This is a genomic window from Comamonadaceae bacterium M7527 (assembly GCA_021044545.1).
Classification (GTDB): Bacteria; Pseudomonadota; Gammaproteobacteria; order Burkholderiales; family Burkholderiaceae_C; genus RS62.
Window position 1 is genome coordinate 1726768 of the sequence record CP087990.1, and the last position, 461373, is coordinate 2188140.

General features: G+C 56.2%; 406 protein-coding genes, 7 tRNA genes, 1 other RNA gene, 45 pseudogenes, 2 CRISPR repeat arrays, 1 riboswitch and 1 other annotated feature (2 of these 463 cut by a window edge). Of the genes and pseudogenes, 283 read left to right on the forward strand and 176 right to left on the reverse strand.

Annotation, left to right across the window (positions count from 1 at the left end; translation table 11 throughout):
- The 3 genes in view from dbpA to recA are tightly spaced (at most 14 nt apart) and all read right to left on the reverse strand, a layout consistent with a single transcriptional unit that may run on beyond the window.
- Positions 1–281, reverse strand: the 5' portion of a protein-coding gene (gene dbpA, locus LN050_08370) for an ATP-dependent RNA helicase DbpA (protein UFS55800.1). Its footprint begins 1102 nt before the window's first position; 281 of the gene's 1383 nt are visible here — the first part of the coding sequence; the start codon lies at positions 279–281; its stop codon lies off the left edge, out of view.
- Positions 282–294: 13 nt separating this feature from the next.
- Positions 295–768, reverse strand: coding sequence for a recombination regulator RecX (gene recX, locus LN050_08375; protein ID UFS55801.1), 474 nt, complete (start codon positions 766–768; stop codon positions 295–297).
- 14 nt (positions 769–782) lie between these two features.
- Positions 783–1865 carry a recombinase RecA gene (gene recA / locus LN050_08380; GenBank protein ID UFS55802.1) on the reverse strand — a complete coding sequence of 361 codons (1083 nt, stop codon included), beginning with the start codon at positions 1863–1865 and terminating at the stop codon, positions 783–785.
- 150 nt (positions 1866–2015) lie between these two features.
- Here recA and LN050_08385 point away from each other — a divergent pair, with 150 nt between their 5' ends.
- From LN050_08385 to LN050_08395, 3 genes are all read left to right on the forward strand, one after another.
- Entirely contained in the window at positions 2016–2519 is a 504-nt protein-coding gene (locus tag LN050_08385; protein UFS55803.1) for a MarR family transcriptional regulator, read from the forward strand.
- 108 nt (positions 2520–2627) lie between these two features.
- Positions 2628–3302, forward strand: coding sequence for a response regulator transcription factor (locus tag LN050_08390; protein ID UFS55804.1), 675 nt, complete (start codon positions 2628–2630; stop codon positions 3300–3302).
- A gap of 76 nt (positions 3303–3378) precedes the next feature.
- A complete protein-coding gene (locus LN050_08395; protein ID UFS57370.1) occupies positions 3379–4773 on the forward strand; it encodes a sensor histidine kinase N-terminal domain-containing protein in 1395 nt (464 codons plus the stop codon).
- A gap of 125 nt (positions 4774–4898) precedes the next feature.
- Here LN050_08395 and LN050_08400 read toward each other — a convergent pair.
- Positions 4899–7581: pseudogene (locus LN050_08400) on the reverse strand (DNA topoisomerase III).
- A 137-nt stretch (positions 7582–7718) separates the two neighbouring features.
- On the opposite strand from LN050_08400, the gene LN050_08405 reads away from it, so the two are divergent.
- The 4 genes from LN050_08405 to cysQ are packed head-to-tail and all read left to right on the forward strand — an operon-like array spanning position 7719 to position 10747.
- Positions 7719–8300: an SET domain-containing protein-lysine N-methyltransferase gene (locus LN050_08405; GenBank protein UFS57371.1), complete on the forward strand. Its 582-nt coding sequence runs from the start codon at positions 7719–7721 to the stop codon at positions 8298–8300.
- Between the two features lie 3 nt (positions 8301–8303).
- Positions 8304–9143, forward strand: a complete 840-nt coding sequence (locus tag LN050_08410) for a biotin--[acetyl-CoA-carboxylase] ligase (protein UFS55805.1) — start codon at positions 8304–8306, stop codon at positions 9141–9143.
- On the forward strand, positions 9128–9976 hold the full coding sequence (locus LN050_08415) for a hypothetical protein (GenBank protein ID UFS55806.1): 849 nt from the start codon (positions 9128–9130) through the stop codon (positions 9974–9976). Before LN050_08410 ends, LN050_08415 begins: the two co-directional genes overlap by 16 nt.
- Before the next feature lie 9 nt (positions 9977–9985).
- Entirely contained in the window at positions 9986–10747 is a 762-nt protein-coding gene (cysQ, locus tag LN050_08420; GenBank protein UFS55807.1) for a 3'(2'),5'-bisphosphate nucleotidase CysQ, read from the forward strand.
- 45 nt (positions 10748–10792) lie between these two features.
- Here cysQ and gap read toward each other — a convergent pair.
- A pseudogene (gene gap, locus LN050_08425) lies at positions 10793–11793 on the reverse strand (type I glyceraldehyde-3-phosphate dehydrogenase).
- A gap of 68 nt (positions 11794–11861) precedes the next feature.
- Entirely contained in the window at positions 11862–13907 is a 2046-nt protein-coding gene (tkt, locus tag LN050_08430; protein UFS55808.1) for a transketolase, read from the reverse strand.
- A gap of 133 nt (positions 13908–14040) precedes the next feature.
- Between tkt and LN050_08435 the strand changes: the two genes are divergently transcribed.
- From LN050_08435 to LN050_08455, 5 genes and pseudogenes are all read left to right on the forward strand, one after another.
- Complete coding sequence (locus LN050_08435; protein ID UFS55809.1) at positions 14041–14826, forward strand: nucleotidyltransferase family protein; 786 nt, start codon at positions 14041–14043, stop codon at positions 14824–14826.
- Positions 14823–16190: an aminopeptidase P N-terminal domain-containing protein gene (locus LN050_08440; protein UFS55810.1), complete on the forward strand. Its 1368-nt coding sequence runs from the start codon at positions 14823–14825 to the stop codon at positions 16188–16190. Before LN050_08435 ends, LN050_08440 begins: the two co-directional genes overlap by 4 nt.
- Entirely contained in the window at positions 16187–16783 is a 597-nt protein-coding gene (locus tag LN050_08445) for an MOSC domain-containing protein (protein UFS55811.1), read from the forward strand. The genes LN050_08440 and LN050_08445 overlap by 4 nt, the downstream gene beginning before the upstream one ends.
- 208 nt (positions 16784–16991) lie before the next feature.
- On the forward strand, positions 16992–19328 hold the full coding sequence (locus tag LN050_08450; protein ID UFS55812.1) for an NADP-dependent malic enzyme: 2337 nt from the start codon (positions 16992–16994) through the stop codon (positions 19326–19328).
- Between the two features lie 401 nt (positions 19329–19729).
- Positions 19730–20125, forward strand: a pseudogene (locus tag LN050_08455) (barstar family protein).
- A gap of 259 nt (positions 20126–20384) precedes the next feature.
- Here LN050_08455 and rsmA read toward each other — a convergent pair.
- Genes rsmA through lptD form a run of 3 tightly spaced genes read right to left on the reverse strand, consistent with a single transcriptional unit; the run spans position 20385 to position 24837 of the window.
- On the reverse strand, positions 20385–21155 hold the full coding sequence (gene rsmA, locus LN050_08460) for a 16S rRNA (adenine(1518)-N(6)/adenine(1519)-N(6))-dimethyltransferase RsmA (protein ID UFS55813.1): 771 nt from the start codon (positions 21153–21155) through the stop codon (positions 20385–20387).
- Positions 21152–22447, reverse strand: a complete 1296-nt coding sequence (locus LN050_08465; GenBank protein UFS55814.1) for a peptidylprolyl isomerase — start codon at positions 22445–22447, stop codon at positions 21152–21154. Before LN050_08465 ends, rsmA begins: the two co-directional genes overlap by 4 nt.
- An 8-nt stretch (positions 22448–22455) precedes the next feature.
- Positions 22456–24837: an LPS assembly protein LptD gene (gene lptD / locus LN050_08470; GenBank protein ID UFS55815.1), complete on the reverse strand. Its 2382-nt coding sequence runs from the start codon at positions 24835–24837 to the stop codon at positions 22456–22458.
- 103 nt (positions 24838–24940) lie between these two features.
- On the opposite strand from lptD, the gene LN050_08475 reads away from it, so the two are divergent.
- The 3 genes and pseudogenes from LN050_08475 to LN050_08485 all read left to right on the forward strand — a co-directional run bounded on the left by LN050_08475 (position 24941) and on the right by LN050_08485 (position 28205).
- Positions 24941–26152, forward strand: coding sequence for a phosphotransferase (locus LN050_08475; protein ID UFS57372.1), 1212 nt, complete (start codon positions 24941–24943; stop codon positions 26150–26152).
- A 20-nt stretch (positions 26153–26172) separates the two neighbouring features.
- Positions 26173–26886 (forward strand): 16S rRNA (uracil(1498)-N(3))-methyltransferase, encoded by a 714-nt coding sequence (locus tag LN050_08480; GenBank protein ID UFS55816.1) that lies wholly within the window; start codon positions 26173–26175, stop codon positions 26884–26886.
- 129 nt (positions 26887–27015) lie between these two features.
- Positions 27016–28205: pseudogene (locus tag LN050_08485) on the forward strand (MFS transporter).
- Between the two features lie 67 nt (positions 28206–28272).
- Here the strand turns inward: LN050_08485 and LN050_08490 are convergent.
- The 4 genes and pseudogenes from LN050_08490 to LN050_08505 all read right to left on the reverse strand — a co-directional run bounded on the left by LN050_08490 (position 28273) and on the right by LN050_08505 (position 32697).
- The gene (locus tag LN050_08490; protein UFS55817.1) at positions 28273–29145 is read right to left on the reverse strand and encodes an alpha/beta hydrolase; all 873 of its coding nucleotides are present in this window, start codon (positions 29143–29145) and stop codon (positions 28273–28275) included.
- 9 nt (positions 29146–29154) lie between these two features.
- Positions 29155–30929: pseudogene (locus LN050_08495) on the reverse strand (SulP family inorganic anion transporter).
- Positions 30930–30937: 8 nt separating this feature from the next.
- The gene (metW, locus tag LN050_08500; GenBank protein UFS55818.1) at positions 30938–31519 is read right to left on the reverse strand and encodes a methionine biosynthesis protein MetW; all 582 of its coding nucleotides are present in this window, start codon (positions 31517–31519) and stop codon (positions 30938–30940) included.
- Entirely contained in the window at positions 31516–32697 is a 1182-nt protein-coding gene (locus LN050_08505; protein ID UFS55819.1) for a homoserine O-acetyltransferase, read from the reverse strand. The genes metW and LN050_08505 overlap by 4 nt, the downstream gene beginning before the upstream one ends.
- A gap of 296 nt (positions 32698–32993) precedes the next feature.
- Between LN050_08505 and LN050_08510 the strand changes: the two genes are divergently transcribed.
- Together LN050_08510 and LN050_08515 are read left to right on the forward strand one after the other, a co-directional pair.
- Positions 32994–34196, forward strand: a complete 1203-nt coding sequence (locus LN050_08510) for an ammonium transporter (protein ID UFS55820.1) — start codon at positions 32994–32996, stop codon at positions 34194–34196.
- Positions 34197–34454: 258 nt separating this feature from the next.
- On the forward strand, positions 34455–34829 hold the full coding sequence (locus LN050_08515) for an RNA-binding protein (protein UFS55821.1): 375 nt from the start codon (positions 34455–34457) through the stop codon (positions 34827–34829).
- 94 nt (positions 34830–34923) lie between these two features.
- Here the strand turns inward: LN050_08515 and LN050_08520 are convergent, their stop codons facing one another.
- The 5 genes from LN050_08520 to LN050_08540 form a co-directional block, all read right to left on the reverse strand.
- A complete protein-coding gene (locus tag LN050_08520) occupies positions 34924–35262 on the reverse strand; it encodes a transcriptional regulator (GenBank protein UFS55822.1) in 339 nt (112 codons plus the stop codon).
- On the reverse strand, positions 35259–36233 hold the full coding sequence (locus LN050_08525; protein ID UFS55823.1) for a sodium-dependent bicarbonate transport family permease: 975 nt from the start codon (positions 36231–36233) through the stop codon (positions 35259–35261). Before LN050_08525 ends, LN050_08520 begins: the two co-directional genes overlap by 4 nt.
- A 107-nt stretch (positions 36234–36340) precedes the next feature.
- Positions 36341–36994 carry an LPS export ABC transporter periplasmic protein LptC gene (gene lptC, locus LN050_08530; GenBank protein ID UFS55824.1) on the reverse strand — a complete coding sequence of 218 codons (654 nt, stop codon included), beginning with the start codon at positions 36992–36994 and terminating at the stop codon, positions 36341–36343.
- Between the two features lie 11 nt (positions 36995–37005).
- Positions 37006–37566, reverse strand: a complete 561-nt coding sequence (locus LN050_08535; GenBank protein ID UFS55825.1) for an HAD hydrolase family protein — start codon at positions 37564–37566, stop codon at positions 37006–37008.
- 3 nt (positions 37567–37569) lie between these two features.
- Complete coding sequence (locus LN050_08540; protein ID UFS55826.1) at positions 37570–38571, reverse strand: KpsF/GutQ family sugar-phosphate isomerase; 1002 nt, start codon at positions 38569–38571, stop codon at positions 37570–37572.
- A 94-nt stretch (positions 38572–38665) separates the two neighbouring features.
- Between LN050_08540 and LN050_08545 the strand changes: the two genes are divergently transcribed.
- Positions 38666–40651: a cation:proton antiporter gene (locus LN050_08545; protein UFS55827.1), complete on the forward strand. Its 1986-nt coding sequence runs from the start codon at positions 38666–38668 to the stop codon at positions 40649–40651.
- Positions 40652–40689: 38 nt separating this feature from the next.
- On the opposite strand, the gene LN050_08550 is transcribed toward LN050_08545, so the two are convergent.
- The 7 genes from LN050_08550 to rpmH all read right to left on the reverse strand — a co-directional run bounded on the left by LN050_08550 (position 40690) and on the right by rpmH (position 47289).
- Positions 40690–40965, reverse strand: coding sequence for a hypothetical protein (locus LN050_08550; GenBank protein UFS55828.1), 276 nt, complete (start codon positions 40963–40965; stop codon positions 40690–40692).
- Between the two features lie 75 nt (positions 40966–41040).
- Positions 41041–42441 carry a YadA C-terminal domain-containing protein gene (locus LN050_08555; GenBank protein UFS55829.1) on the reverse strand — a complete coding sequence of 467 codons (1401 nt, stop codon included), beginning with the start codon at positions 42439–42441 and terminating at the stop codon, positions 41041–41043.
- A 710-nt stretch (positions 42442–43151) separates the two neighbouring features.
- Entirely contained in the window at positions 43152–44561 is a 1410-nt protein-coding gene (mnmE, locus tag LN050_08560) for a tRNA uridine-5-carboxymethylaminomethyl(34) synthesis GTPase MnmE (protein ID UFS55830.1), read from the reverse strand.
- Between the two features lie 99 nt (positions 44562–44660).
- Positions 44661–46358 carry a membrane protein insertase YidC gene (yidC, locus tag LN050_08565; GenBank protein ID UFS55831.1) on the reverse strand — a complete coding sequence of 566 codons (1698 nt, stop codon included), beginning with the start codon at positions 46356–46358 and terminating at the stop codon, positions 44661–44663.
- Positions 46355–46639: a membrane protein insertion efficiency factor YidD gene (yidD, locus tag LN050_08570; protein ID UFS57373.1), complete on the reverse strand. Its 285-nt coding sequence runs from the start codon at positions 46637–46639 to the stop codon at positions 46355–46357. The genes yidC and yidD overlap by 4 nt, the downstream gene beginning before the upstream one ends.
- A 26-nt stretch (positions 46640–46665) precedes the next feature.
- Positions 46666–47106, reverse strand: a complete 441-nt coding sequence (locus tag LN050_08575) for a ribonuclease P protein component (protein UFS55832.1) — start codon at positions 47104–47106, stop codon at positions 46666–46668.
- A gap of 48 nt (positions 47107–47154) precedes the next feature.
- A complete protein-coding gene (gene rpmH, locus LN050_08580) occupies positions 47155–47289 on the reverse strand; it encodes a 50S ribosomal protein L34 (protein UFS55833.1) in 135 nt (44 codons plus the stop codon).
- A gap of 302 nt (positions 47290–47591) precedes the next feature.
- Between rpmH and dnaA the strand changes: the two genes are divergently transcribed.
- The 4 genes from dnaA (at position 47592) to yghU (ending at position 53838) form a co-directional block, all read left to right on the forward strand.
- Positions 47592–49016, forward strand: a complete 1425-nt coding sequence (gene dnaA, locus LN050_08585) for a chromosomal replication initiator protein DnaA (GenBank protein ID UFS55834.1) — start codon at positions 47592–47594, stop codon at positions 49014–49016.
- 156 nt (positions 49017–49172) lie between these two features.
- Positions 49173–50282, forward strand: coding sequence for a DNA polymerase III subunit beta (gene dnaN / locus LN050_08590; protein ID UFS55835.1), 1110 nt, complete (start codon positions 49173–49175; stop codon positions 50280–50282).
- 135 nt (positions 50283–50417) lie between these two features.
- The gene (gyrB, locus tag LN050_08595) at positions 50418–52946 is read left to right on the forward strand and encodes a DNA topoisomerase (ATP-hydrolyzing) subunit B (GenBank protein UFS55836.1); all 2529 of its coding nucleotides are present in this window, start codon (positions 50418–50420) and stop codon (positions 52944–52946) included.
- 10 nt (positions 52947–52956) lie between these two features.
- On the forward strand, positions 52957–53838 hold the full coding sequence (gene yghU / locus LN050_08600; protein UFS55837.1) for a glutathione-dependent disulfide-bond oxidoreductase: 882 nt from the start codon (positions 52957–52959) through the stop codon (positions 53836–53838).
- 120 nt (positions 53839–53958) lie between these two features.
- Here yghU and LN050_08605 read toward each other — a convergent pair whose 3' ends face one another.
- Positions 53959–55296 carry a purine permease gene (locus tag LN050_08605; GenBank protein UFS55838.1) on the reverse strand — a complete coding sequence of 446 codons (1338 nt, stop codon included), beginning with the start codon at positions 55294–55296 and terminating at the stop codon, positions 53959–53961.
- Positions 55297–55559: 263 nt separating this feature from the next.
- On the opposite strand from LN050_08605, the gene LN050_08610 reads away from it, so the two are divergent.
- Entirely contained in the window at positions 55560–56333 is a 774-nt protein-coding gene (locus tag LN050_08610; protein UFS55839.1) for a class II aldolase/adducin family protein, read from the forward strand.
- Between the two features lie 7 nt (positions 56334–56340).
- Here the strand turns inward: LN050_08610 and LN050_08615 are convergent, their stop codons facing one another.
- The 14 genes and pseudogenes from LN050_08615 to speB form a co-directional block, all read right to left on the reverse strand.
- The gene (locus tag LN050_08615; protein ID UFS55840.1) at positions 56341–57351 is read right to left on the reverse strand and encodes a lipid A biosynthesis acyltransferase; all 1011 of its coding nucleotides are present in this window, start codon (positions 57349–57351) and stop codon (positions 56341–56343) included.
- A 13-nt stretch (positions 57352–57364) separates the two neighbouring features.
- A pseudogene (locus LN050_08620) lies at positions 57365–58850 on the reverse strand (aldehyde dehydrogenase).
- A 32-nt stretch (positions 58851–58882) separates the two neighbouring features.
- Positions 58883–59757: pseudogene (locus tag LN050_08625) on the reverse strand (ABC transporter permease subunit).
- Positions 59754–60691: pseudogene (locus LN050_08630) on the reverse strand (ABC transporter permease subunit). Before LN050_08630 ends, LN050_08625 begins: the two co-directional pseudogenes overlap by 4 nt.
- Before the next feature lie 13 nt (positions 60692–60704).
- Positions 60705–61817, reverse strand: coding sequence for a polyamine ABC transporter ATP-binding protein (gene potA / locus LN050_08635; protein ID UFS55841.1), 1113 nt, complete (start codon positions 61815–61817; stop codon positions 60705–60707).
- A 110-nt stretch (positions 61818–61927) separates the two neighbouring features.
- A pseudogene (locus LN050_08640) lies at positions 61928–62850 on the reverse strand (extracellular solute-binding protein).
- Between the two features lie 357 nt (positions 62851–63207).
- Positions 63208–64611 (reverse strand): aspartate aminotransferase family protein, encoded by a 1404-nt coding sequence (locus LN050_08645; protein ID UFS55842.1) that lies wholly within the window; start codon positions 64609–64611, stop codon positions 63208–63210.
- Between the two features lie 47 nt (positions 64612–64658).
- Positions 64659–66023 carry a glutamine synthetase family protein gene (locus LN050_08650; protein ID UFS55843.1) on the reverse strand — a complete coding sequence of 455 codons (1365 nt, stop codon included), beginning with the start codon at positions 66021–66023 and terminating at the stop codon, positions 64659–64661.
- Positions 66024–66072: 49 nt separating this feature from the next.
- Complete coding sequence (locus tag LN050_08655; protein ID UFS55844.1) at positions 66073–66876, reverse strand: gamma-glutamyl-gamma-aminobutyrate hydrolase family protein; 804 nt, start codon at positions 66874–66876, stop codon at positions 66073–66075.
- Positions 66877–67041: 165 nt separating this feature from the next.
- Positions 67042–68562, reverse strand: a complete 1521-nt coding sequence (locus LN050_08660; GenBank protein UFS55845.1) for a TRAP transporter large permease subunit — start codon at positions 68560–68562, stop codon at positions 67042–67044.
- Positions 68559–69203, reverse strand: coding sequence for a TRAP transporter small permease subunit (locus LN050_08665; protein UFS55846.1), 645 nt, complete (start codon positions 69201–69203; stop codon positions 68559–68561). Before LN050_08665 ends, LN050_08660 begins: the two co-directional genes overlap by 4 nt.
- Before the next feature lie 113 nt (positions 69204–69316).
- Positions 69317–70405 (reverse strand): TRAP transporter substrate-binding protein DctP, encoded by a 1089-nt coding sequence (dctP, locus tag LN050_08670; GenBank protein ID UFS55847.1) that lies wholly within the window; start codon positions 70403–70405, stop codon positions 69317–69319.
- A 282-nt stretch (positions 70406–70687) separates the two neighbouring features.
- Positions 70688–71994: pseudogene (locus LN050_08675) on the reverse strand (FAD-binding oxidoreductase).
- Between the two features lie 4 nt (positions 71995–71998).
- Entirely contained in the window at positions 71999–72937 is a 939-nt protein-coding gene (gene speB, locus LN050_08680) for an agmatinase (protein UFS55848.1), read from the reverse strand.
- A 233-nt stretch (positions 72938–73170) separates the two neighbouring features.
- Between speB and LN050_08685 the strand changes: the two genes are divergently transcribed.
- Positions 73171–73584 (forward strand): DUF411 domain-containing protein, encoded by a 414-nt coding sequence (locus LN050_08685; GenBank protein UFS57374.1) that lies wholly within the window; start codon positions 73171–73173, stop codon positions 73582–73584.
- Between the two features lie 122 nt (positions 73585–73706).
- On the opposite strand, the gene LN050_08690 is transcribed toward LN050_08685, so the two are convergent.
- A complete protein-coding gene (locus tag LN050_08690) occupies positions 73707–76010 on the reverse strand; it encodes a heavy metal translocating P-type ATPase (GenBank protein UFS55849.1) in 2304 nt (767 codons plus the stop codon).
- 688 nt (positions 76011–76698) lie between these two features.
- On the opposite strand from LN050_08690, the gene LN050_08695 reads away from it, so the two are divergent.
- The 15 genes and pseudogenes from LN050_08695 (at position 76699) to LN050_08765 (ending at position 89284) form a co-directional block, all read left to right on the forward strand.
- Complete coding sequence (locus LN050_08695; protein UFS55850.1) at positions 76699–76974, forward strand: hypothetical protein; 276 nt, start codon at positions 76699–76701, stop codon at positions 76972–76974.
- Positions 76971–78392, forward strand: a complete 1422-nt coding sequence (locus LN050_08700; GenBank protein UFS55851.1) for a transporter — start codon at positions 76971–76973, stop codon at positions 78390–78392. Before LN050_08695 ends, LN050_08700 begins: the two co-directional genes overlap by 4 nt.
- A 39-nt stretch (positions 78393–78431) precedes the next feature.
- On the forward strand, positions 78432–79835 hold the full coding sequence (locus LN050_08705; protein UFS57375.1) for a copper oxidase: 1404 nt from the start codon (positions 78432–78434) through the stop codon (positions 79833–79835).
- 10 nt (positions 79836–79845) lie between these two features.
- A complete protein-coding gene (locus LN050_08710; protein ID UFS55852.1) occupies positions 79846–80346 on the forward strand; it encodes a cupredoxin family protein in 501 nt (166 codons plus the stop codon).
- A gap of 27 nt (positions 80347–80373) precedes the next feature.
- Positions 80374–80664, forward strand: coding sequence for a copper-binding protein (locus LN050_08715; protein UFS55853.1), 291 nt, complete (start codon positions 80374–80376; stop codon positions 80662–80664).
- A 23-nt stretch (positions 80665–80687) separates the two neighbouring features.
- The gene (locus LN050_08720; protein ID UFS55854.1) at positions 80688–80888 is read left to right on the forward strand and encodes a heavy-metal-associated domain-containing protein; all 201 of its coding nucleotides are present in this window, start codon (positions 80688–80690) and stop codon (positions 80886–80888) included.
- Between the two features lie 139 nt (positions 80889–81027).
- Positions 81028–81525, forward strand: coding sequence for a Spy/CpxP family protein refolding chaperone (locus LN050_08725; GenBank protein UFS55855.1), 498 nt, complete (start codon positions 81028–81030; stop codon positions 81523–81525).
- Positions 81526–81949: 424 nt separating this feature from the next.
- Positions 81950–82732 carry a septum site-determining protein MinC gene (minC, locus tag LN050_08730; protein ID UFS55856.1) on the forward strand — a complete coding sequence of 261 codons (783 nt, stop codon included), beginning with the start codon at positions 81950–81952 and terminating at the stop codon, positions 82730–82732.
- A gap of 136 nt (positions 82733–82868) precedes the next feature.
- Positions 82869–83684, forward strand: coding sequence for a septum site-determining protein MinD (minD, locus tag LN050_08735; GenBank protein UFS55857.1), 816 nt, complete (start codon positions 82869–82871; stop codon positions 83682–83684).
- A 6-nt stretch (positions 83685–83690) separates the two neighbouring features.
- Complete coding sequence (gene minE / locus LN050_08740) at positions 83691–83948, forward strand: cell division topological specificity factor MinE (protein ID UFS55858.1); 258 nt, start codon at positions 83691–83693, stop codon at positions 83946–83948.
- Positions 83949–84078: 130 nt separating this feature from the next.
- The gene (mnmG, locus tag LN050_08745; protein ID UFS55859.1) at positions 84079–86118 is read left to right on the forward strand and encodes a tRNA uridine-5-carboxymethylaminomethyl(34) synthesis enzyme MnmG; all 2040 of its coding nucleotides are present in this window, start codon (positions 84079–84081) and stop codon (positions 86116–86118) included.
- 86 nt (positions 86119–86204) lie between these two features.
- Positions 86205–86834 carry a 16S rRNA (guanine(527)-N(7))-methyltransferase RsmG gene (gene rsmG, locus LN050_08750; protein UFS57376.1) on the forward strand — a complete coding sequence of 210 codons (630 nt, stop codon included), beginning with the start codon at positions 86205–86207 and terminating at the stop codon, positions 86832–86834.
- Positions 86835–86970: 136 nt separating this feature from the next.
- Positions 86971–87744 (forward strand): AAA family ATPase, encoded by a 774-nt coding sequence (locus LN050_08755; protein ID UFS55860.1) that lies wholly within the window; start codon positions 86971–86973, stop codon positions 87742–87744.
- A gap of 8 nt (positions 87745–87752) precedes the next feature.
- Positions 87753–88312: pseudogene (locus LN050_08760) on the forward strand (alpha/beta hydrolase).
- Positions 88313–88321: 9 nt separating this feature from the next.
- Entirely contained in the window at positions 88322–89284 is a 963-nt protein-coding gene (locus LN050_08765) for a ParB/RepB/Spo0J family partition protein (protein ID UFS55861.1), read from the forward strand.
- Here LN050_08765 and LN050_08770 read toward each other — a convergent pair.
- A complete protein-coding gene (locus tag LN050_08770) occupies positions 89281–90687 on the reverse strand; it encodes an FAD-binding protein (protein ID UFS55862.1) in 1407 nt (468 codons plus the stop codon). The genes LN050_08765 and LN050_08770 overlap by 4 nt on opposite strands.
- A 100-nt stretch (positions 90688–90787) precedes the next feature.
- Between LN050_08770 and LN050_08775 the strand changes: the two are divergent.
- Positions 90788–91347 (forward strand): annotated as a pseudogene (locus tag LN050_08775) (cob(I)yrinic acid a,c-diamide adenosyltransferase).
- A gap of 27 nt (positions 91348–91374) precedes the next feature.
- On the opposite strand, the gene LN050_08780 reads toward LN050_08775, so the two are convergent.
- Positions 91375–92883, reverse strand: a complete 1509-nt coding sequence (locus LN050_08780) for a CoA-acylating methylmalonate-semialdehyde dehydrogenase (protein UFS55863.1) — start codon at positions 92881–92883, stop codon at positions 91375–91377.
- 102 nt (positions 92884–92985) lie between these two features.
- Here LN050_08780 and LN050_08785 point away from each other — a divergent pair, with 102 nt between their 5' ends.
- Positions 92986–93939, forward strand: coding sequence for a LysR family transcriptional regulator (locus LN050_08785; protein UFS55864.1), 954 nt, complete (start codon positions 92986–92988; stop codon positions 93937–93939).
- A gap of 9 nt (positions 93940–93948) precedes the next feature.
- On the opposite strand, the gene LN050_08790 is transcribed toward LN050_08785, so the two are convergent.
- Positions 93949–94554, reverse strand: coding sequence for a 2OG-Fe(II) oxygenase (locus LN050_08790; protein UFS55865.1), 606 nt, complete (start codon positions 94552–94554; stop codon positions 93949–93951).
- A gap of 191 nt (positions 94555–94745) precedes the next feature.
- Between LN050_08790 and LN050_08795 the strand changes: the two genes are divergently transcribed.
- Positions 94746–96839 carry an acetoacetate--CoA ligase gene (locus LN050_08795; GenBank protein UFS55866.1) on the forward strand — a complete coding sequence of 698 codons (2094 nt, stop codon included), beginning with the start codon at positions 94746–94748 and terminating at the stop codon, positions 96837–96839.
- A gap of 25 nt (positions 96840–96864) precedes the next feature.
- Here the strand turns inward: LN050_08795 and LN050_08800 are convergent, their stop codons facing one another.
- Together LN050_08800 and LN050_08805 are read right to left on the reverse strand one after the other, a co-directional pair.
- Positions 96865–97773, reverse strand: coding sequence for a DMT family transporter (locus LN050_08800; protein UFS55867.1), 909 nt, complete (start codon positions 97771–97773; stop codon positions 96865–96867).
- 16 nt (positions 97774–97789) lie between these two features.
- Complete coding sequence (locus LN050_08805) at positions 97790–98296, reverse strand: flavin reductase family protein (protein UFS55868.1); 507 nt, start codon at positions 98294–98296, stop codon at positions 97790–97792.
- 128 nt (positions 98297–98424) lie between these two features.
- Here LN050_08805 and LN050_08810 point away from each other — a divergent pair, with 128 nt between their 5' ends.
- Positions 98425–99378: a DUF2817 domain-containing protein gene (locus tag LN050_08810; protein ID UFS55869.1), complete on the forward strand. Its 954-nt coding sequence runs from the start codon at positions 98425–98427 to the stop codon at positions 99376–99378.
- 121 nt (positions 99379–99499) lie between these two features.
- A complete protein-coding gene (locus LN050_08815; GenBank protein UFS55870.1) occupies positions 99500–100423 on the forward strand; it encodes a LysR family transcriptional regulator ArgP in 924 nt (307 codons plus the stop codon).
- 27 nt (positions 100424–100450) lie between these two features.
- Here LN050_08815 and LN050_08820 read toward each other — a convergent pair whose 3' ends face one another.
- Positions 100451–101422: a LysR family transcriptional regulator gene (locus tag LN050_08820; GenBank protein ID UFS55871.1), complete on the reverse strand. Its 972-nt coding sequence runs from the start codon at positions 101420–101422 to the stop codon at positions 100451–100453.
- A gap of 101 nt (positions 101423–101523) precedes the next feature.
- Here LN050_08820 and LN050_08825 point away from each other — a divergent pair, with 101 nt between their 5' ends.
- Entirely contained in the window at positions 101524–102030 is a 507-nt protein-coding gene (locus tag LN050_08825; GenBank protein UFS55872.1) for a hypothetical protein, read from the forward strand.
- Between the two features lie 84 nt (positions 102031–102114).
- On the opposite strand, the pseudogene LN050_08830 reads toward LN050_08825, so the two are convergent.
- Both LN050_08830 and LN050_08835 read right to left on the reverse strand, forming a co-directional pair.
- Positions 102115–103951 (reverse strand): annotated as a pseudogene (locus tag LN050_08830) (phosphoenolpyruvate carboxykinase (GTP)).
- A gap of 346 nt (positions 103952–104297) precedes the next feature.
- Positions 104298–104444 (reverse strand): hypothetical protein, encoded by a 147-nt coding sequence (locus tag LN050_08835; protein UFS55873.1) that lies wholly within the window; start codon positions 104442–104444, stop codon positions 104298–104300.
- Between the two features lie 367 nt (positions 104445–104811).
- Here LN050_08835 and kynU point away from each other — a divergent pair, with 367 nt between their 5' ends.
- Positions 104812–106092 (forward strand): kynureninase, encoded by a 1281-nt coding sequence (gene kynU / locus LN050_08840; protein UFS55874.1) that lies wholly within the window; start codon positions 104812–104814, stop codon positions 106090–106092.
- On the forward strand, positions 106089–106928 hold the full coding sequence (gene kynA, locus LN050_08845; GenBank protein UFS55875.1) for a tryptophan 2,3-dioxygenase: 840 nt from the start codon (positions 106089–106091) through the stop codon (positions 106926–106928). The genes kynU and kynA overlap by 4 nt, the downstream gene beginning before the upstream one ends.
- A 31-nt stretch (positions 106929–106959) precedes the next feature.
- Here kynA and recQ read toward each other — a convergent pair.
- The 3 genes and pseudogenes from recQ to LN050_08860 form a co-directional block, all read right to left on the reverse strand.
- A pseudogene (gene recQ / locus LN050_08850) lies at positions 106960–108821 on the reverse strand (DNA helicase RecQ).
- A 4-nt stretch (positions 108822–108825) separates the two neighbouring features.
- Complete coding sequence (locus LN050_08855; GenBank protein UFS55876.1) at positions 108826–109218, reverse strand: rhodanese-like domain-containing protein; 393 nt, start codon at positions 109216–109218, stop codon at positions 108826–108828.
- A gap of 51 nt (positions 109219–109269) precedes the next feature.
- Positions 109270–110085 (reverse strand): SDR family NAD(P)-dependent oxidoreductase, encoded by an 816-nt coding sequence (locus tag LN050_08860; GenBank protein UFS55877.1) that lies wholly within the window; start codon positions 110083–110085, stop codon positions 109270–109272.
- A 114-nt stretch (positions 110086–110199) separates the two neighbouring features.
- On the opposite strand from LN050_08860, the pseudogene LN050_08865 reads away from it, so the two are divergent.
- Positions 110200–111265 (forward strand): annotated as a pseudogene (locus LN050_08865) (homocysteine S-methyltransferase family protein).
- 238 nt (positions 111266–111503) lie between these two features.
- Here the strand turns inward: LN050_08865 and LN050_08870 are convergent.
- Positions 111504–112580: a cytosine permease gene (locus tag LN050_08870; GenBank protein UFS55878.1), complete on the reverse strand. Its 1077-nt coding sequence runs from the start codon at positions 112578–112580 to the stop codon at positions 111504–111506.
- Between the two features lie 548 nt (positions 112581–113128).
- On the opposite strand from LN050_08870, the gene leuE reads away from it, so the two are divergent.
- Positions 113129–113791, forward strand: a complete 663-nt coding sequence (gene leuE / locus LN050_08875; GenBank protein UFS55879.1) for a leucine efflux protein LeuE — start codon at positions 113129–113131, stop codon at positions 113789–113791.
- Positions 113792–113859: 68 nt separating this feature from the next.
- A riboswitch (S-adenosyl-L-homocysteine riboswitch) is annotated at positions 113860–113971 on the forward strand.
- A 66-nt stretch (positions 113972–114037) separates the two neighbouring features.
- A complete protein-coding gene (gene metH, locus LN050_08880) occupies positions 114038–116734 on the forward strand; it encodes a methionine synthase (protein ID UFS57377.1) in 2697 nt (898 codons plus the stop codon).
- Between the two features lie 11 nt (positions 116735–116745).
- Here the strand turns inward: metH and LN050_08885 are convergent, their stop codons facing one another.
- The 3 genes from LN050_08885 to LN050_08895 all read right to left on the reverse strand — a co-directional run bounded on the left by LN050_08885 (position 116746) and on the right by LN050_08895 (position 120243).
- On the reverse strand, positions 116746–117894 hold the full coding sequence (locus tag LN050_08885; protein ID UFS55880.1) for a DNA cytosine methyltransferase: 1149 nt from the start codon (positions 117892–117894) through the stop codon (positions 116746–116748).
- Positions 117895–117986: 92 nt separating this feature from the next.
- Positions 117987–118556 carry a GIY-YIG nuclease family protein gene (locus tag LN050_08890; GenBank protein ID UFS55881.1) on the reverse strand — a complete coding sequence of 190 codons (570 nt, stop codon included), beginning with the start codon at positions 118554–118556 and terminating at the stop codon, positions 117987–117989.
- A 127-nt stretch (positions 118557–118683) separates the two neighbouring features.
- The gene (locus LN050_08895; GenBank protein UFS55882.1) at positions 118684–120243 is read right to left on the reverse strand and encodes a YifB family Mg chelatase-like AAA ATPase; all 1560 of its coding nucleotides are present in this window, start codon (positions 120241–120243) and stop codon (positions 118684–118686) included.
- Positions 120244–120439: 196 nt separating this feature from the next.
- Here LN050_08895 and LN050_08900 point away from each other — a divergent pair, with 196 nt between their 5' ends.
- The 4 genes and pseudogenes from LN050_08900 (at position 120440) to glcF (ending at position 124814) form a co-directional block, all read left to right on the forward strand.
- Positions 120440–120778: a P-II family nitrogen regulator gene (locus LN050_08900; GenBank protein ID UFS55883.1), complete on the forward strand. Its 339-nt coding sequence runs from the start codon at positions 120440–120442 to the stop codon at positions 120776–120778.
- A 108-nt stretch (positions 120779–120886) separates the two neighbouring features.
- Positions 120887–122151 (forward strand): annotated as a pseudogene (gene amt / locus LN050_08905) (ammonium transporter).
- A 192-nt stretch (positions 122152–122343) separates the two neighbouring features.
- Positions 122344–123522 carry a glycolate oxidase subunit GlcE gene (glcE, locus tag LN050_08910; protein ID UFS55884.1) on the forward strand — a complete coding sequence of 393 codons (1179 nt, stop codon included), beginning with the start codon at positions 122344–122346 and terminating at the stop codon, positions 123520–123522.
- A 39-nt stretch (positions 123523–123561) separates the two neighbouring features.
- A pseudogene (glcF, locus tag LN050_08915) lies at positions 123562–124814 on the forward strand (glycolate oxidase subunit GlcF).
- Here the strand turns inward: glcF and lplT are convergent.
- Complete coding sequence (lplT, locus tag LN050_08920) at positions 124811–126094, reverse strand: lysophospholipid transporter LplT (protein UFS55885.1); 1284 nt, start codon at positions 126092–126094, stop codon at positions 124811–124813. The pseudogene glcF and the gene lplT overlap by 4 nt on opposite strands.
- Before the next feature lie 187 nt (positions 126095–126281).
- Here lplT and alr point away from each other — a divergent pair.
- The 5 genes and pseudogenes from alr to LN050_08945 all read left to right on the forward strand — a co-directional run bounded on the left by alr (position 126282) and on the right by LN050_08945 (position 131662).
- Positions 126282–127426: pseudogene (gene alr, locus LN050_08925) on the forward strand (alanine racemase).
- Positions 127427–127595: 169 nt separating this feature from the next.
- Positions 127596–128568 (forward strand): annotated as a pseudogene (locus tag LN050_08930) (C4-dicarboxylate ABC transporter).
- A 72-nt stretch (positions 128569–128640) separates the two neighbouring features.
- Positions 128641–128961 (forward strand): DUF2007 domain-containing protein, encoded by a 321-nt coding sequence (locus tag LN050_08935; GenBank protein UFS55886.1) that lies wholly within the window; start codon positions 128641–128643, stop codon positions 128959–128961.
- A complete protein-coding gene (locus tag LN050_08940; protein UFS55887.1) occupies positions 128958–130661 on the forward strand; it encodes a GMC family oxidoreductase in 1704 nt (567 codons plus the stop codon). The genes LN050_08935 and LN050_08940 overlap by 4 nt, the downstream gene beginning before the upstream one ends.
- A gap of 242 nt (positions 130662–130903) precedes the next feature.
- Positions 130904–131662, forward strand: a complete 759-nt coding sequence (locus LN050_08945) for a TSUP family transporter (protein ID UFS55888.1) — start codon at positions 130904–130906, stop codon at positions 131660–131662.
- Positions 131663–131691: 29 nt separating this feature from the next.
- Here LN050_08945 and mrdA read toward each other — a convergent pair.
- The 4 genes and pseudogenes from mrdA to LN050_08965 form a co-directional block, all read right to left on the reverse strand.
- Positions 131692–133766: pseudogene (gene mrdA, locus LN050_08950) on the reverse strand (penicillin-binding protein 2).
- Between the two features lie 16 nt (positions 133767–133782).
- A pseudogene (gene mreD / locus LN050_08955) lies at positions 133783–134312 on the reverse strand (rod shape-determining protein MreD).
- Positions 134309–135205, reverse strand: a complete 897-nt coding sequence (mreC, locus tag LN050_08960; GenBank protein UFS55889.1) for a rod shape-determining protein MreC — start codon at positions 135203–135205, stop codon at positions 134309–134311. The pseudogene mreD and the gene mreC overlap by 4 nt, the downstream one beginning before the upstream one ends.
- 21 nt (positions 135206–135226) lie before the next feature.
- Entirely contained in the window at positions 135227–136270 is a 1044-nt protein-coding gene (locus tag LN050_08965) for a rod shape-determining protein (protein UFS55890.1), read from the reverse strand.
- A 265-nt stretch (positions 136271–136535) separates the two neighbouring features.
- On the opposite strand from LN050_08965, the gene gatC reads away from it, so the two are divergent.
- From gatC to gatB, 3 genes are read left to right on the forward strand one after another with little or no spacing between them, the layout of a single operon-like run.
- A complete protein-coding gene (gene gatC, locus LN050_08970; protein ID UFS55891.1) occupies positions 136536–136847 on the forward strand; it encodes an Asp-tRNA(Asn)/Glu-tRNA(Gln) amidotransferase subunit GatC in 312 nt (103 codons plus the stop codon).
- Positions 136848–136858: 11 nt separating this feature from the next.
- The gene (gatA, locus tag LN050_08975; protein ID UFS55892.1) at positions 136859–138367 is read left to right on the forward strand and encodes an Asp-tRNA(Asn)/Glu-tRNA(Gln) amidotransferase subunit GatA; all 1509 of its coding nucleotides are present in this window, start codon (positions 136859–136861) and stop codon (positions 138365–138367) included.
- Positions 138364–139830 carry an Asp-tRNA(Asn)/Glu-tRNA(Gln) amidotransferase subunit GatB gene (gatB, locus tag LN050_08980; protein UFS55893.1) on the forward strand — a complete coding sequence of 489 codons (1467 nt, stop codon included), beginning with the start codon at positions 138364–138366 and terminating at the stop codon, positions 139828–139830. Before gatA ends, gatB begins: the two co-directional genes overlap by 4 nt.
- An 89-nt stretch (positions 139831–139919) precedes the next feature.
- Here gatB and pyrE read toward each other — a convergent pair whose 3' ends face one another.
- Positions 139920–140633 carry an orotate phosphoribosyltransferase gene (pyrE, locus tag LN050_08985; GenBank protein UFS55894.1) on the reverse strand — a complete coding sequence of 238 codons (714 nt, stop codon included), beginning with the start codon at positions 140631–140633 and terminating at the stop codon, positions 139920–139922.
- Between the two features lie 10 nt (positions 140634–140643).
- On the opposite strand from pyrE, the gene xth reads away from it, so the two are divergent.
- From xth to LN050_09015, 6 genes are all read left to right on the forward strand, one after another.
- Complete coding sequence (xth, locus tag LN050_08990) at positions 140644–141432, forward strand: exodeoxyribonuclease III (protein ID UFS57378.1); 789 nt, start codon at positions 140644–140646, stop codon at positions 141430–141432.
- Positions 141429–142196 carry an energy transducer TonB gene (locus tag LN050_08995; protein UFS55895.1) on the forward strand — a complete coding sequence of 256 codons (768 nt, stop codon included), beginning with the start codon at positions 141429–141431 and terminating at the stop codon, positions 142194–142196. The genes xth and LN050_08995 overlap by 4 nt, the downstream gene beginning before the upstream one ends.
- Positions 142197–142218: 22 nt before the next feature.
- Positions 142219–142857 (forward strand): MBL fold metallo-hydrolase, encoded by a 639-nt coding sequence (locus tag LN050_09000; GenBank protein UFS55896.1) that lies wholly within the window; start codon positions 142219–142221, stop codon positions 142855–142857.
- A 1-nt stretch (position 142858) separates the two neighbouring features.
- Complete coding sequence (locus LN050_09005) at positions 142859–144430, forward strand: MFS transporter (GenBank protein UFS55897.1); 1572 nt, start codon at positions 142859–142861, stop codon at positions 144428–144430.
- An 83-nt stretch (positions 144431–144513) separates the two neighbouring features.
- Positions 144514–145224 (forward strand): response regulator transcription factor, encoded by a 711-nt coding sequence (locus LN050_09010; protein UFS55898.1) that lies wholly within the window; start codon positions 144514–144516, stop codon positions 145222–145224.
- A gap of 1 nt (position 145225) precedes the next feature.
- Positions 145226–146617, forward strand: coding sequence for an ATP-binding protein (locus LN050_09015; GenBank protein UFS55899.1), 1392 nt, complete (start codon positions 145226–145228; stop codon positions 146615–146617).
- Between the two features lie 242 nt (positions 146618–146859).
- Here the strand turns inward: LN050_09015 and LN050_09020 are convergent, their stop codons facing one another.
- Together LN050_09020 and LN050_09025 are read right to left on the reverse strand one after the other, a co-directional pair.
- A complete protein-coding gene (locus LN050_09020; protein ID UFS55900.1) occupies positions 146860–147555 on the reverse strand; it encodes a hypothetical protein in 696 nt (231 codons plus the stop codon).
- Between the two features lie 74 nt (positions 147556–147629).
- Positions 147630–147992: a MarR family winged helix-turn-helix transcriptional regulator gene (locus tag LN050_09025; GenBank protein ID UFS55901.1), complete on the reverse strand. Its 363-nt coding sequence runs from the start codon at positions 147990–147992 to the stop codon at positions 147630–147632.
- Positions 147993–148215: 223 nt separating this feature from the next.
- Between LN050_09025 and rfbB the strand changes: the two genes are divergently transcribed.
- From rfbB to LN050_09060, 7 genes are all read left to right on the forward strand, one after another.
- Positions 148216–149286, forward strand: a complete 1071-nt coding sequence (gene rfbB, locus LN050_09030) for a dTDP-glucose 4,6-dehydratase (protein ID UFS55902.1) — start codon at positions 148216–148218, stop codon at positions 149284–149286.
- A complete protein-coding gene (gene rfbD, locus LN050_09035) occupies positions 149283–150212 on the forward strand; it encodes a dTDP-4-dehydrorhamnose reductase (GenBank protein ID UFS55903.1) in 930 nt (309 codons plus the stop codon). Before rfbB ends, rfbD begins: the two co-directional genes overlap by 4 nt.
- Positions 150209–151087, forward strand: coding sequence for a glucose-1-phosphate thymidylyltransferase RfbA (gene rfbA / locus LN050_09040; protein ID UFS55904.1), 879 nt, complete (start codon positions 150209–150211; stop codon positions 151085–151087). The genes rfbD and rfbA overlap by 4 nt, the downstream gene beginning before the upstream one ends.
- Before the next feature lie 4 nt (positions 151088–151091).
- Positions 151092–151649 (forward strand): dTDP-4-dehydrorhamnose 3,5-epimerase, encoded by a 558-nt coding sequence (rfbC, locus tag LN050_09045; GenBank protein UFS55905.1) that lies wholly within the window; start codon positions 151092–151094, stop codon positions 151647–151649.
- On the forward strand, positions 151646–152338 hold the full coding sequence (locus LN050_09050; protein UFS55906.1) for a hypothetical protein: 693 nt from the start codon (positions 151646–151648) through the stop codon (positions 152336–152338). The genes rfbC and LN050_09050 overlap by 4 nt, the downstream gene beginning before the upstream one ends.
- An 85-nt stretch (positions 152339–152423) precedes the next feature.
- On the forward strand, positions 152424–153443 hold the full coding sequence (locus LN050_09055) for a glycosyltransferase (protein UFS55907.1): 1020 nt from the start codon (positions 152424–152426) through the stop codon (positions 153441–153443).
- A gap of 416 nt (positions 153444–153859) precedes the next feature.
- Positions 153860–154804 carry an O-antigen ligase family protein gene (locus LN050_09060; protein UFS55908.1) on the forward strand — a complete coding sequence of 315 codons (945 nt, stop codon included), beginning with the start codon at positions 153860–153862 and terminating at the stop codon, positions 154802–154804.
- A 111-nt stretch (positions 154805–154915) separates the two neighbouring features.
- Here the strand turns inward: LN050_09060 and LN050_09065 are convergent, their stop codons facing one another.
- From LN050_09065 to hemB, 9 genes and pseudogenes are all read right to left on the reverse strand, one after another.
- Positions 154916–155716 carry a glycosyltransferase family 25 protein gene (locus LN050_09065; protein ID UFS55909.1) on the reverse strand — a complete coding sequence of 267 codons (801 nt, stop codon included), beginning with the start codon at positions 155714–155716 and terminating at the stop codon, positions 154916–154918.
- Positions 155717–155990: 274 nt separating this feature from the next.
- A complete protein-coding gene (locus LN050_09070; protein UFS55910.1) occupies positions 155991–156857 on the reverse strand; it encodes a glycosyltransferase family 2 protein in 867 nt (288 codons plus the stop codon).
- Positions 156841–157047: a zinc-finger domain-containing protein gene (locus LN050_09075; protein ID UFS55911.1), complete on the reverse strand. Its 207-nt coding sequence runs from the start codon at positions 157045–157047 to the stop codon at positions 156841–156843. The genes LN050_09070 and LN050_09075 overlap by 17 nt, the downstream gene beginning before the upstream one ends.
- A gap of 31 nt (positions 157048–157078) precedes the next feature.
- Entirely contained in the window at positions 157079–158017 is a 939-nt protein-coding gene (locus tag LN050_09080; protein UFS55912.1) for a branched-chain amino acid transaminase, read from the reverse strand.
- 132 nt (positions 158018–158149) lie between these two features.
- On the reverse strand, positions 158150–158881 hold the full coding sequence (gene uppS / locus LN050_09085; GenBank protein ID UFS55913.1) for a di-trans,poly-cis-decaprenylcistransferase: 732 nt from the start codon (positions 158879–158881) through the stop codon (positions 158150–158152).
- A 66-nt stretch (positions 158882–158947) separates the two neighbouring features.
- Entirely contained in the window at positions 158948–160324 is a 1377-nt protein-coding gene (gene radA / locus LN050_09090) for a DNA repair protein RadA (protein UFS55914.1), read from the reverse strand.
- Positions 160325–160341: 17 nt separating this feature from the next.
- Positions 160342–160992: an NAAT family transporter gene (locus tag LN050_09095; GenBank protein ID UFS55915.1), complete on the reverse strand. Its 651-nt coding sequence runs from the start codon at positions 160990–160992 to the stop codon at positions 160342–160344.
- Positions 160993–161033: 41 nt separating this feature from the next.
- Entirely contained in the window at positions 161034–161804 is a 771-nt protein-coding gene (locus LN050_09100) for an SDR family oxidoreductase (protein ID UFS55916.1), read from the reverse strand.
- A gap of 23 nt (positions 161805–161827) precedes the next feature.
- Positions 161828–162833, reverse strand: a pseudogene (hemB, locus tag LN050_09105) (porphobilinogen synthase).
- Between the two features lie 388 nt (positions 162834–163221).
- Here hemB and LN050_09110 point away from each other — a divergent pair.
- The 21 genes and pseudogenes from LN050_09110 (at position 163222) to LN050_09210 (ending at position 178039) form a co-directional block, all read left to right on the forward strand.
- Entirely contained in the window at positions 163222–163650 is a 429-nt protein-coding gene (locus LN050_09110; GenBank protein ID UFS55917.1) for a CopD family protein, read from the forward strand.
- Between the two features lie 66 nt (positions 163651–163716).
- Positions 163717–164883, forward strand: a complete 1167-nt coding sequence (locus tag LN050_09115) for a VanZ family protein (protein UFS55918.1) — start codon at positions 163717–163719, stop codon at positions 164881–164883.
- Positions 164884–164943: 60 nt separating this feature from the next.
- The gene (locus tag LN050_09120; protein UFS57379.1) at positions 164944–165309 is read left to right on the forward strand and encodes a (2Fe-2S) ferredoxin domain-containing protein; all 366 of its coding nucleotides are present in this window, start codon (positions 164944–164946) and stop codon (positions 165307–165309) included.
- Positions 165306–165965 carry an alpha/beta hydrolase gene (locus LN050_09125; protein ID UFS55919.1) on the forward strand — a complete coding sequence of 220 codons (660 nt, stop codon included), beginning with the start codon at positions 165306–165308 and terminating at the stop codon, positions 165963–165965. The genes LN050_09120 and LN050_09125 overlap by 4 nt, the downstream gene beginning before the upstream one ends.
- A 74-nt stretch (positions 165966–166039) precedes the next feature.
- On the forward strand, positions 166040–167194 hold the full coding sequence (locus LN050_09130; protein UFS55920.1) for a D-alanyl-D-alanine carboxypeptidase: 1155 nt from the start codon (positions 166040–166042) through the stop codon (positions 167192–167194).
- 226 nt (positions 167195–167420) lie between these two features.
- Positions 167421–167796 (forward strand): annotated as a pseudogene (gene rpsL / locus LN050_09135) (30S ribosomal protein S12).
- A 158-nt stretch (positions 167797–167954) separates the two neighbouring features.
- Positions 167955–168428 carry a 30S ribosomal protein S7 gene (gene rpsG, locus LN050_09140; GenBank protein ID UFS55921.1) on the forward strand — a complete coding sequence of 158 codons (474 nt, stop codon included), beginning with the start codon at positions 167955–167957 and terminating at the stop codon, positions 168426–168428.
- Positions 168429–168503: 75 nt separating this feature from the next.
- Positions 168504–170605: pseudogene (fusA, locus tag LN050_09145) on the forward strand (elongation factor G).
- 146 nt (positions 170606–170751) lie between these two features.
- On the forward strand, positions 170752–171942 hold the full coding sequence (gene tuf / locus LN050_09150) for an elongation factor Tu (GenBank protein ID UFS55922.1): 1191 nt from the start codon (positions 170752–170754) through the stop codon (positions 171940–171942).
- 89 nt (positions 171943–172031) lie between these two features.
- Complete coding sequence (rpsJ, locus tag LN050_09155; protein UFS55923.1) at positions 172032–172343, forward strand: 30S ribosomal protein S10; 312 nt, start codon at positions 172032–172034, stop codon at positions 172341–172343.
- 189 nt (positions 172344–172532) lie between these two features.
- On the forward strand, positions 172533–173204 hold the full coding sequence (gene rplC / locus LN050_09160) for a 50S ribosomal protein L3 (protein ID UFS55924.1): 672 nt from the start codon (positions 172533–172535) through the stop codon (positions 173202–173204).
- Positions 173204–173824 carry a 50S ribosomal protein L4 gene (rplD, locus tag LN050_09165; GenBank protein UFS55925.1) on the forward strand — a complete coding sequence of 207 codons (621 nt, stop codon included), beginning with the start codon at positions 173204–173206 and terminating at the stop codon, positions 173822–173824. Before rplC ends, rplD begins: the two co-directional genes overlap by 1 nt.
- Positions 173821–174138: a 50S ribosomal protein L23 gene (gene rplW, locus LN050_09170; protein ID UFS55926.1), complete on the forward strand. Its 318-nt coding sequence runs from the start codon at positions 173821–173823 to the stop codon at positions 174136–174138. Before rplD ends, rplW begins: the two co-directional genes overlap by 4 nt.
- Before the next feature lie 2 nt (positions 174139–174140).
- The gene (gene rplB / locus LN050_09175; GenBank protein UFS55927.1) at positions 174141–174965 is read left to right on the forward strand and encodes a 50S ribosomal protein L2; all 825 of its coding nucleotides are present in this window, start codon (positions 174141–174143) and stop codon (positions 174963–174965) included.
- Positions 174966–174977: 12 nt separating this feature from the next.
- Positions 174978–175253 (forward strand): 30S ribosomal protein S19, encoded by a 276-nt coding sequence (rpsS, locus tag LN050_09180; GenBank protein ID UFS55928.1) that lies wholly within the window; start codon positions 174978–174980, stop codon positions 175251–175253.
- A 9-nt stretch (positions 175254–175262) separates the two neighbouring features.
- Entirely contained in the window at positions 175263–175592 is a 330-nt protein-coding gene (gene rplV, locus LN050_09185; GenBank protein UFS55929.1) for a 50S ribosomal protein L22, read from the forward strand.
- A gap of 13 nt (positions 175593–175605) precedes the next feature.
- Positions 175606–176484 carry a 30S ribosomal protein S3 gene (gene rpsC, locus LN050_09190; protein ID UFS55930.1) on the forward strand — a complete coding sequence of 293 codons (879 nt, stop codon included), beginning with the start codon at positions 175606–175608 and terminating at the stop codon, positions 176482–176484.
- 2 nt (positions 176485–176486) lie between these two features.
- Positions 176487–176903 carry a 50S ribosomal protein L16 gene (gene rplP, locus LN050_09195; protein ID UFS55931.1) on the forward strand — a complete coding sequence of 139 codons (417 nt, stop codon included), beginning with the start codon at positions 176487–176489 and terminating at the stop codon, positions 176901–176903.
- A 9-nt stretch (positions 176904–176912) separates the two neighbouring features.
- Positions 176913–177110, forward strand: coding sequence for a 50S ribosomal protein L29 (gene rpmC, locus LN050_09200; protein ID UFS57380.1), 198 nt, complete (start codon positions 176913–176915; stop codon positions 177108–177110).
- Positions 177111–177121: 11 nt separating this feature from the next.
- Positions 177122–177391 (forward strand): 30S ribosomal protein S17, encoded by a 270-nt coding sequence (gene rpsQ / locus LN050_09205; protein UFS55932.1) that lies wholly within the window; start codon positions 177122–177124, stop codon positions 177389–177391.
- 141 nt (positions 177392–177532) lie between these two features.
- Entirely contained in the window at positions 177533–178039 is a 507-nt protein-coding gene (locus tag LN050_09210; protein ID UFS55933.1) for a peroxiredoxin, read from the forward strand.
- 13 nt (positions 178040–178052) lie between these two features.
- On the opposite strand, the gene LN050_09215 is transcribed toward LN050_09210, so the two are convergent.
- Both LN050_09215 and LN050_09220 read right to left on the reverse strand, forming a co-directional pair.
- Positions 178053–178553 (reverse strand): GNAT family N-acetyltransferase, encoded by a 501-nt coding sequence (locus tag LN050_09215; GenBank protein UFS55934.1) that lies wholly within the window; start codon positions 178551–178553, stop codon positions 178053–178055.
- A 49-nt stretch (positions 178554–178602) separates the two neighbouring features.
- Entirely contained in the window at positions 178603–179280 is a 678-nt protein-coding gene (locus LN050_09220; GenBank protein ID UFS55935.1) for a cytochrome b/b6 domain-containing protein, read from the reverse strand.
- A 152-nt stretch (positions 179281–179432) separates the two neighbouring features.
- On the opposite strand from LN050_09220, the gene LN050_09225 reads away from it, so the two are divergent.
- Complete coding sequence (locus LN050_09225) at positions 179433–179882, forward strand: cytochrome c (protein ID UFS57381.1); 450 nt, start codon at positions 179433–179435, stop codon at positions 179880–179882.
- On the opposite strand, the gene LN050_09230 is transcribed toward LN050_09225, so the two are convergent.
- The 3 genes from LN050_09230 to LN050_09240 form a co-directional block, all read right to left on the reverse strand.
- Positions 179879–180355: a TlpA family protein disulfide reductase gene (locus tag LN050_09230; GenBank protein UFS57382.1), complete on the reverse strand. Its 477-nt coding sequence runs from the start codon at positions 180353–180355 to the stop codon at positions 179879–179881. The genes LN050_09225 and LN050_09230 overlap by 4 nt on opposite strands.
- A 371-nt stretch (positions 180356–180726) precedes the next feature.
- Entirely contained in the window at positions 180727–181128 is a 402-nt protein-coding gene (locus LN050_09235) for a thioredoxin fold domain-containing protein (protein UFS55936.1), read from the reverse strand.
- A gap of 42 nt (positions 181129–181170) precedes the next feature.
- The gene (locus LN050_09240; protein ID UFS55937.1) at positions 181171–182454 is read right to left on the reverse strand and encodes a CoA transferase; all 1284 of its coding nucleotides are present in this window, start codon (positions 182452–182454) and stop codon (positions 181171–181173) included.
- On the opposite strand from LN050_09240, the gene LN050_09245 reads away from it, so the two are divergent.
- The 4 genes from LN050_09245 to ptsP all read left to right on the forward strand — a co-directional run bounded on the left by LN050_09245 (position 182431) and on the right by ptsP (position 185521).
- A complete protein-coding gene (locus LN050_09245) occupies positions 182431–183006 on the forward strand; it encodes a hypothetical protein (GenBank protein ID UFS55938.1) in 576 nt (191 codons plus the stop codon). The genes LN050_09240 and LN050_09245 overlap by 24 nt on opposite strands.
- Before the next feature lie 61 nt (positions 183007–183067).
- A complete protein-coding gene (locus LN050_09250) occupies positions 183068–183454 on the forward strand; it encodes a PTS fructose transporter subunit IIA (protein UFS55939.1) in 387 nt (128 codons plus the stop codon).
- Between the two features lie 19 nt (positions 183455–183473).
- Positions 183474–183743 carry an HPr family phosphocarrier protein gene (locus LN050_09255; protein ID UFS55940.1) on the forward strand — a complete coding sequence of 90 codons (270 nt, stop codon included), beginning with the start codon at positions 183474–183476 and terminating at the stop codon, positions 183741–183743.
- Positions 183740–185521, forward strand: coding sequence for a phosphoenolpyruvate--protein phosphotransferase (ptsP, locus tag LN050_09260; protein UFS55941.1), 1782 nt, complete (start codon positions 183740–183742; stop codon positions 185519–185521). Before LN050_09255 ends, ptsP begins: the two co-directional genes overlap by 4 nt.
- A gap of 35 nt (positions 185522–185556) precedes the next feature.
- Here ptsP and LN050_09265 read toward each other — a convergent pair whose 3' ends face one another.
- The 4 genes from LN050_09265 to LN050_09280 form a co-directional block, all read right to left on the reverse strand.
- Positions 185557–186423, reverse strand: a complete 867-nt coding sequence (locus LN050_09265) for an EamA family transporter (GenBank protein ID UFS55942.1) — start codon at positions 186421–186423, stop codon at positions 185557–185559.
- A gap of 9 nt (positions 186424–186432) precedes the next feature.
- Positions 186433–187407 (reverse strand): lipoyl synthase, encoded by a 975-nt coding sequence (lipA, locus tag LN050_09270; GenBank protein ID UFS55943.1) that lies wholly within the window; start codon positions 187405–187407, stop codon positions 186433–186435.
- Complete coding sequence (gene lipB / locus LN050_09275; protein ID UFS57383.1) at positions 187404–188051, reverse strand: lipoyl(octanoyl) transferase LipB; 648 nt, start codon at positions 188049–188051, stop codon at positions 187404–187406. The genes lipA and lipB overlap by 4 nt, the downstream gene beginning before the upstream one ends.
- A 63-nt stretch (positions 188052–188114) precedes the next feature.
- Entirely contained in the window at positions 188115–188387 is a 273-nt protein-coding gene (locus LN050_09280) for a DUF493 family protein (GenBank protein ID UFS55944.1), read from the reverse strand.
- Between the two features lie 321 nt (positions 188388–188708).
- Here LN050_09280 and LN050_09285 point away from each other — a divergent pair, with 321 nt between their 5' ends.
- The 12 genes from LN050_09285 to LN050_09340 all read left to right on the forward strand — a co-directional run bounded on the left by LN050_09285 (position 188709) and on the right by LN050_09340 (position 198084).
- Positions 188709–189089, forward strand: coding sequence for an ATP synthase subunit I (locus LN050_09285; GenBank protein UFS55945.1), 381 nt, complete (start codon positions 188709–188711; stop codon positions 189087–189089).
- Positions 189090–189111: 22 nt separating this feature from the next.
- Positions 189112–189990, forward strand: a complete 879-nt coding sequence (atpB, locus tag LN050_09290; GenBank protein ID UFS55946.1) for a F0F1 ATP synthase subunit A — start codon at positions 189112–189114, stop codon at positions 189988–189990.
- Positions 189991–190073: 83 nt separating this feature from the next.
- Positions 190074–190325: a F0F1 ATP synthase subunit C gene (gene atpE, locus LN050_09295; GenBank protein ID UFS55947.1), complete on the forward strand. Its 252-nt coding sequence runs from the start codon at positions 190074–190076 to the stop codon at positions 190323–190325.
- A gap of 95 nt (positions 190326–190420) precedes the next feature.
- Complete coding sequence (locus LN050_09300; protein UFS55948.1) at positions 190421–190891, forward strand: F0F1 ATP synthase subunit B; 471 nt, start codon at positions 190421–190423, stop codon at positions 190889–190891.
- Between the two features lie 15 nt (positions 190892–190906).
- Positions 190907–191437 carry a F0F1 ATP synthase subunit delta gene (locus tag LN050_09305; protein UFS55949.1) on the forward strand — a complete coding sequence of 177 codons (531 nt, stop codon included), beginning with the start codon at positions 190907–190909 and terminating at the stop codon, positions 191435–191437.
- 67 nt (positions 191438–191504) lie between these two features.
- Complete coding sequence (atpA, locus tag LN050_09310) at positions 191505–193061, forward strand: F0F1 ATP synthase subunit alpha (GenBank protein ID UFS55950.1); 1557 nt, start codon at positions 191505–191507, stop codon at positions 193059–193061.
- A gap of 29 nt (positions 193062–193090) precedes the next feature.
- Positions 193091–193960, forward strand: a complete 870-nt coding sequence (gene atpG / locus LN050_09315) for a F0F1 ATP synthase subunit gamma (GenBank protein UFS55951.1) — start codon at positions 193091–193093, stop codon at positions 193958–193960.
- Between the two features lie 48 nt (positions 193961–194008).
- Entirely contained in the window at positions 194009–195418 is a 1410-nt protein-coding gene (gene atpD / locus LN050_09320) for a F0F1 ATP synthase subunit beta (GenBank protein ID UFS55952.1), read from the forward strand.
- Positions 195419–195497: 79 nt separating this feature from the next.
- A complete protein-coding gene (locus LN050_09325) occupies positions 195498–195914 on the forward strand; it encodes a F0F1 ATP synthase subunit epsilon (GenBank protein UFS55953.1) in 417 nt (138 codons plus the stop codon).
- Between the two features lie 85 nt (positions 195915–195999).
- The gene (locus LN050_09330; GenBank protein UFS55954.1) at positions 196000–196458 is read left to right on the forward strand and encodes a nuclear transport factor 2 family protein; all 459 of its coding nucleotides are present in this window, start codon (positions 196000–196002) and stop codon (positions 196456–196458) included.
- Positions 196459–196466: 8 nt separating this feature from the next.
- Entirely contained in the window at positions 196467–197531 is a 1065-nt protein-coding gene (locus LN050_09335) for an alpha/beta fold hydrolase (protein ID UFS55955.1), read from the forward strand.
- 4 nt (positions 197532–197535) lie between these two features.
- Positions 197536–198084: a DUF2946 family protein gene (locus LN050_09340; protein UFS55956.1), complete on the forward strand. Its 549-nt coding sequence runs from the start codon at positions 197536–197538 to the stop codon at positions 198082–198084.
- An 85-nt stretch (positions 198085–198169) separates the two neighbouring features.
- On the opposite strand, the gene LN050_09345 is transcribed toward LN050_09340, so the two are convergent.
- Entirely contained in the window at positions 198170–198682 is a 513-nt protein-coding gene (locus LN050_09345; protein UFS55957.1) for a c-type cytochrome, read from the reverse strand.
- 160 nt (positions 198683–198842) lie between these two features.
- Between LN050_09345 and LN050_09350 the strand changes: the two genes are divergently transcribed.
- The 10 genes and pseudogenes from LN050_09350 to LN050_09395 all read left to right on the forward strand — a co-directional run bounded on the left by LN050_09350 (position 198843) and on the right by LN050_09395 (position 206556).
- Positions 198843–198918 (forward strand) — tRNA-Arg (locus LN050_09350).
- Between the two features lie 226 nt (positions 198919–199144).
- A complete protein-coding gene (locus LN050_09355; protein ID UFS55958.1) occupies positions 199145–200329 on the forward strand; it encodes an ABC transporter substrate-binding protein in 1185 nt (394 codons plus the stop codon).
- Between the two features lie 103 nt (positions 200330–200432).
- Positions 200433–201224, forward strand: a complete 792-nt coding sequence (locus LN050_09360) for an ABC transporter ATP-binding protein (protein ID UFS55959.1) — start codon at positions 200433–200435, stop codon at positions 201222–201224.
- Entirely contained in the window at positions 201221–201925 is a 705-nt protein-coding gene (locus tag LN050_09365) for an ABC transporter ATP-binding protein (protein ID UFS55960.1), read from the forward strand. Before LN050_09360 ends, LN050_09365 begins: the two co-directional genes overlap by 4 nt.
- 3 nt (positions 201926–201928) lie before the next feature.
- Positions 201929–202942, forward strand: coding sequence for a branched-chain amino acid ABC transporter permease (locus tag LN050_09370; protein ID UFS55961.1), 1014 nt, complete (start codon positions 201929–201931; stop codon positions 202940–202942).
- Positions 202939–204270 (forward strand): branched-chain amino acid ABC transporter permease, encoded by a 1332-nt coding sequence (locus LN050_09375; protein ID UFS55962.1) that lies wholly within the window; start codon positions 202939–202941, stop codon positions 204268–204270. The genes LN050_09370 and LN050_09375 overlap by 4 nt, the downstream gene beginning before the upstream one ends.
- A gap of 69 nt (positions 204271–204339) precedes the next feature.
- Positions 204340–204734, forward strand: a pseudogene (locus tag LN050_09380) (DUF3429 domain-containing protein).
- 56 nt (positions 204735–204790) lie between these two features.
- Positions 204791–205075 carry a DUF1653 domain-containing protein gene (locus tag LN050_09385; GenBank protein UFS57384.1) on the forward strand — a complete coding sequence of 95 codons (285 nt, stop codon included), beginning with the start codon at positions 204791–204793 and terminating at the stop codon, positions 205073–205075.
- Positions 205065–206108, forward strand: a complete 1044-nt coding sequence (locus LN050_09390) for a DNA polymerase III subunit epsilon (GenBank protein UFS55963.1) — start codon at positions 205065–205067, stop codon at positions 206106–206108. The genes LN050_09385 and LN050_09390 overlap by 11 nt, the downstream gene beginning before the upstream one ends.
- A 91-nt stretch (positions 206109–206199) precedes the next feature.
- The gene (locus tag LN050_09395; protein ID UFS55964.1) at positions 206200–206556 is read left to right on the forward strand and encodes a hypothetical protein; all 357 of its coding nucleotides are present in this window, start codon (positions 206200–206202) and stop codon (positions 206554–206556) included.
- A gap of 25 nt (positions 206557–206581) precedes the next feature.
- Here LN050_09395 and rsmI read toward each other — a convergent pair whose 3' ends face one another.
- Complete coding sequence (rsmI, locus tag LN050_09400) at positions 206582–207520, reverse strand: 16S rRNA (cytidine(1402)-2'-O)-methyltransferase (GenBank protein UFS55965.1); 939 nt, start codon at positions 207518–207520, stop codon at positions 206582–206584.
- Between the two features lie 14 nt (positions 207521–207534).
- Between rsmI and LN050_09405 the strand changes: the two genes are divergently transcribed.
- The 3 genes from LN050_09405 to LN050_09415 all read left to right on the forward strand — a co-directional run bounded on the left by LN050_09405 (position 207535) and on the right by LN050_09415 (position 209290).
- Complete coding sequence (locus LN050_09405) at positions 207535–207933, forward strand: YraN family protein (GenBank protein ID UFS55966.1); 399 nt, start codon at positions 207535–207537, stop codon at positions 207931–207933.
- 74 nt (positions 207934–208007) lie between these two features.
- Complete coding sequence (locus LN050_09410) at positions 208008–208577, forward strand: SIS domain-containing protein (GenBank protein ID UFS55967.1); 570 nt, start codon at positions 208008–208010, stop codon at positions 208575–208577.
- 35 nt (positions 208578–208612) lie between these two features.
- Positions 208613–209290: a BON domain-containing protein gene (locus LN050_09415; GenBank protein UFS55968.1), complete on the forward strand. Its 678-nt coding sequence runs from the start codon at positions 208613–208615 to the stop codon at positions 209288–209290.
- 41 nt (positions 209291–209331) lie between these two features.
- On the opposite strand, the gene LN050_09420 is transcribed toward LN050_09415, so the two are convergent.
- The gene (locus LN050_09420; GenBank protein UFS55969.1) at positions 209332–210258 is read right to left on the reverse strand and encodes an NAD(P)-dependent oxidoreductase; all 927 of its coding nucleotides are present in this window, start codon (positions 210256–210258) and stop codon (positions 209332–209334) included.
- Between the two features lie 58 nt (positions 210259–210316).
- On the opposite strand from LN050_09420, the gene LN050_09425 reads away from it, so the two are divergent.
- The gene (locus LN050_09425) at positions 210317–211048 is read left to right on the forward strand and encodes a YggS family pyridoxal phosphate-dependent enzyme (protein UFS55970.1); all 732 of its coding nucleotides are present in this window, start codon (positions 210317–210319) and stop codon (positions 211046–211048) included.
- 13 nt (positions 211049–211061) lie between these two features.
- On the opposite strand, the gene LN050_09430 is transcribed toward LN050_09425, so the two are convergent.
- A complete protein-coding gene (locus tag LN050_09430) occupies positions 211062–211571 on the reverse strand; it encodes an Lrp/AsnC ligand binding domain-containing protein (protein UFS55971.1) in 510 nt (169 codons plus the stop codon).
- A 117-nt stretch (positions 211572–211688) separates the two neighbouring features.
- Here LN050_09430 and LN050_09435 point away from each other — a divergent pair, with 117 nt between their 5' ends.
- Both LN050_09435 and LN050_09440 read left to right on the forward strand, forming a co-directional pair.
- Complete coding sequence (locus LN050_09435; GenBank protein ID UFS55972.1) at positions 211689–214805, forward strand: L-glutamate gamma-semialdehyde dehydrogenase; 3117 nt, start codon at positions 211689–211691, stop codon at positions 214803–214805.
- Positions 214806–214868: 63 nt separating this feature from the next.
- Positions 214869–216398: an alanine:cation symporter family protein gene (locus tag LN050_09440; protein UFS55973.1), complete on the forward strand. Its 1530-nt coding sequence runs from the start codon at positions 214869–214871 to the stop codon at positions 216396–216398.
- Positions 216399–216431: 33 nt separating this feature from the next.
- Here the strand turns inward: LN050_09440 and LN050_09445 are convergent, their stop codons facing one another.
- From LN050_09445 to purU, 5 genes are all read right to left on the reverse strand, one after another.
- Positions 216432–217160, reverse strand: coding sequence for an LrgB family protein (locus LN050_09445; protein ID UFS55974.1), 729 nt, complete (start codon positions 217158–217160; stop codon positions 216432–216434).
- Positions 217157–217552 carry a CidA/LrgA family protein gene (locus LN050_09450; protein UFS55975.1) on the reverse strand — a complete coding sequence of 132 codons (396 nt, stop codon included), beginning with the start codon at positions 217550–217552 and terminating at the stop codon, positions 217157–217159. The genes LN050_09445 and LN050_09450 overlap by 4 nt, the downstream gene beginning before the upstream one ends.
- A gap of 64 nt (positions 217553–217616) precedes the next feature.
- The gene (locus LN050_09455; GenBank protein ID UFS55976.1) at positions 217617–219119 is read right to left on the reverse strand and encodes an FAD-binding protein; all 1503 of its coding nucleotides are present in this window, start codon (positions 219117–219119) and stop codon (positions 217617–217619) included.
- Positions 219120–219232: 113 nt separating this feature from the next.
- Positions 219233–220102 carry a LysR substrate-binding domain-containing protein gene (locus LN050_09460; protein ID UFS55977.1) on the reverse strand — a complete coding sequence of 290 codons (870 nt, stop codon included), beginning with the start codon at positions 220100–220102 and terminating at the stop codon, positions 219233–219235.
- Positions 220099–220944 carry a formyltetrahydrofolate deformylase gene (gene purU / locus LN050_09465; protein UFS55978.1) on the reverse strand — a complete coding sequence of 282 codons (846 nt, stop codon included), beginning with the start codon at positions 220942–220944 and terminating at the stop codon, positions 220099–220101. The genes LN050_09460 and purU overlap by 4 nt, the downstream gene beginning before the upstream one ends.
- 255 nt (positions 220945–221199) lie before the next feature.
- Here purU and LN050_09470 point away from each other — a divergent pair.
- Both LN050_09470 and LN050_09475 read left to right on the forward strand, forming a co-directional pair.
- Positions 221200–222431 (forward strand): annotated as a pseudogene (locus LN050_09470) (aminotransferase class III-fold pyridoxal phosphate-dependent enzyme).
- 4 nt (positions 222432–222435) lie between these two features.
- On the forward strand, positions 222436–222906 hold the full coding sequence (locus LN050_09475) for an isoprenylcysteine carboxylmethyltransferase family protein (protein ID UFS55979.1): 471 nt from the start codon (positions 222436–222438) through the stop codon (positions 222904–222906).
- A 6-nt stretch (positions 222907–222912) separates the two neighbouring features.
- On the opposite strand, the gene LN050_09480 is transcribed toward LN050_09475, so the two are convergent.
- The 4 genes from LN050_09480 to LN050_09495 all read right to left on the reverse strand — a co-directional run bounded on the left by LN050_09480 (position 222913) and on the right by LN050_09495 (position 225779).
- Entirely contained in the window at positions 222913–223761 is an 849-nt protein-coding gene (locus LN050_09480) for a ChaN family lipoprotein (protein UFS55980.1), read from the reverse strand.
- On the reverse strand, positions 223724–224038 hold the full coding sequence (locus LN050_09485) for a DUF3567 domain-containing protein (protein ID UFS55981.1): 315 nt from the start codon (positions 224036–224038) through the stop codon (positions 223724–223726). The genes LN050_09480 and LN050_09485 overlap by 38 nt, the downstream gene beginning before the upstream one ends.
- A 107-nt stretch (positions 224039–224145) precedes the next feature.
- The gene (locus LN050_09490; protein ID UFS55982.1) at positions 224146–224937 is read right to left on the reverse strand and encodes a DUF3108 domain-containing protein; all 792 of its coding nucleotides are present in this window, start codon (positions 224935–224937) and stop codon (positions 224146–224148) included.
- Positions 224934–225779 carry an IclR family transcriptional regulator gene (locus LN050_09495; GenBank protein ID UFS55983.1) on the reverse strand — a complete coding sequence of 282 codons (846 nt, stop codon included), beginning with the start codon at positions 225777–225779 and terminating at the stop codon, positions 224934–224936. Before LN050_09495 ends, LN050_09490 begins: the two co-directional genes overlap by 4 nt.
- A 142-nt stretch (positions 225780–225921) precedes the next feature.
- Here LN050_09495 and LN050_09500 point away from each other — a divergent pair.
- Positions 225922–226940, forward strand: a pseudogene (locus tag LN050_09500) (fumarylacetoacetate hydrolase family protein).
- Here the strand turns inward: LN050_09500 and LN050_09505 are convergent.
- A complete protein-coding gene (locus tag LN050_09505; protein ID UFS55984.1) occupies positions 226937–227368 on the reverse strand; it encodes a VOC family protein in 432 nt (143 codons plus the stop codon). The pseudogene LN050_09500 and the gene LN050_09505 sit on opposite strands and share 4 nt — an antisense overlap.
- Complete coding sequence (locus LN050_09510; protein ID UFS55985.1) at positions 227365–228531, reverse strand: YbfB/YjiJ family MFS transporter; 1167 nt, start codon at positions 228529–228531, stop codon at positions 227365–227367. Before LN050_09510 ends, LN050_09505 begins: the two co-directional genes overlap by 4 nt.
- Positions 228532–228653: 122 nt before the next feature.
- Here LN050_09510 and LN050_09515 point away from each other — a divergent pair, with 122 nt between their 5' ends.
- From LN050_09515 to LN050_09525, 3 genes are read left to right on the forward strand one after another with little or no spacing between them, the layout of a single operon-like run.
- On the forward strand, positions 228654–229502 hold the full coding sequence (locus tag LN050_09515; protein UFS55986.1) for an enoyl-CoA hydratase/isomerase family protein: 849 nt from the start codon (positions 228654–228656) through the stop codon (positions 229500–229502).
- On the forward strand, positions 229499–230239 hold the full coding sequence (locus tag LN050_09520; GenBank protein ID UFS55987.1) for a hypothetical protein: 741 nt from the start codon (positions 229499–229501) through the stop codon (positions 230237–230239). The genes LN050_09515 and LN050_09520 overlap by 4 nt, the downstream gene beginning before the upstream one ends.
- Before the next feature lie 5 nt (positions 230240–230244).
- Positions 230245–231561, forward strand: coding sequence for an FIST C-terminal domain-containing protein (locus LN050_09525; GenBank protein UFS55988.1), 1317 nt, complete (start codon positions 230245–230247; stop codon positions 231559–231561).
- Between the two features lie 6 nt (positions 231562–231567).
- Here LN050_09525 and tgt read toward each other — a convergent pair whose 3' ends face one another.
- Positions 231568–232767 carry a tRNA guanosine(34) transglycosylase Tgt gene (gene tgt / locus LN050_09530; protein ID UFS55989.1) on the reverse strand — a complete coding sequence of 400 codons (1200 nt, stop codon included), beginning with the start codon at positions 232765–232767 and terminating at the stop codon, positions 231568–231570.
- A 26-nt stretch (positions 232768–232793) separates the two neighbouring features.
- A complete protein-coding gene (gene queA, locus LN050_09535; protein ID UFS55990.1) occupies positions 232794–233882 on the reverse strand; it encodes a tRNA preQ1(34) S-adenosylmethionine ribosyltransferase-isomerase QueA in 1089 nt (362 codons plus the stop codon).
- 170 nt (positions 233883–234052) lie between these two features.
- Between queA and recG the strand changes: the two are divergent.
- From recG to LN050_09550, 3 genes and pseudogenes are all read left to right on the forward strand, one after another.
- A pseudogene (recG, locus tag LN050_09540) lies at positions 234053–236153 on the forward strand (ATP-dependent DNA helicase RecG).
- 34 nt (positions 236154–236187) lie between these two features.
- A pseudogene (locus tag LN050_09545) lies at positions 236188–237160 on the forward strand (LysR substrate-binding domain-containing protein).
- A gap of 8 nt (positions 237161–237168) precedes the next feature.
- The gene (locus tag LN050_09550) at positions 237169–238047 is read left to right on the forward strand and encodes a UbiA family prenyltransferase (protein UFS55991.1); all 879 of its coding nucleotides are present in this window, start codon (positions 237169–237171) and stop codon (positions 238045–238047) included.
- 44 nt (positions 238048–238091) lie between these two features.
- Here the strand turns inward: LN050_09550 and proC are convergent, their stop codons facing one another.
- Positions 238092–238898, reverse strand: a complete 807-nt coding sequence (gene proC, locus LN050_09555; GenBank protein ID UFS55992.1) for a pyrroline-5-carboxylate reductase — start codon at positions 238896–238898, stop codon at positions 238092–238094.
- A 395-nt stretch (positions 238899–239293) separates the two neighbouring features.
- Between proC and rplN the strand changes: the two genes are divergently transcribed.
- The 18 genes from rplN to LN050_09645 all read left to right on the forward strand — a co-directional run bounded on the left by rplN (position 239294) and on the right by LN050_09645 (position 248223).
- Positions 239294–239662 carry a 50S ribosomal protein L14 gene (gene rplN / locus LN050_09560; protein ID UFS55993.1) on the forward strand — a complete coding sequence of 123 codons (369 nt, stop codon included), beginning with the start codon at positions 239294–239296 and terminating at the stop codon, positions 239660–239662.
- Positions 239663–239676: 14 nt separating this feature from the next.
- On the forward strand, positions 239677–239997 hold the full coding sequence (rplX, locus tag LN050_09565) for a 50S ribosomal protein L24 (protein UFS55994.1): 321 nt from the start codon (positions 239677–239679) through the stop codon (positions 239995–239997).
- 2 nt (positions 239998–239999) lie between these two features.
- The gene (gene rplE, locus LN050_09570; GenBank protein ID UFS55995.1) at positions 240000–240539 is read left to right on the forward strand and encodes a 50S ribosomal protein L5; all 540 of its coding nucleotides are present in this window, start codon (positions 240000–240002) and stop codon (positions 240537–240539) included.
- An 8-nt stretch (positions 240540–240547) separates the two neighbouring features.
- Entirely contained in the window at positions 240548–240853 is a 306-nt protein-coding gene (gene rpsN, locus LN050_09575; protein UFS55996.1) for a 30S ribosomal protein S14, read from the forward strand.
- A 17-nt stretch (positions 240854–240870) separates the two neighbouring features.
- A complete protein-coding gene (rpsH, locus tag LN050_09580; protein ID UFS55997.1) occupies positions 240871–241266 on the forward strand; it encodes a 30S ribosomal protein S8 in 396 nt (131 codons plus the stop codon).
- Positions 241267–241289: 23 nt separating this feature from the next.
- Entirely contained in the window at positions 241290–241823 is a 534-nt protein-coding gene (rplF, locus tag LN050_09585; GenBank protein ID UFS55998.1) for a 50S ribosomal protein L6, read from the forward strand.
- 11 nt (positions 241824–241834) lie between these two features.
- Complete coding sequence (gene rplR, locus LN050_09590; GenBank protein UFS55999.1) at positions 241835–242200, forward strand: 50S ribosomal protein L18; 366 nt, start codon at positions 241835–241837, stop codon at positions 242198–242200.
- 18 nt (positions 242201–242218) lie between these two features.
- The gene (rpsE, locus tag LN050_09595) at positions 242219–242737 is read left to right on the forward strand and encodes a 30S ribosomal protein S5 (GenBank protein UFS56000.1); all 519 of its coding nucleotides are present in this window, start codon (positions 242219–242221) and stop codon (positions 242735–242737) included.
- A 9-nt stretch (positions 242738–242746) separates the two neighbouring features.
- Positions 242747–242929, forward strand: coding sequence for a 50S ribosomal protein L30 (gene rpmD, locus LN050_09600; protein UFS56001.1), 183 nt, complete (start codon positions 242747–242749; stop codon positions 242927–242929).
- Between the two features lie 12 nt (positions 242930–242941).
- On the forward strand, positions 242942–243379 hold the full coding sequence (rplO, locus tag LN050_09605; GenBank protein UFS56002.1) for a 50S ribosomal protein L15: 438 nt from the start codon (positions 242942–242944) through the stop codon (positions 243377–243379).
- A 64-nt stretch (positions 243380–243443) separates the two neighbouring features.
- Positions 243444–244724, forward strand: a complete 1281-nt coding sequence (gene secY / locus LN050_09610) for a preprotein translocase subunit SecY (protein UFS57385.1) — start codon at positions 243444–243446, stop codon at positions 244722–244724.
- Between the two features lie 77 nt (positions 244725–244801).
- Positions 244802–244915 (forward strand): 50S ribosomal protein L36, encoded by a 114-nt coding sequence (gene rpmJ / locus LN050_09615; protein UFS56003.1) that lies wholly within the window; start codon positions 244802–244804, stop codon positions 244913–244915.
- 20 nt (positions 244916–244935) lie between these two features.
- Positions 244936–245301: a 30S ribosomal protein S13 gene (gene rpsM / locus LN050_09620; GenBank protein UFS56004.1), complete on the forward strand. Its 366-nt coding sequence runs from the start codon at positions 244936–244938 to the stop codon at positions 245299–245301.
- Positions 245302–245318: 17 nt separating this feature from the next.
- Positions 245319–245723, forward strand: coding sequence for a 30S ribosomal protein S11 (gene rpsK, locus LN050_09625; protein UFS56005.1), 405 nt, complete (start codon positions 245319–245321; stop codon positions 245721–245723).
- A gap of 149 nt (positions 245724–245872) precedes the next feature.
- Positions 245873–246496, forward strand: coding sequence for a 30S ribosomal protein S4 (gene rpsD / locus LN050_09630; protein ID UFS56006.1), 624 nt, complete (start codon positions 245873–245875; stop codon positions 246494–246496).
- 103 nt (positions 246497–246599) lie between these two features.
- Complete coding sequence (rpoA, locus tag LN050_09635) at positions 246600–247592, forward strand: DNA-directed RNA polymerase subunit alpha (protein UFS56007.1); 993 nt, start codon at positions 246600–246602, stop codon at positions 247590–247592.
- Positions 247593–247700: 108 nt separating this feature from the next.
- Positions 247701–248093 (forward strand): 50S ribosomal protein L17, encoded by a 393-nt coding sequence (gene rplQ, locus LN050_09640; protein ID UFS56008.1) that lies wholly within the window; start codon positions 247701–247703, stop codon positions 248091–248093.
- Positions 248094–248146: 53 nt separating this feature from the next.
- Positions 248147–248223: transfer RNA gene (locus LN050_09645), tRNA-Met, on the forward strand.
- A 196-nt stretch (positions 248224–248419) separates the two neighbouring features.
- Here LN050_09645 and fliS read toward each other — a convergent pair.
- From fliS to flhA, 7 genes are all read right to left on the reverse strand, one after another.
- Positions 248420–248851 (reverse strand): flagellar export chaperone FliS, encoded by a 432-nt coding sequence (gene fliS, locus LN050_09650; protein ID UFS56009.1) that lies wholly within the window; start codon positions 248849–248851, stop codon positions 248420–248422.
- Between the two features lie 76 nt (positions 248852–248927).
- A complete protein-coding gene (locus LN050_09655; GenBank protein ID UFS56010.1) occupies positions 248928–249650 on the reverse strand; it encodes a hypothetical protein in 723 nt (240 codons plus the stop codon).
- 60 nt (positions 249651–249710) lie between these two features.
- Positions 249711–250238: a hypothetical protein gene (locus tag LN050_09660; GenBank protein ID UFS56011.1), complete on the reverse strand. Its 528-nt coding sequence runs from the start codon at positions 250236–250238 to the stop codon at positions 249711–249713.
- A 39-nt stretch (positions 250239–250277) separates the two neighbouring features.
- Entirely contained in the window at positions 250278–251000 is a 723-nt protein-coding gene (gene fliA, locus LN050_09665) for an RNA polymerase sigma factor FliA (GenBank protein UFS56012.1), read from the reverse strand.
- 2 nt (positions 251001–251002) lie between these two features.
- A complete protein-coding gene (locus LN050_09670) occupies positions 251003–251827 on the reverse strand; it encodes an AAA family ATPase (GenBank protein UFS56013.1) in 825 nt (274 codons plus the stop codon).
- Complete coding sequence (locus LN050_09675) at positions 251820–253262, reverse strand: hypothetical protein (GenBank protein ID UFS56014.1); 1443 nt, start codon at positions 253260–253262, stop codon at positions 251820–251822. Before LN050_09675 ends, LN050_09670 begins: the two co-directional genes overlap by 8 nt.
- Positions 253263–253308: 46 nt before the next feature.
- On the reverse strand, positions 253309–255405 hold the full coding sequence (gene flhA / locus LN050_09680; protein ID UFS56015.1) for a flagellar biosynthesis protein FlhA: 2097 nt from the start codon (positions 255403–255405) through the stop codon (positions 253309–253311).
- Between the two features lie 204 nt (positions 255406–255609).
- Here flhA and LN050_09685 point away from each other — a divergent pair, with 204 nt between their 5' ends.
- The 12 genes from LN050_09685 to LN050_09740 all read left to right on the forward strand — a co-directional run bounded on the left by LN050_09685 (position 255610) and on the right by LN050_09740 (position 265919).
- Complete coding sequence (locus LN050_09685; GenBank protein ID UFS56016.1) at positions 255610–257391, forward strand: flagellar hook-length control protein FliK; 1782 nt, start codon at positions 255610–255612, stop codon at positions 257389–257391.
- 19 nt (positions 257392–257410) lie between these two features.
- A complete protein-coding gene (locus LN050_09690; protein UFS56017.1) occupies positions 257411–257989 on the forward strand; it encodes a flagellar basal body-associated FliL family protein in 579 nt (192 codons plus the stop codon).
- A gap of 24 nt (positions 257990–258013) precedes the next feature.
- On the forward strand, positions 258014–259000 hold the full coding sequence (gene fliM, locus LN050_09695; GenBank protein ID UFS56018.1) for a flagellar motor switch protein FliM: 987 nt from the start codon (positions 258014–258016) through the stop codon (positions 258998–259000).
- A gap of 20 nt (positions 259001–259020) precedes the next feature.
- Positions 259021–259311: a flagellar motor switch protein FliN gene (gene fliN / locus LN050_09700; protein ID UFS56019.1), complete on the forward strand. Its 291-nt coding sequence runs from the start codon at positions 259021–259023 to the stop codon at positions 259309–259311.
- Positions 259312–259514: 203 nt separating this feature from the next.
- Positions 259515–259667, forward strand: coding sequence for a hypothetical protein (locus tag LN050_09705; protein UFS56020.1), 153 nt, complete (start codon positions 259515–259517; stop codon positions 259665–259667).
- Positions 259664–260452 (forward strand): flagellar type III secretion system pore protein FliP, encoded by a 789-nt coding sequence (gene fliP / locus LN050_09710; GenBank protein ID UFS56021.1) that lies wholly within the window; start codon positions 259664–259666, stop codon positions 260450–260452. The genes LN050_09705 and fliP overlap by 4 nt, the downstream gene beginning before the upstream one ends.
- A gap of 28 nt (positions 260453–260480) precedes the next feature.
- Positions 260481–260750, forward strand: coding sequence for a flagellar biosynthesis protein FliQ (gene fliQ / locus LN050_09715; protein ID UFS56022.1), 270 nt, complete (start codon positions 260481–260483; stop codon positions 260748–260750).
- A gap of 12 nt (positions 260751–260762) precedes the next feature.
- A complete protein-coding gene (gene fliR, locus LN050_09720; protein ID UFS56023.1) occupies positions 260763–261545 on the forward strand; it encodes a flagellar biosynthetic protein FliR in 783 nt (260 codons plus the stop codon).
- Between the two features lie 3 nt (positions 261546–261548).
- On the forward strand, positions 261549–262691 hold the full coding sequence (gene flhB, locus LN050_09725; GenBank protein UFS56024.1) for a flagellar biosynthesis protein FlhB: 1143 nt from the start codon (positions 261549–261551) through the stop codon (positions 262689–262691).
- 49 nt (positions 262692–262740) lie between these two features.
- A complete protein-coding gene (locus tag LN050_09730) occupies positions 262741–264357 on the forward strand; it encodes a hypothetical protein (protein UFS56025.1) in 1617 nt (538 codons plus the stop codon).
- Positions 264358–264381: 24 nt separating this feature from the next.
- Positions 264382–264843 carry a hypothetical protein gene (locus LN050_09735; GenBank protein UFS56026.1) on the forward strand — a complete coding sequence of 154 codons (462 nt, stop codon included), beginning with the start codon at positions 264382–264384 and terminating at the stop codon, positions 264841–264843.
- Complete coding sequence (locus LN050_09740) at positions 264840–265919, forward strand: hypothetical protein (protein UFS56027.1); 1080 nt, start codon at positions 264840–264842, stop codon at positions 265917–265919. The genes LN050_09735 and LN050_09740 overlap by 4 nt, the downstream gene beginning before the upstream one ends.
- Before the next feature lie 179 nt (positions 265920–266098).
- On the opposite strand, the gene LN050_09745 is transcribed toward LN050_09740, so the two are convergent.
- From LN050_09745 to LN050_09755, 3 genes are all read right to left on the reverse strand, one after another.
- On the reverse strand, positions 266099–266317 hold the full coding sequence (locus LN050_09745) for a hypothetical protein (GenBank protein UFS56028.1): 219 nt from the start codon (positions 266315–266317) through the stop codon (positions 266099–266101).
- Between the two features lie 175 nt (positions 266318–266492).
- On the reverse strand, positions 266493–267767 hold the full coding sequence (locus tag LN050_09750) for an OmpA family protein (protein UFS56029.1): 1275 nt from the start codon (positions 267765–267767) through the stop codon (positions 266493–266495).
- 38 nt (positions 267768–267805) lie between these two features.
- Positions 267806–268564, reverse strand: a complete 759-nt coding sequence (locus LN050_09755) for a MotA/TolQ/ExbB proton channel family protein (protein ID UFS56030.1) — start codon at positions 268562–268564, stop codon at positions 267806–267808.
- A 351-nt stretch (positions 268565–268915) separates the two neighbouring features.
- Here LN050_09755 and LN050_09760 point away from each other — a divergent pair, with 351 nt between their 5' ends.
- Positions 268916–269461: a DUF1566 domain-containing protein gene (locus LN050_09760; GenBank protein UFS56031.1), complete on the forward strand. Its 546-nt coding sequence runs from the start codon at positions 268916–268918 to the stop codon at positions 269459–269461.
- Here LN050_09760 and LN050_09765 read toward each other — a convergent pair.
- Positions 269458–270582 carry a sigma-54 dependent transcriptional regulator gene (locus LN050_09765; GenBank protein ID UFS56032.1) on the reverse strand — a complete coding sequence of 375 codons (1125 nt, stop codon included), beginning with the start codon at positions 270580–270582 and terminating at the stop codon, positions 269458–269460. The two genes, LN050_09760 and LN050_09765, sit on opposite strands and share 4 nt — an antisense overlap.
- Before the next feature lie 201 nt (positions 270583–270783).
- On the opposite strand from LN050_09765, the gene LN050_09770 reads away from it, so the two are divergent.
- From LN050_09770 to LN050_09790, 5 genes are all read left to right on the forward strand, one after another.
- Positions 270784–271314 carry an LPP20 family lipoprotein gene (locus LN050_09770; GenBank protein UFS56033.1) on the forward strand — a complete coding sequence of 177 codons (531 nt, stop codon included), beginning with the start codon at positions 270784–270786 and terminating at the stop codon, positions 271312–271314.
- 71 nt (positions 271315–271385) lie between these two features.
- A complete protein-coding gene (locus LN050_09775) occupies positions 271386–272837 on the forward strand; it encodes a hypothetical protein (GenBank protein ID UFS56034.1) in 1452 nt (483 codons plus the stop codon).
- Between the two features lie 43 nt (positions 272838–272880).
- The gene (locus LN050_09780; GenBank protein UFS56035.1) at positions 272881–273411 is read left to right on the forward strand and encodes a hypothetical protein; all 531 of its coding nucleotides are present in this window, start codon (positions 272881–272883) and stop codon (positions 273409–273411) included.
- Positions 273412–273427: 16 nt separating this feature from the next.
- Positions 273428–274627 carry a hypothetical protein gene (locus LN050_09785; GenBank protein ID UFS56036.1) on the forward strand — a complete coding sequence of 400 codons (1200 nt, stop codon included), beginning with the start codon at positions 273428–273430 and terminating at the stop codon, positions 274625–274627.
- Positions 274624–274905, forward strand: coding sequence for an EscU/YscU/HrcU family type III secretion system export apparatus switch protein (locus tag LN050_09790; protein ID UFS56037.1), 282 nt, complete (start codon positions 274624–274626; stop codon positions 274903–274905). Before LN050_09785 ends, LN050_09790 begins: the two co-directional genes overlap by 4 nt.
- Positions 274906–274926: 21 nt before the next feature.
- Here the strand turns inward: LN050_09790 and LN050_09795 are convergent, their stop codons facing one another.
- The 3 genes from LN050_09795 to flgA all read right to left on the reverse strand — a co-directional run bounded on the left by LN050_09795 (position 274927) and on the right by flgA (position 276506).
- Positions 274927–275373 carry a flagellar protein FlgN gene (locus LN050_09795; GenBank protein ID UFS56038.1) on the reverse strand — a complete coding sequence of 149 codons (447 nt, stop codon included), beginning with the start codon at positions 275371–275373 and terminating at the stop codon, positions 274927–274929.
- Between the two features lie 16 nt (positions 275374–275389).
- Entirely contained in the window at positions 275390–275701 is a 312-nt protein-coding gene (flgM, locus tag LN050_09800; GenBank protein UFS56039.1) for a flagellar biosynthesis anti-sigma factor FlgM, read from the reverse strand.
- 127 nt (positions 275702–275828) lie between these two features.
- A complete protein-coding gene (gene flgA, locus LN050_09805) occupies positions 275829–276506 on the reverse strand; it encodes a flagellar basal body P-ring formation chaperone FlgA (protein UFS56040.1) in 678 nt (225 codons plus the stop codon).
- A 205-nt stretch (positions 276507–276711) separates the two neighbouring features.
- Here flgA and LN050_09810 point away from each other — a divergent pair, with 205 nt between their 5' ends.
- From LN050_09810 to LN050_09890, 17 genes and pseudogenes are all read left to right on the forward strand, one after another.
- Positions 276712–278088 (forward strand): LysM peptidoglycan-binding domain-containing protein, encoded by a 1377-nt coding sequence (locus LN050_09810; protein ID UFS56041.1) that lies wholly within the window; start codon positions 276712–276714, stop codon positions 278086–278088.
- A gap of 226 nt (positions 278089–278314) precedes the next feature.
- On the forward strand, positions 278315–278698 hold the full coding sequence (flgB, locus tag LN050_09815; protein UFS56042.1) for a flagellar basal body rod protein FlgB: 384 nt from the start codon (positions 278315–278317) through the stop codon (positions 278696–278698).
- A 23-nt stretch (positions 278699–278721) separates the two neighbouring features.
- On the forward strand, positions 278722–279147 hold the full coding sequence (gene flgC / locus LN050_09820; GenBank protein ID UFS56043.1) for a flagellar basal body rod protein FlgC: 426 nt from the start codon (positions 278722–278724) through the stop codon (positions 279145–279147).
- 43 nt (positions 279148–279190) lie between these two features.
- The gene (locus LN050_09825; protein UFS56044.1) at positions 279191–279877 is read left to right on the forward strand and encodes a hypothetical protein; all 687 of its coding nucleotides are present in this window, start codon (positions 279191–279193) and stop codon (positions 279875–279877) included.
- Between the two features lie 60 nt (positions 279878–279937).
- Positions 279938–283915, forward strand: a complete 3978-nt coding sequence (locus LN050_09830) for a flagellar hook-basal body complex protein (GenBank protein ID UFS56045.1) — start codon at positions 279938–279940, stop codon at positions 283913–283915.
- A 73-nt stretch (positions 283916–283988) separates the two neighbouring features.
- Positions 283989–284741, forward strand: coding sequence for a flagellar hook-basal body complex protein (locus tag LN050_09835; protein UFS56046.1), 753 nt, complete (start codon positions 283989–283991; stop codon positions 284739–284741).
- Between the two features lie 27 nt (positions 284742–284768).
- Entirely contained in the window at positions 284769–285554 is a 786-nt protein-coding gene (flgG, locus tag LN050_09840) for a flagellar basal-body rod protein FlgG (GenBank protein UFS56047.1), read from the forward strand.
- A gap of 34 nt (positions 285555–285588) precedes the next feature.
- On the forward strand, positions 285589–286272 hold the full coding sequence (locus LN050_09845; protein UFS56048.1) for a flagellar basal body L-ring protein FlgH: 684 nt from the start codon (positions 285589–285591) through the stop codon (positions 286270–286272).
- Positions 286273–286309: 37 nt separating this feature from the next.
- A complete protein-coding gene (locus LN050_09850; protein ID UFS56049.1) occupies positions 286310–287449 on the forward strand; it encodes a flagellar basal body P-ring protein FlgI in 1140 nt (379 codons plus the stop codon).
- Between the two features lie 31 nt (positions 287450–287480).
- Positions 287481–288005 carry a rod-binding protein gene (locus LN050_09855; GenBank protein UFS56050.1) on the forward strand — a complete coding sequence of 175 codons (525 nt, stop codon included), beginning with the start codon at positions 287481–287483 and terminating at the stop codon, positions 288003–288005.
- Entirely contained in the window at positions 288002–290785 is a 2784-nt protein-coding gene (gene flgK, locus LN050_09860) for a flagellar hook-associated protein FlgK (protein UFS56051.1), read from the forward strand. Before LN050_09855 ends, flgK begins: the two co-directional genes overlap by 4 nt.
- 13 nt (positions 290786–290798) lie before the next feature.
- A complete protein-coding gene (flgL, locus tag LN050_09865; protein UFS56052.1) occupies positions 290799–291722 on the forward strand; it encodes a flagellar hook-associated protein FlgL in 924 nt (307 codons plus the stop codon).
- A gap of 96 nt (positions 291723–291818) precedes the next feature.
- A complete protein-coding gene (fliD, locus tag LN050_09870) occupies positions 291819–293552 on the forward strand; it encodes a flagellar filament capping protein FliD (protein ID UFS56053.1) in 1734 nt (577 codons plus the stop codon).
- A 187-nt stretch (positions 293553–293739) separates the two neighbouring features.
- Positions 293740–294108, forward strand: coding sequence for a flagellar protein FlaG (locus LN050_09875; GenBank protein UFS56054.1), 369 nt, complete (start codon positions 293740–293742; stop codon positions 294106–294108).
- Between the two features lie 228 nt (positions 294109–294336).
- A pseudogene (locus LN050_09880) lies at positions 294337–294807 on the forward strand (flagellin).
- Between the two features lie 1679 nt (positions 294808–296486).
- Positions 296487–297245 (forward strand): hypothetical protein, encoded by a 759-nt coding sequence (locus tag LN050_09885; protein UFS56055.1) that lies wholly within the window; start codon positions 296487–296489, stop codon positions 297243–297245.
- A gap of 170 nt (positions 297246–297415) precedes the next feature.
- Positions 297416–297886, forward strand: coding sequence for a hypothetical protein (locus LN050_09890; protein ID UFS56056.1), 471 nt, complete (start codon positions 297416–297418; stop codon positions 297884–297886).
- Between the two features lie 7 nt (positions 297887–297893).
- Here LN050_09890 and LN050_09895 read toward each other — a convergent pair whose 3' ends face one another.
- Entirely contained in the window at positions 297894–298067 is a 174-nt protein-coding gene (locus LN050_09895) for a hypothetical protein (protein ID UFS56057.1), read from the reverse strand.
- A gap of 153 nt (positions 298068–298220) precedes the next feature.
- Between LN050_09895 and LN050_09900 the strand changes: the two genes are divergently transcribed.
- Entirely contained in the window at positions 298221–303005 is a 4785-nt protein-coding gene (locus LN050_09900; protein ID UFS56058.1) for a hypothetical protein, read from the forward strand.
- A 74-nt stretch (positions 303006–303079) separates the two neighbouring features.
- Here LN050_09900 and LN050_09905 read toward each other — a convergent pair whose 3' ends face one another.
- Complete coding sequence (locus LN050_09905) at positions 303080–303256, reverse strand: hypothetical protein (GenBank protein ID UFS56059.1); 177 nt, start codon at positions 303254–303256, stop codon at positions 303080–303082.
- Between the two features lie 147 nt (positions 303257–303403).
- On the opposite strand from LN050_09905, the gene LN050_09910 reads away from it, so the two are divergent.
- The 11 genes from LN050_09910 to LN050_09960 all read left to right on the forward strand — a co-directional run bounded on the left by LN050_09910 (position 303404) and on the right by LN050_09960 (position 313801).
- Positions 303404–303811: a hypothetical protein gene (locus LN050_09910; GenBank protein ID UFS56060.1), complete on the forward strand. Its 408-nt coding sequence runs from the start codon at positions 303404–303406 to the stop codon at positions 303809–303811.
- Entirely contained in the window at positions 303804–304034 is a 231-nt protein-coding gene (locus tag LN050_09915) for a hypothetical protein (GenBank protein ID UFS56061.1), read from the forward strand. The genes LN050_09910 and LN050_09915 overlap by 8 nt, the downstream gene beginning before the upstream one ends.
- An 83-nt stretch (positions 304035–304117) precedes the next feature.
- Complete coding sequence (locus LN050_09920; GenBank protein UFS56062.1) at positions 304118–304876, forward strand: sel1 repeat family protein; 759 nt, start codon at positions 304118–304120, stop codon at positions 304874–304876.
- Positions 304877–305137: 261 nt separating this feature from the next.
- Positions 305138–306610, forward strand: a complete 1473-nt coding sequence (locus tag LN050_09925; GenBank protein ID UFS56063.1) for a sigma-54 dependent transcriptional regulator — start codon at positions 305138–305140, stop codon at positions 306608–306610.
- A gap of 17 nt (positions 306611–306627) precedes the next feature.
- Entirely contained in the window at positions 306628–306981 is a 354-nt protein-coding gene (fliE, locus tag LN050_09930; GenBank protein ID UFS56064.1) for a flagellar hook-basal body complex protein FliE, read from the forward strand.
- Between the two features lie 48 nt (positions 306982–307029).
- Positions 307030–308880 (forward strand): flagellar M-ring protein FliF, encoded by a 1851-nt coding sequence (fliF, locus tag LN050_09935; GenBank protein ID UFS56065.1) that lies wholly within the window; start codon positions 307030–307032, stop codon positions 308878–308880.
- Between the two features lie 36 nt (positions 308881–308916).
- Entirely contained in the window at positions 308917–310038 is a 1122-nt protein-coding gene (gene fliG / locus LN050_09940; GenBank protein UFS56066.1) for a flagellar motor switch protein FliG, read from the forward strand.
- The gene (locus tag LN050_09945; protein UFS56067.1) at positions 310025–311629 is read left to right on the forward strand and encodes a hypothetical protein; all 1605 of its coding nucleotides are present in this window, start codon (positions 310025–310027) and stop codon (positions 311627–311629) included. The genes fliG and LN050_09945 overlap by 14 nt, the downstream gene beginning before the upstream one ends.
- Positions 311589–312959, forward strand: a complete 1371-nt coding sequence (locus tag LN050_09950) for a FliI/YscN family ATPase (protein ID UFS56068.1) — start codon at positions 311589–311591, stop codon at positions 312957–312959. Before LN050_09945 ends, LN050_09950 begins: the two co-directional genes overlap by 41 nt.
- The gene (locus LN050_09955; GenBank protein ID UFS56069.1) at positions 312946–313389 is read left to right on the forward strand and encodes a flagellar export protein FliJ; all 444 of its coding nucleotides are present in this window, start codon (positions 312946–312948) and stop codon (positions 313387–313389) included. Before LN050_09950 ends, LN050_09955 begins: the two co-directional genes overlap by 14 nt.
- A 67-nt stretch (positions 313390–313456) precedes the next feature.
- A complete protein-coding gene (locus LN050_09960; protein UFS56070.1) occupies positions 313457–313801 on the forward strand; it encodes a DUF1840 domain-containing protein in 345 nt (114 codons plus the stop codon).
- A gap of 89 nt (positions 313802–313890) precedes the next feature.
- On the opposite strand, the pseudogene LN050_09965 reads toward LN050_09960, so the two are convergent.
- Positions 313891–315533 (reverse strand): annotated as a pseudogene (locus LN050_09965) (FMN-binding glutamate synthase family protein).
- A 74-nt stretch (positions 315534–315607) separates the two neighbouring features.
- Here LN050_09965 and LN050_09970 point away from each other — a divergent pair.
- On the forward strand, positions 315608–316393 hold the full coding sequence (locus tag LN050_09970; protein ID UFS56071.1) for a UPF0149 family protein: 786 nt from the start codon (positions 315608–315610) through the stop codon (positions 316391–316393).
- A gap of 12 nt (positions 316394–316405) precedes the next feature.
- On the opposite strand, the gene LN050_09975 is transcribed toward LN050_09970, so the two are convergent.
- The 5 genes from LN050_09975 to apaG form a co-directional block, all read right to left on the reverse strand.
- A complete protein-coding gene (locus LN050_09975) occupies positions 316406–316897 on the reverse strand; it encodes a CinA family protein (protein ID UFS56072.1) in 492 nt (163 codons plus the stop codon).
- A gap of 1 nt (position 316898) precedes the next feature.
- Complete coding sequence (locus LN050_09980) at positions 316899–317450, reverse strand: phosphatidylglycerophosphatase A (GenBank protein UFS56073.1); 552 nt, start codon at positions 317448–317450, stop codon at positions 316899–316901.
- 9 nt (positions 317451–317459) lie between these two features.
- Positions 317460–318530 (reverse strand): thiamine-phosphate kinase, encoded by a 1071-nt coding sequence (gene thiL, locus LN050_09985; GenBank protein ID UFS56074.1) that lies wholly within the window; start codon positions 318528–318530, stop codon positions 317460–317462.
- A complete protein-coding gene (locus LN050_09990) occupies positions 318484–319851 on the reverse strand; it encodes a cation:proton antiporter (protein ID UFS56075.1) in 1368 nt (455 codons plus the stop codon). The genes thiL and LN050_09990 overlap by 47 nt, the downstream gene beginning before the upstream one ends.
- Positions 319852–319953: 102 nt before the next feature.
- Positions 319954–320343, reverse strand: a complete 390-nt coding sequence (gene apaG / locus LN050_09995) for a Co2+/Mg2+ efflux protein ApaG (protein UFS56076.1) — start codon at positions 320341–320343, stop codon at positions 319954–319956.
- Positions 320344–320431: 88 nt separating this feature from the next.
- Between apaG and rpe the strand changes: the two genes are divergently transcribed.
- The 28 genes and pseudogenes from rpe to LN050_10135 all read left to right on the forward strand — a co-directional run bounded on the left by rpe (position 320432) and on the right by LN050_10135 (position 349291).
- The gene (gene rpe, locus LN050_10000; GenBank protein ID UFS56077.1) at positions 320432–321109 is read left to right on the forward strand and encodes a ribulose-phosphate 3-epimerase; all 678 of its coding nucleotides are present in this window, start codon (positions 320432–320434) and stop codon (positions 321107–321109) included.
- A complete protein-coding gene (locus tag LN050_10005) occupies positions 321106–321804 on the forward strand; it encodes an HAD hydrolase-like protein (protein ID UFS56078.1) in 699 nt (232 codons plus the stop codon). Before rpe ends, LN050_10005 begins: the two co-directional genes overlap by 4 nt.
- Positions 321805–322030: 226 nt before the next feature.
- Positions 322031–323530, forward strand: coding sequence for an anthranilate synthase component I (gene trpE, locus LN050_10010; GenBank protein UFS56079.1), 1500 nt, complete (start codon positions 322031–322033; stop codon positions 323528–323530).
- 84 nt (positions 323531–323614) lie between these two features.
- Positions 323615–324175: an aminodeoxychorismate/anthranilate synthase component II gene (locus LN050_10015; protein UFS57386.1), complete on the forward strand. Its 561-nt coding sequence runs from the start codon at positions 323615–323617 to the stop codon at positions 324173–324175.
- Between the two features lie 23 nt (positions 324176–324198).
- A complete protein-coding gene (gene trpD, locus LN050_10020; protein ID UFS56080.1) occupies positions 324199–325251 on the forward strand; it encodes an anthranilate phosphoribosyltransferase in 1053 nt (350 codons plus the stop codon).
- A gap of 50 nt (positions 325252–325301) precedes the next feature.
- Positions 325302–326100 (forward strand): annotated as a pseudogene (gene trpC / locus LN050_10025) (indole-3-glycerol phosphate synthase TrpC).
- Between the two features lie 219 nt (positions 326101–326319).
- Positions 326320–327015 (forward strand): uracil-DNA glycosylase, encoded by a 696-nt coding sequence (locus LN050_10030; protein UFS56081.1) that lies wholly within the window; start codon positions 326320–326322, stop codon positions 327013–327015.
- Between the two features lie 97 nt (positions 327016–327112).
- Positions 327113–327198: transfer RNA gene (locus LN050_10035), tRNA-Tyr, on the forward strand.
- 94 nt (positions 327199–327292) lie between these two features.
- Positions 327293–327366, forward strand: a tRNA-Gly gene (locus LN050_10040).
- A gap of 71 nt (positions 327367–327437) precedes the next feature.
- Positions 327438–327512, forward strand: a tRNA-Thr gene (locus LN050_10045).
- Between the two features lie 61 nt (positions 327513–327573).
- Positions 327574–328764, forward strand: coding sequence for an elongation factor Tu (gene tuf, locus LN050_10050; GenBank protein ID UFS56082.1), 1191 nt, complete (start codon positions 327574–327576; stop codon positions 328762–328764).
- A gap of 42 nt (positions 328765–328806) precedes the next feature.
- A tRNA-Trp gene (locus LN050_10055) sits at positions 328807–328882 on the forward strand.
- A gap of 174 nt (positions 328883–329056) precedes the next feature.
- Positions 329057–329440, forward strand: coding sequence for a preprotein translocase subunit SecE (gene secE, locus LN050_10060; protein UFS56083.1), 384 nt, complete (start codon positions 329057–329059; stop codon positions 329438–329440).
- Between the two features lie 66 nt (positions 329441–329506).
- Positions 329507–330034, forward strand: a complete 528-nt coding sequence (gene nusG / locus LN050_10065) for a transcription termination/antitermination protein NusG (protein ID UFS57387.1) — start codon at positions 329507–329509, stop codon at positions 330032–330034.
- A gap of 140 nt (positions 330035–330174) precedes the next feature.
- A complete protein-coding gene (gene rplK / locus LN050_10070; protein ID UFS56084.1) occupies positions 330175–330606 on the forward strand; it encodes a 50S ribosomal protein L11 in 432 nt (143 codons plus the stop codon).
- Positions 330607–331302, forward strand: a complete 696-nt coding sequence (rplA, locus tag LN050_10075) for a 50S ribosomal protein L1 (protein ID UFS56085.1) — start codon at positions 330607–330609, stop codon at positions 331300–331302.
- A gap of 259 nt (positions 331303–331561) precedes the next feature.
- Positions 331562–332062, forward strand: coding sequence for a 50S ribosomal protein L10 (rplJ, locus tag LN050_10080; protein UFS56086.1), 501 nt, complete (start codon positions 331562–331564; stop codon positions 332060–332062).
- 44 nt (positions 332063–332106) lie between these two features.
- Entirely contained in the window at positions 332107–332484 is a 378-nt protein-coding gene (gene rplL, locus LN050_10085) for a 50S ribosomal protein L7/L12 (protein UFS56087.1), read from the forward strand.
- A 332-nt stretch (positions 332485–332816) separates the two neighbouring features.
- On the forward strand, positions 332817–336929 hold the full coding sequence (rpoB, locus tag LN050_10090; protein UFS56088.1) for a DNA-directed RNA polymerase subunit beta: 4113 nt from the start codon (positions 332817–332819) through the stop codon (positions 336927–336929).
- A gap of 77 nt (positions 336930–337006) precedes the next feature.
- Positions 337007–341237: pseudogene (rpoC, locus tag LN050_10095) on the forward strand (DNA-directed RNA polymerase subunit beta').
- Positions 341238–341370: 133 nt separating this feature from the next.
- Positions 341371–342654, forward strand: coding sequence for an O-antigen ligase family protein (locus tag LN050_10100; GenBank protein ID UFS56089.1), 1284 nt, complete (start codon positions 341371–341373; stop codon positions 342652–342654).
- Positions 342651–344066 (forward strand): 16S rRNA (cytosine(967)-C(5))-methyltransferase RsmB, encoded by a 1416-nt coding sequence (gene rsmB / locus LN050_10105; GenBank protein ID UFS56090.1) that lies wholly within the window; start codon positions 342651–342653, stop codon positions 344064–344066. The genes LN050_10100 and rsmB overlap by 4 nt, the downstream gene beginning before the upstream one ends.
- A 16-nt stretch (positions 344067–344082) precedes the next feature.
- The gene (locus LN050_10110; protein UFS56091.1) at positions 344083–344583 is read left to right on the forward strand and encodes a DUF4390 domain-containing protein; all 501 of its coding nucleotides are present in this window, start codon (positions 344083–344085) and stop codon (positions 344581–344583) included.
- Positions 344580–344729 carry a hypothetical protein gene (locus LN050_10115; GenBank protein ID UFS56092.1) on the forward strand — a complete coding sequence of 50 codons (150 nt, stop codon included), beginning with the start codon at positions 344580–344582 and terminating at the stop codon, positions 344727–344729. The genes LN050_10110 and LN050_10115 overlap by 4 nt, the downstream gene beginning before the upstream one ends.
- Entirely contained in the window at positions 344726–346996 is a 2271-nt protein-coding gene (locus LN050_10120; GenBank protein ID UFS56093.1) for an ATP-binding protein, read from the forward strand. The genes LN050_10115 and LN050_10120 overlap by 4 nt, the downstream gene beginning before the upstream one ends.
- A 56-nt stretch (positions 346997–347052) precedes the next feature.
- Entirely contained in the window at positions 347053–347766 is a 714-nt protein-coding gene (locus tag LN050_10125; GenBank protein UFS56094.1) for a response regulator, read from the forward strand.
- Between the two features lie 162 nt (positions 347767–347928).
- Positions 347929–348004: transfer RNA gene (locus tag LN050_10130), tRNA-Phe, on the forward strand.
- A 78-nt stretch (positions 348005–348082) separates the two neighbouring features.
- Positions 348083–349291, forward strand: coding sequence for an integrase (locus tag LN050_10135; protein ID UFS56095.1), 1209 nt, complete (start codon positions 348083–348085; stop codon positions 349289–349291).
- Between the two features lie 23 nt (positions 349292–349314).
- On the opposite strand, the gene LN050_10140 is transcribed toward LN050_10135, so the two are convergent.
- Positions 349315–349506, reverse strand: coding sequence for a hypothetical protein (locus LN050_10140; GenBank protein ID UFS56096.1), 192 nt, complete (start codon positions 349504–349506; stop codon positions 349315–349317).
- A gap of 416 nt (positions 349507–349922) precedes the next feature.
- Between LN050_10140 and LN050_10145 the strand changes: the two genes are divergently transcribed.
- On the forward strand, positions 349923–351467 hold the full coding sequence (locus LN050_10145) for a hypothetical protein (protein ID UFS56097.1): 1545 nt from the start codon (positions 349923–349925) through the stop codon (positions 351465–351467).
- Between the two features lie 66 nt (positions 351468–351533).
- Here the strand turns inward: LN050_10145 and LN050_10150 are convergent, their stop codons facing one another.
- A complete protein-coding gene (locus LN050_10150) occupies positions 351534–352241 on the reverse strand; it encodes an AAA family ATPase (GenBank protein ID UFS56098.1) in 708 nt (235 codons plus the stop codon).
- Between the two features lie 38 nt (positions 352242–352279).
- Positions 352280–353005 (reverse strand): hypothetical protein, encoded by a 726-nt coding sequence (locus LN050_10155; protein UFS56099.1) that lies wholly within the window; start codon positions 353003–353005, stop codon positions 352280–352282.
- Positions 353006–353184: 179 nt separating this feature from the next.
- On the opposite strand from LN050_10155, the gene LN050_10160 reads away from it, so the two are divergent.
- Complete coding sequence (locus LN050_10160) at positions 353185–353883, forward strand: hypothetical protein (GenBank protein UFS56100.1); 699 nt, start codon at positions 353185–353187, stop codon at positions 353881–353883.
- Positions 353884–353904: 21 nt separating this feature from the next.
- Here the strand turns inward: LN050_10160 and LN050_10165 are convergent, their stop codons facing one another.
- On the reverse strand, positions 353905–354477 hold the full coding sequence (locus LN050_10165; GenBank protein UFS56101.1) for a site-specific integrase: 573 nt from the start codon (positions 354475–354477) through the stop codon (positions 353905–353907).
- 794 nt (positions 354478–355271) lie between these two features.
- Complete coding sequence (locus LN050_10170; protein UFS56102.1) at positions 355272–355625, reverse strand: hypothetical protein; 354 nt, start codon at positions 355623–355625, stop codon at positions 355272–355274.
- A gap of 181 nt (positions 355626–355806) precedes the next feature.
- Here LN050_10170 and LN050_10175 point away from each other — a divergent pair, with 181 nt between their 5' ends.
- The 3 genes from LN050_10175 (at position 355807) to LN050_10185 (ending at position 358211) form a co-directional block, all read left to right on the forward strand.
- A complete protein-coding gene (locus tag LN050_10175; protein ID UFS56103.1) occupies positions 355807–356247 on the forward strand; it encodes a hypothetical protein in 441 nt (146 codons plus the stop codon).
- Between the two features lie 61 nt (positions 356248–356308).
- Positions 356309–356635 (forward strand): hypothetical protein, encoded by a 327-nt coding sequence (locus tag LN050_10180; GenBank protein UFS56104.1) that lies wholly within the window; start codon positions 356309–356311, stop codon positions 356633–356635.
- Positions 356636–357335: 700 nt separating this feature from the next.
- Entirely contained in the window at positions 357336–358211 is an 876-nt protein-coding gene (locus tag LN050_10185) for an integrase (protein UFS56105.1), read from the forward strand.
- Positions 358212–358234: 23 nt separating this feature from the next.
- On the opposite strand, the gene LN050_10190 is transcribed toward LN050_10185, so the two are convergent.
- Positions 358235–358426, reverse strand: a complete 192-nt coding sequence (locus tag LN050_10190) for a hypothetical protein (GenBank protein ID UFS56106.1) — start codon at positions 358424–358426, stop codon at positions 358235–358237.
- Positions 358427–358842: 416 nt separating this feature from the next.
- Between LN050_10190 and LN050_10195 the strand changes: the two genes are divergently transcribed.
- Positions 358843–360387: a hypothetical protein gene (locus LN050_10195; GenBank protein UFS56107.1), complete on the forward strand. Its 1545-nt coding sequence runs from the start codon at positions 358843–358845 to the stop codon at positions 360385–360387.
- 66 nt (positions 360388–360453) lie between these two features.
- Here LN050_10195 and LN050_10200 read toward each other — a convergent pair whose 3' ends face one another.
- Positions 360454–361161 carry an AAA family ATPase gene (locus LN050_10200; protein ID UFS56108.1) on the reverse strand — a complete coding sequence of 236 codons (708 nt, stop codon included), beginning with the start codon at positions 361159–361161 and terminating at the stop codon, positions 360454–360456.
- Between the two features lie 38 nt (positions 361162–361199).
- Entirely contained in the window at positions 361200–361925 is a 726-nt protein-coding gene (locus tag LN050_10205; protein UFS56109.1) for a hypothetical protein, read from the reverse strand.
- Positions 361926–362104: 179 nt separating this feature from the next.
- Between LN050_10205 and LN050_10210 the strand changes: the two genes are divergently transcribed.
- Positions 362105–362803, forward strand: a complete 699-nt coding sequence (locus LN050_10210) for a hypothetical protein (protein ID UFS56110.1) — start codon at positions 362105–362107, stop codon at positions 362801–362803.
- Positions 362804–362824: 21 nt separating this feature from the next.
- Here LN050_10210 and LN050_10215 read toward each other — a convergent pair whose 3' ends face one another.
- Together LN050_10215 and LN050_10220 are read right to left on the reverse strand one after the other, a co-directional pair.
- On the reverse strand, positions 362825–363397 hold the full coding sequence (locus LN050_10215; protein UFS56111.1) for a site-specific integrase: 573 nt from the start codon (positions 363395–363397) through the stop codon (positions 362825–362827).
- 794 nt (positions 363398–364191) lie between these two features.
- Positions 364192–364545, reverse strand: coding sequence for a hypothetical protein (locus LN050_10220; GenBank protein UFS56112.1), 354 nt, complete (start codon positions 364543–364545; stop codon positions 364192–364194).
- A gap of 181 nt (positions 364546–364726) precedes the next feature.
- On the opposite strand from LN050_10220, the gene LN050_10225 reads away from it, so the two are divergent.
- Positions 364727–365167: a hypothetical protein gene (locus LN050_10225; GenBank protein UFS56113.1), complete on the forward strand. Its 441-nt coding sequence runs from the start codon at positions 364727–364729 to the stop codon at positions 365165–365167.
- A gap of 61 nt (positions 365168–365228) precedes the next feature.
- Entirely contained in the window at positions 365229–365543 is a 315-nt protein-coding gene (locus LN050_10230; GenBank protein ID UFS56114.1) for a hypothetical protein, read from the forward strand.
- Positions 365544–365910: 367 nt separating this feature from the next.
- Here the strand turns inward: LN050_10230 and LN050_10235 are convergent.
- From LN050_10235 to LN050_10245, 3 genes and pseudogenes are all read right to left on the reverse strand, one after another.
- A pseudogene (locus LN050_10235) lies at positions 365911–366294 on the reverse strand (type II toxin-antitoxin system YhaV family toxin).
- 24 nt (positions 366295–366318) lie between these two features.
- Positions 366319–367491 carry a phospholipase A gene (locus LN050_10240; protein ID UFS56115.1) on the reverse strand — a complete coding sequence of 391 codons (1173 nt, stop codon included), beginning with the start codon at positions 367489–367491 and terminating at the stop codon, positions 366319–366321.
- Positions 367492–367504: 13 nt separating this feature from the next.
- On the reverse strand, positions 367505–369562 hold the full coding sequence (locus LN050_10245; GenBank protein ID UFS56116.1) for a UvrD-helicase domain-containing protein: 2058 nt from the start codon (positions 369560–369562) through the stop codon (positions 367505–367507).
- Positions 369563–369676: 114 nt separating this feature from the next.
- Here LN050_10245 and LN050_10250 point away from each other — a divergent pair, with 114 nt between their 5' ends.
- Positions 369677–370630 (forward strand): AEC family transporter, encoded by a 954-nt coding sequence (locus tag LN050_10250; GenBank protein ID UFS57388.1) that lies wholly within the window; start codon positions 369677–369679, stop codon positions 370628–370630.
- Positions 370631–370730: 100 nt separating this feature from the next.
- On the opposite strand, the pseudogene priA reads toward LN050_10250, so the two are convergent.
- The 4 genes and pseudogenes from priA to LN050_10270 form a co-directional block, all read right to left on the reverse strand.
- Positions 370731–372837: pseudogene (priA, locus tag LN050_10255) on the reverse strand (primosomal protein N').
- A gap of 330 nt (positions 372838–373167) precedes the next feature.
- Complete coding sequence (gene hemE, locus LN050_10260; protein UFS56117.1) at positions 373168–374253, reverse strand: uroporphyrinogen decarboxylase; 1086 nt, start codon at positions 374251–374253, stop codon at positions 373168–373170.
- Between the two features lie 69 nt (positions 374254–374322).
- Positions 374323–374952 (reverse strand): thioredoxin family protein, encoded by a 630-nt coding sequence (locus LN050_10265; GenBank protein UFS56118.1) that lies wholly within the window; start codon positions 374950–374952, stop codon positions 374323–374325.
- Positions 374939–376591 carry a hypothetical protein gene (locus tag LN050_10270; protein UFS56119.1) on the reverse strand — a complete coding sequence of 551 codons (1653 nt, stop codon included), beginning with the start codon at positions 376589–376591 and terminating at the stop codon, positions 374939–374941. The genes LN050_10265 and LN050_10270 overlap by 14 nt, the downstream gene beginning before the upstream one ends.
- A gap of 106 nt (positions 376592–376697) precedes the next feature.
- Between LN050_10270 and LN050_10275 the strand changes: the two genes are divergently transcribed.
- Complete coding sequence (locus LN050_10275; protein UFS56120.1) at positions 376698–377534, forward strand: creatininase family protein; 837 nt, start codon at positions 376698–376700, stop codon at positions 377532–377534.
- Between the two features lie 42 nt (positions 377535–377576).
- Here the strand turns inward: LN050_10275 and LN050_10280 are convergent, their stop codons facing one another.
- The 6 genes from LN050_10280 to LN050_10305 form a co-directional block, all read right to left on the reverse strand.
- Positions 377577–378257, reverse strand: a complete 681-nt coding sequence (locus LN050_10280; protein ID UFS57389.1) for a histidine phosphatase family protein — start codon at positions 378255–378257, stop codon at positions 377577–377579.
- A gap of 117 nt (positions 378258–378374) precedes the next feature.
- A complete protein-coding gene (locus tag LN050_10285; protein UFS56121.1) occupies positions 378375–379085 on the reverse strand; it encodes a VOC family protein in 711 nt (236 codons plus the stop codon).
- Between the two features lie 43 nt (positions 379086–379128).
- The gene (locus tag LN050_10290; protein UFS56122.1) at positions 379129–380046 is read right to left on the reverse strand and encodes a DMT family transporter; all 918 of its coding nucleotides are present in this window, start codon (positions 380044–380046) and stop codon (positions 379129–379131) included.
- A complete protein-coding gene (locus LN050_10295; protein UFS57390.1) occupies positions 380043–380660 on the reverse strand; it encodes a LysE family translocator in 618 nt (205 codons plus the stop codon). The genes LN050_10290 and LN050_10295 overlap by 4 nt, the downstream gene beginning before the upstream one ends.
- Positions 380661–380694: 34 nt before the next feature.
- A complete protein-coding gene (locus LN050_10300) occupies positions 380695–381336 on the reverse strand; it encodes a flavin reductase family protein (GenBank protein UFS56123.1) in 642 nt (213 codons plus the stop codon).
- A 6-nt stretch (positions 381337–381342) separates the two neighbouring features.
- Positions 381343–382374, reverse strand: coding sequence for a serine/threonine protein kinase (locus tag LN050_10305; GenBank protein ID UFS56124.1), 1032 nt, complete (start codon positions 382372–382374; stop codon positions 381343–381345).
- Positions 382375–382404: 30 nt separating this feature from the next.
- On the opposite strand from LN050_10305, the gene LN050_10310 reads away from it, so the two are divergent.
- Positions 382405–383277: an SAM-dependent methyltransferase gene (locus LN050_10310; protein ID UFS56125.1), complete on the forward strand. Its 873-nt coding sequence runs from the start codon at positions 382405–382407 to the stop codon at positions 383275–383277.
- A 113-nt stretch (positions 383278–383390) separates the two neighbouring features.
- Here the strand turns inward: LN050_10310 and LN050_10315 are convergent, their stop codons facing one another.
- Positions 383391–384233, reverse strand: a complete 843-nt coding sequence (locus LN050_10315) for an ABC transporter permease (protein ID UFS57391.1) — start codon at positions 384231–384233, stop codon at positions 383391–383393.
- A gap of 110 nt (positions 384234–384343) precedes the next feature.
- Positions 384344–385345 (reverse strand): ATP-binding cassette domain-containing protein, encoded by a 1002-nt coding sequence (locus LN050_10320; GenBank protein ID UFS56126.1) that lies wholly within the window; start codon positions 385343–385345, stop codon positions 384344–384346.
- A gap of 181 nt (positions 385346–385526) precedes the next feature.
- Here LN050_10320 and asd point away from each other — a divergent pair, with 181 nt between their 5' ends.
- Entirely contained in the window at positions 385527–386399 is an 873-nt protein-coding gene (gene asd / locus LN050_10325) for an archaetidylserine decarboxylase (protein UFS56127.1), read from the forward strand.
- A 63-nt stretch (positions 386400–386462) separates the two neighbouring features.
- On the opposite strand, the gene LN050_10330 is transcribed toward asd, so the two are convergent.
- Positions 386463–387347 carry a DMT family transporter gene (locus LN050_10330; GenBank protein UFS56128.1) on the reverse strand — a complete coding sequence of 295 codons (885 nt, stop codon included), beginning with the start codon at positions 387345–387347 and terminating at the stop codon, positions 386463–386465.
- 15 nt (positions 387348–387362) lie between these two features.
- Positions 387363–388883: pseudogene (locus tag LN050_10335) on the reverse strand (AMP nucleosidase).
- Between the two features lie 78 nt (positions 388884–388961).
- On the opposite strand from LN050_10335, the gene LN050_10340 reads away from it, so the two are divergent.
- From LN050_10340 to LN050_10365, 6 genes are all read left to right on the forward strand, one after another.
- The gene (locus tag LN050_10340; GenBank protein ID UFS56129.1) at positions 388962–389735 is read left to right on the forward strand and encodes an SDR family NAD(P)-dependent oxidoreductase; all 774 of its coding nucleotides are present in this window, start codon (positions 388962–388964) and stop codon (positions 389733–389735) included.
- Between the two features lie 228 nt (positions 389736–389963).
- Positions 389964–393080: a type II CRISPR RNA-guided endonuclease Cas9 gene (gene cas9, locus LN050_10345; GenBank protein UFS56130.1), complete on the forward strand. Its 3117-nt coding sequence runs from the start codon at positions 389964–389966 to the stop codon at positions 393078–393080.
- Between the two features lie 3 nt (positions 393081–393083).
- Positions 393084–394013 carry a type II CRISPR-associated endonuclease Cas1 gene (gene cas1 / locus LN050_10350; protein ID UFS56131.1) on the forward strand — a complete coding sequence of 310 codons (930 nt, stop codon included), beginning with the start codon at positions 393084–393086 and terminating at the stop codon, positions 394011–394013.
- A 32-nt stretch (positions 394014–394045) separates the two neighbouring features.
- Positions 394046–394351 carry a CRISPR-associated endonuclease Cas2 gene (cas2, locus tag LN050_10355; GenBank protein UFS56132.1) on the forward strand — a complete coding sequence of 102 codons (306 nt, stop codon included), beginning with the start codon at positions 394046–394048 and terminating at the stop codon, positions 394349–394351.
- 62 nt (positions 394352–394413) lie between these two features.
- Positions 394414–395043: direct repeats of the CRISPR family, unit length 36 nt; unit sequence AGTTTAGCTAACTAGGATTTGTGCAGCTAACAGAAC.
- A gap of 66 nt (positions 395044–395109) precedes the next feature.
- Positions 395110–396347, forward strand: a protein-coding gene (locus LN050_10360) for an IS3 family transposase (GenBank protein ID UFS56133.1) whose coding sequence is annotated in 2 segments (ribosomal slippage) — positions 395110–395392 and positions 395392–396347 — 1239 coding nt in all. Because the reading frame shifts where the segments join, the coding sequence is not laid out codon by codon here.
- Positions 395391–395507: a sequence feature (AL1L pseudoknot), on the forward strand. Its footprint overlaps the gene before it by 117 nt.
- A 52-nt stretch (positions 396348–396399) precedes the next feature.
- Positions 396400–397556: direct repeats of the CRISPR family, unit length 36 nt; unit sequence AGTTTAGCTAACTAGGATTTGTGCAGCTAACAGAAC.
- 74 nt (positions 397557–397630) lie between these two features.
- A protein-coding gene (locus LN050_10365) for an IS3 family transposase (protein UFS56134.1) occupies positions 397631–398760 on the forward strand; the annotation gives its coding sequence in 2 pieces (ribosomal slippage) (positions 397631–397874 and positions 397874–398760; 1131 coding nt in all).
- An 86-nt stretch (positions 398761–398846) separates the two neighbouring features.
- Here LN050_10365 and LN050_10370 read toward each other — a convergent pair.
- Positions 398847–399698, reverse strand: coding sequence for a 3-hydroxybutyryl-CoA dehydrogenase (locus LN050_10370; GenBank protein UFS56135.1), 852 nt, complete (start codon positions 399696–399698; stop codon positions 398847–398849).
- A gap of 146 nt (positions 399699–399844) precedes the next feature.
- On the opposite strand from LN050_10370, the gene LN050_10375 reads away from it, so the two are divergent.
- A complete protein-coding gene (locus LN050_10375; GenBank protein UFS56136.1) occupies positions 399845–401449 on the forward strand; it encodes a choline dehydrogenase in 1605 nt (534 codons plus the stop codon).
- Positions 401450–401461: 12 nt separating this feature from the next.
- On the opposite strand, the gene LN050_10380 is transcribed toward LN050_10375, so the two are convergent.
- Positions 401462–403069, reverse strand: coding sequence for a hypothetical protein (locus LN050_10380; protein ID UFS56137.1), 1608 nt, complete (start codon positions 403067–403069; stop codon positions 401462–401464).
- Between the two features lie 141 nt (positions 403070–403210).
- Between LN050_10380 and LN050_10385 the strand changes: the two genes are divergently transcribed.
- Positions 403211–404164, forward strand: coding sequence for an MBL fold metallo-hydrolase (locus LN050_10385; protein UFS56138.1), 954 nt, complete (start codon positions 403211–403213; stop codon positions 404162–404164).
- Between the two features lie 27 nt (positions 404165–404191).
- Here LN050_10385 and LN050_10390 read toward each other — a convergent pair whose 3' ends face one another.
- From LN050_10390 to LN050_10405, 4 genes are all read right to left on the reverse strand, one after another.
- Positions 404192–407485, reverse strand: a complete 3294-nt coding sequence (locus LN050_10390) for a methylmalonyl-CoA mutase family protein (protein ID UFS56139.1) — start codon at positions 407483–407485, stop codon at positions 404192–404194.
- A gap of 250 nt (positions 407486–407735) precedes the next feature.
- On the reverse strand, positions 407736–407933 hold the full coding sequence (locus LN050_10395; protein UFS56140.1) for a DUF2892 domain-containing protein: 198 nt from the start codon (positions 407931–407933) through the stop codon (positions 407736–407738).
- A gap of 35 nt (positions 407934–407968) precedes the next feature.
- Positions 407969–408430, reverse strand: coding sequence for a YeeE/YedE family protein (locus LN050_10400; protein ID UFS56141.1), 462 nt, complete (start codon positions 408428–408430; stop codon positions 407969–407971).
- A complete protein-coding gene (locus LN050_10405) occupies positions 408427–408888 on the reverse strand; it encodes a YeeE/YedE family protein (protein ID UFS56142.1) in 462 nt (153 codons plus the stop codon). The genes LN050_10400 and LN050_10405 overlap by 4 nt, the downstream gene beginning before the upstream one ends.
- 88 nt (positions 408889–408976) lie before the next feature.
- Here LN050_10405 and LN050_10410 point away from each other — a divergent pair, with 88 nt between their 5' ends.
- From LN050_10410 to LN050_10435, 6 genes and pseudogenes are all read left to right on the forward strand, one after another.
- Positions 408977–409222, forward strand: a complete 246-nt coding sequence (locus tag LN050_10410) for a metal-sensing transcriptional repressor (protein UFS56143.1) — start codon at positions 408977–408979, stop codon at positions 409220–409222.
- A 13-nt stretch (positions 409223–409235) separates the two neighbouring features.
- Positions 409236–409689, forward strand: a pseudogene (locus LN050_10415) (MBL fold metallo-hydrolase).
- A gap of 222 nt (positions 409690–409911) precedes the next feature.
- A complete protein-coding gene (locus LN050_10420) occupies positions 409912–410352 on the forward strand; it encodes a rhodanese-like domain-containing protein (protein UFS57392.1) in 441 nt (146 codons plus the stop codon).
- 66 nt (positions 410353–410418) lie between these two features.
- Positions 410419–410820, forward strand: a complete 402-nt coding sequence (gene arfB, locus LN050_10425) for an aminoacyl-tRNA hydrolase (GenBank protein ID UFS56144.1) — start codon at positions 410419–410421, stop codon at positions 410818–410820.
- Between the two features lie 322 nt (positions 410821–411142).
- Positions 411143–412851: pseudogene (locus LN050_10430) on the forward strand (PhoX family phosphatase).
- Between the two features lie 117 nt (positions 412852–412968).
- Positions 412969–413754 carry a type III pantothenate kinase gene (locus tag LN050_10435; GenBank protein UFS56145.1) on the forward strand — a complete coding sequence of 262 codons (786 nt, stop codon included), beginning with the start codon at positions 412969–412971 and terminating at the stop codon, positions 413752–413754.
- Positions 413755–413770: 16 nt separating this feature from the next.
- On the opposite strand, the gene LN050_10440 is transcribed toward LN050_10435, so the two are convergent.
- Complete coding sequence (locus LN050_10440; protein UFS56146.1) at positions 413771–414976, reverse strand: M20 family metallopeptidase; 1206 nt, start codon at positions 414974–414976, stop codon at positions 413771–413773.
- 169 nt (positions 414977–415145) lie between these two features.
- On the opposite strand from LN050_10440, the pseudogene LN050_10445 reads away from it, so the two are divergent.
- Positions 415146–417132: pseudogene (locus LN050_10445) on the forward strand (molybdopterin oxidoreductase family protein).
- A gap of 75 nt (positions 417133–417207) precedes the next feature.
- On the opposite strand, the gene LN050_10450 reads toward LN050_10445, so the two are convergent.
- Positions 417208–417465, reverse strand: coding sequence for an acyl-CoA-binding protein (locus tag LN050_10450; GenBank protein UFS56147.1), 258 nt, complete (start codon positions 417463–417465; stop codon positions 417208–417210).
- Between the two features lie 111 nt (positions 417466–417576).
- Here LN050_10450 and argB point away from each other — a divergent pair, with 111 nt between their 5' ends.
- Positions 417577–418458, forward strand: a complete 882-nt coding sequence (argB, locus tag LN050_10455) for an acetylglutamate kinase (protein UFS56148.1) — start codon at positions 417577–417579, stop codon at positions 418456–418458.
- Between the two features lie 9 nt (positions 418459–418467).
- Positions 418468–419100, forward strand: coding sequence for a nucleoid occlusion factor SlmA (slmA, locus tag LN050_10460; GenBank protein ID UFS56149.1), 633 nt, complete (start codon positions 418468–418470; stop codon positions 419098–419100).
- Here slmA and LN050_10465 read toward each other — a convergent pair.
- The 6 genes from LN050_10465 to LN050_10490 form a co-directional block, all read right to left on the reverse strand.
- Positions 419097–419807, reverse strand: a complete 711-nt coding sequence (locus LN050_10465) for an aspartate/glutamate racemase family protein (protein ID UFS56150.1) — start codon at positions 419805–419807, stop codon at positions 419097–419099. The genes slmA and LN050_10465 overlap by 4 nt on opposite strands.
- Before the next feature lie 5 nt (positions 419808–419812).
- Entirely contained in the window at positions 419813–420535 is a 723-nt protein-coding gene (locus LN050_10470) for an ABC transporter ATP-binding protein (protein ID UFS56151.1), read from the reverse strand.
- A gap of 3 nt (positions 420536–420538) precedes the next feature.
- Positions 420539–421321: an ABC transporter ATP-binding protein gene (locus LN050_10475; GenBank protein ID UFS56152.1), complete on the reverse strand. Its 783-nt coding sequence runs from the start codon at positions 421319–421321 to the stop codon at positions 420539–420541.
- Positions 421318–422169, reverse strand: a complete 852-nt coding sequence (locus tag LN050_10480) for a branched-chain amino acid ABC transporter permease (GenBank protein UFS56153.1) — start codon at positions 422167–422169, stop codon at positions 421318–421320. The genes LN050_10475 and LN050_10480 overlap by 4 nt, the downstream gene beginning before the upstream one ends.
- Positions 422170–422293: 124 nt before the next feature.
- The gene (locus tag LN050_10485) at positions 422294–423163 is read right to left on the reverse strand and encodes a branched-chain amino acid ABC transporter permease (GenBank protein UFS56154.1); all 870 of its coding nucleotides are present in this window, start codon (positions 423161–423163) and stop codon (positions 422294–422296) included.
- A gap of 95 nt (positions 423164–423258) precedes the next feature.
- Positions 423259–424446, reverse strand: a complete 1188-nt coding sequence (locus tag LN050_10490; protein ID UFS56155.1) for an ABC transporter substrate-binding protein — start codon at positions 424444–424446, stop codon at positions 423259–423261.
- A 392-nt stretch (positions 424447–424838) separates the two neighbouring features.
- Here LN050_10490 and LN050_10495 point away from each other — a divergent pair, with 392 nt between their 5' ends.
- The 7 genes from LN050_10495 to LN050_10525 all read left to right on the forward strand — a co-directional run bounded on the left by LN050_10495 (position 424839) and on the right by LN050_10525 (position 433280).
- Complete coding sequence (locus LN050_10495; GenBank protein UFS56156.1) at positions 424839–425585, forward strand: GntR family transcriptional regulator; 747 nt, start codon at positions 424839–424841, stop codon at positions 425583–425585.
- A gap of 97 nt (positions 425586–425682) precedes the next feature.
- On the forward strand, positions 425683–426420 hold the full coding sequence (locus LN050_10500; GenBank protein ID UFS56157.1) for a TetR/AcrR family transcriptional regulator: 738 nt from the start codon (positions 425683–425685) through the stop codon (positions 426418–426420).
- A 55-nt stretch (positions 426421–426475) separates the two neighbouring features.
- Positions 426476–428272 carry an acyl-CoA dehydrogenase C-terminal domain-containing protein gene (locus tag LN050_10505; protein UFS56158.1) on the forward strand — a complete coding sequence of 599 codons (1797 nt, stop codon included), beginning with the start codon at positions 426476–426478 and terminating at the stop codon, positions 428270–428272.
- Between the two features lie 102 nt (positions 428273–428374).
- Complete coding sequence (locus LN050_10510) at positions 428375–428821, forward strand: DUF2147 domain-containing protein (GenBank protein ID UFS57393.1); 447 nt, start codon at positions 428375–428377, stop codon at positions 428819–428821.
- A gap of 29 nt (positions 428822–428850) precedes the next feature.
- Positions 428851–431259, forward strand: coding sequence for a 3-hydroxyacyl-CoA dehydrogenase NAD-binding domain-containing protein (locus tag LN050_10515; GenBank protein ID UFS56159.1), 2409 nt, complete (start codon positions 428851–428853; stop codon positions 431257–431259).
- Between the two features lie 19 nt (positions 431260–431278).
- Positions 431279–432484, forward strand: a complete 1206-nt coding sequence (locus LN050_10520) for an acetyl-CoA C-acyltransferase (protein UFS56160.1) — start codon at positions 431279–431281, stop codon at positions 432482–432484.
- Positions 432485–432515: 31 nt separating this feature from the next.
- Positions 432516–433280, forward strand: a complete 765-nt coding sequence (locus tag LN050_10525; protein UFS56161.1) for an enoyl-CoA hydratase — start codon at positions 432516–432518, stop codon at positions 433278–433280.
- An 89-nt stretch (positions 433281–433369) separates the two neighbouring features.
- Here LN050_10525 and LN050_10530 read toward each other — a convergent pair whose 3' ends face one another.
- Positions 433370–434338: a calcium/sodium antiporter gene (locus LN050_10530; GenBank protein UFS56162.1), complete on the reverse strand. Its 969-nt coding sequence runs from the start codon at positions 434336–434338 to the stop codon at positions 433370–433372.
- 251 nt (positions 434339–434589) lie between these two features.
- Between LN050_10530 and LN050_10535 the strand changes: the two genes are divergently transcribed.
- A complete protein-coding gene (locus LN050_10535) occupies positions 434590–435069 on the forward strand; it encodes a thioesterase family protein (protein ID UFS56163.1) in 480 nt (159 codons plus the stop codon).
- Between the two features lie 77 nt (positions 435070–435146).
- Here the strand turns inward: LN050_10535 and LN050_10540 are convergent, their stop codons facing one another.
- From LN050_10540 to LN050_10565, 6 genes and pseudogenes are all read right to left on the reverse strand, one after another.
- Positions 435147–436328, reverse strand: a complete 1182-nt coding sequence (locus LN050_10540) for an ABC transporter substrate-binding protein (GenBank protein UFS56164.1) — start codon at positions 436326–436328, stop codon at positions 435147–435149.
- A 71-nt stretch (positions 436329–436399) separates the two neighbouring features.
- Positions 436400–438261 (reverse strand): annotated as a pseudogene (locus tag LN050_10545) (long-chain fatty acid--CoA ligase).
- Positions 438262–438320: 59 nt separating this feature from the next.
- Positions 438321–439109: an ABC transporter ATP-binding protein gene (locus LN050_10550; protein UFS56165.1), complete on the reverse strand. Its 789-nt coding sequence runs from the start codon at positions 439107–439109 to the stop codon at positions 438321–438323.
- Positions 439106–439999, reverse strand: coding sequence for an ABC transporter ATP-binding protein (locus LN050_10555; protein ID UFS56166.1), 894 nt, complete (start codon positions 439997–439999; stop codon positions 439106–439108). The genes LN050_10550 and LN050_10555 overlap by 4 nt, the downstream gene beginning before the upstream one ends.
- 7 nt (positions 440000–440006) lie before the next feature.
- On the reverse strand, positions 440007–441083 hold the full coding sequence (locus LN050_10560; GenBank protein ID UFS56167.1) for a branched-chain amino acid ABC transporter permease: 1077 nt from the start codon (positions 441081–441083) through the stop codon (positions 440007–440009).
- Between the two features lie 56 nt (positions 441084–441139).
- Positions 441140–442015 carry a branched-chain amino acid ABC transporter permease gene (locus tag LN050_10565; protein ID UFS56168.1) on the reverse strand — a complete coding sequence of 292 codons (876 nt, stop codon included), beginning with the start codon at positions 442013–442015 and terminating at the stop codon, positions 441140–441142.
- Between the two features lie 189 nt (positions 442016–442204).
- On the opposite strand from LN050_10565, the gene LN050_10570 reads away from it, so the two are divergent.
- Entirely contained in the window at positions 442205–442684 is a 480-nt protein-coding gene (locus LN050_10570) for a DsrE family protein (GenBank protein ID UFS56169.1), read from the forward strand.
- Between the two features lie 68 nt (positions 442685–442752).
- On the opposite strand, the gene LN050_10575 is transcribed toward LN050_10570, so the two are convergent.
- Positions 442753–443172: an acyl-CoA thioesterase gene (locus tag LN050_10575; protein ID UFS56170.1), complete on the reverse strand. Its 420-nt coding sequence runs from the start codon at positions 443170–443172 to the stop codon at positions 442753–442755.
- A 68-nt stretch (positions 443173–443240) separates the two neighbouring features.
- Here LN050_10575 and LN050_10580 point away from each other — a divergent pair.
- The 5 genes and pseudogenes from LN050_10580 (at position 443241) to htpX (ending at position 449012) form a co-directional block, all read left to right on the forward strand.
- Positions 443241–445156: pseudogene (locus LN050_10580) on the forward strand (ABC transporter ATP-binding protein/permease).
- A 9-nt stretch (positions 445157–445165) separates the two neighbouring features.
- Positions 445166–446127 (forward strand): annotated as a pseudogene (locus LN050_10585) (LysR substrate-binding domain-containing protein).
- Between the two features lie 59 nt (positions 446128–446186).
- Positions 446187–447220 (forward strand): annotated as a pseudogene (gene pyrC / locus LN050_10590) (dihydroorotase).
- A 16-nt stretch (positions 447221–447236) separates the two neighbouring features.
- Positions 447237–448073 carry a DUF3025 domain-containing protein gene (locus LN050_10595; GenBank protein UFS56171.1) on the forward strand — a complete coding sequence of 279 codons (837 nt, stop codon included), beginning with the start codon at positions 447237–447239 and terminating at the stop codon, positions 448071–448073.
- Between the two features lie 90 nt (positions 448074–448163).
- Positions 448164–449012, forward strand: a pseudogene (gene htpX, locus LN050_10600) (protease HtpX).
- Positions 449013–449111: 99 nt separating this feature from the next.
- Here the strand turns inward: htpX and LN050_10605 are convergent.
- The gene (locus LN050_10605; GenBank protein UFS56172.1) at positions 449112–450467 is read right to left on the reverse strand and encodes a DEAD/DEAH box helicase; all 1356 of its coding nucleotides are present in this window, start codon (positions 450465–450467) and stop codon (positions 449112–449114) included.
- A gap of 84 nt (positions 450468–450551) precedes the next feature.
- Positions 450552–452344: pseudogene (locus LN050_10610) on the reverse strand (FAD-dependent oxidoreductase).
- 67 nt (positions 452345–452411) lie between these two features.
- On the opposite strand from LN050_10610, the gene rnpB reads away from it, so the two are divergent.
- Positions 452412–452769: RNase P RNA component class A (rnpB, locus tag LN050_10615), an RNA gene on the forward strand.
- A 38-nt stretch (positions 452770–452807) separates the two neighbouring features.
- Here rnpB and LN050_10620 read toward each other — a convergent pair.
- Complete coding sequence (locus LN050_10620; protein UFS56173.1) at positions 452808–454424, reverse strand: MBL fold metallo-hydrolase; 1617 nt, start codon at positions 454422–454424, stop codon at positions 452808–452810.
- A 65-nt stretch (positions 454425–454489) separates the two neighbouring features.
- Between LN050_10620 and dapF the strand changes: the two genes are divergently transcribed.
- The 6 genes from dapF (at position 454490) to dksA (ending at position 460355) form a co-directional block, all read left to right on the forward strand.
- Positions 454490–455389, forward strand: coding sequence for a diaminopimelate epimerase (gene dapF, locus LN050_10625; protein ID UFS56174.1), 900 nt, complete (start codon positions 454490–454492; stop codon positions 455387–455389).
- A 36-nt stretch (positions 455390–455425) separates the two neighbouring features.
- On the forward strand, positions 455426–456127 hold the full coding sequence (locus LN050_10630) for a DUF484 family protein (GenBank protein UFS56175.1): 702 nt from the start codon (positions 455426–455428) through the stop codon (positions 456125–456127).
- A 20-nt stretch (positions 456128–456147) separates the two neighbouring features.
- The gene (locus LN050_10635; protein UFS56176.1) at positions 456148–457089 is read left to right on the forward strand and encodes a tyrosine-type recombinase/integrase; all 942 of its coding nucleotides are present in this window, start codon (positions 456148–456150) and stop codon (positions 457087–457089) included.
- A gap of 205 nt (positions 457090–457294) precedes the next feature.
- Positions 457295–457693, forward strand: a complete 399-nt coding sequence (locus tag LN050_10640) for a DsrE family protein (protein ID UFS57394.1) — start codon at positions 457295–457297, stop codon at positions 457691–457693.
- A gap of 224 nt (positions 457694–457917) precedes the next feature.
- Positions 457918–458997, forward strand: a complete 1080-nt coding sequence (locus LN050_10645; protein ID UFS56177.1) for a GTP-binding protein — start codon at positions 457918–457920, stop codon at positions 458995–458997.
- 548 nt (positions 458998–459545) lie between these two features.
- Positions 459546–460355, forward strand: a complete 810-nt coding sequence (gene dksA / locus LN050_10650) for an RNA polymerase-binding protein DksA (protein UFS57395.1) — start codon at positions 459546–459548, stop codon at positions 460353–460355.
- 15 nt (positions 460356–460370) lie between these two features.
- Here dksA and LN050_10655 read toward each other — a convergent pair whose 3' ends face one another.
- Both LN050_10655 and LN050_10660 read right to left on the reverse strand, forming a co-directional pair.
- Entirely contained in the window at positions 460371–461060 is a 690-nt protein-coding gene (locus tag LN050_10655) for a response regulator transcription factor (GenBank protein ID UFS56178.1), read from the reverse strand.
- Positions 461057–461373, reverse strand: the 3' portion of a protein-coding gene (locus LN050_10660) for an ATP-binding protein (GenBank protein UFS56179.1). 1567 nt of this gene lie beyond the right edge of the window; 317 of the gene's 1884 nt are visible here — the last part of the coding sequence; the start codon falls outside the window, past its right edge; it ends in the stop codon at positions 461057–461059. Before LN050_10660 ends, LN050_10655 begins: the two co-directional genes overlap by 4 nt.

Consider the following 461373-nt stretch of genomic DNA (forward strand, 5'->3'; position numbering starts at 1 on the left):
CGACGCAGCTCAGCACACACTTGATCGGCCAACTCACGTGTAGGGCACAGCACCAGGGCTTGCACGTTGAGCTTGTTGGGGTCTAGTGTGTGCAACAAGGCCAAGCCAAAGGCGGCGGTTTTGCCGCTACCGGTTTTGGCTTGCGCAATGACATCGGCGCCCGCCAAAGACAACGGCAACGTGGCTGCCTGAACAGGGGTGAGGGCATCAAAGCCCAGGGCCGTGAGGTTGTTTTGTTGTGCTGTGGTGAGGCCCAGCGAGGCGAAGCTTGTTGCGGTCATGCGCAATTATCCGCTACCAGTCGTCATCCAAGGCCTCATCATCAGCGCCAACCCGTGGCACTACCGCACGCACCACGCCGCCATCAAAGCCACGTGCTGCCAAAAAGCGCATCTGCTTGGCCCGCGCGTTGGCGTCTGTTGGTGGCACACCAAATTTTTTGGCCCATACAGATTGGGCGCGCTCAAGCTCTGTGGCTTTGAGGCTGGCAACCGTGTCGCGCACCACATCAGCGCTTAAGCCCTTGGCTTGTAACACTTGGCGCAGTCGCATGCTTCCCATGCGCTGCGCCTTGGCATTCACAACGCTGCCCGCCACGCGCTGTTCACTGATGAGCCCCTTGGCTTCAAAGTCATCCAGCACCTGCGCCAGCTCGCCGTCCTGGGTTTCCAACGCGCGCAGTTTGCGCGCCAGTTCAGGCTTGGAGTGCTCTCGCTGGCTTAACAACTTGAGCACCCTAGCTTTGAGCGATAGCGCCGGTGCGGGCATGTCCTTGTGCGCTTTTACACTTCGTCGTCGCTGACCACAGGCGGTGTGGCGGCTACGCTAACGCTGAGCTGCGGCACGTCCAGGGCTGCACGCACCTTGTTTTCAATTTCACGCGACAAGCCGGGGTTCTCTTTCAAAAACTCGCGCGCATTGTCACGGCCTTGTCCAATTTTTTCGCCGTTGTAGGCATACCAGGCGCCAGACTTGTCCACGATGTTGTTGGCCACACCCAGATCAATGATTTCGCCTTCACGGCTGATGCCTTTGCCGTACATGATGTCGAACTCTGCCGTCTTGAATGGCGAGGCCACCTTGTTCTTCACCACCTTCACGCGGGTCTCGTTACCAATGAGTTCATCACCCTTTTTGATAGAGCCAGTGCGGCGAATGTCCAAACGCACAGACGAATAAAACTTCAATGCGTTACCGCCGGTGGTGGTCTCTGGACTGCCAAACATCACGCCAATTTTCATACGAATTTGGTTGATAAAAATCACCGTACAGTTGGCTTTTTTGATGGTGGCTGTGAGCTTGCGCAACGCTTGGCTCATCAAACGCGCCTGCAAACCCGGCAATGAGTCGCCCATGTCGCCCTCAAGTTCGGCCTTGGGCGTGAGCGCCGCAACAGAGTCTATGACGATCAGGTCAATGGCAGCAGAACGCACCAGGCTGTCCACCACCTCTAGGGCTTGCTCGCCCGTGTCTGGCTGAGAAATCAGCATGTCTTCCAAGTTCACACCCAAGGCTTGTGCGTACTGCACGTCTAGGGCATGCTCAGCGTCTACAAAGGCGCACACGCCACCGAGCTTTTGCATCTCAGCCACCACTTGTAGCGTCAATGTGGTTTTGCCTGATGACTCTGGGCCGTAAATTTCTATCACGCGCCCACGCGGCAAACCACCAACGCCCAGCGCGACGTCTAAACCCAATGAGCCAGTTGACACCGTTTGAATGTCTTCAATCACCTCGCCAGCGCCCAAGCGCATGATGGTGCCCTTGCCAAACTGCTTTTCAATTTGAGCCAAGGCGGCCTGCAAGGCTTTGGCCTTCTCGGCGTTAATGCCCTTGGCTGGTGCTTCTTTAACGGATGTGCTCATGGCGAACTCCTAGGGTGTTGAATTGGTTGATATTTTTTCAATCGCAGCCGACTTGTCTTTATATACAGGCTGGATGCTTGAACAGTAGTTTAACCAGTTATTAAATCATTTTGTCGATTTATTTGGTCAGTTTGCATTACCATTTACCAAATGGCCTCTGTCTCAACCGCACCGCAACAAACAAGCCCCCGCGACGACTGGCGCAGCAACCACTTAGGCTTTTTGCTGGGTGAAGCGCTGCGCCGCTTTGATGCGCGCGTGCTCACACTTATGACGCAAGACGCAAGCGTGCCTTTGGCGTTGTCCAACTTAGCCGCGCGCGACCAAGTCGGTGCGGCGCATATTCACATCACGCGACACCTGCCGATAAGTGGCGCACGCCTGAGCGATGTAGCCAGCGCAGCCGGCATGACCAAGCAGGCCATGGGTGACTTGGTCAACCAATGCGAGGCGTGGAACTTGGTGCAACGCACACCACACCCCAACGACCAGCGTGCCAAACTCATACGCTTTACCGGTGACGGCTTGGCGTGGCTGGCCGCATTTGAGCGGGCTGTGGCACAAGCGCAGCTTGAGTTTCAGCTCGATGTGGGCACGGATGTGGCCACCGTTACAACGCTGGGTTTAGAGGCCTACGCGGCTGGCAACCAGTGACGCAATTGATCACACATGCGCGTAAGCTGTAGGCGGGAATGTGCACCCTAAAATGCGATAAATGACAAATAAGCGCCAAGCAAGACGCCACCCATAGAAAGAGACACCATGCGCATACTGATTGCAGAAGATGACCAAGTGTTGGCTGACGGCTTGTTGCGCACGCTGCGCGCCGCCGGTGCTGCCGTAGACCATGTGGCCAGCGGCACAGAGGCCGACGCCGCACTGATGACCAGCACAGAGTTTGACCTCATGATCTTGGACTTGGGCCTGCCCAAGATGCATGGCCTGGAAGTGTTAAAGCGCATGCGCGCACGCGGCAACAGCCTGCCTGTGCTGATACTCACCGCAGCCGATAGCGTGGAAGACCGCATTAAAGGCCTGGACCTTGGCGCAGACGACTACATGCCCAAGCCATTTGCACTGCCAGAGCTGGAAGCCCGCGTTCGTGCACTGGTGCGCCGTGGTGCGGGCAACGCATCAAGCCAAATCAAGCACGGCCCGCTGGTCTATGACCAACAAGGCCGCGTGGCCACCATTGACGGCGTAATGGTAGAGCTGTCTGCACGTGAGCTGGGCTTGCTGGAGGTGCTGCTGCAGCGCGCAGGCCGTTTGGTCAGCAAGGACCAGTTGGTCGAGCGCTTGTGCGAATGGGGCGAAGAGGTGAGCAACAACGCCATAGAGGTGTACATACACCGCTTGCGCAAGAAAATAGAAAAGGGCCCCATACGCATTGCCACCGTACGCGGCTTGGGCTACTGCCTTGAAAAAATCCCCGGGTAAGACACCCAGTTCAGACTTAGCCTTTGGCCTGTTCCAGCGCGAGCAGCGCAGCTTATTTGGCGAAATTCTGGACTGGATGCTCACGCCGCTGCTGTTGCTGTGGCCGTTGAGTTTGGCGCTGACGTGGTGGGTGGCGCAAGGCATTGCGGCCAAGCCCTATGACCGCGCCCTGGAGTACAACCTGCGCGCCATGGCGCAGCTGGTGCAGTTTGAACCGCACGACGTGCGCTTCACACTCACGCGGGAGGCGCAAGACCTCATGCGCTCAGACGACACAGACCTGGTGTACTACCAGGTACTGGGCCCGCGCGGCTATGCCATTGCAGGCGAGGCCGACTTGCCCATACCGCTTGGCGACCAGGCGCCCAACCTGGACGTACCGCTACTGCGCGACGACATCATGCGCGGCGACGAAGTGCGCGTGGCCTACATGTGGCTGCAGTCTGAAAACGGTATGAACACCAAAGTGCTGCTGCAAGTGGCTGAGACCCTGGGCAAGCGTTCTACGCTGGCCACAGAAATCATCAAGGGCGTAATGGTGCCGCAGTTTGTGATTTTGCCGCTGGCCGTGCTGCTGGTGTGGCTGGCACTGGTGCGCGGCATACGCCCGCTCAACCACCTGGAGCAGCGCATTCGCGAACGCAAGCCAAGCGATTTAAGCCCCTTGGACGACAGTTTTGTGCCGCAAGAAGTCGCGCCACTGGTGCAGTCTATCAATGACTTGCTGGAGCGCCTGACCGCATCACTCACCACGCAACGCCGTTTTTTGGCCGATGCAGCACACCAGCTCAAAACGCCTCTTGCGGGCTTGCGTATGCAGGCAGACTTAGCACAGCGAGAGTCCAACCCTGCAGAAATTCACCAAGCGCTGGGGCAAATTGCGCGCAGCAGTGTGCGCGCCACACACACTGTTAACCAACTGTTGGCCTTGGCCAAGGCCGAGACCACAGGGCGCAGTCTACCCACGCTCAAATTAGATCTGGCACACATCATCATTGACGTGATGCAAGACTGCGTGCCACGCGCCATGGACAAGCGCCTGGACATTGGCTTTGAAGGCCCAGAAACCGTACCGCCCGAATGCCTGATGGAGGGCAATGCCACGCTGCTGCGCGAGCTGGTGCGCAACCTGGTGGACAACGCCATCAACTACACGCCTGACGGCGGTGTCGTCACCATACGCTTGTTGGTAGACCCCTTCAGCGGCGTGCAAGTGCTGCAGGTGGAAGACAGCGGCCCCGGCATTCCGGCGCAAGAGCGCGAGTTGGTGTTGCAGCCGTTTTACAGGGCGCTGGGCACCAATGTTGATGGCTCAGGCCTGGGCCTGGCCATCGTGCACGAGATTGCCCAACAAAACGACGCCACGGTAGAGATGAGCGACGCCCAACCCAACAAAAAACCACCGGGCTTGCTGGTGAGCGTGCGCTTTGCGCCACAACAAACCAAGGCCAATACGGCACATCACCCCTAGCCGAAACGGTCACGGTCACAATCGCCTTCGCAAGACAACCGCGACCACCAAGGTATGAGCCGCAACTGGCGGTACACGCTGTAAAGCAACCTCTATTCCGCTGTCTTTTTAGCGGCTGTCTTTTTGGCTGGCGCTTTTTTTGCAGCGCTCTTCTTAGCAGCCGCTTTCTTTGCTGGTGCCTTCTTCGCAGGTGCTTGTTGGGCTGCTGTCTTTTTAGCGGCTGGCGTTTTACCGGCCGCTGTTTTACGCGGCGGGTATTTGTTCACGCGTGGCTCAAACTCAAAAGCAACTTTGCCCTCTTCTGCATTCCATGCCAAAAACGCTTTGAACGGGCGGCGTGTGCGCATGGACACAAACTTGTCGAGCAAGTCTGTTTTGCCGGTGGCGAGCAGCTTTTGTACCTGCTCAACATCAACCGGCTGTTGCAAAATGATTTTGCCGGTTTTGAACTTGCAGCTGGGCGTGGGCTGCTCGTTGGTGGGCACCAGCTTGCTGCACACGTAGTTGTTGCCGTGTTCAAACACGTCTGAACCACAGCTTGGACACTTGCCCAATGAGGTTTGGCCTGAGAAGTCAACAATTTCGCCGCTGTCTTCATCGGCGTCTTTGCCAAAGTCAAACTCCAGCTTCCAGTTCTGATCTTCGTCGCTGAAGTTCAGCGCAATCTCTGCAGTAAACGGCCAGCCCGCTTTGGAGCGGAAGCCCTCCAGCGGGCCAATGCGCTTGTCGCGAATAAACTGCTCAACCTCGCTCAACTCAAACGCGCGACCAGCCGGTATTTTGGTGATTGAAAAGCCACAAGGCGCAGCGCCCGCTTTGCCAGTGCAGGTGTAGCGGCGGTAGTTTTCTTTCACCACGCCGGCGCACTTGGGGCATGGTGTTTCCAGCGTGGCGTAGTCACCAGGTATGGTGTCGCCGTCGTACTCTTTGGCCTTTTTCACCAGGCGCTCGGTCATGGCAGCGATCTCTGCCATAAACGTCTCACGCTTGAGCAAGCCTTGCTCCATTTGCGAGAGCTTGTATTCCCAGTCACCGGTGAGTTGCGCTTTAGACAACTCATCTACGCCCAAGCCGCGCAACAGCGTCATGAGCTGGAACGACTTAGCCGTAGGAATTAGTTCGCGGCCTTCGCGCAACATGTATTTCTCGTTGATCAAGCCTTCAATGATGCTGGAGCGCGTCGCTGGTGTACCCAAGCCCTTTTCGCGCATGGCCTCACGCAACTCGTCGTCTTCAATGGCTTTACCAGCGCCTTCCATGGCGGATAACAACGTGGCCTCAGAGTAGCGCGCAGGCGGTTTTGTCTTAAGCGCTTTAGGCTCAACCTCCACCGTTTTAACGACCTCACCAGCAGCAACTGCCACCAGACTCTGACCGTCTTTGTCATCGTCGTCTTGTGCCTCTTTGCCGTAAATGGCTTGCCAACCGGCATTCACCAACACCTTGCCCTCGGTCTTGAAGTTTTCATTGGCAACGGTGGTAATGCGTGTGGTCACCAGGAACTCGGCAGGCGGGAAGAACACCGCCATGAAACGGCGCACCACCAGGTCATACACCTTTTGCTCGGCTTCAGACAACCCGCTTGGCGCTTGCAAGGTAGGAATAATCGCAAAGTGATCGCTAACCTTTTTGTTGTCAAACACACGTGGCAATTTTTTAATGTAGCCGTTGTTTAGCGCCACCAACGCGTGCGGCGCCAAATGCCTCATGCCGCTGTCAGCCAGCGCTAAAGGTGTCGGTCACGGTTGACACATAGTCCTCTGGCAAATAGCGCGAGTCGGTACGAGGGTAGGTAAGAGCCTTGTGGCGCTCATACAAGCTCTGCGCAATTTGCAGCGTGGTTTTGGCAGAGTAGCCAAACTTGCCGTTGGCCTCGCGCTGCAAGGTGGTCAAGTCAAACAAGCCTGGGCTTGATTTTTTACTGGGCGCTGATGTCTCGGACACACTGGCCGCTTGACCTCGCACGGCATTGGCCACGGCTTGCGCGCGAGCTTCATCCCACACGCGGTCTGCTTTTTGTTCACCGTCTTTAGCGTCGCCCTCGGCCACCGCAGGCTTTTTCCAGGCAGGGTCAAACCACTTGCCTGCGTACTCGCCAGCAGCTGCGCCAAACGTGGCGTGTATTTCCCAGTAAGGGCGGCTCACAAACTTGCGAATTTGTTCTTCGCGCTCCACCACCACAGACAGCGTAGGCGTTTGCACGCGCCCGACTGTGGTTAAGAAAAAACCACCATCGCGCGAGTTAAAAGCGGTCATGGCACGTGTGCCATTGATGCCCACCAGCCAGTCGGCCTCAGAGCGGCAACGCGCTGCATCAGCCAGCGGACGCATTTGCTCGTCTGTGCGCAATTGGGCAAAGCCGTCACGTATGGCTTGCGGTGTCATAGACTGCAGCCACAAGCGGCGCACGCTTTTACCCAGCGGCTTTTTCTCACTGGCAAATTGCTCGATCAGGCGAAAGATCAACTCGCCCTCGCGCCCCGCGTCACAGGCGTTAATGAGGTCGCCCACGTCTTTGCGTTTGGCCAGCTTCACCACAGCGTTAAGACGCGACTTGGTTTTTTCAATGGGCTTTAACTCAAAGTGTGGCGGCAACACAGGCAGGTTGTTAAAGCTCCACTTGCCACGCTTCACGTCAAACGCCTCTGGTGCGGCAATCTCTACCAGGTGGCCCACGGCAGACGTGATGATGTACTGCTCGTTTTCGAACGAGTCGTCTAGCTTTTCAAATTTGCCTGCGCTAGTCGTAAGCGCGGCCGCGATATCGCGGGCAACGGAAGGCTTCTCGGCAATGACCAATGTTTTCATCTGTCTACAATCCAGTGGGTGGCGCAAACGCTGCGCCTGTGTTTGCGTGCAACTGCCCGCTCACCTATTTAAACCTTACCAAACTTTTTGAGGGTGCTTCAATCGTGTCTACTTCAAAGCCTCGCCCGCCTGCGGCCATGGTCAAAGCCGCCAAGCAATTTAAAGAGCGGATTGTTGCACGCAACTCACCCGTACACGGCAAAGGCGTGTTTGCGCTGCAAGACCTGCCCGCGAACGAGGCACTGGTGGAATACGTAGGCGAGATTATCAGCTGGGAAGAGGCCCTGGAGCGCCACCCTCACGACCCCGCGCAGCCCAACCACACGTTTTACTTCCACATCGACGAGCACAACGTGATTGACGCCAACGTAGGCGGCAACCGCTCACGCTGGATCAACCACAGCTGCGCGCCCAACTGCGAGGCCGATGAGCGCGCCGGACGCGTGTTCATCAAATCCCTGCGCCCGCTTGCAGCTGGCGAAGAGCTGTTTTACGACTACGGCCTCAACATTGACGAACCACACACCCCTGAACTACTGGCCGACTACCCTTGCTGGTGTGGCGCACCCAACTGCCGCGGCACCTTGCTGTCACCCAAAGACGATGGCGATGACACACTAGCTGGCAAACCTCCAAAAGCAGCAAAGCCCAAGTCCAAATCGAACTCCAAGAACAAACCCAAGCGCGCCAGCAAAAAAGGCAGCGCCACCAAGACTTAAACCATGGCCCACACGCCCACGCAGACCATGATGCGCGCGCTCAACAGCGCGGCTGAAGCCATTTGGTTGCGTACCCACCAACAGTGGCCCAATGTGTCCATAGACGTGGTTCCTGAAGTGGGCTCTACCAACACCGCGCTGATGACCGTAGCGCGCAGCGGTGATCTCAACGCACCCAGGGTGATGTTGACGGCGTCTCAAACCGCTGGTCGAGGACGTTTGGGCAAGCCCTGGCAGACACGCGTGGGTGACGCGCTCACCTTTTCTGTCGCCTTGCCATGGCCTGGCTCGCTGCCGCTGCTTGGCCTGTCTCTGGCAACAGGTGTGGCTATTGCGCAGACGCTGCGGACCACTAAAGGGCTTAACAACGGCGTTGCGCCTCGCATCAAATGGCCCAACGACATTTGGATTGACGACCACAAACTCGCAGGCATTTTGGTGGAAGTGTGCGGCCAGGACGCGCAGCGCTGCGTGGTACTGGGCGTAGGCATCAACATCACACCACCCGACGGTGTGCTAAGCCACAACGGCGTAGTACCCACAGGCTTGGCACAACACCTGCAAGCCGATGCAGCGCTAGACATCAGCGAGGTGGTCGCCAGCTGCGTCGCTGCTTTGGCCGCCATGCTGGGCCAGTTTGAACAGCACGGCTTTGCGCCGTTTGTCCCGTCGTTTGAGGCCTTGGATGCGCTAAAAGGCCGGGCGCTACACTTGTCAGACGGCACGCAAGGCATTGGCATTGGTGTCGACTCCCATGGCGGCTTGCGCCTGCAAAGCGACTCGGGAGATATACAAACAATAATCAGTCAGGAAGTGAGTGTCAGGCTATGCGTATCGTCGTAATTGCCATTTTGCTAGCCGCCAACGCCTTGGTCTGGGCTTGGGGCCAGGGCCATTTGGCGAGCCTGGGTTGGCCGTCAACCCGCAGCGCCGCAGCGCCCCAACCCACAACGAATAACCGCACCACCGTCACTCACAGCATTGAAGGCACAACAGACAAGGCGGCCAGTAGCGCACCTGGCCCAATCCCGGCCACGCCCGTATCAAGTGCAGTCGTTGAGCCTGCCGTGCAAACTACGATAGCGTCAACCACAAACCCGGCTGCCAGCGACGCCGTGACCACAACAGGCTTGGCAGAGCAAACACCAGACCAGGTCGTGGTGCCCACCGATGCACCGCTAAGCAACAAGGCATTATTCAAAGGCACAGCCAGCGCCGTTTGCTGGCGTGCACGTACTTGGCCAGTAGAGGGCAAAGAAGCCTTGCAACGTGCCCTAAGCGCAGCACCCGCTGACGTGTTGTGGCGCATTGTGCCGCATGAGTTGGCACAACGCTGGGTGCTGTTGGTGGTCGCTGGCAACACCAGCCTTGAGCAGCGCAAACAACTATTGCGCAAAAACCAAATCGAGTTTCGCGACAGCGAAGCACCACTGCCTAACGGCTTGATAGTGGCCACGTTTGTGGCGCGTGACAGTGCGCTGGCCATGCTGGACGATCTAAGGCGCAAACGCATACCCGCTGAAGTGATGCAAGAGCGCCCGGCCACACCCGTGTGGGAGGTCAATGTATTTGCCAACAAACGCGCAGACGTTGACACCTTGTTGGAGCGGGTGAAAGACATTCCGCGCTATGCCGACTCCCCGCTTCGCGTTGGCCGCTGCGAATCCTCACGCTGAGGCAGGCACGTGCACTTGCAGCAACTGCTTGACGCGCTTCAACCACTGGCACAGCTTGCGGGGCAGGGCATCATGCAGGTCTACGCCATGGACGTACAGGCCATCGCCAAAGCAGACGGCAGCCCCGTTACGCTGGCCGACCAAATCGCCGACGCGGTGATTGTGCAAGGCCTTGCCAAAATCGCACCACACATTGCCGTTGTCTCGGAAGAAAACGCCGCAAGCCATGCACTGGCAACACCTCATACCTATTTTTTGGTGGACCCACTAGACGGCACCAAAGAATTTTTAAAACGAGACGGCAAAGGTGCGTTCACCGTCAACATCGCGCTCATACAAGATGACACACCCGTTGCAGGTGTGGTCTACGCCCCCGCACTAGACCGCATGTTTGCTGGCGCAAAAGCCTGCGGCGCATTTGAGACAACAGGCGGCGTAACGCGCCGCATGACCTGCAAACAGATAGACCACGCCTGTTTGGTAGCTGTCGCCAGCGAATCACACCGTGACGAGCAGACAAACGCCTGGCTGGTGCAGCACCAGGTGGCGCGCACCAAGTCCATTGGCTCTTCACTCAAATTTTGCCTGCTGGCCGCTGGTCAGGCCGATGTATACCCGCGCTTTAGCCCAACAATGGAATGGGACACCGCTGCAGGCGATGCGGTATTGCGTGCAGCTGGCGGCAGGGTGGAGCACCCCAGTGGCGAAGCTTTGACTTATGGCAAACCGGGGTATCGCAACGGGAGTTTTGTGGCTTGGGGTGGGCGTTAGGCTCTACCGATTTAGCCCAACGACCCAGCAACACCAGTCCAACAATTACTTGGAAGCCGCCACACGTGCAATTTCCAAACACTTGTTTGAGTAACCCCATTCGTTGTCGTACCAAGCCACTACCTTCACAAAGGTGCTGTCCAGTGCAATACCGGCTTCAGCGTCAAACACTGAAGTACACACTTCACCACGGAAGTCGGTAGCTACGACCTTGTCTTCGGTGTAACCCAACACGCCCTTCATGGCACCTTGGCTGGCGGCCTTCATGGCGGCACAGATTTCTTCGTAGCTGGCTTCTTTGTTCAGTTCTACCGTTAAGTCAACCACTGACACGTCAGAGGTGGGTACGCGGAAAGACATGCCAGTGAGCTTTTTGTTCAGCTCCGGAATGACCTTGCCCACAGCTTTGGCAGCGCCAGTGCTTGATGGAATGATGTTTTCCAAAATGCCGCGGCCGCCGCGCCAGTCTTTGTTGCTGGGGCCGTCAACGGTTTTTTGGGTGGCGGTGGCGGCGTGCACTGTGGTCATCAAGCCGCGCTTGATGCCCCAGGTGTCGTTTAACACTTTGGCCACGGGTGCCAGGCAGTTGGTGGTGCAAGACGCGTTGGAGATGATGGCTTCACCCGCGTAGCTCTCGTGATTGACGCCATACACAAACATGGGCGTGTCGTCTTTGGACGGCGCGCTCAAAATGACTTTTTTGGCGCCAGCAGCCAGGTGCTTTTCAGCAGTCTCTTTGGTCAGGAACAAGCCGTGGCTTCAATCACGATATCAGCACCAACCTCACCCCACTTGAGATTGGCTGGGTCGCGCTCAGCGGTGAGACGGATTTTCTTGCCGTTGACAACGAGGGTGCTGCCATCGACAGACACGTCTGCGTTAAAGCGGCCATGCACGCTGTCGTACTTGAGCATATAGGCCAAGTAGTCTGGCTCCAGCAAGTCGTTGATGCCAACGATTTCTATGTCGTCAAAGTGTTGCACCGCTGCACGAAACACCATGCGGCCAATGCGACCGAAACCGTTGATACCTAGTTTGATAGTCATGAACAACTCCTGTAAATCTTGAAAAAATCCAACTCAAAAAACGCTTGCTGGCCGCAGTCGGCCGGCGCTTAAGCCTGCTGCAACACCTTTTGTACCGTGTCTGCCACGTTCTTTGGCGTGAAGCCAAAGTGCTCAAACAACACAGGCGCTGGGGCTGATTCACCAAAGGTGTCCATGCCCACCACTGCCGCGCATCCGTACTTCCACCAGCCGTCGCTGCTGCCCATCTCAACCGCAACACGCGGCAAGCCTTTGGGTAGCACAGACACTTTGTAAGCGTTGTCTTGACCGTCAAAAGTGGTGGTACTGGGCATGGATACCACGCGTGTGGCAATACCGCGTGTCGCCAGTTCGGCTTGCGCCTTGAGCGCCAACTGCACTTCAGAGCCCGTGGCAATGATCACCGCTTGGGCGCGTTTTTTCATACCCACTTCGCCAGGCTCAGACAGCACGTAAGCACCTTTGCTGATTTCGTCTAGTGCTGTTTTAGGCGCGTAAGGCAAACCTTGGCGAGACAGCAACAAGGCTGTGGGTTTGTCTTTGTTTTGCAAGGCAGTGGCCCAAGCCACGGCAGTTTCAGCCGTATCGCCCGGACGCCACACATCCAGGTTAGGAATCAGGCGCAACGATGCAGCGTGTTCTATAGATTGGTGCGTGGGGCCATCTTCACCCAAGCCAATGGAGTCATGGGTAAATACATGCACCACGCGTGTTTTCATCAGCGCGGCCATGCGAATGGCGTTGCGACTGTAATCGCTGAACGTGAGGAAGGTGCCGCCATAAGGAATGAAACCGCCATGCAAGGCAATGCCGTTCATGATGGCTGCCATGCCAAACTCGCGCACACCGTAATTGATGTGGCGGCCTGTATGCACATCACCGTTGTCGTCAACTGTGGCGACCACATCACCAGCGGCATCCATGCGCAGATTGGGCGTGTGCTTGGTGTTGGTCAGGTTTGAGCCCGTCAAATCGGCAGAGCCGCCCAACAGTTCGGGCAATGCCGCGGTGAAAAACTCCAAGGCAATTTGCGATGCTTTGCGCGATGCAACCGTCTCGGCCTTGGTGTGGGCAGACACCACTGCGTCAAAGGCAGTTTGCTGGAAGTTTTTAGGCAAGTCGCCCTTGATGCGGCGCACCAACTCAGCGGCCAATTTGGGGTGAGCCGCTTTGTAGGCCTTGAACTGCTCGTTCCACGCGGCTTGCATGGCCTTGCCCTTGGCCGCCGCAGCCCAGTCTGCGTAAACATCTTTGGGAATGTGAAAGGGCTCGGCGCTCCAACCAATGGCAGCGCGCGTCAGCGCAATTTCTTCAGCCCCCAAAGGCTCGCCGTGGGCCTTGGCCGTATTGGCGCGGTTGGGTGAACCTTTGCCAATGGCGGTCTTGCACACAATCAGCGTTGGTTTGTCAGCACTGGTTTTGGCAGTGGCAATGGCACGGTCTACCGCATCAACATCGTGACCGTCTACCGGGCCAATGACGTTCCAGCCATAGGCTTTAAACCGCGCTGGTGTGTCGTCCACAAACCAGGGAGCCACCTGACCGTCAATAGAAATGCCGTTGTCGTCGTACAGTGCCACCAGCTTGTTGAGCTTCCAGGCACCGGCCAAGGCACAGGCCTCGTGGCTGATGCCTTCCATCAAACAACCATCGCCCAAAAACGTGTAGGTGTGGTGGTCTATCACTTCAAAACCAGTGCGGTTGAACTGCTTGGCCAGCAGCTTTTCGGCCAGCGCCATGCCCACTGCGTTGGTAATGCCTTGACCTAGCGGGCCAGTGGTGGTCTCGACGCCAGCGGTAATGCCCACCTCAGGGTGGCCAGGCGTTTTGCTGTGCAACTTGCGAAAGTTCTTCAGCTCGTCCATGGGCAGATCGTAGCCGGTGAGGTGTAACAGCGCGTAAATCAGCATGGAGCCATGGCCGTTAGACAGCACAAAACGGTCGCGGTTGGCCCAGGACGGGTCTTTGGGGTTGTGCTTCAAGTGGCGCGACCACAGCGCCACCGCCATATCAGCCATGCCCATAGGAGCGCCCGGGTGGCCAGAATTTGCGGATTGAACGGCGTCCATTGCCAATGCGCGAACGGCATTGGCCATGTTGGTGGTGTTGGCCATGGTGGTCTTTCGGTGAAACGTAAAACAGAACAAGCGCGCCGCTGTGGGCGAAACCCTGGATTTTAGCTGCTAAGAATGGTGCTCATATGCCGGCCCCCAGCGCAACATGAGGTAATCCACGACAATATTTGCCATGACTACAACCGCCATGTTGCTAGCGGCTGGTCGCGGAGAGCGTATGCGCCCGCTGACTGACACTTGCCCCAAACCTTTGCTGCCCGTCAAGGGCCGCCCGTTGATGAGTTGGACCATGGCCGCCATGCAGCGTGGCGGCATCAGTCACGCCGTCATCAACACCGCTTGGCTAGGCGCACAAATCGAGGCCACTTTTGGCGCGCAAGACCATGGTTTGCAACTGCGCTACTCACACGAAGGCGCAGACTTCGGCCATGCACTCGAAACGGCTGGCGGTATTGCACGCGCTTTGCCCCAGCTTGGCCCGGTGTTCTGGTTGGCCGCTGGTGATGTGTATGCACCCGCTTTTGTCTTTAGCGCTGAAGCAGCAAACAGCTTTGCAGCCAGCAACGCGTTGGCCCACTTATTTTTGGTGCCCAACCCTGCACACAATCCACACGGTGACTTTGCACTGGCTGCAAACGGGCGCTTAAGCCATGCGGGCCAGGCCTTGGTCTGCGCACAGACCGATGCGCGCTACACCTACTCCACCATTGGCTTGTTCAAAGCCGCCTTGTTTCAGCCACCCTACTGCGACATTGCACCTGGCAATGCAACAGGCCAAACATTGGCTTTGGCGCCTGTGCTGCGCCGCGCCATGGATGACGGCCTGGTCAGCGGCGAACTGTACAAGGGCCAGTGGGTAGACGTGGGCACACCCCAACGTTTAGAACAGCTCAATCTTGTCGATACTACAAACACCAGTGCCACAAACACCATCAACCCAACGCCGCACACACCATGAACATCACCATTGACACGCAGCTGTTAGCGCAGCGTCGCCACGCATTGGCAAAGGCCATGGGGCCCAACAGCCTGGCGGTTATCCCCACTGCGCCCGAACGCGCACGCAACCGCGACGCCGACTTTCCGTACCGCTTTGACAGCTACTTCTTTTACCTGTGCGGCTTTACAGAACCAGGTGCCACGCTGCTCATAGACAGCAGCGGCCACACCACCCTGGTGTGTCTGCCCAAAGACTTGGAGCGCGAAATATGGGACGGCTACCGCCTGGGTCCAGACGCTGCACCAAGCGCATTGGGCGTTGACGCAGCCGTTCCCGCCAGCCAGCTGGACGCCACGGTGGCCACACTACTGGGCAACAAAGCCACTGTGTGGTGGCCGTTTGCCACACACGACACACTCAACGGCGACATGGAGCGCTGGCTGCAAACCGTGCGCGGACAAGCGCGCGCTGGCGTGCGTTGCCCAGACACCCAGCGCGACCTTTGCGTGCTGCTGGACGAAATGCGCCTCATCAAAGACCCGCAAGAGCAGGACATCATGCGCCGCGCCGCGCGCATTTCTGCAGGGGCGCATGTGCGTGCCATGCAGCGCAGTGCAGCAGATTTGCACGCTGGAAAAGACTTGCGTGAGTACCACCTGGAAGCTGAGTTGCTGCACGAATTTCGCCAACACGGCTCACAGTTTCCGGCCTACACATCCATTGTGGCCAGTGGTGCCAATGCGTGTGTGCTGCACTACCGCGCCGACAACGCGCAGGTACAAAGCGGCGACCTGGTGCTGATTGACGCTGGCTGCGAGCTAGACGGCTACGCCAGCGACATCACGCGCACCTTCCCAGCCAATGGTGTGTTCACGCCAGCGCAGCGAGACATATACGCGCTGGCGTTGGCCAGCCAGGAGGCCGCTGTGGCCGCGACCCGGGCCGGCGCACGGTTTAACGACCCGCATGATGCAGTGGTGCAAGTGCTGTCGCAGGGCTTGCTGGACCTGGGCATTTTGAACAAACAAAAAGTTGGCAACGTGCAAGATGTAGTGGCCAACAAAGCCTATTCGCCGTTTTACATGCACCGCACCAGCCACTGGCTAGGCCTTGATGTGCATGACTGCGGGCGCTACGCCGACACTGACGCGCAGGCGCTGCAACACACGCCGCCACTCACACGCCATTTACAGGCGGGCATGGTGCTCACCATTGAGCCCGGCTTGTACATACGCCCCAGCGACGACGTGCCAGAGGCGTTTCACAACATAGGCATACGCATTGAAGACGACGCCATTGTCACGACCAATGGCTGCGAGCTGATCACCCGCGATGTGCCAGTGGCCATTGCCGACATAGAAGCTTTGATGGCGCGCGCATGACAGCGCACACAACGGCGCGCGTCATAAGCGTCAACACGGCACTTGCCCATAACTTGCTGGTGGGCGGGCGGCGCATGCGCTCAGCCATTGGCAAAACAGCGCGCAGCGGCACTGTGGCGGTGGCACCGCTGGGGCTTGAGGGCGACGAACAGGTCGAGTTGTCACTGCACGGCGGCTTGGCGCAAGCTGTCTACGCCTACCCGCAAGAGCACTACGCCTATTGGCAGCAACGCCGGGCCGCGTTGGGCCTTGACCTGTTTGAGCAAGACCTGCCTCACGGCACCATGGGCGAAAACCTCACCATTGCTGGCCTGCTAGAACATCAAGTGTTTGTGGGTGACACCCTGGTAGGTCCCAACGTGGTGCTGCGCGTTACCCGCCCGCGCCAGCCCTGCAGCAAGTTCAACGCCGTTATCGGCTACGCCCAAGCCGCCAAGGACATGGTGACGCATGCCAGCTGCGGCTTTTACTTGGCTGTCGAGCAAGCGGGCAGCATCAGCGCGGGTGAGGTGCTGGTCTTGCGCGCTGGTACCCAGGAAGTATCCATTGCCGGCCAAGCGCGCACGCTGTGGGCCAGGTACGCCCAGGACTAAAGCCACAGGCTCGCCTGCCTGTGCCATTACACCTCTTAAAAAGCGCAATAAAGCTTTGCTCAACGCTTTTGCACTCAAAATAGTCAAAAGCGAATCACCCCAATTTCAGCGCCGTGCAGCGCGTGCAACGCCTGCGTCTGCCTACAATGGCTAGCCCAGGTGCCGCCGTGCTGGGCTCCCTGTGATGTTTTAAAAAGTGTTCACAACCATGACCGATACCAACAAAAGCGCTGACGCCAAGGCCAACAAGGCCGCCGAGTTGCGCAAAGCCGCACTTGAGTACCACGAGTTTCCGACCCCGGGCAAAGTGGCCATAGCCGCCACCAAACAACTCACCAACCAGCGCGACCTCGCACTGGCCTACTCACCTGGTGTGGCTGCGCCTTGCGAGGAAATCGTGGCTGACCCGGCCGCTGCGTTCAGGTACACCAGTCGTGGCAACCTGGTGGGCGTCATCACCAACGGCACTGCCGTGCTGGGCTTGGGTGACATTGGCCCACTGGCGTCCAAGCCAGTAATGGAAGGCAAGGGTGTACTGTTTAAAAAGTTTGCTGGTATTGACGTATTTGACATAGAGATCAACGAAAAAGATCCCGAGAAGCTGGTCGACATCATTGCATCGCTGGAGCCCACATTTGGCGGTATCAACCTAGAAGACATCAAGGCGCCAGACTGCTTTTATGTAGAGCGCAAGCTGCGCGAGCGCATGAAGATTCCAGTGTTTCATGACGACCAACACGGCACGGCCATTGTGGTGGGTGCTGCGTTTTTAAATGGCTTGAAGGTGCTGGGCAAAGACATCAACAACAGCAAGCTGGTGGTCTCAGGCGCGGGTGCGGCGGCATTGGCCTGTTTGAACTTGTTGGTTAAGCTGGGCTTGCCACGCGAAAACATTTGGGTCACAGACTTAGCCGGCCTGGTCTACGAAGGCCGCACCGAGCTGATGGACGACGACAAAGCCCAATTTGCACAAGCAACAGACCAACGTACTCTGGCGCAGGTCATCAAAGGCGCTGACGCGTTTTTGGGCTTGTCTGCTGGTGGCGTGTTAAAGCCAGAGATGGTGGCCAACATGGCTGAGCGCCCACTGATATTTGCGCTGGCCAACCCCACCCCTGAAATACTGCCAGACGAAGTGCTGGCTGTGCGCACCGACGCGGTGATGGCAACCGGCCGCACCGATTACCCCAACCAAGTGAACAACGTGCTGTGCTTTCCCTATATCTTCAGGGGCGCATTGGACGCGGGCGCATCCACCATCACCGACGAGATGGAAGTGGCGGCTGTGCACGCCATTGCCGAGCTGGCACAGGCCGAGCAAAGCGAAGTGGTAGCTGCTGCCTACGTGGGCGAGAAGCTCACCTTTGGCCCGGAGTATTTAATCCCCAAGCCGTTTGACCCGCGCTTGATGATGAAAATTGCACCCGCCGTAGCACAAGCGGCCATGGACAGCGGCGTGGCCACACGCCCCATTGCGGATATGCAAGCCTACAGCGAGCAACTGCAAAGCTTTGTGTTTGCCAGCGGCACCATGATGAAGCCCATTTACGCAGCGGCCAAACAGGCCTCACGCAAACGTGTGGCCTACGCCGAGGGCGAAGAAGAACGCGTATTGCGTGCTTGCCAGGTGGTGGTAGACGAGGGCCTGGCCCGCCCAACCCTGATTGGCCGCCCCGCCATCATTGCCGGGCGCATAGAACAGTTTGGCTTGCGCCTGCGTGAAGGCGTGGACTACGACGTGGTCAACGTGGAGCAAGACGAGCGCTACCGCAGCTTTTGGCAGGCCTACCACAAGAAGACGGCGCGCCAAGGCGTGACCCAACAGCTGGCCAAGATTGACATGCGCCGCCGCCTCACACTCATTGGCGCCATGCTGCTGGAAACAGGCCATGTAGACGGCCTGATTTGCGGCACCTGGGGTGCTACCGCCGACCACTTGGCCTACATTGACCCTGTTATTGGCAAGCGTGACGGTGCTGGCACTTACGCTTGCATGAACGGCCTGCTGCTGCCAGGGCACCAAGTGTTTATTGTGGACACACACGTCAACTACGACCCCAGCGCCAAGGCATTGGCCGAAATCACACTGGCTGCGGCTGAAGAAATGTTGCGCTTTGGTCTCACGCCAAAGGTTGCGCTGCTGTCGCACTCCAACTTCGGCTCAAGCAACCAGCCCAGCGCCATCAAAATGCGTGAGACATTGGCTTTGCTCAACGAGCAGGCGCCCTGGCTGGAAGTAGACGGCGAGATGCACGGCGATGTGGCACTAGACGCCACCGCCCGCGCCAAACTGATGCCTGACTCGGTGCTCAAAGGCGAAGCCAACCTGTTGGTAATGCCCAACATCGACGCGGCCAATATTGCCTACAACCTGCTCAAAACAGCATCGGGTGGCGGCATTGCCATTGGCCCCGTGCTGCTGGGCGCACGTCAGCCTGTACACATACTTACGCCCAGCACCACGGTGCGCCGCATTGTGAACATGACAGCACTCACCGTAGCCGACGCCAACGTGCAGCGCAGCAACCCAAGCCGGCCGGCATAGGCGCGCAAGCCGAGGCCGCCACCGTCGCAAAACGGGGCGGCTTTTCACCTTGTGCAATAAAGACTTGCGCTTTTAGCCGCTTTCAGGCACACTTGCGCGGTTGTTTACAGGGTTAACCCTTGCGCAAATGGATAAGCACTTTGGTGCTGACCAAGCCGCGCTGACGGGCCAACCTGATTTGTAAAAACCCGCAAACTTTGCACCAGGTTTAGGCCACTTAGGCGCCAGACATTGGTATGCGACAGCGGGCAGCATGTGAGTTCGCTGTGCTACTACACAAACGACCATGGCGAAAGCTTTCGTTGGGTTGTTAAACCACAGTAGCAGGGCTGCTTGCAACACCACCCGAGTGGTGGTTTGAGTTTTGGTTTTATTGACTTTTGACAAAGAAAGACACGGAGATGGACACGCCGCTTCGTACCGTACGTACAAACATCGTTCAGTCAATTCGCGCACACCGCGTGAGCGAGTTGCAAGCCGCTGCCCAGCAGTTAGGGCACCACTTTTTATACGCCAACCTAGCTAAAGCATTGGCCAAGCAAGACGTACTAGACCTGGTCAGCACCCAATACACCCTGGCGGCCAACAGCAACAAAAACTTTGACTCACTGTACGACGCCATGACAGACGTGCTGCACAAGTCTGGCCCACAAACTGGTTTTGTAGTGGTTTTGGAGCATATTCCGTCGCACGCCAAATTTGACAAGGAAGCACGCGAACAGCTGCTGGATATCTTTCGCGACACAGCCGACTACTGGAACGACCGCAAGGTGCCCTTCCGCTGCTTCTACTCATTCTCAGTCGCACGCGCTTCAAGCGGTGAAACCATCACCATTGAAGGCAGCACCGAAGAGCCAATGCCTACCGATAAGCTGGTAGACGTGAGCCCCATGGCACTGCGTATGAGCAGCCCATTTAATGCGGGTTACTGGTTAAGCGCTGCTTAAATAGCCAGCGCCTGAACAGGCCCCAATAAAAAACCACCTGGCTTTGGCTTAGGTGGTTTTTTTATAACTTGATAGCGTGCCTATGGTGCGCGCCCAGTGGACTCCAGCGTCAAGTGCTGTGCGCCAGCCCCAAATGCACATCAACATACTCTTGCACCGACACCTCCTCCGCGCGGCGGCGCATGTCAAAGTTGCCGGTGTAACCGCGCTGGTCTAGCCACGCGCCCAGCGTATGGCGCAATACTTTACGGCGCTGGCTAAAGGCCACTTGCACCATCTCGGAGAACTCTGCCAGCCGCACAGGCGGTATTTGCACTTTGGGCACCATACGCACCACGGCACTGTCTACACGTGGCGGCGGGCTAAAGCTTTCAGGCGGTACAAACAAGAAGTTCTCCATGTCGTAACGCCACTGCAGCATCACCGACAAGCGGCCATAGGCCGATGTCTTTGGCTGAGCCACCATGCGGTCTATCACTTCTTTTTGCAGCATAAAGTGCTGGTCTGTCACCACATCCACATGGTCTAACAGGTGAAACAAAATAGGCGTGGAGATGTTGTAGGGCAGGTTGCCCACCACGCGCAGCTTGGGCGCACCCAGGCGCTCAGCCAGCGCCTTGAAGTCCACGCGCAACACATCAGACTCGACCACGTCAAGTCGCTCATTGGCACGCAACCTTACGGCCAAGTCGCGGTCCAACTCGATCACGGTAAGCGCATCAAGCCTGGCCAGCAGTGGGTTGGTCAGTGCGGCCAGGCCAGGGCCAATTTCCACCATGGCGTCACTTCGCTGTGGGTTGATGCCGTCAACAATAGACTCGATGATGTGGCCGTCACTTAAAAAATGCTGGCCAAACCGCTTGCGCGCAATGTGCTTCATTGATCTTGTGGCTGGCGAATATCGACATAGGCGCGGGCACGCACGTCGCGCGCCCACTTGGCGTATAAATCGTTGCCTTTTTGCTCACGCAGTATGTTGGTAATGGCGGCGTTTTGGTCTTCAGGGCTCATGGCCACGCGTGCGCGCTCTAACACTTGTATCAAATGCACGCCAAAACGCGAGACCACGGGGGGAGAAATACCGTTGATGTCCAACCTGTCCATAGCCGCTTCAAACTCCGGCACAAACATGCCTGGGCGGGCCCAGCCCAATTCACCACCAGCCTTTGCCGAGCCGTCTTGGCTGATGCTGGCGGCAACCGCCGCAAAGTCTGCCTGGCCCGATACCAGTTGCGCACGCACCGCCTCCAGTTGTGCAACGGCTTTGGACTGCGCAGACTTGTCGTCAGCCCGCAGCAATATGTGACGTGCACGGGTTTGCACTTGCGTCATCACAGCTTGAGCACGCTGGCGCTTGAGCAGCTTGACCACATGCAGGCCTGCGCCACTGCGTACCACCTCGCCCACCTCACCAGGCTGCACATTGGCGACCGCCTGCGCAAACAGAGGAGGCACCTCGTCCAGCGTGCGCAGGCCCAAGTCACCGCCTTGTGCCGCGTCTGCAGCATTGGACAACTCGCGCGCCAGCGCAGCAAAGTCTTCGCCAGCCCTGGCGCGCGCTGCGATTTGCTGCGCTTTGGCCTGCGCTGTAGCCCACACCTCACCGGCAGCGCTCTCGGGCACAGCCACCAAAATGTGTGCCACCTGCAAGCTCATTGGTCCGGGCTTCGCTTGGGCACTTAAAAACTGGTTGATGTCTGCCTGCGTGATGTTGATGCGGCCATTGACCTCGCGTTCGCGAATGCGCTGTACCAACAATTGGTCACGCAGCTGACGCCTGAAACTGCCAACCGTTAAGCCATCTGCACCGAGTTGCTGGTGCAAGCCGTCAACAGTGAGTTGGTTTTGCGCAGCCACGGCTTGCTCGGCCTGATCAATGTCGGCGGTGTCTACGCTGATACCGGCATCTAACGCGGCCTGCGCCTGAGCACGCTCGTTGATTAAGGCCTCCAACACTGTGGCACGCAATGACTCACTACTGGCTAGGCCGTTTTGCTTGGCAACGGCGCTCATTCGCTGCTGCAACTCCAGCAAGGTAATTGGCTGCGTGCCCACAATCGCCACGATGGAGTCCACCAACTCTGGCGCTTTGGTCGTTTGTGCCTGTACGGGCAGTCCACCCGCCAAGCTGGCAAGCAACAGAAAGGGGACGCATAGGCGTTTGGACAACATAAGCTCTCTCAATCGTAATTTTGGAAGCGGCTAGGCGCTTGTATGTCTTGGCGCAGGTATTGGTAGCGCGGCACGCTCTCGCTGAGTGTTTGCAATGGGCTGGCGCCTAAGCGCGAGAAGCCGACAAACTCCAGCTGAAACAAAATGCGATTGTTTGACTTGGTCTGAGTGGTTTGTAAACGCTCTAAAACCACGCGGCCCACCCAACAGCCCGCATCGTATTCAAAGCCTGTGACCAAGTCTGCAATTTTTTTGTCTAAGCGGCTGTAGTTCACACGGCCCACGCTGTACCAGCGCGGCGCGCCCAATCCACGACCCGGTCCAAGGTCTTCGCCTTTGTCGCCCCATAAGTCATTAAGAGGCCATTGCCAAGCCAGGTCCACCAGCTCGCTGGTCTGGCGCTGCAGGCGGTAAGCCAAACTAACCGTGCGGTAATTGCTAGGCCTGTAGCTGGCGCGCCACGTGACACGCTGAGCGCGGCCTATGTCTTGGTCGTACTGCACCAGGCCATCAAAACTCCAACGTTCATCGGGCTTGTAGCTGCCACCCAGCAACACATCGCTGACTTGGTCGGTTTGCACCGCTGAGCCATCTTGAATGCCTTGTACTTGGTCTGCCAAACGCATACGCTGCGCCGCAGTGAGGTTGAAAACTTCTCGCCCAGACACGGCTTGGTACCAGCGCGATGTCAAACCAAAGGTCAGCGTTTGGGTGTCTGCAATGCGGTCGTTGCCCGTGTACGGGTTGGGCGCATAAATGCTGGTGAGGTTGAAGTCCGCCTCGCCCGAGTCGTAGTTGGGCAGCCCGTCTTGATTGCTGTAAGGCGTGTAGGCCAGCAAGGCACGCGGCTCAAGTGTTTGAATACCGCCGCTGTCTGTATCGCGCTCAAACACCAAGCCGGCATCCACGCTGAGTGTTGGCAGTGTCACGCTGGCGCTGTGCTGCTGTGCAAACGGGCCACTACCCGCTAGCGGATTGTCTAAGTAGTAGCTGCGGGTGTGTACGCGCAAGGCAGGCTGCACATAGCCGCCTGGCGTTGAAAACCGCTTGCTCACCTGGCCAGACAACACCGCACGACGGCCGTTAAAGCGATGGTCTGTGGGGTCGCCGCTAAAGTGGGTGATCTGCGAGTTGATGCGCCAGTCCAAGCCAGCCAACCGCGTTGATGGGCTGTTAGAGGCTATGTCGTAGGTGATGTGCGGCTCTCTGTCGTAAGGCGCAACGATTTTGCTGGTGTCTGTGCTTTGCAGCGTCTCCCATTTGTAAGAGCCCACGCTGGCGCTCCACAAGCCTTGGCCGGTACTAAACACCACGTCATTGGCCAACAACCTGTCTGTGAGAGACGTGGTGCTGCGCGGAAAGTCTGACCAGTAGTCGCCGTCGCTCACGCGGTTCAAGTTGGTTTGTAAGCGTACCGGCAAGTCACCCACGCGCAAGCCTTGGTTGTGCTGCAGCGACCAGCCCCAGCGAGTATCACCGGCGCGCAGCTTGTCACTGCTCATGTAGGCGGCGCGCAAACGTCCGTCGTAACCCCTGCCCAAATAGCGGTATTCACCGGCCAAGTCCACGCCACGTTTGCTCATGATGGTGGGGTACAAGGTGGCGTCGTGGTTGGGCGCGATGTTTAAGTAGTAGGGAATCGTGAGCTCTACACCGCTGGCCTCATCAAAGTTCAGCGTGGGAGGCAGCAAGCCAGACTTGCGCTCATCAGACAACGGAAAACTCACCCACGGCGAAGCCAGTACAGGCACGCCTTTGAACTTAAGTACGCCGCCAATGGCCGTGCCCGTGTCGTTGCTTTGGTCAAAGGTAATGCTTGATGCGCTCACCAGCCAGTCTGGGGCCCACTTGCTGCCTGGTGGCCTTGGGCAGGTGGAGTAGGTCACATCTGTGGCCACCGCGACATCAGGGCCTTTGAAGTCGATACGCGCCGCTTGACCGCGGCCTTGCCCCTGGCCATTGACGCTGTTGATTTCAAAGTCGGGCGACTCAAAATAGCCCTCTGTGGTGTCCAACTTGAGCTGGGCTTTTGGACCGGTAAAGCGGTTACCACGCTGATTGACCTGTACATTGCCTTGCATGGTGACGGTGTCAGTGGCCACATCTTGCTCAATGTCCTGCGCCTTGATAATGACCCCATGTCGGCGCAACTGGGCTTGACCTTCAATGCGGGTAGACACATCGGCCTCGCCCGTGATGTTGTCGCCAGACACAAATGTAGGCAGCTGCTGCTTGACCGACGCCGGCAAGTCCTCAGCCAGCTCTGGTGTCAGCTTCAGGTTTTCTAACGGCTGAATAACAGGGGTCTCTTGCGCCCACGCGTTATGGACCGCCGCACTCAAGCTGCACATCAGCAATACCGGCGGCCAATAGGGAAGACGTTTGGGCATAAACAAGGGCAATACAGGCTTGCAGACCGGCGCTGCACATACAATGAAAGTGATCATTATCCTACGAGACACCACCGCGCTGATCAGGCGCTTTACCCGCGCAATGCCACCTACGCCCAACCACAACCCCACAGCGCCCGCAACATCTGTTGTACAAGCCGTCACATGGGCAGATCCGTTGCGCGCCAGTGCATTCAGTACATGGCTTGACAGCGTCGCCGCAGCGCACCACCTTCGCACCGATACATTAAGCATTGCCAGTGCAGACGCCAGTTTCAGGCGCTACCTGCGCATTCAAGACGCACGGGGGCGCACGCTGGTCATCATGGATGCGCCACCAGACAAAGAAGATTGCAAGCCGTTTGCCCACGTGGCCCAGCTGATGCATGGCGCTGGCATCCATGCACCCCAAGTACTGGCTTGGGAGGCCAGCTTGGGCTTTATGCTGCTCAGCGACCTGGGCCGGCACACCCTACTCGATGTGCTTAGCCACATTCCCGGCCTTCGCAGTGCTTTTGAGATAGCCGCGCCAAACGCAGACGCGCCACTGCCGCAGGCCTATGCCACAGAGGCCGACAAGTCGGCTGCACTAAGCCAGGCACACGCACTGGTGCGCTCCTACATGGGACAAAGCCTAGACATGTTGGTGCGGTGGCAGCAGGCCACGCCAACATCTGCATTGCCGCCCTATGACCATGCGCTATTGCTACGCGAGCTCAGGCTGTTTCCAGACTGGTATGTGGCGCAGCACAAAGGCATGACCTTAAGCGCGGCGCAAAGCGACATGCTTGACAACACCTTTGAGCGCATCATTGCCAACAACCTGGATGCGCCGCAAGTCTACGTACACCGCGACTTTATGCCGCGCAACATCATGGTTGGGACCGACAACAACCTAGGTCTTTTGGACTTCCAAGACGCCGTAATTGGCCCCATTACGTACGACATTGCCAGCTTGATGCGCGATGCTTTCTGGAGTTGGGACGACGACCTGGTCATAGACATCACCGTTCGTTACTGGGAGCGCGCACGCGCAGCGGGCCTGCTCAACCACAACGACTGGGACCAAGACTTTGGCGCGTTTTACCGCGCCGTAGAGTGGATGGGCTTGCAGCGCCACTTGAAAATATTGGGCATTTTTGCGCGCCTCACCTTGCGTGACGGCAAGCCCAAGTACTTGGCGGACACACCGCGTTTTATCCACTATGTACGCAACACCGCGGCGCGCTACCGCGAGCTCAAACCACTGCTGCAATTTATCGACGAGATCGAAGGTCTGGAGATAGCCAGCGGCTACTCGTTTGGCCCCAACTAAAGCACACGCAAGCTGCCACAATGCCACGTATTTACAGTGACCAAGCCTTGCACACCGGTGTGACGCTCACGCTGTCGCGCGAAGCCAGCCGCCACATACAGGTGCTGCGCATGCAGCCCGGCCACAGCGTACAACTGTTTGACGGACGAGGCGGCGAGTTTGAAGCCACTATTGCGCTGATTGGCCGGCAAACCGTTGATGTGCAAGTAGGTGCTCACCATGCGGTAGAACGCGAAAGCCAGCGCGCCGTTCACCTGGCCGTATGCATGCCCGCCAACGAACGCATGGATTGGCTGGTTGAAAAAGCCACCGAACTGGGTGCAGCCAGCATTACCCCACTCATGAGCCAACGCAGCGTGGTCAAGCTAAGCGGTGACAGGGCCGACAAAAAACAAGCGCATTGGCAAGCGGTTGCGGTATCTGCATGCGAGCAATGCGGGCGCAACCGCGTACCCACGGTAGCGCTGCCCCAGCCACTTGGCGCCTGGTTAACAGGCCAGGTACCCACGCAGGCGACACGCTATGTGTTGTCGCTACAGACAAATAACGCTGACACCGCCTGCACCTCAACCAAAGACACCTCTGATATTTGGGTGCTGAATGGCCCCGAGGGCGGCCTGAGTGCGCAAGAAGAAGCGCAAGCCATGGCGGCAGGCTGGCAGCCCATGAGCCTGGGCGCTCGCATACTAAGGGCAGAAACAGCCGCATTGGCTGCGCTGATGCGCCTGGCCTAACCAGCAAGCACCACGCGACACGCTCAAACCTTGCCCCAATAGGTTGCGCAAATGTCCATATCAGTCATTACTGATATACGATCAAGCACTTGATCAACCCCTACTGCGCTCAGCGCCAAGCACCCATTCATGAATAAAAATCTGTGGCTACTCGCAGGCGCACAAGGCTTGTTTTTAACCAACAACGTGGTGTTTATCGCCATCAACGGCTTGGTAGGCCTGGCCTTGGCACCGCTGGGCTGGATGGCCACGTTGCCTGTAACAGGCTATGTGGTGGGTGGGGCACTTTCCACCGGTTTGGTGGCCAAAACCCAAACCCGTTTTGGCAGACAAATGTCATTTCAATTGGGCTTGCTGGTAGCCATAGCCTCGGCGCTGCTGTGCGCACTGGCTACCGTGCAAGGCAACTTCTGGCTGCTGGTAGCCGCCACAGTGCTGGCAGGCTACTACAGCGCCAATGGCCAGCTGTACCGCTTTGCCGCCGCCGAACTTGCCACGCCCGAGACGCGCGAAAAGGCGGTGTCTCTGGTATTGGCCGGCGGCCTAATTGGTGCGGTACTAGGCCCCAACCTGGCCGCCATGACGCGCGGCTTGACAGCGACGGCATTCACTGGTGCCTACTTGGCTTGGCCTTGGTGGCAGTGGCCGCCCTGTCCATGGTGATGATTGGCCTGATGCGCTTTCCAGCAGTGGCCCAAGCCAGCACTCGTGCTGACACGGGCAGGCCTATGAGCATGATCATGCGCCAGCCCGTTTTTATAGTAGCCGCTGGCGGCGCAGCGCTGGGCTACGGTGTGATGAACCTGCTGATGGCCGCCACACCCTTGGCCATGCAAGTGTGCGGCATGAGCTTTGACAACACCGCCTTTGTGCTGGAGTGGCACGTGATAGGCATGTTCGCACCCGGCTTTTTTACTGGCCACCTCATCAAGCGCTTTGGCGTGTTGCGCATCATGGGTGTGGGCGTACTGTTAAACGCCGCATGCATTGTGATTGCCTTAATCGGGCAAGACCTGATGCACTTCACCGTCGCCTTGTTTGTGCTGGGTGTGGGCTGGAACTTCTTGTTTACTGGCAGCACCACGCTGTCTTTAAAGGCCTACGCACCCGCTGAAAAAGACAAAGCGCAAGCGGCCATCAACTTTCTAACCTTTGTCACCATGGCACTGAGCTCATTTGCCTCTGGCGCTTTGCTCACCACCCAGGGTTGGGCTTGGCTGAACTGGGGCTCCATCGCACCAGTTGCACTCACTGGCCTGGGCTTGTGGTGGCTGGCGGCCAAAGGGCTGGTGACACAGCCTGCGCTGGGCTCAAAGTAATTCGAAAATGCCTGGCCTGATGCGCTCACACCCTAAGGCGCGACACAAGGCGACGCATACCAGACCTTCATGCGGCTGACTTGCCCAGCAGCCCGTCCAGCCATTGCTGCAGCGTGGCCAAGGCTTGGTCACGGTACTGGGCAGACTCGTTGAAAATCTCATGAAACGCAGCGTCCAGGCGATGCGTTTGCACGCAGGCAGGCGCTGCCTTGGCGAATGCATCAGCCGCTTTGGGATTAACCAGCGCATCCGCGCCGGCGTACATCAACAGGCTTGGCAGAGACCACTGGGCAGCGCTGCCCACCACATGTGCTCCGTTGGCAACAATCCATTGCACCAAACGCGGCGTCACGTATTTGTGCACCAATGGGTCTTGTTTGTAGGCTTGGATAACCGCTGGATCATGTGACAAGCCTTGAAGCTTCAAGCCATTACCAAGCCGCACATTGGGTACATACCGCGCCAGCGTTCTCACCAACCATTGCTCAACACCGTTGGCGTACACACCCAGCGCTGGTGACGACACAATGGCCGCAGCAGGCCTGGTCGTTTGCTGCAGCATGGTGTCTCGCTGCAACCAACGCATCACCACCAAGCCGCCCATGCTGTGGCCCAGCACCAGCAGCGGCACGCCACTGTTGTGCGCATTGGCAAAGGCTTGCCACACCACATCCAGGTCATACAACAAGGCATCAGGCGTGGGCAGCGTGGCACGCGCGCCGCTTGACACGCCATGGCCGCGTTGGTCATACGCCCAAACACTTATGCCCTTGTTTTGAAACCACATGGCCAGTGTGTCATAGCGCCTGGCATGCTCACCCAAGCCGTGCACCAACAACACATGCGCACGCGGCGCATCGTCCCGCCGCCACGGCCACGCAAACGACACCAGTCTTTGCCCATCTGGCGTGGCCAGGGCTTTGGCTTCAGGCGTATACATGGCAGTCCTTTAGGCTTTTGGGCACTCTTGAAAAATACGCACGGTGCATTGGCTGCAAACGCGAGCATCCAGTAACGGAACAATATGTCCAATGGCGCTTTGCTTGTCTGCAAACACATTGGCTGCACCAAGCGCTTTATCAAAGCCTGTAGCGTGCCACATAGCCAGCACCTCAGGGCGTGGGCGGTGAAAGTACAGGTCACCGCCTTTGGCGCGCCGCGCTACCAGCTCCTGACGCCACAATTGCTCGCCTGCCAGGTCAATGTGATTCATGCTTTTGGCCATCACCAGCAAATGCTTGGCCGGGCTTGGCTGCTCGCGCAGCTGTTGCAGCCTGTCACTCACCGACTGCACCGCGCGCCAAAATACACATCACCCTCCATGCGCAATAGCGTCAGCTGTGGGCACTCTGGCAGCGCCGCATCAGCGTCAACATCAGATGTGTTGCCAACGCCGCCCAACACCACAAAGCGGCGCGGCTGCTCCAGCGTATCAAAACCCATGCGGCGCATGGCAGGGTTGGCTGTGCGGTACAAAAACACCATCAAGCTGAGCAAAGCGCCCAACACAATGGCGTACTCCAGGCGCAACGTCACGGTCGCTACCAGCGTAGCGCCTGCAATAGCAAAGTCACGTCGGCTAACGTGCCACACATGGCGCCAGCGCGCCACGTCTAACAAACTCCAAGCCACCAACATCAGCAAACCTGCAATAGCGGCCACAGGTATGTGTGACAACTGCGACGCTGCCACGCCCACCAATGCCAACATCAGCAGTGCTGAAAACACAGAGGCCAGCGGCGTTTGCGCGCCGGCCTCATAGTTGGGTACCGAACGGTTGAGCGAGCCACACGACACATAGCATGAGCAAAACGCACCCACGACATTGGACAAGCCCTGACCAACAAACTCACGGTTGGTATCCACGCGTTGACCAGACTTGTCTGCCAGCGCTTTGGCAATCGACACGCTCTGCCCCATGGCCACCAGGCTCAGTGCCAAAGCCAGCCCCACCAGCTCAGGCAAGTCACGCAGTGGCACTGCTGGCCAAGACCATTGTGGGAACGGCGAAGGAATGCGACCAACAGTGGCCACTTGATCACTGGGCAACAACAGCGAGACAACAGTGGCAGCAACCAGGCCCAGCAACATATGCGGCCAAGATGGGCGCCAGCGCTTGACCAACAAGGCCACCACCACGGTGAGCGCTGCGGCCAGCACACTGCCCCAATGTGACTGCGCCAGGTGGGTTAAGGCATAAGACGCGGATGGCACTGCACCGTGTATATCGGCTGTGTCCAGGCCCAGCGCGTCGGGTAAGGCACTCATGGCAATCAACAAGGCCGCACCCGCCGTAAAGCCAAACAAGGCCACTGGCGAGATAAAGTTGGCCACGCTGCCCAAACGCAACACACCCACACCCAGCTGTATAAGCCCCACCAGCAAAGTCACGGTAAGCGCCAGAGCAATGTAGTGGGCGCTGCCCACCGCAGCTAGCGGCGCGAGCATGGCCAGCATGGCCAAGGAAATCGCATTGGTAGGCCCAGAGGTGACATGCCAACTAGAACCCAACAAGGCCGCCACTATGCACGGCACGATGGATGTGTAAACACCGTACTCAATCGGCAAGCCCGCCAGCGTGGCAAACGCAATGCCTTGCGGCAAAGACAACACCATGCCCAACAAACCTGCTTGCGCATCCAGGCGCAGACTACGGGCATTGACCAGGTCAAGCCACGGCCACAGCCGCTGCGCAAAGCGTGGTGGACGGGTGCTGGCCTGCATGGCGTGGCTTATTTGCGAAACTTGAACACAGCCGTACTCGCAAAAGCATTGGGCAGCCAGCGCTTGACCTGCCCGGCGTGCAAGCCAAAGCTCTCGTCAATGTGCAAGCTGTTGGACGTGGCCAACACCTCAAAGTCAGCAAAGGTGGCCACGCGTATGTTGGGCGTGTTGTACCACTGGTAAGGCAAGCGCTTGGTCACAGGCATGCGGCCCATGAGCACTTGCAAACGGTTGGGCCAGTGCGCAAAGTTGGGAAACGCCACAACACCAATGCGCCCCACGCGCGCAGTTTCTCGCAGCATGACTTCGGCATTGCGCAAGTGCTGCAAGGTGTCCAGCTGCAGCACCACGTCAAAGGCGTTGTCGTCAAACATAGACAGGCCTTCGTCCAGGTTGAGCTGCAACACACTCACGCCAGCGGCCACACAGGCTTTGACTTTTGCGTCGTCTATCTCTACGCCATAGCCTGTGCACTGGCGGTGTTGTTGCAAGTAAGCCAGCATGGCGCCGTCGCCACAACCAAGGTCTAGCACGTGCGAGCCCACTGGCACCAGGTTGGCCAAGGCTTGCATGGTCTGGTCGGTACTCATGAGGCACTACCTTTTACAGTGACGGCTTGATCAAAGTAGGTGCGCACAACACCGTGGTAGCGCGCGTCGTCCAGTAAAAAGGCGTCGTGGCCGTGTGGCGCATCAATTTCGGCGTAGCTCACAGCATGCTTGTTTTGCAGCAACGCCTGCACCAGCTCACGGCTGCGACTGGGTGCAAAGCGCCAGTCTGTGCTGAAGCTCACCAATAAAAACCTGGCTTTTGCCTGTGCCAGTGCCGCGCTCAAAACACCACCGTGTTCACGCGCTGGGTCGAAGTAATCCAAGGCACGTGTAATCAGCAAATAGGTGTTGGCGTCAAAATACTCGGCGAACTTGTCTCCCTGGTAGCGCAAGTAGCTTTCTATCTCAAACTCGACGTCTTGCGTGCTGTACAAGTAATCGGCAGATACGGCCCCGCTGCGCAACGCGTCGGCAGCGCGACGCAAGCTGCGGCCAAATTTCGCGTTCATCACATCGTCACTAAGGTAGGTGATGTGACCAATCATGCGCGCAATGCGCAAGCCTCTGCGCGGCAAGGTGTTGTGCGCGCGGTAGTGACCCTCAAAAAAGTCTGGGTCGGTCACGATGGCGCGGCGCGCCACTTCGTTGAATGCAATGTTTTCTGCGGTCAGGTTGGGCGCGCTGGCCACAATCACGGCATGGCGCACACGGTCTGGGTATTGCAGCGTCCAGCTCAAGGCTTGCATGCCGCCCAGGCTGCCGCCCATTACGGCGGCCAGCTGCTCAATGCCCAAGGCGTCTAGCAGTGCGGCCTGGGTGTGGACCCAGTCTTGCACCGTGACCACCGGAAAGTCTGCGCCCCACACTTGACCCGTAGCGGGGTTGGTGCTGGCTGGGCCGCTAGAGCCAAAACAAGAACCAATGTTGTTAACGCCAATGACAAAGTAGCGGTTGGTGTCTACCGGTTTGCCAGGGCCCACCATGTTGTCCCACCAGCCAGTGCTTTTGGCCTCTAAGGTTCCGTCGTCTTGCTGGTAAACACCTGCCACATGGTGCGAGGCATTCAGCGCATGGCACACCAACACAGCATTGCTCGCGTCGGCATTGAGTTGGCCATAAGTCTCATAAGCCAGGGTGTAGCTGGGCAACACTGCGCCGCTGCGCAGCGTCAGCGGCTGGGCAACATTTAGCGTTTGGGCAACGGCTACTAATGGCATGACACAAAAAACCCAGTGAACCAAAAACGGCACTGGGTTGGTACGCAGGTCCCGTTTTTAGCTGTATTTGTTACACCCAGCGTCTGGGTTGAACGCGCCCGCAAGTTGGAGCAAATCGGCGCGATGCATTCGCAAAACGATGCAACTGTCAGTATAGCAAGCAGCCCCAAGTGCGCCCTGCAGCACTCACGCACCGCGATGGCGCAGATATTGCTGCCTTTTGGTGCGCAGCGGTTAAACGACCCAAGAGCGCACCAAATCAATGCACAACTTTATTTTGTAGGCAGGTTTACGCGATGGATGCACTCAAACAGGGCATGGATGCCCTTTTCATACTATTAGGCGCAATTTTAGTGCTGGCCATGCACGCGGGCTTTGCGTTTTTAGAGCTGGGCACAGTGCGCAAGAAAAATCAGGTCAACGCGCTGGTAAAAATCTTGGTGGACTTCTCTGTGTCTACCGTCGTGTATTTTTTAGTCGGCTACGGTGTGGCCTACGGCACGCACTTTTTTGTAGGGGCTGAAACCCTGGCACAGCGCAGCGGCTACGACTTGGTGAAGTTCTTCTTCCTGCTGACCTTTGCGGCCGCTATCCCGGCCATCATCTCGGGCGGCATTGCAGAGCGCGCCAAGTTTTGGCCACAACTCATTGCCACGGCCGTCATCGTAGGCTTTATCTATCCCTTCTTTGAAGGCGTGGCCTGGAACGGCAACTTTGGCGTACAAGCCTGGATAGAGCAACTCACAGGCGCACCGTTTCACGACTTTGCAGGCTCTGTCGTGGTGCACGCCGTAGGCGGCTGGATTGCCTTGCCCGCTGTATTGTTGCTGGGCGCGCGCTACAACCGCTACCGTAAAGACGGCTCGCTAAGCGCACACCCACCCTCAAGCATTCCGTTTTTGGCACTGGGTGCCTGGATACTGTGCGTAGGCTGGTTTGGCTTTAACGTCATGAGCGCGCAAACCGTTGAGAATCTCAGCGGCTTGGTCGCTGTGAACTCACTCATGGCCATGGTAGGCGGCACATTGGCCGCTTTGGTATTGGGCAAAAACGACCCGGGCTTTGTGCACAACGGGCCCTTGGCCGGTTTGGTAGCGGTTTGTGCAGGCTCAGACGTCATGCACCCCATAGGCGCCTGGTTTGTCGGCGCGATTGCGGGCGGCTTGTTTGTATGGCTGTTCACGCAAGTACAAAACAAATGGAAGATTGACGACGTGCTGGGCGTATGGCCACTACATGGTTTATGCGGCACCTGGGGCGGCATTGCTGCTGGCATCTTTGGCAGCAAGGCTTTGGGTGGTGTAGGCGGCGTCAGTTTAAGTGCGCAACTCATTGGCACCACCCTGGGCGTTGTGTGGGCAGTAATGGGAGGCCTTGTTGTGTACGGCATCTTAAAAGTCACCATGGGATTACGCCTGTCAAACGAAGACGAATTTCAAGGTGCCGACCTGGCCATTCATCAAATCAGCGCCACACCTGAACGCGAGGTGAGCTGGTAAACAACCGGTCCAAAGACCGCAAAACGTGGTTTTGCGGCGGCATTTGGGCTAGCAAAAGCATTTTTATTGGTTTTTAAGGCGTTGGTTTGCAATATTTACGGTAATTCAGCAGGTTTACCGTGATAATGCTAGGGCGTGGCACCGAGTGTCGCGTTGATAGAGGTGATAGGTCAGTTTTGCGTGCCCGATGAAGTCAATTCAGTTTGTGCTTGCCGGACTTCCATCGCTAAGTAGTGTGTTTTTTTGAGGAGTCCCAGAATGGGCAACAAACTGTACGTCGGCAACTTGCCTTACCAAGTGCGTGACGATGACCTGAGCCAATCTTTCGGCGAATTTGGCACTGTAACCAGCGCCAAGGTAATGATGGAACGTGACACCGGTCGCTCTAAAGGCTTCGGTTTTGTAGAAATGGCTGACGATGCGCAAGCACAAGCTGCCATCAACGGCATGAACGGCCAGCCATTGGGCGGTCGCAACTTGGTGGTGAACGAAGCTCGCCCCATGGAGCCACGTCCACCACGTAGCGGCGGCTTCGGCGGCGGCAACGATGGTTTCCGTAGCCCATACGGTGGCGGTGGTCGTCGCGACGGCGGCGGCGGTCGCGATGGCGGCGGTGGCCGTGGTGGTTACTAATCCTAGATTCGTCTAGGGTGTAACAACCCCATCAACCGGCCGGCACTTGGTGCCCGCCGGTTTTTTTACGCCCATACCAGCGGTAATGCAGTGGCTAATACTTGTGCCCACGCAATACTTCAACAGGGCTTAGGTACAGGCTTAAGGCATAGTCTTCACCGAAATTGGCAACCACAGCGTCTGCCATGGTGCGCGCCACTGCCGGTGCGCAAATGAACTTCACCTCAATGCTGCGGTCCGCTTCCCACATGGCATCGCGCGTACCCCAAGAACCACCACCGCGCACATCATGCACGGTATAGCCCAAGGCACCCATTTGCTTGGCCAGTTTGAGCAAGGGCTTCTCGAGCATGGCCTCGCACAAGACCACCAGCAAGGTTTTTTCAAAAGTTGCTGCACGCTGCAGCTTGGCATCTTCAGATGTTTGACTCATGCACTACCCCACCACATAGCAATAGAGGTGTACAACGGCACACCCACCACGATATTGAACGGAAACGTCAGACCCAGCGATGCCGTAATAGACAACGCCGCATTGGCTTTGGGCAGCGCCATGCGCATGGCCGTGGGTGCCGCGATGTAGCTGGCGCTGGCTGCCAGCACCGCAAATATCACCATATCGCCTACACCAAGCCCCAGGGCACGCGCGCCGGCCATGCCCAACAAGGCCAACACCGGTGGCGCACAAACACCAAACGCAATCAGGCGTATGCCGTAGCGGCGCAGGTCTCCCACACGCGCACCAGCAACCAGGCCCAGCTCTAACAAGAACAAAGCCAGCACACCTTTGAAGGGCGTAATAAACAAGGGCGCAATTGGTGCCACGCCGTCTTCGCCCATTACTGCGCCCACCAACAAACCGCCCATCAGCAACAAAATAGACTTGCCAAACAACACGTCGTGCATCACACCGCGCAAGCCACTGGCTTTGTCACCAGACTTGGCAGCGCTGTTGGCGCTGGCCTTGTCGTCTTTGACAAACCAGTACGCCAACACGATGCCAGCCACAATACCAGGCGCCTCCATCACTGCCACCCACAACGCTGCGTGGCTGGAAGTCTCAATACCTTTGGCATTGAGGTAGGCCAGGCCTACAGCAAAAGTCACCACACTCACAGAGCCATAGTGCGCCGCCATAGACGCCGCATCTATGGCGCGCAAACCCAAGGCGCGCAACACCGGCATCACAAGCACCGGAATGATCAAGCCCAAGCCCAAACACAAGGCAATTTGCGGCGCAAGCTCCCACAAAGACTGGCGACTAAGCTCAATGCCGCCTTTCAGACCAATGGCCAGCAGCAAATAAATAGACAGGGTTTCGTAAAGCGGCTCGGGCAGGCGTAGGTCGCTTTTAACCAGCTTTGCAAACACACCCAACAAGAAAAACCACACCACAACATCCATACACTGCACTCTCTTTACAAGTTTGTTTTTTAACGAGCCTGACGCGGCCTGCTTGCACAACCACTGAGTAAACGACCAAACAGCGCGTTGGCCAATATGTGCAGCACTTAGGGCTTGCGCTGCAGCACCGCGCGCACTTGTTCGTCAAATTGCGTGATACCGCTGGCGTTATCCACCACCATGCGTTGCGCTTTGATCTCATCGGCATTGCGGCGCACCACCACGGGCAAATCTGTACTCATGCGGTCTAGCGCCGTGTCAATAAACAGCTGCTGCCCCACAATTTGTAGATTGGGTGCGTTGGGTGAGCGCCGATTCACCACCACATCACCAGTGAGCTCAAACTGCGTTTGCGCCTGATTGACGACCGCATTGTTGGAAGTGCTGTCAGTAACAGTGCTGTTGTCACCCCAAGCCTTCATGCGGGCCATTTGTATGCGCAACTCGCCAGTGGCCGGCAAATGTTGCGCGGCTTTGCCTGCAACTTGCGAGCTGAGCGCGCCGCTGGCATCAAAGCTGCGAGCCACAAAGTTAACCAGATAATTGTCGGGCACCTTGGGCGCGACCGGCGCGGTATGCACCTCGTCTGGCACTGGCGTGAGGCGCAGCAACCAAAACGTCATGGCCGCCAACACGGCCATCAACGCCAGCGGCACATAGGCTATGAGTTGGTCAGCCAGTTTGCGCATGCGCAGCCACCACAGCCGCATACCGCGCACGCCTTTATAGCGGTCCCTGGCTGGCGTGATTGCTGGCAGCATGGACTCGCTACTCACTGCAAAGCGTCCTGTAGCAATTGGTCGTATTGGCCTGTTGCATGCAGCAACAAGTCACACAGTTCACGCACAGCGCCGTTGCCAGCGCTGGCATGCGGTGTGAAGTGGGCATGCGCCAACACATCAGCCTGCGCCGTTGCCGGCACACACGCCAGGGCCGCGCGCGTGAGCATAGGCAAGTCTGGCCAGTCGTCGCCCATGGCAGCGGCTTGCGCCCAGCTCAGGCCCAGCTCGGCCAACAATTCATTGGCCGCGGGCAACTTGTCTTCAGTACCAAAGCGTGCATGCACCACGCCCAAGGCGCTTAAACGGTTGCGCAACGCGGCTGAGTCCCGCCCTGTGACCACCGCCGGCGTAATGCCCGCGCGCTGCAGCAGCTTAAGCCCGTGGCCATCAAGCGTATTAAAGCGCTTCATGGTCTCGCCCGCGTCGCTAAACCATAAACTGCCGTCGGTCAGCACGCCGTCAACATCAAGGAACACCACTTTGACGGCTGCGGCCTGTGTCAACAAGTCAGCGCGAAAGCGCGCAATGGATGGGCTGTGAAGCTTGGTCATTGTTTAAATCACCTTGGCGCGCATCAAGTCGTTGGTATTGATGGCACCAATGAGCTCTTGTGCGTCATTGACCACCAGCAAACTGGTCACGGCATTGGCCTCCATCAAGTCCGCCGCCTGTGCAGCCAGCTCTTGTGCGTTGATGGTGCGCGGGCTGGGGCGCATGATGTCGCCGGCTACAGCCGTGCGCAAATCAACGCCTTGCTCTATGGCGCGGCGCAAGTCACCATCGGTAAAAATACCAATGGCGTGGTTGTCGCCGTCTACTATGGCGGTGGCGCCCAGGCCTTTGGCGCTCATCTCGCGCATCAAGTCCATGCCACTGGTGGTGGCCGTCACGCGCGGCACATCGTCGCCGCTGCGCATGATGTCGCTGACATGGGTTAGCAACTTGCGCCCCAAGGCACCACCCGGGTGTGAGCGTGCAAAGTCTTGTGGCTTAAAGCCTCTGGCATCCAGCAAGGCCATGGCCAAGGCATCGCCCAAGGCCATTTGGGCCGTGGTGCTGGCCGTGGGCGCCAAGTTGTGCGGACAAGCCTCTTTGGCCACACTGCTGTCTAGCACCCAATTGGCGTAATTGGCCAGCGACGACTCTGGTCGCCCGGTTAGGGCAATAAGGCCAATACCCATGCGCTTGATAACAGGCAGTACGGCGTTGAGCTCATCGCTCTCGCCGCTGTTACTAATAGCCAGCACCACATCGGCCTCGGTGATCATGCCTAGGTCGCCGTGGCTGGCCTCACCGGGGTGTACAAAAAAGGCAGGCGTACCAGTGGAGGCCAAGGTGGCGGCAATTTTGTTGCCCACGTGCCCGCTTTTACCCATACCCATGACCACCACGCGACCGGCACAAGTCAAAACAGCTTGCACGGCTTGGGCAAAACGCTGGTCTAAGCGCTGGGCCATGGCCTGCACCGCTTGAGCCTCAATGTCTAGCGTGTCACGCGCAACGCGCAGTGCTTGTTCTGTATTCATAGTCGTGGCGGTGGTAGGTGTCTCTTGCATGGCTTAATTATCTGTCATTGGCACTTTATAGCCACGCCACACAAAACGCCCCACCGCCAGCGTTTAACATGGCACGACACACCACCCTCTCGTTATGAATGCATTAGACATCACCTTGCTATACCTACTCGCCGCCGTCTTGGGTGTGGTGGGTTGTCGCTATTTGCGCTTGCCGCCCGTACTGGGCTACTTGATGGTGGGTGTGTTGATCGGGCCCAACGCCTTGGCCCTGGCGCAAGACTCTGCCGGTGTGCGCTACCTGGCCGAGTTTGGTGTGGTGTTTTTGATGTTTGTCATTGGCCTAGAGTTCAGCCTGCCCAAGCTGCGCACCATGGGCAAACTAGTGTTTGGACTGGGTACCTCGCAGGTGTTGGCCACCATTGTGGTGGCCACTTTGGGCTCGTTGCTGTTGGCTTGGGCATGGCCAAGCGGCTGGGTCATGAACTGGCAAACGGCGTTGGCGCTGGGCGGCGTGATGTCTATGAGCAGCACAGCTGTGGTCATCAAACTGACCTCTGAGCGCTTAGAACTAGGCAGCGAGCACGGCAAACGCGTCGTAGGCATTTTGTTGTTTCAAGACTTGGCTGTGGTGCCCTTGCTCATCATGATCCCGGCGCTGGGCAGCCGCGGCGACGAGATGGCCATAGCCATTGGGCTGGCGCTGCTAAAAGCCACTGTACTGATTGCCCTGCTGTTAACCGGTGGCCAAAAAATCATGCACTGGTGGCTAACCTTGGTGGCCAAGCGCAAAAGCGACGAGCTGTTCATGCTCAACCTATTGCTCATTACTTTGGGCTTGGCTTGGCTCACAGAGCACGCGGGTTTGTCTTTGGCGCTGGGTGCGTTTGTGGCCGGCATGCTGATTTCAGAAACCGAATTCAAGCACCAGGTAGAGACCGACATACGCCCCTTTCACGACGTGTTGATGGGCTTGTTTTTCATCACCATAGGCATGATGCTGGACTGGCGCATTGTGCTGGAACGCTGGCCTTTGGTGCTCATGCTCATTGTCTTGCCAGTGCTGTTTAAATTTGTGCTGATTGCTGGCCTAACGCGCCTGTGGGGCGCACCTGTGGGCACGTCTATACGCGTGGGGCTATACCTGGCGCAGGCTGGTGAGTTTGGCTTTGTGTTGCTCACACTGGCCTCGCAAAACAACCTCATTGCAGCCGAAATGCTCAACCCTATATTGGCAGCCATGGTGATCTCCATGATGGCCACGCCATTCATCATCATGTACAGCGAGGCGGCCGTCTCGCGCTTGGCAAGCAGTGACTGGCTGATGCAGTCTGTACAAATGACCGCCATTGCCAAAAAGGCCATCAGTGCCAACCACCACGTGGTCATTTGCGGCTATGGCCGAAGCGGGCAAAATTTGGCACGCATGCTGGACGCGCAACAAATACCCTACATGGCGCTTGACCTTGACCCCGACCGCGTGCGCCAAGCCGCAGCCGCTGGCGACTCTGTGGTGTTTGGTGACGCTGCACGCTTGCAAGCACTCATGGCCGCAGGCCTGGCCAGAGCCAGCGCCGTGGTTGTAACCTACAAAGAAACACACGCTGCGTTGAAGGTGCTGGCCAACACCAAAGCACACGCACCGCAAGTGCCAGTGATTGTGCGCACCGTTGACGACCACGACATTGACCGACTGATTGCAGCCGGTGCCGCCGAAGTGGTACCGGAGGCGATTGAGGGCAGCTTGATGTTGGCCTCACATGCGCTGGCCTTGGTGGGCGTGCCCATGCGCCGCGTGATTCGCCAAGTGCAAGACCAGCGCGACAAACGCTACAGTTTGCTGCGCGGCTATTTTCACGGCGCCGATGACGACACCATTGACGAGCTAGACCAAGAGCGCTTGCAAACCGTTGCCTTACCCATGAACGCCTACGGCGTAGGCAAAACGGTGGCACAACTGGCCTTTGAGGGGCTTAATGTCGCCGTTGTTGGGCTGCGCAGACGCGGCCAACAATTCAGCGACGACTGGGCGCAAGTGCCACTGCGCGCTGACGATGCGGTGGTACTCAGCGGCACACCCGCCAGCCTGGCCCGCGCTGAAGACCGCTTACTACGCGGCTAAACCATAGCCACTGTGGACACCCAACTGTGGACACCCAATTAAGTTTGGTGTGCCAGTGCTTGTAGCTGGCGTTTGAGTTCGTATATCTCATTGGCTTGTCGTTTCATGGCGGTTTTGAGTTGGCCCACGTTGACCGCATCGGTGTTGCGTTTGCCTGCTGCTACGTTTACCAAACGGCGAGTTGGGTCTACGCTGTCGCCGCTGCCAAACGAGACGGTACCGGCTTCTGTGGCTTTGGCCAGTGCGCCTATGGCTGTGGCCCCTACACCTTCGGCGCTGGCATCAAGGCCTAGCGCTGTTTTTATGGTTTTCATAAATCACCCCTAAGAATTAAAAAGCCCCAAGCGCCTTGTGAGCGTTTGGGGCAGTGCTGTTGCAGCGCTAAGTGGTTACATAGCGCCCTTGGCTTCTAGTGCTTCTAAGCGCTCCATCACGCTGGCCAATGCGGCCTTGGCTTGTGCTGCTTCATCCTTGGCTTGTGCAGCTTCAGCTTTGGTTTGCATGGCTTCTTCCTTGGCTTGCATGGCCTCGGTTTGGCTGCTAGCGCTGTAACGGCTGCCGCCCCAGCTGTAGCTAAAGCCTGCGCCCACGGTTGGCTTGCCTTTGTTGCCTGTGGCGGCTGACACCTTGAAGGTGGTGTTGGCACTTAGGCGGTGCTGGAAGCCAATGGCCACAGCACTCTTACCGTTGTAGCCACCAATGCCTGCGCTAAAGCCGCTGCTGGCCCCATTGGGTAGGGCGGGCAAGCTGGCCATGGCGGCCACGTTGGCAATGCCTTGGGTGTTGCCGTCTATGCGCTGGCTGTTGGTGTCAATGCGGCGGCCCAATGCGGCGTCGGCGTTGGTGCGTGCCACGTTTGCAGCGTCTAGCTGGCCTTTGTTGACTGCGTCGTTGGCATTAACACCTGCAGCCACACCACCTAAGCGTACGTTGGTGACGTATTTGTAAGTGCCACCTTCGTCAACAATGCCGGTTGCCCCAATTGGTGCGTCGTCGGGCAGGGTGCCGTCGGCGGTAAAGGCGGTAAAAGCGGCTGCGTCGGCGGTGTATTCAACGCTGTAGTCGCCACCCAAACCGTACATGGTGGTTTGGAACAACACGCCACTGTTGCCTGTGCCGGGGGCCACGCCTATGTCTTGGTCGCGCAAGGTTTGGATGGTGGTAGCCGTACCGCCACGGATGCGGGTGTAGCTGCCGCCTGCGGCGTCGTTGTCGGCGTCAAATACCACTTCGCCGTCGCCACGGGTAATAGCGACTTCTGAGTTGGATATGGTGATTTCGGCTTGGTCGCCTGCTGGGTCATTTGCACCCGTTGCGTGCAGTGATACCACGGCTTCCAATGCTTCACTATCCCCTACTTTTACGCTTGGCCTAGTCCGTCCATCGGCACGTGTTGCTTTGCGAACGCCTAGGTGTTCGTTGATGGCGTGAATGTCGGCCTTGTTGGTAGCGACGTTTTTCACTAGGCCTGTTGCGGGGTTGTCACCCTGTGCGGCCTTGCCGACTGTGGTCTGTAGGGCTGTGATGTCACCGGTTACGCTGGTGGTCTTGCCGGTGCGGTCACCTATAACTTCATTGGCCAATTTCTTGGTGTAGACCTCTACGCTGGTAGTGCCGTCGGTAATGGTAGCTATGTTTCCGTCTGCGTCGGTGGTGACCTTGCGTTTGGCGATAGCGTCTGCGTTGGCGTTTAGTAGCGCGTCGGTTTTGTCTTTGGAATAAACAATTACCTTGTTGTCGCTGTTTGTTTCTTCGGCAATGGTTGCTGTGCCGTCGGCTGTGTTGACCACAATGCCTGCGCCTTTGTCACCTTGTGGGCCAGCGGGGCCAGTGTCACCTTGCGGGCCTTGGGGGCCAGCGGGCCTTGTTCACCTTGTGGGCCTGCGGGGCCTGTGTCACCGTCTTGGCCGTCTTGGCCTGCGGGGCCTTGTTCACCTTGTGGGCCTGCGGGGCCTGTGTCACCGTCTTGGCCGTCTTGGCCAGCGAGGCCTTGTTCACCTTGCGGGCCTTGGGGGCCAGCGGGGCCTGTTGTGTTTGCTACAAGCCCGTCAACTTCATTCTTGCTGTAGATATCAGTGGGGATTGTGGCGCGAAGAGCGGGATAGCTGTAGTCTTGAAATGTGATGTCCGTTGCCGTTTGCGTTACTGACGATTCCGCCCAAGCCCCACCGCTCACCAAAATCATCGCCGCTAGGGCGATGCAGGTTTTAACAGGATAGTACTGTGTGTGTGTGTGTGCAAATTCCGTGCCATGGTTACTCCCTAGGTGTTACTTTTAAACAGCCGTTTGGCTGCGAGCGACACTTTAGAACTATTTTATGGGGCGGTCAATAGTGCTGAGAGGCGCGGGTGCCCGAATGAGTTGTTAAAGCGGCTTGGGAGGTGACTAGGTGCGGCTGTTAGTTACGGTGGTTTGGTGCGGTGGTTGCGCACAAAAAAGCCAGCGTCATGCTGGCTTAACAGGTGGTGCTCACAGGCGCAGCCTGTGCTGACGCCCGCATTATTTGCCGATACAAAACCGAGAGAAGATCTCGCCCAATAAATCGTCGGCGCTGAACTCGCCGGTGATTTCGCCCAAGGCTGCTTGGGCCATGCGCAACTCTTCAGCCAAGAGGTCTAAGTGGTCACCTGCGTGTTGGTCTAGCCACACTGCGGCGGCTTGCAAGTGGGCAGATACGGTTTGCAAGGCCACAACATGGCGCTTTCTGGCCATGTACAAACCTTCTGCAGGTGTGTCCCAGCCCGCCCACTTCAATAAAGTTTCACGCAGTGCTTGCAAACCGTCGCCAGTTTTGGCTGACAACACCACATGTGTATCTGCCGCTATGAGGCTGGCTGCGGGCCGGGCAATATCGCACTTGTTCCACACAGACAACACGGGTAGGCCGCTGGGCAGTCGCGCGCGCAAGGCGTTGTTGGCGGCTTGGGTGTGGGGGTTGTGGGCTTGGCTTGCGTCATACACAAACAACACGGCGTCGGCCTTTTCAATTTCTGCCCAGGCCTTGGCAATGCCAATTTGCTCTACCTCGTCGTGGCTGTCGCGCAGACCGGCTGTGTCTAGTATGTGCACGGGCACGCCATTGATTTGTATGGTTTGCTGCACCACGTCTCTGGTGGTGCCGGCAATAGCCGTAACAATGGCTAGCTCGGCACCAGCCAAGGCATTGAGCAAAGAGCTTTTACCCGCGTTGGGCTGGCCTGCAATCACCACCGTAATGCCTTCGCGCAGCAACACGCCTTGCTGGGTTTGGTGCATCACGTGCGCCAGCTGGGCTTGTAGCCTGGCAAGCTGGCCGCTGGCATCGGCCTTTTGTAAAAAGTCAATTTCTTCTTCTGGAAAGTCCAGCGTGGCCTCTACCAGCATGCGCAGTTTGACCAACTGCTCACGCAGCTGTGCAACCTCGCCAGAAAACGCACCGCTGAGTGAGCGCGCCGCTGAGCGCACGGCTTGGGCTGTGCTGGCGTCTATCAAGTCGGCCACGGCCTCGGCTTGGGCCAAATCTAGCTTGCCGTTTAAAAATGCGCGCTGGGTAAATTCACCCGGCTGGGCCAAGCGCAAGTTGGGCAGCAACGCTTGGCCACTGACTTGCTGCTGGGCCACTTCTAGGCAGCGTGCCACCAGCAGCTGCAACACGGCAGGGCCACCGTGGGCTTGTAGCTCTAGCACACACTCACCCGTGTACGAGTGCGGGGCTACAAATGCAATGGCCAAGCCGTGGTCAATGGCTTGGCCAGCGTCGTCTGGAAACACGCCGTAGGTGGCCATGCGCGGCGTTAATGGACGCCCTAGCAGGGCTTGCACGTAGGCGTCAAAGCTATCAGTGGCACACGACACACGCACAATGCCTACCGCGCCACGCCCTGGCGCTGTGGCCACGGCAACAATGGGGTCTAGGTGGTTGGTCAGCATGCTTGAATCATTCAGTCAGTGGGTGTAGATTGCGCCGCATAAAAAAAGGCCGCCTACTGTGCAGCGGCGGCCTTTGCGTGCAGGCCTGTGGCCTGTTGGTTATTTGAAGCTAGGCAGCTTGAACTTCATCTCAACGCCCATCTTTTTATTAATGTGCCACTGCTGCACAATGGTCAGCGTGTTGTTAGTAATCCAGTACAACACCAAGCCGGCAGGGAAGAAGAAAAACATCACCGAGAAAGCCATGGGCATGATCCACATCAGCTTGGCTTGCAGCGCATCTGGCGGCGTTGGGTTGAGCGCCGTTTGCACGAAGGTGGTGGCCGTCATGATGATGGGCAAAATAAAGAATGGGTCTTTGGTCGACAGGTCGGAAATCCACAGCACCCATGGTGCGTTGCGCATTTCAACGCTGGACAACAGCACCCAGTACAGCGCAATAAACACTGGAATCTGCACCATGATGGGCAAGCAGCCACCCAGCGGGTTGACTTTTTCTTCGCGGTAAATGCGCATCATTTCCTGCTGCATTTGTTGTGGCTTGTCTTTCAAGCGCTCGCGCATTTCGGTAATGCGTGGACTCAGGGCCTTCATCTTGCCCATGCTTTGGTAGGCCTTGGCGTTGAGCCAGTAAAAGGCCGCCTTAATGACGACCACCAGCAACACAATGGCCCAGCCCCAGTTGCCTACAAGGCCGTGGATTTTGTCCAGCAACCAGTACAGCGGCTTGGCCAAAATAGTGACCCAGCCATAGTCCTTCACCAGCTCAAGGCCGGGGGTAATGGTCTCAAGCATGGTCTCTTGTTGCGGGCCTACAAACAAACGCGTTTGTATAGACTGGGTTTGGTCGGGTGCCACTGCGGGCAACGCGGCGCGGCTGCCTGCTGTGTAGATGCCGGATGGGAACTTGGCAACGTAGTTTTCACGCGCTTGGCCTTGGGGCAGTACCCAGGCGGTGGCAAAGTAGTGCTGCACCATGGCCACAAAACCAGAGCTGGCGTTCACCGCAAAGTCTGTTTCTTTTTTGGTGATGTCGTCAAAATCTACCTTTTGGTATTTTTGCTCGTCACTGTAAAAGGCCGGGCCTGTAAAGGTTTTGTAGAAGGGTGTTTCTGACTCAGCGCTTGAGCCATCGCGCGCCAATTGCACATACAACTGTGGCGACACGGTTTGGCCGCTGCTATTCAACACATCAAAACGCACGTCAAGCGTGTAGTCGCCGCGTTTGACGGTGTAGGTTTTAACGAGTTGCACGCCATTAACCATGTCTGACTCAAAGCGCACTTCCAAGCTGTCCTGGCCGTCTTGCAGTTGCGTCGCACCTACCACTGGCGTCATGCGGGTGGTGTGGTTGGGCATGGCACCCGTTAAACCGCTTTGCACGACATAGGTGTGCGCAGGCGTTTGTGTCAGCAAGGTCAGTGGCGTTTGCTCGCCTTTTTTGCCGCCCACGTCGGCCGCATGCTTTAGCAGCTGCGCACCTACCAGGTTACCGCCTACCGCGTCAAAGGTCAGGTCCAACACGTCTGAGGAGATTGTCAACAGCTCTTGAACAGCTGGCGCATTGGCACTGGGTACGGCTTGCGCAGCTTGGCCGTTGGCCGCTGCTGTTGCACTAGGCACAGTGCTGGTAGTCGCTGCAGTACCGGCCTCATTGGCTGACGTCGCCTGTTGGCTGGCGGTCGGCTGGCTAAAGAACATGGGCGCATTGCCGTTGTGAATCTGCCATTGGTCCCACAACATAACCAGGGAAATACCGAACACGGCCCATAGTAAAGAGCGACGAATTTCGTTCATGAGGATGACTTTTTTGTAGCGCGGGCAATAAGCCCAGTGAATAAACGGGGAGTGGGCATGCGCACAGACTCAGGTACTGGGTCGTGTCCGCCTTTGCACCATGGCTGACAGCGCAGCAGCCGCGAGGCCGTGAGCGCAGAGCCTACCACGGCACCGTGACGCTCGTAGGCTTCTATAGCGTACACAGAGCAGGTGGGCTCAAAGCGGCAGCTGTTGCCAAGCCAAGGGCTGAGCAGCAAACGGTAAGCTTTTACAAAGCCGACCAACAGGCGCCTGGGCACCTGCCATAGGTATTGCAATGCGGCTTTCACGGTGGCGTACCTGCCGGCGCTGCATCTGCCGGCTTGTGCGCAGCGCCACGTGTGAGCTTTAGCCCGTCAGTGGTGCAAAACGCAGCCATGTACGCCAGTTCTGCACGCACCGCTTCAGCCAATGGCTTGGACCATGCGCTGATGAACTGCTCACGCGAGAAGCTGCGCTTCAGGCGCACAACAAAGGCTGCATCCGGCAGCTGGGCGGCTTGCAGGCCAAACTGTGCGTAGATGTGGCGGCGCATGCCATTGCGTGTCACCGCGCGTTTCGCCCAGCGTTTGGGCAACACAACGCCAATGGCCGGCTCTATGGCCAGCCCTTGCACGCTGGCTACTGGAGCTGCGTGTAGTGCAAAGTGCGCGGTGTGCAGCACGGGCGATTTAGCCATTGCCGCTTGAAACTGCTTGGGCTTGGTCAGCCTTTGCAAGATAGACAAGGCTTTTGGTGCGCTTGTGCGAGCTTTTTGGGCTAAACAAGCCGAGGATTACAGGCCTAAACGCTTGCGACCCTTGGCGCGGCGAGCTGCAATAACCGCACGGCCGCCCTTTGTTTTCATGCGCACCAAGAAACCGTGGGTGCGTGCGCGACGAATTTTGGAGGGTTGATATGTACGCTTCATGATGACATCCGAGAGATTGAAAAAATTGCCGCTTGTGACGCGGGAAACCTAGCATTATCGCAAATTTTCCGGGCTTATCCAACTGTGTGGCACAAATGCTGGGCCTGGCCTGTAAAAATTAACGGTTCACATGGCACTTGCGCCACCAACCGGGCGCACAGTAAATCTGCAGCAAGCGCTGTGCATTGTGTCAAGAGTACAGACCCCGGGTTGTGGATAACTTTGTTTTGGCACTACAATTTGCGACCCATAAAGAATAACTATCCACAGGCCGACGGCGTGTGGCGCAACCGGCTTTTTGCATGTCAGATAACTCCATTTCCACAATTGCCCCGACTGAATGGGCGCAACAATTGTGGCCCAGCTGCGTTGATTTTTTAGCGCAGCAAATCCCTGATCAGCAGTTCAACACCTGGATTCGCCCGCTGGCAGCGGCCGTCAGCACAGAGCCGTTACAGGTCACTTTGCAAGTCGCCAATCGCTTCAAACTAGACTGGATTCGCAGCCAGTACGTTCAAAAAATAAGCGCCGTACTAAGCCAGCTAGCTGGTCAGGATGTGGTGGTTGAGTTAGCACTCACTCCGCGTCAATCTCCCAAATTGTCTAGCTCTTCTGCTCGAGCCTTTGCGCACAGTCAAGCGAGCAATGATGTCTTGGCAGAGGGTCTAGACGTGCCCAGCGTGCACACATTGCCCGATGACGGCCACAAGAGCCGATTAAACCCAGCACTCACTTTTGACACCCTGGTTGAGGGTAGCGCCAACCGCATGGCACGCGCTGCAGCCATGCACGTGGCCAGCCAGTTGGGGCAGCTGTACAACCCCTTGTTCATCTACGGCGGCGTGGGTTTGGGCAAGACGCACTTGATGCACGCCATAGGCAATCATTTGATTGCAGATCAGGCCAATGCCAAAGTTCTCTACATACACGCCGAGCAGTTTGTGTCGGATGTGGTTAAAGCCTACCAGCGCAAGGCATTTGACGAGTTCAAGGCCCGCTACCACTCGCTTGATTTGTTGCTGATTGACGATGTGCAGTTTTTTGCCAACAAGGAGCGCACGCAAGAGGAGTTCTTCAACGCGTTTGAGGCGTTGCTGGCCAAAAAATCACACATTGTGATGACCAGCGACACCTATCCCAAAGGTTTGGCCGACATACACGAGCGCTTGGTGTCTCGCTTTGACTCTGGGCTAACCGTTGCGATAGAACCTCCAGAGCTGGAGATGCGCGTTGCCATTTTGATCAACAAGGCGGCGGCAGAAGGTGCCAACATGCCTGAGGATGTGGCGTTTTTTGTTGCCAAAAACGTGCGCTCCAACGTGCGCGAGCTTGAAGGCGCGCTGCGCAAGATTTTGGCGTACTCACGGTTCAACCAGAAAGACATTTCGATTGTGCTGGCCAAAGAGGCTTTGCGCGACTTGTTGTCCATACAAAACCGACAAGTGTCAGTGGAGAACATACAGAAAACGGTGGCTGATTTTTACAAAATCAAAGTCGCCGACATGTACTCCAAGAAGCGCCCTGCCAACATTGCCAGACCCAGGCAAATTGCCATGTACCTGGCCAAGGAGCTCACCCAGAAAAGTTTGCCCGAAATTGGCGAGCTATTCGGCGGGCGGGACCACACCACGGTACTGCACGCCGTGCGCAAAATGGCGTCTGAGCGGGGCCAAAACACCGAACTCAACCAGCAGCTGCACGTGCTGGAGCAAACGCTTAAAGGCTAGGCACTGTGCTGCCACTGAACAGCACTAAAAATGCAGCAAAAAGCCACTGAAATCAAGGCTGGCAGGGCAAATTAGGGCAAAAACAAGCGAAAATAGCAGGTTAGCGAAATTGCCAAGCGCCAAATGCGTTTGCGTGAACTCACATAAGGATTTCTGATGATTGTTTTCAAGTCAACCCAGGACACGGTGTTGGCCTCATTGCAGGCTGTAGCGGGTATTGTCGAGCGGCGTCAAACGCTGCCTATTCTGGCCAACGTGATGTTGCAAAAAGTAGGCGGTAACGTCACGCTCACCACCAGTGACTTGGAAATTCAAATTCGCACACAGGCTGAGCTTGGCGGCGACGAAGGCGAGTTCGCCACCACTGTTGGCGCACGCAAAGTCATTGACATCTTGCGCACCATGCCAGCCGACCAGACCGTTAGCCTTGAAGCCAACGCAGGCAAGCTGGTGCTCAAGGGCGGCAAGAGCCGCTTTACGCTGCAAAGCCAACCTGCAGCAGACTTCCCGCTGGTGCAAGAGGCGGCCAACTTTGGCCCCGTGTTCAGCGTGCCACAGCAAACGCTTAAAGGCCTGATGAGCCGCGTGGCCTTCTCCATGGCTGTGCACGACATTCGCTACTACCTCAACGGTATTTTGTTTGTGGCTGAAGGCACCACACTCAGCTTGGTAGCCACAGACGGTCACCGCTTGGCTTTTGCCAGCGCCACCCTGGACGAGGCCGTGCCCAACAAGCAGGAAGTGATTTTGCCGCGCAAAACTGTGTTGGAGTTGCAGCGTTTGCTCAGCGACAAAGAGGGCACCATCAACATGCAGTTCGCAGGCAACCAAGCCAAGTTTGCATTTGATGGCATGGAGTTTGTCACCAAGTTGGTGGAGGGCAAGTTCCCAGACTACAACCGTGTCATACCGCGCAACCACACCAACGAAATTATTCTGGGCCGCCAGACCCTGTTGGCCACGCTGCAGCGCACGGCCATCATGACCTCAGACAAGTTCAAAGGTGTGCGTCTCAACATTGAGCCCGGCGTGTTGCGCGTGGCGTCCAGCAACGCCGAGCAAGAAGAAGCCACTGACGAGCTGGACATTGACTACGGCGGCGACGCCATTGAAATTGGCTTTAACGTGACGTACCTAATGGACGTGTTGGCCAACATGAGCCAAGACATGGTGCGCTTAAGCCTGTCTGACGGCAACAGCTCCGCGCTCATCACACTGCCTGACAGCGACGACTTCAAGTACGTTGTCATGCCCATGCGCATTTAGGCCAATTCACCACTTGCCTGTGGTGCCAGCAGTGCGCCGCAGGCCACTGCCCCCTCAGCGCAACTGCGCACTGGTTGGGCGGCAAGCAGCCCTAGCTGCCAACGCCGTGCCAACTGCAAAGAAAAAGATAGATAAATGACCCAGGACTCGACGCCACCAACACCCACACCAGATTTAGACGCTTACGGTGCGGGCTCTATTCAAATTCTTGAAGGCTTGGAAGCCGTACGCAAACGCCCAGGTATGTACATTGGTGATACATCAGACGGCACTGGCTTGCACCACCTGGTATTTGAGGTGGTGGACAACTCCATTGACGAGGCACTGGCTGGACACTGCGATGACATCGTGGTCACCATACACTCTGACAACTCCATCTCAGTGGTTGATAACGGGCGCGGCATTCCAACCGACGTCAAAATGGACGACAAGCACGAGCCCAAGCGCAGTGCTTGTGAGATTGCGCTGACCGAGTTGCACGCTGGCGGCAAGTTCAACCAGAACAGTTACAAAGTCTCTGGAGGCCTGCACGGTGTGGGCGTGTCTTGTGTCAACGGCTTGTCTGTTTGGCTGCGCCTGACCATTCGACGCAACGGCAAGGTACACAGCGCCGAATTTGCCCGCGGCGTGCTACAAAACCGCGATATCGAATTGGTGGACGGCGTAGAGACTTCACCCATCAAGGTTACCGGCAAGACAGACAAGCGCGGCACCGAAGTGCACTTTTTGCCAGATACAGAGATCTTTCAGCAAAACAACGACTTCCATTACGACATTTTGGCCAAGCGCTTGCGCGAGCTGAGCTTCTTGAACAATGGTGTGCGCATTCAGCTCAAAGATGAACGCACGGGCAAGGAAGACGACTTCTCAGGCGCAGGTGGTGTGCAGGGCTTTGTTGAGTTCATCAACACCAGCAAAACGGTGTTACACCCCAACGTGTTTCACGCCATGGGCGACCGCGATAGCGACCAGGGTACCAACGTGGGCGTGGAAGTCGCCATGCAGTGGAACAGCGGCTTTAACGAGCAAGTGCTGTGCTTTACCAACAACATCCCACAGCGCGATGGCGGTACGCACCTGACCGGTTTGCGCGCTGCCATGACCCGCGTCATCAGCAAATACATCACCGAAAACGAGTTGGCCAAAAAAGCCAAGGTTGAAGTCACAGGTGACGACATGCGCGAAGGCTTGTGCTGCGTGTTGTCGGTCAAAGTGCCTGAGCCCAAGTTTTCCAGCCAGACCAAAGACAAGTTGGTGTCCAGCGAAGTGCGCGGTCCAGTCGAGGACATTGTGAGCCGCTTGCTGGCCGACTACCTGCAAGAGCGCCCCAACGACGCCAAAACCATTTGCGGCAAGATTATTGAAGCCGCGCGTGCCCGTGAAGCCGCGCGCAAAGCCCGCGATATGACGCGTCGCAAAGGCGTTCTTGACGGCATGGGCATGCCAGGCAAGCTGGCCGACTGCCAAGAAAAAGACCCGGCGCTGTGCGAAATTTACCTGGTGGAGGGCGACTCTGCGGGTGGCTCAGCCAAGCAGGGTCGTGACCGCAAGTTTCAAGCGATTTTGCCATTGCGCGGCAAAATCCTGAACGTTGAAAAGGCACGCTACGAAAAGCTGCTGACCAGCAACGAAATTCTCACGCTCATCACTGCACTGGGTACAGGCATTGGCAAAGTGAGCGCGGGCGATGGCAAGAGCAACTCTGACGACTTCAACCCAGACAAGCTGCGCTACCACCGCATCATCATCATGACCGACGCGGACGTGGATGGCGCGCACATTCGCACGCTGCTGCTCACGCTGTTCTACCGCCAAATGCCTGAGCTGGTTGAGCGCGGCCACATCTACATTGCGCAGCCGCCTCTTTACAAGGTAAAGGCAGGCAAAGAAGAGCAATACCTCAAAGACGGTGCTGCACTGGACGGCTTTTTGCTGCGCATTGCATTGCGCGATGCGACCGTACACACAGGCGGGGCCAACAGCCGCACCCTGGTAGGCGACGAGCTCACAGAGTTGGCGCGCATTCACCAGGAAGCACAAGCTGTCGTGGCGCGTTTGTCCATGTTTATGGATAGAGATGCACTAGAGGCAATTGCTGACGGCGTGGAAATCAAGCTGGAAACACTTGAAGGCGCACAAAGCAGTGCAGCCCTGTTGCAAACCAAACTGCAAGATGCCACCGCCACTGGCGAGTTTGACGCGCGCAGTGACAAGCCCTTTATCCGCATCAGCCGCCAACACCACGGCAACACTCGCGCCAGCGCCATCACGCAAGATTTTGTGCATGGTGCGGACTACGCCCGCTTAAGCCAGGCAGCGCAAACGCTTAAAGGTCTTCTAAGCGAAGGTGCCAGCGTTACGCGCGGCGAAGGTGAGCGTCAAAAAAGCACCACCACGGGTGACTTCCGTGAAGCCATGGAGTGGCTATTGGCTCAGGCCAACAGCGCGACCAGCCGACAGCGCTACAAGGGCTTGGGCGAGATGAACCCCTCCCAACTGTGGGAAACCACCATGGACCCAGCGGTGCGACGCCTGCTTCAAGTACGCATCGAAGACATGATTGAAGCCGACAAGGTCTTCACCATGCTAATGGGTGACGAGGTGGAGCCACGGCGCATCTTCATTGAGACCAACGCTTTGCGTGCTGGCAATATTGACGTTTGAACAAAGCCAGATGACACACACTACCGACTACACACCGCCCAAGGTTTGGACTTTTGACGCCGCCAATGGTGGACAGTTTGCCAATATCAACCGCCCGGTAGCCGGTGCAACGCACGACAAAGAGCTGCCGGTTGGCAAACACCCGCTTCAGGTGTACTCACTGGCCACGCCCAATGGTGTGAAGGTCACGGTGATGCTGGAAGAGTTGCTGGAGCTTGGTCACACCGGTGCCGAGTACGACGCGTGGCTTGTTCGTATCAACGAGGGACAGCAGTTTGGCAGTGGCTTTGTAGCAGCCAACCCCAACTCCAAAATACCCGCACTGGTTGACCACAGCGCCGACCAGCCTATCTGTGTATTTGAGTCTGGCGCGATATTGCAATATTTGGCCGAGAAGTTTGGCGCGTTTTTACCCACTGCAGGTGCTGAGCGTGCAGCATGTTTGTCCTGGTTGTTTTGGCAAATGGGTAGCGCGCCGTTTTTGGGTGGTGGCTTTGGCCATTTTTACGCCTACGCACCGGCCAAGTTTGAATACCCCATCAACCGCTACGCCATGGAAGTGAAACGCCAATTGGACGTGCTAGACCGCCAGCTGGCACAGCACCGCTATGTTGCAGGTGACGAATACACCGTGGCCGATATAGCGATATGGCCCTGGTACGGCGCCATGGTCAAAGGCCAGTTATACGAGGCCGGTGAGTTTTTAAGCGTGCATGAGTACACCAACGTGTTGCGCTGGACAGATGAGATTGCACAACGCCCTGCTGTACAACGCGGACGCAAAGTTAACCGCGCATGGGGTGAGCCCTCTAGCCAGCTGCATGAGCGGCACGACGCCAGTGACTTTGATACGCAAACGCAGGACAAGATTGGCAAACCCGAGACCACATAACAATCATGGCGTTGCCGGCTTTAGTGTCGGCTCATCCCACTGACCACACGAAAAAGCCCCGCCACAGTCGCCTGTGCGGGGCTTTTTACCAGCGCCGTTTACCGACGCCAGCACATCACATTACTCGGCGGTATCGCCGTCAATCTTGGGCAACAGCATGTGCAACAAGATCGCCAGGAAGGCCACTGGCAACAAGCCGGTTACCAGCAAGTTCTTCAAGTCAACAGGCAAATACTGCAAGGCCTCTGGCACGGCTTTCAAACCCAAGCCTACAGACAGAGACACCGCAAAAATCAGCATATTGCGCTGATTCCACTTGACGTCTGCCAACATGGACAAACCAGCGGCAGCGACCATACCAAACATCACAATCACGCCACCACCCAATACAGCGATAGGCATAGAAGCCACCAATGCGCCAATTTTGGGGATCAAGCCACACAGGATCAGGAAACAAGCGCCCAGTGTCACCACAAAGCGGCTCATCACACCAGTGATGGCGATCAAGCCAACGTTTTGGCTGAATGAGGTGTTGGGCAAACCGCCAAACACGCCTGCTACCGCGGTACCCAAGCCGTCGGCATAGGTAGCGCCCTGCAGCTCTTTTTCTGTGGCTTCACGACCAGCACCACCCTTGGTAATACCTGATACATCGCCCACGGTTTCGATGGCCGACACCACTGCCATGGCACACATGCCCACCACAGCTGCAATGTTGAACTCAAAACCATACTTGAATGGCACGGGCACCTCAAACCAGCCTGCTCTTGCCACGCCGCCAAAGTTCACCATGCCCATGGCAACGCCGCACAAGTAGCCCGCCAAAATACCGATTAGCACGGCAGCAGAGGCCAACACGCCCTTGACGTAAAACTTGACGCCCAGGGTGACCACGATCACCACCATGGCCAGCAGCCAGTGGTCAAAACCACCAAAGCCTGGCTTGCCCTTCAGGGGCACGCCACCTGCGGCGTATTCAATACCAACCGGGATTAGCGACAAACCAATGGTGAGTACCACCAAACCGGTTACCAGTGGTGGAAACCAGTGGCGAATCTTGCCAATCACGCGGCCCAAGAAGAAGTGGAAGATACCGCCCACCACAATACCGCCAAACAAGGCACCCATACCAGCGGTCTTAACGACTGGGATCATGATTGGAATGAACGCAAAGCTGGTACCTTGCATGATGGGCAAGCGCGCGCCAACTGGGCCAAAGCCTATTGTTTGAAACAAGGTCGCAATGCCGGCAAACAGCATGGACATTTGAATCAAAAACACCAAATCAGGCGAACCAAAACTGTAGCCTGCTGCCAGGCCCACAATGATGGCCGGTGTGAAGTTGGACACAAACATGGCCAACACGTGCTGAATGCCCAGGGGCACAGCTTGTGACAGCGGGGGTACGAAGTCGGGGTCACGCAGCTTTTCAGCCAACGTAGTTGCGTCATTGCTCATGGGTAGAGGGCTCCTTGTTATCAAACTAAACGGCGTACTTTGTATACACTTTTACAGTAACGAACTGTAGAGCCTCAAAGTCTTGGCGTCCATAGGGTCTGCCCTAGTATCGTTGCAACTTCTGCAAATAATTACGACCAGGGTGACAAGAGAATAACAAAATGCCAGCGTGCAAGTCGCACCAGTGACGGCATCAGGTTTGGTTTGGCGCCATGCTGTTGCCTGATACATTGCACAACAAGCATCCACCACCCAGGACCAGCATGACTGCACACGCACCCTTACCTATTCAGTCGCTAAAAGACCAATGCAGTGCGCAAGAATGGGCTTTGCGCTGTGACCTGGCCGCCGCCTACAGACTGGTTGCAGCCTATGGCTGGAGCGACTTGGTGTTCACACACATTTCAGCGCGTGTGCCAGGGCCTGAGCACCACTTTCTCATCAACCCTTATGGCTTGATGTTTGATGAGATCACCGCATCGTCGCTGATAAAAGTAGACGCGCAGTGCACCATCCTGTCGCCCACTCACTTTCCAGTCAATCCCGCAGGGTTCACGATACACAGCGCCATACACGAAGCCAGACCAGATGTGGGCTGCGTGCTGCACACGCACACCAAGGCCGGTGTCGCCGTTAGTGCACAAGCAGGTGGCATTCGCCCTATTTCACAGCAGTCGACATTTGTGCTGGCCTCGTTGGCCACACACGATTACGAGGGCGTGGCCTTGCGCGATGATGAAATTCCACGCCTGCAAGCCAATTTGGGAGATAAACAGTTTTTGCTGTTGCACAACCACGGCCTGTTGACTGTAGGCAGCAGCGTGGCCTCGGCGTTTTTAAACATGTACTTGTTTGAAAGCACGTGCCAAATTCAAATTGGCGCACAAGCCAGTGGCGCATTGCGCGAGTTGGACCAGTCCTTGATAAAAGCCAATGCGGCCATCATGCAACAAGCCACTGCTGGCCAAGGCCCTGCAATTGCCTGGCCTGCGCTGCTGCGCAAGCTGGATCGCATGGGGGCTGACTACGCGGTTTAATCCCGTTTTAGTACAGCGGCGCCTCGCCGTCGGGGCGCGTTTTAAAGCGCTTATGTACCCAGTAATACTGGTGCGGCATGGTCTGAACCATAGCTTGCAGGTAGATGTTCATGGTGGCAGCGTCTGCGGCATGATCGCCTGTGGGGTAGTTGGTCCAAGGCTTGCCTATGTGCACCTCGTAGCCAGCGCTGGTCATGCGCGTGGTCACAGGCGTCACGCCGGTTTTGCCCATGGCAGCCATGCGCGGCAACGATGTGACTGTGGCGGCACTCACCCCAAAAAACGGTGCAAACACAGCATCGCGCGCGCCCAAGTCCATGTCGGGCAACAAGTACAGTGCCGCACCACCTCGCAACACTTGCACAATAGACTTGCCCAAGCTTTGTCGCGCCAACAAGGCGGGTTTGCCAAAACGCGCTCGTCCGGCCACTATCCAGGCGTCTAGGCGCGGCTTGTTTTGCTTGGCATAAATGGTGGCAAATGACCGCGGTACGTGGACATTTAACGCAGTCCACCCCGCATCTAGACCAACAAAATGAGGCGCAAACAACACCTGCGCGCGCTCGGTGTTATCCGTCAGGTGCTGCCAGTCACCTTTTAACTGCAGCCGTTGGGCCACCACCGCAGGTGCGCCGTGCCATAACCAGGCACGGTCAAGCAAGGACTGGCTAAACGCTACAAACACTTCCCGCCCCAAGCGCTTGCGCTGTGCAGCTGTGCGCTCAGGAAAACACAATGCCAAGTTCACCGCCACAATGCGGCGGCGCTTGCCAGCAACGGCATACAACAAATAGCCCGCCGCCCTGCCCACGCCGCGCAGCAAAGGCAATGGCAAGGGCGCCAACACCCTTGCCCACAATGGACCCATGGCTTGGTCCAAGCTGGTGTCTACGTCTTCGCTGTTGATATCGCCACCCACAGCCAAGGCTTCGTCTGCACTGGAAGCTGCTGGCACAGCCTGTGTGTCAGTGGGCAACAGTTCGCCGCCTGTATGGTTGTTTGAAGTGGGCTGCGTCACGTGCGGCAAGTCTTTACAGTGCGCTGTCGATACGAATCCAAGTGGTCTTGGTTTCTGTGTATTTGTCAACCGCGTGCAAAGACTTGTCACGCCCAATGCCGCTTTGCTTAAAGCCGCCAAAGGGTACGGTAATGTCGTCTTCATCGTATTGGTTTACATGCGGTACCGGCACGCAAGGCGCGCGCCACGCTGTGCGCCTTGTTGATATCGGCGGTCCATACACCCGCTTGCAAGCCGTAAACGGTTTGGTTGGCTATTTGTACGGCTTGGGCTGCATCGTCAAAACCAAGTACGGATAACACCGGACCAAAAATTTCCTCACGTGCAATCACCATGTCATTGGTCACACCTGCAAACACTGTGGGCTGTACATAGTATCCGCCTGTGTCTGTCATCGCTTGCTCACCACCGGCTAACAAGGTGGCACCACCGGCTTTGCCTTTGTCAATATAGCCCAGTACGGTGTTCATTTGCGTTTGGTCTACCAGCGCGCCCATGACTGTTTCCTTGTCAAGCGGGTTACCGGGCGCATACTGCGGCACCAACGCCAGGGCTTTTTCTAAAAACGTATCCATGATGGAGCGCTGTACCAGCAGCCGCGATGGCGCGTTACAGCTTTCACCTTGATTAAAGAAAATGCTTGCAACGGCACTGGCCACTGCCTTGTCCAGGTCTGGGCAGTCTGCAAACACAATGTTGGGTGACTTGCCGCCCAACTCTGTCCACGCACGCTTTAGGTTGCTTTGACCAGCCATGACGTGTATTTGTTTGCCCACGCGGGTGGAGCCGGTAAAAGCAATACAGTCCACATCCATGTGCAAGGCCAGCGGCGAACCTGCCTCTGGACCAAAGCCGGGCACCACGTTGAACACGCCTTCTGGCACGCCTGCCTCCATGGCCAGTTCCGCCATGCGCATGGCGGTGAGTGGAGATTTTTCACTGGGCTTTAACACCACACTATTGCCCGCAGCCAAGGCTGGTGCAATTTTCCATGACGCCATGATCATGGGGTAATTCCACGGCACGATGACGCCCACCACGCCCACAGGCTCTCGTGTGATCAGCGCCAAAGCAGTCGATGCTGTGGGTGCTATTTCGTCGTACAGCTTGTCTATGGCCTCACCGTACCAGCGTACACAGTTGGCTGCAGCATTCACATCCACACTGCGCGCATATTGAATGGGCTTGCCCATGTCCAGCGTTTCAGTGAGTGCCAGCTCGTCGCCGTGCGCGAGCAGCAAATCGGCAAACTTGATCATGATGCGCTTGCGCGCAGCCGGTGCCATGCCGCTCCAGCGTTTGTCGTCAAAGGCTTGACGTGCACTGGCTACAGCTGCGTCTATGTCTGGTGCAGCGCAACGGGCTACTTGGGTGAGCACGCGCGCATCTACAGGGGACACATTGTCAAACAACTGGCCATCTTTAGCGTGCACGCGTTGCCCGCCTATAAACGCACGACCATCAAACTGCATGCCTTTTAGTAGTTGTTCTGACGTCATTGCGGCCTCCTTGCGCTTACTGTTTTTGTTTGTTACTGGTGTGCCTGGCGAATCACGGCTTGCATCTCACGCTCTCGTTGGCGTTGCGCCCTGGCCACCCAAATGCTGTAGCTCACGATGACGATGGTGACCGTCACAATCAGCAGCGTGGCAGCGGCGTACACACCGTTGGGTTGATGCCTCTGCGTGCATAGGTAAAAATGGCTTGCGGCAATGTGGTCACACCCGGGCCAGACAAAAACTCAGAGATCACCACGTCGTCAAACGACAAGGTGAAGGTGAGCAACCAGGCGGAAATCATGGCTGGTGCAATATTGGGCAATGTCACCAGGAAAAAAACCTGCGCCGGGCGGCAACCCAAGTCCATGGCGGCTTCTTCAATAGACCTGTCCATTTCGCGCAAGCGCGACTGAATGACTACCATGGCATAGGCCATGCCCATTAGCGTGTGGCCAAACACAATGGTGATGAAACCGCGGTCTGGCCACCCAATGCCAAACCAGGATTCTGTCGTGCGCTGCACAGCCACCATCATCAGCAACAAGCTCAGGCCAATAATCACCTCTGGCATCACCAGTGGCGCGTTGATCATGCCTGAGAACATGGTGCGACCTTTGAAGCGTGTGTAACGCACCAACACAAAGGCGGCAAATGTACCCAGCACCGCAGACAAGGTGCCAGTCGTCAGCGCAACTTTCAGCGACAACCAAAAGCCATCAATCAGCCGGCCGTCATTCATCAACGCCTCATACCAGCGCAGTGAAAAGCCTGTAAAGCGTGCGTCCTGTCGCGTGCTGTTGAATGAGAAGAATATTAAAAACGCCAGGGGCAAATACAAAAAAGCAAACACGCTGGTCATCCAGATCCAGCCGGTGTTTTTAAAGATGGCTGACATCACACGCTTCATACCCGGCCCTCGTCAGCTTGCGCTTGGCGCTCACCGCTGTAGTGGTAATACAAGGCCAGCGGCACCAGTATCAGCAAAATCATGATGGCGGCCAATGCAGAGGCGCGCGGCCAGTTGTTGGAACTGAACATCTCGTCCCACACCACGCGGCCAATCATCAGGTTGTCGGCGCCGCCCAACAAAGACGGAATGACAAACTCGCCCACGCTGGGAATAAACACCAACATGGAGCCCGCGACAATACCCGCCTTGGATAAAGGCACCGTAATCAGCCAAAACGCCTTAAGCGGGCCCGCACCCAGATCGTAGGCAGCCTCCAATAAACGGTAATCCATTTTGACCAGGGTGGCATACAGCGGCAACACCATAAACGGCAAATACACATAAGTCATGCCGACCAACATGGACACGTCGGTGTACAACATGTGAATGGGCTCATTGGTCACACCCAAAAACATGAAAAGCCTATTCAGTACACCGTTGTCGGCCAATATGCCCTTCCAGGCGTACACGCGCAGCAAAAAGCTGGTCCAGAACGGCAGCATGATCATCATCAACAAGGCCGGGCGTATGCGCTCTGGACTGCGCGCAATAAAGTAGGCAAACGGATAGCCAATAACCACGCAAAACAGCGTGGTGAGTGCTGCATAGCGCAGAGAGGTGGCATAGGCCTCTATGTAAATGGTGGTCTCGCCTGGCGTTTGTACGTTCCAAAAAATGGACGCATAGTTGGCCAACTTGAGCTTTAGCGTAGCACGCCATCTTGCAGCACGGCCAATGGCACAAACGGGTCTACGCCGCCGCCCATGTCTGTCACGCTGATGCGCAACAAGATTAAAAACGGTAAAGCAAAAAATACCAGCAGCCAGACGTAAGGCACGCCAATCACACCACGCTTGCCGACCCCGCCCAATAGTTGCCACAAATAAGTCATTGCCGCGCTCGCATCAAGTGGTCAATACAATGGCCGCCTCTTCAGGCCACCAAAAATAAACGCGGTCATTCCATGTGATGTCGCTGGTCTCGTAGCGCGAGGTGTTGGCCTGCGTGACCTTGATGCGGTGCCTAGACGGCATCTCGACAATAAATGTGTTGTAAGAGCCAAAGTAGGCAATCTCCATCACCTCACCACTGAACAAATTAACACTCACATCAGCGGGCTTGTCTTTGGAGATGGCAATCTTCTCTGGCCGAATAGCGGCAGTCAACTCTCTGCCCACGGTGCCAGAGACCCCGTAACTCACTCGCACCACACCGTCTGGCGTGGTGATTTCGCAAGCGTCAGATTCGTCCAGCGACATGTGGCCATCAAACAAGTTCACGTTACCGATAAAGTCCGCTACAAACCGGCAGTTGGGGTATTCGTAAATCTCACTGGGTGTGCCCACTTGCAGCACTTTGCCTTGGCTCATCACAGCAATGCGAGAGGCCATGGTCATGGCCTCTTCCTGGTCGTGGGTCACCATCACGCAGGTCACACCCACAGACTCGATGATGTTGACCAGCTCAAACTGTGTGCGCTCACGAAGCTTTTTGTCCAGTGCGCCCAAGGGCTCGTCCAGCAGCAGCAACTTGGGGCGTTTGGCCAGACTGCGGGCCAACGCCACACGTTGCTGTTGGCCACCAGACAGCTGGTGTGGCTTGCGCTTGGCATAGTTGCCCAGTTGCACCAGGCCTAGCATTTCGTCTACACGCGACTTGATTTCAGCACGTGGCAAACCTTCGCGTTTTAAACCAAAGGCCACGTTGTCCCATACGGTGAGATGAGGGAACAGCGCGTAAGACTGAAACATCATGTTGATAGGGCGCTCGTATGGCGGCATGGCCGCAATATCCTGCCCGCCCAGCAATACTTGACCTGATGTGGGCGACTCAAACCCCGCCAGCATGCGCAGCAAGGTGGACTTGCCACAACCCGAGCTGCCCAACAGCGCAAAGATCTCGCCTTTGTTGATAGACAAGCTCACTTGGTCAACGGCGGCAACCTCGTCAAAGCGTTTGAGCAAGTCAACGGTTTGCAAATAACCTTCACCAGAAGCGGCAGCAGTAGTAGCGTTCATAAAAGTAGGGGGCAGCAGCGGGGGCGGCGCTGTTATGAAAAAAAGCCGCAACCGCCAACGCTGTGGTTGGAGGATGCGGCCCTGCTCATGTGCAGTGTTGCAATAAGCGCTTAGTTACCTTTTTTGAACGCGGTGTACACGTTGGCCATGGCCTCGCGCGCACTGGCCGTGAAGTTGCCTGGTGGCACCATCAAGGCCATGTTGGCGTCATCTACGTAAATCGTAGGGTTGTTGGCAATGGCAGGGTCAACCAGGGGCTTGGCCGCCTTGTTACCAGCCGGGTATTGCATTTCGTTGGTAAACGTTGCGGATACCTCTGGGCGCAAGAAGTAGTCCAAGAACAAATGGGCGTTGTTCACGTGCTTGGCATCTGCCGGGATGGCCACGGTGTCAAAGAAAATCAGGCCGCCGGTTGTAGGCAGCAAGGCTTCAATGACTTCGTTGCTCTGGTTTTCAACCGCGCGCTCTCGTGCAATGTTGATGTCGCCAGACCAGCCTATGGCCACACAGGCTTTGCCACCGGCCATGTCGTCAATCAAGGTGGATGAGAACATGCGCACGTCTGGGCGCACTTTTTCCAGCATCTCCAAAGCGGCCTTGTAGTCAGCTGGGTCATTGGAATAGGCGTCTTTGCCCACGTAGTGCAAGGCTACCGGCACGATTTCTGTAGGTGAATCTAGGTAGGCAATACGCAAGACTTGAGCTTGGAGGTGTACTGTGGGTCAAATACCAAGTCCCACGCGTTGGCCGGCATGGGCATGCCGTCTAGTGCTTTTTCTACGCGGCCTTTGTTGATACCCACTGTTGTAAAGCCCCAGCCCCACGGGAAAATGTACTGATTGCCAGCGTCTACCAGTTCCAGCTTCTTCATGACCTCAGCGTCCAGGTTGCCGTAGTTGGTGAGCTTTGTCTTGTCCAGCTTTTGCAACAAACCACCATCAATTTGGGGCTTGGCGAACACCGAGCCTGGCATCACGATGTCGTAGCCAGAATTACCCGCTACCAGCTTGGCATGCAGCGCCTCGTTGGTCTCAAAGGTTTGGTAGTTCACCTTGATACCGGTTTCTTTTTCGAAATCAGGAATCATGGACTCACTGATGTAGTCAGGCCAGTTGTAGATATTCAGCACTTTTTCTTCTGTGCTGGCGACAGCTTGCGTGCCAGCCGATGCAGCGGCCTGCTCTTCTTTTGACCACAAGCGGCCAACAACGCTGCGGCTGCTGCCAGGGCAAATACGTGCTTCTTCAACATCTGCTTTTCTCCATTTAAAAGACTTATCAAATACCAAACTTCAGTAACTCTGTAGCAGCCCACACCGCAATGGGGCCACACTCATTACAACTGTACATTGTAAAAACAGATTGTGGCATTACCAATGGGCATTCTCACCTCACATTTGTCCAGCACTTTGAAGCTGGGCCAGCGTCTTATCAAGCACCAGTTTGATGCGCGTGGCCAATTCATCAATATCTGCGCGATTCATGATCAGGGGCGGCGACACAATCATGCGGTTGCCCACGGCACGCATGATTAAGCCGTTGTCAAAGCAATGGGTGCGGCACATCATGCCCACGTCCACATCGTCGCCAAAGGCCTCGCCAGTTGCCTTGTTTTTAAGCAACAACAAGCCGCCCACCATGCCACAGGTCTGCGCCTTGCCTACCAGCGGGTGTTGACCCAGTTCAGCAAACACCTGCGCCAAATAAGGACCGGTATCATCACGCACGCGCTCAACCAGGCCTTCTTTTTCCATGATGTCCAGGTTGGCCAGGGCCACGGCGCAAGCCACAGGGTGACCGCTGTAGGTGTAGCCGTGGTTGAACTCGCCGCCTTGCTCGATCAGCACCTTGGCCACACGGTCACCCACCATCACGCCGCCCAGCGGTATGTAGCCACTGGTAACAGCTTTGGCAAAGGTTACCAGGTCGGGTTTGTAGCCAAACTTTTCGTAGGCAAACCAATGACCTAATCGACCAAAGGCGCAAATCACTTCGTCAGATATCAGCAAAATGCCGTATTTGTCGACAATACGCTGTATTTCTGGCCAATAGCTGTCTGGTGGAATGATGACACCGCCTGCGCCTTGCACGGGTTCAGCAATAAAGGCGGCAACTTTGTCAGCGCCCAGTTCTAAAATTTTGTGCTCTAGCCAGCCCGCAGCGCGTACGCCAAAGTCAGCCTCGGACTCGCCAGGCAAGGCGTTGTCAAAGTAATAGGGCTGCTCAATATGGGTGATATTGGGTATGGGCAGGTCACCCTGTGCGTGCATGCCTTGCATGCCGCCCAGGGACGCGCCGGCCATGGTTGAGCCGTGATAGCCGTTGACACGGCCAATAATGACCTTACGCTGTGGCTGGCCCATCAAATCCCAGTAACGCCGCACCATGCGCACATTAGAGTCGTTACTTTCTGAGCCGCTGCTGGAATAAAACACATGCTCAAATGTGCGCCCGTCCACCTCGGGCGCCAGCTTGGCCAAGCGTGTGGCCAGCTCTACCGCGGGTACGTTGGTGGTTTGAAAAAAGCTGTTGTAGTAGGGCAGCTTTAGCATTTGGTCGCGCGCCGCATTGGCCAGCTCTTCGCGCCCGTAGCCTACGTTGACACACCATAAGCCGCTCATGGCGTCCAGCATTTGATGACCCTCAGCGTCCCACACATACATGCCTTGCGCCTTCACAATCACTTTGGAGCCGCGGCTTGCAAGATCTTTAAAGTCGGTGAACGGGTGCAAAAAATGCGCCGCGTCTTGCGCCTGAATGGCCTTGATGTCTATGGCTTTATCGGGTGCGTTCATATGCCCCTCCTTATCGGGTTGTTGTACTGGCTATGCATGCGTGGCAGTTAAACGTGTAGCAGCAAGTGCTCGCGCTCCCAAGGTGAAATCACTTTCATAAACTCGGCAAACTCCACCTCTTTAATTTCGGTGTAAACCGTGACAAACTCCTGACCCAGCACGTCGTGCAAGTCAGAGTCACGACGCAGCCAGTCCAGCGACTCCCCCAGGCTGCGCGGCAGCGCATGCGGTGACAGGTATGCATCGCCCTTCATTTCAGGCTTGGGCTCAATTTTGTTTTTCATGCCCAGGTAGCCACAGGCCAATGTCACGGCCAATGCCACATAGGGGTTGGCGTCTGCACCGCTGATACGGTTTTCAACGCGCCTCGCTTGTGGCGTGGAAATGGGTGAGCGTATACCCACTGTGCGGTTGTCGTGGCCCCACTCAATATTGATTGGTGCGGCGGTGTTGGGCGTCAGGCGGCGATAACTGTTGACATAGGGTGCAACCAAGGCAGTGGCCGACGGCATATAGCGCTGTAACCCCCCGATGTAATGGTTAAAGGCATCGGTGGCTGAACCGTCTTTGTTGCTGAATATGTTGTTGCCATCCTGGTCCAAGATGCTTTGGTGAATATGCATGGCGCTGCCAGGCTCGCCCGCAATGGGCTTGGCCATAAAGGTGGCGTACATGTCGTGGCGCATAGCGGCTTCGCGCACCGTGCGCTTGAAGAAAAATACTTCGTCTGCCAGGCCCATTGGGCTGTCGTGGAAAAAGTTGATTTCCATTTGTCCAGCGCCAATTTCGTGAATAAGCGTATCCACGTTGAGTTCCATCTTCTCGCAGTAGTCGTAGATATCTTCAAACAACGGATCAAACTCGTTCACTGCGTCAATGCTGTAGGCCTGGCGCGAGGTCTCAGCGCGGCCGCTGCGGCCTATGGGTGCGCGCAACAGGGTATTGGGGTCTGTGTTGCGCGCGACCAAGTAAAACTCCAGCTCCGGCGCCACCACTGGCGACCAGCCTTCAGCTGCAAACAAGTCACATACCTTGCGCAACACACTGCGTGGCGCGTGCGCAATGAGCTTGCCATTTTTGTCGTAACAATCGTGAATGACCTGCGCCGTAGGGTCTGAGGCCCACGGCACAATACGCACGGTAGACGGATCCGGGCGCAAATGCATGTCGCTGTCTATGGGGCTAACCACGTCGTAGTAAGGTCCGGTTTGCGGAAACTCGCCCGTTACACCCATGGCTACCACGGCCTCAGGCAGGCGCATGCCTCTGTCTTCGTAAAATTTCTCACGCGGCAAAATTTTGCCTCTGGCAACGCCCGTCAAGTCGGGCACCAAGCATTCGACCTCGGTCACGCGGCGCTCGTTTAGCCATCTCTCAAGGTCATTAAAAGTCTGGTTGTTTTTGTTGGTCATATAAACAGTCGGTTGGTTGTTGTGTGGCGGGCTTGGCTTCATCAAAAGCCTATGGCACCGCCTCAACCGACTTGGACAACAAACCCTGTGCACGCTGTGCACCACGCTTGGCGCAGGCTTGACCAAAGGCTTTAAAAATGGCGGCGTAAAAAGGGTTGTCCCAGCAGCGCCACTCCGGATGAAACTGCATGCCGTAAGCAAACGTGCGCGCACCCTTCACGCCAAATGCCTCAATAATGCCGTCTGGCGCATAGGCCAAGGCCTCAAGACCATTGGCCAAACGGTCAACGCCTTGGCCGTGTAATGAATTCACCATGGTGGTGGTGCCACCAGCCCAGCGCTCCAATACACTACCCGCCACGATATCTATGGCATGTGCGAGTTCATATTGCTGGTCAAAGTCGCGGGTTTTGTCTTCGCGATGGTCCAGCTTGCCGGGCAGGTTTTGTATTTGCTGATGCAAGCTGCCGCCCATGGCCACGTTGATTTCTTGAAAACCACGGCAAACCCCCAGCAAGGGTATGTCTTGTTGCAAACAAGCGTTGACCAGGGCCAGGGTCAGCGCATCACGCGCAGGATCTAACGGAAGTGACGTGTCTGCCACCGTTTGACCGAAATGGCTGGGGTGTATGTTGGCCGGCGAGCCGGTGAGCATGACGCCGTCAACCAAGGCCAGCAAGGCATTGATGTCACCAGATTCCGCGAGTGGGAATGTGCAGGGCTGGGCATTGGCGCCCAACTTGAGTGCTCTAGCGTACTTGTCACCAAGCACTAAAAAAGGCGCTGACTGAGGCGCATCGCCCAATAGCCTGGCGTCCATTGGTAACCACACCAAAGAGGGAGGGGCTGTCATGAGAAGTCTCCTAATGTTGCTCATTCTGCCCCAGTAATGAATCAAATTTCGCCAGCCAAGCCGACTATTTGCCGAGCCTCGCAATCCGCAAAACATGTCACCAACAAAAAACCCCTGTAACCAGCAGGCTACAGGGGTTTGAATCGGCCAACAAGGCGTTAGGCGTTACCGCCCGTACACCATGTCTGGCAGCCAAGTGGCCACACCAGGCACCACCACCACGATAAACAAGGCCAACACCTGAATGGCCAAGAACACCAGTGATGAGCGGAAAATGGTGGCCATGGTCACATCCTTGGGTGCAACACCCCGGATGTAGAACAAGGCGTAACCAAATGGTGGGCTCAAGAAGCTCATTTGCATGTTGATGAGGTACAGCACGCCGAACCACAACACAGCCTGGTCAGGTGTTGGACCTGGCAAGCCAAACAAACCGTCAAACGTCAGCGACTTGATGATAGGTACAAAGATTGGCACGGCCAACAGCAAAATACCCACCCAATCCAGGAACATGCCCAACACCACCAACAGAATCATCATCAGCAGCAAGATGCCATAGGCGCTCCAGCCTGTGCTGAGAATGGTCTCGGTGATAAAGGCTTGGCCGCCTTGCAAAATGTACAAGCCCACAAAGATAGACGCACCAAAGATGATCCAGATCACCATGGATGTCGCTTTCACAGTGCCGGTACTGGCTTCGATCACACCTCTTAGGCTCAAACGCTTGTGCATGGCCGCCACACCAATGGCGCCAAAGCTGCCCAAACCAGCGGCCTCAACTGGTGTGGCAATACCTGCAAACAGCAAGCCCAACACCGTCATCACCAACAGAATAGGCGCAATCAAGCGACGCAACAAAGCCAGCTTGGCACCCAGGCTCAGGCGCTCTTCTACTGGCACAGGCGGGCCCAGCTTGGGGTTTAGTGTGGTGCGTATGAGTACATAAGCGATGTACATGCCTGAGAGCAACAAGCCCGGCATGACACTACCCAAGTACAACTCGCCCACAGACTGCTGCGCCACAACGGCGTACAAAATGGCCAAGATAGACGGTGGAATCAACACACCCAACGTGCCGCCGGCCATGATGGAGCCGATAGCAATTTGCTGGTCATAGTTGCGCTTGAGCATGGCTGGCAGCGCAATAATGCCCATGGTCACAATGGCAGCACCCACCACACCCACCATCGCGGCCAGCAAGGTTGAGGCAATGATGGTGGCCACGGCCAAGCCGCCGTGCAAACCGCCCATCCACTGGTAAACCGCGTCAAACAGCTCTTCAATCAAGCCCGCACGCTCCAGCATGGTGGCCATGAAAATAAACAGCGGAATGGCTGCCAAATCTGGGTTGGTCATCATGGGGAAGATGCGACTGGGAATGATGTTGAGCATGGCTGCGTCGCCAAGCAAATACAAAAACACCACACCCAAACCACCAGCCACAAAGGCCAATGGCAATCCAGCCATCAACAACACAAAGAGTGAGCCAAACATGATCCACGTGAGCGAGGCCATGCCGACGTCAGCCAACACACCCTGCATGCGGAACAGGAAATAGTCATCACCCCACGGGTCGTAAAAAGCGATGTTGATCGCTTCAACGCCCACAATGGCAGTAACCAGCAAGGCCAAGCCATAAGTCCATAGCCGCGAGCGACTCGCCGCGGCTGCCGTGATCGTGCTCATGCGCCCACCTCATTTTTCAGGCACGTCTCGTACGTGCGTATGTCTTTAATCAAGCGCGAAACGCCTGCCAGAAGAATCAAAACGGCGCCAACGAACATCAACGCTTTAACAGGCCAATACTGGATTTGCCACGTCTCTACTGAGCGTTCATCCATGGCCAGACTCTCCACGCCAAAGCGCCACGATGTAGCCATCATGGCAAACACGAAAATAAAGAAAAAGACCGACGTTACAACGTCGAATGCAGCTTTACGCCTTGGTGGTAGTTTTGTGTACAACACGTCAACACGCACATGTGAGCCGTGCAACAAACCATAGGCACCAATCATCATGTACTGCATGCCGAACAGCAAAAAGCTGGACTCATGCACCCAAATCGTTGGCATATCAAAAATGTAACGAGCGATCACTTCGTATGTATAAAAACACACTGCTGTCACGCTCCACAAGGCCACAAAAAGGCCAGAGCGGTCGCTGATCCAATCAAGCGTGCGCTCAACGGTGCCTGCACCTTCTTCGTAAGGAACAGGCTGCAACACGCCGCCTTTGTGACCAATGGCGATAACGACCAAAGGAATAAAAGCCAGCCAGCCCCAGTACAACCAATGCGGCAGTACAAAACCGATGCTTTCTAAGTTCATTTCAAATTTCCCAAAAAAATGAGCGGCACATTCGGTGCCGCTCTATAGCACTTAGGCCACGCCCATGTTTGCACATGCGGCGCAGCCCAAGTGTGCTAGACGCACATGGCGCTTTACAGTGACTGGCCTTTCAGGTCAGCATCAGTTACATAGCCCATTACGCCGTTTTTCATGTAGTCAAGTTGCAGCTTGAACACAGCAGATGCGTCTGCATCTTTCTTGGCCCAACGGTACCAGGCGGGTATGGCAGCCTTGCGGAACTGGTCTACATCTGACTGCTGCAAACGTGTAACCGTTGTACCGGCTTCTGCAAACTTGGCCAACGCTTTAACGTTAGCAGCCTGGATTGCGGTGTACTGTGTCAAAGAGTAGCCTTTGACCTGGTCTTCAACCATTTGCTGCATGCCTTTTGACAAGCGCTTCCAGGCACCCATGTTGACGGTCAAGTCCATCAAGTCAACTGGCTGGTAAATACTCATCATGCCTGGAGGGCCCATGAGAATGTACTTGGTCACTTGGTGGAAGCCCAAGTCGTAGTTCACAGCTGGACCAACAAAGTCAGCCGCATCAATAGAACCTTTTTCCAGCGCAGGGAAAATGTCTGAGCCTGGCAAACCAACAGGTGACACGCCAAACTGTTGGAACACTTCAGACACCATGCCGCCTGGCAAACGAATCTTCTTGCCCTTCATGGCTGCCAATGAGTCCATGGGCACTTTTGAGTGAATGATGTTGGCATCGTGTTGGATAGGGCCAACGTAAAACAAACCTTGTTTGGCGTAAATCTTACGCGCCATCTCCAACATGCCCAAACCATAGAACATGGTGTCCCACTGTGCAGGCTGGTCTGGACCCATGGGGTAGCTGGACAAAAACACGGATGCTGGAATCTTGCCGGCCCAGTACAGGGTCCATGGGTTCATACCCTGCAACACGCCTGACTTGACAGCTTCAAACAAAGCGTTGTTGTCAGCAGCAACAGACTTGGCTGGGAATGGCTTGATGGTCAGTTCGCCACCAGACTTTTCCTGGAAGTCGTTACACCACTTTTCAAACAGGGTGTAACCAGTCGTGCCAGCGTCCCAGGTGGACTGCACTTTCCAGGTTTGACCAGCAGCTGCTTGCGCATTACCCACAAATGGGGCGGCCAAGGCGCCAATAGCACCGGCCTTTAGTAAACCGCGACGTGATGTGATATCCATATTCCAACTCCTAGTGTGTGGGGGTGTTTGTCTTAGACATGCGAAGTGTGGGAGGCCACATGTGTATGGCTCACAGTACAAACCCTAGGTTTGTCGCGGTCGCGTCAGCACGCGGACACTACACAAACGTGCTTTCTTAAAACGGCAAACTGAAATACATAACAAAAACAATGCTTAAACAATAACGCGCCTGAATCCTCACGCAGGCAATGAATTTTTTTCAATCAGCTTGGATATTAGTAGCGCGGCCTTTGCTTTCGCTTAGCTTACAAATTCACGCCATCAAAGCAAATCGCGCAAGCGGTGGTACATCATGCCCATAGCCAACGTAGGCATGCGCAACAAGGCACCGCCGGGAAAGTGATGGTGCTTGAGCTTGGCAAACACGTCAAAGCTGCTGGCTTGTTGGCTGATGGTTTGTGCCGCCATGCGCCCAGCCAAACCCGTTAGCGCCACACCATGGCCGCTAAAACCCTGCAAGTAATAAACGTTGTCGGCAAGACGCCCAAAGTCAGGGGCGCGGTTCATGCTGATGTCCACAAAGCCGCCCCAGGTGTAATCAACGCGCACTTGGCCCAGCTGCGGAAAAATGTCTAGCAGGCGCGCTTGCATATGCGCACTCAAATTGCGAGGCGTTTTGGTGGTGTAGCTGACTTCGCCACCAAACAACATGCGATTGTCTGCACTAAAGCGGTAGTAATCCATAACAAAATTGTTGTCGCACACCGCCGCGCCACTGGGAATAATGCTGCGTACCAGCCCGTCAGACAGTGGCTTTGTTGCAATGATGTAGGTGCCTACAGGCATTACACGCGGCGTTATGCCGGGTGCCACTTTGGGGCCAAACTGGGCCAGGGTGCAGTTGCCTGCCAACACCACGTAACTGGCACGCACTGTGGCCTGTGCCGTACGCACGGCAACGGACTTGCCTTGCACCAGCTCAATCACGGCGCTGTGCTCAAACACTTGCACGCCTGCGGCCAAGGCCGCTTGCAACAAACCCAGGCCAAATTTAAGCGGGTGCAAGTGGCCAGACTTGCGCTCATAGGCGCCGGCCACATAACGGGGGCTGTCTATTTGGTGGCGCAGCTCGTCTGGACATACCAATCGCACTCAAAACCATAGTCATGGTGTAAGGCGTCCATCTCAGTGCGCAGCGCTTTTGCTTTGCGCGCTTTGTCTGCCACATACAAATAGCCATGTTGCCTGTCGCAGTCAATGCCATGCGTCTCAATGCGTTGGTCTATTAAATCAATGGCATCTAATGACAACTGCCACAAGTGTTTGGCTTGGTCGCGCCCAAGTTGGCGCTCAAGCTCGGCTTGGCCGCTGGCATAACCCACTATGGCTTGCCCTCCGTTGCGCCCCGATGCACCGCTGCACACACGGTGTGCCTCTAAGACCACCACGCGCTTGCCTGCTGCGGCCAAGTCAATGGCCGCACTAAGACCTGCAAACCCAGCGCCCACCACCACCACGTCGGCTTGTATGTCGGTATCTAGGGCGGGTAAGCTTGCACCGCGCTCAACGCTGGCTTCGTAGTAGCTAAAGCTGTTTAACTGTGTGTCTGATTGCAGCAAATGGCTCATGCGTTTAGTGTGCGCTTTGGCCTTTCTTGGCCACTTGGCCGCTTAAATAAGTCCACACCGCGGTTGCCGACGCGTTGCTGGTCAGTTCGCCGTGGTCATAAGCGGGTGCTACTTCAACGCAATCCATAGCCACGGTGTTGAGCACGCTAAGCGCTTCTATCCAGGTCAGTAGTTGGCTAGCGCTCAAACCACCGGGCTCTGGTGTGCCTGTGCCCGGTGCGAACGCTGGGTCTAGACAGTCAATGTCTAGGGTCATGTAGCAAGGTCTATCACCAAGGCGATCTAGCACTTTGTCAATGAATGGCTGCAAGCTGTCGCCGTCTTTGCCACGCTGGCTGCGCGCATCAAATATCAAGCCACCTTGATGCGCCACGTAGTTACGTGCCGCCTCATCGCCACTTGAGCGCAGGCCGATTTGCACGGTGGCTGTGGGGTCTACCAAGCCTTCAGCAATAGCTTCATAAGTCCACGTGCCGTGACCTGATGGCTCACCAAAGTGATTGGTCCAGGTGTCGCAGTGAGCATCAAAGTGCACCAGCGCCAACGGACCATGTAAGCGGTGCGCAGCACGCAACAAAGCCAGCGTGACAGAATGGTCACCGCCTAAAAATACCATGTGGTGTTTGGCCATTAGCGCCTGCGCCTGCTGCTCAATCAACTCGCGTATGGTGGCCAAAGGCGAGGCGTTGGGCAGGCGCATGTCGCCTGCGTCACCCAGTTGGCCGTATGGCGACACATTGAAGTAGGGGTGGCCTCCATCACACAACATATGGCTGGCAAGCCGAATAGCACCAGGGCCAAATCGCGCGCCTGGGCGGTTGGTCACGGCCCCGTCAAACGGTATGCCACACACGCCAAAAGCTTGGTTGACCAGCGCTGGTGCGTCTAGAAACCGCGCACCGTGTTGTGTATAGGGAAAATGTCCAGTCCAGTTGTTGGCCATGTGCGCATCCTGTCAGTAAGCGTCTTAAAATTTGCGTTTAAGTTAGATATGGTCTCATAGTTCAAGCTCGCCAAGGTGGCGGCTGCCACCCTTTAGCGCAACAGATAAAGCCCTTTGGCGCATGGGCAGGCGTTTCGCGTGCACATTGAACTTTTTGACTGCAAACAAGTCACACTGCCATGAATCAACAGACCAACCGCCGCTCCTTCATCGCCTTGGGCGCGCTCGCGCTAATGGCTCCATCATTTGCAGTACACGCTGCACCAACCAAGCTTGTACAGGTCTGGAAAGACCCCAATTGCGGTTGTTGCAAAGACTGGGTTGACCACTTGCAAGCAAATGGCTTTAAAACCAAAGTGTTTGACACCGGCAACACCGCCAAGCGCAAACAATTGGGTATGCCGCAGTCGTTTGGCTCTTGCCACACCGCGCTTATTGACGGCTATGTCATAGAAGGCCATGTGCCCGCTAGCGACATACAGCGCTTGCTGTCGCTTCGCCCCAAAGCCATTGGTTTGGCAGTGCCCGGCATGGTGGTGGGCTCTCCCGGTATGGACGGGCCAGTTTACAAAGGCAGAAGCGACCCTTATGACGTGCTACTGGTGCTTGGCGAAGGCCGGTCTTCAGTGTTTCAACGCCACACCTGAGACTGCATCGCGACTGGCCGTGGTTTAGTCTCTTAAAAGCTTTTGAGGCTCTTAGGGCTCTAAAGACTCTAAAGATTGTTAGGGCTCTTGAAACTGATACGGCTTTGAAACGCGCTCGGCTATTAGGGCTTCCAGCGGTTTAGCAACAAGGCATTGCTCATCACGCTAACCGAGCTCAAGGCCATGGCCGCACCCGCTACTACAGGGCTTAAAAAACCCATGGCCGCCAGCGGAATGCCTGCTGCGTTGTAGGCAAACGCCCAAAACAGGTTTTGCCTGATTTTGTGTACCGTGTGTTTGGAAATAGACAAAGCCGCTTGCACCAGCACCGGGTCCGCGCGCATCAGCGTAATGCCTGCGGCCTGCATGGCTACATCGCCGTGCTGGCCGTTGTTCATGGCCACACCCACTTGTGCGGTAGACAATGCCGGTGCGTCATTGATGCCATCGCCTACAAAGGCAACAACGCTGCCATTGGCTTGCAGCGCTTTAATGGCGGTGGCCTTGTCACCTGGCAGTAATTCACCCCATACGTCAGCTGGTGGCAAACCAACGCGCGCGCCCACCGCATTGGCTGCAGCTTGGTTGTCGCCAGACAGCATTACCACGCGCTGGCCCGCAGCCATGAGCGCACGCACGGCGTCAACCGTGCTGGGCTTTAACGCGTCGCCAAAGGCAAACAAGGCTTTAATGCGGCCTTGCTGCGCAAAAGCAGACACGCTATAGCCCAAGCCTTGCCACTGTTGCAAGGCGTCTATCACCGACGGTTGTTCCAGTTGAGCGCCCAGGCCAAGCTCACGCATCCAAGCCAAACTGCCCATTTGCAGCGGTGCGCCAGCGCTGACGGCTTGGCTGCCTTTTCCTGCAACGTTTTCGACTTGCTCTACGCTTATTTGACTGGTAGACGCTGGCAGCGCTTGGGTCTCAAGCCAATCACGCATGGCTTGGGCCAAAGGGTGTGGGTTGTCGGTTTGTAGGGCTTGCAACGCGGCCAATGACGCGGGCTGTGCGTGCGGCTGTGCAAGGTCGCACCACAGTGTGGCCATGACCGTGGGCTTGCCCATGGTGAGGGTGCCCGTCTTGTCAAACGCCACCACGTCTACGGCATACGCTTGCTCCAAGGCCTGTGCGTCCTTGATCAAAATGCCGTGCTTGGCTGCCACGCCTGTACCCACCATCATGGCCGCTGGCGTAGCCAAGCCCAAAGCACAAGGGCAAGCAATGACCAATACCGCCACCATGTTGATCATGGCTTGCTCAAAAGGCGCACCTTTTGCAAGCCACACCCACAACGTCACACCGGCAATCAGCAACACCACCGGTACAAACACAGCGGCTACTTTGTCCACTATGCGTTGCACAGGGGCTTTGCCTGCCTGGGCATCACTGACCATGGTCACAATGTTGGACAACACGCTGTGGGTATCGGTGGCACTGACCACAATGTCCAAAGTGGCCTCGCCATTGAGCGTGCCACCAATCACGCGCTCGCCTACGGTTTTGGCCACAGGCAAGGGCTCGCCCGTGACCATGGCCTCATCCACACTGGAGCTACCCACGGCGACAACACCGTCGGCTGGAATGCGCTCACCAGGGCTGACGCGTATGCGGTCACCCACCAACAACTCAGACACAGGAATGTGCTGAATGTCCTCACGCTTCACGCCGTCGGGCAACAACTTGGCTGTGCTGGGCTTTAAGCTGTTCAACGCTCGAATGGCCGATGTGGTTTGTCGCTTGCTGCGCGTCTCTAGGTATTTGCCCAACAACACCAAGGCGATTACAACGGCTGAGCCCTCGTAGTACAAATGCGGCGGCTGCTCACCCTGATGGGTCAACCACAGCCAGGTGGACAAGCCCCAGCCCGCGGTTGTACCAATGGCGACCAACAACTCCATGTTGCCCGTGAACGCCTTTAGGGCGTGCCAGGCGCTTTTGTAAAAGGGCCAGCCCAAGACAAATTGCACAGGTGTGGCCAGCACAAACTGCATCCACGGTGCAGGCATGGACAGCGTTACCGGTGCGCCCCACAGCATGCCCAACACAGGGCCAAGCCAGTGCACCACCATGGGCAATAACAAAGGCGCGGACAGCAACAATGCCGCCAGCGTGGGCAAAAAGTCCTTGTCTATGCCCATGCGGTTTGGTTTGTCTGCATCAACCAATACCTGTGCGTCTCTGGGCTCATAGCCCGCATCACGAATCACGCGGCGCATGTCGCGCTGCCAAGCCACCGCATCTGTAACCTCGGTGCTAGGCACGACGCGCACCATCTCGGTTGCCAAATTCACACTGGCTTGCGACACGGTTTTTTGCTTGCTAAGAGCACGCTCAACCCGACCTACGCACGAGGCGCACGTCATACCACCCACGCCTATATCCAAAGGTGTTGATGGTGTTGGTTGGGTCTTGGAAGGCGTGGTCATGGTGTTGGGGCGTGGGGAACTATTGGGTGGGGTCTGTGGTCGTAGTACGGTGGTCATCATAGTAGTGAGAGACACTGTCTTCATCCAAGTTCAACGAAAACGCGTACCAAACGCCTATACTGCCACCATGTTGTCGCGCTTACGCCGATTATTGACCTGTTTGTTTGTCATGCTTGCCGTGACAACGCAAGGTATTGCTGGTGCGGCTATGGCCACACAGATGGCGGGCCCGGTGTCGCCCAGCACAGCGCACGCGTCGCCAGGTTGTGATCACACCACTGTTGTCAAGGTGTCTGACCACGTTCACCATGCTCAGCCACTGCCAAAAAGCCACCAACAAGTGCTTTCAAGCCACAGTTGTGAGGCGTCGCACGCCATCCACGTCACATGCGCGGCGTGTCTCATGGTTTGCTCAGGGCTGTCCTTGACTGCAACACCAGCCGTTTTTACCGATGAGCAGCCGCGTTGTGCTGCACCGGTGTGGATCGCTCAACAAATCCCAAGCCCAGTGCTTGGGGGCTTACTTCGCCCTCCCCTTAAACCTCTTGCTTGAATCAAAAGGGCCCAATGCGTGAACAACGTACTGGCTGATTGAGCGCACACCCTGCACCGGGTGTGCTCATTGTGACCACAGGCTTTCAAGCCCACAGCTTGTTAACAGTAAAGCCGTGGTTACACAGAGGTATCTATGTTTTTATATATCAACCGCAGCGTCCGACTGGTGGCGTTGCCAATCCTATTTGTGTGGATTGGTGTTGCCACCATGCACACGGCGCTGGCGCAGACCAATGCGCCACCACTGTCTCACACATCCGCGTTTGACCTCTACCCCGACAATGGCGAGGTGACACCCATAGACTGGCGGGCCGCCAATGTGGTCGTCGGGCAGCGTGGCGGCTGGCGGGCCTATGCCGCCGAGGCATCTGAGGCGGCCAAACGGGCATCGCAAGGCGGTGCACAATGAGGCGGCAACGACTACAACTCAGCGCCATTGCTGCCAGCGTAGTGGTGCTGGCAGGTTGCACATCGGTCACACCACAAGGTGTTCTAGAGCAGGTATCGGCTCGTGTTGGCACGCACCTACCCGCGCCGCTAACGCTTGCTTCTGACGAGGCTGCACTGCGAGAAGCACGCCAGCGCGTTGACACGCTTCTTGGTCAAACGCTGACGCAGGCAGGGGCTGTCGAGCTGGCCATGTACAACAGCCCCGCATTTCAAGCGATGCTGGCACAAGGGGTTGGCAACACGGCCAATGCGGCACAAGGCGGGCGCATTTCAAACCCCAACTTTGGCTTTGAGCGCATGACCTCAACCGGGGAGTTGGAGCTCACCCGCATGCTGTCATTTGGATTGTTAGATTTGCTAACGCTGCCCAAGCGACAAGCTGTTGCAACACTCGCGGTTGATCAAGCACAGCTTGACTTGGCCCAGCAAGTTGTCAAAGACATCTCCTCGGTGAAGCTGGCGTGGGTTAGCGCAATTGCCGCTGAACAACGCCTAGCCTATGCGCAGCAAGTCCAGCGCAGCGCCAATGCCAGTGCAGAGCTGGCAAAAAGGCTGTTGGCTGTGGGCAATTTCAGCTGGCTACAACAAGCCAAACAACAGCAGTTTGCAAGTGATGCCGCTATAGCCTTGGCCAGTGCGCAACATGCCCGCACCACCGCCCACGAGGCGTTGGTAAGGGTGTTGGGCCTCAGACCAGAGCAGCTGGCCAAACTGCAACTGCCCAAGCGCCTACCCGCTGTTCCTGACAACATCTTATTGCCCGCTCAAATCAACACCGCCGCTGTTGACACGCGCCTAGACATTGGCATTGCCAAGTTGAATGTGCAACGCTTGGTAGACAGTGATTCACTTGATACCTTGACCAGTTTTACCGATGTCGAATTGGGCGTGAGAGGGGTTGATAAAAAGGACACCGCCACAGGAGAGGTAACCAGCGCCAGAGGTTTTGAAATTGGTGTTAGCTTGCCTATTTTTGACTGGGGTGATAACAAACGGGCGGCTTTTAGTGCGCAACAAATTGCAGCACAACGCAACTTAGAGGCGACTGTGCTCAACGCCAACTCACAGCTACGGGTTAGTTATTCGGCATACCGCACGGCACACGACTTGGCCATGCATTACAAACAAGTGGTACTGCCTATGCGCGCTCGCATATCTGAAGAAAACCAGTACCGCTACAACGGCATGCTCATCAGTGTGTTTGACTTGCTAAGCGACGCTAGGGGTCAAATCAACACCGTCACCCAAGCCCTAAACGCCACCGAACAATTTTGGACGGCGCACGCGCTGTTGCAAAACAATTTAATGGGTGTACCCAGTCAAGCCATTGCCATGGACACGGCTGCACCCGCCAACGACACAGCAGGAGGGCATTGAACCATGTCACAACCATCAGCAAAGCATTCAGACCAACAGTTGCGTGAGCGGCGTCGGTTTTTAAATTTGGCGGGTATTGGCGCCAGCGCCGTGGCGGCCGCTTCCGTGAGTCCAGTTGCCATGGCTGCACTGCCAGAGTTGGTGTCTCAACCCGATGCAACCACCGCACCGCCGCTGTTTGCCCAAACGGGTAGGCCTTATGACCCTGTTACAACCATCAACGGCTGGTCACTGCCGTGGCGCATGCGCCAAGGAGTCAAAGAGTTTCACCTGGTTGCGGAACCCGTTGTGCGCGAAATGGCAACTGGTTTTAATGCCCATTTGTGGGGCTATAACGGCCAATCTCCCGGACCAACAATTGAAGTGGTGGAGGGCGACCGCGTGCGTCTTTACGTGACCAACCGACTACCGGAGCACACCAGCGTACATTGGCACGGCCAACGCTTGCCCAATGGTATGGATGGTGTAACGGGGCTTAACCAACCGGCCATCGCACCGGGTAAAACCTTTGTATACGAATTCGTTGCAAGACGCCCAGGCACTTTTATGTACCACCCGCACGCCGACGAAATGGTTCAAATGGCCATGGGCATGATGGGCTCGTGGGTCACCCACCCCAAACAACACGACCAACGCATTGGTCAGGTAGACCGAGATTTCTGCTTCTTGCTCAATGCGTATGACGTCGAGCCAGGAAGCGCCACGCCAAAAATCATGACCATGCTGGACTTTAATCTGTGGTCTTGGAATAGCCGCATTTTTCCTGGTATTGACTCATTCAATGTCAAACAAGGTGATCGCGTACGCATGCGGGTTGGTAACTTGACTATGACCAACCACCCCATACACATACATGGTCAAGAGTTTGAGGTAACAGGCACAGATGGCGGCCCCACACCAAAGGGTTCTCGTTGGCCAGAGGTGACCACTGATATAGCCGTAGGCCAAATGCGACAAATCGAGTTCGTCGCCGACGAGCTGGGTGACTGGGCCGCGCATTGCCACAAAAGCCATCACACCATGAATGCAATGGGGCACGACATCCCCACCATGATTGGCGCAGATCACGCGGGGCTAACCGCCCAGATACGCGAGCTCACGCCCGAATACATGGTGATGGGAGAGCGCGGTATGGCCGACATGACCGAAATGGCCATGGCCATCCCAGACAACACAACGCCCATGATGACTGGCGACGGACCGTTTGGCTCGGTAGAAATGGGTGGCATGTTTAGTGTGCTCAAAGTGCGCAAAGATCAGCCTGCTCACAGCAATGCCGACCCTGGCTGGTACAAGCACCCCCCGGGCACTGTGGCATACGAATACAAGGGTGAGACACCAACGCCTAAACGCGCACAAAACGCTGGTGCATCTGCCATGCCTATGACCACCAGTGTCAAGCAAACAGTTCACATTCAAAAACCACATCAACACAAGCACTAAGGATTGCATCATGACAACACACAGCACACACCTGAAAACCATCACTGCCGCAGCAACGTTCGCCGCTGCCTCTAGCCTGGCTGGTCTGGCCTTGGCAGCCGGAAGCCACGCTGGTGGCCATGGCAGTCATGGTGATTCCCCCATTGGACAAGCTGCCACCATGGACCAGGTCACCAAGACCGTCACCATCGATATGACAGACAACATGCGATTTACGCCAGCAAACGTGCAGGTAACAAAAGGCGACGTGGTGCACTTCATCGTTAAAAACAGTGGCGCTGTGCAACACGAGATGACCATTGGCACACCCGAAGAACTGGCTTTGCACTATCAACAAATGCTGAAATTTCCGGGCATGCAACACGACGACCCGCAAACCGCATCGGTTGCACCCAACGAAACCGGCGACATTGTGTGGGCTTTCACCACCAGCGGCACGGTTGATTTTGCGTGTCTTCAACCCGGTCACTTTGACGCGGGTATGAAGGGCTACGTTCAGGTCAACAAGTAAACCAACTCATTTTTAAGGAATTTCGCCATGCTCAAAAACACACTATTGGCCCTCGTTGTTGCTGCTACCACCACCGCATTTGCCGCTGGTGACAAGACTATGACCACGGGCGAGGTCAAGCGCATTGATGCACCGCGCGGCAAGCTCACCATTAAACACGGTGAGATTACCAACCTAGACATGCCAGGCATGACCATGGTTTTTGACGTGGTTGATACAAATCAAATCACCGGCATCAAGAAGGGCGATAAAGTCTTGTTTCATGTAGAGATGGATGGCCAGCGCATGGTCATCACCGACATCACCGTGCAACCTTAAAACGCCTAACACCGTAAAAGCCCATGAACACCATTCAACTCACCATAACGGGTATGACCTGCGCTCACTGCGAAAAAGCCGTAATGACAGCCATCAAGTCTGTAGACATCAATGCACAAGCACACATAGACAGGGCGCATAACAGTGCCACTATCTCATCGGATCAAGCCGTGCAAGCGTTTATAGAGGCCATCACAGCAGAGGGCTATACGGTTACGGCTTAAACGCATGTGAACTTTACAAAGACATTACACAAGTCTTAAGTGGGCGACACACAGGCCGCGCACACTCACTCGCATACCAAGCAGCATAGTCAACAAGGGGTTGATGAAGCCTTGGCTTGGTCCATATTAGGAGTGTGTAATGTCTTCAATAAAACGTGTCATAGGTTTGGGTGTTGTCGCCAGCGCCATGGTGGTGTCTGGCTTGGTCTTGGCCAGCAACCATGGCGGCGACCCTAGCAATCAAAGCCACCAGCACGGCAAAGCAATGCAGCAGCGCATGGGTGAGCTAAAGGCAAAGCTGGCGATTACTGCGGCACAAGAAGGCGCTTGGGGTGACTTTCAGTTAGCGATGCAGCGGCCCTCGAAAGCTATGGGCAATGAAGAGGCAAAAAGCGCCAAGCGCGATGCCATGAAAGCCATGACAACGCCCCAGCGTTTAGACGCAATGCTGGCCATGAAGCAGCAGCGAGACGCCTATATGACAGTGCGTACCGATGCGATTCGCAGCTTTTACACTGAACTCACACCCTCACAACAAACCGTTTTTGACCATGCGTTTCAACAGCTAATGGGTGGTAAGAAAATGAATAAGCATCGCGGTGGTCGAGGCAACCGAGGCGATCACGACGACCACTAAAGCCATATCACGTGGTTTAGAAGGTGTGGCCCTAGCTTTTTTTTGCTAAAAACACAAGCAAACAATTTAACAAAATGTAATCTGTGGATAAGCCTGTGCACGCAAATTGAACAACCACAAGCTTATCCACAGCGGGTACCATTTTCTAAAAGTTGTTGGTTAAGTATCAACCCGTCATAAGCCAGCTTTTCTCACAGTTGTACTGGCAGTTGTTGGTTGTTTTCAATGCAGATAATGTGGTTATCAACACAAAACCCGCTGCTCTACTACTACTACTATTTTTATTTAAAGAATTAAAACCATAAGACAGGACAACTTGATTGGACCAGCTCAATATCAGGCCAACCTACTGCTGTTGATGGGCTTTATCACTGCTAAGATGGGTTTTGTTTTGACACCTAGCCCCTTTTTTTAAACGCCTACCGTGACGACACCAAGCCAACAACCCTCATGCTTTGACATTAAAAGTGCTCACCTTGGCTTGGTAGCGGTGATGTTTAAAACCTTGGACACCCAGGCCATCGGCGCCGAATTAAACCAACGGTTTGCCGAATTTCCAGACTTTTTTGATCAAGACGCCGTTGTCATTGATTTGTCAGCCGCTGTGGATGAAGGCGTAAACCTTTGTGACATTGATTGGCCTACCTGGCTTGAGATGTTGAAGGCTTTCAATATGATTGCACTCGCGGTCAGAGGTGTACCCGAATCTTGGAAAACAGAGCTGGCAACGCATAACTTGGTGTGGATGGCCAGTCCAGCAAGCTTAAACAATCAAGCGGCATCACAGCAAACAAGTTCAAGTACAGACAAAAGTTCAGGCGCCGCGTCTGATGCGGTGTTGTCAGTACCAGCGCTGGCACCAGCTGCAATGGTGGTGAGTAAACCTCTGAGGTCTGGGCAGCGTGTTTATGCAAAGGGCGGTGACTTGGTGGTCATGGCCATGGTCAACGCAGGCGCTGAAGTGATTGCTGATGGTCATATTCATGTGTATGCGCCGTTGCGGGGTAGGGCCATTGCCGGGGCCAGAGGCGATACGTCAGCACGTGTATTTGCTTTAACGTTTGAGCCAGAGCTGGTTTCTATTGCTGGTATTTACCAAAGCATTGATGAGGGCTTGCCAGCTGGCGTGCACGGCGCTGCCGCCTATGTTTCTTTGCAAGTTCAAGAAGGGCAGGAACGCTTGATTTATCAAGCTATTTCTCGTTAAGCCAAGGCCTTAACCACTCAATTAGCGCTTAAACACCGTTAAACTCTTTGGTGTGAATGCTTGCGTTAAAAGCGCAAAAGACGGTAAGAATGCCGTTCGTATGGGTTTATTTCATTAGGTTTCTTAGGTAGAGCACATGACAAAAATTGTTGTCGTTACGTCGGGTAAAGGTGGTGTTGGTAAAACAACCACCAGCGCGAGTTTTGCAAGTGGTTTGGCCATGCGTGGCCTAAAAACAGTGGTGATTGACTTTGATGTGGGTTTGCGTAATTTAGACCTCATCATGGGCTGTGAGCGTCGGGTGGTGTACGACTTTATCAACGTCATTCAAGGCGAAGCTACTTTGAATCAAGCGCTGATCAAAGACAAGCAAAGCGACAAGCTGTATGTATTGGCGGCCTCACAGACCCGCGACAAAGAGGCCTTGACGGCTGAGGGCGTTGAGAAAGTGCTCAACGATTTGAAAGCCATGGCATTTGATTACATTGTGTGTGATTCACCCGCGGGCATAGAAACAGGCGCGTTGTTGGCCATGCACTTTGCCGATGAGGCCTTGGTGGTAACCAATCCAGAAGTATCGTCAGTGCGTGACTCTGATCGTATTTTGGGCATGCTCAGTTCAAAGACTAAGCGCGCCATAGACGGCGCAGACCCTATAAAAGAGCATTTACTCATTACGCGCTACAACCCCAGCCGTGTTGAAGGCGGACAAATGTTGTCTTTAGACGATATTCAAGATATCTTGCGCGTCAAGCTCATAGGCGTTATTCCAGAGTCTGAAACCGTGTTGCAAGCGTCTAACCAAGGTTTACCAGCTGTGCACATGCAAGGTACAGATGTGGCTGAAGCCTATAAAGATGTGATTGACCGGTTTTTGGGCGAAGAGCGCCCCTTGCGCTTTGTAGACGCTCAAAAGGCTGGCCTACTCAAACGCTTGTTTGGTGGGAGGTAAGTATTTATGTCTCTTTTGTCTTTCTTCACAGGTGAGAAGAAGAAAACAGCCAACGTTGCCAAAGAGCGTTTGCAAATCATTTTGGCGCATGAGCGCGGTGGCCGCGAGTCGGTGCCAGATTTTTTGCCAGCGCTGCAGCGTGACTTGGTAGCGGTTATTTCCAAGTACATCAAGATTGACGCCAACGACATCAAGGTTAACCTTGAACGTGACGCCGATATGGAAATCCTTGAAGTCAAAATTGAGTTACCCGATAGCAACTAAGCCCAGCTTTTTCTATTCGTGGCAGCTTCAACCACCTGTGCAGTTATCTGAGCAGGTGGTTTTTTTATGCATGGCACTAAAATAGGCAGTTAATACAACAGCTTTGTGTACAACTACGATTTGGTCTCTTATGCGTTATCCAGAAACTTTTGATGTGATTGTGGTCGGTGGCGGTCATGCCGGCACCGAAGCCGCATTGGCCAGCGCACGCATGGGTTGTCGCACTTTGCTGCTCACGCACAATATAGAAACTCTAGGGCAAATGAGTTGCAATCCGTCCATTGGCGGTATTGGCAAAGGCCATTTGGTAAAAGAAGTGGACGCCATGGGCGGCGTTATGGCATTGGCCACTGACAGTGCGGGCATTCAATTTAGGGTTCTCAATAGTTCAAAGGGCCCAGCAGTAAGGGCCACACGAGCACAGGCTGATCGCGTGTTGTACAAGGCAGCCGTTAGGCACACGCTGGAGAATCAGGACAATTTGCAAATATTCCAACAATCAGTCGAAGATCTGATTGTGCAAGGTGACCGTGTCGTTGGTGCTGTAACGCAAGTGGGTTTGCAGTTTTATGCGGGCACAGTGGTATTAACAGCCGGTACGTTTTTAGACGGAAAAATTCATGTAGGTCTGAATAATTTTGCAGGCGGCAGGGCAGGTGATCCACCATCTGTGGGTTTATCGGCACGTTTGAAAGAATTGTCACTGCCTCAAGGCAGACTCAAGACGGGTACGCCGCCGCGCCTGGATGGGCGCACCATTGATTTTTCCAGGTGCCAGGCGCAGCCAGGTGATGGCACACCGGGTGGTATGCGGGAGGACGGTGGCATACCGGTGATGAGTTACATGGGTCACGCCGGCATGCACCCACAACAAATACCTTGCTGGATCACGCACACCAACGAGCAAACACACGACATTATTCGCAGTGGCTTTGACAGAAGCCCCATGTTCATGGGCAAGATTGAAGGCGTTGGCCCCCGCTACTGTCCAAGTGTGGAAGACAAGGTGAATCGCTTTGCCGATAAGGAAAGCCACCAGATATTTTTAGAGCCAGAGGGTTTGACAACGCACGAGTATTACCCCAACGGCATTTCTACCAGCTTGCCGTTTGATATTCAGTTTGCCCTGGTGCGTTCAATGAAGGGTCTGGAAAATGCCAATATTGTGCGCCCAGGCTATGCCATTGAATATGACTACTTTGATCCACGCGCATTAAAAAACACTTTTGAGACCAAATCCATTAAAGGCTTATTTTTTGCCGGACAAATCAATGGAACGACAGGTTACGAAGAGGCCGCAGCTCAGGGTTTGTTTGCAGGCATCAATGCCGCACTACAAGTTCAAGGAAAAGGCCCCTGGTTGCCGGGACGTGATCAAGCCTATCTGGGCGTGTTGGTAGATGATTTGGTTACCAAGGGCGTTACCGAGCCTTACCGCATGTTTACCAGCAGGGCCGAGTACCGTTTGCAATTGCGTGAAGACAATGCAGACGCCAGACTCACAGAAATAGGGCGGTCAATGGGTTTGGTGGATGACATGCGCTGGGATGCGTTTAACCGCAAGAGGGATATTGTTTCACGTGAAACACAACGCCTTGGTACAACATGGGTGAATCCTAAAAATCTGCCCAAAGCTGAAGCCATTCGGGTCGTTGGCCAACCCTTGGAGCGTGAATACAGCTTGGCAGACTTGTTGCGTAGACCTGGCGTTGACTATCAAGCCTTGGTTGCGATGAATGATGGTGTATATGCGCAAGACATATTTGCCACGGCAGCAGATAAAGGGCTTATATCAGGTGACACGTCTGATCAATGGACGGAGGAACACGAGCAAGTGTTGCGTGCCGCGGTGATTGAGCAAGTTGAAATTGGCCTGAAATATCAAGGCTATATTGACAGGCAAAAGGATCAAATCGAGCGCTCGTCTTATTACGAGAACCTGCCATTGCCAGATAACTTTGACTATTTGAACGTGGCAGCTTTAGGCTTTGAGGTGAGACAAACACTTGATCAGCAGCGCCCCCAAACATTGGGCCAGGCATCTCGCATATCTGGTGTGACACCCGCCGCCATTTCCTTGCTGCTGGTGCATTTAAAGAAAATAGGCATTAAGCCAGACTTTGCGCCCAAGTCGGCCAAGCCAAAGCCAAGCACCAGCGAGGCAGCTTGATGGTTGCAGCGACTCATTTGACTGTTATTGCCAACGCGCAAGATCAATTACAGGACCCGGCACTGTTGCAACAAACCGCAGCCAGCATGGGCGTGGTCGTGTCCATAGAGCAAGCCGCAGCCTTGCAGTTATATGCCCAGTTGTTACTGCAATGGAACAAGGTTTACAACCTTACAGCCATACGAAACCCCAACGAAGTGTTAACCCACCACTTGTTGGACAGTTTGTCGGTGGTGCCAGCGCTTAAGCGGCAATTGGCTGAACAAGGCTGGGGAAACGCGGCGCAAATAGATTTGTTGGATGTGGGTTCCGGCGGCGGTTTGCCTGGCGTGGTGTTGGCCATTGTGTGTCCTGAGCTACGGGTAAGTTGCGTAGATACGGTGGCCAAAAAAGCTGCCTTTGTACAGCAGGTAGCGGCCCAGTTACCTGCGGCTGTTTTGGGCGGTCGCTTGAAAGCCATACACAACCGGGTTGAAAAGTTAACAACACAATACGACCTGGTGACATCGCGCGCCTTTGCCTCTCTCGCAGATTTCACCACCTGGTCTCGTCAAGCTTTAAAGCCAACAGGTTTCTGGATGGCCATGAAGGGTCAGCACCCAGAGCAGGAAATAGTCCAGCTGCCCAGTTGGGTTGACATGTTTCACGTGGAACAACTTAAAGTGCCCGGGCTTGATGCGCAGCGTTGTGTGTTTTGGCTAAGAGATAAGGGCTGAGTCTCTAGGCGCTATCACGTAAACTAAGCCTACTGCGCAAATTCAGCAGCTTAGGCGCGCAAAGCCCTCAAGACACGACAATGGGGGCTTTGTAATTTGTGCGCATTGCACGACATTTACATCCGAGTACCAGCATATGGCCAAAATTTTCTGCGTAGCCAACCAAAAAGGCGGTGTGGGTAAAACCACCACGACAGTCAACCTGGCTGCGGGCTTGGCCAAAGTGGGGCAGCGCGTACTCATGATTGACCTTGACCCGCAAGGCAATGCCACCATGGGCTCTGGTGTAGATAAACGCATCTTGGAACACACTGTGTACGACGTGTTGTGGGGCAGTGCGTCACTAAGTGACGCCAAGGTGCACAGCAAAGCGTGCGGCTATGACGTACTAGGTGCCAACCGCGAGTTGGCCGGCGCTGAAGTAGAGCTGGTGGATCTGGACAACCGCGAAAATCGCTTAAAAGATGCCATTGCAAGTGTTGCCAGCGACTATGATTTTGTGCTGATTGACTGCCCGCCGTCGCTAAACATGCTCACGCTTAATGGCCTGTGTGCGGCGCACGGCGTTATTGTGCCCATGCAGTGCGAATACTTTGCGCTTGAGGGCCTTAGTGATTTGGTGAACACCATTAAACAGGTGCACGGCAATCTCAACAACGATCTTGAGTTGATTGGTTTGCTGCGCGTCATGTTTGACCCGCGCATCACCTTGCAACAACAAGTCAGCGATCAGATTAAAACGCACTTTGGCGACAAGGTGTTCAACGCAGTGATACCGCGTAACGTACGTTTGGCCGAAGCACCCAGCTACGGCTTGCCAGGTGTGGTGTTTGACCCTGCAGCCAAAGGCTCACAGGCCTTTATTGAATTTGCTGCTGAGATGGTGCAGCGCATGGGCACAAAGCCATAACCGCCGTTATGCAACAAGGTACAACCGTACTGACGTTGCCAGGCTGGCTGGATTCAGGCCAGGGCCATTGGCAGACCTATTGGGAACAGTTGTTTGGGGCACAGCGTGTGCAACAACACGATTGGGAGCAGCCTTTGCGTGGCGACTGGGTTGCCGCACTTGAAGAGCACATGCTGGATGTTGTAAAGCAAACACAAACGACCACGCCGCGTTTTGCTGTTGCAGCGCATAGCTTGGGCTGTCATTTACTGGCCGCATGGCGTCGCATTCACAACACGCCCATTGGGTTGTTGGCGCATTGCTGGTGGCCCCGCCAGACTTGGCGCAGGCCAACACTCCACCAGCGGTGGCACGCTGGCAACCCGCATCAACAAAGGCTTTACCGTTCAAAGCAGTGGTTTTGGGCAGCGACAACGACCCGTTTTCCAGCTGGGTCAGTACACAAGCACTGGCCATGCAGTGGGGTGCAACGGTGCAGTGTATGACTGATGCCGGACACATTAATGCAGATTCAGGTTTGGGCGATTGGCCCTATGGCTGGCGCCGTCTGCAACAACTTTTGGAGTAAACAAACAACATGGCAACCAAGAAAACAAAAGGCCTGGGCCGCGGCCTGGAGGCTTTGCTAGGCCCAGCCGTTAGCGACACGCCTGCTGGCGCAGCAAACAGCACAGACACACCTTCAAGCCTGCGCTTGGACCAACTGCAAGCCGGCGTGTATCAGCCTCGCACGCACATGGACGAGGGCGCTTTGTACGAGTTGGCCGAGAGCATCAAGGCGCAAGGCATCATGCAGCCTATATTGGTACGCCCCATTGATGGCACTGGCAAGTACCAGCCGCTTAGTGGCAAGGCTTTGGCCAATCAACGCTTCGAGATCATTGCGGGCGAGCGGCGTTCACGCGCTGCCAAGTTGGCGGGTTTGCTAGAGGTACCAGTGCTGATTCGCGATGTGGACGACAGGGCAGCTGCGGCCATGGCGCTGATAGAGAACATGCAGCGTGAAGACCTCAACCCACTGGAAGAGGCCAAAGGCTTGCAGCGACTTATTAAGGAGTTTGGCCTAACCCACGAAGATGCCGCGCAAAGCGTAGGCCGATCTCGCAGTGGTGCCAGCAATTTGTTGCGCTTGCTCAATTTGGCGGAGCCTGTGCAAACCATGCTCATGGCCGGCGACATAGACATGGGCCATGCACGCGCCCTGCTGGCGTTGGAGCGCGCCACTCAAATTACGGCAGCCAATCAGATTGTGGCCAAAAAAATGTCGGTGCGTGAAACCGAATCCATGGTTAAAAAGTTATCCGCCGAGTTTCATTTGGTGCCCAGCAAGAAACTCAAGGCAGACAAGTCACGCGACACAAAGCGCATAGAAGAAGAATTGTCAGACCTATTGGCGGCGGTAGTTGAAGTGCGCGTGAAAAAGCGCGTCAAGCGCGGCAGCCGTGTTGAAGAGCTGGGTGAGGTGGCCGTGTCATTTGGTAGCCTGGCCGAGCTCAACGGGCTAATTGATAGACTGCGCGGCCACGCGCAGGCGACTTAAGAAAAAATCTTACCTGGGTTCATGATGTTGAGTGGGTCAAGCGCTTTCTTGATGGCGCGCATCATGGCCACGGCGCCGTCACCGGCTTCGGTGCGTAAAAAATCCATTTTGTGCAGGCCAACGCCGTGTTCACCTGTGCATGTGCCACCCAGTGCCAAAGCCCTGGTCACCAACTTGTTGTTGAGATCTTCCGCGGTGGCACGTTCAGACGCGCTGTTGGGGTCTATGAGGTAGCCAAAGTGAAAGTTGCCATCGCCTACGTGGCCTAATAAAAAGTAGGGCAAGCCGGTGGCGTCCGCCTCAACAACCGAGTCCAGCAAGCAGTCGGCAAGCTTGCTAATGGGTACGCAAGTGTCTGTAGAAATGGCGCGGCAACCAGGGCGGCTTTGTACCGCTGCAAAGTAGGCGTTGTGCCTGGCGGTCCATAGTTTGGTGCGCTCTTCGGGTGTGGTGGCCCATTCAAAAGACTGACCGCCTAGCTCTGTGGCCAGTTCTTGCACAATTTCGGCCTGCTCTTTGACGCTTGCGGGTGAGCCGTGAAACTCCATCAAGAGCATGGCCTCTTCACGCAGGCTTAACTTGGCGTGCTTGTTAACCATACCCACGGTTTTGCCGTCTAAAAATTCGCAGCGTGCAATGGGTACGCCCATTTGAATGATTTGTATGGTGGTGCGCACAGCTGCCTCAATGCTGGGGAATGAGCACACCGCCGCAGATACGGCTTCTGGCAGCGGGAACAACTTGAGTGTGATTGCTGTCATCACGCCCAGCGTGCCTTCACTACCGACCATCAAGCGGGTGAGGTCATAGCCTGCGCTGGATTTTTTGGCGCGAGTGCCCGTGCGAATCACTTCACCACTGGCAGTGACTACTTCAAGTGCCAATACGTTTTCACGCATGGTGCCGTAACGCACGGCATTGGTGCCGCTGGCGCGCGTGGCGCACATGCCACCAATGCTGGCGTCTGCGCCGGGGTCGATTGGGAAGAACAAGCCCATGTCTTTAACCGCCGCATTCACGGCGTGGCGTGTGACGCCCGGCTGCACCGTTACGGTCAAGTCGTCTGCGTCAATAGACAACACCTGGTTCATACGACTCACATCTATGCTGATGCCGCCTTGCACTGCCAGCAAATGTCCCTCTAGCGAGCTGCCCACGCCAAAGGGTATGACGGGTACCAGATGTCGCGCGGCCAAGGCGACAGCATCAGCCACATCGGTGGTGTTGTGCGCAAACACCACGCCGGCCGGTGGGGGTACGTGTGTGAATGCAGACTCGTCTCGCCCGTGTTGTTCACGCACGGCCATGGCTTGGCTATATTGCGCACCAAACCGTGCCTCTAGCGCTTGGGTAAAAGCAATGGGTATGTCTCTAGGCGCGATGGCAGGTAGCGGTGCGTTCATGGCTATGGCGTGCGTGGCGTTGTTTGGGTGAGTCATTCAACAGGTGAGGTCTAACACTTCGTGGCATTATTACGCGTTTGAAGATAACAGTAGGTCACTTATGGGCAACCGCCTTTCACAAATAGCAACGCGTACAGGCGACAACGGCACCACTGGCTTGGGTAACAACGAGCGTGTGTCCAAAGACAGTTTGCGCGTGCGTGCCATGGGCGATGTGGACGAGCTCAACTCCAACATTGGTGTGCTGCTGTGTGAGCGCATGGCCGAGCCGGTGCGAGAGCTGTTGATTGATGTGCAGCACCAGCTGTTCAATTTGGGCGTGAGTTGTCTATTCCGGGCTTTGAGCTGTTAAAGCCAGAGGCGCTGCTTCAGCTAGACCAAGCCTTGGAACATTACAACGCACAGCTGCCCAAGCTGCAAGAGTTCATATTGCCAGCGGGTACGCGGGCTGCATCACAAGCCCACGTGTGTCGTACCGTTGCCAGGCGCGCTGAGCGCGAGGTGGTGGCGCTGGGTAATGCAGAGGTCATTAACGACGCACCGCGTCAATATCTAAACCGCTTGAGCGACTTGATGTTTGTATTAGCCCGGGTACTCAACAGGCTGGATGGTGGCGACGATGTGTATTGGAAAAGTGCACGCTTGGCCAGCGGCGGGTAAGCCGCTGGCAATGCGAGCGTAGCTGGTTTATTTCGCTACAGGCATGGCAAATTCTGCGCCTTTGTCTGTTGCTTCTGGCCAGCGCTGCATCACGCTCTTTTGCTTGGTGTAAAAACGCACACCCTCTTCACCGTAGGCGTGTGTGTCGCCAAACAAGCTGCGCTTCCAGCCGCCAAAGCCGTGCCACGCCATAGGCACAGGAATTGGTACGTTGATACCAACCATGCCGACTTGTATGCGGCGCGCAAACTCGCGTGCGGTGTGGCCGTTGCTGGTGTAGCAAGCCACGCCGTTGCCAAATTCGTGCGCATTAATCAGGTCTACCGCTTCACCAAATGTGGCCACGCGCATACATGCCAGTACGGGGCCAAAAATTTCATCTTTGTGTATGGACATGTCTGTGGTGACGTTGTCAAAGATGGTGGCACCCAACCAAAAGCCTGCGTCGCAGTCGGCGCCAGCCTTGGCACCGTCAAACTCACGCCCGTCTAGCAACAGTGTGGCACCCTCGGCTACACCAGCGTCAATACAGCCGCGAATGCGCTGGCGTGCTGCGTCGGTCACGATGGGACCCATCTCCGCGGCCAGGTTCATGCCGTCTAACACCTTGAGTGCCTTGGCGCGCTCAAGCAGCAAAGGCATGACTTTGCCTGCAATCTCGTCTCCTACAAACGTGGCCACAGAAATGGCCATGCAGCGCTCGCCGGCTGAACCAAAGGCCGCGCCCATGAGCGCGTCTACCACCTGGTTGACGTCTGCATCTGGCATGACCACCATGTGGTTTTTTGCGCCACCCAAGGCTTGAACCCGCTTGCCATGGCGTGCGCCCACTTCGTAAATGTAGTTGGCCACCGGTGTTGAGCCTACAAACGACAGGCCCTTAACGTCTGGATGCTCTAGCAATGCATCTACAGACTCCTTGTCGCCTTGCACTACGTTGAATACGCCGTCTGGCAAGCCAGCTTGCTTAAACAACTCAGCCACCATCAGTGTGGGGGTTGGGTCGGTTGGGCTGGGTTTGAGCACAAAGGTGTTGCCACAGGCAATGGCCACGGGGTACATCCACATGGGCACCATGACTGGGAAGTTAAAAGGTGTTACACCGGCCACCACACCCAAAGGCTGGCGCATCACCCAGTTGTCTATGTTGGTAGACACCTGCTCGGTAAAGTCACCTTTAAGCAGTTGTGGGATGCCGCAAGCAAATTCAATGATGTCAATGCCGCGTTGCACTTCACCTTTGGCGTCTGTGAATACCTTGCCGTGTTCTTTGGTCAGTGCTTGGGCCAAGGCGTCTTCGTTGGCTCTAACCAGCTCTAAAAACTTAAACAACACGCGCGCACGGCGAATGGGCGGTGTGTCTGCCCATGCAGGGAATGCGGCCTGGGCTGCTGCAACGGCGGTATTGACGTCAGCAGCATTGGCCAGTGCCACAGTGGCTGTCTGTTGTCCCGTTGCGGGGTTAAACACCGCCTGTGTGCGTTGGCTGGTGCCTGCAAATGGCTTGCCGTTTACGTGGTGTGCAATGTGGTTCACATTTTCTCCTTGATTGGTTGTGCTGGCAGTGTAGGGATTGCGGTGGATGTCATCAATGGGGTTTGGCTAAACCGATTGTTCAAAATAGTGAACAATATGCACATGAATAACGTAGACAAACAAAAAACCCAGGGCTGGTGGGGCCATGTGCATTGGTTGGCGGTATTGGAGCAACAAGGCAGTTTTACGGCTGCGGCGCAGCATTTGAATGTCAGCAAGGCAGCGGTTAGCCAGCGCATGCGCGAGCTGGAGGAGGCCTTGGGTGTGCCACTCATTAAACGCACTACGCGCAGCGTGCGACTTACCGAGCAAGGACAGCAGCTGGTAGACGACACCCGCGACTCGTTTGAGCACATCAGCCGCACGCTGGCGCAGACCAAAGATGCTGCTGGCGAGCCGCGTGGCTTGCTGCGCGTGAGTGCGCCGGTGGCGTTGGCACGCCAGCAACTGGTTAAACATTTGCCTGCGTTTTTTCAGCGTTACCCCGGCATACGCATTCACCTGGATATGTCTGATCGCTTGGTGAACCTCACAAACGAAGGTTTTGATGTGGCTATTCGCCATGTGTCGTCGCCGCCAGATACCTCGGTGGCCCATTTGTTGTGCCATACGCGCTCGGTGGTGGTGGCCAGTCCTGTTTACCTGGCCACATCGGGGGCGCCGCAAAGTCCGCAAGAGCTGGCCATGCACCAGTGCTTGACCTACCCGCGCGCGCAAGGTGGGTCTATGTGGCGTTTTGAGGCTTCGCAAAAGCGCAAGCAAATAGCTGCACAAACCGTCGCGGTGGCTGGATCATTCGCTGCCAACAACAGCGAGTCGCTGCGCGACGCTGCGCTGGCAGGCATGGGCATTGCCTTGCTGCCAGACTTTAGCGCGCAAGACGCGTTGCGCGCTGGCGCACTGGTGCAAGTGCTGCCCACTTGGCGGGCCGTGGGTGTGTTTGCCCCCAACCTATACGTTTTGCGCCCCTATGCCCATCATGTACCGCAGGCAGTGACGTTGCTGCTGCAACACCTGCGCCACTGCTTTGCGCCGGGGTTTGACTGCGCACCCTGACTGCGTGTCTCAACCACCAGCCCTGAACCAGCCCGCAATGCTGTGGCGCGTGCGCGCGGCGGGCAACACTTCATGCGGCAAGCCTTCACTTAAAAACACCACCAGCCTGGCCAGTACCGGCTTGATGTGATGGCTGGCCTCATGTGTATAAAGCACCAACTCACCACCGGCGCTGTTGTCAACAGGCCAGTTGCCGTTGAGGTACAGCACCGTTGACACCACGCGGTTGGACTGGCCTTTGAACGCGTCCACATGTCGACCGTAGAAATCACCCGGTTGGTAGCGCGCGTAATGCGCTTCGTACATCTGCAAGCCCAGATACAACTGTTGGTTTAGGTGTTGCTGCAGCTGCGTCATCGCGCCAAGCCATATGTCATCAGGCATGCACTGCTCGTCCAGCCACACAATATGATCACGGCGAAGCGTATCAAGGGTTTGATGTTGCCCGGCCCGCCCCACACCCGCACGGTGTAAAGCCTCGTTTGGCAGCGCCGCTGCATGTGCGGCCAAGGCCAAGGCCGCCTCAGCAGGCAATGCATCATCCACTACACACCAGCCGCAGCTGTGCAGCCGCTCTGTAATCAGGTGTAGCGATGACTCAGACAGGTTGAACATACAGACAGTGAATAGGCAACAGGGTTGGTGGCATGGTGGGGTGTGCGTATGGCAAGCCTGAAGCATAGCCGCGCTGATGGCTGATAACGGCCGATTGTTGGCAAAACTTATACACGACTGCGGTGACATTGGGCAGGCCTGTCACCCAGGCGAAGCGCAAAAGCTGGGCGTATGTGCGACCATTCGACACCATGAACACCCTGACAACAACGCCGCCCTACACGCCACAAATTCGTTTGTATCAAGACTGGTTGTTTCACAAGCGTGGCGTGCGCTTTGACAGCTACGAAGACCTTTGGCAGTGGTCTACCACCGACTTGGAAGCGTTTTGGCAAAGCATTTGGGACTACTTTGACTTGGAAAGCGCCACGCCTTTTGATCGTGTGTTGGCGCACAACGTGATGCCGGGGGCCAAGTGGTTTGAGGGTGCCACGCTGAACTACACCGCGCAGGTGTTGCGCCATGTGCGCCCGGCAGAACAAGCGGGTATGCCTGCCTTTATTGCCCACAACGAGCGCGGTGAGCGCGAGGAAATGAGTTGGCCAGCGTTGGCCCATCAGGTGCGTGCTGTGGCCAGGCACTTGCAAGCCAATGGTGTTGGCATGGGCGATCGCGTGGTGGCTTACATGCCCAATACGCCGCATACCGCTGTGGCGTTTCTGGCTGTTGCCAGTCTGGGCGCGGTGTGGAGTGTGTGTGCGCCAGACATGGGCACCAAGGCCGTGCTGGACCGCTTTGCCCAAATTGAGCCCACCGCGCTGATAGCCTGCAACGGCGTAACTTACGGCGGCAAGCAGTTGGACCGCACGCCGGTGGTCAATGAGCTGGTGCAAGCCTTGCCCAGTGTGCGCCATGTGGTGCAGGTTGATACGTTGGGGCAAGTCACTGATTGGCCCCAGTGGCCAGGCCGTAGTCAAGCGGTGTGGGCTCAAGTGGTGGCACAGCGCAGCGCCGATATTGACGCGTTTGCACCTGTAGCCGTGTCGTTTGATCACCCTTTGTGGGTGGTGTACTCCAGCGGCACCACGGGCTTGCCCAAGCCCATAGTACATGGCCATGGCGGCACCGTTATTGTGGCGTTGCAGCTTAAGACGCTGCATAACGACATTGGCTGCAGCTATGCAGACAACAGCTTTGGTGAGCGCTACCACTGGTACAGCTCAACCGGCTGGGTGATGTGGAATGCGCAAATCAGTGGTTTGCTCAACGGCACCACCTGTGTGTTGTACGACGGCAGCCCAAGTGGCCGCAAAGACACGCCCGATTGGGGTGTGTTGTTTCGTATGGCAGCGGCCGAGCGCGTCACCTTTTTTGGCGCAGGTGCAGCATTTTTTGCCAACGCCATGAAGGCGGGTTTGGACGTGGCCAGTTGTGGCGATCTTGGTGCTGTGCGCGCGTGGGGCACTACGGGTTCACCGCTGAGCGCAGATACACAAAACTGGGGTACGGCGCAAATGGCAGCGGTGTATGCCAAGGCAGGTGTTGAGCAAACGCTTTGGTGGTGCAATATATCGGGAGGCACCGACTTCGCCGGCGCCTTTATTGGCGGCAATCGAGAGCTGGCGCAAGTGGCAGGCCAGATGCAGTGTCGCATGTTGGGTTGCGCGGTACATGCCTGGAACGACCAGGGTCAAGCTGTGGTGGGTGATGTGGGCGAGTTGGTCTGCACCCAGCCGCTACCATCCATGCCCTTGTATTTTTGGGGCGATGCTGACGGCCAGCGTTTGCTTGGTAGCTACTTTGACAGCTACCCTGCAGGCCTTGGCCGCTTACCCGGTGGCGGTGATGCGCCGGCCAGCGCTGGTCCCGTGTGGCGACACGGCGACTGGCTCAAAGTTGACACCAATGGCGCGTGCACCATCTTCGGGCGCAGCGACGCCACCATCAACCGCCATGGCTTGCGCTTGGGCACCAGTGAAATCTACGCCGCTGTTGAAGCCCTGCCTGTGGTGCTGGACAGCATGGTCATTGACCTGGAGTATTTGGGGCGCAACAGCGAGTTGCTTTTGTTTGTGGTGTTGCGCGATGGCGTCTCGTTAGATCAGGTGTTGCGCGACGAGTTGGTCAGCGCCATCAGACAAGCGGTAAGCCCACGCTTTGTGCCAGATGTAATGGTGCAAGCACCAGACATCCCGCGCACACTCAGCGGCAAAAAACAGGAGTTGCCCATCAAAAAAATGCTATTGGGCCAGGACTTGGCCAAAGTGCTCAACCCAGACGCCATGTCTAATGCCGCTTGCTTGCCGTGGTACCAAGCGTTTGCGCAAGGCAGGGCCGCTGCTTAAAGCCGCGGCACACCGATAACACGGTTTATGTGGTGGCCTGTTTCTGATTGACCAGCCAGATACCAGCACCCACACCGGCAATGGCGACCACCAGTTGCCAGCTCAAGGCCTCGCTCAAAAAGCCCACGCCAAACACCAAGGCAAACACAGGCGTTAAAAACGTAAAAGACGCCATACGCGTGGCCGGATAGTGACGCAGCAGCCACATCCAGGTGAGGTAGCTGGCAAATGCACCCACCACCGTTTGCAAGCCCAATGACCACCAAGCCGCTGCGCTGTATGACAAGTGCCATGCTTCAGATGTGGCCAGTGACAACAGTGGCGTTACAAGCGCTGCGCCAGCGACTTGGTAAAACAAGGTCTTTTCAGGCGACAACACAGACAGCCTCGTGGTGCGCAGCACCAGTGTTGTGAGGCCCCAAAACACGGCGGCTGCCAGGCCCAGCAAGTCACCGCGCCAGTGGCCTGTGGTGTCGTTCAGTAAGCCCTCAGAAAAAGCCAATGCCACTGAGCAAAACGCCAACAGCAAACCTATCCACTGCACACTGCGCAAGCGTTCGCTGGGTACAAAGCGCGGTAATAGCAAGGCCACCACAAAGACAGAACTGTACAAAAACACTGTGAGACGAGACGCGTTGGTGTATTGCAGCCCCAGGTAAATACACGCAAATTCCAGCGCAAACAAGCCGCCCGCCAACAGGCCAGGCCACAGCGAGCCGTCGCGGCCAAACAATGCCACGCCACGCACACGGCACCAAAGCCACAACAGCGCGGTAGCCCCCCAAAATCGCAGCGCTGCTTGCCACATGGGCGGCACTTCATCAACCGTGGCCTTGATGAGAATTTGTTGCAAGCCCCAAAACGCGCAGCAGGCAATGAGCAGGCCCACGGCCAAGCGGTCTAGGTGTTGGTGGCGTTTGATGTTGTTGGTCATTGGGCAAGCGCCACGATTAGCCCACAGGCACAAATTGGCTGCGGTGGTAGCCCAGTGCGGCTTGTTCACCGTTGGCCTCAGACAAGGCCTCCACCCAGCCAATCATGATGATGTGGTCGCCAGCGGCTACGCGTTGGTGGGTGCGGCATTGCAGCGTGGCCAAGGCGCCGCCAATCAATGGCACACCGCCCAAGCCTGTACCCAGCGTCAAGTCTGCAAAGCGGTTCTCGACGCGGCTGGCAAAACGCATGGCCAAGTCTTGCTGCTTATGTGCCAATATGTGTACGGCAAAGTGGCTGGCATGCTCAAACGCTTGCAGTGTGCGTGAATGCTTGTCTACGCTCCACAGTAACAGCGGCGGTGTGAGTGAAACCGCGTTAAAGGAGTTGACGGTGAGACCCACGTATTGGCCTTGTTCGTCACAGGTGGTGACGATGGCAACGCCTGTGGCAAATTGCGCCAAGGCGTGCTTTAAAGATTGGGGTTCGACGCTCAATGGCGCCTGAGGGGTATTTTGTGACATGCGCTAATCTAACGCATAGCGCTTGTGTGCGTTGTCCCAACCCGTTTCTTGCCTGGTGTGATGTTGGGGCGGTCGCTTCTGCCTACAATTGCGTTATGTTGTTTTTTTGTACAAGCATGCAGCAGAACGTGCTTACTCTCAGTTGGCGCGCACGCGCCATACACCCACTTTTGGTGATCGCCTGTGGTTTGTCAGCCATATTGCCGGTAGAGGCCGGTGCGGCGGCCAAGGCCAAGGGCCGCCACGGCGGCGTGGCACCAGACGCTTTTGCCCAACGGCTTGACCAGGCTATTTGCCAGGACTGGATGGCTCGCGTACCCGAACTGACCAGTGGTTTGTGTCGTACCTCAGGCTTGGTGCCCACCGCTGGGCGCAGCGTTGACGGTCAGGCGCTGTACCGGGTAGATGTGCGCGCGCACTCACCGCAGCTGCGCGTGATGGTGGTGGGCGGCATTCATGGTGACGAGCTCACCTCCACCACATTGACCATGCGTTGGTTGCAGTTGGCCACAGACCAGCCCGCTATTGGTTACTGGCGCTTTATTCCGCTGCTCAATCCAGACGGTATGTTGGCCAGGCCTGCCAAGCGCATGAACGCCAACGGCGTGGACTTGAATCGCAACTTTCCCACAAAAAACTGGGAGGCCGAGACCAAGCAGTACTGGGAAAAACGCACAGGCCGAGACCCGCGTCGCTGGCCGGGCCCGTCTGCTGGCTCTGAGCCCGAAACACAGTTCCTGTTAAGCGAAATCCAGTCTTTTCAACCAGACCTCATCGTGAGTATCCATGCGCCCTATGGCATTTTGGACTTTGACGGTGCGCTCACACCGCCTAAGAAGCTGGGGCGCTTACACCTGGACCAGCTGGGCATTTACCCCGGCTCAATGGGTAACTATGGCTCGTTGGAGTACCACGTACCTGTGGTGACTGTCGAACTGTTGCATGCCATAGACCCGCCCAGCCTAAAAGACACCAGGCAGATGTGGGGTGACTTGCTGGAGTGGATGCAAAACCGCTTGTTATTTGATCGCTACAGCGACCTTGTTCAACAGGGTGAGCATTTGCATCCTGATCAAAAGTAGGTCTGCCAACGGCGCAGGTCAACGCCCTACAACCCCATTGTGCCGGCCACACAAGTGGCCATTTGAGTGTGTCACGGCCCAGTTGCTGATAAAAGCGCGACCATAAAAAGACGGAGACCACATGAACAACCTAGATCCACAAGCCCTAGAGTGCTTGGCCGCCATCGTGGAGGAGGGTGGTTTTGAGCGTGCCGCGCAGCGCCTCAACATCACGCAGTCGGCGGTATCTCAGCGCTTGCGTGCCCTGGAAGCACAAGCTGGCACGGTGTTGGTGGTACGCAGCAGGCCACTGCGCGCCACGTCGGCAGGGCAGTTGTTTATCAAGCACACCAAAATGTTGCGCTTGTTGCGTGCAGACCTTGAGCGCGAGTGGCGTGACATCGCCCCCGGCCATGAAGGCAGTGGGCGCGAAGACGAGGGCGTGTCTGTGGCCATTAATGCCGACAGCATTGCCACATGGGCGTTGCCCGCACTGGATAGTTTGGCCCGCTCAGGCGCGCCGGTTGAAATCATTACCGACGATCAAGCCTTTACCCAGGACTGGTTGCGTCAAGGCCAGGTGATGGGTTGCGTCACTTCTATGAATCAAGCCTTACGCGGTTGCCGCATGGTGGCCTTGGGCAGCATGGATTACATCGCGGTCGCCTCACCCGAGTATGTACAAAGCTATTTGCCCAACGGGCTGACCGCGCACAACTTTCACCGTCAGTCCTTTGTGGCACACAACCGCAAAGACGATATACCGCGTGACTTTGTTACCAACGCATTTGGTATCAGTGCGCCCACCGTGCGCCGTGTATTCACGCCGTCAAGTAACGCCCAGGTGCGGGCCACGCAAGCAGGCTGGGGCTTGGCTGTGTTGCCGCGTTTGTTGGTGCAAGTCCTGGTCGATCGCGGCGAGTTGGTGCATTTGCAGCCCGGTTACAGCCACTGGGTCAACCTGTACTGGCATTGCTGGAACCTAGACTCTGCTGTGCTGGCCAACCTCAGTGCATCTTTGGGCGATGCGGCAAGGTTGAGCTTGCGGGCGCCAAGCAACACATAGGCGCTTACTGCCATTGCCGCGTGGGGGCTACATCTGCGCGCTCAAGGCCATGGTTTTAAGAAGCCATTGGTGTGCCGGGTTTTGGCTGCTGTGTCTGTGCCATAAAGCGTCTACGTGCACTTCGGGCACCTTAAGGGGCAGCTCGCGCTGCACCAGGGCACGCCCCATGCCTGTGGTGTCCACAAAGTGAGCGGGTAACACGGTGACCAGGTCCGAGCTGGCTACCACGCGCCCGGCGGTGAAAAACTGGTTGACTGTCATCACCACGCGGCGTTGCCTGCCCAACATGCGCAGCGCTTCGTCCACAAAGCCAAAAGGTCTTCCCGAGAAGCTCACCAGCAAATGCCGTGCGTTGCAGTAGTCGTCAAGGCTTAAGCCCGGCAGTGCGGCCATGGGGTGTTCGCGGCGCATCACCACCACATAGCGTCCGCTGTACAGGCGTTGCAGCGCATAGCTGGGCGTAGCCTCTTGCAGGTGTACGGCAGACAGCTCGGCCATCACGCCCGGAAAGTGGCCAATGGCCATATCGGCCTCGCGGCTATCCAGCAGCGCTCTGGGGTCTCGCGTGGTCAGTGGCAGTACACGCAGGCTTACACCTGGTGCTTGGGTGTTGAGTGTGTCCACCACTGCGGGCATGAGCTTGGCGGCGGTGGCGTCTGACATGGCCAATATAAAGGTGTCGCCTGCGGTTGCCGGATCAAAGTGACCGGGCGCAATGGATTCGCGCAGCGTTGACAGCGCGCCGCGTACGGCGGGCCATAAGGCCAAGGCTTTGGGCGTTGGTTCAATGCCGTAGCCGCTGCGTTTGACCAAGTCATCCTGCAACGCCTCGCGCAGGCGTCGCAAGGCGTTGCTGACTGCTGGCTGCGTCATGGCGAGGTTGTCGCCGGCGCGTGTGAGGTTGCGCTCAGACATTACCTCGTCAAACACGCGCAGCAAGTTCAGGTCCAGCTGGCGAAAGTTGACGGGCTTGGCTGGCAAGAGTGCATTAGAGGACATACATTCACATTATGAATGGTATCTATTACAAAGATAAATTGGCAACTATATAGGGTTTACCCTAGACTTGCGGCATTGCTTTGATACCTCTTGAAAACACAATGACCACCAATACCGCACCCGCCATTCATACTGCCGCAGCTTTACGTCCAGCCCGCTCACCACGCCCACAGGCGCCGGCACTGACGGCAGCCTTGTTGGCTGCTGTTACCGCCCTGGCGGTGGTACTGGCTGACCGCTATATCAGTGTTCTTACAGAAAACTACATCATGTTGGCCTGGCTGATGATGTGGGCCGTTGTATTTGTGGCTTTTGTAGGTTTGCGTCCAGTCGCACGCCGCGCGGCTTTGCGTTTGCAAGCTGTGGCCAACCGCTACGCTGCCCATTTGGCCGAGCAGCGCTCACAAGCCCGTTTTCTGGAAATGGCCGAGCGTGACCCACGCATCATGGCTGAACTCAACGCTGCGCGCGCACGTGCTGGCGACCAGTGCGAAACATTTGACGAAGCACTGGCGCCTTTGGGCATGGTTTCTTCAGTTACCAAGCCTGTTGTGCAGCCAACCGCTATTGCGACACGCCAGCGTTTGGCCAACCTGTACTACATCTGAATCTAAAGCGTAGTAATAAAAAAGCCGCTTGAGTGTGATGCTCAAGCGGCTTTTTTACGTCTGCGGTTTTCGCCGCAGCGCGCGCTACAGCTTGGCTGCCCAAGCGGCTTTGGTGTCCACCAAGGCCTTTGGCAAGTTGTGCGCAAGTGTGTCAAACAATGCCTGGTGCAAGCCCAACTCTTCACGCCACGCTTGATTGTCAATACTGGCGACCGCATCAAACTGTGCGGTGCTGAAGTCAAGGCCTTCCCAGTGCAAGTCGGCGTAGCTGGGCGTTACACCTGCCATGTGTTCGGTACCGCTGGCCTTGCCTTCAATGCGGTCAATCATCCACTTGAGCACGCGCATGTTTTCGCCAAAGCCGGGCCATACAAACTTGCCGTCATCGCCTTTGCGGAACCAGTTGGTGGTGAAAATCCTGGGCAGGGTTGCACCCTTCTTGCCAAGCTGTTCACCCATGTTGAGCCAGTGCTGGAAATAATCTCATGTTGTAGCCGGCAAATGGCAGCATGGCAAACGGGTCGCGGCGCACCACGCCTTGTGCGCCAAAGGCAGCAGCGGTTGTTTCAGAGCCCATGGTGGCAGCCATGTATACGCCTTCGGTCCAGTTGCGCGCCTCTGTAACCAGTGGCACGGTGGTAGAGCGGCGGCCACCAAAGATAAACGCGTCAATGGCAACGCCTGCTGGGTCGTCCCACGCCTCGTCCAGTGCAGGGTTGTTGGTGGCAGCAACAGTGAAGCGCGCATTGGGATGGGCCGCTTTGGCACCTGTCTCTGCCGCAATGGCTGGGCTCCAATCCTTGCCTTGCCAGTCAATGGCGTGCGTAGGCGCTGGGCCCATGCCTTCCCACCATACGTCCCCGTCGTCTGTGAGGGCCACGTTGGTGAAAATGGCGTCGCGGTCAAGACTCTTCATGCAGTTGGGGTTGGTCTGCATGTTGGTGCCAGGGGCTACACCAAAGTAGCCCGCCTCAGGGTTGATGGCACGCAAGCGGCCGTTGGCGTCTGGCTTAATCCAGGCGATGTCGTCGCCAATGGTGGTGACTTTCCAGCCCTCAAAACCGGCTGGCGGTATCAGCATGGCAAAGTTGGTTTTGCCACATGCGCTAGGGAAGGCGGCGGCCACATGGTATTTTTTGCCCTGGGGGTTGGTCACGCCCAGAATAAGCATGTGCTCGGCCAACCAGCCTTGGGCTTGACCCATTGTGGATGCAATGCGCAGCGCAAAACACTTTTTGCCCAGCAGGGCGTTGCCGCCGTAGCCAGAGCCGTATGACCAGATTTCGCGCGTCTTAGGGAAATGCACAATGTATTTGGTGTCTGGGTTGCAAGGCCAGGCCACGTCTGCTTGGCCAGAGGCCAAGGGGGCGCCTACCGTGTGCATGCAGGGTACAAAATCGCCGTCTGCACCCAATACGTCTAGTACGGCCTTGCCCATGCGTGTCATCAAGCGCATGTTCACGGCGACGTAGGGGCTGTCTGACAGTTCTACGCCAATATGTGCGATGGGCGAGCCCAATGGACCCATTGAAAATGGCACCACGTACATGGTGCGTCCAGCCATAGAGCCCGTAAACAAGGGGTCTAGGGTGGCGCGCATGTCATCTGGTGCCATCCAGTTGTTGGTGGGGCCGGCGTCTAGCTTGTCGTCAGTACAAATGAAGGTGCGGTCTTCAACGCGGGCTACATCCGATGGATCAGAGCAGGCCAAAAACGAGTTGGGGCGCTTGGCTGCATTTAGGCGCTTCATGGTGCCGCTGGCTACCATTTGATCGCACAACGCGTCGTATTCGGCTTGACTGCCGTCGCACCAGTGCACGTTGGCGGGCTGGGTGAGGTTGGCCATGTCTTGTACCCAGGCCAATAGCTTGGTGTGCTGGACGTACGCTGGCGCGTTGATGTTGACGGTGGGCGTGCTCATGCGGTGGTTCTCCATAAATGAATAAACAGCGCACCAGCTCATGCCACTTGCAGCGCGCAAAATGGGCGTTGTTTAGTCACTAGCCGTATAGGAACGCGCAAACCAGATGAGGTTTGCGAATGGGCCAAGACCAAGCACCAGGGTAGACAGTGCTGGCTGTATGCCAAAGCAGTCTGCGCTGTGAGCGCAACTTTTTCATTTTAGGGAGTGCGGGGCTTGGTTACCAAGCGGTTACATGCAAAAAATGCATGGCTTTATAAGCCAAAATGTAGGTTTTACCTGCGTTGCACAGGCGAAAAAAAACCAGCACTGCACCCGTGCTGGTCTTTGCGAAAGCACGCAGGCTTTAGGCCATAAACACGGCAATAAACGCCAACAAAAACATCAAAATGGCACCGGCAACAGGCAGTACCACTGGCATTTTGTGAACAATACTTTCAACGACATCTTCCTCAGCGTGCGCGGTGTGGTGGTCATTGTTGTTTGCAGACATGGCTAGCTCCAAAAGTGGGTTAGACCAAGAGAGGTCTTTCTAACGCTGTATTTTAGCGTAAAGCTTGCAGGTAACACTTTGCAGTGCAGATTCCCTGGCAGTCATAAAGGGCGTCTTTGCAACACGCCACCGTTTTTGGGCCGCAGCAGCGTTGCGCGCCATTCAGACGGGTCGCGGTGGTGGCTAGGGCTGCACGTTGGAAATAAGCGACACCACGCGCCAACTGCCGGTGCTACCGTCCACCGCTATACCCACCAAGCTGGTGCTAGACCATTCAACACCCGGCGACTATCAGCCTGTAGCGCTGTCATGCCAGGCCGCTTGGTCTGGTTTCTTACTGTTTACATCAACCAAAAGCCATTGCGACATGACGACCATCACCCGCGACCACTGCGAACAACTGGACCAACAAGACCCATTGCGCAGCATGCGCGACGCCTTTGATTTGCCAGCAGGCACTATCTACCTGGACGGTAACTCCTTGGGTGCGTTGCCCAAAGCGACAGCCGCCGCGGTGGCCAGGGTTGTGACCAAAGAGTGGGGTCAAGACTTGATTCAAAGCTGGAACAAAGCGGGCTGGTTTGTGTCGCCGCAACAGCTTGGCAATCGCCTGGCGCCTTGGGTGGGCGCAGCCGCGGGTGAGGTGGTGGTTACGGATACCACCAGCGTCAATTTGTACAAAGTGTTGTGCGCCGCTGCTGAACTCGCTGGTCAACAACATCCAGACAAGCGCGTGTTGCTGAGCGAGGCTAGCAACTTCCCCACAGACTTGTACATCGCACAGTCGGTATGCCGACAATACGATTTGCGCCTTGAACTGACCACGGCACAAAACCTGGACGGTGCACTCACCAATGACGTGGCGGTGCTCATGCTCACGCATGTGAACTACCGCACAGGCGCCATGTACGACATGGCTGGGGTTACCAAGGCGGCGCACGATGTGGGCGCGCTGATGGTGTGGGACTTGGCCCACAGCGCAGGCGCCGTGCCGGTTGACCTAAACGGTGCAGACGCCGACTACGCCGTGGGTTGCGGCTACAAGTATTTGAATGGTGGCCCGGGTGCGCCCGCATTTGTGTGGGCCAATGCACGTGTGGTCAATCAGACGCGCCAACCCGTTAGTGGTTGGTGGGGCCATGCCTTGCCTTTTGCGTTTGATGCCAATTACGTGCCCCAACAAGGCATCGACCAGTACCTGTGCGGCACGCAGTCCATGTTGGCGATGGCGGCCATGGGTTGCGGCCTTGATGTGTTTGACCAAGTCGGTGCATTAGGTGGCATGGCTGCTATTCGCAGCAAATCGTTGGCGTTGACAGACTTGTTTTTGCAGCTTTGCGAGCAGCGTTGCAAAGCGTTTGGCTTGCACAACGTCACACCTGTAGCACACACACAGCGTGGTTCACAAGTCAGCCTGGCCGCACCAACCGGTGGCTTGGCGATGATGCAAGCGTTGATAGCAAGAGGCGTAGTGGGTGACTTTAGAGCGGGCGGCGCCAACGGCGAGGCAGATCTGCTGCGCTTTGGTTTTACGCCGCTGTACACACGCTATGTAGATGCCTTTGATGCCATTGATCATTTGGTGCACGTGCTGCAAAGCAATGCCTGGCAACGGCCAGAATTCAACCGCACACAGGTGGTGACATGAACAAGCCCCAGGATATCGTGGCGCGCGAAGGCGCCAAGCTGGACTACGCCGCAGATATGACATACGGCGACTACTTGCATCTGGACGACATTTTGAATGCGCAGCGCCCACTGTCGCCAGTGCACGACGAAATGCTGTTCATCGTGCAACACCAAACCAGCGAGTTGTGGATGAAGCTGATGTTGCACGAGTTGCGCGCAGCCTTGCAAGCCTTGCAAGAAGGTGAGTCAAACCTAGCGTTCAAGATGATGGCGCGCGTGGGCCGCATCATGGCGCAGCTGGTGGGCGCGTGGGATGTGCTGGCGACCATGACGCCGCCAGAGTACAGCGCCTTACGCCCTTACCTGGGCCATTCAAGCGGCTTTCAAAGCGCGCAATACCGCTGCATCGAGTTCTTGCTGGGTAACAAGAACGCCACCATGCTCAAACCCCACGCCCACAAGCCAGAGTTGCTGGCCATGGTGCAACAGGCCTTTGAAGCGCCGTCGCTTTATGACATTGCCATTGGTTTGCTCGCCCAGGCAGGCTTGCCCATTGATGCCCAGCACTTGCAACGCGACTGGACTAAAAGCCACACCAGCAGCGCCAATGTACAGGCCGCCTGGAAGGTGGTCTACCAGAACCCGCAACAGTATTGGACGCTTTATCAGCTGGGCGAGAAGCTCACGGATATTGAGGATACGTTTAGGCTGTGGCGGTTCAGACACTTGACCACAGTTGAGCGGGTGATTGGTGTGCGCAAAGGCACAGGTGGGACCAGTGGTACCGGCTACTTAAAGGCGATGTTGGACGTGGTGTTGTTCCCAGAGATTTGGCAGGTTAGGGCAGAGTTGTAGGGGGTGCTGTTTGACTGCCAACGCAGCTGCATCAACGCCCAGCAATCACCCTCAACACCTCGTCGCCATAAGCCTCCAACTTCTTGGTGCCAATCCCTGGCACACCGACCAGCTCATAGGCGTTACCGGGTCTGAGTTGCGCCAAGGCTTTCAGCGTGTTGTTGTTGAAAATCACATAGGCCGGCAAGTCGTGTGCACGTGCCACTTCGGCGCGCCAGGCTTTGAGATCGGCAAATACGCCTTGGGCATGGGCGTCCAGGTCGCTGTCATCCGCACGGGCGTTGCTGCGTGAGGGGCTTGCTTTACTGGCGGTGGCCACGCGTTGCCATACTTGTGACTCGTTACGCAGCAGCGCGCGCGCGGGCTCACCCAGTTGCAGTGTCTTGTACATGCCACTGTCTACCACCACAGCGCCATTGGCCACCAGTTGGCGCAGCAAGGCACGCCACTGCGCCTCGCTCATGTCTTTGCCTATGCCAAAGGTGCTCAGTTTGTCGTGCTGGTATTGGTTGACCCGGTCTGTGACTTTGCCGCGCAACACATCCAGCAAATGGCCTGAGCCAAAGGCCATGCCCGAGCTTTGCTGAAAGCGGTAAATGGTACTGAGTAGCTTGCGCGCCGCTTCGGTGGCGTCAAACACCTGGGGTGGGTTCAGGCAGTTGTCGCAATTGCCGCAAGCCGTGCTGTGCTCGCCAAAGTAGTTCAATAAGTGCACGCGGCGGCAGTCGGTGGCTTCGGCCAGCGCCAGCAGTGCGTCAAGTTTGCCGCGCAAGGCTTGCTTGAATTCCTCGCTGGCAACACCTTCATCAATCATGCGGCGCTGGTTGATGACGTCTGCCAAGCCATAGGCCATCCAGGCGACAGCAGGCTCGCCGTCGCGTCCGGCCCGCCCCGTTTCTTGGTAGTAGCCTTCTATGTTTTTGGGCATGTCCATGTGCGCCACAAACCGCACATCTGGCTTGTCTATACCCATGCCAAATGCAATGGTGGCCACCACTACGACACCGTCTTCGCGCAAAAAGCGGTCCTGGTGGCGCTGGCGAACGGCGGCTTCCATGCCCGCGTGATAAGGCAATGCGTTAACACCGGCGCGCGCCAGCTGCTCGGCCACTTCTTCAACGCGTCGGCGCGATTGGCAGTACACCACGCCTGCATCATCGGCAAATTCGGTTTGAATAAACGTCAGCAACTGCGCCATGGCGTCGCGTTTTTCAGTGATGCGGTAGCTGATGTTGGGCCTGTCAAAGCTGCTGACAAATTGGCGTGCTTCATGCAGCGCCAGGTGGTGCACCATGTCTTGGCGCGTGAGGTCGTCTGCCGTGGCTGTGAGTGCTAAGCGTGGCACGCCTGCAAACTGCTCATGCAGCATGGACATGGCGCGGTATTCGGGTCTAAAGTCGTGCCCCCATTGGCTGACGCAGTGCGCCTCATCAATGGCAAACAGGCTCAGTTGGCCACGTTCATACAAACTGGTGAGCAGCGCCATAAAGCGCGGTGTGGTGATGCGCTCGGGTGCGGCGTACAACAGCGTGAGTTCGCCACGCAGCATTTGTTGCTCAACCTCGCGCGCAGCGGCCATGTCAGTGTGGAGTTTAAAAACGCCGCCGACACACCCAGCTCATGCAGTGCACCCACTTGGTTGTGCATCAAGGCAATAAGGGGCGACACCACCACGGCCACACCATGTCCGGCGCGCTGGCGCACGATGGCGGGCACCTGGTAGCACAAGCTTTTGCCGCCACCTGTGGGCATAAGCACCAGCGCATCGCCGCCGTCTACAACGTGGTTGATGATGTCGGCTTGTGGGCCTCTAAAGGCGTCAAAACCAAAGACCTCGTGCAATACATCCAACGGTGTACTGCTGGCTACTTCCGTGCTGGCTGTTGTAGACACGGGCTTACAGCTGCTCCCATGGCAAGGCGTCAAAGCGCCAGCCGTTGATGCATGAGCGGTGAAAGCTGTCGTTGAGCTCGCCTTCAAAGCCGTGCACCACATTGATGACGTCGGTAAAGCCTGCTGCCTCTAGTGCGTTGCCTGCGTCAAGTGTGCGTTTGCCACTGCGACAAATAAGCACCACAGGGCGTGTTTTGTCTTGTGCCTCGTCGCTGACCAAACGCACAAAGGTCTCTGGGTGTGGCGTGAGTTCCGGGTACTCGTACCACGGCACGTTGATTGCGCCCGGGGGGCGACCCACGTATAGCGACTCAATCTCCATACGCACGTCTATCATCAAGGCGTTGGGGTTGGCCTGCATCAGCGCCCAGGCCTCTTTTGGCTGCAAGTGTTTCATAAGCCCTCTATTGTCCGGCATTGTGGCGGTGCACTTGCCTGGCTTTGTGCGTTAGGTGGCCAATTGTTGCAAAACTGTCTCCAAGGCGTGCACCACGGCGCTGGACTTGTGCTCATTCAGCGCGTCTGTGTGCGGGTTGGCAAAGCGTTTGGCGTCGTTGTCAAAGTACAAGCCGTTCGCGTTTGCAAACTCGTCAGATAAGGCAGCCCGGCACACAATGTCTGCGCCTATGCCCACGTCGGATCCGGCTATGCCAAACCCTTCGCTCACCATGCGCGTGGCCAGCAGTGAGCCTGGGTTAACCGCCACCACCAATGGGCCCACTCCCTTGCGTTGCTGCGCCATGTGGCGTGACCACATGGTGAGGGCCAGTTTGCTTTGCGCGTAGGCGGGCATGTCATCCAGTGCCAAACGTCCAGCCAGTGCGTCCAAGTTCACAGGTGCTTGCGCCGCTGACGACAGGTTGACCACGCGTGATGAGGCACTCAAGAGCGGCAGCAGGCGCTGTGTCAGGCGGTAAGGCGCAATGGTATTGACCATAAACCGCATGTCTAGGCCGTCAGCGGTGCGCGTGTTGGGTGTCTTTAAGATGCCTGCGTTGTTGATCAACACATCAAGCTGGCTGTGTTGGTTGGCAACGGCTACGCTCAGTTGGTCTACTGCCCCGAGAGTGGACCAATCGGCCACGTAGGTGCTGATAGGACCCGCGCCGGGCAAGGCTGACAGCGCTTTAGCCGCGGCGCCCAGCTTGTCCGCATTGCGTCCATGCAGCAGCAAACAGTGTCCTTGCGCCGCCAGTTTGTGGGCAGTGGCCAGGCCAATGCCGTCACTGGCGCCTGTTATGAGTATGGTTTTGGGCGTGGTCATGGCCTTGTCCTGTGGTGGTTTTTGATGGGCGGCGTTATGGCGCGCAAGGTTTTTAAGCGCAGCCAATTCCACCACGCCCGCATGGTGTGTGCATTAACTTTCTACAATAGCGCCATGACCGCTATTGCTACTCCTGCCGTTTTTGACCAAGCCTATACCCGAGGTGCTGCGCTGCCAGCTATTTTGGCGCAGCGCATTGCTATTTTGGACGGGGCCATGGGCACCATGATTCAGCGTTTTAAGCTGGGTGAAGCGCAATACCGTGGTGAGCGATTTAAAGATTTTCACCGAGACGTGAAGGGCAACAACGAGTTGCTAAGCCTCACGCGTGCGGACGTGATTGCCGATGTGCACGAGCGCTACTTGGCCGCTGGCGCGGACATGATAGAGACCAATACCTTTGGTGCCACACGCATTGCCCAAGAAGACTACGACATGGCCAACTTGGCCTACGAAATGAATGTCGCCTCTGCCCGGTTGGCACGCGCGGCTTGCGATAAATATGCCACGGCTGACAAGCCGCGTTTTGTAGTGGGTGCCTTAGGTCCCACGCCTAAAACCGCCAGCATCAGCCCGGATGTGAACGACCCCAGCGCGCGCAACGTTACCTTTGAGCAGCTGCGCGCGTCGTATTACGAGCAAGTGCAGGGTTTGTTTGACGGTGGTGCAGACGTGCTGTTGGTCGAGACGATTTTTGACACGCTTAATGCCAAGGCGGCGTTGTTTGCGATTGAAGAATTTTTTGATGCCACTGGTGAGCGCCTGCCTGTCATCATCAGTGGCACGGTGACCGATGCCTCAGGCCGTGTGTTGAGCGGTCAAACCGTGACCGCATTTTGGGCCAGCGTGCGCCATGTCAAGCCACTGGCCGTGGGCCTGAACTGCGCCCTGGGGGCTACGCTGATGCGCCCCTACATACAAGAGCGCTAAAGTGGCCCAGGGCACTTACATCAGCTGCTACCCCAACGCGGGCCTGCCCAATCCCATGAGCGATACCGGTTTTGATGAAACCCCGGAAGTGACCAGTCGCTTGCTACATGAGTTTGCCGCGCAAGGCTTGGTGAACATTGTGGGCGGCTGCTGCGGCACCACCCCCGAGCACATCGCCGCCATTGGTGATGCGGTCAGGCCTGAAAAGGCAAGGGATGTGACGTGGGCGGCATACCGCGAAGCGGCTTAAACGCAGCAGCCTGCCGCTGGGCATGTCGCCAGGGTCTTTGCTACATAAAAGCGTTGGTCGTGGTGTGTCTTGTAGGCGAAAAAAAGCCCGATTGCCAATGGCAGTCGGGCCGTGTGCGCAGACTTAGACTTGGGTAGTCAGGCTTTGTCTCAAGAAAGCTTTATATGTTTGGTGCGTATGAAGTAAACGGCAGCGCCTAATGCGGCACCAATAATCCATGCGTAGCCAGACAAGTCGCTCAACTGGGCAACCAGACGGTGGCCACAGAAAAGACGGCACCAATGGCGAAGGCAATCACAGCATTGTCGTGCCAGCCGTTTTTGTAGTGGTACTTGCCACCGTCCATGTTGTAGAGGTCTTCCTGGCTCAAGACTTGTTTGCGAACCACGAAGTAATCCACAATCAAAATGCCGAACAGCGGCGCCAACGTGGCACCCAGCGTGTTGACAAAACCACCAATACCGATTTGGCTGATCACTGCTGTCCACAAGCCACCAATCACCAAGGCGAAGCCGGATGTGATCAGACCGGCCTTGCGAAAGCCAATGGTGTTGGGTGACAGGTTGGCAATGCCGTTCACTGCAGGAATGAAGTTGGCGACCAAGTTGATACCGACGGTGGCGGCAAAGAATGTCATGGCAGCAATGACGCTCAAGAACACGCTGTTGGTGCGTGCCACAATTTCTGTTGGGTTGATGATGGCCTCACCGTACACCACAGCTGCACCGGCGGTTGTGAGCAGGGCCAAGGCAGAGAACAAAATCATATTCAAAGGCAAACCCATGAAGTTGCCTTTAACCATGGCGTTCTTGTCTTTGGAAAAGCGTGAGAAGTCACTGAAGTTGATCATCACAGCAGAGAAGTAAGCCACCATGGTGCCAAAGATGGCTACAAAGCCAGATAGCTCGGTTTTCCAAGTGCCTTCAGGGTTGGCAAAGATGTTTTGCGCCGCTGAAAACAACTGTCCATCTGACATGGACCACAGCACAATGACCAAGGCAGTCATGACGGCGTACACAAATGGGCCAGCCAGGTTCAGGAAACCTTCAACCCAGCCCATGCCGCGCCAGAAAATCAGTATGTGGAACACCCATACAAACAAGAAGGCGACCCAGTCAATACCACTGAGGCCTAAAAACAGTGCATCGCCAGTTTCGGCCCCAGTGAGGGATTTGATGAGCAGTGCCAAAGCGGTTGATGCAAAGTAGACTTGTGCGCCGTACCAAAACACGGCAACAACCGCGCAATACAGCTGGTAGTTTGGCGCCCGCAGTGCCCATGCTGGCTCTTGCAAACACTGGGTATGCAATGCCATAGCGCTCGCCGGCTGCGCCGGACAAATTGACCATGCACATCACAAACAGGCTTGCGGCGATGAGGGCGGCAAAGGCCGTCCAGCCGCTAACGCCGAATGAAACAAACAAAGAGGCGACCAGGGTGTAGCCAAACAATGATTGGATGTCGTTGGCCCACACATTGAATATGGCAAACCAGCCCCACGTTTTCTCTTGGCTGGTGACTGGGCTTAACGCGCTGTTGTCGTTGGATTGCATGTCTGTCTCCTTAAGTCGTCATATGCCGTGGTCAGCCTTTAAAGAGGCAGTGCGTGCATGACGTGTTGTTGGTCAGGACATTTGTATTTAATTGCGTATACAAAATGTGAAGCAAAGTTTAACGCGAGCAGGCCTCAATAGTGAAATAAAAAGCATTCAATAATCAGGGTATTTCCCCTTGTTTTACGGATAAAATCCCATTTTATATATAAAAATAGTTACATAAACAGTTGCGGTGTGTAACGACACGCTTGGCCTTAGACTGGCGAGTCGATTCAACATTTACTACAACGCTTATCAGGCGCACAACATGTTTGGCATTACCGACCTTGGCGTTTTCGTGGCGGGCACCATTGCCATTGTGTTGCTGCCTGGGCCCAACTCGCTGTACGTGCTGACTGTGGCCACGCGTTCAGGTTTGCGTATGGGCTACGCGGGTGCAGCGGGTATTTTTACCGGCGACCTCCTGTTGATGTTGCTCACTGTTTTTGGCGCGGCCTCTGTGCTCAATGCATATCCGGCGGTGTTTCACGCCATCAAGTGGGCTGGTGCGGTCTACTTGGCGTGGCTGGGCTTAAAGCTTATTTGGGGCGGCATTCAAGGCTGGCGAGCTGCGCGCGGCACAGCCGGTGGCGTGCAAGCCATGATGAAAGACCTAAAGCCTGTGCCAGAGCACACGCCCAAGGCGGTATATCGCAAAGCCTTGGTGGTGAGCTTGTTAAACCCCAAGGCCATTTTCTTTTTCATTTCGTTTTTTGTGCAGTTTGTAGACCACAGCTACCCTAACCCCGGTATCAGCTTTGCCGTATTGGGTGCCATCGTGCAGTGCGCCAGTTTGGTGTACTTGAGTGCGCTCATCGTTGGCGGCGTGAAGTTGGCGCAAGCCTTTGCCCAGCGCAAACGCCTAAGCGCCTTGTTAACGGGGGTGGTGGGCATGATGTTTATTGCGTTTGGCGTGCGTTTGGCCGGATAGCCGTCTCGCTTTGACGCATTGCCGTTGTGATGCACGGCCACAAGCGCAGCGGTTAAAATGCTGGGTTGGTTGCCAAGGAGCGCTGCATCGCCTCACTCAGTGGGGTGTCAGGCTTGGCGAACCGTTGCGCAGCAAGCATGTGGCCTGCATACGCAACCGTAGCAACGGCGCTCGCCTGAACTTATGCGCCATCAGGTGAGGCCCGCTGTGAATCAAAATCAACCATCTCCTGCTTCTATACCCGCCATGCTGTTGTCTGGCCTTGAGCCGCTGCGCGTTGATGACAGTAGTTTGTTCATCAACGTGGGTGAGCGTACCAACGTTACAGGCTCTAAAGCCTTTGCCCGCCTGATTTTGAACGAGCAGTTTGAAGAGGCCTTGGCCGTGGCGCGTCAGCAGGTAGAAAACGGCGCACAAGTGGTAGACGTCAACATGGACGAAGCCATGTTGGACAGTCAAGCTGCCATGGTGAAGTTTTTAAATCTAATGGCCGGTGAGCCCGACATCGCCCGTGTGCCGGTGATGATTGACTCCAGCAAGTGGAGCGTGATTGAGGCGGGTTTGCAATGCGTGCAAGGCAAAAGCATTGTCAACTCCATCAGCATGAAAGAGGGCTTGGATGAATTCCGCCGTCAGGCCAAGCTGGTCAAGCGCTATGGCGCTGCTGCTGTGGTGATGGCCTTTGATGAGCAAGGCCAAGCGGATACTTACGAGCGCAAGATAGAGATTTGCGAGCGCGCTTATCGCGTGCTGGTAGACGACGTGGGGTTTGCAGCAGAAGACATTATTTTTGACCCCAACATCTTTGCCATTGCCACCGGTATTGAAGAGCACAACAACTACGCTGTTGATTTCATCAATGCTACGCGGTGGATTAAAGACAACTTGCCAGGCGCCAAAGTCAGCGGTGGTGTGTCCAACGTGAGCTTCAGCTTTCGCGGCAACGACCCGGTGCGCGAGGCCATTCACACCGTGTTTTTGTACTACGCCATCAAGGCGGGCATGGACATGGGCATTGTCAACGCAGGCATGGTGGGTGTGTACGACCAATTAGAGCCTGTGTTGCGTGAGCGCGTTGAAGATGTGGTGCTGAACCGCCGGCCCGACGCAGGCGAGCGGCTCATCGAAGTGGCCGAAACGGCCAAGGGCGCAGCAAAAGACGACAGCACAAAATATGAATGGCGCGCACTGCCTATTCGTGAGCGTTTAAGCCACGCGCTGGTTCGCGGTCTCAACGAGTTCATCGTGGAAGACACCGAAGAGATGTGGCAAAACATTGCTGACGGTGGCGGACGTCCGCTGCACGTGATTGAAGGCCCACTCATGGACGGCATGAACGTGGTGGGTGACTTGTTTGGCGAAGGCAAGATGTTTTTGCCGCAAGTGGTGAAGAGCGCGCGGGTGATGAAACAAGCCGTGGCCCACCTGGTGCCCTACATTGAAGAAGAAAAGCAGCGCATGCAAGCCGCTGGTGCTGATGTGCGTAGCAAGGGCAAGATTGTGATTGCCACTGTCAAGGGCGACGTTCATGACATCGGCAAAAACATCGTGACGGTGGTGTTGCAATGCAATAACTTTGACGTGGTCAACATGGGCGTGATGGTGCCGTGGCAAGACATACTGCAAAAAGCCAAGGACGAAAACGCCGACGTCGTGGGTTTGTCAGGCCTGATCACGCCAAGCCTTGAAGAGATGCAAGCTGTGGCCGCCGAGATGGAAAAAGACGCCTGGTTCCGCGAACGCCAAATACCGCTGCTGATTGGCGGCGCCACCACCAGCCGCGTGCACACTGCCGTCAAGATTGCGCCGCATTACAGCGGTCCCGTGGTGTATGTGCCAGATGCCTCGCGCAGCGTGAGTGTGGCCAGCGGCTTGTTGGGCGACGACAAGGCCAGGTATGTGGCCGAGCTCAACGTCGACTACGAGCGTGTGCGCAGCCAGCACGCCAACAAAAAGCAAACACCCCTGTGGACGCTGGCGCAAGCACGCGCCAATGCCGCGCCCATTGACTTCGCCAACTACACACCTGTGGTGCCCAAGTTTATTGGTAAGCGTGTGCTCAAAGGCGTGGACCTGAACGAGGTGGTGCCGTTTATTGATTGGGCCCCCTTCTTTCAAACCTGGGATTTGGCAGGCCCATACCCTGCCATTCTTCAAGACGAGGTGGTTGGTGAGCAAGCGCGCAATGTATTCGCCGACGCCCAGGTCATGCTTAAGCGCATGATTGACGGGCGCTGGCTGACCGCCAATGCGGTGGTGGGTTTGTACCCCGCGCAGCGACTAGGCGAGGACGACATTGCCCTGTACACCGACGAGACCCGCAGCACGGTGGCCATGACCTGGCACGGCCTGCGCCAGCAAACCGAGAAGCACATGGTGGACGGTGTGATGCGCCCCAGCCGCTGCCTGGCCGACTTTGTGGCCACGCCAGCCCAAGGTGCCGACTACGTTGGCCTGTTTGCGGTTACCGCCGGCATAGGTGCTGACGCGCGCGCAAAAGGTTTTGAAGACGCGCAAGACGATTACAGCGCCATCATGGTGAAAGCCCTGGCCGACCGCTTGGCCGAGGCCATGGCCGAGATGATGCACCAGCGTGTGCGCACGGACTGGTGGGGCTACGCGCCTAACGAGTCACTGACCAACGAGCAACTCATCAAGGAAGCTTACCAAGGCATTCGCCCCGCACCAGGCTACCCCGCTTGCCCAGACCACAGCGCCAAGAAAGCCATGTTTGAGCTGCTGCAAGCCGCAGACATTGGCATGGGCCTGACCGACAGCTTGGCCATGACACCCGCTGCCAGCGTCAGTGGTTTTTACCTGGCGCACCCGGATGCCACTTACTTCAACGTCGGCAAAGTGGGTGACGACCAGGTGGCAGACTTGGCCCAGCGCAGCGGCGTGGACGAGCAGCGGGTTAAGGTGCTATTGGGGCCTAACTTGTGAAGACTGCTAATTTACGCGGCGCGTTTTTGCTGGTTCTTAGCGACCATAGCCTGTCGATTTAGATTGGCTATCGGCAACAGTAGGTGCTGGCTTAAGTGGCTCACCACGGGCACAACGACGCCATCTCCTAAAAGGTGGTAAGCCTCGTTGTATTTTTCAGGTAATTTGTAATCATCCGACAGCCCCATCAACCGTGCAGCTTCCCGGGTTGAAATTAGCCGGCTTTTGATGCGTGCACCATGTACGATCATGATGGTTTGACGGCTTGAGCCGCCGCCTGGCGTGCGAAGGCATCCGGCAATGCCGTCAAATCGAACTTCAGCCCGTTGAACACCGCCACGCGTACGCTTGTAAATCGTCCCGACATGAGGCACTTTGTCAGCTTGTGCCGCAATAACTTTGCGGCGGTGTAGCGGGGACATCATGTCAAGAAGCCGCTTGGTCTCTTCATCTGAATGCCACTTAACGCTGTGTGGATCTCTTTCTACTAACGAGTCAAGAGTTGTTGATGCTTGTTTGTTTTGAGGTAAATGCCACCACCGCCAAAGAGTCTTGGTTGAATTACTCAATCGGTTGTGTGCTTTTAACATCGCGACAGGGTGCCAAGCTGGGTTAGGGGTGCCGGTGTGACTTCTTTCGGGCAATGACAATCCTGAGTCTATACCTACGATAAAAAGTCGTGGACGTGACTGTGGCAAAAAATGAACAGCGTCTATTAGCAAGGCTCCGACGAGATAACCTTCAAGCGCAAATGCGTCAACGATTGTTTCGAAATCTTTTCCGTCGTTAGAGGTGAGTGCTCCAAGTACATTCTCTAAAACAATCATCTTTGGTTTACGACCTTCGACGTTTAGGCTGGTGACTAACTTCCAGAATCCCCAAAAGGCTCCGGAATGGTTGCCGCCAAGCCCTGCACCAGAGCCTGCGAGCGATAGGTCTTGGCACGGGAAAGAGCCCCATGCCATAGTTACACAGCCAGGGAGCTCGGCAGGTTGGACAGCATAAATGTCCTTTAACGCAAGGTGTTCACTGCCCCAGTTGGCTTTATAGGAGTTGCCCTTGGTTGGACAGATGTCGTTGGCAAAGGTGCAACGCCAGCTTGCGCCCAGTCCCGCTCTGGCCATGCCGCCACCCGCGAAAAATTCGTAAAAACTATACATGTCGCCGCCTGTAAAAACTGTTTATTTATACAGCATCAGGCGACACGTGTCCAGCAAAGTTGCTAAAGTAAAGAAGCTGGCCCTTTAGTCGTCTAAACGTCATTTGGGTCTGAATCGGCAGAACCAATTAGCAACGAGTGGTATTTGGTCAGGCGTTGAAAGTGAGCATCCATCGCACCAGCAATCTGGCTTGAGTTTTTAACGGCGAGAAAATGCCCAACGATCTGGGCATAGTGGTTTGCTTGTCTTGGTAGCCGCTGCTCTGGGGCCTGTCTTTCGATGATCTCTTTGCTCGACATCACCTGAACTCGGTGGAATGACTTTGGAATGGGTGACTTTGAGGGGGTAGCTGGCACCGTCCCGTTCATCAGTTTCGATTTTGTATTGAAGTAGTGATATAGGCGGTTTTCCGTGGGCGTTATCTCGTTCAAGTCTGTGATCGGGTAGGCCCACACGTACGCGATTTCCCACACGTCAATTTGACGATTCGCAATGATGTCTGATCGGGCCGAAGTCAAGTGACGCGACACTCGCGATCGGATGCCGTCCTTTGACTGCCCAACATAAATGGGAACCTCGTCTAAGTCGCACAAGACATAGACTCCTGTTGCTGTGGGTAACTCTTTCATTGCTTTTCTGCGGAAGTCAAAATCTGTCGTCATAGGTCTCCTTCATAGCTTGTAGTCAAGTTTCATACATTAAAGATTGGGCGTGGCCGCTGGTTTGTTTCTCCTACGCCAAGTACCAAGCCCTAGATCAAACATGAAGCGGAGGCGGTAGATTCCCGAACTAGTGGGCATTTGACAACACCCGCTGGTATTGCACCGCCTCTGCCACGTGGCCGCTGCTCACATTAGCGCTGTCTTCTAGGTCGGCAATGGTTCTGGCCACGCGCATGACGCGGTGCATGCGTCTGGCCGACCATTGCAGTTTGGTGGCGGCTTGTTGTACAAAGGCTTTGGCATCAGGCGCTAGGTGCATGTGGTTGGTGAGTGACTCACCCACTAGTAAGTTGTTGGCGCAGCCTTGCCTTTGTTGAGCGCGCGCATGGGCTGCTGTAACGCGTTGTTGTATGGTTTCGCTGCTGTCATCAGCGGTGTGAGGCTGGTGGTTCAGTAGCGCTTCTGGCGGCACGGCCTGTACGTTGATGTGTAGGTCTATGCGGTCCAGCAGTGGGCCTGATAGTTTGCCTTGGTAGCGACTCACCTGGTCTGGTGTGCAGCGGCACTGTTTGGTGGCGTGTCCCAATAAGCCGCAAGGGCAGGGGTTCATGGCTGCAATCAGTTGAAACCTTGCTGGAAACTCCGCTTGGTGCGCGGCACGCGCAATGCGAATAACGCCAGTCTCAAGCGGTTCGCGCAAGGCTTCCAGGCTGGCTCTTGCAAACTCTGGAAATTCATCTAAAAACAGCACCCCGTTGTGCGCCAGCGATATTTCTCCTGGCTTGGGCGGTGAGCCGCCGCCCACCAGGGCCACAGCGCTGGCGGTGTGGTGAGGCGCTGCAAAAGGGCGTTTGCCGTATGAGTCGGCGTCAAAGCGCCCAACCAGTGACGCCACGGCCGCGCTGGCCAAGGCTTCGTCTGGTGTCATGGCGGGCAGCAGCCCGGCGAAGCGTTGCGCCAGCATGGATTTGCCCGCGCCAGGTGGGCCCACCATGAGTACGCTGTGTTTGCCAGCTGCTGCGATTTCAAGTGCACGCTTAACGCCTTGCTGACCCAACACATCACGCATGTTGGGGCCGCTGTGGTCGGGTTTTGGTGCGGGCGCTTGCACCACACACCAGCCTGAGCCGTCACTGTTGTCATGGTGTTGTGCGCGAATGGCATCGGGTTGTAGCTGCGCCACCACATCGCTCAGGTGTGCTGCGCGTATCACGCGCAAGCCCGGCACCCAGGCGGCCTCTTCAGCGCTACCGGGCGGCAGTACCAGCATGCGGGGCTGGTCAGCGGGGGCATGCTGCATTGCCAAGCCCATAGCCAGCGCGCCACGCACGGCGCGCAGCTCACCACTTAGCGACAACTCGCCTGCAAACTCGTAGCGCGCCAGTTGTGTTGCATCCACAAAGCCTGCCGCACATAGCACGCCCAAGGCAATAGGCAAGTCAAAGCGTCCCGAGTCTTTGGGCAAATCGGCAGGGGCGAGGTTGACCGTGATGCGCTTGTTATTGGGAAACGTCAAGCAGCTGTTGGCAATGGCGGCGCGCACGCGTTCACGCGCTTCTTTCACCTCGGTGTCGGCCAAGCCTACCAACGTGAAGCTGGGCAGGCCATTGGCCAAGTCCACTTCTACGGTCACAGGCATGGCTGATAAACCAGCCAAGGCCCTGGTCTGCACATGTGCCAGGCTCATGTCTTGTCTCCCTGATGTGTGGTGAGCGCTTTTGGTGCACGCCTTTTTATTGGGCATTGTGCACCAGCATTTGGGGTGCGTCTCGCACTATCGTGGTGCGCAGGCGGTGGTCAATAGCGTGTGATACCCCGCACAGTCTGCCTGGCACGGCTTGTGCAATGCAACAACAGACCAATTGTTCAAAAGAGGATTTCCCATGAAGTTAATCACCGCCATCATCAAACCGTTCAAGTTGGACGAAGTGCGTGAGGCCTTGTCTGCGATAGGTGTGCAGGGCATTACCGTGACCGAAGTGAAGGGTTTTGGTCGCCAAAAAGGCCATACCGAGTTGTACCGAGGTGCCGAATACGTTGTGGATTTTTTGCCAAAGGTTCGCCTTGAGGCGGCTGTGCCTGCCGACTTGACCGAGCGCGCTATTGAGGCCATCGAAGGTGCGGCACGTACCGGCAAGATTGGCGACGGCAAGATTTTTGTGACCACTGTTGAGCAAGTAGTGCGTATCCGCACCGGTGAGACTGGCCCTGCTGCGCTGTAAGCACCCGCTCACACCAAAACCCTGATTCAATTATTCATAGAGGACAAACAGATGACTTTCTCACCGCCTTCATCACTGCTTAAGTGGCTGCCCTTGCCACTTTTAGCCATGGGCTCTGGCGCGTTTGCGCAAGACGTCGCCGCCACTGTCAGCAAGGGCGACGTCACTTGGATGATGCTGTCTACCTTGCTGGTTGTCATGATGGCCGTGCCCGGCTTGGCGCTCTTTACGGCGGCCTGGTGCGCACTAAAAACATGTTGTCGGTGCTCATGCAAGTCATGGTGGTGTTCGCACTCATCGTGGTGCTGTGGGCCGTATATGGCTACTCTTTGGCGTTTGGCGCCGAGGGCCTGATCATTGGTGACTTCAGTCGCGTGTTCCTGATGGGCATCACACCCGATTCGTTGGCCGACACCTTCACCGAAGGCGTCAAGATTCCTGAGTACATCTTTGTCGCGTTCCAGGCCACGTTTGCTGGTATCACTTGTGCACTAATCGTGGGCTCATTTGCCGAGCGCATGAAGTTTGCGGCCGTGCTGTTGTTCAGCGTGTTGTGGTTCACATTTGCTTACCTGCCCATTGCACACATGGTGTGGGGTGTGGGCGGCTACTTGTTGGACAAAGGCGCCCTGGACTTTGCCGGCGGCACCGTTGTACACATCAACGCTGGCGTGGCCGGTTTGGTAGGTGCTTACATGTTGGGCAAGCGGATTGGCTACGGCCGTGAAGCCATGGCGCCTCACAGCCTGACCCTCACCATGGTTGGCGCGGCATTGTTGTGGGTAGGCTGGTTTGGCTTTAACGCAGGCTCTAATCTAGAAGCCACTTCAGGTGCAACGTTGGCCTTTGTGAACACTTTATTGGCACCAGCAGCAGCTGTGTTGGCCTGGTGTATTGGCGAAGTCATGACCAAGGGCAAGGCTTCCATGCTGGGTGCAGCGTCTGGCTTGGTGGCGGGTTTGGTGGGTATCACCCCAGCTTGTGGCTCGGTAGGCCCAATGGGTGCCATTGCCATCGGTTTGGCATGCGGCTTTGTCTGCTTGTGGGGTGTGACAGGCTTCAAGCGCATGATTGGTGCCGACGACTCACTGGACGTATTCGGTGTGCACGGCTTGGGCGGTATTGTCGGTGCGGTGCTCACTGGCGTGTTTGCAGCCCCTAGCCTGGGCGGCACAGGTGGTGCTGACTTCAACATTGCCAGCCAGGTTTGGATCCAGACAGAGGGTGTGCTCATCACCATAGTCTGGTCTGGCATCGTGGCATTTGTTGCCTACAAGCTGGTAGACATGTTGGTTGGTCTGCGTGTAACTGAAGACTCAGAGCGCGAAGGTCTGGACATCACGTCTCATGGTGAGACCGCGTACCACATGTAAAAGACCAATCCTGGGCCAGCCCCGGGCTTACCAAAAGCCGCTGCACCTGCATGGGTGTGGCGGCTTTTTTATGGTGGCTGCGGTGTAGATGGGGGGTTAGCCCCACAGTGGCGAGCAGTGGGCCAAAAATTTGGGCTTTGGCGTTAAGAAAATTCAGCCCCAGCCCTGGGTGTGACCGCTAACATGACAGGCATGCAAGCCCTTACCCCTACCGATTCGTCTAACGCCACCCCAGCTGCGCCTGCCCAGCAGCAAGCGCAAGCCGTTCAAGCGCTGGGTCAGCGCATTCGCGCAGCCAACGATGCAAGGCACGTGTTGCGCGTGCGCGGTGGCGGCAGTAAAGATTTTTATGGCCAGCCGCTGCGAGGCGAGGTGTTGGATACGAGCGCGCTCAACCATGTGTTGTCGTATGAGCCTACCGAGTTGGTGATCACGGTGGGGGCAGGCATGAAGCTGGATGCACTGACCCAACTGCTGGCCGAACAGCAGCAATGCTTGCCGTGTGATCCGCCGCTGTTTGGTGGTGCCACTGTTGGTGGCATGGTGGCCAGCGCCTTATCTGGCCCGGCCCGCGCCAGCGTGGGCGGGGTGAAAGACTTTGTACTGGGCATAGAAATGCTAGACGGCGCTGGCCAGGCTTTGCGCTTTGGTGGCCAGGTCATGAAAAACGTGGCGGGCTACGACATGAGCCGCTTGATGGTGGGCTCATTGGGTACCTTGGGGGTGCTCACTGAGGTCTCACTCAAGGTGCTGCCCATTGCAACGGCGCAAGCCACGCTGAAACTGGTGTGTACGCAAGAACAGGCGCTTACCATGCTGAACAAATGGGGCGGCCAGCCGCTGCCACTGAACGCCAGCACTTGGCTGGCCGAGTCAGGCCAGGGCGCTTTGTATGTGCGCTTGCGAGGCGCCAAGGCCGCTGTGGATACCGCTTGCCAAACCATGGCCGCAGGTGCGGCGGGTGACGGTGCCACTTGCACACAACTGGACGCCGAGCAAGCCGATGCGCTTTGGACCAGCTGGCGCGAACAAAGCCACGATTTTTTCAAACCCAAGTCCAGTACGCATTGCTTGTGGCGCCTGAGCGTGGCGCAAACTGCGCCCGTCATAGGGCTGTCGTCAGACACATTGGTGGAGTGGCATGGTGCGCAGCGCTGGGTATGGGCGCCTGCCAGTCAAGCGGGCGCGGTGCGTCAAGCGGCCCAAGAGGCGGGTGGTCACGCCACATTGTTTAGGGTTAGTCAAAGCGGCGGCGAGGCTGACAAGGCCGTTGGCGTATTTCACGCCCCGCAACACGCCATTGCAGACATAGGCCAGCGCTTGCGCGTGCAACTGGACGCCGCCGGCGTTTTTGCCACGCAGCGCATGTAAGCGCACACGCTTCACAACACTTAAAACATACGAGACAGCATGCAAACCACGCTAGCCCCCGAGTACAAGGACACCGCCGACGGCCAAGCCGCAGAGGCCATATTGCGCAAGTGTGTGCACTGCGGTTTTTGTACGGCAACATGCCCTACCTATCAACTGTTAGGCGACGAGTTAGACGGCCCGCGCGGACGTATTTATCTCATCAAGCAAGTGCTGGAAGGCCAAACGCCAACGCGTAAAACCCAACTGCATTTGGACCGCTGCTTAACCTGCCGCAACTGCGAAACCACTTGCCCAAGTGGAGTGCAATACGGCCACTTGGTGGACATTGGCCGCAAGCTGGTAGACGACAAAGTCGCTCGCCCCCTGCCAGAGCGCCTTTTGCGCACGGCGCTTAAAGAAGGCTTGCCCTCTAAAGCGTTTGCGCCTGCTATGAAGCTGGGCCAAAGTGTGCGTGGCTTGTTGCCCGCAGCGCTGAAGGCAAGGTGTCTGCCAAGCAAGCGTCTGGCGCGTGGCCTACGCGCACACATGCGCGCCAGGTCCTGATGCTGGCCGGTTGTGTACAGCCCGCCATGATGCCCAATGTCAACACCGCCACAGCGCGCGTGTTGGACGCGGTAGGCGTGCAAACGGTGGTGGCGCCCAGCGCAGGTTGCTGCGGTGCGGTGAAGTTTCACCTCAATGACCATGACGGCGGCAAAGCGCACATGCGCGCCAACATTGATGCGTGGTGGCCGTTTATTGAGCCCGCCGATGGCAGCAAGCCGGTTGAGGCCATAGTGATGAACGCATCAGGCTGCGGCGTGATGGTGAAAGATTACGGCCATGTGCTCCAGGACGATGCGGTTTATGCCGACAAGGCGCGCCGCGTGAGCGAACTGACAAAAGACTTGAGCGAGTTGTTGCCAGATTGGGTAGAGCCGTTGCAAGCGCTGCTAAAGCCAGACCATACAGCCAGACAAATGTTGGCCTACCACCCGCCTTGCACCTTGCAGCATGGCCAGCAGCTGCGCGGCGGTGTTGAACAGCATTTGGGCGCTTTGGGCTTTCAAGTGGCGGTGGCCAATAACGAGTCCAACTTGTGTTGCGGCTCGGCAGGCACCTACTCGGTGCTCAATCCGGGTTTGTCCAAGCAGCTGCGTGACCGAAAGTTGGGTCACTTGGCCGAGCTGGGCGCGCCAACCATCGTGTCGGCCAACGTGGGTTGCATCAGCCACCTGCAAAGTGGCACCGATGTGCCAGTGCGCCATTGGGTTGAGGTGTTAGACGACGCCGTGCAAGCGGCCAGCTAAAGTGTGTGCGGCTCGTCCCGCGCAATGGACATGAGCCGCGCCAGCTCTTCGGGGTGCGCGCGCATGTTGTGCGCGTGCCAGCGCTGAATGAGGTACATCACGCCGGCGACCAGCAGCCCAAAGCATGCAATGGAGGCGTAGGCACTAACGCCCACAGCTGTGGCAAAGCTGTACAACATCCCCAAGCCCAAAATGCAAGCTTGCTCGTTGAAGTTTTGCACCGCTATTGACCGGCCTGCGCCCATCAGGTTGTGGCCTCGGTGTTGCAACAGTGCATTCATGGGCACCACCAAAAAGCCGCCAACGCCACCCAGCACAATTAAAAACGGAATGGCCAGCCACAGCTTGTCAATCACGTTGAGCAGCAGCACCAACAATCCCAGAACCACACCCAGCGGCATGAGTTTGCAAGCCCAGTCCAGGCGCATGCGCATAGATGCCACCACTGCGCCAACAGCCGTGCCAATGGCCACGACACCTACCAGTTTGGCCGCTTGTGTGGTGGAGTAGTTCAGCGCCACAGCCGCCCAAGCCAACACGATGTAGCGCAGGTTGCCGCTGACGCCCCAAAACAAAGTGGTGGTGGCAAGCGAGATTTGCCCCAGCTTGTCGTGCCATAAACGCTTGTTACAGCCGTAAAAGTCGGGCACCAGCGTCCACAGCTTGCGCGGCATGGGGCGCAAGGTGACCGTGGTGCGGGGTATACGGGTGTTAAACCAAGCCGCCAGTGCATACACAAACACCAAGCTGACTATGGCCGATTGCGCCACGGTGTCAATGCCCAAGTTGACGACTGGCACGTCAATCGCAAGAAGCCACGGGCCAATGACTGGCCCTACCAATTGCCCGCCCAGTACCACGCCCAAAATAATAGAGCCAATGGTTAAGCCCTCTATCCAACCATTGGCCTTGACCAGTTGCGAGGCTGGCAACAGCTCTGTGAGAATGCCGTATTTGGCGGGCGAATAGGCCGCCGCACCCAAGCCCACCACGGCATAAGCCATTAGTGGGTGGCTGCCCCACAGCATCATCAAGCAGCCCACCACTTTGATGGCGTTGCTGATGAACATGACCTGACCCTTTGGCCTGGCGTCTGCAAATGCACCCACCCAGGGTGCCAACACCACATAGAACAGCGCAAACATAGGCACCAAAGCGGCAGCTTGCCATACGGGTGCGCCAGTGTTGCGCAGCAGCGCAACAGCAACGACGAACAGCGCGTTGTCAGCCAAAGAGCTGAAAAACTGCGCCGACATGATGGTGTAGAAGCCGCGCTTCATTTAAGTGGGGTTATTGTTGGATGAGGTAGACCTGCGCAGCGCCGGCCGGTAGCTGGTTATAGCACGCGCCAAGGTGGTGCCTGAATTGCCATGTTTGGCCTATGTCGTCACCCGGTGACAAAGCGAGCCGGGTTATGCTGTCACTTGCGACATCCCGCAACAATTCGCAACACATACAACAAGCCATATGCCGCGCCCTATTCAAGCTGTTATCCATGTCGATGGTTTGCGCCATAACCTGGCCGCCATGCACGCTGCAGCGCCGCATGCACGGGTGTGGGCCGTGGTGAAGGCCAACGCCTATGGCCACGGCATTGAGCGCGCGTTTGATGGGCTGCGCGCCGCTGATGGTTTTGCGCTACTTGACCTGGCAGAGGCCCAACGTGTCCGCGCACTGGGTTGGCGCGGCCCCATTTTTTGTTGTTGGAGGGTGTCTTTGAGTTGCGCGACCTGGAACTTTGCTCGCGCCTGGACCTGTGGCATGTGGTGCATTGTGAGAGACAAATCGACTGGCTTGCCACGCACAAAACGCAGCTTGGCCACCATGTGTTTTTAAAGCTCAACTCCGGCATGAACCGTCTGGGCTTCACGCCTGATGCGTTTCGCGCGGCCTGGACACGCTTGGATGCACTACCGCAAGTTGAAGAAATATCGCTGATGACGCACTTTAGCGACGCCGATGGCGATCGCGGCGTAGCCCATCAAGTGGCTGTTTTTGAGCGCGCCACGCGTGACTTGGCAGGCGCACGTGCGCTGTGCAATACGGCCGCCACGTTGCGTCATGCAGGCGCAGCGCTTGAGGTGCAACACCAAACCAGCGAGTTGAGCGCGGACTGGGTGCGCGCTGGCATTGCCTTGTACGGCAGCGCTCCCGACCACCCGGCAGGCAGCGCCCAAACCTGGGGCCTGCAGCCTGCCATGACACTGAAGAGTGAACTGCTGGCGGTGCAGCACTTGCAAGCGGGCGACACCGTGGGCTATGGCTCAACGTTTACAGCCGACAAAGCCATGAGCCTTGGCGTGGTGGCTTGCGGCTACGCGGACGGCTACCCACGGCATGCGCCTACAGGTACACCTGTGCTGGTGGACGGCATTGCCACCCGCTTGGTGGGCCGTGTGAGCATGGATATGCTCACCGTTGACCTTACCCCGGTGCTTGAGCAGCGCGGCCAAATGCCTGGCGCGGGCGCTGAAGTGGTGTTGTGGGGTTACAGCAAGCACGGTACTTTGCTGCCAGTGGACGAGGTTGCATACAGTGCACACACCATTGCCTATGAGTTGCTGTGTGCCATTGCCCCGCGGGTGCCTGTGGTGGTAGCCAGCGCTGACTGACGCCTTTCACAGGGTGATGTTCACGTTCTGCGGTGCATCACAATAGCGTTTTAAAAATCTGTAGCGCCGCTGTAGCGCGTATCGCCTTAAAAAAACCGTTACTCTTGCCGTCATGCAAACGCAACACCCACCTCTTAAGTTTCTCTCGCCTGCTTGGTTTTCCATTGTGATGGGGCTGGCGGGCTTGGCGTTGACCTGGTCGAACGCGCAAGCCCGTATGGGCGAGCCCGCGCGGCTGTTGGCCATGGCCCTGGGCGGTGTTGCGGCTACCGTGTTGGTGGTCTTGTTGGTGCTTAGCGTGCGCCGCGCACAGCAGTTCCCAGAGGCTTTGGCGCAAGATCTGACACATCCGGTGCGTCATGCGTTTGTAGCCGCAGTGCCAGTGGGCATGTTGTTGCTACTGGCCTTGTTTGTACAAGTGTTGGGCCCCAGTATCTGGTTGGCTGCAGCATGGTGTGTCACGGCTTGCGCGCAAATGGCGGTGACTTGGTGGGTGTTGTCGCGTTGGCTAAAACCTGCGGTGCCAGACGACAGTGGCAACACTGCTATGTGGCCAGGTATCACGCCTGTTTTGTTTATCCCCTGTAGTGGGCAACGTGGTGGCACCTTTGGCTGGCGTAGCGCTGGGTTTTGAGACGTGGTCTGTCATGCAGTTGGCAATTGCCTTGTTTTTCTGGCCCATGGTGTTTGTGTTGGTGTTGGCCAGGCGAGCCGCTCACAGTGCCTTGCCGCCCAAGCTGCTACCCACGTGGTTTATTACAGTGGCGCCACCATCAGTAGGCGGCGTGGTGGCCTTGCAAATGGGCGCGCCCTTGTGGCTGGCGCATATGGCTTGGGCCCTGGCCTTGTTCACCTTGTTGTGGGTAGCCCCGGTGTTGCGCCGCGCCGCCAACGAGGGCTTTCACATGGGATTCTGGGCTATGTCCTTCCCAATGGCAGCGTTGACCAGCCTCACACTCAAATTGTCTGCGGCCACGCCTGCCAATACGCTGTTGGCTGCAGCGGCCATGGCGGCTTTGGTGCTGACCAACGTGGTGATAGTCATGTTGGCGCTGTCTACATGGCGAGGCTTGAAAGCAGGCAGTTTGTTGGTGCCCGAGGTGCCAGTTGCCGGCACTGTGTTTCCCATAAAAGCGGTTTAGCAGCATTCAGGTCTTTGCCAGGACAGCTGGTCAAGCCATGGTGCATGGTGTGGTCAGTCGCCCAAGTGCGCGATGGCCAACTTGAAAGCCGCTACAGTCAAGGCCACTATGACTGGCAACATCCCCGCAGACAATGACGACTGGACCTTGGTTGCCAGCTACAGCGATGCGCAGAAAGCCTATGTGTTGCAAGCCTGCTTGCAGGCTGCTGGCGTACCAGCCGAGTTGGCCGATGCACACATGGCGCAAACGCATTCCTTGTTGGCTGGCGCCATACCCGTGCGCTTGCTTGTGCCCAAGAGTTGGCACGACCAAGCGCTGCGGGTGCTGCAAGCTTTTGAGCGCGGCGACTTCGCGCTGCCAGACGACTATGACGATGAGAGTCAACCATGACAACTACAACCGACCCAGATCAACAAACGCACGCACGAACAGATAGCCATGGTGTGCCGCCAGCGGCTGAGTTTGACTACATCGTGGTGGGCGCTGGTACGGCAGGGTGTTTGCTGGCCAACCGCTTAAGCGCCGACAGCACCAAGCGTGTGTTGCTGCTAGAGGCTGGCAAGCCGGACAACTACCACTGGATACACATCCCTGTGGGCTACCTGTACTGCATTGGTAACCCGCGCACAGACTGGATGTACAACACAGAGCCAGCCGCAGGGCTCAATGGGCGCAGCTTGCGCTACCCGCGCGGCAAGACATTGGGCGGCTGCTCCAGTATCAACGGCATGATTTACATGCGTGGTCAAGCCAGGGACTACGACCAATGGGCTGCGCTCATAGGTGATGATGCCTGGCGTTGGGACAACTGCCTGCCAGACTTTTTGGCCCACGAGTCGCACTACAGCCTAGACGCTGAGCACGCCACCAACACGCAGTGGCACGCCAAAGGTGGTGAGTGGCGCGTCGAAAAACAACGTTTACGTTGGGAAGTGTTGGATGCTTTTTCCAAAGCTGCGCAGCAAAGTGGCATAGCCGCCACGGCGGACTTCAACCGTGGCGACAACACCGGCGTGGGTTATTTTGAGGTTAATCAGCGCAGCGGCTGGCGCTGGAATACGTCTAAAGCGTTTTTACGCGGCATTAAAAGCCGGCCTAATTTGCAAGTGCGCACCCAGGCCCAAGTGGCCAGTCTGCAGTTGTCGCGCAAGCCCGATGGCTGGCAGTGTCTGGGCGTTAGCCTGCTGGACGGCACCCAGCTGCGAGCCACCCACAGCGTGGTGTTGAGCGCCGGTAGCATAGGGTCGGCGCAGTTGCTGCAGTGTTCTGGCATAGGCGATGCGCAGGTGCTGCACGCCGCGGGTGTGAAGCCGCAGGTGCATTTGCCTGGTGTGGGGCGCAACCTACAAGACCACTTGCAAATCCGGACCGTATTTAAAGTGCGCGGTGTGGCCACGCTCAACACCATGGCCAACAGCTTGTGGGGCAAGGCCAAAATTGGCTTGGAATACGCTTTCAAGCGCTCTGGTCCCATGAGCATGGCACCTAGCCAGTTGGGTGTGTTCACCCGCTCAAGCCCAGAGATGGCGCACGCCAACTTGCAATACCATGTGCAGCCCTTGAGCCTGGATGCATTTGGTGAGCCCTTGCACAGCTTCAACGCTTTCACCGCCAGTGTGTGCAACCTTAACCCCAGCAGTCGTGGCACGGTACACATTAAAACGCCTAATGCGGCAGATGCACCCGCGATTGCGCCCAACTATTTGTCTACTGATGAAGACAGGCACATTGCGGCGGATTCCTTGCGCATCACGCGTCGCATCGTGGCGCAGTCCGCATTGGCCTCTTACCAGCCCGAAGAGGTCAAGCCCGGCGTGCAATACCAAAGCGACCAAGAGCTGGCCAAGCTCGCAGGTGACATTGCCACCACCATATTTCACCCAGTCGGCACGACCAAAATGGGTTCTGATGACGACTTGATGGCGGTTGTCGACAGCCGTTTGCGCGTCAAAGATGGCAGTGGCGGTGTTGTTGCAGGTTTGCGTGTGGTGGATGCAGGCGTGATGCCCACCATTACCAGTGGCAACACAAACAGCCCCACATTGATGATTGCCGAAAAAGCCGCGAGGTGGCTTTTAGCGGTTGATTAGTCCAGTCATAGGTCTGTGTCCCTAGGGAAAGTCCTCATAGTCTAGGCCTGCCTGGCTTGTTACATTGGTTGCACTCGCGCGGTAGGCATCAGCTGCTTGCCTCGCATGCGAGGATCGAGGAGACATTCGCTAGCGCACCCAAAGAGGTGCCACAACCACAAAGCGCCGGTGAAAGCCGGCGCTTTTTTTTCGTGTCTGGCATAAGCGTATGCATGCGCGTGGGCCCCCACCCGAGTAGTTTCATGGAATTGTTATTGGTCACAGTGGCCTCGTTTGCCGCTGGTTTTGTGGACGCCATTGTGGGTGGTGGCGGCTTGGTGCTGGTACCCGCCATGTTTGCCACATTCCCCAACGCACATCCGGCCACTTTGTTTGGCGTGAACAAAAGCGCCTCCATGTGGGGCACAGCGGCTGCGGCATGGCAGTTTTCCAGGCGTGTGAACATGCCTTGGGGCTCTTTGTTGCCTGCGGTGGTGCTGGCTTTGCTGGGTTCGCTATTGGGCGCGTGGCTGGTCACCAAAATATCGCCAGAGTTATTTCGCCAGGCTTTGCCCGTCATATTGTTGGCGGTGCTGCTGTACACCTTGGTTAAAAAAGACATGGGTCGCGAGCACAAGCCGCGCTTTGCTGCCAAAGGCGAGCGCCTTGTTATGTGCAGCTTGGGGCTTGTGATTGGCTTTTATGACGGATTCTTTGGGCCAGGCACGGGCAGCTTTTTGGTATTTGCCATGGTGCGTTGGTTGGGCTTTGACTTTTTGCACGCCAGCGCCAATGCCAAGGTGTTAAACCTTGCTTCCAATATGGCCGCGCTTGGTTTGTTCATCAGTACCGGTCATATTTGGTGGCACCTGGTGGTGTACATCGCCATTGCCAATGTTGCTGGCAGTTTGCTGGGCACACGCTTGGCGCTGCGCCATGGCTCAGGCTTTGTGCGCTTGGCCTTTATGGTGGTGGTGAGCTTGCTGATTTTTAAAACCGCTTGGGATGCTTACTTGGCCTAAGTGGGGCCCGCTGTTTGGGCGGGGTCCACTTACGGGTCAATGGGGGCGTCGTCTATGGGCTTGGCATCTGGTGCCGCTGGCGGTGGTGCTGGTTGCGTACGAAGCCTGCTTGCTGGTGCCAATGCTTGCTGCGCAGCGGGGTTGTTGGTTGGGTCTGGCACTGTTAGCAAGGGCACATCGGCGCTGGGGCGCTGCACGCCTACAGGTGTCGACGCCAAGCCTTTTTGTACTGCCAGGATATCCTCTTCGCTGGGATACAGGTCTAGTAACAAGTAGTCAAAGACGCGCCTGGCAATGGGCGCGGCGTGTGCGCTGCCAAAGCCGGCGTTTTCTACGATAACGGCCAGAGCAACTTCGGGCGCTTCAGCGGGCGCAAACGCCACATACAGTGAGTGGTCACGCTGGGCCTCTTCGAGCTTGTCCGCATCGTATTTGTCCTGTTGGCCAATGGTGACGGCTTGTGCGGTACCTGTTTTGCCGCCGCTGGCATAGGGTGTGCCCGCGAATACAAGGCGCGACGTGCCTTCAAGGGTGACATCCACCATGGCGTCCTTGATGAGCTGGATGTTTTGTTTGTCAAAGCCCAAGTCTATGCCTTGGGTGGTCAGGCGTTGCTCGTTGGTACTGGAGTGCGATTCTCTGGTGGCCCGCACCACATGCGGCGTGTACTTGATGCCGTCGTTAGCCAATGTGGCTGTTGCGCTGGCAAGCTGCAGCATGGTGAAGGTGTTATAGCCTTGGCCAATGCCTAGTGAAATGGTCTCACCCGCATACCAGCGTTGTTGGTCGCTGCGTTTGTAGGCCTTGCGCTTCCAGGCTTGGCTGGGCAACACACCAGCGACTTCGCCGCGCAAATCAATGCCTGTTAGCTGGCCAAAGCCAAAGGGCGCCATGAAGTCGTGTATGGCGTCAACACCGAGGTCATTGGCCAAGGCGTAGTAATAGGTGTTGCTGGATTTGACGATGCTGGTGCGCAAGTCGACATTGCCTAGGCTTTCGTCACCGTGACTGCGAAAGCGGTTGCCGCCAAATATCCAGTAACCAGGGTCGTAAGTGGTGGCTTGTGGTGTGCGTTTGCCCAACTCCAGTGCGGCCAAGCCCATAAAGGGTTTGTAGGTTGAGCCCGGGGGTAGCGCCCGCGCATGGCGCGGTTAAGAAGGGGTTTGTTCACTGAGTCATTGAGCGCACGCCAGCTCTCTACGTCAATGCCTTCAACAAATAAGTTGGGGTCAAAGTGCGGCATGCTCACAAACGCCAGCACCTCACCGTTGCGTGGGTCAATGGCTACCAGCGCGCCGCGCCGCGTACCAAACAGCGACTCCACCATTTGTTGCAGCTTGGCGTCAACTGTGAGCTCTATCGTTTTACCCGGGCGCGCCGGCCTGCTGTCTAGCGTACGTACGGCGTGACCGCCAGCCGATGTCTCTACTCGGTCAATACCGGTTTGACCATGCAAGTCGCGCTCATAGCTTTGCTCGATGCCCAGTTTGCCTATGTAGTCTGTGCCGCGGTAGTTGCCTTTTTCTTCGTCTTCCCAGTTATCAATGGCCTGCTGCTCGCGTTGATTGATACGCCCGATATAGCCTACTAAATGGCTAGCCGTTGAGCCCAGTGGGTAATTTCTAAAGAAGCGCGCACGAATATCGACACCCGGAAAGCGCCAGCGTTGCGCAGCAAATCGGGCCACTTCTTCGTCGTTTAACAGTGTGCGAAGCGGTACGGCTTCAAACGACTTGGTTTCACTTTTGACTTTGTAAAACTTGCGTCTATCGCGCTTGCTCACATTGACCACCTGGGCCAAGGCGTCAAGCGTTTCTTCGAGGTTGTCTACGCGTGATGGCGTAATTTCCAGTGTGTAGGCCGAGTAGTTGGACGCCAGCACCACACCGTTGCGGTCCACCACTTCACCGCGCATGGGCACCACTGGCAAAACGGCGGTGCGGTTGCTTTCGGCTTGTGCGTTGAGCGCTTGGTGGCGCAGGACTTGCAGGTAATAGGCGCGCGCCACCACCAAACCAAAAGCCAGTAGCACCACCACGCTGGCCACCAAGACGCGCGTGCGAAAGCGGTTTAAGTCGGCTTCAACGTTGCGTATTTCACTCATGGCTGCTGGCCCATGCTTACAAAGGCCTGTTGTCGTCGGGGTCGTGCGCGCGACGCTGTGGTGCCAGCAGTATGGTGGCGACTATGGGCCATATAACGGCCTCTAAAACAGGTGCGCCCAAGGCGGGCCAGCCTGGCCAGCCGCTGCCCAGTGTCCAGCGCACCAGCCATTGCACAGCATGTGCGGCAAAGAATAAAGGCACCAACTGAACGGCTTGTCCGTCCAGCGTGAACCAGCGCATCGCCTGTGCATGCTGACAGTAAAGTAGGCCAACAGGCTGTAGGCTAGGGCATGCTCACCCAGCAGTGCGCTGCTGTGCACATCCATGAGCAGGCCAAAGAAAAAAGCTGCGCCCACGTTAACGCGTCGCGTTTGGTTTACGTTCCAGTAAACCAGCACCACAGCTAAAAAGTCAGGCAGCCACAAGCTGGTGTTACCCAACACGGTAGTTAACAGCATGTTCAGTAGCAACGCTGCAATCAACGCGCCCCAGATGAACCAGGCCGACGCGGGCAGCAGCAGCTGTTGGCCAGGACGCATGATCATTGAGATGCCCCCGTTACAGTCTTGGCTTGCGGCGCTGTCAAATCAGGTGCAACAGGTGTGGGCGGTGGCACCACCAGCACATAGCGTGTGGCATCAACTTGCGACAGCGGCTTGCAGCGAATACTGGCGTAGTTGGTTTGCATTGGTTCAGGAATATCCACGATGGTGGCCACCGGCAGGCCCGCAGGGTATACGCCGTCTATGCCGCTGGTCATCAGCACGTCGCCGGCCTTTATATTGGCGTTATTGCTGACAAAGCGCAGCTCAAGGTGTGTGCCGTCGCCGCCGACTTCGCCAAACAGTACATTGCGCTCGCCCGTACGCGCATTCAGTACAGGCGTTGACTGGTTGCGGTCTGTCAGTACGGTGACCTCTGAGGTGAGCAAGTAGGCGCGTGTTACTTGACCATAAACGCCGTTGACATCAATGACGGCAGAGCCAGCCTGTATGCCGTGTGCTGTGCCTTTGTCCAATATGACGCGCTTGGAATAAGGGTCTGGCGTTTGTGCAACAACCCGTGCGGCAAGGCCAGGGCCGGCCAAGCTGGCTTGCAGGTTTAGCAAGGCTTGCAAACGTTGTGTTTCTAATTTGAGATAGTCGATTTGCTGCACAGTTTCAGCTTGGCGCAGCAGTTGTTCATTGAGCACGGCGTTGGTTTGCTTGGCCGCGTCAAGCGACTGCACATAAGCGCCCAGCCACTGCGCGCCCACCAGCGGCTGGCGCAGCACCCATTGCACAGGGTACAAGCCAGTGGCCAGTACATTGCGAATGGGCTGGCCTATGGTGTAGCGCAAGTCGGCTGCCATGAGGCTAAACGACAGGGCCGTAAACACCAGCAGTTTGGTAAAGGCAGTTGTGCCTTGCTTGAAGAACGCGGGGGTGCGGTCTAACACAAGGTTGAGCAGGCGTTGGCTTTACTCGTGGGAGAACACGGTGCCCAAGCTGTCCATGCGCTCAAGCGCCAGGCCACAGCCACGTACCACGCAGGTGAGGGGGTCTTCAGCCACCAACACGGGCAGGCCTGTTTCTTCAGCCAGCAAGCGGTCTAGGTCATGTAGCAATGCGCCGCCCCCAGTGAGCATCATGCCGCGCTCAGCGATGTCGGCACCCAATTCGGGTGGCGTTTGCTCCAGCGCATTTTTAACAGCAGACACCACATTGTTGAGTGGCTCTGTAAGCGATTCCAAAATTTCGTTGCTGGAGATGATGAATGAACGTGGCACACCTTCTGACAAGTTGCGGCCCTTGACTTCCATCTCTTTCACTTCGCCGCCTGGGAAGGCTGAGCCTATGTTTTTCTTAATGGCTTCAGCGGTAGGCTCGCCAATGAGCATGCCGTAGTTGCGGCGTATGTAGTTGATGATGGCCTCGTCAAAGCGGTCGCCACCCACGCGCACACTGCCTTTGTAGACCATGCCGCCCAATGAAATAACGCCCACTTCAGTGGTGCCGCCACCAATGTCAATGACCATGGAGCCCGATGGCTCTGACACCGGCAAGCCTGCGCCCAAAGCAGCAGCCATTGGTTCTTCAATGAGGTACACCTCAGATGCGCCGGCGCCAAGTGCAGACTCACGAATGGCACGGCGCTCAACCTGTGTAGAGCCGCAAGGCACGCAAATGATGATGCGTGGGCTGGGACGGAAGATGGAGCGCGGGTGCACCATCTTGATGAACTGCTTGAGCATTTGCTCGGTCACGGTGAAGTCGGCAATCACGCCGTCTTTCATGGGGCGAATGGCCTCGATGTTGCCGGGCACCTTACCCAGCATAGACTTGGCTTCCTGGCCAACAGCCTGCAGTGTTTTTTTGCCTTGCGGCCCGCCCTCGTGGCGAATGGCAACAACAGACGGCTCATTCAAAATGATGCCCTTGTCGCGCATGTAAATAACGGTGTTGGCCGTGCCAAGGTCAATGGCTAAGTCAGATGAAAATTGGCGGCGAAAAGCTTCAAACATGTGTGCGTCCTGGTGCGCGGCAAAGGTGTTTGGCAGCGGCGGTGCATAGCCGCTACCGGTAACATTGCAAAATAGGGGTGCTGGTTGGTGGCACGTGTGCGACAACCGAGCTGACATGCATTTGTTTGCTAGCAGCGTAAAAGCGCTCAAAAGCATACATATACAAAGACTGGATAATACCCCATTGCCACCGCATCAATGCCAGCCAGATCGCTGGAAACACGCGATTTGACGCTAACTTGGGCATAACCTACACAATAAACCTATGGCACTCACTATTGAAGATATGGCTCGCCTGAGCCGGCTGGCCAGACTTGAGGTCAACCCACAGACCCAAAACCAGACCTTAGACCAGCTGAACGGCTTTTTTAAGCTGGTTGAGCAAATGAACGCTGTGGATACCACAGGCGTTGAACCCCTGGCCCATCCCACAGACGCCATGGGCGTGGCCGCCCAGTTGCGTTTGCGTGATGATCATGTGGCCGAGCCTGCCACAGCGCAGGCCAGAGACGCCAACCAGGCCAGTGCGCCAGCGGTTGAGCGCGGTTTGTTTTTAGTGCCCAAAGTGATTGAGTGAGGAAGTCGTCCATGTCTGCTATCCATGAATGGGGCGTGGCTGAAACGGCCCGCCAACTACACAGCAAACAAGTCTCTAGCGTGGAGGTGACGCAAGCGCTGATCCAGCGCTGCGAGGCGCATGCAGATCTGGGTGCATTTGTGCACTTCTCGCCGGAACAGGCGCTAACGGCCGCCAAAAATGCCGATAGCCGCTTGGCCGCAGGTGATACAAGTGCCTTGTTAGGCGTGCCACTGGCCCACAAAGATGTGTTTGTGACCACCGCCGCGCCCACCACGGCAGGTTCACGCATGTTGGCCGACTACCAAAGCCCGTTCAACGCCACAGTGGTGCAACGCTTGAACGACGCGGGTGCCATCAGCTTGGGCAAGCTCAACTGCGATGAATTTGCGATGGGCTCAGGCAACGAGAACTCAGCCTATGGCCCCACCAAAAATCCTTGGGATACCAGCCGCGTGCCTGGCGGCTCAAGCGGTGGCTCTGCTGCTGCGGTGGCTGCGGGTTTGGTGGCAGGAGCCACTGGCACGGACACCGGCGGCTCTATTCGCCAGCCCGCTGGTTTTTGCGGCATTACCGGCATCAAGCCCACTTATGGCTTGTGCTCGCGCTTTGGCATGGTGGCATTTGCCTCCAGCCTGGACCAGGCAGGCCCCATGGCTAAAAGCGCTGAAGACTGCGCAGCCATGCTCACGCACATGGCAGGCCCTGACCTGGACCATGATTCCACCTCACTCGATGTGCCAACAGTGGACTACACGGCAGCGCTGGCGCAGCCACGGGCCGGAGCTACTGCAGACAAGCCTTTGTTGGGTTTGCGCGTGGGTTTGCCAGCAGAGTTTTTTGGTGCGGGTTTGAGCGCCGACGTGAATGCTGCGGTGCAAGCCGCACTCAGGCAGCTGAGTGACATGGGCGCCACCCTGGTGGATATAGGCTTGCCGCGCACAGAGTTGTCTATTCCCGTGTACTACATCATTGCGCCGGCAGAGGCGTCCAGCAATTTAAGTCGTTTTGACGGCGTGCGTTACGGCCACCGAGCCAAAGACTATGACGACCTGGCCGATATGTATCAAAAGTCGCGCAGTGAAGGTTTTGGCCCAGAAGTGCAGCGCCGCATACTCATTGGTACCTATGTGCTAAGCCACGGCTACTACGACGCCTACTACTTGAAGGCGCAAAAAATTCGCCGTCTCATTGCCCAAGACTTTCAAGCTGCATTCAAGCAATGCGACGTGATTGCCGGGCCCGTGGCCCCCACAGTGGCCTGGGGCATTGGTGAAAAAAGCAATGACCCCGTAGCCAATTACCTGGCCGACATCTTCACCTTGTCGACCAGCTTGGCAGGCTTGCCGGGCATGAGTATGCCTGCCGGCTTTGGCGCGGGCAATATGCCTGTGGGTTTGCAGTTGGTGGGTAACTACTTGGCTGAAACAACCTTGCTGCAAACTGCGCACAGCTACCAACAAGCTACCGACTGGCACCAACGCCGCCCCAGCCTAAACACCAAAGGAGCCGACGCATGAGCGCCGCCGCTACATCCCAACAATCGTTGCTGGTCAATGGCTACGAGGTTGTGATTGGGTTTGAAACCCATGCACAACTGTCTACCAGGTCCAAAATTTTCAGCCGCTCCAGTGTGGCGTTTGGCGCCGAGGCCAACACACAGGCCAGTGTGGTGGATATGGCCTTGCCAGGCACCTTGCCTGTAATGAACAAGGGCGCGGTTGAGCGCGCCATCAAGCTTGGTTTGGCTGTGGGCGCTTACGTGGCCGACAAAAGCGTGTTTGCCCGCAAAAACTACTTTTACCCGGACCTGCCCAAAGGCTATCAAATCAGCCAGTTTGAAATACCCGTGGTGCAAGGCGGTGAGGTGAGCTTTTTGTTGGACGGCGAGCCCAAAACCGTACGCCTGGTCCGTGCCCACCTGGAAGAGGATGCGGGTAAATCACTGCACGAGGATTTTGTTGGGCAAAGTGGTATTGACCTCAATCGCGCCGGCACACCCCTGCTAGAAATTGTGACCGAGCCCGACATGCGCTCTACCGCTGAGGCCGTGGCTTACGCCAAAGAGCTGCACAAGATCGTGACCTGGATTGGCATTTGCGACGGCAACATGCAAGAGGGCAGCTTTCGCTGTGACGCCAACGTGTCTGTGCGCAAACCAGGTGGTGCGTTGGGCACGCGCCGCGAAATCAAAAACCTCAACAGCTTTCGCTTTATGCAGCAAGCCATTGACTTTGAAATTCGCTGGCAGATTGAAGAAATTGAAGAGGGGCGAGCCATACAGCAAGCCACTGTGTTGTTCGACCCCGATACGGGCGAGACACGCGCCATGCGTACCAAGGAAGACGCGGCCGATTACCGCTACTTCCCGGACCCAGACTTGCCACCGCTGGTGATTTCGCGCGAATGGGTCGCCAGTGTGGAGGCTCAAATGCCAGAGCTGCCACGCGTGATGGCCAAGCGCTTGATGGACGCGCATGGTCTGTCCGCGTATGACGCCGATATGCTCACCGCCAGCCAAGCCACTGCCGCTTACTTTGAAGCCGCCACAGCAGCTTGCGCCCAGCCCAAGCTGGTGGCCAACTGGATGATGGGCGAGTTGTCCAAGCGCCTAAATGCTGACGATATGGTGATCAGCCAGGCGCCTGTGCAGGCTGAGCTGCTGGCAGCACTCATTGCACGCATTCAAGACCAGACCATTTCCAACAATGCCGCGCGTCAAGTGTTTGATGCCTTGTGGCGCGGAGAAGGCAGTAGCGTGGACGCGTTGATCGAAGCCAAAGGCCTCAAGCAAATGAACGACGCCGGCGCGCTGGAGGCCATTGTTGCCGACGTTATCGCTGCCAACGCTGACAATGTCGCGCAATACCGCGCCGGCAAGGACAAAGCCTTTAATGCGCTGGTGGGTCAAGTGATGAAAGCCAGCAAAGGCAAGGCCAATCCAGCGCAAGTCAACGATTTGCTAAAGGCGGCGCTGAACTGAGTGCCCGCCAACGCATGTCACCCTATGGCCTGCCCATAGGGTGAGTGCTTGGCTGTGGTTGGTTGCCTGTGCCCTGTGACAACAGCCTGTCAGATTTCAACCCCATATTGATCCCGGTAGGCGCGTACCTTGGGCAGGTAGTCGTGTAGCTCGCCCGCGTTGCTTTGCGCCGCCAAGTAGGCCAGCAAGTCGGCCAACGTGGCAATGGCACACACTTGCAGCCCCAGCGTGTTGCGTACATATTGCACTGCGCTGTGCGGCGTGTCGCGCACATGGCCGCCTACCACTTCAGTGGCCATTTCTTGGCGGTCCAGTGCAATGGCTACGCCGCAAGCGCTCGCGCCTGCGGCGTTGATCAGCGCAATGGATTCGCGCGCGGCGGTGCCGGCGCTCATGACATCATCAACAATGAGTACCCGGCCTTTGAGTGGCGCGCCCACCAAACTACCGCCTTCGCCGTGGTCCTTGGCTTCTTTGCGGTTGTAGGCTATGGGAAAATTGTGGCCCATGCGGGCCAGTTCTATGCCCACCGCTGTGACCAATGGGATGCCTTTGTAAGCCGGGCCAAACAGCATGTCAAAGGCGATGCCGCTGGCCACAATGCGCTGTGCATAAAATTGAGCCAAGCGGCACAGCTTGGCGCCGTCGTCAAACAGGCCCGCGTTAAAAAAGTAGGGGCTTAAGCGCCCAGCTTTTGTTTTGAATTCACCCAAGCGCAGCACGCCTGCGTCAACCGAAAAAGCGACAAATTCCAATGCCAGCGCATCAGCGTGGCCGCTGGTGGTTTGTTGTGTAGTAACCATGACCCAATCCTTGTTCAAACTCACGTCGCTCAACCTCAACGGCATCAGATCAGCCGCACGCAAAGGCTTGGCCGAATGGGTTGAGCAAACCGCCCCTGATTGTATGTGTGTGCAAGAGCTCAAGGCCCAAGAGCCGGACATGGTGGGCGTGCTGGACGTGATTGCCGGCTTGCCTGGGCGCTTTCATTGCGCAGAAAAAAAGGGCTACTCGGGCGTAGGGGTGTACACCAGGCACGAACCCAGCGACGTGATCACCGGTTTTGGCAACGCTGAGTTTGATGCTGAGGGGCGTTACATAGAGTTGCGTTTTGACACACTCAAAACCAAGCGCAGCATCATCAGTAGCTACTTTCCCAGCGGCTCGTCAGGTGACATTCGCCAAGGTGCAAAGTTCAGGTTTTTAGACGCCATGGGCCCTTATCTTGAAGGGTTGCGCACCAGCCGCGAGTACATCTTATGCGGCGACTTGAATATTGCCCACCAAAACATTGACCTCAAAAACTGGCGCAGCAACCAAAAAAACTCTGGCTTTACGCCTGAAGAGCGCGAGTGGATGACACAGTTTTTGGCCACTGGCGTGGTGGACGTGTACCGCCAGCTAGAGCCCACAGCGACTGATGAGGCCTACACCTGGTGGAGCAACCGCGGCCAAGCCTGGGCCAACAACGTGGGTTGGCGCTTGGACTACCATTTGGCCACGCCCGCCACTGCTGCCACCGCCACAACGGCCGCGGTATACAAAGACCAACGCTTTTCTGACCACGCACCATTGACGATTGGTTACAACTTCGCGCTATGAACTTGGATGCGCCCTATGCCCCCGTGCATGCAGTGTCACGCACGCCTTGGTGGCCTTGGGCGGCAGCGTTCGCGTTGCACGTCTGTGCTGCAGGGCTGGTGTGGTGGTTGGTGCAGGTGCCCATGCCAGCCGTTGGCAATAAGGGCGCAGCGGCAAGTGAACCAGCAAACGCTTTTGACGCCCAGCGGTTGATGTGGTTGGATGCTGGCGTGCAAGCGCCTGTGCCTGCGCAGTCAAAGGCCCAGGCAGTGGCAAGGCCCGCAACGCTGACAAAACCCCAGCCAACACCAACATCCATACCGACGCCACCTGTCGTTGATGTTGCCTTGGCACAGCAGCCACAGGTTCAGTTTGAGCCCACTCGTTCGCGTGATGCCACAGCGTCTGAAGCGGTAGACGCAAACGTCAAGAGCGACGCTGCGATGCAAACGGCTACGCCTGTTGCACTGGATGAAAACACGCCGACTGTCGTGAAACAAGCTGCTACCAACAGCCTGCCAAGCGTGCTGCAAGCCTATAGCCCACCGCCTGACTACCCTGCACTGAGTAAGCGCCTGGGGGAGCAAGGCACTGTGGTGTTGCGCGTGCATGTCAGCGCTGCTGGCCAGCCGTTGGCTGCTTTGCTGCAGCAGTCCAGCGGCTTTGAGCGCTTGGACCGCGCTGCGCAGCAAGCAGTGTCAGGATGGCGTTTTGTGCCAGGCCAGCGCGACGGCCAGCCGCAAACGGTCTGGTTTGAAGTGCCTGTTCGGTTTGAGCTGAACTAGCGGCAGGCTTATCATTACGGGCATGTTGCATTACAAAACCATACCCGTTACACCGTTCGCCCAAAACTGCTCGCTGGTATGGTGCGACCAAACCATGGACGCAGCGGTGATTGACCCGGGTGGGGATTTGCCCCTGTTGCTGGCCGAGGTGCAGGCGCTGGCCATTCATCTAAAGGCTATCTGGCTGACGCACGCGCACATAGACCATGCAGGCGGTACGGCAGAACTGTCGCAGCAGCTTGACTTGCCCATTATTGGCCCGCACGAGGGTGACCAGTTTTGGATAGATGGTTTGCCCGAGCAAAGCCGCATGTTTAATTTTGCGCCCGCCGGCTTGTTTACGCCTACGCGCTGGTTGACAGACAACGATACCGTCACGCTGGGTGAGCACACCTTGCAAGTGCGTCACTGCCCTGGCCACACACCCGGCCATGTGGTGTTTTACTCGCCGGATATCAAACGCGCATTTGTTGGTGATGTGTTGTTTGCTGGCAGTATTGGCCGCACCGACTTCCCGCAAGGCGACCACGCTACGCTGATCAGCAGCATTACCGAGCGCTTGTGGCCCATGGGCGATGACACGGTTTTTATTCCGGGTCATGGCCCAGAAAGTTCTTTTGGCCGGGAGCGCCAAAGCAACCCCTACGTAGGCGGCACCTGATATGAACCAGCAAACCACCGCACCAGGCGACGCAACAAACACCACCACTTGGGCAGACGGCTTGTCCACATTGCTGCACCCGCGCGTGGTCACCATGCTGTTTTTGGGGTTTTCAGCGGGTGTCCCTATATTGCTGATTTTCTCGTCGCTGTCGTTGTGGCTGCGTGAAGCGGGCGTTGAGCGTCAGGCGGTGACGTTTTTCAGCTGGGCCGCATTGGGCTACTCGTTCAAGTTTATTTGGGCACCACTTATTGACCAGTTGCCAGTGCCTATGCTCACAAGGCTGATGGGCAGGCGTCGCGCCTGGTTGCTGGTGTCGCAAGTCTTGGTCATTGCTGCCATTGGCCTTATGGCCAGCGTAGACCCAGCGTCTGCGCCGCAAGCACTCACGCTGATGGCCGTAGGCGCGGTGATGCTGGGCTTTTCGTCCGCCACGCAAGACATCGTGATTGACGCTTACCGCATTGAGTCTGCGCCGGTTGATTTGCAAGCCATGATGTCGTCCACCTATATTGCAGGCTACCGCATAGGCATGGTGGTAGCGGGCGCGGGCGCGCTTTATCTGGCTGATTTTTTGGGCTCTACCAAAGAGGTCTACAGCTACAACGCGTGGCAAACCACGTATTGGCTGATGGCGGCAACCATGTTGGTGGGCGTGCTCACCACCCTGGTGATCAAAGAGCCGGTGCTTGAGCGCTCACAGGCTGGTGACAGCAGTGCCTTAACCGGCACAGAAAACCTGCGTATGTTGGCCGTGTTTGTGGCGGGCGTGGCGGTGTTTGTCGCCTTGTTCGGTCTTTTGGGTCACGTCGGAAACGGCTTAAAAGCCACATGGTCTGCCGGCCCTTTGCTGACCTTTTTGCTAGAGAGTGTGCGCTTGATGCTGTCGCTGGCAGGCGCTGTGGCCGTAGGCGGTGCCTTGGTGAAAGCGGGTTTGGCGCCGCTGTCTTTGGCCAGGCGTACGTGGCTGGCACCCATCAAAGACTTCTTTGAGCGCTATGGCATGAGCACGGCGTGGCTGGTGTTGGGTCTCATTGGGCTGTACCGTATCTCTGACATTGTGTTGGGCGTGATCTCCAATGTGTTTTACCAGGACCTAGGCTTTAGCAAACCAGAAATAGCTGCGGCTGTCAAAACCTACGGCGTGCTCATTGGCATTGCGGGTAGCGTGTTGGGCGGTATTGTGGCCACGCGTGTGGGCGTTATGCGCACACTGATGTGGGGTGCTGTGCTGTCTGCCCTGACCAACCTGGCGTTTGTAGCCTTGGCCGTGGCTGGCCACGACGTGACGCTGATGTACGCCGTAGTGAGTGCCGACAACTTGGCTGCGGGCTTTGCCAGCGCGGCCTTCGTGGCGTTTTTGTCCAGCCTTACCAACGTGTCGTTTACGGCTGTGCAATACGCCATCTTCAGCTCACTGATGACGCTGCTGCCCAAAACCCTAGGCGGCTACTCCGGTGGCATGGTCGACGTATGGGGTTACCCGGGCTTTTTTGTGTTTACAGCCGTTATCGGCATACCGGTGTTGTGGCTTGTGCACTTGGCGGGTAGGCGGCTAAACGTTCAAGCGTAAGATTTCTGCGCTTTACACGTCAGACACCATGCACCCGTGGCTTCACGCTAAGCTCGGTGCATGACAGCCACAACCTAGCGCCTATGCGCATTCTGTTAATTGAAGACGATCAGCGCTTGGCGGTGATGGTCAAAGCCTACCTGGAGCAGTCTGCGTTTGTGTGCGACATCGCACCCACTGGTGCGCAAGGCTTGGCTGCTATGGGCCAGCAAGTGCCGCATGCCGTGTTGTTAGACCTGATGCTGCCCGATGCCGATGGCCTGGAACTGTGCAAGCGCATACGCGCCTTTGACGGCGCTGCGGCACGTGTGCCCATCATCATGCTCACCGCCAAAGGTGATCCGCTAGACCGCATTGTGGGCTTGGAGCTGGGCGCTGATGACTACTTGCCCAAACCCTTTGAGCCGCGCGAGTTGCTGGCCAGGTTGCGTGCCGTGCTGCGCCGCCAAAGCGGCGGCACACTGGTGGCGGGTGATGCACCACATAAAGCACTGACCTTCGGCTCGCTTGAAATTGACACCGATGCACGCGAAGTGTTGCTGTGCGGCAAGGTGTGCGAGCTCACCACTTACCAGTTTGACGTGCTGCTGGCCTTGGCCACTCGGGCTGGCCGCGTGCTGTCGCGTGAGCAAATTATGGAGTTGGTGCGCGGAAAAGAGTTAGAAGCATTTGACCGTTCTATTGATGTGCACATTGGTCGCATACGAGCCGCTATTGAAGCCGACATCAAGGCGCCCACGCGCATAGTGACGGTGCGCGGTGTAGGTTATGTGTTTGCCAAGCAGCAAGACTGACATGACCGGGCAAACCGCATCATCAATCACCCAGGCAAAATCACCGCACTGGTACCAGCGCTTGTACTGGCGTATTTGGTTAACGGTAGCTGCGCTGGTGTGCGTGGCTGTGGTGGCCGTGGCCTTGTTGTGGCGGTTTGACTTGGACAACGACCGCGCCCAGCGCGTGGGCCATGAGTTGCTGGTACGCGGCGTAGATGGCGCCGTAGTGGGACAGGTTCGCCCGCTTGTGGGCGACGAACGCCAAGGGTTGCGCGCGCAGTTGCGCGACCGCGCTGTTGATGACGAGGCCAGGCATCGCCTGCCAACAGGCCCCATGTTCAGGCTTGATTTACAAGGCGGTCAAACCTTGTTGCTAGAGTTGCCGCGCCCCAAACGCTTGCGAGACGAGCAAGGTTTTATAGACTCGCGCCGCATTGCTTTCATGCTGACACAGCCTGCAGGCTGGGCTGTAGTTGCAGCTTTATTGGTGGCCTTGATTGCCCTCATGGCCTACCCCGTGGTGCGCCGTTTGACGCGCAGGCTTGAGCGTTTGCAAGCGGGTGTTCAGCGTTTTGGCATGGGTGACTTGGGCGTGCGCGTAGACGAGCACGGTGGTGATGAAGTGGCCTATTTGGCAAGGCAGTTCAATGACACAGCCAAGCGCGTAGAAGCCTTGGTGGGCTCGCACAAGTCATTGTTGGCCAATGCCTCACATGAGTTGCGCTCGCCTTTGGCACGCATGCGCATGAGCATGGCGCTGCTGCCTCAAGCGGGTGACGGCAACCAGGTTGCCACCATGGCCAGACAGGAAATCGAGCAAAGTATTCAAGAGTTGGACGAGTTGATAGGTGAGATCTTGCTGGCCAGCAGGTTGGACCATGGCGGTGCGGCCACAGAGGCCAAGACCAACGTTGACTTGGCGGTTTTGTTGGTAGAGGAGTGCGCGCGCTTGGGGGTACACGCTGACTTGCCTGACCTGCAAGATAGTGGTGTGTCGTCGCTTGAGGTTGTGGGTCACGCCCATTTGCTAAGACGACTGATACGCAATTTGCTGGAAAACGCGCAACGCCACGGCCGCAGCCTTGACGCAGAAAAAGGCCATGACGTGGTGCAAGTGAAGGCACGGCTGTGGCTAGACCACGTCAAGCGCTTGAACCTGTCTGTCAGCGACAACGGCCCAGGCGTGCCGCCAAACCTGCGCGAGCGCATTTTTGAGCCATTCTTTCGATTGCCGGGTGCCAGTGAGCGCGACGGTGGTGTGGGCCTGGGGCTGGCTTTGGTCAAGGCTATTGCGCGCGAGCATGGCGCGCTTGTGGTGTGCACCCAGGCCGAAGCCAAGCCCGGCGCCGCGCCGCTTGAGTTGTCGGGCGCGGTATTCGTCGTAACGTGGCCTGTGACTGAGCCTGTATAGCCTTATGAATACTTTTTTACTGGATAAGTGGTAAAAAAGTAACATTTTTCAAACAAATGTTAAATAAATACACTTTTATGAGCAAAAAAGAGTTACTATAGCGGCGTTGCTGTCACAGTTCATGTAAGGCAACATCGCCGAGTTGGTTGGCCTCTTTAGGTTGACTGGCCCAGCGATTTGAGGGGGAAACAAGGCTTTAATGCCTATTTACAAACCACCTTCGGGTGGTTTTTTTTGCCCGCTTAATCCGGCACGCGTCTGGCTGCACTGCGTCGCAGCAGCTTCACAGCGACACGTGCGGTGTACAGCACCAGCACAGTGCCCATGAAGTCACCTACAAACATGGGCCATACCACCAACCAGAAGTGTTCTGTAACGCCGCGGTATGCGTACCAAATTTGATGTCCAAATGAGGTGGCAACCGCGTAAAACAGTGTCAGCTGCATCAGAGTGGCGGCATTTATGTTGACTAAATTGCGGTCCAGGTGCGCAAAGCGTTGCATCAGCTGCTGCACCAGATAAGGCATGAAACCGCTGATCAGGCCAGCCACAATACCTATGCTTGGATCTGGTGAAAAGTAAACAAATACAGAGATAGAGGCGGATGCAATGCTGATGCCAATTGCGCCGGATAGACCGAATACCAACACCATCAGCAAACGCAGCCCGGCCGGTAAGTAAAGCCAATTTACACCAGCGGTGAATTCCAGTGATGCGAATACCCAATTGTTTAAAAAGAACAGTGTCGCGTAGGAAATCGCTGCAAAAGCTATCAACAATAGCTGCTGCATTAGTGGTGTGGGCTTTGTCAATTGTTGTTCTCGGGGGGGGGGGGGCGCCATCGATACAAACTGGCAATATGGCCGATTTCTTCTCAATTGTAATAGGAATGGCACATAAGGCCATTGATAGCCACGACGCTGATAATGTGGCGCCAAATAAAAAGCCTGCAACCCAGAAATGGGTGGCAGGCTTTGTGAGGTGCAGCCTGGGCCGCCCCGCGTGTGTGGCGCTAGGCTTTAGCGGCAACCCTTAGCAATGACTGACCAAGCTGCTCAAAGTGAGCCACTGCCGCCGGCGTGAGAACCAAACGCTTGATGCGCGTATCGTTTTGATCTTCATCAGTGGTAATCATGCCTATGGCGCGCAAGCGCGCAATGCGTCTGTGCATGGTGGCTGGTGAGCCCAAGTGCGATAAGCCCATGGCCTGCATGACCGTCAGAGGGCTACCAGCAAACCACGGAACGGCCAAGGCGTCCAGCAAGGCGCTTTCGTTGGCATCAAGTGAAGGCAAGCTGGGCAAACTCTCAATGGCTTTCGCAAGTTGCAAGAACCGCAGGTACGCGGTTGCCAATGGTGATGAGGTTTGGGACATAGCGACCGTCCTTAAAAGTAAACGTTTGTAGAGATAAGTTCTATATGTAGCAAGTTATTGTAGGCTAAAGCGAATAGTTGCGCTTGCTTGTTAATGCGATATGTTGGTTGCATATCAATCTTGAAAGGTAATGGTGCGTCGTGTATGGCCAGTTTGTGGCCTCAACATAGCCGTTTAAAGCCATCTGCCCTGGGCGCAAGCCATCGCTTGGTATATTCACCACATGATTCTAGTTACAGGCGGTGCCGGCTTTATTGGTGCAAACTTTGTTCTCGACTGGCTAAGCCAAAGCGATGAGCCCGTTGTCAACCTGGACAAACTTACTTACGCGGGCAACTTGCAGTCTTTGCAAAGCTTGGCTGCGCACAGCGGCCATCACTTTGTAAGAGGCGATATTGCCGACCGTGAGTTGGTCGCCGACTTGCTGCAACGGTACCAGCCGCGTGCTGTGGTGCACTTTGCGGCCGAGAGCCACGTAGACCGGTCCATTCACGGTCCTGGCGACTTTGTGCAAACCAATATTGTGGGCACGTTCAATCTATTAGAGTCGGTACGCAACTACTGGCATGGCTTGCCAGCCCAGCAGCAGGCGGCTTTTCGCATGCTGCATGTCTCTACCGACGAGGTGTATGGCAGCCTGGCGCCATCGGATGCTCCGTTTACCGAGCGCCATGCCTTTGAGCCCAACAGCCCTTACTCTGCCAGCAAGGCTGCCAGCGACCACTTGGTGCGTGCATGGCATCACACCTATGGGCTGCCCGTGCTCACGACCAACTGCAGCAACAACTACGGCCCCTATCACTTTCCAGAAAAGCTGATCCCGCTGGTGATACACAACGCCTTGGCAGGCAAGCCGCTGCCCATTTATGGCGACGGCCAGCAAGTGCGTGACTGGCTTTATGTGGGCGACCATTGCAGCGCCATTCGTACCGTGCTGAGCAAAGGTCGCTTGGGTGAAACCTACAACGTGGGCGGCTGGAACGAAAAAACCAACCTCGAAGTGGTGCACGCCATTTGCGCTCACCTTGACCTTGCCCGCCCTAAAGCCGCGGGCAGCTACGCCGACCAAATCACCTTTGTTACCGACAGGCCCGGCCACGACCGGCGCTACGCCATAGACGCGAGCAAGCTGGCCGATGAGCTGGGCTGGAAGCCCGCACAAACCTTTGAAACGGGCATCGCCACCACGATTGACTGGTATCTTGCCAACCAGGACTGGGTGAGCAACGTCACCAGTGGCGCTTACCGCGACTGGGTGAGCCAGCAATACAGTAACGAAGACACGCCAGCATGAGTGCCAGCCCAGCGCGCCCCAAGCTGCTGCTGTTGGGTGGCAACGGCCAAGTGGGCCACGCCTTGCAGTTGGCGCTGCGCGCGCCCGATGCGCCAGTGTTTGCGCTCAAAACCATCACGCGCAACGAGTTAGACCTTGGCGACTTGTCCGCTGTGCAAGCACTGGTGTTGAGCTTTAAGCCAGATTGGATAATCAACGCGGCTGCTTACACAGCGGTGGACAAGGCCGAGACGGAGCCAGCATTGGCGCATGTCGTCAACGCCGCATTACCCACGGTATTGGCCCAGCTGGCGCAGCAAGTCGGTGCGGCCTTGGTGCACTATTCAACCGACTATGTGTTTGATGGCCAAGCTGCCAACGCCTATACCGAGACAGATACCGTAAACCCGCAGTCCACATACGGCCACAGCAAGTGGGCTGGCGAGCAAGGCGTGGCGGCGCATTGCACACGCCACTTGCTGTTGCGCACATGCTGGGTGTTTGGTGTGCATGGTGGCAATTTCTTGAAGACCATGCTGCGCCTGGCACAGCAAAAAACTGCGCTGCGCGTCGTTGCAGACCAATGGGGCGCGCCCACCAGCGCCCACCTGATTGCGCAGACCACGCTGGCGCTGATGCAGCAAGCCATGCGCCGCCCGTTGTGGGGCACCTACCACTTAAGCGCCAGTGGCCGTACCAATTGGCATGCCTATGCCGTTGCGGCTATTGCAGGCGCGCAGCAGCTGGGGCTGGCCACGCAGCTCAATGTGGCCAATATGGAAGCTATACCTGCAAGTGACTACCCCACGCCCGCAGCACGTCCTAGCAACTCATGCCTGAACACTGACAAACTAGCGGCCCAGCTGGGGTATTCGCTAGCCAGCTGGCAAGAGGGCATGCAACATACGCTTAACCAACTGGCCGCAAATGGCTGGACAGACTTATGACAACCACGCAACGCAAAGGCATTATTTTGGCGGGCGGCTCAGGCACACGCCTGTATCCCGTGACACACGCGGTGTCCAAGCAGCTCATGCCGATTTACGACAAGCCCATGGTGTATTACCCGCTCACCACGCTGATGCTGGCCGGCATTCGCGAGGTGTTGCTGATTTCCACACCGCAAGACACGCCGAAATTTGAACAACTATTGGGCGATGGGTCGCAGTGGGGCATGCGCATTCAATATGCCGTGCAGCCCACGCCAGACGGCTTGGCCCAAGCCTTTGTTATTGGGCGCGATTTTGTGGGCAATGGCCCTAGCGCCCTGGTGTTGGGCGACAACATTTTTTACGGTCATGACCTTGAGCCGCAGCTCAAACGGGCCAACGCCTCAGACACTGGCGCCACGGTGTTTGCCTACCACGTACAAGACCCACAGCGCTACGGCGTGGTTGAGTTTGATGCACAGCGCAAGGCTTTGTCTATTGAAGAAAAGCCGCTAAAGCCCAAGTCCAACTACGCGGTAACAGGTCTTTATTTTTACGACAACCAAGTGCTGGACATGGCGCGCGACCTCAAGCCCAGCTCGCGCGGTGAGCTGGAAATTACAGACATCAACCGGTTGTACCTAAAGCAAGCGCAACTCAATGTGGAAAACATGGGCCGCGGCTACGCTTGGCTAGACACCGGTACGCATGACTCGCTGTTGGAGGCCAGTCAATTTATTGCCACCTTGCAAAAGCGCCAAGGCCTGATGGTGGCCTGCCCAGAAGAAATTGCGTGGCGTGCAGGCTGGATCAGCAGTGACAGCTTGGCACAACTTGCCGCCCCCTTGGCCAAAAACGGCTACGGCATGTATCTCAACAACCTACTGAAATAACGCCATGCCCTACACCACCACCACCACATCGCTAGACGGCGTGCTGTTGTTAGAGCCACAGGTTTTTGGCGACGACAGAGGCTTTTTCTTTGAGAGCTTTAACCAGCGCGACTTCGCCAAAACCACGGGCCTGGACGTGCAGTTTGTACAAGACAACCACTCAAAAAGCAGCAAAGGCGTGCTGCGCGGTTTGCACTACCAAATACAGCATCCGCAGGGCAAGCTGGTACGCGTAACAGCAGGTGAGGTGTTTGACGTGGCAGTGGACTTGCGCAAGGCATCCCCCACCTTTGGCAAGAGTTACAGCACCATTTTGTCGGCCGACAACAAACGCCAACTCTGGATACCGCCTGGCTTTGCACACGGTTTTTTAGTCACCAGCGACAGCGCAGAGTTCTTGTACAAAACCACAGACTATTGGTACCCCGAGTTCGAGCGCAGCCTGCTGTGGAGCGATCCGGCGTTGGGGATTGAGTGGCCGTTGAAAGAGGGGCAGCGGCCTGTGTTGGCTGGTAAGGATGAGGCGGCTGGACTACTAATCGATTCGGAGGTATTCCGTTGAAACCGACATTTGATCTAACGGTGTGCTTGACCATCGGACGCAGGCCGGAACTACTGCGAGAGACGCTGGTAAGCATGGGGCCACTGATACATGACTTCAGAGTATTGGCTGTCAATGATTTTGGTGATGAGGCAACAAATGAGGTGTTTCGTGCCTATTGCCCAAAGGGTGAGCTATTGAGTTTGAGTGAGCATGTTGGACACCATCGCGCTGTGGACCATATGTACGACAGAGTGAAGACCGAGTTCATTCTTCATTGTGAGGATGACTGGAAATTTCACGATTTGAACTTTTTAGGTCCGTCAATAGATGCTCTGCACGCAAGTGACTGCTTGTCAATGGTGTGCTTGCGCTCCCTCAGTGACTTTCAATTCACAAATGAGGACTTTGAGAAAAAGCTAGAGATTAGATTGGGTGATAACAGACTCGCAGACATGACTGGTTTGCACGATCAGTGGCACGGGTATACCTTCAACCCCCATTTGGTGCGCGCAGAATTGTGGCGTGGTTTGGGAGGATTTTCTTCCTTTAAAAAGGAGCGCCATATTTCTAGGCACCTTCGAAAAAAAGGTCTCAAAGTGGGCTACTTACAGCCAGGATTTTGTTGCCATATTGGCGATGGAGCCAGTGTTGCCAACCCACCAAAACGGAATTTACTTGAGCGCCTAAGGTATTGGTTCAAGAGCTAGCTTATATTTCTTAGGGGAGGCTGTGCGCTTGCGCGTGAGCAAATGAAGTCTCTCTGCCAGTAATACGCCAACTGGTCACAGTTCCTTGTCTACGACAGTAACAATTTCAAGTTATGCCCCATCCACTATGCCTGCAAATACCTACACACCCTGTTCAGCGACGCTGTTTCTGCTGACCTACAACCAACAAGATACGGTAGAAGCTGCCGCCATGAGCTGCTTGAACCAGGTTTGCGAGCCAATTGAAATCGTGTTCAGCGACGACTGCTCCAGCGACGCCACCTTGGACAAACTGCGCAGCTTGGCAGCGAAGTACCGAGGACCACACCATGTTCGCGTGCGACAAAACTCAAGCAATTTGGGCATTGCTCAGCACTACAACCAAGTGGTCAGCGAAGCGAGCGCAGAACTGATTGTCGTAGCCGCTGGCGACGACCTAAGTGCACCCAATCGCGTGGCGCGCGTCTTGGACGCTTGGCGCGCGAGCCAGGGGCGTGTCAATCTCATCGCCAGCTATGCCACGAGTATCGACAGCCAAGGAAATGCCCTGAGTTTGATTAAAACTGGACACCTTGAAAAATGGCCCAACGCCCAGACGTGGTGCAAGAAAAGACCCTATGTGATTGGCGCCACGTTTGCCTTTCACAAAAAGCTCTTTACGGTGTTTGGCCCTTTGGCCAGCGGGGTGGACTACGAAGATCAAGTGCTGAGCTTTCGCGCTGCCGCGCTTGGGGGAGGCTTGACCCTGTCTGAGCCGTTGGTGCAGTACCGCCAAGGAGGTGTTTCCAGTCGATCGGCTCCCAATCCGCATGCACTACTCGCTCACTCCCACAGCAAATACAGCCGGCAGCTGGCTGTGTACACACAAATCACAAAAGACTTGCACACCATGGGACAAGCTAATCTGACTGCAGGGAAAATTGATGCCTATGTACAGAAAAGCAATGTTGTAATTGCATTGATTAACCTATCTCCACCTTCAATTCAAGGTGCACTAAAAATTGCTATCAAGCACATTAAATCACCCGGCATACTCTGGACATTGATTCGCTTTATTTATATAAAATACCCCCAATTGACCATTTTTTTGGGTCGAAAAATTTAACTAATAAGCCATGAAAAATTTGTTTAAAAGTATTCGCAATTGGAACAATCGACGAGTTAACCACGCCGCGACAAAACAAATATGGTTTTGAACCACGATCACCGCCTGGGAATACTGGGAATCATGAAAGCCCCCCTATTGGTCAATACAGGCCTGTTCCTGCTGTTTGGCATGGCCTTGTTGTACACGTCATCGACAGCGCTGATCGGACTGAGTTTGACAACGCTCGGTGTTTATTCTTTTTTTCTAAAAATTCGATTACTTTTATCACGGCCTTCCCTAATGAACGCGATATTCTGATTGCTCTCCTCTGCATGGGTTTGGTACTCATCACGTTGAATATTCACCACCAAGAGCGGTGGGGGGTGTACCACCTTCCAATTGCGGCTCTGTTGTGGCTGCCTATTTTTTTTGCATTGGCCAACACCAACACCAATCCCCAGTATTTGTGGTCTGGCGGATCCTCGGGCGCCTTTATTGCCTTGGCTATTGCTGGGTATGAAATTGTTTTTTTGAACGCTGATCGAGCAGGGTACATCGTTCACAATCCCATCCCGTTTGGCTCGATTGCCATGTGCCTCGCAGCTGCATCGGTGGTTGGGTACCAACACAAAGCAAAAGCATGGAGCCTAACCAACGCTTGGGCGCTAACCGGCATGTTCGCTGGCGTGGCCGCAGCGGTATTGAGCGGTAGCAAGGGCTGCTTGCTTGCGTTACCGGTGTTGGCTTATGTACTTTACATCAAATGTATTCGACCACTGGAGCTTCTACGCATTTGGGTTTGGCTGGCGAGTTTTTTGGCGCTGGGGTTGGTACTGTTGATATTGCTGATTACTGATAGTTTCTTGGCTAGCCGCTTTGAAGAAGCTTTCCGCGGTGCGGTGGTTTGGTTTGAGACGGGACGCGTGGTGGAGGGATCGGTTGGTCCTCGGTTAGAGTTGATCCGTTTTGCTCTCGGCGCCGCGATGGTTAACCCACTGACAGGCATTGGACGTGACGAAATGGTGAGTATGTTGCAAGCCTCGGCTATGAATGGCGCATACGACCCCTTCATCGCCCACCTGCACACGCTACACAACGAATTTTTGAACATTTGGGTAACCAAAGGTTTGTTGGGTCTGGTCGCCATGGGCGCGGTGTACGGCTTAAGTCTAAGATACTTCTGGCGGTTGCGCCACCAGGCCGATGCATGTGTTCAAAACATTGGGCTGATGGGCTTGAGTTTGTGTCTGATGTACCTGATTTTTGGTTTGAGCGAAGTCGCGCTGCAGCTTACTTTTTTTAGGAACTTCTTTTTGGTCACTCTGGTGTGTTTGTTGGGTATGGCCTATCATCAGTTAAACTACCCCGCGAAAAACTAGTGTCTAACCTTAAGACGCTTAGTATCTTTTATGGATAACACCATTACTCTATTAATTAAAGTGACTTGCAGCGATTTGCGTATATTTTAAATTAATGCATTAAAGCAGTTATTAGGGCTTGTTAGCTTTTATATCGATGAGTGCTTTTAAAGCAACCACTTTTCGTGCTGTAAACAGATACGATAACCTACCAAGCGCCCTTCGAAACTCACCAAAAACACGGCGAAACTTTATCCGCAAAAAAGTTGTGCGGTTCGGGTAAATGGGGAGAGCTATTTCTCGGGCAATTAGTGATTCGGTAGAAATGGGCGCTTGTTGCCCAAAATGTTTCGCGACGTTCATTTGAACCAAGTTGGCAGGAACCAACTGCCATGCGCGCCAGTCACGAACCGCGTTGATAAACGCATCGGCCAAAGCAGTTCCGTTTTCTTTATGGTGCTTAATCAAAATGCGAGCCCCAGATGGCCAAAGCAGATAACCCGCTGCTCCTGCGCTATTGAGATGCAGACGTTGCAGCTTTAAGTCGTTGACAGTTTCAAATTGACCCAGGATTTTCTTACCCCACGTTTCCAAGCATATGTAGTCCGCGCAGGACGTTTGCACTAGGGTGAGGATGTCTTGATACCAGTCTTCACTCAAAATCACATCATCTTCAAGGACGACTGCTGGTCCTTCACCCTGAGCAATGCTTTGCCAAACTTCGAGGTGGCTTAGAAAACACCCTACCTCGGTTTTTTTCAGTGGGCGCTGCCAGCAAAATGCGTGCTGAAGAAATTCCTCATCAGAAAAATCTTTCAGACCTATGGCCGCTTGCCAAATAGGCTTAAAACCTAAGCGCTGGGCTTGCATTTCTTGAAACGCGCGCCTATGCTGGGCAGATGCCAAGCTGATTATGTAGACGGGTACCGTCATTTTTAACCTCTCCATGTCCGATCCATAACGTCAACCATATGGTTCCACATGCCGCAATTGTTTTGGGCGAAGACAGCACCACGCGCATCGGTAATGTCCAAGTAGTTCCTAAGGTCATTTGTCGCGTAAGCGCCGTGTAGGCGGTATTGACGCATTCAAGTAGGGGCCTTTTTCTCGGGCGACGACTATTGCAGGCCAGTAGCTTTGGTGCGCTGCTACTACCCCCAAAACTCTGGACCACCTTGCATTTGATTCAGGCTGATTAGATATATTTTCATGGCGCTAGCCACTCCTGCAACCCCTTGACCCGCCCCCAATTACGCGCAATGTGTTTGGGGCTGGGCCACAGCAGACGCATGGCTAAAGACAGGTAGGCCAGGCGCAAGGTTTTGCGGCGCAGTTGTTCGCTGTGTGCGATGGATACGTGTTTGGCTGTGAAGCGTATTTTGGATTGGGCGTGGTAGTAGCCGCGTGTGTACTCTGCTGCCAGTGGCGTTTTGCCGCCAACCGAGCCGCGTGAGCGGTGTGTGACTGTGACGCTGGGTATCAGCATCATGGGTTTGTGTGCAGCAAAGGTGCGGCAGCACAAGTCGTCGTCCTCGTAGTAAAGAAAGAAGTTGGGGTCAAAGCCTCCAACGGCTTGCATGTTGGCCATGTTCAGCAAAATGGCTGCGCCGCATACAAAGCCCACGCAGCAGTCGCCGCTGGCACCGGGGCCAGCGCTTGGCCAGTAGGTGCTGGGCCACCGGTAGTTGAGTTCGGCTTTGCCGCTTGGTGTTTGAATTTGCGGTGCCAGCATGGCTGCATCTGGCCAACGCTTGGCGGCTGCTACTAATTGGGCTATGGCCTCCAGGCTTGGTTCGCAGTCCGGGTTTAGCAGCAAGGCGTAGGGTGTTGTTACTCGCTCAAGCCCCCAGTTGTTGGCGCGGCCAAAACCAAGGTTGGTGTCACTGGCCAATACGGTGGCGTTGGCTAGCAACTGTTTGGCGGTTGGCACGGTGTCATCGGCGCTGGCGTTGTCCACCACGATAACGTGGGGCAGATGGGCCAGCGTGGTGGCCAGCGCAGGCAAGCAGTGCGCGCTGTTGTACGTCACGGTAATGACCGTGACTTGCGCCAATGCCTCAGTGTCCGTGTGCAAGCTGCTCGCCCGCGCGCAGTGCGTATTCGGTGCCACAGTAGGGGCACTTGGCGCTTCCCGTTTTGGCAACGTCAAGGTAGACCTTGGGGTGTGTGTTCCACACATCCATATGGGCGGCTGGATTGGGGCAGTACACGCCGCCGTGTTGGTTGAGGTCGGCGGCACCTAGCTCTACGGTTTGTTTAGACATGGATCACTCTCTTGGTTGGGTCATGCTTGGTTTACACCAAAGTGAGCCAGTGGGCGTACTTGGGGTTGCGGCCATTTACGATGTCAAAGAAAGCAGTTTGTACTTTCTCGGTGATGGGGCCACGACTGCCAGAGCCAATCTCAATGCGGTCTAGTTCGCGCACGGGCGTGACCTCGGCGGCTGTGCCTGTAAAGAAGGCTTCGTCTGCAATATAGACCTCGTCGCGGGTGATGCGCTTTTGCACAATCTCAAGGCCCAGGTCTTTGGCAATGTGGAACACGGTGTTGCGTGTAATGCCGTTTAGTGCACCTGCAGACAGGTCGGGTGTGTAGATCACACCGCCCTTGACCACAAATAAGTTTTCGCCTGCGCCTTCTGACACAAAGCCACTGGCGTCCAGCAGCAAGGCTTCGTCGTAGCCGTCGTCCGTGGCTTCCATGTTGGCCAAAATGCTGTTGGTGTAATTGCTCACCGCCTTGGCCTGCGTCATGGTGATGTTGACATGGTGGCGTGTGTAGCTGCTGGTTTTGACGCGAATGCCGCGCTTCAAACCTTCTTCGCCCAGGTAAGCGCCCCAGTTCCAAGCGGCCACCATCAGGTGGATGGTGTTGCCCTTGGGGGACACGCCCAGGCGCTGAGAGCCAATCCAGGTCAATGGGCGAATGTAGGCACTGTCTAGCTTGTTTTCACGCACCACATCAAGCTGGGCCTTGTTGATGTCGTCATGCGTAAAAGGAATTTTCATGCGCAGGATTTTGGCGCTGTTGAACAAGCGCTCGGTGTGCTCTTGCAAGCGGAAGATGGCCGTGCCCTTGTCGGTCTGGTAAGCACGCACGCCCTCAAACGCACCGCAACCATAGTGCAGTGTGTGTGTCAGCACGTGGATTTTGGCGTCGCGCCAGTCCACCATGGTGCCGTCCATCCAAATTTTTCCGTCGCGGTCTTCCATTGATGGAGGCATAGCAGTCATAGCAGTCCTTGAGCGCGTTCAGCGCAAAAATTATTAGGTTGTAGTGGCCAGCGCGCTGTGCTTGGCGCGTCTCAAATGATGCCAGATTTTAGCGGGCTAAACCGTCTCGCCCGCCTTCGCTGTGCGCTTGGTTCAAGACTGCTGCTGGACCTGCTCAGAGGTCTTGCCAAAGCGCCGCTCTCGGGTGCGGTACCACGCAATGGCTTGGTCCAGCGCCTTGGCGTCAAAGCTTGGCCACAGGGTGTCTGTGAAATACAGCTCGGTGTAGGCGGTTTGCCATAGCAAAAAGTTGCTGATGCGGCATTCGCCGCCAGTGCGCACCAACAGGTCTGGCGCAGGCATGTTGCCGCTTTGCAAGTAGCTGCTAATGGCGGCCTCGTCCAAAGCGTCGGGGCTGGCGTTGGGGTTGTCGCGCAGCCACTGCTGCATGGCTTGCACCAGCTCGGCACGCCCGCCGTAATTGGCAGCCACGTTGAGGTGTAGCGCATCGTTGTGCGCCGTGCAGTCTTGGGCTTGGGCAATCGCTTGCTGTATGGCAGGTGAAAACGCGCTGGTATCACCCAGCACACGCAGGCGCACACCGTTGTCGCGCATATCGTCAACTTCACTGCCCAAGTATTTTAAAAACAGGCTCATCAGCGCGCTGACTTCGTCGCTGGGACGTGCCCAGTTTTCAGTGCTAAAGGCGTACAGCGTGACGTACTTGATGCCGCGCTTGGCGCAGTTTTTGATGAGCTGCCTCACCTGGGCGGCGCCCTTGACGTGGCCTGCCACACGCGGCAGCAAACGTTGCTTGGCCCAGCGGCCATTGCCGTCCATGATGAACGCAATGTGTTGTGGTGGTGGTATGTCTTTCTTATGCATGTGCACACCAAGTGTAGCCACTGTGCGCAGATACTTGCCAATTTGCTGAGTATTTGTGCATGGCGGTTACAAGCCTCTGACCCAGCTGAGGGCTTCTTCAACGCGGTCAACGGCGTGAATGGTTAAGCCTTTGAATGCGGGGTCGTTTTTCTTGGGGGCGTTGGCTTTGGGCACTATGGCCAGCTCAAAGCCCAGTTTGGCGGCCTCTTTCAAGCGCTCTTGACCGCGTGGTGCAGGGCGTATCTCTCCGGCCAAGCCCACTTCGCCAAAGCTTACAAAACCTTTGGGCAATGGCTTGGCGCGCAGGCTGCTTTGAATGGCCAACAGCACGGCCAAGTCGGCCGCGGGTTCGCTGATGCGCACACCGCCTACGGCGTTGACAAACACGTCTTGGTCAGCACACGACACGCCGGCATGGCGGTGTGATACGGCCAATAACATGGCCAACCGGTCGCGCTCCAAGCCCACGCTGAGGCGGCGCGGACTGGGTCCGCCGCTGTCTACCAGGGCTTGTATTTCCACCAACATGGGGCGGCTGCCTTCAAGTGTCACCAACACACAAGAGCCAGATACGGGCTCTGGGTGTTGGTTTAAAAAGATGGCGCTGGGGTTGGCAACGCCTTTGAGGCCGCGCTCTGTCATGGCAAATACGCCAATTTCGTTGACGGCACCAAAGCGGTTTTTAATGGCGCGTATCAGCCTAAAGCTGGAGTGCGTGTCACCCTCAAAGTACAGCACGGTGTCTACCATGTGCTCTAACACGCGCGGCCCAGCCAATGCGCCTTCTTTGGTCACGTGGCCCACCAAAATAACGGCCACACCGGTGGCCTTGGCCAAGCGGGTGAGGTGGGCGGCGCATTCGCGCACTTGGGCGACAGAACCCGGGGCAGAGGTTAGCGCTTCTGAATAAACCGTTTGTATGGAGTCAATCACGCATACACGCGGCTTTTCTGCGGCAATTGTTGCAATGATGCGTTCCAAAGATATTTCAGCCAATACCCGCACTTGTGTGTTGTCCAGCCCCAAGCGGCGCGCGCGCATGGCCACCTGCGCGCCAGACTCTTCACCGCTGACGTACAGCGTGGGCACCTGCAAACTGAGTGCGTGCAAGGCTTGCAGCAGCAGTGTGGACTTGCCAATACCCGGGTCACCACCAATAAGGGCCACACCGCCGTCTACCAGTCCGCCGCCCAGCACGCGGTCCAGCTCGTCAACGGTGGTGGGCAAGCGGGCGAAGTCACGCGCCTCAATGTCGGCCAGGTTGGTCACAGCTTGGGGGGCGGCCAAGCCTTGAAAGCGGTTTTTGCTGGGGCTGCTGTTGGCGTTGTCGGCCACAGACTCTTGCAGGCTGTTCCATGCGTTGCAGTCTGGACATTTACCCAGCCACTTGCTGGATGTGCCGCCGCACTCAACGCAGAGGTAAATGCTTTTGTCTTTTGCCATAGTGGTGCCGCCTGCGCTTAGCCTGCCAGCACGGGGAATAGTTGCTGCAAGCCTTTTGCAATCACCTCCACCGACAGTGCCGCCAGGATCAAACCCATTAAGCGTGTCATCACGTTAATGCCTGTTTTGCCCAACACGCGCGAAATCGCGGGTGCGGCTGAAAAGCATACAAAGGTCAGCACGGCAATGACCACGCCGTAGCCCACCAAGGCCGCGTGCTGCCAAAAGCGCTGTGCTTGGTCGGCGTAAATCACCACGGTAGACATGGTGGCGGGGCCAGTCAATAGCGGAATGGTAAGCGGCACAACAGCCACAGAGTGCTGGCTGTGATCAACAGCTTGTGGCGGGGCATTGCCGTCAATGTTGTCAACGTCTTGGTCGTGTGTGGCCGCTTCTGCGGCACGCGCGTTAATCATGGACAGCGCAGATGTCAGCATCAGCAAGCCACCACCCACTTGAAAGCTGGCCAGCGAGATACCAAAAAACCCCAGAAAGCCCACACCAAACAGCGCGCACACTGCGATCACAGCAAAGGTGCTAAGCGAGGCGACTTGTACGGTGCGCCGCATTTGCGTGCGGTTAAAGCCCTGCGTGTAGTGCATAAAAAAAGGCACTATCGCCAAAGGGTTCACGATGGCAATGAGGGTAATAAGCGGCTTGAAATCCATGCCTACATTGTCAACGACAAATACAGCGCATGGACGCAGTTTTATCGCCCGCCAGAAATCTCCAGCATAGACATGGTGCAGTAGCTGGCTTGTTCAGAGGCCAGCCAGACAATGGCCTGTGCCACTTCTTCTGCGCTACCGCCTCTGCCCATGGGCACGCTGGCGGCCAAGTCGTTCACCCGGTTAGGCAAGCCACCTGACGCGTGTATGTCGGTGTCAATGAGGCCAGGGCGCACAGCGTTTACGCGTATGCCAAAGGGTGCAACCTCTTGTGCCAAGCCGTGTGTGAGTACGTCCATGGCGCCTTTGCTGGCGGCGTAGTCCACGTATTGGTTGGCACTGCCTAGACGAGAAGCCGCGCTGGATACATTCACGATGGCGCCGCCGTCTTTGCCCAAAGCGGTACTCATGCGCTTAACGGCTTCGCGGCAGCACAAAAAGGCGCTGATGGTGTTGGTGGTAAACATGCGCAGCAAGCGCGCCTCTGTCATGTCCTGTACGCGGGCGGTCTTATCCACCACACCTGCGTTGTTGACCAGCACATCAAGTCGGCCAAATTGCTGGTCAACGGCGTCAAACAGCGCAAGCACACCTTCTTCCTTGCTCACGTCGGCCTGCACGCAAATCGCGTTGCCGCCACTTTGCCTGATGTCGGCTGCAAGCTGCTCGGCTGGCGCGCGCTGGCTTTGGTAGTTGATGACCACGGCATAGCCTTGCGCGGACGCCAGCTTGGCGGTGGCCGCGCCAATGCCCCGACCGCCACCGGTAATCAGCATTACTTTTAAATCATTGCTTTGTGCGGTGGTGGTCATGTCAGCGTCCTGTGTGGTCTGTTTTATTGGGCCAGCAAACGTGCAGCGTCTCTGGCGAAATAGGTCAATATGCCATTGGCACCGGCGCGTTTAAACGCCAGTAGTGACTCCATCATCACCGCGTCGTGGTCTAGCCAGCCGTTTTGCGCAGCGGCTTTGAGCATGGCGTATTCCCCACTGACTTGGTAGGCAAATGTGGGCGCCAAACTCGTCTTTCACGCGGCGCACCACGTCTAGGTAGGGCATGCCGGGCTTGACCATCACCATATCGGCGCCTTCGGCAATGTCAAGTGCGACTTCGCGCAGGGCTTCGTCTGAGTTGCCGGGGTCCATTTGGTAGACCTTTTTGTCGGCCTTGCCCAAGTTGGCTGCTGAGCCGACAGCATCGCGGAAAGGGCCGTAAAAGGCGGATGCGTATTTGGCGCTGTAGGCCATGATGCGCGTGTGTACAAAGCCGTTGGCTTCAAGTGCGCTGCGAATGGCTGCAATACGCCCGTCCATCATGTCGCTGGGGGCTACCATGTCTACGCCAGCGGCTGCTTGCGCAAGTGCCTGCTTCACCAACACGTCAACGGTGGTGTCATTGACGATGTAGTTGTGCTCATCTAGCAAGCCGTCTTGTCCGTGGCTGGTGTAAGGGTCTAGTGCGACGTCGGTCATGATGCCCAGCTGCGGGAACTTGGCCTTTAGTGTGCGCACCACCTTGGGTATCAGGCCCTCAGGGTTAAACGCTTCATCGCCGTTAGGCGTTTTGAGTGACTGGTCAATCACCGGAAACAAGGCCATTACCGGTATGCCTAGGTTCACGCAGTCTTGCGCGACGTCCAGCAGCAAGTCCAGGCTTAAGCGCTCAACGCCAGGCATGGAGGCCACGGTTTCGCGCCGTCCAGACCCTTCCAAAACAAACACGGGGTAAATCAAGTCGTCAACGCTTAGGCTGTGCTCACGCACCAAGCGACGCGTGAATGCGTCGCGGCGCAGGCGGCGAGGGCGGTTGGCTGGAAAGGTGCTGGTGCTGTGTTTACTCATGGTCGCTATTGTGGCAAATGCGCGCGCAGTTGCTGGCGCACAGTCGACACGATTTAAACATGTTGCCTTTAGTATTGCTTCTGTTGCGCCGGGTATTTGTACTGTTGGGCACAGACAACAAATGGCCCTAGGTGTTTCCCTTGCTTTGTGTGCAGAGTCGGGTTTCAGGCCGGTGTGCCGGGGTGTGCGGGGTACCATTCATGTGGGTGTTGTTGAGAGACGACGCTCCCCGCTTTTCCTCCCTGAGCGGGAGCCTTGACGTGTGACAGCGAATAGGCTTTCTAGCCCGGCATTGTCCGGGCTTTTTTTTGCGCGCCTTTGGCGTGTTTTGCCAGGTTATTTACAGCACGCCCAGAACGCGGAGTGCGCCAAGCCATACACTGAACACATGCTCTGGATCAAATCGCTTCACATTGTTTTCGTCGCCAGCTGGTTTGCTGGATTGTTTTACTTGCCGCGTATCTTCGTGAACTTGGCCATGGTGCCCGATGGCAGCGACGCCGAGCGCGAGCGCCTGCTGTTGATGGCGCGCAAATTGTTGCGCTTCACCACGCTGTTGGCGGTTCCTGCCATGGTGTTTGGCTTCATGTTGTGGTTGCACTACGGCATAGGCAAAGGCCCTGGCAACGGTTGGTTGCATGCCAAATTGCTGGTGCTGGTGCTGGTATTGGGCTACCACCACTCGTGCGCCAGCTTGTTGCGCAAGTTCACTGCAGGCGCCGTCACGCGCAGTCATGTGTGGTTTCGCTGGTTCAACGAAGTGCCCGTGGTGTTGCTGCTGGTGGCGGTTGTGCTGGTGGTTGTTAAACCTTTTTAGCAAGCCCTGCCGTGTCGCCATTGAGAGGTGCTATGGGCATGCCCCAAGGCAACTACAAGTGCCACGATGTCTATGAATAAGGCCGCCGATATTGCCAATGCTGTATCTGTAACGACAGCTGCGCGCCCCATGTCCATGGCGGCGATATTGGCTTGGGCATTTGCCGCGTTGGTGGTGTACGCCTCACTTTATCCGTTTGGTGGCTGGTCTGGTCCTGGCATTGGGCTTGTCGATTTGCTGCTGTCACCACTGCCGCAGTATTGGACATGGTTTGACGTATTGACCAACGCGGTGGGTTATGCCCCCTTGGGCTTTTTGGTTACTGTGGCGGCATGGCGCACCAGCAGCAGCGTGGTTAGTCGCAGCGCGGCTTTGGTGCTTGGCGTTGTGGTGTGTGGCGCCTTGTCATTGGGCTTGGAGTGGAGCCAGTCTTTTTTGCCCGGGCGTATTCCATCTAATGTGGATTGGGCGCTCAACACAGCGGGCGGCCTGTTGGGTAGTGCTTGCGCCGCATTGGCGTTTCAAACCACCTTGATCGCCAAGTGGGACGCGTGGCGCCACACGTGGCTGGTGTCTGGCGCCAAGCTGGACCTGGTGCTGCTGGGCTTGTGGCCTGTGGCGGCGCTGTACCCCAGCGCCGTGCCATTTGGCCTTGGGCATGTCCGTGTGCCGCTCAGTAACCTGGACGTTGCGAGCTGGAACGCACCTTCTTGGCTGATCGGCCCTCTTAGTGATTTTCACGCTTGGGCGGCACGCACGCTGCCCGCAATGACTGGCCTGCAAGAGGCTTTGGTGATGGGGCTATCGGTGTGCGCACCGTTGCTATTGGCATGTGCGGCTGGGCGAAGCGCCAGGGTGCGCTTGTGGGCTGCGGCTGTGGTGTTGCTCTCGGCGTTTGCGGTGGGTGCGGTGTCTGGTGCACTCACCTACGGGCCAGAACATGCGTTGGATTGGTGGCGCCCCAACATGTGGTTGGCCTTGGTGCTGGTGGCGGGCATGTCGTTTGTTGCGCTGTGGTTGAGCAGGTCTGCGCTACTGATTTTGTTGGTGTTGAGCTCTTTGCTGACGCTGTGGCTGCTCAACACCAGTGGTGCCAGTGCCTACCTCGATCAGTCGCTGCAAATTTGGCAAGCAGGGCCTTTCATTCGCTTTCATGGCGCGTCGCAATGGCTGGGTTGGCTGTGGCCTTTTATGGCGCTGGCGTATGCCGCCGTACGTTGCTGGCAGCGCTAGTTTCGGCGTCTTAGGCGGCGCATTGCAAAGCGAATGGCGCAGCTACTTACAATGGCAGGCATGAGCGACCAAGCCAACACAACACCCCCTTCGGACCATGCGCCTTATTACCAAAGGCACATCTTTTTTTGTTTAAACCAACGCGGTGACGACCAGGCCTGCTGTGCCCAGTTTGCTGCGCAGCAAGGCTTTGACAGGTGCAAGTCCCAGGTCAAAGCCAAGGGCCTGAGCGGTAAAGGTCAAGTGCGCGTGAATAAATCAGGCTGCTTAGACCGCTGTGCTGGCGGGCCTGTGGCAGTGGTTTATCCAGAAGGCGTTTGGTATACGTTTGTTGATGACCACGACATCGACGAAATAGTTGATGTGCATTTGGCGGGCGGTGAGGTTGTGTCGCGTTTGCAGTTGCCTGACAACGTGGGCCGATGAACGCGCAAACCGAGTACCTGCAAATTAACGGCCCGGCCGGTGTTGTAGAGGTGGCGCGTGACAGGCCTGTTTTAGCCCACGGCGGCACCCGTGGCACGGCGTTGATTGCGCACCCACATCCCTTGTTTGGCGGCACCATGCACAACAAAGTGGTGCAAACCCTGGCGCGCGCTTTTGTGCAGCAAGGCTGGGAAGCCGTGCGCTTCAACTTTAGAGGTGTTGAAAACAGCGCTGGCGTGCACGACAACGGCGTGGGCGAGCTTGACGACATGCTGGCCGTGTTGGCGGCCTTGGCGCCCAGCGGGCCGTTGTGCTTGGCTGGCTTTTCCTTTGGCGGCTTTGTAGCCGCCGCGGCGTTGGCTGCATGCCATGCGGCAGGTCGAGATGTACAGCATGCTGCATTGGTTGGCGTGGCTGCCAGCCGCTTTAGCGTGCCAGCCGTGCCGCCTCAATGGCAGGAGCGCACATTGGTGGTGCATGGTGAGGCCGACGACACCGTGCCCCTGAGCGCCGCCATGGACTGGGCTAGGCCCCAGTTGCTGCCGGTGACCGTGGTGCCCGATGTGGGACATTTCTTTCATGGCCAGTTGCCCTTGTTAAAGTCATTGGTGTTGCGCCACATTGCTGCGCCCGTGGCTTTGCCTGCGCAAGCTTAGTTTTTATCTTTCTACCGACTCACTGTTTGGCTCAGATGACCTATTTGGACTGTTTTTCGTTTGCGCGCCGCGCAATGTCTGCGTGTATCTGCGCGTGTGCTCTTTGGGCTGCGGCCAGCGTGTCCGCCCAGACTGCTGTCGCCCCACCGTCTATTGCGGCCAAGGCTTTTTTGCTGATGGACGTGACCAGCGGGCAAATATTGGCTGAGCAAATCAGCGACGAGCCGGTGGAGCCAGCGTCGCTGACCAAGCTCATGACCGCCTACGTGGTGTTTGAAGCGCTCAAAAACAAGCAAATCACGCTGGACCAGACCTTTACTGTTAGCGAGCGTGCTTGGCGCATGCCTGGCTCGCGTATGTTTATTGAGCCAGGCATGGAAATACCTGTGCTGGATTTGCTCAAGGGCATGATTGTGCAGTCTGGCAACGACGCGACCACTGTGCTGGCTGAGGGTGTGGGTGGCTCGGTTGAGCAGTTTGTGTCCATGATGAACAGCCAGGCCAAGGTGTTGGGTCTGGCGGGCACCGGCTACCGCAACCCGGAAGGTTTGACAGCCGATGGCCACACGACCACGGCGCGTGACTTGGCCAAGCTGGCGACGCGCTTGATGCAAGACTTCCCTGAGTACGTGGGTTTGTACGCCATCAAGCATTACCGCTACCCCGGCACCCCCAAAGCCAATGACACCAACCGCAACCTGCTGTTGTTCAGAGACCCTAGCGTTGATGGCTTGAAAACAGGCCATACCAGCGCTGCGGGCTATTGCCTGGTTGCAACGGCCAGCCGCCCCGTTCCAGGCCTGGGTGGCGAGCGCCGCTTGTTGTCTGTAGTGCTGGGTGCTGACAGCTCGTCTGCCCGCGCTACCGAAAGCCAAAAGCTGCTCAATTGGGGTTACACCAGTTTTGATACGGTGCGCATCAGTGAGCCGGGCAAGGCGGTGGTGCAGCCGCGTGTGTGGAAGGGCGACCAGCAGCTTGCCCAGGTCGGCGTGCCCGGCGGCGTGGTGGTGTCTGTGCCGCGCGGATTGGGGGCTGGCGTGCAAGCCACCACCAAGCTCGATACGCCCCTATCAGCTCCCCTGGCGGCTGGCCAGTCGGTGGGTGAGCTTGCCATCACGCTCAAGGACGGCACTGTCGTGGCAACCTACCCGCTACAAGTGCTGCAACCTGTGGCACAGGCGGGTCTCATGGGCCGTTTGTGGGACACCTTGTTGTTGTGGACCGAGTAAGGCTTGGCAACGCGCGCAGGCCACCCAAAAAAGTGTCGCTTTTCAGGTACTTACCGCCCACAGTTGCGCAGTGCTGCGCTTTGGTGCTATAGTCGTGGGCTTTTCGCAGTGATGCGGGAGGTGCCCGTTCGCGCTTGCATCGTGTTTGGGTACAGATAAACAGCAGCCTTCAATTGGTGAATGGCTGCTGTATGTTTTTTGAATTTCTGACGTTTAGGGACGTTTCATGCCAACTATCAACCAACTCGTGCGTCACGGGCGGACGGTCGAACAGATCAAGTCCAAAAGCCCCGCGATGGAAAACTGCCCAAAGGCGCGGTGTATGTACCCGTGTGTACACCACAACACCGAAAAAGCCTAACTCCGCTTTGCGTAAGGTTGCCAAAGTGCGCCTGACCAACGGTTTTGAGGTGATCTCATACATCGGCGGTGAAGGCCACAACTTGCAAGAGCACAGCGTTGTTCTCGTTCGTGGTGGTCGTGTAAAAGACTTGCCAGGTGTGCGTTACCACATCGTTCGTGGCTCTCTTGACTTGCAAGGCGTGAAAGATCGCAAGCAGTCACGCTCCAAGTACGGTGCGAAAAAGCCAAAAGCCAAGTAATTTTTGACAGTAGGTGCTGTTCTGCATGGCTGCAGACACAGCGTAGTGACCCAAAACCCAGCAATTGTGCGGGCGGGTCGAGTAAGTGAGAATTCAACATAGTTCTCGCGGCCTGGGTGTCAAAGCTCCGGTCAACTGAAGCAATAAGAGGTGAATCAATGCCACGTCGTCGCGAAGTCCCTAAACGTGAAATCACGCCAGATCCAAAATACGGAAACGTAGAGCTGGCCAAATTTATGAACGTCATCATGCAAGGTGGCAAAAAAGCGGTCGCTGAGCGCATCATTTATGGTGCGCTTGACCACATGGAAAAGAAGTCAGGCAACCCAGACGTGCTGGAGTTGTTCAACGTGGCTATCAACAACGTGAAGCCTGTTGTTGAGGTCAAGTCCCGTCGCGTGGGTGGTGCAAACTACCAGGTGCCAGTTGAAGTGCGCCCTGTGCGTCGCTTGGCTTTGGCCATGCGTTGGGTCAAGGAAGCGGCTAAAAAGCGCAGCGAAAAGTCTATGGCTTTGCGCCTGGGCAATGAGCTGCTTGAGGCCACAGAAGGCCGTGGTGGCGCCATGAAGAAGCGTGACGAAGTGCACCGCATGGCCGAAGCCAACAAGGCGTTCAGCCACTTCCGTTTCTAATCGATCAAACGGTTTATTTTTTAAATTCACCAGGCCCGCCATGCGCGGGCTTGGTTGTTCTTCGGAGTTGTTTTCATGGCACGTACTACGCCACTTAATCGCTACCGCAACATCGGTATTTCGGCCCACATTGATGCGGGTAAAACGACTACCACTGAGCGGATTTTGTTCTACACCGGTGTGAACCACAAAATTGGTGAGGTGCACGACGGCGCTGCCACCATGGACTGGATGGAGCAAGAGCAAGAGCGCGGCATTACCATTACCTCAGCGGCAACGACTTGCTTCTGGAAGGGTATGGATAACTCACGCCCAGAGCACCGCATCAACATCATTGACACACCTGGACACGTTGACTTCACCATTGAAGTTGAGCGCTCCATGCGCGTGCTGGACGGCGCTTGCATGGTTTACTGTGCGGTGGGTGGTGTGCAGCCACAGTCTGAAACCGTATGGCGTCAGGCCAACAAGTACAAAGTGCCACGTTTGGCCTTTGTGAACAAAATGGACCGCACAGGTGCCAACTTCTTCAAGGTCTACGACCAAATGAAGCTGCGCTTAAAGGCCAACCCAGTGCCAATCGTGATCCCAATTGGCGCTGAAGAAGGCTTTAAGGGCGTGGTTGACCTGGCCAAAAACAAGGCCATTTTGTGGGACGAGGCTTCACACGGCATGAAGTTCGACTACGTTGACGTGCCTGAAGAGCTCAAGGCAGAAGCTGCCAAATGGCGTGAAAACATGGTTGAAGCCGCGGCGGAAGCATCTGAAGAGCTGATGAACAAATACCTTGAAGAAGGTGATTTGTCTGAAGCCGAAATCACAGAAGGCTTGCGTGTTCGCACATTGGCGACTGAAATCCAGCCTATGTTGTGCGGTACAGCCTTCAAGAACAAGGGTGTTCAGCGCATGCTGGACGCCGTGTTGGACTTGATGCCAGCACCTACAGAGGTGCCACCTGTTAGCGGTATTGACGACGACGAAAAAGACGTGATCCGCAAGGCTGACGACGAAGAGAAGTTCTCCGGCTTGGCGTTTAAGTTGATGACCGACCCCTACGTTGGTCAGCTGACTTTCGTGCGCGTGTACTCAGGCGTGCTGAAAAAAGGCGACTCTGTTTACAACCCGGTTAAGGGTAAAAAAGAGCGTATCGGTCGTATCGTGCAAATGCATGCCAACAACCGTGAAGAAGTCGAAGAAATTCGCGCCGGCGACATCGCCGCTTGTGTGGGCTTAAAAGACGTGACCACAGGCGACACCTTGTGTGACCAGGACGCCATCGTGACCCTGGAGCGCATGGTGTTCCCAGAGCCCGTGATTGCGCAGGCGGTTGAGCCAAAGACCAAAGTCGACCAAGAAAAAATGGGTATCGCTTTGCAGCGTTTGGCGGCAGAAGATCCTTCTTTCCGCGTGCGCACCGACGAAGAGTCAGGCCAGACCATCATTGCCGGTATGGGCGAGTTGCACTTGGAAATTTTGGTTGACCGCATGAAGCGCGAGTTTGGCGTTGAAGCCAACGTAGGCAAGCCACAGGTGGCCTACCGAGAGACCATTCGCAAAGTGGTAGACGAAGCAGCGGCAAGTTTGTTCGCCAGTCTGGTGGTAAGGGTCAGTATGGCCACGTTGTGTTCAAGATCGAGCCCAACGAAATGGGCAAGGGCTTTGAGTTTGTTGACGCGATCAAGGGTGGTGTTGTTCCTCGCGAATACATCCCAGCGGTTGAAAAGGGCGTGATCGAGGCGCTGACAACTGGTGTGTTGGCTGGCTACCCTGTTGTGGACGTTAAAGTCACACTGCACTTTGGCTCCTACCACGACGTTGACTCAAGCGAGATGGCCTTCAAGATGGCCGCGATCATGGGCTTCAAAGACGGTTGCCGCAAGGCCGGTCCGGTTATTTTGGAGCCAATGATGGCTGTGGAAGTGGAAACACCAGAAGACTACGCCGGTAACGTGATGGGCGACTTGTCCTCACGCCGCGGCATGGTTCAGGGCATGGAAGACATGGTGGGCGGCGGCAAGGCGATTCGCGCTGAAGTGCCACTGTCTGAAATGTTTGGCTACTCCACATCACTGCGTTCTGCCACACAGGGTCGTGCAACCTACTCCATGGAGTTCAAGCACTACTCGGAAGCACCGCGTAATGTGTCTGAAGCCATCATGGCTTCACGTGCCAAGTAATCTTTTGTAGCGCCCACCGTTTAGGCGGTGGGCGTCTTTTTTCTGGTCTGCGATGTCATGCCACCTTGTGCCCGTGCGAGGTGAATCAGCAATGATGTGCAGACGTAAAACCTGTACACGGGCATGTTCTTTTTTGGAGTATCAAAATGGCAAAAAGTAAATTCGAACGTACCAAGCCCCACGTCAACGTGGGCACCATTGGTCACGTTGACCACGGTAAAACCACATTGACAGCGGCGATCACGACCGTGTTGTCACAAAAGTTCGGTGGCGAGGCCAAAGGCTACGCAGATATTGACGGCGCACCTGAAGAAAAAGCGCGCGGCATCACCATCAACACTGCTCACGTTGAGTACGAGACCGAGACGCGTCACTACGCACACGTGGACTGCCCAGGCCACGCTGACTACGTGAAGAACATGATTACGGGTGCTGCCCAGATGGACGGCGCCATTTTGGTGTGTTCAGCTGCAGACGGCCCCATGCCACAAACACGTGAGCACATCTTGTTGGCCCGCCAGGTTGGTGTGCCTTACATCGTGGTGTTCCTGAACAAGTGCGACATGGTTGACGACGCCGAGTTGTTGGAACTGGTCGAAATGGAAGTGCGCGAGCTGTTGTCCAAGTACGACTTCCCAGGCGACGACACCCCCATCATCCAGGGCTCAGCCAAGCTGGCCGTAGAAGGCGACAAGGGCCCATTGGGCGAAGAAGCCATCATGAAGCTGGCAGCTGCTTTGGACAGCTACATCCCAACACCAGAGCGTGCTGTGGACGGCGCATTCCTGATGCCAGTGGAAGACGTATTCTCTATCTCAGGTCGCGGCACGGTTGTAACAGGCCGTATCGAGCGCGGCATTGTCAAAGTGGGCGAAGAAATCGAGATCGTTGGTATCAACGACACCTTGAAGACCACCTGTACAGGCGTTGAGATGTTCCGCAAGTTGCTGGACCAGGGTCAAGCGGGTGACAACGTGGGTATCTTGTTGCGCGGCACCAAGCGTGAAGAAGTTGAGCGCGGCCAAGTGCTGTGCAAGCCAGGCTCTATCAAGCCACACTCACACTTCACAGGCGAGATCTACGTGTTGTCCAAAGACGAAGGTGGTCGTCACACACCATTCTTCAGCAACTACCGCCCACAGTTTTACTTCCGCACGACAGACGTGACCGGCTCTATCAAATTGCCAGAAGGCAAAGAGATGGTGATGCCAGGTGACAACGTGTCAATTGAAGTGACCTTGTTGGCCCCAATCGCCATGGAAGAAGGCTTGCGTTTCGCGATTCGCGAAGGCGGCCGTACCGTTGGCGCGGGTGTGGTTGCAAAGATCATTGCTTAAGTTTTTTTGAGGCGGCATGTCGCTTTTGCCCAACAGGGTGACGGCGGCTTGCCAGTGTCATATTCAATCATCCTCAAGAGAACAAAGTTATGTCAAAGCAAAAAATTCGCATTCGCCTCAAGGCATTTGATTACAAACTGATCGACGCATCCGCTGCCGAGATTGTTGAAACCGCCAAGCGTACCGGTGCCATTGTCAAGGGACCCGTGCCCCTGCCCACGCGCATGAAGCGTTTCGATATTCTGCGTTCACCACACGTGAACAAGGCCAGCCGAGACCAGTTGGAAATCCGTACGCACCAGCGTTTGATGGATATTGTCGACCCTACCGACAAAACCGTTGATGCGTTGATGAAGTTGGATTTGCCAGCAGGCGTGGACGTAGAGATCAAATTGCAATAATTGTGGAAAACCCTTGCACTGATGGTGTAAGGGTGTCTATAATGGAAGGCTGCGCAAAATTTGCGTAGTTCAGTCATTGCATCCAAGGCTGGTGTTGTGCGCTTGGCGGGTAAACCGTAAGGCGCACTGTGCTGGCCCGGAGATGTCTTAATCAGCCCCGGCCAATTGAAGTCGGGAACGGAGAAAATAATGAGTCTTAGCAACTCCCTAGGGTTGTTGGGTCGCAAGGTGGGCATGACACGCTTGTTCACCGATGACGGCGATTCAGTGCCCGTCACGGTGGTCGATGTGTCTGACAACCGTGTGGCGCAAGTAAAAACCCAAGCAACTGACGGCTACGATGCCTTGCAGGTGACGTTCGGCAAGCGCCGTGCATCACGTGTCAGCAAGCCTCAAGCTGGCCATTTGGCCAAAGCTGGCGTAGAAGCCGGCGAAATCACCAAAGAATTCCGAGTAGCAGCCGATGTGGCAGCTCAGTACGCCGCCGGCGCTACTGTTGCTGTAACAGCCGTGTTCGCCGCAGGTCAGAAGGTGGATGTTCAGGGCACTTCTATTGGTAAAGGCTTTGCCGGTACCATCAAGCGCCACAACTTCTCATCGCAGCGCGCATCGCACGGTAACAGCCGTTCGCACAACGTGCCTGGCTCTATCGGTATGGCGCAAGACCCAGGTCGCATTTTCCCAGGTAAGAAAATGTCCGGCCATTTGGGCGACGCGACCGTAACTACCCAAAATTTGGATGTAGTGCGTATCGATGAAGCTCGCCAGCTGTTACTCATCAAAGGCTCTATTCCCGGTGCGCCAGGCGGTTTCGTAACCGTTCGTCCCACCGTGAAAGTCGCTAGCAAAGGAGCGAACTGATGCAAGTCGAACTCCTGAATGACCAGGGTCAAGCCGCGTCACAATTTGACGTACTGGACACCGTATTCGGTCGTGACTACAACGAATCATTGATTCACCAAATCGTGGTGGCTTACCAGGCCAATGCACGTCAAGGTACACGCGCTCAAAAGGGTCGTGATACTGTGAATCACTCCACCAAGAAGCCATTCAAGCAAAAGGGCACAGGCCGTGCACGTGCTGGTATGACTTCATCTCCCATCTGGCGTGGAGGCGGTCGCGCTTTCCCAAATAGCCCAGATGAGAACTTCAGCCACAAGGTAAACAAGAAGATGTATCGCGCCGGTATGGCTTCTATCTTCTCGCAATTGGTGCGCGATGGTCGTTTGTCAGTGGTTGAGTCCATGAAATTGGATTCGCCAAAAACCAAGGTTTTGGCTGACAAATTCAAGGCCATGAACCTCAAGTCGGTGCTGGTGATTGCAGACGAGGTTGACGAGAACCTATACCTCGCCTCACGCAACCTGCCCAACGTGTTGGTCGTTGAGCCACGCTACGCAGATCCTTTGTCATTGGTGCACTACCGTAAAGTCATCGTGACCAAGGCCGCTGTAGCCAAACTGCAGGAGATGTTCGCATGAGCACCGTTCAGGCTAAATACGACGAAGGTCGCTTGATGCAGTTGTTGGTCGCTCCCATCGTGTCTGAAAAGGCAACCATGGTGGCTGAAAAGTCCAACACTGTGATGTTTAAAGTGTTGCGTGACGCCAGCAAGCCAGAAATCAAGGCCGCTGTTGAGTTGTTATTCAAAGTTCAGGTTAAAGCTGTTGCTGTGGCCAATCAAAAGGGCAAAACCAAGCGCTTTGGCAAGTCCACTGGTCGCCGTGATCACACCCGCAAGGCGTTTGTGACATTGCAGCCTGGCCAAGAACTCAACTTGGGCGGGGAGGCTTAATCATGGCAGTACTAAAGACAAAACCAACCTCCGCAGGCCGTCGTCATGCCATACGCATTTCGCGCGACCACCTGCACAAGGGTGAAGGCTTCGCGCCATTGTTGGAGCCCCAGCACCAAAAAGCTGGTCGTAACAACAACGGTCACATCACTGTGCGCCACAAAGGTGGCGGCCATAAGCATCACTACCGCGTTGTTGACTTTTTGCGTAACAAAGATGGTATCCCTGCCAAGGTTGAGCGTATTGAATACGATCCCAACCGCTCAGCGCATATCGCCTTGGTGTGCTATGCAGACGGCGAGCGTCGCTACATCATCGCCCCGCGTGGCGTTGAGGCTGGCGCGCAACTGATGTCTGGCTCAGAGGCGCCTATCCGCGCTGGTAACACCTTGCCTATTCGCAACATCCCAGTGGGTTCAACCATTCACTGTATTGAGTTGCAAGTTGGCAAGGGCGCGCAAATTGCGCGTACCGCCGGTGCTTCTGCTGTGCTGATGGCTCGTGAAGGCTTGTACGCTCAGGTTCGCCTGCGCTCTGGTGAAGTGCGCAAGGTGCGCATTGAGTGCCGCGCCACCATTGGTGAAGTTGGCAACTCAGAGCACAGCCTGCGTCGTTTGGGTAAAGCTGGTGCCACTCGCTGGAAGGGTATTCGCCCAACCGTCCGTGGTGTGGCCATGAACCCAATCGATCACCCGCATGGTGGTGGTGAAGGCCGAACTGGTGAAGGCCGGGTGCCTGTTGACCCATGGGGCAACATGACCAAGGGCTACCGCACACGTAATAACCGTCGCACGCAGAACATGATCGTTTCGCGTCGCAAGAAGTAAAGGGTTATTGAAATGACTCGCTCACTCAAAAAAGGCCCATTCGTGGACCATCACTTGCTGGCTAAGGTAGACAAAGCTGTGTCTACCAAGGACAAAAAGCCTGTGAAAACCTGGTCACGTCGCTCAACAATCCTGCCCGATTTCATCGGCATGACGATTGCTGTGCACAACGGCCGCCAACACGTGCCCGTGTATGTAACCGAACAGATGGTCGGTCACAAACTCGGGGAGTTCTCCCTGACACGCACTTTTAAAGGCCACCCGGCCGATAAAAAAGCGAAGAAGTAAGGAATAACCATGGAAACCCGCTCTATCGTTCGCGGCGTGCGTTTGTCTGTTGACAAAGGACGACTGGTTGCCGACCTCATTCGCGGCAAAAAAGTCGATCAGGCGCTCAACACGCTGGCGTTCACGCAGAAAAAAGCTGCTGACATCATTAAAAAAGCCTTGGAATCTGCAATTGCAAATGCCGAGCACAACGACGGTGCTGATATTGACGAATTACGCGTCAAAACCATCTACGTCGAGCAAGGCACCACGCTTAAGCGGTTCACGGCCCGTGCAAAAGGCCGCGGCAACCGAATCAGCAAACCCACCTGTCACATTTATGTGACGGTTGGCAACTGAGAGGTCTAAATATATGGGTCAAAAAATCAACCCTACCGGATTCCGCTTGGCGGTTTCTCGTAACTGGGCTAGCCGCTGGTACGCCAGCAACAAAGACTTCGCTGGCATGCTGGCTGAAGACATCAAAGTACGCGAGTACCTGAAGGTCAAGCTGAAGAACGCGTCAGTGTCTCGTGTTCTTATCGAGCGTCCCGCAAAGAACGCTCGTATCACCATCTTTTCAGCACGTCCAGGCGTGGTGATTGGTAAAAAAGGTGAAGACATCGAGAAGCTCAAGAAAGAGCTGACCGACAAGTTGGGCGTGCCGGTTGCCGTCAACATCGAAGAAGTGCGCAAGCCTGAAATCGATGCCAAGTTGATCGCAGACAGCATCACCCAGCAGCTCGAAAAGCGCATCATGTTCCGTCGCGCCATGAAGCGTGCCATGCAAAACGCCATGCGTATGGGTGCCCAAGGCATCAAGATCATGTCTGCAGGCCGTTTGAATGGTATCGAAATTGCACGTACCGAGTGGTACCGTGAAGGCCGAGTGCCTTTGCACACCATGCGTGCTGACATCGATTACGGCACCTCTGAAGCCAAGACCACTTACGGCATCATTGGCGTGAAAGTGTGGGTTTACAAGGGTGATACCTTGGGCCGCAACGACGCGCCAGTAGCTGCTGAGCCACGTGAAGAAGAACGTCGCCCCCGCGGCCCTCGCCGTGATGGCGATCGCCCAGGTGCACGTCCTGCACGCGGTGCCCGTCGTCCAGCCGGCAGCAATGCTGCGCCAGCCGATGGCAGTGACAAGCCTGCTGAAGCCACTGATGGTGGTGAAGCTAAACCAGCCGTTAAGCGCGTTCGCAAGGCCGCGCCCGCAGCAGCACCTGCGGACGGCAAAGGAGAATAAACATGCTGCAACCTGCTCGTCGCAAATATCGTAAAGAGCAAAAAGGCCGCAACACGGGTATTGCCACTACTGGCAACTCCGTGGCGTTCGGTGACTTCGGTCTGAAGTCTATCGACCGCGGTCGTTTAACAGCTCGTCAAATCGAGTCTGCTCGTCGTGCCATCAACCGTCACATCAAACGTGGTGGTCGTATCTGGATTCGTGTATTCCCAGACAAGCCAATCTCAAACAAGCCTGCAGAGGTTCGTATGGGTAACGGTAAGGGTAGCGTGGAGTACTACGTGGCTGAAATTCAGCCAGGTAAAGTACTGTACGAAATCGTGGGTGTGCCTGAGGCGTTGGCTCGTGAAGCGTTTACTTTGGCTGCCGCCAAGTTGCCTTTGCGCACCACCTTCGTCACGCGTATGCTTGGCCAGTAAGGAGAAAGAATAATGAATACTACTGATCTGCGCCAAAAAGACGTCGACGGCGTGAAAGCCGAAGTCAAGGCATTGCAAAAAGCCCATTTCGGCTTGCGCATGCAAAAAGGCACCCAACAACTTACCAACACTGCTTCAATGAGCAGCACACGACGCGCCATCGCTCGTGCCAAAACTATTTTGGCCGAGAAGCTGGCTGCCAAGTGAGGAGCGAACACATGACGGAAGCAACAACAACCCGTAATCGCACCTTGGTCGGTAAAGTGGTCAGCGACAAGCGCGCTAAAACCGTAACGGTTTTGGTTGAGCGTCGCGTTAAGCACGAGCTGTACGGCAAAATCGTATCGCTGTCTAGCAAGTACCACGCGCACGACGAAGACAACCAGTACCAACTGGGCGATGTGATTGAAATCACAGAAAGCCGTCCGCTTTCAAAAACCAAGAACTGGGTAGCGACCCGCTTGGTTCAGAAGGCAGAACTGGTTTAAGTTTGTTTGCCCACATGGGCATCAAGCTTAAAAAGAGCGACTCATGCGTGAGTCGCTTTTTTTTGGTCTCATACAATGCTGTGCATTGCATGTGACACAGATTTTTAATGGGGCTTAGGCCCGTAAATTGTGGAGATAACAATGATTCAAGTCGGCGAAACAATACCAGCGGTCACGCTCATGGAGTACGTAGAGGTTGAGGGTAATGGCTGCAGTGTGGGTCCAAACCCGGTGAACAGCCTGGATGCTGCCAAAGGCAAAACCATTGCTGTGTTTGCCCTGCCAGGCGCATTCACGCCTACCTGCTCGGCCCGTCACGTGCCAGGCTACCGCGACCACGCGCAAGACTTCAAAGACGCGGGCGTCGATGAAATCTGGTGTCTGAGCGTCAACGATGCATTTGTAATGGGTGCATGGGGACGTGAGCAAGACACAGCCGGCAAGGTGCGCATGCTGGGCGACGGCGACGCCGAGTTTGCCAAAGCCGTCGGTCTAACACTGGACCTCCATGGCAAGGGCTTGGGCCTGCGCAGCAACCGTTACTCTATGTTGGTGAAAGACGGCGTGGTCGTCACGCTAAACGTTGAAGCACCAGGCAAGTTTGAGGTAAGCGACGCGGCCACCTTGCTCGCGCAAGCCAAGGCCTAAGCCATAAAGCCTGTTAGAGCTGAGCCATCAGATACTGCGAGCCGGCAATGGGGCTGTAGTAGTAGGGTGGCACCTCAATGAAACCTGCGTTGGCATACAAATGCCGCGCGGTTTCAAACTCTTCAAGAACGTCCAACAAAATATGCATGTAGCCAGCAGCTCTGGCCTCCACCATGCACTGCGCTATTAGTTGCTCGCCCAGGCCAAAGCCTCTAAACGCTTTGGTCACAAATAGGCGTTTCATTTCGCATGCATTGGCGTAGTCCACATCGGGCAGTGGCCTGAATGCGCAACAGCCAGCTGCCACGCCATCAACAAATGCCACGAGTAATGCGCCGTTAGGCGACGCGTATTCACCCGGGAGGTTGGCCAGTTCTTGTTCAAAGTCTTGAAAGCCCAAATCAACCGACAAGCTGTCGCCGTATTGCGCCATCAGCGCTCTGGCCGCCGTTATCTCATCTGGCTGTGAAACGGTGCGAACGTCTATGTGTGGACTTGGTAGAAGGTCAGTCATGTTGGGCAATGATAGCGTGCAAGCATCACGCAGCAGCGTTGCAATACATTTAGCCTAAGGTGTTGACCATCCATGCCACCGCACTGGCACACGCCAACCAGACCAAAAGCCCAAACAAGGCATGTGTCAGACCATCAGCTGAAGTCGGCGCGTTGACGGCAACAACGCCCTCGTGGTCGCCGTGCACCATGGCTGGTACGAGGTTGCGATTTTTCTTTTTGGCATAAAACCAAATGGCTGCGATGTGGGCGAGCACCAGCAAAACGACGGCCAACTTGCCTGGTCCAGTGTGATAAAACGTGGCGCTAGACACGACGTCACTTGAAGCATGTGCGGCCAGCGGCCCTGCCGTGAAAATATCGTCGTCGCTGAACAAGCCTGTAGTGACTTGAGCACAGAGCAGGCACAGCAAAGCCACCACAGACCAAGAGCCACTTGGACTGTGGCCAAGGTGGTCTTGTGGCTGGTCAGCGCCTTGCCCGCGCACATAGGCCAGCAAAGCGCGAGGCGCCAGCCGCAGCTGTGCAAACCGTGACCAATAGCCGCCCACAAACCCCCAAGCTACCCGAAACAACAGCAAGCTCGCGACCACATAGCCCAGGCGCATATGCCACACCATTGCATTGCCGCCTACGTTGCCGCTGATGAAAAGCCCGGTAACGCTGATGGCCAATGCCCAGTGAAAGACGCGTGTGGGCAAGTCCCACACTCGGTGTTTGAACGACATAACAAAACTCCAAAATGAAAGGCCATTGATTGCAACAGCTTTATAAATTGGTAATAAAAAACCGGGTTGAGCGTAACAAAGCTGTGTCAAGATAGTATGAAGCCAAGCACTAAGGCTTGGTTTGGGTTTAATCAATGAAAGGGAAAATCATGATGTCAACACGTGCCATTATTGTGTCGCTGGCGCTGGGCGTGGCCAGCACAGCACCCGCTTGGGCGCAGTTTAAAAATGCCGAGCATGCGGTCAAATACCGTCAGGCCGCCTTTACCGTTATGGGCAAACACTTTGCGAGTTTAGGCGCCATGGTCAGTGGTAAAGCACCTTTTGACGCCGCCAAAGCCAAAGCAGACGCCAGCGTTGTGGCGGCTGTCAGCGCGCTGCCATGGTCAGGTTTTGGCCCGGAAACAGAGGACATCAAGTCGGACGCCAAAATGGAAGTGTGGCTGGAAAAAACCGATTTTGACCAAGGAGCAAAACGTTTGACAGCGGCGGCGGGCGAGCTTGCAAAAGCGACCCAAACGGGCAACCTGAACCAGATCAAACAAGCCTTTGGTGCCACCGCCAAAACCTGTAAGGCTTGTCACGACAGCTACCGCAATTAAGCTTCGGCCAGCAGTTTTTCTATCAGTCTGTGCAAGGCGGCAAAGTCGGGCATGCCTACGTAGCGCTTAACGATTTCGCCGCGCTTGTTAACAATAAATGTTGTGGGCGTGAGCTTTACGTCACCCCACTCTTTGGCGTTGGCGCCGGTGTTGTCTAAAGCCACCTTAAAAGGCAGCTGGCGTGTTTGCGCAAAGTTCACCACATAAGCGGGTGGGTCGTAGTCCATAGCCACGGCCAAAGTGTCAAAGCCTTGGTTCGCATAGGCGTTGTGCGTGGCGATGAGTTCAGGCATTTCGGCCACGCAGCTGGTGCAACTGGTGGCCCAAAAATTCACCAGCAGCACCTTGCCTGCAAAGTCGCTGGTTTGCACGGCACTGCCGTCTAGCAAAACAAATCGCGACTGCGGCGCCTGGGTGTTGCCGGCGCAACCTGCCAACAGGCTGGCAAAAGCTAAGGCAGCTACCAGTGACATGCGACGCCATTGCGTCGTCATCGTGTTTGTAAAAAAAAGCAACATGGCACAACAAAGCCTACAACAATCAATATGGGGGAGCACCAGCGTGCACAGAAGGCAGTTTAACCACGCTCGCGCGCCCGGTTGAGTGGCTTTTAGAGCTTGTTGCCGCATTTGCCCACCGTTATGGTGAGCCGCAGGCAACGGCGGCATGACAGCAAGGTGTGCCATTCTGGTGCGGTGCTGGCTGCTAAACAATTACGCACCTTAAGTGGATTCTGGGTGTTTGAAAAAGTTCGCCTACCCAAGCTATTGCTTACCGCTCATGGGCAGGACCAGCACCTGAAACAGGTGCATTAAGCGCTGGGCCTGGCCGCAGCAGGCCGCGCTCAGCTTTGCGCCGCCAGGCTGGCCTTGGCAGTGTCAAGGCGCTGTTGCAAGTAGGCACCAAAAAAGTCTGGCACAGCAACGCCCACAATGCGTTCGGCAATTTCTGTGCCTTGCGCGTTAAAAAACAGCAGTGTGGGCGCAAAGCGTGCATCCCAGCGCTTGGATATGGCCTTGGCGGTGCGCGCAACACCGTCAAAGTCGTCAATGCGCGTAACACCGTCAGTGATGTTGAGTTGCACGGCCACCACTTCACCCGACGCAGACATGGGTGCCAGGTGGTGATCTCGCACCAAGTCGCAGTAAGGGCAGCCGGGTAAGCTGGTCATGACAACCAGTGGCTGGCCTGCACGCACGGCCATGGCTGCTTGGCGTGTCATTGAGGTGGCGAGGGTTAAGTTCATAAAAGAGCCCTTCTAAAGTAGTGCGTTTTGAGCCATCACGCGCTATGCAATAACGCCTTTACTGCGCAAGTCTGTCAATTGGTCAGGTGTCATGTTTAATAGTTCATGCAGCACTTCGCTGGTGTGCTGTCCCAGTGTGGGCGGCGCGTGCCGTTGTGTAACAGGTGTTTCGCTGAGCTTTAGCGGGCTGGCCACCAAGGCCACATCGCCATTGAGTGCATGCTGCCAGTGTTGCACCATACCGCGGGCTTTTACTTGCGCGTCGTCAAATACTTCGTCCAAGCCGTTGATAGGGCCGCACGGTACTTGCGCCGCTTCCAGGGCGTTGAGCCAGTGTGTCTTGCTGTGTGCGGCCATGATGCTGGCAATATGTGGCACCAAATCATGACGGTTGCGCACGCGGTTGGCGTTGGTGGCAAAGCGTGGATCTGCAGCCCAGTCCACGCTTTGGCCTGTGGTGTGGGCCAACACCTTGCAAAATTTGGCAAATTGGTGGTCGTTGCCAACAGCCACAATCATGTGTTGTGCATTGCCGTTTTCGGGAGCGCATTCAAATACCTGGTAGGGCACTATGTTGATGTGCGCGTTACCAGCACGCCCTGGCACTTTGCCTGTGTGTTGGCCAGATACCAGGTAGTTGGCCCCCAAGTTTGCCAACATGGCCACTTGGGTATCCAGCAAGGCCATGTCTATGTACTGGCCAGTGCCTGTGGCCTCGGCGTGGCGTAGCGCGGCCAATATGCCTACTGTGGCGTACATGCCTGTAAACAAGTCCGCTACGGCAACGCCTACTTTTTGGGGGCCGCCACCGGGCAAGTCGTCGCGCTCGCCGGTTAGGCTCATGAGCCCGCCCATACCTTGTATGGCGTAGTCGTAGCCTGCACGGTCTTTGTAGGGGCCGTCTTGTCCAAAGCCTGTAATGGAGCAATAAACCAGCGCAGGGTTGACGGCCTTGAGGCTGTTGTAGTCCAAGCCATAACGCGCCATGTCGCCCACTTTGAAGTTTTCAACAAAAATGTGGCAGTGCTGCACCAGCTGCTTGATCAGTGCTTGCCCTTGTTCGGTGGCGATGTCGCAGGCAATGGCGCGCTTGTTGCGGTTGGTGCCAAGGTAGTAGGCGGCCTGGTCGGTGTCTGCGCCTTGGTTGTCTGGTAGAAACGGAGGGCCCCAGCCGCGCGTGTCATCACCTTTGCCTGGGCGCTCAACCTTGATGACGTCGGCGCCTAGGTCACCCAAATTTTGTGTGCACCAAGGCCCAGCCAAGACGCGCGATAGGTCAAGAACCCGGATACCATCCAGTGCATGAGACGAATTGAACATAGTCATACCGCTATTGTGCGCAATTTCATGCGCCGCATTGCGTTTGCCGCAGTTATAGCTGTCGCGCTGGCAGCGTGCAGCCCCACCTACAACTGGCGCACGCTGAGCTTAGACAGCGTAGGCGCGCAGGCCTTGGTGCCATGCAAGCCCGAGTATTCCACCCGCGAGGTGCCGCTGCTAGAGGGGCAGGCCATGATCACGCTGCACATGCAAGCCTGTGATGTGGGCGACGTGACTTACGCTTTGTCGTGGCTCAATATCCCGCCAGGGCAGGATGTCAATGCAGCTATGCAGCGTTGGCTAAGCGCCAGCATGGCCGGTGCGCAAGCCCAGGAGCGGCAGGCCATCGCCGAGCAGGCACAACTGCCCATCTGGTCAGTCAAAGGCGCGGCACTTGCCAAACGTTACCGTCTTCAAGGCAAACGTCATGATGGTCAAACGATTGCGGTTGACATAGGCATGGCGCAGCGCGGCCCCAGCGTGGTGCAACTGGCTATTTACGGCGGCAGTTTTGCCGAGGCGCAGCGGGCTGAGTTTTGGCAGGGCTTGGCATGGTAGCTTGCCCACCCAGCCAAGGACGTGGCAACGCGGCAGCGCAACACGCAGATAATGGTGGCCTATGACTACCATTCTTGTCATCGCCCATGCACCGCTGGCCAGCGCTTTGCGCAGTTGTGCAGCACATGTGTTTCCAGAGGATGTGCACTGCGTGCAGGTGCTTGATGTACCCGCCACAGACCAAGTAGATGCGTTGCTGGCGCAGGCAAAAGCCATGCTGCCTCCAGCGGGTGAGGCGTTGGTGCTCACCGATGTTTTTGGTGCCACGCCTGCCAATGTGGCCACGCGCTTGGCCGCTCATGAGGGGTGTCGTGTTCTGGCGGGAGTGAACCTGCCCATGCTGTTGCGCGCGCTGTGCTACCGCGACCAACCCGTGGATCAGCTGGTGCTTAAAGCCGTAGCCGGTGGCACCCAGGGTATCGTGCCTGTGGTGCCAACGACCCCCTAAAACAAACTCCAACGAGCCCATGATTCGCAAGACCATCACCATCAGCAACAAGCTTGGCCTGCATGCGCGTGCCTCCGCCAAGCTCACCAAATTGGCGGGCTCATTCACGTGCGACGTATGGATGACGCGCAACGCCAGGCGCATCAATGCCAAAAGCATCATGGGCGTGATGATGTTGGCCGCTGGCTTGGGCGCAGAGGTTGAGATTGAGACCGACGGCGCCGACGAAGCTGTGGCCATGGACGCATTGCTCGCGCTGATTAACGACAAGTTTGGAGAAGGCGAGTGAGCTTTTCCATTCACGGCCAAGCGGTTTCCCGCGGCATAGTGGTGGGGCGGGCCGTGCTGGTCTCGGCTGGGCGCATGGACGTGGCCCACTACTTTGTCGATCCAGATCAAATTACGGCAGAGTTGCAGCGCATGGCCAAAGCGCGTGACGCCGTGGTCAGCGAAATTGAACAAGTGCAGCAGCGCCTGAGCGGTTTGCCCGCTACAGACGCGCCCGGCGAGCTGACGGCGCTGTTGGATGTGCACCTCATGCTGCTGCAAGACGACACCATTGCACATGGTGTGCGTGAGTGGATTGTTGAGCGGCGCTACAACGCTGAATGGGCGCTGACTGCCCAGTTGGAGGTGGTGTCCCGCCAGTTTGACGAGATGGAAGACCCCTACTTGCGTGAACGCAAGGCAGACCTTGAGCAAGTCGTGCAGCGCATGTTGGCAGCCATGGCGGGTGAGAGCGCGTCTTTGCTGGAGCAGGCCAAGCAAGCCAGCCAGTTGGCCCAGGCGCGCGAGCCAAACGCTGAGCGCACGCCGCTTGTTTTGGTAGCTAGAGACTTGTCGCCATCTGACTTGCTGCAGTTTAAAGACAGCGTGTTTGATGGTTTTATCACCGAGGTAGGTGGCAAAACTTCACACACTGCCATTGTGGCGCGCGGCCTTGATATTGCTGCCGTAGTAGGCGCTCGCAGTGCCAGCCAACTCATCAAGCAGGACGACTGGGTGGTGGTAGATGGTGACGCGGGCGTGGTCATTGTTGACCCGTCGCCCATCATCTTGGAAGAATATGTGTTCAAGCAACGCCAGGCCACGCTGGAGCGCGAGCGCCTGAGTCGCTTGCGTCACACGCCCAGTATCACGCTAGACGGCCAACGCATTGAATTGCTCGCCAATATTGAGTTGCCGCAAGACAGCGTTGCAGCCCTGGCCGCTGGTGCAGTGGGCGTGGGTTTGTTTAGGACCGAGTTTTTGTTCATGGGCAGGTTGGCCAAAGGCCTTAGCAAGCTGCCAGACGAAGACGAGCAATATGCCGCCTACAAGGCGGTCATTGACGGCATGCAAGGTATGCCGGTCACCATTCGCACCATTGACATTGGTGCGGACAAGCCACTAGAGCGTGGCACGCGTAGCGCCGATGAGCACTTAAACCCTGCACTGGGTTTGCGTGCCATTCGTTGGAGCCTGGCTGAGCCCGCTATGTTTTTGGTGCAACTGCGCGCCATATTGCGCGCCGCCGCGCATGGGCAAGTGGACTTGTTGATTCCCATGCTGGCGCACGTGAGCGAAATCAAGCAAACCCTGGCCTTGATTGCGCGGGCCAAAGAGCAGTTGGATGCGCAAGGCGATGTCTATGGCCATGTGCGCTTGGGGGCCATGATTGAGGTGCCTGCTTCCGCGATGATGGCGCAAGTCTTTTTGCGTTATTTTGATTTCCTGTCTATTGGCACCAACGACTTGATTCAATACACCTTGGCGGTGGACCGGGTAGACGAGGCCGTCAACCACTTGTACGACCCACTACACCCAGCAGTGCTGGGCTTGATGCAGCAGGTTATCGAGGCATGCAACGCGCAGGGAAAGGGCGTGTGCGTGTGCGGCGAGATGGCCGGTGATACGCAGTTTACGGCGCTGCTATTGGGCATGGGCTTGCGCAGCTTTTCCATGCAACCCACGCAAATTCTGGCCGTTAAGCAGCAAGTCTTGCGCGCCAACACCGTCAAACTGGCGCCGTGGGCACAGCAAGTGTTGGCCAGCGAGCAGCCGTCTGAGTTGGTGGCTGTTAGGTAATTCAGATAGCCTGAATAAGCTGGTTCAGTGGGGGCCTAGGCTTGCGCCTTGTGCCCCACCCAAGCACCGGCCACAATGAGCGCTGCTGCCAGCGCAATATGCCACGTCAGCGCCTGGCCTTGTTGCCACAACAACATCACGGTAGACAACAGTGGTGTTAAAAATGCCAGTAAGCCAATGCGCCTGGCATCACCAAAGCGCAAGGCCATGTTCCATAAAAAAAACGATCCGCCCAGCGGCCCCAAGCCCAGCAGCGCAATACGCCATAAGTCACCCACAGACAAGCTGGTGGCAGGCTCTAGTAAGGCATGGCACAGCAAGGCCAGGCCAGCGCTGCACATGCAAAACGTGCCAATGTGACCCGTGGTGAGTTGTGTGGCGCGTTTGCTTAATAGTGAGTAGCTGGCCCAAATCCAGGCCGAGCCCAGTGCCAGTGCATAGCCCAGCCAAACCGTGTCTGTGTTGCCAGCCGTTGGACCGCTGCTACCGCTCAAAATAGCCAAGCCAGCGCCGGAAAAGCCCAGCAAGCCCGCAGCTGCAAAAGACCAGCGCCAGGTCACGCGGGGCAGAAACAGCGGTGCCATCACCACAATGCCCAGCGGCCACAAGTAATTGATGAGGTTGGTAATCACTGGTGGGGCCAGGCGCAACGACAAAAACAGTAAAAAGTGAAAGCCAAACAGGCCGTAAATACCCAGTGCCAACAAGGGCAGGGGTACACGCCAGTGGCTCAGCCTTAAGCCGTTCATGGGCAGCGCCATGATGCCCCCTACCAACAAGCCCAGGCCAGTGAGTAGAAAAGGCGGCACATGCGCCAGCGACACACCCAAGGCGCTGAGTGAGGCCCACAACAACACCGCGCCCAGTGCCAGCAACAGGGCTTGATTGGGGCTTGGTTGCATTGTTGTGACTTAAACGCCCGCAGCGTGTGCCTGCACGTCGGCGTGGTAGCTGGAGCGCACCATGGCGCCCACAGCGGCGTGGCTAAAGCCCATGTCCTTGGCGCGTTGCTCAAACATCTTGAAGGTGTCTGGATGTACGTAGCGGCGCACGGGTATGTGGTGGCCACTGGGTGCCAAGTATTGGCCAATGGTGAGCATGTCTATGTTGTGCTCGCGCATGTCCTGCATGACTTGCAAAATTTCTTCGTCGGTTTCACCCAGGCCCACCATCAGGCCACTTTTGGTGGGTACGTTGGGAAACAGCGCTTTGAATTTTTTAAGCAAGTTCAGACTAAAGGCGTAGTCAGAGCCTGGGCGAGCTTCCTTGTACAAGCGCGGCACGGTTTCTATGTTGTGGTTCATCACGTCTGGTGGCGCGGCTTTGAGGATCTCCAATGCGCGGTCGTCGCGGCCTCTAAAGTCTGGTACCAGCACTTCAATTTGCGTACCGGGTGACTGGCGGCGCACCTCTTCAATGCACTGCACAAAGTGGCTTGCGCCGCCGTCGCGCAAGTCGTCGCGGTCTACGCTGGTGATGACCACATAGCTGAGCTTGAGAGCGGCAATGGTGGCGCCCAGTTTGCTGGGTTCGTTCACATCTAGCGGGTCTGGGCGGCCGTGGCCTACGTCACAAAACGGGCAACGGCGTGTGCACTTGTCGCCCATGATCATGAAGGTGGCTGTGCCTTTGCCGAAACACTCGCCAATGTTGGGGCAGGACGCCTCTTCGCATACCGTGACCAGCTTGTTTTGGCGCAGGATGTCCTTGATTTCGTAAAACCGTGTGTTGGGGCTGCCCGCGCGCACGCGAATCCAGTCTGGTTTTTTGAGCGTCTCGCCTTGCACCACTTTGACAGGAATGCGCGAGACCTTGTCGCCAGACTTTTGTTTGGCGGTGGCATCGTAGGGCTTGGCGGCTGGCAGGGTGGTGGCTTGTTCGCTCATGGGCTTCTCGGTTGGCTTTGTTGCAGCGCTGGCTCAAGCAATGCGTTTAAGTGCTGGCTCAGCAAAGCGTGCACTTGTGCCACGCTGCTGTCAACGCCCATTGTATGAAGGTCAACGGTTTGCAGCCCAGCGTAACCGCAAGGGTTGATACGCTCAAAGGGCGATAAGTCCATGGCCACGTTCAGCGCCAAGCCGTGGTAGGTGCAGTGGCGTGACACTTTGATGCCTAGTGCACTGATTTTGCCCAGGCCCACAAATGGATACGCGCCGGGGACCGTGCTTGGCAGTTGCGCGTGGTCAAACGGGTTGGCTACGCGCACGTAAATGCCAGGTGCACTGCGCACGCGGTGTCCCACTACGCCAAAGTGAGCCAAGGTGCGTATGACGGCTTCTTCAAGCCGGTATACGTATTCCTTGACAAAGTAGCCGCCTCGTTTGAGGTCTATCAATGCATAGGCGACAGCTTGACCTGGGCCGTGGTACGTGACTTGACCGCCCCGGTTGCTGGCCACTATCGGGATGTCACCTGCGTCTAAGACATGTCCGGCCAGGCCTGCAAGCCCTTGGGTAAACACGGGTGTGTGCTCGCACAGCCACAGCTCGTCTGGGGTGTCGTCTACTCTGTGGGCGGTAAAGTGCTGCATGGCGTCAAACGTGGTGGCGTAGTCCACCACGCCCCAGTCTCGCACCGCCAGTTGGTATGTCACTTACAACACCACTTTCACCAGAGGGTGGCTGGACAGCGTGCGGTACAACTCGTCCAGCTGGTGACGGCTGTGCACCCTTACCGTTACGGTAATGCCCTGGTAATTACCGCCTTTGCTGGCGCGCAGCTCTATGGTGGCTTGGTCAAAGTCGGGGTCAAAGCTGCGCACAACGTGGCAAATGGCCGGCACAAGTTCTGGAACGGCACTGCCCATGACCTTGATGGGAAAGTCGCATGGGTAGGTAATAAGAGAGTCGGTGGGAGGGGCAGTCATGGGTCAATTATCTCGCGAGTGACGGCTTGGCCGGGGCGGCTGGATTGCCGTATTTGAAGGTTTGACAGCCATGCTTTGCAAACTTGAAGGGTTTTGGACTTGCAACCTATGGTTTCTACGTATAATGCGAGGTTGTTCGCGACTCACCGATAGCGCGTGTTTGTAACCTGCCAGTAATGTGCGATGACGACAATTCAGCCGCGCAATCTAAATACAAACCCTAGGGTCGTAGCGCAAGATTTCGAACATGTAGATGGCGAAGAGGCTTTCGAGCCTTTAACGGCCCAGCAGGCACGCGTTTGGCGTGCTGCGCAGCCGGTTATGTCGCCTTGGACCATGTTGTGGTGGCAAGCAGTGGTGGTATCGCTGGCGGCTGCTGCTATGTGGTGGCTGGTGGGGTTGGTGCAAGCCAAGTCGTTTGGATACGGCGGGTTTGCGGTGGTGTTGCCTGCCATGCTGATGGTGGTTGGTTTGCGCGGTGCGCTGATGAAGCGATTGTCTGTGCATCCAGCGGGCTCATTGATTGGGTTCGCACTGCTGGAGGCGGTCAAGCTGTTGTTGTCGGTGTTGCTGATGTTGGCGGCGCCGCAAGCGGTGACAAATGTAAGTTGGCTGGCTTTGCTGGCTGGTGTTGTGGTTGCGCTGAAGGTGCATTGGCTGGTGTTCGCACTGTTCACCATGCGTGCCAAGCGTGTTGTTTGATTTTTGAAGGCATTGATTCGTTATGGCGACTGAGGCGCACGGACCGACGGCAAGTGAGTACATCGTTCACCACTTGCAGCATCTGCAAAACGTCAAGCAAAAATCTATCGTAGATTTTTCTGTGTTCAACATTGACTCCATCATCGTGGCGGCAGTGCTGGGCGTGATGGGTTGTTTGTTCATGTGGGCGGCTGCCCGCAAGGCGACATCTGGCGTGCCAGGGCGTTTGCAAGCCTTTGTTGAGCTGATGTTTGAGATGGTGGACAACCAGGCGAAAGCTGTTATTCACAACGCGCAAAGCCGCAAACTGATTGGCCCGTTGGCCTTGACTGTGTTTGTGTGGATTTTCCTCATGAACGCCATGGACTTGTTGCCCGTTGACTTGCTGCCCGCTATGTGGGCGCAGTACTACGGCGCCGTTGGCCTTGATCCGCACGACGCCTACTTGCGCGTAGTACCTACCGCTGACCTGTCGACCACGCTTGGCTTGTCGTTCTCTGTGTTGCTGATCTGCCTGTTTTACAACATCAAGATCAAGGGCGCAGGCGGCTGGGCCCACGAGTTGGTGTCTGCCCCGTTTGGTACCAGCAAAAACCCGTTGTGGGCCTTGCTGTTGGGCGTGGTGAACTTTGCCATGCAAATGATTGAGTTTGTCGCCAAGACCGTGTCTCACGGCATGCGACTGTTTGGAAACATGTTCGCCGGTGAGCTGGTGTTCATGCTGATCGCTCTGTTGGGCGGTTATGCGGCCTTGTCGGCTACGGGTGTGTTGCTGTTCGCGGGACACATTTTGGCTGGCACGGTGTGGGCTTTGTTCCACATTTTGGTGATCACGCTACAAGCGTTCATTTTCATGATGCTGACCCTGATTTATACAGGTCAGGCACATGATGCGCATTGATAGTGATGTGTGCCTAACGGCTGCGTAACGGGTTGGTTTTTTCGATTTTTGTTTTTTCTTTTTCTGTACTAAGGAGTCATCTCATGGAAAACGTTCTAGGTCTAGTCGCTCTGGCTTGTGGTTTGATCGTGGGTTTGGGCGCTGTTGGCGCTTCAATCGGTATCGCTTTGATGGGCGGTAAGTTTCTCGAGTCTTCAGCTCGTCAACCAGAATTGATGAACGACTTGCAAACCAAGATGTTTATTCTCGCTGGTTTGATCGACGCTGCGTTCTTGATTGGTGTGGCTATTGCTCTGTTGTTCGCGTTCGCCAACCCTTTCCAGTTGGTCGCCTAATCGGCGCGCGTGGCGCGTTGCCAAGTGCTGCTCGCGCAGCACTGGTGGCGCGCTTGTTTGGATAACAACCAGAATCAATACAGAAAGGCGTTGCGATGAACATCAATGCAACCCTGTTCGCTCAGGCTATCGTTTTTGCGATCTTGGTGTGGTTCACGATGAAGTTCGTGTGGCCCCCACTGGCAAAAGCGCTAGACGAGCGCGCATTGAAAATTTCCGAAGGTTTGGCCTCAGCTGAGAAAGCCAAAACCGAATTGGCCATGGCTAATAAGCGTGTAGATGAGGCTTTGAGCCAGTCTCGCGATGAAGCTGCGCAGCGCTTGGCTGACGCTGAGCGCCGTGCACAAGGTTTGGTTGAAGAAGCCAAGGCCCGCGCCAATGATGAAGCCGCAAAAATTATTGCCAGCGCGCAACAAGAGGCAACCTCTCTTGTTGGTAGTGCTCGCGAAGCGTTGCGTGAAGAAGTGGCCGCATTGGCTGTTTCTGGTGCGCAAAAGATTTTGCGTCGCGAAGTTAAAGCCGCCGACCATGCAGACATGCTGGCCGAGCTGAAAACTCAACTCTGAACGTAAGGTAGAAACATGGCCGAACTCGCCACCATCGCTAGACCTTACGCAGAAGCGTTATTCAAAACTTTGCAAGCCAAGTCGAGCGAAGCTCTGACATGGTTGGATACTTTGGCAGCCTTTGCCAACGATGCGCAAATGCGCGCGTTAGCGGGCAACCCAAGCATCACGCATAAGCAAGCCGCGCAAGTGCTGCTGGACGCCTGTGGCGTTCAAGTCCCCGACGTGGGTCGCAACTTAATCGGCGTGTTGGCTGAGAACGGTCGCTTGAATGCCTTGCCCGAGATTGCGACGCAATTCCGTGTATTGGCCAACAACGCTTCGGGTGTTGCGCAGGGTGTGGTGTATACGGCCTTTGAGCTGGACGCTGCAGCATTGGCTGAGTTGTCGGTTTCGCTAGAAAAGCGTTTTGCCCGTCGTTTAAGCCTGAGTCAAGTCTTGGACCAAGACCTGATTGGTGGCGTTCGCGTGGTAGTGGGTGATGAGGTGCTAGACACTTCGATCAAAGCTCGTTTGGAACAAATGCAGGTGGCTTTGACCGCTTAAGGCAGTCAAAACATTTGTCTGGCTAACAGCGTTATTAGCTACTTAACTTAGAAAGAAGGAAAGAGTCATGCAACTCAATCCAGCAGAGATTTCTGATCTGATCAAGTCCCGTATCGAGGGCTTGGACGTGAGCGCCAATGTGCGCAACGAAGGTACTGTTGTTTCAGTAACCGACGGCATTTGTCGCATCCACGGCTTGTCCGATGTGATGCAGGGCGAAATGCTGGAGTTTCCAGCGACCAAAGATGGCGAGCCCACCTACGGCCTGGCCTTGAACCTGGAGCGTGACTCTGTTGGTTCTGTTATTTTGGGTGAATACGAGCACATTTCTGAAGGCGACACGGTCAAATGCACCGGCCGCATTTTGGAAGTGCCAGTAGGCCCAGAGCTGCGTGGTCGTGTCGTGAATGCATTGGGCCAGCCTATTGATGGCAAGGGTCCTATCAACGCCAAGATGACAGACGTTATCGAGAAAGTAGCGCCTGGCGTTATTGCCCGCCAGTCTGTTGACCAGCCAATGCAAACTGGCCTGAAGTCTGTTGACTCCATGGTGCCAGTGGGTCGTGGTCAGCGCGAGTTGATTATTGGTGACCGCCAGACTGGTAAAACAGCCGTGGCGATTGACACCATCATCAACCAAAAAGGTCAGAACATGACCTGTGTGTACGTGGCTATCGGTCAGAAAGCCTCGTCCATCAAGAACGTTGTACGCGCGCTTGAGCAAGCCGGTGCCATGGAGTACACCATTGTGGTGGCTGCTTCCGCATCTGAGTCTGCCGCCATGCAGTACGTGTCTGCCTACTCAGGCTGCACCATGGGCGAGTACTTCCGCGACCGCGGCGAAGACGCCCTGATTGTGTACGACGACCTGTCAAAGCAAGCGGTTGCTTACCGCCAAGTGTCATTGCTGTTGCGTCGCCCACCAGGCCGTGAAGCCTACCCAGGCGACGTGTTCTACCTCCACAGCCGTTTGCTGGAGCGTGCAGCGCGCGTGAATGCCGACTATGTGGAAGCCTTTACCAAAGGTGAAGTCAAAGGCAAGACCGGCTCACTCACCGCTTTGCCAATTATCGAAACCCAAGCGGGTGACGTGTCTGCGTTCGTGCCAACCAACGTGATCTCCATCACCGATGGCCAGATCTTCCTGGAAACAAACCTGTTTAACGCCGGTATCCGTCCTGCGATTAACGCTGGTATTTCAGTGTCTCGCGTGGGTGGATCAGCGCAGACCAAGTTGGTCAAGAGCTTGTCTGGCGGTATTCGTACCGACTTGGCGCAGTACCGTGAACTGGCCGCTTTTGCGCAGTTTGCCTCTGACCTGGATGAAGCCACACGCAAGCAACTAGACCGTGGTGCCCGCGTGACCGAGCTGTTAAAGCAGTCTCAGTACAGCCCACTGCCAGTGAGCTTGATGGGTGCGACCTTGTTTGCTGTCAACAACGGCTACATGGACGACTTGGAAATTAAACAAGTATTGACATTTGAGTCTGGCTTGCACGCCCACTTGAAAGACAAGCACGCCGCTTTGTTGGCCAAGCTGGAAGACAAGAAAGCCATGGACGACGAGGCTAAGGCCGAGTTGACTGGCGCCGTGGCCGAGTTCAAAAAGACCGGCTCTTACTAAGCCTCTAGGCACCCGCATAAGGAGCTTCAATGGCAGCAGGTAAGGAAATACGCGGCAAGATCTCTTCGGTGGAAAACACCAAAAAGATTACCAAAGCCATGGAAATGGTCGCCGCCTCCAAAATGCGCAAGGCGCAGGATCGCATGCGTGCGGCCCGCCCTTACGCTGAGAAGGTGCGCCAGATTGCCGCAAACTTGGGCCGCGCTAACCCAGAGTACCGTCACGCATTTATGCAGGACAACAAAGACGCCAACGTCGTTGGTTTCATTGTGGTCACGACGGACAAGGGTTTGTGCGGTGGTATGAATACCAACATCTTGCGCGCAGTCACGCACAAGATCAAAGACTTGCAAGCCCAAGGCAAACAAGTTGAAGTGGTAGCACTTGGCAGCAAGGGCTTGAGCTTTATGCACCGCGTAGGGGCCAATGTGGTCTCGCAAGTGGTTGGTATGGGCGACACGCCGCACCTGGACAGCCTCATTGGCCCGTCCAAAGTGTTGTTGGATGCCTATGCAGATGGTCGACTCAGCGAGGTGCACTTGTGCTTTACGCGCTTTGTCAACACCATGCGTCAGGAGTCAGTCGTGGAAACATTGCTGCCATTGCGCGCTGAAAAGCTAGAGATTGGCACCAAAGAACACAGCTGGGATTACGAGTACGAACCCGAACCCAATGTGGTCATTGACGACTTGCTGTTGCGCTACGTCGAAGCGCAGGTCTACCAAGCAGTGGCAGAAAATATGGCCTCCGAGCAGTCTGCTCGCATGGTGGCCATGAAAGCTGCAACCGACAACGCCGGTCAGGTCATCAAAGACCTCAAGCTCGTCTACAACAAAACCCGTCAGGCCGCGATTACCAAGGAATTGTCCGAAATCGTCGCCGGTGCTGCAGCCGTTTAACTGGCTGCTGCGCTCAACAGAATTTAGAGAAACGTAAAGGTACCAATCATGGCTCAAGCTCAAGGCAAGATTGTTCAGTGTATCGGCGCCGTGGTGGACGTCGAGTTTCCACGCGATGCAATGCCCCGCATTTATGACGCACTCAAAATGGAGGGCTCGGCCCTGACATTGGAAGTGCAACAACAGATGGGCGACGGCGTGGTGCGAACCATCGCTTTGGGCTCATCAGACGGCCTGCGCCGTGGCATGGTGGTGTACAACACCGACGCGGGCATTACCGTGCCAGTGGGCAAGGCCACACTGGGTCGCATCATGGACGTGCTGGGCGCGCCCATCGACGAGCGTGGTCCAGTCAACGCCGAGGTGAGCGCCACCATTCACCGCAAAGCCCCCGCTTACGACGAATTAAGCCCATCACAGGAACTGCTGGAAACCGGTATCAAGGTGATTGACCTGGTCTGTCCTTTCGCCAAGGGCGGTAAGGTTGGCTTGTTCGGTGGTGCCGGTGTGGGCAAGACCGTGAACATGATGGAGCTCATCAACAACATCGCCAAGGCGCACAGCGGCTTGTCAGTGTTTGCAGGTGTGGGCGAGCGTACCCGTGAGGGCAACGACTTCTACCACGAGATGGCCGACTCGGGCGTTGTTAACTTGAAGAACCTCGAAGAGTCAAAAGTGGCCATGGTGTACGGCCAGATGAACGAGCCACCCGGCAACCGTTTGCGCGTGGCCTTGACAGGTCTAACCATTGCCGAGTCCTTCCGTGACGAAGGCCGTGACGTGTTGTTCTTTGTGGACAACATCTACCGTTACACATTGGCCGGTACCGAGGTATCTGCGCTGTTGGGCCGTATGCCTTCAGCTGTGGGTTATCAGCCCACGCTGGCTGAAGAAATGGGCCGTTTGCAAGAGCGTATTACGTCAACAAAGGTTGGCTCTATCACCTCTATCCAGGCGGTTTACGTACCAGCCGACGACTTGACCGATCCATCACCTGCAACCACGTTTGCCCACTTGGACTCAACCGTTGTGTTGTCTCGCGACATTGCAGCTTTGGGTATTTACCCAGCGGTTGATCCCTTGGACTCTACCAGCCGTCAATTGGACCCCAACGTGGTTGGTCAAGAGCATTACGAGACCGCTCGTGCTGTTCAGGGCACATTGCAACGCTACAAAGAATTGCGTGACATCATTGCGATTCTGGGTATGGACGAACTGGCGCCTGAAGACAAGCTGGTGGTGGCCCGTGCGCGTAAGATGCAACGTTTCTTGTCACAGCCTTTCCACGTTGCCGAAGTGTTTACAGGCGCGCCTGGTAAGTACGTGTCTTTGGCCGAGACCATTCGCGGCTTCAAGATGATTGCAAATGGCGAGTGCGATGCATTGCCAGAGCAAGCGTTTTACATGGTGGGCACTATCGACGAGGCTTTCGAGAAAGCCAAAAAGATCGCTGCTTAATTAGCCGCAACAAAAGGTGAACGCAGCGCTTCAAACCCAGTTTTGCAGCGCTGCAGCTTTCAACGATTAAGGACACATCATGAGCGCCATACAGGTAGACGTGGTTAGCGCCGAAGAGCAAATCTTCAGTGGTCATGCCAAGTTTGTAGCCTTGCCCGGTGAATCCGGTGAGTTGGGTATTTTGCCCGGCCACACGCCTTTGATTACCCGCATCAAACCAGGCTCAGTTCGTATTGAGTTGGTCGATGGTGGTCAAGAGTTTGTGTTCGTGGCTGGCGGCATTCTTGAAGTGCAGCCACACTGCGTAACCGTATTGAGCGATACGGCCATTCGCGGCAAGGACCTGGACGAAACACGCGCAGAAGCGGCGCGCCAAGCGGCGCAAGAAGCCATTAAAAACGCCAAGAGCGAAGTGGATGTTGCATCCGCCCAAGCCGAATTGGCTGTGTTGGCTGCGCAAATAACTGCCTTGCGCCGTTACCGCGGCAACAAGTAAAACGGACTTGCGTTTTGCAAACAAGCCGGCTGATTCAACACCAGCCGGCTTTATTATTTGTAACCCGTCTTCCAAGATTCAAGCCATGCCAAAGCCTAGCCACTTATTAGCGACCCCTGACGACGTGGAAAACGCGTTTTATGAAGGTCTGCAGCACGCCAACATAGAGCAAGTCATGGCGTGCTGGGCGGATGACGAAGACCTTGTTTGCATACCGCCTGGGGGCGAGCCAGTGCACGGCTTGCAAGCCATTACACAGTTGTTTACCGACTTGCTGGCGAACGGTCCCATTGGTGTGCGTGCCATGCATACCCACAAAACGCAATCACTGGCGCATGCCATTCACACGGTTACCGAGCACGTGACGGTCATGACAGATGACGGCGAGGCCATTGCCCAGTTGTATGCGCTGAATGTGTTTCACAAAACCCCGCAAGGTTGGCGCCTGGTGGCACACCACACCAGCCCCGGCCATTTAACCGAAATGACCAGCCAGCCTTTGAGCGCCGGCGGGCTTGGCACAGGCTCTAGCGCCTTGCACTAAGCGCACCAGTGGCCAACACGCCAAAGGGTAATGCGCAGTGGGGCTATCAGGCGCCGCCGCTTCTTCCAGGTGGCCATGTGCAAACCATATGGGCAGCCAAGTGCGCGGGTTACTGGCCTGTTGTAGGCTGCGCCCCAGACTTGGGTGCTGATTCTGCGCTGCATTGGACACGCCAGCGTTGGGTCACGCCAGATCAGGACTTCATAGACGTTGACCACCTGGCAGACACACAGGCACAAGCCAGTGCGCCACTGTTGGTGTTGTTTCACGGCTTGGAAGGGTCACGCGCCAGCCACTATGTACAAGCCACAGCAAGGGTTTGCAAACAAATGGGTTGGCGCATGATGTTGGCCCACTTCAGGGGCTGCTCTGGCGAGATCAATATTGCACCAAGGGCTTACCACTCAGGCGATCACGCCGAGATTGACTGGATACTCAAACGCGCAGCCGCTATTGCGCCGACCGCACCCACGTTTGCCATGGGTATTTCGCTGGGCGGCAATGCGTTGATGCACTGGGCCGCGCGCGCCGGTGCAAAGGCCAGGGAAACCGTGCAGGCTATAGCAAGCGTGTGCGCCCCGTTGGACTTGGTGGCGTCTGGCTTGCATATCGGCAAAGGCTTTAACAAGCATGTTTATACACGCATGTTTTTGTCCACCATGCGACCTAAAGCCATTGCCAAAGCACAGCAGTATCCCGGCTTGTTTGACCTTGATGCCTCACTCAAGGCGCGTACCTTGTTTGAGTTTGACAACGTATTCACTGCGCCCTTGCATGGCTTTAAAGATGTGATGGACTACTGGAGCCGCGCATCGGCCAAGCCCTTAATGCGTGATGTAGCCCTGCCAGCGCTGGCGCTCAATGCGCGCAATGATCCGTTTATGCCGGCCAGCAGTTTGCCCAGCCGCGCCGATGTCAGCGAGCGGGTCACATTGTGGCAACCCGATACAGGAGGCCATGTGGGCTTTGTACGAACGGAGCGTTGGTGGCGTCTGCCTGGTCACGTAGCCGCTATGCCCAGTGCGGTCATTGACTGGCTTGCACACCAACTGGACGCAGGCACAGTACAGTAAGCCCATGGACACTGTCGTTAAAAAAGCCATGGCCAAGTGGCCAAATGTGCCCAATTGCTACGGCTGGTTGGGGTTGAGCGCGCGCGGGGACTGGTATATGCGCGATGAAGCAGCGCAAGCGGCTGGGCCTTTCATGGGCGACGGCGCCAATGCGAGTTCAAAGGGATCGCGCTTGCAGCACGACAAACTGATTGCCTTTATTGCGCGCAACTACGCGTGCGATGAAAGCGGCCAATGGTATTTTCAAAATGGCCCACAGCGTGTATTTGTGGAGCTTGAGACCACACCACTGATCGCCAGATTGTTGCCCAACAACAGCGTGGTGGCGCACACTGGCGAGCCGCTGAATGTGCAACGCTGCTTGATAGACGAGGCTGGCCATTTGTACTTGGACTGCAACCAAGGGTTGGCCAGGCTGCACACCCAAGATCTCGTTGGCGCGCTGCCTTTGGTAGAGCAGGGACTGTGGGTGCCTCAAGACGCACAGGCGCAGCAGTTACCCAAACGGTTTGAATATTGTCTAAGCCCCTTGGCGCGAAGCGCCACCGCTTAAAAGTGGCTTGTAGCCGCACACAAAAAAGCCACCTCGTTAGGTGGCTTTTCAGTGAGGCCAGGCCTTAGCTGCGCATCAACAAGGTTTACTGCGCTGCTGCCTCAGCTGGCTTTTGCGGCACGGCGAATGCGGCGCCAACTTCGTTGGCCATGTACACCACAGCGCGTCCGATTTCCAAGTCGTTGTACTCACCACCGCCTTGCGCACCCATGGCGCCCTTGCCTTTGAGTGCATGCTGCAGCAACAAGTCGTAGCCTTGGCCCAAACGGGCAGACCACGCACCAACGTCGCCAAAGATGGGCGCGCCAGCTGCGCCGGATGTGTGACAAGCCGCACATTGCCCAGCGTACACTTCAGCGCCTTCACGCAACGGACGATTGGCATCGCGAATTTCGACAGTGCCAACGCGCTGAATGCGCTTGGCCACGGCCAACTCGGTGTTATCGGCGCCAGCGCTGGGCTTGTCACCAGACGTCACGTACATCACAAGACCGATAATGATGAACACCGGTGCGACAAACGAAAAGAATGACAACCAAGCCAATTGGCCTGGTGTTTTAACTGGACCAGTGTGGTGCTCTTGCGTTTTATCGCTCATGGCTTCCTCATCACAAAAAAAGTTGGGCTTGGTTATTGGAGCGCAGCGCCAGGCGCTACGGCATCAGTGCAACCTCGCATTATAGCCGCCCAAGCTGTCAACTGCGGGCAAACCCTTGTGCCGCCTGTCCCACTGATAGAATGCCCTGCACCAACAGCATGCGGCTGTAGCTCAGTGGATAGAGTATTGGCCTCCGAAGCCAAGGGTCGTGGGTTCGATCCCCGCCAGCCGCACCATTCGCTGTACACTCGCCTGCGATTATTAGAGCGGCTAAAGGGCCATTAATCCCACTGACTCACGGGAAGACCCTTAGAAGCCGGGTCTGCGAAAGTAGATAAACTAATAATTAGCGTTTTAGGCAGGCTGGTGTTTGTGTACGCAGACATTGTGTCTGCCACGCGTGTACCCTCGTTCAACGCAAGAGCTCGCTTCTCTTGCGCCAATTATTCCTAAGGATTTAGCATGAAGAAGATTCTCACGGCTACCGCCGTTGCAGCAGCGCTCATTTCGGGTGCCGCACAAGCTGACAACATCAAAATTGGTGTTGCTCTCGGTTTCACTGGCCCTGCCGAATCTTTGGCTCCTGCCATGGCTTCCGGTGCCGAGTTGGCCCTAAAAGAAGCCAGCGACAGCGGTGCGTTTTTGGGTGGCACTACCATTACGCCTGTGCGTGCTGACAGCACATGTATTGATGCCGCAGCTGCAACAGCCGCTGCCGAGCGCTTGGTCAGCTCAGAAGGCGTGAAGGCTTTGATCGGCGGCCTGTGCTCAGGCGCAACAACAGCGATGTTGCAAAACGTAGCCATGCCAAAAGGCGTGTTGCAGTTTTCACCTTCTGCCACATCACCAGCACTGACCACAATTGCTGACAATGACTTGTTCTTCCGCGCTTCACCATCTGACGCGCGTCAGGGCCAAATCATTGCCCAAATGCTGAAAGAAAAAGGCATCAAGTCAGCCGCATTGACATACACCAACAACGACTACGGCAAGGGCTTGGCGGACAGCATCAAGACCAACGTTGAAGCGACTGGCGGTAAGATCACCATTTACGCATCGCACGAAGACGGCAAGGGTGACTACACCGCTGAAGTGGGCGCGTTGGCATCAGCCGGCGGCGATATTTTGATTGTTGCGGGTTACCTGGACCAAGGTGGTCGCGGCATCATCCGCTCAGCCTTGGACACAGGCGCGTTTGAACGCTTCTTCTTGCCAGACGCCATGATTGGTGAGAGCCTGACCAAAGCCATTGGCAAAGGTTTGAATGGCTCTGTCGGTGTGGTACCCGGTACAGACAGCCCAGGCGCCAAGTTGTACGAAGCGCTCACCGCGAAAGCTGGCTTCAAGAACGGTCCTTACTCACCAGAGTCATACGACGCAGCAGCACTGACCGTGCTGGCCATGCAAGCTGCCAAGTCAACCGACAGCGCCAAGGTAAAAGCCAAAGTGTTTGACGTTGCCAACGCACCAGGCGTAAAAATCTTCCCAGGCGAAATCGCAAAAGCATTGGGTATCTTGGCTAAGGGCGGCGACATTGACTACGTGGGCGCATCGGCTGTCGAGTTGATTGCTCCTGGCGAAAGCGCTGGTAGCTACCGCGAAATCGTGGTTAAAGATCAAACAATCACAACCGTCGGCTACCGTTAATCGGTCAGCTGCTATTGTTGACATGCGCAGCGGGCTGTAAGGCCTGCGCGCTCAAAACGCAACACGGCCCCGCTTTACGGCGAGGGCCGTTTGCTTTATCCCCATGATCCAAATTAAAAACCTCAAGATGCAGTTTGGCGGCATACATGCCGTTGACGATGTGTCATTGACGCTTGAAACAGGCCGTATTACGGGGCTGATTGGCCCAAACGGTGCGGGTAAAACCACGCTGTTCAACGTGATCGCAGGCCACTACAAGCCTACCAGTGGGCAGGTGCTGTTAGACGGCGAAGACATCACGGGTTTGGCACCACATGACTTGTTTGCCAAGGGTATGTTGCGTACCTTTCAAATTGCCCATGAGTTCTCTACGCTGACCGTGCGTGAAAACCTCATGATGGTGCCTGGCAACCAGTCTGGCGAAAGCCTTATAGACACGTGGTTGCGTCCAGCGCGCGTGCGTCAGGAAGAAGAGGCTGTGCGTGCCAAGGCCGACGACGTCATAAAGTTTTTAGAAATCAGCCATGTGGCTGACGAGCTGGCAGGCAACTTATCTGGTGGTCAAAAGAAGCTGCTTGAGCTGGGTCGCACCATGATGACAGACGCCAAAATTGTGTTTTTGGACGAAGTGGGCGCCGGCGTTAATCGCACCTTGCTCAACACCCTTGGCGACGCCATCGTGCGTTTGAACCAAGAGCGCGGCTATACGTTTTGCATGATCGAACACGACATGGACTTTATTGGTCGCCTGTGTGAGTCCGTCATTGTGATGGCAGAAGGCCGCGTATTGGCGCAAGGCACAGCCGCAGAAGTCACCTCTAATGAGCAGGTGATTGAGGCCTACCTGGGCCGAGGCTTGAAAAACAAACCAGAGAAAACAGGAGCGGCTGCATGAGCATCCTGATAGGACAAGACATGACCGGCGGCTACGGCGGCGCGGACATTCTGAACGGCTGCACCATTGCGGTAGACCGCGGCGAAATCGCCGTGATTGTGGGGCCCAACGGCGCGGGTAAATCAACCGCCATGAAAGCCTTGTTTGGCATGCTGAACCTGCGCTCGGGCTCAGTGCAGCTCGATGGGCAAGACATCATGAGCCTTAGCCCGCAAGACCGCGTGGCCCGTGGCATGGGTTTTGTGCCGCAAACCAACAACGTTTTTACTTCCATGTCTGTGGAAGAAAACCTGGAGATGGGCGCCTTTTTGCGCACCGATGACTTTCAGGACACCATCGCGCAAATTTACGAGTTGTTTCCCATACTGAAACAAAAGCGCAAACAGCCTGCGGGCCAGTTGTCAGGCGGCCAGCGCCAGCAAGTGGCCGTTGGCCGCGCGCTGATGACGCAGCCCAAAGTGCTCATGCTTGATGAGCCCACCGCAGGCGTGTCGCCCATTGTGATGGACGAATTGTTTGACCGCATCATTGAAATTGCGCGCACTGGCATTGCCATTTTGATGGTGGAACAAAACGCACGCCAGGCACTCAACATTGCCGACAAAGGTTATGTGTTGGTGCAGGGTACAAACCGCTTTACCGATACCGGCGAAGCATTAATGGCAAACCCTGAGGTTCGCCGCACATTTTTAGGAGGCTGATCTATGCACGACATACTCAATGCGTTTGTGCTGCTCAGCAACTTCGTGATTGTTCCAGCAGCAGCGTATGGCAGCCAGCTGGCGCTGGGCGCGCTGGGCGTGACCCTGGTTTATGGCATTTTGCGCTTTTCAAACTTTGCGCATGGCGACACCATGGCTTTCGGCACCATGGTTGTTATTTTGGTGACCTGGGGCTTTCAGCAAATGGGCATCAGCATTGAGCCATTGCCTACGGCCTTACTGGCCATACCGTTTGGTATTGTGGTCACCATGTGCTTGGTGTTGCTGTCTGACAAACTGGTGTACAAGCACCAACGTGAGACGCGCGCTGCGCCCGTTGTGTTTCTTATCTCGTCTATTGGCCTGATGTTTATGCTCAATGGCCTGGTGCGCTTCATCATTGGCACAGACGACCAGCGCTTTTCAGACGGTGAGCGTTTCATCATTCGCTACAGCGAATTCAAGGAGATGACTGGTCTGGATGAGGGCATTGCCTTTAAAACCAGCCAAGGTATCACCATAGTGACGGCCATCATTGTGGTGGGCGCTTTGTTTTGGTTTTTGGGACGCACGCGCGCGGGCAAGTCTATGCGTGCCTACTCAGACAACGAAGACTTGGCGCTGCTGTCGGGCATCAATCCTGAGCGTGTGGTGATGATCACCTGGATGATTTCTGCCACGTTGGCCACGATTGCAGGCACCTTGTACGGCTTAGACAAAGGCTTTAAGCCGTTCACCTATTTTCAGTTGTTACTGCCTATTTTTGCAGCTGCGATTGTGGGTGGTCTGGGCAACCCCTTGGGTGCCATTGCAGGCGGTTTCGTGATTGCGTTTTCCGAGGTCACAGTGACCTACGCGTACAAAAAATTCGTGACCTACCTGGTGCCTGATGCTTGGGCGCCTGAGGGCTTGGCGCAATTGCTGTCAACAGACTACAAGTTTGCAGTCTCGTTTGTCATCATGGTGTTGGTATTGCTGCTGCGACCCACCGGTATTTTTGCGGGGAAATCAGTATGAACATCTCCAAACAACAAGCGCCGTTAATCGTTGCATTAATGGCTTTGGCACTGGTTTTGGTTGGCTTGCTGCAAAGCTGGTCGTTGGCGCTAACCATACTGAATTACGGCTTGATCGCCGGCATCATGGCTCTGGGCCTGAATATTCAGTGGGGTTATGCCGGGTTGTTTAACGTGGGCTTGATGGGCTTTGCTGCGCTGGGTGGTATTGCTGCAGTGCTGGTGTCCATGGAGCCCGTGCCAGACGCCTGGGCCGCAGGTGGCGCTGGCATTGGCGCTGGTGTGCTGGTTAGCCTGGCCACCATTGCGCTGGCTATATTGGCCTACCGCCGCCTGCCTAAAGGTGGACTCAAGGCGTGGGTCATGACGGGCGTGATTGTGCTGGGCTATGTTGTGGCACGCTACTACTTTGACCCCGCGGTTGCCAGCATTGAATCGGTCAATCCTGCGCAAACAGGATTTTTAGGCGGCTTGGGCTTGCCTATTGCGTGGGCTTGGTTGGTGGGTGGTTTGCTGGCCGCTGGCGTGGCAGCAGTCATTGGCAAGGTCACATTGGGCTTGCGCTCAGACTACCTGGCTATTGCAACCTTGGGCATTTCCGAGATCATCATTGCCGTCTTGAAAAACGAAGACTGGCTCACCCGCGGCGTTAAAAACGTCAACGGCTTGTCAAGGCCAGTACCGTTTGAATACGATTTGCAGCAAACCGCGTGGGCACAAGAGTGGGCCGCGCGCTTTGGTGCAGAGGTCCAGGACTTTGCCTCGATTTACGTCAAGCTGTGCTACGCCGGTTTGATATTGGCGATTCTGTTGGCTTTGTTCTGGCTGGCTCAAACGGCTATCAAGTCGCCATGGGGGCGCATGATGTATGCGATTCGTGACAATGAAACCGCTGCAGAAGCCATGGGTAAAAACGTCAAGCGCCGTCACTTGCAAGTGTTCATTCTGGGCTCGGCAATTGTTGGTCTTGCTGGCGCCATGATGACCACCATGGACGGCCAGTTCACGCCGACGACATACAACCCCCTGCGTTTTACCTTCCTGATTTGGGTAATGGTGATTGTGGGTGGCTCTGGCAACAACCTGGGCGCCATCGTGGGCGGTTTTATCATTTGGTTCTTTTGGGTCCAGGCCGAGCCCATGGGCTACGCGCTACTGAACCTGCTGACCTCGGGTATGGCCGAAGACAGCGGTTTGCGCGCGCACTTGTTAGACAGTGCTGCGCACATGCGCTTGATCACCATGGGCTTGATACTGCTGATCACTCTCAGGTTCAGGCCGCGTGGACTGCTGCCCGAGCGCGCAGAGCGCACACGCAGCGGGCACTAACAAGGTCTTTCTGTGAGCCGCATTCCCAAAGCTGCACTGTGGCTGGGCCTGGCCGGCTTGCTCCCCTTTGTGTGGGGTGCGTTGCTGGTGCAGGGCTTATCGCCCAGTGCCGACTGGCTGTTGCCCACCGCCTTAACAGGCGATGGGCGTGCCGTCATGCTGGGCTATGGCGGCATCATCTTGTCGTTTATGGCGGGTGTGCTGTGGGGTTTTGCCACCAAAGCGCAGGGCCGCGAGCACCCTTGGCCTACGTATTGTCGGTTTTACCGGCATTGTGGTGGTTTCTGGCTCCGGCAGCCAGCAATAGCGCAGCCGTCATCAACTTGGTTGTGGGCTTCTTGGGCTTGCTGTTACTCGACTACCTGTTTGCCAAATGGGCGCTGACGCCGCCGTGGTGGATGGCTTTGCGTGTGCTGTTAACCGCTATTGTGGTGCTGTGTCTGTTGGTGGGTGTCTTGTCCTAGCTGCTCGCATGCACTGGTCAGTCAAGCGCCCTAGCCCTTACACTTTGGGTATGACAATGACCCTTGATAACACGCCTACAGATACAGACTTGCCCGCCATGCCAATGGTTGCGCCCGGCCTGTACCGCCATTACAAGGGCGGCGAGTACAAAGTGCTTGGCATGGCGCGCCACAGTGAAACCCTGGAAGCCATGGTGCTGTACCAGGCCTTGTACGGCGAACGTGGTTTGTGGGTGCGGCCTGCAGCCATGTTTGCTGAGACCGTTACGGTTGACGACGTTGCACAGCCAAGGTTTGTGTTGGTCCACAACCCAGAGCAGGAGAGCCACCATGTCGGATAGGCCGCAAATGGGTTTGGACTTGGGGCTGCCAGAGTTCGTCGAGACTGGGGCCACAAAGGCCAGCAAACCAGTCAAATCCGCCAACGCGCGCAACGCGGTTAAAGAAACCGTTGGCCAGGCTCATATGAGCCTGGACGACATGGCTAAAGCGCTCAACACGCACGCGGACTACCGCGTGATTCGCCGTTTGGTCCCCGCCACACACTTTGACGGCGTGGCAACAGGCCCTACCAAGCGTGTTGCGGTGTTGGATACCGAAACCACAGGCTTGTCGGCTGCGACCGACGTCATTATTGAGTTGGCGGTGGTGGTGATGGACATTGACACCGCCACGGGCTTGCCCGTGGGTGAGGTGCAGGTGTTTGACGGCTTTCAAGACCCGGGCCGCCCCATTCCTAAAGAGGTGCAGCAGCTCACAGGTATCAGCGACGACATGGTCAAAGGCCAAGTCTTGGACGAGGCGGCGTTGTCGCGCGTTATGGACGGCGTGCAATGGGTGGTGGCGCACAACGCCGGTTTTGACAGACCGTTTGTAGAACAGCGCCTGCCCTACTTTGCAGATTTGCCCTGGGCTTGTTCGTTTGCGGATATCGCCTGGAAAAAACACGGCGTCGGTTCTGCCAAGCTAGAGGTGCTGGCTGCGCACAACGGCTGGTTTTATGATGCACACCGTGCCGATATGGACTGCCACGCATTGGCCGCCGTATTGGGTGCGCCAGTGGGCGAGACGGGCCGCAATGGCTGGCAAATGCTGTTGGCCGCGCTGGATGCGCCCCAGTACAAGTTGCAAGCCACTGGCGCGCCGTTTGATGCAAAAGATTTGCTCAAAGCCAGAGGCTACCGCTGGGACAGCGTACAGCGGGTTTGGCAGACACGCCTGTCTAGCAACACCGAGCTGGACGCCGAATGCGCTTGGTTGGCCGATCACGTCTACGCTAATCCGCGTGCGCAAGTGGCTATAGCTACCGTAGACGCCTTGGCCCGCTACAGCACGCGCACGCCACACGTTGAAACCAGATCTGTCAGGGCTTGACCGCTTGGGTTGAATTGGCGATAAAAGCCCCCAACTACATAACTTGCACACTCAGGAAAAAGTAGCCTTAGCAGGGCTTCAAGTTGTCTATATGGACTTTTTCAATAGCCTCATTGGCATTTTGTTTCGCTTGGTCTTAATGGCCGCTGGTTTGGTGTTTGTTGCCGGAATGGTGGTGGTGGCCATGTTTGCGCTGGCGCTGAGTTTTGTGTGGTCCTTGGTCACTGGCCAGCGCCACCCTGTCAGTGTGGTGTGGGGTCGGTTTAGGCAAACCCAAGACGCTGTGTGGCGCGCCAGTCAGCGCAGGCGTGGTGGTGGCGATGGCGCCAATCCGTTCTCAAAGCCTGGCCCGCAAACGGCCCAACCCAAAGCTGCCAACGACGACGTGGTTGATGTGGTGGACTTGCAAGCCAGCCGTTTGCGCGACGAAGACCAAGCGCCCAAATAGACGGCGCACCCGGTCGGCTTGCTCGCTAATCGGTTGTATTTTTTTGCAACGCCAAAGCCGCTGCGTACAGCTTGTTTTTACTCACACCGGTCAGCGTGGCACCCACTTGTGATGCGGTTTTGACGGGTAGTACCTCTAACAGCGTTTGCAGTGTAGACAACACACCAGGCGTTAATACCTGGTCGCCATCATCTGCTGCTTTGGATGGTAGCGGGTGAATGGCCAGTACGTACTCGCCGCGCAGCCGGTTGGCATCGGCTTGCAGCCATGCCTCAAAGTCTTGACAAAAATGGGTAGAGATAGATTCAAACTGTTTGGTGAGTTCGCGCCCAGCGCTGATGCGGCGTTGCCCCCAGGCGCTGAGCTCTTTGGCCAATTGGGTCAGACGGTGAGGAGCCTCCAGCAATACGACAGCTCGACTGGTGTCGCGCAGCTCTTGCAATGCTTGCGCCCTGGCCGCGCCCTTGTTGGGCAAAAAGCCCGCGAACAAAAAGCCCTGAGTGGCGAATTGTTCAGCGCCGTCCGTCAGCCCCATGGCGCTGATCAGCGTGGTCACACTGCTGGCACCGGGCAGTGGCATCACGCGCAGGCCCGCACCTTGCACGGTAGCGGCGAGTTTGGCGCCGGGGTCGCTCACGCCGGGCGTGCCCGCATCACTTACGTAGGCAATGCGCTGGCCTTGCTGCAACCGTTGCAACACGCCTTGGCTGGCTTGCGCTTCGTTGTGTTGGTGTAGCGCGATCAGTGGTTTCTTGATACCGTAGGCTGCCAGCATGTGTTGGGTGTGGCGTGTGTCCTCACAGGCCACGGCGTCTACCAAGTCCAGTGCGCACAAAGCGCGAAGGCTGATGTCGGCCAAGTTGCCAATAGGCGTGGCCACCATCAACAAGGTGGATGTGGGGTAATGCTGTTGTGCCGCGGCCTCTTTGGCGCCTGCTAATGCTTGGGAATACGATGTGGCCAAAACGATGAGACTTTATGCCTAAAGCGGTTGTAACCAACAGCACCACAAACACCACAAAGGCGCTGGGTGATGTGGCAGAAGACCTCGCCATGCGTTACTTGCTGGACCAAGGGTTGAGCCTGGTGCAACGCAACTACAGCACGCCGGGGCGAGGTGGTGGTGAAATTGATTTGATTATGCGGCAAGCCGACCACACCCTGGTGTTTGTGGAGGTGCGCGCACGCAACAGTGCCGACTTCGGGGGCGCGGCGGCTAGTATCAGCGCCGGCAAGCGCCGCCGTATTGTGCTGGCGGCGCGGTTTTATTTGTCGCGGCTACCCAGCTGGCCGCCGTGCCGCTTTGATGTGGTCACCGTACAAGGCGCGCGCGGCCAGGAGGTGGTGCAGTGGTTGCAAGCGGCATTTGACGCATAAAGGTTTGCCAAGGGTGTTGCGCAGGCCTTGTGGCCAAGCCTGCAGGCAGGGTGTTTCTGCGTCTATGATTAGCCATGCTTTTACAACGCATACAGCAACAATTCATAGACAGCGCTGACTTCAAGTACCAGTGCGCCCAAAGTCTGGGTGCTGCCACTGAGTTGGCGGTACAAGCCGTGTTTTCTTGTCTGACCAATGGCGGCAAAGTCATGGTGGCCGGTGTGGGCGCGACGCAGCCCTTGGCCCTGTACGCCACATCGCTGTTACTGGGCCGCTTTGAGCGCGAGCGTCCAGAGCTGGCGGCTTTGGCACTGGGTTTGCACAGCCATAATGGCCTTGGTGACCGGGGTATTGCGCGTGAGGTAAGAGCCTTGGGCGTGTCTGAAGACCTGGTACTGGTGATCAGCACCAAGGGCGCCGAGGCTTCGCTGGGTGCTGCGGTAGACGCCGCTCACGAGCGTGACATGACGGTAGTGGCCCTGGTAGGTGGCACCAGCCCTGAACTGGTGCAGTCCTTGCACGACACAGACGTGGCCGTGTGCGTGCCCAGCGAGCAACATGGCCGCATTTACGAGGTGATGATGATGGTGTTGCACTGCATGTGTGACGGTGTCGATATACAGTTATTGGGTGAAGAGCCTTAATGGCTTTGTTTGGGATTTTTTCTGGGAGTTTTGACATGACAGGTATCAAACGCACGGCGCAAGCCGCTTTACTCGCATCGCTGGCAGCGTTGACGCTGTCCGCCTGCGCGCCGCTGCTCATAGGTAGCGCGGCGACAGGCGTATTGGTGGCAACAGATAGGCGTACATCTGGTGCGCAAATCGAAGACCAAGCCATTGAACTGAAGGCTGGCAGTCGCATTAAAGAAGCTATTGGCGATCAAGGTCACATCAACGTAACAAGCTTCAATCGCCGCGTACTTATCACTGGTGAAGTGCCTAGCGATGCAAACAAGTCGGCCGTTGCGGGTGCGGTTAGCAAAACAGAGAATGTGCAGCTGGTGGTGAATGAGCTGGCCGTGGGCGGCAACTCGTCGTTGGCCAATCGTGCGCGTGACACCCTGGTTACCACGCGCGTCAAAGCGTCGCTGATTGACGCCAAAGACCTGCAGGCCAGCGCCGTTAAGGTGGTGACTGAGCGTGGCAGCGTGTACCTCATGGGCATAGTGACACAGCGCGAAGCCGACCGCGCGACCGACATGGCGAGCAGCACATCGGGCGTTCAGCGTGTGGTGCGTTTGTTTGAGGTGATTTCTGAGGAAGAACTCAAGCGTTTACTGCCCCCACCACCGCCACCAGAGCCAAAGGTTAAAACCCAGCCGGTGATGACCAATGTGGTGACTGAGGTTAAGTAAAAAAAGGGGCTTGATAGCCCCTTTTTTAGGTCTTCAGGCAATTATTTCAAGCGCCTGATCAGACTTGACGTATCCCAGCGCGCGCCGCCTAACTGCTGCACATCAGCGTAAAACTGGTCCACCAGGGCGGTCACAGGCAAGCGTGCGCCGTTGCGGTTGGCCTCGGCCAATACCAGGCCTAGGTCTTTGCGCATCCAGTCCACGGCAAAGCCAAAGTCAAACTGGTCGGCCACCATGGTTTTGCCACGGTTGTCCAGCTGCCAGCTTTGCGCTGCGCCTTTTCCAATCACGTCTAGCACTTGATTCATGTCCAGATTGGCGCGCTGGCCAAACGCAACCGCTTCGCTCAAGCCTTGCACCAGGCCTGCAATGCAAATTTGATTCACCATTTTGGTGAGTTGGCCTGCACCGCTGTCGCCCATGCGAGTCACCGCGCGTGCAAAGCAGGCCACAACGTCTTTCGATGCGTCAAAGGCAGCCTGGTCGCCGCCACACATCACAGTCAGCATGCCGTTTTGTGCGCCAGCCTGGCCGCCAGATACGGGCGCGTCTACGAACGCCAGGCCCAATTGCCTGGCCGCTTTGTGCATGTCGCGCGCCAACTCGGCCGAAGCGGTGGTGTGGTCTACAAATATCGCCCCTTCAGTCATGCCTGCAAAGGCGCCGTCTGCGCCCAGGCACACGGCGCGCACATCGTCGTCGTTACCGACACATGCCATGACAATGCTGGCACCTGCTGCAGCTTCGCGCGGCGTGCCGGCTTGGCGTAGCACGCCTGTGTCAATTCCAGCGGCCTTGCAGTCTGCCAGCCAGGCATGCGATTTAGTCGGTGTGCGGTTGTAGACGGTGACGGTGTGGCCTGCCTTGGCCAAGTGTCCAGCCATGGCATAGCCCATTACGCCCAAACCTAAAAATGCAACGGTTTGCTTATTGGTTTGGCTGTAGGTTTTGTCGTTGATAAAGGTCATATCGGTTTTTAAGCAGTGTGGATAACGCAGGTGGGTGAATGCACGCATACTAACGCGTATGAGTGAACAAAGCAGTCGTCTACAAGATACCAGCGCCAGGCGTTTGCAATCTGTGCGCGAGCAAATAAATGCCGCATCCAGTCGTTACAACAGACCTGTTGATGCCGTCACATTGCTGGCCGTTAGTAAAACATGGCCCGCGCAAGCCGTGGCCGACATGGCGAGAGCTGGACAACTGGCCTTTGGCGAAAACTATATTCAAGAAGGCGTAGACAAGGTGCTGGCCGTGCGCGAGTTATTGCCTCATGCTGCGTTGCAGTGGCATTGCATTGGGCCCATACAAAGCAATAAAACAAAGCTCGTGGCTGCCCACTTTGACTGGGTGCACAGTATTGACAGGCTCAAGATTGCGCAACGCTTAAGCGAGCAGCGCCCGGCGCATTTGCCGCCTTTGCAGGTGTGCGTGCAAGTCAACGTGGACGACGCACCAAGCAAAGCAGGCGTAGCCGTACAGCATGCACAAGCCTTGGCGCTTGACATTGCCGCACTGCCCAATTTGGTGCTGCGCGGCATCATGTGCATACCTGACCCGGTCTTGGGTTTTGAGGCGCAAGTGGACGCCTTTCAGCGTGCAACACACCGGTTTAGGGAATGGCAGCAAGCCGGGTTAGCGGTAGATACCTTATCCATGGGCATGAGCGGCGACTTGGATGCGGCCATTGCGGCGGGCTCTACCATGGTGCGTGTGGGCACAGCCTTGTTTGGTGTGCGCGATGGCTATGGCGCTTGAGTTGTGGGCAGCGTTAAAGCTGTGGTAGCGGCAAACGCATACTGCATTTCACCTCTTCCATAACCGGGTAGGTGCGGGTTTCGCGCACACCGGGCAGCTCCCACAGCACTTGGCCAGCAAACTTGCGAAATGCGTCCATATCGGCCACACGGGTTTTGATCAGGTAGTCAAAACCACCAGCCACCATGTGGCACTCCAGTATGGCTGTGTGCACTTGCACGGCCGCCTTGAATTGATCAAACACGTTGGGTGTGGTGCGGTCCAGCAGCACCTCCACAAAAACAATCAGGCCTAGGTCAAGCTGACGTGGGCTGAGTACGGCTTGATAGGCCTCAATAAAGCCATCGCGCTGCAAGCGGGTGACGCGGGCCAATGTGGCTGTGGGCGACAAGGCCACCAACTCAGCCAACCTGATGTTGGTAATGCGGGCGTCGGCCTGTAGCGCGCTCAAAATTTTGACGTCTATGCGGTCAATATCCAAAGAACGGGTTGTAGATGGCTTTAAAGGCGATTTTTGACTCATAAAACGCTACTTTCATAGATAAATATAGTGAAATATATGGCGATTGTAGCCTGATGATGTGGATCTGACGGTTGAGGTGCTCAACCTGTCGCCATTCATATTTATTGGAGCGTTTCCATGCCATTGTCACAAGCCGTTAGTCACGTTGATCGTTTGCCCTCGCCTTATCGCGACGAGCTGGGCGTGCTGGACACAGACCTGGCTGTGCTGAGTGATGTGGACTGGGCCGGCGTACAACGCATGGCATCACCTTGGGTAGACGGTGTTCGCCGCAGCCCGCCACCGTTTTGGGCCATGGAGAGCTTGCTTAAGGAGTACCCCATCTCCAGCCCAGACGGTTTGGCACTGATGCGCTTGGCTGAGGCCTTGCTGCGTGTGCCTGACGTAGACACCGCCATGGCCCTGGCCGCCGACCAATTGGGTCGTGGTGACTTTGCACAAACCGTGGTGGAAGCTGGCCAAAACAGCGATGGTGCCGACATGCACGACGGCGGTGAACACCATGTGCTGCAACGCCGCGCCATGGCCAAGCTGTCTGATGCCGCGCTCAACTTGTCCAAGAAAATGCTGCCCGATGTAGACGGGAAGTCCAGCTTGGTGACACGCTTGGGTGCCCGCACGGTGGTGGGTGCAACGGTGCGTGCCCTGCAGTTGCTGGGCCGCCAGTTTGTGTTGGGCCAAACCATTGACGAGGCCATCAAGCGTGGCGATGGCGATAAGGCTTACGCCATGAAGGCAGGTGGCCTCACACAAGTATCTATGAGCTACGACATGCTGGGTGAGGGTGCGCGCACCGAGGAAGACGCGCAGCGTTACTTGGCCAGCTACCAGCACGCTATTGCGGCCATGGCCAAGCATGCCAAGGCTGGTGTGCCTGTGCGCGCCAATGACGGCATTTCTATCAAGCTGTCTGCACTGCACCCGCGTTACGAAGACGTGAACACCAAGCGCGTGATGGCCGAGTTGTTGCCTCGTGTGTGGATGTTGTGTGAGCAAGCTGCTGCTGCCAATGTCAGTCTTACCATGGACGCCGAAGAGGCAGACCGCCTGGAAGTGTCGTTGCGCATATTTGACGCCATCGTGGCGCGCATTGCCACCGACTTGCCCAGCTGGGAAGGCTTTGGCTTGGCCATGCAGGCTTACCAAACACGCGCCTTGGAGTTGGTACAGCACGTGGTGAATGTGGCGCGCGAGCAAAAGGTCAAACTCATGTGTCGCCTGGTCAAGGGCGCTTACTGGGACACCGAAATCAAGCGGGCGCAAGAGCTTGGTCTGCCGTACTACCCCGTTTTTACGCACAAACATCACACCGACATTCATTACCTCGCTTGCGCCAAAACCATGTTGGCTGCCAGCGATGTGCTGTACGCTCAATTCGCCACGCACAACGCAGGCACGATTGCCGCGTTGTTGCAAATGGCCGGTGAGCAGCGCAGCCATTTTGAGCTGCAACGCTTGCATGGCATGGGCGAGGGCATTTACCGCGAGCTGGGCAAGAGCGGCGCCAATGTGAGCTTGCGCGTGTACGCGCCAGTGGGCAAGCACCGCGACTTGTTGGCTTACTTGGTGCGCCGCTTGCTTGAAAACGGTGCCAATTCATCCTTTGTGCACCAGCTGGCAGATGAGTCTGTGGGCATGGACAAATTGCTGTCGTCACCGCTGCACATTGAGCGCAAAGCCGCGTTGCCCTTGCCATCTGAAATTTATGGCCCAGGTCGTATCAACAGCGTAGGCGTTGACTTTGCCGAGGCCACTGCGCGCCAGCCCTACCTGGATGCCTTGGCCGGCTGCCAAATCAACACCTTGGTAGAGGCCACCACGGCTGATGTCGAGCAGGCCATGGTGCGCGGTCAAGCCGCCTTTTTGTCCTGGCGTGATACGCCTGTGGCCCAGCGCGCCGCAGCGCTAAACCGTGTAGCAGATTTGATGACGCAGCGCATGGTGCCACTGTGTGCCTTGGTGGTGAAAGAAGCCTTTAAAACCTGGCCCGATGCAGTGGCCGAAGTGCGCGAAGCCGTAGACTTTTTGCGCTACTACGCCAATGAGGCGCAGCGCGTCATGGTCGAGCACAGCTTGCCTTTGCCGGTGCAAGGCGCTGCCAGCAGCAATGGCAACGCCCAGTGGCCACATGCCTTGGGCGTGACAGGCGAGACAAACACCTTGCGTCTAGGCGCAAAAGGCGTGTGGGTAGCGATCAGCCCCTGGAACTTCCCGTTGGCCATTTTTACAGGTCAAGTGTGCGCCGCCTTGGTCACTGGCAACACCGTACTGGCCAAGCCCGCCGAGCAAACGCCAGCCATTGCACAGGCCGCTGTTGACTTGTTTCACGAGGCTGGTGTGCCCAAAGACGTGTTGCAGTTGTTGCACGGTGCGGGTGAAACGGTAGGCGCGGGCTTGGTGTCGCAGCCAGGTGTGGCCGGTGTGGTGTTTACGGGCTCTACCGCTGCGGCGCATGCCATTGCCAAAAATCTGGCCGCCAAGCCAGGCCCCATAGTGCCGCTGATTGCCGAGACTGGTGGCCTAAACGCCATGATTGTGGACTCCAGCGCCTTGCCCGAGCAGGTGAGCGACGCAGTGGTGCAAAGCGCATTTAGAAGCGCTGGCCAACGCTGCTCTGCCACGCGTATTTTGTGTGTGCACGAGGCTGTGGCGGATACAGTTATTGACATGATTCGCGGCGCTACTGAGCAGTTGCATGTGGGCAACCCCGCGCAGCTGGCGACGGATGTGGGCCCGCTGATTGACGCAGAAGCCGCCACCAGCATTGGTGCACAAATCGAGCGCTTGCGCGCCCGCGCCAAGCCCTTGTTTGCTGCAGATTTAGGCCCTGATGCCATGCCCAATAGCATTGCACCACAGGCCTATGAAGTGAGCACGTTGGCCGACGTGACTGAAGAAATTTTTGCGCCTGTGCTGCAAGTGTTGCGCTGGTCCGGCTCGCCTGCGGCGCTGATGCAGCAAATCAATGCTTTGGGCTATGGTTTGACACTTGGTATTCACTCGCGCATCGATAGCCGCGCACAGGCCATGGCGGCCATGGCGCGAGTGGGCAACGTGTACATCAACCGCAACACCATTGGCGCGGTAGTGGGCTTGCAGCCATTCGGCGGTGAAGGCTTGAGCGGCACTGGTCCCAAAGCGGGCGGGCCACACTACCTGCCACGCTTTTGCAACGAGTACACGCTGACCACCAACACCGCAGCCGCAGGCGGCAATGTGGCCTTGTTTTTGTAAATAGGGCTAAAGTAAGGGGCTGCGGGAAGTACGTTGAACGCTAGAGAAATTTGAGGGGGTCTAATGACAAGCATATTCAAGCGGGCAGGTGCTCAAGCCGCTGTGGCTGCCGGCACCGCCCTGGCTGCGTTACCCGGTATGGCGCAAGAAACAAGCACATTAGACGACGCGATTAACGCTGCCGTCGCACCTGTTTCAAACGCCATTTCCGGGTTTATTTTTTACTCTGTGCCTGTGGGCGGCACCAGCTTTCCGCTCATTGTGGGTTGGTTGATTCTGGCCGGTTTGATTTTTACGATCTACTTTGGCTTTATCCAGTTTCGGGGTTTTGGCCATGCCATATCGCTGACCAAAGGCGACTACAGCGAGCGCCCCAGCAAAGACCCAGGCGAGACCTCTCACTTCCAAGCACTCACCATGGCCTTGTCGGGCACTGTGGGCTTGGGCAACATTGCTGGTGTGGCGGTTGCCGTCTCGCTTGGCGGGCCTGGTGCCACGTTCTGGATGATCTTGGCGGGCCTCTTAGGTATGGCCTCTAAGTTCACCGAATGTATTTTGGGTGTGAAATACCGTCAACAGAATGCAGACGGTACGGTGTCTGGTGGCCCCATGTATTACCTCAGCCAAGGTTTGGCAGAGCAAGGCCGCGCTGGCATGGGTCGCGTGCTAGCCGTTGTCTTCGCTATTTGTTGTATCGGCGGTGCGATTGGTGGCGGCAACATGTTTCAGGCCAACCAAGCCTACAGCCAGGTGCTGGGCGTCACCGGTGGTGACGACTCGTTCCTAAACGGCTTGGGTTGGTTGTTTGGCCTGGTCATGGCTACCGTTGTGGGCGCGGTCATTATTGGTGGCGCATCGTCAATTGCTAAAACTACTGAAAAAGTGGTGCCATTTATGGCCCTGCTGTACGTCGGGGCTGGTTTGGTGATTTTGCTCATCAACGCCGACAAAATCGGCTGGGCGTTTGGTCAAATCATTGACGGCGCTTTCACTGGCGCGGGCGTAGCCGGCGGTGTAGTGGGTGCCCTGATTCAAGGCTTTAAGCGCGCTGCCTTTTCAAACGAAGCCGGTATAGGCTCTGCTGCTATTGCACATTCAACCGTCAAGACCAAAGAGCCCGTGACCGAAGGCTATGTTGCCTTGCTAGAGCCGTTTATTGACACCGTTGTGATTTGTACGATGACGGCTTTGGTCATCATCATCACCGGTGCCATGAACAGCGGCCAGTCCGGTGTGGCATTGACTTCTGAAGCGTTTGGTAGCGCCATTTCATGGTTCCCATTGCTGTTGGCTTTGGCTGTGGTGTTGTTTGCTTTTTCCACCATGTTGTCCTGGTTCTACTACGGCTTCAAGGCGTGGACTTACCTGTTTGGTGCTGGCAGCGGTATTGTGTTCAAAATTTTCTTCTTGGCTTGTGTGGTGGCTGGCGCCAGCATGAACTTGGGCCCAGTGATTGACTTTTCTGACGCCATGATTTTCATCATGGCATTGCCCAACGTGGTTGGCTTGTACTTTTTGATGCCGGTTGTGAAGCGTGAGTTACAGAAGTACCAGGCCAAATTGGCCAGCGGCGAGATTCGCAAGTTGCGTTAATGTGGGCTGGCGCCAAGCGGGACTCACTCAAACCTATTCAAATACCCGCCACACCAGCGGCAGCAACAGTGACCCCAACACCACCTGCAGTCCCAAAGCCAAGCCTGCATAAGCGCCTGCATCTGCATTCACTTGCGTAGCGCGTGCTGCGCCTATGCCGTGTGCTGCCGTGCCCAGTGCAAAGCCTCTGGCCATCCAGCCTGCACGGTCAAAGCCTAGGCCCATCGCGTCAAACAAGTAGCGCCCGCTGAGTGAGCCGACCATGCCAGTGAGCACAGCAAAAACGGCGGCCAAGGCAGGAATGCCGCCTATTTTTTCAGCCACACCCATGGCCACAGGCGCGGTAATGGACTTGGGCACCAATGACAGCAACACATCTGCGGGCAAGTTGAAGACCCATGCCAAAGCCACAGCGCTTGTTGCAGCTGCCGCACCGCCTACCAGTGCTGCGGCTACAAAACGCAGCCAATAGGCCTTGAGCTCTGCGCGGCGCAGCCACAGCGGCCATGCCATTGCCACTACAGCAGGTCCTAGCAAAAAGTGTATGAACTGTGCACCTGAAAAGTAGGTGGGATAGGCCACGCCAGTTAACAGCAGGCCGCCCGCAATGACCAATACAGACCACAGTGTCGGGTTGGCCCACGGGGCGTGTTGCATGCGGGCGTAAAAGGCTTGCGCCAATACATAAGTCACCAGTGTGGCGGTCAGGCCAAACAGTGGGGTGGAGGATAGGTAGACCCACAGCTCTACAAAGTCACTCATGGTGTTGCCTGATCTCGTTCTGAGGTGGCGGGCTCCGTGTCAGCTTTAGACAACGGACCTCGCATCAGCCTGTGCAGGGTCCAAGCGGTGGCGGACAAACCCACCAGCGTGGAGGTCACAATCACAATGGCGAGTTGCACGCCGTTGTCAGCCAGCAGTGTGAGGTGGGTCATCACGCCCACGCCTACCGGTACAAACAGCAACGACAAATGCGAGAGCAAAAACGTGGCCGCGCCGCGCACGCTGTGCTGCACGGTGTCAAAAGACAGCGCTGGCAACAGCAGCAGCAGGCCAATGACGGGGCCAGGAAAGGGCAGGCCAAAACCCTTGGCAATCAGCTCACCCAAGGCCTGCAAACCCAGTAACCATGCCAAACCCTGTAGTGCTGCCATTGCTCGTTGTCCTACTTAAGCAAAGCTGCAGTGTAAGGCGCGTGGCGAGAGTGTTGGGTTTGGCTTAAAAGCGTTCAAGCTCTGGGTGTGCAATGGCACCGCCGCGCACTAGCATCTTGCCGTATTCAGCGCAGCGTTGCAGCGTGGGTATCACCTTGCCCGGGTTGAGCAGGCCCTTTGTGTCAAACGCCGCCTTAACAGCCAGCATGTGCGCGTTTTCAGCTGCAGTGAACTGCACGCACATGGAGTTGAGTTTTTCAATGCCCACACCGTGTTCACCAGTCACAGTGCCGCCCATGGCCACACTGGTCTCAAGAATGTCAGCACCAAACAACTCGCAGCGGTGTAGCTGGTCGGGATCGTTTGCGTCAAACAAAATCAGTGGGTGCAAGTTGCCGTCACCTGCGTGAAACACGTTGGCGCAGCGCAGCTGGTACTTTTTCTCCATCTCGGCAATGGCCAGCAAAATGTCAGCCAAGCGCTTGCGCGGAATGGTGGAGTCCATACACATGTAGTCCGGGCTGATACGTCCAGATGCGGGAAAGGCGTTTTTGCGTCCGCTCCAAAAGCGCAGGCGCTCGGCTTCGTCTTTGCTCACCGTGATTGCGGATGCGCCAGCGGCCTTGAGCACCTCGCTCATGCGCTCAATTTCTTCGGCCACCTCTTCAGGTGTGCCGTCTGACTCGCACAGCAAAATAGCTTCAGCGTTCAAGTCGTAGCCAGCATGTACAAAGTCTTCGACGGCGGCGGTCATGGGTTTGTCCATCATCTCCAGGCCCGCAGGAATAATGCCCGCTGCAATGACTTGTGCCACGGCGTCGCCGGCTTTGCGTACGTCGTCAAAGCTGGCCATGATGCAGCGCGCCAGTTGCGGCCTGGGCACCAGTTTGACGGTCACCTCTGTGATGACAGACAGCATGCCCTCGCTGCCCACCAAGACGCTGAGCAAGTCGTAGCCGGGCGCGTCCAGTGCGTCCGAGCCAAATGTAATGGCCTCGCCAGTCATGGTGAAGCCGCGCACCTTGAGCACGTTGTGCACGGTCAGGCCGTACTTGAGGCAGTGCACACCGCCAGAGTTTTCGGCCACGTTGCCGCCAATGGTGCAGGCAATTTGGCTAGACGGGTCAGGTGCGTAGTACAAGCCGTGGGGTGCGGCGGCCTCGCTGATCGCCAGGTTGCGCACGCCAGATTGCACCACGGCTGTGCGGCTTACCGCATCAATGTGTTTGATTTTGTTGAACTTGGCCAGGCTCAGCGTAACGCCCATTTTGTGGGGTAATGCGCCGCCAGACAAGCCAGTGCCAGCGCCTCTGGCCACCACCGGCACGTCTAGCGTGTAGCAGGCACGCAGCACGGCGCCAACCTGCGCCTCTGTCTCTGGCAGCGCCACAACCATGGGCCGCTCGCGGTAGGCGGTCAGGCCATCGCACTCATAGGGCACTGTATCTTCACGCTGCCACAGCAGTGCGTGCTCAGGCAAGTGTTGGCGTAGCGCGGCCACAACTTGCGCTTGACGCTCGGCTCTGGCCATGGAAGAAATCTGCTCGGGGGGTGTTACAGCATTCATGAATGCAGTTTAGGAGAAAGCGCAGACTTGTGTGTGAATAACTTTGCGCCTAGAACTGCGGAAATTTCAAGTTGAGTTGAAGTGAGCCAGATTGGAAAAGTTGTTTGATTTCGTTAGCTGATAGCACTTTTCAGCCATTGGGCGAAGGTAGCGCATTCCCACCGGTCCATGGCGCCTGTACGCCAACACAAATAGTGGGCATGTGGGCTTGGTACTTCGCGTTCAAACAACTTGACCAAGGTGCCGTTGTCCAGCCAGGGTGAGCCAAGCTTGTTGCGTACCAACGCCACCCCTAAGCCTTGTGCGGCGGCGTCGCACATCAGGCCAATGTCGTTAAACGATGAACCTTCTGTGGGCTCTGGCCAATCAAGGTCAACGGCGGCCAGCCAGGTGCGCCAAGGCTCAAGTGGCGAGCGCAGCAGCTTGGCGTGCTCCAGGTCTTGTGGTGTCTCAAATGGGCCGTGTTCGCGCACATAGGCCGGCGAGGCCAATACAGTGACGTCGTCTTTCAAAATGCATTCGTGCTCAACGTCTGCGTAGCGCCCTGTGCCAAAGCGAATGGTCAAGTCTGCGTCTTCTGCCACCACGTCAAGCAGCGGTATGGACACTTGCAGTGTGAGATCAATTTCCGGGTAGGCGTCAATAAACTGGCGAATGCGTGGCATCAACATAGAGCGGGCAAACGTAGGCGTGATGGCCAAGCGCAGCTTGCGACGCCCAGCTTGTGTGCTTTGGCTGGGGAATCGCCCCAAAATATTGAGGCCTTCACGCACATGGGCCAAATATTCAATACCCTCGGTGGTCAGTGAGAAATCAGCCCGACCAAACAGTTTCACGCCAATGATTTGCTCTAACTGCTTGACGCGGTGACTCACCGCGCTGGGTGTGACGAACAGCTCTTCGGCCGCCAGCGTTACGCTGCGCAAACGAGCCAATGCCTCAAAAGTCAGTAGGCACTGTATGGGCGGTATGCGTGCGGTCATTTAAAAATAACGGTGCGGTGGCCGTTGACGATGACCCGGTGCTCGCTATGCCACTTCACAGCGCGTGCCAGTACTTGACTTTCGGTATCGCGGCCAATGGCGGTTAAGTCTTCTACGGTTTGGCTGTGGTCAACGCGGGCTACGTCCTGCTCAATGATGGGGCCCTCGTCCAGATCTGCTGTGACGTAGTGTGCGGTTGCGCCAATCAGTTTTACGCCGCGGTCAAACGCCTTGTAATAGGGCTTTGCGCCTTTAAAGCTGGGCAAAAAGCTGTGGTGAATATTGATTGCTTTGCCGCTGAGTGCTTGGCACATGTCGTCGCTCAAAATTTGCATGTAGCGTGCGAGCACCACCAGCTCGGCACCCTGCGCCTGTACGACCTCTAAGGCCTTGGCTTCGGCCTGCGCTTTGGAGTCAGCGTTCACGGGTATGTGGTGAAACGGTACGTTGTAGCTGGCCGCGAGTTGGTAAAAGTCGCGGTGGTTGCTGATGATGGCGCGTATGTCTATGGGCAGCACCCCGCTTTGCCACCTGAACAACAAGTCGTTGAGGCAATGGCCTTGCTGGCTGACCATCAGCACGGTGGGCATGGCTTGGGCCGCGTCGTGCAAGCTCCATTGCATGTCAAAGTCTGTGGCAAAAGAAGCCCAAGCGCTGCGCAAGTCGTCTATAGGCGCTTCCAGCGCAAACTGCACGCGCATAAAAAACAGACCGGTGTCATGGTCATTGAATTGGTTGGCTTCTTCGATGTTGCCGCGCTGTGACAACAAAAAGCCAGAAACGGCGTGCACCAAGCCCAATCGGTCAGGACAGGACAGCGTCAATATGTAGGTGGGGTTCATAGGGGATTATTTTCATGCAAGTGTGCATTGTGCAGTACGACTTGATGCACGCTGCAAAACAGGCTCAAACTGACGTGTGGGTGACGGTTTTGGTACGTAATTACTGTCAGAATTACCTGGTTTTACAAGCAATTACTCTCGACCAGGAGATATGTCATGGGTGCTATTGATTTCAATATGGACAGCCAGTGGTTGCCCTTCACGCCTAATCGCCATTTTAAAAAAGATCCGCGTGTGTTGGTGGCCGCCAAAGGCATGCACTTCACCACTTACGACGGCAAGCAAGTGCTTGACGGCGTGTCAAGCCTGTGGTGCGTGGCTGCAGGACATGGCCGCGACTCCATCGCCAACGCCATCAAGGCGCAGCTCGATACCCTGGACTATTCCACCGCCTTTCAGGCGTCTAACGACAAGGCTTTTTTGGCCGCCAAAGCCATTGCTGACTTGGCGCCCGGCGACTTGAACAAAGTGTTCTTTTGCAACTCGGGTTCTGAGGCTGCAGACACCTCCATGAAGATGGCTTTGGCCTATCACCGCGCCAAAGGCGAGGGTCACACCGCACCGTGTTTATTGGTCGCGAGCGTGGTTACCACGGCGTGGGTTTTGGCGGTATCAGCGTAGGCGGTATTCCGGCCAACCGCAAAGTGTTTGGCGCTGCCCTGTTGCCGCGGGTTGACCACATGGCGTTTATTCATGACCCCGTCAACCATGCCTTTGTGCACAACGTTGAGCCGGTGTGGGAAATGGACGCACTGGCCGATCTGGAAAACCGCATCTTGCCCTTGCACGACCCCAGCAACGTGGCGGCCATCATCGTAGAGCCGGTCGCAGGCAGCGCTGGTTGGTACATACCGCCACAAGGTTACTTGAAGCGGCTGCGCGAGATTTGCGACAAGCACGGTATCTTGCTGATATTTGACGAGGTCATTACTGGCTTTGGCCGCTTGGGCACACCGTTTGCCGCAGATTACTTTGGTGTGGTGCCCGACATGCTGAACTTTGCCAAGTGCGTCACCAATGGTGTGTTTCCAATGGGCGGGGTGGTGGCGCGCGATCACATGTACAACGCCATGATGAATGGCCCTGAGCATGTGATTGAGTTTTTGCACGGCTACACCTACTCGGGTCACCCCGTGGCTTGCGCCGCAGCGCTGGCCACGCTTGACCTGTACCGCGAAGAAAACCTCTTTGCACGTGCTGGCGAGATGGGCAAGGTGCTGGGTGACGCCATGCACGCGGCCATGAAAGACTTGCCCAACGTGGTTGGCATTCGCAGCTTGGGGTTGGCCGCTGCCGTCGAGGTCAAGGGCATTGCAGGTTCACCCGGCAAGCGCTCTTACGACATCTTTTTAGAGTGTTACCACAATGGTGTGATGGTGCGTCCAGCGGGTGACAACTTGGTGTTTGCGCCACCCTTTATCGTGGAGCCATCACACATTGATCAAATGGTGAGCACACTGGCTGCAGCCATTCGAAAGCACAGTTAAGGCCATGCGCACCACGCTTGTTCCACCGCCTGTGGTCACACTGCTCAGTGCGTGGGCCATGTGGGGTGTGGCTGGCTTGCCAACTTGGGCGCGCCTGGCGTTGGTGCCCAGTGCTTGGGGCTGGCAGCACATGGTGGCGGTGGTGTTGTGGCTGTTGGCGCTGGTGCTAATGGCTACGGCGCTGTGGACCATGCGAGGCTTGCGCACCACTCCCAACCCCGTGATGCCTGAACGTGCCAGTGCCTTGGTACAGCACAGCGTGTTTGCCTACAGCCGCAACCCCATTTATGTGGCCGATGTGGTGGTGCTGGTGGCGTGGGCCAGTTGGCTTCACAGTGCGGCGGCGTTGCTGGTGCTGCCCTTTTTTGTGGTTTATATCAGCGTGATGCAAATACGTGCAGAAGAGCAGGCTTTGGCAGCCGCGTTTGGCGATTTGTATGCGCAATATTGTGCGCGGGTAAGGCGCTGGCTGTAGCCAAGCTCAGCGTTTAAAGCGTGCTTTGAGTTCTGCGCAATAGTCTGTGGGTGGCAAGGCCGGCGTTTGCCATATGGCATCAAAGGCGCCGTCAAGCCCAGCATTGGGCTCGCCCGCCACAAACGCAATAGAGGTCACTGAGCTGGACAAATGCTGCGCCACACCCACTTGTTTATCGGCGTGTGCGCTACCAGTCAGAAGCACCACCACTTTGCCGGGTACCAGAGCGCGCTCAATGGTTTGCGCCATGCGCTGGTCACGCGCGATTTGCACCCGTGCCATGGGGGGTAATTGGCTGGCGGGTATCAGGCCGCAATGGCCGCGGTCTACTGCGCCAATGTGATGGGCCCACACGTCAGTCGATACAGCTTGTTGCAGTGCGGTGTCTTGCATGCTGGCGCGCAGCTCCGTGTTGTCCAGGTTGCCGCCTACCACTGGCACGTGGGCACGCACCGCTTGCATGATGGCTGGGCCGTATTGCTGCCATGGCCAAGCTTGCTCGCTCCAGGCCAGCGCATCTTGTACCGCCTGTTCTGACGCATCACTGTCCAGGGCTGTGGTCTGTCCCTGGCTATCGGCCATCTCGATTACCACGGCGGCCAAGCGTTGCTGGCTTACCAGGTGCGAAATGACAGAGGCATGCAGTTGCTGGTGCTGCACTGCGTCGTGTTGCTCGCCTAGCAGCAGTGCGCTGGTGTTGAGCGCATCCAGTGTGCTGGCTTGTGCCGCGTTGAGCGCGGTTGGTGGCTGCGCCATACTGGCGCAACCAACCAATGCGCTCAGTAACAGCGCAGCGGCGGCATGTCGCGCCGCTTCTTTAATGAACAACCAGTGGTGTTTGCGCCAATGTGGCATAGCCGTCTAACAAGCTTTCCACCTCTTCTTGAGTTGGTGTGTTGCGCTGCCAGTCGTTGATTTTGATTTGAAAAAACTCTGCCCAAGAGCCGTCCAGGTACAGCTCTTTGCCGTTGCGCTTGTCTACAATTTCAAAGCCTAGCCGCGGCATTTGTGGCGCAGTGGGCGTTGTCTGTTCAGCGGTTTGGGTTGGCGTGCCCGCAGCATCAATGGCCTGGCCTTCGTTGGCCAAAACGTGCAGCACCGAGAACGTATCCGAGTCGTACAACATGTTCATTCTGAATGTCCTGTGGTTCTCATGGCTTCAATATAGTCTTAAATGGAAGGCCTATTGGGTTGACCCGCACATTGCGTGTTGTAAATATGGGGATATTGCAGAATATGTCAAGCCAAGTCGTCAATGCGCGTGTGACTACGCAGGTTTTGCTCCAGCCAAGTGCCGTCGCTGTCTTCCAGGCGAATACGCAGCGGCAGCAACTCATCGGCGCCGCCATACCAGAGCGTGGCGCTGGTGTCGTCTGCGGTTTGGCGCACGCGTGACAACGTTTGCGCGGACCATTGTCCCATGGGCGTATCAATGACTTCGCGCGGACCCATATTGAAGTCCCACTGGGTCAGGCTGTTGGCACTGGACACGGGCACAGAGAAGGTGTTGCGCTGGCGTTGGCGTGCCTGCGCCATGAGCGCGGGCAGCGTGAAGTAAATACTCAAGCGGTCTTGTGTGTCAGGGGTATACGGCGCTGGGCCGCTTTCGGTGTAGTCGATGCGCCGCTCATGGGCGTTGAAGTTGGCTTGCCGAATGCGCTTGCCTTGGTCCACAAACAAGCTGGGTTGCAAGGTCTGATCCACAATGCGCCCCTGGCTGGTCTGGTTGCGCTTGAACACCACCAAAATGCGCGCAGACAGCGCAGCCACATAACTGCTGTTGTTGCGCTGCCAACGCAGTGTGGCAGTAGCGTTGTAGCGCAGACCTTTTTGCACGCCGGTCAGGTCGTACACCAAGGCCGTGCTGGGCAGCAGCAGGTTTGGCGCGTTATTTGCGTGCGCGGCGTGGCTCAAAGGCCATGTGCCCAGCAGCGCGCCCAAGGGCTTTAGCCACCTCGCGTTGCTGGCCACTGCTCCAAGTAGCGCACTTGAACCCGCCAGCTTGATGTGGTTGCGCCGACTGTTGTTCATGCGGATTGCCAGCCCAGGTCGTAGCTGAGTTGCGCGGCGGCTTGGCGCAAGGTGCTGGCCACTGAGCCGTCCCAGCTGCTGTCTAAGCTGCCTGCACCACCAAGCGCCACAATGCCCAGCACCATATGGCCTTGAGCATCAAACACGGGGGCGCAAAAGCCCGCCACCCCCGGAATTAAAGAGTCCACCACGCGAGCCAAGCCTTGTTCGCGGGTTTCCATGCGCAGTGCCTTTAACAGCGCTTGCGTGTGTGGCACGCCGTTGCGTGGGTGTTTTTTCTCAAGCGCCAGCTCGCGCTCTAGCATGTTGTGCATCAGTTGCTGGTCCGGGTTGCTGGGCGTTTTGGCGTTGGACATAAAGCTGATAAAGCAACGCCCAGTTGCTGAGCTGAGCAGCGGCATCACATCACCCAAGCGCAAGTTCACCGACACCGTTTTGCTGGCCTCTTGCCAGTGCACCATGGTGGGCCCCTGGTTGCCCCACACCGCCAGCGCCATGGTGTGACCAATGGCGTCGCCCCACGCAGGCATGGCAGCGCGCGCCAGGCGCACGGCGTCCAGACGGCTTAGGCTGGCCAAACCCATGCGCAATGCGCCAGGGCCTAAGTCATAGCGGTTGGTGGTGTCGTCTTGCACCACCAGTCCCAGGCGTTGAAAACTCACCAGGTAGCGGTGTGCTTTGGCTGGGCTCATGTTGGCGGCGTTGGCCAGGTCGCGCAGCATCATGGCCTGGTGGCTTGTAGACAACGCCAGCAGCAGCGCAAAACCCACTTCTACAGACTGAATGCCAGCGCGTGGATCATTGGACCGTGGTGGTGATGTTGGTGCTGTTGCAGTAGCCATAATTGGGTGTAAAGCGGTAGAATGGAATTCTATATTGGTAAACGAGTTTTACTAATCGTAAATTCATACCTATCGTCAATTGACCCATACAAAGCCGTAGCCCGGATGCGCAATTGTGGCACCGGTTTAGGAGTACATACGCATGAAACTTGCCACTTACAAAGACGGCTCACGCGACGGCCAGCTGGTTGTTGTATCACGTGATTTGTCACAAGCCCATTATGCAACCGGCATTGTCAACACCATGCAGCAAGCCTTGGATGACTGGGCATTTATTGCGCCGCAGCTTGAAGACTTGTATGTGAGTGTCAACCAAGGCAAAGCGCGCCACATGTTTCCGTTTGACCCCGCCATGTGTATGGCACCACTGCCGCGCGCCCACCAGTGGGCTGATGGCTCGGCTTACATCAACCACGTCGAGTTGGTGCGTAAAGCGCGCAACGCTGAAGTGCCTGCCAGCTTTTACACAGACCCTTTGATGTATCAAGGTGGCAGCGATGACTTTGTGGGGCCAACCGACGATGTGGTGGTGGCAGACGAGGCCTATGGCATTGACTTTGAGGCGGAAATTTGTGTGGTCACAGGGGACGTGGCCATGCAAGTCACACCAGACCAAGCCCTAGACGGTATACGCTTGGTCATGCTGGCCAACGATGTGAGCCTGCGCAACCTCATCCCAGACGAGTTGGCCAAGGGCTTTGGCTTTGTGCAAAGCAAGCCGCCACCGCGTTTAGCCCAGTGGCGGTCACCCTCGATGAGCTGGGAGACATGTGGCAAGGCGGGCGCGTGCACGGCGTGCTGCAAAGCACCTGGAACGGGCGCAAAGTGGGCATGTGTGATGCAGGCCCGGAGATGACCTTTCACTTTGGCCAGCTGATTGCCCACCTGTGCAAAACACGCCGCGTGCGAGCCGGTAGCGTCATTGGTAGCGGCACCGTGAGCAACAAAGACTGGGCCAAAGGCTACAGCTGTATTGCCGAGAAGCGCTGTATAGAAATCATTGAGGGGGGCACAGCCACCACCAATTTCATGCGATTCGGCGACCGCATACGCATTGAGATGAAGGGCAAAGACGGCGCGGGCCTGTTTGGCGCCATAGACCAAACGGTGGTGTCGCTACACCCAGCAGTAGCCGCTGCTGATCAAGTCAGCGCTGATTAGCCCGCGAACACCTGCGCCATATCGGCAAACCCCTTGATCTCTATGGGGTTGCCAAAAGGGTCCTTAAAAAACATGGTCCATTGTTCGCCTGGCAGCCCGGCAAAGCGGCAATGGGGCTTTAGTACAAAGCCTATGTGGGCTGCTTCTAGCCGCTGGCGCATGGCTTGCCACTGCGGCAGTGGCAGCACCAGGCCAAAATGCGGCATGGGTACCAGGTGTTCGCCTACACGCCCCGTGTTGGCTGTCGCAAAGGGCTCCCCAATGTGTAACGACAGTTGGTGATTGAACAACGAAAAGTCTACCCAGGTCTCGCTGCTGCGCCCTTCCGTGCAGCCCAGGGTGGTGCCGTAAAACTGGCGTGCGATGTCTAAGTCACGCACGTTAAAGGCGAGGTGAAACAGGGCAATTGATTGGTTTTCTGCGGTCATGTGGCTGTGTCTGTTGAGGCTTTGCCGCTGGCGTTGAGTTTGAGCAAGATAACAGCGCCCACCAGCAGTAGCGCTGCTGTGACCCATAGCGCTGCGTTGTAGTTGCCAGTCGTGGCGGCGGCATAGGCTGCCAATATAGGCGCAAGTATTTGTGCGGCGCCATAGCTCAAGGTGAGTTTGGCCATGGCTTTGCCTGGGTTGTGCGGCGAGCGCCTGCCCGCAAATGCCAGCGTCATGCTGACGATACCTAAAAACGTCGCGCCGTAAAGTACCGCACCACTTAAACCTGCCCATGCGCTGGCGCTGGCTGCGGGCAACACCACGCTTAGTATTTGCAGGCAGTAAGCCAGCGCCAGGGCCTTTAGCTCGCCCAGCAAGCGCGCCACGCGGTCCCATAAATAAACGGTTGGTATGGCAGCCAGGCCTACCAGCAGCCAAGCCAAATAGCCCTGGTCAGCCAAAGCAGGCACCGCTTCAACCACCACCACCGTAAACGTGGCGCTGATGGTGAAGCCGACGCCGGCGCAAAAATACGCCGCCACCATGGGCCACAACCAAGGCTGGGCGACTGACTGGCTTGAGGCGGTTTGCGCACTGGGCGCATCAGGTGCCGGCGGGCACCAGTGCCACGCCACCAGCGCGCAAGCCAGCGCCAACAGGCCAAAGCCCCACCAGCGCATTTGCCAGCTTAAGGCCCATGCCGCAAAAGTGGCGGCGGCAAGGGCCGAGACCACAATGCCAAAACCAATACCCATAAAGTGTGCGCCCAGTTCGGCGCGTTTGGCGCTACGGGTGAGCCAGTTCATAATGAGGCCGGTGCCCATCAACATGGCCGCTGCGCCAGACAAACCGCCCAAGTAGCGAATGAAGGCCCACCACACCATGTTGTCAGACCAGGCCATGCCAACGGTGCCCAACACGCCCAGCCACAATCCCCAACGGTACGACTGGCGGCGCAGTTGTGGCCCATCTATATAGGCCACCAACAAAGCGCCACTCATGTAGCCCAAGTAGTTCACGCTGGCCAGCCAACCGCCACCGGCCACAGACAGGCCGGCGTTGAGTTGCATCACGGGCAACATGGTGGTGTAAGCGAAGCGCGCCAAGCCCAGGCACAAAATGAGCGACGCTGCGCCGCCTAGCCAAACTTGCCAAGGTTTCAAAGTGGGGGGGAGGCTCATACGCCGAGCATACGCTCACCGCGAATGCAAAAAGGCTGGGCGGTGCAATTTGCTGCAACACGCGTGACAAAGCGCTGGTATAAAGATTGGACACGAGAAACCATATGAGGTACCCCTTGGACTACAGCCGTTACCAAACACTGAACATCACTCGTCGCGAGCATGGCGTCTTGGACATAGAGATGCGTTGCGACGGTCCAGGCGGCAACGGTAAGCTGCCAACAGCCGGCCATGCTGGCCACTGGGAGCTCAGCGAAATATGGCGCGATGTGGGCAAAGATGCTGCGGTTAAAGCGGTGGTGCTGCGCGGCAGCGGCATGGGGTTTTCAGGCGGTGGCGACCTTGATTTGGTGCAAGACATGGCCAATGACTTTGAGGTGCGCACGCGCGTATGGGCCGAGGCGCGTGACTTGGTCTACAACATCATCAATTGCGACAAGCCTATCGTCAGCGCCATGCATGGGCCCGCAGTGGGCGCGGGCTTGGTAGCCGGTTTGTTGGCGGATATTTCCATAGCCGCAACCGACGCCAAAATTGTGGACGGACATACGCGTCTGGGCGTGGCCGCCGGCGACCACGCCGCCATTGTGTGGCCGCTGCTGTGCAGCATGGCCAAGGCCAAATACTATTTGTTGTTGTGTGAGCCCATTAGTGGCCAAGAGGCTGAGCGCATTGGCTTGGTGTCTCTGACTGTGCCTAAGGAAGCGTTGCTGGACAAAGCCTACGAGGTGGCGCAGCGCCTGGCACGGGGCAGCACCACAGCGATACGGCTGACCAAGTATGCGCTTAACAACTGGCTGCGTCAGGCTGGGCCAACGTTTGACACCAGCTTGGCGCTGGAGTTTATGGGCTTTGGCGGCCCAGACGTGCAAGAGGGTGTGGCATCGTTGCGTGAGCGGCGCGCGCCCAATTTTGAATACAACACGACCTCAACCACTAGGAAACAGTCATGAACGATGCCACCGGATTTACTGCATTTGTGCCCGGCTTTGACTTTATTAAAAACCTGGGGCGGCAAGCCAGTGCTGCGTCACCTAACGCGGCTATACCCGGCATGGCGTGGGTAGCCCCCACCTTTGATGTGGAAGAGTTGGACAAACGCATTAAAGAGCTCCAATCTGTGCTGTTTTGGCTAGAGCAAAATGCCAGAGCGCTAAGCGCCACCATACAAGCGCTAGAGGTGCAAAAAATGACGCTGTCAACGCTTAAAAACATGGACGTGGGCATGGACGAGGTGGCCAAGGCCATGCATGTGAATCCGGCTGATCTGTGGTCAGCCTGGCAAACCGGTGGCACAAAGACTCACGCCACTGCGCAGTCCAAGTCTCAGCCAAAGTCAAGCCATACAGCTGATACCGCTGATGCAACAGAAGACACAACAGAGGGCACGGCGACTGGCGCCACCGGTGACAAGAGCAAAGAAGCCGTAGATCCCACGCAGTGGTGGGCATCGGTGAGCCAGCAGTTTCAAGACATTGCGGCCAGCGCCATGCAAGATATTTCAAAGGCTGCAGCGCAGGCCAATGCCATGGCTCAGGCGACCAGCAAATCGGCCAAACCCGTCGCCAAGAAGCCTGCCACCAAAAAAGCGGCGGCTACAAAAGCAGCACCTGCCAAACGCGGCCCTGCCAAGCGCCCAGTCGCCAAAAAGGCCAGCGCACGAACAGCTGCTACCAAGCGTCGGGCTTAGGTCTTATGAGCACGCGCAGCACTTTTGCGCACGCGCACGCCACCCATCCGCAGTGGCCTATGGCCTGTGCATTGGTGGTGGCGCAGTTGCGTGCGCAGCTGGGCACGCAGCAGCATGCCTTGCTGCACGGTGAACAAATCGCGGTCGGGCTGGTTTACATCACAGACCATTACGCCCAACATGGGCAAGCTTTGTTGCGAACCCTGGCTGAGGCCTTCCCAGATGTATTGCGTTGGGTGGGAACTGTAGGTATTGGTGTGGTGGGCACAGGCGTGGAGTACATGGACGAGCCTGCGCTGAGCATCATGTTGTGTGACTTGCCACCCGATCAAGTCGAGGTGTTTAGTGGCTTGTCGCCTTTGACCGCCAGTGGACGCAGCCATTGGGGCTGGTCTGCCTGTAGTGCGTTGTTGCATGCCGATGGCGCTGCCCCCGACTTGGCTGACCTGGTCCAAGAGCTGGCGCAGCGCACCACACACAATGTGGTGTTTGGCGGCTTGGCATCCAGTCGGTTTGATGCGGTGCAGTTTGCCTACGAAGATGCGGCGGCCGTGGGGCACACCTCGCGTGGAGGCATGTTATCGGGCGGCTTGAGTGGCCTGTTGTTTGGCCCGGATGTGGCTGTTAGAAGCCGTGTGACGCAAGGTTGTCGCCCCATTGATTCAGCGCATGCCGTGACGTCAGTGGACGGGCGCGTGGTGCTGTCTTTAGACGATGAGCCTGCCATGGATGTGTTGCTGCGTGCCTTGCGCATAGACGGTACAGACCGTGAGCAATTGGTGGCCATGTTGCGCCACACCCTGGTCGGACTTGAGTCGGCGCAATGGGTGGGTAATGGCGACTTGGTGCAAGCCGAGCGCGTGCAAAGCACGATGGCCAAGCGCGCAGGCTTGTTTGGTGCTCAAACGCGGGTGCGCCATATCGTGGGCTTGGATGTGGCTCGCAAAGGAGTGGTGGTCGCCGATCAAGTGTTGGTGGGCGACGAGTTGCAGTTTTGCGAGCGCCACGTGCAAGCTGCCAGAGCCGATTTAACCCGCGTGTGCGCCGATATTCGCGAAGAGGTGGAAAGCGCAGCCTTGACAGCAACGACTGGGCCATATGCATTGGCGGATGCCAGCGCGTTCCAGTCTGCACATGTGCGTGGTGCTATCTACATCTCTTGTCTGGGCCGAGGTGGCGAGCACTTTGGTGGCCCGCATGCAGAGATGAAAATCGTGCAACACGCCTTGGGTGACGTGCCCGTGGTTGGCTTTTTTGCGGGTGGTGAAATTGCCCATCAACACATACTGAGTTACAGCGGTGTGTTGATGGTGTTTGGCTAACGGGCGTTAAACGCCTCTTGCCCTGTCGGCGTGAAACTGCGCTACAAATGCGCCAAAGCGCCCAGCATCCAGAGCGTCACGCATCTCTTGCATGAGGTTCAAGAAGTAGTGCAGGTTGTGAATGCTGGCCAGCATAGGGCCCAGCATTTCGCCGCAGCGTTCTAAATGGTGCATGTAGGCGCGTGAGAAGCCACCGCTGACTGAACCGTTGGCATGCGTGACACCTTTGCAGCAGTAACAAGTGCAGGTCTCGTCAATAGGGGCCTGGTCTGTCTTGTGGCGCGAGTTGCGAATTTTGACGTCACCGAAGCGGGTAAACATATGGCCGTTGCGCGCATTGCGCGTGGGCATGACGCAGTCAAACATATCGATGCCGTTTTGTACGCCAGCAACCAAGTCTTCCGGCGTTCCTACACCCATGAGATAGTGCGGCTTGCCCTTTGGCAGTTTGGGGCCAATGTGCTTCAAGACACGCATCATGTCTTCTTTGGGCTCGCCTACGCTCAAGCCCCCAACGGCCAGGCCTGGGAAGTTGAGTTCTTCAAGCCCGGCCAATGACTCTTCGCGCAAGTCTTCAAACATGCCGCCTTGCACAATGCCAAACAAGGCGTTGGGATTTTGTAGGTTGGCAAACTCAGTCTGGCAACGCTTGGCCCAACGCATGCTCAATTGCATGGAGCTGCGTGCTTCTTCGCGGGTGGTGATTTGGCCTTGGGTTTTTTTCTCAACGCTTAAATAAGGCGTGCATTCGTCAAACTGCATCACCACATCAGAGTTGAGCACGGTTTGTATTTGCATGCTGATCTCGGGCGTCAAGAACAACTTGTCGCCGTTGATGGGCGAGGCAAAGCGCACGCCTTCTTCGCTGATTTTGCGCATTTTGCCCAGGCTCCACACCTGAAAGCCGCCAGAGTCTGTGAGTATGGGCTTGTCCCAAGTTTCAAACTCGTGCAAGCCGCCAAACTGCTTGATCACATCGGTTCCCGGACGCAGCCACAAGTGAAAGGTATTGCCCAAAATGATTTGCGCACCCATATCGTGCAAGCTGGTGGGCATGACACCTTTGACAGTGCCGTAAGTGCCCACGGGCATGAATATGGGGGTTTGCACCACGCCGTGATTGAGCGTGAGTTTGCCGCGCCGGGCGTGTGAGCCTGGGTATGTACCTTGCGCGGGGTCGGTGGTGAGTGTTTCAAATTGCAGCATGGCTACATTGTCCCAGACCTTGCGGGTTAAACAGATCGGGACAGCAGCATAGAGTCGCCATAGCTGAAGAAGCGGTACTGCTGGTCAATGGCGTGGCGGTATAGCTGCATGACGTGCTGATGGCCTGACAACGCACTGATCAGCATCATCAGCGTGGACTTGGGCAGGTGAAAGTTGGTCACCAAAGCGTCCACGACCTTGAATGCAAAGCCGGGTGTGATGAATATAGACGTGTCGCCGCTGGTGTGGCCATGCAGTGCCCAGCTCTCCAGGGTGCGTACCGAGGTGGTGCCTACTGCGATCACCCGCCCGCCTCTGGCTTTGCACGCCGCAATCGCTTGCAGCGTGGCCTGGGGGATTTGATAGCGCTCAGCGTGCATCACGTGCTGGCTCAAGTCGTCTGTTTTGACGGGTGAGAACGTACCCGCGCCCACATGCAAGGTCACGCTGGCGCGCTCTATGCCACGTGCTTGCAAGTCGTCCAGCACGCCTTGGTCAAAGTGCAAGGCAGCTGTGGGTGCGGCAACCGCGCCTGGGTGTTTGGCAAAAATGGTTTGGTAACGCGCCTCGTCTGTGTCGTCGTCTGCATGCGTGATGTAAGGGGGCAGCGGCACGTGGCCGTGTTGCGTCATCACTTGGTAGGCGTCGCGGTCTAACCTAAACCTGAACAAGCCGCCTTGGCTGTCAGGCCAACGTCCTAGCAGGGCGGCCTTAAACCCGGTCATGTCCAAGACGGCGCCAAGCGCTGGCTTCTTATTGACCTTCAAGTGCACCACCACGTGGCTGTTGGGCGCGTGCGGCCCAGCTGCCTCGTCGCCCGCAGGCTCGTTGTCGGCCAGTACACGCTCTATCAGCATCTCTACCTTGCCGCCGCTGGCTTTGGCGCCAAACAGCCTGGCTTTCACCACTTGCGTATCGTTAAACACCAGCAAGTCACCAGCTTTCAACAGGCTTGGGAGGTCTGCAAACAGGCGGTCAACAGGGGTTGGGCCAGTACCGTCTAGCAGTTTGGACTGGCTTCTAACCGGGGCCGGGTGCTGGGCGATGAGGCTGGGCGGCAGCTCAAAGTCAAAGTCGCTGAGTCGAAATGTGGTGGGTTGCTGCGTGGCTTTCATAGGGGCTTTCTTGCGGGCACAATTGTCCCATGGATAGCCCGCCAAAGAAGACTGCGCCCGCAAAGCCCGCACCCGCAACACGTGCGCCAGGCAAGGCCTCGCGCGCAGCTGTTGGCAAACCTAAAAGCGCGGCACAACAAGCGCTAGACAAATTGGGTTTGCGCGCACCCATGGATTTGGCGCTGCATGTGCCCATGCGCTATGAAGATGAAACGCGCGTGAGCCGCCTGCGCGATGCGCCCGTTGGTGAGGCGGTGCAAATAGAAGGTGTGGTGACCAGTTGCGAGGTGGGCTTTAAGCCTAGGCGGCAGTTGGTGGTGCAGCTGCAGGAGGTTCATGCTCAAGGCCAAGACGATGGCAGCAGAACCATTTGCACCTTGCGATTTTTTAGTTTTTATCCGTCTCACCAAAAGGCCTTGGCCGTAGGTCAGCGCGTGCGCGTGCGCGGTGAGTTGAGGGGTGGGTTTTTTGGTTATGAGATGGTGCACCCCTCCATCAAGCCAGCCGACGCCGCTTTAGCGGTTGCACTGACACCGGTTTATCCCAGTACAGCTGGTTTGCCGCAGGCCTACTTGCGCAAGGCTGTGGCCAAAGGTTTGCAGCGCGCCGACTTGACAGAAACCCTGCCGCACAAGGGCTTGCAGGCTTTGCACCACTTGGGTTTGCCGTCCAACTGGACGCTGCGGGCCAGCTTGGAGTTGTTGCACCATCCCACGCCCGACGTGTCGCTACAAGCGTTGGAAGACAAGGCTCATCCGGCATGGTTAAGATTAAAAGCCGAAGAGTTGTTGGCCCAGCAGCTTAGCCAATTGCAAGCACGCGCAGAGCGCGCCAGCATGCAGGCACCAGACTTTGCGGTGGGTGCCAAAGCGTCTTGGAGCGCCGAGTTGCTAAAGGTCTTGCCCTTTGACTTGACCGCCGCACAAAGCCGTGTGGTGCGTGAAATCAGCCAAGACATGACGGCCAGCACACCCATGCACAGATTGTTGCAAGGCGATGTGGGATCCGGCAAGACAGTAGTGGCTGCGCTGGCAGCCTGTGCGGCCATGCAAGCCGGCTGGCAATGCGCCCTGATGGCGCCCACAGAAATTCTGGCCCAACAGCACTTTGTGAAAATGCTGCAATGGTTGCAGCCGCTGCTTGAGCGTCACGGCAAAACCGTGGCCTGGCTAACCGGCAGCCAAAAGAAAAAAGATCGCACCGCCATGCTGCAAGCGATAGCCAGTGGGCAGGCGGCGCTGGTGGTGGGCACGCACGCCTTGATACAAGAGGGTGTGGCGTTTAACAAGTTGGGCTTGGTGGTCATTGATGAGCAGCATCGTTTTGGTGTGGCCCAGCGTTTAAGCCTGCGCCACAAACTGACGCACACGCACAACGGTTTGCAGCTGTCGCCCCATTTGCTGATGATGACGGCCACGCCCATACCGCGCACCCTGGCCATGAGCTACTACGCTGATTTGGACGTGTCCACCATTGACGAGTTGCCACCCGGGCGCACACCCATAGTCACGCGCGTGTTGCCCAGTGCCAAGCGCGACGAGCTGGTAGAGCGCATACGCGAGCAAGTCACACAGGGTCGCCAGGTGTATTGGGTGTGCCCGTTGATAGAAGAAAGCGAGGCGCTGGCTGGACTTGCGCCACGCCACGCAGGCTCACCAAGAGCTGTGTGAGGCGTTGGGCCAGGGTAGGGCGCAAGCTGATCAGGTCCATCAAGTGCCGACGGCGCTCGGTGATGTACCGCCTCTGGTCGGTTTGATGCACGGCAAGTTGCCGCCTGCGCACAAGCAGGCGGTGATGCAAGGTTTTATTGACGGCCATACACGGGTATTGGTTAGCACCACTGTGATTGAAGTGGGTGTGGACGTGCCCAATGCGTCACTGATGGTGATAGAGCATGCCGAGCGTTTTGGTCTAAGCCAGTTGCACCAGCTGCGCGGCCGTGTGGGGCGTGGCGCCGCAGCATCGGCTTGTGTGTTGTTGTACGAGTCGCCTTTGGGCCAAATTGCACGAGAGCGCCTAAAGGCCATGCAGCAAACCAATGATGGTTTTGAGTTGTCGCGCATTGACCTGGCGTTGCGTGGCCCGGGTGAGTTCCTGGGCGCGCGTCAGTCTGGTGCGGCGCTGTTGCGGTTTGCCGAGTTGGGCGTAGACGACGACTTGCTGGCATGGGCCGCAGATCAGGCCGCTGATATGCTGGCGAACAATAACGCTGCGGCGCAGCGCCACATGATGCGCTGGATGGGCGGCAAGGTGGATTATTTAAAGGCCTGATGCTTGCAGGCTTGTCTCATAAGGGAATCCTGGCGTGACACTGACAGAGTTGAAATACATCGTGGCGGTAGCCAGAGAGCGGCATTTTGGCCGCGCCGCCGTTGCGTGCAATGTGTCGCAGCCCACGCTGTCCATGGGCATTAAAAAACTAGAGGCCGATTTGGACTTGCAACTGTTTGAGCGCAGTGCCGCCGACATTTCACTCACGCCCATAGGCGAAGAGGTGGTGCGTCAAGCGCAAGTGGTGCTGGAGCAGTCGCAGGCTATTCGCGAAATCGCCAAGCGGGGCAAAGAGCCATTGAGTGGGCCGTTGCGCTTGGGTGTCATTTACACCATTGGCCCCTACTTGCTGCGGATTTGGTGCGCCGCGTGATTGAGCAAACGCCTCAAATGCCGCTGATATTGCAAGAAAACTTTACCGCGCGCTTGCTAGAGCAGTTGCGTGTGGGCGACCTGGACTGCGCGGTATTGGCTGAGCCGTTTTCAGATACCAACCTGGAAGTCATACCGCTTTACGATGAGCCATTTTTGGCGGCTGTGCCTGTGCAGCACGCCTTGGCGCAACAGACCAGTGTGAGCGCCGAGCAACTCAAGTCTGAGACCATGTTGCTGCTGGGTAATGGTCACTGCTTCAGAGATCATGTGTTGCAGGTGTGCCCAGAGTTTGCGCGCTTTGCCACAGATGCGCACGGCATACAGCGCACGTTTGAGGGCTCATCACTTGAGACTATCAAGCACATGGTGGCTGCTGGCATGGGTGTCACGCTGGTGCCCCGCTTGAGCGTGCCGCAGGCCTTGCTGGACAAACCACGCGCTGCAGCTGGCGCAGCCAATGTGGCAGACATGCCTTTGTGCGCTATTTGCCGTTTTCGGATGACACGCCCACGCGGCGTGTGGTCTTGGCATGGCGGCGCAGCTTCACGCGTTTGGAGGCGTTGGCCGCACTGCGCCGCGCGCTGGACTCGTGCGCGCTGCCTGGTGTGACACGTGTGCAGAATTTGGGCTGAAGGCTGCTATGACACAACGCATCAAGTTGTATTTGGATTTAATCCGTTGGAATCGCCCTGCTGGCTGGCTGCTGCTGTTGTGGCCTACGCTTGGCGCGTTGTGGGTTGGCGCAGGTGGCTTTCCAGGTTGGCACTTGCTGCTGGTGTTTACCGCGGGTACCGTGTTGATGCGCAGTGCCGGGTGTTGTGTGAACGACGTGGCCGATGCCGATTTTGACAAGTTTGTAGAGCGCACCGCTAACCGGCCTGTCACCACTGGGCGGGTGAGCAAGCCAGAGGCCTTGCTGTTGGGCGCGGCGCTGGCATTGCTTGCGTTTGCCTTGGTCTTAACCACCAGTGCGGCGACCGTGCTGTGGTCTTTTTCGGCAGTGGCGGTTGCAGTGGCTTACCCGTTTGCCAAGCGCGTGGTGTCTATGCCGCAAGCGGTGCTGGGTGTGGCGTTTAGCATGGGCATACCCATGGCGTTTGTGGCGCAAAGCACGCAACTTGATGTGTGGCGTCAGGCCTTTGTGTTACCCGCATCGGTGGGGTGGTTGCTGTTGGCCAATTGGTTATGGGTGTTGGCCTACGACACGGTGTATGCCATGGTCGACAGAAATGACGACTTGCGCATAGGCATACAAACATCGGCCATTACTTTGGGGCGCTTTGATGTCCTGGCCGTGGCTGCGTTTTATGCGGCTCATCTGGGTTTAATGGCCTGGCAACTCAATGTGTGGGCCAGCCAGCCCAGGCTGTGGGCATGGCTATTGGGCGCGGCTATGGCGGCCTACAGTGTGTGGCGAATCAGAGGCCGTGAGCGCAGCGATTGTTTTTGGGTGTTTAAACACAACCACTGGCTAGGCGCTGTGCTGTTTGCGGGTGTGTTGCTAGACGGCTTGGTGTAGCGCAAGGACCTGTACAACCACCCACAACCGCTCGCGCCAAGCTTTCAAGCGCTGCCAAATGCCTCGCCCATGGCCTTTGCGCGTGCGGCACAAGCGCCCATTGCATTTGCCACTGTGATGTTGAGCTGGGCCTGCTCAAATACGGCAATGGCTTCAAATGTCGCACCACCTTTGGAGGTCACGCGCTGTCTCAGTTGCGCCGGGCTCTCATCAGACTGTGTTGCGAGTTCGGCAGCGCCTCTGGCGGTGGCAATGGCCAAGGCTTGCGCCGTATCCGCTGACAAGCCCATGGCTTGCCCGGCCTCAGACATGGCCTGCATCACATAAAAGAAATAGGCTGGGCCAGAACCAGACACGGCAGTGACGGCCTCCAGCAAGTGCTCTTGCTCTACCCACACCAACAAGCCGGTTGTGTGCAGTACCGCTTCAACTTGGGCGCGCTGGGCTGCTGTGATGTGGCTTGCAGCGTAGAGCCCGGCCGCACCCATGCCTACGGTAGAGGGGGTATTGGGCATGCATCGAACCACCTGATTGCTACCCAGCCACGTGCCCAGCGCCGAGGTGCTGATGCCAGCGGCCACACTGATGTGTAAGCACTCAGGACCGAACAGGGCCTTGTTGGCCAATACGACTTCCTTGAGTACCTGGGGTTTGACAGACCAAATCACCACAGTGGCCGCTTGGCTCAGATCGCCTGCGTTGGCCACCACTTGCAGCCCCAATGGCCCAAAGTCATTGATCAGTTGTGCCTTGTTAGGGTCGCTGCGCTGTACCACGCTGATACGCCCAGGGGGTGTGGGTGACTGTAGCAAGCCACCCACGATGGCGCGCGTCATATTGCCGCCCCCCATGAAAACAATATGCTGTTGGCCATGTGTTGTGGAGGGGGGTGTGGAGGGGGGTGTGGAGAGGGTCTGCGTGCTCATGTGTGACTGTCAATAGGTTGCTAGCCGTTTGTTGTGGGCCTGTTTGCCACCCACAGCTTAGGAGATAATGGGGCGCTGGCAGGTGGTTTTAGAAATATTAATAAAAAAAACTTGCGCATGCATCAAAAGCTGCGCTATACTAGCGGGCTTCGCTTCTGAATGTTGCGGAGAAACTTTTCAGCCCAATCAATGCGTATGCAGGGTGCGAACTGGTTTTGCATAAGCAACTCCTTTGCGCGTGCTGTGTATCAACGACGGGCCCAAGACTGATCAAGCATTGCCGTGGTGGTAATGCGGATTCAAGTTGGGACTAAATACAAATGATCCAAACTCAATCTCGACTCAGTGTTGCCGACAACACTGGCGCTAAGTCTGTCATGTGCATCAAGGTGCTAGGCGGTTCTAAGCGTCGTTACGCCAGTGTTGGCGACGTCATTAAAGTCAGCGTCAAGGAAGCCGCTCCGCGTGGCCGTGTCAAAAAAGGTGAGGTGTACAGCGCTGTTGTTGTACGCACTGCCAAGGGCATTCGTCGCCCAGATGGCGCCTTGATCAAGTTCGACGGCAATGCCGCCGTGTTGCTAAACGCCAAGCTTGAGCCCATAGGCACTCGCATCTTCGGCCCTGTCACCCGCGAATTGCGCGGTGAGAAGTTCATGAAGATCGTGTCTTTGGCGCCTGAAGTTCTCTAATAGGACGCTCAAAAATGAACAAGATCCGCAAAGGTGACGAAGTCATCGTCATTGCTGGCCGCGACAAGGGTAAGCGCGGCACGGTTGCTGTGCGCGCTGAAAACGAGCGTTTGGTCGTTGAAGGTGTCAACCTCGTCAAGAAGCACGTTAAGCCAAACCCAATGAAGGGTGTGACTGGCGGCATTATCGAAAAATCAATGTCATTGCATCAGTCCAACGTAGCGATTTTCAACGCTGCGACTGGCAAAGCTGATCGTGTTGGCATCAAGCAGTTGGACGACGGCACGAAAGTGCGCGTTTACAAGTCCAGCGGCGAAGAAATCAAGGTGGCCTAATCATGTCGCGTTTCCTGCAGCAATTCCGCGAAAAAATTTCGCCCGCTCTGATGGAGCAGTTTGGCTACAAGTCACCCATGGAGGTGCCACGCATCACCAAAATCACCCTGAACATGGGTGTGGGTGAGGCGGTTGCCGACAAAAAGGTAATGGACCACGCAGTGTCCGACCTGACCAAGATCGCCGGCCAAAAGCCAGTGGTTACCAAGGCTAAAAAGCCAATCGCTGGTTTCAAAATCCGCGAGTTGCAGCCCATTGGTTGCATGGTGACTTTGCGCGGCGAGAAGATGTACGAATTCCTCGACCGCTTCGTATCCGTGTCATTGCCACGTGTGCGTGACTTCCGCGGTATCAACGGCCGCTCTTTCGATGGTCGTGGCAACTACAACATCGGCGTCAAAGAGCAAATTATTTTCCCTGAAATTGAGTACGACAAAGTTGACGCTTTGCGCGGTCTCAACATCAGCATTACGACAACGGCCAAGACAGATGCAGAAGCCAAGGCGCTTTTGACTGGTTTCCGTTTTCCGTTCAAGAACTGAGGTGACGCGTGGCTAAACAAGCACTACTCCAACGTGAACTCAAGCGCGACATGCTTGCGCAAAAGTTTGCCAAGAAATACGCAGAACTCAAAGCTGTGGCCAACAACGCCAAGCTTTCAGATGAAGAGCGCGATGCAGCGCGTCTGGGTTTGCAAAAGTTGCCCCGCAACGCAAACCCAACGCGTCAACGCAATCGCTGTGGCATCACGGGACGCCCCCGCGGTACCTTCCGTCAATTCGGTCTTGCCCGCGCAAAAGTGCGTGAGCTGGCCTTTGAAGGCAACATCCCTGGCGTGACCAAGGCTAGCTGGTAAGCCGCAGGAGAACCGATATGAGTATGAGTGATCCTATCGCCGACATGTTGACCCGCATTCGCAACGCCCAAATGGTTGAAAAAACCAATGTGGCAATGCCTGCATCCAAAGTCAAAGTCGCGATTGCCCAAGTCTTGTCAGACGAAGGCTACATCGACAGTTTTAAAGTGAACGACAACGCTGGCAAGTCAGAGTTGGTTGTGACCTTGAAGTACCACGCTGGCTCTCCAGTGATTGAGCGCATTGAGCGCGTCTCTCGCCCAGGTTTGCGTGTGTACCGTGGCTCCAAGTCCATCCCGCAAGTGATGAACGGCTTGGGTGTGGCTATCGTGACAACACCCAAGGGTGTCATGACCGATCGCAAGGCGCGCGCCGAAGGCGTGGGCGGCGAAGTGTTGTGCTACGTCGCATAACAGTTCACACCAAGGAGTAACACATGTCGCGAGTCGCAAAAATGCCTGTTGCCATCCCACAAGGTGTGGATGTTGCTATCAGCGCTGACCGCATTACGGTCAAAGGCACACTGGGTGCGCTTGAGCAAAAGCTCAACGCCTTGGTGACTATCGAGAATAAAGACGGTCAGATGACGTTTGCCCCAGTGGATGAATCTGCTGCGGCCAATGCAATGTCCGGCACCATGCGCCAGTTGGTTAACAACATGGTTACTGGTGTGAGCAAAGGCTTCGAGAAGAAGCTCACCCTGATTGGTGTGGGTTTTCGTGCTGCAGCCTCTGGTTCAAAGCTGAATTTGCAGGTTGGATTTTCGCACCCAGTCGATTTCGTGATGCCAGAGGGTATCAAGGTTGAGACGCCAGCGCCAACCGAGATTTTGATTAAGGGCGCTGATCGTCAGCGCGTTGGTCAGATCGCTGCTGAGGTGCGTGCTACGCGCCCACCCGAGCCTTACAAGGGCAAGGGCATCCGTTACTCGGATGAGCGCGTCGTGATCAAAGAGACCAAGAAGAAATAAGGACCAAGACCATGTTGACCAAAAAGGAACAGCGTGTACGTCGTGCAGGTCAAACCCGCGTGCGTATTGCCAAGCAAGGCGCAGCCCGCTTGTCGGTCCATCGCACCAACTTGCACATTTACGCCAGCGTAATCTCTGGCTGTGGCACCAAAGTGTTGGCCTCTGCATCAACTGCAGAAGCCGAAATTCGCAGCCAAATCGGCGGCGCAGGCAAAGGCGGCAACGTTGCTGCTGCAGACATCATCGGCAAGCGTATTGCTGAGCGTGCAAAAGCAGCTGGCGTTGAACAAGTTGCATTCGATCGTTCAGGCTTTGCCTACCACGGTCGCGTGAAAGCTTTGGCCGAAGCGGCCCGCGAAGCTGGCTTGCAGTTCTGATCAGGACGGGAATACAAAATGGCAAAATTTACAGCAGCAGCTAAAAAAGACGCCCCGGAAGACGGACTGCGCGAAAAAATGATCGCGATCAACCGCGTGACCAAGGTGGTCAAGGGTGGTCGTATCCTGGGTTTCGCAGCCCTGTCAGTGGTGGGTGATGGCGACGGCAAAGTGGGCATGGGCAAAGGCAAAGCACGTGAAGTGCCAGTGTCAGTGCAAAAGTCCATGGACGAAGCGCGTCGCAACCTGGTGAAGGCGCCGTTGAAAGACGGCACAGTGCACCACGCTGTATACGGCTCACATGGCGCAGCCAAAGTGATGTTGCTGCCCGCCTCAAAAGGTACTGGCATTATTGCTGGTGGCCCAATGCGTGCGGTGTTTGAAGTGGTTGGCGTCACCGATGTGGTTGCCAAGAGCCATGGTTCAAGCAATCCATACAACTTGGTACGCGCCACCATCAACGCACTCAAAAACCTGTCGACTCCTTCATCAGTAGCTGCCAAGCGTGGCAAGTCTGTTGAAGAGATCTTCAACTAAGGACTTGGCATGAGCACCGATAAAAAAGTGACCGTTCAGCTGGTTCGCAGCCCAATCGGCTGTAAAGCTGACCACCGCGACACCGTTCGTGGTTTGGGTCTGCGCAAAGTAAACAGCACACGCGAGTTGGAAGACACGCCTGCTGTGCGCGGCATGATCAATAAAATCAGCTACCTGGTCAAGGTTCTGTAAGTGGAGTCCGTCATGGAACTAAACACAATTAACGCAGGCGTTGGCGCCAAGCATGCCAAACGCCGTGTAGGTCGCGGCATTGGCTCAGGCTTGGGCAAAACCGCTGGCCGTGGACACAAAGGCCAAAAGTCACGTACTGGTGGTTTTCACCGCGTGGGTTTTGAAGGCGGTCAAATGCCTATGCATCGCCGCTTGCCAAAGCGCGGCTTTAAGTCACGCTTGTTGGCGATCAACGGCGAAATCAGCCTGTCTGACTTGTCAGCCCTGGAAGCGGCTGAAGTTGACTTGTTGGTGTTAAAGGCTGCTGGTCTGGTTGGTGAGTTGGTTCGCAAGGTAAAAGTTGTGAAAACTGGCGACATCACCCGCGCTGTAACACTTAAAAACATCAACGCCACGGCTGGTGCCAAGGCTGCGATTGAAGCTGCCGGTGGCAGTGTGCAAGCGTCTTAAGTTAAAGCAAGGTTAGGCTGAAGCTGTGGCAACAACTCCCGCATTGAACAACAAAAGCGCAGGCATGGGCGACTTGCGTCGCCGCTTGGTGTTTTTGTTACTGGCACTGGTGGTGTACCGTATAGGTGCGCACATTCCGGTGCCGGGCATTGATCCGGTTCAGTTGCAGCAGTTGTTCAAGGGTCAAAGCGGTGGCATATTGAGTTTGTTCAATATGTTTTCTGGCGGTGCGTTATCACGTTTCAGCGTGTTTGCGCTGGGCATCATGCCCTACATTTCGGCATCCATCATCATGCAATTGATGACTTACGTGGTGCCCACGTTTGAGCAGATGAAGAAAGAGGGCGAAGCTGGTCGTCGCAAGATTACCCAGTTCACCCGCTACGGCACCCTGGGTTTGGCCTTGTTCCAATCCTTCGGTATTGCCTTGGCACTTGAGGGTACGGCTGGCTTGGTGTTGTCGCCTGGTTTTGGCTTTCGCGTTGCAACCGTCGTAAGCCTGACAGCCGGCACCTTGTTCCTGATGTGGCTTGGCGAGCAAATCACTGAGCGCGGTTTGGGTAATGGTATTTCTATTCTGATCTTCGGCGGTATCGCCGCGGGTTTGCCCAGTGCCTTGGGTGGCTTTGGTTCACTCATCAGCAGCGGCTCAATGAGTCCCATTGTTGCGATCTTGATTGTGGCTGTGGTGTTGGCAGTGACTTACCTGGTGGTGTTCATCGAGCGCGGCCAACGTAAAATTTTGGTGAATTACGCCAGGCGTCAAGTCGGCAACCGTGTGTACGGTGGTCAAAGCTCACACCTGCCGCTCAAGCTCAACATGGCGGGTGTTATCCCCCCCATTTTCGCCAGCAGTATTATTTTGTTGCCAGCCACCGTGGTGAGCTGGTTTGCAACCGGCGACTCCATGTTGTGGTTGCGCGATATTTCAGGCGCCCTGGCACCTGGACAACCTGTTTATGTAGCGTTTTACGCCGCAGCGATTATTTTCTTCTGCTTCTTCTACACGGCCTTGGTATTCAACAGCCGTGAGACTGCAGACAACTTGAAGAAGAGCGGTGGCTTCGTGCCAGGTATTCGCCCAGGCGATCAGACCGCCCGCTACATTGACAAGATTTTGCTGCGTTTGACCATGGTTGGCGCCATCTACATCACATTCGTGTGCTTGTTGCCAGAGTTTTTGATTTTGAAATACAACGTGCCTTTTTACTTCGGTGGAACGTCTCTGTTGATCATTGTGGTAGTGACCATGGACTTTATGTCACAGGTGCAAAACTACATGATGAGTCAGCAATACGACTCACTGCTTAAGAAAGCCAATTTCAAAGGATCCATGGGCGTTTAAGCAACTTGTGTTGCCACCCATACAGATTGTTAGCCCATTGAGTGTCAAGCGGGCATGCCTTTTACTAGGAGAGAGAAATGAGAGTTTCGGCTTCGGTCAAGAAATTGTGCCGCAACTGTAAAATTATTCGCCGCCACGGTGTTGTGCGCGTGATCTGTACAGATCCCCGCCACAAGCAGCGCCAAGGCTGATAGACGTTTAGAGGAACACCATGGCACGTATTGCAGGTATTAACATTCCGCCACACAAGCACGCTGAAATCGGCTTGACGGCAATCTTTGGCATTGGCCGCACTCGTGCGCGTCAACTGTGCGAGGCATGCGCCATCGCATACAATAAGAAGATCAAAGACTTGGACGACAGCGATGTCGAGAAGTTGCGCGAAGAAGTCGGCAAGATCACCATCGAAGGTGATTTGCGCCGTGAAGTCACCATGAACATCAAGCGTTTGATGGACATTGGTTGCTACCGAGGCTTTCGTCACCGCCGTGGACTGCCAATGCGCGGTCAGCGCACGCAGACCAACGCACGCACTCGCAAGGGTCCGCGCAAGGCTGCTCAGTCGCTCAAGAAATAAAACGGAACTGAAATATTATGGCTAAGCAACAGAACAGCGGCGCAGCAGCTCGTGTGCGCAAGAAAGTCCGCAAGAATATTGCCGACGGTATTGCACACGTTCACGCGTCGTTCAACAACACCATCATCACCATTACAGACCGTCAAGGCAATGCTTTGTCCTGGGCGTCTTCTGGTGGCCAAGGCTTTAAGGGCTCACGCAAGTCCACACCATTTGCAGCGCAAGTTGCATCTGAAGTGGCAGGTCGCGCAGCCATTGAGCAAGGTATTAAAAATCTCGACGTTGAAATCAAGGGCCCAGGTCCTGGTCGCGAATCATCAGTGCGTGCATTGGGCGCACTGGGTATTCGTATCAACTCGATCGCAGATGTGACGCCAGTACCGCACAACGGCTGTCGTCCACAAAAGCGTCGTCGTATCTAATCACTTGATTAGCTGCTGACACGCTCTCCCCAAGAGGTGCTTCCGTTGAAGCACCTTTTCGTTTTGAAGCCCACCGCTTGCAGCATATTGTTGTGAGCTCCTGCTAAGACGTTCAATACGATTGGCAGCAGACAACCAAAGGACAATCCGTGGCACGTTACCTCGGCCCAAAGGCCAAACTATCCCGCCGTGAAGGCACCGACTTGTTGACCAAGAGCGCTCGCCGTTCTTTGAGTGACAAGGTCAAATTCGACTCCAAGCCAGGTCAACACGGCCGCACATCTGGTCAGCGCACCTCTGACTACGGCTTGCAGTTGCGCGAAAAGCAAAAAGTTAAACGCATGTACGGCGTATTGGAGCGTCAGTTCCGCCGCTACTTTGCCGAAGCCGACCGTCGTCGTGGCAACACCGGTGCCAACTTGCTGACATTGCTGGAGTGCCGTCTGGACAACGTGGTATTTCGCATGGGCTTTGCCTCTACACGCGCGGAAGCCCGTCAGTTGGTGTCACACAAGGCTATGACCGTCAACGGTCAGTCTGTGAACATCCCTTCCTACCTGGTCAAGGCGTCAGACGTTGTTGCTGTACGCGAGAAGTCTAAGAAGCAAGGCCGCATTTTGGAGGCCTTAGAGCTGGCCAAATCAGCTGGTTTCCCAGCTTGGGTCGATGTTGCTGCCGACAAGCTAGAAGGCGTGTTCAAGAAGTCACCAGATCGCGACGAGTTCGCCGGTGACGTGAACGAATCGCTGATTGTCGAATTGTACTCACGCTAATTCTCGAGTTTCTAAGCCCCCGCACAACGCACGCATACGTTTGTGCGGGATCACTTCGTCGGCCTTATCGGTGTAACGAGCCGAGGGTATTGAAGGAAGTTTCATGCTAAATCAATTGCTAAAGCCAAAGTCTATTCAAGTTGAGGCACAAGGCCACAACCGTGCCAAGGTTACCTTGGAGCCCTTTGAGCGTGGCTATGGTCACACTCTGGGCAACGCTTTGCGCCGTATCTTGTTGTCGTCCATGGTTGGCCATGCGCCTACCGAAGTCACCATCGCTGGCGTGGTACACGAGTACTCCACCATTGATGGCGTGCAAGAAGACGTCGTCAACTTGTTGTTGAACCTCAAAGGTATCGTGTTCAAGCTGGAAAGCCGCGACGAAGTGACCCTAAGCCTGCGTAAAGACGGCGAAGGTCTTGTGACGGCCGCTGACATCCAAACACCACACGATGTCACCATCATCAACCCAGACCACGTCATTGCGACATTGGGCGCTGGCGCCAAGTTGGACATGCAGATCAAGGTTGAAAAGGGTCGCGGTTACGTGCCCGGTTCAATGCGCCGTTTGGACGATCAGTTGCGTTCCATTGGTCGCATTGTGTTGGACGCTTCTTTCTCGCCTATCAGCCGTGTGAGCTACACCGTGGAAAGCGCGCGTGTTGAACAGCGTACCGACCTGGACAAGCTGGTTATCGAGATCGAGACCAATGGTGCTATTGCGCCTGAAGACGCTGTACGTGCATCAGCCAAGATTCTGGTTGACCAGTTGGCCTCTTTTGCTCAGCTTGAGGGCGGCGTTGCCGGCTCTGAGTCTGGCATGGGCGGTGGCGATGCTGGTGGGTCTTCTTTCGATCCTATTTTGTTGCGTCCCGTGGACGAGCTCGAACTCACAGTACGCTCTGCAAACTGCTTGAAGGCCGAGAACATCTACTACATTGGCGACTTGATTCAGCGTACTGAAAACGAGTTGCTCAAGACGCCAAACCTGGGTCGCAAGTCGCTAAACGAAATCAAGGAAGTGTTGATGTCGCGCGGCTTGAACCTCGGTGCCAAGCTGGACAACTGGCCACCAGCTGGTTTGGACAAGCACTAAGCATTTGAATCATCACCGCTTGCTAGGCGGGGGCTAGTCCCAAGCCATGGCAGGCCCCTCCATCAGTACCTGATACGGCTGGTGGCATAACACGCAAAGGAAAATAACATGCGTCACGGACACGGACTACGTAAACTTAACCGCACCAGCAGCCACCGTTTGGCTATGTTGCGCAACATGATGAACTCGCTGCTTACGCACGAGACCATCAAGACCACACTGCCAAAAGCCAAGGAATTGCGCCGCGTGGTAGAACCCATGATCACGTTGGCCAAGAAGCCCACTGTGGCCAACCGTCGCTTGGCGTTTGACCGCTTGCGTGACCGTGATGTGGTCGTCAAGCTGTTCAACGACTTGGGCCCGCGCTTTGCCGCACGTCCAGGTGGTTACACACGCATTTTGAAAATGGGTTTCCGCGACGGTGACAATGCCCCAATGGCATTGGTGCAGTTGGTTGACCAAGCTGATGACGCTTCACAAGAAGACAGCGCAGCTGAATAAATATTGAAAAACGTGGGTTGGCGCGGCAAATCGTGCTAAACTACAAAGCTTGTCGCGCGGTGGAGCAGCCTGGTAGCTCGTTGGGCTCATAACCCAAAGGTCGCAAGTTCAAATCTTGCCCGCGCAACCACTTTTAAAACCCAAACATGGCAACATGTTTGGGTTTTTTTACGTCTGTCAATGGGTCGGGTGGTTCATTTGCGGAGCCGGTGTGGCTTATTCCAAGCGGCGACTAGTGGGTAGTCGGTACCACGAAAAAAAAGGAGCCTATCGGCTCCTTGTTGTGTCAAGGCGCTGTACAGCGCCTTATGACTGCTGCTCAAGCACTAGTTGGCGTATACAGGGCGCTGGAATTGCACCGGGGCTGTAGGGGCCAGGGCTGGCACGGTTTCCCATGCTTGGCGAATGTCGTTCATCAGGCTGTAGACCTCATCGATGGCAGCGACGTCGTTGTGCATGTTGGCATGCAATACGCGGCGTGTGCAGTACATGTACAGCTCATGGAGGTTGGTGGCCAGCTCGCCGCCTTTGTCGTGGTCTAAGGCGTTTTGAAGGCCCAACACAATGCGGCTGGCGCGGCTCAAGGCCTTGGATTTTTCGCCGATGTCGCCGTGCATGATATGGCCTTTGGCGGCCGACAGGCTCTCTAACAGACCGTCGAATAACATTTGAATCAGTTGAACGCTGTTGGCGCCAGACACGCCTGTGACGACCTTAACGGCACCGTAACTTTCCAACGCTTTGTGATTGATACGCATGTAAATGATCTCCGGTTATGCCGCCGACTGCGGACAACTAGAGAATCGGCTACTCGGACAAAACCTTTAGCCCGGATTAACGTTTTGCAGGCTTGCGACTGACCGTTTCCACTGAGAAGTTTTCAAGATCATCCGCCATATCGTCCAACTCATCGCCAGGCGTATCGTCTGCAGCGACTGCTGCGTCGGGGCTGTCTAGTAAAGCAGGGTCGTTGGTAGCGTTTGCATCGCCAAATACACGCGTAGAAAAAGGGTTCACCAACGCCAAATCACAGCGAGCGTACAAGGTGTCGCAGGTTTCATCCAGGCTTTGGGCAATACGTGGGATGTCGTCGGGATTGGCGGCGGCCTCGTAGCCCGCCTTGTACAACGCACTGACGTGTTGTGCCGGCAGGTAAGACGCTACGCTTGCGCGCAAGGTCTTGATGTCGCGCGTTGCTTTGGGTGAGCTGGTTGTACCTGCGGCCACGTCTTTGGCGCCATCTTGAATGACTTCAAGAATGTGTTTTTCAAGAATGGGCTCATAACGCTCGCGCAGCGATGCCAGCTCAGCCGGCTCAAGCGGTGGATTGGCCTTGCCGCAGACCGCATCCCATAGTTTTTTGCCACTAAAGCCGTTAAACCCGTTGTTGACGTCTACCGTTGAGGCGGCAGTTGCCACCGTGTTCAAGGCTTGGGCTGCAGCGTCTGCCAAAGAGCTACGGCCTTCGATAGCGTTGACGCGGTCTACAAGATAAATCAAGACTACGATGATGCCTAATATGACCAGGGCAATCAGCCCCAAGAATAAATTGTCCATGCTCGCGCACTCCTACGCATAAGGTATCGGCTCAAGCCAGTGACACTGAACCAGGTCTGATTAATCGCCAGTCGGCTCCGATAGTGGGTCTTCGTTGCCCTCGGCCTCCTCAGCCAACTCATCCCGCAAAAACTGCAGAGCCGTCAGCGGCTCGTCCAGCTTGAACTCAAAGCGGCAAATTTGGTCGATTATGTTTTGTACAGCATCAATAGCCGTTTGCGCTGTGATGTCCATGCGCTGATACCGCATGCCAAGTTGAAAAATCTGCTCCACATATTCTTCGGGTACGTAAACCCAGACGGCCTTGCCACCAGAGGTATCAACCAATTGAAATACAGTGAATTGGGGTTCCGGCGGCAGTGACTCGCCAGCTGCCAGGGCCGCCATCATCACGTCTTGGTAAACCGCCATTTTTTCGGCGCCGTCAATGAACGTTTTGTCGATATGGGCACGTGTTAGCAGGCCCATGCGTATGCGCAAGCTGCGCGCCGTTCGACCGTTACCCTCAAGCTCGGCAACCTTGTCAAAGTCTTGCTTTGCCCGTTTCTTTAGCAGCGCAGGACTTTTGTTGTCAAAAATAGGAAGCATTGAACGCCAGTGTGTTGAAGAGCTCACAAGCCATGATGGCTAGCGACCGCCCTCAATGTTAAGGGTTGTGCGAAGTTTCTTCACCGTTGCGGACAAAATCTGACTCACCCGCGACTCACTCACCTCCAAAACCTCGCCAATCTCTTTGAGGTTGAGCTCTTCTACGTAATACAACTGCATCACAAGTTGCTCACGCTCGGGCAAGTGTTCAATGGCGGCTGTAACAGCGTCCATAAACTCAGCGTGCTCAACAATGGCTTCTGGTTGTCGGTGTATGTCGTCGGCCATGTTCATGACCTCGTCATTGACCACCTCCATGGAATAGGTCTCAAACCGCTTGGCGTGGCCGCGCTCCTTTTGGAACTCGTTCATGTCCATGCCCATGTGTTGGGCCATCTCCGCTTGCGTGGGCGTGCGCCCCAGCTCAGACGCCAGGGTTTGCGTGGCGCTGCTGTGTTGCTTGTTGAAGCTTACCGCCGAGCGGGGCAATGCAGACAGTCGACGCACTTCATCAATAATTGCGCCGCGCACCCTGCTGTGTGCGTAGTTTTCAAACTCGACACCCTTGGACATGTCAAAGCCGCGCGCCGCCTCAATCAGGCCCAGCATGCCGACTTGCACCAGCTCGTCAACCTCCATGAAAGGCGGAAGGCGTGCTTTGAGGTGCAAAGCCACACGCTTGACCATGCCCATGTGCGCAACAATCAGGTCGTCGCGGTTGTTGACTTGAACCGACTCGTAAAGGGCGACTGCAGCGACCATGCTTAGGCTCCTTGCTCAGCATCCAACAAGCGCTGGAAAAAGAACTGCGCATGACCGTGTGCTTTTGTCGCCGGTGGTAAGTCAATACTGAGCTCTGCCATTCGCCTAAAGTCACGTGCACCGCTGCTGCCTTGCGCAAAGCTCAGCACGGGCTTGTACTTGCGCAATGCAGCAAAAATCAGATCATCTGCCTCGACAGAGGTCAGGTAATTGACAGACCGGCCCAGGAAGCGGGTGCAGACCTCGTTCATGCGCTTGAACAATTGCCAGCCACTGGCTTGTGAGCTCATCATATTGGGTATCAAATACACCTCATCCAAACCCAGCTCGGACGTCATGACTTTGATGGTGCCGTAAGCGTCAGCAATACTGGAGGGTTCGTCCCTCAACACCACGTAGCGCCTGTGGCAGGCCGCTAGAAATGACATGACAGACGGCGATATGCCGGCAGCTACGTCAACGATGACAAAGTCAAAGTCGTCGGCAACCTCATCAAAGGCGTGAATGATGCTGGAGACTTGGGCTTCTGAAATGCCAGCCATGTCACGCCGGCCAGACGCGCCAGGAACCAGGTGAACCCCATCTTCAGTTTTGACCATGATCTCGCGCAGCGTCTTTTCGCTAGCCAACAAATGACTAACGTTGAATGGACTGCGGCTGCCCAACGCGATTTGCGCATTGGCCAAACCCATATCCGCATCCAACAAGGCAACGCGTTTGCCGGCCATGGACAGGGCGACGGCCAGGTTAACGGCCACCGTTGTCTTGCCAACGCCACCTTTGCCACTGGCAACGCCAATAACTTGTGGGCAATGTGAATTAGCCATGGATAGCTTTCTCGTGCGGGGCACGCATTTTCAAAATGGTGGCGGCCATGCTGTCGGCGGCCATGGTGGGGTTGTGGGCTACGCTGTCTTGGCTAAGCGGCAAATGCGCCAATGCCTGTTCAACAATACGCACACCCGAGTACGGTAGCGCGGCCTCGCTTAGGCGCGCGCTAGGACCCATTAGCGACATGGGCAGTGGGCTGTCGCATAAGGCTTGCAGCAGCGGCCAAGGCTGTGACGCCTCGTCCAGCTTGCTGACCATGACGCTGTCCCATTCAAACGCTTGGCGTACCCGTTTGATGGTGACAGTCGACGAGTCGGCGGCCAGCACCACGTGAGCGAGTGCTTGCGGTGCAATTTGCTTGATTTGTGCAACGCTGCGCTCAAACTCAACGCCGGCTGTATCAATCACGATCAAGGTGCGTTGCGACAACTCATCCAGCAGCAACGACAGGGCGTTGGCGTCGCAGGCGCGGTAGCAATCAATGCCGGATTGAGCGGTGAGCATTTGGACTTGACTCCAGGCACCCGGACGGGTGTCCGCAAAGCTGATCATGACAACAGCGTGCGCACCGTGTTGCAGCGCGCCAGCTTGTGCCAAGCGCGCAGCCATCAATGTCTTGCCCACACCGGTTGGGCCGCTCACTATGTGCTGGCCACGTTCTGGTACGGCCACGCCGACATTGGGTAAAGCCTCTACCAAGTGGCTGCGTAGTGCCGCCATGGCGTCGTCTAGGTCGGCAGCCTCTCGTATACGGTCTATCAACAAACCGCGTAAACCAGCAGGCACGCCCGCTTCGGTTAGCGCGTTGATCAAAGGCTTGATGGCGGGTGAAATAGGCAAGGTGTCCTGCCAAGGACTCATGCGCTGGCTGAGCGAAAATTCCTTGCGTAGTGCGGCGATTTCGTCTCGCACCATATCCACAATTTCACGGCCACGTGCGGCATCGCGTTGCGCTTGCAGCGCGCTGGTGTCCACTTCGGGCTCCGCACGCTCAACGGGTTTGGCAGCTTCAGCAGCCGGTTGTGCTTGTTGTTCAATCAGTTGCAGGGCTCGCGTGGACGCGGCCCCATCGTTGGTCGTGCGGGCACGGCTGGCACGTTGCAAGCTGGCTGCTGTAGATGCAGGACTGGTCTTTTGGCCGCGCAGTCTGGCGCGTTGGCGCTGCATCATGGTTTCTTCAAATGCAGCCTCAAATGAGTTCAGCGGTTTGGCGGCTTGCGCTTGGGCACTGGTTGCACCATGTACACCGCCCATGCTCAGGCTTTGGTCATCGTCCATGCCGTCACCTGGTTGTATGTCCACCGCGACCAACAACTCGGTTTGGCCGTTTACGCGCTGGTTGGAAATAATGAGCACGTCCTGCCCATACTTGGCCATGGCCTGGTCGGTGGCAGCGCGAGTGTCTCTAGCGAGTATGCGTTGTATTTCCATAACGGGTCTCTGATTGCTCTTTGTCTGTTAAGTGGTGTTTGGGCGTTTATGACTTATTGGTAGCCTGTACGGTGTGAATCACATTCACGCCCTGGTCATCTGGTATTTCGCTGTACGACAACACGGTCAGGTCGGCGACGCGGTGGCGCGCTGCCTTGGACAACCATGAGCGAATGCTGGGGGATACCACCAGCACGGCGGTGTGGCCTTTGTCTTCGACTTCGCGTGTGCCATCGCGCAGGGCGCTAAACAGGTTCTCGGCCAAGCCGGGCTCCAGCACCATGCCACCGCCTTGGTTTTGTTGCAGCACGTTGTGCAGCAGCTGCTCCAAAGACGGGTCAAGCGTCATCACAGCCAAGCTCTCGTCGGCGTCTATCAGGCCTTGCACAATCATGCGGCCCAACTTGGGACGCACCATGGTGGTGAGCTGATCGGGGTCCTGGGTTTTGGTGGCCGCGTCTGTGAGCGACTCAACAATGGTGCGCATATCGCGAATGGACACGCCTTCGGCCAACAGGTTTTGCATGGTGCGTGTGATCACGCCCAATGACAATTTGCCAGGCACCAGGTCTTCCACCAACTTGGGCGACTTGGCAGCCAGCTTGTCTAACAGTTGCTGGGCTTCGTCGTGGCTTAACAGCTCGGCGGAGTTGTCACGCAGTACTTTGTTCAAGTGTGTGGCAATGGCGGTGCTGGCATCGACTACTGTGTAGCCCAGCGTGCGGGCGTAGTCGCGCTGCGCAGGGTCAATCCAGACAGCTTCCAGGCCAAAGGCAGGCTCTTTGGTGGCCTGTCCTTCAACCTTGCCGTAAACCTGACCGGGGTTAATGGCCAGCTCTTTACCCACGCGCACTTCGCCCTTGCCGCGCACCACGCCGTTCATGGTGATGTGGTACACGTCTGGGGCCAGGTTCAGTGCGTCGCGAATGCGCACAGGCTGCACCAAAAAGCCCAGCTCGGCAGACAGTTTTTTACGCACGCCTTTGACGCGCGGCATCAGTTGCCCGCCAGTTTCTGGGTTCACCAATGGAATTAGGCCGTAGCCAATTTCCAATCCAATCAGGTCAACTTGGTCAACATCGTCCCAGTCCAGTTCTTTTGGCGCATCGGTGCTGTCTGTTGCCTGGGGTGCAGACTGTGCAACCTCGTCAGCCGCATTGCCACGAACCACCATAAAGCCAATACCGGCAGTGGCAGCTGCCAGGCTCAAGAACACCATGTGTGGCATACCGGGCACCAAGCCCAAAATGGTCATGATGCTTGCCGCTATAAATAGCGCTGAGGGGTTGGACAGTTGCGTCTTGGCCTGCTCTGTTGCTGACTCGGATGTGGTCACGCGTGTCACGATGATGGCGGTGGCCAGTGACAAGAACAATGAGGGAATTTGTGCCACCAAGCCGTCACCAATGGTGAGCAACACGTAAATGCGACCCGCATCGGTAAAGCTTAAGTCGTGTTGAGCCAAACCAATCGCCAGGCCGCCCACGATGTTGATGATCAAAATCAGCAAACCCGCCATGGCGTCGCCACTGACGAACTTGGAAGCACCATCCATAGAACCAAAGAAGTCGGCCTCTTGTGACAGCTCTTCACGTTTCTTTTTGGCTTCTTCCTGGTCAATCACGCCTGCGTTCAAGTCGGCGTCAATGGCCATTTGCTTGCCTGGCATGGCATCCAACGTAAAGCGGGCGTTCACTTCCGAGACGCGGCCTGCACCCTTGGTGACCACAATGAAGTTGATGATCATCAAAATCGCGAAGATGATGAAACCCACCAGGTAGTTGCCACCGATGACAAACTCACCAAATGCGGCAATCACCTCGCCGGCAGAAGTCCCGCCTTCGTGACCATTTACCAAGATCACGCGGGTTGACGCTACGTTCAGCGCCAGGCGCAGCATGGTGGCAAACAGCAATACGGTTGGAAAGCTGGAGAACTCAAGTGGTTTGCGGGTGCCAATGGAGATCATCACGATCACCAAAGCCGCCACAATATTGAATGTGAACAAGATGTCCAGCAGCAGCGGGTGCAGGGGCAGCACCAGCATGGCCATGATCATGAGCACGAGCGCAGGTATCCCCAGACCGGAGAAGTCAAAGGCCGACAAATTTTGTCGAATCGTTGACAGGCTTAGTGCGTTCATGCGTTGAATCAATCAAAAACAAATTCTTTGGTAGTAATTCCGAGGCCGGATTCACTGCGTATGCATGGTTCAAAGCAAGCCCTGTGCCACATGTGGCTGGCCGCGAATCAAAGCGGCAAATCCCTTCCGGTCATGCTTCTTGCTAACAGTGGGTATGCCCGGGAATTGCTCCTGGGTGCCACGCATAGATTTGGAAGACCGGATATGCCACAACCCACCGCCGCTCAAACCCTTAATGCCTCTTATCTAGAGGCTTCCAAGGCATTGGCGAGAACCGATGCCACAGCGCCAGCCAGCGCCTGGAGCTCACCCAGCCAGGACTTTGGCCAGCTGTTTGCCCGCGTGCACGCGGCCAGCAATGGGCAACAATTTGCCGCTGCCGCTGCGCAGGCCTCTGTGACTGGCATGGGCAGCAGCGCCAACATGGACTTGAGCCGCTTTGACAGTGCCGCAAGTTGGCAGGGCCCAAAATACGAGCCGCAAGACTCGCGCCAAAGCCCTGCCCACCAAGACCGGCGAGACCATCAAGACCGCCAGCATCGGCAGGTCGATTCGCGCTTTGACCAACGCACAGCTGCGGCGGACACGCATCAGCCAAGCGGCCCGGCGCAGCAGGGTCAGACCAAGGCAGTTACCTCAGCCAGTGAATCCCCGGCGGCGCTTGAAGACCCAGCGTCTACAACCAAAGAAGCCTGGCAAACGCTTGCACAGCAAGTGGCACAAGCGCTCAAGGATGCTGCGCAGGCTGAGCCCGGCTCGGATGAGCCGCCAAGCGACATCATGGCTGTGGCGTTGGCGGGTGGCATGCAAATCATTACGCCTACACAAGTGCCTAACGAAGCCAGCTTGGCTGCGTTTGCCAAGGCCCAGGGCATGAGCCCCGAGGCGGTGGCCATGTTGCTGAACCAGGCAGCAGGCCAAGGCACACAAGGCGGTGGGCTAATGGGTCAAACCACTGCGCAGTGGATGACGCCAGGCGCGGCTGCCCCAATGCAAGCCGATGCCGCGCTGCAAGTGGCCATTGCTGCCATGGGGCAAGGCGAAGCAGGCGACGTGCCTGAGTTAAGTGTAGAGGCGCTCAAGCAGCACCTGCAGGCACAAGCGCAACCCACACAAAGCGCACCGCCAACAGCTGCCTTGACCAATGCCATAGGCGGACAGGCCTTGGCACTGGCGCAACAACAAGCCGCCTTGCTGGGCGGCCTGGACGGCAAGCCCATTGCAGGCGGTGGCGCGAGTCCTTTGTCTGCCCAAGTGGCAGCGCAAATGCTGGTCTCCGGCCTTAATGCGCAAGCCGGCGGTGCAGTCGCTGCGCCCGGGGCCAACACCTCAACGGCGCTGGCCGCGCAAGCCATGGCCTTGGCGGGTGTGAGCGAGGATGATATTCAAAGCCTGTTGGGTGCGCGAGGTGCTGCCGGTGCCAATGTCTTGGGCAGTGAGCCCACCTTGGGAGGTTTAGACAAGCTGGCCGCTGCCGTGCCACGCGCAGCCCAGCCGCTGGGTGTGGTGTTGGGTGCGCCCGGCGCGGCGATCGCGCAGCGCACGGAGATGTACCAAAACATTGCCAACCGCCTGGGCGAGGCCATGGGCGCGCTTGCGGGGCAAATTGCCAAAGGCCAGTGGAGCATGCAGCTCACTTTAAAACCTGCCAATTTGGGCGCCGTTGATGTGGACTTGTCCATGCGAAATGGCGAGTTGGAGGCCAAATTCACCTCTGCCAACCCACTCACACGGGATTTGTTGCAAGACAGCTTGCCCAAATTGCGAGAGGCCTTGAGCCAAGCTGGAACAAATATTGCTTCCATGGACGTACATGGCGAAAGTGGCCAGAAAAATAACGGAAATCCGACACCGCAGCAGGGGGCAAACACCCGTTTGGGTGGCGAACAGGCTGCAACAGACACTGTAGGCGACGGTTCGTCGTTGCTACCAGCGGGCTCGGCCAGTGCTTTTGATGGCGACGGACCACTGAACGTTTGGGCTTAATTTAGAAAGAGGTATGGCTATGGCTGACGAAGTTGAAGACGAAGAAGAAGGAAAAAAAGGCGGCGGCTTACTCAAGATCATCTTGATCGTGGTGTTGGTGCTGGTGCTGCTGGTCGGTGCCGTGTTTGGCACCTTGTTCTTCACCGGCTTTTTTGACAAGGCAGACGCACAAGCTGCCGAGGAACAAGTTGCAGCACTTGAGGCCGAGGCTGAGGCGGCGGCAGATACTGCTGCTGCGGTGCCTCAGCGCGTGACAAAAGAGTCGCCTGAGCTGACCCGTTTTGAGTACCACTACAAAGAGTTAGAGCGCGAATTTTTGGCCAACCTCACCAACTCACGCAAAGTGATTCAGGTGCAAATGGCCATCATGACCAACTACGATGAGCGCGTGTTTGCAAACGTAGACAAGCACCAGTTTGCGCTGCGCTCTGCTGTGCTGGATGCGCTGCGTCAGACCACAGAAGCTGACTTGGTGAAGCCGGATTTCCGCAAGGAGCTGGCGATGACCTTGAAGGTTGAAATGAACACGGTGCTGGAAAAATACGAAGATTTTGGTGGCATTGAAGAGGTCTATTTCACCAATTTCGTGGTGCAGTAACCGCACACATAACAGGACGTAACTGTGGACTCACTACTGAGCGCTGAAGAGCTGGACGCACTTGCCGCAGGCATGAGTGACGGCTCTATTGAGGTGGACACTGGCTACAACACGCAAGCCAATGTGCGCAAGCACGACCTTGCCAGTGAAGACAGCAGCCTTGGCGTGAACATCTCGGCGATCGACATGATCAACGAGCGCTTTATTCGTCAGTTTCGCCTGGGCATGCTGGAGGTGCTGCGCACCAGCCCGCGTGTCAACCCCGCGCGTGTACAAATCACGCGCTTTGGTGACTATCTCAAAACGCTTCGCGCACCGCTGAGTGTCAACGTCATGCGTGCCAGCCCATTGCGCGGCCACTGCATGGTGGTGATTGAGCCCACAGTTGTCTTCAGCTCGTTAGACAGTTTTTTTGGCGGCTTTGGCCGTGGCGTGGGGCAATTGCCACCTGGACGCTTGTTCACGCCCACAGAAACACGCATTATCAAGATTATTTTGGACGTGTTCACCAAGTCGCTGAAAGACGCATGGGCACCTATTTACGCCCTGGACTTTGAACACGTCAGCTCAGAAATTAATCCGCAGTTTGCTCAGATTGCCGATGAAAACGACTTGGTCATTCTCAGTCGCTTTGAGGCCGAACCTACTGAGCAAGGCAAGGGGTTTGTTGACTTGGTCTACCCCTATGCGTCGCTCAAGCCTATTCGCGATTTACTGCGCAGCCGCGTGCAGTCTGGCGATGGCAACGAAGCCTCAGACAAGCAATGGCGTGCTGATCTGGAAGCCGCCGTACACGACTCTGGCCTTGAAATGCAAGTACTGTTGGGCCACTTGACGGTGCAGTTGTCACAGCTGGAGACCATGAAAGAAGGCGACGTGCTGTACTTCAAAAAACCAGACCTGGCGCGTGCTTACTTTTCGGACATCCCCGCATTTGATGTGGAAGTCGGTAGTGTGGGCAGCCAGATTGCTGCAAAAATCGAACATGCAGTTGACCCCGATCAGCTGTAAACACCTTTTTAGGAATAGCCATGAACGACAACGAACAAGACGACAACGGCACCATCAATGCCGATGTGCTGGAGAATATTCCGGTCACACTCTCTATTGAGGTTGGACGCGCCGTTATTAAAATTCGCGATCTCATGCGCCTCACCCAGGGCAGCGTGGTCGAGCTAGACCGTATCGCGGGCGAGCCGCTGGACCTGATGGTGAACAACACCGCAGTGGCGCAAGGCGAGGTGGTGCTGGTGAATGACCGCTACGGTATACGCCTGACGCGTGTAGTGCCCGCGTCTGAGCGCATGAAAAACCTGCAGTAAAACCACCATGACACCTTCTGTATCTATGGCGGACTGGCTACAACTTGTAGCCAGTTTTGCGTTTGTATTAGGCCTGTTGGCATTGGTGTTGTGGGGCTTGCGTCGCATGCAGCACAGCAAGGCCTTTGGTCGCAAGGACGCACAGCTGCAGCTGGTTGATACCTTATCTGTGGGACCAAGGCAAAATAATTATTCTGCTTCGCGTGCGCGACCAGGAGCTGGTGGTGGGTGTTGGCCCACACGGCATGACCGCGTTGGGCGCACCCGGCGAAGTGGTTGTACAAGCTACAACGACGGCCCCGCAGTCAGGCGACTTTGCGCGCACATTGGCAGGCATGAAAGACGACGCGTCATGATGAATCAATCCCAACGCCACCAGCGCCGTTTGGCAATTGCTGTACTGGCCCTGATTGCCACGTTGTTGCTAACGGCCATGCCGCAGCTGGCCCACGCTCAAGCCGGCGGCATTCCGTTGGTCAATGTCACGCAGCAAGGCGGTGGTGGCTCGCAATACAGCCTCACGCTGCAGCTGCTGGCCTTGATGACCACGCTCACGCTGTTGCCGTCGCTGTTGTTGATGATGACCTCTTTTGTGCGCGTCATCATAGTGATGTCGTTGTTGCGCCAAGCGCTAGGCACTGGTCAGACCCCCCCCAATATGGTGCTGGTGGGCTTGGCCATGTTTCTCACGCTGTTCATCATGCAGCCTGTGTTGTCGGATGTTTACACCAATGCTTTGCTGCCCTATATGGACGGCACCATGCAGTTTGATGTGGCATTGGCAGCAGCAGAAGCGCCTATTCGCGCCTTCATGCTCAACCAGACGCGTGAAGACGACATCGCCATGTTTATGGAGATTGCGCGCAACACCGATTTCAATTCGCCAGCAGACGTGCCCTTCACCACACTGGTGCCGGCCTTTATCACCTCTGAGCTCAAGAGCGCTTTCACCATTGGATTTTTGATTTACATACCGTTTGTGGTGATCGACTTGATTGTGGCAAGCGTGTTGATGTCCATGGGCATGATGATGCTGTCACCCATGATGATCTCCATGCCTTTCAAGCTCATGCTGTTTGTGTTGGTAGATGGCTGGTCATTAATCATGGGCTCTGTGGCCTCAAGTTTTGCAATGCCGTAGCGGCGTTGGTGCTCTAAGGAATACACAAATGGATACCGCAACTGTCGTTGATCTTGGGCGCTATGCGCTATGGATGACTGCGCTTATATCCGCGCCCTTGTTGGGCGTGGCATTGGGTGTGGGCTTGATTATTGGTATCTTGCAAGCCGCCACTTCTATCAACGAGATGACGCTTAGCTTTATCCCCAAGCTGGTTGCCTTGGGTGCGGCCATGGCCTTGTTTGGGGGCTGGCAAGTGAATACCCTGGTGGAATTCACGCGCATCATTTTTCAGCGCATTCCAACCTTGTTCCAGTAAACGGGCGGTCACGTGAACCTGCTTGCAGCCGAAGTCATAGAGCGCTTTTACAGCTTTCTGTGGCCTATGCTGCGTATCTCTGCGCTGTTGATGACAGCACCTTTGTTTTCACAAAGGGCGGTGAGCGTGCGTATACGCGTGCTGTTGGGTGTGGCGCTCACCTGGCTGATTTACCCCTTGTACGACTGGCCCCGGCTTGATCCCTTGTCTGCGCCTGGCCTGTTAGAGGTGTTCAACCAGATTTTTATTGGCGCGTCCATGGGCTTGTTGTTGCAAGTGGTGGTCGCCGCCATGATTGTGGCGGGCCAAAGTGTGTCTGCTGCCATGGGCTTGTCTATGGCCAACATGATTGACCCTAATATGGGCAACGTGCCTGTGGTTGCCCAACTGCTGCTCATCATGTCTACGCTTATTTTTGTGGGCAGTGGCGGCCACGCGATTTTGATGGGGCTGGTTCTGGAAAGCTTTCAGGTTTTGCCCATAGGCCAAAGCCTGCTAGACCAAAACCACTGGGGCCGCTTGGTCACCTGGAGTTCCATGATGTTTGTGGGTGCTGTGCTCATAGCCCTGCCTGTGATGGTCACGCTGTTGTTCATCAACGTGGGCTTGGGCGTGGTGACCAAGGCTGCGCCTAGTCTCAACATTTTTGCGGTGGGCTTCCCAGCCATGGTGTTGGCGGGTTTGATAATTCTGATTTTGTCCCTGGAAAGCGTGGGCGGGCGCATGGAGTGGCTGTGGATGCAGTCGTTCATCATGTTGCGCGACTGGGCAGGTCCTGGCGTGGGCGGGGCTTAAACCATGGCTGAAGAAACCGGCGCAGAAAAAACGGAAGAACCCACCGCGCGCAAACTGCAAAAAGCGCGTGAAGACGGGCAGGTGGCGCGCTCCCAAGAGATGCCAGGTGCCACCGTGATGATTGGCACTGTGGCCTTGATCGTATTGATGGGCGGCTGGCTCATTGCGGGGCTTATTGAAGTTTTTAAAGCCGGTTTTGTGTTTGACCGCACCACCTTGGCCTCGCCAAACCTCTTGCCGCTGTCGTTTGGTTCGCAAGCGGTCAGCGCCTTTGTGGTGTTGATTCCGGTGTTTATCGCCACCATCGTGTTGGCGATTTTGTCGTCGGGAGCGACTGGCGGCTATTTGTTTTCGCTCAAATCCATTGCGCCCAAGGCCAGCAAAATAAGCCCTATTGAGGGCTTCAAGCGCATGTTTGGTCCCAAGGCCTTGATCGAACTGACCAAAGCCATTTTGAAATTCACATTGGTCACAGGCGTGTTGGTGCTGATGATCAGCATCAACCTGGACGAATTGATTCAGATTGGTCGCATGCCACTAGAGCCAGCCATGCAAAAGTCAGGTGAGCTTATTGCTGAGGCGGCGCTTTATGTGACCTTGTCCTTGGTGGTGATTGCCGCTATTGACGTGCCGTGGCAAAAGCGCGAGTTCAACAACCGCATGAAGATGACCAAGCAAGAGGTCAAAGACGAGTACAAAGACATAGAAGGCCGTCCCGAGGTGAAGGCGCAGATTCGCCGCCGCCAGCGTGAGATGTCCAACCAACGCATGATGCAAAGTGTGAAAGACGCCGACGTGGTGGTCACCAACCCTGAGCACTTTGCGGTGGCTTTGTCGTACGACCCAACTGGTGACGGCGCTCCCATTGTGGTGGCCAAAGGCGCTGACCTCATTGCTGCCAGCATTCGCGAAGAAGCCACTACCCACGGCGTGTATATTTTCCAGGCACCGCCACTGGCCAGAGCTTTGTTTTACACCACCGAGGTGGATCAAACCGTACCCGAAGAACTTTATGTGGCGGTGGCCCAGGTTATCGCGTATGTATTCAGCCTGGACACGGTCAAGCCTGGCCAGCCAGGCATGCAAAAGCCCAAACCACAAGTGCCACCAGAGATGGCCTTTGACGCATCGGGTAAATTGCAGTGATGTCACAACTATTCGGCGCTGAGCCCCGCCAGCGTCCACGCAAGCCACTATGACCGACACAACAAGCCCACAGTTTGCCCATGACGACTTGTTTTTGCGCGACGCCGACCGTGAGCGCATGGCGTTGGCCTATGGCGCACTAATTGCCAAGCGTCAGAGTTTGTTGCTGGCCAGTAGTAGCGATGTGCTGCTGGAGCACTACGGCAAAATCCTGGTGCAACAACTCAGGTGTCACGACGACGTCCACGTTGAGGTGTACTTCCCCAGCAGCTCTGAGGCATTGATACAGCGGTTTAACGATGTGTTGGCCCCCATGTCTCTCGAGGATGCGGTGTCAACCCAAGGCGCCAGTTTGCCGGCGCGTATCTTGGTGTTGCACGACGCACGCTCTGTTCAGACGTCTCAGTTGGAGCTATTGGCGCGTTTGGTCAACGACTTCCCGGGTGCCAATGTGCGCGTGGTGTTGCTCATCAACACGCAAAGTCAGCTTGAAAAGGACTTGGCCGCATTTGGCAAGCGCATGTCGCGCTGGACCATAGACATGCCAGATGCAGATGGTGGGCAGGCGTTTTTGCGTCAAGCCACCCTGGCCGGGCTTGAACAGCCCGCCACCTTGTTGCTGGAGCGCTTGGGCTTGCTGGGTCAGGACGATGACTTGCTGCCAGATGACACGCTGGATTTGGCTGAGCGCGACCCCGCCGCCGAGCAAGCCTTGCTGCAGGCGGTTGCCCAGCGCGCACATGCCAGCACCGACGATGCTGAGCGTGCCCATCGTGTTTGGGGTGTCAAGTGGATGGTATTGGCTGTCGTGTTGTTGCTGGCTATATCTGCCGCTGCCGTGGTGGGTTTGTCTGACAAGTACCGCCAGGCAGGCTTGGCTGCTGTGCAGTCATGGAGCGATCAATTAAAAGCCTTGGGCGCAAGTGCTGAACAAGGCGCTGAGGAGACCGCGGTTGAGCCTGGCAACGCTGGCGAAGAGGCGGTTGCGCAAGATCCGGTGGTGGTCGGGCGGGACGACCTCACCGAACGCTTGGCGGCGGCCTTGAAGGCCGACGAGCAAGATCAGGCGCTACCTGAAACTGAACAAGCGTCCGAGCAAGAGCCAGTGGTTGCAGAACCTGAGGCAGACGCACAAGCCGTTGTTGAAAGCGGGGAGGTTACTGAGGAGGCCAACGCGCCCCCCATTGATGCCTTGTGGACCGATGCACGAACCGACTTGCGCATAGAGCTCACGCAACGCAACTTGCAGGCGCAGGCCGGTGAAGACGTGGTTGCGTCTGATCGGTTTACACCTGTTGTGACTTCGCCTGCCACGCCTGCGCCGGAGCCGGTCGTCTCTGCGCCTCAGCCCGAGAGCAGCACTGCATCGCTGCCCAGCGGTAACAGCTGGGTGCGGCAGTTGCCGCAGACCAACTGGTTGATACAGTACGTCTCCGTATCAGAGCTGGCCCAGGCGCAGCAGTGGGTTCAGGACAGGCCTCAACTTGAGGGCTTGCAGATTTTGGCCATGCTCAAGCGCAACAACAAGCAGCTGCACTACGTGGTGGTGCAAGGGCCGCACACGAGCCAGGCGCGAGCACAAGCTTTTGCGTCTCGTGCCGAATCACTTAAAGAGTACTGGATTCGCACGGTTAGGTCCGTACGCGGCGACATGGTTCAGCCTTGATCCAGCACCTTGATGAATTGACTTATGGCCACTAAACCGACTGTTATTGCCAGCCAAAGGCCGCGCGAAATCCGATTGGATCAAGCGGGGCAGCGTGCGTCTGTGCCTGTTGGCGATGAGCCTAAAGGCGATGTGCGCCAGGTGGGCACTTCCAACACGGCATTGCCCGCGCACAAGCATGTCGAGGCTGGGCCCATGGTGGTGCGTCCTGCTACCAAGCTGAAAGTGGTGGCGCCGCCGCCGGAGTTGTTGGCAGCCATTCTCAAAGCCAAAGAAGAGCCGGCCAAGGCAACGCAGGTCGAGCCGGACGCTTTGTCTACCAGGGGCTTGGACTTTTCTGCCAGGCTAAAACTGATTAAAGAGCAAAACGCAGCATTAAAGAAACAGATGACGTCTTTGGAACGAAAGCCCCTAGCCGCACAGGCGACGGTCTCCAAAGCGCAATCCCGTATCAAGGCCGTACTGGCTAGGAGAAAAGTGACATGAGCGACGACAAACAAGCAGGGCAAGATTTTGAGGCCGCACAGCCAGCGCCACAGATCGATGACAGCGATGTCAGCAGCGCTGCAGACTTGCTGGCGCAGACGACGGCAGCAGTCCCAAGCGCCACCGAGTCCGAAGAGGCTGTCGAACAAGCAGAACAGCTTGAGCCGGTTGAACAAGGCGAAGACGCGTCTGCAGATATGGCCCCGGTGGCTGCGACACCTATGGAGCGCAAGCGTAACGCCTTTATTGCAGAGCTTGAAGAGTTGGACGAACGCGATGAAGAAGTGCCACGCGACACACTCAGCGTGGGTTTGAGCCAAGAGGTACAAGACCATTTAGACGCCTTGAGCTCTGTTGTGCTGGACTCAGCCGACGTGGCGGCACGCTCTGCCAACGTGGCAACTGGTTTGGCCAGTGAGATGCGCAATGCAACCAAGGTGGTGGACAGTGCGCTGGTGAAGGCCACGCTGCACAGCAAAATCGTGTTGGGCGTAACCGCAGGCTTGCTGCTGATTGCCATGGGCGTATTTTTTGCCATGGCAGCATCGCTGCAAAGTCGTATTGGCCAGGCAGACGACATGCTGCTGGCTGTAGGTAAGCGCGTGGTAGAGCTCAATGCGGGCATTGAGGGTATCAACGCGATGAACCGCACGCTGGCCACCTTTGGCGACAGCACCAACGCACTGATGGAGGCGCAAGCCAAACTGGAAGAGCGCGTGAAAACGGCGTTGGGCGAATCCAACGCGCTGGTGAGCAGCTTGCCCCAAGAGGCTGCCAAATCTATTGAAGCAGGCAGCCAAGCCTTGGTGAAGCAAGTCGGCGCACTGGACGGCCAGCTCAAAAAACAAGCTGGTGCCATATCAGCGCTTAGCGGGCAGATGAAAGCGCTTAAAAGTGCGGTGGGTGAGGTAGACCCGCTCAAGCGTGATGTACAAGCCCTGATCACCTTGCAAAAGCAGCGTTATCTAGAAGCCTTGCAGCAACAAAACAGCTCCAACAATCGCGAGCAAGCGCTTACCTACCCACGCCCAGCGCCACCCAAGAGTGACGCGCCCAGCGCAGCAGCTGCACAATAAACAGCCAGCGTTGTAGCTGCAATGGCGCGACTTGCTCGCGCCATTGTCATGGTCATTGAGTGAATGCAAAGCGGTAGCTGTTGCTGGCGGTTCATCGGTTTGCAGCGTGCCAAGCGGCGTGTAGCCCATTTGCCAGCACCATTTGCCAGCACCATCATGTACCCCTGGCGGCTTGCCGGTCAGCCGGGTGCATCACCTCGTACCACCTCGCACCACAGGTCATGACTCAATGACGTGGGCATACCCTGGCCAACACCTTCAATACCGTTCACGCCTCCATGGTGTGGCGACGTTGTAGCGAACACGATGTGGGCTGCCACCGCGGCCTTGGTGTGGTCTGTACGCCTGAGTGGGCTTGCGTGTTGGCTTGCCGTGTAGGTGAGTCTCAAGTAACCCATAGCCACCAGTGCAGATACAAAAATGCCGCATCAGCTGCGGCATTGTGGGTTGAGACAGGCGTTGTTGGGGGTTAGCCACCACCGTCAATAATGACTTCAATACGGCGGTTGCGTGCGCGTCCAGCAGCTGTGTCGTTGGTCTCAATGGGGCGTGTATCGGCATAGCCGCTCACACTCATAGTCCCTCTGGTACGCCTGCTCGTGCAGTAAGGTAGTCTGCCACCGCGCCTGAGCGTGCGCCCGACAAGTCCCAGTTGGATTTGAAGCGCTCGTTGAATACCACGGGCACATTGTCCGTGTGGCCTTCAATGAAGATGCGCCCGGTACTGGTGGCAATGGACTGGCCCACGCTGTTGAGCACTTGCGTAAAGCCTGGCTGTAGGTCGGCTGAGCCTGAGGTGAATGAGCCCTGTTCTGCCAGGCGGATGATGATCTTGGCACCATCGCGTTCAACTTCGGCTTTGCCAGCCTCAATCTCCTTGGCCAGCTCTTTGCGTATGCGTGCAAATTCATTATCGGTTTGCGCTTGGGTTGCAGCGCCTATACCGCCGCCTGCGCCACTGGCTTGGCCAGCGGTTGCGTCACGTACCTCTACCTGTGCATCCACTTGGGCTTGCACCTGGGCTACTTTGGCATACAAGTCAATGGTGGCTTGGGCCACTGAGCCGCCTTGCGCCTGGCCTTGTTCAGCGGCACCTGCTGCGCTGGCGCCACTGGCGGCAGCGCCTGCAGCCAGCGCACCATTTGCTGTTGCTCCGCCTGCTTGCGAGCCTGCTGTACTGCTGCCACCACTTTGTGCGCCGCTTGCGCCGGCACCGCCAGCGGAGTCGCCGTTTGCGCCTGCGCCGCCTTGTTGCGCGCCAGATGCACCAGCGCCACCACCGCCCGGTGTGTCGTTGACCAACACCACCACTTTGCCGTTGTCGGTGGTCACTTCAACCTGGCCAGACGCAATTTCGTTGGCCAAGGCTTTGGCAACCTCTTTGGCCGCTTCCTGCGGGCCGTCGCTGCCGGGGCCTTCATCGGTTTTGACAACAGGTTCTGGCTTACGCTCGTCTGTGGTTTCTTGCTTGACGTTGTTCAGCGGGGTGGGTTGCGTAATAGCCGGGCTGAATTCGCGCGCAATGATACTGGTACCTTTGGGTGACTCCACCACCGGAATAATGCGCTGCACACCAAACGAATTTTTGAGTGAGCCGTTGATTTGCTTGAACTTGGGTACGTTCATTTCGGCGAACGACAAAATCAGCACAAAGAAGGCCATTAGCAGCGTCGCCATGTCGGCAAAGGTTGCCATCCAAGCGGGCGCACCCGCCTTGCATTCGGGGCATTCCTCGCACTTGGGGCATTCCGGCTCGGCCGGCGCTATGGGCGGCGGCGCTTCAGCCTCTTCCGCGGCCGCGGCTGCTGCTACGGCTTCTTCGTCTGTGGGTGTTTCTTCTGTTGCCACGGCTGTTCAGTCTGTTGTGTTGCTTGTGGGCGAGCGGATTAGGCCGCTGCAGCTTCCAGCTTGCCGCGAGCCTTGGGGTTCACGAAAGAAATGAGTAGGTCGGTCAACATGCGTGGGTTGCCGCCGCTTTGAATGAACATCACGCCCTCGATGATGAGTTCGTGGTTTAGCGCTTCGGCTGCGTCATGCTTGGCCAGCTTTTGGTTCAACGGAATGCAAATCACGTTGGCAATCACAGCGCCATACATGGTGGTCAGCAGCGCCACGGCCATGGCTGGACCAATTGATTTTGGGTCGGACATGTTGCCCAACATCAGCACCAAGCCCACCAGGGTGCCAATCATGCCCATGGCAGGCGCAATCTCCTGGGCAGACGCGATAAAGCCCATACCGTCGGCATTGCGGTTTTTGATCATCGCCATCTCGCGCTCAAGAGAGCTCTTGATCATGGCGCCGTCTGTGCCGTCTACCAGCATGCGAATGCCTTTGGCCAAAAACGGGTTGGCAATGTCTTGGCCTTCCAGTGCAATCATGCCGTCTTTGCGTGCGATGGTGCCCAGATTCACCAGTTGCTCAATCAAGTCTTCAGGTTTGTCGATTTTGTATTTAACGGTTTTGAGCACCACACTAAAAATACCAACGAATTCAGGGATAGAGCTGCGCGCCAAAACTGCTGTGAGCGTGCCCAGCACCACGATGTAGACCGAGGGCATGTCGATAAAAGGCGTCGGGTCGCCCATGGCCATAAGAATCAGGCCAAAGGTTGCTGCAAAGCCGATGATGGTTGCGATATCCATGAGTGTGGTCTCGTCGGTTGACTGTGTGACGCAACGCTTGCATGGCGTAAACGTGCACGTGGGTTATGTGGACTGTGCCTGGTGGCGCTTTTAAAAAAGCGGTGCCTTTAATTTTGGCAGTTTTCAGTGCTTAAGGTATCGTCACGCATGGGTTTTTCTTGAGTTTGCGCGGTCTTTTTTAAAGCTGGTCAATCCTTGGTTTTCAGTATTGTGCGCTTGCAGAAAAAACTAGTTCTTTTGTGTTTTTCAACTGCCGCGAGCCGCTTGCAGTACAGTAGCCGCCAGGCAGCCGATTTTTTTCACAAGTGCCCGCCCCGGTGTGCACACACTCAATTTTCAAGCGCCACAGTTATGACATATTCGACAAGCCGAATAGCCAAACAAAGCATTGCCATAAGCCTTTGCGCGGCCGCGCTGGTGTTGCTAGCCGGTTGCCAGCGCTATGAAAACACACCGCAATGCGCTGAAGTGACCAGTGCTGGCTATACGGGCTACTTTGAGGTGAGTGATGACGGCTTGGCCAGAGACCGGGTAACAGGTACACGCTGGTACCGTTGCAACGCGGGTGAGCGGTTTCAGGATGGGCAGTGCGTGGGCAAGTCTGTGAATTTGCCGCTGGCAGAGGCCTTTGCCTATGCCGAGGAGTTTTCCAGAGCGTCTGGCCGCCAGTGGCGTTTGCCCACACAAGATGAGATGGAGACTTTGCGTCTGGACCACTGCGTTAACCCGTCCATCAACCCCAATGTGTTTCCCAGTGTGCAGGTCAGCAACTACTGGACGTCAACCAAGAGCACGCGCAATGCGGTGCTTGGCTGCACCACCTACACCTACGACGGTAACAACTTTTGTGGCGAGCGCAAAGACGTGGAACGCCCGTTTTTGTTGGTGGTCAACTAAGCCGCTCGCAAATCGTACTTGTTGATTTTCTCGATCAGCGTGGTGCGCTGCAACGATAGCAATTTGGCGGTCTTGGACACGTTGCCCTCTGACATCTCCAAAGCCTGCGCGATGTAGTTGCGCTCTATATCGGCCAGGCGTTGCTTAAGCGGCACGCCTTCTGGCGGTAACTCATCAAGGCCTTGGGCCAGCATGATGATGTCTTGTACAGAGCTGTCATCCTCCATTGGCAACAAGGCTTGCGTGGCGTGTGAGGCCTTGACCTCTTGCGGCATTTCGGGGAACAGCTCCAGTACGTTGCTGGCTGCAATCTGGCCAAACAGCTCATCACGCAACGACGCCAGGCCCTTGGGCAGCATGGCCGCAGGCACAGTGCGCAAGCCAATTTCTTGGCCTGGAAAAAGCGCTGTGAAACGGTCAATCAGGTTGATGAGCTCGCGTACATTGCCTGGCCACTGGTAGCTTTTCAGCGCCAGCATCATGTCTGGACTGATGCGAATGGGGTTGCGTTCTTTGGCAGCCAAGCGTTGTGCATGGTGGGCAACGATTTCTGGAATGTCTTCGGTGCGCTCACGCAGTGCAGGTGTACGCAGTGGCAGCACGTTGAGGCGGTAGTACAAGTCTTCGCGAAAACGCCCAGCTTTCACCTCAGCCTCTAGGTCTTTGTGCGAGGCCGACACCACACGCACATCGATGTCTACAGACTTGGTAGAGCCTACGGGGTCTACCGAGCGCTCTTGCAACACGCGCAGCAGCTTGACCTGTATGTCTAGCGGCAAGTCGCCTATCTCGTCTAAAAACAAGGTGCCGCCATGGGCCAGCTCGAAGCGTCCCACGCGATCAGTCACCGCGCCCGTGAACGCGCCTTTGCGGTGGCCAAACAGCTCAGCTTCTACCAGGTCTTTGGGAATGGCGGCGCAATTAACCGGTACAAAGCGCCCGCCCGCGCGGTCAGATTGGTCGTGCAAGGCCCTGGCGACCAGTTCTTTGCCGGTGCCGCTTTCGCCTGAAATCAAAACGGTTGCGTTGGCGTTGGCGACAGTGGTAATTAGCCCTCGCAGCGCACGCATTTCCTCCCCCCGCCCAATAATAGGCGTGGATTTTTTGTCGTTTGTACTCATAAGAGGCCATTGTCCAAGCGGGGCGTGCGCACGCCAAGTCAACAAAAGTTAGTTTTCAATCTAATTTGAGAAAGTGCTGTAACTCTTTGGTATGTATTCAGTTTTTCATAACTTGCGTGTATCGTTGTTAAAGACTCAGGACGCTGTGCCGATACTGTGTGGGTACGCTTCAATGCGAATGAAACACCTAGGAGTTCCGTCATGCAATCCCATTCATCTGTTGTCGCCCGTCTCATGAAATTGGCAGGTTTGAGCGCCCTTGCCGGTGTGTTGGCAGCTTGCCAAACCATGGATGCACCGAGTGCCACGCAGTCTGGCGGCGAGATGGACGCGCCTGTTGTGCGCTCTGCGCGCGCTTCCATGATTGCCCCCATTGTTGAAACCCGCGAGACGATTACGGCTACCGGATACGCTGTGATCAGTGTGCAAAATCACAAAACGGCTGCGCAAAAGCGCTTGCTGGCCATTCGCGCCTCCAAGCTTGACGCCTACCGCTCACTCACCGAGCAGGTCTACGGCCAGCACTTGGACGCCACCACCACGGTTGCCGACATGACGGTGATGAGCGACACCTTCCGTTCGCGCGTTGAAGGTGTGATTTACGGCGCCGTGCTGGTCAGCATCACGCCCGCTGGCGAAGACACCTACGAGACCACACTGTCGCTGGATTCGCGTGTGGTGGATGATTTACGGGCCTTGTACCTGGGCCAGCTGGCGTCACGCGTCAACTGATGCGGCTTGGCCAGCACTTGCAGGTGCTGGTCGCAGCGGTAATCGGGTGCGATTTGTGCTTGTAAAACACCATGAGTCGTCAAATCGTCACCCCTCAATTGCTTATTGGCAGCCTGCTGGCTGCCTGTCTGGCCTGTGCCAACAGCGCTTGGGCGCAAGCTGATACGCCATTGCGTGTCTTGGAAAAAGAGTTGGGCATCCCATATGGTGGTGTCGTTGAGGTGCAAGCCGGCACTGCTGCAACCGTTCAACCTGGCGTATCTGGGCCTTTGGCTCAGACCGCTGCTACAGCGGCAGAGCCCAACCAGCAAGAGGCCAATGCCGATACTGCACAGCCGGCCACTGCGCCCACGCCTGAAGCGCAACAACAAGCCAGACTAGATGCCATGCGCGCACTGGTCGGCGTGCCCACGGCTGAGCCAGAGCCGTCAAAGGCAGGCCAGCAGGCGGACCCGCAAGCCGAGCCAACAGACCCGTTTGAGCAACAGCTGGCCGCCATACGCAAAGCCTTGGTTGATGAGGCCTTGAAAGGCCCCACCCGCGTGGTGTCTACGGCATGGGTGGATCAAGAAGGGCGTTTGCACGAAGACATGGAAGTCACCAACGGCATGAAAGTGCGTGGTGTGCGCGTGCTGGATTATCTGGATAACGGCAAAAACAATATCGTGGCGCGCATAGCCACCGAGCAGCAGCAAGCCGAGACACCGCAGACGCGCACTTGTGCCGCACCTGAAGACCCGCGTTGGGCGCAGCACGTGAGTTTTATCAGTGAGTTGGGCCCAGGCATTCGCGGTGAAGACATGCACTATGCCGCTGAGATACTAGGTGTGTGGCGCAACACCTGGGTTGCTGTTGCCAACAGCCAGGCCCAACGCTGGCGTCAAAGCGTGCATACGCCCAGCCAATTAGACGCCTATCAAGCGGCTTTACAAGGCGAAAGTAACGCGCAAATGGGCGACTGGCAATTGCGTCTTGTCGTGCGCGCCGCGCCGCCTGCGCCGCCAGCAGCAGCTGCAAATGTGGGGCAACTGGGCCAAGCAGTCGCCCCTGAGCCGGCTAAAGTCACAGACTGGCAGGTCGATATAGCGTTGACCAAGCGGGGGCAAACGCAGCCCATCATGCGTGACACCCAGCGCCTGAGCTGGTCTGTGGCCGAGCTGGGGCTGGTGCCGCCGGATGTGCCGCAAGCGCTGATTGAGCAAATACGCCAGGCCAGTGCGACCGGTGTATTGGCTCTGAACGAGCAAATGGCCTGTGAGCCCATACAGTTTTCGTTAATGAGTCAAGATGGCGCTGACCTGGTCATCAGTGGTGGCAGTCACAATGGCTTGCGCGTAGGGGACCGATTGGTACTGGTAGACAGCCGAGAGTTGCCCAAACGCGTGTTGCACGCAGGTGTGGTGAAGCGCCTCGCTTTGGCGCAAGTGGCCCAATTGGGTATGGGGCAGTCAACCGTGCGCCAGGTGGCAGGCCCCGCGTTGCCAGCATCGGCTGACAGCGCTTGGGTGGCCATGCCGTACTAAGTAAGCGCCACATGTGGCATAGATATTTAGAGAGAACACCGAGATGATTCAGCAAACACATACCCATTGGTCACGCCCGCTAGCCCTTATGGCCGCAGGTCTTGCAACGTGTGCCTTACTGGCTGTGGGTTGGGTCGGCCAGACACATGCCCAAGGCGTGAGCATATTGGCCAACGACGCGTTGAAAGCCTTGCTGGGCGACCAAGTTGACCTGCCCCCAGCGGATGCCAACGACGCCGCGGGCAGCACCGTTGTGATGGGCGGTGCGGTGGCCAGCGATGGCTCACGCAATACCTACCGCGTACAGCGCGGCGAGACGCTGGACCGCATCATTCGCAAGACCATGCCCGGTAGTGTGTTGAGTATGTCTGTGCTGCGCAAAGCCTTTACAGCGCTGAACCCACACGCATTCCCGCGCGGCACACCCCACATTATTCTGGCCAATGCGGTGTTGCAAGTGCCCACCATTGATGACTTGCGAGCCATGGCCAATGGCCAACCCATGACCGCTGCCAGCGACGCCAGTGGTGGCTACACCGGCACCGATAAACGCAAGTGGGTACGCTTCCCCTGAACAGGGGCAAGTTGCTATGTTGTACACGCCCGAAACCTTGGCGTTGGCTGGGCGTGCCAATCCTGTACTGTTAGAAGGGCGCTCACCCATTATTCAGGCCGCGCAAGCACGCGCGTTGGGCCTGACAGACGGCCAGGTGGTCAGCGCGGTTGCCGAGGTTCGCGGCGAGCGTCTAAAGCTTATGCTGCAGGGCAGAGCCATTGATTGGCCGGCTGGCATGCGCCTGAAGGCGGGTGACACAGTGACCTTGAGCGCGCATGTTCAAACCAATGGCAGCTGGTTATTTAAGCCTTTGTCAGTAGGCGCTTCGCGCCCCGATACCAAATCGGCCCCACCAGCCAGCGGCGCACCGCAGACCTCCGCTTACGCACCTTTGGCCAATGCCGATGCTGCCATGTCGGGGCGCCTGTCTGGCTTGTTGGCCCGCGCACCTGACACAAGGGCTTGGACGCATTTATTTCAAAGCGGTGCCATCAGTCAACTGGCCAGTGCCTTGGGCAGTAGTTTGTCTGGTGTATCCAGTGCGCAGCCTGGTGCAGCGGCTACTGGACGCAGCGAGTGGTTTGATTTTTGGCCAGCGCTGCGCCTTAGCATGGCCAGCCTAAGCCCCAGAGGTTTGCGCGAAGCCATGCTGGCCAACGGTTTGTCGGCCGAAGCGCTGTTGGCCAGAGGCTCTCCAGCAGCCGCCCAAGACACCAAAACCCTGCTGCGCAATTTGTTGCGCAAGCTGGGCCCTACTGCGCCTAACAGTGCGGTGGTGAGTGAAGCCCTGGACGACTTGGAACGGGCACAAGTGGAGGCCGTGCAAGCGCTTGACAGGCGAGAGCTGCTGTTTTCAATGGTGTTGCCGTTTACGGACGCCGACCCCATTCACCTGCGGTTCAAACGCCCTGCGCGCCACAGTCCCGACGACCCAGCTGTGTTTACAGTAGACGTGCACACCAACAACCAGCGCCTGGGTGAGTTGTGGCTGCGCACTGTTATCACGCAGCCAAGTGCTGGCACCACCGAGCCACCGTCTGTTGACATGACCATGTGGGCCGTACGAGATGACGTCGCACGCGCCGCCCAGCTTGCCGGTGCTGATCTGGCCGACGAGTTGGAGGCCAAAGGATTGGCTATGACCAAGCTGCAAGTGTTCAACGCGGCCAGACCGGCCAGCAGTCACGCCTGGCACCCACCCAGTGCTGGTACCGTTGTGGATGTCAACGCATGAAACGCACCACTCTAGAAGCGGTGGCGCTGGAATACGGCGAGCACCAAACCCCAGTGGTCACGGCCAAAGGTCAAGACGAGCTGGCGCAGCGTATTTTGGATGTTGCCAACGCGCAAGGCATTTATGTGGCACAAGACCCGGCCCTGCTGGCCATGCTCAGCCGCTTGGATATTGAGCAAGAAATACCGCCGCATTTGTATGCGGCTGTAGCGGTAATTTTGAGTTGGGCTTATTGGTTGAAGGGCATGGAGCCTGGGGATGAAAAACGGCATTTGTGATGGGGCCGCTCCCTGTGTGGCTTAAGCCTCGTTGTAGCCGCGAGCCCGTTTGACTCGGCTAAGCTTGCCCAGGCGGTCGTACACCTCAACAGAGGCCTGACCGCTGGCGCCTTGCAGGGCAGCGATAGTGCCGCGTATGGCGTCTAGTTGACGCGCAATCAATAGTTCGTTGCGCCTGTGTGCGTCACGGCACTGGGCCATGGTGTCTTTGAAAGCGTCCCACGCCGGATCGCTTAAAGGGTGTTGCGCGGCATTGGTCGCGTCTGGTGTGATGCCAGTGATTTGGCCAATCGACGCGAGCAACTCAGCTTTGCCGGGTTGCAGTTGCTCAAAGCTGTCAATTTGTTGGGTTTTGAGTGCCGCGAACTCTTCTTCCAGCAACGCTTGCAACCTGTTCGCGCGCGCAAGCGCCGCCGCAGCCTTATCGGCTAGGTTTGTTGCATGGCTTGCGGCTAAGGGTTCAGGCATGGGCTACCAAGAAAGCTTAGTCTTGGATCATTTGCTCAATGGCCACAAAATTCTCGGCAATGCGGCGTGCATTTAACGGGTAGTTGCCGTCACGAATAGCTTGCTTGATACCGTCTACCTTGGCACGGTCAAACTCGGGCTCGGCCATGGCTTTTTGGGCGACGTCGCTCAGACTCAGCATATCGTCTTTCGGTGCGGCGCGCTCTGACGGCTTGGATGCGGCTGCACCTGTAGCGTCGTCAGATTTCTTTTGCGCCTTGTCCATTGCTTGGCGCGTACTCAGGTCTGGCTGGGCCACACGTGCTTGCTGCGTAATGGGGTTGGTCATGATGTGCTCACTTTTAAATACAGTGCTTTGAAGCCTAAATCGCCTCTATGCCTTTGAGGATTCGGCGCGACTTTGAAGAACTTAAGGACATTGTGCGTTTTTTTTCGGATGTTGTTGCAAGTCGTTTTTACAGCGCCACAGCTTCGTTCAAACCTATTACTTTTGCAGTAATTTCTCGCCCAGACTCCACATTTTTGAGTTTGACTTGTTCGCCCATGCGGGCATCGGCCTGTGCCTTCAGACGCACTGAAATTTGTAAACCACCGGCACTGCCCAACGACATCAACACCATGGCGCCGCGCTTGACCAACACGGCAGCGCGTACATCGTGGCGTCGCACAGCGCTGCCTGCAGCGATGTCTCTTACCAATTCGGCATTAACGGCTTGTTCTAAAGACTTAAGCGCCGTATGTGTCGGTGTTTGTTTGTTTGCCGGGCGAAGGCTTAGCATGGCGGGGGTCAGACGGGTGCCACGTGTCAAGTGCTGGTTGGCCGTCACCACCCACTCGGCAGGCTCAGCCTGCACGGGCTCTGCTTCCTCTTTGGCAAGCGCTTGAGCGCTCTGGGTACGCACAAAGAGTTGCCAGCTGGGCTGCGTGCAGCGCACGCGCAAGTTGGCGGCTTGGCCAAATGGCGCGTCAACATTGAGCGCGCGTTCGCAGGTGGGCACCATGATGCGTTCATCCAACGCCGCCAATGTCAGCGTAGGCTGATTGGGTAGATTGGTGTGCCCCCAGCTCACCACGGCTTTGGCCAGGGCCTGTTCTGCCGGCGTCTTGGCCTGCACAGCGGTGGTCAAGCACATGCTGGTCAACGTGGCTGCAACTAACAAAAAGCGGCACGACATTTGCATGATTGACTCCAAGAGATAAGGGTGACGAAGTGTTGACATCAACCTGCTAAAGCAAGAATGAGACCAACCTTGTTTGATGTTGTTTTTCACAAGCGATTCCCATACATATTGATTTCAAACGCTTTTTACAAGCGCCAATGCGCAAAAGGAGTAGCCCGTGGGTCCCGTCACGCAAGACACTGCCAATGCACTACAGACGAATAACCGTCCGACAAGCAGCGGGCGCGTATTGCATTTGGGCAAACCCACTTGGGCATCGCAGGCGGCTGCGATTTCTAAAAACCTGACAGACAGGCCCAACTTCCGAGCCGACGCCAAGCCCTTTGCGCAAGCCATGCAGCAAGCCATGCCGGTTGTAAAACAGCCAGCGCAAGTCTCGGCACAAGTGGTGGCTAAAGCACCAGCGTCAAGCGCCACGTCTGTAGCAGCGCCAGCACCCATGCGTACATCGACCCCGTTCACGCCAAACGTGCCAGTGGCTCAGCCCGTGCTCACCGCACCACCGGCTTTGGGCGACATACACATCAAGCGCGGTGACACCCTAATAGGCGTTGTCCAGCAAGCCGCAGCATCGCAAGGCAAAACGGTCAGCGGTGCACAGGCCTGGCAAATCGCCCAGCAGTTGGCCAGCAGCAACGGTATTGACGACCCCAACCTGATTCACCCGGGCCAACGCCTAAAGACCAGCACCCTGAGCAATATGCTGGCTGCGTTACCCAACAAGGCTGGCGTGCAAACCGCTGCCAACGTGACGCCAGTTGTGAGCACTCAAGCCGCGCTCGCACTGCGCATGACCAACACCTTGTCTGCCAAGTCGCTCAACATGTTGCAAGGCAGCAGTCAAACCACAGCTGCCAGCAGTACTGGCCAAGTGAGCCATATTGGGCCCGCGCAGCAGCGTCGTTTGATGAATACGCCTGTGCTGGACAAAACCCTGCAGCGCGCGGTAGACAAAGGCTTTATGAGTGCAGCAGAAGTGCCGCACGTACAGCAAAAAATTGTGAGCTTGGCGCAAAAGCACAAGTTTTCGCCGGACGACTTTGCCCGCTTGACCCTAATGGAAAGCGATGGCATGAATCCCAAAGCCAGCAACGGTAGTTGCCACGGCATTATCCAGTTTTGTGACGGGGACGACAGAGGGGCTGCCTCGGTTGGCTTTGCCAACAACCCGCGTGCCATTTTGAATTTGAGCACTTACAAACAATTGGACTTGGTGGACAAGTACTTTGAAGAAGTTGGCGTGGGTCACAAAGGGCCTGTGCGCCTGGATGATTTGTACCTAAGCGTATTGACACCGGCCGCCAGACAAGAAAATCGCCGTCATGTGCCTTTAGATATTGCGGGCACACAAGCCACTTACCTGCACGTAGGAAAAGACCGCGACAAGCCTATTACGCGTCAGTCTATTTGGGCTGGCTTGCATGCCAACGCCAACCAGCGTTTGCGCGATGTTGAGGTAAGCCCAACCATTAATGTAGGGCGCGGCACAAGAGTGAGTGCTTACAACGCGGCTCAAGGGCTGGTGTCGCGCTAAGTTGTCAGGCTTGGGGCAACAGCAGCGGACCCAGCTTTCTCAAGGCGGCAAACCCTTGCCACCCACCCGTCAAAAAACGCCTGGCACAGCTATTGCATCACTCCCACCAAAGACCCAGCGCTGATCGCTAGGTCGACGTTTCACAGTACCGGTATCGGCACGGTTTGCAACAACTTGAATGTTGCAAGCAACACAGTCGCTACTGCTCAGTTGGTAAGGAGCATTTATGTCATTGATGGGAAACCCCTTGGGTATTCACGAACGAGCGCTGCAGGTACGCAGTCAGCGCATGGAGATGCTGGCCCAAAACATTGCCAACGCCGATACGCCGCAGTTCAAGGCGCGTGACCTGAACTTCAAGCAGCTGATGTCTGACGAAATGATGCAGCCCATGGAGCACACCAACGACATGCACTACCAAGCGGGTGACTTGCCCGGCAGTGATGGCGTGGTGTATCGCGTGCCATTTAACACCTCGTTTGACGGCAACACCGTTGAGATGAGCGTAGAGCAGGCCAACTACGGTAAGGCCTCGGCGGACTACCAGGCCACGCTGAGCTTTCTAGAGAGCCGCGTGAGTGGCATTCGCAAAGCGTTGCGCGGTGAATAAGCGCCCAGTCAAGGAGTAGGACCATGTCTATAGGAAACATTTTCGGCATTGCAGGCACAGCGCTCAACGCGCAGTTGGTGCGCATGAACGCCACCGCCTCCAACTTGGCCAACGCCGGCACAGTGGCTGGTTCTGAGGCTGAGGCTTTTAAAGGCAAGCGCGCTGTGTTCAAGGCCTTGGTAGACGAGAACATGACACACGCGGGTGCACAACACGTGGGCGGCGTCAAGGTGGATTACATGAAGGACGACGCCACACCCATTCAGCCCATCTTTGACCCATCCAACCCCTTGGCCGACGAGGGGGGCTATGTCTACCCAGCCAACGTGAATGAAGTCACTGAAATGGTAGAGATGATGGCCTCAGCGCGCTCTTACCAAAACAACGTTGAAGTGGTGAACACCGCGCGCCAGTTGATGTTGCGCACGCTTGAGCTCACACGCTCGTAACCCGCAGCACGCGCGCATCTGATTTTTTGACAGGTAAACCACCATGGCCTTAGATATTGCAAGTAGTCAACTTCCCGCTGGTATTACCAGTTACGAAGACTACGTCAACACCCCCAAAGTCGCTGATGACCAAATGGGTCAGCAGCAATTTTTGCAGCTGTTTACCGCACAGCTACAAAACCAAAACCCACTAGAGCCCGTTAAGAACGAAGCGTTTGTGGCGCAGCTGGCGCAGTTTTCATCGCTAGAGGCCAACCTTTCCATGAAAGATTCGTTGGACACCATGGTCAACTCACAAGCGGCAGACCGCGTGATGTCAAGCGCTGCACTCATTGGCAAAAGCGTGGCTGTACCAGGTGGCGCAGTCAACCTCACCAACGGCACAGGCGGCGAGGGCGTGGTGAATTTGCCTTACGGCTCTGCCGGTATGAAGGTCACCGTGCTCAATGACAAAGGCGTTGCGGTGCGTGAGCTGGTGTACGGCGCGCAGTCGGCTGGAGACTTTGCCATCAACTGGAATGGCCAAGACCAGAACGGCGAAGTCGTACCCGATGGTGCCTATACGTTTAGTGCCCAAGCCGTGGTGCAAGGTGAAACAACGCCCGTGAACGTCAATGCGCTGGCCAAAGTCACTGCGGTGAGCTCCAGCTCAGCCGATGGCAGCCTCATTCTTGAATTTGTGGGCGGCAAAACCTTGCCGCTGGCAGACGTCAGGCGCATAGGCGTTTAAGTCATAGCGCACCACAACCTACCTTGTTTCTCCCTTTTTCTGTCTTAGGAGTCATCACTCATGTCTTTCTACACCTCACTGACCGGCTTGAACGCCGCCACCGCCCAACTCGGCGTGACCAGCAACAACATTGCCAACGTGGGAACAACCGGTTTCAAGCGTTCGCGCGCTGACTTCGGTGACATTTTTGCGACCTCGCCGCTGCAAAAAGCCTCTAGTACGATTGGCCAGGGTGTGGCGCTAAAGCAGGTGACACAAGAGTTTGGACAAGGCAACGTGGCCTTCTCGGCCAACGCCTTGGACTTGGCGATCACGGGTGACGGTTTTTTCCCGCTCAAGTCGGCTGACGGTTTGCAAGACATTTACACCCGCAACGGCTCGTTCATGATGAATGACCAGTACAACGTGGTGAACTCTGCCGGACAACGTCTGATGGCAGCATCAGTGGACTCGTCCGGCAAGGCCGACTTGGGCAACCTCAATGTGCTGACCATTCCCCAGCAAACCAATGGCGAAGCGGCAGAAACATCGCTGATCAATCTGGGTTTGAACTTCCCTGCTGATGCGAAAGTAATTACAGAGCCCTTTAGCCGCAACAACCCAGAGACCTACAACAAGAGCACCGCGCTGACCGTATATGACTCGGGTGGCAATGGCTATCTGGCCACTGTTTACTACGCCAAAACACAAAACGCCAGTCAGTTAAGCCCCACCAACAAATGGCAAACCTACGTGTTTGTAGGCGATACGCAAGTGAACCCGTCACTGATTCAGGCCACAGACGACAACGCCGAAGCCTTGTACGTGAACAAGTACGGCGAAATCAAGCCCGAGTCTGAAGTGAGCGATTTTTTGGTGAACGGTAAAACACAAATGTTTTCGCTAGACGACTTGACCGACCAGCGCGTGTCACAGCCCGCGGCTGTGACGGGTCAGCAGTCCCAGTTTGACCTCACCGCAGACACCACTTACAGTTTTGCAAATGTCTCAGCTGACGACTTGAAGAACATGTTCACCATTGACGTGGACGGTTCGGGTAATGCGGTGACTGTTGACTTGAGTGACTTGGCCAGCACTGAAACCACCATGACTGGTGTGGCCATTGCGAAGGAGCTGACCAACCGCTTGAACGCAGCATTTGGTGATGAGCGTTACTTTGACTTTACCGGCAACACCAAATTCCAAATCAACGCCACCGTTGGCGGCGTGAACAAAACCACCAATGTTGACCTGGCCGATATTGGTATGTTCAAACAGGAAAGGCTCAGCTTTTCTGCCCCCACCATTACCAGCGGCACCACTGACATCAGCGTGGCTGGTGTTGCGGTAACCGTTGCTGCAGGTGACACAGCGGCAGAAGTCGCCGCTAAAGTGAAGGCCGCACTAGAGGCCGACGCCTTCATAACTGGCACGGACGGCCGCAGTGTTACAGACAACGCAAACGGCACGTTAACCCTCAGCTGGGCTGCTTCTGATGAAGCCATAGACGACGTCGTGTTGGTAGATAAAACTGGTGTCACAGCGACAGCGTCGGTTGAGACTGCGTACGCGGCTACCCCTAAAGCGACTACCCTTACATTTGGTGCGGCCACTTCAGCGGGTGACATCACAGTGGCTGGCGTAGCGGTGACTGTTGTGGCGGGTGATACAGCCGACCAAGTTGCGACCAAAGTCAAGACAGCGCTAGACGCCGACGCCTTTATTACCGGCACAGCAGGTCGTAGTGTGACCGACAATGCAGACGGCTCTATCACCGTGAACTGGGTTATGGCAGATGCAGACGCAACGGATCCCACGTTTGTCGATACCGGTACTACGGGCGTAACCCAAACGGCTGCGGTAGAAACCGCTTACGCATCAGCCGCTAAAGAAACCAAACTAACAATGTCCCCAGCTACGGCGGACGGCATTGTGCAAGTTGCCGGCGTACGTGTAGACGTGGCTGCAGGTGACACCGCCATTCAAGTTGCAACTAAGGTCAAGGCTGCTCTGGATGCCGACGCCTTTGTTACCGGCACGACGCGCACTATTACTGACAACGCAGACGGCTCTATCACTGTGAACTGGGCTTTGGCTGACGCAGATGCAGCCGACCCAGGGTTTGAAGACGGCACTGGCGTCAACGCCAGCACCAGCGTAGAGACGTTCTATATTGAAGGTTTCACCGACATCGAAAAAGTCACTAAGAGCGCTGCTGTTGATGCCATGCAGACCTTGATCAACGCACAGGGCTTGACCTCTATTACGGTTGGTTTTGACCAGGTCAACGGCGGCTTTACGTTTACGGAAGCCAATGATGGCGAGATCAGTTTGCAAGCGCCGCAAAGCGCCAAATCGTTTGCTTTCAACGGCAACGCTATCGCAACCGACGACAGCTTGTCTTTGCAAATGGTACGCAATGGCGTAACCACCACGCTGCAAGCCACAGGTTTGCCAGCAGGTGCCAGCCTGGATGAAGTCGTGGCCAAGTTTCAGGGTCAAAGCGCTTACGGCACGTCGGGCTATACCATTGACAACGTAGATGGCGAGCTGCGCATTGCGCGCAACGATGGCACAGCCTTTACTGTGGCAGCAGTCATTCCCACAGACGGTGCGTTCGCGGGCTCACTCACAGACGCGGCCACCTCAGCCAGCGCTGTGGGTGCCACGGCTACCTCAGTAGTAGCTTCCAGCGTGACCGGCAACGCCGTTTTGGGTTTGGCGCAAACCAGTGCCATCGTGGGTGAGGGCGGCCTTTATGTGCCCGTAGGTTCAGGCTTAAACGGCAAAGTCATGCCCAATGGCGACCTGATTCGCCCGTTGTCCGAGCAGCGCTTTGGCCTCAAGGTGGGCTTTGACAACGTGAACGAGCGCTTCACCTTCTCGTCAGGCAGCACGGGTGACAGCTCAAGCATCACCATCAGCGGCACCAATTCATTGGCCGAGTCGCTGCTGGGCTTGTCGGCGCCAGTGGGCACACCCATTGAGGTGGCAACGTCTGACGTAGCGCTTCGTGGCACCACCTCCAGCCCAGCCCAAACCGTGGGCACCCAGGTGGCCATCAACGTGAACAACAATTTCTCGGTTGACAACACCAACAACACCTTTGTGGTGTCTGTGGACGACGTAAAGGGCACAGTGAGCCTGCCACCAAGCGACGCTTACACATTGGACGGCTTTATGGCTGCGCTGGAAAAAGAGATCAACGGTTTGGCCAGCACCACTGGCAGCACCGTATCTGGTGTCAAAGTCAGCTACGACCGCGCGCTCAATGCCTTCCAGTTCACCACGGGCACCACGGGCACCGACTCGTTTATCAAAGTATCTGGCAGCTCCAACTGGGGCCTGGCCAACGTAGAGGCGGGCCGTGGCTCTACCTCTACCTGGATCAAGCCCACCCAGTTCACCGACTTCTCTAGCGGTGTGGGTGTGTCCAAGTACATAGACGAGTTTGGCAGTGAGACCTCCAGCGCAGACGGCTTTGAAAGCCTGCCAGAGTGGTCACCCATCTACCTGGACAAAGGTGAGCTGACGTTTAACACCAGCGGTAACCTGATTTCGCCACAAACCGGCTCGCAGCTTGATACGGTTTATTTGGCAGACGGTAAGGGCGCGTTGACCATCAACATCGACTACTCCGCCTCTACCCAGTATTCATCAGCCTTTGCGGTGTTGTCCCAGTCACAAGACGGCCGGCCCGAGGGTGACTTGGTGGGCCTGGACATTGGCGACGACGGTTTGGTGAGTGCGTCTTACTCCAACGGCACGCAGCTCACGCTGGCCAAGGTGATTTTGTCCAACTTCTCAAGCCCAGCAGGTTTGCGCCAGATTGGTGACTCCAGCTTTTACGCCACCGCCAAATCAGGTGATCCCAAGATCGGCGAGGCGGGTTCAGCTGGCTTTGGCACGATTCGTGCTGGTGCTACAGAAAGGGCCAACGTGGATTTGACACAGGAATTGGTAGACCTCATCACGGCACAGCGTAACTTCCAAGCGAACTCTAAAGCCATTGAGACCAGTTCCACAATGACACAGGCCATCATCAACATCCGCTCGTAAGCGCTAATGCCGTAATGTTTTAGGGCCGCGAGCGACGCCCAAGGCCAAAAGCCTTGGGTTGTAGGAGTTCGGTATGGACAGACTTGCATTCACGGCAGCTTCAGGCATTACAGAAAAGGCCGTTGCACGCCAGCTTATGACCAACGAGTTGGCCAATGTGTCAACAGTGGGTTTTAAGCGCAGCTTTGACGTGGCGTTAAAGGCCATCAAGGTCGAGGGCGACGGCTTTGACACCCGGTTTGAGCCTCAAGCCGTGCCCACAGAGCGCGTGCTCATGACCCCTGGCACTTTAATGGCCACGGGTCGAAAAACCGACATAGCCATGAACGGCGGCACCGTCATGGGCGTACAAGCGCCCAATGGCGACATCGCCTTCACCCGCAGAGGCGACTTGCGCCCCGATGCGCTAGGCACACTCACCAACGGCGCAGGCCACATTGCCATGGGCGAGGGCGGGCCTATTGTGGTGCCACCTGGATTTGATGTGCACATCACCCGTGACGGCGGTGTGTACGCCACCGACCCCTTGGCCGCGGGCCCAGCTGCACCCGTATTGGTCGGTCAGCTCATGCTGCGTGACGCCACAGACACGCCACTCAACAGACGCGAAGACGGCCTGTTTGAACAAGTGACGGGTCCTGGTGACTTTGAGGGTGGCCTGAATATTGCTGTAACTCCAGAGACGCTAGAGGGTTCCAACGTCAGTGCTGTCGAAGTGATGACACGGCTGATAGATCACTCTCGCAGCTTTGAGGCCAACATGAAGGTCATCAAAGAAGCCAAATCTATAGACGAGTCGGGCGCATCCATGATGCGTGCCTCGTAAGTTAACAGTCACCAGAGGTAACATGCCATGGACGCTTCATTATGGGTAGCCAAGACAGGCTTAGATGCGCAGCAAACGCGCATGAACGTCATTTCCAACAACTTGGCCAACGTCAACACGACAGGCTTTAAGCGCGACCGCGCCGTGTTTGAGGACTTGCTGTACCAAAACATTCGCCAGGCGGGCGGCCAAACCGGTGCCGACACACAAGCGCCTACAGGCTTTCAGTTGGGTACAGGTGTGCGCGTGCTGGCTACCGAAAAAATAACCGCTCAAGGCAACATGCAAACCACCGAAAACTCGTTGGACATTGCCATTGCCGGCGAGGGCTACTTTCAAATTGCACAGGCCGACGGCACCATTGCCTATACACGCGACGGCAACTTTCACCTGGACAACGCAGGTCAAGTGGTGACCAGTGGCGGTCAGTTGTTGCAGCCCGCGTTGAACATTCCGCCCAACGCATCCAGTCTCACCATTGGCCGTGACGGCACGGTGTCGGTTGAGTTGGACGCCGGCGGCGGCCAACAGGTGTTGGGTCAGATTCAGCTGGCACGCTTTGTGAACACCAGCGGCTTGCAAGCCATTGGTCAAAACTTGCTTAAAGAAACACCAGCCAGCGGCGCACCCGTTGTGGGCAACCCGGCTGCAGACGGCACAGGCACCTTGATGCAAGGCGCACTAGAGGCCTCCAACGTGAACGTGGTGGAAGAGATGGTCAGCATGATTGAGACGCAGCGTGCGTATGAAATCAACTCCAAGGCCATCTCTGCTGTAGACGGTATGTTGCAGTACCTGAACAACAACTTGTAAGCCACTTGAACATCACTTGTACCTGAGCGCGACCATGCTAAACAAATTCTCCATTCTTTTATGTGCCAGCTTTGGCTTGGTTGGCTGCGTCACCACGCAGCACGAGCCGCTAAAGCACTCGGCCGAGTTTGCGCCGGTGTACCCCGTTGCCAAAGTTGAGACCAGTGCCAACACCGGTGGCATTTTCAACGGACAAAGCGGCAAAGGTTTTTTTGGTGGCAGCGGTCAGCGCTTCAAAGTGGGCGACATCATTACGGTGTTGTTGTCTGAGCAAGCGCAAGCCAACCGCACACAAAGTACGGAAACCAGCCGCGAAGCCACCAACGATGCCTTGCCCAGCGGCTTCAACACCAAGATTGGCAACATCTCACCGTTTACAGATGGCATCAACTTGAACACCGCCACCATTGACAGCTCAGGCTCAGGCACGGCGGGTCAACAAGCGTCACTCAGCGGCGAAGTAGCCGTAACAGTCATTGACGTATTGGCCAACGGCAACCTGGTGTTGCGCGGCGAAAAACAACTGGCTTTGTCTGAAGGCACCGAAGTGATTCAAGTCTCTGGTGTCATTCGCCCAGACGACGTCTCGCCCAACAACACTGTGCAAAGCCGCCGTTTGGCAAATGCACAAATTGCCTACCGTGGCTCAGGCGAGTTGCAGCAGGCCTCTCGTGCAGGCTGGGCCACGCGTTTGCTATTTAACTTTTGGCCTTTCTAAGTCCTGAGTTGCCTTAATCAAAGAATCGACACCAACCATGAATGCTTTAACGCTTTTTGCCCGCACCGCCTTATTGGCTGTGGGCTTGCTGGCAGCCACGCATGCCAGCGCAGACCGCATTAAAGACATCGCCAGCGTGGCGTCTGTGCGTTCCAACCAACTCATTGGCTACGGCTTGGTGGTGGGTTTGCAAGGCACGGGTGACGGCGCAGACGTGTCCTTCACCACCCAAAGCATGAAGGGTTTGTTGAGCCAATTGGGCGTGAGCTTAAACGGCCCACTGTCTGACTTTGAGTCAGCCGCCAGCAGCGGCAAGATAGACATTGCCAACGTCGCAGCCGTGATGGTCACGGCTGAGTTGCCTGGCTTTGCCAAGCCTGGTCAAAAAATTGACGTGAATGTTTCTGCTATCGGTAAGGCCAGCAGCTTGCGCGGCGGTAATTTGTTAATGGCACCACTGCGTGGCGCTGACGGCGAAATCTACGCCTTGGCCCAGGGACCTATGGCTGTGACAGGCGTCGAGACCACCGCCGCGGGCTCTCAGGTGTCCATAGGTGTGCCCACATCTGCACGCATCCCCAATGGTGCGCAAGTAGAGCGCGCCGTAGACAACCCATTTGCCAAGTCTGACTCTGTGGTGCTCAACGTACGCGAAGCCGACTTCACCACGACCAACGCCATTGTGGATGCCATCAACGACACCTTTGGCCAAGGTGTTGCCAAGGCCATTGATGGCACATCTATTACCGTGCGTGCGCCAGCTGATACCGGCCAGCGTGTGGCCTTTGTGTCCATGATTGAAAACCTGGACGTGCAACCAGGCGAGCCGCCAGCGCGCGTCGTCGTTAACGCACGTACCGGCACTGTGGTGATCAGTCGCAACGTCAAGGTGACTGCCGCAGCGGTTACCCACGGCACCATCACCGTGTCTATTTCAGCCACCAACGAAGTGTCTCAGCCCAATGCATTGGCCAATGGCCAAACCGCCCCTGTGCAAAACGCTGTAGTGGGCATTGATGAGCCTACCAAACCTATGTTTTTGTTCCAACCCGGCGTAGACCTGCGTGACGTGGTGGACGCCGTCAACCAAGTGGGGGCCACGCCCTCGGCGCTGATCGCTATCTTGGAAGCCCTCAAAAGTTCTGGCAGCCTGCGCGCCGAGCTGGTGGTGATTTAAGCGCGAATTACGCCAACAACCGGACGACATCATGGACGCCAGCAACAACGTAACCAGCTCTTACCTAGACTTTAGTGGCTTGGGTGAGTTGCGCGGACGCGCGGCCAAAGACAGCCAAGGTGCATTGCGCGAGACCGCCGAACAGTTCGAGGCCTTGTTCATCCAGATGATGATGAAGTCCATGCGTGAGGCCACGTTCAAAAGCGACATGATGCAGTCAGATGCCTTGGACACCTACCAAGACATGTTTGACAAGGAGATTTCTGTGTCCATGGCCGCGCGCGGCAATATGGGTATGGCCAATATGTTGCAAAGCCAGCTTGGCCAAGAGTCTGCACGTTTGTCACCATCCAGCGCGCTGGATGCCGTAGATACGCCCAGGCCGTTGCACAAAGCGCAAACGCCCATGAGCGTGCCCAACACGTCCGCTGCCACCAATGTCAGCGGCAACGGCTGGCCGCTTACTGGCCATACCGCCGGCCAACCTATGCCCATGCCCAGTCACTGGACGCGTCAATCGCCCAGTGACAAGCCCAGCACCGGAGATGCGTTATGAGTGACATGCTCAGCATCAGCAGTACAGCTGTGATGGCCTACCAGCGTGCCTTGGGCACGGTGAGTAACAACATTGCCAACGTTGGCACAGAGGGCTACTCACGCCAAGACATCACGCTGAACGCCAACACGCCCAGCAAACAAGGCTCGGTGTACATAGGCAACGGCGTGGTGTTTGACGGGGTGAAACGCCAAGTGAATGACTTCGTAGAAAGCAACTTGCGCAACAGCCAAAGTGACTTGGCCACGCAAGAGCCTATGCTCAGCTACGCCAACCGCGTGGTCGACATCATGGGCAGTGAGTCTACGGGCCTGACCACCGCGCTCAACCAATTTTTTGCAGGCGCACAAGCCTTGTCGGCAGACCCTGCGTCTACTATTTTGCGCGCCAACTTCATGAGTGACGCAGACAGTCTGACATCGCGTTTTCGCGAGCTGTCAGGCCAACTCAGCTCCTTGCAAGACGAAACAGCACAAGCGGTAGACGCCAAAGTGGGCGAGCTCAACACCTTGGCCAATCAGTTGGCGCTGGTGAACAAACAGTTGGCTAAAAACCTCACGGTAGCCAAGCAGCCCCCTGAGTTGATGGATCAACGCGATTTGATCTTGAAGCAAATGTCGCAATTTGCCAGCATCAAAACCAGCTTCACCACCAACGGCTCGGTCAGCGTGAGCTTGGGCCAAACCATAAGCCAGGGCAAACTCGTAGACGGGCAGCAGGTTAACCCGCTGACCGTTGCGTTTAGCCCTACGTCACCCGACAAAGTCGACCTAGCCGTGCGCTTAACAGACGGCAGTTTGCAAACGCTGTCGAGCATCAGCAGCGGTGAAATTGGCGGCCTGTTGGCGTTTAGAGAGCAAGTGCTGTCACCCGCTCGCAGCTCTCTTGATGTATTGGCCACCACCTTTGCCAATGAAGTCAATGCGGTGCACACCCAAAGCCTAGACGGCTACGGCAACCCGGGCCAAGCCATGTTTGGTTTTGATACGGTTGCCGGCGACACCTACGTCACTGGCGGCATGCGCGTGCTACTCGATGACCCACAAAAAATAGCCGCTGCCGCGCAGTTCAGGGTGATAGAAGAGCCCAACAACCCCAGCACTGTGCGCGCCACGCTGGCTTACCAAGAGCCTTTGCCGTCCACCACGCCAGCTGATATCAGCGCCAACCTGGTGAACAACCCAAGCCCCAGCGCCGGTGTGGCCGTCACGCTCAGTGCAACGCAACCGTTTGCCATGCTCACCAGCGTGGCCGCAGGCACGCAAAGCGCAGTGGTGTATTTGGACGATTTGCAAGCGGGCCAAGCCGTGCAGGTGATGACACGCGAGGGCGTGCACGTGTTGGGCGACGAGCTCACACTTGACGAACAAAACATGATGCTGCGCGACACCTACGGCTTTAACGCCCAGGCCAAGTACAGCACCGACTACCTAAACGTGGAAGGTGAGGCCGCCTACCGCAAGTCAGACTTGTTTTTAGGTGCCAAAGCTGAGCCCTTGTTGGCGCAGGTGTTTGACGATGCCGGTTTGCCCATGGATGGTCAGCCGCTGGAAGCCTTGCTGCAAAGCGGGCGCATCAGCGCCCAAATTGGCGAGGCCGGTATTGCTGCCGGTGCGCTCACGCTAAACGGCGTGTCGCTGGGCGAACTGGTGCCAGCTGGTGAGTATCTGCAAGCCAGCGAAGTTGCCACGTGGCTTGACAGCGCTGGTGTGCCAGGCCTCACGGCCACGGCTACCAACGAAGTACGGGTTGCAAGTGCCTCGCTAAACCTCAGCCGCACGCTGGAGCTACAAGGCGAAGGTGCCACAGTGGCCACCATCACACCGCCAGCTGGTGGTTTTGCCGACGCCGCTGCGCTGGCAGAGGCTATCAACGCACAAAGCGTTGTGAGTCAAGTGAGTGCCAGCTTGTCAAAAGACGGCGAGTTGGTGCTGACCAACGTGGCCGGCAGCGAGGGCAAACACATTGCGGTAGGTCCAGCCCAGCTGGGCGGCCAACCAGACAATGCCCTGGGTATTCCCGCGCAAACCTTTGCCGGCAGTATTACGCTGAGCCGCAGCCTGGACGACCCATTAGACCAAGACATTCGCGTAGGCATAGGTGCCAATGGCAGCGCACAAGACTTAAAAGCCTTGGGCCTTCGCACAGCGGTGTATGTGGCTGATGAGTCTCAAGACGAATACCTGGTGATGGTGACAGGCGCAGGCAGCTTAAGCGCCAGCGCCAGCTACACCGCCAGCACCCAAGACGCCACCCAAGCCTTGCGCGCGCAGCCGTTTGACATCACGTTGACGGCGACCAACGAATACACCATTACCGACCGCAACACTGGCACCATAGTGGCCACGCGCGCCTTTGACCCCAACGCCTTGCCGCCTAGCATCAGCTACCAAGGTATTACGCTCACGTTCACCAGCCCACCAGCTGTGGGCGACCAGTTTGGCGTTGACGGTAACCAAGACGGCGTAGGCAACAACGAAGGCATGCTGCGCATTGTTGGCTTGGCCTCAGACAAGGTCATGCCTGGCAACAAAACCTTTGCCGAGGCCTACATAGAGCAGGTGAGCCAAGTGGGCAACATGTCGCAGCAAGCGCGAGTGGCCAAAGACGCACTCACTGTGGTGTACGACCAAGCGCTTGAGACCCGCGACGGCATTTCAGGTGTGAGCTTAGACGAAGAAGCCGCCAACCTCATTCGATTTCAACAGGCCTACCAAGCCTCAGCCAAAGTGATGCAAACCGCCAGCACGCTGTTTGACGCCATTTTGGCGGTTCGCTAACTAGGACGACGTTATGAAAATATCCACCTCATTCCTATTTGACCGCGCCACCAACCAAATGAGCACGGTACAAAACAAGCTGTCTACCGCGCAGGCGCAAATGTCGCAAGGCAAACAAGTCATTGCGCCCAGCGACGCACCAGACCAAGCAGCCGTCATCACGCGGTTTAAAGGCGTGATTCAGAAAAACGAGGGCTACCTCAACACCCTAAACGGCGCCAATGCACGCTACCAAGCCGAGGAAACTGCGCTGGGCAACGTCAACGACTCGCTTATACGTATGCGGGAGTTAAGTATTCAAGCTGCCAACGACACCGTAGGTCCGGCTGACAGGCAAGCCTTGGCCATGGAAATGTCTGGCTTGCGCGACCAAGTCATGAGTTTGGCCAACACCCAGGATGAAAGTGGGTCTTACCTGTTTGCGGGTAGCCGCGTGGGTGAGCCTGCATTTGGCACCAATGCACAAGGCGAGTTTGTGTACCAGGGTGACCAGTCGCGTATCAACGTGTTGGTGGGTGACCAGCGCACCATACAACTCAACCGCCCCGGCGCTGATGCCTTTACACGTGCAGTGCGTGTAGACGACGAGGGTAAGTCGTATGGCGTCAGCTTTTTTCAGGCCATGGATGACTTGATCAACGCGGTAAAAAACTCAGACCGCGACGGTATGAATCGCGGCGTGGGCGAGCTAGACAAACTGCAAGAAGGTGTTGGCTTGTCATTGGCCCAAATTGGTACCGACATGAATGTTGTGGCGTCTCAGCAAACAGTGATAGACGAGACTGTGTTGCGCCTCAAGAGCCTGTTGTCCGAAGTTGAAGACCTGGACTACGCCGAGGCCATCACCAAAATGAACAAGGACATGCTGGCCCTAGAGGCCGCGCAAAGCAGCTTTGCCAAGGTCACGCAGTTGAACTTGTTCAACTACATCAATTAAGTCTGGCGTGTTTGCTAATGCCAAACGTTTGACTAAAGTATGGATGAGTCGCACCGATGCTTAATTTGTTGTTGGATATACAGGTAGGAGCCGGCAATGGCCACTAACATGATTAGCGCCTTGGGCGCGGGCTCTGGCGTAGACGTGCAAGCCTTGGCCCAAAGCTTGGTGGATGCCGAGAAGGTGCCTCGCGAGGCGGCCATCAATACCAAAATCGACGATCAAGAGCGTCGAGTGGCAGGCTATTCAGCGTTGATGCTGGCTTTGGAAACCGTTAAAACGGCATTCGAAAAGCTCAACGACGTCACCGACTTCAATGCCTACGAAACGACCAATAGCCAGCCAGATGCTTTGGGCGTGGCCGTTACATCTGGCGCAGCACCCGGTAGGCATACCGTTGAAGTGCAGCAATTGGCTGCATCTCAAAGAACGGCGACCAACCAATTCGCCAGCGCAGACCAAGTGTTGTCGGGTGGCAACCCATTCAGCATTCAGCTGACTTTAAACGGCGAAAGCCAGACCAGTATCCGTGTGAGCGATCCAAGCCCGCAAGGTCTTGTCGACGCCATAAACGACGCTGAGCAAGGCGTTACGGCGCAGCTTTTGAATACTGGTGACGCCACAAACCCCTATACGGTTGTACTGACTGGCCCTGTTGGGTCTGTTGGGGCATTTGGCTACACGACCGACGATGCAACGGGCACTGGGCAGCTTGAAACGCTGACTTTTCAGGGTGCAACAGAAGACGGCACCATAAGCGTTGGCGGTGTTGCGGTAGAGGGGACTGCCGGCCAAACTGCCACCGAGGTTGCTGAGGCTGTCCGAGCAGCGCTTGAGACCTCCAACTTTATAACGCAGGCAACAGGGCGCTCTGTGGCAGCGGGGGCAACTGATGGCACTCTCAGCTTTCAATGGGCAGCCTCAGATGGGGCAGCGCCAGAGCTGTCTTTCGCAGACGCCGACACCACAGGCGCTGCCATGACAAGGCAAACCGATACAGCGTTTGGCGCTGGCAATGCACTGTCAGATGTGTCATTCAGCGACACCAACCTGCAAGACGCGCAAGACGCACGGATGGTGGTGAACGGGCTCACCATTACCAGGGGCTCAAACGCGGTAGACGGTGTCATACCCGGTGTTTACCTAGACTTGTTTGCGATGACAGCAGGTACTGCAGCCAATATACGCATTACCCGTGATACCGCTGCCGTAAAGGAAAACGTGCAGGCAGTGGTGCAGGCCTATAACGACGCGACGTCTGACTTTGCCATTTTGACGGGTGCCAGGTCTGAGGACGAAGAAGATATTTACAGCGGATCGCTTGCGGGTGACAGCACGGTTAGGCGCGTGAAAGAGCAGTTGCGCAGCATGTTCTTGAACGACTCTTCAACACCTGGAAGCAGTCTTAGTGCCTTTAGAGACCTGGGCTTAGACATAGATAGAACGGGTGTCATGTCTATCGACGAAGACAAACTAGACGCAGCGCTTGCGGACAACTATGACGATGTGGTCCAGTTGTTCAGCGCCAATACCAACAGGCAGTCAAACTATGGCACGGCTAACCGCGGGCTGGCGGGTGACGCCGTTAAGGCGCTGGACGACCTCATCGCCGCGCGCGGTGTGTTGGCCACCCAAAGTGCTGGCTCCGAGCAACGCATTACCAGCTACGAGGCCGAGCTGGAAGCTTTGAATACCCGTATGGAGTCATTACTAGCCCGCTACAACAAACAGTTTGGCGTGATGGAGTCGCTGGTGGGGCAGTCCAACGCCATGCGTGAGAGTCTCAAGTCCACGTTTGAGGGCATGATGGCTATGTACACCAATAATTAAGCCTTAGTCAGTAACATCAAGGCCTGCTCATGGCCTTTAAGCGTCTATTTAAGACGTTTTGCAAAAAAATCCTCAAGTTCTTTTTTCAGGTGCCGACCCTAGACCTGATGGCTGACTATGCGTGTCGTGCGCATTTACCTACTTCAATACAGCTCGTATTGAAAAAAGCCAGACAAGGACGGATGTCATGAGCAATGAAATGTCAAACATAACCGCAGTGGCCCAGCCTGCGGTCAGCGCCGCCAAGCAAGCTGCGCCTCAACCCCGAGCGGCAGTCCCGGCCCCTGATAGAGCGCCCGTTGCGCCAGCTGTACAAATTGACCCAGAAGAAATGCGTCAAAACTTGCACGAGGCCATTGAGCGGCTCAACGAGCAAGTAGAGCGCAATGGCCGAGGGCTGAACTTTGCGCTTGATGAGCGCTTAAACCGCCCCGTCATCACTGTTCGCAGCACGGCGTCAGGCGAGATTATTCGGCAGATACCCAATGAGGTCGTCATCAAAGTGGCGCACAGCATCGAAGACATCAAGGGCTTGCTAACCGACCAGCTTGGCTAGTGCTTGTGCTGAGCGGTCTTGGCTTTGAAAAAAGTTTTTAAAAAAAACACCGCATCACTAAAGAAGTTAAACAAGCCACCGAATCACTAGTCATCAGGTAGGGCAAATGCTCTTTCTGCCAGGGGTGTAGCGACAAATCAGTTTGCCGCTCGCCAAGTTCCTTAGCAGTTCAAGGCCCCCAAGGCAGCTGCTTTTTAAAGATCAAGTTCCCTTAATTTCAGGAGAATCATCATGTCAGTTATCAACACCAACGTTAAATCGCTTGTTGCACAAAACGCATTGGCGGCAAACAACAAGAGCCTGTCTACCGCTATGGAGCGTTTGTCTACGGGCTCTCGCATCAACTCTGCAAAAGATGACGCGGCGGGTTTGGCAATCAGTTCTCGAATGGAATCGCAGGTTCGAGGTTTGAATGCTGCAGTTCGAAATGCAAGCGACGGTATATCCCTTGCTCAAACAGCCGAGGGTGCCATGGAGGAAATCTCCAGCATGTTGCAACGTATGCGTGAGTTGGCTGTTCAGTCCAGTAACGGTACCAACAATAGCCAAGATCGTGCAAACCTGGACGCCGAGGTGCAACAACTAAAAAGTGAAATCGATCGTGTTGTAAGCACTACCGAATTCAATGGCCGTTCAGTTTTAAATGGCTCACTGAATGCGCAGTTGCAAATCGGAGCTGATGCTGGGCAGACAATGACCATGGCAGTCAATGATCTTTCTACACTGTCCTTAGGTACTATTAATGGCACGAGTACAACTGCTGGCGTGACAGAAGGTAGCTTCCAGGGCGTTCAGGCTACCCCCACTGAGGCTGAAATCACCTTTAATGGCAATGGCGAATTCAAGTTTGTCCTTGAGGTGGACATGGGGGCGGGTATTGGACACGAGTCTTACAATATCACCGGAACGGTAGCAAATGGTAGCGCTGAAGACGTAGTAGACGCTATCAACTCGGCCATACGTAATACCCCTGTTGGCGGTACTGGTGTGGTAGCAGGTGCTTCAGACGCTATATCTGCCAGCTACAACGGCCGCACGGTTTCTATTAGTAACGCTGCCGGTGGTCTGATCAAGTTGCATGCTGGCGTCGCCAGTGGTGTGACTTCGGGTGCGCCAAACGCTATGACCTCCACAGCCTTGTCGAGTGCCGGTACAACTGCGACCTACAACTCCGTCTCTGGAGGCGCTTCGTCTCAAGATCTGATCCTCGGTGGCGCTTCAGGCACCGCAACTGCCATTGACGTTACAACACGCGCTGTCGTTGATAAGGCGGCTACTAGTGAGGTATACACGTTTGGTGGTACGACGAAGGCTACTGATGTGGCTCAGATGACACTCACCGCTAACGGTGTGACGACCGTGCTGCAAGGTACGTTGACAGCAGCAGGCGTGTCTGATGTGGTAACACAGCTGACCGCAGACCCTGCTTACAGCACATCAGGCTTTCTCATTTCTGAAACTTCTGATGGGAAATTGCAGGTTGAGCGTTACGACGGCGCCTCATTTACAGTCGACGCTTCGCATTTGAGTGGAGGTGCTGCTGTAACTTCAACGCCTATGACACTCACTGGAGCAACAGGTCTCACTGACATTGTGGCGAACGGTGCTCAAGTGGTTGCGGCGGGTGCTACGAGCACTGCGGAACCTGTTGAGTTGGCGTTGACGGTTGGTGGCCTGGCCACCGGTGCTACCACAGGTGACAAGCTAGCCTTCGATCTTGTGAGCGGTGGGGTTACAGAGTCAGTGAGTGTCTCGCTGGCAGGTGGCGCTAATGGAGACAGCGTCGACAGTATCATCTTGGACTTGCGCGATGCGCTGTCTACGGCGTCAAACACCAACTACGAAATTGGAAAAAATACTGACGGCCAAATGGTTATTGCACGCAAAGACGGTGCTGCGTTTGATACCCGCGTTACGCAACAAGTGACCGCCGGCACTGTGGCAACGACTAACCTGTTGACGCTTCAAACCTCGGGTGGTGCGGAGCTTGTCTCCTCCACAGGCTTCTATCAAAGTGCAAACGCAACAGCGACTTCGGACATGTACTTGAGCCTGATGGGTAACGACACCTATACAGTTCAGTTCGGTCAAACTACTGGCGGCTCCGTACCGCTAACCGCGACTAATCTGGTTACGTTCAGCTACGATGGCACCGACGCTTCGCTGGCAAGTGCCGCTGCCGACTTGCAGGCCAATTTGTCCACACTGCCCAAGTTGGCTGGTAACGCGAACGCGTACGACTTTTCTGTGACGGTAGAGGGGGGCGCCTGCGAGTCTCTGAGGCTAACGGCTACGACTTTGCACTCTTAGGCTTTGAATCCGCTGGTGCTGGTCGGATCTCCGCCTCATTGGGTGATAACCAGTCTGGTACCGGTGGTGTGACTACCAAGTTGCTTGACGATACTGCTTATGGTCTCACTGCGGCAACGACTGCCACGACGCCCTCATTAGCGGCCACTGCAGTGACGATGTCTTTTGCACCTGCCGCAACAGCTACAGCTTCTGATACATATTCTTTTGAAATTACCGATGGTTCTGCCACCGCTGTGATCTCAAACGTGCTATATGACGGTTTTGATGCGGACGATACCAGCATGGAGGCAGCTATCAACTCCGCGTTGACACGTTCAGGTTTGGACAGTGTGATGTCTGTTACGTATGACGCAACAGCTAAAGCCTTTACGTTGACACATACGCTCGGAAAAGAGGTGAGTATTCAAAACTTCCAGTCTGATAACTCTGAAAACTTGTTAATCCAAGCGGGCACTGGCACTACGGGCGTTACTAGGTATCTTGACGACAATTACACGTCGTCTGCAGGGCAGTCTGTCCGTAGCATAGCTATTACATCCGCAAGCTTAGCCAGTGATGCGGTGGGTATCTTGGATGCTGCTATCGAGGACGTCTCTGCGGAGCGTGCCAATCTCGGTGCCATTCAGAATCGATTGGATCACACGATCAACAACTTGACCAACATTAGCACCAATACGTCCGCATCACGTAGCCGTATTCAAGATACTGATTACGGTGCGGAAACCGCCAGCTTGGCCAAGGCGCAAATTATTCAGCAGGCTGCTACAGCTATGCTGGCCCAGGCCAACCAGTCGTCACAGTCTGTGTTGAGCTTGCTGCAGTAAGCTGATCATTAGCCAGCACCTTAGCGGAGCTGGCTAATGTAGAAAACCCGCCAAGTGTTGCAACTCGGCGGGTTTTTATATTTGTGGGTACAAGAGCGCTTTTTGGGCATGGTGTTTGCTTGAGCAATGCGTAACAAAACTATTTGTCCCTGCCTACCTAGGAGTTCTCCATGACCAGCCTTTTAAATTCTCTTCGCAGTCACAACCTCACCAGTGCCAATGCTTTTCCATTGTCGGATTTGCAGCGCTACTCGCCCTCAGACATTCGCGTCACCATTCAGGCCTTAATGGCTGAAGACCGCACAGACCTGGCCTTTGCTTTGGGCGAGGCGGGTATCAGCCTGTACCCACACAGTGAGGACATGTTGGCCATTACGGGCTTGCTGGCCGCTGCGCAACAAGATTGGGCCTGCGCTATTGAGCGTTTGACTGAGTTAAAAACCTTGCAAGGTGAGCGTACCCAAGCGTTTACCTACCTCATGCTTACACGCGCTTACCGCTGCGACTTAGACCCTGTATCTGCCCTGGAGACTGTTGAACTGGGTTTGGCCTACTACCCGGAAGACACTGACTTGCTGGCCCAGCATGCCCAGTTGAAGGCAGATGGTGTGCATACCTTTTCTGCAGTGAAAGCCGACTAGGGCTTACTCAGCACTTTATGTAAGAACCGGCTTTTGCCGGTTTTTTTTCGTCTGCACCGCTTGGCATTGGGGTTGATATTGCCGCCCAGCGGCAAAGTGTCTCCATCGGGCAATTTATTGCCGCTTTTCCGTCACTCGCAATCAGGAAATTTAAAAAACCAAGCTTTTTCAAGCGTTTCAAGCAGATTTTTAACCGCTGACTCAGTCGTGCTACTGCACATAGGTGTGTTGAAAAGCTGGCACGCATCCTGCTAATCGGGGGTATAGGTACTTTCTTTAGTGCCAGTTTTTAAAAAATGTGCCCAACCAACTTGAAGGGCAAGGAGTAAACATCATGTCCGTGATCAATACCAACGTTAAGTCGCTGTACACGCAAGCCGCCATGAAGACATCTGGTCGTGAGCAGGCCACTGCCATGCAGCAGCTGTCGACTGGCAAGCGTATCAACTCTGCGAAAGACGATGCAGCGGGCATGGCCATTGCCGACCGCATGACGCAGCAGATCAGAAGCCTAAACATGGCAGTGCGCAACGCGGGCGATGCCATCTCACTGATTCAAACGGCTGAAGGCGCAACCAGCGAAATTACCGACATGTTGCAGCGCATGCGTGAATTGTCTATTCAGGCGATGAACGACACCAACACGGGTGAGCAGCGTGGGTACCTGGACTTGGAATTCCAGCAGCTCAAGCAAGAAATTGTTCGTATCTCTGAGACCACTGAGTGGAACGGTTACCCACTGCTAAACGGCACCAACGGCGTGGCGCAGGGTGAGCAGCCTGTGTACAAAGTGCAATCCACCCCTGAGACTGTAACCGCACCCGTTGCCGCCGGCACAGACAAAGCCATTGCCGAGCCCATAGAGCAGCAACTCATGAGCTTTACAGATGCAGATACGCAAGTCAGGCCAGTAACGTTTGGCGCATCGGCTGCGAACGGCGCAATTTCAGTCACCATGGACGACAGCGTTGCCGTCAATTTTTTGGTAACAGCGGGTGACACGGCGGCAGAGGTTGCGGCCAAAGCTGTAACAGCTTTAAACAACGACAGTACATTCGTTGCGCTCAACCGTTTGGCGGTGGACGAGGGCGATGGTGTCGTCAATATTGTGATGTCGCGTGATGATGCGGGTATTGACAAAAACGTAACCATTGCCCAGCTGACGACGGATGCTGCGGCAGCAAGCGTGATAACTACTGCATATGATGGCACGTCTAGTCCTATTCAACCCCAAATAGATACTTTGACGTTTAGCGGCACAACGGGTGGTGCCGTATCTTTGACCGTGGACGGTCTTACCGGTGATACGCCAACGATACTGGTCCAGGCCGGTGATACGCCTCTGCAAATGGCAACAAAGGCCAAGGCGGCGCTAGAAGCCAATGCATCGTTTGTGTCGTTGGGCCGAACAGCTGTGATAAGTGCAAGTGGTGAGCTTGAAATAAACTACGCTGCAACCGATGGTTCAGTCACTGCTGCTGCTGCCGCTGCGACCACCTCGGCCGGCACCATCACGTTGGGCACAGCAACTGGCGGCGGCAACATTACAGTAGGCGGCGTTACAGTGGCCGTTACTGCCGGCGACACCAAAGAGACCATCGCCACCAACGTGGCTGCGGCTTTGTCTGCCAGCACATTCGTGACGGCCAATGCAGGGCGCTTGGTTACAGACAACGGTGACGGCACTGTCAACGTGACTTACAACCGCATAGACGCGGACATTGCCGATACATCGTTTGTTGATACAGGCACAACAGGTACAACCGCAACAGTGGCTACCCAGTCTGTTGTAAGCACGACCAGTGCGTTTGCCAACGCTGGCGCTTTCGAAAAGGCCGGTGAATTAGAGTTTGCAGTGGTACCGGAGACGTCTGAAGTGCAAACAATTGCCTTCGGCCCGGCTGCAGCAACTGGCACTATTACAGTAGGCGGCGTAGCCGTTACCACGATTGTTGCCGACGACACTGCAGAGCAGGTTGCCTCAAAGGTTGCTGCAGCACTGACTGGTGACCCGTCGTTTGCCGCTGCTTCTGGACGGACTATTACAAACAATGTAGATGGCAGCCTCACCATCAACTACGCCGCAGCAGATGGCGATGTTGACCTTATCAGTTTTGCTGACACGGGTTCAACTGGCTCAACGGCGTCACGATTTACAACAACCAACTACGGCAGCGTCACCGCAACCTACGACGTAGACGATGGCGATACAGTGACCTTGTCTGGGTCAGTCAATGCCGCCAACGGCACGGTGACGTTTGCGCATACCGACGTGGCACAGGTTGACACCTTTACCCTGGGTGGAACCACGCGTGCCGGCGACATATTGAACTTGACGGTTGGCAACTTTTCTTACAGCTACACCACAGCAAGTACAACGCAGGCCGACGAGGCTGATGCCTTTGTAGCCGGTATCAATGCCGACACCAACCTCAAAAACGTAGTGACAGCAGCTGTCACACGAGACGGCACCATTACCCTTACTGCCAAGACGCCAGGCACACCGTTTTCTGCGCACGCGACGGTGACACGTGTACCAGCGGCTGGTACGGCAACCATTTCATCAGAGACCACCACCGCCAACGTGACAGCAGGCAACAACAGTTTGGTTATTTCTGATGACCTCACTGTCACCATGCTGGGCGCCGATGGTTTTAGCGAAGACATCAATTTGCGCGCACCTGCGGTAACACTGTCGGTTGCACGCAGCTACCCTAGCCTACCGCTGTTGAGCGCATCTGATCTCATCATCAATGACATCACGGTAGGCCCATCTTTGGCTGAGGACGATACCTTATCGGTCTCTAACAACGCTGGTGGTGCGCTTGCAAAAGCGGCAGCCATTAATCGGGTGTCAGAGCTGACAGGTGTTCAAGCGGTGGTTAGCGAGGCTGTATTGACAGGTACCGCTATGGCTGCTGGCGAAGCTGTAACAGGCACGCTGACAATCAATGGCTATACCTCGCCTGTCATTACAACAACACTCAATGACACACGCCAATCACGCGCTACTGTGGTAGAAGCCATTAACCGCATGACAGCGCGCACAGGCGTGGTGGCAACAGACACTGGCAGTGACCAAAAAGGCATACGACTGGAGGCCGCAGATGGCCGAAATATTGAGGTGTTCTTCAATACGGCCGCCGAAAACGCGACGTTTGCCAGCCGTACAGGCCTGCGTGAAGGCTTAACAACAGGCTCTATTGCTTTAGAGTCAAAGGTAGAAGCCCCCGTTGTATTGACCTCAACAGGAGATATTACCAACGTAGGATTTGTTGCCGGCGACTATTCAGCCAATAAAACCACGGTGGCAAACAGCGACCGTGCTGTGGCTTTGCCGCCAACTGCGCAAATTACGTCCGTGGATGTGGACGGCACTATAGCTGTTGGAGACGAGTTCAGCATTACGCTAAACGGTAGAACAAAAACCTTTGTTGCTACAGACACCAGCCCTAAAACGGTCATCGATACACTCATCGCGGCCATTGCCAGTGACAGTGCCATGTCGGCAGCGGTGTCTGTGGGTAAGGGCCTGAATGAATCACAAATTCTATTCACGTCTACTATCCCAGGCATAGAGTTCACGGCAACGGCCAGCACAACAGCTGAGAGTGGCTACATTGATGTGGCCGAGGTTCAGGCGAATGCAGACGCCAGCAATGTGAAACTCAATACGGGCGACCTGGTGCTAAACGGCATTCCTGTGCCAGGCTCCACAGCTTCCAGCGATACGCGCTCACCAAGCGGTGTGTTGAGTGGTCAAACCGACTCCAGCGCCATTGCCATCGCAGCCGCTATCAACAGCATTGCGGACAAAACAGGGGTGTCAGCGGATATCAAGCCCGCGAGCATCGTTGGCACCACCACCACCACCGGCTCGCCCAGCGTGTTCCCGGAAACAGGTATCCAGTCGCTGTACATCAACGGCATCGAGGTTGAAGTCACTCTGACCGAGGACGAGCCAGCTGATACGCGTCGCGAGAACGTGTTGGCTGCAATTAACCGCAAGCTGGATAGCCATGGCGTTAGTGCCAGTAACAACGGAAACGGCTTGACCCTGACATCCAGTGATGGCCGCAACGTATCGGTTTGGTTTGACAGCTCAATTGCTGGTTTAAGCCCCGCTAGTTTTGGTTTAAGTGCAGGCGATGAGGTGGCGCAGTCCAGCACCATTACCGTGGGCAATGCCATTACGGACGACGCAACAGTCAGCTTTGAAATCAATGGCGTTTCGCTGACAACCGCAACGATTGCGCAGCCAGCGACATCGTCAGATATTGCGGCAGCCATCAAGGTGGCGGTTGAAACGGGCATGAACAACGGTTCACTGACCAATATGTCCGTGAGCGTTTTGAACAGCGTTGTCACCGTCTCATCGACAGTGCCCGGCTCTGGCTTCACCATCATGGGTGCAGATAGCAGCACCGGAGCGGTGGAGTTGGCAATCGCAACGCCAACGCCAAATAGTCTGGGAAGCTCGGCCGTAACAGGCATTTGGGGTGGCAACGCAGATTCGGATTCAGCGCTAACGCTTTACAGCAGTGTTGAGCTAACCAGCGAGCAGGAGTTTACGGTGGCAGCGGGTACCAATGGTTACTCAAATCCCACCCACTGGAAAAACCTTGGCTTTACGGAGGGCAGTTTTGGCGGGGACTCAAGTGTTGACATGTCGCCACCCAGGGTAGGACGCATGACATTCCAGGTGGGGGCCACATCCAACCAGGTCATAAATGTCGACTTTGCAGACTTTGGTAAAGGCGGTCCGATTACCAGCGGCATCACTGGCGATGTCGATTTGTGGGACTCAGAACAGCGTGTCAACCGCATCGATAGCCGCGAGGCCGCCGGAGCCGTGCTCAACAAGCTGGACGACGTGCTGGACAAAGTCAACGGCACAAGGGCCACCATGGGTGCGGTGATGAACCGCCTAGAGCACGTGATTGACAACCTCATGAACGTGTCTGTCAACACCGAGGCATCACGCAGCCAAATTGAAGATGCGGACTACGCTGCAGCCTCAACAGAGTTGGCGCGTACGCAAATCATGCAGCAGGCTGCTACGGCGGTGTTGGCGCAGGCCAACGCCGATCAGCAAAACGTGTTGAAGTTGTTGCAGTAAGCTGCTAGGCAGTAAGAAAGAGACAAGAAGCTAGGCCTGCGAGGGCCTGGCGCTTGGCAGTCTGTCCCAGTGGCTTAGTTCTCTTCTTTGGGCGCACCATCGCGGCAAATTGCGAACACAAAATGCTGTGTTCGGTTGGCCACAATGTATTTGCGTTCTACCTGGCAGGCTTGCATGCTTGGAAACAAGTACTCGCCGACGGTGCCGCATTTGCCCATAATCATGCCGTAACAAAGTACCAGTGTTGCCATGTCTATGCCTAAAGTGAGTTGTTTTGTATTGCTAGCACGCGTTGGGGTTAGTGCCGCAGCGGGTGCATCACCACGTAATTGTGGTTACCCTTTGAGGAATCGACCAAGGTCCTGAAAAGTTGAACCCAAGCTGTACCTAAATTTGTCATGCCTGTTGCCAAACCTTCCCTGTCCAAGAAAAAGCCCTGCCTTGTGTGCATGCGCATACGCAAGTTTTTGTATGTGGCCGCCATTATCTTGGCGGTCATGTGGCTAAAGCCTGAGTGGCGCTTGCCTCCGGGGTACAACTACTCCGCTATTCTGGGCGACTTGTTTGTAGCGGCTTTTGTCATTGTGTTTGCCTACAAGTGGTGGGAACACAAGCGCGACATCAAGGCAAACGGCGACACGCAGGAAGAGCGCTTTGAAAAGCTGCGCGAGCGTACCAACAAAATAGTGGCCGAGCTTGATGAAAGCGCTGATTCGGCTGCGCCAACAAGCCCTGCAAAGCCCCCAGAAGCCCAAGCCGGTTCGGCCAACGTTGCCCATTCCGGTGAGCGCAGCAACAATGCCTGAATCGTCTACCACGTCCTCTATCAAAGGGCCTAATTGCTGGCAGTGCCAACACTTTGGCATCAGCTACGACCCCAGGTTACCTTACTTGTGCCGCTTGATGGGGTTTAAAACACGTATGTTGCCCGCTATAGAGGTGCTGCGTGCCGACGGCCAGTACTGCCAAGGTTTTAGTCCAAAAGATGTACTAAAAGACCGTAAACGCATAAAGCCATTGTGGGTGTAAGTCGTACTGGCTGGTGCGTTTTTGCGCCGACCAAGTGTGGCGTTACAGTGTGCGGTGTCGCTCGTCTTTATTACAAATCCCCTGTGCCAGTCACTATGTTCAAAACCATTTTTCGCCACATGCAAACCGTCTCACTGGCAGCAGTTTGTGTGCTGTTACTGAGTGCATGGTCCGCCAGTGCTGCAGCGCAAACCACCAGCAAAGACACCAATGAAATTGGCATTGCTGCCATGCAGCGCGGCCATTACGCCACCGCCATGCGCGCATGGCTGGTACAGGCCAAGGATGGCAGCGCATTTGCTGAAAACAACATTGGGTACCTGTATGAGCATGGTTTGGGGGTAAGCCAAAGCTATGTAGAGGCCATGACGTGGTACCGCAAGGCGGCCAACAAAAATTTGGCACAAGCGCAGTTCAACATTGGTACGCTTTACTACTATGGCTACGGTGTAGAGCGGAATGCGCGCGAGGCGGTGCGCTGGTTCAGACAGGGCGCGCAGCAAGAGCTGGCCGAGGCCCAGTACATGATGGGTGTGGCCCACTTTGAGGGCCAGGGTGCCATGGCCTCTGCACCCATTGCCCTGGAGTGGTTCATCAAGGCGGCCAAGAAAAACCACGCCGGCGCTCAACTCATGGCGGCCAATGTCTACCTCAACGGGGACACCGGCGAGGTAGACGCCTACTCAGCACACGTTTGGGCCGACTTGGCCACACTGGGTGGCAACGAAGAGGCTTCACTGGTGCGCGACTACGCCTCATTCAAACTGGAGCGAGCAGACATAGCCAAAGCCACGGCCACTGCCCAGCAGTGCTTGAGCACTGGCTTCAAGCGGTGTTTGTAAACGTCATAACAAGCTTTACTAGGTATCTGTAGCAGTACCAGCCACGCACTGGGAAGGAAAAATCGCTTCTTACAGGTGTCAAGCGGCAATACATTGCCCAGCCTTGCCGCTGCTGTCGAGAAAGCGGCAAGACAAAGCCGTTGAGTTATTAGGTATTCATATTTTTGCAAATAGGCAGCGATTGTCTTAAAAACCAATACTGCTAACCTATTGGCACACGGGTTGCTAATGAGAGGTCTCTAACCCTATTGAGACCGACCTGTGAACGCTAATCAACAACCTCATTTCTCTGCCGTTTGGCTGGACCCCATGCGCGCGCTGCAAGACGACGAGTGCGCCAAATTGGGCGAGTGCGGCGTGGCACCTGTCACCATCAACATTTTGGCCGACTTGCGCCAAGCGCTAACAAGTGCGCATGTGGTGGTGGTGCGTTTGCTGGACAGCTTGGAGTTGTTCACAGAGGTCACGCAACTCATTGCCACACTGGGCTACCAAGTGCCCGTGGTGTGCCGCGTAGAGCGACGCAACTTAAGCCTCACCGTGCAAGCCATGCAACATGGCGCTTTGCACGTGATTGCCACAGACGACTACAGTGCACAGGCGTGGAGCAACGTTACCAAAGCGCTCACAGCCAAGCAGATGGACAAAGCCACACAGGTCAAAGCGCCTAAAAGCGCGGTATTTGTTGATCCAGCCAGCCAGCACTTGTTGGCCTTGGCCCAGCGCGTGGCACAAACCGACGTAACAGCCTTGTTGGTAGGTCCAACAGGTTCAGGCAAGGAAGTGTTGGCGCGTGTGTTGCACGAGTCATCCAACCGCGCCAAGGCACCGTTTGTAGCGCTAAACTGCGCGGCCTTGCCAGAGCACCTGATTGAAGACTTGCTGTTTGGTCACGACAAAGGCGCGTTTACGGGCGCACTGAAGGAGCACAAAGGCTTGTTTGAGCAAGCGCAAGGCGGCACCATTTTCTTGGATGAAATTGGCGAAATGCCCATGGCCTTGCAAAGCAAGTTGCTGCGCGTGTTGCAGGAGCGCACACTCACACGTTTGGGAGGTCAAAACGCCATTGCACTAGACGTGCGCGTGGTGGCTGCGACCAACAAAGACCTGCGCGAAGCCATGCAGGCACGCGAGTTTCGTGAAGACTTGTACTTTCGCATCTCCACATTCCGCTTAAGCCTGTTGCCATTGGCGCAGCGCCCAGGCGACATCTTGCCCTTGGTTGCGCAAATGTTGGTTACACACGGCCAAGCCGGCATGGCTTACAACCTGGACGAACAAGCGCAAAGCCAGTTGCTGTCTTACCCATGGCCTGGCAACGTACGTGAACTAGAAAACGTGGTGCAACGCGCCGTGGTGTTGTGTGGCAACGGCCTTATTACAGCCGCGCACTTGTTGTTTGACGACTACCAAAACGACACAACGGTAAACAGCGTGTTTGGCGCAGCCATGTCACACACAGCCGCACAGTCTGTTGAAGCTGACACCGCACAGCTACCCACTACACCAGTAGCCACACAAGTAACAAAAGCAATACCGGTGCAAACCAGCATGCCCATTGACTTGCAAGACGCCATGAAGCAAAGCGAGCACCAAGTTATTGCTGCCGCCTTGCAAAGCACAGACAGCCGTATGGCCGCTGCCAAGTTGTTGGGCATTAGCCCACGCACGTTGCGCTACAAGTTGGCGCAGTTTCGTGAGCGCGGCGTGAACTTTGCCGGCGCCAGCCTGTAAGAACGAGGACAAAAGCCATGATTGAAAAAGCTACATCCTCAGCCAACATTGCCTCTATGTTGGCCACTCTTAAAAATGCACAAGCGCAAGCCCAGCAAGGCGTATCGCAGCAGCCCAACCTGGGTCTTAACCACATAGAGTCCAGCAACAAGCCCAGCTTCATGGAAGCGGTGCGCGGTGCAGTCAGCGAGGTGAACAACACCCAGCAAGCATCACGCAGTTTGCAAACCGCCTTTGAGCGCGGTGAAGACGTGCCTTTGACCGATGTGGTCTTGGGTATGCAGAAATCATCTTTGGCATTTGAGGCCACCTTGCAGGTGCGCAACAAAGTGTTGAAGGCCTACGAAGAAATCTTAAACATGCCTGTTTAAGCCACAACCAACAGCAACAAGCGACAAAACAGGTAAGGACAAGACATCATGAGTACAGCGGTAATGAACCCCACCACCTTCCAGGGTGCAGACGCAGCCAGTGGACCCAATAATGTGCCAGCCACGGCAGGCAACAATGCAGGCGCGATGACTGCGGGTCAGGGCGGTGACGCCGGCGGCACAGGCATGGTGGTGGCAGGTGGCCCTATGGCGCAAATGCGCCAGGTGTTGCAGCAGCCCACTGTTAAAAAATCAATGCCTGCCATCGTGGCGTTGATGACGGTTGTGATTCTGGCCTTGGCCTACAGCTGGATGCAGGCACCACAAAGCCGCACCTTGTTGCCAGGCTTGCAAGGCGCTGACTTGCAAACGGCCTACGAGAGTTTGCAGCAAGGCGGCTTTGGCCCACACATTGACGACATGACAGGTCAGCTGCGCGTGCCGCAGTCCCGCTTTCATGAAGCACGCATTTTCCTGGCCGGTCAGGGTATTCCTAAAGAGCCTATTTCGGGTTTGAGCGCTCTGAGTGAGCAAAACGCCATGACCACCAGTCAGTTCATGGAGCAAGCGCGTTACAACGCCGCCATTGAGCAAGAGCTGGCGCGCAGCATTGGCCAAATATCTGGCGTGCAGCACGCCCGTGTGCACTTGGCCACGCCCAAGCAAAGCGTTTTTGTACGTGACCGCACACCGCCCAAGGCGTCCGTGGTGATTACCCGCTACTCAGGCCGCAGCGTGAGTGAGCAGCAAGTACAAGCCATCGTGCATTTGGTCTCCAGCAGCATCCCTTACCTCATGCCTGAAGATGTGACTGTGGTGGATAACTTTGGCAACCTGATGACCAAGTCGCCAGACACCGCACCGCTGGGCCTGACATCGGCACAAGCTGAGCACAAGCGTACACAGGAAGAGTTGCTGCGCACACGCGTGGTTGAGATCTTGTCGCCAGTTGTGGGTGAGGCCAACGTACGCTCACAAGTCAACCTCACACTAGACTTCACGCAAGTCGAAAGCACCACCGAAGACTACGACCGCGGTGGCAATGGCCCGCGCACACGGTCTGAGGTCATGGCTGAAGACCGCAACGCCAACATGGATGCGGCGGGTGTGCCGGGTGCAACCACCAACACACCACCTGCCAACGCTTCTGTGACGCAAAACACAGGCATCACACCTGGCGAAGGCGGCGGCGTGAGCAACCTCAAATCCAGCCGCACCACGCGCAACTACGAGCTGGACAAGTCTGTGCAGCACGTTAAAAACGCGCAAGGCGGCGTGAGTCGCATGACAGTGGCGGTGGTGATTAACGAGCGCCCAGTGGTGGTGCCCGAGGGTACAGAAGTAGACCCCGCAGCACCAACGTCTGTGGCCTACACCGACCAGGAACTGGAGCGCATGTTGAACCTGGTACGCGGCGTGGTGGGCTACAACGAAGCACGTGGCGACAACGTAACCATCATGCCCGCCAGGTTTGAGCCAGTGGCCCCGCTAGAGCCCATGGTGCCCTGGTACCAGGACGATATGGTGATCAACAGCTTTAAGTCTGGCTTGATGACGATTCTGTTGCTGGTCTTCCTCATCATCGTGGTGCGTCCAGTCATCAAGAGCTTGATTGGCATCACACCAGAAGAGGCAGCGGCACGAGCATTGGCCGAGGCAGCGGGCACAACGCCACCGGGCGAGCTCAGCGAAGAAGAGATGAACATGATTCAGATTGGTGAAGGCGAGAGCTTGGAGGACATCAAGGCCAAGCTGCGCCCCAAGAAGTCCAGCATCTCTGCCGACATGCTCGATACGGCCAATACCTACGACGACAAAGTGGCCCTTATCCGCATGTTGGTGGCCGAAGACTCAGGCCGCGTTGCAAACGTACTCAAGCGCATGATCAAGGCGTCTTAACGCCAGCGGCACACACTATTCAAGGAATGACTCATCATGGCTGACAAAGACGACAAGAAAAAAGGCGATAAAGACGCAAAAGCCAAAGGCAAGGACGGCGGCGGCGAAGTTGCAAAACCGCTAACAGATGCCATCCCGATGACCGAGGCTTTGCAAGAAGAGTTGGATGGTCTAACGGGAACCCAGCGCGCAGCTGTATTGGTTTTACTGTTGGGTGAACAACAGGCGGCTGACATCATTCGATATTTAAACCCCAAAGAGGTGCAAGCCCTGGGTGGCGCGATGGTCTCGCTGTCTGATTTGTCGCAAGAAGCCGTTAACGTGGTGTTAGACGAATTTGTGGCGACCCTGAAGAAGCAAACCAGCCTGGGCTTGGGTACCAGCGACTATGTCGAAAAAGTGCTCAAACGCGCACTGGGCCCAGACAAGGCCGCCTCGGTGCTCAGCCGCATCATGCCCGGACAGGGCAGCAAAGGCCTTGAGATCCTGAAGTGGATGGATGCGCGCTCTATTGCTGAGATGATTCGCGGCGAGCACCCGCAGGTTACGGCCATTATTTTGTCGGTGCTGGATTACGACGTGGCCGCTGACGTATTGGCGTTTCTGGATCCGCCCACGCGTGCCGAAATCGTTCAGCGTGTTGCAAGTCTAGAGACCGTGCAGCCTTCTGCGATGGAGGAGCTGGAGTCCATCATGAAGTCACAGTTCTCCAACAACTCGTCGGCACAGTCGTCCAGTTTTGGCGGTATCAAGGCTGCGGCCAAGATCATGAACTTCACCAAGGTTGATCTGGAGTCCAGCGTGATGCGTGGCCTAACAGAGCTGGACCCGGAGCTGACGCAAAAGATTCAGGACAACATGTTCACCTTCGAGAACCTCGCAGGTGTGGACAACCGCGGCATACAAACACTCATGCGTGCGGTAGAGCCAGACATGTTGATGACAGCGCTCAAGGGTGCACCAGAGTTTGTGAAAGAGAAGTTCTTTGACAACATGTCGTCGCGTGCACGCGTCATGTTTATTGACGAAATGGAAGCCAAAGGTCCATTGCGCATTGCCGATGTTGAAGATGCACAAAAGAACATCATGCGCATTGCCCGCAAGATGTCTGACGCTGGCGAGTTGATGCTGGTAGGACGCGGTGATGACTTTGTCTAACGCATTCCCCGCCGCAGCAGCGCGTGAATGGGCGCAAAGCCCTATGCTGAAGCGCCGTCTGGACCCGCAAGCCGACTACCAAAAGCAAGCGTGGGACGGCGAGCGCAGCCACGACTTTGCCACATGGCAGCCCGTGGTGTTGAGCCAAGAGGAAATTGCAAAGCTTCACCAAAAGCCAAAGAACGAGCCTAAAGAAAACCCCATATCTGACACGCCAGAGGCGTTTCAAAAAGCCAATAAGCCAACCGACACGGGCGCTGATACGCCAGGTCAAAATGAGGGAAACGACGGCTTGGCCAATGAGGCAGCGCAAGAAGCCGCATCCAGCCAGGCCGACGGTGGTGAGCCGGTTGAATCGCACTCTGAGCCGGCTGCGCCAGCACAAGACAACATGGCGCAAGCTTCAGGCTTAGATCAGAGTCAAGACACAAGCGAGCGCCAAAGTGAAGTCGTCAGCCAAGACGCTGGCGTACCAAGTGGCGACCAGGATCAGGCGTCATCAGCGCGCAGCGCGCGCCATGCTGACGCCGCCAGCGGTGCAGGCGCAGAGCCTGGTCAACAAGACAGTTTGGCTCAAAGCCATGCGCAGGGGCATGAGGAAGGCTATGCAAAAGGCCATGCTGAGGGCTATCAACAAGGTTTTGACGAAGGCAAAGCGCAAGCGCATGCCGCTGGCTTATCTGAGGGGATTGAGCAAGGCCTGGCGCAAGCCGCCCAGCAGCAAGATGCAGCTTTGGACAAAGCCATCGCCGCATTGACGCAGGCTGCGGCAGACATCACCACGCTCAACGACAACCCCAAGCAGCATTTTGAGCCTCTTAAACGCTTGGCCTTGCACTTGGCCGAAGAGCTGGTGCGCGGTGAACTGATGCGAGACAGCGCCGCCATTGAGCGCTTGATACAAGCCGCTTTGGAACAGCTGGACAACCCATCCAAACGCGTGCGTGTTGCACTCCACCCAGACGACATGGCCGCGCTTACCGCCCAAGGCAAGCAGTTGGGCGCGGGCGTGGTGATGGTGGCCGACAAAGCCATGTTGCGCGGCGGTGTGCGCGTGACCAGCAACGACGCTGTGGTGCAAGATTTGATAGACAACCGTTTGGGCCACCTGGCCGACGAGTTACTTATTGACAAAGCCCAGTGGCTCAATAGCAGTGAAGCGCTGCAGCAAGGCACGGCATGGGCTACCAAGGCTTCTGTGCTTGAGCGCATGAGCGCCACAGAAGACGTCACCGAGGTCGTGGCACCTGTAGCGGACACCCAGCCAGCAGCGCCAGTACCAAGCCCATCGTCAGATGAGCCTGGGATGAGCGGCATTGACCGCATGAGCGAAGCCGACGCGCTGGACGATGACCCCATCGACTACAGCCTGGACGTGAGTGATACGACTGATACGAGTGATGAGACTGCGGCCATCGATGTGGTGGGCGCTGACTTGGTACAGGCCGACCCCGTGCAAGAGCAACCGGTAGAGCAGCATGCAGCAGCTGAGACCAAGGACGTTGAAGCCGCTGCGCATTCAGAACCCGTGCAAGATTTGTCAGAAAAAGATGCACCCAGCGATTCAGCGAGCGACGATGAGCAAGCTTGATTTCTCTGATGTCATTGGTAAAGACTTGCAGCGCGTGCACAGTCCAGCGCCTGAGCGCAGTGGCACGCTGGTGCGCTCCGTAGGTCTTACGCTGGAGACGCGCGGTGTCATGGCACCACTGGGTGCCGTGTGCGAAGTGATTGGCACAGACGGCGCGCGCGTTGAGGCCGAAGTGGTGGGCTTTAACGACAAGACCTTGTTCCTCATGCCATTTACCGAAATATCTGGCATTGGCCCGGGTGCTGTAGTGCGTGTGGTCAGTGCTGTTGCCCAAGTGCAGCTAGGCCCTGAGCTGTTAGGACGCGTGATTGACGGACGCGGTGAGCCGCTGGATGGCAAGCCTGCGCCCGTGTGCTCAGACCGTTTAAGCCTGCAAGGCCGCCCCATCAACCCCATGGAGCGCGGCCCTATTGACTCGGTGTTGGATGTAGGCGTTAAAGCCATTAACGGCGTTTTAACCGTTGGCCGTGGCCAGCGCCTGGGACTTGTTGCTGGCTCTGGCGTGGGTAAAAGTGTGCTGCTGGGCATGCTCACCCGATTTACCAAAGCTGATGTGGTGGTCATTGGCCTCATTGGTGAGCGCGGACGCGAAGTGCAAGCGTTTATCAACGAGTCGTTGGGCCCAGAGGGCATGGCCAAGTCGGTGTTGGTGGCTGCACCTGCCAACGTCTCGCCGGTATTGCGTCTTAAAGCCACACACCTCACACACGTGATTGCCGAGTACTTCAGAGACCAAGGCAAAAACGTACTCATGCTGGTAGACAGCCTCACCCGTGTGGCCCATGCCCAACGTGAAATAGGTTTGGCAGTGGGTGAGCCACCGACTGCCAAAGGCTACCCGCCATCTGTGTTTGCCCTGCTGCCCAATCTGATTGAGCGCGCGGGTGTTGGGCGCAACGGTCATGGCTCTATCACCGCTATCTACACCGTGTTGGCCGAAGGCGATGACGGCAACGACCCCATTGTTGACATTGCACGTGCCTCGCTGGATGGGCAAGTGATGTTGTCGCGCTCATTGGCCGACGCTGCGCATTATCCCGCCATTGATTTGACGGGCTCTATCTCGCGGGTGATGCAAAACCTGTTGTCGCCAGAAGATCTTAAACGTGCGAACCGTTTTCGCCGCTTGTGGACCTTGTATCAGCAAAATCAAGACCTCATACAAGTGGGCGCCTACGACGCAGGTACCAACCCAGAGCTGGATCAAGCCATTGCCCTGCGCGACGAGATGGTGCGTTACCTGCAGCAAGGCATGCATGAAGAGGTGGGTTACGACACGTCGCAATCCATGCTGTCCAGTGTGATGGGGGTGCATCATGAGTTTGGTTAAAAGTGCATGGCCTGTATTGGCCGAGCAAGCGCAAAAAAAGGTCGACTATCTAGAGGCGCAGTTGGTGCAAGTCAAAGCCAAAGAGCAGCAGCAGCACCAACAGCTGCTGCGCGTCAGCGCCATGGTGGAGGAGTACCGCGTGAAGCAGCGCACCCTGGAGCAGGGCGGCAACTTGAGTGATAGCGTCAACTGCCGCAACTTTTTAAGCCAGCTCGTTGGCGTAGAAATACAAGCCGAGCGCGGCTATAAGGCCGCAGCCAACAATCGCTTTGACGTGGCGCGCGAACTGAAAGAAGCGCGCATTGAGCTTGAAAAAATGAAAAAACTGGTGGCGCGCGAGAAAAAAGTCACACAGCAACTCGCTGCCAAGCAAGCGCAAAAGTCCATGGACGAGCTGGCCACCATGCGCCACGGCTGGCGTCACGCATAATCACACATGGCACCTGAGTCAGCACCTGTTTTGAGGTGCGCTTGGGTGGCTTTAACGGGAGTGATCAATGGTGAAGTTCAAGTCAAAAGCAACAGCAGACATCATTATGTTGAAAGCGCACGCTGATGTGGTCTTGTCTGTGTGGCACAAAGTACCCAACCAGGCCGGCATCTTGCAGGTGGCAGACATGCCCGCCGCCATAGAGGCCTTGCGCCACTACGCTCAACATCATGATGGCCAAGACACCGACGCCGACATGGTTGCGCACGACGGCCCTGGGCACGGCAACGAAGACGGCGCGAATAGCCAAACCAATATGGGTGTGCATTGGTCAACACGTCTTGCGCCGTTGATTGCCATGGTGACCAGTGCCATGCAAGCGCAGGTTGATGTGACTTGGGATGTGAGCTAGTCAAGGCCAGTGTCAAGCCAGAGCCGAGCGCTGCGATACCACGCAGCATGCCCATTGCTTGCCAGGCAACACCTGGCCTGTAAAAAGCATCAAGCAGATTGTAAGTCAAACGTCTCGCTACTGGCCCTATGCCAAAACCGCTGAAATACCGGGGGCAAGTCGCTTTGTTCAGACACCGGCTTATCAGCCAACAAAGCCGACGCGCCAACCGATGGCAGCAACTCTGACAAAGGCGCAATTTTGTTGTCGTTGATGCGCCTGAGCATGTGCTCTGGTGTGATGTCTTTGGGGTGGCTCAAGCCTGCGGCTTCGGTCATTTCCTTTAGAGACTTCAGTGTGTTCAAGTGAAAGTTAAAGACGCGCTGGGCTTTGTTGGGTACCACCAGCGCTTGTTGGCGCACGGGATCCTGGGTGGTTACGCCCGTTGGGCAATGTCCGGTGTGGCAGGCCTGGGCTTGTATGCAGCCAATGGCAAACATAAAGCCACGCGCGCTGTTACACCAGTCTGCGCCCAAGGCAATGGCGCGCGCGATGTCAAAGCCGCTGACAATTTTGCCGCTGGCGCCAATGCGAATCTGCTCGCGCAAACCAATACCGACCAAGGTGTTGTGCACCAAGCGCAAACCATCTTGCAGCGGCATGCCCATGTGGTCTGAGAACTCCAATGGCGCCGCACCGGTGCCACCTTCCGAGCCGTCCACCACAATAAAGTCTGGTGTCACACCTGTCTCCACCATGGCCTTGGCAATGGCAAACCACTCCCACGCGTGGCCCAAACACAGCTTGAAGCCAACGGGCTTGCCGCCGCTTAAGTCTCGCAGTTGCGTGATGAAGCCCAGCAACTCTTTGGGCGTAGAAAACGCGCTGTGACTGGCCGGTGAAATACAGTCAACACCCACTGGAATACCGCGTGCCAATGCAATTTCAGGTGTGACTTTGGCGCCTGGCAACATGCCGCCGTGGCCGGGCTTGGCACCTTGGCTGAGCTTGATCTCAATCATCTTCACCTGATCGCGCAAGGCGTTTTCTTTAAAGCGTTCCGCGTTGAAATTACCTGCATCGTCTCGGCAGCCAAAGTAGCCAGAGCCAATTTCCCAGATCAAATCGCCACCATGCTGCTCGTGGTGCACCGATATGGAGCCCTCACCGGTGTCATGCGCAAAGCCGCCCAGTGCAGCGCCTTGGTTGAGGGCTTGTATGGCGTTGGCGCGCTGAGTGAGCCAAAGCTCATGGCTGAGATGTTGAACAGGCTCAAGTCATAAGGCTTGGCACATGCCGGACCACCGACCCGGGTTTTAAAGTCGTGGCTGTCAATATGCTTGGGCATCATGGCGTGGTGTATCCATTCGTAGCCGGCGGCCTTCACGTTGAGTTGTGTGCCAAACGGACGCTGGTCTGCTTCGCCTTTGGCGCGGGCGTACACCAGCGAGCGCTGCGCCCTTGAAAAGGGTGCTGCTTCGGTGTCGCTTTCTAGAAAGTACTGGCGAATCTCTGGGCGCACAAACTCCAGCATGTAGCGCATGTGACCAACAATGGGGTAGTTGCGCAGCACTGCGCGTTTGTTTTGCCGCATGTCGTATACGCCCAAAGCCAGCAAGCTGGCACTCACCAGCAGCACGCCAAAGCCAACGCCACCTATGGTCCACGCCAACAGCGACAACAGGGCAACAAATGCGCTGAGCAAAATGGCGGTGTAGCGAACCGGGTAGTAGCTATCGAGTTTCTTGAGCATGTGCAGCCTTTCTCTCTGTTTGGGTCGCTTGGGGAGTGCACAATACTACCCATAAACGCCAACCTATTGCTGCCATGAACCAACCAACACCCTTTACGCCCGACGAATTTGATGCCTTAGACCACATACTGGACGACATACGCACCCGTGATGATGAAGCGCCGCAGTGGGAGTTCGCCGAGGGTTTTATGGCAGCCGTATTGTGCGCGCGTCGTCCCATTGACACCCGCGAAGCCCTGGAAGTGTTGCTGGGCGGCGCAGAGGTGCCAGGGGGCATCGCATTTAAAGACGATGCGCAACGCACAGCGTTTGAGGGCTTGTGGCACAAGCGCTTGGCTGAGATTGAAGCCCAGCTGGATGCTGATATCAAAGCGTTAGACGACGAGGCTGCCTATTCGCCAGAGGTAATGGATGTACGCGGTGCCGTGGCCACCTTGCCAGAAGACGAGCGCGCCGCGATTGCCCAGGACGACATTCCCTCGTTTGCACAGGTCTGGGCGTTGGGTTTTATGTTCGCCGTTGAAAACTGGCCAGATGACTGGGAGCTGCCGCGCGACAAAGAGTCCGCCGAGTTCATTGACGAGGCGCTCACGCGCATCGTGGCGTTGACCGAAGACGACAAAGGGGTGCCTGTGTTGTCCATGCTGGAAGACGAAGACGGCGAAGAGGGCGAGCCCAGCGTCAGCCAAGAGCGCGCCAATGCCTTTGGCGAAGCCCTGTGGGCGGTTTATGACCTGCGCAAAGCCTGGCGCGCGCTAGGCCCTAAAGTGGCCCCCGTTCAAGTGGCTGCCACACCTGGGCGCAACGACCCCTGCCATTGCGGCAGCGGTAAAAAATACAAAAAATGTCACGGGGTTTGATGGCCACTGCGCTTAGTTAGGCGCCAGCTTGCGCACCAACTCGAGAGCGTGCTGCAGGGCAAATGCCACGGTGGCGTTGCGCACTTGCTCACGGTTGCCAGTAAACACCTGGTGCTGGGTGCGCACAATGCCGTCTACAGACCATGCCAGCCATACCGTGCCCACGGGCTTGTCGGGTGTGCCGCCCGTGGGGCCGGCAATACCGGTGGTGGCAATCGTCACTTGAGCGCCCGTGGCCACAGCGGCGCCCTGGGCCATGGCTTTGGCCACGGGCGCACTAACGGCGCCGTGCGCCTCAATGAGGTCTGCGTTGACGCCAAGAAGCCTTGTTTTGGCCGCGTTGCTGTAGGTCACCAAGCCGGCTTCAAACCACTGGCTGGAACCTGACCAGTCTGTACAAGCCTTGGCAATGCCGCCGCCTGTGCAGCTCTCGGCCGTGGCCAGTGTCCAGGCTCTGTCGGTTAACGCCAGCGCCAGTTCGGGTATGTCGTTGTGAATCATCATGTCAAATGCCTTCCCAGATACGCAGGCCAATGGCCCACACCAGCAGCGTGAGTGCTGCAGCCACTATGTCGTCAAACATCACGCCAAAACCACCACGCCAGCCAAAGCCCTTGAAGTGCTGGTCTGCCCAGGCAGTGGGGCCAAACTTGACGGCGTCAAACAACCTGAACAGTCCAAAGGCCAAGGCTTGGCCTGCCAGGCCTTGCGGCATGACCAGCAGCAACACCAGCCAAAACGCAATCACCTCGTCCCACACCATGTGACTGGAGTCCATCACTTGCATGTGTTGCGCGCACACTTTGCATGCCCAGCAACCCACCACAAAGCCAATGCCAATTAAGGCCAGCCACGCTGTGGTGCTAAGCCATATGTCCAACACCAGATAGGCCGCCCATGCCCACAAGCTACCCACTGTGCCTGGCGCTACGGTGGCCAAGCCCGCGCCAAAGCCCAGTGCCAGCCAGCGCGCTGGATGCGCGGCCATAAAGCGCCATGAGGGTTTGGTCACTGGTGCGTTGCCATGCTCGGCGTGTGCTGAATACGGGTTGTTCATGGTGGCATGTTAGCGGGACTTAAAGTGGTCAAACGCCTGGAATTGTTGCAAAACAACTTCGCCCGCCTGGTCTACCCAGCGCAGGTCACGCTCAGCTGTAATCACGCCCACTGGCGTGATGGCGATGTTGTGCGTTTGCGCCATGGCCTCCAGGGCAGCTGTGTGTTGCGGCGCTGCCGTAAACAACAGCTCGTAGTCGTCCCCGCCGCTGGCGCACAGTTGGCGGCGGTAGTCGGGTGCGGCCATTGCCAGTGCGGGCGCGTGGGGCAGGGCGTCTATGTTGATGCAAGCGCCTACTTGGCTGGCGTTGAGCAAGTGCTGCACATCACCGGCCAGGCCGTCACTCAAGTCCATGGCGCTACTGGCAATACCGCAAAGGGCAAGCCCCAGCGCGTTGCGCGGTGTGGGCTGCTCCAAACGCTCAAGCGCTTGGTCCCATTGCTGCGCGGTGCTGCGTTGGCGCAGCGCACAGGCGCGGCTGTCTTGGTTGATGGCCTGCAGCGCCCAGGCGGCCTCGCCCAATGCACCACTTACAAACACCGTGTCACCCACTTGTGCGTCACTGCGCTTTAGCGCGTGCTGGGGGGCAACCTCGCCCATGACGGTGATGCAAATATTCAGAGGCCCGCGTGTGGTGTCACCGCCGACCAGGCTGCACTGGTGTGCGCTGGCCAGTGCAAACAAGCCACTTGCAAATTGCGTCAGCCATTCATCGTTGAGTTCGGGTAGCGCCAGGCTCAGCGTAAAGCTGCGCGGGGTGGCGCCCATGGCGGCCAAGTCACTGAGGTTGACGGCCAAGGCCTTGTGTCCCAGGCGCTTGGGATCTGTGTTGGCAAAAAAGTGCCGGCCTGCAACCAGCATGTCGCTGGACACGGCCAATTGGGTGTTGGGCGTGTGCAGCAGCAGCGCGCAGTCGTCGCCTGGGCCTGTTGCGACGTGTGCGCCCAGCGTGTGCGGGCGTACAAAGTGGCGGCGAATCAGCGCAAACTCGCCGCCTGCATGGCAGTCGGTGTTGCCGTCAAGGTGGTTGCTGTTACGCAGCGCCTGGGTTGGTCGTTGGCTTTGCTGGGTCGGCGTCATTGGTGTTGCTGCTGTCATAGCCGCTATTGTCCCCGTAACCAGAGTCATCAGTCTCTTTGTCGCTGTCGCTTGATGCGTAGTCCACAGGCTCAAACTGCGCGTCGGCTACGGTCAGGCCCCGGTCTTCCGAGTCTGTGGGCACGTCGCCAGCCCAGCGCAGTGCGCGCGCCACAACAGGTGGGCCTATGGTTTCAAATACGGCAACAGCCGCAAATACCACCGAGGCCACAATGGCACCAGAGTATGGAAACTGGTCTGCCGTGGTGTTGGCCAAGCCAATGGCCATGCCGGCCATGGGCAGCAAGATGAGACCGGCATTCATGCTGGCCTGGCGTGGCCAGCCCATCAGCGTGCCGGTGGCTGCCACGCCTATCCATTTGGCCATGGAGCGCGCCGCTACAAACACGGCTGCAGCGGGCGCAAACGCCAGCATTTCATTCAGGTGTAAGTTGGCGCCCGCATACACAAACAAGGCTACAAAGAACAGCTCGAATGCGGGGCCAAACGCCATGTTGGCCAGCAGCTTTTTACGCTCGACGCCGCGCACCACCAAACCCAGCACCAGCGGGGCAAACAGCACCGACAGCTTGAACATCATGGCCAGGCCCAGTGTCATGGCTACGGCGCCCACCACCAGGGCCAAGCTGTATTGCTCGGCGCCTCTGGTGGTGCGTGCCACGTGGTGCAGCGCCAGGCCCATGACCAAACCCAACACACTGGAACCTATCAACTGGTAGGCCGGGCTACCAATCATGGTGGCCAGTGGTGCATTGGACTGGTTGTACAGCGCGGGCAGTAACGCGGCAAATGCCAAAAACGCAATCACGTTGTTCAGCGCTACCAATGCCTCTGACCGGGTGGTGGTAGGGCCTTCAGCGCCCAGCTCATGCGCCACGTGAATCAGCACTGCCGGCGATGAAGAAATCGCAATGGCGCCAATGACGGCGGCAGGCAGCTCGGGAATGCCAAACCACACCAACGCAACGTACACGGCTACAAAGGTCAGTGCGGCCTCTGCCAACGATACAGCCAGCAAGGCCTTGTCATGCAAAATTTCGCGCCAGTCAAGCGACAAGCCCAAGCGGTACAAAATCAGCGCCAACGAAATATCGACCACGATTTTGGCATTGGCCAATGACTCGTAGCCAAACAGGTGTAGGCCGTTGGGTCCTGCAACCAAACCCACCAACATAAAGCCGGTGATGGAGGGAATCCAGGACACTCGGTGGGCCAGGTAGCCGCCCAGGGCGCCACAAAACAGCAAAAAGCCAAAAAAGAACAGGGTATTGGTGGCAAGCGGGAAGGTGGGCAAAAAGTCCATAAGGTGGGCAACTAGGCCATTAATTAATCATTAAGTTCGCGATGATAGACGCCTGTTGTGAACTTTGCTGGCGGCGTGTTTGTGCCGCCTTGTCCACACGCTTTAATGCAGCGTGCCTGGCGCCGCACTGGTGCTTTGCAGCACAAATGGCGCAATAGCGGCCTCGAATTTGGTGCCGTCTACCGCCACAAAAAAGTAGTGCCCACTCATCATGCCGGCTGGTGTGCGCAGTTGCGCACCACTTGTGTATTCAAAAGCTTCACCTGGTTGCAGCAGTGGCTGCTGGCCCACTACGCCCAGCCCGTCCACGCTTTCAACTTGACCGTTGGCGTCTTCTATGTCCCAGTGGCGAGCGATGAGCTGCGCACCCACCTCGCCGTGGTTCTCTATAGTGACAGTGTAGGCAAAGGTGTACAGGTTGTGCTCAGGGCGGGACTGCTCGGCAATGTAGTGGGGCTTAACGGTGATGTGAAAGGCGTAGGCAGTGCTCATGGCGCAATGGTAGCGTGCCTGCATGTGGCCAGCGCAAGTGCGACAATATGCCCCTGTTAGCGACCACCAACACCTTACGAATTCAGCTATGACGTTTCGCATTGCCCCATCTATTTTGTCCGCCGACTTTGCCAAGTTGGGCCAAGAGGTCACAGACGTGATTGCCGCAGGTGCGGACTGGATACACTTTGACGTGATGGACAACCACTACGTGCCCAATCTCACGTTTGGCCCCATGGTGTGCCAGGCCCTTAAGCCACATGCCAAAACACCTGCTGGCGTGGCCGTGCCCATTGATGTGCACTTGATGGTCAGCCCCGTAGACGCGCTGGCTGAGTCATTTGCAAAGGCAGGCGCTGACCTGATCAGCTTTCACCCAGACGCCAGCGGCCATGTGCACCGCAGTATTCAGGCCATCAAAGCGCAGGGCGTCAAAGTGGGCCTCACCTTCAACCCTGCCGAGCCTTTGGACGTGCTGGACTGGGTCATTGACGACATTGACCTGGTGCTCATCATGAGTGTGAACCCTGGCTTTGGCGGGCAAAGCTTTATTGACTCGGCGCTGCGCAAAATTGAAGACGTGCGCCGCCGTATTGACGCCAGCGGCAAGGACATTCGCCTCGAGGTAGACGGTGGCATCAAAACCGACAACATCGCCCGCGTGGCGGCTGCCGGAGCGGATACCTTTGTGGCGGGCAGCGCCATATTTGGCAAGCCTGACTACGCCAGCGTGATCGCCGACATGCGCGCCGCGTTGGCCGCGTGAGCGTTACCGCGCAGGCCCAGCGCTACAAGGCCATCATCCTGGACTTGGATGGCACCATGGTGGACACCATAGGTGACTTTGTGGCCGCGCTCAATGCCGCGCTGCAAAGCTGTAACCTAAGCCCGGCGCAGCCTGAACAGGTGCGTAAATGGATAGGCCGTGGCGGTGAGCACTTGCTGCGACAAGCCATTGCCAACGCCGGGCTTGATGCCCACAGCGGCGACTTGTTTCTGCGGCTGCGCGAGGGCTTTTACACACATTACGGGCGCATTAACGGCCAGCACGCACAGGTGTTTGATGGCATGGTGCAGGCGCTGACGCACTGGCAAGGCGCGGGTGTGCAGCTGGCCTGTGTCACCAACAAACCCGAAGGCCATGCACGCGAGCTGCTGGCGCTGAAACAACTGGCCCCGTTTTTTGGTGAGCGGGTGTGGGGCGGCGACTCGTTGCCACACAAGAAGCCGCATGCACTGCCGCTGCTGACGGCCTGCGGGCACATGGGTGTGGCGCCCACGCAAACGCTGATGGTGGGCGACAGTCAAACCGACCACGGCGCAGCTGTAGCCGCAGGCATGGATGTGGCACTGCTGTCTTGGGGCTACAACCATGATGAAAACGTGCGTGAGCTAAGTGCTGCCTTTCATGGTGATGACATAGAAAGCCTGGTGGCTTACACCCAGGCGGGCGCCCGGTAACAGGGCGCAGTTTGCGCTACACTTTGCGCATGTTCTTTCACAGATCCATCACCTCAGGTTGCAATGACCGGGGAGCCTGGTCTTGGCGTAGCCAAGCTGCCGGCTACTGAAGTTTTCAGTAGCGATGTATCACCGCGCCGGTGCGTGAGCGCCGGTCGCACAAACAATGTCACTCGAGTCGCCCATGCCGTTGGGGCTACCGTATAGCTAGAAAGAACACCGCATCATGTTGACGCAAGACGCATTCAACGATTTGGCCGCACAAGGCTATAACCGCATCCCACTGATCGCCCAAGCCTTTGCGGACTTGGAAACACCGCTGTCGCTGTACCTCAAGCTGGCTTATGTTGAAAAAAAGGGCCGCTTGAGCTTTTTGCTTGAGTCTGTCGTAGGTGGTGAGCGCTTTGGCCGCTACAGCTTTATTGGTTTGCCAGCGCGCACGTTGTTGCGCGCCACAGGTTTTGGCCCTGATGCCAAAACCGAGCTGGTGACCAATGGTGAGGTGGTCGAGACCAGTCACGGCAACCCGCTTGATTTTGTGGCCGCCTACCAGGCCCGTTTTAAAGTGGCTTTGCAACCTGACATGCCACGGTTTTGTGGTGGCTTGGCCGGCTACTTCGGCTACGACACCGTGCGCCACATCGAGCGCAAGCTGAACAGCACTTGCCCACCAGACACGCTGGGTTGCCCCGATATTTTGCTGCTGCAAACTGAAGAGGTGGCTGTCATTGACAACTTGTCTGGCCGCTTGTACCTGATGGTGTACGCAGACCCCACGCAAGACAATGCCTATGCGTTGGCGCAAGCGCGCTTGGCCGAGTTGACCGCGCGCTTGAGCGTGCCAGCGCAAGTACCACCCATGGGTGGTCACAAGGCCTATCCGGTTGAGTCTGAGCGCAGCCAGGCCGACTTTGAGGTGGCGGTGCGCAAGGCGCAAAGCCTCATTGAGGCGGGTGACTTTATGCAAGTTGTTATTGGCCAGCGATTGAGTAAACGCTTTGACGCGCCGCCACTCAGCCTGTACCGCGCCTTGCGCTCGCTGAACCCAAGCCCTTACATGTATTACTACGACTTGGGCGACCACCACGTTGTAGGCGCATCACCTGAAATTTTGGTGCGCAAAGAAGCAACAGATGAGGGCGAAAAAGTCACCATCAGGCCGCTGGCAGGTACTCGCCCACGCGGTGCCACGCCCGAGCTGGACGTGGCTGCCGAGCAAGAGCTGATAGCCGACCCCAAAGAGCGTGCCGAACACGTCATGCTCATCGATTTGGCGCGCAACGACATTGGCCGCATTGCCAACATTGGCTCGGTCAAAGTGACGGAGTCGTTTGCGGTAGAGCGTTACAGCCACGTCATGCACATTGTGAGTAACGTTGAGGGTACGCTGCGCGAGGGCTTAAGCAACATGGATGTGCTGCGTGCCTGCTTCCCGGCGGGCACGTTGACGGGCGCGCCCAAGGTGCACGCCATGGAGTTGATTGATGAGCTGGAGGTGAGCAAGCGCGGGATATATGGCGGCGCGTGTGGCTACATCAGCTACGCCGGCGATATGGACGTGGCCATTGCCATACGCACTGCCGTGGTGAAAGACCAAGTGCTGCACGTGCAAGCTGCAGCGGGTGTGGTGGCCGACTCGGTGCCCGCACTGGAGTGGGCGGAAACGCAGCACAAGGCGCGCGCCATATTGCGCGCGGCCGAGCTGGTTGAGCAAGGGGTGGCATAAACCATGACGACCGCTTCAAGCCTTCCCAATCACTTCCCCGCAGCGCCTGGCTCATACGCGGGCAAGCGCCCCATCAAGTTGGTCATGCTAGACAACTACGACAGCTTTACCTTCAACTTGGTGCAATATTTTGGCGAGTTGGGTGCCGACGTGTGGGTGTTTAGAAACGACGAGGTGAGCGTGGCCGACCTGGCTGCCCAACAACCCGACTGCGTGGTGATATCGCCAGGACCTTGTTCACCCAAAGAGGCAGGCATATCGATAGAGGCCATTCAGTACTTTGCGGGCAAGTTGCCGGTGCTGGGCGTGTGCCTGGGCCACCAAGCCATAGGCGCCGCGTTTGGTGCTGAGGTGGTGCGCTCAAAAACGCTGATGCACGGCAAGGTCAGCACCATCACCACCACGCAGAAGGGCGTTTTTGCGGGGCTGCCTCAGCAGTTTGAGGTGAACCGCTACCACTCGCTGTCTGTGCGGGCACAAAGCCTGCCTGCGTGCCTGGAGGTAACGGCGCAAACCGACGACGGCGAAATCATGGGCCTGCGCCACACCAGCATGGATGTAGAGGGTGTGCAGTTTCACCCTGAGTCCGTGCTCAGCGAGCACGGCCACGCCATGCTTCAACACTTTGTGGCGCGTGCCTTATAAACAAGCCACCAGGAGAGACTCACATGGCAAACAGCCAATCCAGCAGCCAACCCATTACCCCGCAGCAAGCTGTACAGCGCGTGATTGAACACCGTGAAATATTTCACGATGAAATGCTGCACCTGATGCGGCTGATCATGACGGGTGAAATGTCTCCCTCCCTGGTTTCCGCGCTGACCATTGGCTTGCGCGTCAAGAAGGAGACCATTGGCGAAATCACGGCGGCCGCGCAAGTCATGCGCGAGTTCTCCAACAAAGTGGATATTGCCGATAAGACCAATTTGGTAGACATTGTGGGCACCGGCGGTGACGGCTCGCATACCTTCAACATCAGCTCATGCGCCATGTTGGTGGCAGCCGCCGCTGGTGCCAAAGTCAGCAAGCATGGCGGGCGCAGCGTGTCCAGCAAGTCTGGCAGCGCCGATGTACTGGAGGCGTTGGGTATCAACATCAACTTGCCAGCGACGGCCATTGCGCAAGCGGTGCAAGAGGTGGGCATTGGCTTTATGTTTGCACCCAACCACCACCCCGCCATGAAAAACGTGGCGCCTATTCGCAAAGAACTGGGTTGCAAAACCATTTTTAATATCCTGGGTCCACTCACCAATCCTGCGCAAGCACCCAATATGCTGATGGGCGTGTTTCACGCCGACTTGGTGGGTATCCAAGTACGCGCCCTACAGCGCTTGGGCGCCGAGCATGCGGTGGTGGTGTACGGCCTGGACGGCCTGGATGAAGTGTCGTTGGGTGCAGCCACTTTGGTGGGTGAGCTCAAAGACGGCGTGGTGAGTGAGTACCACATTCACCCGGAAGACTTTGGCATACCCATGAGCAGCGTGCGTGCCTTGCAGGTAGACACGCCTGAGGCGTCCAAAGACATGCTGATGGGTGTGCTGGACAATGCGGCAGGCCCTGCGCGCGATATCGTGATGTTCAACGCGGGTGTTGCGCTGTACGCGGCCAACGTGGCCAACACCATGCAAGCCGGTATTGCACTGGCTGACCGGGCCATTACCTCGGGTGCGGCGCGCAACAAGCTGGACCAGTGGCGCTCCTTTTGTGCCAACGTGGCCTGAATCACATATTCACATATCCCGCTAACCAAATACTGACACTTTTACACACCATGGACATTCTCGAAAAAATTGTTGGCGTGAAACACCAAGAGGTGGCCGCCGCCATCAAACGAAAGCCATTGGCTGCCGTTCAGGCCGATGCCTTTAGCCGCGTGCAAGTGCGCGACTTTGAGGGTGCGTTGCGTGCCAAGCGAGCCGCTGGTTTGCCTGGTGTGATTGCCGAGGTTAAAAAAGCCAGCCCGTCAAAGGGCTTGTTGCGCGAGCCGTTTGAACCAGCGGACATTGCCCAAAGCTACGCAGAGCATGGCGCAGCTTGTTTGTCGGTGCTGACCGACAAAGACTTCTTCCAAGGCAGCACCGATTACTTAAAGCAAGCCAGGGCATCTTGCGACTTGCCCGTTCTGCGCAAAGACTTTATGGTCAGCGCCTACCAAATTTTTGAGTCGCGCGTCATGGGTGCCGACGCCGTGTTGCTGATTGCCGCTTGCCTGGATGATGCGCAACTTAAAGACTACGAGTCCATTGCGCACGACCTGGGCATGTCGGTGCTGGTGGAGGTGCATGACATGACCGAGCTAGAGCGTGCGCTCAAGCTGAAAACCGCACTACTGGGCGTCAATAACCGCAACCTGCGCACCTTTGAGGTGGACTTGGGCGTCAGTCTGCAAGCCAAAGCGCAGTGCCCCCCTGACAAGCTGCTGGTGTGCGAGTCTGGCATCGCCACAGTGGATGACGTAGCCCGCATGCAAGCTGCAGATATCAATTGTTTTTTGTGTGGGCGAGGCCTTTATGCGCGCACCCGACCCTGGCCTTGCACTGCATGATTTGTTTGGCGTGACGCCGCTGTAGCGACAAATAGCGCGCAGCGCGTTACGCTAGTGCCATGCATTTTTTGCCCGACGTTCAGTTTTTGCCGCGGTTGTTTGACAGCGCAGCGGCAACCCAGACAGCTTATGGCGAACCAGTACCATGCACAGACCCGCTGGCAGCTATCAACGGCTTTAAAGCGGCCACAACTATGAGCGACGACTTGTTTACCAATGACGCGCATTTGTTGGCGCACACACATTGGCAAGACTGGGCCCTGCACAGCAGCTGGTTGCCAGTGGTAAAGCCCTTTTTGAAAGTGCTACAGGGCAGTCTCTGCTGGCCAGGCTTCAGGGTGACTTGCAGCAAGGCGTGGCTGTTTATCCACCTCAGCCATTGCGCGCGCTGCTGCTTACCCCCTTGCCCGCGGTGCGTGTGCTCATACTGGGGCAAGACCCTTACCACCACCAGGCCGGTCAAGCCAATGGTTTGGCCTTTTCCGTGGCGCAAGGTATCAAGCTGCCGCCGTCGCTGCGCAACATCTACAAAGAGCTGTACGCAGACCAAGAGGCTGCGCCAGCGTTGCCGCGCCTGCATGGCTGTTTGGACGACTGGGCTCGCCAAGGCGTGTTGCTGCTCAACACAGCACTAACCGTGCGAGACAGCGAGCCCGCCAGCCATGCCAATTGGGGCTGGGCCGTATTAAGTGATGCGCTGGTGCGCGCCGTGGCTAGCCGCAACAGCCCGTGCGTCTACGTGTTGTGGGGCGCCCACGCCCAGAGCAAGCAGGCGCCCATCAGTGAGCACGCCGGCGCAGACCTGTGCCGCATACTCACCAGCAACCACCCCTCGCCATTGTCGGCCAGCCGAGGGCCCAAGCCCTTTTTTGGCAGCCGTGTGTTTTCGCGCATCAACCACGCTTTGCAAGAGATGGGCGTGGGTGTCGTCCAGTGGTAGTCCGGGCCTCCCTGGCTGGGCGGGCGTAACTTTTTGCAAAAAGATGCACAGGGTAGCCAAACGTCATAAAACCGTGGCATAATTCTAGGTTCGTTACGGAGGGGTGCCCGAGTGGCTAAAGGGGGCAGATTGTAAATCTGTTGGCTTACGCCTACGTTGGTTCGAATCCAACCCTCTCCACCAACGATTCTGCTGATAGGTGTGCGACTGATTCGGTGAGGCTGATAGGCCTGCTTATGTGTCCTTACTTCGCTTGTGCGGTCGTTTGGGCCGCTTGGCGGGAGTAGTTCAATGGTAGAACCCTAGCCTTCCAAGCTAATGACGCGGGTTCGATTCCCGTCTCCCGCTCCATCAATCGGTTGTGTGCGACATGTCGCAGAGTGTTGAACGTAGAGGTTGTTGCGCTTGGCGCGATGCCCAACGCCCATGTGGCTCAGTGGTAGAGCACTCCCTTGGTAAGGGAGAGGTCGCGGGTCCGATTCCCGCCATGGGCACCACATTTTGTGTGGTGCGTCTGTTTAGTCAATTTTGGTCAATCTTGTATAGCGGAGCTTCAAAATGGCAAAAAGTAAATTCGAACGTACCAAGCCCCACGTCAACGTGGGCACCATTGGTCACGTTGACCACGGTAAAACCACATTGACAGCGGCGATCACGACCGTGTTGTCACAAAAGTTCGGTGGCGAGGCCAAAGGCTACGCAGATATTGACGGCGCACCTGAAGAAAAAGCGCGCGGCATCACCATCAACACTGCTCACGTTGAGTACGAGACCGAGACGCGTCACTACGCACACGTGGACTGCCCAGGCCACGCTGACTACGTGAAGAACATGATTACGGGTGCTGCCCAGATGGACGGCGCCATTTTGGTGTGTTCAGCTGCAGACGGCCCCATGCCACAAACACGTGAGCACATCTTGTTGGCCCGCCAGGTTGGTGTGCCTTACATCGTGGTGTTCCTGAACAAGTGCGACATGGTTGACGACGCCGAGTTGTTGGAACTGGTCGAAATGGAAGTGCGCGAGCTGTTGTCCAAGTACGACTTCCCAGGCGACGACACCCCCATCATCCAGGGCTCAGCCAAGCTGGCCGTAGAAGGCGACAAGGGCCCATTGGGCGAAGAAGCCATCATGAAGCTGGCAGCTGCTTTGGACAGCTACATCCCAACACCAGAGCGTGCTGTGGACGGCGCATTCCTGATGCCAGTGGAAGACGTATTCTCTATCTCAGGTCGCGGCACGGTTGTAACAGGCCGTATCGAGCGCGGCATTGTCAAAGTGGGCGAAGAAATCGAGATCGTTGGTATCAACGACACCTTGAAGACCACCTGTACAGGCGTTGAGATGTTCCGCAAGTTGCTGGACCAGGGTCAAGCGGGTGACAACGTGGGTATCTTGTTGCGCGGCACCAAGCGTGAAGAAGTTGAGCGCGGCCAAGTGCTGTGCAAGCCAGGCTCTATCAAGCCACACTCACACTTCACAGGCGAGATCTACGTGTTGTCCAAAGACGAAGGTGGTCGTCACACACCATTCTTCAGCAACTACCGCCCACAGTTTTACTTCCGCACGACAGACGTGACCGGCTCTATCAAATTGCCAGAAGGCAAAGAGATGGTGATGCCAGGTGACAACGTGTCAATTGAAGTGACCTTGTTGGCCCCAATCGCCATGGAAGAAGGCTTGCGTTTCGCGATTCGCGAAGGCGGCCGTACCGTTGGCGCGGGTGTGGTTGCAAAGATCATTGCTTAAGTTTGAAGCGGTTATCGCTGAATACTTTTTATAAGTTGAAGTAGGGGCATAGCTCAATTGGCAGAGCGTCGGTCTCCAAAACCGAAGGTTGGGGGTTCGATTCCCTCTGCCCCTGCCACCGAATAAAGCCGGCAACATGCAAGTGTTGTGGCTGAATAAGGTGTTTGTTTAGTCGTTCAACAGGCCCGCCGAAGTCGCTTTTGACCTCTGGTGGGCTTGCCTGTCTTAGGACGTGGCGAAGCAGCGCGCCCCTTGTTGGGGTATTGGTGCTGGATTTTGAAAATAAGGTTTTATGGCTTCATCTGATGTTCAAACCGTAGGCGGCGGTGCTGACAAGGCCAAAGTGGCTTTGGCCATAGTGTTGGCGATTGGTGGCTTCGCGGCTTACTTCATGCTGTCTGCTCAGGGCGCTGCTGCGCAATGGGGCGGCCTGATTGGTGGCTTGGTATTGGGTGCAATTGTGTTTGTCACGGCACACACTGGTCGTACCTTTGTGGCTTTTATCCGCGACGCCAAGCGCGAAATGGCCAAGGTGGTGTGGCCTGCCAGGCGCGAGACCATGCAGATGACCTTGTACGTGTTTGGCTTTGTATTCATCATGGCGCTGTTCCTGTGGGGCACTGACAAGTTGCTCGAATGGGTGTTGTATGACCTGGTGCTGGGATGGAGAGACTAAATGACTGACGAAATCGTACAAGCCGCGCAAGACGCGCAGCCCCAATCATTGACGCCTGTAGACGGCATGCGCTGGTATGTGGTGCACGCCTACTCTGGTATGGAGAAGGCTGTAGAGCGCAATATTCTTGAGCGTGTGGCCAATGCCGGCATGGAAGCCAAGTTTGGTCGTACCCTGGTGCCCACTGAGGAAGTGGTCGAGTTGAAAAACGGCCAGCGCCGCACGACAGAGCGCAAGTTTTTCCCAGGTTACGTGCTGGTTGAAATGTCTATGGACGATGAGACATGGCACTTGGTGAAAAACACCAGCAAGGTTACGGGCTTTGTGGGTGGCGCTAAAAACCGCCCTGCACCCATTTCCGAAGCCGACGTGCAAAAGATCATGGGTCAGATGCAAGATGGCACAGACAAGCCGCGTCACAAGGTTGAGTTCATTGTGGGTGAGTACATCCGCGTGAAAGAAGGCCCATTTGCGGACTTCAATGGCACGGTAGAAGAAGTCAACTACGAGAAAAACAAGCTGCGTGTGTCGGTGACCATTTTTGGTCGTTCAACACCCGTGGAATTGGAGTTCAGTCAAGTCGAAAAAGGCTAGGTCTGAGCGTGTTGCCTGGCTGCGTGTGTGGCTGGGCAAGGTTGGTGTTTGCGGTCCCGCATCAGCTGAGTATCAAGGGTCGTTAGTTGCGAGGAGGTTGGCCAGCGAGCCAGCCGTTTGAACTCGAAGGAGTATCTAGCATGGCGAAGAAAATCGTCGGCTTCATCAAGCTGCAAGTACCAGCTGGTAAAGCCAACCCAAGCCCCCCCATTGGTCCTGCCTTGGGTCAACGTGGTCTGAACATCATGGAATTCTGTAAGGCGTTCAACGCCCAGACCCAGGGTGTTGAGCCAGGTTTGCCATTGCCAGTGGTGATCACTGCATTTGCAGACAAGAGCTTCACATTTGTTATCAAGACACCCCCAGCGGCTGTGTTGATCAAAAAAGCGGTGAAGCTTGCCAAAGGTTCTTCTACGCCTAACAGCGTGAAGGTCGGCAAGATCACACGTGCGCAGTTGGAAGAGATTGCCAATACCAAAATGAAAGACTTGAGTGCTGCGGACCTGGATGCCGCTGTGCGTACCGTTGCCGGTACTGCCCGCTCTATGGGTGTGACTGTGGAGGGCGTGTAAATGGCCAAGTTAACTAAAAAGCAAAAAACCCAAGTGGGCAAAGTCGACAGCAACAAGTTGTACGGCATTGTTGACGCGTTGGGTTTGGTAAAAGAATTCGCAACCGCCAAGTTTGACGAGTCCATAGACGTGGCTGTTCAACTTGGCATTGACGCCAAGAAGTCTGACCAAGTTGTGCGTGGCGCCGTTGTGTTGCCAAACGGCACCGGCAAGGTCAAGCGCGTTGCTGTGTTTGCGCAGGGTGCCAAGGCTGAAGAAGCCAAAGCCGCTGGTGCCGACATCGTGGGCATGGACGACTTGGCTGCTGACGTTAAAGCCGGCAAGATCAACTTTGACGTGGTGATTGCCTCCCCAGACGCAATGCGTGTGGTGGGCACATTGGGCCAAGTGTTGGGCCCACGCGGCTTGATGCCTAACCCCAAGGTTGGCACCGTGACGGCAGACGTTGCTACGGCAGTTAAAAACGCCAAGGCTGGCCAGGTTCAGTTCCGTGTTGACAAGGCCGGTATCGTGCACTCAACCATTGGTCGTCGTTCATTCGAAGCCGATGCATTGAAGGCCAACCTGGTCGCCTTGATCGACGCTTTGAACAAGTCAAAGCCAGCTACCAGCAAGGGTTTGTACCTGCGCAAAGTGGCTGTGTCTTCTACATTGGGCGTTGGCGTTCGCGTTGACACCCAGTCCATCTCAGCGTAATCGCTTAGATAAAAATGCTGCCAGCCGCTTGGGCTAACCAAGTGGCAGGCACATGTGGTGGGTTCGGGCAAAGTGCTGCATAAGCGCGATGCCTGGAGCCATCCAAGACCGTTGGCGCAGCAGGGCACTGCTGCTTAATACGTTAGCCAACGCAGATGGCGATCCCGCTGCAGATGGATAAGCAATTTCCAAAAACAGTTGGTCGCTGCAATGAGGCGCTTGTTCTCCAGTTGGGGCAAGCATATTGAAGGAGTTGACCTTGAGTCTGAACCGCAGTGAGAAATCCGCAGTCATTGAAGAAGTGACCGCACTCGCCGCTAAAGCTCAAACGCTTGTGATGGCGGAGTACCGCGGCATCACGGTGGCGGCAATGACTGAATTGCGCGTGAAAGCCCGTGCAGCTGGTGTGAACCTGAGCGTGTTGAAAAACACCTTGGCTCGCCGTGCTGTTGCAGGTAGCGCATTCGAAGTTGCTGGCGACCAGATGACCGGCCCGTTGATCTACAGCTTTTCTGAAGATGCTGTTGCTGCTGCGAAAGTAGTGGCTGACTTTGCGAAAACCAACGACAAGATGGTTATTCGTGCTGGCGTTTACGCTGGCAAATCTTTGGACGCTGAAGGCGTTAAGCAATTGGCAAACATTCCTACCAAGGAAGTGTTGTTGGCACAGTTGTTGGGCTTGATGCAATCGCCTGTGAGCCGCACCGCAGTTGTGTTGGCCGCTTTGGCAGAGAAAAAAGGCGCAGAGCAAGCCGCTTGATCGCAGGCATTGTCTCTAGACCATAACGTTTTAGGAAATTAAAAATGGCATTCGATAAAGACGCATTTTTGACCGCTTTGGATAGCATGACGGTCATGGAACTCAACGAACTGGTGAAAGCCATCGAAGAGAAGTTTGGTGTAAGCGCTGCTGCTATGGCTGCACCTGCTGCTGGCGGCGGTGCTGCTGGTGGCGCTGCTGCAGAAGAGAAGACTGACTTCGACGTGGTGTTGACAGACGTTGGCGCAAACAAGGTATCAGTTATTAAAGCTGTTCGCGAAATCACTGGTTTGGGCTTGAAAGAAGCCAAAGACCTGGTTGATGGCGCACCCAAGACAGTTAAAGAAGCTGCTCCTAAGGCAGAAGCTGAAGCTGCACAGAAGAAGCTTGAAGAAGCTGGCGCCAAGGCCGAACTCAAGTAAATCGCACCTATTCGCTTCGCCACGCACAGCGTTGCGGGGCGAATATCTCGGTTTACACAGGCTGGTTTTCAAACCGGCCTTTTGTGTTTCTAGTTTTCCGCTTTTTCCCGCTTTTAGAGCGCACCTGACAAGCTACTCTTGACCCGCCGAAAGGCGTCGAGTTGTTTGTCAAGTGTCTTCTAAAACCCCGACGTTAGAAGACGATCTTGGTACGGGCTGCGTGCAATGCGCAGCCGTCAGCCAAGGCTGGTAGTGGCCAGCCGCCAAGACCGCTTGCTGTGTTCACCACACAGCAAGCGTCAATTGTTCTGTCGAAATGCCCCGGAGAACCCATGGCCTATTCCTATACCGAACGCAAGCGAATTCGTAAGAGTTTTGGCAGCCGTGAAAACGTGCTCGAAATCCCTTACCTGCTGCAAATGCAAAAAGACGCGTACACCGCGTTTCTACAAAAAGATACAAGCCCTAAAAAGCGCTCTGAAGAAGGCTTGCAAGCCGCTTTTTTGAATGCCTTCCCCATCGTGTCGCACAACGGCTTTGTGGAGATGAAGTACCTTGAGTACAACCTCGCCAAGCCCGCTTTTGACGTGCGCGAATGCCAAACCCGTGGTTTGACGTTCTCATCAGCCGTGCGTGCTCGCGTACAGCTCATCATTTACGACCGTGAGTCCAGCACCGCGCAATCCAAAGTGGTGAAAGAAGTCAAAGAGCAAGAGGTCTACATGGGCGAAGTGCCTTTGATGACCGACAAAGGCTCATTCATCATCAACGGCACAGAGCGCGTGATCGTGTCCCAGTTGCACCGCTCACCTGGCGTGTTCTTTGAGCACGACAAGGGCAAGACACACAGCTCAGGCAAGTTGCTGTTTTCAGCACGCGTGATCCCCTACCGTGGTTCATGGCTGGACTTTGAGTTTGACCCCAAGGACTTCTTGTACTTCCGCGTTGACCGCCGTCGCAAGATGCCCGTGTCCATTCTGTTAAAGGCCATCGGTCTGACACCAGAAGCTATTCTGGCCAACTTCTACGTCAACGACCACTTCCGCTTGATGGACAGTGGCGCGCAACTGGAGTTTGTAGCCGAGCGTTTGCGCGGCGAAGTGGCACGTTTTGACATCACCGACAAAGCCGGCAAGGTCGTTGTGCCTAAAGACAAGCGCATTACCGTGCGTCACACCCGTGAGCTTGAGCAGTCTGCAACCACGCACATCAGCGTGCCAGAAGACTTCCTGCTAGGCCGCGTGGTCGCCAACAACATCGTGGATCCAGACACGGGTGAGATCATTGCCAAGGCCAACGACGAGTTGACCGAAGCCTTGCTCAAGGCCTTGCGTGCCGCTGGCATCACCGACTTGGCATGTATTTACACCAACGAGTTGGACCAGGGTAACTACATTTCGCAAACCTTGCGCACTGACGACACCGCCGACGAGTTCCAGGCGCGTGTGGCAATTTACCGCATGATGCGCCCTGGCGAGCCACCCACCGAAGATGCGGTGCAGGCTTTGTTCCAGCGCTTGTTCTACAACCCGGATACCTACGACTTGTCGCGCGTGGGCCGCATGAAGTTCAACGCCCGCGTGGGCCGCGACGAGTCAACAGGCCCCATGGTGTTGTCCAACGAAGACATCCTGGCCGTGACCAAAATTTTGGTGGACTTGCGCAATGGCCGTGGTGAGGTAGACGACATTGACCACTTGGGCAATCGCCGCGTGCGTTGCGTGGGCGAGCTGGCAGAAAACCAGTACCGCACTGGTTTGGCGCGTATTGAAAAGGCCGTGAAAGAGCGTCTGGGTCAGGCTGAGCAAGACCCGCTGATGCCACACGACCTGATTAACTCCAAGCCCATCTCTGCTGCACTCAAGGAGTTCTTTGGTGCGTCGCAGTTGAGCCAGTTTATGGATCAAACCAACCCACTGTCCGAGATCACGCACAAGCGCCGTGTATCAGCCTTGGGCCCAGGCGGTTTGACCCGTGAGCGCGCAGGCTTTGAGGTACGTGACGTGCACGTCACGCATTACGGTCGTGTATGTCCAATTGAAACGCCAGAAGGTCCAAACATTGGTTTGATCAACTCACTGGCGTTGTACGCGCGTTTGAACGAGTACGGCTTTATTGAAACGCCATACCGCCGCGTAACAGACGGCTTGGTCACCAACGAAATCGACTACCTGTCAGCCATTGAAGAAGGCAAGTACGTCATTGCGCAGGCCAACGCCCCGCTGAACGACAAAGGCTTGTTGGAAGGTGACCTGATCTCCGCCCGTGAAAAAGGCGAATCTGTACTGGTCAGCGCCGAACGCATTCAATACATGGACGTCTCACCTGCGCAGATCGTTTCTGTGGCAGCGTCTTTGGTGCCATTCCTTGAGCACGACGACGCCAACCGCGCGTTGATGGGTGCGAACATGCAGCGTCAGGCTGTGCCAGTGCTGCGTCCTGAAAAGGCCGTGGTGGGTACTGGTATCGAGCGCGTAGCGGCTGTGGACTCAGGCACCGTGGTGACTGCCAACCGTGGTGGCGTTGTCGACTACGTTGACGCCACCCGTGTGGTGATTCGCGTGAACGATGCAGAGGCATTGGCCGGCGAAGTGGGTGTTGATATTTACAACCTCATCAAGTACCAGCGTTCCAACCAGAACACCAACATACACCAGCGCCCCATCGTGAAGACAGGCGACTTGTTGGCCAAGGGTGACGTCATTGCTGACGGCGCTTCTACCGACTTGGGTGAGTTGGCTTTGGGCCAAAACATGTTGGTGGCATTTATGCCCTGGAACGGCTACAACTTCGAAGACTCCATACTTATCTCTGAGCGCGTGGTGTCTGAAGACCGTTACACGTCTATCCACATTGAAGAGCTGGTGGTCATGGCACGTGACACCAAGTTGGGCGCTGAAGAAATTACGCGCGACATCCCCAACCTGGCTGAAACACAGCTCAACCGCCTTGACGACTCCGGCATCATTTACGTGGGTGCCGAGGTAAGCCCTGGCGACACACTGGTGGGCAAGGTCACGCCCAAAGGCGAGACCACACTCACACCAGAAGAAAAGCTGCTGCGCGCCATCTTTGGTGAAAAGGCATCTGACGTTAAAGACACATCATTGCGCGTAGACCAGGGCTCACAAGGCACGGTCATTGACGTGCAAGTGTTTACCCGTGAAGGCATTACACGCGATAAGCGTGCCCAACAAATTATTGACGACGAGTTGAAGCGTTTCCGCCTTGACTTGAATGATCAATTGCGCATTGTTGAAGCCGACGCGTTTGCCCGTATCGAGAAGATGCTTGTTGGTAAAAAAGCCAACGGCGGCCCACAGAAGCTGGCCAAGGGTGCCACCATAGACAAGGCCTACCTGGCCGAGCTGGACAAGCACCACTGGTTTGACATTCGTCCTGCCGACGACGACGTTGCCGCGCAATTGGAGTCTGTCAAAAACTCACTGGCACAAACCCGCCACAGCTTTGACCTGGGCTTTGAAGAAAAGCGCAAAAAGCTCACCCAAGGCGACGAGTTGCCAGCGGGCGTGCTGAAGATGGTCAAGGTCTACATCGCCGTCAAGCGTCGCTTGCAGCCCGGTGACAAGATGGCTGGCCGTCACGGTAACAAAGGTGTGGTCTCCAAGATCGTGCCCGTCGAGGACATGCCTTACATGGCCGACGGCACACCTTGCGACATCGTGCTAAACCCATTGGGCGTTCCATCGCGTATGAACGTGGGCCAGGTGCTTGAAGTGCACCTGGGCTGGGCCGCCAAAGGCTTGGGCTTGCGTATTGGTGACATGCTGCAAACCGGCGCACGTACCACCGAGGTGCGCAGCTTCCTGGACGAGGTGTACAACAGCGCTGGTCACAACGCCGACATCAAGTCCATGTCTGACAGCGAAGTGGTGGCCATGGCAGAGAACCTGCAAAACGGCGTGCCGTTTGCAACGCCTGTGTTTGACGGCGCATCGGAAGACGAAATCCGCGCCATGCTGAAGCTGGCCTACCCAGACGACATCGCCGAGCGCAAGGGTTTGACACCCACACGCACGCAGGCGCAGTTGTATGACGGACGTACCGGCGACGCCTTCGAGCGCAATACCACAGTTGGTTACATGCACGTATTGAAGTTGCACCACTTGGTGGACGACAAGATGCACGCACGTTCAACGGGCCCGTACAGCTTGGTCACACAGCAACCGCTGGGTGGTAAGGCGCAGTTCGGTGGACAGCGTTTTGGTGAGATGGAGGTGTGGGCGCTGGAGGCCTACGGCGCTTCTTACACACTGCAAGAGATGTTGACTGTGAAGTCGGACGACGTGCAAGGCCGTACCAAGGTGTACGAAAGCATTGTCAAAGGCGAGCACGCCATTACGGCCGGTATGCCCGAGTCGTTCAACGTGCTGGTCAAAGAAATCCGTTCTTTGGGTATCGACATTGAGTTGGAGCGTTCTTGATGTGAGGCCGCGGCGCTGCTTGCAGCGCCGCACACAAACCACCTACACATCACGTCTGACATTAAAGGATTGAAAACATGAAATCGTTACTCGACCTGTTCAAGCAGTTCACACCCGACGAGCATTTCGATGCCATCAAAATTGGCTTGGCATCACCTGAGAAAATTCGTTCTTGGTCTTTTGGCGAAGTCAAAAAGCCAGAAACCATTAACTACCGCACGTTCAAGCCTGAGCGCGATGGTCTGTTTTGCGCCAAGATTTTTGGCCCAATCAAAGACTACGAATGCTTGTGTGGCAAATACAAGCGTTTAAAGCACCGCGGCGTTATATGCGAGAAGTGCGGCGTTGAAGTGACCCAAACGAAAGTGCGTCGCGAGCGCATGGGCCACATTGACTTGTCTGCGCCTTGCGCACACATTTGGTTTTTGAAGTCACTGCCAAGCCGCTTGGGCATGGTGCTAGACATGACGCTGCGCGACATTGAGCGCGTGCTGTACTTTGAGGCCTACGTCATCGTCGACCCCGGTATGACGCCGCTGAAGAAGTTCGCCATCATGAGCGAAGACGAATTCGACGCCAAGCGCATTGAGTTCGGCGACGAGTTGTGGCCAAGCCAAGATGGGCGCCGAAGGCATTAAGGACTTGTTGGAAAGCTTGGAAATTGACGCCGAAATTGAAAAGCTGCGCAACGACCTGACAGGCTCTGAGCTCAAGATCAAGAAAAACGCCAAGCGCCTGAAAGTGCTTGAGGCCTTCAAGAAGTCAGGCATCAAGCCTGAGTGGATGGTGCTGAACGTGCTGCCCGTGTTGCCACCAGACTTGCGTCCGTTGGTGCCATTGGACGGTGGCCGTTTTGCCACATCCGACTTGAACGACTTGTACCGTCGCGTGATCAACCGCAACAGCCGTTTGCGCCGTTTGCTGGAGCTCAATGCGCCAGAAATCATCGCGCGCAACGAGAAGCGCATGTTGCAAGAGTCTGTGGACAGCTTGTTGGACAACGGCCGCCGTGGCAAAGCCATGACAGGCGCCAACAAGCGCGCCCTTAAGTCCCTGGCCGACATGATCAAAGGCAAGTCTGGTCGTTTCCGCCAAAACTTGCTGGGCAAGCGCGTGGACTACTCAGGTCGCTCAGTGATTACCGTAGGCCCAACCCTCAAGCTACACCAGTGTGGTTTGCCAAAGGCCATGGCGCTAGAGCTGTTCAAGCCGTTCATCTTTGCGCGCCTGGAGGCCATGGGCATTGCCACCACCATCAAGGCGGCCAAGAAAGAAGTTGAATCTGGCACGCCAGTGGTGTGGGACATCCTGGAAGAGGTTATCAAAGAGCACCCCGTGCTGTTGAACCGCGCGCCCACGCTGCACCGCTTGGGTATCCAGGCATTTGAGCCCATACTCATTGAAGGCAAAGCGATTCAGTTGCACCCACTGGTGTGTGCTGCGTTTAACGCCGACTTTGACGGTGACCAAATGGCCGTTCACGTCCCATTGTCTGTAGAAGCGCAAATGGAAGCCCGCACCTTGATGCTGGCCTCTAACAACGTGCTGTTCCCAGCCAACGGTGAGCCGTCTATCGTGCCGTCACAAGACGTGGTGCTGGGCTTGTACCACGCCACCCGTGACCGTATCAACGGTAAGGGCGAGGGCTTGGTGTTCTCTGGCGTGTCCGAGGTGCAGCGCGCCATGGATGCAGGTGAAGCGGAGCTGACCGCGCGCGTATCCGTGCGTTTGCCCCAGTACACCAAGAACAAGGAAACTGGCGAATTTGCCGTGTCCTATGAGGTGGTGAATACCACCGTGGGTCGTGCGCTGTTGTCAGAAATTCTGCCAAAGGGCTTGCCATTCGAGAACCTGAACAAGGCGCTCAAGAAGAAAGAAATTTCCAAGCTCATCAACGCGTCATTCCGCAAGTGTGGCCTTAAAGAAACCGTGATTTTTGCAGACAAGTTGCTGCAAAACGGTTTCCGCCTGGCGACCAAGGCTGGTATCTCTATCGCCATCGACGACATGCTGGTGCCACCAGAGAAGGCCGGCATCATTGCTCGTGCTGAAGCCGAAGTCAAGGAAATCGCCATGCAATACGCATCCGGTTTGGTGACTGCGGGTGAGCGCTACAACAAAGTGGTGGACATTTGGGGCAAAGCCGGTGACGAAGTGTCTAAGGTGATGATGGCCCAGCTGGCCAAAGAGAAAACCATTGACCGTGACGGCAACGAAGTAGACCAGGAGTCATTCAACTCCATCTACATGATGGCCGACTCAGGCGCGCGTGGCTCTGCCGCGCAGATTCGCCAATTGGCTGGTATGCGTGGTTTGATGGCCAAGCCAGATGGCTCCATCATTGAGACCCCCATTACCGCCAACTTCCGCGAAGGTCTGAACGTACTGCAGTACTTCATCTCTACACACGGTGCACGCAAGGGCTTGGCCGACACGGCGCTCAAGACCGCCAACTCTGGTTACCTGACACGCCGTTTGGTGGATGTGACGCAAGACCTGGTGATTACTGAGCACGACTGTGGCACCACCGATGGCACCGTTATGCGCGCCATTGTTGAGGGTGGCGAAGTGATTGAGTCACTGCGCGACCGCGTATTGGGTCGTACTTTGGTTGAGGATGCCGTTAGCCCCGAGACCCAGGTTGTGTTGGCAAAAGCTGGCGACATGCTTGAAGAAGACACCATGGACGTGTTGGAAGCGGCAGGCGTTGACGAAGTGAAAGTGCGCACCGCACTGAACTGCGCCACCCGCTTTGGCTTGTGTGCCAAATGTTATGGCCGTGACCTGGGTCGCGGTGGCTTGATCAACAACGGCGAAGCCGTTGGTGTGATTGCTGCGCAGTCTATTGGCGAGCCAGGCACGCAGCTGACCATGCGTACTTTCCACATTGGTGGTGCGGCGTCGCGTGCGGCGGTGGCCTCTAGTGTTGAAGCCAAGTCTGCAGGCTCTATTGGCTTTAATGCCACCATGCGCTACGTGTCCAACACCAAGGGTGACTTGGTGGTGATTGCCCGCTCAGGCGAGATCATCATTACCGATGAGCACGGCCGTGAGCGCGAGCGTCACAAGGTGCCGTACGGTGCCGTGTTGTCTGTCAAGCCAGACCAGGCCGTAAAAGCCGGTACGGTGTTGGCCAACTGGGACCCGCTGACACGCCCCATCATCACCGAGTTTGCCGGTACAGCCAAGTTCGAGAACATCGAAGAAGGTCTGACCGTTGCCAAGCAGGTGGACGATGTGACCGGCTTGTCATCACTGGTGGTGATTGATCCCAAGCGCCGTGGTGCTACCAAGGTGGTGCGCCCAGCCGTGAAGTTGCTGGATGCCAGCGGCGAAGAAGTCAAGATCCCAGGCACCGACCACGCAGTGGCCGTGGGCTTCCAGGTTGGTGCGCTTATTCAGGTGCGCGACGGCCAGGAAGTGGGCCCAGGCGAGGTGTTGGCCCGCGTGCCAGTGGAAGGCCAAAAGACACGAGACATTACCGGCGGTTTGCCGCGTGTGGCTGAGTTGTTTGAAGCCCGCACCCCCAAAGACAAGGGTGTGTTGGCCGAAATGACTGGTACCGTGTCATTTGGTAAGGAAACCAAAGGCAAGATTCGCCTGCAAATCACCGACCCGGAAGGTGGCGTGTGGGAAGAGCTGGTACCCAAAGAAAAGAACATCGTGGTCCACGAGGGCCAGGTTGTAAACAAGGGCGAGAGCGTTGTGGACGGCCCAGCCGACCCGCAAGACATCTTGCGCTTGCTGGGCATAGAAGAGTTGTCGCGCTACATTGTTGACGAAGTACAAGACGTTTACCGTTTGCAAGGCGTAAAGATCAACGACAAGCACATCGAAGTGATTGTTCGTCAGATGCTGCGTCGCGTCATCATTGAAGACGTGGGCGAGTCCAACTACATCCGCGGCGAGCAGGTTGAGCGTTCCGAGCTGTACAACACCAACGACGCCTTGCGTGCCGATGGCAAGATTCCAGCGACTTACAGCAACGTGTTGTTGGGTATTACCAAGGCGTCCTTGTCTACAGACAGCTTTATTTCAGCGGCTTCCTTCCAGGAAACCACACGCGTACTCACCGAGGCTGCCATCATGGGCAAGCGCGACGAGCTGCGTGGCCTGAAAGAAAACGTCATTGTGGGCCGCTTGATACCCGCCGGTTCAGGCTTGGCTTACCACGACGCCCGCAAGGTCAAGGAAAAGCTGGAGGCCGAAGAGCGCCGCGCCATTGCCGAGGCTGATGCCTCCGGCATGGGTGAAGACGACGAAGCCGAAGCCGTAGACGGCGCCACTGACGATACCGCTGCCGAATAAGCAGCGGCTCGCCTAGTGCCAAGCCCCACTTGCTTCGCAGCAGTGGGGCTTTTTTATGGCGTGGCCGTGCAAGCCATTCGAGGCGTGCAAACCAAGCCAGTCGTTGCAAACTATGGTGTTTAATGACGTACCTATGGATATCACATCGACCCACAAACCATCAGCCCAGCCCACTGCAGTTGCCCGCGTTCAAGCCACCGCGAATGCGGCTCTGCCATGGCTGTTAGCCACCGCTATTGCAGCCTTGCCTTTTTACAAAGGGCTTTTCAACACCGCTATTGCTGCCTACATATTGTGTTGGTTGCTGTCTGGTAACTTTGCCCGCAAGTGGGCCCGCGTAAAGAGCAGCAAGCCCATTGCGTTGTGGGGTGTGCTGACCCTGTGGGTGTTGCTGGGCATGGTCTATGCGCAGTTGCCATTGGCAGAGCTGAGCAAGCCCACTACCTATGTGGTGAAGGCCATATTTATGCTGATGGCCGCCACTGCCATTGAGCGTGAGCATTTGCGCTACTACCTGGGCGTATTCGTGGTCACCAACGTGTGGGTCGTGTTGCTAACCGTTGGCTGGCGCGCAGGCTTTGTGCCTGTAACAATGCACGCCACGGTAGGCGACTGGTTGGCGCGTGCCAGTACAGACCACATCTCACAGGGCATACGCTTGTCGCTACTTGTGGGCCTGTTGTTGTACTTGGGCAGCAACAGGTGGCAACAATCCAAAGCACAGGCGCTTGGGCTGTTTATGTTGAGTGTGTTGGCTGCCCTCACCATTGGCTACTTTGCGACGGGGCGTACCGGTTACCTTGCGCTGTTGGCGTTGCTGGTGGTGTATGCCGCATGGCGCCGACCTTGGCGAGTTACCGCCGTAGGATTGCTCGCTGTTGCTGCTGTTGCGTGGGCCGCCTACCAAAGCTCAGACACGGTGCAAAGGCGTGTGCAACTTATAGTTTCCGAGTCGCAATTATCTGGCAATGAGCGAGACCATACCTCAGTGGGTGCGCGCTTGGCCATGTGGACGTTTGCAGCCCAAGCCATTAGCGAGAGGCCTCTGCTTGGCACTGGCTCTGGTGGCTATCCACAGGCTGCAAAGGCCCACTTTCAGGACGCGGTGACTTGCGCCATCAGCTGTTCACACGCCCACAACCAGTTCTTATTCTTTGGCGTTGAAAACGGCCTAATAGGGGTGGCTTTGTATGTGGCGTTCATCGTCAGTAGCTTGATGGCGGCATGGCGCACGGCAACGCCTCTTGTAAGCGGCGGCGCTGCTTGCGTCGTAGCGGTACTGGTAGCCGACAGTCTCACGCACGGCCCCTTCTGGATAGCCAATGAGTTTCACTTCTTTGCCGTGGCCATACCGGTGGCACTGGCTGCCATGGCCGCACACACGGCAACAAGCCCACAGGCTACAGCTTCAATATGACCGTAACGCAGCCCAGCCAAACCTTGGCAAACCAGCTGCCGTGGGTCGCTGCATGCGTCAAGGCTGTGGCAGGTGGGCGCAACGTAGACACTGCGCTGGCAAAAGCGCCTGCTGAGCTGCGCGCCGGCGTACAAGCGATTGCCTATGAGGTGTTGCGCAACTGGGCCTGGGCGCAAGCATTACTGCCCATGGTGGCCAAGAAAAAGCCACCAGAGCCAGCGCGCTCTATGTTGCTGGCTGCTATGGCGCTTCTGCGTCAGCCAAGCAACTATGTCAGCCATGCCGTGGTAGACCAGGCCGTATCGGCATGCAAGGCCAGTCACAAACTCAAAAACGCAGCCGGTTTTGTGAATGCCACGCTTAGAACGGTATTGCGTGACTATGTGGCCTTAGACCAGCAGGCTACAAGCGACTGGGTGGTGGCCTACAACCATCCCATATGGTGGATCAAGCGCCTGCGCGCGCAATACCCAGACCACTGGCAAACGGTGCTACAGGCCAATATGCAAGCCGCACCCATGGTGTTGCGCGTCAACCTTCAGCGCAATACCCAGCAAGCCTACCTAGACAAACTGGCGAATGCAGGCATACCGGCTACAGCGTTGGGCCATAGCGGCGTGCTGTTGGGCAAAGCGCAAGCCGTGGGCAAGTTGCCAGGTTTTGACGCGGGTGATGTGTCTGTTCAAGATGGGTCACCCCAGCTGGCCGCGCTGCTGTTGTGGGCCAGCCCGCACCTAAAAGCGTTGGCTTCGCAACCGGCGGTACGCGCCATCAAGCTGCTGGACGCCTGCGCAGCGCCCGGCGGCAAAACAGCGCATTTGTTGGAGGCCAGCCCAGCCCGGCCCAGTTCCAGCCAGTTCACCAGCCAGTCCACCAAGCAGTCCAAGCAAATGCTAGAGCTGACAGCTCTGGAAATTGACGCCACACGTGCCACGCGCATCACCCAAACTCTAGAGCGCTTGGGCTTGAGTGCGCAAGTGGTGGTGGCTGACGCTGCCTTGCCTGGTGACTGGTGCAACAGCGGGCCGTTTGATGCCATCTTGCTGGATGCGCCTTGCACCGCCTCTGGCATTGTGCGCCGTCACCCGGATGTGCCATGGCTGCGCCGCGAGACCGACATTGCACAACTGGTGGCGCAGCAGCGTGCGTTGCTTGAGGCACTGTGGCCACAGCTGGCACCGGGTGGGCGCATGGTGTATTGCACTTGCTCCACCTTCAAGGAGGAGGGGCAGTGGCAAATAGAGGCCTTTTTGGCGCGTCACGCCGATGCCAAGCTGCAACCCAGCGTGAGCCACATATTGCCGGCTGACGTGGATGGCGCATTGGCATCGCAAGCGCATCTGGCCATAGGTCACAATGAGGCCATGGGATTTGATGGCTTTTTCTATGCTGTGCTGGACAAGGCGCTGTAAAGCCGGCTGGGCACTCATGTGCGCGTTGCTGCTGAGCGCGCCTGCGTGGGCGGCCACGGCCAATGTGTCGCTACAACGCGATACCGATGGTTTGTACCTGAGTGCCGCGACCAACTGGCAGCCTGCACCCGCGGTGCTGGACGCGCTTGAGCGTGGCGTGGCCATGACATTCACCATGCAGGCCACTGTTATCAAGCCGCGCTGGTATTGGTTCAACAAAACCGTACAAACAACGACCCGCGTGAAGCGCTTGGCCTATCAGCCGCTGACCCGTCAGTGGCGTATCAGCTCTAGCACGGGCGTGGACGCATTGGCTGTGGCAGGCAGTGGTGTGGCGCTGCACCAAAACGTAGACGACTTAGACACGGCGCTGGCACTCATTAGCCGCGCCAAGCACTGGCGCATTGCCAGTGCCAATGCCTTGGATGAGGCGGCGGATGACCCAGCCGACTTGAGCGTGCGTTTTACCTTACGCTTGATTTGTCAGCATTGCCCAGGCCATTTCAGATTGGCGTGAACGACAACCCAGATTGGCAGCTGTCTGTTGACAGTGTGCACAGTGTGCCGGCTATAGATCAAGCGTCAGACAAAGCCACCGTACCAGCATCAGAACCCATTGACGGTGCACTTGTAGCGCCTGTAGATCAAGAGGTTTCGCAATGAGTGCCGCCCAAACAGGCCCCAATAAATGGACGCTAGGCGTTGGTGTTGCCTTCGCAATTGCGGTGGGCCTGGTGTTGCTGTTTTTGCTCACCCAAGCCACGGACAACAGCACCTTGTACGAGCGCTACTACGGCGCATTGGTGGGACTCAACATTGCCGCAGCAAGTGCCCTGGGTGTGGTGATTGTGTGGCTGCTGGTGAAGTTGTGGCAGCGGTGGCGTCAGGGTAAGTTTGGCAGCCAGCTGCTGGTCAAGCTGGTGCTAATTTTTGGCTTGCTAGGCCTTATACCCGGCGCACTGATTTATGTGGTGTCGTACCAGTTTGTCACCCGCTCTATTGAGAGTTGGTTTGACGTGCGCGTAGAGGGCGCGCTGAACGCCGGCCTTAACTTGGGCCGCAACACGCTTGACCTACTCAGCTCTGACTTGGGTGCGCGCACCGCCGCGTCTGCCACCGAGCTGGCCAGCCAGCGCGTAGACGTGTACACCTTGCAGCTGGAGCGTTTGCGCGAGCAACTACGCGCCACCGACGTGGCCGTGCTTTCAGGCACAGGCCAAGTGGTAGCCAGCGCAGGCGCGTCGCAGTTTAGCCTGGGTCTGGGTGCGGCACGCCCCAGCAGCCAAAGGCTTCAAGCCGCGAGGCAAAACGGCGTCACCACTTGGATAGATGGTTTGGATGACGGCACAGACGCTCAACGTGAGCAACCAGCAGATGCAACAAGCCAGGCATTCATACGCGCCGTGGCTTGGCTCACCCCCAATGCACTGGCTTTAAAAGACGAGTCACGCTATTTGCAGGTAAGCGTGCCGCTGTCGCCCACTTTGGCGGCTGATGCCTTGGCCGTGCAGCAAGCCAACCGCGAATACCAAGAGCGTGCTTTGGCCAGAGACGGCTTGCGCAGCATGTACATAGGCACACTCACCCTGGCGCTGGTGCTGACGGTGTTTGGCGCGGTGTTGGTGGCTGCCTTGCTGGGCAACCAGTTGGCCAAGCCCTTGTTGGTGCTGGCTGCGGGCGTGCGTGATGTAGCCAAGGGCGACCTTACGCCCAAGCTCATTGTACGTACGCGAGATGAGTTGGGTGGGCTCACACGCTCGTTTGCCGACATGACACAACAGTTGGCCGACGCACGCGCGGCTGTGCAGCTCAGCGTGTCTGAGCTAGACGCGGCGCGTGCCAGCTTGCAAACCATTTTGGACAACCTTACAGCCGGCGTCATGGTGTTAGACGCAGGCGGCCACATACAAAGCATCAACCCCAGTGCCCAGCGTATTTTGGGTGATGAACTGTTGCAACAAGTGGGGCAGCCTTTGGCAGGTGTTGCTGGCTTGCAAGAGTGGGCCCACGATGTGGGCCGCCAATTCAAGCGGCTGAGCGATGATCAGGCCGCCACCGAACAAATCACGGCTCAACAGTCGCACTGGCAACACAGCTACGAGCTACAAGCCAATGCGCACGGCTTGCAACACGACACCATTACGCTGCTGGCACGCGGTGCCTTGTTGCCCGGCTTGGGCCAGCTGCTGGTGTTTGACGATATTTCAGACTTGGTGTCTGCCCAGCGCGCCAAGGCCTGGGCTGATGTGGCCAGGCGTTTGGCCCACGAAATCAAAAACCCGCTAACTCCCATACAGCTGTCTGCCGAGCGCCTGAGCATGAAGCTAGACGGCAAGCTGCAGCCTGCCGAACAGGCCTTGGTGACCAAGTCTGTAAATACCATCGTGGCGCAAGTAGAGGCCATGAAGCGCCTGGTCAATGAGTTTAGAGACTACGCGCGTTTGCCTGCGGCGGTGTTGCACCCACTAGACCTGAATGCGGTCGTGCGCGATATTTTGAGCCTGTACGAAAACGCTGTTGTGCCGGTGCAGTTTGACGCCCAACCCAACATACCGCTGATAGAGGCAGACGACCAGCAACTGCGCCAGGTGATACACAACTTGGTGCAAAACGCACAAGACGCCAGCCTGGCCAACGAGGCCGTGCGCAAACCACTGGTGGTATTGCGCACACGCCTAAATGAGCAAGGTGACCGATTGCGCCTGCAGGTGCTGGACAGTGGCGCGGGCTTTACAGACGCCATATTGAAGCGCGCGTTTGAGCCCTACGTCACCACCAAAACCAAAGGTACAGGCTTGGGGCTTGCCGTGGTCAAAAAAATTGCTGACGAACACCATGCACAGGTACACCTTAAAAACCGCCTGGAAGCTGCACATGGTCAAGACTTGGTTGCGGGTGGGCAAGTGTCGGTGTCATTCCCGGTGGTATAAATGCAACACATCAACAACACAGTTGAGCACAGGTGAAAACGGAAGCCTAAAGGCCTATGGCAAACATATTGGTAGTTGACGACGAGCACGGCATACGTGACTTGCTGATAGAAATTTTGGACGACGAAGGTCACAACGTGACCTCGGCGCAAAACGCAGGCGAGGCCAGAGCCGCGCGCAACAACGCGCGCCCTGACTTGGTGTTGCTGGACATCTGGATGCCAGACACCGACGGCGTGTCGCTGCTTAAAGAGTGGGCCAGCAATGGCCAGCTGGACATGCCTGTCATCATGATGAGCGGCCACGCCACGATAGAAACAGCGGTAGAAGCCACGCGCATTGGCGCGCTTGCGTTTCTGGAAAAACCCATCACCATGCAAAAACTGCTGCAAGCGGTAGAGCTGGGCCTGAACAAGAGCGCTGCCAAAAACACAGCAACCCAAGCCGTGGCTGACAGCACAGCACACCAGCCCGCGCCAAGTGCTGGCCTGATGCCAGACGCACTGGGACAACAAGCCAGCGCCAGCAGCCACTACCAGCCCTCGCATGCCGCCCACACCAGCGCCAGCGTGCAACACTTTGAGCTAGACAAGCCATTACGCGAAGCCCGCGATGACTTTGAGAAAGCCTACTTTGAGTTTCATCTGAGCGCCGAAGGCGGCTCCATGACCCGTGTGGCGGACAAAACCGGCCTAGAGCGCACCCACCTGTATCGCAAACTGAAGCAACTGGGTATTGATTTGTCAAAAGCCAAAAAAGGCATGCTGTAGCGCGGCCCCATGCTGGCAGTCATTTGCCACCAGCAGCTGGCTGCTTTGGCCCAGCCTGCCACACCCAACGTGATTCGGCGTTCACATAACCCCGAGACAAATATGAAAAACTCGGCACTCAAGCTCTAACCAGCACTGTTTTGCTGTTAAACTATTTAGCTTGGCCCGGTAGCTCAGTTGGTAGAGCAGCGGATTGAAAATCCGCGTGTCGATGGTTCGATTCCGTCCCAGGCCACCAAATACTCACCGTAGTCTTGCAAAAGGCTACGGTGTTTTTGTTTGTGCATCTCATTCTGCTAGTGCTGTGCAGTAGACGATGCACAAGCTAGCCAACACTCACCATTGCACACCAACCACCACCATTCGCTTGCGTGACGGTGAGCTAGTCATTTACAAACGCAGCCGCAGCTTGCAGTACCAATGTCGCTACAAGCTAAGCGACGGCACTTGGACAAGAGCTAGCACTGGCAAAGCAGCTCTGGAGCACGCCATTGCTCGCGCATGTGATATCTACGATGAATCACGCTATCGACAGCGTCTTGGTTTAGCACACCGTGCACACTCTGTTGCACAGATTGCAGCTGTTTGCTGTGCTGAGCTACGGCAGCAGATAGATGCAAAAGGCAAGAAGACTGCGCTCAACGACTACTTGAGCATCATCGAGCGTTACTTTGTGCCTTACTTTGGCGAACGCTTGCTTGAATCATTGACGCACACAGACATACGTGAGTTTGAGCTGTGGCGCGATAGGCCGCTGTCTAGAGCTCCAAAGACAAGCACGCTCAACAATTTCACAAGTGCTTGGAGCAGATTGACTGCAGTAGCTGTAGAGCGAGGCTACATCAGTGAGCGAGTACCACTGCCAAAGCCCACAAGCAAGGGCATGAAGGGCACTACACGAGCAGCATTCAGCGGCGACGAGATGACTGCACTGCTAGCGTTTATGGAGCAGTGGTGCAAGCAAGGTGTCAAAGCTGTTCAGCGTGAAATTCGCCCTTTGCTGCGCGACTATGTAGAGCTGCTGCTGTTTACTGGCATGAGGCACGGCACAGAGGCGATGAACATACGTTGGCGCGACATAGAGTGGCACACAAAGGATGGTGTGCGCTACTTGCGCATACACGTGAGTGGCAAAACTGGCAGCAGATGGTTGATTGCCAAACACGCAGCCGTCCATGCGCTGCAACGGCTGCACGCTAGACAAAGGGATGTTTGTGAGATGTCGTTTGAAACCCTGTTTGCAGCGCGAGTGCAACAACTGCTGTTCAGATACAGCGATGGACATCAGCCACACAGCTTGGTTGGCACGTTTCGCAAGCTGATGCGTGACAGTGGCATGCTCAAGAACACACAAGGGCAGAGTCGCACGCTGTACTCAATACGCCATACCTACGCCACGCTTGCACTGTTGGAGGGTAGTGCAGACATACACACACTCAGCAAGCAGCTTGGCAACAGTGCAGCGATGATTGAGAGGCACTACAGCAAGCTCACAGCGACTATGGCAGCTGAGAAGTTGGCTTGAAGCTGTCGTTTAAAACCACAACTCTAAGACGATCCTTCAAGCTGCTTCAAGTACTGGCGCACTTGGATAACACCGCGTTTGCTCAGACAGTAGTACTTCGCACGCTTGTCATGTCCATGTTGACGCTCTATGAGCTCAAGGCGCTCCAAGCGTTCCACGCTTCGCTTGAGTGTTGGCAAGGATGATTGGCACATCACATTTAAAGACTTGAGCATGAGCGCAGACGGATGAACGCGAAACAGTTCAAGCAGAACTGTTAACTCGTCACGTCTACTGACTGCCAAAACGCTTCGTTCAAACGATTGCGCTGACAAAACTCTTGCAGCTGTCTCAAAAAACATGCTGCGATGATGCAGTCATTTCATGGTCAAAGTAAAAACTAAATGCAAAAACAGTATTTCAATAAAAAACAAAACGTTAAAAGATTTTTATGCTGATACATCACTGTTTTCGGCGCTAAATATTGCTAGACGCTATGTTTACGAGCTTACGCTAGGCGCTGTTTTTAGAACGACTTAGCAATGAAAAAAATCAAATTTACCTTTGGAGCAAAGCTCGCTCTTGTGTCTGCTGTTGTTGGTTTTGGTGCCTCAGTGTTCTTTCTAATAAAAGAGATCACTAGAGGTATGGCATGAACGAGCAGCGATTTGAGTCTTCAGACGAAATTGATCTAGGTAGGTTCTTTACTAACCTTTGGAGTAAACGGCTAGTCGTTGTTGTGTTTGTGGTTCTTGGCTTTGCTGTTGGTGGTGTGCAAGGACTCTTTTCGCAAGCAAGCTCATTCACCAACACGGTTGCTACTGTGCATGTCAAGCTGAACTTCAAAGGTGCAGAGCTTGGCGAGTATCCAAACGGCTCCAAGTACGCACCAACAGATGTGATTGCGAGCAAAGTGCTCTCAAGGGTGTATCGAGCAAACAGCCTGGATGACTACGACATTGAGTTGGAGGAGTTTGTATCTGCAGTCAACGCTTATCCGTGGATACCTAACCAAGCTGCAATGGACGCTAAGTACGCGGATCTTTTTAGTGAAAAAAAGCTAAGCGCACTTGATCGTCAAAAATTGGATGAGCAGTATCAACAAGAAACACGAAACAGCAATGGCAGATTTTTGATGCTGCAGTGGAGTGGAGACTCAGCTGCAAAAGTGTCCAAAGCGGTTGCACAGAAAGTGTTGGCAGATATTCCTAAGCAGTGGGCTTCTGTGAGTATTCAAGAGTACGGCGTGTTGGATCTTGAGGTTGTAGTGCCAAGCAAGTTGGATCAGTATCTACTTGATACTGCTGAGTACATCGTCGTTGGTGACTACCTACGCGACTTTGCGAGACAATTAAAAGTGGCTGCACTTGCGTTACAGCAAGATGCTGTCGTAGCAGTTTTAAAAGACGAACAAACTCAAAGCACAGTTGGTGATGTTGGCAAGCTCATACTGAACTTAGAAAACTTTCACTTGAGTACGCTGCAGCGAACGTTCCTCATTGCGCCGCCACGATCTAACGCTGAGGCGGCAAGTTTGTACTTGAGCAGTCGACAACGAGAGTTAGAAGAAAAAATTGCAGAAGCCGAGCGCAAGTCTGACGTGATCAATCGCGTCTACCGCGAGTACACGGACAGTGCTGAGACGAAGTCGGCGAGTACTCAAAATGCTGCAGACAAAAATGGCAATTTATCGCCTCAAATTGGCGACGACTTCTTGACAAAACTTATGCGTATTGGCGACGAACTATCTGATGCGAAGTACAAGCAAGACTTGCTGAAGGAGCGCAAAGAGTTGTCTTTTGAAGCCGCTGAGCTTGCAACTGAAAAGCAGCGTATTGAAGCTATTGTTGATGCATTGAGCCAGCCGCGCAGCGTGCAAGTTATCAGTAATCGTGAGGCACTAGACAAGAGCGTTAGCTACGTGGTGTCTGAGCTCTCAAACTATGCACAGACATTGGACAGAATCAATCTTATGGCACGTGCTGCAAAGCTAGGGAAAGTTGGCTCGTTGTACGAAGTCATCAGAGCGCCACAAGTGAGCAGTAGCAGCGTTGATGCGCTAAAAGCTGCGGTGAAGAATGCGTTGTTTGGTTTGCTTGGTGGTTTGTTTCTTGGAATATTCGTAGCGTTTATTCGCGTTGTGTTGCAAGAGGCACGCTCGCCAAAGTCGTCATCAAACCATGTCGTTGCTGTGTAGCGTGCCAAAGTCCAAATAAAAAGCCACTAGTGTTGAGCTAGTGGCTTTTTTGTTGTCTGACTAGGACTACTTGCTAGCAGCTTGTTTGATGCTGTTGAGTGCTGCTCTCGCAGCTGCATTGCCGCGCTGCACTTTTAGCATCAAACGCTGCAAGCTGAACATCACATTCCTAAACGAGCCATTGTTGCCACTGATGGCAGCTAACAGTTGACTGTCGTTTAAAACCACTTCTGCATCGCTTGCCATGCGTCGAGCGATTGGCAAAAACTCAGCATCTGCTGCTGCGTTCATCTCTATCAACACGCATCTATCCTTCAAACCCTTGTCTAACGCTGCGATGTTGTTGGTGGTGAGGATGAACACAGCACGCTTGTTGTTGAGCACTGTTTTCATGCTGCCTTGTGCGAGCTTGCTCAAGTTATCCACCTCATCAAAAATCAAGTAGTGCAAACCACTCGCATTCAAAGATTGCACGTTCATCATCTTTTTCACAGACTCCATAATCGTCGTGTTTGTATGCCCTTGCTGACAGCCAAAAAACTCAGCCTCCATTGCCAACGTGTCTTGTGTCTTGCCAAATTCGATAGCAGAAGGTAGCAAGCGTGCAAGCGTTGTCTTACCACTGCCAAATGTGCCATACAGCAAAATGCCACTCTTGCCTTCGTATGGAAAAGGTAAGCTGCCACTGACAATGTCTTCAATCAGTTCGCGTGATTCGTCGTTTCCAAAGACAATTTCGTCGATGGTGGTAGGGGTATATTCAAATTTGTTCATGTTTGTCTTTCGTTTGTTGATTTGTTGGTTGGTTATGTTTAAGCTGCTAGCTTGAAAGCTTCAGCGTTTTCGCTGTACATCGACAGCAGTGCAGCGTTCAGTGCAGTCGCTGAGCGAACGATTGACTTGATTGCAAAGCTGCCATCTGCTTGCTGCTCTGCAATCAGCACACACTCTTCGCCAACATAGTTGCTGTCGCTCATTTCACTCAGCTGTTTAGAGCTAACGCTTCCAAGTATTGGCATGCTTGAGATATGTTCTTGCATCATTTCTGCTTTGATTTTTGGACTGATGTACGTGGCACTCTTTGACAAGCGAACTTCTTGTATGCCACCACGCTGTTCAATCCAATCTGCCAAAGCACTTGGCAATACACCTTCCTTCTGTGCACTTCGCAGCACAAGCGAGTACGTGCTAACACGTCGTCTGTCTACATCGCCAAATACTGCTTTAACGATACGTGTCATCAGTGGACTTTCACGTTTAACGACTAGCTTGCGTTCCTTTAAAAACGCTTGCAGTTCATTGGCACGCTGCTTCGCAGCAGACACCTCCAAAGGAGCTCCATAAGACAAGCAGTCAGCAAGTACGCTATACAGCTGTTGGTTGCTTGTGCGAAAAGCGTTGTTTTGCCATTGCGTGCGTTTGTTCTCCATTGCTTGCAGTGAAGCTGCAGCTGTCATGTCAAATGCTGCCTCATTGGTAGCTGTTGCTGAAGTGTGTGTGTCGTTTGAAACGACAGCTGATTTGGTGGTAACTTGCATAAAAATCTCCAAAATATCGTGTAAAAAATTATCGTTTGCATTATTGCTTGCGATGTAATAATTATATTAAAATCAACGTTTTACAGCCATAAACGTCTTACGTGCTAGTATTAGATGTTAAGAATATGAGAAGATATTTTTCAGCACCAACTCCACGCTTTGGTAAGCAAAGCAGTCGTTTGTCGATTGGTAATCAGCAGCGCAGCCCTTACTATTGGTGGTGGCAGTACTTGCGTCGTAACGCTGACTACATAGCGTGCTGTGAGCGTGGTGGCAAAGGTAAGCTTGCAAAGCTCTACGCTGACTTTGGTGACGTTCGAAACGACAACTTCCACGAGTGGTGGACAAGTAACGATAGGGGAGTAACGCTATTCGCTGAGCAACATTTGGCAGTGCGTTTTGGCGAGTTGGCAAGCGCTGAGCAGTGGCAAGCTAGTTGGCACGCTGATGATGTGCTTGTGGTGGCTGTACCTTTGGAGATGAGCAAGCGTTCTATCAAGTCTGCGTTCGGCAAGCTATTAGATAAACGACACACAGACGTTAAACGTGGACGTCCATCTATTGCAAAGCTGAAAGAACACAGTACTGCTCTATATGCGCTAGAGCGCAACTACACCATTAATGGTTTGCAAAACACATTGGCTGTTTATGACTTGTGGATAGACAATCAAGCACGCAGCAAAGCAGATAAATTGGCACTGTGGCAAATAGCTGCAGAGCTGAAGCTAAACAGAGCTGCAATCAAAGACGCGACGAGTGACGATAGTGGCGATAGATTGAGTGGACGTAACACGCTTGGGGCTACTGTGCACCGCTATGTCACGCAAGCCAAGCGCATCATTGGCAATACAGCAAAGGGCAAGTTCCCCTTGTCGTAGCTGTGTCGTTTTAAACCACGCTCAAACCAACTCGACAGCTCTGCGCTTCACATCATCATTGACAGTGATGTAACGCTGTGTGGTTGCAATGCTCTTGTGACCAGCAAGTGAAGCAAGCACAAACACGCTGACACCTTGACTTGCGAGTGACGTTAAAAACGTCTTGCGTCCACTGTGACTGCTTGCACCTTTGATGCCAGCAGCTTTGAACAACCAGTAAAAGTGCTGTGACAGCACGTTGGCGCTGAATCCCTTGCGTGCACCACTGTAAGTTGTGAACAGTGCTTGCTCCTCCTCGTACCACTTGCGCGAGTTGATGTAGCACTGCAGTTCCTCTTGCAGTCGTGTGCTCACATACACAGTGCGTGCATGGTTGTGTTTGACGCGGTGAGCACCTAGATATATTTCTGCTCGAACCGTGCCGTTCGCATCGCGTACATCACACAGCTTCAAGTCTGCCACCTCGCTCACACGCAAACCACTCATCACCATCATCAACAGCATCGCTCTATCGCGTGCTGCAAACTTGCGTGTGCTGATGTAGTCGAGTGTGTGCGCAAGTTCCGCGCTGGTTAGTGATTTAGCTGCAGCCATTTGTGTTCCTCAAAGATTTTCAGTGTTGTTAGTGTGTTTTCATTGCCAGTGTTTGAGCAACCAAGTCCGTTCAATTTGGCGGTGCTTTGATGAGTTGTAGGTTTTCAACGCACTAGCACTTGGTTCACGAACTTTGTGTGTTCTCTTTGGCTGTGTATTTAGCTGAACGCTGCTGCGCTCTGCAAGCGTTTTGATATATGTGCTGCTGCTCAGCTCTTCATGCACCTCTTTTATGCGCTTAGACGAAGGATTTGACGTGTTTGCGTGTTGTGCTCGCTGTGCTCACAAATTCATCTGCAGCTCAAATATTTCTGCTGCGCAAAAAGTTGCGGTGAAGTACTTACAGAAGTGAGGTGGTGATTTGCACTCGGTGCTGTTTGTGAAGTGCTTACACTTCATTGGCAAGTAAGAGCAAGCAGCTGCTTGCTAGCAGTTCGCTCGTCGCTCTCTGCTGTGCTCTTCTGTCTTTTGACATGACTGTTTTGGAAATGTTTCGAGCAAACGACGGCTATGTCGCACAGTGTGCGAACAGTAGCTGTCGTTGTAGTCTGTTCCGTATAAAGTCCGTCGCAGTACAAGCATGAGTGAGTTTGACGGAAGACGTATGTATTAAAACTTCCAAACTGCTTCAGCATTGGTTTGCTTTGCAGATACTCAGCGGCACTCTCGTTCTACACAGCCTTCATGCCAACTGTGTAGTGATTGCAAAGTCATTAGCCGTCATATTTCCCTTTGCGTTTTTAGCCTTTGATAGCGCAGTGCTTTATCTGCGTGGTGTTGCCTTGGTGTTTGCCTTAGTGTTTGTTCTGTCTGTGCTGCCTGAACAATCGCTTGTTAGCTCGTGTGCAGATGTTGAGCACTTGGTAGGCACGCTTGTCGCTCAGTCGCGCTCGTTTGCGTTTGTTCTGGATGCACTTGAGGTAGTCGCCGAGTACCGTAGCTTGCTTACTGTCTATAAGCTCAAGCTGCGCATGCTCTGCGTGAATGCCAAGTGTTCGCTTCGCAGCTGCTTGTGCTTTAAGGAGTAGTGCGTCTGTCGTTGCAAACGTCGCTGCAGCTAAGCCTCTTTGCTTTAGCCACGCATCAGTTGCTTCAGTGTCACGCAATGCACTTACTCGAATTTGATATTGCTGTTCTTGTTTGTTCATGCAAGTATTTAGCATCTGCCAAACAAAACCTTGGCGAAACTGAAGCGTTGTTTGGCAATAAGTGCTGCAGTGCAGTGCAGTGCATGTGTGGCACTTTGACGCTCATCGCCTTTTTCGGTTGCTCAAGTTGTGGTGGTGACAACACACTAGCTGTATTGCAACTGCATAGGAACACAGCAACATGACAGCAACACTTGGCACTCTAAAGCTCACAGCAGCACAAAAGCCCTCGCACGTAACTCCAATACAGCAGCGACGCAACAAACTGGCGAAGCGTTTGTTCGAGCAAGCTGAGTTGGCGAAAGCCCAACAACTCGGCTCAACATACAAACCAATCAAGTTCAAGACTGTTACGGACGCAGATGGTATGCGAAAGCAAGTGGAGCAGTACAAGACAGTGAAGGCGTGGTGGTTTACGGCAGACAACGGTAAGTTGGCACTGAGCGTGCGCTACGGTACAAAAGTGCTTGAGCTAGCAAAAGGCAGGTGGAGCGTTGAGGTAGCAAGCACACAAGAGCTTGTGCCAACGTTAGAGCTGATTAAAGCTGCGGTGCTAAACGGTGAGCTAGATGCTGCAATCGATGTTGCATCAGACAAATTGAAGCTTGGCTTTAAGCGTTGATGCAAGCGATGCAATCAAAGTCGCTCTGTAGATTGTCTTGTGCTGCGTTGATAAATACTCCATGCAGTACAAGGAATTCAAAACGACATCACAGAGCGCAGCGCAATCAAAGCCAGCTTCGTCTAGCAGTGATGCTGCCAGCAACACAAAGCAAGGCAGCAAGCAGCGTGCAGCCAAGCGTGCACGCACTACTGCAAAGACACAAACGCTTGCGCAGATGCGCATTCAGCATTTGCAAGACAAAGTCAAACACGCAAAGGCTGAGCTTGCGGCAGAGATTGCAGCGCAGCGTTTGGCGCTATCCAACAAGCAGCGTGAGCAAAAGCGTAGAGCACTACAGAGGCAGAGTCTGCAAGCTGTACAAGCTGCGAAGCGTGAGCAAGACTAAGTGTCTTTCAAAACGTCACTTGCACAACCGTAGCAAAACCGCTGATAGCTGCACAGTTACGCTCAAGCAGCTTGTGCAGCTTAGACACGCTAGTGCAGTGCTGAGAGGCATAGTGCAAATGGTGCGAGCGCAGCAGCAGTGTGCTAAATGTTTTGTAGAAAAAACGTTGCAGAATTTCGCACACCAATCTGTTCCAAAGCAAAATCCAGTTGAAAAATTTAACTCTTTCGCACTCTTGTCAGCGTTGAAAATCCGCGTGTCGATGGTTCGATTCCGTCCCAGGCCACCAAATATTCACCGTAGTCTTGCAAAAGACTACGGTGTTTTTGTTTGTGCATCTCATTCTGCTAGTGCTGCGCAGTAGACGATGCACAAGCTAGCCAACACTCACCACTGCACACTAACCACCACCATTCGCTTGCGTGATGGTGAGCTTGTCATCTACAAACGCAGCCGCAGCTTGCAGTACCAATGTCGCTACAAGCTAAGCGACGGAACTTGGACAAGAGCTAGCACTGGCAAAGCAGCTCTAGAACATGCCATTGCTCGCGCATGTGATATCTACGATGAATCACGCTATCGACAGCGTCTTGGTTTAGCACACCGTGCACACTCTGTTGCACAGATTGCAGCTGTTTGCTGTGCTGAGCTGCGGCAGCAGATAGACGCAAAAGGCAAGAAGACTGCGCTCAACGATTACTTGAGCATCATCGAGCGCTACTTTGTGCCGTACTTTGGCGAACGCTTGTTTGAATCATTGACGCACACAGACATACGCGAGTTTGAGCTGTGGCGAGATAGACGGCTGTCTAGGGCACCAAAGACAAGCACGCTCAACACTTTCACAAGTGCTTGGAGCAGATTGACTGCAACAGCTGTAGAGCGTGGCTACATCAGTGAGCGAGTACCACTGCCAAAACTCACAAGCAAGGGCATGAAGGGCACTACACGAGCAGCATTCAGTGGCGACGAGATGACGGCACTGCTGGCGTTTATGGAGCAGTGGTGCACACAAGGTGTCAAAGCCGTAGAGCGTGAAATTCGCCCTTTGCTGCGTGACTACGTGGAGCTGCTGCTTTTTACTGGCATGAGGCACGGCACAGAGGCGATGAACATACGTTGGCGCGACATAGAGTGGCACACAAAGGATGGTGTGCGTTACTTGCGCATACACGTGAGTGGCAAAACTGGCAGCAGATGGTTGATTGCCAAACACGCAGCCGTCCATGCGCTGCAACGGCTGCACGCTAGACAAAGGGATGTTTGTGAGATGTCGTTTGAAACCCTGTTTGCAGCGCGAGTGCAACAACTGCTGTTCAGATACAGCGATGGACATCAGCCACACAGCTTGGTTGGCACGTTTCGCAAGCTGATGCGTGACAGTGGCATGCTCAAGAACACACAAGGGCAGAGTCGCACGCTGTACTCAATACGCCATACCTACGCCACGCTTGCACTGTTGGAGGGTAGTGCAGACATACACACACTCAGCAAGCAGCTTGGCAACAGTGCAGCGATGATTGAGAGGCACTACAGCAAGCTCACAGCGACTATGGCAGCTGAGAAGTTGGCTTGAAGCTGTCGTTTAAAACCACAACTCTAAGACGATCCTTCAAGCTGCTTCAAGTACTGGCGCACTTGGATAACACCGCGTTTGCTCAGACAGTAGTACTTCGCACGCTTGTCATGTCCATGTTGACGCTCTATGAGCTCAAGGCGCTCCAAGCGTTCCACGCTTCGCTTGAGTGTTGGCAAGGATGATTGGCACATCACATTTAAAGACTTGAGCATGAGCGCAGACGGATGAACGCGAAACAGTTCAAGCAGAACTGTTAACTCGTCACGTCTACTGACTGCCAAAACGCTTCGTTCAAACGATTGCGCTGACAAAACTCTTGCAGCTGTCTCAAAAAACATGCTGCGATGATGCAGTCATTTCATGGTCAAAGTAAAAACTAAATGCAAAAACAGTATTTCAATAAAAAACAAAACGTTAAAAGATTTTTATGCTGATACATCACTGTTTTCGGCGCTAAATATTGCTAGACGCTATGTTTACGAGCTTACGCTAGGCGCTGTTTTTAGAACGACTTAGCAATGAAAAAAATCAAATTTACCTTTGGAGCAAAGCTCGCTCTTGTGTCTGCTGTTGTTGGTTTTGGTGCCTCAGTGTTCTTTCTAATAAAAGAGATCACTAGAGGTATGGCATGAACGAGCAGCGATTTGAGTCTTCAGACGAAATTGATCTAGGTAGGTTCTTTACTAACCTTTGGAGTAAACGGCTAGTCGTTGTTGTGTTTGTGGTTCTTGGCTTTGCTGTTGGTGGTGTGCAAGGACTCTTTTCGCAAGCAAGCTCATTCACCAACACGGTTGCTACTGTGCATGTCAAGCTGAACTTCAAAGGTGCAGAGCTTGGCGAGTATCCAAACGGCTCCAAGTACGCACCAACAGATGTGATTGCGAGCAAAGTGCTCTCAAGGGTGTATCGAGCAAACAGCCTGGATGACTACGACATTGAGTTGGAGGAGTTTGTATCTGCAGTCAACGCTTATCCGTGGATACCTAACCAAGCTGCAATGGACGCTAAGTACGCGGATCTTTTTAGTGAAAAAAAGCTAAGCGCACTTGATCGTCAAAAATTGGATGAGCAGTATCAACAAGAAACACGAAACAGCAATGGCAGATTTTTGATGCTGCAGTGGAGTGGAGACTCAGCTGCAAAAGTGTCCAAAGCGGTTGCACAGAAAGTGTTGGCAGATATTCCTAAGCAGTGGGCTTCTGTGAGTATTCAAGAGTACGGCGTGTTGGATCTTGAGGTTGTAGTGCCAAGCAAGTTGGATCAGTATCTACTTGATACTGCTGAGTACATCGTCGTTGGTGACTACCTACGCGACTTTGCGAGACAATTAAAAGTGGCTGCACTTGCGTTACAGCAAGATGCTGTCGTAGCAGTTTTAAAAGACGAACAAACTCAAAGCACAGTTGGTGATGTTGGCAAGCTCATACTGAACTTAGAAAACTTTCACTTGAGTACGCTGCAGCGAACGTTCCTCATTGCGCCGCCACGATCTAACGCTGAGGCGGCAAGTTTGTACTTGAGCAGTCGACAACGAGAGTTAGAAGAAAAAATTGCAGAAGCCGAGCGCAAGTCTGACGTGATCAATCGCGTCTACCGCGAGTACACGGACAGTGCTGAGACGAAGTCGGCGAGTACTCAAAATGCTGCAGACAAAAATGGCAATTTATCGCCTCAAATTGGCGACGACTTCTTGACAAAACTTATGCGTATTGGCGACGAACTATCTGATGCGAAGTACAAGCAAGACTTGCTGAAGGAGCGCAAAGAGTTGTCTTTTGAAGCCGCTGAGCTTGCAACTGAAAAGCAGCGTATTGAAGCTATTGTTGATGCATTGAGCCAGCCGCGCAGCGTGCAAGTTATCAGTAATCGTGAGGCACTAGACAAGAGCGTTAGCTACGTGGTGTCTGAGCTCTCAAACTATGCACAGACATTGGACAGAATCAATCTTATGGCACGTGCTGCAAAGCTAGGGAAAGTTGGCTCGTTGTACGAAGTCATCAGAGCGCCACAAGTGAGCAGTAGCAGCGTTGATGCGCTAAAAGCTGCGGTGAAGAATGCGTTGTTTGGTTTGCTTGGTGGTTTGTTTCTTGGAATATTCGTAGCGTTTATTCGCGTTGTGTTGCAAGAGGCACGCTCGCCAAAGTCGTCATCAAACCATGTCGTTGCTGTGTAGCGTGCCAAAGTCCAAATAAAAAGCCACTAGTGTTGAGCTAGTGGCTTTTTTGTTGTCTGACTAGGACTACTTGCTAGCAGCTTGTTTGATGCTGTTGAGTGCTGCTCTCGCAGCTGCATTGCCGCGCTGCACTTTTAGCATCAAACGCTGCAAGCTGAACATCACATTCCTAAACGAGCCATTGTTGCCACTGATGGCAGCTAACAGTTGACTGTCGTTTAAAACCACTTCTGCATCGCTTGCCATGCGTCGAGCGATTGGCAAAAACTCAGCATCTGCTGCTGCGTTCATCTCTATCAACACGCATCTATCCTTCAAACCCTTGTCTAACGCTGCGATGTTGTTGGTGGTGAGGATGAACACAGCACGCTTGTTGTTGAGCACTGTTTTCATGCTGCCTTGTGCGAGCTTGCTCAAGTTATCCACCTCATCAAAAATCAAGTAGTGCAAACCACTCGCATTCAAAGATTGCACGTTCATCATCTTTTTCACAGACTCCATAATCGTCGTGTTTGTATGCCCTTGCTGACAGCCAAAAAACTCAGCCTCCATTGCCAACGTGTCTTGTGTCTTGCCAAATTCGATAGCAGAAGGTAGCAAGCGTGCAAGCGTTGTCTTACCACTGCCAAATGTGCCATACAGCAAAATGCCACTCTTGCCTTCGTATGGAAAAGGTAAGCTGCCACTGACAATGTCTTCAATCAGTTCGCGTGATTCGTCGTTTCCAAAGACAATTTCGTCGATGGTGGTAGGGGTATATTCAAATTTGTTCATGTTTGTCTTTCGTTTGTTGATTTGTTGGTTGGTTATGTTTAAGCTGCTAGCTTGAAAGCTTCAGCGTTTTCGCTGTACATCGACAGCAGTGCAGCGTTCAGTGCAGTCGCTGAGCGAACGATTGACTTGATTGCAAAGCTGCCATCTGCTTGCTGCTCTGCAATCAGCACACACTCTTCGCCAACATAGTTGCTGTCGCTCATTTCACTCAGCTGTTTAGAGCTAACGCTTCCAAGTATTGGCATGCTTGAGATATGTTCTTGCATCATTTCTGCTTTGATTTTTGGACTGATGTACGTGGCACTCTTTGACAAGCGAACTTCTTGTATGCCACCACGCTGTTCAATCCAATCTGCCAAAGCACTTGGCAATACACCTTCCTTCTGTGCACTTCGCAGCACAAGCGAGTACGTGCTAACACGTCGTCTGTCTACATCGCCAAATACTGCTTTAACGATACGTGTCATCAGTGGACTTTCACGTTTAACGACTAGCTTGCGTTCCTTTAAAAACGCTTGCAGTTCATTGGCACGCTGCTTCGCAGCAGACACCTCCAAAGGAGCTCCATAAGACAAGCAGTCAGCAAGTACGCTATACAGCTGTTGGTTGCTTGTGCGAAAAGCGTTGTTTTGCCATTGCGTGCGTTTGTTCTCCATTGCTTGCAGTGAAGCTGCAGCTGTCATGTCAAATGCTGCCTCATTGGTAGCTGTTGCTGAAGTGTGTGTGTCGTTTGAAACGACAGCTGATTTGGTGGTAACTTGCATAAAAATCTCCAAAATATCGTGTAAAAAATTATCGTTTGCATTATTGCTTGCGATGTAATAATTATATTAAAATCAACGTTTTACAGCCATAAACGTCTTACGTGCTAGTATTAGATGTTAAGAATATGAGAAGATATTTTTCAGCACCAACTCCACGCTTTGGTAAGCAAAGCAGTCGTTTGTCGATTGGTAATCAGCAGCGCAGCCCTTACTATTGGTGGTGGCAGTACTTGCGTCGTAACGCTGACTACATAGCGTGCTGTGAGCGTGGTGGCAAAGGTAAGCTTGCAAAGCTCTACGCTGACTTTGGTGACGTTCGAAACGACAACTTCCACGAGTGGTGGACAAGTAACGATAGGGGAGTAACGCTATTCGCTGAGCAACATTTGGCAGTGCGTTTTGGCGAGTTGGCAAGCGCTGAGCAGTGGCAAGCTAGTTGGCACGCTGATGATGTGCTTGTGGTGGCTGTACCTTTGGAGATGAGCAAGCGTTCTATCAAGTCTGCGTTCGGCAAGCTATTAGATAAACGACACACAGACGTTAAACGTGGACGTCCATCTATTGCAAAGCTGAAAGAACACAGTACTGCTCTATATGCGCTAGAGCGCAACTACACCATTAATGGTTTGCAAAACACATTGGCTGTTTATGACTTGTGGATAGACAATCAAGCACGCAGCAAAGCAGATAAATTGGCACTGTGGCAAATAGCTGCAGAGCTGAAGCTAAACAGAGCTGCAATCAAAGACGCGACGAGTGACGATAGTGGCGATAGATTGAGTGGACGTAACACGCTTGGGGCTACTGTGCACCGCTATGTCACGCAAGCCAAGCGCATCATTGGCAATACAGCAAAGGGCAAGTTCCCCTTGTCGTAGCTGTGTCGTTTTAAACCACGCTCAAACCAACTCGACAGCTCTGCGCTTCACATCATCATTGACAGTGATGTAACGCTGTGTGGTTGCAATGCTCTTGTGACCAGCAAGTGAAGCAAGCACAAACACGCTGACACCTTGACTTGCGAGTGACGTTAAAAACGTCTTGCGTCCACTGTGACTGCTTGCACCTTTGATGCCAGCAGCTTTGAACAACCAGTAAAAGTGCTGTGACAGCACGTTGGCGCTGAATCCCTTGCGTGCACCACTGTAAGTTGTGAACAGTGCTTGCTCCTCCTCGTACCACTTGCGCGAGTTGATGTAGCACTGCAGTTCCTCTTGCAGTCGTGTGCTCACATACACAGTGCGTGCATGGTTGTGTTTGACGCGGTGAGCACCTAGATATATTTCTGCTCGAACCGTGCCGTTCGCATCGCGTACATCACACAGCTTCAAGTCTGCCACCTCGCTCACACGCAAACCACTCATCACCATCATCAACAGCATCGCTCTATCGCGTGCTGCAAACTTGCGTGTGCTGATGTAGTCGAGTGTGTGCGCAAGTTCCGCGCTGGTTAGTGATTTAGCTGCAGCCATTTGTGTTCCTCAAAGATTTTCAGTGTTGTTAGTGTGTTTTCATTGCCAGTGTTTGAGCAACCAAGTCCGTTCAATTTGGCGGTGCTTTGATGAGTTGTAGGTTTTCAACGCACTAGCACTTGGTTCACGAACTTTGTGTGTTCTCTTTGGCTGTGTATTTAGCTGAACGCTGCTGCGCTCTGCAAGCGTTTTGATATATGTGCTGCTGCTCAGCTCTTCATGCACCTCTTTTATGCGCTTAGACGAAGGATTTGACGTGTTTGCGTGTTGTGCTCGCTGTGCTCACAAATTCATCTGCAGCTCAAATATTTCTGCTGCGCAAAAAGTTGCGGTGAAGTACTTACAGAAGTGAGGTGGTGATTTGCACTCGGTGCTGTTTGTGAAGTGCTTACACTTCATTGGCAAGTAAGAGCAAGCAGCTGCTTGCTAGCAGTTCGCTCGTCGCTCTCTGCTGTGCTCTTCTGTCTTTTGACATGACTGTTTTGGAAATGTTTCGAGCAAACGACGGCTATGTCGCACAGTGTGCGAACAGTAGCTGTCGTTGTAGTCTGTTCCGTATAAAGTCCGTCGCAGTACAAGCATGAGTGAGTTTGACGGAAGACGTATGTATTAAAACTTCCAAACTGCTTCAGCATTGGTTTGCTTTGCAGATACTCAGCGGCACTCTCGTTCTACACAGCCTTCATGCCAACTGTGTAGTGATTGCAAAGTCATTAGCCGTCATATTTCCCTTTGCGTTTTTAGCCTTTGATAGCGCAGTGCTTTATCTGCGTGGTGTTGCCTTGGTGTTTGCCTTAGTGTTTGTTCTGTCTGTGCTGCCTGAACAATCGCTTGTTAGCTCGTGTGCAGATGTTGAGCACTTGGTAGGCACGCTTGTCGCTCAGTCGCGCTCGTTTGCGTTTGTTCTGGATGCACTTGAGGTAGTCGCCGAGTACCGTAGCTTGCTTACTGTCTATAAGCTCAAGCTGCGCATGCTCTGCGTGAATGCCAAGTGTTCGCTTCGCAGCTGCTTGTGCTTTAAGGAGTAGTGCGTCTGTCGTTGCAAACGTCGCTGCAGCTAAGCCTCTTTGCTTTAGCCACGCATCAGTTGCTTCAGTGTCACGCAATGCACTTACTCGAATTTGATATTGCTGTTCTTGTTTGTTCATGCAAGTATTTAGCATCTGCCAAACAAAACCTTGGCGAAACTGAAGCGTTGTTTGGCAATAAGTGCTGCAGTGCAGTGCAGTGCATGTGTGGCACTTTGACGCTCATCGCCTTTTTCGGTTGCTCAAGTTGTGGTGGTGACAACACACTAGCTGTATTGCAACTGCATAGGAACACAGCAACATGACAGCAACACTTGGCACTCTAAAGCTCACAGCAGCACAAAAGCCCTCGCACGTAACTCCAATACAGCAGCGACGCAACAAACTGGCGAAGCGTTTGTTCGAGCAAGCTGAGTTGGCGAAAGCCCAACAACTCGGCTCAACATACAAACCAATCAAGTTCAAGACTGTTACGGACGCAGATGGTATGCGAAAGCAAGTGGAGCAGTACAAGACAGTGAAGGCGTGGTGGTTTACGGCAGACAACGGTAAGTTGGCACTGAGCGTGCGCTACGGTACAAAAGTGCTTGAGCTAGCAAAAGGCAGGTGGAGCGTTGAGGTAGCAAGCACACAAGAGCTTGTGCCAACGTTAGAGCTGATTAAAGCTGCGGTGCTAAACGGTGAGCTAGATGCTGCAATCGATGTTGCATCAGACAAATTGAAGCTTGGCTTTAAGCGTTGATGCAAGCGATGCAATCAAAGTCGCTCTGTAGATTGTCTTGTGCTGCGTTGATAAATACTCCATGCAGTACAAGGAATTCAAAACGACATCACAGAGCGCAGCGCAATCAAAGCCAGCTTCGTCTAGCAGTGATGCTGCCAGCAACACAAAGCAAGGCAGCAAGCAGCGTGCAGCCAAGCGTGCACGCACTACTGCAAAGACACAAACGCTTGCGCAGATGCGCATTCAGCATTTGCAAGACAAAGTCAAACACGCAAAGGCTGAGCTTGCGGCAGAGATTGCAGCGCAGCGTTTGGCGCTATCCAACAAGCAGCGTGAGCAAAAGCGTAGAGCACTACAGAGGCAGAGTCTGCAAGCTGTACAAGCTGCGAAGTGAGCAAGACTAAGTGTCTTTCAAAACGTCACTTGCACAACCGTAGCAAAACCGCTGATAGCTGCACAGTTACGCTCAAGCAGCTTGTGCAGCTTAGACACGCTAGTGCAGTGCTGAGAGGCATAGTGCAAATGGTGCGAGCGCAGCAGCAGTGTGCTAAATGTTTTGTAGAAAAAACGTTGCAGAATTTCGCACACCAATCTGTTCCAAAGCAAAATCCAGTTGAAAAATTTAACTCTTTCGCACTCTTGTCAGCGTTGAAAATCCGCGTGTCGATGGTTCGATTCCGTCCCAGGCCACCAAGTTCAAAAGCCCCAATCAGCGATGGTTGGGGCTTTTTCGTTAGCGCCTTGTTCGTTTTGCAAAGTACTCACGGTATGTGCAAGTTGTTGAGTGCTTGCACTAGCCGATGGCTGGCAAGTTCGGCCTGGTTTAGTAATTGATTCCAGTCGTCAGGTGGGTGGCCGGTCTCGAGCATCTTTCGAAAGACGCGGTAAGCGTCATCGCTGCTCTCGTAGGCGCGCTTGGTGTCGTCATCATTGACCCAGGCGTAGACGATCACCTTAGCGCCCGCGTGGTACCGAAAAAACAGGCGGTACTGCTGAAAGAACTTGGCGCGGAACCAGTGCTTTCGATCTGCGCCCAGTGTTGCGCCCTAACGGTATTCCGCCCGGGAGGGGTCTTGTGGGATCACATCAAACGCCAGCTTGGCAATGGCCGCCAGTCGTTTGGTGGCGTTTTTCTTGACGTACCCGGCGAAGGCCTTATTGCAAATGAATCACCAGTCCACCAAGCTCAACCCCACCCTGAGTGCCGTGCGTTTGTGGTTGTAGCTGGTCAGGCTGTCGCCGTAGCCGCTAAACAGTTGCACGTGGTAGCGCAGGCCAGATGCGGCACCCAGTTGTGTGGCCTGGTTGCTGGGTTGTTTAAACCAGTCGAGTTGTACAGCGCCTTTGGCGCCAGCGCTTAGGCCATGGCGTGCGGTGATGCCAAGCGATGTTTTGGGTGACAGGGCCCATAAGGCGCTGACTTCACCCTTGCCCATGAATGTGCTGATGTCGGGGTTGTCGTCGTGGGCCGGGTTCTCACGCAGGCGGCGCCACAGCTTGGCTTCAATGCGTGAGCCGTTGGGGTGGTCTATGCCGGCCATCAAAACAGCACGGTTCCAGCTGCGGCTTAGCGGTTGCGTTTGGCCGTTGGATTGGTGGTTGACAGACAAGCCCGCGTAGCGCCAGCTCCAACCACTGCCCAAGTCGTAGTTGATGGGGTAGATGTACATGATCTCGGGCTCATGGTCGGTGGCCCTGAAGGGGCGCGACAGTTCAGCGTTGAACAACTGCCAAAACGACTTTTGCGTATAGCCAAACCACAGCGCGTCTTTGCGCACACCGTCACTAACCAGCAAGCCTTTGGCCACCTTCGTACGCACGCTCAGTTGAATGAGGTTTTCGTAGTTTTGGTAGGGCTGTGCGACAGCTGCCGTGTGGCCTGTTTGGGGTGAGCTGGGCTGTTTGTTCACGTCGGTGGCGGTAGACCACATGAGGCTTAGCGGTTTGTACCCACGCAGGCCAAACGTGTCGCAATCGGTTTGTGGCGTAAGTTCCCAAAAGCGCTGCAAGGCTGAGGCATTGTGCTCTGGGTTGTTACTGTCGCAGTTGGTGGCTGGGTTTGGCGCTGCTAAGGCTTTTTCAGCTTGAGCTGTCGCCGGTGTTGCTGTTTTTGTTGGCGTGACGGCCGTTGCAGTGGGCGTTAAAACCGTTTGCGCCCAAGCTTGAAAGCAGGCCAGTTGCGCGGCATCGTCGCCCGCATTGAGGCAGGCAGCGCCTATTTGGCTTGTCGTGCTAGCGGTTGGTGTGGCAGTGGCGGCGTCAACAGGTGCGGCCGATAGGGCCAACACAGTCGTCAACAAAAATGCTGCGACCGCAGTTGGCACATTGGGTTGTTTTGACATGGTGTGGGCCTCCTCAAGTTGCGTCAGCCGCATCCGCCGTGCGTTGGGCTTTGGCCGCAAACTCGGCGCGCAGTGCGCGTAGTTTTTCTCGCGGGTCTTCGCGTACGGTGGCTTGGTCCAATGCCATCTCGGCAATAAAACGGCTGGGCTTGCCCGCAACGGTTTCGCGCCCTTTTTTGCGGCGCATCAGCCAGCTCACCGCCAGTGTGCGCTGCGCCCGCGTGATGCCTACGTACATCAAGCGGCGTTCTTCTTGCAAGCGCAGTGCCAAGGCGTCAGGCGTGAGGCTGTCGTCGTCTGTTTTAAACGGCAGCAAGCCTTCGTTAACACCCGCCAGCACCACGTGCGGCCACTCCAGGCCTTTGGCGGCATGCAGCGTTGACAGCGTGACCATGTCCTGGTCTTTTTCTCGCTCGGAAATAGTCGACAGCAGGGCAATGGTTTGCACCACCTCAAGCAGCGTTTTGGTGTCGCTGCCCATTGTTACGCCTGCCGTGTCGTCCAGTTCACCGCCACAGCGCTGGGCCATCCAGTCTATGAAGTCCAGCACGTTGCTCCAGCGCGTGGCAGCGGCTTTTTCGTTGTCTTCGCCTTCTAGCAAATACTGCTCGTAGCCAATGTCTTTGAGCCACTCCATCAAAAACGCTTTGGCGTCTTCTTTGCCCAAGGTTTGGCGCGCGCGGTACTCCAGGTCGTTGATGTAGCGGCCAAACTCATGCAGGCCAGCCACCGCGCGCGCGGGTAAGGCGCTACCTATAGAGTTGGCAAACAAGGCCTCAAACAAGCTGAACTTGTGGCTGGTGGCAAACTGCCCCAGTTGGGCCAAGCTTTGGTGACCAATGCCGCGCTTGGGTGTGGTGATGGCGCGCAAAAAGGCGGGGTCGTCGTCGTTGTTGACCAGCAAGCGCAGCCAGGCACACAAGTCTTTGATTTCTGCGCGGTCAAAAAAGCTTTGTCCACCAGATACCTTGTACGGAATTTGCGCTTTGCGCAGTGCCTTCTCCAGCACACGGGCTTGGTGGTTGGCGCGGTACAAAATGGCAAAGTCTTTAAACGCCTTGTGTTGCGAACTTGAGCGCAGGCTTTGGATACGCGCCACGGCGCGCTCGGCTTCGTGGTCTTCGGCGTCGCAGGCAATCACGCGCACCGGCTCGCCATCGCCCAGGTCACTCCACAGTGTTTTGGGGTAGAGCTTGGGGTTGGGCCCTATGACGTTGTTGGCCGCGTTCAAAATGGCTGAGGTGGAGCGGTAGTTTTGTTCCAGCTTGATAACCCGCAGCGCCGGAAAGTCCACAGGCAGCTTTTTCAGGTTGTCCAGCGTGGCACCGCGCCAGCCGTAAATCGACTGGTCGTCGTCGCCTACAGCGGTGAGGCGTGCGCGCTCGCCCACGAGTAGTTTCAGCAACTCGTATTGCGTGGCATTGGTGTCCTGGTACTCGTCTACCAGTACGTGGCCCAGCTGCTGCTGGTAGTGTTGGCGCACCACCTCATGGTTGTTGAGTAGTTTTAGTGGCAGGCTGATGAGGTCGTCAAAGTCAACGCTTTGGTAGGCGGCCAAGCGCTCTTCGTAGCGCGCCATGATGGTGGCGGCCACGCGCTGGTCTTCGTCTGCCGCTACTGCCAGGGCCTGCTCGGCGTTCAAGCCTGCGTTTTTCCAGGCACTGATGGTCCATTGCCATTGGCGGGCTGTTGCGAGGTCTGTAGAGCCGCCGCAGTCTTTCATTATTTTGGTGACGTCGTCACTGTCCAAAATGGAAAACTGCTCTTTAAGCCCGACATAGCTGCCAAACTGGCGCAACATGCGCACACCCAGCGCGTGGAATGTGCATATCAGAACATCGCCAGCGGCTTTGCCCGCCAGTTGCCTGGCGCGCTCACGCATCTCGGCGGCGGCCTTGTTGGTAAATGTAATGGCTGCGATGTGACTGGCACCCAGCCCGCCCTCCAGCAAGTAGGCGATTTTGTGCGTAATCACCCGCGTCTTGCCCGAGCCCGCCCCTGCCAGTACAAGGCTGGGCCCGCTCACGTGGTGAACGGCTTCTAACTGAGCGGTATTGAGGCCTGCGGACATAAATGAGACGGGAGTAAGGCCAGTGTTTGGCAAAGCCTTTGATGATAACGGGTGGGGCACCTCGTTGACAGCCTGGTACAGCGCGCGCTGCAATACCCTGCCAAAATACCGGCCATGCTCAACGTCTTACTTGTCACATTTCCGTTTTTTGCCTTGGTGCTGGCAGGCTTTATGGCCACTTACAAAGGGTGGCTGGCACTGCCCGCCATTCCCGGCATGAACGGTTTTGTGCTGTATTTCGCCTTGCCGTGCATGTTGTACCGTTTTGGTGCCACCACACCCATTGCGCAGCTGTTCAACCCCGTTGTGTTTGGCCTGTATTTAAGCGTGGCCTTGGTGATGGTGGCACTGGCCATTGCCATTACCAAGCGCGGCGGCATGGGCTGGAACGATGCCTCGCTGGGCGCCTTGGTAGCGGCGTTTCCCAACACGGGTTTCATGGGTGTGCCGTTGTTGGCGACTATTTTGGGGGCGGCCAGTGCGGGCCCGGTGATTGCCACCATTCTCATAGACATGGTGATCACCAGTTCGTTGTGCGTGGCCTTGTCACGGCTGGATGGTGCGGGCGTGGCAGGCGCAGGGCGTGCGGCCAAGCAAGCGCTAAAAGGCGTTGCCAGCAACCCTATGCCGTGGGCTATTTTGTTGGGTGCGCTGGCCAGTGCCTATCAAATTGAATTGCCCAAGCCCGTTGATCAAACCGTGCAATTGCTGGCCAATGCCGCATCGCCAGTGGCCTTGTTCACCATAGGTGCGGTATTGGCCCGCTCACAAATGACCAGCGCTCACCCCATGCCCTTGTCGCACTACGCACCAGTCGCTGGGTTAAAGCTGTTGGTGCACCCAGCGCTGATATTACTGGGTGGCGTTACAGCCCGCGCGCTGGGCCTGGAGTTGGATGGATTTACGCTGACTTGCTTGCTGCTGGTGGCCTCATTGCCCAGCGCCAGCAACGTGTCGTTACTGGCCGAGCGTTTTGGCGCAGACAATGGACGCATTGCCCGCATTATTTTGGTCACCACGACGGTGTCGTTTGTGAGCTTCTCCGCGATGGTGAGCTGGCGGGTTTAAAGAGGCTGTCGCAGCAGACCCAATGTGTTGTGCGCGGTGGTGCAAGGTGTGACACAGCTGTTGGGCTGGAGTCTGGCCAATGATTGCACGCCACCACCCATCAAATCGTGAGCGGATCCACATCAATTGCCCAGCGAATAATGGCTTTGCCTGCGGGCGTGGTGCGTTGCTGGTGCAAGGTGGCTTGCCATTGCGCTAAAAACTTTTGCAGTGCGGCGCGGTTGGCACATTCCACCAGCATTTGTGCGCGCTCTACATTGGCCACGCGTGCAATGGTCAGCGGCACGGCGGGGTAGATGCCCACGCCCATTTGCTCGGCCAGTTCATTGGCGGCGTCTTTGGCCTGGTTTAAAAACGTTTGTGCAGCTGCCTGGCTTTTGGCGTCTGCGCGCAGCAGCGCTTGCGAGGCAAATGGCGGCAGCATGGCGGATTCGCGCTCAGTGAGCTCGGTGGTGGCAAAGCCGGGGTAATCGTGCTTGGCCAGGGCCGCAAACAAGGGGTGAGTGGGGTGCCATGTTTGCACCCACAGCTGCGCGCCTTGCCCACCGTTTTCACCCTGTTGCTGCATAAAAGCCGCGTCGCGGCCCGCTCGGCCAGCGGCTTGCATCAGCAGGGCAAACAAGCGCTCGGGCGCTCTAAAGTCACTGGCAAACAAAGCGCCGTCTGGGTTGATTGCGGCTACCAGCGTAATGCCTCTAAAGTCATGGCCTTTGGCCACCATTTGTGTGCCCACCAACACGTCTACCTCGCCCGCATGCATGGCCGCCAGTTGAGCGGTGAGCTCGCCTTTGTTGCGCGTGGTGTCGGCGTCCAGCCTGGCTACCTTTAACGCGTGACCATCTGCGCGCAAATGCCTGGCCAGTTTGTCAGCCAGAAGTTCTTCCAGTTGCTCGGTGCCCCGGCCCACTGTCTGTATGTCCACGTTGCCGCAGTCTGGACAGGCGCGGGGCACGCGCTCTGTCAGGCCGCAGTGGTGGCAGCGCAGTGTGCGGTCTATTTTGTGAAACACGCGGTGTGCGCTGCAATGCGGGCATTGGCTTTTCCAGCCGCAGTCGCCGCAGCTCAGCACCGGCGCGTAGCCGCGGCGGTTGAGCAGCAGCAGGCTTTGCTCGCCACGTTGGGCACGCTGGGCTATGGCGTCCAGCAAGCTTTGAGCAATAACGGTTTGCTTGGGCTGCTTGGCCATGTCTACCAGTTGCAACTTGGGCAGGGCTGCGCCGCCTATGCGGCTAGGCATATCAAGCCGCTGGTAGCGCCCGGTTTGTGCCGCGTGCCAGGTCTCAAGCGAGGGTGTGGCTGAGCCCAGCAGTACTTGGCAGCCTGGCGTGGCATGGGCGCGGTATACCGCCAAGTCGCGCGCAGAGTAGCGCGCACCCTCTTGGCTTTTGTAGCTGGGGTCGTGCTCTTCGTCCACCACAATGAGGCGCAGCGTGGGCAGGCTTGCAAACACAGCCATGCGTGTGCCCAACACAATGCGGGCGTGGCCCAGGTGGGCGCTTAGCCAGTTTTGTAAACGTTGCGCAGGCGTGAGGCCACTGTGCAGTGCTGCTACGCCAAAGTGGGCAAAACGCTGGGCAAAGCGCGCTTCAAGCTGTGGCGTGAGATTGATTTCTGGCACCAGCACCAGCACCTGGGCGTCGGGTTGCTCAGCCAGCAGCTTGGCCGCAGTCTGCAGGTAAACCTCGGTTTTGCCGCTGCCTGTTGTGCCGAATAGCAGCGTGGGTTGCGTGGCGCCGACAATACGCTCAAGCGCCAGCGCCTGCTCGGGGCTGGCAGTTAATGTCGTGCTTGTTGCGGTGGTCAATGCGCCAGCTTGCTCAGGCGTATTGCTTTTGGCATTGCGCTTTAAGCGTCTGGCCAGTTGTGTGGGGTCTAGCTTGCGCAGCTCTGGTGGCAGGGCCGCCAAGGCCACGCCTGCCTGCGCTGCGCTGGTAATAGCTGGCGGCAAAGCGCACCAGTTGCAGCCAGTGCGTATCCAGTGGCGGCAAACCGCTTAGTACCTCACTGATGGGTTTGATGTTGGCGGGTGACACACCTTGAGGCAACTCAGTATCGCAATGGGCCACAATGCCCAGCGTGTCGCGCTTGCCTAGCGGTACCCGCACCAATGTGCCCGGTGTAAGTGCTTGCACACATGCATAGCTCAGCGCATGGCCAAGCTGCGAGTGGGCGGGGGTGGCAACAATAACGGCAGGCCAGTGCGCCATGGTTTAGGCAGTATTGCTCATTTAATGTGGCGGTAAAGTGGCTAAGTGCTTGATTTGGAATGAGACTTCAAGTTGTCCAAAATTTCTGTGGATAACTTTGTTTATAACTGCTTTTGTGACGGTGTATGTCACATAAAAACGGGCGTTTGCTTAGATTGCTTAAAAATTAAGCAATTACAAATTCACTTTAAAATCAACAACTTGCGAGATATGCGCTGTCAAAAAACAAGCGACGTGATCGCCTCCAAGCCTGATGGCAGCTTGCCCCACTTCTGTGCACAAGTAGGGCAGTTAATCGCCAACGAGACTGTTGCAAGCGCCATTTTTGTGCTAAGCACGCATGGCTTTTGAGTGGCTATGCACCGCCTCTACCAGCGCTGCCACGCTTTCTGGTGGTGTGAACTGGTTAATGCCATGACCCAGGTTGAAAATATGGGTGGGGCCAGTGCCCTCGCCGGTGTGTGGCTTGCCAAAACTGTCTAGTACGTCACGGCCCAGCTGTGCCACACGTTCAGGTGCTGCAAACAAAGAGTTGGGGTCCAGGTTGCCTTGCAAGGCGTGGGTGTTGCCCAGTTTTGCGCGCGCATGGGCCAGGTTGACCGTCCAGTCCATACCCAGCACATCACATGGCAGTTGGCCCATGTCGTCCAGCCACATGCCGCCGCCCTTGGTAAACACAATGCGTGGAATACGCACACCCTCGTACTCGGTGTGTACCAGCTCTAGCACGCGGCGGGTGTAGGCCATGCTGAACTGCTGAAACATACCGTCGGCCAACACACCGCCCCAGCTGTCAAAAATCATGGCGGCCTGTGCGCCTGCTTCGATTTGGGTGTTGAGATACTGCGCCACAGATTGCGCGTTGATGTCCAAGATGCGGTGCATCAGGTCTGGGCGCTGGTACATCAGCGTTTTAACCAGGCGGTAGTCGCTGGAGCCGCCGCCCTCAACCATGTAGCAAGCCAACGTCCATGGGCTGCCTGAAAAGCCTATCAGCGGTACGCGCCCGTTGAGCGCTTTGCGAATGGATGTCACCGCGTCAAATACGTATTGCAGCTTGGCCATGTCTGGCACAGCCAAGGCGTTGACAGCGGCTTCATCGCGCACGGTTTTGGCAAATTTGGGGCCCTCGCCAATGGCAAAGCTAAGCCCCAGGCCCATGGCGTCTGGCACCGTAAGAATGTCCGAGAACAAAATCGCCGCGTCCAGATCGAAGCGCTCAAGCGGCTGCAGCGTGACCTCTGTGGCGTAGTCGGTGTTGGTGGCCAAGCCCATAAAACTGCCTGCTTTGGCCCGCGTGTCGCGGTATTCAGATAGGTAGCGCCCAGCTTGGCGCATGAGCCAAATGGGGGTATGGGTGGTGGACTGGCGCAAGCAAGCGCGTATGAAGGTGTCGTTTTGTAGTGGAGCAAACATGGGCTTAATTGTCGCAGTTTGTTGGGGCTGTTTGGGCGTGGCTTGGCCAGACCGGTGGCAGGCCAGGAATCAGCGGCTCACGGCGGCAATTACCTCGGCAGGGCTTGGTATTTCGGTGAGCACCACAGGCGCCGCGCCTGCGCGGTAGACCGCATAGGTGGGCACGCCGCTGCGGCCCAAGGCGTTGAGCGCCGCCGTAATAGCAGGGTCGCGCTTGGTCCAGTCGGCTTGTAGCAAGGCCACGTTATTGGCCTCAAAGGCTTGCAACACGTCGGTGCTGGCCAGTGTGGTGAGCTTATTCACTTGGCAGGTTACGCACCACGCGGCGGTGAAGTCTACAAAGACCAGTTGGCCTTGGGCCAGGTGTTGTTCGACGGCGGTGGGCGTCCACGGTTGCCAACCTGCTGCGCTGTTACTGCTGCTGGTGGTTGACGTAGTTGCGGTGTTTAAGACCGTTGTGGCAGGCGCCCAAAATGCCCAAACGATCACCGCGAGAAGACCTGCAGCGATTGCACGCCATACCCGTGTTGCCCTGGGGTTTGCGCCTCGTTGCCAAGCCCATACCGCAAAGGCCAGCGCCAGCATGACGAGCAGCAGGGCTGCTGCGCCATTCATGCTGGTTTGCTGGCCCAGCACCCATACCAGCCACACCACAGTGGCCAGCATGGGGAAGGCCATGAGTGTTTTAAAAGTGGCCATCCAGGGCCCTGGCCGGGGTAGACGCTTGGCTAGCCCTGGCAGCCAGCTGGCCAGCAAGTAAGGCGCGGCCATGCCCAGGCCCAGTGCGAAACACAGCCAGCGCCTGACCTGTAGGCCACACAATGGCCAAGCCCAATGACGCGCCCATAAAGGGTGCCGTGCAAGGCGAGGCCACAGCCGTGGCCAGCACGCCAGACAAAAACGCATCCAGGCTTGGGTTGTGCGCGCGGGCATTCAATACCCGCTGTGGCAGCAGGTTGCCGAACTCAAACACGCCAAACAAGTTCAGTGCAATCAGCACAAACAACAATGCCAGCGCGGCCACCACCACTGGGTTTTGCAGTTGAAAACCCCAGCCCAAGGCCTCACCCGCAGCGCGCAGCGACAGCAGCAAACCGCCCAACGCCACAAACGACAACACCACACCGGCGGTATAGGCCAGGCCCGAGCGTTTGTGGCTGGCATGGCTTTGGCTGGGCTGTGCAAACGCCAATACTTTCAGCGCCAATACCGGAAATACGCAGGGCATGAGGTTTAGCAACAAGCCGCCTAGCATGGCCGCTGCCAAGGTGAGCACCAGGGTGGTGGCTTCAGCGCCGTTGTTGACCGCTGTATTGGTGCTTGCTTTGGCGGCAGAGGCATCTAGAGCGCTTTGCAGTGCAGGGCTAACCGCCGCAGGCTGGGCCACCGCTGGCCATGCGCCGTTAAGTGCCACCTGTACCAGTACGCCCGCATCTGAGGGCTGCTCTTTGATTTGTGCCGCCAGCGCCAATACAGTCGCAACACGCTGGGGCGCGTCTGCCCTGAACGCGTGCTGCGGCACTTGTGCTGTCCATACGGCCTGGCCATTGTCTGAGCTCCAAGCCTGTGTCCAGGGCGCACCCGGCGCAATAAGGCCTGTGACCTCTGGAAACAACTCTATTTGTTGGCCCACCCATTGCGCGGGCAGTCCGGCAACACGCCAAGTGGTGTCAGTAGCCGTGGGTATCAGTGTGGCTTGCGCCTCAATCGCCTTGGGTGCGCGGCTGAATGTGTCGTCAAACAAGGCTTTGTGCTTTGTGAGTGGCGTATGGGTGCCCAGTGCGATGTCAAGCTCGGCGTCTTCGGGAATGCACTCTGTTTTGCACGCCAGCCAGCTGGCCTCCAGGCGCACGGTGTTGCTGCTGTCCAGTTGGGCGGGCAGCAGCACAGGCGTGGCCAGCAGAACGTGGCCGTCAAAGCCGTAGTTGGCCAAGGGACCTAGTGGAAATTTTTTGGGCGTAGGCCAGGCCAACTCGCCCGCTTGCCAGCCATTGGGTAACTGCCAGCTTAATGTGGTGGGCAGCCCAGAGTCCCCAGCGTTTTTCCAGTAGGTGTGCCAGTTGGGTGCATGCGCAATGCGTAAACCCAGCCAAATGGTTTGCCCGGGGGTCACGCCATTGGGTGCATAGGCCAATAGCTGGGCCTTTGTCTGGTCGCTGGCCACTACACGGGACGACTCTATGCCGTCCTCGGCAATGGTCGTCGCTGGCGCATTGACCATGCCCAGGTCTGTTAACGCGTTGTAGCCAGATGTTGTCTGGGCAGATGCGTTGCCAATACCGACAGCAAGGCTTAACAGCGCAACAGTAAGAGCGGCGGCGGTATGGCGAAACAACATGTGGTGTGCAGGTGGTGAAGTATGGAGCTTGTGAGAGGCGACGCGCCTGGGTTGGTTCCACAAGCGCGCCCGCTCATTATCCAGCCTTGCGTATTACACTGCTGCCATGCACAGCGCCACATCTTCCAACCGCGCCCACATTGGTCACTGGGCCGACCTCAAGTCGCCAGACTTTTTAGAGCTTGACCGCAGCCGCGCCATTGCCGTGCTGCCCTTGGGTGCCACAGAGCAACACGGGCCGCACTTGCCACTAAGCGTTGACAGTGACTTGGCACAACAGGTATTGGCTGGTGCGCTTGAGCTTGCGCGTGCCCAGTCATTTGGCGCATCTGTACTGGCATTGCCATTGCAGCCGGTTGGCTTTAGCCCAGAGCACGCCAAGTTTGCTGGCACGCTGAGCTTGCGCAGCACCACGCTCATTCAACTGTGGACAGAGTTGGGCGAGGCTGTGCACGCCAGCGGTGTGAATAAGCTGGTGTTGTTCAATGCGCACGGTGGGCAAGTTGGTGCGCTAGACCTGGTCGCGCGCGACTTGCGCAACCGCCTAGGCATGTTGGTGGTGAGCGTGAACTGGTTTGGCCTGCCGCTGGGCGACGAGGTGCACGCCTTGTTCAGCGCACACGAACACCGCTTTGGCTCACACGCCGGGGACATTGAGACGTCCATGATGCTGGCCATCAAGCCCGGCCTGGTAGACATGGCCGCTGCGCAACATTTTGCGTCTACGTCAGAGCTCAGGGCGGCGAGTACAGCGGTGTTGGGTAATGGCAAAAGCGCCAAGTTGGCTTGGCAAATGCAAGACATCAACCCGGCCGGTGCAGCAGGTAATGCGGCCGCTGCCACTGCGGCAAAAGGGCAGGCTGTGATTGATGCCGCGGCGGCATCTTTGTGCCAGTTGTTTGGCGAGATTGATGGGTTGGCTGGCAGTACGCTGCGCGGGTAAAGGGGCTGGCTGTGAGAGCTGCCTGCGGCTCATCCCAAACACTCAGGTATGCGTATGCATGCCCTCATCCCCCACACCGTCCAGGTGCGGCAGCCCATTAAAGCCAACCAGTCTCAACCCCTTGCGCGTAATCCGGCATTCAGTCAGCGCCGTGTTGCGTATTTGGTAGTTCAGCTCAATCGTTGTTTCTGCTGATGTGCCCAGCAGGTAGCCCATTGTTGTAGAGATGGGTCCACCGCTGCTGACCACCAACACGCGCTTGCCCAGGTTGTCATCGCGCACACGTTTGAGTGCCTCCAATATGCCCGCTCTAAAGTCGTCGTAGTTGGGCATGCCTTGTGGTGTGAGCACGCCGTCCATCCACGCGCGCAGACCGTCGCGCAGCAGGCGGAAATAGGTTTGGTAGGCGCCTGGCTCGCTGACAGCAGGCAGTGGCCCTGGGTGTATGGCGGCTATGACTGCGTGGCTGTCGTATTCGTTCAAGCCGGGTTCTACCTGCACGTGCATGGCGCCTGCTGTCAGCCCCATGCCTTGCTCTATGCCTGCCCACGTTTGAGTGTGGCGCGCCAGGCTGCCTGTGACCACGGTGTCAAATTGCCAGCCTTTGGCCGCAAAGTATTTGCCTAGACGAACGCTTTGCTGTGCGCCCAGTGGGCTGAGCTGGTCGTAGTTGTCGGCGCCAAAAGAAGCCTGGCCATGGCGTACTAGATAGAGGTGTCCCATGTGGCGGATTGTGTCCACATGGGCGTCTTCAAACAGTCGCGGCGGTGACGTAGAGCCACTATGGTCGGCTTGAGCCGTGCGGGCAGGACTGGTTTTTGTCTGTGGGTTTGTAAACGGTCAAGACAAGTCAATTGCATCAAGCCACACCACACCCTTGGGGGTGTTGAGCTGCACGCGAAGTGCAGGCATGTTGGCTGCCCCCGCGCTGGCTACTTGAATGCCCGGCAATTGCAAGGCCGCCGCGCATTGCTCAAGCGTGTTGACCACATCAGGCGCGCCACCTATGGTCACGCTGGCCAGGTTCAGTTCGCTCCCAGGCATGTGGGTTACTGGCGATGCCTTGGCCCACTGAATGAGGTGGGGCAGGGCGCCTTGCATAGGACGCTGGCCAGTGGGGCTTACGCTAAAAGACCACTGCAGCAAGCCGCGCGGCGTCATGCGCGACACAGACTGCGGCTGGCCCAGGTTCACACCAAGCGCCTCGGTGGCGGCGCACGCTGCTGCAATGTCTGTGGTTTGCGCCACCCAGTGCAGCAGCTGCGGGCCGCGGGTTTGCAAGCTGCGCTGTACCGCGGCGTTGTCCAGGTCAAACCAGCGCGGTTGCACGGTGGGCGCTGCCAAGTGTGGTGCAGTGGCAATGATTTCAAGGTAGGCGGCTGGGAAAGCCTCGCTGGAAATACGCAACAGCCGGTTGTGTGTGCCCATGTGCAAATGCTCGCCACCCGGACCTGCCACCACGCCCAGCGTGGCCTCACACCAAGCCACGCCTTGCTCAAGCGTGGCTGCGCCAATCACGATGTGGTCTAGTTGGTTGTTCATGTTGTTCATGTTGTGCAGTGGTTGTTAAACGTCTTCAAGTGTGCCCCATGGCCTATTGGGCGTTGCGCAAGGCGCGCCGGCCCACCATCACGCATGCCACTACAGCGGCGGCAAAGACGGCGGCGGTCCAAGACCATTGCTCGCCCAATAGTGGAATAGAAAACAAGATGCCCAGAAATGGCTGCAGCAATTGCACCTGGCTCACGCGCATGACACCGCCCAGTGCCAAGCCGCGGTACCACGCAAAAAAACCTATCCACATAGAAAACAAAGCCACGTAGCCCAGCGCCAACCAAGATGCGGTGGGCATGGTGTCGGTTGGCCACGTGAGCCACATGCCGGGCAAAGTGATGGGGCTGGCAATCACCAGCGCCCAACTGATGACTGTCTCTGAACGATGGGTTCGCGCCAGCTGCGCGCCGGTGGTGTAGCCCATAGATGCACACACCACAGCGGCCAGCAACAACAGGTCTGCGCTGCTAACAGCAAAGCTGCCCCATGCAGTGGTGTGTGCATTCGGTGTTTGCCACATGGCAAACAGCATCACTAATGCTGTTCCCAAAAGGGCTGCACACCAAAATTTTGCAGGTGCGCGCTGACCGTGCAGCAACGCACTGAATACGGCAGTCACCAACGGCAGCGCACCCAGCACCACACTGGCATGTATGCCGTCAACGTGGCGCATGGCCAAGCCCATAAACAGCGGAAAGCCAATGACCACACCACCGGCGGTAATGGCCAGCCAAAGCCATTCGCGCGCACGCGGCAGTGGCGGGCGCACCCACAGCAACCACAGTGCGCTTAGCAGTGCCGCAATGGCCGCGCGTGCCAGCGTTACAAACTGGCCGCTCATCAGCGGCGCGTCTGCGCTGCCCACTGCAATTTTTGTAATGGGTAAAGTGGCGGCAAAAATGGTGACGCCCATCAGGCCCAGCACATAGCCCTTGATCTCTTGTGGCTGTTTGTTCACGTCAGCACCACGTTTGTCAGAAGCATCCACACAGCGGTGGCGCCTAGCAAGCCGCCCATGCCTTTGTTAAACCAGGCCATGCGCGCGCCCTCTTGCAGCCAGGCACGCAGCTGTGAGCCCACCCATGCGTACAGCAAGTTGCTGCTGAATCCGTAAAACGCCATCAGTGGCAACACCCACAACGCGCGCTGCCACAGCGTGGCGGGGTCGTTGAGCCAACCCGCGGCAATGCTCAAGGCCAACATCCAGCCTTTGATGTTGACAAACTGCAAGGCCACACCTTGCCAAAACCCTATTCGCAGTGGCGTTTGTGCCAATGCGCTGAGTTTGGAAGGCGCGCGTGCCAAGCGCCATGCAAGCCACAACAAATAGCCAGAGCCAACACTCACAATCAGGCCGCGCAACTGCGGCTGCTGCGTGAGCGTGGCCCCTACGCCCAAGGCGCTTAGCAGCAGCAATGCACACCAACCCACGGGTACGCCCAGGGTAAATGGCAGCGCATGACGCACGCCGGCTTGTGCCCCCATGGTTGTTGACAAGGTGGTGTTGGGCCCGGGTGTGAAGCTCGCGGCGGTGGCAAGCACCAGCAAAGCGGTGAGTTCTGAGACAGGTATGAGCATAGGCGTGCGTGCTTGGCGTGCAGTGCCATTAACCCTTGCGTTGCTGCGCCGCTGCGGACGCAGGTCTGGGCATTAAAAACTTGGCATCAGGGCCAAGCGCGAAGTAGTCGGATGGACCGCCGCCGCGAAGCACGTGTTGAGCAGCGGCCGTGTCGTACACGCCGTTAACCAGCAAGCTGTGTTCAATGTGTACACCCACCACTTGGCCTAGTACCAGCCACGTCTCTAGGGCCTCGTTGTTTGTGGTGGTGAGCTGCACAATTTGCGTGACCTTGCATTCAAAGTTCACAGGACTTTGGGCCACGCGTGGCGGCTTCACGACGCTGGACGGCGCTGGCGTCAAGCCACCCAGCTCAAACTCACTTTGGCCCAGTGGCACAACCGCGCAGGTCTCATTCATGGCCTTGGCCAGGGGCTTGGTGACCAGGTTCCACACAAACTCGCCCGTAGCGCGCGCGTTGTGCAAGCTGTCTTTGGCGCCAATGCTGGTAAAGCCCACAATGGGTGGCGTGTAGTTAAACGCCGTAAAAAAACTGTATGGGGCCAGGTTGAGTTGGCCTTGTTCATTGTGGGTAGACACCCAGCCAATGGGGCGCGGGCCAACAATGGCGTTAAACGGGTCGTGGGGTAGGCCGTGGCCCTCTTCGGGTTTGTAAAAGTGTGTGTTCATAGTTTTTTATACAAAAAGTGCGGGTTCTTGCATGGCTTCAATTTGCTCTTGCAGCTGGTGTACTTGACCGTGCCAATAGTCTGGACTACCAAACCACGGAAAGTTGGCGGCAAAAGCAGGGTCGTCCCAGCGCTTGGCCAGCCAGGTGCTGTAGTGCACCATGCGCAAGGTGCGCAGCGGCTCTATCAGCGCCAATTCCGCGCGGTTAAAGGCGCGTACTTGCTCATAGCCGTCCAGTACCGCAGACAAAGCCACGGTTTGCGCGTTGCGCTCGCCTGACAACAGCATCCATAAATCCTGTATGGCGGGGCCGCTGCGCGCGTCGTCCAGGTCTACAAAGTGCGGACCGTCATCTGGTGTCCACAAAATATTGCCAGGGTGGCAGTCGCCGTGCAGGCGGATGTGGGCATGCTCAAACTGCGACTCGTTGTAAGTGGCCCACTTGCTGTGCACGGTGGCCATGGCTTGGTCAAAGGTGTCGCACCACAGGCGTTGCACCTCCAGGGGCAACGCGTTGTTGGCCAGCAGCCATTCCTTGCACGCTGTGCCGTAGGTTGCGGGGTTGATGGCAGGGCGATGCGCAAATGGTTTGGCCGCGCCCACGTTGTGCAGGCGCGCCAGCAAGCGGCCAATCCACTCCAGCACCTCAAAGTCGTCTAGCTCGGGACGCCGCCCGCCGCGCGATGGGCTAACCGAAAACGCATAGCCTGCAAAGTGGTTGAGTGTGGCGCCATTCAGCGTCAAGGGTGCCACCATGGGCACTTCGCCTGTCATCAGCTCATGTGCAAAGCTGTGTTCTTCAAGAATGGCTGCATCACTCCAGCGGTTGGGGCGGTAAAACTTGGCCACAACCGCACTGGCTAGCCCGGACGTGTCTTCCACATGAAACTGCACCACGCGGTTTTCATAGGAGCTTAGCGCCAGCATGCGCCCGTCGCCGTGCAGACCCACACTGGCAAGGGCATCCAGCATCACATCAGGCGTGAGTTGGTCATAGCCTTGCGGCGTTGCGTTGGTGTTGCTGCTGGTGAGGTCCATGCGCTATTGTCGCCGCCTTATGATGACGCCATGGCCAAACACACCAGCGGCAAAAAGCCCACACCAACCCTTCAAGAGCAGCTGCCAGAGTTGCGCCCAGGCCAGTCTGTGGACTTGCTTAAAGCGCTGCACATACTCACGCGCGACGGCAAGCTCAACCAGGACAGCCGGCGCAAGCTCAAGCAGGTCTACCACTTGGTGCAGTTTATTGAGCCTTTGATTGCGGCGCGACACAAAGAGCGCGGCGCGGTGACCCTGGTAGACCACGGTGCTGGCAAGTCTTACCTCGGTTTTATTTTGTACGACCTTGTGCTCAAGGCACTCAATGGTGGCCAAGTCATTGGCATAGAGACGCGCCAGGAGCTGGTTGAGCGCTCGGCGGCTTTGGCCAAACAGTTGGGTTTTGAGGGCATGACTTTTCACGCCTTGAGCGTTGAGCAAGCCATGACCAGTAAGGCCTTGCCAGACAAAGTGGACGTGGTGACCGCCTTGCATGCCTGCGACACGGCAACAGACGACGCCATTAGTTTTGGTCTACAGCGCCAAGCCCAAGCCATGGTCGTTGTGCCGTGTTGCCAGGCCGAGATGGCCAGTGTGATGCGCCACAACAAAGCCCTCAACCTGGCGCGCACACCACTGGCTGAGCTGTGGCGACACCCGCTGCACACGCGCGAATTTGGCAGCCAAATGACCAACGTGCTGCGCTGTTTGCGCTTGGAGGCCAGTGGCTATCATGTGACGGTGACAGAGCTGGTGGGCTGGGAGCACTCTATGAAAAACGAGTTGATTTTGGCTAAGCGCGTCGGTGGGGCGCAGGCTGGGGCGCAAGAAAAGATAGATCGCATCTTGGCGGAGATGGGGCTGGAGGAGATGGCTCAGCGTTTTGCGGGTGCCAGCCGTTAAGCGTTGTGCTGTGGCTGGCTCAGCCTAACAGTTGAGACCGCAAGCAAATGGCGCATCTCGCGGCCATGGTTTGTACACCCTGAACCTGGTTCAGGGTTGACTCAGGCCTCAGCTTACATGCCAAAGCGCTTGCGGGTAAGCGCCAGCGCCACCCAAAACGCCGCGACCGCATAGGCCAGCAATACCAGCAAATGCCACCATGCCTGGTCTGGCCACTGGTCCATAAACAAGGGCCTGACCAGTGCCACCGCATTGGCCAGCGGCAAGGCGTTGGCAATGTCGGCCACCCAGGACGGTAGTTGGTTGAGCGGAAAAAACACACCGCTTAAAAACATCATGGGTGTTAAAAACAGCGTGAAGTAGTAGGTGAAAAAGTCATAGCCTTTGGCCAGCGCGTTAAACACCAGGGCCAGGCAGCTGAACGTTATGCCTGTGAGCATGAGCACAGGCCATGCGGCTATCAGCTTGGGGCTGGTGCTGATGTTGAGCGCCAGCATCACGCCCATGATGGCGGTGGCCGTGAACAGCGCTTTGAACGAGGCCCACAGCATTTCGGCCAGCACAATGTTGTCCAGGCTGATGGGTGCATTCATGATGCCGTCCCATGTCTTTTGCACATGCATGCGCGAGAAGGCCGAGTACAAGGCCTCAAACGACGCGGCGTTCATGGCGCTCATGCAAATGCTGCCGCTGGCCAAAAACAGCAAATACGGCACGGTTTGGCTGCCTACCTCAATGGTGCCAATCAGCGCGCCCATGCCGTAGCCAAACGCCACCAACCAGATCAGCGGCTCGGCAATGTTGCCCACCAGGCTGGGGACAGCCAGCTTGCGCCACACCAAAAAGTTGCGAAAGAACACAGGCCAAAAGCTGGCGTCCAGTTGTGGCATACGCCAAACGCTTGTTGAGGCGCTGCCCCAGCGGCGCTTGTAGCGCTTGCGGCTGGCTGGGGCCATGTCGCTGACCTGGCCGCCGTGGTTGGTCAGGCTGGCTGGCGTGGCCTGGTCTGCAGGCGTTTGTGGTGTTGTGCTGGTATCGGCGCTTAGCTTGTCGGTGTTGCTCATTCTTATGCACCCTCACGAATTTGGCGGCCAGTCAACTTCAAGAACAGGTCTTCCAGGTTGGCAGGGCGGTGTAGTGTGCGCAACTGCGGCTGGCGGGCCAGCTCCAGCAACAAGCTGGCGGCGTGGTGGGTGTAGAAAAACACCGTGTCACCCACCACCTCTGCACGATCTGCGCGTGAGCGAATGGGCGCAGTTGCCAGGTTCACGGCGCCTGGGCCATACACCTCCACCACTTCGGGCTCTATGTGTTGCGCAATCAGCGCGCGCGGCGAGCCCTCGGCCAACTTGCGGCCATGGTCCAGCACGATGAGCCTGTCGCACAAACGCTCTGCTTCGTCCATAAAGTGGGTGGTGAGTAAAATCGATTTGCCCACTTGCAGCAGCTGTTGCAGTCGCTCCCACATCAAGTGACGCGCTTGCGGGTCCAGGCCGGTAGTGGGCTCGTCCAGCACCAGCAGGCGTGGATTGTTGACCAGTGCTCTTGCCAAGCTCAAGCGCCGCTTCATACCGCCAGACAATTCTGATGGGCGGGCGTGCGCTTTGTTGCCCAGCACTGCAAAGTCCAGCAAGTCAGGTGTGCGTGCCTTCAGCTCGGTGGCGTCCAGGCCAAAGTAGCGGCCATACACCGCGATGTTTTCTTCACAAGAAAAGTCTGGGTCTAGCGTGTCAGACTGGCTCACCACACCCAGCTCGGCCTTGATGGCCAATGCATCTTGGGGCATGCGCAGCGCCTGGCCGTGCACGCTTTGGTAGCCTATGTGGCCCTGGTCTGGCGCGGTCAAGCCCAAGCACATGCGTATGGTGGTGGTTTTGCCAGCGCCATTGGGGCCAATAATGCCCAGGCACTCACCCGGTTTGATGTCAAAGCTCAAGTCTTGCACCACGGTGGTGTCGCCAAAGCGTTTAACCAAGTGTTCACATTGCAACAATGGCGCTTGGCCGTTGCGTGTGTTATCGGGTTCTATCGGCTGAGTCACCGAGTCTGGCGAGTTGGCTGTGGTCATAGGTGTTTAGTCTAGCGTTAGAAACCGCCTCTAATCGTTGCAAGGGTTTGCTGCGCATAGAATTCTGGGCATTGACGGTGTGCGTTTGGCGGCTTTTGTGTCGCGCTGCGTACATAACTAATTCTTTTTGCTTCATTTGGGTGCTTGCCCGGTGTGAGCAGCGCAAATGAAAAGGCAGCGTGTGTCGCAACGATCAGCCGTTTGGCAACAATACATTTGGCCCAAAAAAGCCATGACGCAATTTGGCGGCTGGGTGGCCAGCACGCCCATGGGGGTCATCACCACCATGATCATCAATGATTTTGTGCGCCGCTACCAAGTCAACATGATGGAAGCCGAGCAACCCAACCTGGGTGCTTACAAAACCTTTAACGAGTTTTTTACACGCGCACTGCGCAAAGGCGTGCGCCCCATTGCCAGCGCTGACTGGGTGAGCCCGGTAGACGGCGCCGTAAGCCAGCTAGGCGCTGTTGAGGCAGGCCAGATCTTTCAAGCCAAAGGCCACCACTACAGCGCGCAGGCCTTGCTGGCGTGTGAGGCAGAGGAAGCCCAAGCCTTTGACAACGGCCACTTCGCCACCATTTACTTAAGCCCCAAGGACTACCACCGCATTCACATGCCCTGCGCGGGCACGCTCACGCGCATGACTTATGTGCCTGGTGACTTGTTCTCGGTGAGCCCACTCACAGCCGCGCACGTACCTGGTCTGTTTGCCAGAAACGAGCGCGTGGTGTGCTGGTTTGACACAGGGCACGGCCCCATGGTGATGGTGTTGGTGGGGGCCACCATTGTGGGCAGCATGGCCACGGTATGGCATGGCACGGTTAACCCGCCACGCAGCAAAACCGTGCAAGACAAACGCTACGCAGCCGGTGAAATAAGCCTTGAGCAAGGCGCTGAAATGGGGCGATTCATGCTGGGCTCTACAGTGGTGATGCTGTGGCCAGGCGCGGGCAATACCGCTGAGACAAGGCTTCAATTTGGTGAAGACTGGAAGGCTGGAAGCGTGGTGAAGCTGGGGCAGGCGATGGCTGATTTGGTGGGGGTGGATTGAGCCCAGGTGCAGCGCCGTCAAACGCACAGCCATGCCGAGTAAGACGCCTTGAGTCGAAACGGCCTAAGCCCCCGAAGTGCTGGCCACCACCCCTCGCTCGCGCCGCATCAGCAGCAAACCCGCCACCATCACAATGGTGGCCCCACCCAGCGTCAGCGCATCTGGCCACACTGACCACAAGGCCACGTCAATGCCAATGCTCCAGCCCAGTGCACTGTATTCAAACGGCGCAACAGCTGCGGCTCTGCCGTGTTTGAAGGCGTCTGTAATAGCCAGCTGACCGATAAAGCCACTGGTTGCCAAGGCAGGCATCAGCGCCCAGTGTTGCGCGGTAAGGGGCTGCCAGTTGGGCAGTGCAAGAAGACCTGCACCAAAGCCTAAAAACACCAACACCCAAAACACTTGGCTGTCTGTGGTGTCTGTACGTGACAAGCGCCTGCTAACGACTGCGCTGATGGCATAGCAGGTGGCAGCGCCTAAAACGGCGGCGCTACCCCAGGTGAGCAAACCATCTGTAGAGGGGCGCAAGGCAACCACCACACCGGCCAAGCCCAGCAACAAGGTAAACCACTGAAAGCCGTGTGCCTTTTCGCCCAATATGGGCCAGGCCAGCACAGACACCAGCAGTGGCGCAATAAAAAACAACGTGTAGGCCTGGGTGAGTGCAAGCTCTTTGATGCCTACGCTAAACGACCACAGCATGACAATGGCCAGCAGGCCGCGAAACACCTGCAAGCCCCAGCGCACTTGCACGATGGACTTAAACGATTTGCGCCGCCACAAATAAACCACCAAAAACGGCAGGCCGCCCAAGCCACGCAATGCCGCCATTTGCATGGGTGGCAAATCGGCAGACATGATTTTGAGCACCGTGTCCATGGCCGCGAAGCAGCCCATGGCCAGCAGCATGGACGCCATGCCGCGCGTGTTGCCCGTTAGTCTAGACATGGCTATGCCCGTGCATCATTGGAAGGCGACTTCGTTGAAGCTGCGCAGCTTGCGGCTGTGCAGCTGCTCACCGGCTTGGCGCAACTTTTCCAACGCCAAGATGCCAATTTGCAAATGCTGGTTCACGCGCTCACGGTAAAAATGGTTGGCCATGCCGGGCAACTTGATTTCACCGTGTAGTGGCTTGTCTCACACACACAGCAAGGTGCCATAGGGCACGCGAAACCTGAAGCCGTTGGCGGCAACAGTGGCGCTTTCCATGTCCAGGGCAATGGCGCGCGACTGCGAAAAACGCTTGGCCGGTGTGCTGCGCTCGCCGTAAAACGGCAGCAATTCCCAGTTGCGGTTGTCGGTGCTGGCCACGGTGCCAGTGCGCAGCACTTTCTTAAGCTCGCTGCCCTCCAGTTGGGTGACTTCCGCCACGGCGTTGGCCAACGCGATTTGCACTTCAGCCAACGGCGGTATGGGCACCCACAGCGGTAGCTCTTCGTCAAGTACGTGGTCTTCGCGCACGTAGCCGTGGGCCAATACGTAGTCGCCCAAGGCCTGGCTGTTGCGCAGGCCTGCGCAGTGGCCCAACATGATCCACGCATAGGGGCGCAGCACGGCTATGTGGTCGGTCATGGTTTTGGCGTTGCTGGGCCCCACGCCAATGTTGACCAGGCTGATACCGCCACGGTCAACGCGCACCAAGTGGTAGGCGGGCATTTGGGGTAAGCGAGGCGGAGCCACGCCTTGGGCACCTTGCACTGCATCTTGCAAGACTGCTTCTTCTGCGTCAGTGAGGTTGACGCGTCGCGTCAGCACGTTGCCTGGCTCAATCAGGCCAATGTATTGACTGTTGGCGTCAAGCATCAGCTGTTTGCCCAACGCCACAAACTCATCTATGTAGAACTGGTAGTTGGTGAGCAAGGCAAAGTTTTGAAAGCCATGCGGTGACGTGCCGGTGTAGTGGCGCAAACGGTGTAGCGAGTAGTCCACACGTGGCGCCGTAAACAAAGCCAGTGGCTTGACTTCTTCGGGTAGCAAATCGCCGTTGGCGATGGCGTCGTCCATGGCCATGAGGTCTGGCAAGTCAAACACGTCTGGCAACTGCGCCCGGCGTGCGTCGCTGAGCTGGCCCTCAACGTGATCCTGCTCTGCCAATGAAAAATGCACGGGTATGGGTACATCACTCACGCCCACTTCCAGCACAGCATCGTGGTTTTGCAGCAGCAGCTTGAACTGCAGTGCGTAGTAGTCGGCAAACAAATCAGGGCGCGTGAGCGTGGTCTCAAACGTGCCCGCACCGCTCACAAAACCATACGATAAAGCCTTGTTGGCGCCTTCCGAGCGCGTGACGCTGAGCGTTTGAAACCGCACCATGGGGTAACAAGCGCGCACGCGCTGTGGTGTGGTGGCGGACTGCCCGTTGTCCACGAAATCCTTCAAGCCTGCGCGCAGCAGCGACACCGCGTCCTGGTAAATTTGCTGCACATACGCCAGGGCCTGCGCGGCGTCTGTAAAGCGTTGTGTGGGTGCGTTTTGTTGGGTCATTTTCGTATTGTGTACTGAATTTGTGTCTGTCATTCCCACTTGTGGGCAGGGCTGTTCGGTCTGGGGTTCAATAAGGCCATGACGTCTACCGCACCCAACCCCTGCACACTTGTTTCGCCCCCAAATACAAAAGCCCTAAGATTGGTGGTGGGGGCTGGTGGCGGGCTGGGGCAAGCCTGGTTGCAGTTGCTGCAAGACCAAGACGCCAACAACCCCAACGCGGCGCAAACCCCCAGCCAGTCTGTGGGCTTGGGCCGCAGTACTGCGCCCGTTATCGACTACACCCAGCCAAACACCATTGGTCAAGCTGCCGTATGGCTGCAACAGCACATGGCCAGCACTGGCGCCCAGCTGCGCCAGGTGGTTGTGGCAACCGGCTACCTGCACAGTGAGCTAGGTCAGCCAGAGCGCAGCTTGCGTCACCTCAATGCGCATTACTTGCAGCATGTCATGCAGGTAAACGCCATTGGGCCGGCCCTGTTGCTGGGAGCACTGGCGCCGTTGCTGCCCAGGCAGGGGCGAGTGGTGTTGGTGGCCGTGTCGGCCAAGGTGGGCAGCATTGGCGACAACGCCCTGGGCGGCTGGTATGGCTACCGGGCCTCAAAGGCGGCCTTGAACCAGTTTGTCAAAACAACTTCAATTGAGCTGCACCGCCACAACAAAGAAGCCATTTGCGTGGCGCTGCACCCGGGGACTGTTGATACGGGCTTATCAGCCCCATTTGCCAAAACAGGCTTACAGGTACGCCCGGCCAGCGTAGCTGCATCCGAGTTGCAAGCCGTGGTGGACGGTTTGACCGCGGCTGATAGTGGCGGATTTTTTGATTACAAGGGCCAAGCACTGCCTTGGTAGCAGAGCAGCGGCAACGTTGCAAATGCAATCGGTGTTGTAAGAGGAGTGTGAGCTCATTGTTGGCCGCCCAAGCCAATGCGTACGCTCAACCAGCCAACGCCGCGCCAAAAAAGAAAAGGCCACCTCATGGGTGGCCTTCATTTTGTGCACATTAATGTACTTGTTAGTGTTAACTGCACAAATCCTAGTTAGCTAGTAAGGCGTAATTATATTGATGCTATAGTTCTCATGTCAACAGCTTTTTTTAAAAAAAGGAGAATTTATGGTTTCATATCGTTTGGCGCTGGATATTGGGGCCAAAAATCCATAGGGTGGGCAATCCTGGGGCTGGACGCCTATCAGCATCCCAAATCAATCATCCGCGCCGGGTCACGCATTTTTGGCGACGGGCGCGACCCAAAGAGCCATGCATCGCTGGCGGTTGGGCGGCGCGAGGCAAGGCTGATGCGCAGGCGGCGTGACAGGTTTTTGCAACGCCGCAGCAAGCTGATGAACAAGCTGATCGAGCATGGGTTTTTCCCTCAAGACGAGCAGGCCAGGCGGGCCTTGGCCAATCTAAACCCCTACGAACTACGCCATAAGGGGCTCAGTCAAGAGCTCACCCCCAACGAGTTTGCCCGGGCGGTGTTTCATCTCAACCAACGTCGTGGCTTTCAAAGCAACCGCAAATCGGCATCCAAAGACGAAAACAAAGGCGCCATGAAAGAGGCTTTGCTTAGCGTACGCCAGCAGCTGAGCGATGGCCAGCACCCCACGGTAGGGGCCTGGCTGTGGCATCGTGTGCAGTGCGGCGAGCCCCCCAGAGCTCGGTACCGTGAGGATAAAGTGCCGGTTGAAGGTGGCAAGACCAAAACCGTCAAAAGCTACGACCTATACATTGACCGCGCCATGGTGAAAGAAGAGTTTGAGGCGCTGTGGGATAAGCAGGTCGAGCTGCGCGCCGGGTGCGACGCTGGGCCGTTTAGCCCGCAGGCGCATGCCGCGCTGTTCGACGCAATCTTTTACCAGCGCCCGCTGAGGCCAGTTAAGCCGGGGCGGTGCACCTTATTGCCGGATCAAGAGCGGGCGCCGTTGGCGCTGCCAAGCCAGCAATTGTTTCGCATATACCAAGAGGTGAACAACCTACGGGTGCTGGATGACAGGCTAGATGTGCGCCCACTCACCCTGCAAGAGCGCGACGTGTTGGTTGACGTGCTCCGCAAAGCAGAAAAAGGAAGGGCAAGCTTTTCGGCGCTGGCCAAAAAAATCAAACTGCCGCGAGGCAGCACGTTTAACCTAGAGGACGACAAGCGCAAAGACCTTAAGGGAGACGCCGCCCGAGCGGCCATGATCCAAACCTTTGGCGCGCAATGGGACGACTTAAGCTTGGCAGAGCAAGACCAGCTGGTCAGTATGCTACTTGCCGACGAGCTCAAAGACGAAGACGTCATCGCCTGGCTGCAGCAAACCCACGGCCTGGACGGTGTGACCGCCGAGCGGGTGCTTGAGACCAACTTACCCGAAGGCTACGGCCGCCTAAGCAAGGTGGCGATAGACCGCATACTGCCCGAGCTGCAACAAGACGTTATCACCTACGACAAAGCCGTCGTGGCCGCTGGCTTTGATAGTCACAGCGCAACAACCGGTGAGATCATGGATGAACTGCCTTACTACGGCAAATACATGCAAGCACGGGTAGCGTTTGGCACGGGCATCGAAGACGACCCCGACGAACAGCGCTACGGCAAAGTGGCCAACCCCACCGTGCACGTGGCGCTTAACCAAGTGCGGGTGGTGGTCAACGCCCTAATCAAACGCTACGGTCGCCCGGACCAAGTGGTGATTGAGGTGGCCAACGACTTAAAGAAAAGCGCAGCCGAGCGCGCTGAAGACCAAAAGCGTCAAGCTGACAACCAAAAAAGAAACCAAAGAATTCGCAATGAAATTGCCGACCTGCTTGGAACCGAACCCGATTTGGTCAAGCGCGCCGATGTGCAAAAGTGGATATTGTGGGAAGAGCTAAGCAGAGACGCGACTGCACGACGCTGCCCCTACAGCGGCACACAAATAAGCGCCCGCATGCTGTTTGACGGCAGCACCGAGGTTGACCACATCCTGCCTTTTAAGGAAACGCTGGATGACAGCCTCAACAACAAGGTGGTTTGCATGCGCCTGGCAAACCGTATCAAAGCCAAACGCACGCCATGGGAGGCAAGGCAAGCGTTTGAGGCGCAAGGCTGGATTTATGACGACATACTGCAGCGCGTGGCCCTTATGCCGAATCGGCACAAGCGCAAACGGTTCGCCGAGGACGGCTACCAGCAATGGCTTGGCGAAGAGGGCAACGATTTTTTGGCCCGAGCACTCAACGACACCCGGCACGCAGCAAGCTTGGCGCGCGAATACCTCACTCTGATATGCCCAGAGAATGACACATGGGTCGTGCCTGGCAAACTCACCGGCATGCTCAGAGGCTTTCTTGGGCTCAACGATGTGCTTGGCCTAGACGGTGAAAAAAACCGAGATGACCACCGCCACCACGCGGTGGACGCCTGCGTCATTGGCATCACCGACCGGCGCACACTGTGGGCGTTTGCAACCGCCAATGCCAGGGCCGACGAACGCGGCATGGACCGGCTGATCGATACCTTTGAGCCACCATGGCCCACCTACAAAGCGCACGTAGCCCGCGCAGTGGCGAGCATAAAAGTCAGCCACAAGCCCGACCACGGCTATCAGGGTGCCATGTTTACAGGGTCAATTTACAGTTCTGACGGGAAAATTGACCAAAAGAAAAAGAGACAAAGCAACAACGGTAAAGGAGAGAAGCCTAAAGAGGATAAAGACCCCAGCGCCCTTGAACTCATACATGCACGGAATGATACGGTTTACATGCGCGAACGGCATGGTGTGGTCAATGGTGAGCTAAAGCCATACAAGGGACTGTTCCCCCAAAGTAACTACTGCATGGTCATATTGAATAACAACGGGATGTGGTGTTCGCATGCAATCAGCACGTTCGAGGCATATCAAATAGCTAAGCATGCAAAATGTCAAGATGAGGCATTGAAGGTCATCAATCGTCACATTCAAAACCTTGGTGATGTTGTGATGGTGATACGGAAAGGAGATTATGTTTGGGCGAAGTTAAAAGGCCATAAGTCTGAGTTGTATGTGGCTCAACAACTTGCGAAAAATGGTGACGTAGTTCTTGTTTGCCCAAGTGAGGCAGATGCCGACGCCAGAGACAGAAAAAAAGAAGGCGGGGTGAGGCGGCTTATGTCTAAATCGGCGCGGATGCTTCAAAAAACTCAAGCACGTTACGCTACCGTCTCGCCAATAGGCGACGTGCGAATACACAAGTAAGGCATGCTGGACCGTATTGTGGAGGTGGCGCAAGATAGTCGTCACCTGTCGGCGTATCGTGGCTTTATGCTGGTGCGTGATGCCGATGGCGATCGCACCGAGCTTGGCAGGGTGCCGTTGGACGATATGGCAGCCCTGATTGTGCACGCGCATGGTGTGAGCTACACCAACAACCTGCTGGTAGCGCTGGCCGAACGTGGCGTGCCCATGGTGTTGTGTGGCTCCAACCACCAGGTGGCTGGCGTGTTGTGGCCGTTTGATTCCAACTTTGAGGTGGCCAAACGAATCCAAGCCCAAATTCAGGCCAGCAAGCCCATGCATAAGCGGGCCTGGGCCATGGTGGTCAAAGCCAAGCTAGAGCAACAAGCCCGCTTGCTGCAGCAACTTGGCAGGCCTCACATTCCGCTTGACGCCTTGGTGGGTAAAGTCAAGAGCGGCGACCCAGATAACATCGAGGCACAAGGTGCTCGCCGGTATTGGACCTTGTTGTTTGGCGCCGAGTTTAGGCGAGACCGTACCGAGCCCGGCACAAACGCAATGCTGAACTATGGGTACACGGTTTTGCGGGCCACAACCGCCAGGGCCATAGCGGCCGCTGGCTTACACCCAAGCATAGGTATGCATCATTGCAACGCTGCCAACGCTTTTCGGCTGGTGGATGACTTGATGGAGCCATTTAGACCGGTTATTGACGAGGTGGTTTGGGAGGCGCGCCAGAATGGCCAAAACGCGCTTGTGCCTGAAGTAAAAATAGCGATTGCCCAAGCCATGACACGCGATATGCCCACCCCTTACGGCGTTACACCGCTTATGGGGTGTGTGAGTCGGCTGGCGGTTTCTGTGGCGCAATACTACGGGGCCGAGCGCAACCATCTAGAGCTTCCGCTGCGTTCCGCACATTTGATAAACCGCAACAGTGCCAATTTACTGTGAGCACCACAAGAGCGCTATCGGGATACCGGCTCATGTGGATACTGGTGATGTTTGACTTGCCGGTAGGAACCAAGCAGGAGCGCAAGGCTGCGCATGACTTTAGGCTGGCGCTGCTTGACTTGGGATTTGAGATGGCTCAGTTCAGTGTTTACCTACGCTTTTGTAGCAGCCATGCCCAGTGTGCCACCCAGTGCAGGTACGTGGAGGCGGCGCTTCCCGTTGGGGGCCGGGTCAGCGTGTTGCAATTTACCGACAAGCAATATGAGCGTACGGTCACCTTCAGCGGCCGAAAGCCGCAAAAAAAGATCGAAGCACCGCCCCAATACGTACTTTTTTAGCCGTGTTTAGTGCAGCCATGCCAAAGAAAACCCCTTTGAAATCAAAGGAGTACAGGTTCTGGAGTTTAGCTAACTAGGATTTGTGCAGCTAACAGAACCCTGGCTTGCTGAGCACATCATGAGCACGCAGTTTAGCTAACTAGGATTTGTGCAGCTAACAGAACGATTCGATTGCGGCCACTATCGATCCGTCGAGTTTAGCTAACTAGGATTTGTGCAGCTAACAGAACATCAGGCCCATGAACGCCACCGGGTTTTCTAGTTTAGCTAACTAGGATTTGTGCAGCTAACAGAACCGCACATCAGCCGGGTTGAGCGCCAACTTGAGTTTAGCTAACTAGGATTTGTGCAGCTAACAGAACTGCGCTGAGCGCAAGTGGTGCGACTTTGTGAGTTTAGCTAACTAGGATTTGTGCAGCTAACAGAACTGCATCGAGGCGCTGGGCCATCACACGCACAGTTTAGCTAACTAGGATTTGTGCAGCTAACAGAACGTCTTAATGTTGGTGCAGTCGGCGGCTATAAGTTTAGCTAACTAGGATTTGTGCAGCTAACAGAACTCGTTTTTTGCCGTGACGGCTGCCAAGATTAGTTTAGCTAACTAGGATTTGTGCAGCTAACAGAACGAGCGGGCGCGCCTGGTGTGGTGATTTTTGAGTTTAGCTAACTAGGATTTGTGCAGCTAACAGAACTGGTCAAGCGCTGGCGTGAATCGCCCCGGATTTTGAGGAGGCTCCACACTTTGAGAAGATGGAGCCATGAGCAAGAAATCAAATCGTTTTTCACCCGAGGTGCGCCAACGCGCTGTCCGCATGGTGCTCGAACACCGAGGCGAGTACCCCTCCCTGTGGGCCACCATTGAGTCCATCGCACCCAAGATTGGCTGCGTGCCGCAAACCCTCAACGACTGGGTTCGCCAGCATGAGGTTGACGAAGGCATGCGCGATGGCGTCAGCTCTGATGAGCGATCTCGCATCAAAGACCTAGAACGCGAAGTCAAGGAACTGCGCAAAGCCAACGAAATCCTCAAGTTGGCGAGTGCTTTTTTTGCCCAGGCGGAGCTCGACCGCCGACTCAAGTCCTGAGGGACTTTGTTGATCAAAACCGCGAGGCCTATGGGGTCGAGCCGATTTGCAAAGTGCTGCAAATCGCCCCGTCTGGCTACAGATGCCATGCTGCCCGCAAACGCCAGCCAGAACTGCTTTGCGCCCGAGCCAAACGTGATGAAGCCCTGATGCCTCAGATCCAAGCCGTCTGGCAGGCCAACATGCAGGTCTACGGCGCTGACAAGGTGTGGCACCAGATGAATCGTGAAGGAAACAAAGTGGCGCGCTGTACGGTCGAGCGGCTGATGAAACGTATGGGATTGCACGGCGTTCGCAGAGGCAAGGTCGTCCGCACCACGGTGTCAGATAAAGCAGCGCCGTGCCCGCTAGACCGGGTCAATCGTCAATTCAAGGCCGATCGGCCCAACCAGCTGTGGGTGTCGGACTTCACCTATGTCAGCACTTGGCAGGGCTGGCAATACGTGGCCTTCGTGATCGATGTATTTGCCCGGCGCATCGTGGGCTGGCGGGTGAGCAGCTCCATGCGCACGGACTTTGTGCTCGATGCACTGGAGCAAGCCTTGTTTGACCGGCAGCCCGAACGCTCGGATGCCTTGATTCATCATTCAGATAGGGGGTCTCAATATGTTTCCATTCTCTACACCGAACGCCTGGCACAAGCCGGGATCGAGCCCTCGGTGGGCAGCCGTGGCGACAGCTACGACAACGCCCTGGCCGAGACGATCAATGGGCTGTACAAGGCCGAATTGATCCACCGCCGTGCACCCTGGAAAACCAAGGAGGCACTGGAACTGGCAACCCTGGAATGGGTCGCTTGGTTCAACCACCACCGACTGCTCAGCTCGATTGGGTATATTCCACCGGCTGAAGCTGAGGTGAACTACTACCGGCAACTTGCCGGGAAAAGCGAGACCGAGGTCTCAACTTAAACCAACTGGCCTCCACGAAACCCGGGGCGATTCAGGCGTGAGCGCGGGGCGGAGTTTAGCTAACTAGGATTTGTGCAGCTAACAGAACTCGCAACGGCGCCAACAAGCCCACCAGATGAGTTTAGCTAACTAGGATTTGTGCAGCTAACAGAACAGAACACCACCTTCGATTGGCTGGAGGAGAGTTTAGCTAACTAGGATTTGTGCAGCTAACAGAACTGAGTGACCACGCACAGGGAACGCCCGAATAGTTTAGCTAACTAGGATTTGTGCAGCTAACAGAACTGAATGGGTTTTGGCACCTCAACGGCCAGCAGTTTAGCTAACTAGGATTTGTGCAGCTAACAGAACAATCCAACGTAGTACCACAGTCCGGTGTTTGAGTTTAGCTAACTAGGATTTGTGCAGCTAACAGAACAAGTGCAAAACCTGCGGGGAAGAATTCACAAGTTTAGCTAACTAGGATTTGTGCAGCTAACAGAACCGGTCAAGCTCTTGCGTGAGCGTGGGTCGGAGTTTAGCTAACTAGGATTTGTGCAGCTAACAGAACTTCACTACGTGACGGTGTATCGGCTTATGAAGTTTAGCTAACTAGGATTTGTGCAGCTAACAGAACTTGATGGTGTTATTGATCGCCTCATTGCGCAGTTTAGCTAACTAGGATTTGTGCAGCTAACAGAACAGTGCCGTGCGTGTGATTTGCGTTGGTCAAGTTTAGCTAACTAGGATTTGTGCAGCTAACAGAACCTAACGCCCTGGTTCTTGCATCAATGGTCAAGTTTAGCTAACTAGGATTTGTGCAGCTAACAGAACCAAGCCAGCAAACGTTGATGAGCAGCAAGTAGTTTAGCTAACTAGGATTTGTGCAGCTAACAGAACTGCTGTCGTCCACGTCCTCGTCGTCGGTGTAGTTTAGCTAACTAGGATTTGTGCAGCTAACAGAACTGGTGGTTGATGCAGACCAAGAGCTGAACGAGTTTAGCTAACTAGGATTTGTGCAGCTAACAGAACCTCGGCATCGTGCTGGCGTTGATCATCCTCAGTTTAGCTAACTAGGATTTGTGCAGCTAACAGAACTACCGAAGGATGCTTGACGCCTACTACCTGAGTTTAGCTAACTAGGATTTGTGCAGCTAACAGAACACGTCTGGGATAGCGGGCACGTCCAATGTCAGTTTAGCTAACTAGGATTTGTGCAGCTAACAGAACACGTCTTGACCTGCCCCCTCCCAGCCGTACCAAAGTAATGGCAGTTGGTCCGCAAATTTTGGAGAATTGCGGATATGAAGACCACACGATTTACCGATGAGCAAATCATCGGATTCCTCAAACAAGCTGAAGCAGGCATGTCCATCAAGGATCTCTGCCGCAGTGGCGGCTTTAGCCAGCCTACTTTTTACAAGTGGCGCTCCAAGTTCGGCGGCATGGAGGCCTCAGATGCTTCCAGGCTGCGGGATTTGGAGTCTGAGAACACCAAGCTCAAGAAGCTGCTGGCCGAGGCCCATTTGGACATCCATGCGCTCAAGAGCGTCTTCGGCGTAAAGCGCTAGCCCCACAAGTCAAACGCGAGGCGATTGGCAAGATGATCCAAGACCATCAACTGTCCGAACGCCACGCTTGCCGTCTTGTGAGGCTAAGCCGCGACAGCTATCGCAACCGACCCCAGCCAGATCAACTCAGCCGTGATCTGTGCGAGCGCATCGTGGACATTGCTCACGTGCGGCGCAGGTTTGGTTACCGACGCATCCATGACTTGCTGCGCCCAGAGTTCCCGCACGTCAACCACAAGCGGGTCTATCGGCTTTACCGTGACGCCAACTTGGCCGTACGCCGTCGCAAGAAGGCCAAGCGGCTATTAAATGAACGCGTGCCGCTGCAGTTGGCACAAACCGTCAACGAGGTGTGGAGCATGGACTTTGTGTCCGATAGTTTGTCCAACGGTCGCAGAAGCAAATGCCTGACGGTGGCCGATGACTTCAGTCATGAGTGCGTGGACATCGCGGTCGACTACGGCATCTCAGGCCAATACGTGACTCGTTTGCTGGACCAAGCTGCAATATTCAGGGGCTACCCGTTGGCTGTACGAACAGACAATGGCCCTGAGTTCACCAGTCGCGCCTTCATGGCTTGGGCAACGGCGCATGGCGTACGCCATATCTTGATTCAACCAGGACGCCCCATGCAAAACGGCTACATCGAGAGCTTCAATGGAAAGTTTCGTGACGAGTGCTTGAACGAGCAATGGTTTGAGACCTTGTCACAGGCCAGGGAGTGCATCGCTGAGTGGCGCAGAGACTACAACGAAGTCAGGCCGCACAGCAGCTTGGGCCGAATACCACCGGCTCAGTTCGCGCAACAGCACCGAGTGAATTCAAGTGCTGCTGCAAACACCAACCATCCAGTTTTGGAATAAAACCTTGACCCTGCAGACCAACTTCTAATTCAGTGGTACGGCTCGTGGGGGCAGGTCAGTAACGTAACTTAAGCAGCGTGCCTGCGTTAGTAGCTGTAAACGCCGCGTCCGGTTTTGCGGCCCAAGTAGCCTGCAGCCACCATTTCTTTCAGCAGCGGGCATGGGCGGTATTTGCCGTCGTTGTACTCTTCCACGTATACGTTCATCACCGCCAAGCACACGTCCAGGCCAATCATGTCTGCCAAGGCCAGTGGGCCAATGGGGTGGTTGCAGCCCAGCTTCATGCCGGCATCAATGTCTTCAGGGGTGGCCAAGCCTTCGGCCAATACAAAGAATGCCTCGTTGATCATGGGCACCAAAATACGGTTGACCACAAAGCCGGGTGCGTTTTTCACGGTAATGGGCGTTTTGCCCAAGCGCTCAGACAAGGCTTTAACGGCGTCGTGCGTGGCGTCACTGGTTTGCAGGCCGCGAATAATTTCAACCAGGGCCATCATGGGCACTGGGTTGAAAAAGTGCATGCCAATAAACTGCTCTGGGCGCTTGGTGGCTGCTGCCAATTTGGTAATGGAGATAGAGCTGGTGTTGCTGGCGATCAAGGCGCTTGGGGGCAGCTCTGCGTCGAGTTGCTGCAAAATTTTGACCTTAAGCGCCTCGTTTTCAGTGGCGGCCTCTATCACCAGGTTGCAGTCGTGCAAGTCGGCGTACTGGGTGCTGGCTTTAATGCGCGCCAAGGCGGCAGTTTTGTCGGCTTCGGTGGCTTTTTCTTTTTTAATCAAGCGGTCCAGGCTGCCCGCCACAGTGGCCAGGCCCTTGTCTACCGCTGCTTGGCTGATGTCTACCATCACCACGTCAATACCGCAGGTGGCGCAGGCTTGTGCAATGCCGTTGCCCATGGTGCCGGCGCCAATAATGCCAATGCGTTGAATATCGTTCATAACGTAGTGCTCCAAAAAAGGTGGGTGATAGGGTTTTGTGTCAATTGTGCCTGTTGCTTGGGCTGTTAGTGGGTGACTGGCGTCGCTTGTGCGTCGTTTGTATTTACGCCATGATTTGAGCAACACACAACAAGGAGAGACAAGCAATGCCAGATTTTGTAGTGGTGGGTGGTGGCTCTGCAGGCTGTGCACTGGCGGCGCGCCTGAGTGAAGACGCCAGCGTATCTGTGGTGTTGATTGAGGCCGGCGGCGACACCAACCATGTGATGGTGGACTGTCCTGCGGGCATTGCTGGCCTGGCCATGACTGGGCAGTTCAACTGGGCGTTTAATACCGAGCCACAAGCGCATTTGAACAACCGCGTGTGTTACCAGCCGCGCGGCAAAGGCTTGGGTGGCTCCAGCGCGATCAACGCCATGATTTATGTACGCGGCCACCCTATGGACTATGACGGCTGGGCTGCTATGGGTAATGCGGGCTGGTCTTACGCAGAGGTGTTGCCTTACTTCAAGCGCTCAGAGCACAACGAACGCGGCGCCAGCCGGTGGCACGGTAGCGGCGGCCCGCTAAACGTTAAAGACTTGCCAGAGCCCAACCCGGTGGCGTTGGCCTTTGTCCAGGCGGCGCACCAAGGTGGTGTGCCACTGCGCCACGACTTCAATGATGACGAGCAAGAGGGTGCGGGCATTTATCAAGTTACACACAACAACGGTGAGCGGCACACGGCGGCCAAAGCCTATTTGGCGCAAGCGCTCACGCGTCGCAACCTGACGGTGGTGCGCAACGCAACGGTGGATAAGGTGATGTTTGACAACGGGCGTGCGGTTGGCGTGCAGATTGTGCAAGACAACCACGTTCGCCAGATTAAAGCGTCTCGCGAGGTGGCTTTGTGTGCGGGGGCGTTGCAGTCGCCGGGTGTGTTGATGCGCTCTGGCATTGGCCCCGGCGGTCACTTGCAAGACATGGGCATAGCGGTGCAGCATGACTTGCCCGGCGTTGGCCAACATTTGCAAGACCACCTGGATGTGGTGCAACTGGTGAAGGCGCCGCATCTCACAGATTTAATGGGGCTGTCTGTGTCGGCGCTACCCAAAATGGTGAAGGGCTACTTGCAGTGGCGCAAGCACCGCACCGGCATACTCACGACCAATTTTGCAGAGGGCGGCGCATTCATCAAGTCTAGCCAAAGTGAGACCTTGCCAGACTTGCAGCTGCACTTTGTAACAGGCATGCTCAAAGACCATGGGCGAGCGCGCTTGTACGGCTTGGGTTACTCGTGTCACGTGTGTGTGTTGCGCCCCAAGAGCCGTGGCAGCGTCGCGCTATCCAGCGCCCATGCGCACGCCGCACCCCGCATAAATCCCAACTTTTTAAGTGATCCAGACGATTTGCGCCGGCTGGTGAGGGGTTTTGAGCGCATGCGTGAGCTGTTGCGCCAACCTGCTTTGGCAAGCCTGGGAGGGGTGGAAACCTCACCCACCAAAGACGTCATGGGGCCCAAAGCCATAGAGGCTTTTATCAGGGCCAATGCGGACACCATTTACCACCCAGTGGGCACTTGCCGCATGGGCGGCGGCCCATTGGATGTGGTGGACAGTCAATTGCGTGTGCATGGTGTGCAGGGCTTGCGTGTGGTGGATGCGTCCATCATGCCCACGCTGATTGGTGGCAACACCAATGCGCCCAGCATGATGATCGCCGAGAAGGCAGCCGACATGATGCTGGGCAAGCCTGCACTGGTTGCGTCGTAAGCGGTTAAGCGGTTAGGCGCTGCGCCAGTTAAGGCGCTTGACCACCACAATGGCGGCCACAGGCATGAGTACGCCCGCTGCAATGACGGTTAGCAGCAGTGGCGTGAGCGACTGGTAGTTGGCTGCCACGGTGATGACTTGGGTGGCGGGGTCACGCACTTCGCGCTCCAGCGTAAACAGTTGGTTGACATACTTGGTGCCCAAGCTGGCAGCTGACAAGGCCAAGTTGGTAAACGAGGCCATTACGGCAAAGTACGTTGCTTTAAGGTGCGCAGGCGCGGCGTTGGCTATCCAGGCCAGCATGGGGATCATGGCAATTTGCCCCAGCGGAGACTCCAAGGCGGTGTCGATAACCGCGATAAATCTTGCATCCACCACGCCGCCTGTCATGGCCGCTGTCCAGTGGTGCAAGCCCATGCTCATGCCCAGTGTGGGCAGCGACAGCACAAAGCTGGCCAGTGTCAGAAAGCCCACCACATACACAATAGAGCGCTCGGCCATAAAGCGCCTGAACGCAAACATACCGACCAGCGTGAGCACGCTGCCTATGAGTGATAGCACGCTAAAGAAGCTGCCGTCAAAGCCCAGCTCGTCTATGGTCCACCACGACACGCCTGGGCCAGCACTGGGCGTGGCGCGGTACATGAAAATAACCAAAGCAGTGCCTATCAGGGTGTTGCGTGCGGTGGTATCTAGCTCAAGCGTCAAGCGGCGCATCAGCCACAAAATAATGGCAGCTGAGCCCAGGAAAATAGCCTCTTGGCTGTAGGCCCAGTTGGATAGGCCAAGGGTGATGGTGAGGGCTACAAACGCGGCGCTGCCTATCAGGATGGTCCAGTTGGGCGAGGTGGCTTCAGTGCTGGGCCTTAGCAGCGCGCGTGCATCGGGTTGGCTTAATCCTCTGGCCATGTGCGCGGCCAAGTTGCGCGCGTATATCCAACGCGCACTGGCAATACCCAGCAGCGAAATAACAGGTATGGCCAATGCCATGAGGTAGACGCTTTGGTACAGCGCCAGCTTGGCTTGGCCGTCCAGCCCTTGCGTGTCACTGAACGCCCACAGGTTGATCAGTGCCACCACCACAGTGCCACCAATAATGGCCACGCGTCCCAGCGTTTGCATGGTGGTGTGCATGCGCTTTAAGGTGGCCGCATTTATGGGCTTGCCCTGGGCGTCAACGCGTGGCACGGCGTCTACTGTCATGGCGTCGGCTACAGCGTCTTGCAGCACATAGCCCACTGGCGATAACAAGGCTGCAAGAACGTACCAGGCGTTCACGCTCCACAGTGCAGCCATGGCGTCACGCTCACCGACAAGCGCTGCCATGATGAGCAAACTGGCGGCAATGAGTGCGGCACCCAACACCACCAACCACGACTTGAAGCGCCACAACAAGTCCACCAAATGCCCTATTGGTATTTTGAGTGACCATGGCACAAACGCCCAAAACCCAAGTGCCGCCAGGAACTCGGCAGACAGACCCAGGTAGTCTTTTACAAAGAAGGTGCCCACAATGCCGGTCAGACCCTGAATGCCAGCGGCCACGTACACCATGAGCGGAGGCAAATAAGACCAACGCATTTCGTCTCTAAGTCGGCTTTGTGAGTGGCTTTGTTGCATGGGGGTGGTTGTTGTGGTGGTGCCGGTAGTGGCTTTGCGTGCACTGTACCTAAAAGTGGGTTGTACCGGTATGGTGTTTATATGAGTAATAGCTTATATTTGTCCGGTCGTTAATAAATATTTACCTGTGGGAGCAGCGTCATGATGCGTTTGAAGGTGTGGCTAGGGCTTGTCTGTGTGGCGTTTATCAACTTGGCGGCAGCGGCAGGCGCGCCGCCTATGCTGTTGCAGCAAGTAGGCCCCAACACGTATTACGTGCAAGGTTTGGCGGCGCTGGGTAGCACACAAAACCAAAATTTCATCAGCAATGCAGGTTTCGTTATTGCCCCTGAAGGGGTGGTGGTGGTGGACGCACTGGGCTCACCCGCGTTGGCCAAGCGCTTGATTGCACAAATTAAGACGGTCACAGACAAGCCCATCACCGACGTCATCGTGACCCACTACCACGCTGACCATATTTACGGCTTGCAAGCGTTTAAAGAGGTGGGTGCGCGAATCATTGGTGAGCAGCGCGCCAAAGCGTACATCTACTCCGAAACGGCCAAGCTGCGTTTGCAGGCGTCTCGCACGGACTTGGCGCCGTGGGTGGATGCCAACACACGCATTGTCGAAGCAGACGAGTGGCTTGGCGGCAGTAAAACCCTGGAGCTGGCGGGCACCACGTTTCAAGTGGACATGGTGGGCCCAGCGCACACGCCTGAAGATTTGGCGGTGTGGGTGCCATCAGAAAAGGTCTTGTTTTCTGGCGACCTCATCTTCAATGGCCGCTTGCCATTTGTGGGGGGCGCCAATAGCAGCCACTGGATAGTGGCGCTGGACCAAATGCTGCAATACCCCGCTGAGGCGGTGGTGCCAGGCCACGGTAAAGCGTCTACCAACCCCCAAAAAGACATCACCCTGGTGCGCGATTACCTGAAGTACTTGCGCAAAACCATGGGCGAGGCCGCCGACAACCTCGTGCCGTTTGAGCAAGCCTATGACACCACAGACTGGTCAGACTTTGAGCCTGTGCCCATGTTCAAGTTTGCCAATCGCATGAACGCCTACAACACCTATTTGCTGATGGAGCAAGAGGCGCTGAAGGCGGGGCAATAGCGCCTGCGCGTCGCGGCAAAACAGTTGCTACATATTGCGTCGGTACTGCCCGCCCACCTCAAACAGGGCGTCGGTAATCTGTCCTAGCGAGCACACGCGTACCGCATCCATTAACACCTCAAATACGTTGGCGTTGTCGATAACGACTTGGCGTAAGCGCTCTAGTGCAAGTGGTGCGGCGTGTGCATGGCGAGCATGGAAGTCTGCCAAGCGCTTGAGTTGGCTTTGCTTTTCGTCGTCGGTAGAGCGGGCCAGTTCAATGACTTGCGGCGTGTCGTCACTGTTGGGATTGCGGAAAGTGTTGACGCCAATAATGGGCAGCTCACCTGTGTGCTTGAGCATCTCGTACGCCATGCTCTCGTCTTGAATTTTGCCGCGCTGGTAGCCGGTTTCCATAGCGCCCAGCACGCCGCCCCTGTCGGCAATGCGCTCAAATTCAGTGAGCACAGCCTCCTCGAGTAGCTCGGTAAGCTCTTCCACAATAAAGCTGCCCTGGCTTGGGTTTTCATTTTTGGCCAGGCCCCACTCGCGGTTGATGATGAGTTGAATGGCCATGGCGCGGCGTACAGACTCTTCTGTGGGCGTGGTGATGGCTTCGTCAAAGGCGTTGGTATGCAGGCTGTTGCAGTTGTCGTAAATGGCAATCAGTGCTTGCAGCGTGGTGCGAATGTCGTTGAACTGTATCTCTTGCGCGTGCAAGCTGCGTCCGCTGGTTTGCACGTGGTATTTGAGCTTTTGACTGCGCTCGTTGGCGCCGTATTTGTCACGCATGGTAACGGCCCAAATGCGCCGCGCAACACGACCCAGTACGGTGTATTCGGGGTCCATGCCGTTGCTGAAGAAGAACGACAAATTGGGTGCAAAGTCGTCAATGTGCATGCCGCGCGCCAAGTAGGCCTCTACAAATGTAAAGCCGTTTGATAGCGTGAGGGCCAGTTGCGAGATGGGGTTGGCGCCCGCCTCAGCAATGTGGTAGCCGCTGATGGACACGGAGTAGAAATTGCGCACGTTGTTGGCCACAAAGTACTGGGCAACGTCGCCCATAACTTTGAGGCTGAACTCGGTGGAGAAGATGCAGGTGTTTTGTCCCTGGTCTTCTTTCAGGATATCGGCTTGCACAGTGCCGCGCACGTTGGCCAGCACCCAGGTTTTGAGGTCTGCGTACTCGTCGTCTGTGGGTTGACGACCTTTGTCAGCCACCCATTGATCCACCGCCTGGTCAATGGCGGTGTTCATGAACATGGCCAAGATGCTGGGCGCTGGGCCGTTGATGGTCATGGACACGCTGGTGCTGGGGTTGCACAAGTCAAAGCCGCTGTACAACACCTTCATGTCGTCCAGCGTGGCAATTGACACGCCAGAGTTGCCCACTTTGCCGTAAATATCGGGGCGCAAATCGGGGTCGTTGCCGTATAGCGTGACCGAGTCAAACGCGGTAGACAAGCGCTTGGCGGGCATGCCTTCTGACAGCAACTTAAAGCGGCGGTTGGTGCGGAATGCGTCACCTTCACCGGCAAACATACGCGTGGGGTCTTCGCCTTCGCGCTTGACCGGGAAGGTGCCCGCTGTGTAGGGGAAGTAGCCCGGCACGTTCTCCAGCATCAGCCACTTTAGTATTTCGCCGTGGTCTTCAAACGTGGGCAAGGCGACCTTGCGTATCACCGTGCCTGACAACGACTTGGTGGTGAGTGCCGTGCGTATTTCTTTGCCACGAATGGTGCTGACCAGTTCGGGCGCGGCATAAGTGGCTTGCAAGCTGGGCCAGGTGTTGATCAGTTCCCGGCTGTCGGCATCCAGGTGCAGGTCGCGATAGGCGGCCAAGTCAAGTACGGCTTCAGCAGCCTTGGGGCGTCCGCTCTTGCCCAGTCTGAGCATCTCGGCGCTGGCACGTAGTTGCTGTATTTCACGCACCAGTTTGACTTGTTCCTTCACACGCGTTTTGTAGCCACGCACGGTGTCGGCAATTTCTGCCAAGTAGCGGGTGCGCGCTGGCGGCACTATGGGGGTTTGGTTGGAACTGTGGCGCACAGCCGCGTTGGGCAGCTTGCCGTCGTTCAGCGCCAGGCCCAAGCCAGCCAAGGTGGGCTTCATGGCTTGGTACAGCGCGGTTACGCCGTCGTCGTTAAAGCGCGACGCCATGGTGCCAAAGACTGGCATGTCGTCGGGCATTTTGCTGAAGTCTTCGCGGTTGCGCAGCACTTGCTTGGCGACATCGCGCAACGCGTCAGCTGCACCTTTGCGGTCAAATTTGTTAATGGCTACAAACTGGGCAAAGTCCAGCATGTCTATTTTTTCCAGCTGGCTGGCTGCGCCAAACTCTGGCGTCATGACGTACAGCGGCACGTCTACATGTGGCACTATGGCTGCGTCGCCTTGGCCAATGCCTGAGGTTTCCACCACCACCAGATCAAAGCCAGCGGCTTTGCAGCTGGCAATCACATCGGGCAGGGCTGCGGAGATTTCGCTACCAAACTCACGTGTGGCCAAGGAGCGCATAAACACGCGGTTGCCCGCGCGCCATGGGTTGATGGCATTCATGCGAATGCGGTCACCCAGTAGTGCGCCACCGCTTTTGCGCCTGCTGGGGTCAATGGAAATGAGCGCCACGCGTAAGCTGTCCTCTTGGTCCAAGCGCAAACGGCGTATCAGCTCATCCGTGAGCGACGACTTGCCTGCCCCGCCTGTGCCGGTAATGCCAATAACAGGCACCTTGGTGTGCTGGGCTTGCGCCCTGATGTTGGCCAGCAAGGTGGCATTGGCGCTGCCAGCTTCAACAGCGGTTATCAGCTGAGACAGTGCGCGCCAGTTGGCTTCGCTATGTCCTTGAAGGGCTTGCAAGCTTGTGGGCGCGTGTGCGTCTAGTGCCTTGTCGCAGCGCATCACCATCTCGCCAATCATGCCGGCCAGGCCCATGCGCTGGCCGTCTTCCGGGCTGAAGATGCGGGTGACGCCGTAGGCTTGCAGCTCTGCAATTTCGTCAGCCACAATGACCCCGCCGCCGCCGCCAAATACTTGGATGTGCTCGCCGCCTTTGGCTTTGAGCAAGTCCATCATGTATTTGAAGTACTCCACATGCCCGCCCTGGTAGGAGCTGATGGCAATGCCTTGCACGTCCTCTTGCAAAGCGGCATTGACCACCTCGTCTACGCTGCGGTTGTGGCCCAGGTGAATGACTTCTACACCCATGCTCTGCAGTATGCGACGCATGATGTTGATGGCCGCATCGTGACCGTCAAACAAACTGGCGGCCGTGACAAAGCGCACTTTGTTGGTGGGGCGGTAGTTGGCTAAGGCTTTGTAGTCGGCAGACAAATCGGTCATGGTGGGCTCGCAGGTTGGGCAGACGTCAGGCGTGGGTTGTTGATTGACGTTTACGTAAACGTTAACTGCAAATAGTATCTCAAGTTGGCCCGGTTTGGTCTAGGTCTGTCTGTCTTCCTGGTCTACCGTGCAAGGTTTTGTGTATTGTTGCGACCACATCGCTATTCAGTGCCTATTAGGTAGGCTAGCGTTGCGGTGCACAATAAAAAAAGGCCCTTGCGGGCCTTTTTTGCTGCTTACCAAAGCCCAGTTAATCGGGCTTTTTCAATGAGCACGTGTTGATGCCCAACAGGGCGTAAGGCGGGCAGCGACCGGCCAAACCTGTGGCCAGCGGCACAATGCCCAACAAGCCCCACCAACCCACTTGCTGTGTGGCCGCCAGTGCAATCAGTACCAGTCCAGCCACCACGCGAATGGCGCGCTCTGTTTTTCCAACGTTAATTTGCATAGCTCTTGTACCTTTTTAAAACCATTAAATAATTGTTAGCCGCGGGCGTTGTGCTTTGTCGCCAACCACATGCCGGCGGCCATAGCGGGTACAAACCACAGGTCTGGTGTGCTCAGCATGGCCGACAAGGCTGGCCCGGGGCAAAATCCGCCCAGGCCCCAGCCTACGCCAAAACAGGCGCTGCCAACAAGCAGCTTGCCGTCTATGTCACTGCGTGTGGGTAGCGCAAACGCTTCAGCCAGCCAAGGCTTGCCAGTGCTGCGTGCTGCGCGACCAAAGGCCAGCAGCGTTACCAATACAGCACCGCCCATGACAAAGGCCAAGCTGGCATCCCACGTACCGGCGACCTGGTCTGTAAACAATGCGGCGACATTCAAAAAGCCAAGGACCTTGGCGGGATCTGTCATGCCAGACCAGGCCAAGCCAACTGTAAACAAGATGCCGGCCAGCAAGCCGACTACAAAGGTCTTGGCGCTGCGCGCTTCTGTATTGTTCATGCGCCTACTCCTGCGATTAAACCGGTAACGGTAACTGTCAGCATGCCTGCGGCCATGAATGCGGCCACTGCTACCAATGAGCGTGCTGAGCGACGTCCCAGCCCGCACACACCATGGCCCGATGTGCAGCCGCTGCCGCGCACAGTGCCATAGCCAACCAACAACCCGGCAACCAACAACAGCACAGGGCTGCGATCAGCCAGGCCGCTGGTGATGTTCAGCATGTTGGCAACCACGACGCCACCGCCAACAAGGCCTATGAGAAAGCCTACGCGCCAGTCCAGCAAGGCCAGGCGCTTGGGGGTGTCGCCCGTAACAGCGCTTAAAGCGCCGGTGGCAATGCCGGAAATACCGGTGACACGACCAAAGGCCAACAAGACCAGCCAGCTGGCCAGGCCTATAAGAATGCCGCCTGTAGCCGCTTGAAAAAACGAATGCCCAAATAGTTCCACGTCCATCTCCTTAGATACTGTGGGGGGTATTATGCAATAATTCTGCTTTGCGTCAAAATATCAATTCTTTTTCGGCACGCACAGGTACAGCACCATGACCACAATTAACGATGTCGAGCGCAAAAGAGCACTGGTTTTGCGCCTCAAACGCGTAGAAGGCCAGTTGCGCGGTATACAGCGCTTGATAGAAACAGAACAAGACTGCGAGAAAGTGGCCCAGCAAATGGCCGCTTCGCGCAAGGCTTTGGACAAAGCGTTTTTCACCCTGGTGGGCTGCGTGATCGCCCAAGGCGAAGTGCCTGGCGACGACGTAGCCGCCATGCTGGCCAAATTTTCTTAAGGAGATATTCAATATGCCAACACCTATTCAACTGTTTGACACCGTATCCAGCACCTACACCTACATCCTATTTGACGAGACCACTAAAGACGCCGTCATCATTGACCCGGTAGAAGAGCTCATTGAGCGTGACCTGGACGTGCTGGCCCAATACGGCTTGCAGCTGCGCTACGCCCTGGAAACCCATGCCCACGCCGACCACATCACCAGCGCGCATCAGCTGGTAGAGCACACAGGTGCCAAAACCGCTGCGCCAGCAGGCTGCGGCATTACCACGGCCAACATACAGATGGAGCACGGCGACACCTTGATTTGGTGCAGAGGTCATCAAGGCGTTGCACACGCCAGGGCACACTGGCGGCAGCATGTGTTTTGTGTGGCGCGACCATGTGTTTACCGGCGACACATTACTCATCAATGGCTGTGGGCGTACCGACTTTCAATCTGGCAGCTCGCAAGACTTGTACCGCAGTGTGACCCAGCAATTGTTCACATTACCCGACGCCACCACCATCTGGCCGGGCCATGACTACCAGGGCCGCACACACACCACTGTGGGCTTTGAAAAAGCCAACAACCAACGCCTGGCCAACAAGACAATGGCTGAGTTTGTCGCCATCATGGATGGACTCAACTTGCCGCGCCCCAAGCTGATAGACCAGGCCGTGCCCGCCAACTTGACGTCGGGCATGCGCCATGACGCAGGTGAGCACCAGCAACTGGAAGTGCCGCTTGAGGCAGCAGGCTACGCTGGTGATGTGGACTGCGCCTTGGCGTGGCAATGGGTGCAAAACGGCGAGGCCGTGATTGTGGACGTGCGTACAGACGCTGAGCGCGAATGGGTGGGCTTTGTGCCGGGCGCTGTTAATGCGGCCTGGAAGCAATGGCCTGGCATGGCCATGAACCCTGACTTTGACGCGCAAGTCAAAGCTGCTGCCGTTAACGGCGCCAAAGTGCTGCTGCTGTGCCGCAGCGGCGTGCGCTCTATTGCGGCAGCCAAGCGCGCCACCGAGTTGGGCTTGCAGGCCTTCAATATTTTGGAAGGCTTTGAGGGCGACCCCAATGCGATGGCGCACCGCGGCAAGCGTGGCGGCTGGCGTATGCGTGGCTTGCCTTGGAAGCAAAATTAAGACGGTTTTAAGACCGGTTCCATAGCTGGTTCACAGAGCGTGTAGCCAGCGTGGCACACTGCAGCCATGGTTAAAGTGCAAGTTTCAGAGGTGACCTTGAGCGCCATTCGCGCGCAAGGTGCAGGTGGACAAAATGTCAACAAAGTCTCAAACGCCGTGCACTTGCGCTTTGTCATTGCGCAGTCGTCGTTGCCGCCAGCGATAAAAGCACGCTTGCTGACGTTGAATGACCAGCGTATTTCCTCTGAAGGCGTGGTGGTTATCAAGGCGCAAGCCAGTCGCAGCCTGGAGTTCAACAAGGCTGATGCACTGGCCCGTTTGCAAACGCTTGTTGACAGCGTTGCAGTGCAGGCCAAACCACGCAAAGCCACGCGCCCAACGCTTGGCTCACAGCGCAGGCGCGTTGAGTCCAAAGTGAATCGCGGCCAGATCAAGGCCTTGCGCGGGCGTGTGGCTGGCAGCGACTAACACCCTGTTGCGCGCGATTGCGTATGTCATCAAGCTGACACAGACACCTCATACATTGCGGCCAACAGATTTTTGTTTGTTAGCTTTTTGTAGGGGATACACCATGAACCGCTTTGACCTGGCCGAGCAAGCCAACCACCCACGTACTGAAGAAGACGACTTTTCCAAGCTGGTAGCACCTGGCTTGCAGCGCCGCCGTTTTATTGGCGTCAGCGCCACAGCCTTGGGCGTGACTGGCTTTTTGGGAGGCCTTCCGTTTGCTGCATCCGCAGCCACGCAACAGGGCAAGCGAAGCGCCAAGAGCGCTGTGGTGTCGCCGCGCATGGGGTTTACCGCTGTTGCGGCCAACTCGGCAGACACCATTACCTTGCCAGCTGGCTACGAATGGGAAGTGGTCAGCTCTTGGGGCGACCCTGTGCTCAAAGGCGGACAAGCGTTTGACCAAACCACCCGCGGTACCGCCGCCAGCCAAGCCTTGGCCATGGGCGACAACAACGATGGCATGACTTTCTTCCCCATTAGCAATAACCACGGCGTGATTGCTGTGAACAACGAGTACACCAATTACGAGTACCTGTTCACCAGTGGCAAGTGCGACTCTTTGGAAGACTGCCGCAAAGCGCAAGCCGCACACGGTGTCACCGTCTTTGAAGTGAAGCAACGCGGTGGCAAGTGGCAAATGGTGCAAGGCGCTGCGAAAAACCGCCGCATTACGGCCAACACCACCATGCGCTTGTCTGGCCCAGTGGCCGGCTCAGACTGGGTAAAAACCAAAGCCGACCCAACCGGTACAACCGTGTTGGGCACATTTAACAACTGTGCCAATGGTCAAACCCCTTGGGGCACCTACCTGACTTGTGAGGAAAACTTCAACGGCTACTTTGGCGCTACCGCCGACGTGCCCAACAACAGCACCTTCAAGCGCTACGGCATCAGCGGCAAAGGCGCTGGCTACGACTGGCACAAGTTTGACGAGCGTTTTGACCTGAGCCAAAACCCGACCGAGCCTAACCGTCATGGCTGGATTGTCGAAATAGATCCCATGAATCCATCCAGCACGCCTATCAAGCGAACCGCACTGGGCCGGTTCAAGCACGAAAACGTTGAAATCGTTATCAACAAAGACAATCGTTTGGTGGCCTACATGGGTGACGACGAGCGCGGCGAGCATTTGTACAAGTTTGTGTCCAACGACACCTACAAGCCAGCCAGGGTGCGGCCAACGCTGCGCTGCTAGACGACGGCATCTTGTACGTCGCCCGCTTTGATGCCAAAGCCGGTGCCCTGGAAGGCAAGGGTGAATGGCTGGAGTTGACGGTTGGTAAAAACGGATTGACTGCCGACAAAGGCTTTAAAATACAGGCCGATGTGCTGGTACATGCCCGCGTTGCAGCCACTGTTGTGGGTGCCACCACCATGGACAGGCCAGAATGGGTGGCGGCACACCCCAGTGGCAAGCAGGTGTATGTGACACTTACCAACAACTCCAAGCGCGGCAACGATGGCCAACCTGTTGGTGGCCCCAACCCACGTGCCAACAACAAATACGGTCAAATCTTGCGCTGGATGCCCGCAGGTGAAGACCACGCCAGCAGCGCTTTCACATGGGATTTGTTTGTGATGGCGGGTAACCCCGTGGTTGCGCCCAGGACGCTGGAGCGCGGCAGCCCCAACGTGAACGCTGACAATATGTTCAACAGCCCAGATGGCATTGCCTTTGACGCCGATGGCCGCTTGTGGATACAAACCGACGGCAAGTACAGCAACAAGGGTGAGTTTGCCGGCATGGGCAACAACCAAATGTTGTGCGGCGACCCACTCACTGGCGAGATACGCCGTTTTCTTGTGGGGCCAGTGGCTTGTGAAATCACCGGTTTTTCCATGACGCCTGACCAGACAACCATGTTTGTAGGCGTGCAGCACCCTGGTGAAGAATTGGCTGCGTCACACTTCCCGGGCGGTGGCAACAGCGTGCCCAGATCAAGTGTGATCGCCATTCGCCGAACCAACGGCGGTGTGATTGGCGCGTAAGCGATCAGTCTGGTTTTCTAGCCGCCACACCTACACCGGGCTTGTCCCGGTGTAGGTCATAACGGCCCCGTTTGTGGGCCGTTAGGTCGACCACTGCCCGTAGCAGATAATGCGGGCATGACTTTTTTGGCCATAGACGTTGGTAACACCCGCTTGAAGTGGGCGCTGTTTGATTCTGCGCGGCCCCATGCTGCGTTGTTGGCCAGTGGCGCCAAGTTTCTTGAGCACATAGAAACCCTGGCTGAAGACGATTGGGCGGACTTGCCAGCACCTACCAGCATGCTGGGCTGCGTGGTGGCGGGTGACGCAGTGATGCGTCGCGTGCAACAGCAAATGGACATTTGGGATGTGCACGCCAGCTGGGTCGTGCCGCGCGACTTTGAGGCGGGCGTGACCAATGGCTACGAACAGCCGGCCCGTTTGGGCGCAGACCGTTGGGTGGCCATGATTGGCGCTTACCAGCGCATGTTGACCAGTGGCCAGCCTCGTCCGTGCGTGGTGGTGATGGTGGGCACGGCCGTAACGGTTGAGGCCATTGATGCTCATGGCCAGTTTTTGGGCGGCGTTATTTTGCCCGGCCACGGCATCATGTTGCGCGCCCTGGAGTCTGGTACCGCAGGCTTGCACGTGCCTACGGGTGATGTGGTGCCGTTTCCAACCAACACCAGCGATGCGCTCACAAGTGGCGGCACTTTTGCCATTGCGGGTGCGGTGGCGCATGTGTATGGGTTGTTGCAAGCGCACTGCCAGCAACAGCCTGTTTGCTACATGACTGGTGGTGCGGGCTGGAAGATGGCACCGTCCATGTCTGTGCCTGTCGAGCTGGTCGACGGCTTGATTTTTGACGGCTTGCTAGAGATTGCGCACAGACGCGCGGTGGCCGCCGTGTTGGCCGCCGGTTGACACGCCAGGCCCTGACTCAAGCGGGCAGGGCGGCACTCACCAGCTTGACCCATGCTGTCGCAGCTATGGGAATCAGCTGGTCGTTGAAGTCGTAGCTGGGGTTGTGCAAGGTGCATGGCCCGCCGCCGTGACCTATTTGCCGGTGGTCGCCCTCACCATTGCCTGCAAATATGTAGGCCCCCGGCTTGGCCTGCAGCATGTATGCAAAGTCTTCCGCACCCATGGTGGGTTCTTGCTCGCACACCTTGTCAGCACCAACCACTTGGGTCAATACATCTTTGGCAAATGCGGCTTCGGTGGCTGAGTTGATGGTGGGCGGGTAGTTGCGCACAAACTCAAAGTCGACTTCAGCACCATAGGCCGCTGCCGTGTGAGTAGCCACCTCGCGCATGCGCGCCTCAATCATGTCCAACACTTGCAGCGTGAAGGTGCGCACGGTGCCGCGCATCTCACAGCTGTTGGGTATGACGTTGGTGGCTTCACCTGCGCTCAGCATGGTCACTGATATCACGCCTGCATCAACAGGTTTTTTGTTGCGGGTGATGATGGTTTGAAAGGCTTGAATCATGGCGCTGGCCACTGGTACTGGGTCAACCCCCATGTGTGGCATGGCAGCGTGTGCCCCTTTGCCACGAACTGTAATTTTGAATTCGTTGCTGGACGCCATCACGGGGCCAGCGCTCACGGCAAACGTGCCCAGGGCCAGACCTGGCCAGTTGTGCATGGCAAACACGGCGTCCATGGGAAAGCGCTCAAACAGGCCGTCACTCATCATTTCACGCGCGCCGCCGCCGCCTTCTTCGGCGGGTTGAAATATGGCGTACACCGTTCCGGCAAAGTCCCGGTGCTGGCTTAAGTGCTTGCACGCGGCCAGCAGCATGGCGGTGTGACCGTCGTGGCCGCAGGCGTGCATCTTGCCGCTGTGCTTGCTGGCGTGCTCAAAGGTATTGCTTTCTTGCATGGGCAGCGCGTCCATGTCGGCGCGCAGCCCGATTGCTGTGTAGGTGGCGCCCGCTGGCGCTGTTGCGTTGCCCTTGATGACGCCCACCACGCCAGTCACGCCCAAGCCTTTGTGGACTTCAAGCCCATAGCTGTCGAGCTGCTCAGCGACCAAAGCGGCTGTGCGTTCTTCCTGGTAGCACAGCTCGGGATGTGCATGTATGTCGCGACGTATGGCGACCATATCGGAGGCTTGAGCTTGGATGGCGTCTATCAAGTTCATGGCGTTTGCAGGTATTCAGTCAATAAAAAGCTATGCTACCCCGCACAGCCCTTAAAGAACAGTAGCCACCATGAATAAGCTAGTAGACGGTTTGCCTTTAACGCCCGCAGGTGATGCGCTCACCACCATAGTGGGCGCTTGCCCGCACGACTGCCCGGATACCTGCTCCATGCTCACCAGCGTGCAGGATGGCGTGGCCATACAAGTGCGTGGCAACCCTGCGCATGCCAGCACTGGCGGGGCCTTGTGTACCAAGGTGTCGCGCTACACAGAGCGCACCTACCACCCCGAGCGCCTGACCACGCCACTGAAGCGCCTGGGCCGCAAAGGCGAGGGCAAGTTTAAGCCCGTGTCGTGGGAGCAGGCTTTAGGCGACATTGCAGCCAAGCTCAAAACCATAGCCGCAGATGACCCTCAAGCCATATTGCCTTACAGCTACGCTGGCACCATGGGCTTGGTGCAGGGTGAGTCGATTGCGGCCCGTTTTTTCAACCGCCTGGGTGCCTCACAACTGGATCGCACCATTTGCGCATCTGCAGGTGCTACCGCCCTGGCACATACCTACGGCGCTTCTGTGGGCATGCGCATGGAGGCCTTTGCGCAGTCCAGGCTCATCATCATTTGGGGCAGCAATGCCATTGTCAGCAATTTGCATTTCTGGCGACACGTGCAACAAGCCAAACGCAATGGTGCCAAGCTGGTGTGCATAGACCCACGCCGCACCGAAACCGCCGAAAAATGCCACGAGCACATGGCCTTGTTGCCAGGTACAGATGCGGCGTTGGCGCTGGCCTTGATGCACCAGCTTATCGTGAACAACTGGCTAGACCACGATTACATCGCCCAACACACCTTGGGTTTTGAGGCGCTTAAAACGCGGGCACTGGAGTGGCCGCCCGAGCGTGCCGCCTTGGTGTGTGGCCTGGATCAGCAGCAAATTGTGCAGCTTGCCTATGACTATGCACATACCAAACCCGCAGCCATTCGCCTGAACTACGGCATGCAGCGTGTGCGCGGCGCGGGCAACGCCGTGCGTGCCGTTGCGTGTTTGCCGGCCTTGGTGGGTGCTTGGCGCGAGGCCGCTGGCGGCCTGCTGCTGTCCAGCTCGGGCTTTTACCCCAAGCAAAAAGCAGCGCTTGAACGCCCTGATTTGCAGCGCATAGCCTTGGGTGACAAGCCCAGTCGCACCATCAACATGTCTACCATTGGCGACGATTTAAACCGGGAGACCAGCGATGCTTTTGGCCCCAAGGTGCGCGCACTGGTGGTGTACAACAGCAACCCCGTGGCGGTTGCGCCTGACTCTGTTCAGGTGACTAAAGGTTTTGGACGCGAGGACTTGTTTACTGTGGTGCTGGAGCACTTTCAAACCGACACCGCCGACTATGCCGACTACATACTGCCGGCGACCACGCAGCTGGAGCACCTGGACATACACGCCAGCTATGGCCACACCGACGTGATGCTCAACCGCCCAGCCATTGCGCCTGTTGAGGGCGTTAAAACCAACACCGATATTTTCAGGGCCTTGGCCGCACAAATGGGTTTTACCGGCTTGCTTCTCAGACACTGACCAGGACATTGTTGCTCAGGCCTTCTTGCCAAAAGACGTGGACTATGAGGCATTGTGGCGAGACGGTTTTGCGCCGTTGAACATCGCGCAAGCGCCGTTTGCAAAGGGTGGCTTTCCAACCGCTTCTGGCAAATGCGAGTTGGCTTGCGAGCGCTTAAGCGCTTTGGGCTTGGACCCTGTGCCGGACCATTTGCCCAACTACGAGGCCGTTGGCTCAAATGCGCAATATCCGCTGGCCATGATTTCGCCGCCGGCGCGCAATTTTCTCAACTCCAGCTTTGTGAACGTTCAAAGCCTGCGCGACATAGAGGGTGAGCCCATTGTGGAAATCCATGCATCAGATGCGCAAACACGCGGCATTGCAGACGGCTGTACGGTACGCGTATTCAACAGCCGTGGCAGCTACCACTGCAAGGCGCGCATCAGCCAACGCGCACGTGCCGGTGTGGTGAATGGTTTGGGCGTGTGGTGGCGCTTGGGCCTGCGCGGCACCAATGTGAACGAGGTGACGGGGCAGGCGCTAACGGATATGGGACGTGCGCCTACTTTTTACGATTGTCTGGTGGAGGTTGAGCTTGTTTGAGCTGTTGTGTTCAAGTGGCGCGGCTTGGCGCGAGGCGACCCAAAAGGGCCACACCGGCCAGACCCGCTGCAACCGTCAGTCTTTAAGCGACTCAATCAAATCAATAAACGCTTGCTTGGCCTCATCCTGCTCAGTCCCTTTGAGCTTGTTCCAGGCACTCCACTTGGCAAAGCCCACCATGTCTGTCATGCTGGGCTTGGGGCGGTCAATGTCGCCCTGGCTGCCTTGCTTGTACAAGGCGTAAATACGCAACAGTGTTTGGTTGTCTGGACGCTCGGATAGGCTGTTGGCGTCTACGCTGGCTTGTTCAAATAGTGTGTTTAGGTCTGTCATGGTGGTAATCCAGTGGGTTGCGGGTGCAGGGCTGTTATGCCTTGCAAACTACGGCACAATTATCAGCTGACCCGTCAGCCTCCTGTTTTAAACCAGCTATTGAACCCGTCTATGTCTACTATTGCCGCTCGCGATCATGCTGAAATTTTGGCCAAAGCCTTGCCTTACATACGCAAGTTCCACGGCAAGACCATGGTGATCAAGTACGGTGGCAATGCCATGACTGATCCAGCGTTGCAGGCCGCGTTTGCAGCTGATGTGGTGTTGCTCAAGCTGGTGGGCATCAACCCTGTGGTGGTGCACGGCGGTGGGCCACAAATTGAGCACTTGCTCAAGCGTTTGGGCAAAGAGGGCCAGTTTGTGCACGGTATGCGTGTGACCGACGCTGAAACCATGGAGGTGGTGGAGTGGGTGTTGGCTGGCCAAGTGCAGCAAGACATTGTGGGCTTGATCAACCAGGCAGGCGGCAAGGCCGTGGGCCTGACTGGGCGCGACGGTGGCCTCATACGCGCACGCAAGCTGCGACTAACAGACCCGGTAGACAAAACCACAGAGCACGACGTGGGGCAGGTCGGCGACATTGTGGGTATAGACCCATCGGTGGTGAAAGCCTTGCAAGACGATGCGTTTATTCCAGTGGTGAGCCCGCTTGGGTTTGGCGAAGACAACGAAAGTTACAACATCAACGCCGACGTGGTGGCCAGCAAGCTGGCCATGGTGTTGCAAGCTGAAAAGCTGCTGATGCTGACCAATATTGCTGGCGTTCTCGACAAGACCGGTGAGTTGCTAACAGACATCACCGCGCGCGAAGTGGATGCGCTACTGGAAGATGGCACCATTTCCGGCGGCATGGTGCCCAAAATTGCAGGTGCGTTGGATGCGGCCAAGAGCGGCGTACAGTCGGTGCACATTGTGGACGGGCGTGTACCGCATGCGCTGTTGCTGGAAATCTTGAGCGATCAGGCCTTTGGCACCATGATTCGTTCGCACTGACCACTGCTTATGAACGACGAGTCCAGCCCACCGCCCGACAAAACCCTCAAGTCGCCGCCCAAGCCACGCCCGCAGCCCGGGCAGCGCCGCTTGGAGATTTTGCAAGCCTTTGCGGCCATGCTAGAGCAGCCGACTACTGAGCGTGTGACAACTGCGGCATTGGCCAAAAGCCTGGGGGTGAGCGAGGCGGCTTTGTATCGCCAGTTTGCCAGCAAGGCGCAAATGCTTGAAGCGTTGATCGAGTTTATTGAAGACAGTCTGATGGGGTTGGCTGCACAGGTAGAGGCACAAGCTTTGGGCGGACGTGTTGCATGCGCGCAGCTCACGCGGCTCATATTGCAGTTTGCCCAGGCAAACCCTGGCATGGTACGCGTGATGGTGGGAGACGCTTTGTTGTTAGAGCAGCCGCGCTTGGCCGAGCGCGTGTCCCTGCTGTTTAACAAGTTGGAGACGCAACTAAAAGGCCACTGGCGCCGCGCCGCGGGCGAGACCAACATCGATGCACCTACCGCGCAGGCAGCCCTGCGCGCGCATGTACTCATGAGCTTTGTGCGGGGTCAACTGTTGCGCTTCACTCGAAGCGCCTGGCGAGAGTTGCCAGCCGCGCACATAGACAACTACTTAGAGCTGTTGCTGTCCTAGGGCTGAACTTCTAGCTTGTGCTGGGGTGGTGGTGCGTAGCCACCATGCCGTGTTGTTTTGAGTTGCAAACGCGCCATGGCCTCGGCCAAAGAGACCGCACAGGCCACGCCATCTAGTACTGGGCGGTCAAAGTGTTGCGATAACTTGTTGGCCAAATCCGTCATACCGGCGCATCCGAGCACAATGGCTTCAGCTTTGTCGTCTGCAATAGCCCGCGCAATTTCGGCGGCAATTTTTTCGTAAGCACCTGAGCTGTCATTTTCCAAGTCCAATACGGCGACCTCTGACGACCTAACCCGTGCGCATCGTCTGTCAAGTCCATATTTCATGAGGTTGTGCTCCAACGCTGGCACTGAGCGTGCCAAGGTGGTTACAACTGAGAACTTGTTGGCCAACATACCCGCCAAGCTGTAAGCGGCTTCGCCAATGCCTATGACTGGCTTGTCGGTCACGCAGCGCGCAGCGTCCAGGCCGGTGTCGTCAAAGCAGGCAATGACCACTGCATCAAAGCCGGCGCTGTCTCGAATGACTTTGAGCAAGCCAGGTACGCTCAAGGCCTCATCATAATAGCCCTCTATGGAGACGGGACCACTGGCTGATGTGACCGCCGTAATCTGTGTCCCACTGGCGGCCGCCCGATTGGCTGCAGCTTCAATTTTTTCTGTCATACCCACGGTTGTATTGGGATTGATTAGAAGTATGTTCATGATGTTTAAACTTCGCTGCCCAAGTAGGCGGCTTTGATGCGGTCGTCATTCATGAGGGATTTAGATTCACCCTCGACCACAATTGAGCCTGTAGACATGGCATAGGCGCGCTTTGAAATAGACAGTGCCATACGGCTGTTTTGTTCAACCAGCAAGACGCTGACGTCTTCATCGCGAGAAATCGCAACAATGGACCGGGCTATGTCTTGTACCAATTTGGGCGCAATGCCCAAGCTGGGTTCGTCGAGCAGCAGCAACTTGGGCTTGGCCATTAAAGCTCTGCCAATGACCATCATTTGTTGTTCACCGCCCGATAAGGTGCTGGCCTGTTGCCCATAGCGTTCACGCAGGCGGGGAAAGCGCTCCAGAACGCTGTCTAGCGTACGCGCAACACCGGCCTTGTCAGTTCGCGTAAAAGCGCCCATGAGCAAGTTGTCTTTTATGGACATATAAGGAAATACACGCCTGCCCTCTGGCACCATGGCAATACCTTTGCGCACAATATCGCAGGCTGGAGTTCCGTCAAGACGCTCGCCCTGGTAGTGTATTTGGCCAGATCGCAGCGGTGCCAAACCGGTTATGGCGCGCAGTATGGATGACTTTCCAGCACCGTTGGCGCCTATCAAGGCCACTGTTTCACTTTGCCCGACTTCTATGCTGACGCCTTTTAAAGCGTACACGTGGTCGTAATACAACTCAACGTTTTCAAAACGTAATATAGGTTCCATTGTTTACATCCCAATCGCAGCGTCTTCAGAGCCCAAGTAGGCTTCAATGACTTTTTCGTTGTTTTGAATGTCATGTGGCGTGCCTTCGGCGATTTTCTCGCCAAAGTTAATCACCACAATTCGATCGGAAATTTTCATCACGGCAGGCATATCGTGCTCCACCAGCATGATGGTTACGCCACGTTCGTCGCGCAAGCGGCGAACCAGACTGACCATGTGCATGGTTTCGTCGTGGTTCATGCCGGCAAAAGGCTCGTCAAGCAGCAAAATCATGGGGTTGGTCGCCAAGCCAATCGACATGCCCAAAGCGCGCAAGTGACCCTGAGGCAGGTTAGACGCCAACTCATTGGCGATGGCTTCTAAGCCCAAGAAGGTGATGATCTGGTCGGCAGAGTCACCAAATTCGGCTTCGTCTGCGCGTGCTTGTTTGGAACCCCAAAAGAAGCCCAACAACGACGCCTTGGAGCGCAGGTGGTGTGACACGATGATGTTCTCACGCACTGTCATGGACTTGAAAATGGTCGTCTCTTGGAAGGTGCGCACCACACCCAAGCGGGCCACAATGTGTGGTGCCAGGTTGTTGATGCGTTTGCCGTTGAGCAATACCTCACCATCGCTGGTGGTTAGAAACGAGGAAATCAGTTTAAACAGTGTGGACTTGCCGGCTCCGTTGGGGCCGATGACCGACACAATGTCGCCTTTGTTAACGTCAAAGCTCACGTTGTTGACGGCGGTTAGGCCTCCAAAGCGTTTGGTGACGCCTTTGACCTCTAGCAAAGCGTTCATGAGTTCACCTTCTTCTTCTCAAACAAACTCAACACGCCGTTGGGTAAGGCCAGCATCAGAATAATCAGCAGCGATGAGTAAATCAACAACTGGTATTGGCCAGTGGTGAACAGCAAGTCCCATCCGAAGTACAGGATCAAGGTGCCCAGCATGGGACCAAATACAAAACCCAATCCGCCTAAGAAGCAGTTGAGCATGAAATTCACGCTGTCTGCCACTTGGAAGGAAGACGGGTAAATGGATTGCGCGATCGATACAAAACTGGCGCCGGCTATACCGCCAAAGAATGACGAGATAGAGTAGGCCAATACACGCAGATAAGCCGTATTCACGCCAATACTGGCCGACAGTTCTTCGTTTTGCTGCAGTGATCGGCACAGGTGGCCCAAGCGAGAATTGACTATGCGCCACAACACTGCATACGCAATGATCATGATGGTGATTGCCATCCAGTAAAACGCTATTTTGGGGTTTTCCAATGTCGCGAAGTCTGGTATCAAAGTCATACCGAATACGCTTAGTTCACCAGGCAAGGGCATTGAGGTAATGCCTTTTGCCCCTTTGGTGATAGGCAGCGCCAGCGCCACCAAGCGCATGACCTCTGTCAGCACCAATGTAACCATGGCAAAGTACACGCCTCGCAATCGCAAAATTGGAAGGCCAATGAACACTGACAGTACGGCGCAAAACAATCCCGCAATGGGCAGGCTGAGCCAAAAGCTCATGCCTGCTTGGGTGATCAGGATTGCCGACACATAGCCGCCTGCCAGCGCGTACGCACCTTGGCCAATATTGATACGGCCAATGTAAAAGGTCAGCCATACACCCGCCGAGGCAATGGATAGCAAAGCGACTGACGTGAGCGTGTAAAAAAAGTCTATCCGTCCGGATACACCAATGGCGAAAGGTACACCGACATACAGAGCTATGACACCGACAACGAGAAGTATGAATTTGTTGTTATGCATCGCTTTAACCCCAAGGTTTGCCCATGAGTCCCTGTGGACGCAAGGCTAGGAAAATCATCAGAGAGGCAAAGATGACCAAGTAGGTGATGTCACCGTATTCCGACAGCAATGTCAGCCCTACGCTTTCCATCATTCCTAAAATAAACCCGCCTGCGATTGCGCCTGAAATGATGCCTGCGCCACCAATCATGATCATCATGAAGGCCTTGATAGAGGCTGGGCCGCCCATGCCCAAGTTAACGCCCGTAATGGTGACCAATAGGCCTCCCACCAGACCGGCTAAAGCGGCACCCAGCGCAAAACCAATCATGGAATACATCGCCACATCGACACCCATTAAGGTCGCGGCCACCTTGTCTTGTGCCAGCGCGCGCATGGCTCGCCCTGCTGTTGAGTACTGCATAAACAAAATGAACGCAGCAATGATGGCAATCGCAATAAAGCCAATCACAATCCGGTCATAAGGCATGATGACTATAAAGTCCCAATTGAACACGCCGTCTATGATTTTTGGAACGCCGCGCTGCTTCTCGCCAAACATCAGCAAAATAACGGCGTCTAAAAAGAAGGCAATACCAGCAGCGAGCAACATGGTGCTTTCTTCTCGTTTGGATTTCTTGATGACCGGACGGAATAAAAACTTTTCCACCAAAGCGCCAACCACGGCCAAGACCACAGCTGAGGCCAGCAAGCCCACGATGAACGGCAGCTGAAATTGCGCCACAACTGTATAGGTGACAAAGCCACCTAAAACATACATTTGCCCGTGCGCAAAGTTGAGCACGTTCATAAGTGAAAAGATGAGCGTTAAGCCCAGGGCTATCAGCGCGTATTGAGCGCCTAGATAAAGCCCATTGACTATTATTTGTTCCATGATGACCTTTGCAAGTCAAGCGCGGCGGGTCTATAACCCGCCGCACTTCAACCCTTTTGTATTACATCTTGATCGAAAGAATTGGTTCAATCGAATCAATCTACTTGCGCGACAAACAGGGTTTCAAATTTGCCATTTTTGTAAACATTTACAACCAATGGCACAGACACTTGGCGTTTTTGGCCAAATGAACTCATGCCGACATATTTGAGTTTGGCGTCGCCAATCATGTAGGGGTTGGGTGCTTCAAATGTATCCATGGTTTTCTTGAAAGCAGCCACGTCATTGATGGCACCTGGATTGGCTTTGAGTGTTTCCAAGATGTACTCCAGGGCATAGACCTTGGTGTTGGACTCGTCGTTGTACTCGCCAAACATTTTGGTGTAGCGCTTCACAAAATCACGCATCATGTCTGATGCCAATTCGGGTGTGGACGCACCGCCAACTGAAATAAAGCCGTCTGCCAAATCGCCAGCGCCTTCTTTCAACACGTTGGCATCTTGTGCCGTCTCAGTAGAGATCAGGCCCTTGTAGCCCAACTCGCGAGCAGAGCGGATCAACTGTGGTGCACTGGCGGGAGACACGCCGGACAACACCAGTAAATCTGGGCGCGTCTTGAGGACAGGTAGCAACACGGGCGTGAAGTCTGTGGTGTCGACTTGGTATGTCACGCTGCCAGAGACAACTTGCAAGCCCAGGGCCTTGGCTGCTTGCACGCCGCCATCACGCTGGCTCAACGGGTCAGACTCGTTGGCCGCTACAAACGCAACGCTCTTGATGCCTTTGCTTTTAATCAGGTACTTGTAAATAGCAGGACCGGATTGGTAGTTGGCGATCATGCCCAAGACGGCATTGGATGCAGGCTTTTGGTACAACGACTTGGGAAAGGCGTAGGGGAAGTACATGATGCCCTTGCTCTCGGCGACTGGGCGAACAGCGGCAGCGCCGTCGTCAACATTGGGGCCGACCACATAGTGGACGCCTTCTTGCGCCATTTTTTCCATGCCAGCGATAGCTCGCTTGGGATCTTTTTGGTCGTCAAATGCAACGATTTTGATGTCGTAAGTGGTGCCGCCAATGGTGACGCCACCGGTTTCATTGATCCAAGCTGCGCGTGTTTCCATGGAGCGCTGGTTAGAGATGCCCCAAGAGGCGGCGGGACCAGATGTCACGCCAACAAAGCCAATTTTCAGCACAGGGTTGGCTGCCCAAGCTGCGCTGGCTACCGTCAGTGAGGCTAAGCTGGCCAACGCGGTTGTCTTTAAAAAGTTACGTTTTTTCATGTTGAGGGTCTTTCTAAAAGGTCACTGAATGAATGCACAGCCAACTTCGGCCCGGCTGGTTACAACCGCTAAGTTGGAAGCACAATTGTGTGGATTGTTAACAATAAAAACCAGAGGGTTTTCCCTTGAATTGTTAACAGCCACAAATCACTACAGCAACATTCAGGCCCGATAGCGTAGGGAGCGCCTCGCATCGTGTGTAAATCGCCGTCTTCAGGGCTCACTGTTTTGTTGCTCCTGTGCATACAGGAGCAACAATTGCTGGGTGTCAGAATGCTCGCAGCACACTGAATCGTTAACCATTTAGCACCGGATTGGTGCCATTTTGTGATGCCGCACACCGCTGGTGCAGTGTGTTGCAGTTGGTGCACAAAGAAAAGGTAATATTCCGTATGGCCAAAACTGATCAAGAAGAAGAAGAAATGATTGTCGAGCGTGTGTATGCTGCGCTCATTGATCAACGGTTGGCGCCAGGTACCAAGTTGTCCGAGGCTGCAATGTGCAAAGCATTTGGCGTTGGGCGTATGCGCATCCGTCGCAGCCTGTTGTTGCTGGCCAACCGTGAGCTGGTTGACTTGTTGCCAAACCGTGGTGCCTTCGTTGCCCGGCCAACCGCCAAGCAAGCGCGCGATGTATTTCAATCCCGTTTGCTGGTCGAACCGTCGTTGGCCAAAATCGCTGTGGGCAATGCCAAGGCCAAGGACATTGCAGCCCTTGAGCGTCATTTGCACAAAGAGACAGAGGCGCACAAAACAGGTAACCGGCGCGAGGCTATTACGCTTTCCGGTCAGTTTCACACCGCGTTGGCTCAAATCGCGGACAACGCGGTAATGCTGCGTACGGTCAAAGATTTGGTGGCGCGCTCTTCCTTAATCATTGGTATGTTTGGACATACTGGCGTCAATAACTGCCGCGATGATGAGCATGCTGGGCTGCTGCAAGCGTTTAGAACCGGCGACGGTGATTTGGCGCACCAGCTCATGGAGCAACATATCAACCACATTAAAGACCATCTCGACTTGAACAAGCCCAAGTCGCAAGAGCAAGACTTGATCGGTTTGTTTCAAACCCTGAACTGTGAACCACTGGCCTGTTCTCACGCAGGCCGTGTGAGATGCGTGTGCCAGTGTCGCTGTTAAAAATACGCTGAATTGTTGCTGGGGATTGGCACGGGCGTGGTTTTTAATGCAAAATAGCACGAACGTTCGTTTTTATTTTGCAAGGTCCAAGCCCATCATGTCCACGTTGTTGCAGTCCGGCACAGATGCGCCAAAGCACGCCTCCAAGCGTCTCAGCACAGACGCGGCGGTGGCGCGTGTGAGCAAGAGCCGTGCCCCACAGCCTGCTGCCCATGAGGTTGAGGCGGGCAAGCGCCGACCTAAAAATTCTCTCAAGGGCCAGCAGACCAAAGCCGCCATTGTTGACGCCGCCTTGGGCTTGGCCACACAAATCGGCTTGGAAGGCTTGAGCATTGGTGCTTTGGCCGAGGTCATGCACATGAGCAAGTCGGGTGTATTTGCCCACTTTGGCTCGCGTGAAGAATTACAAGTGTCTGTGGTGCGCGAGTACCACATGCGCTTTGAGGAAGAGGTTTTTTTCCCGGCGCTGACGCACAAAAGAGGCTTGGCGCGCTTGCAGGCTTTGTTCGACAACTGGATGCAGCGCACCGCTGTGGAAATTGACCAAGGCTGTTTGTATATCAGTGGCGCCATTGAGTTTGAAGACCGTGTAGGCCCAGTGCGTGAGGCGCTGGCGGACTCTGTGCAAACATGGTTGGCCGCCATGAACCGTGCCGTGGCCTATGCCAAAGCCACGGGTGAATTAGACGCTGCCATTGAAGATCAGCAAATCACATTCGAAATTCATGGTCTTATTTTGACCTTGCACTATCAAGCGCGCTTTCTAAAAGCGCAAGACGCCATACAGCGCGCCAAGATGGGCTTTGCCAGCATGCTTGAGCGCTACTCGGCCTAGCAGCTGCCGGGTTCATCACCGCAATCACACCACCTGTTTTTCTAAAGGAGTTCACATGCCCCAGTACAACCCACCTGTTCGTGACATGCAGTTTTTGTTGCACGAAGTCTTTGCAGTAGAACAAGAATTTTCGACCATGCCCGCGCATGCCGAGGTTGACAAAGACACCATTAATGCGGTGTTGGAAGAGGGTGGCAAGTTTGCGTCTGAGGTACTGTTTCCACTGAACATTTCGGGAGACGAGCAGGGCTGTACGCTGAACCGCGACACCCACGAAGTCAAAGCGCCCGACGGTTTCAAGGATGCTTACAAGCAATACATTGCAGGCGGTTGGGCTGCGCTGAGTTGTGACCCAGCATTTGGTGGCCAAGGCTTGCCCTTGACGGTCAACCAGTGTTTTTACGAAATGCTCAACAGCGCCAACCAAGCCTGGACCATGTACCCAGGCCTGACACACGGCGCTTACGAGGCCTTGCACGCACACGGCACGCCCGAGCAGCAAGCCATGTACCTGCCCAAGATGGTCAGTGGCGAGTGGACAGGCACCATGTGTCTGACAGAACCCCATTGCGGCACAGACTTGGGCATGCTGCGCTCCAAGGCAGAACCACAAGCCGACGGCAGCTACAAAATCACCGGTAACAAAATTTTCATCAGCTCGGGTGAGCACGACTTGTCCGACAACATCGTGCACCTCGTGTTGGCGCGCCTGCCCGATGCGCCAGCGGGCAGCAAAGGCATTAGCTTGTTTGTGGTGCCCAAGTTCACTGTCAACGCAGACGGCAGCCTGGGTGAGCGCAATGCTGTGTTTTGCTCAGGCCTGGAGCATAAGATGGGTATACATGGCAACGCCACTTGCCAAATGACACTGGACGGCGCTGTGGGCTCTATGGTGGGCCAGCCCAACAAAGGTTTGGCGGCCATGTTTGTGATGATGAACGCCGCGCGCATTGGCGTGGGCATGCAGTCACTGGGGCTGACCGAGGTGGCATATCAAAACGCGCTGGCCTATGCCAAAGACCGCGTGCAGTCGCGTAGCCTGACCGGCGTGAAAGCCAAAGACTTGCCCGCTGACCCCATCATCGTGCACCCCGATGTGCGCAAGATGCTGCTCACGGCCAAGGCCTACGCCGAGGGCGGTCGTGCCTTGTCATTGTTTTGCTCATTGCTGATTGACCGCGAAATAAGCCACCCGGACGAGAAAGTCAAGAAAGACTCTGGCGAAGTGCTGGCCTTGCTGACACCCATTGTGAAAGCGTTTATTACAGACAATGCATGGATAGCCACATCGCATTGCATGCAAGTGTTTGGCGGCCACGGTTACGTCAAAGAGTGGGGCATGGAGCAGTATGTGCGTGACGCACGTATCAACATGATCTACGAGGGTACCAACACCATACAAAGCCTGGACTTGCTGGGCCGCAAAGTCTTGGGCAACCAGGGCGCGACGCTTAAGAAGTTTGGCAAAAACATTGAAGCCCTCATTAAGGAAGAGGGTGTGAACGAGCAAATGGCCGAGTTTATTAATCCGCTGGCATACCTTGCCGACCAGATGACCAAGTTCACCACAGAGGTTGGCTTCAAGGCCTTCCAAAACCCAGATGTTGTGGGCTCTGCAGCGGTGGACTACTTGCGTGTAGCAGGCCACCTGGTGTTTGGTTACTTCTGGGCACGCATGGCGCAAGTTGCCCTGCGCGAGATCGCGGCGGGCAACACAGACCCCTTCTACCAAGGCAAGCTGCAAACGGCGCGTTTTTACTTTGCCAAACTATTCCCAGAGACCGCTTCACTGATGCGTACGGCCCGTGCCAGCACCGCCGTATTGATGGATACAGACGCCGCTTTGGCCTAAGAGGACTACAACATGACTAAACAGACAAATCAGATTGTGCAAGCAATAGCCCAGGTTCAAGAGGCCCCAGTGCCGGCAGCACAGCGTACACGCCTGCGCTTTATGTTGGCGCTATTGGCGCTGGCAGGCGCCGCCTTGGTGCTGCCCGGTTTGGCCAGTGCGCAGGTAACGCCTGTTGGGCTTTGGAAAACCATTGACGACGAAACTGGTGCAGAAAAATCGTTGGTGCGTATTGTTGAGGTAGACGGCGTGTTTACAGGCACAGTAGAAAAGGCCTTGAACCCAGGCCCCGACTCAAGCCCCACTTGCGACTTGTGCACCGATGAGCGCAAAGGCCAAATGATTGTTGGCATGGACATCATTCGTGGGGTCACCAAAAGCGTTACCAACGACGGCTTGTGGGATGGCGGCGACATCCTGGACCCACAAAAAGGCAAAACCTACACGGTACGTCTAACCCCCATTGACGGCGGCGCCAAGCTGGAAGTGCGTGGCTACATCGGTATGCCACTGCTGGGCCGTACGCAAACATGGATTCGTGTTGAGTAAGCACAGCCGCAGAACATTGAAGGATGAGCATGTCTAGGTTTCAAATTCGCAAGGTCGCTGTATTGGGCGCCGGCGTGATGGGTGCGCAAATTGCAGCGCACCTGGTCAACGCCCGTGTGCCCGTGGTGCTGTTTGACTTGCCGCCCAAAGAGGGCACAGATAAAAACGCCGTTGCCAAAAAAGCCATTGCTGCTTTGGTCAAACAAAAGCCCGCGCCACTGGGGCGCGCCGCAGATGCTGCGCTCATCACACCGGCCAACTACGACGATCACCTCAAGCTGTTGCGCGAGTGTGACTTGGTCATTGAGGCCATTGCAGAGCGTATGGATTGGAAGCACGCGCTGTATGAGCGCATTGCTCCCAAGCTGGCCAAGCACGCCATATTGGCGACCAACACATCGGGTTTGTCTATTTCAGCGTTGGGCGCACCGCTGCCACCTGAGCTGGCCAGCCGCTTTTGCGGCGTGCATTTTTTCAACCCACCGCGCTACATGAGCCTGGTGGAAATTATTCCCACCCCCTCATCTGGCGCCGAGGTACTGGATAACCTGGAACACTTTGCAACGACGGTGCTGGGCAAGTCGGTGGTGCGCGCCAAAGACACGCCCAACTTCATTGCCAACCGTGTGGGCACTGCTGGCATGCTGGCCACCATTGCTGAAGCCGAAAAGTTTGGACTCACTTACGACGTGGTGGATGACCTCACCGGTAAAAAGCTGGGCCGCGCCAGCTCGGGCACTTTCCGTACGGCAGACGTCGTGGGCTTGGACACGTTGGCCCACGTCATGAAGACGCTGCAAGACAACCTGGACCAGCAGTCTGACCCGTTTTACCCGCACTTCGCCACACCCAAAGCCCTGGAGCTGTTGATCGCAAATGGGCGCTTGGGCCAAAAGACCAAGGCAGGCTTTTACAAAAAGCAGGGCCGCGATGTATTGCGATTTGATGCGCAGGCCAACGACTATGTGCCAGGTGGCCAAAAGGCAGACGAGGTGTATGCCCGCATGCTCAAGCGCCCTGCCCACGAGCGTCTGGCGTTGCTGCGCAACAGCACGGGCGTGCAGGGTCAGTTTTTGTGGGCTATTTTGCGCAACGGCTTTCATTACGCGGCCATTCATCTAGAGCATATTGCCAACACCGCAAGGGATTTGGATGCTTGTATGCGTTTTGGCTTTGGCATGAAGCAAGGCCCCTTCGAGCTGTGGCAAGAGGCGGGATGGTTGCAGGTGGCCCAGTGGGTGCAAGAAGACATTGATGCGGGCAAGGCGCTGTGCAACACACCCCTGCCCAAATGGGTGTTTGACGGCCCTGTCGCCAAGGCCGGTGGTGTACACACGCCACAAGGCTCATGGAACCCTGCCAGTGGTGCGTTTGAGCCAAAGGCTGCGCTACCGGTTCTGGGTAGGCAGTTGTTCCCGGAGTCATTCCTGGGGGACGGCGCTGTGCCCTACACCAGCGCGGGTAACACTGTGTTTGAGGACGAGGCCATTCGTTTGTGGACACATGCCCATGCCCCTGCTGTGTTGATCGCCAGTATCAAAACCAAAATGCACGCCATCAGCCCACAAGTGGCAGAGGGCTTGTTGCAAGGCGTGCAAACCGCAGAAAGCAGTTACGACGCCATGGTGATCTGGACGGGCTCAGGTCCATTCAGTGCCGGTGCTGACTTGCAGGCCATGTTGCCCGGCTTCATGGTGGGAGGTCTGGATGCGATTGATGCGGTCGAGCATGAGTTGCAAAACGTCATGCTGGCCATTCGCTATGCACAAGTACCCGTTGTAGCAGCTGTGGCGGGCCTGGCCCTGGGCGGTGGCTGCGAGTTGGCGGTGTACAGCGCCAAGCGCGTGGCCGCACTTGAGAGTTATATGGGTCTGGTAGAGGTTGGTGTGGGCCTGGTGCCAGGCGCTGGTGGCCTGACTTACTTGGCGCGCCGCGCCGCAGAAAACGCCCAGTTGTCTACGGGCACCGATTTGTTGCCGTTTTTGACTGAGGGCTTTACCGCTGCGGCCATGGCCAAGGTCGGCACCAGCGCGCTTGAGAGCCAGGACCTGGGCTACTTGAGTGCATCAGACACGGTGGTGTTGAACAAGGACGAGTTGTTGTATGTGGCTTTGGGTCAGGCGCAAGCAATGGCCGATGCAGGCTACAGGCCGCCAGCCAAGCGCCAGTTCAAAGTGGCAGGAAGAAGCGGTGTGGCCACTATTTTGGGCCAGCTCATCAACATGCGGGACGGTGGTTTTGTCAGCGCTTACGACTTTCACATTGCGCGCGAAATCGCCAACGTGATGTGCGGCGGTGATGTGGACGCAGGCACTTTGGTGACCGAGGAATACCTCATGACCTTGGAGCGTCGTGCGTTTGGCGCATTGCTGGCCAACCCCAAAACGCAGGAGCGCATCATGGGCATGCTGTCGACTGGCAAACCATTGCGTAACTAATCAGGCAGGACAACACAACATGAAACAACTACAAGACGCCTACATTGTTGCGGCCACACGCACGCCCATTGGCCGCTCACACAAAGGCTACTTCGCTCACACACGCCCGGACGATTTGCTGGCACATGTGCTGCGTGCCGTTGTGGCACAAGCCCCAGGCCTGGACCCAGCCGCCATTGAAGACGTGATTGCAGGATGCGCCATACCAGAAGCCCAGCAAGGTCTGAATGTGGCACGCGTTGCAACGGTGCTGGCGGGCTTGCCCAAAAGCGTGGGCGGTATTACGGTCAACCGTTTTTGCGCATCGGGCCTGAGTGCTGTGCAAATGGCGGCTGACCGCATTCGCGTGGGCGAGGCCGACGTGATGATTGCTGCCGGCGTAGAGAGCATGAGCATGGTGCCTATGATGGGTAACGCGCCGTCCTTGTCGCCAAGCGTGTTTGCCAACGTGGACAACGTGGATGACTATGGCATTGCTTACGGCATGGGCTTGACCGCTGAGAAAGTAGCGCAGCAATGGAAGGTCAGCCGTGAGGCGCAAGACGCGTTTGCCTTGCAGTCGCATCAACGCGCCATGGTGGCCATGGCCGCTGGCGAGTTCAAACATGAGATCACGCCGGTCACCGTGCAGCAGCGCTGTGTCAACCTGGATACTGCCGAGGTGTCTATTGCCCAGCGTGTGGCAGACATTGACGAAGGCGTACGCCCGGATACCAGCCTGGAAGGCTTGGCCAAGTTGCGCACCGTATTTGCCGCGCGTGGCAGCGTGACAGCAGGCAACAGCTCTCAAACATCAGATGGTGCAGGTGCGTTGCTGATTGTTAGCGAGGCTGCGCTAAAACGTTTTGGCTTGACGCCACTGGCACGTTTTGTGGGCTACGCCAGCCGTGGTGTGCCACCGCACATCATGGGCATTGGCCCCATTGAGGCCATTCCAGCGGCACTCAAGGCAGCCGGCTTGAAGCAAGACGACCTGGACTGGATTGAACTGAACGAGGCGTTTGCCGCGCAGTCATTGGCTGTGCTCAATACCTTGGGGCTTGACCCGGCCAAGGTCAACCCCATGGGGGGCGCCATTGCGTTGGGACACCCGCTGGGTGCCACAGGTGCTATCCGCTCGGCCACAGTGGTACATGCGTTACAGCGCAAACAGTTGAAATACGGCATGGTCACCATGTGCGTTGGCATGGGCCAAGGTGCTGCTGGTATTTTTGAGCGTGTTTAATCACACAACACATTACAAGGAGACTGTTGTTATGTCCGATATCTTGGTGGCCTCAGAGGCTGGTGTTACCACCATCACCATCAACCGCGTAGCCCGCAAAAACGCCATCACCTCAGACATGTACGCCCTCATGGCCGACGCCATTGAGGCGGGTGCCAACGATGCCGCTTGTCGCGTGATGCTGATACAAGGCAGTGAGACCATATTCAGTGCTGGTAACGACATTGAAGACTTTCTAAACAAGCCACCAGCCGGTAACGACGCCCCGGTGTTTCGTTTTCTGCAAGGCATTGCCACATTCCCCAAGCCATTGCTGGCCTGTGTGTGTGGCCCAGCCGTAGGCATTGGCACCACCATGCTGCTGCATTGCGATCTGGTGTACGCCGGCGACAACGCCGCGTTCTCAACGCCCTTTGTGAACTTGGGCTTGTGTGCAGAGGGTGCATCTAGCTTGCTGATGCCACAGATGTTTGGCTACCACCGCGCTGCAGAAGCCTTGCTGATGGGTGAGCCGTTTATGGCCGAGGCGGCACTTGAAGTGGGCTTGGTCAATCGCGTGCTTGCGCCGACTGAGGCTGCGACTTATGCGCATGCTCAAGCGAACAAGTTGGCTAAAAAACCCTTGAGCTCGTTGGTGGAGACCAAGCGCCTGATGAAAATGGGTCAACAAGCACAGGTGCTCAAGGTGATGCAGGAAGAGGGCGCCAGCTTTGGTCGCATGCTGGGCGAGCCTGCAGCCAAAGAGGCGTTTGCTGCCTTTATGGACAAGCGCAAGCCTGATTTTTCAGCGGTTTAAGCATGGCGTAGCGCACCACCCGTCACACCAGATCAAAGCTGGTGTGACTGCCGCTTGCGCTGAATGGGCACCTTGCAAAGCCTTGACTTTTAAATCGCAGTCAACAGCAAATACCCCATGTATCCCGCATAGGCCAATACCAATAAAGCCCCCTCAGGCTTGTTGATGCGGCCAGGTTTGCCTTTAAACCCCATACCCACCACAAACAATGACAGCGTGAGCAACAGCATCACGGGGAAGTCGCGTGTCATGAGGGACGGGTCTACGACAGCAGGCGTAATAGCACCTGCTATGCCCACAACGCCCAAGGTGTTGAACAGGTTGGAGCCCAATATGTTGCCCAAGGCCAGCGCGTGTTGTTGCTTGCGCGCAGCAATGACCGATGACACCAGCTCTGGCAGTGAGGTGCCAATGGCGACTACGGTCAGACCAATGACTAAATCGCTGACGCCAAAGGCTTTGGCCATGTTCTCGGCGCCCCATACCAGGGTTCTGGAACTGGCCATCATCACAACCAGGCCGCCTATGACCAGCAACCAGGCTTTTTGTGCTGGCATATGGTGTTCGCCAGCCTCTTCAACTGCAGCTTGTGACATCTCGTCGCCTGTGCTGCCCATGCTTTGGCGAATGAGCCAAAACATCACAACCACCAATGTGGCCACCAGTACCCACGCGTCCATGGCGCTCAAGTGGCCGTCAAGCAGCTGAAAGCCAGCCAACAGTGTGACAAATGTGAGTATGGGCAGTTCTTTGCGCAGCACCTGCGATTGAACAGGAATGGGACTGATCAGTGCAGTGATACCCAGAATCAATGCGATGTTGCTGATGTTTGAGCCGTAGGCATTGCCCAGCGCCAAGCCTGGGTTGTTGTTGAGTGCGGCAAAGGCAGACACCACCATCTCGGGCGCAGAGGTGCCAATACCCACGATGACCATGCCTATGAGCAGTGGCGACATGCCGTAGTGGTTGGCAATGGCAGCGGCGCCATCTACAAATTTGTCGGCGCTCATCACCAATAGGGCAAGGCCAATCACAAAGGCCAACAGGTATAAGGTCATGGAAACAGGGCGCTGGTGGACAGCACAAATAGTTAAAAGAGGTTGCGAAAACGGCGCCAACATGCGATATCAGCCCCCTTAGTCTAAGGGCACAAGCCGTGGCCCACTGCTTGGGCCGCAGACTTATTCCCCAGTGGGTGGCCCCTGCAAGTTGTACAGGTTTAGACAGGTGCAGGCCAGCTTGTCGCCAAGGCGAGCGGGTTTGGGTCTTGCCATGGCTACACTGGCATTTTCTTATTGTCCGTCTACCTATGTCGCAGTCCAAACCCATAGTCACACTTGAGCCAGAGTTTATTGAGGGTGTACGTGTTATTTCCGAAGAAAAAATTGTCTTCAACCGTGTGCTGGGTCTCAAGATACAAAGTTTGACGCCCGACAACGCAACGGCCACCATGACCATGAAGCCGGACTTCATAGGCCATTTTGAGTACAACCGTATACACGGCGGCGTTATCAGTGCGGCTCTCGATGCCATGGGGGGTATTGCGGTGATGGGAGCCATTGGTGGGCGTTACTGCGATGAGTCCATTGCTGGTCGGCTGCAGCGCTTTGCCCGTTTGGGCACCATAGATTTGCGGGTGGACTATTTGCGCCCCGGCATTGGCGAGCGGTTTACGCTGAGCGCTACAACGCTGCGTTTGGGCTCGCGTGTGGCCTCTACGCGTATGGAGTTTTTAGGTGAAGACGGCCGTTTGCTGTCTGCGGGTAGCGGCTCCTATATCGTCTCTTGAATACGGGACGCAATGCACGGCAAAAAAAAGCCACCTGCGTGATTGCAGGTGGCTTTTTTGTGAGGCGACGCGAAGCGTTAGGGCTTCAACGTCATGTACTCAGACACCACTTTCCAACGCTCGTTTTCCAGCACTGACAAGCGCGTGGCGTTGCTGCCCAAGCGCTTCTTGGGGCCAAACGTCATCTCGGCGCTGCCGAAGATGTCGGGTGGGATGGTCATGCTATCCATCACCTTGATGAAGCTGTCTGTGTTGAGGTTGGGGCCTGCCTTCTCTGCAGCAGCCAGGAATGAGTTGACCAGTGAGTAGCCGTAGGCAGAGAACACGGTTGGATCGTCATTGAATTGGGTCTTGTACTTTTGGGCCCAAAAACGAATGGGCTGTGAGGCGTCATCCAGGTAGGGGTTTTGTACAGACATGGCCGCATACAAGCCATTCATGGCTTTTCCGCCCAGCTTGTGTATCAAGTCGGTGTAGGCGCCGCTTGAGCCCAAAAACACAGGGTTAAAGCCCAGGCGACGTGCCGTTGCAATGCCGCCAATGGTCTCGCGTATGAGTGTGCCCATGACCACCATGTCGCACTTTTCCGAGGCCAACTTTTGCATTTGTGATGCAAAGTCTGTTGCGCCACGCTTGTACGAAGTGATCACGTCCAGCTTGCGACCGATATCGGCCATGCCGTCTTTGGCGCCTTCTAGCACTTCAGTGCCAAAGTCGTCGTCTTGGTACATGGCGCACACCTTGGTGGCGTTTTTCTGTTGGGCCAGCATGGGGGCCGTAATGCGCATCTGGTCGTAGTAGGGTGCGGCAAATGCGTATTTCAGGCGGTGAAAGGGCTCGTACATTTGTCTCGCCGCGGTTACCGGGAAGAAGTTGATGACGTTTTTGGAAAACTGCACCGGCATGGCGGCCATGTTGGTGGCAGTACCGATGTGACCAAGCATGGCAAAAATCTTGTCTTGGTTGACCAGCTTTTGCGCAGCCAAGACCGCCTTTTTAGGGTCGTAGCCAGAGTCTTCAAACTTGAGTGTGATGGTGCGGCCGTTGATGCCGCCCAACTCGTTGGCTTCGTCTACGCGTTGCTGCATGCCTTGGCGAATCTGCTTGCCAAAGCCAGCGATAGGACCAGACAAGTCCTGGATGGAGCCCAGCACAATTTCGTTTTTGGTAACGCCTTGTGACGCCATGGCGCTAGAGGCAATAAGAGCCATGCTGGCGAGCATGGTGGCGTTTTTGCGCCAGGTTGTTTTACGGGTCATACGCGTTGTCTCCTTATGGGTGCGTGTTGTAAAAGCAGAAAAAAGTCGCAGTTGCAAGCTGGCGATGACGTTTATTGGTACATGGCTTCGATTTGAGCCGCGTATTTCTCTTGTACCAATTTACGTTTGAGTTTCATGGTGGGCGTTAGCTCATCGTCTTCGGCGGTGAGCTGCGTTGCCAACAGGAAGAATTTTTTGATCTGTTCAACGCGCGCAAATTTGTTGTTCACCGCGTCAATTTCCTTTTTTATCAAGGCTTGTATGGGCTCAGCCCTGGTAAGGCTGGCGTAGTTGCTAAATGGCACGTCGTTGTCCTGGGCAAATTTCTCTACGTTTTCCTGGTCAATCATGATGATGACCGTGAGGTAGGCCCTGGCGTCTCCAATCACAACGGCATCTGTCACATAGGGGGAGAACTTCAACTCGTTTTCCCACTCGCTGGGCGTTACATTTTTACCGCCAGCTGTAATGATGATGTCTTTCATCCGGTCTGTGATCCGGAAAAACCCGTCCTCATCCACAGAGCCCACATCGCCGGTTTTAAGCCAGCCGTCTTCGGTGAAGGTTTCTGCGGTTTTCTCGGGCAGGTTGAGGTAACCCATAAAGACGTTGTCACCCTTAACCAAAATTTCACCCGTGGCCTCGTCAATTTTGACTTGGTTGAAGTGACACGCGGGGCCTATGCTGCCTGGCTTGATGCGATCAACTGAGTTGCCCGTAGACGCACCGCAGGTCTCTGTCATGCCCCATACCTCTAGCATGGGCACACCCAAACTCAAGTACCAGCGCACCAGGTCAGGTGAGATAGGCGCCGCACCGGTGACGAGGAACCGCGCATTGTGAATGCCTATCAGGCGACGCACGTTGTTCAGTGCCAGCCAGCGTGCCAGGGTGAATTTGACTTTGAGGGCCATGCTCACTGGCTTGCCCGCCAATACCAGGTCGGCAATTTGCGCACCCACGCCAACGCCCCATGCATAGGTGATTTGCTGCAGCTTGCTGGACTCTTTGATGGCGATCATCACTGCAGAGTAGAACTTTTCCCACACGCGTGGCACGGCTGTAAAAACGGTCGGTGCAATCTCGCGCACATTTTCAGGCACGGTTTCCGGGTTTTCTACAAAGTTCAGCACGCTGCCTGTGTACAACGAGAAGTACTCGCCGCCAATGCGCTCGGCAATGTGGCAAAGCGGCAAAAGCACATACGCATACGCTGGTCGCTGGGCCACTGTGCAATGAGCGTGTTATAGCCGCGCACGCTGAATACCAGACCGTGGTTGCTGTGCATGCCGCCCTTGGGCTTTCCGGTGGTGCCCGAGGTGTACACCAAAATGGCCAAGTCGCCTGGCTTGACCGCTTCGGAGCGCGCTTTAACCACACCTGGGTGGGCGCTGCGGTGGGCCACACCTGCATCACGCAAGTCTTGCCAGCTCATGACTTGTGGATCGGCGAGCTTGCGCAAGCCCTTCATGTCCATCACCACAATTTTGAGCAAGTCAGGCAACTGGTCACGCGTTTGCAAGACCTTGTCCAGCTGCTCTTCGTCTTCAACAATCAGTACGCGGGTCTTTGAGTCTGCGCACAAATATCGCACCTGTTCAGCCGCATCGGTGGGGTAAATGCCATTGCACACGCCGCCGGCGCATAACACCGCCAAGTCGCCCAGCACCCATTTCACCTGGGTGTTGGCCAAAATAGACACGCAAGCCTTGGGCTCCAGCCCAATAGATACCAGGCCATGGGCCAGTAGCTCAACCTCTTCACCCGCATGGGCCCATGTCCAGCTGTTCCAAATGCCCAGGTCTTTTTCGCGCAGCCATGTGTTGTTGGCGCGTTGTGCCACGGCGTTCCAGAACAGGGCTGGGATGGTGTCGCCTTCCAGCACGATGTCATGACAGGGTGCGTTGGCTTGGGTGTTCCACAAGTTGCTCATAAGTCTTTTTGCTTGGTCGTTACTGGGCTTTAAGGGGTGTGGCTGGCGCGTGCGCAGGCTTAGCGCCAGTTTTTCTTTTTCTTCCAGCGTCGTTCTTCACGCACACCGGCTTCTTTCAAGCCCAGGTAAAACTCTTTGATATCGTCTTTTTCGCGCAAGTTGGCGCAGGTGTCCTCCATCACAATGCGGCCGTTTTCAAGCACGTAGCCATAGTCGGCTGCGTTGAGTGCCATATTGGCGTTTTGCTCAACCAGCAAAATGGTGGTGCCGCGGTCGCGGTTGATCTTGACGACAATCTCGAAAATTTCTTTGGTGAGTTTGGGCGACAGTCCCAGGCTGGGCTCGTCCAGCAATATCAGGTCGGGGTTGGCCATGAGTGCGCGTGAAATAGCCAGCATTTGCTGTTGGCCACCCGAGAGCAAGCCCGCGTCCTGCGTGGCGCGCTCGCGCAATATGGGGAAGTAGTTGAACACGGTCTCAAGGTCGCGCGCCACGCCGTCCTTGTCGGTGCGCGTGAAGGCCCCCATCAACAAGTTGTCGCGAATCGACAGCAGTGGAAATACCTCGCGCCCTTCAGGCACATGGCACAAACCGCTTTGCACAATAAAGGCGGGGTCTTTGGCCGTGATGGACTCACCTTTGAAGGTAATAGAGCCTTTGCGCGGATCAATAATGCCCGAGATGGTTTTAAGAATAGTCGTTTTGCCCGCACCATTTGAGCCCAGTACCGTTGCAATTTCGCCCCGGCGTACTTGCAGGCTCACACCCCTGATGGCTTTAATGGGGCCGTAGGCGCTCTCAACGTTGAGCAGCTGCAACACGGCGTCGTCTGATACCGGTACGCTCATGACGGCTCTCCTGAAGATGCGGTGTGTGCATTGGCGTTGGGCCCATTTCGGCGCAAGCCTGATACATCGTCTACGGTGCCCAAATAAGCCTCAATCACGCCGGGGTGGGTCTGTACCTCGCGCGGCGTGCCGCTGGCCAGTTCTGCGCCTTGTGCCATGGCCAGGACGCGGTCAGACACTTTAGAGACCAAGGTCATGTCGTGTTCAACCATCAGCACGGTAATGCCCAGCTCTTGCTGAATGTCACCAATCCAAAACGCCATGTCTTCGGTTTCTTCAACGTTCAAGCCAGATGACGGCTCGTCCAGCAGCAGCAGCTCTGGCTCTGTACAAAGGGCGCGGGCCAGCTCTACCACTTTGCGCACGCCATAGGGCAAGCCTGCTACCAGTGTGTCGCGGTAGTGCTGCAAGTCGAGTAGCTCAATGACTTGCTCAATTTTGTAGCGCGACTCGATTTCTGCTGTGCGCACGCTCTTGGTAAAGAATGTCTCTGCCCAAAAACCCGTGCGCTTGTGGGTGTGCCTGCCAATGAGCAGGTTTTGCAACACCGAGGCGTGTTCAAACAGCTCAATATTCTGGAAGGTGCGCGCAATGCCCATACTCGCCACCTTGTGTGCTGGCTGGCTGGTCAGCATGCATTGCTGATGGCGCCCGAAGTATTCAATTTCTCCGGCAGTTGGCGTGTAGATGCGGCTGATGAGGTTGAACACCGTTGTTTTGCCCGCGCCGTTAGGTCCAATGAGGGTGAACACCTCGCCGCGCTTCACATCAAAGCTCACGTTGTCTACGGCAACCACGCCACCAAAGCGCACGCTTAAGTTGCGCGCTGACATCAAGATATCGTCGCCAGTGGCCATTTGTTGGTGTGGGTTTGAAGTTGTATCTGTCATGTGGTGCTCACTTCAAACGGTCAGATTTCTGGAAGCTCTTTTGGCGCTTGAACATCCCCCGTCTGTAGAAAGGAAACAACTGGAAGTAGGTGCGAATCTTGAGCCACCGTCCGTACAACCCCATGGGCTCGAATAAGACAAACCCCACCAAAAACATGCCGTAAACGGCAGCTGTGAGGCCGGGCGCCTGGGCAATGCTGTCAGGCAGGTAGTCTTTGCCCAGGGCAATCATCTGTGGCATGGAGATGAGGAAGATGGCGCCAAAAAACGCTCCATGTACAGAGCCCAGGCCACCAATCACCACCATGAGTAGCAAGTCGATAGACTGGATGATGCTGAATTGGTCTGGCGTTAAAAATTGAATTTTGTGTGCGTACAAGGCGCCGCCAATACCGGCCAATGCAGCAGAAATGGCAAACGACAGCGTTTTGTAGCTGGCCAGGTGAATGCCCATGCTTTGGGCGGAAATTTCAGAGTCGCGTATGGCGACAAAGGCGCGTCCGGTCGGTGAGCGCAGCAAATTGAGTACGCCCAAGGTTGCCAGCACGGTGATGGCCAGACAGATGAAGTAAAAACCACCTGCGGTGTCTATGGTGGTGCCCAAAAACTCGGGCGCGTTCACAAACAAGCCAGAGTTGCCGCCTGTCATGTGTTCCCAGCGGGCAAAGACCTCTTCCAGGATAAAGCCCAACGCCAGCGTGGCCATGCCCAGGTAAATGCCCTTGACCCGCAGCGCCGGCATCGCCACCACCACGCCCACCAAGGCCGACAGCGATGCTGCGCCCAATAGGGCCAACGTAAAAGGCACACCTGCGTTCACCAAGATAGCTTGCGTGTAAGCGCCAACGCCCAAAAACGCTGCATGGCCCAACGAGAACAGACCTGTAAAACCAGCCAGCACCATCAGGCCCAGTCCCACAATGGCGTAGATCAGGATAAATGACAACTGGGCCAGCCAGTACTCGTCAAACAACCAGGGGGCCATGACCAACAACACGCCAAGTGAGCTGTACCAAAAGACGTGGCCGCTGTGTTTGGCCAAGCGTATGTCCTGGTCGTAGTCTGTTTTAAATAGAAAGCGCATGGGCGAGTCGTTTTTAAATGGGGGTTATCAGGGGCGAGGGCAGGGCGCTGGTGTGCCTACACCTTTTTACGCAGCTGTTCGCCAAACAAACCGTTGGGTTTGAGTACCAGCATGAGTAACACCACGATGTAGGGCGCAATGTCTTTAAAGCCTTCGGCCAGGTAAAAACCTGCCATGGCCTCAACCAGGCCAATAATCAAGCCACCCACAATGGCCCCTGGCAAGCTGCCAAAACCACCTACCACTGCCGCTGGAAACGCCTTGAGACCAATAAAGCCCATGTTGGCGTGTACAAAGGTAATGGGGGCCAGCAACAGGCCAGCAATGGCAGCCACCGCAGCGGCCAAGCCCCATACCAGACCATTGATGCGCTTGACCGGTATGCCCATGTAGTAGGCGGCCAGCTGGTTTTGAGACGCGGCCTGCATGGCAATGCCCAGCTTGGAATACTTGAACAGAGCAAACAAGGCGGCACACAACAAGCCTGTGCAGCCAATCACCACCAGCTGCTCTGCGCCAATAACCAGGTCGCCGATATTGAACACCTCGTTGGCATACGGTGCATCCAGCGTATGGGTCTCGGTGCCAATGACGGGAATCATGGTGATGAGGCCGCGCAGAATGTAGCCCACGCCTATGGTGAGCATGACGATAGAGAATGCGGGCTGGCCCAAAATAGGCCTGATCACCAAGCGCTCAAGGCTGTAACCAAACAAGGCCATGCCAATGACGGCGCTGAGGCCAGCCAGCCAAAACGGAAAGCCCAGCGCACTCATGGCAATAAAGCCGCCAAACGCGCCCACCATCATCAAGTCGCCCTGGGCAAAACTAACGGTTTCTGTGGCCTTGTAAATCAGCACAAAGCCAAGAGCAATCAGGCCGTAAATACAGCCCTGCGCAATGCCGCTGATTAAGAGTTGCAAAAAGTCCAAGATGAGCCCTCTGTGCTGTTGCGTGTGCTGGTGGGAGCGAAAATTAATGTGTGCGCAAGCCTAAAGCTTGCGTGTATTCTTGACACTTGGGGTTGGCCCTATGACTTGTCGCCTAGGTTCCAAACCACATCGCAACACCATGAATAACCTCATAATTTGTGAGGATAACTACCAACAAGGGGGATGCCTATGAGCAGCAAAAGAAACAGTCTCAAAGTCGCCGCTTTAGCGCTATTGGGCGGCGTGTTTGCGTCCGCGCAGAAGGCAGGCGCAGCGGATGACGCGATGCGCTTTCCGGGGGACCCTCCACAGCACAAAATGGTTTACCAGGTGAACCAGGCCGAGCCCGAGTACATAGAGCACATCCTGTCATCACTGCGCGCAATGGTCGTGAAGTACGGTGACAACGTGGCCTTGGCCGTGGTGGCGTTTGGCCCCGGCATTCATTTGCTGGCCACAAAGCCTGAGCGCCCCATTGCAGACCAAGCCCGCGCGCGCATTGTGAGCTTTGCCAAAGACTATGGTGTAGAGCTTGTGGCCTGCGGCAACACACTAACAAGTCTGGGTTGGGGTGCTGATCGCATCATTTCCGAGGCAAGAATAGAGACAGTTGGGGCTGCGGCGTTGATGGAGCTGCAAGAGAAAGGGTATGCGTATATTGCCTGGTAACCAGGCGCTGTGAACGCCTGTTCGCCAACCTGTCTCAACTGCCATGCTGTCGGAGTGCCCAACGCCGATTAGCGCGCAATAGGCGTTGGCCGACCGTGGTCATCAATAGCCACATAAGTCAGCGTGGCTTGTGTGACTTTGACAAATTGCCCTTGCGACCTGAACCGCTCTGCAAAACACTCCACCACCACACTGATGGATGTGTTGCCTATGCGGTCAATGCGGGCGTAAAAACTCAAAATATCGCCTACGCGCACTGGTTGCTTGAAGATGAACTCGTTCACCGCCACGGTGGCCATGCGGCCTTTGACCACGCGCGCTGGCAGCACAGAGCCTGCCAAGTCCACTTGCGCCATCACCCAGCCGCCAAAAATATCGCCGTTGGCGTTGCAGTCGGCGGGCATGGGAATAACCTTTAGCACCAGCTCTTGGTTGGTGGGCAGCTCGGTTACGAGGTTGCCGTTGGCGGCGCGGGAGTCGTCTGTCATAGGGTTCGGATCGGTTGCGGTTAAGGGTAGCAGCCCCGCAGTTTAGGTCATCGCAGACAATAGCCACCATGCGCCATATGTCCTCTCCATCAGCCGCGGCCAATCAGGCCGCCGGTCAAGCCCAAACTGCCACAGACAAACCACACCGCTCAGACTGGCAAACCCTCGGCAAGTTGCTGCCATACCTGTGGCAATACAAGTGGCGCGTGTTGCTTGCGCTGGGTTTTATGGTGGGTGCCAAGGCTGCCAACGTGAGTGTGCCGCTGCTGCTGAAGCAGCTGGTAGACGCCATGACCATTGACCCGCAGGCGCCCCTGGATACGGCTCAGGCCTTGTTGGTGGTGCCTGTTGGTTTGTTGTGGCTTACGGCTTGCTGCGTTTGTCCACCTCGCTGTTTACAGAGCTGCGCGAACTGGTGTTTGCCAAAGCCACCGAGGGGGCAACCCGTCACATAGCGCTGCAAGTGTTTGAGCACTTGCATGGCCTGAGCCTGCGTTTTCATCTGGCCCGGCAAACCGGTGGTATGACGCGCGACATTGAGCGCGGTACGCGCAGCGTGCAGTCGCTAATCTCTTATTCCCTTTACAGCATAGTGCCCACACTCATTGAGGTGGCCATGGTGCTTAGTATTCTGGGCACCCAGTTTGACGCCGGCTATGTCTGGATAACGGTGCTGGCCCTGGTGCTCTATGTGGGCTTTACCGTGGTGGTGACTGAATGGCGCACCAAGTTTAGACGTGCGTTGAACGAGGCTGACTCTGTGGCGCATTCGCGCGCAATTGATGCGTTACTGAATTACGAGACAGTGAAGTACTTCAACAACGAAGGTTTTGAGGCCAACCGTTACAACGACAACCTGGAGCAGTTGCGTCTGATTCGCATCAAAAGCCAAACGACGCTAAGTGCCTTGAACGCCGGGCAGCAAGTCATTATTGCAACGGCCTTGGTCTCCATGTTGTGGCGCGCCACGCAAGGTGTGGTGGATGGCACGCTGACGCTGGGCGACTTGGTCATGGTGAACGCCTTCATGATTCAGCTGTACATACCGCTGGGCTTTTTAGGCGTGCTGTACCGGGAAATCAAGCAAAGTCTCACAGACCTGGACAAGATGTTTGTGCTGTTGGAGCGTGAGCGAGAAATTGCAGACAAGCCCGGCGCGCAAACCCTGCAGCTGGACCACCCCGCAGATGTTCGCTTTGACGCCGTGAGCTTTTGCTATGAGGCCAACCGGCCCATATTGCACAACGTCGATATTCACATACCGGCGGGTAAAACAGTGGCCGTTGTTGGGCCGTCCGGCTCTGGCAAGTCAACCTTGGCCAGGCTTTTGTACCGCTTTTATGACGTGACGTCAGGTGCTGTGCGCGTGAACGGCATAGACGTGCGCGATTTGGCGCAGCTAAGCTTGCGCCAGCATGTGGGCATAGTGCCGCAAGACACGGTGTTGTTCAACGACAGCATCGCCTACAACATTCGCTACGGGCGTACCAGCGCCACCATGGAAGACGTCATCACGGCGGCCAAAGCCGCACGCATACACGGCTTTATTGAGAGCCTGCCCCAGGGCTATGACACGCCAGTGGGTGAGCGCGGCTTGAAGCTATCTGGCGGTGAAAAGCAGCGTGTGGCCATTGCGCGCACCTTGCTCAAAAACCCACCCATACTCATATTTGACGAGGCCACCTCAGCGCTGGACTCCACCAACGAGCGCGCCATTCAAGCTGAAATTCGTCTGGCTGCGCGGCATAAGACATCGCTGGTGATTGCCCACCGTTTGTCGACGGTGGTGCATGCGCACGAGATTGTGGTGTTAGACGGTGGGCGCGTGGTAGAGCGCGGCCGCCACGCTGATTTGCTGCAAGCCGGTGGCGCTTACGCGCGTATGTGGGCCTTGCAGCAAGAAGACAAACAAGAGGGCAAGCAGGAAGGCAGACTGGAAGGTCAACAAGAGGGCCCAACCGATGGCGAGCCAGCCGCTACATAATCACCCTCTATGGAAACCAAATGGCTTGAAGATTTTGTATCGCTGGCACAAACGCGCAGCTTTAGCCGCTCTGCCCAGTTGCGCCATGTCACTCAACCGGCATTCTCCAGGCGCATACAAGCACTAGAGGCGTGGGCCGGTACAGACTTGGTCGACCGCTCGTCTTACCCCACACGCCTCACACCCGCAGGCAAAACCTTGTTAGACCAGTCTGTAGAGATGCTGCAGGCACTGCAGGCGACGCGTGCCATGCTGCGTACGCATCAGGCGTCAGCCCAGGATGTCATTGAATTTGCCGTGCCGCACACGTTGGCGTTTACGTTTTTTCCAACGTGGGTGTCACACCTGGCAAATGAGTTCAGATCGTTCAACACCGCCTCATTGCCTTGAACGTACACGACGCCGTGATGCGTATGACAGAGGGTAGCTGTGACTTGCTCATGATTTACCACCACCCTTCGCAGCCGGTAGCCCTCAGCGCTGAGCGCTACGACATGCTGGTGTTGGGCTCCGAGGCCATGTATGCCGTGAGCAAACCCAAGCCAGACGGATCAGCCATGTATGCGCTGCCAGGTCTGAGCAGGTCGCCACTGCCTTATTTGGCCTACTCGTCAGGTGCTTATTTGGGTCGCGCGGTTGACCACTTGCTGAAGCAAAGCAAAGAGGCGGCTCACTTAGAGCGCGTGTACGAGACCGATATGGCTGAAGGCCTAAGAGCCATGGCGCTAGAGGGGCACGGCATTGCCTTTTTGCCAGACAGTGCAGTGCGCGAAGACGTGGAAGCAGGGCGACTTGTGAGCGCCGGGCAAACGCCCAGCCTCACCATGGAGATACGCCTGTACCGCCAAAAGCCTGGCCTGCCCACCGTGGGTGAGTTGGAGGGCGCCGCCGACATGGATAAAAGCCTGGCTCGCAGCCTGTGGCGTCATTTGGCAAACAGTCTGGATAAAACGCCTGAACGCATCGGATAGTGCATCGGATAGTGGCCCGGTGTCTGGAATAATCGGGGGCTATGAATAACCCAGCACCCATACCAAGCCACCTCACCATTACCCGCCCGGATGACTGGCACTTGCATGTGCGAGACGGCGCAGCGCTGGCCAGTGTAGTGCCGCACACGGCAGCGCAGTTTGGTCGCGCCATCATCATGCCCAACCTCAAGCCGCCGGTTACCTCTCTTGCGGCGGCCAATGCCTACAAGGCACGCATCATGGCAGCTGTGCCTGCCGGCGTGGCCTTTGAGCCGTTGATGACGCTATACCTCACAGACAACATCTCACCCGAGGCCATCATCGAAGCCAGGGCCGGAGGTGTGTTGGCGGCCAAGCTGTACCCGGCTGGCGCCACCACCAACAGTGACATGGGTGTGAGCAGTCTTAAAAACATATACCCAGTGCTGGAAGCCATGCAACGCTGCGGCATGTTGCTGTTGGTTCACGGTGAGGTCACCAGTGCAGATATCGACTTGTTCGACCGTGAGGCTGTCTTTATCGAGCAGCAGCTCATACCGCTGCGACGTGACTTTCCCGAGCTGAAGATTGTGTTTGAGCACATCACCACCGCTGATGCCGCGCAATATGTGCAAAGCGCCGATGCGTTTGTGGCGGCCACCATCACCGCCCATCATTTGCTGTACAACCGCAACGCTATTTTTACGGGCGGTATTCGCCCGCACTACTACTGCTTGCCCGTACTCAAACGCGAGACGCACAGGCTGGCCCTGGTTGATGCGGCCACCAGCGGCTCACCCAAGTTCTTTTTGGGCACAGACAGTGCGCCGCACCCGGCCCACCTCAAAGAGCACGCCAGTGGCTGCGCAGGCTGCTACACCGCGCATGCCGCCATTGAGCTGTATGCCACCGCCTTTGAGCAGCAAATGCTTTAGACAAGCTACAAGGCTATGCCAGCGAGTACGGCCCAGACTTTTACGGCGTGGCGCGCAACACCACCACCGTGACCCTCAAGCGCGAGACTTGGACGCCGCCCGTCGAGCTGCCGTTTGGCGATGCGACCATCAAGCCCTTGGCCGGTGGTGAGGCTTTGAACTGGCGCCTGGTGGCCTAAGGCGCCAGACGCCCGCATGGCAGTCGACAAAAGCGCTTGGCCGCAGGCGCTACAGGGCATTGACTGGCACCAGCCGTGGCTGCAGCCTTATGCCGCCAGCGGCGCGCCTTTGGCAGCGGCGGTGTTGCAAGGCCAAGCCGTGTGGCAGGCCTTGAGTGCGCAGGCCAGCGTCAGTTCGCAGCGTGTGCCGGCATTTGTGGCGCAGTCTGAACTGGCCCATGGCCAAGCCTACGAGGCGCACATTTACCAGACTGCGACCGTACCCACCCGTTGTGGCGCACATGACTTCTTCAACGGGCTGATGTGGTTGAACTGGCCGCACACCAAAACGGTGCTCAATCAACGCCAGTGGCAGGCTATTCAAGATGCTGGTGGCATAGGCCACACGCGAGGCCCAACCCGCGACGCACTGACGCTGCTGGACGAAAACGGCGGTTTGTTGCTGGCACCCCCCGCTATTTGGGAGGCATTACGCCACAGACAATGGCACAAAGCCTTGGTCCAGTTGCGCCCGCTGTGGTCCAGCTGCCAGCTGTTTGTGGTGGGCCATGCCTTGTTGGAGCAGCTGCTGTTGCACCCGCGCAAAAGTCTCACCGCCCACTTGTGGTTGCCTACGCCCAGCATGCAAGTCTTGGTAGGCAAGGGGGCTGGTCTGGCCCAGATCGACCAGGCCTTTGCCCAGGCGCTGAGTCATGACGACTTAAGCCAAAAGCCCTTTACGCCACTGCCGGTAATGGGCACGCCTGGCTGGTGTGAGCGCAACGCGTCTGAGACGTTTTATGCAGACCAGCAGGTGTTTCGTGGGCTGCGTGCGGGACAAAATCCCCCACAACGTGTAGCAACACTCACATGAGCTTGAAACAGGCGTCCAAGCCCACATATGATTCGCGTGCTGGCGTGCCCTGAAAATGGTTTTCAGGGCTTGTTGCCACGGGAGTAAAAAATGAAGCGCATTGTGTTGTTTGTGATGACCAACTTGGCCGTCATGCTGGTGTTGGGTGTGACGGCCAGTCTGTTGGGGGTCAATCGTTTCTTGACCGCCAACGGCCTGGATCTCACCATGCTGCTGGGCTTCTCGTTGCTCATGGGTTTTGGCGGCGCCATCATCTCCTTGCTAATGAGCAAGCCTATCGCCAAGTGGAGCACCGGTGCGCAAGTGATTCAACAGCCCAGCAACGCCGATGAGGCCTGGTTGCTGCAAACAGTTGCCGGCTTCGCCCAGACCGCTGGTATCGACATACCAGAGGTTGCCATTTACGAAGGTGAGCCCAACGCCTTTGCAACCGGCGCGTTTAAAAACGCAGCACTGGTGGCCGTGTCTACGGGCTTGCTGCGCGGCATGACCCGCGAAGAGGTAGAGGCGGTGTTGGGCCATGAGGTGGCGCACATTGCCAACGGCGATATGGTCACCATGACCTTGATACAAGGTGTCATGAACACATTCGTGGTGTTCATCAGCCGCGTGGTGGGCTACTTTGTGGATGCGGCACTGCGCCGTAACGATACGTCCAACTCGGGCCCCGGCATGGGCTACTGGATCACCACCATCGTGATGGATATTGTGTTGGGTTTTGTAGCGGCCATCATCGTGGCATGGTTTAGCCGTCAGCGAGAGTTTCGCGCTGATGCGGGTGCTGCCAGCTTGATGGGGCGCAAGCAACCCATGATCAACGCGCTGCAGCGCTTGGGCGGTATGAGCCCAGGTGCATTACCCAAAACCATGGCGGCCATGGGTATTGCTGGCGGTTTGGGTAGCTTGTTTGCCACCCACCCACCGCTGGAAGAGCGCATTGAGCGCCTGCGTCAGCCTAAACGCCACGCGGCGCGCTTCACATCACGACGGCGCGCCGCATCGGTAACCAACACCAAGGCAGGCCTTGGCATCAGTAGCTTAGGCTTTGTCGTTGGTATCAGCGTCAGCGCTGTTGGCGTGAGCGCTGGTGTTGCGGGTCTCGGCGCTGGCTTGCGCGCGTAGTTTGTCTTTTTTGCTGAGGCGTTTGCCTTTTACACCGCCGTTGGGGTCAAGCCCGCCAGTGACGTTGGAATGGCCACCTTCAGGCACAGGCACGGTGTCTGTGGTCTCAAACCCTGGTACCACCTCAACGGCAATGTTGAGTTGGCAGCGCTTTTGTATCAGCGCAAAGTGCGCCGCACCAGCAGGCGTGACAAAGCTGATGGCCTGCCCGGCCACCCCGGCCCGGCCTGTGCGGCCTATGCGGTGGGTGTAGTCGGTCGCGCCGCGCGGCAAGTCGTAGTTCAGCACCATGGGCAGCCCTGCAATGTCAATGCCGCGTGCGGCCAGGTCTGTGGTGACCAATACGTCCCATTGCCCAGCTTTGAACTCTGCCAAACGCGCACTGCGTTGCGCCTGCGTCAGCCCACCATGAAAGGCTGTGGCATACACTTTTTGGCCTTTGAAGTTGTTGTACAGCTTGTCGGCCACGTGCTCGGCGGTGTATTGGGTGCCCACAAACACCAAGACCTTTTTCCACTGTTGAGACGTCACCAGCTTCAACAGCAGCGCACCGCGACGTCGCTCGTCAACAGCCAACGCACGCTGGGTAATGGGCGGCGTGGGCACCACACCCTGTGCTGACTCAACGCGGGTAGGCGTCTTAAGCCACTGCTGGCTGAGCTGTTCCACCTCGTCATTCCAGGTGGCAGAAAACATCCAGGTTTGTGGGTGCTGGGCTGCTTGTGCAACCACGCCGTGCAGGCGCTGCAGCTCATCGCTAAAGCCGCTGTCAAGCAGGCGGTCAGCCTCGTCCAGCACCACGTGGCGCACATGGCCAAGGTCAATGCTGTTGTCGTCCAGCAGTTCTAGCAGCCTGCCAGGCGTGGCCACCAGCACAGACGCGCCGCCGCGTAAACCCAAGCGCTGTGCATTGATGGACGCGCCACCTACGGCTGTTGCCACACGCAGCGGCGTAGGGCCTTGGGCACGCGCGGCTTTTATGAGGTCTACCAGGCTGTGGCTCACCTGTTGCGCGAGCTCACGCGTGGGCACCACCACCAGGGCGTGCACCACAGGCCCAGTGCCTGCCAGTGCCACATGGTGCAAAGGCTGCAGCAACCCCAAGCTATAAGCCAGTGTTTTGCCAGAACCAGTGGGCGCAATGCCCACGCCGTCACCACCGGCCAACAGCGCCGGAATGGCACTGCTTTGCACGGGTGTGGCCTGCACAAACCCAAGTGTTGGCAGCACCAACCGCCACATGGGCTCTAAAGGCAATGATTCAAATGACATAAGTTAAGTTCTTAATAATTAGGGTCAGATCCCAATTAATTCGTTTCAAATAGGGTCTTGCAAGCAAACAATTAGGATCTGACCCTAATTGCTGGCCTGTTGTACGGCTTCGGCTAGCTTGATGCCGTCTACCGCTGCAGACAAGATGCCGCCTGCGTAGCCTGCGCCTTCGCCTCCGGGGAATAGGCCGGGTGTGCTGGGGCTTTGCAGCTTGTCGTCTCTGTCTATGCGCAGAGGCGAGGAGGTTCGGGTCTCAAGACCTGTCATGACGGCGTCGTCCATGTCAAAGCCTCGGATTTTTTTGCCAAACGCGGGTAGGGCTTCGCGCATGGCCGTGGTGGCAAAGCAGGGCAATACGTCGGCCAGGTTCACCAGCTTTACGCCTGGCTTGTAGCTGGGCTCAACAGTGCCTAGTGCCGTGCTGGGCCTATTGGCTAAAAAGTCGGCCACGCGCTGCGCGGGTGCGCAGTAGTCGGAGCCGCCGGCCACAAACGCCGAGCGTTCAAGCGCGCGTTGCAGCACGATGGCGCTCAGCGGGTGTGGTGCCGCAGGTGTTTGGGACAACACAGGGCTTGCGCCTGGCCCAACAGCTTTTCGCCCAGTGGATGGCCGAAGGCGCTGACCCAGGCGTCTTGTGTCATAGGCGTGTCTGCGGGTGTGATGTCAACCACCATACCCGCGTTGGCGTTGCGTTCGTTGCGCGAGTATTGGCTCATGCCGTTGGTGACCACGTGCCCAGTCTCCGATGTGGCGGCCACCACCGTGCCTCCGGGGCACATGCAAAAGCTGTACACCGCACGCCCGTTGCTGGCGTGGTGCACCAGTTTGTAGTCTGCCGCACCCAACAGCGGATGGCCTGCGTGTCTACCCCAACGCGCCGCGTCAATCACGCTTTGCGGGTGCTCGATGCGCACGCCTATAGACAGTGGCTTGGCCTGCATGGCCACACCCTGTAAGTGCAATGATGCAAACGTGTCACGTGCGCTGTGACCCAACGCCATCACCACGTGCCGGGTGGCCAGCTCGTAAGACGTATTTGTGTCCAGGTCGGTGGCTTGCAGGCCGCGCACCTGCTGGTGCTCATCCAGCACCAGCGCGTCAAAGCGTTGGGCAAAACGAATGTCACCGCCCAGCGCGGTGATGGTGGCGCGCATGTGCTCTACCACTTTGACCAGCTTAAACGTGCCAATGTGCGGATGCGCCTCAAACAAGATATCTGCAGGTGCACCAGCGGCTACAAATTCATCCAGCACCTTGCGTCCCAAATGGCGCGGGTCTTTGATTTGGCTGTACAACTTGCCGTCAGAAAACAAGCCTGCTCCGCCCTCGCCAAACTGCACGTTGCTACCGGGCTTGAGCTGGCCTTTGCGCCACAGCGCCCACGTGTCTTTGGTGCGTTGACGCACATTGTGTCCGCGCTCCAGCACAATGGGCTTCAAGCCCATTTGTGCCAATGCCAGGGCTGCAAACAGGCCGCAAGGCCCCAGGCCCACCACCACAGGCCTGGGCATGGACAAGCGCTGCGCAGACGATGCGGGCGCACGCCAAGTCATGTCTGGCGTGGCTTTAATGTGCGGGTGTTGTGCAAACTGCGCAAGAAGCGTTGCCTCCTGGTCGGGGTTGGCTAGCGCTATGTCAACGATGTACACCGCCAGCAAGTTGGCTTTGCGCGCATCAAAGCTGCGCTTGAATACCGTCAGTGAGGCCATGTCTTGTGTGGCTACACCAAGTGCCTTGCACGCCAGCGTCGTGAGCGCGTTTATGGGGTGTGCCACTGGCGCGCGGTCGGCGTCGGTCTCTGTGGGGGCGTTGGCTGCGCGCCTGCTGTCAACGGGCACGTCTTGCAAGCCGAGCTTGAGCTCAGATAAGCGAATCATGTGGTGGCTCCGGTAGGGGCTTGTGGTTATCAAGCAAAGGAAGCAAAACGGTTATTATCCTCTGCGTGAAGCCAGTTGGGTCGTCGCTGGTGCAAGTGCCGAAAGGCCGCACTGGAGGAACGTCCGGACTGCATAGGGCAGCGTAGGAGGTAACACCTCTGCACCGATCGCTTGAAAAAGTCTAAGGTGACGATTAGAGCAACAGAGACGAGCCGCTTAAGTGCGGGTGAAACGGGCAATCTCTACGCGCAGCAATACCAAATAGGCCAATGCGTGCAACTTCGGTTGCACAAGCTGTGTGCGCCGCAGCTTGTTGGCGGGTAGGTAGCACCGAGCCGCTTGGGTGACCAGCGGCCCAGATGAATGGCGACCAAGGTGGTGTCAAAACCACTTCACAAAATCCGGCGTATAGACTGGCTTCACACTTAACTATCTGCCAGCCATGGCCCTGTGGTCTCTCGCCCTAACGGCCCATCAAATGCTCGACATGTGCCCGCATTGACTGCTTGGCCAGCGGCCACACGGCAGGGGGCGTATCGTCATAGGCCAAGGCCACCCAGTCGTCTTCAGTGCCATTGGGCATGCGCGCCATGGCCGCGGCTACTTTGGCCTCGCGCTTTAACCGGTGCGCTTTGAGTTGTGCAATTTGCGCCCAAGCGTCACACAGCACATAGCCATGCGCAGGCAAGATAAACGCCGTCTCATCGACCAGCTCAGCCAACACATCAAGCGCGTGCAAGTAGTCGCCCATGTGCCCATCTGGCGGGCTGATGATGGTGGTGCTGCCGTTCAGAATGTGGTCGCCGCTAAACAACAGCCCATCTTCTTGAAGCCACAAGCACAAGTGGTTGGCGGTGTGGCCAGGGGTGTGCACCACTTGCAGGCTGTGTGTGTGCTGTGCGCCAGCGAGCACAACCACCTCGCCGTGTGCCAATACGCGCAGTGGCGCAAACACACTGTCTGGTCTTGAGTGAGGGCCGCTGGGCAAGCCGGCTATGTCGGGTGGGTTGGTGCACAGGGCTTGCAGCGGGGCTGCACCGGGTGCATGGTCTGGGTGCGAGTGGGTGCAAATGATGAGACGAATGTCACCGCCGCAGGCGTACAACAAGCGCTGCAAGTGCGCAGCGTCGTTAGGCCCTGGGTCTATCACCACGTAGCCAGTGTCTGGTGTGCCCACGATGTAGCTGTTGGTGCCAGGCCCTGTCATAAAGCCAGCGTTGGGTGCTGTCAATCGCTGCACGTTGTGCAGCAGCGCCACAGGCTTGTCGTGTTGCCAGGCCAACTCATGCACCATTTGACCGTGCGGACTTACCAATGCCAGTTCGCCAAATGGCTGCTCATGCTCCATGTACCTTGATTCTTTGCCGTGCATCAGGCCTGCACGCGGGCAGCTGGTAAACAGCGCCTGTTCGCTGGCACATGCCGCTATGAGCTCGTCTACCGTGGCATAGGCTTGCAGCTTGTCTAGCGTGCGAATGGTGGGAAAGATGATGAAGAAGTTACCTGCTTTGAATCGCTCCAAAGCATCGGCAGGGCGCACCCAAACCGGCTCAAACTGCTCTGACTCATCGGCCACTGGTGTTTGGTTGGGCGGCATACGTGCCACCAAAAACGGCACGTCAAAACGCTTTGCGAGGTCTCTGTCCGTAATCCAGCGGGCAAACATGTGCACTGCGTCGCCGCGCAGTTGCCAGCCCGCTGCAGCGGTTTGCGCGTAAAAGTCAGCGCTTCGGTCAAGCGCTGCCACATCTGCGCTGCTGGCCCATTGGCCTTTTGCGTTGGTGGCCAGCAGCACGCCCAGCTCTTCAAAGCTCTCACGCACCGCTGCCAGCGCGGCAGTTTGCAGCTCATGGTGTTGAGTGGGCCTGAATTGCGTGTTGGCTTGTGCTTGCCCGTCGGCCTCGTCTATGTGCCCGCCCGGAAACACGTAAGCCCCAGGCGCAAAGCTGGCCGTTGTCGAGCGGCGCGTCATCAGCACCTCCAGGCCTTGCTCGCCGTCTCGCACCAACATCACTGTGGCGGCAGGCTTGGCAACCGGTAGGTCGCGGGTGGGGTGTAGTTGCATTTGTAGACGTGGCATAGGCTGATTGTGCAACGCTTGGGCGCTGGTAGATTTGTCGCAGGTGACAGCCGATAATGTGCCTCATGCACATACAGTTCACCAAAATGCAAGGCGCGGGCAATGACTTTGTCGTGCTGGATGAAACCAAAGGCCTGCTGGGACTCAGCGCGGCCCAATACCGCTGGCTGGCCGACCGCCACTTTGGCGTGGGCGCAGATCAGATTTTGTCGGTACGTGCCCCCAGTTCCAGCGCAGTGGACTTCGACTACGTCATACACAACGCCGACGGCGGTGAGGTAGAGCACTGCGGCAACGGCGCGCGTTGCTTTGTGCGCTACGTGCGCAGCCACGGCCTGACCAACAAGTCCAGCATTCGCGTGCAAGTGGCCAAGGGCCAAATCGAGCTCAGCGAAAACGCCCAACAACAGGTGCGCGTAGACATGGGCTTGCCCAACTTCGAGCTGGATGAGATTCCGTTTGACGCTGCAAACCTGAGCCCGCAGCCGGTAGGACAGTGGCAGGCTTGGCATTTGGACGCCACCGAGCACGCGCCCAGTGCCGCGCATGCCAACATCGCGTGGCCAGCAGAAATGCAAGTGGGTGTGGTGTCTATGGGCAACCCGCACGCGGTGCAAGTGGTGGGCGACACCGAGCTGGCGCCCGTACATGCATGGGGCCCCTGGCTGGAGTCGCATCCACGCTTCCCACGCCGTGTGAACGTTGGGTTTATGCAAATTGTGGACCGCGCCCATATCAAGCTGCGCGTGTTTGAGCGCGGCGCAGGCGAGACGCTGGCCTGCGGTACAGGCGCTTGTGCTGCCGTCGTCGCCGGCATTCGCTGGGGCCTGCTGGACGCCAGTGTGCAAGTGACTACCCACGGCGGCGACTTGTACATAGAGTGGGGCGGCCTGGGCCAAGCCGTGTTCATGACAGGTCCGGCCAACACGGTGTTTGAAGGCACGGTAGACGTGCCGCACGACTGAACTCGGTGCGCCAAGCGTTAGACTTACCACCATATTTTGCTTGCCAGCCAACAGTGCACAACCCATGACCGACAACGCTTTACCCCCATTACCGAAGACGATATTGCTGAGTACCTCACCAATACGCCAGACTTCTTCGAGCGCCATGCCGAGGTGCTGTCCACAGTGCAGCTCACCAGCCCACACAGCCAACGCGCCATCAGTCTGCAGGAACGCCAAGCCGAAATGCTGCGCGGCAAAGTGCGCGACCTAGAGCTCAAAGCCGCCGAGATGATTCGCTATGGCAAGCACAACGTGGACATTGCCGACAAGCTGCAAGACTGGACAGTGGCCTTGCTCCAAGCGCGCGAAGCCGACGACTTGGTGCGCGTAGTGACCACCGATTTGGCCGCCATCTATGACATTCCACAAACTGCGCTGCGCTTGTGGGGTGTCGGCGCAGCCCACGCCAGTGCTGACTTTGCCGCACCCGTTGAGACTGCTGTCAAAGACTACGCCAACGATCTTGTGGAGGCCTACTGCGGCGTACGCCGCGACCTGCCGTTGCTGAACTGGCTGGCCGATGGCGACGCGGTGCAGTCTATGGCTGTGGTGCCATTGCGCCGTGGCGACCAGGTGTTTGGGCTGTTGGTGTTGGCCTCCGAGGTGGACACGCGATTCACTGCCGACATGGGCACCTTGTTTTTAGAGCGCATCAGCGCGCAGGCCAGTGCAGCGCTGAGCCGATTGTTGCCCTGAGCAATCGGGTCGTCCAGGCCATGCATCCGCACATTCAGGCCTATCTTGACCATGTGTGTTTTGAAAAACGACTAAGCCCACGCACGCACACGCTTTATCAAGAAGACTTGGCCGCGCTTGAGCGCATGCTGCAAGGCTTGGATGTGGCGTTGCTGCAAGTGCTGCCCGCGCACATTCGCCGTTTGGTGGCCAGCCTTAACAGTCAGGGGCGCAATGGCAAAGGCATTGCCCGCGTGCTGTCCAGCTGGCGCGGGTTTTACAAGTGGGCCGGCCAGCAAGGCTTGGTAACCGGCAACCCCGTGCAGGACGTGCGCGCGCCCAAAGCGGCCAAGCCCTTGCCCAAAGCACTCAATGTTGACGACGCCGTGCAGCTGGCCAACTTCTCGGATGACCAGTCGGACCCCGCGCTAAACGCCAGAGACCATGCCGCTGTTGAGTTGTTGTATGGCTGTGGCCTGCGTTTGAGCGAGTTATTGGGCTTAGACCTGCAGGCCAGCTCAAGCGCCAAAGGCTGGGTAGACATGCAAGCCGCAGAGGCGCACGTGTTGGGCAAAGGTGCCAAGTGGCGCAGCGTGCCCGTAGGCGGGCCAGCACTGACAGCCCTTCATGCCTGGTTGGCTGTTCGCCACACCTGGCTAAGGCCTGGTGCAAAAGGCCAAAGCCAGGCCGACCAGGTCGCCATATTCGTGAACCAGCGTGGCCAACGCTTAAGCCCCCAACAGCTCAGGCTGCGCCTGCGCCGCCGCGCCACTTTGGCCGGCACGCCCACCTCGGTGCACCCACACATGCTGCGCCACTCATTTGCCAGCCACGTGCTGCAGTCCAGTGGTGACTTGCGCGCCGTACAAGAGCTATTGGGTCACGCCAACATCAGCACCACTCAGGTCTATACCCGGCTGGACTTCCAGCACTTGGCCGCTGTTTATGACCAGGCACACCCCAAGGCTAAAAAGTCGTCTTAGGTGGCGTTTTCTTGCAATAGCAAGTAGCAAGTGGCAAAAGCATCCCTGCGAAAGCCGCCTCGCGGCAAATTGCAGTCATTGCCCAGCGCAAAAACGGGTAGCATCCAATAGTCGTTCAGCGCAACGCCAGCAGATGGTCTGCCCAGGCAGGTGCGCACAGGAGGAGGACACCGTGAAAAAATTGATTCAATCAACGCTATTGGCAATGGGTTTGGCTTTGGGCTTGGGTGCGACTGCGCATGCCGATGAGCCCGTTAAGGTGGTTTACCACCTAAGTGATGGCGTCGAGCAAGCCGCGCGTGCCATGCAAAACATCAAAAACCACCTGGCCGCAGACCCTAGCGCAAAAATTGTGGTGGTCGGTCATGGCAAGGGTATTGACTTTATGCTGCTGGACGCCCAAACGCCCAAAGGCGGCAAGTTTGAAGGCTTGGTCTCTGGCCTGGCCGCGCAAGGTGTGGAGTTTGCCGCTTGTAACAACACGTTGGTGGGTCGCAACATAGACGCCAGCGCGCTGTTGCTTGAGGTCAAAGTTGTGCCGTCAGGCGTGGCTGAAGTGGCGCGTTTGCAAGCCAAACAGGGTTACGTCTACATCAGGCCTTAAGCCGCAGTCCAACCACATTCAGGCCCTCAATGGATGCTGAACTCGATTCAGCACCCATTGAGAGGCTGCGAGGTGCGCCCCGCATGGGCACCTCTCAAATGCACTACACTTTGGGCCCCTGAACAGCCGGTTGTTGGTGTGCAGCGCTTTCTTGAGCAAGATCTTGCGCCGTACAAAGCTGGTCGTTCAGGCGCTCGCAGTTGCAGGTCCAAATAGAGGTTGTCATGTCGTTAATTCCCGCCACCATACTCACAGGTTTTTTGGGCTCTGGTAAGACCACATTGCTCAAGCGCGTGTTGTCTGAGGCGCATGGCCAAAAAATCGCGGTTATCGAGAACGAGTTTGGCGAAGAAAATATAGACAACGAGATTTTGGTGAGTGACACCACCGAAAACATCATTCAGATGAGCAACGGCTGCGTGTGTTGCACCATACGCGATGACTTGCGCACCACGTTGCAAGACCTGGCCGAAAAGCGTCGCAAGGGCGAGCTCGATTTCGAGCGCGTCATTATTGAAACCACCGGTTTGGCAGACCCCGGTCCCGTGGCGCAGACGTTTTTCATGGACGACGAGGTTGCCGAACAGTACTTGCTGGACGCGGTGGTGACCCTGGTAGATGCCAAACACGCCGCCCAGCAGTTCAACGACCGCCAGGAAGCCCGCCGCCAAGTGGGTTTTGCAGACCAGATTTTCATCAGCAAGGCAGACTTGGCCACCGGGCAAGAGGTGGATGCGCTAACCCACCGCCTCAAGCACATGAACCCACGCGCACCCGTGCGCACGGCCAACTTTGGCGACGTGAAGCTGAGTGAGGTGCTGGACCTGCGCGGCTTTAACCTCAACGCCAAGCTAGACATTGATCCAGACTTTTTAAAGGCTGACGACCACCACGCTCACAGCCATGGGCATGACCACGATCACAACCATGAGCACGGTGAGCACTGCAGCCACCCCTCGCACCAACACGACGGTGAGGGTGGCCATGGCCACCATCATCACCATGACGACGACGTTAAAAGCTTTGTATACCGATCACAGCGCGCGTTTGACCCTGCCAAGCTAGAAGACTTTTTGGGTGCTATCGTCAACATATACGGCCCGCGCATGCTGCGCTACAAAGGCGTGCTCAATATGCAGGGCACCAGCCGCAAGGTCATCTTCCAAGGGGTGCACCAGCTTATGGGCAGCGACTTGGGGCCGGAATGGGCTGAGGGCGAGCAGCGCGAAAGCAAAATGGTTTTTATTGGCATTGACTTACCCAAAGACATACTCATTCAAGGCCTAGACCAGTCGCTGATCTAGCCTCTTTAACCCCAGCATTGCTGACGCACTGTTAACTTGGGGTTAAGCCCAAATTTGAACTGTCAGAGAAACCGGGTATAACAACGCCTGCGTGATTTGAGCAGCCAACTGACGATAGGAGACAGACTGTGAAGCCTGGTAACAAGAAAACAGCTACAAAAACACCGGTAAAGGGCAAGGCCAGCGCGCCTGCTAAAAAGTCCGCCAAGCAGCCTGTAAAACCTGCCAAATCAGCCGTGGCGGTCAAAAAGCCAGTCGCCAAAAAAGCAGTTGCGCCTAAAGTGGTAGCCAAAAAAGCGGCGGCCAAGCCAGTAGCTAAGAAGGCGCCAGCCAAAAAGCCGGCAGCCAAGCCCGTTGCCAAGAAAGTGACAAAAGTGGCTGTGAAAGCACCCACAAAAGCACCTGCGAAGGCGTCTGCAAAAGCACCGGCAAAAACTACAGCCAAGCCCACAGCCAAAGCGGTGGCTAAAAAGCCAGCCGTCAAAGCGCCCGTAAAGGTATCTGCCAAGTCCGTCGCCAAGGTGCCGGCAAAAGCAGCTGCCAAGACCATGCCCAAAGCTGCCGCCAAAAAACCGGCCGCCAAGGCGCCGGCCAAGGCTGCGCCCAAGACCGCGGTTAAACCTGCAGCAAAACCTGCGGCCAAACCGGCCGCTAAAGCAACACCTGCCAAGCCTGCTGCCAAGGCCGAGGTGAAAGCGCCTGCGCCAGCGGCCAAAAAGCCCGGCAAGGTGATTACCAAAATGCCAGAGGGCAAGACTGGGCGCAAACGCCCCAGCAGCAAGCCCATTGCACCCAGCATGACCGAGGCTGAAATGGCTCCGTCGCATGACCCCGGTGCAGTTAAAGCCACATTTATTTCAGATCAAAAACCCGCCATGAACATGCCTTCCTACGTGCCAGTTAAAAAAGACCCCAAACGGGCTAACAACTGGAAGACCGTTGAGCTCGCCCAGCTCACAGACGCCGATATGCTTGCCATGCCCGAAGGCGAGTACATGAACAAGGTGCAAATGGCCTACTTCCGTGCCAAGCTGGTACAGCTCAAGCAGGACATCTTGGCCAACGCCGGTGAGACCACCGAGCACCTGCGCGAAGACACCGTTGTCGTGCCAGACCCCGCAGACCGCGCCACCATTGAAGAAGAGCACGCCCTGGAGCTGCGCACCCGTGACCGCGAGCGCAAGTTGCTCAAGAAAATCGAGCAGTCCATCATGCGCATTGATGCGGATGACTACGGCTTTTGCGACGAAACAGGTGAGGCCATTGGTGTGGGCCGCTTGCTGGCGCGCCCCACGGCCACCTTGTCCTTAGAGGCCCAACAACGCCGTGAGCTCAAGCAGAAAATGTTTGGTGACTGAACACCAAACGCTTTTTTACTTCACCACCGCTATCTCACCCACAAACTGATAGCCCTTTTGCCTGTGCGTAATCAGCACAGGCTCAGGGAAGTTGGCCGAGCGTATCTTGTCGCGCAAGCGGTTGATGAGCACGTCCAAGCGTCTACCCGTGTAGTCGTCGGGGTCGCCCCATATGGCCCGTTCAATGCGCAGGCGCTCACACAGCTGCTCTGGTGCTTGCGACAGCATGTGCAGCAAGTCAGTCTCCTGGCTGGTGAGCTCAAGCGTTTGCTGGCTGGGTGTTAGCAGTCTGCGTGTAGCGTTGTGCAAGGTCCATGTGGCACGCGCAGGGCGCATGCGCTGGGTGAGCCGATGCAGTTGTGCGGCCAGCTCAGCGGCCTCTACTGGCTTGCTGATGTACAAATCAGCGCCTGCCGCATAGCCGCGCATGCGGTCCTCGCCACTCACTCTGGCGCTGAGCATCACCAAACGTATATCGCCGTTGTGCTGCAGTTCCTGGGCCAGGTCGTTACCACTGCCGTCTGGTAGTCCTACATCCAGCACGGCCACGTCAAAGGCTTGTGCGTTCAGCAGGCTGCGCGCTTGCGCCAGTGTGTGAGCCACGGTTATGTCTATGCCTTCTTGAGACAAGTTAAAGGCGGTTTCTTCGGCCAAGTCGGGGTGGTCTTCGACCAACAACACGCGCGGCGGTATGGGTTTGTTCATGCTGCTTCAGCCTCAGCGCTGGGTATGCGCATCTCAAAAATATTGCGGTCTTCGGCGTATCGCACACTGGCCTCGCCTTGGTGGGCGCGTGCAATGGTGCGACTGGCCCACAAGCCCACGCCGCGCGTGCTGTCTCGCGTGCCAGAGCTAAAGCGTCCGAATATGGCCTGGTGTAAGTGGCTTGGTATGGGCTGGCCAGCACTGCTCACAGACAGCACGCAGTGGCCAACGTCTTGCACCACAGTCAGTTGCACGGCCTGGTCGGCATCACCATGTTCTAGTGCATTGCGCAACAAGTTGTCCAGCGCTAAGC

Excerpts from the sequence above, each read along its gene's own strand:
- recX (UFS55801.1), bottom strand. The coding sequence starts at position 768 with ATGCCCGCACCGGCGCTATCGCTCAAAGCTAGGGTGCTCAAGTTGTTA.
- recA (UFS55802.1), bottom strand. The coding sequence starts at position 1,865 with ATGAGCACATCCGTTAAAGAAGCACCAGCCAAGGGCATTAACGCCGAG.
- LN050_08385 (UFS55803.1), top strand. The coding sequence starts at position 2,016 with ATGGCCTCTGTCTCAACCGCACCGCAACAAACAAGCCCCCGCGACGAC.
- LN050_08390 (UFS55804.1), top strand. The coding sequence starts at position 2,628 with ATGCGCATACTGATTGCAGAAGATGACCAAGTGTTGGCTGACGGCTTG.
- LN050_08395 (UFS57370.1), top strand. The coding sequence starts at position 3,379 with ATGCTCACGCCGCTGCTGTTGCTGTGGCCGTTGAGTTTGGCGCTGACG.
- LN050_08405 (UFS57371.1), top strand. The coding sequence starts at position 7,719 with ATGGTCAAAGCCGCCAAGCAATTTAAAGAGCGGATTGTTGCACGCAAC.
- LN050_08410 (UFS55805.1), top strand. The coding sequence starts at position 8,304 with ATGGCCCACACGCCCACGCAGACCATGATGCGCGCGCTCAACAGCGCG.
- LN050_08415 (UFS55806.1), top strand. The coding sequence starts at position 9,128 with ATGCGTATCGTCGTAATTGCCATTTTGCTAGCCGCCAACGCCTTGGTC.
- tkt (UFS55808.1), bottom strand. The coding sequence starts at position 13,907 with ATGGCCAACACCACCAACATGGCCAATGCCGTTCGCGCATTGGCAATG.
- LN050_08435 (UFS55809.1), top strand. The coding sequence starts at position 14,041 with ATGACTACAACCGCCATGTTGCTAGCGGCTGGTCGCGGAGAGCGTATG.
- LN050_08440 (UFS55810.1), top strand. The coding sequence starts at position 14,823 with ATGAACATCACCATTGACACGCAGCTGTTAGCGCAGCGTCGCCACGCA.
- LN050_08445 (UFS55811.1), top strand. The coding sequence starts at position 16,187 with ATGACAGCGCACACAACGGCGCGCGTCATAAGCGTCAACACGGCACTT.
- LN050_08450 (UFS55812.1), top strand. The coding sequence starts at position 16,992 with ATGACCGATACCAACAAAAGCGCTGACGCCAAGGCCAACAAGGCCGCC.
- rsmA (UFS55813.1), bottom strand. The coding sequence starts at position 21,155 with ATGAAGCACATTGCGCGCAAGCGGTTTGGCCAGCATTTTTTAAGTGAC.
- LN050_08465 (UFS55814.1), bottom strand. The coding sequence starts at position 22,447 with ATGTTGTCCAAACGCCTATGCGTCCCCTTTCTGTTGCTTGCCAGCTTG.
- lptD (UFS55815.1), bottom strand. The coding sequence starts at position 24,837 with ATGCCCAAACGTCTTCCCTATTGGCCGCCGGTATTGCTGATGTGCAGC.
- LN050_08475 (UFS57372.1), top strand. The coding sequence starts at position 24,941 with ATGCCACCTACGCCCAACCACAACCCCACAGCGCCCGCAACATCTGTT.
- LN050_08480 (UFS55816.1), top strand. The coding sequence starts at position 26,173 with ATGCCACGTATTTACAGTGACCAAGCCTTGCACACCGGTGTGACGCTC.
- LN050_08490 (UFS55817.1), bottom strand. The coding sequence starts at position 29,145 with ATGTATACGCCTGAAGCCAAAGCCCTGGCCACGCCAGATGGGCAAAGA.
- metW (UFS55818.1), bottom strand. The coding sequence starts at position 31,519 with ATGAGTACCGACCAGACCATGCAAGCCTTGGCCAACCTGGTGCCAGTG.
- LN050_08505 (UFS55819.1), bottom strand. The coding sequence starts at position 32,697 with ATGCCATTAGTAGCCGTTGCCCAAACGCTAAATGTTGCCCAGCCGCTG.
- LN050_08510 (UFS55820.1), top strand. The coding sequence starts at position 32,994 with ATGGATGCACTCAAACAGGGCATGGATGCCCTTTTCATACTATTAGGC.
- LN050_08515 (UFS55821.1), top strand. The coding sequence starts at position 34,455 with ATGGGCAACAAACTGTACGTCGGCAACTTGCCTTACCAAGTGCGTGAC.
- LN050_08520 (UFS55822.1), bottom strand. The coding sequence starts at position 35,262 with ATGAGTCAAACATCTGAAGATGCCAAGCTGCAGCGTGCAGCAACTTTT.
- LN050_08525 (UFS55823.1), bottom strand. The coding sequence starts at position 36,233 with ATGGATGTTGTGGTGTGGTTTTTCTTGTTGGGTGTGTTTGCAAAGCTG.
- lptC (UFS55824.1), bottom strand. The coding sequence starts at position 36,994 with ATGCTGCCAGCAATCACGCCAGCCAGGGACCGCTATAAAGGCGTGCGC.
- LN050_08535 (UFS55825.1), bottom strand. The coding sequence starts at position 37,566 with ATGACCAAGCTTCACAGCCCATCCATTGCGCGCTTTCGCGCTGACTTG.
- LN050_08540 (UFS55826.1), bottom strand. The coding sequence starts at position 38,571 with ATGCAAGAGACACCTACCACCGCCACGACTATGAATACAGAACAAGCA.
- LN050_08545 (UFS55827.1), top strand. The coding sequence starts at position 38,666 with ATGAATGCATTAGACATCACCTTGCTATACCTACTCGCCGCCGTCTTG.
- LN050_08550 (UFS55828.1), bottom strand. The coding sequence starts at position 40,965 with ATGAAAACCATAAAAACAGCGCTAGGCCTTGATGCCAGCGCCGAAGGT.
- mnmE (UFS55830.1), bottom strand. The coding sequence starts at position 44,561 with ATGCTGACCAACCACCTAGACCCCATTGTTGCCGTGGCCACAGCGCCA.
- yidC (UFS55831.1), bottom strand. The coding sequence starts at position 46,358 with ATGAACGAAATTCGTCGCTCTTTACTATGGGCCGTGTTCGGTATTTCC.
- rpmH (UFS55833.1), bottom strand. The coding sequence starts at position 47,289 with ATGAAGCGTACATATCAACCCTCCAAAATTCGTCGCGCACGCACCCAC.
- dnaA (UFS55834.1), top strand. The coding sequence starts at position 47,592 with ATGTCAGATAACTCCATTTCCACAATTGCCCCGACTGAATGGGCGCAA.
- dnaN (UFS55835.1), top strand. The coding sequence starts at position 49,173 with ATGATTGTTTTCAAGTCAACCCAGGACACGGTGTTGGCCTCATTGCAG.
- gyrB (UFS55836.1), top strand. The coding sequence starts at position 50,418 with ATGACCCAGGACTCGACGCCACCAACACCCACACCAGATTTAGACGCT.
- yghU (UFS55837.1), top strand. The coding sequence starts at position 52,957 with ATGACACACACTACCGACTACACACCGCCCAAGGTTTGGACTTTTGAC.
- LN050_08605 (UFS55838.1), bottom strand. The coding sequence starts at position 55,296 with ATGAGCAATGACGCAACTACGTTGGCTGAAAAGCTGCGTGACCCCGAC.
- LN050_08610 (UFS55839.1), top strand. The coding sequence starts at position 55,560 with ATGACTGCACACGCACCCTTACCTATTCAGTCGCTAAAAGACCAATGC.
- potA (UFS55841.1), bottom strand. The coding sequence starts at position 61,817 with ATGAACGCTACTACTGCTGCCGCTTCTGGTGAAGGTTATTTGCAAACC.
- LN050_08645 (UFS55842.1), bottom strand. The coding sequence starts at position 64,611 with ATGAACGCACCCGATAAAGCCATAGACATCAAGGCCATTCAGGCGCAA.
- LN050_08650 (UFS55843.1), bottom strand. The coding sequence starts at position 66,023 with ATGACCAACAAAAACAACCAGACTTTTAATGACCTTGAGAGATGGCTA.
- LN050_08655 (UFS55844.1), bottom strand. The coding sequence starts at position 66,876 with ATGACAGCCCCTCCCTCTTTGGTGTGGTTACCAATGGACGCCAGGCTA.
- LN050_08660 (UFS55845.1), bottom strand. The coding sequence starts at position 68,562 with ATGAGCACGATCACGGCAGCCGCGGCGAGTCGCTCGCGGCTATGGACT.
- LN050_08665 (UFS55846.1), bottom strand. The coding sequence starts at position 69,203 with ATGAACTTAGAAAGCATCGGTTTTGTACTGCCGCATTGGTTGTACTGG.
- dctP (UFS55847.1), bottom strand. The coding sequence starts at position 70,405 with ATGGATATCACATCACGTCGCGGTTTACTAAAGGCCGGTGCTATTGGC.
- speB (UFS55848.1), bottom strand. The coding sequence starts at position 72,937 with ATGGCCAACAACTGGACTGGACATTTTCCCTATACACAACACGGTGCG.
- LN050_08685 (UFS57374.1), top strand. The coding sequence starts at position 73,171 with ATGGCTCCATCATTTGCAGTACACGCTGCACCAACCAAGCTTGTACAG.
- LN050_08690 (UFS55849.1), bottom strand. The coding sequence starts at position 76,010 with ATGACCACGCCTTCCAAGACCCAACCAACACCATCAACACCTTTGGAT.
- LN050_08695 (UFS55850.1), top strand. The coding sequence starts at position 76,699 with ATGTTTTTATATATCAACCGCAGCGTCCGACTGGTGGCGTTGCCAATC.
- LN050_08700 (UFS55851.1), top strand. The coding sequence starts at position 76,971 with ATGAGGCGGCAACGACTACAACTCAGCGCCATTGCTGCCAGCGTAGTG.
- LN050_08710 (UFS55852.1), top strand. The coding sequence starts at position 79,846 with ATGACAACACACAGCACACACCTGAAAACCATCACTGCCGCAGCAACG.
- LN050_08715 (UFS55853.1), top strand. The coding sequence starts at position 80,374 with ATGCTCAAAAACACACTATTGGCCCTCGTTGTTGCTGCTACCACCACC.
- LN050_08720 (UFS55854.1), top strand. The coding sequence starts at position 80,688 with ATGAACACCATTCAACTCACCATAACGGGTATGACCTGCGCTCACTGC.
- LN050_08725 (UFS55855.1), top strand. The coding sequence starts at position 81,028 with ATGTCTTCAATAAAACGTGTCATAGGTTTGGGTGTTGTCGCCAGCGCC.
- minD (UFS55857.1), top strand. The coding sequence starts at position 82,869 with ATGACAAAAATTGTTGTCGTTACGTCGGGTAAAGGTGGTGTTGGTAAA.
- minE (UFS55858.1), top strand. The coding sequence starts at position 83,691 with ATGTCTCTTTTGTCTTTCTTCACAGGTGAGAAGAAGAAAACAGCCAAC.
- mnmG (UFS55859.1), top strand. The coding sequence starts at position 84,079 with ATGCGTTATCCAGAAACTTTTGATGTGATTGTGGTCGGTGGCGGTCAT.
- rsmG (UFS57376.1), top strand. The coding sequence starts at position 86,205 with ATGGGCGTGGTCGTGTCCATAGAGCAAGCCGCAGCCTTGCAGTTATAT.
- LN050_08755 (UFS55860.1), top strand. The coding sequence starts at position 86,971 with ATGGCCAAAATTTTCTGCGTAGCCAACCAAAAAGGCGGTGTGGGTAAA.
- LN050_08765 (UFS55861.1), top strand. The coding sequence starts at position 88,322 with ATGGCAACCAAGAAAACAAAAGGCCTGGGCCGCGGCCTGGAGGCTTTG.
- LN050_08770 (UFS55862.1), bottom strand. The coding sequence starts at position 90,687 with ATGAACGCACCGCTACCTGCCATCGCGCCTAGAGACATACCCATTGCT.
- LN050_08785 (UFS55864.1), top strand. The coding sequence starts at position 92,986 with ATGAATAACGTAGACAAACAAAAAACCCAGGGCTGGTGGGGCCATGTG.
- LN050_08790 (UFS55865.1), bottom strand. The coding sequence starts at position 94,554 with ATGTTCAACCTGTCTGAGTCATCGCTACACCTGATTACAGAGCGGCTG.
- LN050_08795 (UFS55866.1), top strand. The coding sequence starts at position 94,746 with ATGAACACCCTGACAACAACGCCGCCCTACACGCCACAAATTCGTTTG.
- LN050_08800 (UFS55867.1), bottom strand. The coding sequence starts at position 97,773 with ATGACCAACAACATCAAACGCCACCAACACCTAGACCGCTTGGCCGTG.
- LN050_08805 (UFS55868.1), bottom strand. The coding sequence starts at position 98,296 with ATGTCACAAAATACCCCTCAGGCGCCATTGAGCGTCGAACCCCAATCT.
- LN050_08815 (UFS55870.1), top strand. The coding sequence starts at position 99,500 with ATGAACAACCTAGATCCACAAGCCCTAGAGTGCTTGGCCGCCATCGTG.
- LN050_08820 (UFS55871.1), bottom strand. The coding sequence starts at position 101,422 with ATGTCCTCTAATGCACTCTTGCCAGCCAAGCCCGTCAACTTTCGCCAG.
- LN050_08825 (UFS55872.1), top strand. The coding sequence starts at position 101,524 with ATGACCACCAATACCGCACCCGCCATTCATACTGCCGCAGCTTTACGT.
- LN050_08835 (UFS55873.1), bottom strand. The coding sequence starts at position 104,444 with ATGTCTGCAAACAACAATGACCACCACACCGCGCACGCTGAGGAAGAT.
- kynU (UFS55874.1), top strand. The coding sequence starts at position 104,812 with ATGACGACCATCACCCGCGACCACTGCGAACAACTGGACCAACAAGAC.
- kynA (UFS55875.1), top strand. The coding sequence starts at position 106,089 with ATGAACAAGCCCCAGGATATCGTGGCGCGCGAAGGCGCCAAGCTGGAC.
- LN050_08855 (UFS55876.1), bottom strand. The coding sequence starts at position 109,218 with ATGAAACACTTGCAGCCAAAAGAGGCCTGGGCGCTGATGCAGGCCAAC.
- LN050_08860 (UFS55877.1), bottom strand. The coding sequence starts at position 110,085 with ATGACCACGCCCAAAACCATACTCATAACAGGCGCCAGTGACGGCATT.
- LN050_08870 (UFS55878.1), bottom strand. The coding sequence starts at position 112,580 with ATGGCATTGCATACCCAGTGTTTGCAAGAGCCAGCATGGGCACTGCGG.
- leuE (UFS55879.1), top strand. The coding sequence starts at position 113,129 with ATGTTTGGCATTACCGACCTTGGCGTTTTCGTGGCGGGCACCATTGCC.
- metH (UFS57377.1), top strand. The coding sequence starts at position 114,038 with ATGCTGTTGTCTGGCCTTGAGCCGCTGCGCGTTGATGACAGTAGTTTG.
- LN050_08885 (UFS55880.1), bottom strand. The coding sequence starts at position 117,894 with ATGTATAGTTTTTACGAATTTTTCGCGGGTGGCGGCATGGCCAGAGCG.
- LN050_08890 (UFS55881.1), bottom strand. The coding sequence starts at position 118,556 with ATGACGACAGATTTTGACTTCCGCAGAAAAGCAATGAAAGAGTTACCC.
- LN050_08895 (UFS55882.1), bottom strand. The coding sequence starts at position 120,243 with ATGAGCCTGGCACATGTGCAGACCAGGGCCTTGGCTGGTTTATCAGCC.
- LN050_08900 (UFS55883.1), top strand. The coding sequence starts at position 120,440 with ATGAAGTTAATCACCGCCATCATCAAACCGTTCAAGTTGGACGAAGTG.
- glcE (UFS55884.1), top strand. The coding sequence starts at position 122,344 with ATGCAAGCCCTTACCCCTACCGATTCGTCTAACGCCACCCCAGCTGCG.
- lplT (UFS55885.1), bottom strand. The coding sequence starts at position 126,094 with ATGAAGCGCGGCTTCTACACCATCATGTCGGCGCAGTTTTTCAGCTCT.
- LN050_08935 (UFS55886.1), top strand. The coding sequence starts at position 128,641 with ATGGCCAACTTGAAAGCCGCTACAGTCAAGGCCACTATGACTGGCAAC.
- LN050_08940 (UFS55887.1), top strand. The coding sequence starts at position 128,958 with ATGACAACTACAACCGACCCAGATCAACAAACGCACGCACGAACAGAT.
- LN050_08945 (UFS55888.1), top strand. The coding sequence starts at position 130,904 with ATGGAATTGTTATTGGTCACAGTGGCCTCGTTTGCCGCTGGTTTTGTG.
- LN050_08965 (UFS55890.1), bottom strand. The coding sequence starts at position 136,270 with ATGTTTGAAGCTTTTCGCCGCCAATTTTCATCTGACTTAGCCATTGAC.
- gatC (UFS55891.1), top strand. The coding sequence starts at position 136,536 with ATGGCACTCACTATTGAAGATATGGCTCGCCTGAGCCGGCTGGCCAGA.
- gatA (UFS55892.1), top strand. The coding sequence starts at position 136,859 with ATGTCTGCTATCCATGAATGGGGCGTGGCTGAAACGGCCCGCCAACTA.
- gatB (UFS55893.1), top strand. The coding sequence starts at position 138,364 with ATGAGCGCCGCCGCTACATCCCAACAATCGTTGCTGGTCAATGGCTAC.
- pyrE (UFS55894.1), bottom strand. The coding sequence starts at position 140,633 with ATGGTTACTACACAACAAACCACCAGCGGCCACGCTGATGCGCTGGCA.
- LN050_08995 (UFS55895.1), top strand. The coding sequence starts at position 141,429 with ATGAACTTGGATGCGCCCTATGCCCCCGTGCATGCAGTGTCACGCACG.
- LN050_09000 (UFS55896.1), top strand. The coding sequence starts at position 142,219 with ATGTTGCATTACAAAACCATACCCGTTACACCGTTCGCCCAAAACTGC.
- LN050_09005 (UFS55897.1), top strand. The coding sequence starts at position 142,859 with ATGAACCAGCAAACCACCGCACCAGGCGACGCAACAAACACCACCACT.
- LN050_09010 (UFS55898.1), top strand. The coding sequence starts at position 144,514 with ATGCGCATTCTGTTAATTGAAGACGATCAGCGCTTGGCGGTGATGGTC.
- LN050_09015 (UFS55899.1), top strand. The coding sequence starts at position 145,226 with ATGACCGGGCAAACCGCATCATCAATCACCCAGGCAAAATCACCGCAC.
- LN050_09025 (UFS55901.1), bottom strand. The coding sequence starts at position 147,992 with ATGTCCCAAACCTCATCACCATTGGCAACCGCGTACCTGCGGTTCTTG.
- rfbB (UFS55902.1), top strand. The coding sequence starts at position 148,216 with ATGATTCTAGTTACAGGCGGTGCCGGCTTTATTGGTGCAAACTTTGTT.
- rfbD (UFS55903.1), top strand. The coding sequence starts at position 149,283 with ATGAGTGCCAGCCCAGCGCGCCCCAAGCTGCTGCTGTTGGGTGGCAAC.
- rfbA (UFS55904.1), top strand. The coding sequence starts at position 150,209 with ATGACAACCACGCAACGCAAAGGCATTATTTTGGCGGGCGGCTCAGGC.
- rfbC (UFS55905.1), top strand. The coding sequence starts at position 151,092 with ATGCCCTACACCACCACCACCACATCGCTAGACGGCGTGCTGTTGTTA.
- LN050_09065 (UFS55909.1), bottom strand. The coding sequence starts at position 155,716 with ATGACGGTACCCGTCTACATAATCAGCTTGGCATCTGCCCAGCATAGG.
- LN050_09075 (UFS55911.1), bottom strand. The coding sequence starts at position 157,047 with ATGTCTAAACAAACCGTAGAGCTAGGTGCCGCCGACCTCAACCAACAC.
- LN050_09080 (UFS55912.1), bottom strand. The coding sequence starts at position 158,017 with ATGACTGCTATGCCTCCATCAATGGAAGACCGCGACGGAAAAATTTGG.
- uppS (UFS55913.1), bottom strand. The coding sequence starts at position 158,881 with ATGCATAAGAAAGACATACCACCACCACAACACATTGCGTTCATCATG.
- radA (UFS55914.1), bottom strand. The coding sequence starts at position 160,324 with ATGGCAAAAGACAAAAGCATTTACCTCTGCGTTGAGTGCGGCGGCACA.
- LN050_09095 (UFS55915.1), bottom strand. The coding sequence starts at position 160,992 with ATGGATTTCAAGCCGCTTATTACCCTCATTGCCATCGTGAACCCTTTG.
- LN050_09100 (UFS55916.1), bottom strand. The coding sequence starts at position 161,804 with ATGACCACCACCGCACAAAGCAATGATTTAAAAGTAATGCTGATTACC.
- LN050_09110 (UFS55917.1), top strand. The coding sequence starts at position 163,222 with ATGCTCTGGATCAAATCGCTTCACATTGTTTTCGTCGCCAGCTGGTTT.
- LN050_09115 (UFS55918.1), top strand. The coding sequence starts at position 163,717 with ATGTCTATGAATAAGGCCGCCGATATTGCCAATGCTGTATCTGTAACG.
- LN050_09120 (UFS57379.1), top strand. The coding sequence starts at position 164,944 with ATGAGCGACCAAGCCAACACAACACCCCCTTCGGACCATGCGCCTTAT.
- LN050_09125 (UFS55919.1), top strand. The coding sequence starts at position 165,306 with ATGAACGCGCAAACCGAGTACCTGCAAATTAACGGCCCGGCCGGTGTT.
- LN050_09130 (UFS55920.1), top strand. The coding sequence starts at position 166,040 with ATGTCTGCGTGTATCTGCGCGTGTGCTCTTTGGGCTGCGGCCAGCGTG.
- rpsG (UFS55921.1), top strand. The coding sequence starts at position 167,955 with ATGCCACGTCGTCGCGAAGTCCCTAAACGTGAAATCACGCCAGATCCA.
- tuf (UFS55922.1), top strand. The coding sequence starts at position 170,752 with ATGGCAAAAAGTAAATTCGAACGTACCAAGCCCCACGTCAACGTGGGC.
- rpsJ (UFS55923.1), top strand. The coding sequence starts at position 172,032 with ATGTCAAAGCAAAAAATTCGCATTCGCCTCAAGGCATTTGATTACAAA.
- rplC (UFS55924.1), top strand. The coding sequence starts at position 172,533 with ATGAGTCTTAGCAACTCCCTAGGGTTGTTGGGTCGCAAGGTGGGCATG.
- rplD (UFS55925.1), top strand. The coding sequence starts at position 173,204 with ATGCAAGTCGAACTCCTGAATGACCAGGGTCAAGCCGCGTCACAATTT.
- rplW (UFS55926.1), top strand. The coding sequence starts at position 173,821 with ATGAGCACCGTTCAGGCTAAATACGACGAAGGTCGCTTGATGCAGTTG.
- rplB (UFS55927.1), top strand. The coding sequence starts at position 174,141 with ATGGCAGTACTAAAGACAAAACCAACCTCCGCAGGCCGTCGTCATGCC.
- rpsS (UFS55928.1), top strand. The coding sequence starts at position 174,978 with ATGACTCGCTCACTCAAAAAAGGCCCATTCGTGGACCATCACTTGCTG.
- rplV (UFS55929.1), top strand. The coding sequence starts at position 175,263 with ATGGAAACCCGCTCTATCGTTCGCGGCGTGCGTTTGTCTGTTGACAAA.
- rpsC (UFS55930.1), top strand. The coding sequence starts at position 175,606 with ATGGGTCAAAAAATCAACCCTACCGGATTCCGCTTGGCGGTTTCTCGT.
- rplP (UFS55931.1), top strand. The coding sequence starts at position 176,487 with ATGCTGCAACCTGCTCGTCGCAAATATCGTAAAGAGCAAAAAGGCCGC.
- rpsQ (UFS55932.1), top strand. The coding sequence starts at position 177,122 with ATGACGGAAGCAACAACAACCCGTAATCGCACCTTGGTCGGTAAAGTG.
- LN050_09210 (UFS55933.1), top strand. The coding sequence starts at position 177,533 with ATGATTCAAGTCGGCGAAACAATACCAGCGGTCACGCTCATGGAGTAC.
- LN050_09215 (UFS55934.1), bottom strand. The coding sequence starts at position 178,553 with ATGACTGACCTTCTACCAAGTCCACACATAGACGTTCGCACCGTTTCA.
- LN050_09220 (UFS55935.1), bottom strand. The coding sequence starts at position 179,280 with ATGTCGTTCAAACACCGAGTGTGGGACTTGCCCACACGCGTCTTTCAC.
- LN050_09225 (UFS57381.1), top strand. The coding sequence starts at position 179,433 with ATGTCAACACGTGCCATTATTGTGTCGCTGGCGCTGGGCGTGGCCAGC.
- LN050_09230 (UFS57382.1), bottom strand. The coding sequence starts at position 180,355 with ATGTCACTGGTAGCTGCCTTAGCTTTTGCCAGCCTGTTGGCAGGTTGC.
- LN050_09235 (UFS55936.1), bottom strand. The coding sequence starts at position 181,128 with ATGAACTTAACCCTCGCCACCTCAATGACACGCCAAGCAGCCATGGCC.
- LN050_09245 (UFS55938.1), top strand. The coding sequence starts at position 182,431 with ATGAGACGAATTGAACATAGTCATACCGCTATTGTGCGCAATTTCATG.
- LN050_09240 (UFS55937.1), bottom strand. The coding sequence starts at position 182,454 with ATGACTATGTTCAATTCGTCTCATGCACTGGATGGTATCCGGGTTCTT.
- LN050_09250 (UFS55939.1), top strand. The coding sequence starts at position 183,068 with ATGACTACCATTCTTGTCATCGCCCATGCACCGCTGGCCAGCGCTTTG.
- LN050_09255 (UFS55940.1), top strand. The coding sequence starts at position 183,474 with ATGATTCGCAAGACCATCACCATCAGCAACAAGCTTGGCCTGCATGCG.
- LN050_09265 (UFS55942.1), bottom strand. The coding sequence starts at position 186,423 with ATGCAACCAAGCCCCAATCAAGCCCTGTTGCTGGCACTGGGCGCGGTG.
- lipA (UFS55943.1), bottom strand. The coding sequence starts at position 187,407 with ATGAGCGAACAAGCCACCACCCTGCCAGCCGCCAAGCCCTACGATGCC.
- lipB (UFS57383.1), bottom strand. The coding sequence starts at position 188,051 with ATGCAGCACTTTACCGCCCACAGAGTAGACGACACCCCAGACGAGCTG.
- LN050_09280 (UFS55944.1), bottom strand. The coding sequence starts at position 188,387 with ATGACTGCCCCTCCCACCGACTCTCTTATTACCTACCCATGCGACTTT.
- LN050_09285 (UFS55945.1), top strand. The coding sequence starts at position 188,709 with ATGTCGCCTTGGACCATGTTGTGGTGGCAAGCAGTGGTGGTATCGCTG.
- atpB (UFS55946.1), top strand. The coding sequence starts at position 189,112 with ATGGCGACTGAGGCGCACGGACCGACGGCAAGTGAGTACATCGTTCAC.
- atpE (UFS55947.1), top strand. The coding sequence starts at position 190,074 with ATGGAAAACGTTCTAGGTCTAGTCGCTCTGGCTTGTGGTTTGATCGTG.
- LN050_09300 (UFS55948.1), top strand. The coding sequence starts at position 190,421 with ATGAACATCAATGCAACCCTGTTCGCTCAGGCTATCGTTTTTGCGATC.
- LN050_09305 (UFS55949.1), top strand. The coding sequence starts at position 190,907 with ATGGCCGAACTCGCCACCATCGCTAGACCTTACGCAGAAGCGTTATTC.
- atpA (UFS55950.1), top strand. The coding sequence starts at position 191,505 with ATGCAACTCAATCCAGCAGAGATTTCTGATCTGATCAAGTCCCGTATC.
- atpG (UFS55951.1), top strand. The coding sequence starts at position 193,091 with ATGGCAGCAGGTAAGGAAATACGCGGCAAGATCTCTTCGGTGGAAAAC.
- atpD (UFS55952.1), top strand. The coding sequence starts at position 194,009 with ATGGCTCAAGCTCAAGGCAAGATTGTTCAGTGTATCGGCGCCGTGGTG.
- LN050_09325 (UFS55953.1), top strand. The coding sequence starts at position 195,498 with ATGAGCGCCATACAGGTAGACGTGGTTAGCGCCGAAGAGCAAATCTTC.
- LN050_09330 (UFS55954.1), top strand. The coding sequence starts at position 196,000 with ATGCCAAAGCCTAGCCACTTATTAGCGACCCCTGACGACGTGGAAAAC.
- LN050_09340 (UFS55956.1), top strand. The coding sequence starts at position 197,536 with ATGGACACTGTCGTTAAAAAAGCCATGGCCAAGTGGCCAAATGTGCCC.
- LN050_09345 (UFS55957.1), bottom strand. The coding sequence starts at position 198,682 with ATGAGCGATAAAACGCAAGAGCACCACACTGGTCCAGTTAAAACACCA.
- LN050_09355 (UFS55958.1), top strand. The coding sequence starts at position 199,145 with ATGAAGAAGATTCTCACGGCTACCGCCGTTGCAGCAGCGCTCATTTCG.
- LN050_09360 (UFS55959.1), top strand. The coding sequence starts at position 200,433 with ATGATCCAAATTAAAAACCTCAAGATGCAGTTTGGCGGCATACATGCC.
- LN050_09365 (UFS55960.1), top strand. The coding sequence starts at position 201,221 with ATGAGCATCCTGATAGGACAAGACATGACCGGCGGCTACGGCGGCGCG.
- LN050_09370 (UFS55961.1), top strand. The coding sequence starts at position 201,929 with ATGCACGACATACTCAATGCGTTTGTGCTGCTCAGCAACTTCGTGATT.
- LN050_09375 (UFS55962.1), top strand. The coding sequence starts at position 202,939 with ATGAACATCTCCAAACAACAAGCGCCGTTAATCGTTGCATTAATGGCT.
- LN050_09385 (UFS57384.1), top strand. The coding sequence starts at position 204,791 with ATGACCCTTGATAACACGCCTACAGATACAGACTTGCCCGCCATGCCA.
- LN050_09390 (UFS55963.1), top strand. The coding sequence starts at position 205,065 with ATGTCGGATAGGCCGCAAATGGGTTTGGACTTGGGGCTGCCAGAGTTC.
- LN050_09395 (UFS55964.1), top strand. The coding sequence starts at position 206,200 with ATGGACTTTTTCAATAGCCTCATTGGCATTTTGTTTCGCTTGGTCTTA.
- LN050_09405 (UFS55966.1), top strand. The coding sequence starts at position 207,535 with ATGCCTAAAGCGGTTGTAACCAACAGCACCACAAACACCACAAAGGCG.
- LN050_09410 (UFS55967.1), top strand. The coding sequence starts at position 208,008 with ATGCTTTTACAACGCATACAGCAACAATTCATAGACAGCGCTGACTTC.
- LN050_09415 (UFS55968.1), top strand. The coding sequence starts at position 208,613 with ATGACAGGTATCAAACGCACGGCGCAAGCCGCTTTACTCGCATCGCTG.
- LN050_09420 (UFS55969.1), bottom strand. The coding sequence starts at position 210,258 with ATGACCTTTATCAACGACAAAACCTACAGCCAAACCAATAAGCAAACC.
- LN050_09425 (UFS55970.1), top strand. The coding sequence starts at position 210,317 with ATGAGTGAACAAAGCAGTCGTCTACAAGATACCAGCGCCAGGCGTTTG.
- LN050_09430 (UFS55971.1), bottom strand. The coding sequence starts at position 211,571 with ATGAGTCAAAAATCGCCTTTAAAGCCATCTACAACCCGTTCTTTGGAT.
- LN050_09435 (UFS55972.1), top strand. The coding sequence starts at position 211,689 with ATGCCATTGTCACAAGCCGTTAGTCACGTTGATCGTTTGCCCTCGCCT.
- LN050_09440 (UFS55973.1), top strand. The coding sequence starts at position 214,869 with ATGACAAGCATATTCAAGCGGGCAGGTGCTCAAGCCGCTGTGGCTGCC.
- LN050_09445 (UFS55974.1), bottom strand. The coding sequence starts at position 217,160 with ATGAGTGACTTTGTAGAGCTGTGGGTCTACCTATCCTCCACCCCACTG.
- LN050_09450 (UFS55975.1), bottom strand. The coding sequence starts at position 217,552 with ATGGCAGCACTACAGGGTTTGGCATGGTTACTGGGTTTGCAGGCCTTG.
- LN050_09455 (UFS55976.1), bottom strand. The coding sequence starts at position 219,119 with ATGAATGCTGTAACACCCCCCGAGCAGATTTCTTCCATGGCCAGAGCC.
- LN050_09460 (UFS55977.1), bottom strand. The coding sequence starts at position 220,102 with ATGACCGCACGCATACCGCCCATACAGTGCCTACTGACTTTTGAGGCA.
- purU (UFS55978.1), bottom strand. The coding sequence starts at position 220,944 with ATGAACCCCACCTACATATTGACGCTGTCCTGTCCTGACCGATTGGGC.
- LN050_09475 (UFS55979.1), top strand. The coding sequence starts at position 222,436 with ATGCGCACCACGCTTGTTCCACCGCCTGTGGTCACACTGCTCAGTGCG.
- LN050_09480 (UFS55980.1), bottom strand. The coding sequence starts at position 223,761 with ATGCCACATTGGCGCAAACACCACTGGTTGTTCATTAAAGAAGCGGCG.
- LN050_09485 (UFS55981.1), bottom strand. The coding sequence starts at position 224,038 with ATGAACATGTTGTACGACTCGGATACGTTCTCGGTGCTGCACGTTTTG.
- LN050_09490 (UFS55982.1), bottom strand. The coding sequence starts at position 224,937 with ATGAACAACAGTCGGCGCAACCACATCAAGCTGGCGGGTTCAAGTGCG.
- LN050_09495 (UFS55983.1), bottom strand. The coding sequence starts at position 225,779 with ATGGCTACTGCAACAGCACCAACATCACCACCACGGTCCAATGATCCA.
- LN050_09505 (UFS55984.1), bottom strand. The coding sequence starts at position 227,368 with ATGACCGCAGAAAACCAATCAATTGCCCTGTTTCACCTCGCCTTTAAC.
- LN050_09515 (UFS55986.1), top strand. The coding sequence starts at position 228,654 with ATGAGGTACCCCTTGGACTACAGCCGTTACCAAACACTGAACATCACT.
- LN050_09520 (UFS55987.1), top strand. The coding sequence starts at position 229,499 with ATGAACGATGCCACCGGATTTACTGCATTTGTGCCCGGCTTTGACTTT.
- LN050_09525 (UFS55988.1), top strand. The coding sequence starts at position 230,245 with ATGAGCACGCGCAGCACTTTTGCGCACGCGCACGCCACCCATCCGCAG.
- tgt (UFS55989.1), bottom strand. The coding sequence starts at position 232,767 with ATGCTGCAATTTGAAACACTCACCACCGACCCCGCGCAAGGTACATAC.
- queA (UFS55990.1), bottom strand. The coding sequence starts at position 233,882 with ATGAAAGCCACGCAGCAACCCACCACATTTCGACTCAGCGACTTTGAC.
- LN050_09550 (UFS55991.1), top strand. The coding sequence starts at position 237,169 with ATGACACAACGCATCAAGTTGTATTTGGATTTAATCCGTTGGAATCGC.
- proC (UFS55992.1), bottom strand. The coding sequence starts at position 238,898 with ATGGGGGGCGGCAATATGACGCGCGCCATCGTGGGTGGCTTGCTACAG.
- rplN (UFS55993.1), top strand. The coding sequence starts at position 239,294 with ATGATCCAAACTCAATCTCGACTCAGTGTTGCCGACAACACTGGCGCT.
- rplX (UFS55994.1), top strand. The coding sequence starts at position 239,677 with ATGAACAAGATCCGCAAAGGTGACGAAGTCATCGTCATTGCTGGCCGC.
- rplE (UFS55995.1), top strand. The coding sequence starts at position 240,000 with ATGTCGCGTTTCCTGCAGCAATTCCGCGAAAAAATTTCGCCCGCTCTG.
- rpsH (UFS55997.1), top strand. The coding sequence starts at position 240,871 with ATGAGTATGAGTGATCCTATCGCCGACATGTTGACCCGCATTCGCAAC.
- rplF (UFS55998.1), top strand. The coding sequence starts at position 241,290 with ATGTCGCGAGTCGCAAAAATGCCTGTTGCCATCCCACAAGGTGTGGAT.
- rplR (UFS55999.1), top strand. The coding sequence starts at position 241,835 with ATGTTGACCAAAAAGGAACAGCGTGTACGTCGTGCAGGTCAAACCCGC.
- rpsE (UFS56000.1), top strand. The coding sequence starts at position 242,219 with ATGGCAAAATTTACAGCAGCAGCTAAAAAAGACGCCCCGGAAGACGGA.
- rpmD (UFS56001.1), top strand. The coding sequence starts at position 242,747 with ATGAGCACCGATAAAAAAGTGACCGTTCAGCTGGTTCGCAGCCCAATC.
- rplO (UFS56002.1), top strand. The coding sequence starts at position 242,942 with ATGGAACTAAACACAATTAACGCAGGCGTTGGCGCCAAGCATGCCAAA.
- secY (UFS57385.1), top strand. The coding sequence starts at position 243,444 with ATGGGCGACTTGCGTCGCCGCTTGGTGTTTTTGTTACTGGCACTGGTG.
- rpmJ (UFS56003.1), top strand. The coding sequence starts at position 244,802 with ATGAGAGTTTCGGCTTCGGTCAAGAAATTGTGCCGCAACTGTAAAATT.
- rpsM (UFS56004.1), top strand. The coding sequence starts at position 244,936 with ATGGCACGTATTGCAGGTATTAACATTCCGCCACACAAGCACGCTGAA.
- rpsK (UFS56005.1), top strand. The coding sequence starts at position 245,319 with ATGGCTAAGCAACAGAACAGCGGCGCAGCAGCTCGTGTGCGCAAGAAA.
- rpoA (UFS56007.1), top strand. The coding sequence starts at position 246,600 with ATGCTAAATCAATTGCTAAAGCCAAAGTCTATTCAAGTTGAGGCACAA.
- rplQ (UFS56008.1), top strand. The coding sequence starts at position 247,701 with ATGCGTCACGGACACGGACTACGTAAACTTAACCGCACCAGCAGCCAC.
- fliS (UFS56009.1), bottom strand. The coding sequence starts at position 248,851 with ATGCGTATCAATCACAAAGCGTTGGAAAGTTACGGTGCCGTTAAGGTC.
- LN050_09655 (UFS56010.1), bottom strand. The coding sequence starts at position 249,650 with ATGGACAATTTATTCTTGGGGCTGATTGCCCTGGTCATATTAGGCATC.
- LN050_09660 (UFS56011.1), bottom strand. The coding sequence starts at position 250,238 with ATGCTTCCTATTTTTGACAACAAAAGTCCTGCGCTGCTAAAGAAACGG.
- fliA (UFS56012.1), bottom strand. The coding sequence starts at position 251,000 with ATGGTCGCTGCAGTCGCCCTTTACGAGTCGGTTCAAGTCAACAACCGC.
- LN050_09670 (UFS56013.1), bottom strand. The coding sequence starts at position 251,827 with ATGGCTAATTCACATTGCCCACAAGTTATTGGCGTTGCCAGTGGCAAA.
- LN050_09675 (UFS56014.1), bottom strand. The coding sequence starts at position 253,262 with ATGGAAATACAACGCATACTCGCTAGAGACACTCGCGCTGCCACCGAC.
- flhA (UFS56015.1), bottom strand. The coding sequence starts at position 255,405 with ATGAACGCACTAAGCCTGTCAACGATTCGACAAAATTTGTCGGCCTTT.
- LN050_09685 (UFS56016.1), top strand. The coding sequence starts at position 255,610 with ATGCCACAACCCACCGCCGCTCAAACCCTTAATGCCTCTTATCTAGAG.
- LN050_09690 (UFS56017.1), top strand. The coding sequence starts at position 257,411 with ATGGCTGACGAAGTTGAAGACGAAGAAGAAGGAAAAAAAGGCGGCGGC.
- fliN (UFS56019.1), top strand. The coding sequence starts at position 259,021 with ATGAACGACAACGAACAAGACGACAACGGCACCATCAATGCCGATGTG.
- fliP (UFS56021.1), top strand. The coding sequence starts at position 259,664 with ATGATGAATCAATCCCAACGCCACCAGCGCCGTTTGGCAATTGCTGTA.
- fliQ (UFS56022.1), top strand. The coding sequence starts at position 260,481 with ATGGATACCGCAACTGTCGTTGATCTTGGGCGCTATGCGCTATGGATG.
- flhB (UFS56024.1), top strand. The coding sequence starts at position 261,549 with ATGGCTGAAGAAACCGGCGCAGAAAAAACGGAAGAACCCACCGCGCGC.
- LN050_09730 (UFS56025.1), top strand. The coding sequence starts at position 262,741 with ATGACCGACACAACAAGCCCACAGTTTGCCCATGACGACTTGTTTTTG.
- LN050_09735 (UFS56026.1), top strand. The coding sequence starts at position 264,382 with ATGGCCACTAAACCGACTGTTATTGCCAGCCAAAGGCCGCGCGAAATC.
- LN050_09740 (UFS56027.1), top strand. The coding sequence starts at position 264,840 with ATGAGCGACGACAAACAAGCAGGGCAAGATTTTGAGGCCGCACAGCCA.
- LN050_09745 (UFS56028.1), bottom strand. The coding sequence starts at position 266,317 with ATGGGTTACTTGAGACTCACCTACACGGCAAGCCAACACGCAAGCCCA.
- LN050_09755 (UFS56030.1), bottom strand. The coding sequence starts at position 268,564 with ATGGATATCGCAACCATCATCGGCTTTGCAGCAACCTTTGGCCTGATT.
- LN050_09760 (UFS56031.1), top strand. The coding sequence starts at position 268,916 with ATGACATATTCGACAAGCCGAATAGCCAAACAAAGCATTGCCATAAGC.
- LN050_09765 (UFS56032.1), bottom strand. The coding sequence starts at position 270,582 with ATGAGTACAAACGACAAAAAATCCACGCCTATTATTGGGCGGGGGGAG.
- LN050_09770 (UFS56033.1), top strand. The coding sequence starts at position 270,784 with ATGCAATCCCATTCATCTGTTGTCGCCCGTCTCATGAAATTGGCAGGT.
- LN050_09775 (UFS56034.1), top strand. The coding sequence starts at position 271,386 with ATGAGTCGTCAAATCGTCACCCCTCAATTGCTTATTGGCAGCCTGCTG.
- LN050_09780 (UFS56035.1), top strand. The coding sequence starts at position 272,881 with ATGATTCAGCAAACACATACCCATTGGTCACGCCCGCTAGCCCTTATG.
- LN050_09785 (UFS56036.1), top strand. The coding sequence starts at position 273,428 with ATGTTGTACACGCCCGAAACCTTGGCGTTGGCTGGGCGTGCCAATCCT.
- LN050_09790 (UFS56037.1), top strand. The coding sequence starts at position 274,624 with ATGAAACGCACCACTCTAGAAGCGGTGGCGCTGGAATACGGCGAGCAC.
- LN050_09795 (UFS56038.1), bottom strand. The coding sequence starts at position 275,373 with ATGCCTGAACCCTTAGCCGCAAGCCATGCAACAAACCTAGCCGATAAG.
- flgM (UFS56039.1), bottom strand. The coding sequence starts at position 275,701 with ATGACCAACCCCATTACGCAGCAAGCACGTGTGGCCCAGCCAGACCTG.
- flgA (UFS56040.1), bottom strand. The coding sequence starts at position 276,506 with ATGTGCTTGACCACCGCTGTGCAGGCCAAGACGCCGGCAGAACAGGCC.
- flgB (UFS56042.1), top strand. The coding sequence starts at position 278,315 with ATGTCATTGATGGGAAACCCCTTGGGTATTCACGAACGAGCGCTGCAG.
- flgC (UFS56043.1), top strand. The coding sequence starts at position 278,722 with ATGTCTATAGGAAACATTTTCGGCATTGCAGGCACAGCGCTCAACGCG.
- LN050_09825 (UFS56044.1), top strand. The coding sequence starts at position 279,191 with ATGGCCTTAGATATTGCAAGTAGTCAACTTCCCGCTGGTATTACCAGT.
- LN050_09830 (UFS56045.1), top strand. The coding sequence starts at position 279,938 with ATGTCTTTCTACACCTCACTGACCGGCTTGAACGCCGCCACCGCCCAA.
- LN050_09835 (UFS56046.1), top strand. The coding sequence starts at position 283,989 with ATGGACAGACTTGCATTCACGGCAGCTTCAGGCATTACAGAAAAGGCC.
- flgG (UFS56047.1), top strand. The coding sequence starts at position 284,769 with ATGGACGCTTCATTATGGGTAGCCAAGACAGGCTTAGATGCGCAGCAA.
- LN050_09845 (UFS56048.1), top strand. The coding sequence starts at position 285,589 with ATGCTAAACAAATTCTCCATTCTTTTATGTGCCAGCTTTGGCTTGGTT.
- LN050_09850 (UFS56049.1), top strand. The coding sequence starts at position 286,310 with ATGAATGCTTTAACGCTTTTTGCCCGCACCGCCTTATTGGCTGTGGGC.
- LN050_09855 (UFS56050.1), top strand. The coding sequence starts at position 287,481 with ATGGACGCCAGCAACAACGTAACCAGCTCTTACCTAGACTTTAGTGGC.
- flgK (UFS56051.1), top strand. The coding sequence starts at position 288,002 with ATGAGTGACATGCTCAGCATCAGCAGTACAGCTGTGATGGCCTACCAG.
- flgL (UFS56052.1), top strand. The coding sequence starts at position 290,799 with ATGAAAATATCCACCTCATTCCTATTTGACCGCGCCACCAACCAAATG.
- fliD (UFS56053.1), top strand. The coding sequence starts at position 291,819 with ATGGCCACTAACATGATTAGCGCCTTGGGCGCGGGCTCTGGCGTAGAC.
- LN050_09875 (UFS56054.1), top strand. The coding sequence starts at position 293,740 with ATGAGCAATGAAATGTCAAACATAACCGCAGTGGCCCAGCCTGCGGTC.
- LN050_09890 (UFS56056.1), top strand. The coding sequence starts at position 297,416 with ATGACCAGCCTTTTAAATTCTCTTCGCAGTCACAACCTCACCAGTGCC.
- LN050_09900 (UFS56058.1), top strand. The coding sequence starts at position 298,221 with ATGTCCGTGATCAATACCAACGTTAAGTCGCTGTACACGCAAGCCGCC.
- LN050_09905 (UFS56059.1), bottom strand. The coding sequence starts at position 303,256 with ATGGCAACACTGGTACTTTGTTACGGCATGATTATGGGCAAATGCGGC.
- LN050_09910 (UFS56060.1), top strand. The coding sequence starts at position 303,404 with ATGCCTGTTGCCAAACCTTCCCTGTCCAAGAAAAAGCCCTGCCTTGTG.
- LN050_09915 (UFS56061.1), top strand. The coding sequence starts at position 303,804 with ATGCCTGAATCGTCTACCACGTCCTCTATCAAAGGGCCTAATTGCTGG.
- fliE (UFS56064.1), top strand. The coding sequence starts at position 306,628 with ATGATTGAAAAAGCTACATCCTCAGCCAACATTGCCTCTATGTTGGCC.
- fliF (UFS56065.1), top strand. The coding sequence starts at position 307,030 with ATGAGTACAGCGGTAATGAACCCCACCACCTTCCAGGGTGCAGACGCA.
- fliG (UFS56066.1), top strand. The coding sequence starts at position 308,917 with ATGGCTGACAAAGACGACAAGAAAAAAGGCGATAAAGACGCAAAAGCC.
- LN050_09945 (UFS56067.1), top strand. The coding sequence starts at position 310,025 with ATGACTTTGTCTAACGCATTCCCCGCCGCAGCAGCGCGTGAATGGGCG.
- LN050_09950 (UFS56068.1), top strand. The coding sequence starts at position 311,589 with ATGCACCCAGCGATTCAGCGAGCGACGATGAGCAAGCTTGATTTCTCT.
- LN050_09955 (UFS56069.1), top strand. The coding sequence starts at position 312,946 with ATGAGTTTGGTTAAAAGTGCATGGCCTGTATTGGCCGAGCAAGCGCAA.
- LN050_09960 (UFS56070.1), top strand. The coding sequence starts at position 313,457 with ATGGTGAAGTTCAAGTCAAAAGCAACAGCAGACATCATTATGTTGAAA.
- LN050_09970 (UFS56071.1), top strand. The coding sequence starts at position 315,608 with ATGAACCAACCAACACCCTTTACGCCCGACGAATTTGATGCCTTAGAC.
- LN050_09975 (UFS56072.1), bottom strand. The coding sequence starts at position 316,897 with ATGATGATTCACAACGACATACCCGAACTGGCGCTGGCGTTAACCGAC.
- LN050_09980 (UFS56073.1), bottom strand. The coding sequence starts at position 317,450 with ATGAACAACCCGTATTCAGCACACGCCGAGCATGGCAACGCACCAGTG.
- thiL (UFS56074.1), bottom strand. The coding sequence starts at position 318,530 with ATGACGCCGACCCAGCAAAGCCAACGACCAACCCAGGCGCTGCGTAAC.
- LN050_09990 (UFS56075.1), bottom strand. The coding sequence starts at position 319,851 with ATGGACTTTTTGCCCACCTTCCCGCTTGCCACCAATACCCTGTTCTTT.
- apaG (UFS56076.1), bottom strand. The coding sequence starts at position 320,343 with ATGAGCACTGCCTACGCCTTTCACATCACCGTTAAGCCCCACTACATT.
- rpe (UFS56077.1), top strand. The coding sequence starts at position 320,432 with ATGACGTTTCGCATTGCCCCATCTATTTTGTCCGCCGACTTTGCCAAG.
- trpE (UFS56079.1), top strand. The coding sequence starts at position 322,031 with ATGTTGACGCAAGACGCATTCAACGATTTGGCCGCACAAGGCTATAAC.
- LN050_10015 (UFS57386.1), top strand. The coding sequence starts at position 323,615 with ATGCTAGACAACTACGACAGCTTTACCTTCAACTTGGTGCAATATTTT.
- trpD (UFS56080.1), top strand. The coding sequence starts at position 324,199 with ATGGCAAACAGCCAATCCAGCAGCCAACCCATTACCCCGCAGCAAGCT.
- tuf (UFS56082.1), top strand. The coding sequence starts at position 327,574 with ATGGCAAAAAGTAAATTCGAACGTACCAAGCCCCACGTCAACGTGGGC.
- secE (UFS56083.1), top strand. The coding sequence starts at position 329,057 with ATGGCTTCATCTGATGTTCAAACCGTAGGCGGCGGTGCTGACAAGGCC.
- nusG (UFS57387.1), top strand. The coding sequence starts at position 329,507 with ATGCGCTGGTATGTGGTGCACGCCTACTCTGGTATGGAGAAGGCTGTA.
- rplK (UFS56084.1), top strand. The coding sequence starts at position 330,175 with ATGGCGAAGAAAATCGTCGGCTTCATCAAGCTGCAAGTACCAGCTGGT.
- rplA (UFS56085.1), top strand. The coding sequence starts at position 330,607 with ATGGCCAAGTTAACTAAAAAGCAAAAAACCCAAGTGGGCAAAGTCGAC.
- rplL (UFS56087.1), top strand. The coding sequence starts at position 332,107 with ATGGCATTCGATAAAGACGCATTTTTGACCGCTTTGGATAGCATGACG.
- rpoB (UFS56088.1), top strand. The coding sequence starts at position 332,817 with ATGGCCTATTCCTATACCGAACGCAAGCGAATTCGTAAGAGTTTTGGC.
- LN050_10100 (UFS56089.1), top strand. The coding sequence starts at position 341,371 with ATGGATATCACATCGACCCACAAACCATCAGCCCAGCCCACTGCAGTT.
- rsmB (UFS56090.1), top strand. The coding sequence starts at position 342,651 with ATGACCGTAACGCAGCCCAGCCAAACCTTGGCAAACCAGCTGCCGTGG.
- LN050_10110 (UFS56091.1), top strand. The coding sequence starts at position 344,083 with ATGTGCGCGTTGCTGCTGAGCGCGCCTGCGTGGGCGGCCACGGCCAAT.
- LN050_10120 (UFS56093.1), top strand. The coding sequence starts at position 344,726 with ATGAGTGCCGCCCAAACAGGCCCCAATAAATGGACGCTAGGCGTTGGT.
- LN050_10125 (UFS56094.1), top strand. The coding sequence starts at position 347,053 with ATGGCAAACATATTGGTAGTTGACGACGAGCACGGCATACGTGACTTG.
- LN050_10135 (UFS56095.1), top strand. The coding sequence starts at position 348,083 with ATGCACAAGCTAGCCAACACTCACCATTGCACACCAACCACCACCATT.
- LN050_10140 (UFS56096.1), bottom strand. The coding sequence starts at position 349,506 with ATGCTCAAGTCTTTAAATGTGATGTGCCAATCATCCTTGCCAACACTC.
- LN050_10145 (UFS56097.1), top strand. The coding sequence starts at position 349,923 with ATGAACGAGCAGCGATTTGAGTCTTCAGACGAAATTGATCTAGGTAGG.
- LN050_10150 (UFS56098.1), bottom strand. The coding sequence starts at position 352,241 with ATGAACAAATTTGAATATACCCCTACCACCATCGACGAAATTGTCTTT.
- LN050_10155 (UFS56099.1), bottom strand. The coding sequence starts at position 353,005 with ATGCAAGTTACCACCAAATCAGCTGTCGTTTCAAACGACACACACACT.
- LN050_10165 (UFS56101.1), bottom strand. The coding sequence starts at position 354,477 with ATGGCTGCAGCTAAATCACTAACCAGCGCGGAACTTGCGCACACACTC.
- LN050_10170 (UFS56102.1), bottom strand. The coding sequence starts at position 355,625 with ATGAACAAACAAGAACAGCAATATCAAATTCGAGTAAGTGCATTGCGT.
- LN050_10175 (UFS56103.1), top strand. The coding sequence starts at position 355,807 with ATGACAGCAACACTTGGCACTCTAAAGCTCACAGCAGCACAAAAGCCC.
- LN050_10180 (UFS56104.1), top strand. The coding sequence starts at position 356,309 with ATGCAGTACAAGGAATTCAAAACGACATCACAGAGCGCAGCGCAATCA.
- LN050_10190 (UFS56106.1), bottom strand. The coding sequence starts at position 358,426 with ATGCTCAAGTCTTTAAATGTGATGTGCCAATCATCCTTGCCAACACTC.
- LN050_10195 (UFS56107.1), top strand. The coding sequence starts at position 358,843 with ATGAACGAGCAGCGATTTGAGTCTTCAGACGAAATTGATCTAGGTAGG.
- LN050_10200 (UFS56108.1), bottom strand. The coding sequence starts at position 361,161 with ATGAACAAATTTGAATATACCCCTACCACCATCGACGAAATTGTCTTT.
- LN050_10205 (UFS56109.1), bottom strand. The coding sequence starts at position 361,925 with ATGCAAGTTACCACCAAATCAGCTGTCGTTTCAAACGACACACACACT.
- LN050_10215 (UFS56111.1), bottom strand. The coding sequence starts at position 363,397 with ATGGCTGCAGCTAAATCACTAACCAGCGCGGAACTTGCGCACACACTC.
- LN050_10220 (UFS56112.1), bottom strand. The coding sequence starts at position 364,545 with ATGAACAAACAAGAACAGCAATATCAAATTCGAGTAAGTGCATTGCGT.
- LN050_10225 (UFS56113.1), top strand. The coding sequence starts at position 364,727 with ATGACAGCAACACTTGGCACTCTAAAGCTCACAGCAGCACAAAAGCCC.
- LN050_10230 (UFS56114.1), top strand. The coding sequence starts at position 365,229 with ATGCAGTACAAGGAATTCAAAACGACATCACAGAGCGCAGCGCAATCA.
- LN050_10240 (UFS56115.1), bottom strand. The coding sequence starts at position 367,491 with ATGTCAAAACAACCCAATGTGCCAACTGCGGTCGCAGCATTTTTGTTG.
- LN050_10245 (UFS56116.1), bottom strand. The coding sequence starts at position 369,562 with ATGTCCGCAGGCCTCAATACCGCTCAGTTAGAAGCCGTTCACCACGTG.
- LN050_10250 (UFS57388.1), top strand. The coding sequence starts at position 369,677 with ATGCTCAACGTCTTACTTGTCACATTTCCGTTTTTTGCCTTGGTGCTG.
- hemE (UFS56117.1), bottom strand. The coding sequence starts at position 374,253 with ATGTTTGCTCCACTACAAAACGACACCTTCATACGCGCTTGCTTGCGC.
- LN050_10265 (UFS56118.1), bottom strand. The coding sequence starts at position 374,952 with ATGGCCACTTTTAAAACACTCATGGCCTTCCCCATGCTGGCCACTGTG.
- LN050_10270 (UFS56119.1), bottom strand. The coding sequence starts at position 376,591 with ATGTTGTTTCGCCATACCGCCGCCGCTCTTACTGTTGCGCTGTTAAGC.
- LN050_10275 (UFS56120.1), top strand. The coding sequence starts at position 376,698 with ATGCACAGCGCCACATCTTCCAACCGCGCCCACATTGGTCACTGGGCC.
- LN050_10280 (UFS57389.1), bottom strand. The coding sequence starts at position 378,257 with ATGGGACACCTCTATCTAGTACGCCATGGCCAGGCTTCTTTTGGCGCC.
- LN050_10285 (UFS56121.1), bottom strand. The coding sequence starts at position 379,085 with ATGAACAACATGAACAACCAACTAGACCACATCGTGATTGGCGCAGCC.
- LN050_10300 (UFS56123.1), bottom strand. The coding sequence starts at position 381,336 with ATGAACACACACTTTTACAAACCCGAAGAGGGCCACGGCCTACCCCAC.
- LN050_10305 (UFS56124.1), bottom strand. The coding sequence starts at position 382,374 with ATGGACCTCACCAGCAGCAACACCAACGCAACGCCGCAAGGCTATGAC.
- LN050_10310 (UFS56125.1), top strand. The coding sequence starts at position 382,405 with ATGGCCAAACACACCAGCGGCAAAAAGCCCACACCAACCCTTCAAGAG.
- LN050_10315 (UFS57391.1), bottom strand. The coding sequence starts at position 384,233 with ATGGCCCCAGCCAGCCGCAAGCGCTACAAGCGCCGCTGGGGCAGCGCC.
- LN050_10320 (UFS56126.1), bottom strand. The coding sequence starts at position 385,345 with ATGACCACAGCCAACTCGCCAGACTCGGTGACTCAGCCGATAGAACCC.
- LN050_10330 (UFS56128.1), bottom strand. The coding sequence starts at position 387,347 with ATGTCTAGACTAACGGGCAACACGCGCGGCATGGCGTCCATGCTGCTG.
- LN050_10340 (UFS56129.1), top strand. The coding sequence starts at position 388,962 with ATGACGTCTACCGCACCCAACCCCTGCACACTTGTTTCGCCCCCAAAT.
- cas9 (UFS56130.1), top strand. The coding sequence starts at position 389,964 with ATGTCAACAGCTTTTTTTAAAAAAAGGAGAATTTATGGTTTCATATCG.
- cas1 (UFS56131.1), top strand. The coding sequence starts at position 393,084 with ATGCTGGACCGTATTGTGGAGGTGGCGCAAGATAGTCGTCACCTGTCG.
- cas2 (UFS56132.1), top strand. The coding sequence starts at position 394,046 with ATGTGGATACTGGTGATGTTTGACTTGCCGGTAGGAACCAAGCAGGAG.
- LN050_10370 (UFS56135.1), bottom strand. The coding sequence starts at position 399,698 with ATGAACGATATTCAACGCATTGGCATTATTGGCGCCGGCACCATGGGC.
- LN050_10375 (UFS56136.1), top strand. The coding sequence starts at position 399,845 with ATGCCAGATTTTGTAGTGGTGGGTGGTGGCTCTGCAGGCTGTGCACTG.
- LN050_10380 (UFS56137.1), bottom strand. The coding sequence starts at position 403,069 with ATGCAACAAAGCCACTCACAAAGCCGACTTAGAGACGAAATGCGTTGG.
- LN050_10385 (UFS56138.1), top strand. The coding sequence starts at position 403,211 with ATGATGCGTTTGAAGGTGTGGCTAGGGCTTGTCTGTGTGGCGTTTATC.
- LN050_10390 (UFS56139.1), bottom strand. The coding sequence starts at position 407,485 with ATGACCGATTTGTCTGCCGACTACAAAGCCTTAGCCAACTACCGCCCC.
- LN050_10395 (UFS56140.1), bottom strand. The coding sequence starts at position 407,933 with ATGCAAATTAACGTTGGAAAAACAGAGCGCGCCATTCGCGTGGTGGCT.
- LN050_10400 (UFS56141.1), bottom strand. The coding sequence starts at position 408,430 with ATGAACAATACAGAAGCGCGCAGCGCCAAGACCTTTGTAGTCGGCTTG.
- LN050_10405 (UFS56142.1), bottom strand. The coding sequence starts at position 408,888 with ATGGACGTGGAACTATTTGGGCATTCGTTTTTTCAAGCGGCTACAGGC.
- LN050_10410 (UFS56143.1), top strand. The coding sequence starts at position 408,977 with ATGACCACAATTAACGATGTCGAGCGCAAAAGAGCACTGGTTTTGCGC.
- LN050_10420 (UFS57392.1), top strand. The coding sequence starts at position 409,912 with ATGCGCCATGACGCAGGTGAGCACCAGCAACTGGAAGTGCCGCTTGAG.
- arfB (UFS56144.1), top strand. The coding sequence starts at position 410,419 with ATGGTTAAAGTGCAAGTTTCAGAGGTGACCTTGAGCGCCATTCGCGCG.
- LN050_10435 (UFS56145.1), top strand. The coding sequence starts at position 412,969 with ATGACTTTTTTGGCCATAGACGTTGGTAACACCCGCTTGAAGTGGGCG.
- LN050_10440 (UFS56146.1), bottom strand. The coding sequence starts at position 414,976 with ATGAACTTGATAGACGCCATCCAAGCTCAAGCCTCCGATATGGTCGCC.
- LN050_10450 (UFS56147.1), bottom strand. The coding sequence starts at position 417,465 with ATGACAGACCTAAACACACTATTTGAACAAGCCAGCGTAGACGCCAAC.
- argB (UFS56148.1), top strand. The coding sequence starts at position 417,577 with ATGTCTACTATTGCCGCTCGCGATCATGCTGAAATTTTGGCCAAAGCC.
- slmA (UFS56149.1), top strand. The coding sequence starts at position 418,468 with ATGAACGACGAGTCCAGCCCACCGCCCGACAAAACCCTCAAGTCGCCG.
- LN050_10465 (UFS56150.1), bottom strand. The coding sequence starts at position 419,807 with ATGAACATACTTCTAATCAATCCCAATACAACCGTGGGTATGACAGAA.
- LN050_10470 (UFS56151.1), bottom strand. The coding sequence starts at position 420,535 with ATGGAACCTATATTACGTTTTGAAAACGTTGAGTTGTATTACGACCAC.
- LN050_10475 (UFS56152.1), bottom strand. The coding sequence starts at position 421,321 with ATGAACGCTTTGCTAGAGGTCAAAGGCGTCACCAAACGCTTTGGAGGC.
- LN050_10485 (UFS56154.1), bottom strand. The coding sequence starts at position 423,163 with ATGGAACAAATAATAGTCAATGGGCTTTATCTAGGCGCTCAATACGCG.
- LN050_10490 (UFS56155.1), bottom strand. The coding sequence starts at position 424,446 with ATGAAAAAACGTAACTTTTTAAAGACAACCGCGTTGGCCAGCTTAGCC.
- LN050_10495 (UFS56156.1), top strand. The coding sequence starts at position 424,839 with ATGGCCAAAACTGATCAAGAAGAAGAAGAAATGATTGTCGAGCGTGTG.
- LN050_10500 (UFS56157.1), top strand. The coding sequence starts at position 425,683 with ATGTCCACGTTGTTGCAGTCCGGCACAGATGCGCCAAAGCACGCCTCC.
- LN050_10505 (UFS56158.1), top strand. The coding sequence starts at position 426,476 with ATGCCCCAGTACAACCCACCTGTTCGTGACATGCAGTTTTTGTTGCAC.
- LN050_10510 (UFS57393.1), top strand. The coding sequence starts at position 428,375 with ATGTTGGCGCTATTGGCGCTGGCAGGCGCCGCCTTGGTGCTGCCCGGT.
- LN050_10515 (UFS56159.1), top strand. The coding sequence starts at position 428,851 with ATGTCTAGGTTTCAAATTCGCAAGGTCGCTGTATTGGGCGCCGGCGTG.
- LN050_10520 (UFS56160.1), top strand. The coding sequence starts at position 431,279 with ATGAAACAACTACAAGACGCCTACATTGTTGCGGCCACACGCACGCCC.
- LN050_10525 (UFS56161.1), top strand. The coding sequence starts at position 432,516 with ATGTCCGATATCTTGGTGGCCTCAGAGGCTGGTGTTACCACCATCACC.
- LN050_10530 (UFS56162.1), bottom strand. The coding sequence starts at position 434,338 with ATGACCTTATACCTGTTGGCCTTTGTGATTGGCCTTGCCCTATTGGTG.
- LN050_10535 (UFS56163.1), top strand. The coding sequence starts at position 434,590 with ATGTCGCAGTCCAAACCCATAGTCACACTTGAGCCAGAGTTTATTGAG.
- LN050_10540 (UFS56164.1), bottom strand. The coding sequence starts at position 436,328 with ATGACCCGTAAAACAACCTGGCGCAAAAACGCCACCATGCTCGCCAGC.
- LN050_10550 (UFS56165.1), bottom strand. The coding sequence starts at position 439,109 with ATGAGCGTACCGGTATCAGACGACGCCGTGTTGCAGCTGCTCAACGTT.
- LN050_10555 (UFS56166.1), bottom strand. The coding sequence starts at position 439,999 with ATGACAGATACAACTTCAAACCCACACCAACAAATGGCCACTGGCGAC.
- LN050_10560 (UFS56167.1), bottom strand. The coding sequence starts at position 441,083 with ATGCGCTTTCTATTTAAAACAGACTACGACCAGGACATACGCTTGGCC.
- LN050_10570 (UFS56169.1), top strand. The coding sequence starts at position 442,205 with ATGAGCAGCAAAAGAAACAGTCTCAAAGTCGCCGCTTTAGCGCTATTG.
- LN050_10575 (UFS56170.1), bottom strand. The coding sequence starts at position 443,172 with ATGACAGACGACTCCCGCGCCGCCAACGGCAACCTCGTAACCGAGCTG.
- LN050_10595 (UFS56171.1), top strand. The coding sequence starts at position 447,237 with ATGGCAGTCGACAAAAGCGCTTGGCCGCAGGCGCTACAGGGCATTGAC.
- LN050_10605 (UFS56172.1), bottom strand. The coding sequence starts at position 450,467 with ATGTCATTTGAATCATTGCCTTTAGAGCCCATGTGGCGGTTGGTGCTG.
- LN050_10620 (UFS56173.1), bottom strand. The coding sequence starts at position 454,424 with ATGCCACGTCTACAAATGCAACTACACCCCACCCGCGACCTACCGGTT.
- dapF (UFS56174.1), top strand. The coding sequence starts at position 454,490 with ATGCACATACAGTTCACCAAAATGCAAGGCGCGGGCAATGACTTTGTC.
- LN050_10635 (UFS56176.1), top strand. The coding sequence starts at position 456,148 with ATGCATCCGCACATTCAGGCCTATCTTGACCATGTGTGTTTTGAAAAA.
- LN050_10640 (UFS57394.1), top strand. The coding sequence starts at position 457,295 with ATGGGTTTGGCTTTGGGCTTGGGTGCGACTGCGCATGCCGATGAGCCC.
- LN050_10645 (UFS56177.1), top strand. The coding sequence starts at position 457,918 with ATGTCGTTAATTCCCGCCACCATACTCACAGGTTTTTTGGGCTCTGGT.
- dksA (UFS57395.1), top strand. The coding sequence starts at position 459,546 with ATGCCCAAAGCTGCCGCCAAAAAACCGGCCGCCAAGGCGCCGGCCAAG.
- LN050_10655 (UFS56178.1), bottom strand. The coding sequence starts at position 461,060 with ATGAACAAACCCATACCGCCGCGCGTGTTGTTGGTCGAAGACCACCCC.